This is a genomic window from Novosphingobium soli, assembly GCF_042432915.1.
Taxonomy (GTDB): Bacteria; Pseudomonadota; Alphaproteobacteria; order Sphingomonadales; family Sphingomonadaceae; genus Novosphingobium; species Novosphingobium soli.
This window is the reverse complement of the sequence record NZ_JBHLWK010000006.1, coordinates 1-423568: the sequence shown is the minus strand read 5'-3', so window position 1 is coordinate 423568 and position 423568 is coordinate 1. Positions and strand designations below refer to the sequence as shown.

Sequence of the window (423568 nt, the reverse complement as noted above, 5' to 3'; positions counted from 1 at the left end):
AAACTATCTCAGAAACAGCGGCTATGCTTCAGCCTAAGACGATCACGCTCTAGGCGCGGTTTGTCAGCCGAGCGCGGTCAGCCAGGGTGCGATATCGTCCTTGGCGCGCGCCGTGTACGCCTCCTTGCGCTGCTTCTTCTTCACCTCGTGCAGCGGCGGGAACAGGCCGAAGTTGACGTTCATGGGCTGGTAGGTCTCAGCCTCGGCATCGCCCGTGATGTGCGAGAGCAGGGCGCCCATCGCGGTGGTGCGCGGCGGCGCCTGCCATACGCGCCCCGCCAGCTCAGCGCTCGCCATCATCCCCGCCAGAAGCCCCACGGCCGCGCTCTCGACATAACCCTCGCAGCCGGTGATCTGACCTGCGAAGCGGACGTGCGGTGCGGTCTTCAGCCGCAAGGTGCGGTCCAGCAGCACGGGCGAATTGAGGAAGGTGTTGCGATGCAAGCCGCCGAGGCGCGCGAACTCGGCCTGTTCGAGGCCTGGTATCGTGCGGAACAGGCGGACCTGTTCGGCATGCTTGAGCTTGGTCTGAAAGCCGACCATGTTCCACAGCGTCCCGAGCTTGTTGTCCTGACGCAGCTGGACGACGGCGTAGGGCCAGCGCCCCGTCCGCGGATTGTCGAGGCCCACCGGCTTCATCGGCCCGAAGCGCAGCGTGTCGACCCCGCGCTCGGCCATGACCTCGATGGGCATGCAGCCGTCGAAGTAGGGCGTGTTCTCCTCCCACTCCTTGAACGCCGTCTTCTCGCCCCCGACGAGCCCGGCATGGAAGGCGAGGTACTGCTCCTTGTCCATGGGGCAGTTGATGTAGTCCTTGGTCTCACCCTTGTCCCACCGCGAGGCCATCCAACACACGTCCATGTCGATCGTGTCGCGGTAGACGATCGGTGCGATCGCATCGAAGAAGGCCAGGCTGTCCGCGCCCGTGGCGCGGCCGATCGAGCCGGCGAGGGCTTCCGCGGTGAGCGGGCCGGTGGCGACGATCGTCGGCCCGCTCTCCGGAAGCGCATCCACACGCTCTCGCACGATCTCGACGTTGGGCAGAGCCGCGAGGCGGGCTTCCACTTCTGCGGAGAACACGTCGCGGTCCACCGCCAGCGCAGAGCCCGCGGGGACCTGGGCCGTGGCCGCCGCGGCCATGATCAGCGACTCGCAGCGGCGCATCTCGTGGTGGAGCAGGCCGACGGCATTCTTCTCGTCGTCGTCGGAGCGAAAAGAGTTGGAACAGACCAGCTCGGCCAGCCCATCGCCCTGGTGGGCAGGACTGCGCTCGCCGGTGCCGCGCATTTCGGAAAGGCGCACACGGAAGCCCCGGCGCGCGAGCTGCCAGGCCGCCTCGCTGCCCGCCAGGCCGCCGCCGATGACGTGAATATCGTGGGTTGGGGAAGGGGTATGCATGACGGCGGCCTAGCTTGTCTCGACGCCATGGAAAAGGGCTGGTGCACCTGCCATAGGGGCATGCTGGCCGAGAGGAGACCACCGAATGCCCAGACGCGCGCTGATAGAACGCAGGCCCTGGCTGGTGGCGAGCCTCGCCTGCGCCCTCGCGTGGCTCTGGCTACAGGACAGCGCGGTCCCAGGGCTGTACCTGATCGCGCTGCAGGCGTTGCCGCTGCTGCTGCTCGGCGTCTATGCGGCGCTGCGCCACAAGGGCAATGATACCCGCTCTCTCGCAGCGATGCTGGCGCTTCAGGGCATCGGCGGGGCGCTGATCGAGACGGCGCCGCTCATCGGGCTCAACCTGCTGCTGCTCGCCTATCTGATCGGGTTGGGCCTGTTCATGGCTCACCGCCGCGCCGTGGTGGACAGCAGCCGGCGTGCTTCGGCGCTGGCCCTGGTCCTGGGCACGCCGTTGCTCTGCTTCTTTGCCGCAGATCGCGCCGGCGTGAGCGTCCCGGTGTTCCTGGGCCTTGCTCTGGGCGGCATGACGGCGGGAGCGTGGATCAGCACCTTTCCCCGGGGCCGGGTGGGGCTGGGGGCGGCCGTGATCGTCGCTGGCGTGGTGCTGGAAATTGCAACGCTCGGAGCGGCGCCGTCCGTCGTCGCGTCGATCGCCTGGCCGCTGCTGTACCTCGGCAACTTCGTCCTCGCTACCGGCATTACGGGGGAGCTCCGGATGCGCCAGGACTTCGAGTAACCCGAGGGTTTAAAGGCTGTTGCCGCCGTCGCTCACCAGGACGGTACCGGTCACGTTCCAGGCCGCGTCGGACAGCAGAAAGCCGATCTGCCCGGCCATCTCCTCGGCACTGGCGAAGCGCCCGAGCGGCGTCGACTCCTGGGCCAGCGTGTCGAGTGCCGCTTGCCGGCTGCCAAGTTCATCCACCATCGTCTGAAAATGCGCGTTCTTGGTCCAGATGGGAGTGTCCACCCGCCCCGGGGCGACGGCGTTCACGCGGATTCCCTGCGCCGCATGCTCCGCCGCGGCCACGCGAGCGAGGTGTGCGACTGCGGCCTTGCTGCTTCCGTAGGCCGCCGTCATCGGCACCGGCTTGACACCCGCGGCCGAGCTGGTGAGCACGGCGCTGCGACCGCGTGTTTCGCCCGAGCGGGTCATCAGCCTGAGCGCAGCGCGCAAGGACAGGAACATGCCGTCAAGATTGACCGACAGCATTGCGCGCCAATCCGCATAGTCGAGCGAAACAATCGGGCATCCATCGGCTATGCCGGCATTCAGCACCGCGTGGTCGAGCCCTGGCTCAGACGCCTCGAGCTCCGCCCATAGCTGTTCGTCACGCACGTCGCCTGCCACGCGGCGGCATGGAGTCCGCAACTCCAGCCGCGCGAGGACCGCGGCATCGCTGTCCACCAGCACCAGGCGGGCAATGCCTCGTTCGTCGAGCCAGCGTGCCACCGCCGCGCCGATCCCGGAGGCCGCTCCCGTGATCAGTGCGGTACGCCCATCGAAATCCATCGCCATGTCACTCAACCTCCACCCGCAAGCGCTCGATCCGGGTCGTGAGAATCCGCCACCCGTCGCCGCGATTGACGTACGTCTCGTGGTAGCGCCCCCACCCCGTGAGGCGAGAGAAGGGACCGCCGGGGGGCAGGAACAGGCGATCGGTGAAAGCCCAGATGCCGCGTGCGGTGCCGGCGCTCTCGATGGTGATGTCCGGATCGTGACCCTGGTGGACCGTCACGAGGTGCGGACCTTGCGATGGCGGCGCATCCGCCCATGCCTCGCGACCTTTCATCACCGTGTTCATGGCCGGGAAGTGATCCACACCCGTTGCCGGATCGGTGCAGCAGCCCCGGTAGTCCAGCACGCAGTCTTCGGCGAGGATCGAGCGGACGAGCGCCGCATCGCGGTCGTCCACGCCGCGAAAGTAGCGCGCCTTCAGCTGCCTGATCTCTTCGATGGCAGCAAGCCGGTCGATCACGTCCATGCCTGTCCTCCTCCCGAACAGGTGTCTGGACGGCTCAGGCGGCGTTGTCGATGCCCAACTCGCTGAGCTTTCGATACAAAGTCGAGCGGCCGATCCCGAGGCGGCGCGCGACTTCGGTCATGCGGCCGCGATACAGGCCGATGGCGAGGCGAATGACGTCAGCCTCGATCTCCTCCAGCGGCCGCAGGTTACCGTCCGCCGTGTAGAGCATGACGCCCGAGCTCTCCTGCATGGGATTGCCGGCGACCGGGGACGAGCCTGTGCCGAGGATGCTGAGAAGCTGCGGAAAATCGTCGGAGGTCAGCGCGTCGCCATCGCAGAAGACGGCGGCTCGAAACAACACGGCCTGGAGCTGCCGCACGTTTCCGGGCCAGTCATAGGCGGCGAGAAGCGAAAGCGCACCTTCGGTGATGCCCAGTTCGCGCAGTCCCGGCTGCTCGCCGATGCGGGCGAGGAAGAAGCGCGTCAGCGTCGGGATGTCCGCGGCGCGCTCGCGCAACGGCGGCAAGTGGACCTTGGTGGGCGAGATCGCCGCCAGAAGTTCGGGCAGGAAATGTCCCTGGTCGGCCATGTCCGCGAGCGGAAGGTTGCTGGCCGCGATGACCCGCACGTCGATGCGGAAGGAGTGTCGCGCGCCAATCGGTCGACAGTCGCCCTTGCGGATCGCTTCCAGCAGGCGTTCTTGAACCGATATCGGGAGCCGGTCGATCTCGTCGAGAGCCAGCGTCGCGCCGTCGCAGTGCTGGAGTGCGCCGATCTGCCTGTCGAAGGCGCCGGGAAAGGCGCCTTTCTCATGCCCGAACAGGGCCGACTCGACCGAATTCGCCGGGACGCCGCCGATGTTGATGATGCGCAGCGGCATCCTGGCCCGCGGACTTGCAGCGTGCATCGCGCGGATGAGCATCTCCTTGCCCGTTCCGCTCTCCCCTTCGATCAGCACGGGCGCGTGGCCGCGCGCCGCCTTTGCCGCGACCGCAAGCGCCTTGCGGAAGTTGGGAGCCGCCCCGATCATAGATTCGAAGTCGGGGTTGGACGGCATCTTCTCGGTGAGTGGCGCGAGCTCGTCTCGCGGCGCTTCGCGGGTCGTGGCCGAGCGCAACGCGTGCATCAGGCGGTCGGGTGCGACGGGCTTCACCAGGTAGTCGGTAGCCCCGGCGCGCATCGCTTCGACGGCCAGCAGGGGCGAGGTGCTGGCGGTCAGCATCAGGATCGGCAGCGCGGGACGGCGCGCCTTGAGCTCGGCGATCAGCGCGCAGGCATCGTCGCCCGGAACCCACTGGTCGAGGATGATGGCGGAGAGCTGCATCCCCGAGCGCGTGCCCAGCGTGGCGATCGCGGTCTCCGCATCGCGCACGATCAACGTTCGCCAGCCTTCCCGGGCGGCGAGCGCCGAGATGAGACGGCTCTGTGCCGGCTCGTCATCGATGAGCATGAGGAGGCGTTGGTCAAGTTCCGCCATGGTGTTGCCGTTCGAGATCGCCTCCTAATTTCGCCGCCAGCCTAAGCCGGTCAGGTAAAGACGGTATTAAGCCTGATAATAGGCCAGCACGGACCCGCGCTGCGTTTCTATCGCCCGGTTCCACCTTGAGCGCGCCGCTGCACCGGTCTAGAGCGGCGGCAGCAAAGCAACAGTGTTTGGGGGTTTGAAGATATGGCTTCTGGTAATGACATGAAGGCTGCCACCGCAACCTACAACGGCTTCATCAAGGCCGCCACCTGGGGCACGGGCATCTGCATCGCGATCGTCGCCGTCGTCGTGGGTCTGATCGCCTCCTGACCTTCTCGCGAGTCTCTCCACAGTTTCCGCCGTCGTCCTCGCTCCCTGCAGACTCTGCGTCAGTCGGCGGAGGAGCTTGCGCCGCCTGGCGGAAAACACGTGCGGTCTTGTTCTGTTGCGGAGGGGCTCGCTAAGGGGGTGGCGCTGGCGACATCCGTCGCCACCATCGGAGTCTGCAGCGCTTGACCCTAGCTTGCTATGCGTCCCATCCTTCGCAATCGCGGGGCCGCGAGTTCGCGATCGAAAACGGCCTGGCCCGCGGCGCGCGTAGCCCCTACCAGCGGGACCGCGACCGGATCATCCACTCGATCGCCTTTCGCCGCCTGCGCTACAAGACGCAGGTGTTCGTCGCGCCGGACGGCGACCATTACCGGGTCCGGCTGACCCATAGCCTGGAAGTGGCGCAGATCGCGCGGGTGATCGCGCGCATTCTCGGGCTCGACGAGGATCTGACCGAGGCGCTCGCGCTGGCCCACGACATCGGCCACCCCCCTTTCGGGCATGCGGGCGAGGACGCGCTGGACGCTGCGCTCCACAAGGCGGGCGGCTTCGACCATAACGCCCACACGCTGCGCACCCTGATGCGGCTGGACAGCCCCTATTGCGAGCACGATGGCCTCAACCTGACCTGGGAAACGCTGGAGGGATTGGCCAAGCACAACGGCCCGGTGGCGCAGCCCAACTGGGCACTGACGGAGCTCGACGCAGCCTACGAGCTGGATCTTGGTACCCATGCCTCGCTCGAAGCGCAGGTGGCGGCGCTTTCCGACGATATCGCCTATGACAACCATGACATCGACGACGGCCTGCGCGCCGGTTTCCTCGATCTGGACGAACTGCTGGTACATCCGTTCGTCGCCGAGCGGTGGCGAGAGGTGGAGCGTCGCTATCCGCATGCCGAGCTAGATCGCAAGCTCGCCGAGCTGATCCGCAGCCAGATCGGCGTCATGGTCAACGACCTGGTGGCGCAGACGCAGAAGAACCTGGCCGGCGTCGGCAGCGTGGCGGAAGTGCGCGCGGCGGGGCGGGCGCTGGTCTCGTTCTCGCCCGCCATGGCGGAGGCGGAGCGCGCCTTCAAGCGCTTCATGTACGACAAGCTCTACTACCATCCCGAGCAGCTGGAGACGGCCAAGCGCGCCAGGGCCCTGCTGGCGGAGCTCTATTCTGCCTATTCGCAAGAGCCGGTGCTGATGGAGGAAAGCTGGATCGACACCATGCCGCGCATCGAGCCCGACCGCAGCCGGCACATCGCCGACTACATCGCGGGCATGACCGACCGCTTCGCCATCGCCCGCCACGCCGATATCTACGGGCGCACGCCTGAAGGGCTGAGCAATGTCTAGGCGCGGCTGACGGTGGAGCAGGGGGGTATTCGGATCTGCCTGGTCGGGGCGACCGGGCTGGTCGGCTCGTCCGTCATGGCAGAGGCGGTGGGGCGCACGGATGTGCGCGTGATCGGCGTGGGCCGGCGAGAGGCCGTGCTGCCGCCTGGAGCGCGGATGGAGATGCTGGTGGGGGAGCCGATCGACTGGCCGGCGCTGGTCAGGGCCGCGCGGGCCGACGTGCTGGTCTGCGCGCTGGGCACCACCATCAAGGCGGCAGGAAGCCGCGAGCAGTTCCGCGCGATCGACTACGACCTGGTTCGGTTCGTGGCCGAGGGCGCGCGGGCAGCGGGCGTCGAGCGCATGGCCCTGGTCTCCTCCGTCGGGGCGGAGCGGGGCAGCGGAAACTTCTACCTGCGGGTCAAGGGTGAGGCGGAAGCGGCGGTGGAACGCCTGGGATTCCGCCGCTTCGACGTGCTGAGGCCGAGCCTGCTGCGAGGGCGCAGGACCGAACCGCGGCCGCTGGAACGGGCAGGGCAGGTGATGGCGCCGCTGGTCGATCGGCTGGTGCTCCATGGCCGATTGCGGCGGTTCCGCTCGATCCCGGCGGCGGCGGTGGCGCGGGCGGCTCTGGCGCTGGCGGGACAGGAGGCGCCGGGGCGCTTTGTCCACGAACACGATGCGCTGCGCGCCTGGTCGCAGCGCGCATGCAGGAAATAAGGTGGCATTAGCGCCGCATTAGCGGCCCATCAGCGTCCAGAAAGCTGTGGCCGGTGCCGCCGCTTGCATGCCACGCCCGTTGACTTGCGCGGAACGCTCCACCAAGGCTGAGGGCACTCGCTGACACGCGCGGGAGAGACCTGGCCGATTCGTCGGTCGGGCGCCGAAGGAGCAACCGCCCCGGAATCTCTCAGGCAAAAGGACCGCGCAGCGTCGACAGCGAGCCTCTGGAAAGTGCCCCGCGCAGGACCTGTGCGTGGCCGCCGACGGTGTAACCCGGTCCGTCCCATCGAGGATGACGCCGGGGAAGCTCTCAGGCTTCCGTGACAGAGGGGGCACCTGATGGTGGTCCATGCCTGTCGCGGAGTCGTGCCTTGAGCGAATATCCTGTTACCGAAGATGAAGACGGCGCGGAGGACCTTGCCCCGCTGACCCTGCCGCTCGATGCCTGGCATCGCGAACGGGGCGCCCGCATGGTCGAGTTCGCCGGCTACATGATGCCCGTGCAGTACGAGGGCATCATGGCCGAGCACCTGTGGACGCGCGAGAACGCGGGCCTGTTCGACGTCAGCCACATGGGCCAGCTCGAAGTCAGCGGCGAAGGCGCCGCGGCGGCGCTGGAAGCGCTGCTGCCGGGCGACATCTCCGCGCTGAAGCCGGGACGGCAGCGCTACTCGCTGCTGCTCGACGAGAACGGCGGCATCCTCGACGACCTGATGGTCACCAACCGCGGCGGCGAATACTACCTCGTCGTCAACGGCGCCACCAAGTGGGACGACATCGCCCACTTGCGCGAGCACCTGCCCGACGAGATCACGCTCAACCACCTCGACGAGCACGGGCTGCTCGCCCTGCAGGGCCCCAAGGCCGCCGAGGCGCTGGGCCGCCTGGGCCTGGAGCCGGCATTCCCCGGCATGCCGCGGCTGGACGACCTCAAGTTCATGCAGGCCGCGCCGTTCTTCTGGGATGGGCGCCCGCTGGGCGTCAGCCGCTCCGGCTACACCGGCGAGGACGGCTTCGAGATCTCGGTGCGCGGCGAGGACATCGCCGCACTGGCCGAGGCGCTGGCGGCACAGGACGCGGTGAAGCCGATCGGCCTGGGCGCGCGGGATTCGCTGCGGCTGGAAGCGGGGCTTCCGCTCTACGGCCACGACCTCTCGCCCGAAACCGATCCGGCGAGCGCCGAGCTCGGCTTCGCGATCTCCAAGCGCCGCCGTGCCGAAGGCGGCTTCATGGGCGCCGACACGGTGCTGCCGCTGCTGTCGCAAGGCCCGGCCCGCCGCCGCGTCGGCCTGGTCCTCGACGGTCGCATGGCGGCGCGCGAGGGCGCGCAGGTTGTCGTGAATGGTCAGGAAGTTGGCATCGTCACTTCCGGCGGCTTCTCACCTTCTTTGCAGAAGCCGATCGCGATGGCCTACGTCGATTCCGCGAAGGCCGCCGAGGGCACGCCGCTCACCATCGCGATGCGGGGCAAGCTGCTCGACGCCATGGTCGTGCCGATGCCCTTCGTTTCCCATCGTTACCACCGCTGAGGATCTCCACATGACCCGCTATTTCTCCGAAGACCACGAGTGGATCGAAGTCGAGGGCGACCTCGGAACCGTCGGGATCACCGACTACGCACAGGGCCAGCTCGGCGACATCACCTTCGTCGATCTCCCCTCCGAAGGCGCCAGCGTGGCCAAGGGCGACTCCGTCTCGGTCGTCGATTCGGTCAAGGCCGCCTCGGACGTCTACACGCCCGTCTCGGGAACCATCGCCGAAGTGAACGCCGCGCTCGCGGATGCGCCCGAGCTGGTGAACACCGAAGCGGAAGCGGGCGGATGGCTGTTCCGCGTGACGCTTTCCGACAGTGCCGAGCTCGGGTCGCTGATGGATGAGGCGGCCTACAAGAGCTACGTCGAGAGCCTGTGACGCCCGTGTCTCCCCCGTCCCGGAACGGGGAGAGGGATCCAGACCCCTCCGTCACCGACTGCGTCGGCGCCAACTCCCCATCGCTTTGCGACGGGGAGGAGCAAGTGCGAGCGCTTGCGTATCCTCCCTATTCCGCAGGAATGGGGAGGGGGACCGCCCGCTTAGCGGGTGGTGGAGGGGCAGCAAACCGCTTCGTCAAACCGCATGCCGTCGCTCGTCCCCAAGAGCTGCATCGATAGCCTCTGACGCCCCTCATCCTCCCCGTTCCGCAGGAATGGGGAGGGGGATCGCCCGCACAGCGGGTGGTGGAGGGGAGATCCAAGCCCAAGATACCTAAGGAACCCGCCTCATGCGCTACCTTCCCCTGACCCCGGCGGACCGCGCCTCCATGCTGGAGACGATCGGCGCTGCCAGCGTCGACGACCTCTTCATCGACGTCCCTGCCGAGGCACGCCTGTCCGGGGCCATCGAAGGGTTGCCTCCTCACGCCAGCGAGATGGCCGTCGAGCGCCACATGAGCGCGCTTGCGGCGAAGAACGTGAGCGCCGGCTCGGTGCCGTTCTTCCTGGGCGCGGGCGCCTATCGGCACCACGTGCCCGCTAGCGTCGACCACCTGATCCAGCGCGGCGAGTTCCTGACCGCCTACACGCCCTACCAGCCCGAGATCGCGCAGGGCACGCTGCAGGTCCTGTTCGAGTTCCAGACGCAGGTGGCGCGGCTGTTCGGGACCGACATCGCCAATGCCTCGATGTACGACGGCTCGACGGCGTGCTGGGAAGCGATCCTGATGGCCGCGCGCATCACCCGCAAGGGGCGGGCGCTGCTTTCGGGCGGCCTGCACCCCCACTATGGCGAAGTGGTGCGCACGATGGCGAAGTTCACGCGTGACGACATCGTCTCGCTGTCCCCCGAACTGACCGCGGAGCCCGACGATGCCGCCCTCATCGCCGGGATCGACGAGGCGACCTCCTGCGTGGTGGTCCAGTACCCCGACGTCCTCGGCCGCATCCCCGACCTGGCCGCCATCGCGGACGTGGCGCATGCCCGCGGCGCACTGCTGGTGGCGGTGGTGACCGAGCCGGTCGCGCTCGGCCTGATCGAGGCACCCGGCCTGCTGGGCGCCGACATCGTGGTGGGCGAGGGGCAGTCGCTCGGCGTCGGCCTGCAGTTCGGCGGTCCGTACCTGGGGCTGTTCGGCTGCCGCGAGAAGTTCGTGCGCCAGATGCCCGGCCGCCTCTGTGGCCAGACCGTCGACGCCGCGGGCAAGCGCGGGTTCGTGCTGACGCTCTCGACGCGCGAGCAGCACATCCGCCGCGAGAAAGCGACGAGCAATATCTGCACCAATTCAGGGCTTTGTGCGCTTGCCTTCAGCATTCACCTGACGCTGCTCGGCGGCGAGGGGCTGGCCCGGATGGCGGCGGTCAACCATGCCCGTGCGCAGGCGACCTTCGAGCGCCTCGCCCGGATTCCGGGGGTGTCGCTGCTCAATGCCGCCTACTTCAACGAGGCGACGCTGATCCTCCCGCGCGACGCGCGCGAGGTGGTGCGCGCCCTGGCCGACCGGCAGGTGCTGGGCGGCGTCTCGCTCGGCCGCCTGTTCCCCACCGCGGAGGGCCTGGGCCGAGCGCTGCTGGTCGCCGCAACCGAGACCACCACGGCCGAAGACATCGAGGCTTTCGCCACGGCCCTGGAAGCCGTGCTTGCAGGAGAACCGGCATGAACGCCCCCAATGCAGCCGGCTGGCGCCCCTCCATGGGTGAGGCCGGAGAGATGAAAAACCAAACATCCAGCGGTGATTACGGGCTGATGCTGGAAGAGGCTCTCAGCTTCGAGCTGGGCGCGGCCGACAAGTGCGGCGTCGATCTCGACCCCGCCGACCGGGCACCCTCGGAGGCTCTGGGCCGGTTCCTGCGCCAGTCCGCTCCGGGCCTGCCGGGCCTGACCGAGCCCGAGACCGTGCGCCACTACACGCGCCTGTCGCGCCAGAACTATGCCATCGACCTCGGGCCGTTCCCGCTGGGTTCGTGCACGATGAAGCACAATCCGCGGCTGAATGAGAAGATGGCGCGCCTGCCCGGCTTCGCCGACGTCCACCCGCTGCAGCCGCAGGCGACCGTGCAGGGCGCCCTCGAAGTGATCGAGCAGCTGGCCGACTGGCTCATCACGCTGACCGGCATGGCCTCGGTGGCGATGAGCCCCAAGGCCGGCGCCCATGGCGAGCTGTGCGGCCTGCTGTGCATCCGCGCCGCGCTCGACGCGCGCGGCGAGGCGCGCGACGTGGTGCTGGTGCCCGAGAGCGCCCACGGCACCAACCCGGCGACGGCGGCCTTCGCCGGCTTCAAGGTGGAATCGATCCCGGCCACTGCCGCGGGCCGGGTCGACCTCGAAGCCCTCAAGGCCAAGCTCGGGCCCAAGGTCGCGGGGGTGATGATTACCAATCCCAACACCTGCGGCCTGTTCGAGCCCGACATGCGGGCGATCGCCGACGCAGTCCACGCCGCGGGCGGCTACGTCTACTGCGACGGCGCGAACTTCAACGCCATCGTCGGCAAGGTGCGCCCCGGCGACCTCGGCGTCGATGCCATGCACATCAACCTGCACAAGACCTTCTCCACTCCGCACGGCGGCGGCGGCCCGGGTGCGGGGCCGGTGGTGCTCTCCGAAGCGCTGGCTCCTTTCGCGCCGCTGCCCTTCGTGACGCGCGGTGCAGACGGCTCCATCCACCTGGTCGAGGAGGAGAACGCGGGCGAGGGCCACGACCAGGCGTTCGGGCGCATGGTGGCGTTCCACGGGCAGATGGGCATGTTCACCCGCGCGCTCACCTACATCCTCAGCCACGGCGCCGACGGCCTGCGCCAGGTCGCCGAGGACGCGGTGCTCAACGCCAACTACGTGCTGCGTGCATGCGAGGACCTGCTACCGGCGCCGTTCGCCGCCAGCGGCCCGTGCATGCACGAGGCGCTGTTCAGCGATGCGGGGCTGGCGGAGGGCTTCTCCACGCTCGACATCGCCAAGGGCCTGATCGACGAGGGCTTCCACCCGATGACCGTCTACTTCCCGCTGGTGGTCAAGGGCGCGATGCTGGTGGAGCCGACCGAGACCGAGAGCAAGGCGGGACTCGACCGCTTCATCGCTTCGCTGCGCAGCCTGGCGGAGCGCGCGAAGGCCGGCGACGAGAGCCTGCACTCCGCGCCGCACTTCGCGCCGCGCCGGCGGCTTGACGAAACGCTCGCGGCAAGGAAGCCTGTGCTGGTGTGGCAGGGCGAGCCCGGCGTCGCAGGGACGCCCTCGCTCAGCGAGATCGGAGGAAGCTGAGGACCATGGGAGAGGGGGGGCGCGGCCTGGGGGCCTATCTGCCGTTCGCGGTGTTCGCCGCGATCATGGCCTGGCGCTATTTCCGGATGGAAAAGGCCCGCCCCTTGCGTCTCCCCCTGCTGTGGATCGCGCCGCTGCTGGTGACCGCGGCGGTGTGCCTCGCGCTCTACGGCCTGCCGCCCAGCGGCTTCGGGTGGCTGGCGCTGGCCGCCGGGTTCGCGCTCGGCGCCGGGCTCGGCATCCAGCGCTCGCGGCTGATGCGGCTGCACGTGGAGGGTGCGGGGAACGAGGCCAGGGTGATGATCCGCCAGTCGCCGCTGGCGCTGCTGTTCATCCTGGCGATCTTCGCGGCGCGGCGGCTGTTCCTGCCGGAGATGGCCGTACAGGGCCCGCACCCGGCCGCCAGCGGGCTGCTGGTGATGGATGCCACGCTCGGCCTCATGCTGGGGATGGTGGTGCTCAGCCGGGTCGTACTGTGGCAGCGCGCGCGGGCGATGGTCGCCGCGCACATGTTCGACGCCTGAGACGGCGGCCTCGGCAGGCGAGCCCTGCTGGCGCGGGCCCGCCTGCGCGCGGCATCAGTTGATCGCGTCTTGGCCCGCCTGGCCGACCGACTGCACGTCGCGTCCGGCACCCTTGACGGTGTTGCAGGCGGAGGCGGAGAAAACGATGCCGCCCGCGACGAGGGCGAGAACCAGCTTCTTGACCATGGTAGCGTTCCTTTTTCCGAGCGAGTCCGGCAGCCCGGCCCACGCATCGGTCTGAACACCTTGCGGGAGGTCAGGTTCCCTCGCCGTCGGCTTCCTCGGTCGCGCCTTCGTCGATCGCCGAAGTGGGGGAGATCCGGCGTGCCAGGAAATGCTCGCGCGAAGTGATGATGAGCCCCGCGGCGACGATCAGCGGGGCGCCGAGCCAGGTCGCGGCCGCCGGGAGCTGGCCCCAGAGGAGCCAGCCGTAGAGCGTCGCCCAGACCAGCGCCGAGTAGTCCATCACCACCACCGTCGCCACCTGGCCGAAGCGCAGGGCCGAGGTGATGAGGAACTGCGCCAGGGTGCCGGCCAGCCCGATCGCCACCAGCAGCAGCCACTCGCGCGCGGTGTGGGCCGTCGCATAGGCGGGCAGGGCGGCGGCGGCGAACAGCGAGCCGTAGAAGGCGAACCAGAACACGCAGGCGATCGGCGGCTCGGTGCGCGAGAGGTCGCGGATCTGGAAGCTGACGACGGCCACGATCAGCCCTGCGCCCAGGCCGGCCGCAAGGCCGAGCGGCGGCACCGGCGCGCCGCCCGGCTGCGCGATGACGAGGACGCCCACGAAGCCGAGGATCACCGCGGTCCAGCGCCAGGGTCCGACCCTCTCGCGCAGGGCGAGCGCGGTGATGAGCACCGCGAACAGCGGCGTCGTGAAGCCCAGCGTCGTCGCCACCGGCAGCGGCAGCAGCGCGGCGCCGCCGATATTGCAGCACAGCCCCGCGGTCCCCGTCGTCGCGCGCAAGGCGTGGCTGCCCATGCGCCCGGTCCGCAGCAGCCCGAGCCGCCCGGTGGCGCCCAGCGCGGCGAGGATCAGCGGCACGCTCATCGCCTGGCGCCAGAACACCAGCTCGGGCAGCGACACGCCCGACTCGCTCGCCACCTTCACCAGCATGAACATCGTCGAGAGCATCGCCATCGCCCCGAGGCGCAGGGCGATGGCGAGCATCGGGCGCTCGGGCTGCGGGGGGCGGGGGGAGGTCACGGAGAGCCGCTTTAACTCCGCGCCGCGCGAGGGCAAGGCGGGGCATGGACGATTCTCTTCGCGTGATGACCATCTGCGGAACCGCCGCCGCCCTGCTGGCCGCCCTGGCCTGGTTCGCGGACCGCCGCCGCCACCGCCGCCGCGACCTCGACCGCGTCGGCTTCATGCCCTGGACCGCGATCTTCTTCTGGTCGCTCATGGCGGCGGTCCTGCTGCTGGGCCTTGCGGGCAGGGCCTGGTTGGGCGGGTGAGGCGGACTCGTTCCAAATAGTTGAACAAGCGCATCGAATTTATCCGGCTGGGCACCTGCGCGCCGGGATGGGACGAGGCTGCGGCAATCGCCCCCGCTTCCCCATCCCAGGAGAACTCCCATAAAACGCATCTTCGCCTCGGCCCTGGTGGCCGCCGCTCTCGCCGCGTCCGCGCCGTTCGTTGCGCAGCAGGCGCAGGCTGGGGCCGCGCCGCTCCAGCCCGGCACCTATGCCCTCGACAGCGCGCACACGCTGGTGCGCTTCACCGTCGACCACCTGGGCATCAGCGACTTCTTCGGCACCTTCCCCGGCGCCACCGGCACGCTTGCGATCGATCCGCGCAACCTCGCCGCGGCCAAGGTGGACGTCTCCGTCCCGGTGGCGCGCGTGTCCACCACCAACGCCACGCTCGACGGCGAACTGGTGAGCGCGGACTGGTTCGACGCCGCCCGCTACCCGACGATGCGCTTCGTCTCGACCAAGGTGGTGAAGACCGGCGCCGACACCGCCGACATCGCCGGCGACCTGACCCTGCACGGCGTCACCCGGCCGGTGACGCTCAAGGCCCATTTCAAGGCCGCGGCGGTCAACCCGATGAACAAGGCCTACACGCTGGGCTTCAATGCCGAAGGCGTCATCAGGCGCTCCGAGTTCGGCGTGACCAAGTACGTGCCGATGGTCAGCGACGAGACGGAGCTGTCGATCACCGCCGCCTTCGAGAAGCAGGCGGACTGAGGCGCAGGATCCGGGCGTCGCGTGCGGCGCCCGGGCACCGCCAGCGCGCGCCGGCCGCGGCCGGCGCTCAGAGGCAGGCTTCGAGGTACGCCTGGTCGAAGCCGAACTGCCGGGCCTTCTCCAGCGTGTAGGGACGCAGGCCCGAGGACCGGAACTCGCCGAGGATGCGCCCATCCTCGCTCTCGTCCAGGTACTCGAACTTGAACAGCTCCTGGGTGACGATGACGTCACCCTCCATGCCGATCACTTCGGTGATGTTGGTGGTGCGGCGCGAGCCGTCGCGCAGGCGCTTGACCTGCACGATCAGGTCGACGCTCTCCGCGATCTGGCGGCTGATGGCTTCCTTGGGGATCTTGATGTCGCCCATCAGGATCATGTTCTCCATGCGCCCCAGGCACTCGCGTGGCGAGTTGGCGTGGAGCGTGCACATCGAGCCGTCGTGGCCGGTGTTCATGGCGGCGAGCAGGTCGAAGCATTCGGCGCCGCGGATCTCGCCCAGGATGATGCGGTCGGGGCGCATGCGCAGCGCGTTCTTGACGAGGTCGCCGATGGTGATGGCGCCCTGGCCCTCCAGGTTCGGGGGGCGCGTTTCCAGCGGCAGCCAGTGCGGCTGCTGCAGGCGCAGCTCGGCCGCGTCCTCGATCGTCAGCACGCGCTCGCCCGGGTCGATCATCTTCGAGAGGGCGTTGAGCATCGTCGTCTTGCCCGAGCCGGTGCCGCCCGAGATGACGATGTTCATGCGGCAGGCGCCGGCGATCTTGAGCGCCGTGGCCATCTTGTCGCTCATCGAGCCGAAGTCGCGGAGCATGTCGATGGTGATCGGCTTCTCGGAAAACTTGCGGATCGAGATCGCCGTGCCCCGCAGCGAGAGCGGGGGCACGATGACGTTGACGCGGCTGCCGTCCTTGAGGCGGGCGTCGGCCAGCGGCGTCGTCTGGTCGACACGGCGGCCGACCTGGTTGACGATGCGCTGCGCGATCTGGAACAGGTGCTGCTCGTCGCGGAACTTGGTCGACGCAAGCTGGAGCTTGCCCTTCTTCTCGATGTAGGTCTGGTTGGGGCCGTTGACCATGATGTCGGAGACGTCGGGGTCGTTCAGCAGCTCCTCCAGCGGACCGAAGCCCAGGAGCTCGTCGATCAGCACCTTCTCCAGCGCGAACTGCTCGCGCCGGTTGAAGGTGATCTTGAGCTCGGCCAGCACCTCCATGATGATCGGGCGGAATTCCTCGGAGAGCTCGTCCTTGGTGAGCGTGGCCGCCGCCTCGGGATCGACGCGCTCCAGCAGGCGGGGCAGGACCTGCTCCTTGATCTTGTGGATCGAGGCCTCGAAGCCGTTCTGCTCGGACGGCTCGTGGACGGCGTTGGCGCGGTCGGCCAGGCGCGACAGGGCATCGTCGCGCGACGGGGCGGCGAGCTCGCCCGGCAGCGGCGGGAACTGGTCCCCGCCCGGCAACGGCGCCGTACCGACCTTGTCGCCGCCGCCCTTCAGCGGCTTGGCCACACCGAAAGCCGGCCGGGCACCCTGGCCCAGTCCGCCCACACTGTTACGTCGACCGAATGCCGTCATCAACCCGTCAACCTCAAGCCTCGCCTTGCGAGGACTGCGACCCTATCTGTTTGAAGCCGCTCATTAAGGTTGAAACTTTGATAACTCCCTAATGGCGCGGCAGAAGGAGACCCGCAGTGGCAGGTGACGAACGCGAGTGCTGGCTCTGCGCCCGCCCCCTCGGGCGCAAGGTCGAGTGGCACCATCCCGTGCCCAAGAGCCGCGGTGGGCGCGAGACGGTTCCGCTCCACCCGATCTGCCACCGCACCATCCACGTCACCCTCAGCAACGCGCAGCTGGCCCGTATGAAGCCGGAAGCATCGGCCCTGCTGGCGGTGGAGGAGATCGCCCGCTTCGTGCGCTGGGTCTCGGGCAAACCGCCCGATTTCCACGCCCCGACGCGTCGGCGACGGTAGCGGGGGGCGCTCCGGGCTTTCGGACGGCTCGCAGTAGACGGCGCAGGGCCTTCGACAGGCTCGGGCCGAGCGGAGCGAGGAGGTCTGGCTTGCAGCGGGAGGTGCCCGCCAATCCCACCCCGCTCATGCTGAGCTTGTCGAAGCATGCGGGCCTCGCGCCCCGCCCCAGGGCCTTCGACAAGCTCAGGCTGAGCGGGTTGGGGAGGTCTGCCTTGAGGCGGGAAGTAGCCGCCAATTCGACTCCGCCAGGCAGAGCGGGCTGGGGAGGTGCGGCTGAGGGCAGTGACTGTCCGCCCATCCCACCCCGCCGAGGTAGAGCGGGCCGGGAAGGTGCGGTTGGAAGGCGGGAAGTGCCCGCCTCTCCTCACACCGCTCATGCTGAGCTTGTCGAAGCATGCGGGCCTCGCGCCAGCCCCGCACACCAAAACGGGCGGGTGGTCTTGCGACCACCCGCCCGCCGCAAGGATCGGGTCGAACCTCAGTTCTTGGTCTTGTCCACCAGCGCGTTGGCGCCGATCCAGGGCATCATGGCGCGCAGCTTGGCACCGGTCTCCTCGATCGGGTGGCGCAGGGCGGCCTTGCGGGCGGCCTTGAGCTCGGGCTGGCCGGCGCGGTTGTCCATGACGAAGGCCTTGACGAAGCGGCCGGACTGGATGTCCTCCAGCACGCGCTTCATCTCCTTCTTGGTCTCGTCGGTGATGATGCGCGGGCCGATCGTGATGTCGCCGTACTCGGCGGTGTTCGAGATCGAGTAGCGCATGTTGGCGATGCCGCCCTCGTACATCAGGTCGACGATCAGCTTCAGCTCGTGGAGGCACTCGAAGTAGGCCATCTCGGGGGCGTAGCCGGCTTCCACCAGCGTCTCGAAGCCTGCCTGGACCAGCGCGGTGGCGCCGCCGCACAGGACCGCCTGCTCGCCGAACAGGTCGGTCTCGCATTCCTCGCGGAAGTTGGTCTCGATGATGCCCGAGCGGCCGCCGCCGACGCCCGAGGCGTAGGCGAGGGCGATGTCGTGCGCGTTGCCCGTGGTGTCCTGGTGGATCGCGACGAGGCAGGGGACGCCGCCGCCGCGCTGGTATTCGGAGCGGACGGTATGGCCCGGGCCCTTGGGGGCGATCATGATGACGTCGATGTCGGCGCGCGGCTCGATCAGGCCGAAGTGGACGTTGAGGCCGTGCGCGAAGGCGAGCGCGGCACCGGGCTTGAGGTTGTCGTGCAGGTCGGCGGCGTAGATCGCGGCCTGGTGCTCGTCGGGCGCCAGGATCATGAGCACGTCGGCCCACTGGGCGGCCTCGGCGTTCGAAAGGACCTTGAAGCCGGCGGCTTCGGCCTTCTTCGCGGTGGCCGAACCGGCGCGCAGCGCAATGGCGACGTCCTTGACGCCCGAATCGCGCAGGTTCTGCGCATGGGCATGGCCCTGGCTGCCATAGCCGAGCACGGCGATCTTCTTGTCCGTGATCAGGTTGATGTCGCAATCGGCGTCGTAGTAGACCTTCATTTTTCCGTCCTTTTCTTCGTCATTCCCGCAGGCGCGGGAACCCATCTCCTGACCGTTGATCTGGGACCTCCCGCTGGAGATGGGTCCCCGCTTCGGCGGGGATGACGGGTGGTGCTGGTATGCTCGATGTTCTGGAATTCAGGCTTCGGCCGCCCCGCGCGCCATCGCGACGATGCCGGTGCGGCCGACCTCGACGAGGCCGAGGTCGCGCATCAGCGCCACGAAGCTGTCGATCTTGTCCGGCGCCCCGGTCAGCTCGAAGATGAAGCTGCCCGTCGTGGTGTCCACCGGGCGCGCGCGGAACACCTCGGCGATGCGCAGGGCCTCGACGCGGCGGTCGCCCACGCCGGCGACCTTCACCAGCGCCAGCTCGCGCGCCACGTGCGGGCCGACCTCGGTGAGGTCCACGACCTTGTGGACCGGCACCAGCCGCTCGAGCTGGGCGTGGATCTGGTCGATCTGGCTGCGCGGCCCGTGCGTGACGATGGTGATCCGGCTCACCGCGTGGTTGTCGGTGATGTCGGCCACGGTCAGGCTGTCGATGTTGTAGCCGCGGGCGGTGAACAGGCCGGCGATCTTGGCGAGGATGCCCGCCTCGTTGTCGACCGTTACGGTGAGGACGTGTCGTTCCTCGGCTTCATGCTGGATGTGCATCATGGGTTCTCTCGTCCTCAGACCAGCGCCTTGGCTTCGTCGTCCATGGTGCCCGCCACGCTGTCGCCGTAGAGGATCATGTCGGTGTGCGCCGCGCCCGAGGGGATCATCGGGAAACAGTTGCTCTCCTTGTGGACCAGGCAGTCGACGATCACCGGGCCGGGGTGGTCGATCATCGCCTGGATGCCGGCGTCGAGCTCGCTCTCGTTCTCGATGCGGATGCCCTTCCAGCCATAGGCCTCGGCCAGCTTCACGAAGTCGGGGAGGCTGTCCGAGTAGGAGTTGGAGTAGCGGCTCTCGTAGGTCAGCTCCTGCCACTGGCGGACCATGCCCATCCACTCGTTGTTGAGGATGAAGACCTTGACCGGCAGGCGGTACTGCGTGGCGGTGCCCAGTTCCTGGATGTTCATCTGGATCGAGGCGTCGCCGGCGATGTCGATGACCAGGCTGTCCGGGTTGCCGCACTGCGCGCCGATCGCCGCGGGCAGGCCGTACCCCATGGTGCCCAGGCCCCCCGAGGTCAGCCACTTGTTCGGGCTGAAGAACGGGAAGTACTGCGCCGCCCACATCTGGTGCTGGCCGACCTCGGTGGAGATCACCGGATCGCGGTGCTTCGTCAGCTCGTAGAGCCGCTCGATCGCGAGCTGCGGCATGATCGCCTGCGCGTTCGCGGGGTAGGCGAGGCTCTTGCGCCCGCGCCAGCCTTCGACGCGGGCCTTCCACGCGGCCAGGTCCTGGCCCTTACGATCCCCCCACTCGGCCAGGATCTGGTCGAGCACGGTGGCGCAGTCGCCGATGATCGGCAGGTCGACCTGGACCGTCTTGTTGATCGAGGCGCGGTCGATGTCGATGTGGATCTTCTCGGAATGGGGCGCGAAGGCGTCCAGTCGGCCGGTGACGCGGTCGTCGAAGCGGGCGCCGATGCAGACGATCAGGTCCGCCTGGTTCATCGCCATGTTGGCTTCGTAGGTGCCGTGCATGCCCAGCATGCCGAGCCAGTCGGCATGGTCGGCGGGGAACGCGCCCAGACCCATCAGCGTCGAGGTGACCGGCGCGCCGGTCTTCGCCTGCAGCTCGCGCAGCAGCGCCGTGGCGCGCGGGCCGGAGTTGATGACACCGCCGCCGGTGTAGAACACCGGCGCCTGGGCGGCGGCCAGCATCGCGACCGCACGCGCGATCTCGTCGGCGGCGCCCTCGGTGCGCGGGTTGTAGCGCTGGTGGCGCTGGACCGGGCCGTCGTGCCAGGTCGCCATCGCGATCTGGACGTCCTTGGGGATGTCGATCAGCACCGGGCCGGGGCGGCCGGTGGTGGCGATCTGGAACGCCTCGTCGATGATCGCGGCGAGGTCGGCCGGGTCCTTCACGAGGTAGTTGTGCTTGGTGCAGTGGCGCGAGATGCCGACGGTGTCGGCTTCCTGGAACGCGTCCGACCCGATCAGCGCCGTCGGGACCTGGCCGGTGATGACCACCAGCGGGATCGAATCGAGGAAGGCGTCGGCAATGCCGGTGATCGCGTTCGTCGCGCCGGGGCCCGAGGTGACCAGCACGACCCCCGGCTTGCCGGTCGAGCGCGCGTAGCCTTCCGCCGCGTGCGCGGCGCCGGCCTCGTGACGGACGAGGATGTGGCGGAGTCGCTCGTCGCCGAAGAGGGCATCGTAGATCGGAAGCACGGCGCCGCCGGGATAGCCGAATACGAATTCGACCCCCTGCTGGACCAGACTCTCGACCAGGATGCTCGCGCCGCTGCGCTCTTCACTCACAACACGTTCCTTCTCAAATCCGTTGCAGGAGGCCGGTGATCCGGCTGCTTCCCTGATGAATCCGACCCGGCACGACGGCTGGGCCGCACCGGGTCGTCCTCTCCTCCCTGCCTGACTTCCGGCCAGCAGGTGGACACGGCCTCTAGGCAGGTGGAAATGTCAGGTCAACCCAGAAAACGCAATAAAATATCTCTAAGAAGCCTGCCATTGAAATTTTGCAATTCCATGCGCGGCCAATCGGCGGGGGGCTGGTGCCGCAGCCACGTGAACTGCCGCTTGGCGTAGTTGCGCGTGGCCTGCGCCCCCCGCGAGACGGCGGTTTCGAGCGTCCACTCGCCCGAGACGACCTTCGCCAGCTCGGGTACGCCGATCGCCCGCATCACCGGGAGGTCGGGGTCCAGCCCCCGCGCCAGCAGCGCTTCCACCTCGCCGAGGGCGCCGCGCGCGATCATGCCCTCGAAGCGCAGGTCGCAGCGGGCGTAGAGCGCCTGGCGCTCGGGCAGCAGGATGAGCGGGTGCAGCGCGACGGTGCCGGCGATGCCCCCGCTTGTGCGCGCCTGCCAGTGGGCGAGGCCGTGCCCGGTCGAGCGGACCACCTCCAGCGCCCGGGCGACGCGCGTTACGTCGGTGGCGCCCAGCCGTGCCGCACGCTCGGGATCCTCGCGAAGGAGCGCGGCATAGGCCTCCTCCACCGGCAGCGCGCGCACCGCTTCGCGGACGGACGGCGCGATCGGCGGGATCGGGGCGATTCCCTCGATCAGCGTGCGGATGTAGAGCCCGGTGCCACCCACCAGGATCGGCACCGCGCCATCGCCGTGGATCTCGGCCAGGGTCTCGCGCGCGGCGCGCGCCCAGTCGGCGGCCGAGCAGCCCTGCGCACCGTCCCAGGCGCCGAACAGCCGATGCTCGATGCCGCCCATGTCGTCCGCGTCCGGGCGCGCGCTGAGGATGGAAAGGTCGGCATAGACCTGCGAGCTGTCCGCGTTGACCACCACCGCGCGCCGTCCGCGCCGCTCGAGTTCCTGGGCCAGCGCCACGGCACAATCGCTCTTGCCGCTGGCGGTGGGCCCTGCGATGAGCGCCAGCGGCGGCCGGTCTCCGGCGGCGACATCGTATGGCGCATCAAGGGAATTCGCAGTGCTCATTGCCCGGCTGATAGCAGAACCGGACCACCTTTCGGCAAGACTCGAGGCCGCCAAGGCCGAGATGGAGCGGGCAGGGGTGCGGATCGCCTCCGCGGCGATGCTCGATTTCTGCGGACAGACCATGCAGATGGCCTCCCCCGACGACGACGCGGCGGCGCTGCGCCAGGCGCTCGATGCGCATTTCGCGCCCACCGACGGTCTCGTCACCGCCGACGAGCCGATCGTGCCCCGCGTCTTCATCTCCGACATGGATTCGACCATGATCGGGCAGGAATGCATCGACGAGCTGGGTGACTTCGCCGGGCTCAAGGACCGCATCGCGGCGATCACCGAGCGGGCGATGCAGGGCGAGCTCGACTTCGAGCAGGCGCTGCGCGAGCGCGTCGGCCTGCTGCAGGGCCTGGGCACCGATTCCATAGAGCAGTGCCTGGCCACGCGTATCCAGCCGATGCCCGGCGCCAAGGTGCTGGTGGAGACGCTCAGGGCGCTGGGCTGCCGCACCGTGCTGGTCACCGGCGGCTTCCATCAGTTCGCCGACCCGGTGGCCGAGCAGCTGGGCTTCGAACACGTGGTGGGCAACCGCCTGGAAGTGGCGGGTGGCAAGCTGACCGGCGGGCTGGTCGGCGGCATCGTCGATTCGGCCGTGAAGAAGGCCACGCTGCTGGCGGAGATCGAGGCGGCGAAGGAGCAGTGGGGAGACGGCGTCACCACGCTCGCCACCGGGGACGGCGCCAACGACATCCCCATGCTGGAGGCGGCGACCTACGGCATCGCCTATCGCGCCAAGCCCAAGGCTCGCGCCGCGGCCAACGGCTGGATCGACCGGGGCGACCTCACCAGCGTGCTGCGGCTGCTGGGAATCTCCGAGAAGGACTGGGTGCGCTAGCACGGGACGACGCGGTGGGGAGAGGCCGGTGTCGAAGAGCAGCCATCCGCACTATCGGCTGTTCGGGCTGGTCTTGGTGTTCAACCGCGGGGTCCTGGCGCTGAGGTGAATGGGCTCGCGGGGGCGGGCTGATCCTGCCTGTCGCGCCGGCACGGGGAGGGGACCGCTTGCGCCGGACCTCCCGGATCCGCTCAGCCTGAGCTTGTCGAAGGCTTTGGGGTGAGGCGCGCGGTTCCCATGCTTCGACAAGCTCAGCATGAGCGGTGTGGGTGGAACCTAGCACAGCATGGGCGGTGTGGGTGGCCCCCAGGCGGCGTGCACAAATTCGACGTCTGCTAAATGGCAGCACCGGGTGGGTTGCGAACATAACTGCCTTCGACCTTATCTTCTATAGTCGAACCAAACAAGGAAGGCCGGGAATTAATCTATATAGAAAGCATATCCCTTCGGCCTTTTCAGAAGCGCGAAAAGCGATACTTTGCAAATCTGATCGCATTCGAGAGAAAGTTCGGATTTAGATATCGCCATAGATTTATGCCGCTTTTCAAAGTCCTTTGTTATCTGAAAGAAAGATTTTTCCACCGCAATGTGGCAATTTCGCGCAAATGTATATTTCCAAACGTAGAATCCTTGAGGCATCTCTTCGTTTTGTTCTGGCCGCTCTGCGGTAATTTCCCCATGTACCAGCACCCCAAAGAAACCCACTATTTTTACTCCCTTTCACGAACGGTCGCGGATTTTGCCTATGTCCGCAACGGGGCGTGACCGGACTGTCTGAATTTGTCCACGTGCCCCAGCCCAGCCGAACCTTCCAGGTCTGCTCAGCCTGAGCTTGTCGAAGGCCCCGGGGCGTGGCGCGAGGCCCGCATGCTTCGACAAGCTCAGCATGAGCGGTGTGGGGGGCTAGCACAGCATGAGCGGGATGGGTGAAGCCTAGCGCAGCATGAGCCGTGTGGGTGGACTCTACCGCAGCGTTCCAGCCCAGCCGGACCTCCTCGATCCGCTCAGCCTGAGCTTGTCGAAGGCCCCGCGGCGAGGCGCGGGGCCCGCGGGCTTCGACAGGCTCAGCATGAACGGAAGGGCGGCGGTGCCGCCCGACGTCGAGGTCACGCGTCCATCCAGTCCTTGAAGAAGGCTTCGTTGGTCTCGCGCAGCGTGACGAGGTCGACACTCAGGCCGTTCTCGCGCGTTTCCTGGATCGCGCCGCCGCCCACGGAGCCGATGCACACGGCGCCCGGGACCTCGACGCCCGCAGGGGCGGTGACGAGGTAGCGGCCCTGGTCCTCGCCGAAGGCCTCGGCGACGCCCGCGAGCGGATCGAGCAGCGCGCCGCGATTCCCGGCCAGCGCCATCTCGGCGATGGCGACCAGGAGGCCGCCGTCGCTGATGTCGTGGACGGCGTTGACGGTGCCCTCGGCGATGAGCTGGCGCACCAGCGCACCGTTGGCGACTTCCGCCTTGAGGTCGACCGACGGCGGATCGCCCGCCTCCTGCCCGGCGATCTCGCGCAGCCACAGCGACTGGCCCAGGTGCGTGCCCTTGCCCCCGATCAGCCAGATCCGGTCGGTCTCGGCCTTGAAGCCGATGGTGGCCATCTTCTCGTGGTCCGCCAGCAAGCCCACGCCGCCGATCGCCGGGGTGGGCAGGATCGCCGAACCGCCGCCGGTCGCCTTCGATTCGTTGTAGAGCGACACGTTGCCCGACACGATCGGGTAGTCGAGCGCGCGACAGGCGTCGCCCATGCCGGTGAGGCAGCCGACGATCTGCGCCATGATCTCGGGACGCTGCGGGTTGGCGAAGTTGAGGCAGTTGGTGATCGCCAGCGGCAGCCCGCCGACGGCGCTGATGTTGCGGTAGGTCTCCGCCACCGCCTGCTTGCCGCCCTCGTACGGGTCCGCATAGCAGTAGCGCGGAGTGCAGTCGGTGCTGATCGCCAGCGCCTTCTGCGTGCCGTGGACGCGCACCACCGCGGCGTCGCCGCCGGACTTCTGCATCGTGTCGGCGCCGACCTGGCTGTCGTACTGCTCCCAGATCCACCGCCGCGAGGCGAGGTCGGCGCAACCCATCAGCGTGAGGAGATCGGCGCCCAGGTCGTTGCTCTCGGCGACGTCGCCCAGCGCCGGGACTGCGGCCCAGGCCTTGTACGCCTCGGGCGTGACGTAGGGGCGCTGGTACTCGGGGGCCTCGTCGGCAAGCGGGCCCAGCGGGATGTCGCAGACGACCTCGCCGTCGAACTCCAGCACCATGTGCCCGGTGTCGGTCACTTCGCCGATCACGGCGAAGTCGAGCTCCCACTTGCGGAAGATCGCCTCGGCCATGGCTTCCTTGCCGGGCTTGAGCACCATGAGCATGCGCTCCTGGCTCTCGCTCAGCATCATCTCGTAGGGGGTCATGCCCTCCTCGCGGCACGGCACCTTGTTCATGTCGAGCCGGATGCCGGCGCCGCCCTTGCTGGCCATCTCCACCGAAGAGGAGGTGAGGCCGGCCGCGCCCATGTCCTGGATCGCGACGATGGCGTCCGTGGCCATCAGCTCGAGGCAGGCCTCGATCAGCAGCTTTTCGGTGAAGGGGTCGCCAACCTGCACGGTCGGGCGCTTCTCGTCCGAGTGCTCGTCGAAGTCGGCAGAGGCCATGGTGGCGCCATGGATGCCGTCACGGCCGGTCTTGGAGCCGACGTAGACGATCGGGTTGCCCAGGCCGGTGGCGGCGCAATAGAAGATCTTGTCGGTGTCGGCGACGCCCACGGTCATCGCGTTGACCAGGATGTTGCCGTCGTAGGCCTTGTGGAAGTTGGTCTCGCCGCCGACGGTGGGGACGCCCACGCAGTTGCCATAGCCGCCGATCCCGGAGACCACGCCCTGGACCAGGTGCTTCATCTTGGGATGGTCCGGCCGGCCGAAGCGCAGCGCGTTCATGTTGGCGACCGGGCGCGCGCCCATGGTGAAGACGTCGCGCAGGATGCCGCCCACGCCCGTCGCCGCGCCCTGATAGGGCTCGATGTAGCTGGGGTGGTTGTGGCTCTCCATCTTGAAGATGGCGGCCTGGCCGCGGCCGTCCGGACCCGGGCCGATGTCGATCACGCCGGCGTTCTCGCCGGGGCCGCAGATCACCCAAGGCGCCTCCGTCGGCAGCTTCTTGAGGTGGAAGCGGCTCGACTTGTACGAGCAGTGCTCGGACCACATCACCGAGAAGATGCCCAGCTCGACAAGGTTCGGCTCGCGGCCCAGGGCGCTCAGGACGCGCTCGTATTCCTCGGGGTTGAGGCCATGCGCCTCGACGACGTCAGGGGTGATTCCGGTCATGCGACGCGCCTTAGCTCCGTCGATGCGCCGGCGCTAGCCCGTGCGTCGCCGCTGCGCGATCGCTGTGGGCCGCTCGCCTTCGACCTTGACCGGCCTGTGCGAGGTCGCCATTGCTGCCGCATGGATCCCGAGACCCAGACCATCGAGAAACTGAGCTTCGAAGACGCCCTGCGCGCGCTGGAAACCATCGTGCGCCGGCTGGAGAGCGGCGATGTCCCGCTAGAGGATTCCATATCGCTCTACGAAGAGGGCGAGCGGCTGCGCCAGCACTGCCAGAAGCGCCTCGACGCGGCGCAGGCGCGGATCGAGCGGATCGTGCAAGGGCCGGACGGCACTGCGGCCGGCACACAGCCCTTCGACGCGCCGGACCGCTGACGCGTGGTGGTGGGGGAGACCGACTCGGTTCTGGCGGAGGGCCTCGCGCGCATCGCCGTCGAGATCGACAGCGCCTTCGACGCCCTGCTGCCCGTTCCGGCAGACGCGCGGGCGCGGCTGGTCGAAGCGATGCGCTATGCCGCGATCGGCGGGGGCAAGCGGCTGCGCCCGCTGCTGCTGGCCTCCGTGGCGGAGATGTACGGCGTCCAGCGCGAGGCCGCGATCCGCGCCGGCGTCGCGATCGAGGCGATCCACGTCTATTCGCTGATCCACGATGATCTGCCGTGCATGGACGACGACGCCCTGCGCCATGGCAAGCCCACGCTGCACATCGCTTTCGATGAGGCCACGGCCGTCCTCGCCGGCGATTCGCTCCACGCCTTCGCCTTCGAGGTGCTGGCCGATGCGGCGACGTGCGCCGATCCGTTCACCCGCATCGAACTGGTGCAGACCCTCGGCCACGCGAGCGGCGCGCAAGGGATGGCCGGCGGGCAGATGATGGACCTCGTCGCCGAGAGCAGCGAGTTCGACCTCAACACCGTGACGCGGCTGCAGCAGCTCAAGACCGGCGCGCTGCTCGGCGCGGCGGTGGAGATGGGCGCGATCCTGGGGCGCATCCCGCCCGAGGGCCGCACGCATCTGCGCGGCTATGCCCGTGACATCGGCCTGGCCTTCCAGATTGCCGACGACCTCATCGACTTCGAGGGCGACGCCGCGATCGCCGGCAAGGCCGTCGGGAAGGACGCGGACGCCGGCAAGGAGACCTTCGTCTCGCTGCTCGGCCCCGAGCGGGCGCGCGAACAGGCCCGGATGCTGGTCGAGCAGGCGGTCGGGCATCTCGTCCAGCACGGGCGCGAGGCGGACCTGCTGCGCAGCGTCGCGCGCTACATCATCGAGAGGGATCACTGATGGCATCCGCCGGGCAGGAACGCATCGGGGTCTATCCGGGCACGTTCGACCCGATCACGCTGGGTCACGCGGACATCATCCGGCGCGGCGCCAAGCTGGTCGACCGGCTCATCATCGGCGTCACGACGAATCCCTCCAAGAACCCGCTGTTCACACCCGAGGAGCGCATCGCGATGGTGGAGCGCGAGGCGGCGGCGCTGGGCATCGGCAACGTCTCGGTGGTGGGCTTCAACGCGCTGCTGATGAAGTTCGCGCAGAAGCAGGGCGCCAGCGTGATCGTGCGCGGGCTGCGGGCGGTGGCCGATTTCGAGTACGAATACCAGATGGCGGGCATGAACCAGCAGCTCAACGCCACCATCGAGACCGTGTTCCTGATGGCCGACGTGGGCCTGCAGCCGATCGCGTCCAAGCTGGTGAAGGAAATCGCGATGTTCGGGGGCGACATCGCCAGGTTCGTCAGCCCGGCGGTCCGCGACGATGTCGTCGAGCGGGTCGCGCAGAACGGGCTAATGGGGGACTACTGAATTTTGCCGGCAGGTCCTGCACGCGCAGGAAATCGTTCATTGTGTCGACAGCGGCGCCGCTCTATCGCGTCCGCCTGCGGATCGGCCGTATTGCCCAGTGAGAACCAGATGAAGTTTCGCCTTCCCTTGACCGCGTTGTTCATCGGCGCCGCGCTTGCGGCCAGCCAGGCCGTAGCGAAGGACAAGGAGCCGGTGACCCCCGCGCCCGCCGCGCTGCCGACGGTCGTGGACGCCGATGTGACCCACGATCCCGAAAACGTCCTCCTGCTCGACCTCTCCAACGGTGGCCGCGTCGCCATCCGCCTGATGCCGCAGTGGGCGCCCCACCATGTCGAGCGCATCAAGACGCTGGCGCAGCAGGGCTTCTACAACGGCATCATCTTTCATCGCGTGATCGACGGGTTCATGGCGCAGACCGGGGACCCGACCGGAACCGGGCAGGGCGGCTCCGAGCTTCCCGACCTGGAGGCGGAGTTCAACGCCATGCCGCACTTGCGCGGCACGGTGTCGATGGCGCGCACCAACGAGCCGAACAGCGCCAACAGCCAGTTCTTCATCGTGTTCTATCCCCGCTTCGCGCTCGATCGCAAGTACACGGTCTTCGGCCGCGTGATCGCCGGCATGAACTACGTGGACACGATCCAGCGCGGCGAGCCGCCCGAGAACCCGACCAAGATCGTCCAGGCCTCGCTCGCCTCGCAGAACAAGGTGGCGCCGGTCGCCCCCGTGGTGCCCGCTGCCACGCCGGCGTCGCCTGCGACGCCGACCGCGGCCGAGCTGAGCCGATCGAAGTCCGACTGAGCGGCCGACCGCGAGGCTTGTCCATCGCCACCGGCTGGTCTAGCGCGCGGCGATGCGCGTTGACCTGTTCGACTTCGATCTTCCCACCGAACGCATAGCCCTGCGCCCCGCCTCGCCGCGCGATGCGGCGCGGATGCTGGTGGCGCAAGGGCCCGCGGGCCTCGCCGACCGCCATGTGCGGGACCTTCCATCCGTGCTGCTGCCGGGCGACGTCCTGGTGTTCAACGACACCCGCGTCATCCCCGCGCAGCTCGAAGGCCTGCGGGGCGAGGCGCGGATCGGCGCCACACTGCACAAGCGGATCGACCTGCGCCGCTGGCAGGCCTTCGTGCGCAATGCCAAGCGCCTGAGGGAAGGCGACCGGATCGCCTTCCCGGCTGACGTCACGGCCGTGGCCGAGGCGCGCCACGACGACGGCAGCTGGACGCTCGCCTTCGCCGGCGACGAGCCCGTCGAAGTCCTGCTCGAGCGCGCCGGCCGCATGCCGCTGCCGCCCTACATCGCCGGCAAGCGCCCCGCCGACGAGGCCGACGCCAGCGACTACCAGACCATGTTCGCACGCGAGAAGGGCGCCGTCGCCGCGCCCACTGCCGCGCTGCACTTCACGCCGGACCTGGTGGCAGCGCTCGAGAGCGCCGGGATCGGGCGTGAGACGCTTACGCTCCACGTCGGTGCGGGAACGTTCCTGCCGGTCAAGGCCGAGGATACCGCGGAGCACCGGATGCACGCGGAATGGGGTCGCATCGACACCGCCACCGCCGACCGTCTCAACGCGGTACGGGCGGGCGGCGGCCGGCTCATCGCGGTCGGCACGACCTCGCTCCGCCTCCTGGAAAGCGCGACCGGCGAGGATGGCGTGATCCGCCCCTTCGAAGGCGACACCGCGATCTTCATCACCCCTGGCTACCGCTTCCGCGCCGTCGACGGACTGATGACCAACTTCCACCTCCCCCGTTCGACGCTGTTCATGCTGGTCTCGGCGCTAATGGGGCTGGAGCGGATGCAGGGCGTCTACGGCCATGCGATCGCCGAGAGGTACCGCTTCTACAGCTACGGGGATTCCAGCCTGCTGATCCCATGATCGGAAGGGCGGCATGAGCGGGTGCGGATCGGGAACGGTCCTACGCCGTTCGCCCGCGACATGGCGCGGCCTCGCTCACTGCTGCGATGCGATAAAAAGTACACGCAGAGGGTTGGAACGCAGCCGTTCCAGCGCCATTCATGCGCGATGCAATCCATTCTCGAGATCCGGGGTCTGACCAAGACCTACAAGGGCGGGCTCACTGCGCTGCAGGGCGTGGACCTCAGCATCAACAAGGGCGAGATCTTCGCGCTGCTCGGCCCCAACGGAGCCGGCAAGACGACGCTGATCGGCGCGGTGTGCGGGCTGGTCCGGCCGACCTCGGGCACGATCCACGCCTTCGGAGAGGACATGGGCCGCCACTGGCGGACCTTGCGCGCCCGGGTCGGCCTGGTGCCGCAGGAGCTGGCGACCGACATGTTCGAGCCGGTGCTGCGCTCGGTCACCCACTCGCGCGGGCTCTTCGGGCTACCGCCGAACCCCACGCTGATCGAGGAGATCCTGCGTGCGCTGAGCCTCTGGGAGAAGCGCGACGCGCAGATCCGCACGCTGTCGGGTGGCATGAAGCGGCGCGTGCTGATTGCCAAGGCGCTGGCGCACGAGCCGGAACTGCTGTTCCTGGACGAGCCCACCGCCGGCGTCGACGTCGAGCTGCGGCGCGACATGTGGAAGCAGATCGCCCGCCTGCGCGAGCGCGGGACCACGGTCATCCTGACCACCCACTACATCGAGGAAGCCGAGGAGATGGCCGACCGCGTCGGCATCATCCGCAAGGGCGAGATCCTGATGGTGGACGAGAAGACGGCGATGATGGAGCGCCTGGGCCGCACCGAAGCGCTCATCACCCTGGCCGCGCCGCTGGGGCAAGTTCCCGAGGTTCTGTCGGCCTACCCTGTTTCGCTGGTGCAAGAGGGCAGGGTGCTCTGCTACCGCGGCGGCGGCGGGGAAGGGGCCGCTGCCGGCACGGCGGAAGTGGCCGAGGTGACCAAGGCGCTGACCCGCGCCGGCATCGACTACACCGCCATCGACATCCACGAGTCGAGCCTGGAGGACATCTTCGTCAACCTGCTCGAAGGGCCGGACGCTCCCTCCCAGGAGGCTGCAGCATGAACCTGTTCAACGCCCGCAGCGCCTGGACCATCTACAAGCAGGAACTGATGCGCGCATTCCGCACGGCGCTGCAGTCCATCCTGGCGCCGGTACTGACCACCACGCTGTACTTCGTGGTGTTCGGCGCGGCCATCGGCGGGCAAATGAGCGGAGAGACGGGCGGGGTGAACTACGGCGCGTTCATCGTGCCCGGGCTGCTGCTGCTGACGCTGCTGGGGGAAAGCACCTCGAACGCCAGCTTCGGGATCTACATGCCGCGCTTCACCGGAGCGATCTACGAGCTGCTGTCGGCCCCGGTCGGCGTGGCGGAGACGCTAGTCGGCTTCGTCGGAGCCGCGGCGACGAAGTCGCTGATCCTGGCTGCGATCATCCTGGCGACGGCCAGCCTCTTCGTCGACTACTCGATCGCGCATCCGGTCTATGCCTTCTGCTATGTCCTGCTCGTCTCCGCCAGCTTCTCGCTCTTCGGGTTCATCCTGGGCATCTGGGCGGACAGCTTCGAGAAGCTGACGATCGTGCCGATGCTGATCCTGATGCCGCTGACCTTCCTGGGCGGGACCTTCTATTCGGTCGACGTCCTGCCCGAACCCTGGCGCTCGGTGGCGATGGCCAACCCGGTGGTCTATCTCGTCAACGGCCTGCGCTGGACGTTCTACGGCAGTTCCGACGTGCCGATCGCGCTGTCGTTGGGATTGACGCTCCTGTTCCTCGCCTTGTGCGTCGGCCTCATCACCTGGATATTCAGGACCGGGTGGCGTTTGCGTACGTAACCGGTTACCGTACCGCCATGACGATGCGCCGAACGGTTCTCGCCAGCCTTCCCCTCCTCGTGTTCGCCGCTCCCGCCCAGGCGCAGGAGGCGATGGAGGACGCGCCGTTCGTGGCGGCCGAGCCGCCGCCGCCGCTGGTGCTGGACCTGCCGCCCTATCCCGAAGTGGTGCCTTTCGTCCCTGCCGGACCTCCGCGACTGGCGCGTGAGGTCCGCACCATGCTGGAAGCCGCGATGAAGACCGACGACACCGCCGCGGTGGCGGCGTTGGTCAAGTTCGCCGTGCAGACCCAACCCTACGACAAGGACGAGATCCGGGATCTCCACCGCGCGTATCTCGACCGGCGGGCGCGCGAGCTGGCCGCCAAGACCGAGGCGGAGCTGGCCCGGATCCGCGCTTCGGGCGTGCTCGACCTGTGGAAGGGGCAGGTGGAGCTTGGCGCCTTCCGGTCCACCGGCAACACCGACAACTTCGGCTTCACCGCCGCGTTCAAGTTCGACCGCAAGGGTATCGACTGGGAGCACATCGTCCAGGCCCGCGCGGACTACCAGGAGGATCGCGGCACGGTCACGCGGGAGCAGTATTCCGCCGGCTACCAGCCGCGCTACACGCTGAACGACGGCCTGTTCACCTACGGGCGGCTTCAGTACGAACGCGACAGGATCCAGGGCTTCGAGGAGCGCTACTCGGCGTCGGGCGGTCTGGGCTATCGCGTGATCGAGCGGCGCAACATGACGCTCTCGCTGGAGGCCGGTCCTGCGCTGCGCCGCACCAACTACGTCGAGGAGCCGAACGAGACGACCTGGTCGGTGCTGACCTCGGTGGACTTCGACTGGACGATCAATCCCACAATCAAGCTGACGCAGGACGCCAGCAGCTATCTCGGCTCGGACAACAACACCTTCACCTCGCTGACGGGGCTGGAGGCCGGGATGGCGAAGGGGCTCAAGGCCAAGCTCTCCTATTCGATCGAGCATGAGACCTCGCCGCCGATCGGCGCGCTGAAGACCGACACGATCTCGCGCTTCTCGCTGGTCTACGGGTTCTGATGCGGGTAACGGGCGCGGCATGAATCCGCGTTTCCAGTTCACCATCCACGCCACCGAGGCCAAGGCGCGCACCGGCACGATCCGCATGCGCCGCGGTGAGATCCGCACCCCCGCCTTCATGCCCGTCGGCACCGCTGCCACGGTCAAGGCGATGAAGCCGCAAGACGTGCGTGCGACCGGCGCCGACATCCTGCTGGGCAACACCTATCACCTGATGCTGCGCCCCGGTGCCGAGCGGGTGGCGCGGCTGGGCGGGCTGCACGCGTTCATGAACTGGCACCGCCCGATCCTCACCGACAGCGGCGGCTACCAGGTGATGAGCCTGTCGGAGCTGCGCAAGATCACCGAGGAAGGCGTCACGTTCGCCAGCCACATCGACGGCTCGCGCCACATGCTCAGCCCCGAGCGCTCGATGGAGATCCAGCGGCTGCTCGGCTCCGACATCGTCATGTGCTTCGACGAATGCCCCAAGGTCGACCAGTCGCGCGACGTCATTGCCCGCTCCATGGAGATGTCGATGCGCTGGGCCCGGCGCAGCCGCGTGGCCTTCGACACGGGCGGGGCGCATGCCGAGGCCGCGGCCTTGTTCGGCATCCAGCAGGGCGCGCTCGACGAGGAGCTGCGCCGGACCAGCGCGGAGGCGCTGACCGAGATCGGCTTCGACGGCTATGCGATCGGTGGCCTCGCGGTGGGAGAGGGGCAGGAGGCGATGTTCGCCACGCTTGACTTCGCACCCGGGCAGCTGCCGCAGGACCGCCCGCGCTACCTCATGGGCGTGGGCAAGCCGGACGACCTCGTCGGCGCGGTCGAGCGCGGCGTCGACATGTTCGACTGCGTGCTGCCCACCCGCTCGGGCCGCAACGGACAGGCATTCACCTGGAGCGGGCCGCTCAACATGCGCAACGCCCGCCACGCCGAGGATACCGGACCCGTGGACGCGCGTTGCGGCTGCCCCGTCTGCGCGACCTATACCCGCGCCTACCTGCACCACCTGATCCGCGCCGGGGAGATGCTGGGAGCGATGCTGCTGACCGAGCACAACCTCTGGTTCTACCAGCAGCTCATGCAAGGCATGCGCGACGCGATCACCGCCCAGCGCTTCGCCACCTTCGCGGCCAATTTCAGGCGAGACTACTTCGCCCCTCGCTAGCCAGGGAGCTGCGGCGGTCCAAGCGGTCACGAGAGCCGTGAGGCGGTAAGGCGTTGAAGCGCTGCACGAACGGATTGATTTGTCACTTGCGGGTTCTACCGTAGCGCCGGTTTTGACATCTGAATCGGGGGGATTCATGACATTCTTGAAGTGGCTGTGCGGCACAGCGCTGGCGGCGCTTGCCGTCCAGTCCGTATCGGCGGACGAAATCAGCGAAGCCGCCGCAAAGTTCGGTGCGCGTCCTTCGGTGCTCGACCTCGGCATCTCCCCGAATGGAGAAAAGATCTTCATTATCGGGACCCGCATCGACGGCGGCGAAAATGCCATCGTCGTCGACCTTGCCACCACCCACGCCGTGCCCATCCTGTCCTCGGCGGGCGGTACGGAAAAGCTCACGCACTGCCAGTTCATCATGGACGATCGCGTGGTCTGCGGCATCTACGTCTTCGAGCGTACCGGCGGCAGCGTGGACGCGGCGACCAGGCTGGCGACCATCTCCGCCGATGGCAAGGACATGAAGAAGTTGTCCGCGCCGACGAGGATGTCCGCCTACTATCGATCCGGCTACGGCGGCGGCATCATCGACTACAATGTAGCGGACGACCCACGCTCGGTCCTGATGGTGCGCCACGTCGCCCCCGAAGTCACGTCGAGTTCGCTGGTCGCAAGCAAGGAGCGGGGCCTGACGGTGGAAGCTGTCGACGTCTATTCGCTCAAGCGGCGGGTCGTGGAGCCGCCGCGCGACGTTGCTGCATTCCAGACCGACGGGCTCGGAAACGTTCGAATCATGGAAACGATGCCGGTCAATACGTCCGGTTACGTCGAACCTCGCAGCAACTACTTCGTCCGCCCCGTTCCGGGAGGCGACTGGCAAAGGCTCTCGACGGTGACCTATGACAGCGGCAAGAGCCGTGGGTTCGAGCCGATCGCCGTGGCTCCGGAGCGCAACTCGATCATCGGCTTCGACGACTACCAAGGCAGGAAGGCGCTGTTCGAAAAGCCGCTGACTTCCGGCGGCGAGGCGAAGGTCCTGCTTGCCCATCCCAGGGCCGATGTCGACGGGCTGGTCCGGATGGGCCGCGACCAGCGCATCGTCGGCGTGACCTACGCCACGGAAAAGCGCTACGTTGAATACTTCGACAAGGAACTGGCCGCGCTCGCCGCGTCGCTCCGGAAGGCGCTGGTCGGCAACCCGCAGATCAGCATCATCGATGCGAGCAAGGACGAGAAGCGGCTGATCCTCTTCATCGGCAGCGACGTTGATCCCGGCCAATACTACATGTTCGACAAGGCCACCAAGAAGCTCTCGCCCATCATGGGTGTGCGCGAGAACCTGGGCGGGGTGAAGTTCGGCGAAATGAAGCCCGTTACCTTCCCCGCGGCCGACGGCACCCAGATCCCGGGTTACCTGACGCTGCCACCCAATAGCACCGGCAAGAACCTGCCGGCGATCGTCATGCCGCACGGCGGCCCGGCCGCGCGCGACGAATGGGGTTTCGACTGGCTGGTCCAGTATTTCGTGACGCAGGGGTATGCGGTCCTGCAGCCGAATTACCGGGGTTCGACCGGCTATGGCTCGGGCTGGTTCCAGAAGAACGGCTTCCAATCGTGGAAGACCGCCATTGGGGACGTGAACGACGCCGGCCGGTGGCTCGTCTCACAGGGCATAACCTCCAGCGACAAGCTCGCGATCGTCGGCTGGTCCTACGGCGGCTATGCCGCGCTGCAATCGGCCGTGCTCGACCCCGATCTCTACAAGGCCGTCGTCGCGATCGCGCCCGTGACCGACCTTGAGGTGCTGAAGGGCGAATCGCGCTACTACAGCAATCACCGTATCATGGAGAACTTCATCGGCAGCGGCCCGCACATCGCGGAGGGATCCCCGGCGCGGCATGCCGACAGGTTCAAGGCACCGGTGCTGCTGTTTCACGGCGACCTGGACATGAACGTCGGCGTCGAGGAATCACGCCTCATGAACAGCAGGCTGAAAGCTGCCGGAAAGTCGGTGGACTACGTCGAGTTCAAGAGCCTCGAACATCAGCTGGACGACAATGCCGCCAGAACGCAGCTGCTCGCGAGCACCGATCGCTTCCTGCGCCGCACGCTTGGCGTGAAGTGAAGGGGAGCGGGCGGTAGCAGCCCGCCCGTCACGTGTCAGGCTGCTGCGCGGATCTCTCCGTGGGTGACCGGTACGTCTTCGTCGATTGTCGTTTCCATCATGGTCTCGACGTAGGCGACGAAGCGGCCGGTCATGCGGTCGAAGAACCCGGCGCCGATTTCACAGGCATGGCGCTGGGCGGTCTGCAGGTCGGGATACCATTTTCCGGTGCGATGGGGTGTTACGAAACGGTAGCGTGTCATGGTGACCGGATAATGCGCCGGGACCGGCGGCAGTTCCCAAGTGACCAGAAATCATAACTTTTTCTCTGGCGCACGGGGTATTGACCGGCCTCTCGCGGATACGAAAAAGGGCGATCCCGAAGGACCGCCCCCTTTTGTGTTCGGCTTGCCGATGTGACCGGATCAGCGCGAGTAGAACTCGACCACCAGGTTCGGTTCCATCTTCACCGGGTAGGGCACTTCGTCGAGCGTCGGAACGCGGACGAAGGTCACCTTGTCGGTGCCGTCCTGGGCCACGTAGTCGGGCACTTCGCGCTCGGGCAGGTTCTGCGCCTCGATCACCAGCGCCATTTCCTTGGCCTTGTTGCCCAGGCTGATGACGTCACCCACCTTCACGCGACGCGAGGCAATGTTGCACTTCACGCCGTTGACGCGAATGTGGCCGTGCGAGACGATCTGGCGGGCCGAGAAGATGGTGGGCGCGAACTTGGCGCGGTACACGACCATGTCCAGACGCTGCTCGAGCAGGCCGATCAGGTTCTGGCCGGTATCGCCCTTCATCGAGGACGCTTCCTGGTAGGTGCGCTTGAACTGCTTCTCGGTCACGTCGCCGTAGTAGCCCTTGAGCTTCTGCTTGGCGCGCAGCTGGATGCCGTAGTCGGACAGCTTGCCCTTGCGGCGCTGACCGTGCTGGCCAGGACCGTAGCTGCGGCGGTTCACCGAGCTCTTGGGACGGCCCCAGATGTTCTCGCCCATGCGGCGATCGAGTTTGTACTTGGCGCTCTGGCGCTTCGACATGCGTCAACTTTCCGTTCTGCTGCCGCGCCGCCACTGTGGCCGCGCGATCCGTATGTTTCCCGGGGTGCACCACCTGGCCTATTGCGCCGGGCGCGGCCGCCGCTTCACCGGGATGCGGGGCCGAATGGACGGACCTGCGAAGAGCAGGCGCCACGTGAAGGGCTGCCCCTTACGGACTTGAGCCGGAATGTCAACACATCGCTGCGGGCGCGGACACGGCGGCTTCGCCAGGAGCTGCCGGCGGCATGAAAAACCCCGCCGAAGCGGGGTTCCTCTTACTGGTCCAGGAAGGAGCGCATCTTGCGGCTGCGGCTCGGGTGCTTGAGCTTGCGCAGCGCCTTGGCCTCGATCTGGCGGATGCGTTCGCGGGTCACCGAGAACTGCTGGCCGACCTCCTCGAGGGTGTGATCGGTGTTCATGCCGATGCCGAAGCGCATGCGCAGCACGCGCTCTTCACGCGGGGTGAGCGAGGCGAGGACACGGGTGACCGTTTCCTTGAGGTTCGCCTGGATCGCCGCGTCCACGGGGATGATCGCGTTCTTGTCTTCGATGAAGTCGCCGAGGTGCGAATCCTCCTCGTCGCCGATCGGCGTCTCGAGCGAGATCGGCTCCTTCGCGATCTTCATCACCTTGCGCACCTTCTCCAGCGGCATGGAGAGGCGCTCGGCCATTTCCTCCGGAGTGGGCTCGCGGCCCTGCTCGTGCAGGAACTGGCGGCTGGTGCGCACCAGCTTGTTGATCGTCTCGATCATGTGGACCGGGATGCGGATCGTGCGCGCCTGATCCGCGATCGAGCGCGTGATCGCCTGCCGGATCCACCAGGTGGCATACGTCGAGAACTTGTAGCCGCGACGGTACTCGAACTTGTCGACCGCCTTCATCAGGCCGATGTTGCCTTCCTGGATGAGATCCAGGAACTGCAGGCCGCGGTTGGTGTACTTCTTGGCGATCGAGATCACCAGGCGCAGGTTCGCCTCGACCATCTCCTTCTTGGCGATGCGCGCCTCGCGCTCGCCCTTCTGGACCATGTTGACGATGCGGCGGAACTCGGGAAGCGCCATGCCGGTCGCGGCAGCGATGTCGGAGACCTCGGAGCGGATGCGCTCGACGGCATCCGCCTCGGCCTCGGCGAAGGCCGCCCACTTCTTGTCCTTCTTCCCCATTTCGGGAAGCCAGGTGTCGTCCAGCTCGCGGCCGACGTAGGTCTCCAGGAAGTCGGCCCGCTTCACCTTGTGACGCTCGGCCAGGCGGAGCATCTGGCCACCCAGCGTCGTCAGGCGGCGGTTGAAGGCGTAGAGGTTGTCGACCAGGTACTCGATCTTGGTCGCGTGGAACTGGACCGATTCCACCTGCGCGGTCAGGTCCTCGCGCAGCTGCTGGTACTGCTCTTCCTTGGCACCGGGGAAGTCGATGCCCAGCGCCAGCGATTCGAGCCGCTCGTTCTGCAGGCGCTCGAAGTTCTGGAACAGCTCGGTAATGAGCGCGAACTTCTCCAGTGCCTCCGGCTTGAGCGCGGCTTCCATCTGGGCAAGGCTGAGGGTGTTGTCCTCCTCCTCTTCCTCGGCCTGGCGCTTGGGGATCGGATTGCCGTCCTCGTCGACGTCGTCGGTGGATTCCTCCTCGACGTCTTCCTCCTCCTTGAAGGAGGGGCCAGCGGTCTTCTCGGAGATCTCGCCGTCGTCGTCGCCTTCGCCGTCCTCGTTCAGGTTCTCCGGCTGCGGCTCCTTGGAGAGCATGGCGTCGAGATCGAGAATCTCGCGCAGCTGCATTTCGCCGTTGTTGAGCGCCTCGGACCACTGGATGATGGCATGGAAGGTGATCGGGCTCTCGCACAGGCCCAGGATCATCATGTCGCGCCCGGCCTCGATGCGCTTGGCGATGGCGATCTCGCCCTCGCGGCTCAGCAGCTCGACCGCGCCCATCTCGCGCAGGTACATGCGCACCGGATCATCGGTGCGCTCGACCGTTTCCTTCTTCTTGGCGTCGACCATGACGCGCGGCGAGACTTCGTCGCCATCGCTGTCGTCGGCGTCGTCCGCCTCGCGGTCGTCCTCCTGGGCGCCGTCGGCGTCCTCGTCGCTCTCGACGATGTTGACGCCCATCTCGGAGATCGCAGCCATGATGTCCTCGATCTGCTCGGAGGACATCTGGTCTTGCGGAAGCGCCTCGTTGAGCTCGTCGTACGTGATCACGCCGCGGCGCTTGGCACGAGCGATCAGCTTCTTGATCGACCCTTCGTTGAGGTCGATCAGCGGCGCATCGGTGCCGTCGTTGTCTGCGCCGTTGGTGTCGTTCTTGCTCATTCGTCCGCCGTTATCCCGTGCCGTCGTTAGGTGATTATACAATCACGACGCATGTCTGGTCGCCATTTGCCTGAGGCGAGTATCAAATTCCAGCTTTCTCTCGCGCAGCCGTTGCTGCTCGGCGAAGGTCTCGTCCGTGAACTCGCGTTCGTGGCGCTCCGTGGCGGCCCGTAGGGCCTCGTCGAGCACCGGTCGTTCGATCAAAAGCTGTATGGCCTGGGTCAGTTCCGCCTCCGACCTCCCGAGGTCGGCATCAGCCTCGAGGAAGCCGAAACGAAAACCCGAGTAGTCCGACGGCACCGGAAGCTCCGAGCCATTCTCTTGTAATATGGTCCGCAGTGTCTCGCTTTCAAGCGGTTGGCCGGCGCTGCAGCAGTCGAGCAGGGCCCAGAAGCGGGGATCGAGGCCGGGCGTGCGCGCCAGCGCCTCGGCGAACCGGGGAAGGAGCGCGGGGTGACGGATCAATCCCGCGAGCACGGCGGCCGAGAGACCGTCACGCGTCCCGCTGCCTGTATAGCGGCTGTTGAGGCGGCTGATCGATTCGGGCGAGGACGGGGCGGGGGCAGGGCGGCCGTTCCACTTGCTCCCGGTGCGGGCGCTCTGGCGTCCGGCCGGGAACCCGGGGGCGCCGCCCTGCTGCCAGCGGCTCTCGCGCCGGGGGAAGGCGAACTCGGAATAGCGGTCCAGCAGCTCGCGGCGATAGAGCCCGGCGATGTCGGGGTGCTGGATCGCGTCGACGTGCGCCATGAGCCGCGCCTTGAGGCCGGCCTTGTCCTCGGGCGTGCTGAGCGGCACCGCGTCACGCTCGGCCTCCCAGAGCACTTCCACCAGCGGCCGCGCCTTGCCGAGGAGATCCTCCATGGCGCGCGCTCCCTGGGCCTTGACCAGGTCGTCGGGGTCGAGCCCCTCGGGCAGGCGGACGATGCGCAGCGAGTGCGCGGGCCGCAGCAGCGGAAGCGCACGGGTGATCGCGCGCATCGCCGCGCGCTGGCCGGCCGCATCGCCGTCGAAGCACAGGACCGGCATCTCCACGTGCCGCCAGAGCATCTCGATCTGGTGCTCGGTGAGCGCGGTGCCCAGTGGCGCGACGCATTCGGCGATCCCCGCCGCGGCGAGCGCGATGACGTCCATGTAGCCTTCGACCACCACCATCCGGCCCGACTGGCGCGCGGCGGGCGCCGCGCGGTGCAGGTTGTAGAGCGTGCGCCCCTTGTCGAAGAGCGGTGTATCGGGCGAGTTGAGGTACTTGGGTGCCTCGGTCTTGCCCTTGGCGAGGATGCGGCCGCCGAACGCGATCACGCGCCCGCGCGCATCCTCGATCGGCAGCATCAACCGCCCGCGAAAGCGATCGTAAGGATCGCGCTCCTCCACCGCGATACGCAGGCCGGCTTCGACCAGCATGGTCTCGGGAAAACGCGAGAGCGCTTCCTTGAGCGCCTGCCGGCCTTCCGGCGCATAGCCGAAGCCAAACCGCTGGACGGTATGCGCATCGAAGCCGCGCGTGGCGAGATAGGCGCGCGCTTCGGCCCCTTCCGGCGCGGACAGGCTGGCGCGGAACCATTCCTGCGCCGCCGCCATCACGTCGTGGAGGCTGTCGCGCTTTTCCGCGGCGCGCGCCATCTTCGGATCCGGCGCCGGCACATCCATGCCCGCCTCGGCAGCGAGCTCCTTGACCGCGTCCATGAAGGCGAGGCCCTGGTGGTCGGTCATCCAGCGAATCGCATCGCCATGGGCGCCGCAGCCGAAGCAGTGGTAGAAGCCCTTCTCGTCGTTGACGTAGAAGCTGGGCGAATTCTCGTTGTGGAACGGACAGCACGCCCTGTGCTCCCGCCCCGCCTTCTGCAGGCGCACGGACCGGCCGACCAGCGCCGAGAGCGTGGTGCGCGAACGCAGCTGGTCCAGCCACTGGGGCGTCAGCATCAGGCCTGCTCCCCGCAAGACACGGACACAGGTTTGCGGCGGAAGATCTCGGTGACTTGAGCCTCAAAGGGCGGAAACAGCACGGCCGCGCGCCATTCATCGTTCAGGCTCAGCCGGGACTCGAGCATGGCGAGCCATTTCTCGAAGCCGGCCATGTCCTCGTCCAGTTCGATGATGCTGCCGGCGTGCTGTACGAGCAGGCACAGCCGGTCTACGATCAGATCGTCCCGCTTGAAGGCCGTGACGGCCTCGATCTCCCGCCAGGCCACCTTGTGGGACGTTCGCCTCAGCCGAATCCCGAAGCCTGCCTCATCGGTGTCGATGGCGGCGACGTTGCGCAGCCGCCAGTCGAGGGAGCGCTTGAGGAGGCCCATCGCAGCGGCTCAGGCGAGCGCCGCCTTCACCCATCCGCTCGCCTTGCTCATGTCGAGCACGGTACCGTGGCGGGCCTTGAGCTCGGCCATGACCTTGCCCATGTCCTTCATGCCCGAAGCGCCGGTCTCGGCCTTAATCGCTTCGATCGCGGCCTTGGTCTCTTCCTCGGACAGCTGCGCGGGGAGGAAGGTCTCGATCACCTCCAGTTCGGCCTGCTCCTCAGCCGCCTTCTCCGGCCGGCCGCCCTGCTCGAAGAGCTGGATCGATTCGCGGCGCTGCTTGACCATCTTCTGGAGCACGTCGATCACCAGCTCGTCGTCGTCCGGGAGAGAGGCGGCGGTGCGCAGCTCGATGTCGCGATCCTTGATCTTGGCGAGGATGAGCCGGACGGCGGCGAGGCGGGGCTTGTCGCCGGCCTTCATGGCGGAGACCTGCGCGGCCTTGATCGAATCACGAAGCATTGTTTTCCTGAACGTCTGGAGTGGATGGGAAGGGTTCCTGCGGCAAAACTAGCAACCCGCGCGCCGTTTTGCACCTCTGTGCCTTGACGCCATGCACAACCCTCTCTAGCGGCAGCGTCTTAGCACACAACGTCTGAAACGCCGTAGAACGGAGCGACCCACCATGGCCGACGCCGCAAATTCGCTTGCGCCCAAACCCGAAGGGGCGACGGGCGTGCTCGTCCTCAGCGACGGGCACGTCGTCTGGGGCCGTGGCTTCGGTGCCGTCGGTGAAGCCGTGGGCGAGGTCTGCTTCAACACCAGCATGACCGGCTACCAGGAAGTGATGACCGATCCCTCCTACGCGGGCCAGATCGTGACCTTTACCTTCCCGCACGTCGGCAACGTCGGCGTCAACGAGGAGGATCTCGAGTCGAAGGTGGACGGCGCCGTCGGCTGCGTCGTGCGCGAGGACGTGACGCCTTCGTCCAGCTTCCGCGCCGCCGGCGAGTACGGCCAGTGGCTGGCGGAGAAGGGGAAAGTCGGGCTCGCTGGGGTCGATACCCGCGCCCTCACGCGGCGCATCCGAGTGAACGGCGCGCCCAATGCCGTGATCGCCCACGATCCCGAAGGCAACTTCGACATTCCCGCGCTGGTCCGCCGCGCCCAGGAGTGGCCGGGGCTGGAGGGTATGGACCTCGCCAAGATCGTCAGCCGCGAGATCCAGGAGGGCTGGGAAGGCTCGGTCTGGACGCTGGGGCAGGGCTACGGGAACGGCGAGGGCGAGGCTCGTCCCCACGTGGTCGCCATCGACTACGGCGCCAAGGACAACATCTTCCGCAACCTGGTGAAGGCCGGCGCGCGCGTCACCGTCGTCCCGGCCGAGACATCGCTGGAGGACATCCTGGCGCTGGAGCCGGCGGGCGTGTTCCTGTCGAACGGCCCCGGTGACCCGGCGGCGACCGGTGTCTATGCCGTGCCGGTGATCCAGGCCCTGCTGGAGCGCGACATCCCCGTATTCGGCATCTGCCTGGGTCACCAGCTGCTCGGCCTGGCGGCCGGCGCCCGCACCAGCAAGATGTTCCAGGGGCATCGCGGCGCCAACCACCCGGTCAAGCGCCATGCCGATAACGTGGTCGAGATCACCGCGATGAACCACGGCTTCGCGGTGGACAACACCTGCCTGCCGGACAATGTCGAGGAGACCCACGTCTCCCTGTTCGACGGCACCAACTGCGGCATCTCGATCAAGGGCAAGCGCGCTTTCGGCGTGCAGTACCACCCCGAGGCGAGCCCCGGTCCGCAGGACAGCTTCTACCTGTTCGAGAAGTTCGTGGGGATGCTCGGTTGATGGCAGCCTGGGTCGAGACCCGCTTGGCGGCGACCGTGCCGTCTCCCGCATCGGCGATCAATGCCGGCGCGGCCAAGCGAGCTTTCGACCCGGCACCGCACTGCGCCTATGCAGTCAGGCACCTGACAACAAGCAAGGTGCCCGAAGCATGACCGACATCATCGACCACATGATCGCCTACTATGTCGCCGGTCCGGCCAACGACCTCGAAATCGCGACCCGCTGGTATCCCTATGGCGAGCTCGGCCTCATCATCGAGGACAAGTTCTCCATCGCGACCCGCAAGTTCGGTCCCAAGGTGCGCAAGCACGCCAAGGAAGCCGGAAAGACGTTCCTCGACGCGATGATCGCCAAGGGGGCGTGGGAGACCAAGGAAAACGAGTACGGCGGCCGGATGCACCAGTTCCAGTCCGCCCGCTTCAAGGACGCCGTGCGCGAGCAGCAGGCGGGCGACCCCATCATCCAGAAGGCGAAGGCCGATCCCGAGTACTGGGACAAGGCTTTCGGCGACCTGGTGGCCCAGGCCACCTGATCGACACCAAAGACACACAGGACACCCAGGACAGCCATGCCCAAGCGCACCGACATCTCCTCGATCCTCGTCATCGGCGCCGGCCCGATCGTCATCGGCCAGGCCTGTGAATTCGACTATTCGGGAACGCAGGCGATCAAGGCGCTGAAGGAAGAGGGCTACCGGGTCGTCCTGGTGAACTCCAATCCGGCGACGATCATGACCGATCCGGACATGGCCGATGCCACTTACGTGGAGCCGATCACGCCCGAGATCGTCGCGCGCATCATCGAGAAGGAGCGCCCGGACGCGGTGCTCCCGACGATGGGCGGGCAGACGGCCCTGAACTGCGCGCTGGCGCTGTTCAACGACGGCACCCTGGAGAAGTTCGGCGTCACGATGATCGGCGCCGATGCCGACGCCATCGACAAGGCGGAGGACCGCCAGCGCTTTCGCGAGGCGATGGACAAGATCGGGCTCGAGAGCGCCCGCTCCGGCGTGGCCCACACGCTGGAAGAGGCTTACGCGGTGCTGGAGCGCACCGGCCTGCCTTCGATCATCCGCCCCAGCTTCACGCTGGGCGGCACCGGCGGCGGCGTGGCCTATAACAAGGCCGAGTTCGAGGCGATCGTGCGCTCGGGCCTCGATGCCTCGCCGACCACCGAAGTACTGATCGAGGAATCGCTGCTCGGCTGGAAGGAGTACGAGATGGAAGTCGTGCGCGACAGGCACGACAACTGCATCATCATCTGCTCGATCGAGAACGTCGACCCGATGGGCGTCCACACCGGCGATTCCATCACCGTCGCACCGGCGCTGACGCTGACCGACAAGGAATACCAGATCATGCGCACCGCCTCGATCGAGGTGCTGCGCGAGATCGGCGTCGAGACCGGCGGCTCGAACGTGCAGTTCGCGGTGAATCCCAAGGACGGCCGCCTGATCGTCATCGAGATGAACCCGCGCGTTTCGCGCTCCTCGGCGCTGGCCTCCAAGGCAACCGGCTTTCCGATCGCGCGCGTCGCCGCCAAGCTGGCGGTGGGCTACACGCTCGACGAGATCATGAACGAGATCACCGGCGCCACGCCCGCGGCATTCGAGCCGACGATCGACTACGTCGTCACCAAGATCCCGCGCTTCGCCTTCGAGAAGTTCAAGGGCGCGAAGAATGACCTGACCACCGCGATGAAGTCGGTGGGCGAGGTCATGGCGATCGGCCGCAACATCAAGGAGTCGATGCAGAAGGCCCTGCGCGGCCTCGAGACCGGCCTCGACGGCTTCAACCGCGTGACCGCACTGGAAGGGGCCGGACGCGACGTCATCGTCGCCGCGCTCTCCAAGGCGACGCCCGAGCGCCTGCTGCACGTGGCTCAGGCCTTCCGCGAGGGCTTCAGCGTGGACGAGGTCCATGCCATCACCCATTACGACAAGTGGTTCCTGCGCCACATCGAGGAGATCATCGCCGAGGAGGCGAAGGTCCTGCAGGACGGCCTTCCGGTCGATGCTGAAGGTCTGCGCAGGCTCAAGGCGATGGGCTTCTCCGACAAGCGTCTGGCGACGCTGGCGGTGCGCTCGGTGGGCGTTGCCGGCGGCCTCGGCGAGACCCAGGCCAAGCGCTCCGGCCTGCTGCACGATGCGCTGCGGGCGATGGCCGGCGCCACCAGCGAGAAGGAAGTGCGCCAGCTGCGCAGCAAGCTGGGGGTGCTCCCGGTGTTCAAGCGCATCGACAGCTGCGCGGCCGAGTTCGAGGCGGTCACGCCCTACATGTACTCCACCTACGAAGCCCCGATCTTCGGCGCGCCTGAGGACGAGGCAATGCCGTCGGATCGGCGGAAGATCGTGATCCTGGGCGGCGGTCCCAACCGCATCGGCCAGGGCATCGAGTTCGACTATTGCTGTGTCCACGCGTGCTTCGCGCTGGCCGAGGCGGGCTACGAGACGATCATGGTCAACTGCAACCCGGAGACCGTCTCGACCGACTATGACACCTCCGATCGCCTCTACTTCGAGCCGCTTACCGCGGAGGACGTGCTCGAGATCCTGCGTGTCGAGCAGCAGAAGGGCGAGCTCGTCGGCGTCATCGTCCAGTTCGGCGGCCAGACGCCGCTCAAGCTGGCGCAGGCGCTGGAGGATGAGGGCATCCCCATCCTCGGTACTTCGCCCGATGCGATCGACCTTGCCGAGGACCGCGAGCGTTTCGCCGCACTCGTCACCAAGCTGGGCCTGCGCCAGCCCGCCAACGGCATCGCGCGCAGCCGCGACGAGGCGGTGAACGTCGCCAACCGCATCGGCTATCCGGTCCTCATGCGCCCGAGCTACGTGCTGGGCGGTCGCGCCATGGAGATCGTGGACAGCGAGCAGCAGCTGGACGACTACATCGCCACCGCCGTCCAGGTCTCGGGCGACAGCCCGGTGCTCATCGACCAGTACCTGCGCGATGCGATCGAGTGCGACGTCGACGCCTTGTGCGATGGCGACCAGGTGGTCGTCGCGGGCGTCATGCAGCACATCGAGGAAGCGGGCATCCACTCGGGCGACAGCGCCTGCACGCTGCCGCCCTACAGCCTTCCGCCCGAGATCATCGCCGAGATGGAGCGCCAGGCTGAGGCGCTCGCCTTCGGCCTTGGCGTGCGCGGCCTGATGAACATCCAGTTCGCCGTAAAGGACGGGGAGGTCTACCTCATCGAGGTGAACCCGCGCGCCTCGCGCACCGTGCCGTTCGTCGCCAAGGCTATCGGCCAGCCGGTTGCCAAGATCGCCAGCCGCGTCATGGCCGGCGAGAAGCTGGCGGACTTCCCGCCGTTCAAGCGCGACCTGCCCTACATGGCGGTGAAGGAAGCGGTGTTCCCCTTCGCGCGCTTCCCCGGTGTCGATCCGGTGCTCAGCCCGGAGATGAAGTCCACGGGCGAAGTCATGGGCATCGATGCAGACTTCCCGACCGCTTTCGCCAAGGCGCAGCTGGGCGCAGGCATGAAGCTGCCGACCGAGGGCACGGTGTTCGTCTCGGTCAAGGACAGCGACAAGCCGATCATCCTGCCCGCCATCCGCACGCTGATCGCTCAGGGCTTCCGCGTGATCGCCACATCCGGCACGCAGCGTTACCTTGCGGAGGCAGGCCTGCCGGTGGACGTGGTCAACAAGGTCGCAGAAGGGCGTCCGCACATCGTCGACAAGATCGTCGATGGCGAGATCGCACTGATCGTCAACACCACCGAAGGATGGCAGAGCCTCAAGGACTCGCAGTCGATCCGCGCATCGGCGCTCACCGGCAAAGTCTCGATCTTCACCACCGCGGCGGCGAGCGTTGCTGCGAGCGAGGCGATTGCGACGATTCGCGGGAGCCAGCTTGAAGTACGTTCGTTGCAGGACTACTATAGCTGAAATCGATCTTGCCTCCCAACATCGCTGCGGATCGGCCTGGCTCCAAAACGGTATCAAGCCGCGGGGCCGGGACAGGAAACTAGTCGCCGCCGATGCGTTGAGGGCCGGGAGGCAACAGGAGGAACAGACGAGTAATGGCAAGTATCGAAAAGCTGCCGATGCTCGCGGAAGGCTACGAAAGGCTGACCGCGGATCTCAAGGCGCTTCGTGAGGAGCGTCCGCGCATTGTTGACGCCATCGAAGAAGCGCGCGCTCACGGCGACCTTTCGGAGAATGCCGAGTACCATGCTGCCAAGGAGCGGCAGGGCCAGGTCGAGGCGACCATCGCCGACCTCGAAGACAAGATCACCCGCGCACAGATCATCGACCCGACCTCGCTGTCGGGGGACAAGATCATCTTCGGCGCCACGGTCACGCTTCTCGACGACGATGAAAAGCCGGTGAAGTACCAGATCGTCGGCCCTTACGAGGCCGACGCCAAGGTGGGCCGGATCAGCTACAACTCGCCGCTCGGCAAGGCACTCATCGGGCGCCGCGTCGACGACGAAGTCGAAGTGACGGTGCCTTCTGGCGACAAGTTCTACCTGGTTCAGAAGATCGAGTTCATCTGAAGCTGCGGTGGCAGATCCGGGCGATGCGTTCGCCCGGGTCGTCGCTTTCACCTCAAACGCTGCGCTTCAGTTCTCGCGTTGCAAAGAAAAGGCCGGCATTTCGCCGGCCTTTTTTGCGCTTGGGGGGAAGGCTCAGCCTTCGGAGAGGTCGGGCTCCAGCAGACGGTGCAGATGGACGATCACGTACTTCATCTCCGCGTCGTCGACCGTGCGCTGGGCATTCGCCTTCCAGGCTTCCTGTGCGGACGCGAAATCGGGGAAGACCCCGACCATGTGCATGTCCTGGAGATCGACGAAATCGAGGCTGCGCGGGTCCTTGACCCGGCCGCCCATAACGAGGTGAAGCTTCTGCATGGGAGAGGGCCGCTTTCCTGTTTGGGAGAAGCCGCCCCTATAAGTTTGCCTCCAAGGCCGGGCAAGTGCGCATCACGCATCAGGCCCGGACCTCAGCGGAACCCTCCGGCCAGCCTCAAATTGTCTCGATCCGCTTACGATTTGACACGCGATTTCAGTCCCTCGGCCATGTGCAGGACCTTGGCCGAGCGCACCGCAGCCACGTCACCGAGCCGGTTTGCCTGGTCGGCCGCGGCGTCGCTGAGCCGGCTTGCCCGGCGCGCGGTGGTGCGGCCGAGCGCGCTCGCGGCGCCCACCGCGGCAAGGCCGTACTTTTCGAGGTTGATGAGGGCGCGGTCGCCCACCTTCTCGGCCTTCGTCGCGAACACCGAGGCGCGCTTGCGCGCGTCGATGCCGAGGTCATGGGCGCGGTCACCGGCCTGGTGCGCGAACACGGCGCTGGCCGCACCTGCCGCTTCGGCAAGATCCACAGCCTTGCCGAGGAGCCGGCGAGAGGCCTTGCGCGGCAGCAATGCGCTGACCGCGACGCCGATCGCAATGCCGCCGGCGACGGTCATCACCGGGTGCTTCTTGACGAAGGCGATCACCTTCTCGGAGGGGCGCTGCTCGCCGGTCTTGGCAGGCAGCGCGACGATATTGGTGCCGTTCGAGGCAGGAATGGAGGGATCGGTCTTGCTCACCTTGTCGTCTCCTTGCGCAATCGAGCGCTCATTTCGTGGCGGAGCCGAAGATGTCCTCGGCCCAGCGGATCATCGGGTGTCGCAGAATCCAAAGCACTAGCGCCGCCAGAGTTCCTCCGATCGCGCCCGGATGTTCCTCGACGACGGCGACCGCCTCGTCGAACATCGCCATCGCCTGATCCATGGCCTCGTCCGCGATCCGGCCGCCGATCCCGCGTTCGGCGATATCCGCCTTGAACGCCGCGTAGTGTGCCTCGAAGCGCGCCTTGGCGGCGTCGCGGGCGATCCGGTCCGCCATCACCTGCGCTGCCAGATCGGGCATCAGGTCTTTCCTCCCACGATCTTCATCATGCGGCTCAGCCGGCTGCGGGCCACGAGCGCCAGCGCCACGGCCCCGCCCAGGAGAACCACCGTCACGAGCGCCATCGCGCCCCAGAGGCCGAGCACCGGCCCCAGCGCGATCACCGTGCCGACGACCGCAGCGACCAACGCGAAGAACAACAGCACCAGGGCGACCACCAGCAACAGCGCGATGCCGCGGCTGGCGGTGCTCACATAGGCAGCGCGTGACTTCTGAAAGGTCAGCTCGGCATGAGCGACGGCCTTCGCCTCGTCCGCGAGCTGGCGCAGGTCTCCCGCGAGCGACAGATCCTCCTCATCCTCGATAAGCGGTGAGAGGTCCCGACCAACGGTATCGTGCATGTTCCCTGTCGGCTCTGCCGGTGCCGTTATCACTTGCCCTTGAACAGACGGGCGAGGACGTAACCTGTCGCAACCGCGAGGCCGATCGCGACGCCCGGGCTCTTGCGGACGAACTCGCGAGCCTCGTCACCCAGCTCTTCAATCGACTTCTCGTCCAGGCGCGCGGCGGCATCCTGCATCGAACGCGATGCGGTGCGGGCATAGTCGCCGTACTTGGCGCCGACCTTCTCGTCGATTAGCGCGGCGTTATCGTCGATCATCTTGGAAAGGCCGACGATCGCCTGGCTGGCGCGCGCCTTGCCGTCGACGGCATACTCGGCCGCTTTCGCGCGCGCGTCGGTGGTGAATGCGCTGGCCTTGTCCTTCGCGTCGGTCGAGCGCGACTTGCATTCGTTCGACAGCTCGCCTGCGAGCGCCTGGGCACCAGCCTTGGCTTCGTCGATCGCCTTGGCGAAGTGGTTCTTGGCGGTTTCGGAGCCGTTGTCGGCGGAAATGGTGGGGTCGACCATAGTGGTATCCTTCCTCTGGTGCCGCTCGCGCGGGTTCTGCCCATTAGGCCCTGTGCGAACAGTGTAACACAACTCGAACCTCGGTGCTGCAACGCAACTTGTCACGCGAAGTTCCCCTGCTAAGACCGCGCTCGACGAGGCGCGCGCCGCGCCCGGAGGAGGAGAACCGCACCTATGACCGCGATCATCGACATCCACGGCCGGGAAATTCTCGACAGCCGCGGCAATCCCACCGTCGAGGTGGACGTGCTGCTTGAAGATGGCAGCTTTGGCCGCGCCGCGGTTCCTTCGGGCGCCTCCACCGGAGCGCATGAGGCGGTCGAGCTGCGGGACGGGGACAAGGGGCGTTATCTGGGCAAGGGCGTCCTCAAGGCCGTCGATGCGGTCAACACCGAGATTGCGGAAGCACTCGTCGGACTGGACGCCGAGGACCAGCGCGACCTCGACCTCGCGATGATCGAGCTGGACGGCACCGAGAACAAGGCGCGCTTGGGCGCCAACGCCATCCTGGGCACGAGCCTCGCCGCCGCCAAGGCCGCCGCCAATGCGCGCGGACTGCCGCTCTATTCCTACGTCGGCGGCGTGTCCGCGCATGTCCTGCCAGTGCCGATGATGAACATCATCAACGGCGGCGAGCATGCCGACAATCCGATCGATTTCCAGGAATTCATGATCATGCCGGTCGGCGCGGACTCGCTCGCCGAAGCCGTTCGGTGGGGCGCCGAGGTGTTCCACACGCTGAAGAAGGGTCTGCACGAGAAGGGCCTCGCCACCGCGGTGGGCGATGAGGGCGGCTTTGCGCCGAACCTCGCCAGCACGCGCGACGCGCTCGACTTCATCATGGCCTCGATTGAGAAGGCCGGCTTCAAGCCCGGCACCGACATCAAGCTGGCGCTGGACTGCGCCTCGACCGAATTCTTCAAGGGCGGAAAGTACGAGATCAGCGGCGAGAGCCTGTCCCTCGATCCGATCGCCTTTGCGGACTACCTGGCCGATTTGTGCGATGCCTATCCCATCATCTCGATCGAGGACGGCATGAGCGAGGATGACTTCGAGGGGTGGAAGGCACTCACCGAGAAGGTGGGCGACAAGGTCCAGCTCGTGGGTGACGATCTCTTCGTCACCAACCCCAAGCGCCTCACCATGGGCATCGAGAAGGGCCTCGCCAACTCGCTGCTGGTCAAGGTCAACCAGATCGGCTCGCTGACCGAGACGCTTGAGGCGGTGTCGATTGCTAACCGGGCCGGCTACACCGCTGTCATGTCGCATCGCTCGGGCGAGACCGAGGACGCGACCATCGCCGACCTGGCGGTCGCGACGAACTGCGGGCAGATCAAGACCGGCTCGCTGGCCCGCTCCGATCGGCTTGCCAAGTACAACCAGCTTATCCGCATCGAGGAGGAACTGGGCAAGGCAGCGCGCTACGCCGGGCTGGGCGCCTTCGGTCGTCTCGGCGCCTGAGGCGAGGCAACTGAAGGGCGTGAAGCGGCGGGCGCCTGCAGCTCCGGGACCGTCCGGGGCTAGGCGCACCGCTTACAGCCCCTTCAGCGCACGACCCGGATTGCGGAGGATGGCGCGCCTGAGCAGAGGCGCGCCATCCTCCGGCTCCCGCGGACCGGGTGGCCGCCCTCCCATGGGGAGAGGAGGGACGGCCGCTGCGGCGCCGATCATCGGGCGGCTGCGGCGACGCCAGGAGCGTCTTCGAGCAGCACGACCGAGCGGGATGCGGAAGCAAAGTATTCCAGCATGGCGGCATAGCCCCGGGCGCTGAGCTTGACGTAGACTCGCCGGGCGTCCCCCGGGTCCGCCTCGCGCACCAGCAGGCCTTGTTTCTCGAGGATCGTGATCCACCGCAGCGCGGTGGTGGACGGCACCGCCGAGCCGATGCACGCACTCGTCACAGAGACACACCGCCGCTCCTTGGCAGCTATGAACAAGTCCAGCAGGATGTCCCAGGCCGGTTCGCCGAACAGCTCGTCCGAACGAAAGATCTTCGTTCGGCGTCGGCGGTCGTCGTACGTCTGCCGTGCCAGTTCCACCCAGATGGGATGATCCTGGCTGGCCGTCGGCTTCCCGCCGGCTCGAAGGCCGGCGGCGCCATTCAAGGATTCGAGGAGGGCAAATGGACTTTCGCCGATCTCCAGCTCCCGCGCCATGGCAAGCAGTTCGTTGGCGATACCGATCAGGCGAATGGCCTTGGCTCGGTTTCGCATCAGCTGATCCGTGCTCTCCATAGAATGGATCACCAGCCCCCGACCCCGCTTCCTTCCTGAAAAAGGTACCGGAGTTCATGATTTCGCCCCCGCCAGGGAAATCATGATCCACAAAGCTGCCGTCGCTCTGCCGACCACGCGCCAATTGTCCCCTGCGTAGGGAACCATAGGCAGTCATCCGCAGGCGCGTCTTGTTGAGCTTAGTCCGGAACGGACGCTTCGCGCTGGAGCCCAAGTTCGCGGCATAGTGCCGCGATCGCCGCGTCGAGAAGGGCAGCGGCCACGAAGGCGCCGGCGGCCTCGACTTCGGCCAACCGCAGTTCGAGGTCGGCTGCGAGCAACCCTGCGGTTCCCAAGGAGTCCACGAAACTATTCTCCCATATCGCCGGGGTGCTTGCCCGGATCGACCCCGGTTTCCAGACTTCCACTCGCGACTCGCCATATTATGGTCGAAGGATGTCTGAAGTGTTACCTCCGATTCAGAGTAGAATCGAAAGACGGGTGGCGATTACACCATCTCGGTTGGATGAAAAGGTTGAATTGCGGGACGCCGCAGAGTGAACATTCGAGAAAGATCAGACAAAGCTCGCTTTGCGTTGATGCTTATCACGCATATCTTCTTACGCAAATGTACATATAATTGCGTTATTCAAGGATATCGCAAACATCCACTGGCAGATCCAGGCGCGCGGCACCGGCAAGCTCGCGCACCTGCTCTGGGGTCGTCGCGCTGGCGATGGGGGCTGCGACGCCGGGGCGCGTGCGGAGCCAGGCGAGCGCCAGTTGCGCGGGCGTGGCGCCAAGCTGGGCGGCCACGCGGCGCAGCGCGTCGAGCTTGGCCCAGGCGCCGTCGGTGACGGCGCGATCGAGGCCACCGGACCGACCCGAGCCGGCCCAGTCCTCCGGGCTGTTGTACTTGCCCGTTAGGAAGCCAGCAGCGAGGCCATAGTACGGCATTACGGCGATATCGTCGCGCACGGCCATGTCCTGCAGCGCGCCCTCGAACTGCGAGCGCGCGACGAGGTTGTAGTGCGGCTGGATCACGGTGAAAGGTTGCGCGCCGGCCTTCCGGGCCACTGCCCGGATCCCCGACAGCCGCTCGGCCGAATAGTTGGACGCGCCCAGTTCGCGCGCGCGGCCGGTGCGGAAAGCCTCGTTATAGACGGACACCACCTCGTCCAGCGGCGTCGTCAGGTCGTCGCGGTGCGCATAGTACAGGTCGACGTAGTCGGTGCGCAGCCGTTCCAGCGAGCCTTCCAGCGCCTGCCGGACCTTCTCCGGCCGGAGTACGTTGGGGCCGCCGCCCTGGCCCGTCTTGGTGCCGATGCGCATCGCGGCACGCACGCCGCGGCTTTCCATCCAGGCACCGATGATCGCCTCGGACTCCCCGCCCTGGTTGCCGGGCACCCAGTCCGAGTAGCCTTCGGCCGTATCGATCATCCGGCCGCCCGCTTCGAAGAAGGCGTCCAGCACCGCGAAGCTGCGATCCCGGTCGATCGTCCAGCCAAAGACGTTGCCGCCCAGGACGAGCGGGATCCCGCCCAGCGCGGGATGGAGGGCAAGGCGGTCGACCGGGTTCGTTTCAGCCACCAAATCGTTCCTTCAGTTCGTGGAGCGCGATCGCGGCCCGAGCCGCTTCGCCGCCCTTGTCCTTGCGCGCCGCGTCGGCGCGTTCGAGCGCCTGTTCCTCGTTCTCGACGGTGAGGATGCCGTTGCCGATGGCGATCCCGTCCATGGTGAGCGCCATGATGCCGCGCGCGCTTTCCCCTGCGACGATCTCGAAATGGTAGGTCTCGCCGCGGATCACGACGCCGATGGCGACATAGCCGTCGTAGTCTCCAGTGGCGTCGGCAAGCGAGATGGCGGCAGGTATCTCCAGCGCGCCGGGCACGGTCACCACTTCGGCCTTGTGCCCTGCGGCCTTCAGCACCGCGCGCGCGCCGGCGATCAGCATGTCGTTGAGGTGGTCGTAGAAGCGGGCTTCGACGATCAGGAAACGGGCCATGTTCAGTTCGATCCTTCGATGTTGCCGACGATGGGACGCTCGCCGACGATGTTCAGCCCATAGCCTTCCAGCGCCACAAGGGAATGGTGCGTGTTCGTGAGCAGGATCATGTCGTGGACACCCAGCTCGGCCAGGATCTGGGCGCCGACGCCATAGTCGCGCAGTTCCTCCAGGTCAGGGCTGCCGCCGGCGCGGGCCTGCTGCTTGATCTCCATGACGCGCGACATAAGGCGGTTCATCGGCCGGTTGATGACGACGATGACGCCGGAGCCTTCCTGCGCGATCATCTTCATGGAGCGCTGCAGCAGGTCGGTACGGTCGCCGGTATCCTCGCCGAAGACGTCGGCGAAGTAGGACAGCGTGTGCATGCGCACGAGCGTCGGCTGGGTCGCGTCGATGCGGCCCTTGATGAGCGCCAGCGTCTCGTCGCCGGTGGCGCGGTTGAAGTAGGAGCGCGCCACCCAGTCCCCGCCGTGGCGCGAGTGGAAGGTGAGCTCGTTGCGCTTCTCGATCAGCCGGTCATGGCGGCGGCGGTAGGCGATCAGGTCGCGGATGGTGCCGATCTTGAGGTCGTGCATACGGGCGAAGCCGATGAGGTCGTCCATGCGCGCCATGGTGCCGTCCTCCTTCATGATCTCGCAGATCACGCCCGAGGGGTTGAGCCCGGCGAGGCGCGCGATGTCGACCGCGGCCTCGGTATGGCCGGCGCGCACCAGCACGCCGCCATCGCGGGCGCGCAGCGGGAACACGTGGCCTGGCGTGACGATGTCGTCGCGGCCCTTGGTACCGTCGATGGCGACCGAGATCGTGCGCGCGCGGTCGCCCGCCGAGATGCCCGTGGTGACGCCTTCGCGCGCCTCGATCGAGACGGTGAAGGCGGTTTCGTGGCGGGTGCCGTTGTTGCGGCTCATCAGGTCGAGGCCCAGCTGGTCCGCGCGCTGGCTGCTGAGCGACAGGCAGATCAGCCCGCGCCCGTGCGTCGCCATGAAGTTAATCGCGGCCGGCGTCGCCATCTGGGCGGGGATGATGAGATCGCCTTCGTTCTCGCGATCCTCGTCGTCGACCAGGATGAACATGCGGCCGTTGCGCGCTTCGTCGATGATCTCCTCGATCGGCACCAGCACTTCGCGGTCGTCGTTGGCGAAGAGCACGCGCTCCAGCTTGCCCAGCGTCTCTGCGGTGGGGTTCCAATCGGGTTCGGTGCAATCACGCAAGGTGTTCGCGTGGAGTCCGGCGGCACGGGCGAGGCCCGACTTGCTCATGCCGCCGTCGGCGACGAGCCTGCGGACCTTCTCGATAACGTCGCTTGCCATTGCAGTGTTCAACCTCACATCATGATGTGAGCGAGTTAGTGCAGGATCACATCACGATCAAGTGCCGCTGAAGTCGGGCGCCCGCTTCTCCAGGAAAGCCGCGACGGCTTCCGCATGGTCAGCGGTGGCGTGAGCGGTGGCCTGCATCGCCGCCGCCATCTCCAGCAGGGAGGGCAGGTCGGCGCGCCGGCCCTCCCACAGCAGCCGGCGGGTCATGCGCACGGCGTGAGGCGGGTTGGCGGCGATCCGGCGCGCGAGCGCGCGCGCCGCGTCCAGCAGTTCGGCGTCCGGCACGACGCGGCTGACCAGGCCGCAGGCCAGCGCCTCCGCAGCGTCGATGGGATCGCCCGTCAGCGCCATCTCCGCGGCTTTGGACCAGCCGATGACGCGCGGGAGCAGCCAGGATCCCCCGTCTCCCGCAATCAGGCCCAGCTTCACGAAGCTCTCGGCGAACCTGGCGCTTTCCCCCGCGATGCGCAGGTCGCACATGCAGGTGAGATCGCAGCCGGCGCCCATGGCCGCGCCGTTGACCGCCGCGATCACCGGCACCTCGAGCGCCGCGAAGGCCAGCGGCAGGCGCTGGATGCCGTGCTTGTAGTTGAGGCGGGTGGCGGCAGGCGAACCGGCGTTCAGGTTGCCGCCGGGCTTCATCTGGTTGATGTTTCCGCCCGAGGAGAAACCCTTGCCGGCGCCGGTGAGGATCGCCACGCGCGCGGCAGGATCGGCATCAAGGCGGGCGAGCGCCGCCGTCAGGGCCTCGACCATCTCCGGATCGGAAATCGGGTTGCGCAGATCCGGCCGGTTGAGCGTGAGGAGGACGATGCCGTCCTCCTCGATCTCGTAGGTCACGGCGTCGTCCATCGTCTCGTCTCCTGGCCTGGGCTCGTGGTGAGGGATGGAGCCGCGCGTGCCGGGGCACAAATCATTTTCCTACAGGTGGGCTGTCGCGATAGCCTCGGTCCATGCCCAGAGAGCGCCACCCCTCATGCCGGTTCCCGAGCGGCCTCGTCGTCCTGGCGGGCGGCTTGCGGCGCCTTGCGGTCGGCGCCGCTCGCAAGCTGGCGTGCTGCGCGATGCGGACGAGGTGCGAATTGCGCAGGGCGCGTGCCCTGCGCATCCGGAAGGTCGTGCCTGCGGCAGCGGGCGGGATGCCGTCGCCTGCCGCGCCCCGCGCCCCGGCGTCAGGCGTCCTGCTTCTTCGCCGCGCCCATCATCTTGCTGATGTCCACCTGGCCGGTGGCAAGCCCGCCCATGAAGCCGCCGTCGACCGGGAGGACGACGCCGTTGACCACGCCCGCGAGGTCGGAGTTGATGAGCACCAGCGGCCCGGCCTGCTCTTCCGGCGTGGTGTACCGGCCCAGCGGTTCGGCCGCGGCGTCGACCACCTCCTTGCCCGAGGTGGCGTGGAAGGTCGCCATCATCGGGGTCTGGGTGGGCGAGGGAAGCGAGCAGTTGATGCGAATCCCCTTCTTGATCAGCTGCGCGCCCATGAACTGGGTCCAGACGATGACCGCTTCCTTCGAGAAGGCGTAGCCTTCCGCCACCTGGTCCTGGTTGGCCTCGCACCAGTCCAGCCCGGCCTGGAAGCCCTGGGTGGCGAGCAGCTGCATGTGGACCGGGATGCGCCGGCTCCAGCCCAATCCGCCGGTGGAGGCGATCGAGACGATCGCGCCCTTGTCGCCCATCAGCGGGATGACCTGCTCGGTCAGGTGCCGGGTGCCGAGGAAGTTCACCTTCATCGTGTCCATCGGCGGGAAGCCGCCGCCGCCGGGCAGGCCGGCGCAGTTGAACAGCGCATCGACCTTGCCGCCGACGCCGCCGACGGCGCTTTCCAGGCTGGCAGGATCGCGCAGGTCGATCTGCGTGAACGAGGCCATCGGCACGGCGCTTTCCTTGAAGTCGAAGCCGTGGACTTCCGCCCCGAGAGAGACCAGCAGCTTCGCCGTGGCTTCGCCCATGCCGGAGAAGCAGCCGCTGACGATCACGCGCTTGCCCTTGTAGCCGAGAACATCACTCATACTGGTCGTCCTTCCTCTTGCGGGGCGCGGCCCGCCGATCTCCCATGTCGGGCCGTAGCTAGGCCGTTCCCCACGCCACCATCAACCGCGCCCGGGGCAAATCGCCGGCACGATGCGTCACAGCTTGGGCATCGGCGCGGAATCGTCCCGCGCGCGCTTGCCCAGCGCTTCGCGCGCCTTGGCGCGGATGAAGGCGTGAAGCTGGCGGATCTCCGCTTCGCTGAGACCGTCGAACCGAGGCATGCCGCGTTCGATCAGGGCGCCCGAGCGGAGCAGTTCGGTGAAGCTGGCAAGGTCCAGCGCGATGCCGGATTCGCGCAAGTCCGGGCCGGGGGTGCCGGTCGCCTGCAGGCCCACTCCGTGGCAGGCGGCGCAGCGCACCGAGAGCTCGCGCCCGGCGGCCACGTCCGCCTCGTCGAGCTTGAGCGCGGGATCGTCCAGCGCGGCGATCTCGAAGGAAGGCGGTTCGCCGGGCGGGAGCGTGGCCTTGGCATCCAGCGCGAAGGTGAGCAGGCGACGGGTCTGGCGCCCGTACTTCCAGCCCACGTCCATGAACTTGCCGTAAGCCGCCGTGGTCCCGCCATAGCCGACGAGGATCGAGACGAATTGCCGACCGCCCACCGCGTAGCTGATCGGCGCGCCGACGATGCCGAGTTGCGCGTCGAAGGTCCAGAGCGGCTTGCCGCTGCGGGCGTCCCACGCCTGGAACGCGCCTTGCGCGGTGCCCTGGAAGACCAGCCCACCGGCGGTGGTGAGGGTGCCGCCGTTCCAGAGGTGCGGGTGCCGCACCTCCCAGGCCTTCTTCTGCGCCACCGGGTCCCAGGCGACAAGGAAGCCGTGCCCGTCCCCTTCGCGCTCGGCGATCGGCTCCAGCCGCAGGCCCATGACGTTGAAGGCGCTTTCCGAGCCGCCATGGCGCGAGAAGCGGGCACCGATCTGCTGCACCGGGATATAGGCATAGCCCGTCAGCGGGTTGAAACTCATCGGCTGCCAGTTGTGCCCGCCCACGGTGCCCGGCCAGAGCTTGGTGAGGCCGGTCTCGTAGCGGATGTCCGGGTTCTCGATGGGGCGGCCGGTCTTGGGGTCGATCCCGCGGGCCCAGGTCACCAGCGTGGTCATGCCCGGCGTGTTCAGCAGCTTCCCGGTATCGGGATCGAGGACGTAGAAGAACCCGTTGGTCGGCGCGTGCATCAGCACCCGGCGCGGCCTGCCCTCGATCGGCAGGGTGCCCAGCACCATGTTGGGCGTGGACTTGTAGTCCCACGAATCCCGCGGGTTCTCCTGGTAGTGCCACAAGTAGCGGCCGGTATCGGCGTCGAGGGCGACGATCGAGGTGGTGTAGAGGTTGTCGCCCTTGCCCCCCGGATCGCGCTTGTCCGGATCGTAGGGGCCGGCGTTGCCGACACCGATGTAGATGCGATTGTTCGCGGCATCGAAGGTCATGCCGTTCCAGACCGTGCCGCCGCCGCCCGTGGTCTTCCAGAAGCCGTCGCCCCAGGTCTTCGCCGCTGCGACCTGCGCGGGGTCGCCGGCGTTCTGCTCGGGCGAACCGGGCGTGGTATAGAACCGCCAGAGTTGCCGGCCGGTGGCGGCATCGAACGCCGAGACGAAGCCGCGCGCGCCGAAGTCCGCGCCGCCGTTGCCGATCACCACCTTGCCGTTCATCACGCGCGGTGCGCCGGTCGAGATGTTGAGCGCGCCCTCGGGCACGCTTTCCACCACCCACAGGCTCTTGCCGGTCCGCGCGTCGAGCGCAAAGAGACGGCCGTCCAGCGCCGCCGCGAAGACGCGCGGGACACCATCGGCGCCCATCTCGTAGGCCACGCCCCGATTGGCCCCGAAGGAGAACACCATCTTCTCGGGATGGTGCTTCCAGACTTCGGGATCGTAGGTCCAGCGCACCTTCCCGGTCGCGGCGTCGACGGCGTAGACCTTGGCGTACGAGCCCGTGAAGTAGATCGTGCCGTCCACTTCAAGCGGAGTTGCCTCCAGCGTCACTTCGTCGGGCAAGTCCAGCGACCAGGCAAGGCCCAGCCGCGCCACGTTGGCGGCCTCGATCTGCGCCAGCCGGGAGAATCCGCTTTCGTCCGAAGCACCGCCGACCGCGGTCCAGTCGTCCCCGGCGCCGGCCGCCGCCGCGGCCGCCGGTCCGGCCGGTCCGGCGCCGTTTACCGCGGTGGAGCCCAGCGCCAGCGCCAGGAAGGCGAGCGCGGATGCGAAGCTGCGCATGAGTTGATGTCCTCTCCCGTCGATCTTTTCGGAGGCGAACGTATCGGCTTTTGAGCCAATGTAAATCGTAACGCCGGAGGGTCGCCACGTCCGCCGCGGCTTGCTACGGCGGGGGGGCAGCAACGGTTCTTAGGAGGAAGCCAGGTTGGCCTCGGAGGCGAAGGAAGCACGCAGGGCGGGGGCGCGGCGCCGGGGACAGGCAGACCGGCGCGCGGCGATCCTGGCCGCGGCGGCGCGGCGCTTTGCCGAGTTCGGCTTCGAGGCGACGACCGTGCGCCAGATCGCCGACGATGTGCAGATCCTGTCCGGCAGCCTCTACCATCACTTCGCCACCAAGGAGGAGATGCTGGACGACATCGTCCGCGACGCCGTGCTCGACCAGCATGCGCGCGCGCTGCGCATCGCCTCGGCCGACTGCGAGGCCGAAGTGCGGTTCGTCACCCTGATCGCGGAGGAGTTGTCGGCACTGGCCGAGCGGATCGAGGCCTATGCGATCATCTTCAACGAGCGCAAGTTCTTCCGCCGCAGCGCAGAGTTCGCCTACCTCATCAAGGCGCGCAAGGACGCCTTCGAGGCCTGGCGCTCCGTCCTCGACGACGGGGTGCGCGAGGGCGCGTTCCACGCCGGCATCGATAGCTACCTGACGATCTCGACGATCATGCGCATGCTCAACAGCGGGGCGGACTGGTATCGGCACGAGGACGGCTCGCCGCTCGACGCCATGGCCAATTACTCGCTGGAGGCGCTGACGGCGTTCTACGCGGGGTTCGTGCTCCGTTCGGTGCGGGCGGCCGGACGGACGGACGCGCCGATCCCCGGGGCCCTGCCGCGCCGCTGACCGGCCGCCGGACGGCAGCAAGGGTTCAGGAGCCGGCGCCGTCCTCGCCATCGGCCGCGCGCCGCACGGCGTCGGCGCGGTGGCGCTTGTGCCGGGAGAGCTGGTCGCTGGACGGCACCGCCTCGTCCACTAGGTCGGCCAGCACCGCCCCTCGCTCGCCGATCGGCCGTGGCGGGCCGATCGTCGTGTCGCAGAAGGTCTGCCGCTCGATCTCGGCATTGAGCAGGGCACCCAGAAGGATGCCATAGGCCGAGAGGAACAGCCACATCAGGAAGACGACGATGGCCGAAAGCGAACCGTACGTGGCGTTGTAGTCGCTGATGTAGGCGACGTAGAGCGAGAAGCCGAAAGAGACCGCGATCCACAGCAGCGTCGCCAGCAGCGAGCCGGGCACCAGCCAGCGCCACTTCGCGGGCCGCCGGTCCGGGCCGTAGCGCATGATGAGCGCGAACCCGGTGCTGCCAAGGGCGATCGCCGCGATCCAGGTCAGGACCTTGAACAGGAGCGCCGTCGCGCCGCCCAGGTATATGCCCGCCTTGGTCTGCAGCCACGCGAAGACCCCGCCCGACAACACGCCGGTAAGCGCCAGCAGGATGGCAGCCAGCGTCAACCCCCCGGTCCGCAGCGTGAGCGCGACCATGCCGCGCGTCTCGCGCTCCTCGTTGATGATGTTGAGCGCGCTCACCATGCCGCCCGCCGCCCGCATGCCGCCATAGATGGCGAACACCAGCGCGATCACGAGCGCGAGCCCGGTGACGCCCGAGTTGGTGGAGATGATGCGGATGAGCTGCTCTTCCAGCATGCGCGCGACGTCCGGCGGCACCACGTTGACGATGCTCGCCATCTGCTCGCGGACCATCGCGACATCCGCGACCAGGCCGTAGACCATGACCGTGGCGGCGATCAGCGGCGTGAGCGCCAGAAAGGTGTAGAACGCCAGACCGGCTGCCAGGAGGCCCAACTCGTGAAAGCCGATCATCACCCAGACACGCTTGAGGACCCGCATCCACCCGGCGCGCGGCATGGCCCAGGGGCTTCCCGCGTCGCCCCCCGGCGTGGCGTCCATATGCGCCTGGAGCGAGGCCGGGTCGGCGCCCTCGAAAGGGGCTGCACCGCTATTCATCACCGCCCTGTGCGCACGAGGGAACTTTCATCGTTCCAGTGCGATAGGCATCTTCAGGAGGGGCCGGGCTTGCCGGTCCGGCATAGGGGTGATTCGTCGCGTTGCTCATGTCCAGGCTAATCGACCACCCGGCGGCTTGTTCCCTGCGTGTTGGCGATGGTTGTGCGAGCGGGGCGATCGCCCTCGTGCTGGCCCTTGCCGCCGTCCCCGCCGCGGCGCAGGACGCCCCGGAAAGTGCCGCTTCCAGCACGCAGCAAAGCGATGCGGCGCCGGCGGCCAGCCCGGATGTCGGGGTCACCCTGGAAGCCGGCCGCGTGCCCGTCCCTGCGCCGCCGGCCGAGGCTGCGCTGCCGCAGGTCGATCCGATCATCCCCGACGACGAGTTCAACAGCTCGGTCCCCAACCTCGATGCCGCCAACGATCCCGAAATCGACAAGCCGCTCGAGTCCATCGAGGCCTTCGAGCGGCGGATCGCGGAGCAGCAGTCCGGAGCAAGGCCGGAGCAGGGCGAGGCGGCGCCGCTGAGCGACCCGGCGCTGGCCGATGGCGACGCGGCCGAGGAAGTCGGAGACGCGCCGGTACGCGATGCGGAGCTGACCGCGCCGCTGCCGCCGCTCGACCAGTTCGAAGTGACCCCGGTCCAGATCGCCGAGGATGAGCCGGCCGACACCAAGGAGGTGGAGGTTCGCTACCGCACCGAGCTGCGCGGCCTCGAGCTCGCCGACAAGGAGACCGACGTCGACCTCGAGGACGAATTCAACGCCGTCTCGGCGTTGCAGCGGGGTGACGGCAAGGCGGCCAACACGGCGATGATCTCCGCCCGGCTGACCGAGGACAGCCAGCTCATGGAGACGGTGCTCGCGTCCGAGGGCTGGTACAGCCCCGTCGTGCGCACCCGGATGGAGCCGGCGCAGGAAGGCGCCGAGGATCCCGCGCTCACCGCGGTGATCTCGGTGACGCCGGGCAAGCGCTACGTGTTCTCGGATATCACGGTCGACGCCGAGCCGACGGTGCCGCCCAACCTCATCGCCGACAACCTCGCGCTCAAGGTCGGGGACCCGATCGTGGCCGAGCGGGTGCAGGGGGCCGAAGCGAAGGTCGCGGTGGCGCTGCCCGAGAATGGTTACCCCTTCGTCAAGGTCGGCCAGCGCGACATCCTGCTCGACCCGGACACCGGCGAGGGCGCCTACACGCTTCCCGTCACCTTGGGACCGCGCGGGCGGTTCGGCGGCTTCACCACCGACGGCGACCTCGCCTTTGGCGCCGACCACATCCAGGTCCTCTCCCGCTTCAAGCGCGGTGAGCTCTACGACAGCCGCAAGGTGGACGACCTGCGCAAGGCGCTCGTCGCGACGAGCCTGTTCTCGACCGTCTCGGTGGAGCCGCGCCGGACCAACCAGCCGGCGGAGGACGGCACGGAGTACGTGGACCTCTATGTCAAGCAGGACGCCGGTCCGCCGCGCACGATCGCGGGATCGGTGGGCTTTGCCGCGGGCGAGGGCATCACCGCGGAAGCGAGCTGGACCCACCGCAACATGTTCCCGCCCGAAGGCGCGCTGATCGCCCACGCCATTGCCGGCACCCGCCAGCAAGGCGCGGGCGTGACCTTCCGGCGCTCGAACGCCGGCAAGCGCGACCGCACGTTCGAGATCGTGGCCGAGGCCTTCCACAACGACTACGATGCGTACAGCGCCTATACCGGCCGCCTGGCGGCGCGCATCGCCCGGGATTCGACGCCCATCTGGCAGAAGCGGTACACCTATGCCTTCGGCGTCGAGCTGCTCGGCACCGCCGAGACCGACTACGACATCGCCACCAATGATCGCAAGCGGCGCACCTACTACGTCGCCGGCGTCAACGGCCAGGTGGGCCTGGACACCTCGGACGACCTGCTGAACCCCACCAAGGGCTTCCGTGTTACGGCTCTGGTGCAGCCGGAAGCGACGATCCGCGGCGGCTTCGATCCCTACGTGCGCGCGCGGATCGACGGTTCCGCCTACTATCCGGTAAGCGACAGCCTGGTGATCGCCGGGCGCCTGCGCTTCGGCACCATCCAGGGCGCGGGCCTGTTCGACATCGCGCCCTCGCGGCGCCTCTACGCCGGCGGCGGCGGATCGGTGCGCGGCTATTCGTACCAGGGCCTGGGCGAACAGGCGCCGGACGGCAACCCCGTGGGTGGGCGCAGCCTGAACGAAGGCTCGATCGAAGCCCGCTATCGCTTCGGCAACTACGGCGTGGTGGCGTTCCTCGACGCCGGGCAGGCCTACCGTGAAACCACGCCGCAGTTCTCCAATCTTCGCTACGGCATCGGCATCGGTGGCCGCTTCTATACCAATTTCGGGCCGGTGCGCCTGGACGTCGCGACCCCGCTGGGGCGCAAGCCGGGTGAATCGCGCATCAACATCTACGTATCGATCGGGCAGGCATTCTGATGGCCGGGGAGAGCAACATCGAAGGCCCGGACGCTGCCATGGTGGCTGATCCCGCGGACGAAGCGGCGGCACGCTCCTCGCGCTGGCACCGGGCACGCGTGCGCATCGCCAAGACTGTAGCGGTGGTCCTGCTGAGCCTCGTCGCGCTGGTCGTGGCGGTGGTGCTGGGGATCAACACCGGGCCCGGGCGCCGCTTCGTGGCCGATCAGATCGCCGCGCTCGAGTTCGAGAACGGGATGCGCATTTCGGTCGCGCGGATCGACGGCTCGATCTACGGCCAGATGATCCTGCGGGGGCTCTCCGTCCGCGACCCGCGGGGAGAGTTTCTGTATTCGCCCGAGATCCGGGTGGACTGGCGCCCCTTCGCCTATCTCGAGAACCACGTCGACGTGCGCAGCGCCACGGCCCAGCGGGTCGTGCTGCGCCGCTCGCCGCAGTTCCGCGAGACGCCGCCGAGCGATGCGCCGCTGCTGCCCGATCTCGACATCGACATCGGCATGCTGCGCATCGATCGCTTCGTGGCCGAAGCCCCCGTCTCGGGCGAGCGGCGCATCGTGACCGTGTCGGGACGGGCCCACATCGCCGACGGTCGCGCCCAGATCAGCGCCAAGGGCGGCACGATCGCCGTGGCCGGGCGCGGCGGCGGGGATCGCTTCGTGGCGGTGCTCGACGCGGTGCCCGAGCGCAACCGGCTCGACATGGACGTCGACCTGCAGGCGCCGCGCGGCGGCCTGATCGCCACGCTCGCCGGTTTCACCCAGCCGGTCAGCCTGACGCTCGGCGGTAAGGGCGATTGGGCCGCCTGGAACGGCAACCTCGCCGCCAATCTCGGCGATGGCGAACTGGCGCGCCTGGCGCTGACAGCGCGCAACGGCACCTTCGGGATCAAGGGGCTGACCCGGATCGCCAAGCTCTTCACCGGGCCCACCGCCAACCTCCTGGGACCCGTCACCGACGTGGACGTGGTCGCCGCGTTTCAGGACCGGCGCGCCAAGCTGTCCGGCCGCATCTCGAGCGACGCCTTCAACCTCGTGCCGGACGGCGTGGTGGACCTCGGCGAAAACCGCTTCGACGGGCTGAGACTTGCCTTTGCCCTGCTCAAGCCCGCTGCCATCGCCGAGAACCTGAGCGGCGCCGGGCTCGCCGCGAACCTGGAGCTCGACGGTGCTTTCGCGACGCCGGGGGTGGATTACGAACTGGTCGCGCGCCGCCTGGTGATGAACGACATGGGGCTGGAGAACCTCTCCGCCCGAGGCGCGGCGACGGTCGACGCCGACCACATCATGATACCCGTCGCGGCGCGTGTCAGCCGCATCACCGGGCTCGATACGGTCGCCGGCGGCACGCTCGCCAACGTCACGCTGAATGGCGACCTGGCGATCGAAGGGCCGCGCATCCTGTCCGACAACATGCGTCTGCGCTCGGACCGCATCGATGCCGGGCTGATCCTCGTCGCCGACATGAGCAAGGGGCTCTATACCGGCGCGGTCGACGGCAGGATCGACAACTATCGCCTCGACAGCGTCGGCATCTTCAACATCCGCACCGACATGGACCTCAAGACCGAGGCGCAGGGCTTCGCGTTGCAGGGCACTGTGCGAGCGCGCTCCACCAGGCTGCTGAACGAGAGCCTGCAGACCTATCTCGGCGGGAACTTCGCCGCCTCCACGAACGTGCGCTACGGTTCGGACGGTGTCGTGCGGTTCTCCGGCCTGCGGCTGACCGCGCCCGAACTGCGCGTCACGAACGGGCAGGGGAGCTGGTCGCCCGATGGCCGTCTCGCGCTTGCCGCGAACGGCACCTCGACGCGCTACGGCGCCCTGGGCGTGCGGGTCACCGGCACCATCGAGAATCCCGACGCGCGGGTCACCGCCGAACGCCCGGGCCTGGGGATCGGCCTTGCCAACCTGAATGCGCGCATTACCGGCGCGCGCGGCGGCTATCGCCTGGATGCCAAGGCCGACACCGACTACGGCCCGCTGCGGGCCGACGTCACGCTCGGGCTGGGCGCCGCCACCACGGTGCAGATCAACAGCGCCAATCTCTCCGGCGTCGATTTCGCCGGCCGCATCGTCCAGACCCGTTCCGGTCCGTTCGCCGGGCAGCTGACGGCCAACGGCAATGGCATCGGGGGCATCGTGCGCCTCGGTGCCGAGGGCAAGTACCAGGCGGCCGACTTCAACCTGCGCGCGCAGAACGCCAACTTCGAAGGACCCGCGCGCCTCTCCATCGGGTCGGCCATCATCGACGGCCGCGCGGTGCTCTATGACCGGCCTACGGTCGTTGCCGACGCGCAGATCGCCGGCACCAGCTTCGGTTCGCTCGACCTTGCCGCGGCGCGCGTGCTGGTCGACTACCGGAACGGGCGCGGCAAGGCCAAGGGCTTGATCGAAGGCGTGAGCGGGGTGCCGTTCCGTCTGGGCATCAATGCCGACCTCCAGCCCCAACTATGGCGCGTGGCGCTTCAGGGGCGTGTTCGCGGGCTGGACGTGAAGACCAATACCCCGGCGCGGATCGTCCCCAAGGATGCGGGCTACGAGCTGCTGCCCACCGACATCGCGTTCGGTGGCGGTAGCATCAAGCTCGCGGGCACCTACGGCTCGGGCATGAAGATCCAGAGCCGCCTGGAAGGCATCGACCTGGCGCTCGCCAACGCCTTCTTCCCGGGCTACGGCATCGGCGGCAAGGCCAGCGGCAGCCTGGATTTCGAGCAGGCCAGTGCGACCGCGTTCCCCCGCGCCGATGCCCGCCTGACCCTCGACAACTTCACCCGCACCAGCTCCAGCACCGTCAGCCAGCCGGTGGACATCAACTTCGTCGGCAAGCTGCTGCCCGACGGCGGCGAGGCGCGCGCCGTCTTCCGGCGCGGCAGCACCGTCATCGGGCGCCTGGTCGCCAGCCTGCGCCCGCTCGGGCCCGGCCAGGGGTCGTGGACCACGCGGCTGCTGGAAGCGCCGCTGGGCGGAGGCATCCGCTTCAACGGTCCCGCCGACACCCTGTTCTCGTTCGCGGGCCTGTCGGGCCAGACGCTGTCCGGCCCGATCGGGCTGGCCGCCGACTTCTCGTGTCGCGTGTCCGACCCGTGCATCAACGGCGTCGTGCAGGCGCGCGACCTCGTCTACGAGAACCAGGCCTACGGCACGCGACTGACGCGGATGTCGCTGGCCGGCCGCTTCACCGGCAACTCGCTGGAGCTCACCTCGCTCAGCGCGCGGGCGGGCGAGGGCACCGTCAGCGCCAGCGGCACCGTGAGCCTCGCGGCCGACGCCGGCTACCCGATGGACCTGTCGGTCAAGCTCGACCGGGCACGGCTCGCGCGCAGCGATGCGCTCTCCGCCACCGCCACCGGCTCGCTGCGGCTCACCAAGGCGGCGGGCGAAGCGGCGCTCCTCTCGGGCGACCTGCGCCTGCCCGAGACGCGCTATGAGATCGTGCGCGAAGGCTCGGCCCAGATACCGCGGTTGACCGGCGTCCGCTTCAAGCCGCCCCGCGGCCCCAAGCGCATCACCGGCGACGAGCCGGCGCCCACCGCAGCGAGTGCCTTCGCGCTGATCCGCCTCGACCTTCGCCTACGCGCGCCCGAGAAGCTCTACGTCTCCGGCATGGGTCTCGAGTCCGAATGGAGCGCCGACTTCCGCGTCAGCGGCACCAGCGCGGCGCCGTCGATCTCGGGCGAAGTGGAGCTGGTGCGCGGTACGCTCGGCTTCGCGGGACGCTCCTTCGATCTCAGCGACGGCCTGATCTCGTTCACCGGCGGCCAGACCATCGATCCCACCGTCAAGATCACGGCGACCGAGGAGATCGAAGACGTGGAGGTCAGCGTGAACGTGACCGGCCGTGCCATGAACCCGCAGATCGACTTCTCGTCGAGCCCCAGCCTGCCGGACGACGAAGTGCTCTCGCGCATCCTGTTCGGCAGCTCGATCGCGAACCTGTCGGCGATCCAGGCGGTGCAGCTGGCCTCGTCGCTCAACTCGCTGCGGGGCTCCGGTGGCGGGCTCAACCCGCTCGGTAAGCTGCGCTCCGCCGCGGGCATCGACCGCCTGCGCATCCTCGGCCCGGACGACGAGACCGGCCGCGGCACCGCGCTTGCGGCCGGGCAGTACCTGACTGACGACATCTACGTCGAACTGATCACCGACGCCCGCGGGTTCACGGCGACCCAGCTCGAAGTCAGCCTGACCAAATGGCTTTCGGTGCTGAGCCAGGCCGGCGGTTCGGGCGTGAACAGCCTCAACGTGCGCATCAGGAAGGACTACTGATGCGCTGCGCGGTGGCGCTCGGGGCCCTGCTGGTCCTCCTCTCCGGCTGCAAGCGCGAGCCCACTTTCGAGGAACGCTACGAAGCCGCCAACCACACCGTGGTGGAGCGCGCCAAGCAGATCGACGCCCAGATCGCGGGCACCGGGGCGCCCCCTGCAGACTCCGCGCTGCAGGGCGATGCACAGGCGGCTCCCTAACCTCGGGTTTACCTGTCGGCGCTAGGTATCTTTGCCTGTGGCGAGCGGGGAACGGCAATGTGGGACCAGGGTAACGGCGATCGGCTGAGCCAGCGGCGGACCGTGCTCCTGCAGGCGCGTTGCCGCAAGTCGAGCTGGTACGTGTTCCCCGTCGAGCTGGGCGACATCTCGGAAGGGGGCTGCTCGATCGTCGGGTGTTCCGAGGCGTTCGCCGCCGGCGAGCGCATCCAGCTGCGCATGGCCAACCTGAAGCCGATCGAAGCCGAGGTCCGGTGGGTCCGCCGCGACCGCGTGGGCGTGGAGTTCCGTGCCGCGCTCAAGCGCAGCGTACTAGCCGACCTGGGCGGAGCCTACGGCCTTCCGGTCCGTGCCTGATGCTATATTGAGTGGGGGGTGGTGGACGCACTTGGGCTCGAACCAAGGACCCGCTGATTAAGAGAAATTGGATTCGGCGTCTCACGGCGGAATATGGGGTAACCTAGGGGCACATCGCGTAACCTACGAAGTATATGATTTCTCTTTATTTTTTTACATTTCTCCGCCAGTATCCTGAGCAAGCTCAAATCGGGCATCACTTCCGATTTGCTGCACAGTTTGCTGCACACTTGAGGCTGCTATGGCTACCAAAAAATTCTCTGATCCGTGGCTCCGTGGGCTGAAGGCCGCTGAGCCTGGGATTCGCGACGAGTGGATGGACGAAATCGAGGCGGGGTTGATCGTTCGCATTAACCCGAAGCGCCGGGTGTCGTTTCTTCTCATGGCGCGATTTCCAGGAGGTGATGGCACAACTGGGCACGCCAGCCGGCGTGTTCTCGGAGATTACTGCCCGGCTGACGCGAAGGACCGGGTGTACGTTGTCGCTAAGGGTGTTTCTCGCCTTACACTAGACGCCGCCCGCCAGAAGGCGCGGGAATGGAAAGCAATGATCGCCGAGGGAGTGGATCCCGGCAAGCCTGAACCTGAGGCTGAGCCGGAAGTTGAAGCAGACACCATCGCGTCGGTGTTCGCCGAGTATTTAAAGCGCCACGTAATGAAAGAGGGGCAGAAAGACGGTCGCGGCAAGCCACTCGCGCCGTTGCGGTCCGCCAGCGAAATCCAACGGATATTCGACCACTACATCTTCGCCGATCTCGACGGCAATGAGCGGTGGCGCGACCGTCTGATCGCATCCATTGCCCGGCGTGATGTGACTAAACTGCTCGACACGATCCAGGATGCGAGCGGTGCAACGCAATCAGACGCGGTGCTCGCTCAGCTTAGCGCAATGTTCAATTGGCACGCCGCGCGCGATGACGATTTCGTCTCCCCGATCGTGCGGGGGATGAAACGCACCAAATCTTCCGAGCGGAAGCGCAAACGTATCCTCAGCGATGAGGAAATACGAATTTTCTGGCGGGCTTGCGAGACCCAAGGCACGTTCGGCGCGTTCTGTCAGTCATTGCTCCTGACGCTCCAGCGACGTGAGAAATTGAGACTTATGCATCGGGACTTCCTCACGCCTGATGGTTTGTGGGCGATTCCGACCGAAGATCGGGAGAAGGGCAACGCCGAGTATATCCGGTTGCCTCCCATGGTTATGCAGATCGTTCGCAAGCAGCCCGCCAGTCCGAGCGCTCCCTATGTTTTCCAGGGACGCTTGAAAGGGCCGATTAACGGCTTCACCAAGGACAAGGCGGCGCTTGATGCGAAGATGGAGGAGCTTGCTGGCCATCCGATTCCGCATTGGGTGTTGCACGATTTGCGTCGCACCGGAAAAACACTGATGATCCGATCTGGCGTCTCGCCGCACGTCTCCGAGCGGGTGATGGGACATGTTATTCCCGGCGTGGAAGGGGTCTATGATCAGTATGAGTATCTGGCCGAAAAGACGGCCGCCCTTCGAAAGCTGGCGACGCTGGTGGCGCGGATTCTTAATCCCAAAGACAATGTCGTTTCCATGAAGCCGCCGGTGCGATCCAGATCGCGCACTGAGAAAGCAGGCTCGGATAGAGCAGCCGCGCTTTAGCCCATGCCTATCGTGTGCCGAACCGGATTTTCAGGGCACCATAGGTATCAGAGAGGAAATAAACCGCTGCTTTTTCAACAACCCGAATACCCTCCAATCCCCTAAGTGGGCCTCCTACAGTGACAAGGCACCCACTACGATTGTCCTGCGAGCAGACAGCCTGTCGAGATCACGATCGCTCTTGAGCGGCTTCCTCTGGATCGTCGCATACTGGGCAGCGTGTCCGTCTGCGCGCGCAGCACCGTGCCCAAAAAGTACCGTTTTGTTAACCACTTCTGCGTCTCGGGCTCCCCTCATAACGGCGAATTGCCGAACTCGGCATTTCAGGCATGATGCCCTCGGAACATTCCGTTCCGACCAGTGGGGGGCGAGCAAGATCGGGACATCGGCGCGGCACGCCGATGATACCCAAGTGGGACGGAGAGCGATGCCCATGAAACAGGATGCTCATATTGAACCCATGCTGGACGGGCACGGCCGCCCGGCGGTTTTCGCGCCACTCTGCAAGTCGATGATCAGCGCCAGAGCGGCATCGACGCGAGCCTTCGGCTCACTCTGCTCAGATCCAGGGGGTGAAATGCTTCTCGACCTCTATTGGCGTGAAAGCCAGGGACTGAGGACATCACTGACGAGCTTATGGCTCGCATCAAAAGCGTCGGAGATGACGGGCCGTCGCTGCTTGGCGGTGATGGAGGAGCAAGGTATCGTCGAGCGAATGCCCGATCCGTCCGATGGACGCCGGGTCAATGTCCGATTCACGCCGGAAGGCCGTAAAAAGATGGAGGCCTGTTTCAGCGCCCTTCTGCTCGGCTACGCGGAAACCTGTCAGGATTGCGCCAACCATTGCAGCCGAGCGTCGATTTCGGGCGACGCCGGGGATGCGAATGCAGTCCCATTCTGCATTCAGGCCTATTCTCCCGTTCGTCAAAGGTCGCATGTCGCAGGATCGGCGGAGTGTCCGAGCCGGCTCAGAGGCTGATGCCGCCCGCTAGTTTGTCGACTTTGGCTTAACATTGGCGCGGTTCAATTCGAGAAGAAACCAATCTCGAAACTTACCCATATATTCTCCGGTATCCGCGACAATCTGCGCCACCAGCTCCTCACTCAGATCGTCCTTTTTCAGATCGAGATCGCGAAGGGCGCACGCCGCCATATGGCGCTGAAAGACGTATATCGCGTTACGGAGATATCCGCGCACGATTGTCTCAATCGCTCGTTCATCGCCTTTGGCGGCATGGATGAGCTTTTCTATGGCTACAACCGTAGGATTTGGCTCATCAACCGTCTGCTGCATTTCCGGGCTCAACTTCCTTTCCAGATTGGCCATAAATTACTCCGGATCGCTTGCTCAGGGCATGTCGGAATATTCGCACGGGCATACCAGGCGGACAAGCTCTAGCTGCGGCGAACTCCCGCCGCACTTCCTTCCGCAGTATCAACATCGAAACGCTGATCATCGTTGTGGAAGGGAAGAGGGGTGTGGGCTGGAGGATAGCCTTCAGCTGGAGAATTTCTCATGGCCCTTTCGCGGACCAGCGCCGATCCCCGCTTGCATGCGGCCGCCGCCAGCATCGTCAAATCCTTGGGCGGCGAATGGAAGCCATCGGGCGCAATGTGCCGGTGCCCCGCCCATGACGATCCTCGCCCGAGCCTATCCGTCCGGGTCGGTGAACGCGGCATCCTGTTCAAATGCTTCGCGGGCTGCTCGACGCTCGACGTCATTCGCGCGCTTCGCGGCGACCGGCACCGCATCCCTTCGAGCGAAGGCGGTTGCACCATACCCGTTGGGCGGGAGCGCCAGATCTTGGGGCGTATTCGCGGGCTCTGGAAGGAGGCCGCCGCGCTCACCGATACTCCGGCAGCGACTTACCTAGCGCAGCGGGGGTTCACTGGTCCGCATCCCTCGCTCCGCTATCATGACCGGGTGCCATACGGGCGTGGGGATGCCGTAAGTTATCGTCCCGCGCTGCTTGCCGCCGTCGAATGCGATACAGGCGTTGTAGCCCTAGAACGGCTGTTCCTCGATTCTCGCACTGGTGTGCCGGTCGCCGATCTCGATCCCCCGAAACTGCTGCTGGGCCGCCCTCTCGGCGGCGCGGTTCGCTTCGGGACCGCAACGTCCGTGCTCGCCCTCGCTGAGGGGTGGGAGACGGCATGGTCCGCGCATCTTCGGCTGGGCATTCCGGTTTGGGCCGCGCTGGGGTCCGATCGCTTGCCGCTCGTCACCGTTCCCGAGCGGGTCGAGCATCTCATTCTCCTCCCCGACGATGATCCGCCGGGCGGCCGTTGCGCACGGCGGGCCGCCCAAGCGCACGCACGGCCCGGCCTCATGATCGAGACCAGATACCCCGGCGGCGGCTTCAACGACTGGAACGATCTGCATCGCGCAGAAGGGAGAGGGAGGAGTGTGGTTGGGGCAGGCGGCCTGACGGTCAGCTGCCTTCCGCACATCCAGGCACGCGCGGCGAATTGGACGCCGAGGCGGCCCTGACCAGCCGCCACATTCGAAAAGGAGACGAGCCTTGACCTCGCCACATCCGAGCTACCCCGCCACGCTCCCGCTTTCAAGAATCGTGAAGGGCGACAATCCCCGGCGCTATTTCGACCGGAAAAAGCACGAGGAAATGGTCGCCTCGATCCGGCTGCGCGGCATTATCCAGCCGATTTTGCTTCGCCCGAGAGCCGACGTCTTCGCCATCGTCTGTGGCGAGCGCCGTTACCGGGCGGGGCTGGAGGTCTACGGCGCCGATGGCGAAGTGCCGGTGATCATCCGCGAGATGACGGACCAGGAAGCGCTCGACGCCGCGATCGCCGAGAACGACGATCGTGACGATCCTTCCGAGACCGAGCAGGCGGATGCCGCTGTCCGCTATCTCGCCGCATGCAATGGCGACCGGGCCGAGGCCATGCGCCGGCTCGGATGGTCCCGCGACAAGTTCGATCGCCGCCTCGCGCTCGCCAATCTCTCGGAGGTGGTCAAGACCGCGCTCGACGAACGCCGGATCAAGCTCGGCCACGCCGAACTGCTCGCCGCAGTTCCCGGCGACAAGCAGGACAAGGCCCTCGAAACGATCCTGAAAGCCGGGCTCGACGTGAACAAGACGCGCGAACTGCTGATGCGCGTCACGCAGAACCTCGGCAGCGCGTGCTTCGACAAGAGCGAATGCACCACCTGCCCGTTCAACTCGGCCACGCAGCGCGCGCTTTTCGAAACCCATGTCGATGATGGCTATTGCACCAACGCAGCGTGCTTTGAACTCAAGACCGAAGCCGCCGAGGTGATCCGTTTCGAGCAGGAAGAACGCGCCGCGAAGGCAGCACGGGCCGCGGCCCCGCCTCCCGTCGAGACGATCGAAGGTGACGAAGACGATGATGTGATCGAGGACACCACGCCATCGGCCGACGCTCAACCGCGTTCCGAAGCTACCAGCTTGAACCTGGATGGCGCCGGTACGCGCGCCGCGACGCCCGCCGCCCCGGTCAAACCCGCAACCAGCGCCAGTGCCGCGGACAAGCCAGCCGTCACCGCTAGGTCGATCGCGGCCCGCACCACCGAGCTTCGCGAGGCGATGTGGCGAACCGCGCTTGCCCGAGCGCTCGCCGGCAATGCTGAGCAGGCTCGCACGACCATCCTTGTCGCGGCGATGTCGGGCACGCTCTCGCAGATCAAGTCCGATACGCTGACATCGCGCGCCGGCCTGCTGGTCGGCCCCGCGTTTCCGGACCTCGAATACAGCGCCCAGATCGCCGCGATCCGCACGCTGCCGGACGCCCGCGCGGTGAACGTGCTGTCCGTCATCGGCGCCGCCTACGCCAAGGATGTGGTCAGTTTCGGCCATGTCGCCGATCTCGCCAGGATGTTCGAGGTCGACCTTCGGCCAAGCTGGCAGGTCGATCAGTCGTTTCTCGAGCGATACACGAAGGGCGAGCTCAAATTCATCGCCCAGGAATGCGGCCTTATCGCACATGTAGGCGAGAAGCGGTTCGCGAAGATGCTCGCCTCAAAGAAGCCCGAGCTTGTTACCAGCATGCTCAATCGGATCGGCTTCGATTGGGCCGGGCGCCTGCCGAGCGCCATGACCCTCGACGGCACTTATGGTGCGCCCCCGGACCGCGTTGCCCACCAGGCCGAAGCGCCGATTGCGGAACTCGCTGCCTGACCGGCTTCCCCACACTCCCAGACAAAGGATACCGACATGCTTGTTACAAGCCTGCTCCCGCTGCTCGTCCGCTATTCGCTTGGCCTCGACATGGTCGCCGGACCCGACGAGACCGTCACCCTGACCATCATTCCGCGCAAGGCGGACCCCAAGTCTGCCGCGCTCGACGCCAGCGAGACCCGGCCGATCTCGATCACGGCCAGCGCCGCGGAGATCGATGCCGAATTGGCGCGCGGCGCGAACGGCGCGCTCGGCCAGCTTATCGCGACGCGCAGGACGCTCGCGGACCAGATCGCAGAACAGCGGCAGGCGGACGAGGACGCCAGGGCCGCCGCGGCGGAAGCTGCGAAGGCAAAGGCCGCCAAGGCCGCGGCGACAAAGCCGCCCGCGCCGACCAGCCCGCCGAAGATCGAGACGCCGACCAGCCCCCCGGCTGACGCCAAGGCGGATGAACCCGCCACCCTGTTCTGAGCCGAGCCGCTCGACCCGTTCCATCATCACCAACCCGGAGATCTCATATGCAGGTCAATCAACTCACGCGCGCCTATCGCTACGACGGCATCGACCTTCCGGTGCCGCCGCATCTCGCGGGCGACCCGGATGCCCTGCGCGCCTATCACGCCACCCTCTACCCGGCGATAACAAACGCCGAGATGATCGACGCCGGCGTTTCGGGGACGGCGCACGTGACCGAATATCGCCGCGCGATCGGCACCAAGGGCTGACCCATGCCGCACCCCAAACGCGCGGCTATCCCGGCCGCACCCCGCAAAAGCCTCATCGAATGGATCGAGAACGATGGCAACCCGGCCGATATCTCCCAGCCTGCCTGCAGTAGCCAGGCCACGACGCTCCATACGCGGATCGTCGCCGACCCCTATGACGGAACCCGCGAAACCCCGGAACCGCTTGGATGCCCGTCCGGTTTGCCCCTCCCGCCGCTCGGCTGACCTTGCCGGGCGCGCCGTCGCGATCTCGGCGGATGTCCCCGCGATATTCGATGCGCCGCTGCCGGCACATCACAAGCTGATCGGCCGCTGGGTCGCTGCGCGGGAAACGTCGTCGGAACTGTACACGCGCCCATCGGCCCGTCGGCATATCGAAGAAATTTTCAACGCCGCCGTGCTCGAGATCCTCGATCCCATTGAAATCGCCGATTTCAGGGTCGCCGCCATTCTCAATGAGGAGGACGGTTCACCGGCAATCGCCGTCATCTGCCAAAGCCTGGGCCAGATCGACCTTAGATGGATCGAGACCGGCGATGCTCCCATTCCCTGGCGCGCGGCCGTCTACAGGGCGCTCGAGCAGTGTCTTGGCCGGGTCCTTCCGATCTTCGGTTACGAGGATCTCTTCAACGAAATCTCGATGTATTATTGGGATGGCGAGATTGACGACGAAGGCGCACGCGAAAGCCTGATAGCCTATCACGGTGCGGACGCCGACGAGCTCAACGAACTCACGCTGCCGTCCGAAATGAACGCGCGTCGGCCCGAATGGATGGTCAAGGAAAATGCGGCGCCATCAGCGCAGCTCCCGCCCGGCCTGCGGCGGAAACTGAAGAGATTTCACGCCGCGCACAAAGCCGTCACTACTTTCCGGCTAGAGCGCCGCGCCTGGGACTTAGATCTCCAGGTCGCCTGCGATTACATTCCCGGCATCGAGGAATGCTCCTCCCTCCCACCACTCACGCTCGTTCCCTTCGATCAATTCGCGCGCGAACTCGACGATGTCGCCCGCAACGGCATGGAAATGGGCTTCATGGAAGTGGCCGGGCTCTGCCCGCTTCGGCACGCAAACCACATCGACGACTGGTTCGCGTCGCTGCGGCTCGGCGCGGAATTCCTGCTCGCAGCGCAAGAGCTGATCCAGCTCGATCCAACCCAGCTTTGAGGTGACCAATGTCCGAACATTCAACCCAGTTCGAAGCCGCTGGCGGCGGCCTGGTCCTGAGGGGCGCGATCCTGCTCTATCGGAGCGAAGGTCCGCGCAATTTCAGCTCTTATGGTGCCCACCGCGGGGATGCAGCGGCGTTCGCCAGCATGCACACCGTCGAGCATGACGAGGAGGGCGGGCCGACGATTGCGGCGGGCGTCCCCTTATCGCGCGCACATCTGCGGCAATGGACCGAAGCCCTCGGGCGGACAGTCCGACCCGAACTCTTGCCCGAAAACATACTGGTCGCTCACCCCGACATGCTTGTCTGGTGGGTTCCCGAACAGGTGCGCCCCGCCTATTTCAACCTGTCGACGCGTTTGGCGGGGCTTCAGGTCCTGACGGAACGAACGGTCGTGCCGGTGCCCTATCCCGCACATCTGTTCATCGCCACCCGGTCGCGCCTCGGAGTCTACGCGCTGCCCGTGAACGAGCGTCCGACCGCCGACACGCGCGTGCTGCACTCACCGATCCTCAACGTCTTCGTCAATGGATCGCTTTGCTGGGGCAATATCCCGACACCGCGCGCGCTCGCCATTTCGTCCATCCCCCAGTTCGAGCGGGCGGTGTTCGACAGTTGGTCGACGCACCCCAATCCGGGACAGGAGTTCACCATCAGCGGCAAGGGCGGCCTCGTCCGGCTCTGGGATGATCTTGCCGCCCGCCGCGCGAAGCGCTTTCCGATCAAGCGCCTCAAGCCCTTTGGCGCCGGTGCCAGGCAGGGGCGGCGCTCATCGACCGAGCCAATAACCCTTGGCAGGATCATCGGAGGCGCGAAATGACCGCCTTGCTCGCCGACGATCCCACGGCGGCCGCGCTCCTTGCCGATGTGCCCTGCTATCCGGTCCCGCTGCATGGAGGATCGCCGGCGCTCGACGCACTTCGCGCCGCTCGCGTCGGGCGCGGCCTCGCCGTGGGGACGGATGGCGTCCTCCTGATCCTGCGCCGTCCATGGCTCGCGCTCGACATTCCCGTCACGCGGCCGATCGCCGCGCACCTTCCTTATGGCAGCGTCGGCGGCTCAAAGGCAGACCTGCGCTGCGGGTTCATCCCCGCGGGATTCCTCACATCTGTCCTCGACTCACTGCGCGCCGCCCTGCCCATTGAGGCCGCGGCTTTCGTTCTCTGGAACGAGGCGACGCGGGAGTTCGCCGTCGAGTTCCCCGTCATCGACGAGGCCACGCCCTCGCGCCTTGTCTATCGCATGCCGGTCCTGCCGCCCGATTGGCACATGATCTGCGATATCCACAGTCACGGCACCGGGCCAGCCTTCTTCAGCGCCACCGACGATGCCGACGACGCGCATGCGACGAAGATATCGCTCGTGTTCGGCCGATTGGACCAGCCCGACGGCCCCACAAGAGCGTCGCGCCTCTGCGCCGGCGGCATGTTCCTGCCGCTGCCGCGCAGCCCATTTGCAGGAGACCATCATGCCGCCTGACACCAGCGCCCGCCACTATCTTCCGGCCGCATTCGGCGACCGCACGCTCAAGGTTCTGCTCATAGGCTGCGGCGGCAACGGCGCGCAGATGCTTATGGGACTCGCCTCGCTCGACATGGCGCTGCGCGAGATCTCCTCGCGATCGTTGCATGTCACCGTGGTCGATGACGATATCGTCACCGAGGCCAATCTCGGCCGACAGCCCTTCTTTCGCTGCGACCTCGGCAATTCAAAGGCGCGGACGCTCATCGAGCGGATCAACCTTGCCCATGGCCTCGCCTGGAAGGCGGTTCACGGACGTGCGCCCGGCAAGGTTGGCGTCGACGGCGCCGATATCCTCATCACCTGCGTCGACACCGCCTCGGCCCGCCGTGCGATCGGCGCGGCGCTTGCCGAAGAACGGAACAGCCCCGCCTACTGGATGGACCTCGGCAATCGCGCGCGCGACGGACAATTTCTCATCGGCTGTCCAGGCCGGGCCGGGGCCAAGGATCGCCGACGCCTTCCAACGGTGCTCGAATATTTCCCCGAACTCGCCGACGACAGCGTGCCCGACGACGATGCGCCATCCTGCTCGGTGGCCGAGGCGCTCGAACGACAGTCGCTGTTCGTCAACCGAGTCATGGCGAGCCACGCCCTCGCGCTGCTGTTCGATCTGCTCGGCCGCGGCTCCATCGGACATGCGGGTGGATTCATCAATCTCGCGAGCGGCCAGGCCGTTCCGATCCCGCTGCCGCAGGGCAGCATGAACGAGGCCCAGGAAGGACAAGGCGCATGACCTCGATCACCCAGAATCAGTGGACGCTTCACTATACGATTGGCCGCGTCCTCGCCGCCAAAGTCAAACCGGGTGACGTGGTTCTCATGCCCGGCGGGCGCGGCGACCTGATCGTGCTTGGCGGGCGCGCGCCGCTCCGCGCCAACGATCGCGGCAGCGTCACTGTCCGCGACGCCCTTGCCGAGCGCAGCGACGGGTTTGAGACGCGTCCCGGTGCGGTGGGCATGGTCTGGATAAGCGCCGCCGGTGGCTGGTCGGAGCTGCCGGCATGACCGAGCGATCCCCCAGTTACAACGCCGAGGCGGTGCAACAGCAAATCGAGCGCGATCGACGCCGTCAGAAGATCAGCAAGAAAGAGGAACGGCTGATCCATGCACTGCTGAAGGGCCGGGACAAGTGATGGATCGCTTGCCCATGACATGAGGCCCGCGACCCCTTCGCTTCAGCGGAGAGTGTGATCGACAAGCTCCAGAAACTGCACCCCCTGCAGGGCGAGATGAGCCCCGATCTCATAATCCCGGAAACTCTCCGGGCGCTGAAACACGATCGCGAAACCGCGATTCTCAGCTCTCATATCCGCAGCCACGCGCGCGACGTCGCGCCGATCATGTGCGTGGGTTTCATCAATGGCGAACAACCCGGGTGGAACATCTCCGGGGGGAATCGGCGCGTCGCGGCGTGATCCCGACCGGGAGTTATCGATGATCCGAAGCGGCGCCATCCGTTCCAGAAAACAGGTCTTCCCCGAACGCGTCGGCCCAATGAGGACGAGGATTCCGCCACGCTCCATAAAGTCACGCAACGACCGATGGAGTTCCAGCCAGTCGCGGCTGTCCTGCTTATGGCCGGGCGCTGCGACGCTATGCCATCGCCAATAGCTGAACGGAACCGGCTCGGTCCTGCTTTCCTTCCAGGCATCATATACATGCGCGACGGTCAGGTTGCTCACATAGGATTGGAAGCGATCAATCGCCTCTGGCGTGCCGCCGTACTCGGCCAGCCATGGCGGTGGCGGCTCTAGCATGTGCGATGCCTCATTCAGAATCCTGTCCGCCATACTCGTGCTTCCATTCGTTTGCTTGCTCCAATTCATCACCGAGCCCGCCGTCCCATCGGCCGCGAGTCTGGCGCCAACAACAATAGTTCAAGAACATCTCATGGCGCTCTTCGAATAGCCAATGCGCCCAGCTTACACGCAAGACATCTTCCGACATATCGCCGAACGCGCCGCCGATTGCCAAGTCTCCCCAATGGGACAGCTCTGGATAGAGTCCACGCAATTTTTTGATCTCTGCACGGGTATCATCTCCCCATTCGCCGGGATCGGCTTGGTGGCCGCTTGCCACAAAAGTCGATGCTTCAAAAACAAACTGCGTCACCGCTTCATCCTCACCGTGCAAGTCGCGAGTTCTTTCGATCCCCACCCAGTATAGACCGATCTCTTGGTCGGGCGAAGGGAAGGAGGATGAGGGAAGGCGCTCCGTTTGGTGGAGCAGTCTGGAGCTTCCCCCATGAAAATCGAACTACGGCGCATCTCCTACAATGCCGCGCTTTCGCAGGAAACCGCCGCTTTTGCCGCCGAGGTCTGGATCGACGGCGAGCTTGCTTTCCACGCGCGCAACCAGGGAACGGGCGGGGCGGACTTCTATCGTCAGGTCGGCCGATGGACCGAAGCCGAAGTCAATGCCTGGCTCACGGCCAATAGACTCCCGCGTAGCCTTGGCGACGACCTCGCCTGCGATCATGATCTCGAGATCGAGGTAAGCGACCTTCTTCTTCGGGCCGTAGAGGGGAAACGCCTCAAACGCCTTCTCCGCACCAATCTGATTGCGATCGAACATGATCAAATCCTGCAATATCCGCTGCGCAAGCGGCCACTCGCGATCGTCGCCCGCGCCGTGCGCGCCACCAATCCCGACGCCGTGATCGTCAATGACGCCGGCGACGATGTGTTCGCGCGCGCCCTGGACGTGCTGCTCGCCAGCCGCTGATAAGCGAGATCGGAAATCGTGAATGACCGATGTATTCGATCCCGCCGATGCGGGATGCTGGATGGCGCACGGCCGTCCGGCCCACCATGCGCATGCGCTCGCCGACGCCTGGCGTCGGTTTCCCGACCTGCCGAACGACGCGCCGCTGGAGGCCCGCATGGCGCGGGGCCGTGAACGCGTTGCCGTGCTGCGCCCCCTCATGGAGGCGATTGGATTGGAAACCGAGCGCCACCGAGTTGCCGCGAACTTCGCCTGCATCGAACGCCAGATCGCCGATGGCAGTACCGACAGCCGCCACGTCTTCATCCTCCATGCTCGCGACGTTCGTGGCTATGACTGGGACGCGTCGGTCGCCTATGCCGATGGCAGGTATGCGGCGATCGCGGGTTGGCCAGCGCGTCCACCGTCCCCCTACCGAGCAGGGGAACAGGATGTTCGCCCCCCGGCTTACCACCAAGGGTTCCTGGATGGCGGTGGGCAGCCCGATGACCTCTTCGATGTCGCCCGACGATCATTCGCGGCCACATCGTCCGAGATCGCTCGTCCTGACAACCCGCGCGCCGCACGGCCGCTTCCCAGCCATTGGCCAAACCCGACCGATACCCCGGCGCCCGTGTCATGGCATCGCCGCCTGCTCCTGCTCGGCGCTTCGGAACATGAGACAGGCGCGATCGGCATCCTCGCTATGCTGAGCGGACGGCCCGGACATGAGGCTGCGGCCCAATATGTCATCAGCGCCGAAACCGGGCTGCATCCGCTATCCGGCTTGTCGGCCCCGCCAGCCGGCGATGGCGCCGCGCTCCGCCAGATCCTGCGCCAGGGCGACTATACGGACATCCTGATCGTCGCCAACGATGCAGAGCTCGACCGTCTCGATGCCGACGCCGATATCCTGCCGCTCGCGCGAACGATGGAGCGGACCCGCAATTCGGTGCTCCAGCAGCGCGCGCAGTTCCGGCTCTGGCTCGCCCGTGGTCGCGCACCCGGCGACCAGTTTGCCGCCGGCCATATCCGTTGGTCCAAAATGGCGGCCGGGCTTTCCGGACGACTCGGGGATTTCACTGCCCGCTATGCGGGTCCGGCGCGGCCTCGCGGCCACCGCCTTGTGGTCGAGGATGCGAGCGGCGAGCTCGCCCATGGCTATCGCACGCCGTTCGGCGAGAAACTCCATCCCGAGATCGTGATCGGCAACAAGGCGCATGCCCGAACCGCGATGGCCGACCTGCTCCGGCAATATGCGGCTTCGCTTCGCCTGGGCTGATCCCGCATTTCCGGCCCGGCGGGACATACACGCAGATGCCACCTGTCGAGCAGACGCGTCGTGGATGGGAAGGGGGAGGAGGATTGGCGGTATTTTCGACGAAGGACTTCCGCCAATGAACTCTGCCCTTGCCAACGAGCTTGACGCCCGAGCCGCCGAAGGCCGGCATCCGGTCACTCTCAGCCAAATCAAGCAGTAGTTGCGCGATCTGGGATACGCCCTCGATCGCACCCTCGACTGCCGCTCAATCGCCCGCATCATGACGGGCCCCCGCGCCGGACAAACCTACCCCAGTCTCTCGACGGGGATCAAGGAAGCGGACACCGGACGTAGCGCTTTCCACGTCGATGCCCGCCGCGACACCAAATTCCGGATGCTTCAGGAGCTTCGGTTTGATGTCGGCCTCTATACCGTCCTCAAAGGGGCGATCCTGGACCTCTGATCGAAGCCGCCCGGCCACCCATCGATCACGGCGCCAGGCCTTCAGCCAACCCATCCCCGCCGCGCGCGAAACACGCCCGCTGAGCCGACGCTCGGCGTGAGGCCGCCGACCCCCTGACATCCGAACGGGCCACCGCACCGCGCCCGCAAGACCACGAAAAAGGAAGCATTCCATGCGAAACAGTGCATCCGCGCTGGCTCTCCAACTCTGCCTCGACTTCGACCAGCCGGTCGCACCCGCCAAGCCAGTCGCCCCCGTCGATCCGGAGCCGACGCTCTTTACGGCAACCATCGTCGATGCCGCACAACCGGCGCGCGAGGCAGCCACCGATTTCTCCTTCGCCGCGGGTAGAACCCTGTCACCGTCTTGGAAGGATCGCGCACGCGACAATGTCGAGGCGATCAGGCTGCTGAACCTGCTCGACCGCAAGGGGCGGTCCGCATCACCGGCGGAGCAGGAAGCCATTTCCAGGTTCATCGGTTTCGGCGCGTCGGAACTTGCCAACAACATGTTCGCCAGTCGGCCGGGTGAATATCGCGAGGGCTGGGAGGAACTGGGACGGAGCCTGGTCGAGGAAACGACCCCGGTCGAACTCCAGTCGCTCAAACGCGCGACGCAATATGCGCATTACACCCCCGAATACATCATCCGCGCCATGTGGGACGCCGCCCGGATCCTCGGCTTCACCGGCGGGCAGGTGCTCGAGCCGGGATGCGGCAGCGGCCTCTTCATGGGGCTGCGGCCGGATGCACTGTCGCAGGACACGCTGTTCGTGGGCATCGAGAACGATCCCGTCACCGCCCGGGTCGCAAAAGCGCTGTATCCGGGCCAGGTCATCCGCTGCGTCGATTTCGACAAGGCGCCGCTGCCCGCCGACTTCGACCTTGCCATCGGCAATCCGCCCTTCTCGAACCTCACCATCCAGAACCGGACCGAGCTCGGCAAGCTCGGCCTGTCACTTCACGACTATTTCATCGCCAAATCGCTCGAGCATCTGCGTCCCGGCGGCATCGCCCTGTTCGTGACCTCGCGCTATTCGCTCGACAAGAGCGATCCTAGGGCTCGCCACCATATCGACGGCATTGCCGATTTCCTCGGCGCGGTGCGCCTTCCGGGCAAGGCGATGCGGCAAGAGGCGGGCACCGATGTCGTCGTCGATATCCTGCTCTTCCAGAAGCACACCGCCGATGCCCTTCCGCGCACACAGAACTGGATCGAGTTGGCCGCGATCCCCGACAGCGACGAAGGTTTCGGGCCGCTACGCATCAACCGCTATTTCCTCGACCATCCCGATCATGTGCTCGGGCGCCACGAATGGCGCAGCGGCCAGTTCGGCATGGACTATAATTGCGCGGCCGATCCAGACGCAGACCTCCCGATCGCACTTGCGGCCTCCTTGTCCGCGATCGCATCGAAGCACGCGGGCGTCTGCAAGCCGGTCGAGCGCACCACATCGCTGCGCGATATGCCGGGCGCCACGCTGGATGTGCATGTCGGCACCGCCGCGGACGAAGCCGAGTTCAAGGAAGGCAGCTATCTGGTTTCCGGCGGTGTCCTGCACCAGATCGTAAATGGCATCCCGACCGTCGTCGGCGTCAAATCCGGCCGCGGCGGCGCTGGGCTGTTTCCCAAGCACGCGGCCATCATCAAGGCCCTTGTCCCGATCCGCGATACGGTCCGCGCTATCCTGCGCGCGCAGTTGGGCGACCGGCCCTATGAGGCCCTTCAGCAGACGCTGCTCACCCACTACCGGCAGTTCGCGAAAAAGTACGGGCCGATCAACCGCACCATCACCAGCATCCGCACCGATCCGGACACAGGGGCCGAGAAGGAATATCAGCGCCGCCCCAATCTCCAGCCCTTCCTCGACGATCCCGATGTCTGGCTGGTCGCTTCGATCGAGACCTATGACGAGGTGAGCGACACCGGCACGCCCGGCCCGATCTTCACCGAACGCGTGGTCAAGCCGCCGGTAACCCACGAAATCCACTCGGCGCAGGATGCCCTTGCTCTCTCCCTCCACGATCGCGGCCGCGTCGACTTGCCCCTGATCGCCGGCATGCTCGGCGTCACCGAAGCCGAGGCGCTCGCCGATCTTGCCGGGGACATCTATCTCGACCCGGTCCGCAGCACGCCGCATTTCGATCACTGGGTCACGGCCGACGAAGTTCTTTCAGGGCCGGTTCGCACCAAGCTCGCTCTCGCGCGCGAGAAGGCCGAGACCGATCCACGATTTGCTGCTGTCGCCACTGCGCTCGAAGCGGTCCAGCCGGTCGATCTCAAGCCGAGCGAGATCACCGCGCGTCTGGGCGCGCCGTGGATTCCGGTCGATGTCATCGAGGCGTTCATCCTCGAAATCATGGAGGTCGAGACCCGGATCCTCCATACCGTGGAACTGGCGAGCTGGACGGTCGACAAGGCCCCGTTCGCCGGGCACGTCAGCTCCTCCTCGACCTGGGGCACAGGCCGCCGGAGCGCGGCCGACCTGCTCGAAGACGCGCTCAATTCCCATATTCCCAAGATCTACGACGTGCACCGCGACGCCGACGGTTCTGAACACCGCGAGCTCAATGTCGTCGACACCGAAGCCGCGAAAGAGAAGCTGGCGAAGATCAAGTCGACCTTCGAAACCTGGGTCTGGCAAGAGAGCGACCGCGCCGACCGGTTGGTCCGCATCTACAACGATGCCTACAATAATCTCGTGCCCCGGAGCTTCAACGGCCAGCACCTGAAGCTGCCCGGCGCGTCGACCACGATACGCATGCGCGATCACCAGAAGCGCGTCGTCTGGCGGATCATCGCGTCGGGTTCGACCTATGTCGCCCATTCGGTCGGCGCGGGCAAAACCTTCAGCCTTTGCGCCGCCGTGATGGAGCAGCGTCGTCTCGGCCTCGCCAACAAACCGATGATCACGGTGCCCAATCACTGCCTCGCGCAGATCGCGCGCGAGTTCCTGATGCTTTATCCTACCGCGCGCATCCTGGTCGCCGACGACACGAACTTCGTGAGGGAAAAGCGCCAGAGGTTCCTGGCGCGGGCGACCACCGGCAATTGGGATGCGATCATCATCACGCACGATGCGTTCAAGTTCGTGCCCACGCCGTCATCGTTCGAAAAGCAACTGATCGAACATCAGCTCGACAGCTACGAGGTGCTGATCACCGGCATCGACAGCCAGGATCGCGTCTCGCGCAAGCGCGTCGAACGCCTGAAAGAGGGACTCAAGCAAAGGCTGGAGAACCTCCGGTCCCGCAAGGACGACCTCGTCCATATCGGCGAGATCGGCATCGACCAGATCGTCGTCGACGAGGCCCAGCAGTTCCGCAAGCTCACCTTCGCGACCAATCTCGGCGAGCTGAAAGGGGTCGACCCGATGGGCTCGCAACGGGCCTGGGATCTCTTCGTGAAGAGCCGATATCTCGCCGGCACCAATCCTGGACGCGAACTGATCCTGTCATCGGGCACGCCCATCACCAACACGCTCGGCGAGATGTATACGCTGCAGCGCTTCATGCAGCCCGACGAGCTTCACGCCAAGGGTCTGCACGAATTCGACGCCTGGGCGTCCGCCTTCGGAGACACGCGCACCGAACTCGAACTCCAGCCGAGCGGCAGCTACAAGCCCGTCACCCGCTTCTGCGAGTTCGTCAATGTCGCCGACCTAATGGCGATGTATCGCAGCGTCGCCGACGTCGTCTTGAAGGATGATCTGCGCCAGTACGTCAAGCTCCCCACCATCAGGGGCGGCAAGCGGCAGATCATCGTCGCGAAATCCGGCGCACCGTTCAAAGCCTATCAGCGGGTGCTCGCCAAGCGCATCCAGGCCATCGAGACCCGCGGCGGGCGGCCCCAAAAGGGCGACGACATCCTGCTGTCGGTGATTACCGATGGCCGCCACTCGGCGATCGACCTGCGGTTCGTCAACGCGGATGTCGGCAACGAGGAGGGCAACAAGCTCAATCTCCTGATCGAGAATGCCTATCGCATCTGGGAGGAGACGGCCGACTATCGCTACATCGATCCGGAGACCGGGAAGCCCTATCCGCTCCCAGGCGCGGTGCAGATGATCTTCTCCGATCTCGGCACCGAGGCCGCGCTCGAAACGCGAGGCTTCTCCGCCTATGTGTGGATCCGCGATCGGCTTGTCGCGATGGGCGTGCCGCCCGAGCAGATCGCCTTCATGCAGCATTACAAGAAGAACAGCGCGAAGCAGCGCCTGTTCAACGACCTCAACCAAGGGCGCAAGCGATTCGTTCTTGGTTCAACCGCGACAATGGGAACCGGCGTCAACGCGCAGCAGCGATTGAAGGCCCTGCATCATCTCGACGTTCCCTGGCTGCCGTCCGATATCGAGCAGCGGGAAGGGCGCATCGAGCGCCAAGGCAACCAGAATGACGAGATCGAGCTTTACGGCTACGCCACCAGCGGCTCGATGGACGCGACCAACTGGCAGATGCTCGAGCGCAAGGCCCGCTTCATCAACATGGCCATGTCGGGTGACCGCTCGATCCGGCGGATCGAGGACGTCAGCTCCAACGTCAACCAGTTCGCGCTGGCGAAGGCGCTCGCATCGGGCGATGATCGCCTGATGAAAAAGGCCGGGCTCGACGCCGAGGTCGCGAGGCTCCTGCGCCTGCGCGATGCCCATGTCGACGACCAGTATAATATTCGCAGAACCATCACGCGAACGACGCGCGAGATCGAGGATTGCCACAAGCAGATCGCCAGGCTCGAGGCCGATCTTGCCCATCGTGTTCTCACAAAGGTGGATGAGATCCTCTTCGATTGCGACGGCACAATGATCACCGATCGCAAGGCTGCCGGCGAACGACTTCTCGGATATGCGCACCGGATGCGGCAAGGTCGCACCGAGGCGCGCTGGACTCTCGGCACCTTCAACGGCATCGGTCTGGAACTCTCGGGCTACGAGGCTCTCGACACCGATGGACGGCGCTACCTGTGCACCGTGATCGCGATGCAGCACCACGGCGAACACGCCGACTTCGAGGTGACCGAGAAGACGCGGCCAAGCACCGCGATCGGCCGGATCGAGTCTTCCATCCGCGATCTCGACACCGATCTTGCCGCCGTCCGGGCCAGTCTCGAGGCCAACGAACGGCGTCTTCCCGCCTTCGAGGCCCGCCTGGGCCAAGCATTTCCCGACGCCGCCCTGCTCGATGAAAAACTCAACGAACTCGCCGAGCTCGAAGCCGAGCTGGCGAGCACCAAGGGCGAGTTCGACGCGGGCAATGACCGTGACGCGCCGCTGGGCCCGCCTTTGGATGGCGCAGGCACGCCGGTGCCACAAGAAGCCGCCGTTGCAGCCTGATCTGCGCGCGATCGGCCGCTATATCTCGCAGAATACTGACATATAGGTTTACGCGCCTGATCTAGGGCGCATGGGGAGGGGAGAGGGGGAGTGAGCAGGCGAGGCCTGTTCAAATGGACCGCGGACCATCACGACCGCGGTTGCTCCAGGGCAGGCGCTTCTAGCACCGGAGTCCTTTCCCATGACCATCCCAAGATCCGCGCCATGGACGGCGCAGGAAATCGTTACGTTGCGTGCCTGTTATCCTGCCGAGGGACACAGCGTCGCGCAGCGGCTTCCGGGCCGAAGCGTCCATGCCTTGCAGGTCAAGGCTCACAAGCTCGGCCTGAAGACTGCCCATAGAAATCTCGCGCCGAGGCCGCGCCTTGGCGGTGAGAACCTCGACGAAGCCATCCGGCTGCGTGAGGTCGAGAAATGGTCGTTCAGCGCGATCGGCACGCACTTCGGTATCTGCGAAGCCAGCGCCTGCAACGCGGTGACGATCGCCCTTTGTGTCCGGCGCGGATACCGTCCGGCAGAGCGCGATCAGCATGGTCGCCTGACGGCTGAGGGTATCGAGCGACTGCGCTATGCCTTAAAGAAGGGTTACAAGGGCATCGAGATTCAGTTGCGTCTTGGCGTCTCGGCCGCCTGCGTTTCCGAGCAGCGCCGGCGGTATAATCGTGAGTTGCTCGCTCGCGGCAAGGTCGCGCTGCCCCCGCCGGGCGGCGGCGAGGCTTATAGCGGTGTCAAACTGTCGCCCGCAAAGCGCAGGCAGGTCGAGGAACTGTTCCTTCAGGGGCTCGGCACACAGAAGATCGCCGAGCGCACCGGCGTGTCGAAGACGAGCTGTACCAGGATCAGGGGCCGCCTTATCCGGCGTCTGCGTCGCAAAGGGGAAACGCTTCCTGGATGCGATAGCTGCGGGGTCCGTCATGTGCATGCTGAAAGCGCGCGTTTCGTAACCGATGAACAGAAAGACCTTCTGCGCGTGATGCTCCTCGATCGGGTGCCCGTCCAGCGAGCCGCGCGCGAACTCGCGATCGGCGCCTCGACGGCCTATCGGCTTCGTGACGACTTCGCCGCCGAACTGGCGGGCGAAGGCCGGGCCCTGCCGCCTCCAAGGCGTCCCGGCCGGGTTCGCCGCACGCCCATGCCCTATTCCTGCTGGCCTCCGGCTTCACCCCAGGAGATCTACGCGTTCCGGCGCCTCCTCGGCCGTATGGGGTTCGCCGAGGCGAAAGCACATTGGCAGGACATGCGGCGAGAGGAGGCGAGGATGGCACGAGAAGCCGTCGCGACGCGTAAGCTTACTTTCGAGGAGCAGCTTGCCAAGGTCGCGTCCGGCGAACTGCGAATCACACGCGGCTTCGTTCGCAACCATCTCGAGCCGCGGCTTCCCGTACAAGCCGTCGACGCGTGATCGCGCCCGGTGCCGGCGGGCTGGGGCCGCCGGTATCTCTTGGCATGATCGATCCCGCGATCGCGACCGGAGCACGATTGCCACGCAATTGCTCAATTTGACGCAGGCAATGACGATGATCCGCCGCCCACGGAAGGCGAAAGCGACGATGGCGCCCTGTTCCCGCCTGGGCAACCGCCGGTCGCCCAACTTCTGGCGGCGACGGCCTGACCGGAGAGGAGGGGGAGGGTTTGAGGCGGGCGTGCTGATGCGCCCGGACGGCAGGAACAGGCCTCATGCCCTACGACATACCCTCTCGCTTGCAGCAGCCGCACGTCGCCTTATCCCAGGCGGACCGATCATCGGCGCACTCTTCGAACGCTGCCTCTCGGTTGGCCGCGGGCATTCCCATCGAGATCATCGTCGGCCTTCCTGGCCTGTCGGAGGGACCATTGCTCGCCCGCGCGCGTGCGTTGCAGCTTCCCGTCCTCATCTCCGCGAATAGTCTGTCACGCTGGCGGCAACGTGACGGCGGGCGTGAATGGGCCGGTTGGCGGTTGAGGCAGCTCGCCAACGCCCACGGTCTCGCTTCGATCATGCTGGATTCCGCCGGATTCGTGCTTGCATCCCGATATCGCGGGCTCCCATGGACCGTCGAGGATTATGTCGAAGGGCTGGCGGCCGCCTACCCTTGGCGGCTTTGGGCAAGCCTCGATCATTGCGTCGAACCCGAAATCGCGCGCGACCGCGAGGAGGTGCTCGACCGGATCGCGCGCACCGTCCGCCTCAATATCGAATGCCACGCCCGCGCGATCGATGCCGGCATCGTCTCGAATTTCATGCCGGTTCTGCAAGGACGCCGGCCATCGGATTATTTGCGCTGCCTCGATGGCATCGCCCATATCCTGCGTCCGGGACAGACGATTGCGATCGGGTCGACATGTCGGCGCGCCGTGCACGGAGAGGATGGCCTTCTCGCCGTGTTCGAAACGCTCGACCGCCATCTCGATTCCACGCACCCGCTCCACGGTTTCGGCATCAAAGGCCCGGCCCTCAGTCATTTGCGCGCTTTCGACCATCGCACGATCACGGTCGACAGCAGCGCATTCTCCTATGCGGCGCGCATGTCCGCGCTGTTCGACGGACACGCCAAGACCAACCATTTCGTTGCCGACCACATGGAGCGCTGGACCGAACGACAATATGTCCGGCTCGCGCGTCCGCGAAGAGAGTTCCAGTCGTCTTTGCCGCTTCCGCCGCCCGCAGGACCCCATCTGGCAGGCTGGGAAGCCGCCATCGCCGCCGCGCGTGAGGAGATCCGAACGCTCGTGATGGAAGGCGATATCGCACATGATCAAATTACGGACGCCTGGATCGCCGAGTGGGCGGCCGATTTGATGGGGGCCGCTTGACCGGCCGCGGTCGCCGCGACCTGCCGTAGGAGAGAAGGAGGTGGTTGATGGTGAGTCAATAGGGAGACCATCGCCATGACCGCAGTTCACATGATCGCGCCCGACCACCGTCGGCACGCAGAGCCGATTTTCGTTTCCGGCTCGCTTTCCATCCGGCAACTTCCCCAAGTAGTGAGGGCTCACCTCGGCAAGATTGTCGACGACGGCTTTCCTGTGCTGGTCGGCGATGCCCCCGGCGTCGATACGGCCGTCCAGCTCTATCTTTCGGATTGGAACGTCGACGAGGTGACCGTGTTCTGCAGCGGATCAGCGCCCCGGAACAACATCGGAGGCTGGCCGGTCACGCGCGTAAAGTCCGATGCGCGTCCGGGCACACGCGACTGGCATGGCGCGAAAGACCGCGAAATGTCCCTTCTGGCAGGCGCCGGTCTCGTGATCTGGGATGGCATAAGCAAAGGCAGCTTCGCCAACATTCGGCGGCTGTGCGATCGCGGCTGTCCCGTCACCGTCTACTCCAGCCCACCGGCCGCTTCGTGCAACTGAGTACCCACGCCGAGCGAAATGCCTTCTTCTCCGGCTACCTGTCGGGCTGATGGGACTCCGATCAATAGAAGCCGACCACCTTCACCGCTGTCGCCTCGACACGGTCGACCAGGATTCAAACCCATGATCTTCTACACCGCCGTCGAACCCGGCACACTTCACACCAGGATAGTGGGAACCCAAGCGGATGCCCGCGCCATAAACCGGGAGTTCACCCAGATCGATATCCCGGTCGGGAAGCCGGAGCGGATGGCTTGGGCGAACGACATGCAGCGCCAGATCGATGAGCTGCGAGACGCTCTCGGCCGCGCCGCGGTTGATGAGCCGAATGGTAATAGCGCAGAGATCCTTGAACCCGCGCCGGTCCAGGCCCGGATAACCTCCAACGATGACAGACCGATGGAAACGGCCCCGATACTCGCCGGACCGCAAACGGAGATCATGGAGCTGGATGCGACGCGGCTCGCTCCGATCGCCGAGCAGGCGGTCGAGCGCGTCGGTGAATTGGGCGAAACCGCATTCGAGGCGATCGACGCCTTCCAAGCCGGCAACGGCGTTGGCGGGTCGTTCAGCCGCGGTGTCCATATCTTGTCAGTGCTATGCGCTGGCGAGCACCAATTGACCCGGATGCTGTTCCGGGCTCGCAAGAAGATCAACTGAACTTCGACGTCGGTGCTTCCGCGACCGACCAGCCGCCCTTTTCGAATGGCGACCGCCCGACTGGAGAGGAGGGGGAAGGATTGAGGCGGGCGTGTTGACGCGCCCTGGTCTCAGGAGCCTGTCCCCATGTCCTATGATGTTGCCTTTCGGTTTCAGCAGGCGCTCGATCCTGCTGCGCTGACCACCCTACCGACCGCCTTGCACGCGCTCAATGCCGCGATAGTGGACTGCCGCAATGCCGGGCAGCCCCACGAGAGCGATCCCGCCGTAATTTTGCTCGCACGCCATCTCGGCGCCATCGCCACGCAGATCGAGCCTCCCGATATCGAACTGCGGCGCGCCTGCATGGACGCCATCGCCGACCTTAAGCGCAAGCCCGCGCTCATCACGCTGGCCCACAAGGGAGTCGCCCATGACGAACGCGCGAAGAAGCTGTTTCACAGAGACGGGCGCAAGGCGCTGAAACGCCTCGCGGACGCTCTGAAGCTACCTCAAGGGCAATATGATTTGCGCTCCAACATGGCGGGGCCGGCCGTTTCAGGCGAGGTGACTCTTCACGGTGCCGAGGTCTACGTCCAGCTCAGTCTCGGCGGCATGGGACCCGGCCGCGAGGTGATGTTCCGCAAGGTTGCTGGTCGCAAGGACTATGTCGGCGAGCGTAATCATTTCGCATCGATCCTCGACCTGATGGCGCCCGACACGCTCGCAGCGCGCATCGCCGCGAACTGCATCTTTCCGACCCCGACAACACGCCCACCCGGCTTGTCGCCTGAGGATAATCATCATGGAAATCATCGTCACCCGTTCCCGCATCGCGGGAACGCTACCGCACTATGTCTATCGCGCGCTGGTCCCCGCCGACAAGGTATCGTCCGAGCGCCGGGCACTTGCCGGTACGGTTGCCGGTCCCACGATCGTCGGTCGTATCCCATGCGTCCGCATCGGCCCGCTGCTTGCGCCCGAGCGCTATTTCGAGATGGCCCATCACGAGCGAAGCGGGCTTGCCCCGCGCATAGGCGCGCTTGCTCGCCGGATCGAAACGCTGGTGATCCGAACCAGCTTTCCCGAGATGACCGCCGCTTCAACGCCGATCGTGTTCCAGCTCGATATCGATCCGGGCGATGCCTGCATCTGGACCGATATCGACGATCTGACCGCTGCGTTCGATCGTCTCGAACCCCGATCCGACCTTCTTACCGTCGCCGATCTTGGACTTCGCCAGGACGACGGCCGCCGCGCCGCCTGATCGCCGACCCTCATCCCATAAACTTACGTGGAGACTCCATCATGGACATTTTCGTCGTCACCGGAACACATTTCTCGCATCCCGGCAAAATCACCAGCTATAACGCCGACGAGCGTGTCGCGGACCTCGCCGCCACCGATCTGGTGAACCGGCTACGCGCCGATTTCGATCCCGCGACTCTGCCGCCGGTCAACGCGGACAATTGGCAGGCGGGTCTCGACGAAGTCATACGCCGTCATCTTGCCAGGCTGGGCTGCGACGTCCGCAAGATGAATGATGAGACGATAGCAGCTGCTTCGGATGTCGACGTGTGGGTCGAAAAGGTCGAAGCCCACGGGCTGTCGGCGCTCGCCGTCGACGATCGCGAACTGGCCACTGTCCTCGCCGCCTTGCGCGGACACCAGCGCCGGACCTGCCCGCCCGATCTTCTCGAGATCGCCACCGACGGCGGCCGCTATGTGCCGCTGACCGACGATGAGATCGATGGCCTTTGCGAACGGCTCAATTGCGGCCCGCTAACCCCGCAGGACGTCAATGTCGTGGTCGAACTCGATGGCGGTCTTGTCGAGGGAATCGTCGCCGACCGGCCGATCAAGGTGCGCGTCGTCGACTATGATGTCGAAGGCGCCGATCCGAATGGCCTCGTCATGGTCCCCCAGGACAAGGGCAATTCCATTCCGGCGGCCGCAAGCGGCTGGGGCGTCGACAGCGTTTGCGTCGATGCGGAGTGGATCACCCGGCTCGATGCCGCGATCGCGTCCGAGAACTGAACCGTGCCGCAGTTCCTTGTCGACGCGTCCTACCGCACGCGCGGCGGCAATATGGCGCGCTGGTCGACCTCGGTTTTGGCGGTGGACATGCGGTCTGCGCAACGAGAGGCGTACCAGGCGATCACCTCCCGGCACCGCGGCGCCACGAAAATCGACCTCAGGATCATGGCTGATCTGCTGTCATCAGGCCGGGATCACAGCCCGGCGGTCCCAGGCCGCCTCGCGACGACTTCCGTTCAGAACGGCCGCTGACACCACCGGCCTGTCCCCCTCACGAATGTCCAATCGCCTGCACGAGCCAGCGGCGCGAGCAACAGGAGAATTGTCATGACCGTTATCGGACACAATCACATTCGCAGGGTCGAGAACTTCGACGGCTATGAGGTTCTTGCCCATCCGCTTCCCAGCCGCGACGATCGCGTCTTCCATCGAGGCGAATCCGAGACCTCGCGCGTCTCGATCACCTACGCATCGCACGATGTGAAGATTGGGCGACCGACGGGTGTCGGAAGCAAGGGTCGATTGGCCATCCTCATGAGCCACGGCCGCGGCAACCATGTCCTTGAGTTCAACGAAAGCGCCCTGCCGATTGCCACCGCGCTCCTCACGCTTCCGGAACGCGAGCAATATGCTCTCGCCTATACGATCTTCGAGCAGGCCGATGAGTGCTCCGGTGGCGCACGCGCGGCCGAGGCGAAGCGATGGGCCGATGCGTTCGTCGATGGCCGTATCCGCAAGCGCCGCAGCGGTGGCAGGCGCTACGTTCATATCGAAACGCCGCATGAGAAGGCGCGTCGCCTTTCCTGATCGCGGCTCAGGTTCAGGTTTCCGCCGGGACGAATGATCGACTGCTCGATGCCAGGCGACCTCCCAGACTTTCAACACCAGCCAGGAGGATATGCCATGGATCGCCAAACTTCACGGGCGAGCATCTGCCAATTGCCCGTCATGACCAGCGCCGATGCCGAGAGCATCGGATTTGCCATCTTCAACCATGTCCCGACGCTGCCGATCGACATTCCGGACGGCGGCTTCACGGTGAGCGCGAAAACCAGCGAGGGGCTGCGCGTCACCCTCTATTTCGGCCCCTACCGGACAGGTGGACCGCCGCGCTGCATCGACATCCAGTACCACGATGCGGGGATGACTGTGCCCGATGGCGGCGGCTCGCCAGTGCCGGTGTTCGATATGCTGACGATCGCGGAGAAGGGCCGCCACACCTACGACAGCCGCAAATCTGACATATCCGAAAAGCCGTCGATCGCTGTCCTGCTGCTCGACAAGCCCGAAGCAGCGGCCCGCTGATCACGATGAAATTGGCTCGCATATCTCTCCCCGAAAAAACGGCCTGAGGCCGATCTTCCCGAAATTTCCGGTGCGAATGGTCGGATGCACCGGATCGTATCGCCCGCGCTGCGGGCTGTTCCCGACCGCCATCCCTCCAAAATCAGGAGCATTTGCATGAAAACGGACGATATCGACACCGCAACACCCGAGCAGCTTGCGCCGGTCCTCTACGCCACCCTCCAGCGTCTCGGTCAACTCGGCCGAACGGGGGCCGTCGCGCTCGCCGCGCTGGTCGATGAAGACGATTCCGATTTCGAGGAAGCTGCCTCGTGGGTCGGCGACATAGCCGCTGGAGACCTGCGCGAATAGTTCGCCGCCACCGACATTCCTACCCACTCACGAAGCCCGGCCTGCGCGCCGGGCTTCGTGATTCCGGGGACATGCAAATGCACCGATCTGCCCCGGCACATGATGCTGGCGGGCGCTTGAAAGGACCATCCATGACCAGATTCACCGCGACATACAGCCCGGAGGACAACAAGATCCGCCTCTACGCATCGTCCCGCCTCGATGCCGAGACCTACGCCCGTGTCAAGGAAGCGGGCTTCAAATGGGCTCCGAAACAGGAACTTTTCGTGGCGCCGAAATGGACGCCGCAGCGCGAAGACCTCGCCATCGAACTGGCCGGTGAGATCGAGCCCGAGGAAATGACGCTAGCCGAGCGCGCCGCCATCAAGGCCGAGCGGCTCGAAGGCCTTTCGCACAAGCGACATACCCAGGCCAATGCCTTTTCCCGGCGCGCCGATGAACTCTCGCAGGCCTTCTACATGGGGCAGCCCATTCTTGTCGGCCATCATAGCGAACGTCAGGCGCGTCGGACGCAGGAGCGCATGCATTCGGCATCAAGTGCCGCCGTGAACGCCGGAAAGGCCGCGACCTACTGGCTGGGTCGCGCCAGCGGCGTCGAGCATTTCGCCAACATGAAGAACAACCCGCGCACGCGGGCCAACCGGATCAAGACCCTGCTGGCCGAACTTCGAGATCTTCAGCGCGGCATCAACAGAGCCCATGCGGCACTGGCGATCTGGGAGGAGATCACGACCGACGAACAGATCCGCCACGCGCTCGGCAACATGGATTCTCGCATGATCTGGTCGAACTACGATCTCTACTACAAGGTCGATAGCGGCGAGGTCACGCCAGCCGATGCCCGGCAACTTTGTATCGAGGGCGCAATGCTGGCCGTCGACGGCCCCAACCGCCGCCGCTGGATCGAGCATATCCTGCACCGGCTCGCCTTCGAGCGTTCCATGCTGGGCGACGTGCCGCGTTATGACGGCGAGCTGACCCCGGTCATCATCCAAGCCTTCGCCCGCGAGCATGGCACCGAAAGCCCCAAATCCACCGTGATCGACGCCGAGCGCCTCCTGCTCGAAAGCCCGGTCCCGCTCCCGGCGCATATTGCATCGGATACCTCCCTCGAGCTGAGCGAGGACGACTGGCGCGACCTGATGCAGGCGTGCGGCTACACAGTGCCGGAGAAGAAGGCCCGCCGGGCCTCGGCCAAGCCGGACACCGCGCCGCTGATCAATCCATCGCGCGAACAGGCCGAGCAACTCCAGGCGATCTGGAACCTGCGCATGGTCGCGGCCTGCAAGGGCAAGCGCAGCACCGCCAAGCCCAACGAGGTCTACGCGACGACACAGGCCACTTATTCGGCCAATTCGAAGGGCGACTACGATCCGTTCAAGACCGTCGAGATCGCCGCCGACGGCCGCCGCGTGCGAATGGAATGGAAAGGACATGAGCGCGTGCGCTCCGGCGAACCTGTCGCCCGCATCCGCATCTCGGCGATCGGCGGTGAACTCTACAAGCCCGACGCGGTGGTGATCATCACCGACAAGCCGACCAAACCGCTGCCGATCGACCTCGACACCCTGGAAGCTGGCGCCCGACAAGCCGCGAACGAGGAGGCCGCAGCATGAAAGCCGGCGTCAATCAGCGGCCCGCACAGCCATCGCCTGAAGCGATCCCATCGCACAGCGATTTCGGAAAAGGCGAGATCGCCCCCGCTGCTGAAAACCAGAACGGCGCCATGCGGACGGACACTCTCGAGTCCGCGCTCGAAACCGCCACCTGCCTCTGGGAGGCGGTGCTGACATTGCGCGATCACCCCGCCACCGATCCTGACGCCATCGCCCTGGCGCTTGCCATCCGCGAAACCTGCAATGCCGTCGGCACCGCCGACCTGCGCTTGACCGTCGTGGGCTGGACGGGCGCCGTGGAGACGGCGTGGAGCGCGGTCGCCGACGGCTACGACCTGTGTTTCGACTGGGACTTCGTGCCGGGCTGGATCATCGAGCATATCGACTGGTCCGATCCCGCGCATCCCACGATCAGGCCAGAACCCCTGCGGCAACACACAGATTCGGCTGCGAACGCCGGACCTGTTGCCGCGCTACCGCCCAGTTTACGGCCGCCTGCCGACGAGGGGAACTGACCATGGGACGCTCGGTTTCTTACCCCAGCGAGGCGTATGTTGCGTTCTCTTTATGGGACGCGGGCTGGATCGAAGACGACGACGATCCCGACACCCGCCATTTCGACCAACTCGCGGCCCAGGACGATTGGGACTTCATCGTCGAGGATTTCCGCGAGCAAGTGCTCGCCCTCTATCCTTCGACGTGGACCGCGAACGGCTGGATCGGCCGCGAAGACCGTATTGTCGCCATGAACCGCTACGCCTGCTTCGGCATCTCGGAATATTGCGGCTGCATCGCATATTGGGTGGTCCTGCGCGACGACATCGATCCCGGTCAGGAAGGGTTGGGGCAACGCTGGGTCGATCGGATCGCGGTCGGTTTCAAGAAGCGGTTCGCGACCCTCGTCCGCGTGGGCGTGTTCTCCAACGGCGAGGCAATTTTCGAACGGGTTGCCGCCTAACTGCGCCGCTGACCGATCGCGTCCTTCGTAACATCTGACGACGGCATGATCCTGCCGAGCGGTCACCTCTCGGCGGCGCGGCCCGGCCGTGGAACGAAGGGAGAGTGATGGGGGTGCGGCGATGAGGTCGCGGCAACCCAGGAGGCTCACATGACATTTCCCACCACTATCCACGCCACCGTCGGCCAGTCGATGATCCACAAGGCTACGCGCCTTTTTGCCGGATGTGTGGCCGACGCTCTCCACGAGATTCTCCAGAATGCCCGCAGAGGCGGTGCCAGCCGTGTCGACATCTGCCGGCTCGACCAGGATCAGGGCACGATCCTGCGCATCCGCGACGATGGCAGAGGCATTGCCGATCCGGCCAAGCTTCTCGCGCTCGGCGATTCGGACTGGGAAAGCGACATTGCCCGCAGCGAGGATCCCGCGGGCATGGGTGTCTTCAGCCTTGCCGGTCGCCATGTCGTCATCCGTTCGCGCACCGCCGACGCCGAGGACGGATGGCAAGTGACGATCCCGCCGCAGGCGTGGGAGAGCGGGGAGCCACTCGATCTTGTCCCGGCAATCGTCGCGAAGGGAACCGAAATCGAGATCGATTTGCCCAAGGCGTGGGCGGACGAGCTGGGACAAGCCGTCAAAAATGCCGCGCGGTTCTATCCGCTTCCGGTCTTTTATGGCGATGAGCGGCAGGCCCATGAAGGCTTTCTGAAAGAGGCCGTGCGCGTCGAAAACTGGAACGGGTGCCGCATTGGCATCTTTCTCGACAAGCACGCTCCCCATCGCGAGCAGGCCCGGATCAACTTCCATGGCCTCACCGTGCCGTGCCGCCTGCCCCATGTCCATGACGCCGATGGCGGTCGGGGCTGGTATGCCAAGGTCGACATCGTCGACGCGCCAAAGTTGCAGTTTGTGCTTCCTGCACGCAAGGAAATGGTCCAGAATTCGGCGCTCGACGCCCTGCGCGAAGCCTGCGAAGCCGCGATTTTCCGCACCATCGCCCGTGAAGGCCATCATCGGCTTTCCTACGCCCATTGGCTGCGCGCGCGCGAGCTCGGCGTCTCGCTGCCCGAGGCGGCGCCCGTCCTGCATCTCTGGACACCCCGCATCGCCGAGACGAACGACATCTTTCCGGGTGAGCGGATCGCGGGGGAACCGATGGTCATCATGCCCACGCAATCTGCGAACATCGAGCAGTGCGTCGACCGCGCGCTGAAATCCGGCGATGGTCTCGGCGGCTCGCCGGTTCGCGCGATGCCCGAATTTGCTGGATATGGCTGGTACAATGCGCTTCCTCGTGTCCTGGGGCTGTCCTTTCAGGTCGAGACGGACGACGAGACCTTCCACTATGACGAAGGTGCATCGGTTCCCGAGGACCTCAGCTCCGGTCGCGTCGGCACGATCAAGCTTGAGCTCGCAGTGCGGGTCACCGCCGATTCCGAGGAACCCGCAGATATCCTCGCACTCCCTGCCGATATGCTGATCGTCCCGACAGACTGTTGCAGCGACCTCGACGACGTCGCCATCCTGCTCGGCACCGACTGCGCGATCACGCCCAACGAACTCGCCTCGCTGCTCGAAGCCTCCTGCTTCTGGCCCAATGAGGATTGCGATGCCGACAGCCACTATACCCAACAGGCAGCATTCGAGATGCAGGCCCGCTTCGCCGCGAACATGCTGCTGCTCGGCGAGGATGCAGCGGTCCTCGAGCGGGTCCGCGAAGCGATGCGCCAGCATGTCACCTGGCTGATCCCCAAGGATCGCGCGATCAGCATGCACGCGCTCAACCATCTGGTCGAGGCCGTCTTCGCGGACAATGACGACGCGTCTTCGATGGAGGCCTCCGAGTAGCCAACCTTTCCCCTCGCGCATGTCCGGCGTGCCGTTTCGCGCGGCGCGTCGGGCCACGTCCACAGGAACCGTGCCATGACCCAGAAGCCGCCCTTCACGAAAATCTTCGATGGCGTTGCGACACGCAAGCAGATGTTCGAGCTGTTCAACCGGATCCCCGACTGTCCGTTCGAGGATCGAATCTCCGGCAAAGCCTACGAAAATACGTGGTTCGAGGTGGATCGCGAAGGCTATGAAACCATGCTTGAGGTGCTGCCGCCGCTCTTCATGCGCGCCGGGATGTTCGCCCTGTCCGAGCTCAAGGCCGGCTTCGTCGGCTCGGTTTTCTTCGACATCATGATCGACGGACGCAGCCGCTGGTTCACCGGATATTGCAACCTCGGCGATCGCAGCAGCCCCGACGCGATGCGGGCGGCGATCATCGCGCATGAGAAGGCGGCCGTGGCCAACTTGTCGCGTGACGACGCCCTCGATTTGATCTGGGAGCGCACGCACGCTGATTTTCGCGGTCTCGCCGGAGAGTTCGATCCTGATGCCTGGCCCGCCGAGCATCACGGCAAGCGGGCTATCCTCGTCTATGAACCGGGCGTCGGCACGGTCCAAAAGCTTCTCGAAAATCTGACCGACGCCGAGATCGCCGACCGGCTGCCCCACGGGCCGACGATCTAGCCTGTCCGCGAGGCTTTCCGCTCCGCCAGCGCCAACCCACCGATCCCGATGACCCGATCGGTGACCGAACGAGCTTCACTTGGTCGAGCCAAATCCCGTCATTTCCATCAAGGAGCCGAAACATGGCCAACAATTTCCTGCAAACGGCGTTCGCCATTCCGGTGACGCCGGAAGAAGCCACGCTGCTCGAAGAATGCTTTGCCGTTGCTGCGGAACTGTCCAGCGATTTCGCAGAGCTTCCGATCGACGGCATGCAGACGGTGAAAGCCTACTACGCATCCCGCAGCGGCGCTTTCAAAATCACCTTCCCGAAAAAACCGGAAGAGGAAGACCCTTTCGCCGGCTTCTTCGATCTCTGGTCCGATCCCGGCTTTCTCGGCTTTGACGCTGACCTCAGTATTCGGGGCGATCGGGAGGGCAAGGCACAGTTCGCATTCATCAGCGGTCATGATGTCGACGTTCCGTCAATCGCCTCGCTGATCCAGAAGGTCTGCAGATCCGCGTTGCCTTTCGGTTTTCAGTGGGCGGAAGGCAATGAGGAGGACGACGGCTTCCGCTCCTTTGCGGGCGGATATTATGTCATATCCGACACCGGGATATTCGGCGGCCCGACCCGCTGGCTCATGAATGAAACGCTGCAAACCTTGCGGGCAGGTGCGACGTGAAGCCCCTGCTCAAACGGCCGTGCAACGAGTGCCCCTGGCGCCGCGATCATCCTGCCGGTTGGCTTGGCGGCTATCGGCCGGAAGACTTCACGCAGCAAATTCAGTTCGATGGGCCGCCGCTGCCGTGCCACAAGACCATACCGGGCGACGGCACCGATGCCCGCGCGATGTGCGCAGGCGCGCTCATATTCATGCGAAATAGCTGCAAAGGTGCGCACCATCCCGACTATGGCGATGCGCTCGACACGATCGAGCCCGACACGGAAACGGTGTTCGAGTGGTCGCACGAGTTCCTCGATCACCACAACAACCCGGAGAAATGGCTGGAGCGCGTTCGAGTCAGGATGGCCGAGCGGCGATGACCGGCTCGGTAAGGCAAAAGGCTCGCTCGCCCTGATGACCTGAAGGGACGGTGGCGGGAATTTGTTGCGGTGAGGGGTTCCCGCAGCGTTCGTGAATAATGGCGACACCCTCGCGGACAAGTCCGCTGAAGTCTTTCCCTCCCTCACATGACCGAGCCGGTGCCTCTCGCGCACGGCCCGACCTTGCCATTTAAGGAAGCATCAGATGCACGACGATCAATTTGACGCGCTGGTCGACGACGCGACCCATGCCGTCAACAACCTCATTCCCGACCGGCTGCTGGACGGCCTGGGCAATACCGGAAGGTCGAACCTGCTTTTCCAGATCAACGACGCGCTGACACCGATCCTTCGCGAGGTGGTCGACACCGCCGGAGACGACAGCGACAATTCGACCCGCGCAAACACGATCGCCGGGCTTCTGTCCGAGCTTCTGGAGGCACATGCGGTAAAATGCGACGATGGCGGCGCTCGCGAGGACGGCCATCCGCCGCATGTGATTTCGGAAGTCCACGGCACCAGCGCCAATATCGACAGCATCGCCAGCTGCGACATCGAAACGGGGACGCAAATCTACCTCGTGCTGGACGATGGCGCGGCGTTCCGCATCACCGTGGAAGCGGTGTCCTCATGATTGAAATGCACATGGCGCTGATCGCGCTTCGGCGAATAGCGCTCACTTCCACCCAAAGCGAACTCGATGTCGCCAGGATGGACGTGGCCGATCTTCTCGACCAGGCCGGTTAGCGCAAATCGGCTCGCACCGTCATCGACAGCATCGGTCGCCCGGTCTCCTCCGGCGCTCGGGACATCCCATCACCATAGGACCTGATCCGGCGTCGGCCTTGCCCGCCCGGCGGGCCGCTAAGCTTCCTCACCGCAAACACATGGAGGATATCATGGTGCAACTGTCGCCGCTCAGATCGCGTCTATGCGATTTCGACCATGCATATTCGCTGGCGATCCGCATACGCGAGGCCACCGGACGCCATCAGTTCGTCCTGCGCACGGGCGATCCCATTCAGCCGTTCCGTGTAACGGAGACGCGTCCGGCAAAAGACGAAGGTCTGGTCCTGCACGTTGCCTGATCTCGATTCCCATCGTCACGGAGCCAAACCAATGGACGCTGCTGCTCAATATCCCATCGAGCCGGGTATGTGGATCAGGACCGAAGAGGACGAGAAGCTCTTCTTCCTGCGATACTCATCGACCGGCCATTGGGGCTTCTTTTCAGAGGACCGTCACCACACCGCACGGGAATACAAGCTCCCGCTCGCGGGCCTGAAACCCTGGCACGAGGAGCGTCGGACATGAAAACGCATCCGATGGTGAGTGGCCTTCGCGTCACGTTGACGACGACGGAATTACAAGCCTTGATCAAACTGGCGCAATTTGCCGTCAATCAACTTCCTGCCGCTCGCCACTACTACATTCTGCCCCAGCGGCAGGTCGATCTGGTGGCAGACGTGCTCAAGAGCCTCGAACTCGGCCTGGCATCGGTCCAGTTCAAACAGGCGGAGGCCAAGGCGAGACGCGAGGCACCCAAGCGAGAAGCCGAGCGTCGCGCCGCGCGCGAGCATCACGACCTGATCGACGGCTATACCGTTTGCGGAACGCTGGGTGACTGGGCCGATCTCTCCGACGATCCCGACCAACGCCGCTGGGCCGACATGTTCATGCCTGGGACCGAACCAAGGGAGCAGGGCGAGATTCGCCATAACGTCTGGCGGATATTCATCAGCAAGGGCAAGGCGGCGTCGGACGACTTCACGGTCTTTCCGGGTGACTGCACGGAGACCGCCGACCGCCGGGAAATCGAGGGACTCGCGCGCCGGATCATCGCCAAACATCAAAAATGACAGTCCTGCGCCAGCAACTCCCGGCAAAATATCGGCGCATGGCCTATCTGGCAGGTTCGAGCCGTGCCTCTCCGCGCACGCGCGCCTTCCACAACGCCAAGGATCGTGAGATGGCCGCGTCTCGCGGGCACAGGCATCGTCGTATGAGACGGGCTCGGTCAGGGCAGCCGCGCCAACATCCGGCGCCTCTGCTGGCGCGGACGCCATGTCCTCGTGTATCTTCGCCCCCAGGATCGCTTCGTCACCTTGGCCGCCGATGCGAAACGAATGGCGTTTCTGACGTCTAGCCGCTTTTGCTGACATCGTCGGCCATCTGTCTGTGGACTTTCCAATATGGTCATTCTATATGACCAGTCAGGAAACTTGACCAGAAAGGCGCCTCATGCGTGCTGAAACATACGGTGCAGCCGATTTCAAGACCAACTGCCTGGCGATCCTGGACCGCCTGGCGCGCCGTGATCTCGATCAGGTGACGATCACCAAGCGTGGCCGAACCGTTGCAGTGCTGACGCCGCCGCCCAGTTCGGCCGAGGCGGTCGAAACGCTGCATGGCTTCATGCGCGGCTCCGTTGCGGTTCCCGAAGGGGTGGATCTGCTTGCGCCCATTCTCGACGAGCCGCTGAGCGCCAGCGACGGCAAACTGCACCAGTGACGAAGCGGAAGAAGGCCGGGCCGGCGCCCAGCGCCGTGCTGCTGGATACGTGCGCGGTCATCTGGCTCGCCAACGGCGATCCGATGCCCGCAGATGCTCTGGCAGCGATCTCGCATGCGGCGCTCTCGGACGGCGTATTCGTCTCTCCCGCGTCCGCGTGGGAGGTCGGATTGCTGAGCCGCGTCCGCGGCGACAAGCAGCCTTCCGTCTCTTTCCTTCCCGACCCTCAGAGCTGGTTCGCTCGCTTCATAGCCGGGCCTGGGATCAAGGAAGCACCGCTTCTTCCCGAGATCGCCATCGCATCGTCGCATCTGCCCGAGCCGCTGCACGGCGATCCCGCCGACAGGTTCATCATCGCGACCGCGCGGCATCATCAGATCCCGATCGTTACGCGCGACGGCAAGATCATCGACTATGCCGCCCTGGGACATGTGAACGTCATAGCCTGCTGAACACCACGGCTGATAGATATATACTCAGTTCCCTTCGAGCAGCCGCTCCCGCGCGAGATCGAGCGCGTGCGACAGGCGCATCGCCACCACCTGGTCCTTGGGATCGACGAGGCATTCAAGAGCCGCCTCCATGTGCTTGATGGCGCTTTCCAGCCCAGGCTCTTCGTCCGTCATGATTTGTTTCTCCGCCAAACCGCGCTCAGTCGGCGGGCACCCTCCACAAGGAGGATGCCGGCCCCTGAGCCGGACGGTCGAAACGCGACGATAGACGCGCGCCTGCATCTTTAGCGCGGACGCCTGGACATACATACAGGCGATCCGGCCGCAAAAGCCTTGCAGCCAACTCTATCGTTCGGAGTTTCGACGCTCCGGCCCGCCACCGGCGGACGCACACCCTCTAGACCGATTGAGCCGGAGTTGCCAATCGGTTCCTGCAATGCAGCAGAAGTCGTATGATCAGATGTGCAGGTTCAGCGCGTCGATAGTCGGGCCGCTTCAACCGGGCGATACATGTCCGCCCGGCCGCGCATCAGAGCGGTGAGCCAAACCAGGTCGCTCGCGGCATCGGCCAGCGGCAGGGTCGCTACCTTGTCGAACAGGTGACGCTGATAGGAAGATCCGCGATCGAGGATGTCGGACAGGCGCTCGCGCGCGGGGCTTTCCGGATCGGTGATTTCCGCATTGGCTTCGCGGGCCGCCTCGAGGAAAGCTTCGGCCAGTTCTTGCGCCTCATAGTAGCCGGAATCCAGACCTTCCCCGAGAGCAAGAGCGGCGAGTTCGCTACGCGCCCCGGCAAGATCGGGGTCGTTGACCGCGTCGATGATCGGCATATTGAAATCAAACGTGGCGAGATAGTCCGCGATCATGGGAGTGGTCCTTTCACCCATCTACTAGAACATAGAACGAACACGAGCAAGCCTCAAGCCACTTCATGGGAAAGGACCATCGTCATGCTTTCTTCCTCCGCAAGGGCCGCCAACATCGGCCATCAGCCCGCGCCGTGACTATGGCAGCGGTGCCCCTGCGCCTCCATGGGCGTTTGCGCCGCAACGCGCGCGGGTTCCTCCTCGAAATGGACGACGGCCACGTCTGGCGGCTCAGGGGCGCGCAGGATTTCCCGCCGCTCCTCGACACGGAGGTTATCGTCGAGGCACGCAAGGCCAGCAGTAGCCTCCTCGACGTTCTCTGGATGGGACCGGCGTAGCGATTCCGAGCGGGAGGCTCCGCGCTTTTCCCCAAGCGTCGCGCTGGCGGCACCGTCGCTGCGAACCTCGGCGAGGACGCCTCGGCCCGCAATCACCCTCGGAGCAGGTCTGTCATCACATCCTGCGCCGCCCTCGCAGGATCTCGGCGTGCCAGGGCTGGTCCGGGCAAGCAAGGGCTGCCTCCGCCCAAGCTCCGGTAGAAGAAAATGGGCCTGCCGACGGGATTGCCTGTCCCAAAGGTGTCGACAGGCCCATTTTCTTCAACCTCCACTAGGGCGCAGCGCGACGTCCCTTGCTTGCCCGGACCAGCCCTGACCCTTGAGCCCCGGCGAAGGCGGCTCCGGATGCGATGACAGACAGGCACCCGCTTCTCCTCCGGTGATCAGGAAGGAATGGCTTCGCCATGCTTTTCTTTATTCGGGCCGCTACCGCGGCCGTTTTCTTGGCTCAGGCTCACCAGATACGATGACATTTCTGTCAATAAAACAATGACATATACTCAATGGAGGGGAGGGAATATAAGTATAGGTGCCGATGGGGATTGGCCCCGGAAGCACTTACTAGGAGTAAAGGCAATGAATATCGGTGAGTTTAACTTGAAGAAGGGCCGCGTCGTCGGTTGGATTGCTACCCGCACGATCGACCTGCCCAAGCTGGCCTTGCGTCCGGTCGAAAGCGAAAACGAACTGGCCCCGGCCTTCGAGATCATCGCCCCGAATGTCGGCGGTCGCGTCGTGCAGGTCGGCGCGCTCTGGGAAGCCGTCGCAAAGCGGACCGGCGAAGTTTTCTACCAAGGCAACGTGGACGATCCGTCCATGCCCGAAGCACTCCCCATCGCGCTTTTCGGCTCGATTGAGGAAGGTTTCCGCGTGGCATGGCGCAGGCAGGAACGCGACGATTTCGGCCCTGCCGTCCGCACGACCCGCGACAATCCGCCTTCCGGCAATCGCGGCGATGACTACGGCTTCGGGGACAGCACCGCCAATGAAAACGGCGAACTGTCCAGCCAAGGCGCCGCCGCCGATCTGGACGATGAAGTCCAGTTCTAGGCGCTAGGCCGAGACGGGCCGGGGGAGCGCAGCAACGCTTCCCCGGACCCTGACCGATCATCCTGCCATCAGGAGTCAGACCCATGACCAAGAAGTCAGCTAAGAAGGCCGTTAGCACATTTGCCGACTTGCCGGAACTTATCGCAGAGGAAACCGCAACCCCCGAATTTGAAGCGTCGTTCGGAGACCCGATGCCGCTTTCGATCATCGAGCACGGCGACGAACCGGGCGAACATGACATGCCCGAACCGTTCGCCGCGCAGAAGGTTTGCGGCGAGCTTATGACCTCGCTTTTCCTGCTACTGGAAGACACGCGGCTTTCCCCGCTTGCCCCTGACATTGCATGGGGCATCGTCAATTCCTTCCACTTTGTCGCCGGCACGCTGCAACGGCGCGAGGATGGATTGGCCGACAAGATTCGCGAGATGACGCGGCGCATGGAACCGGGTGAGGTATTCAACAAGGAACTGGAGGATTTGCAGCTTCAATGCCAATCCGTCATTGAGCAGCGCGAAGCCGTCGAGACCATGCGGGACTATGCCGCCGCCATGTATCGCACTTGCTGGCGTCGCGCATGGGGACCGAGCAAGGGCAGCAAGGCGTCATCCGTCACCACCGCAAGCTATATCAGCGCGGTTGATTTCCTGCGGGAACGTGCCCTTGCCAAGCGCGAGAAATACCAGCCCGACGGCCTAGTCGTCGTTTCTTCCGGTCCCGCTATCTGGGACGACTGGCAACCGATCTGGACCACGATGAGCGCGATCAAGCAGCGCACGCCGCGAATGGTTGTCGTCACCACGGGACAGCGCACGGGATGGGATGCCATCGTTGCGGCATGGTGCGCGCGTGAAGGCGTGCCCTTGGTCGCCTATGCTCTCAGCGGACGGGGCAAGGCAGCGTTTGCCCGCAATCGCAAGATTGGCGAACTCGACATTTCCGAAGCCGTGCTAGGCGAAGGATCGGGCATTCAGGCGAACCTCTATCAGATGCTCCGCAAGAAAGGCGTTCCTATCCACGCCTTCCGCAAGCCCGCCGATGCCCCCAAGCCGCGCAAGCCGGAGGCATCCGACGCCTATTCCTTCAGGCGAGCGCGGCGCTACGGCTGACACGACACGGCGCGGCGCTTCCCCCAAGCGTCGCGCCCCACATCGCAGCACCCCGCCAAGGCTGGCGCGCTTTCCAGCGCGCTGGCCCTTTTTCGTGCCCCCGGACGCCGCCGCGCCTGACGGCGCGGCGGCGGGGGAACCCAAAAAGGGGAAGGGCCGACAGTCTCACGCCCCCGCGCCGGGAACGGCAGCCGCGCCGTTGTCCCCCTTCGCGGGCGCTTGGGCCGTTGGCGTTTTCCCCGAACGGGAGGCATCGGGCGCAGCCGACGCCCCCTTGAGCGCGGCCAGCGCGACAGCGCCGCCCAGCCGCAACACATGGCCCAGCACGTCGCGGAACTCGCGTTCCGTCACTTGCTCGACCGGCAGCGCGGTTACGATTCCCGCATAGCGATCACGCAGCTTCTGGCGCGTTGCGGCAATCTCGCCCGCAATGCGTTTCTCGCGCGCTTCCAGATCGGCGAGCTTATCGCGTTCAGACATTTTCGGCATGACCAGTTTCCTTGTTCAGGCTGGCCCGCTCGTCACGCCCGCCTTGTCGCACAGGCGCAGCCGCGCCACAAGCGACCCCGCCGCCATGCGCGGCCAAACTCCCCCACATCGACCGACACCGCATAAGGTGCGCCCGGCAGCGGTAGAGAAGACGCAGCGACGCCGTCGCTGCGAGGCAAGCGACGCACGCGCTTCGCGGTTTGTATTGCACCGTACGCACGGGTGCTGTGGCCGGAAACGGCCCTGAAATCAGGGCTTTGTGCTGGCAGACGCGTCAGCCAGAAATCGCATAAATTGGCTGACGCGTCTGCCACCTCAGAAAATCCCTTACAAAGACCCCAGTATTTCCGCGGGTTTGCGCTGGCAGACACGTCAGCCACACTGATTTTATTGTGATTGGCGCCTGTCCGCGCTATAGTGGCGCCGCGTCGTGACCTCCTTGCCGAAGCTCCTGATGGAGCATCCACCTTGGCAAGGGTCACAATCCGGATCGACGATGCGCTTTACGAGCGGCTGCAAGTCCGCGCCCGTAAGGTCGGCGTCAGCGTCGCCGAACTCCTCCGCCCCGCGATAGACCAGGCCGCCGATCCCCGCGGAGGCTACGTCTATACGACGCAGGACGAAATCCTCTCCTGCGTCCTGCAGACGCTCTCGATCGTCGCGGCATTTGTGCGGCGCCGTTCGCCCGAAACCCTCGAACAGGGCATGGCGGACGCGAAGGCGCTGCTCGACGCGAAGGGCCTGCTCGGACCGGAACAGCAATCATGAACCGGCGCGCGGATTGCCCCGTCGCCGGCGTGCCTGTCGCGTCCCGGTATCCCGCCACGGGGGTCGAACCCAGTGCGGTTATCGATCGCCACCGGTCACCGCCGTTCCAGCGCTTCCTCGATGCGGGGGCATCGCGACCAGGCGCGCATCCCGTGCAGGGGAGCGCGCGGCGATGAGCATCTTCCGCAACGACACGCTGGGGAGCTGGACCCGCGGCGGCCAGGCCATCGTCCACAATGTGAGGATGACCACCCAGGTCTTCTTCCAGACGGTGATCGCCGGGATCGTACTCTGGGCAATGGGCACTGGCTGGTATGCCTTCGAGAAGTCGAACGAGTATCAGCGCTTCGTGCTGGTCAAGATGGCGGAGGCCAGCTTCAAGGCCGATACCGCGCGGGGGACCAGCGACCCGATGCTGTTCCGCACTCGCGACGGGCGGCAATACTGGACCTCCGCCGACGCGCTGCTCGACTCCAACATCGGCAAGCAGTCGCTCCGCAAGCTGGAAAAGGATCTCATTCACGGGGCGGCGATTGCGGGGATTGGGGCGCTCGCCGCGCTGGTCTTCGCCTGGTTCTATTTTACTCGAACGGGGCGGGGCCTCGGGTCCAACGAATATCTGCGCGGCGCCCGCTTCGGGACGACCTCCGAAATCCGCCGCGCGCTGCGGGGGCAGAAGAAGGGCGTCCTCACGATCGGCGGGGTCACCGTGCCCGATGCCTTCGAGCCGGAGCATATCCTGCTGGTCGGCGCGCCCGGAACGGGGAAGACCAATCTCATCACCACCATGCTCGAAGGGGTACGCAAGGCGGGGAAGCGGGCGATCGTCTATGACACCGCCGGGAGCTTCGTCGAGAAGTTCTATCGCCCCGGCACGGACATCCTGCTCAACCCACTGGACCGGCGCACCGACATCTGGAGTCCCTGGGTCGATGTCCCGCAGGAGTATCATTACGACCAGATCGCGGAGTCCACGATTCCCGACAAGCTCGGCGATCCTTTCTGGTCGAAAGCGGCGCGTGGCACGCTGGTCGCCGTCCTGCGCAAGCTCGCGAAGCAGAAGCACACCCTGATCTCGGTGTTGCTCGACCGAGTGCTGCGCTCCACGCTCGCAGATCTTGCCGCCTATGTGAAGGGCACCGACGCGGCTGCGTTCATCTCCGCCGAGGGCGAACGGACCTCGGCCGGCGTTCAGGCCGAGCTTGCCTCGGTGATGCGCAGCTTCGCCTATCTCGACGATACCGAGGACGGCTTCTCGATCCGCAAATGGGTCGAGAACGAGAAGGACGACAGCTGGCTATTCGTCACCGTCAAGGCCGACCAGCTTCCCTCGCTGCGTCCCCTGATCACTGTCTGGCTCGATATCGCGATCAGCGCGATCATGAGCCTCACGCCCGATCGTGACCGGCGGCTTTACGTCGTGATCGACGAGCTGCCGACGCTCCAGAAGTTACCCAGCCTCTCCGACTTCCTCGCCCGTGCGCGCAAATATGGCGGCTGCGGGATATTGGGCTTCCAATCCTATCCCCAGCTCAACGCGACCTACGGCAAGGAGGATGCAGCCGCGATCACCGGCTACTGCTCGACCTGGGTCGCGCTCCGGGCGAACGATACCGATACGGCGGAGCTGGTCTCCAAGAACCTCGGCCGGGTCGAGCAGGTCGAGGCGAACGAGGGGATGTCCTATGGCGTGAACGACATGCGCGACGGCGTGAACCTGTCGCGCATGCAAGTGACCCGTCCGCTGGTGATGGACACCGAGGTCAACCATCTGCCCAACCTGTCAGGCTTCCTTCGGTTCGGCCGCAATCTCCCCGTTGTGCGCTTCACCGATCGCTTTAATCCACTGCCCAGCGTTGCTCCCGCTTTCGTCGAGCGGACCGATCCCCCCAAGCGCCTGCCGCTCGGCAAGGCGATCATCTCCCAGGCATGGGCGCGGCGCCGCGCGATCCAGGCGCAGCAGGCGGCGGCACGGCAAGGGCGGCCTCCCGTTCCCCCGGCCGCACCGGGCGCTGCATCATCCCCCGGCAAGGTGCAGGACGATCTCTTCTCCGGCCCGAATGATCAGCCACCGGCCAACGAACCGACCGGCGTGCCCGGCCCCGAAGAGGCCGCGCGGCCCGAGGAGGCGTTCGGGCCGCCCGAGCCCATCGCCCCCGATATGGTCGATGACGGTGCGCCGATTACCGATCCCGCCGATCCCCCCGATGACGAGAATGTCGTCGCGAGCCCCGTGCCTTTGCTGGGTGCGGCGCGCGGCACCATCCGGGTGAAGCTCTCCAGCCACGGCCGATCAGAAGGTCCGCGCGAAAAGGCTAAACCGGCATGATCCATCCCCGCCGCCTCAAGGGCACGGCCGCCAATATCGCCCGCTACTATACGATCGGCGATTACTACACCAAGGGCGGCAACGAACCGTCCGAATGGGGCGGCAAGCTTGCGCCCAGTCTCGGACTGTCGGGGCCTGTCGATCCCAAGCAGTTCGAGGAACTGCTCGGCGGCAAGGTCGGCGACCAGCAGCTCGGCCGCCGGCGCAAGGAAGGCATCCAGCACCATCCCGGTTGGGACTTCACCATCAGCGCCCCCAAGTCGATTTCGATCCTGGCGCTGGTGACGGGCGACGAACGTATCCTTGCCGCGCATGAACGCGCGGTCGGCGTCGCGCTTGCCTATGCCGAGGAACATGCCGAACTGCGCCGCCGTGTGGAGGGTGAGATCGTCCACGAGACCACAGGCCGGCTGCTGTTCGCGCGCTTCACCGAACATGCGAGCCGCGAGGGCGACCCGCATCTCCATACCCATGTCGTCGTTCTCAACATGACCAATCATCTCAATGGTGACCGCATGGCGAGCCTCGAGACGCGCTCGATGTATGCCGAGCAGCTCGTCATGGGGCAGATCTATCGCAACGAGATTGCCCGTGATGTGCGCGAGATGGGTCACGAGGTCACATTCGATCCGCGCAAGGGGCTGTTCGAGGTCGAGGGCATCCCCGGCCAGCTCATCCGCGACTATTCGCAGCGCGCCGAGCAGATCAACGCCCATGCCGCCGAACATGGCTACGAAGGGCAGGCCATGCGACGCGTCTCTTTCTTTGAGACGCGCAAGGCCAAGGAAAAGGTCGGGCTGGACGAGCTACAGGAACGATGGAGCAAACGCGCCGAGCCTTATCGCGAGGATCTCGACAGGCTCCAGGCCGCCGCCCGTGAGCGCGGGGAACGGACGATCGAGACCGACCCGAGCGTCGTCCGCCGCGCCGCCCTGTTCGGCATCCGCCAGAGCGAGACGCGAGAGGCGGTCAACAATATCGGGCGGCTCTATCGCGTCGCGCTGGCATCGCATGTCGGCGAGGTCCGCTTCGGCGAGGTGCGGCCGCTGTTCGAGACGCAGGAAGCCAACCGCAAGCTGTTCGTCACCGTGCGGCAGACCGGCGATCAGCCGCTCCCGCGCGGCCGCACCTCGCGTCGGACCGCCAAACTCGAACTGGCGATGTCCGAACATATTTCGCTCGCGATGCGCGACGCCGCTCCGGTCGCGACCGCTGACCGGTTGGCCGAAGTCGCCGCGGCGCATGGTCTCACAGGCGACCAGACCGCGGCGCTGATTGCGATCGGCAGCGGCACCAACCGGGCGGTCGGCGTGCATGGCGCCGGCGGCGTCGGCAAGTCGACCCTGGTCCGGGCGCTGGCCGATGCGACCCGTGACGACCATATCACGGTCGCGCTTGCGCCGACCTCTTCGGCGGCGGCCGAACTTGGGCGCAAGGCAGAAATCGAATCGCGTACGCTCGCCTCGCTTCTCGCGAGCGGAGGCCATGGCCTCACCGACCGGCACATTCTCGCGCTCGACGAGGCGGGGCAACTCGGCAACCGGCAGGCGCTGCGCGTGCTGGAGATCAGCCGCGCGACCGGCGCGCGCCTCATATTCCTGGGCGACAACAAGCAGACCGGCGCGATCGAGCAGGGCAAGGCCTATTGGCTGCTCCAGCAGCTGGGCCTGCCGACCGTTCAGCTCAAGGAAGCCCTGCGCCAGAAAACCGGCTCGACGCAGAAGGCGGCGGACCTCGCGCGCAAGGGCGACTACGCCGAATCCCTCGCCGCGCTCGACCGGGTGACGACGGGCGCCAGCGCGGCGGATCTCGCCAAGGGCATGGTCGCCGACTGGACCCGCCTCAAGCCCGAGACACGCGCCGACACCAATATCCTCGTCCTCGACAATGCGACGCGCCTGATCGTCAATAGCCATATCCGCGAGGTCCTTAAGCGCGAGGGCACGGTCGCGGCCGAAGAGCATCGCCTTGAGGTGCTGACGCCCTCCGGCATGACCGATCAGGAAAAGGCGATGGCGCGCTTCTACACCGAAGGCCAGGTCGTGAAGTTCTCGCGCGACAACCCGGGGCTGGGGATCGTGCGCGATGCCGATTACCGCGTCGTAGGCATCGGCCGGAACAACCACGGTCGCCAGGTGGTGCGACTGGCCGACGAGCATGGCCGCATCATCGAATGGCGTCCGGGACTGGGCAAGGCGGCCCATGTCAACGTCTTCCTGACCGAACACCGCGAGATCGCCCAGGGTGACCGCATCCAGTGGCGGCTACTCAACAAGGAGATCGACGTCAAGAACGCCGAGCGCGGCACCGTGCTGGCGCTCGACGGCCATGTCGCGACCATCCGGTGGGACCGGGGCGAGCGCGTCCAGCAGGTCGATCTGTCGGAGCACCGGACCTGGGACCATGGCTATGCCGAGACCGTCTATTCGGCGCAGTCCAAGACCTATGCCCGCGTCTATGTGCTGGCCCCCGTCGAATCCGGCCTCGTCAACGGCCAGAACTACTACACCGCGATCACGCGCGCCGCCTATGGTGTGAAGCTCTGGACCGAGAACCAGAAGCGCCTTGCGGCCAAGCTCGCTTCGCGCTCCGGCGAGAAGACGTCCTCGCTAGAGGGGCTTGGGCGGATCAGGGCCGACAGCCACAAGGTCCGCGGGCTCCGCCACAAGGACCGGCACGACCGCTCGCGCGAAGACAATGCTCGCGAGCGCGACGCCCGCAAGGCCGAACGGGAACAGCGCGAACGCGAGCGCCAGGAGTGGGCCAACCGCTCGGGCGGCTTTGCCGAGATTCTCGCGGGCCGCGCGCAGGGGGCCGCTTCGCTGGTCGATCGCTTTCTGCGCGGCACGATCGAGCGCGATCGCGCCGATCCGGCGCGCGCACCCGGCCGCGCCGATGCCCCCGAGCCTGCTCACCAGCCCGAACCGCAACCGCAGCATGACCATGGCGGTCATGGCGGCGGACACGACCGATAGGAGAGGCCCCCATGAACATGAATCTTGTTTTGCTCCTGATCCTCTGTGCCACGCTCATCGCCCTTGTCATACGCCACTATCGCGTCCCGATCCGTCATCGCTGGCGACGGCGGCAGGCGCGCGAGATGTGCGAACAGCTGCGCGGGCGCGACCGCGACCAGCCTGCCGGTGTCCATTATGCTCGGCTGCGCGCCATGGACCCGCTGGCGTTCGAGGAACTGCTGCTCGAGGCCTTCGAGCGCCGCGGGTACCGCATCATCCGCAACCGGCGCTATACGGGCGATGGCGGTGTCGACGGCGAGGTCATCATCGATGGCGAGCGCTGGCTGATTCAGGCTAAGCGCTATCGCGATGCCATCCGGCCCGAGCATGTGTGGGACTTCGCGCAGCTCTGCGCGGTCCGACGGCGGCGCGGCCTGTTCATTCATACCGGACGCACCGGCGGCATGAGCCGTTCAGTCGTCGATCGCGCCACCGGCATCGAGATCGTGTCGGGACAGCGCCTGCTCGCCCTGTTGACCGGAGCGCCGTTCCATCCGGAACCCCCGCCGCGGCGCTGTCCTGTCGGTCCGGGCCGTTCCGGCTATCGCGATCGGGCGCCACAATGATCGAGCGTGGATCACGGAGCAATCGCTGGCCGACCTTCCGCATGGCACTCGCGGCCGTCGCAATCCTGTCCGCCATGCTGACACCCGCGCCCGCGCTGGCGAAGCAGGCCGCGCCCGGCGAGGCGGCCGAGATCGCCCGCTGCATCCGCGTCGCCGCGCGCGGGCTTGGCTGGCTCGAAAAGACGCTCTGGGGCCTTCGCACGCAGGAAGCAGGCTGGATCGGCGCGGAGATCGCCAATACCAACGGCACGCACGATCTCGGACCGCTCCAGATTAACACATGGTGGGTGCCGCGCCTGGCCCGGCTGATCGACAGGCCCGAGCATCAGGTAAGGCATTGGCTGCGCTACAATGCCTGCTTCAATGCCGAAGCCGCACGCTGGATTTTCCTCTCCGGATTGGAGACGACCGGCGCCTATTGGAAGGCGGTCGGCGTGTATCACAGTCCCACCGGCTGGCGGCAGCGCGCCTATGCCGCGAAGGTCGCGAACCATATGCGAATCCGGTTCGGCCCGGACGTGTTTGCGGCGAGCAGCGCGGGAGAGCGTCGGTAGATGCGCCGAGGAGGCGTTGGGAGAGACCGGTTCCGACGATAGGGATAAGAGGTCGGTCCCCCGAAGGGATCAGCATGGATCGGAGCCGGTTCAGCACGATCGGTGCGAGAAGTGCAGCCATCAACCCGGCTACGAGAAATGCACACATCCAACGTTCGCTGCCGATCAGGAGAATGAGCTCCGCGAGCATGATCAGTTGCAATATTGCGACGCCGCCGACATGGGCCGTGCGGGCCAAGCTGTTGCTTACGGCTACAGCTTGAGTGGTCGCCGGATATTTCAAGGGCGGGTCCGCCGGTTTCACATCGAAGACGGGTCGGTTGAGCGAGGAAGCCCGCTCGGTGGATTGGGCGGTGGCACCCGCACAACCACTATCCGTGTGGAGCCGTCGACCGGAAAGGGAATTCCCTTGGCCTCCCAGACCGTGCCGTCGACGGTGATCTGCTCCTCGTCATCGTCAAGGGACTGGTCCGTCTGGAGCCTTATCTGGAGACAGCCGCCGGGGCGCCTGAGCGTTACTTCGGCTTTGTCCCAGGCCCTCGGCATTGCGGGGCGGATCCGTATTTCGCCGCCGGCCAGGCGAACCCCGAGTATTTCCTCGACGGCCAGTCGCCACGCCCATGCCGCGGCACCCGTGTACCAGGTCCAGCCGCCACGGCCGAGATGCGGCGCGACACCCGCAATGTCGGCCGCGACGGCATAGGGTTCGGTTCTGTAACGGACCGCGTCGTCGTGGGTCTGCGCATGGACGATCGGATTGATGCGATCGAACAGCGATTTTGCCGCATCGCCATCGCGCAAGCGGGCGAACGCGATCGCCAGCCACGTCGCTGCATGGGTATATTGGCCGCCATTCTCGCGGATGCCCGGCGGATAGGCCTTGATATAGCCCGGCTCGCGCGGTGTGCGGTCGAAAGGCGGGTCGAGCAGGCGCACGAGGTGGTCATCCTCGCGGGCCAGATGGTGCCGTGCGGATGCGAGCGCCGTGCGCGCCCGCTCGGGATCTCCGGCGCCGGATAGGACGGACCAGGATTGGGCGATGGAATCGATGCGGCATTCCTGCTCCTCGGATGTGCCCCACGGCCTTCCATCGTCGTCAAAGGCGCGCAGATACCATTCCCCATCCCAGCCGGACTGCTCGACCGCGGCGACGAGGGATTCCGCACGGCCGCTCCAACGGTCGCGAAATTCGTTCTGCCCGTCATCGACGCAGTGACGCGTGAAGTTCCGGATAGTCGCGATGAGGAACCAGGCGAGCCATATGCTTTCGCCGCGTCCGCGGTTGCCGACACGGTCCATGCCGTCGTTCCAGTCGCCGGCGCCGATCAGTGGAAGGCCGTGCGACCCGAAGCGATAGGCGTGGGACAGCGCGCGGTCGCAGTGGACGAAGAGCGGCTGAGTGTAGTCGGTAACGTCGAACCGGGCGTACCGGTCGGGCTCGTCGACCGCGAGCGGCGGCGCGCGCAAAAAGGGGACGGGTTCGTCCAGGATTCCTTTGTCCCCGGTCGCCTCGACATAGTGCGCGACGGCATAGGGCAGCCAGACGAGGTCGTCCGAGCAGCGGGTCCGGACACCACGGTCGAAAGGCGGATGCCACCAGTGCAGCACATCGCCCTCTTCGAACTGGTGCGCGGCAGCAGTGAGGATATGATGACGTGCGGCGGCCGGATCCGCGTGGATCTGCGCAAGGACGTCCTGAAGCTGGTCGCGAAAGCCGAACGCACCGCTGGCCTGATAGAAACCGGCGCGGGCGCGCACGCGGGCGCTGAGCGATTGGTGAGGCAGCCAGCGGTTGACCATCAGGTCGAAAGTCGGATCGGGTGTCTTGACCTGGACCTTTCCCAGTCTGTCGGCCCACACCGTCGCACAGGTCTGTGCCGCGGCCTCGATGGTCGATGGTTCCTGCCAGTGTTTGACGAGGTTGCGGACATGCTCGAGGTCATCGCCCTGACCGAGCACGAAGCATACTTCGGTCGTTCCATCGGGAGGAATGTCCAGATGGACCTGGAGCGCCGCGCAGCAGTCGTCGCCGGCGGAAGCCTGTCTGTTACCCAGATCCCAGTTGAGCAGTCCGGCGGGCAGGGCGGGGTCTGCCCGGAGGCCATGGAAATCGCGGCGCGAGGTGGTCAGACTATGCACCGGGAGCGTCGTGGCGAGGAAGGCGACACGATCGCCGAACTCGTCGGTCCAGGGATTGCGACCGAGAACGGCATGGCAGGCCGGATCATAGCGTGACGTGCGCAATGGCGCCTGTTCTCCCCGCACAGCGCCAAGCAGCCACTCGGTATAGTAAGTCGCTGTGACCCGGCGCGAGCGGGCGGTTCGATTGCGCAGCCGTAGCCGGACGAGTTTGACCGGATCGGTGACAGGTACGAAGACCGAGAGTTCTTGCTCCAGGCCTTCGCTGTCCCGGTGCCATGCGGTCCGGTCGGGGCCTTGGTGGACGCGGCAGGCCGAGTTCCCGCCCGCCGGCAAAGGCGTGGGCGTCCAGACGCGCGCGTTTTCCTCGTCGCGAAGGTAGAGGCGTTCGCCCTGGGGATCCTCGATCGGATCGTTGAACCAGGGCGTGAGCCTGTTCTCGCCGCTGTTGATCGCCCAGGTGAAACCAAGTCCGGCCTCGGTGACGATCGTGCCGAAAGCGTCGTTGGTGAGGACGTTGGACCAGGGTGCCGGCGTGGGAGCGTGGGGTTCGAGATAGATTATGTAGTCGCCGGTATCGGGGGCAAAGCCGCCCCAGCCATTGTCGAACCGCAGATCGGCCGGCCTGGGCACCGCTGCTGTCGGGACTGGGCGCGCGCTCGCTTCGACCGGCGCGAACGGTGGACCCGGGTGAGGGGGCTGGTCGCAGCGGACGAGCTGATCGGCCAATGTGCCACTCCCTTCCTCGAGGATCAGCCTGGCCGTCTGTTCCAGCAGGGCGGAGCGCTCGCCGTCGGAGGGGCCGATCCCGACAAGATGGATGCCGCCATGTGCGCCCAGCCGATCCTGCGCGCCCGCCTCCTTCAGAACGTCGAGAAGGCGTTCGCGCACGGGTTCGATATAGCCCGAAGTCCCTTCATGGGCGATCACAAGGTCGATCAGCACGCCGCGTTGGTTCCCGAGCCTGTGTGCCGCGAGGAGGAAGCGGAGCAGACCGGTTTGCTCCGCCGTCCCGGCGCGCAGCAACAGAATGGGATGATCTCCCGAAATACCGAGCGCCCAAAGGTCTCCGCGCCGGAACAGCCTCGAGCCGGCGGGCGCCGCAGCGGGGCGGGCGGTCAAGATATGGGACAGCAGCGCCTGTGCCCGGGGAACGAGGTGCGGCTGGAGCCCCAGCCCGTGCATCGCCCGCGCCGTTGCCGTCGCGGCGTCGCTGACGGCCCAATCGAGCGAGGGCAGGGTCGCGTAGCGTTCGGCGATATCGAGCGCAGATTGGCGGGACCCTGCCGCGATCGTTACGAAAGCCAGCTCGCGGCGGCCGCGAGGCGGCAAGACGATCTTGACCCTGATCGCGCAGATGGGATCGAGGGTCCATCCCAAGCCGCCAGCGAGCCGTTCTTGGGTCATGGCGGCGGCGTGCGATACGCGGCCGTGGCGCCCGAGGAAGGATCTTCGATCAGCCTCGAGACCGAGCAGCGTGATCCCTTCGTCATCGCCGAGCACGCGGCTCAGCAGGACGGGCGGCCGCTCGGACGAATTGCGCGGCCGCCGCGTAAACAATAGTCCATCTCCTCCGGGCAGGGCCTCCGCGCCCACGAACAGCTTGCTGAAGGCCGGGTGCCGCGCCGCATCCTGCGCGGGAGCCAGCACGACCTGTGCGTAGCCGGTCACTTCGATCGTACGGGGACGATCCTCGTCGTTGACCAGCGTGATGCGTCTGATCTCGAGGTCGTCACTCTGGGCGACGTTGACCCTCGTCGTGACCGACACGCCATGCGCGCGGCAATGGAATTCCACTTGATGGGCGTGGAAGACGATGTCCGGCGGCTCGCCTGGGGCGGGGCAGGGGCCACCTGTCGCGGACCAGAGATTGCCCCGATCGAGATCGCGCAGGTAGAGCCAGAAGCCTGCGTCGCCATCGGCGGGATCGATGGAAGTGAGCGCATGCTGGTTCCAGCCAAGCCCGCCCGCGCCATCGGTGCGGATGCGGCTCGAGAGACGGCCGTTGCCAAGGATCTGCCAAGCATGCTCGCCATTGTGTCGGTCGGGCGACCAGGCATGGAGTCCAGGGATCGCTCCCTCGGCTTGAGCCGGTGGCTCGCGAACTTCCACACGCGCTATTTCGGGCGGCAGCTCCCATGGAATACGTTCGTTGAGCAGAAGATCGACCGTGCGGGCGTAGGGGTCCGCATGGAACCAGCGCACCAGCATGTTGTCGCACAGGGCGTTCCCGAGCGCGGCAAGGCTCATGCCCTGGTGATGCGCCATGTAGGAGCGGACCAGCGCGAAGTGTTCGCCCGACGGCAGCCGCTCTGGCGTAAAATCGGCAGCTTCGAAGAAGCCATACCGGCCGATCAACTGAAGTTCGGCGAGCAGCTTGAGGTTTCTCGTCGCCAGTGCTGGCCGGATCGTGAGAGCGAGCGCGGTCGCATAGGGGCTCACTACAAGGTCGCGGCCAAGGCCCCGCTGCAGCCCGAGGGCAGGGACGCCGAACGCATGATAACGATAGACGCGATCCGGACCCATGGAGGCGAAGGACGATTCGGAAACGCCCCAGGGGATGCCGTGCGCCTTGCCGAAAGCGGCCTGAATGCTGATGGCAGTCCGATCGCTCATTCCGAGCAGAGTGCCGGGGTCGCTGTGCAGGAAGATGTTCGGCATGAGATACTCGAACATCGAGCCGTTCCAGGAAACCAGCGCGAGACCGACCTCCTGCTTCGTGATGGGGCGGCCGAGGTGAAACCAGTGAGACGGATCAATATCGCCCTTCGCGATAGCGAAAAAGCTGGCGAGACGCGCCTCGCTGGCGAGCAGGTCGTAGTGATGCGGGTCGATGCGGTCGGCGCTGACGTTGTAACCAATGTGGAAGAGCCGGCTGCCCCCATCGAGCAGGAAGGCAAAGTCCATCGCGTGGGCGGCGGCAGCCGCGCGGCGCGATAGGCCGCCGAGACGATCGTAAAGCTCGTACGAGGCCGCCTGGCCCTGTTCGATCGCCGCCAGAACCGCGTCTACCCATTGCCGGCTCGGGTCCGACACAGACGTCTGCCTGAACGCTTCGAGGACGCTGGTGGCCTGCCTCGCGGGGACTCCCAGTGTCGGACTGGAGCCACTTGCCAGGAGGGCGGCGACCCTTGCCGCGGTCTCAGCGCAATCAGCCGGGCGATTTTTGAGAATCTCCCACCATGGCGAGAACATCCGCAAGTCGCCCCGCATTCTGGTCAGATGATGGTCGAGGCGTTCGAGCCAGGCCTGGATGTCGCGCAAGGTGCCGATATCGGATTGGGCAGTGCCGGCCGCCATCAGGCCGATCTGCTCGCGCAGTTTCGGCAGGCAGGTCGAAATGAGATCGTCGATCCCTTGGTACCACGCCGGTTCGTCAGCGCCGATGCGCTCCGCCGTCTGGCGCATGGCCGCAAGGATCGTGCCGGCGGCTGAGGAGGCCTCGACCGACCCGATTGCCTGGACGAGCAGCTCGATGTTGTCCTCGAGTCCAAGCCAGAGATCGGCCGCCACCGGCGGCACGCTTCCCGCTTCGCGAAGCGCCTGGGCGACGGTGATCAGGCAGACCGCGAGATTGCCGCTGTCGACCGTGGATACGTAGCGTGGCTCGAGGGCCGCGAGCGTCCTGGTGTCGTACCAGTTGAGGATGTGGCCGCGGTAGCGTTCCAGACGGTCGAGGCTGTCGAGCGTGTCGCCAAGGCGGGTCGCGGCCTCGTTGAGGCCGACATGCCCGAGCCGCCACGCGGTCAGAATCGACACCAGCAGCATGCCGATGTTGGTTGGCGATGTGCGGTGGGCGATCTCTTCGTCAGGGGGCTCCTGATAGTTGTCGGGAGGCAGCCAGTTGTCCTCGGGCCGCACGAACGTCTCGAAGAACAACCAGGTACGCCGGGCCATGAGCCTGAGGAATTTCCTGTCCGCCGGGGGCAATGGTTCCTGCGACGGCTGGAGAGGACGGCTGATCCGGATCGCGATCTCCGGCGCCAGGAACCAGAGCAGCAGAAGCGGCGCCGCGACCGGCAGCGAAGCCGGGGCAACGGCAAACAAAGCGCCGGCGATCACCGTTGCGAGCAGTGGAGAGGCGGCCATCTCGCGCCAGGCCGCGATGCGCGGATGGCGCGCTGCGTTTCGCGCGGCCGTATGAGCGGCGGATGTCCACTCCAGGCGGCGGCGCCCCGACCGAAGCCTCCAGATCGTAACCGCGATCGCGTGCAGCGCGATGACGGAGTCGCTCACGAGAAAGGCGATGGCGAGGGTCCAGCGCCCCAACTGGTCGGTCAGGCGGCGCAGGACGCGGTGCATCACGCCGCGCCGCCGGCCCTGCGCGAAACCCGTCACAAGGTCGGTGAAAAGGTAGGCGCCGGGCGCGACGACCGCGAGCAGGGTCCAGACCCATGGCTCGCCGTGGAGAAGGAACCATCCGCCCAGGAGCAGGGCGACGATACTGGCGGGCACCAGACTGCGCCGCAGATTGTCGAAAATCTTGAGACGGTCGAACCAGCCGAGCCGGTTGCGCAGCCAACGCCCGTCGCGGCCTGGCACGAAGGGCAACAGCCAGGGCAGGATTTGCCAGTCTCCGCGCACCCATCTGTGCCAGCGCCCGGCGAAGTCGAGATAGCCGGTCGGAAACTCTTCATAGACGATCACGTCGCTCACCAGCGCGGCGCGTCCGTGCAGTCCCTCGAAGAGGTCGTGGCTCAGCAGGGCATTTTCGGGGATGCGCCCTTCGAGGCTTCGTTCGAACGCAGCGACGTCGTAAAGGCCCTTGCCGACGAAGACGCCGGTGCCGAGGAGATCCTGGTACACGTCGGAGACAGCGCGCGAGTATATGTCGATCGTCGTGTCCCCGCCGTACAAGCGGGCAAACAGGGATTGGCCGGTGGCTTCGGGAGCGAGTTCGACGCGGGGCTGAAGGATCGTATAGCCCCGTTCGATGCAGCCGGTTTCGGGGTCGAAATGAGCGCGGTTGAGAGGATGGGCCAGCGTGCCCACCAGACGCCGGACAACCCCGGGCGCGAGACGCGTATCCGCGTCTACTGTCATCACGAAACGGCATTGCCTAAGCGCTTCCGTCCGTCCCGCCGTAAGGCTGAACGGCATCGCATCGCCACGCAGCACGAAGGCATTGAACTGCTCCAGCTTTCCGCGCTTACGCTCCCAGCCCATCCAGCAGCCCTGCGCCGCATTGAAGAGCCGTGGGCGATGGAGCAAATGAAAGGGACCGTGGCCTTTGGGATCCGCATAGCGCGCGTTCAGGTCCTCGATGCCTGCGATCAGCGCGGCTTCGATCTCGGTGTCGGTGGGAAGCGTCGCGGTATCTGCGTCGGCCAAGTCGCTGAGAAGCACGAATGCGAGGCTCGCGTCGGGACTGGAGAGGCGGTGCGCTTCGAGGCGCTGGAGCAGCGGGGGGACGTCGGACACCTGGGCGAGGAGAACGGGCATCACGACCGCGGTCGCGCAGTCCTTGGGGATGCCCTTTTTGAAAGCCAGTTTGGGAAGGACTCGAGGCGGTGTGATTTGGGTCACGAGCCAGTTCACGAAGGTTATGCTGATGATCGAGGCAGGTAGCAGCGTGAGCGCGATGCAAAGCAGCAAGGATCGGGGAGGCGCGCCAGACCAGACGAGATACCAGGTCGGAAGGGCAAAGGCTGCAAGCCCAGCGAGGAGCAGGCCGGCTGCATACAGACCGCCAGGATGACGCAGCGCGCGCCGCATCGTCGATCCGAACGTCCAGGGGCGAGGATCGAGGGCATCCGCGAAAAGCCGCCGTCCCGCATCGACCAGCCAGTAGCCGACGTGACCCGAAGGGGTTTCGCTCGTGGTATGGCATTGCCGCAGGGCGCGTTGCGCCACGTCCCATTCAGGCAGGCCGGACTGCTTGGCAAGCTGCTCGACAGCGTGCCGATATCGGTCTCGGGTTTCGAAATCCATGCGTGCGTAGATGCCGGCCGGATCTCGCTTGAGGATCGTCTCGACCCGGCTGGTTCGATCGAAGAAGTCGTTCCACTGGATGGTCGCGGTCACCGCGAGATTGGCGATCCCTCGCGCGACGCATTCGGTGTCGTCGATCGCCGCAATCGACGTGCCGGGTGTATCATCCACCTGGAATGGGGGGGCGATCTGGGGAAAGAGGCGAGAAAAGCCTGTGACCAGAAGTTCTAGGCTGACGATGCGCAGCATCGTGGGGAATGCCCAGGTCTCCGCGATGCTGAGGGGCAGTTTTTTCTGATAGCGGTCGATGAACTGGACGGCGATATTCAGCGACACCTGCAGGTGGGACGCCTGCAGGAAAGCATGGGCGAGCTGATGGATGCGCGGCCGCCTGAGGCCAGCTTCGGCGAGGCCGGGAAGCTTTGCGTAGAATTCGGCGGGAAGATCCTCGCGAATCTGGAGGATTGCGCGCTGGATCTGATAGTCGTTGTCGAGCAGCCATTCGGCGGCGGCGCTGCCGTGCCGATCGGCTTGGGCAGCTTCCTGGCGGGCTCGGGTCAGCCAGTCCTTCATCGCGTCGAGATGCGACCAGATCGGGAGGGGCGCGGAGTTGCCGATCAGTCCGGTGAGCTGATGGCGGGAGGCAGCCTCGTCTGCCGCCCCAACGATGGGGTCGTTCTCCTCGATATCGGCCATGATCAGGCCTGGGTCGCGAGCGGTAACCGGAGGCGATCGTTCCCATTCTGGATGGACGTTTGAGCATTGCGGCTCGTCGCGGGCGTCACCAGCATCGGCACGTTGCAGTGCGCCATCAGGTAGGAGGCAACCGTCCCATAGGGGAGATCGGAGACATGCTGATGGTTATGCCCGCGCGCTGACAATATGGCGAGATCTGCACCCTCTCGCCGGATGAGGTCGTTGAGCGCTTCGCGCACATCCTCGCCGCGGATCGAGATGGTGCGCACGCGCAAGCCGGACGATGACAAGTTGGATCGGGTTCGGTCCAGATAGCTTCGAGCGGCTTGCTCGTTGCGCTCGATCAGACCTTGCCGGAGTCTCTTGTCCTCGACCTCCAGGGGGCGCGCTTCAATCATTTCGGGGGTAGGCACGACATGAACGAGGAGAAGTTCCGCATCAGCGGTCCTTGCGAGTCGTGCGGCGAGGGGCAGGACGCTTTCCGCCCAGCGAGAGCCATCCAGCGGCACGACGATCCGTCTATAGGCGCCAGCCGGGGCCGGCGCCTCCACGGGGACGAGCAACACGGAGCCTGGCGCCTGCGACAGCACCTTGTGAACGGTGCCTCCCATGCCGCTGCGGCCGCTTTCCTGCGTTCCGCGTCGCCCCAGCACGACCATTCTGTCTTCGCAGTCGCGCACGAAACGGCAGATTTCTTCGGCAGCGGGGCCTTCCGCGAGTTCGATAGTGGTTTGGGTCGAGGGCGCATCAACGGCGGAGGTGCATCGATCCAGCGCGCGCAGGGCCTCGCGGCGGCGCAGGCTGCATTCGATCGGGTCCGGGCATGCATCGGGCGAATTGCCGCTGTCCAGCACTTGCAGAAGGGTTATCGGGACATCGAGCGTCGTCGCGAGCGCGAGGGCGTGCGGGTAGATCCAGGCGTTGCGATCGGAGCGGTCGATGCAGGCGACGATACCGGGCGTTTTTGGCGATGCAGGAGCCGGGGAGAGCGACGGGAACGCGGAAATGACAGACATGGGACGACCTCCAGTTGCCGTCCGTCCCCCCGGTCGCCGACGGCTTCGATTCGGGGCAGCTACATAAGGTCTGGCCTTCTGCCCGATTCCGGCCAACCTTAATGACGGTATCGGCGCGACGGTGCAGGGGACATTGGGATATTTACTAATGCCGGCGGCACAGCCTCTGTCCGGTAACGCCCCATGCGGTGGAAAGTGGCTGCGGCGTGAAATGGGCTCAGATCCGTCCTCGCAGAACTTCTCAGCCAGGCTTGCATTGCTCCGCATCCGCGACCGCGCCTATCGTCCGAACGAAGCTGTCGGGATTAAGGGAAATCGAATCGATCCCTTCGGAAACGAGGAAGGCCGCGAACTCCGGATGGTTGCTCGGCGCCTGTCCGCAGATGCCGATCTTGATCCCGGCGGCATGCGCCTTGCGGATGGCCTCCGCGATCATCCGGGTGACGGCCTCATCCCGCTCGTCGAACAGACTAGCGAGAATACCGGAATCGCGATCGACGCCGAGCACCAACTGGGTAAGGTCGTTGGATCCGATGGAGAACCCGTCGAAGCGCGTGGCGAACTGTTCCGCGAGGATCACGTTCGACGGGATTTCGCACATCATGTAGATTTGTAGTCCGTGTTCACCCCGGACGAGACCGTTGGCGGCCATCGCCTCGAGCACGCGGTCCGCTTCGGCCGGCGTGCGACAGAACGGGACCATGACGATGACGTTGGCAAAGCCCAAGGTCTCGCGGACCCGTTTGAGGGCGCGGCATTCGAGGGCGAAGCCCTCGCGGTAGCGCTCGTCATAGTAGCGCGAGGCACCGCGGAAGCCGAGCATCGGATTTTCCTCTTCCGGCTCGAAAGCGTCCCCGCCGACGAGATGCGCGTATTCGTTGGTCTTGAAGTCGCTGAGTCGCACGATCGCCGGGTGCGGATAATAGGGGCTTGCGAGTTTCGCGATGCCGCGCGCCAGAACATCCACGAAATAGTCGGCAGGCTGCGGGTAGCCGTGCGTGAGGTCGCGGATCCGGCGCTGTGTCTCCGGCGCCGTGCGTTCCGGATGGACAAGTGCCATGGGATGCACCTTGATGTGCGCATTGATGATGAACTCCATCCGCGCGAGCCCGACGCCGCGCGCCGGCAACCGCCACCACTGGAAGGCGGCGGCGGGATTCGCGATGTTGACCATTATGTCGGTTCCAGTCGCCGGCAGGGAGCCGATGTCGATATCGGTCACGGCGAAATCGAGCGCACCCTCGTAGATCGTGCCGATGTCGCCGTCGGCGCAGCTGATCGTGATTTCCTGGTTGTCCAGAAGGAGTTCGGTGGCGTTGCCGGTGCCGACGATCGCGGGCACGCCGAGCTCGCGGCTGACGATCGCGGCGTGGCTCGTCGTGCCGCCATGGTCGGTCACGATGCCGGCCGCGCGCTTCATGATCGGAACCCAGTCCGGATCGGTCGTCTCGGTGACGAGAATTGACCCGTCGCGGAACTGTTCGATGTCCGCAGCGGTGCGGATCACGCAGGCCTTGCCTGCGGCGATGGCCATGCCGATGGCGGCACCGGTCGCGAGCGGCTTGCCTTTCGGCGTGAGGCTGTAGTGCCGAAAGGAGGTGCTGCTCGACTGTGCCTGGACGGTCTCTGGCCGCGCCTGAACGATGTAGAGTTCGCCGCTTTCGCCGTCCTTCGCCCATTCCATGTCCATGGGGCGCAGGTAGTGCTCCTCGATAGCAACTGCCCAGCGCGCGAGCTGGATGATGTCCGCATTTTCGAGCACGAGCGTAGCGCGTTCCTGCGCTGTCGTTTCGACGATCCTCGTGCGGTGGCTTCCGCCCTCGCCATAGACCATGCGGAAAGCCTTGCCGCCCAGTTCCTTGTCCACGATGGGCTCGGTTCCCGGCTGCGCGAGCAGCGGCTTGAAAACGACATATTTGTCGGGGTTGACCGTGCCTTGGACCACGGTCTCGCCAAGTCCCCAAGCCGCGCTGATTACGATGGCGTCGGGAAAACCTGTCTCGGTATCGACCGAGAACATCACTCCCGAGCCTGAAAGATCCGAGCGTACCATCTGCTGGATGCCGATCGACAGCGCGACGTCGAGATGATCGAACCCCTTGGTTTCGCGATAACTGATGGCGCGATCGGTGAAGAGCGAAGCATAGCAGCGTCTGCAGGCGTCGAGAAGTTCACGCTCGCCCCGGACGTTGAGGAAGGTTTCCTGCTGGCCGGCAAAGCTCGCGTCCGGAAGATCTTCTGCCGTGGCACTGCTGCGGACGGCAACGGCCGGGCGATCAACGCCCAAGCGTCGGCTCAAGTCTCCGTAGGCCGAGAGGATTTCGTCGGCGATCTGCGCCGGAAAGCTGCTCTCGAGGAAGAGTGCGCGGATGGCAGTACCGGTTTCCTGGAGGGTGGCTTTGCCGGAATGGAACTCGCCGAGACGGGTGGCGATCCCCTGTTCGAGGCGGTTCTCGGCGACATAGGTCCGATAGGCGCTCGCGTCGGTGGCGAAGCCCGACGGGACCTTGACGCCCTTGCTGGAAAGCGCGGCGGTCATTTCACCCAGCGACGCGTTCTTGCCGCCGACCGCCGGCAGGTCGGTTATCCTGATATCCTCGAACCAGAGAACGTGCGGTTTTGACATGACCTTCCGGCTTCCCATCGGGGGGCGGCTCCATTTGAGAGCCGCCGTTCGCCTAGACCATCGCCACCCTTTGCTGCTTGGTCACTACGTAAGGATACTATGGACGATAGCCCGAGATCGCTGTGGCTGAAGGTCCCCCGCCGGAGCGCGCCGGATCGGGAATGACGGCTCAGCTGTCGGCATCGTCATTCGTGTCGATAGCGTTAGCACCTAGCGAGCGAAGGTGAAGCCACAGAGAACCGCGAACTTTACGTATGTCGATTCCGCGGCGTCCCTGCGAAGCTTCGCTGATGCACGCCTCGTCCATCCCTGAGTTCATCCCGGAGTTCGTCATCGACGATCCCTTCCGCCATCGGCAGTGCGCCATCCGCCGCGCGATCGCTCAGACTGGGAAGTGGGCCCGGAGGCCGCCATGGGTGCGATGCTAACCGCGGCCAGGATGGGGCGGCTTATTGCGCTGCGCGGTCCGGTGCTCGATGTCGAGTTTACCCAGGTTCCGCTCCCCGCCGTCAATGAAGCGCTCCGCGTCGAAGCGGGATCGATCCCGCTGATCGCGGAGGTGCAGAGCCACATCGACGAACAGACCGTGCGCGCGGTCGCGCTTCAGCCAACCTCCGGTCTTAACCGTAATGTCGCGGTGACGGCTCTCGGCGGCCCTATCCTGGTGCCGGTCGGCGACACGGTCCTTGGACGCCTCCTCACCCCGACTGGCCAGATCGGCGACGGCGGTGAGCCGCTCGCCGCAGATGTGCCGCTGAGGCCAATTCATCGCGCACCCCCGCCGCTCGACGAGCAGAGCGCGACGACGGCAATGTTCGAGACCGGCATCAAGGTCATCGATCTGCTCGCGCCGCTTGCCGAGGGCGGCAAGGCGGCGATGTTCGGGGGCGCGGGGGTCGGCAAGACCGTGCTGGTGATGGAACTCATCAACGCGATGGTCGCGCGTTATGAAGGCGTTTCCGTCTTTGCCGGCATCGGCGAGCGGTCGCGCGAGGGCCATGAGCTGCTCACCGACATGCGCGGCTCGGGTGTGATCGACAAGACCGTGCTCGTTTTTGGGCAGATGAACGAGCCGCCGGGCGCGCGCTGGCGCGTCGGGCTGACCGCGCTCACCATCGCCGAATATTTTCGCGACGAGCAGAAGCGCAATGTCCTGCTGCTCATGGATAACGTGTTCCGCTTCGTCCAGGCCGGTAGCGAGGTGTCGGGCCTGCTTGGACGCATGCCCTCGCGCGTCGGCTACCAGCCGACGCTGGCCAGCGAGGTGGCCGCGCTGCAGGAGCGCATCGCCTCGGTGCATGGGGCGGCGGTGACCGCGATCGAGGCGGTCTATGTGCCCGCCGACGATTTCACCGACCCGGCGGTCACCACGATCTCCGCCCATCTCGACAGTTCCATTCTGCTCTCTCGCGCCATGGCCGCAGAAGGCATCTATCCCGCGGTCGATCCCCTGGGGTCCTCGTCGATCCTGCTCGATCCGCAGGTCGTGGGCGATCATCATTACGCGCTCGCCCAGCAGGTCCGAGAGACGATCGCGCATTATCGCGAACTCCAGGACATCATCTCGCTGCTCGGCATCGAGGAGCTGGGCCGCGAGGACCGGCTGATCGTCGGCAGGGCGCGGCGGCTCCAGCGCTTCCTGACCCAGCCCTTCATGGTGACGCAGGCTTTCACCGGGCAAGCCGGCCGCTCGGTGGCGCTGGCTGATACGCTTAAGGGCGTCGCGGCCATCCTGTCGGGCGAGACCGACGACTGGCCCGAGAGCGCCTTCTACATGGTGGGCGACCTTGGGGAAGCGCGGTCCCGTGTGGGGGAGGGCGCATGAAGCTGCGCATCACCGATCCGACTGCGATCCTCGTCGATGCGGACGTCGCGTCGGTTCGCGCCGAGGATGCCAGCGGCAGTTTCGGCATCCTCTCGGGCCACGCCGATTTCCTGACCGCGCTTGGCGTCTCGATCGTCTCCTGGCGGGGCGCCGATGGCGCTCCCGGCTATTGCGCGGTGCGCAACGGCATTCTGACCGTGAGCCACGGCACGGAGGTCGCGGTCGCGACGCGCGAAGGCCATGTCGGCGATGACCTTGGAACGCTCGAGCATGACGTGCTCGCGCGCTACCGCGAGCGCGACGAGGGCGAACGATCCGAACGGACCGCGTCGGCGAAGCTCAGGATGCAGGCGATCCGCCATATGGTCGAGGCCCTGCAGGGTGGTGGCCGGGAGCTTGGTCTGTGACCGCGGACAAGCCCGAGCAGCCGATCGTCGAAGCCATCCGGACCCGCGCGGAACGGCGGCGGCTTGCGCAGCGGCTTCCTTCCGTCGCCCGCAATCTCGGCCAGATCGGCGTGCTCGGCTGGCAGATCGTCCTGCCCGCGCTGGTCGGTCTCGCGATCGGCCGCTGGCTCGACCACCGGCTGGATAGCGGCATCTTCTGGACCGCGCCGCTCCTGCTCGTCGGGCTCGCCCTCGGCTGCTGGTCGGGCTGGCGCTGGATGCACCGGCAATGAGCCAGCTCTCCCCCATCCTGTTCCTGGCCCTCGGATTTGCGGTCGGCCTCGCCCATTTCGCGGCCATCGCCAGAGAAGCCGACCTCGTCACACATCGCGGCCCGGCATCGCGCCCGATCCTGCTCAGGCTCGGGCGTCTCGCCGTCACTATTCTGGTTCTCGTCATCGCCAGCCGGCAAGGGTGGCCGGCGCTTCTTGCCGCAACAACCGGCTTCATGGGCGGGCGCCAGATCATGCTCCACCGGCTCGGAGGCGCCCGATGAAATTCGCGTCACCACTTGAAAGCCATGTGCTGTTCGCGATCGGTCCGGTGCCGATCAGCCAGCCTGTGGCCACGACCTGGGGCATCATGGCTGTCCTTACAATCGGAAGCTGGCTGTTGACCCGCCGCCTTGCGTTACGCCCATCACGAGCCCAAGCGGCGCTCGAGCTGGTCGTCGAGACCGTCGCCGGCCAGATCCGCGAGACGATGGACGCGGAGCCGCGGCGTTATCTGCCGCTGATCGGCACGCTGTTCCTGTTCCTGCTGGTCGCCAACTGGTCGTCGCTGATCCCCGGCGTCGAGCCGCCGACCGCGACCCTCGAAACCGACGCGGCGCTGGCGCTGATCGTCTTCGGCGCAACGCTCTGGTTCGGCGTCCGCGCGCTCGGGCCCAGGGCCTATCTCGCGACCTTCGCGCGCCCCTCGATCCTGCTCGCCCCGCTCAATATCGTCGAGCTCTTCACCCGCAGCTTCTCGCTGATGGTGCGCCTGTTCGGCAACGTCATGAGCGGCGTCTTCATGATCGGCGTCGTGCTGAGCCTCGCCGGGCTGCTCGTCCCGATCCCGCTCATGGCGCTCGAAATGCTGACCGGCGCGGTCCAGGCCTACATTTTCGGCGCGCTCGCCATGGTCTTTATCCGGAGCGCTATCAGCGAGAACGGCGCCCGCCCGCCATCCAAACAGGAGTCCCCCGCATGAACTGGATCCATCTCGCCAGCATCCTCGGCGCCGCTTTCGCGATCTCGATCGGCGCAATCGCCCCGGCGCTCGGGCAGGGCAGGGCCGTCGCCGCCGCGATGGACGCGATCGCGCGCCAGCCCGAAGCCGCCAACACCGTCTCGCGCACGCTGTTCGTGGGCCTCGCGATGATCGAGACGATGGCGATCTACTGCCTCGTGATCGCGCTGCTGCTGCTCTTCGCCAACCCGTTCGCCTGACATGCGGATCGACTGGTGGACGCTGGCGCTGCAGGCGGTCAATGTCCTCATCCTCGTGTGGCTGCTCGGACGCTTCCTGTTCCGTCCGGTGATGGATGCCATCGCTGCCCGCCAGGCATCGGCCCAGGCGCTGCTCGACGAAGCGCGGGAGGCAAAGGACCGGGCACAGGCCGAAGCGCAGGCGCTCAAGACGCAGAATGACGGCTTCGTCGCGGATGCGGCGGCTCGTCGCGCCGAGATCCGGACCGAGGCCGAAGCGGAGCGCCAGCGCCTCCTCGCGCAGGCCAGGCTCGAGGCGGACGCCGTCGTCGAGCAAGGCCATGCGGCGATCGATGCCGAACGCGGGCGGGTGGCGGCGCAGTGGCGGGAAAAGGCAGCGAGCCTCGCCGCCTCGATGGCGGGCACATTGCTCGCTCGTCTCCCGCCCGAGCAGACGGTGCAGGCCATGGTCGACGCGCTCAAGGCGCGGCTCGGGGACCTTTCCGAGGCGGATCGCCGCAGCCTGGCGGCCGCCGGGCCCGTCACCGTCGCGACGCCCGCGCCGCTGACGGCAGATCTGCAGACGCAGGTAGCGCGCGCGCTTGGCGAAATCCTGCCGGATACCGCGACCCCGATCTTCGCGGTCGATCCAGATCTCATCGCCGGCGCGGAGCTTCGCACGCCCCACGCCGTCGTGCGCAACAGCTGGCGCGCCGATCTCGACGCCATGGTGGAGAGCCTCCATGAGGACGATCATGCCCGGATCGCCTGAAGACTGGCTGACGCAGGCCCAGAGCTGCATCGCGCGCGCCAATCTCGGGCCGCGTGTCGATGCAATTGGCCGGGTGGAATCGATCGGCGACGGCGTTGCCATGGTCTCGGGCCTTCCGGACGCGCGCCTCGACGAATTGCTCTATTTCGCCCGCGGCCAGACCGGGTTCGTCCACACGCTCGACCGTGACCGGATCGGCTGCGTGCTGCTCGACGATGCCACGGAGGTGGAGGCAGGAGATACCGTAACCGGCTCGGGCGAGGTGGTCCGCGTACCTGTCGGCGAGGCATTGCTCGGCCGCGTCGTCGATCCGCTCGGCCGTCCGCTCGATGGCGGCACGCCGATAAGGGCCAGGCGTTTCGATCCTGTCGAACGGCCGGCGCCGGCGATCATCGAACGCGACCTTGTCGTCCAGCCGGTCCAGACCGGCACGCTCGCGATCGATGCGATGTTCGCCATCGGCCGGGGGCAGCGCGAACTCATTCTCGGCGACCGCGCCACCGGCAAGACGGCGCTCGCGGTCGACACGATCATCAACCAGCGCACCAGCGACATGATCTGTGTCTATGTCGCGATCGGCCAGAAAAGCTCGGCGGTCGCGCGCGCGATCGATCAGGTGCGGCGGCATGGCGCGCCGGACCGCACCATCTTCGTTGTGGCGAGCCCCGCCGCGGCGCCGGGGCTTCAATGGATCGCGCCGTTCGCGGGTTTCACGATGGCCGAATATTTTCGGGATGGTGGCGGCCATGCGCTGGTGGTTCTCGACGATCTCACCAAGCATGCCGCGACCCATCGCGAGATCGCCCTGCTGACCGGACAGCCGCCTGGGCGCGAGGCCTATCCCGGCGACGTCTTCTTCCTCCATTCGCGCCTGCTCGAACGCGCGGCGTGTCTCTCGGCCCAACAAGGGGGTGGTTCGCTTACGGCCCTGCCGATCGCGGAGACCGATGCCAGCAATGTCAGCGCCTATATCCCGACCAATCTGATCTCGATCACCGACGGTCAGATCATTCTCGACGCGAAGCTGTTCGCGCAAGGGCACAAGCCCGCCATTGATGTGGGCACGAGCGTGAGCCGGGTCGGCGGCAAGACGCAGCTTCGCGTCCTGCGCGACGCGAGCGGGACCATGCGCCTCGACTATGCGCAGTTCCTCGAGCTCGAGATGTTCACCCGCTTCGGCGAGCAGCCCGAGCCGCGCGTGCGGGCGCAGATCGAACGCGGCAAGCGCTTGCGCGCCCTGCTCGTGCAGCCCTTGCTCAGCCCGCTGCGGGTCGTTGACCAGGTGGCGCTGGCGCTCGCGCTTGGTGAAGGGTTGCTCGACGACATGGCAGTCTCGGAGATACCGTCGCTTCGCACGCGGCTGGCAAGTTGGATCGACGATCACGTCCCCGATCTATGCGCGCAGATCGAGCGGACTGGACAGATCGACACCGCGCAGCGGTCCGCTCTGATGATGACGGTCAAAGCGCTGATCGAGAGCCGGCCGGCCGGCTCTGCATCATGAGCGATCGCCTCGCCGAGATTGGCCACCGGATCGAGACCGTCCGTCAGCTCGGCGCGGTGGTCAATGCCATGCAGGGCATTGCCGCGCAGCGGGCGCAGCAGGCGCGCGCGCTGCTGCCCGCGGTGCGCCGTTACGCGGAAACCGCCCGCACGGCTATCGGCCAGGCACGCCGCCTTGCCGAACCGCTGGAGCATTCTCGCAAACGGACGGATCACGCTGCAAAAGGTGGCCTTATTTTGTTCGGTGCGGAGCAAGGCTTTGCCGGCGCCTTTCCGGAGCAGTTGCTCGACGGCGCCGCGGCCGACTTGCAGGACAGGCATATTCTTCTGATTGGCGCGCGCACGGCCGCACTTGCGGCCGAGCGCGGTCTGCGCATCGCATGGAGCGCGAGCATGCCGAGCAAGGCCGATGCGCTACCCGCTCTGGCGACAAGCATCATCGACGCGCTTTACGACTTTCTGGAGGAGGCCGGCGCGGTGCCTATCACCATGGCTTATCCGGTTTGGAGCAGCGGCAAGGGCGTCTCGATCGTGCGTGCGAGCCTCCTGCCGCTCGACCTCGACACTTTCCCCACGTCCACGGCGGATCTGCCGCCGCTCATCAACATCAAGGCGGCGGACCTCATCGGCGACCTGACCGTGGAATATGTCTTCGCCCAGATCTGCGCGGCGGCAGTCGAGACATTCGTCGCCGAGAACGAGGCACGGCTGCGCACCATGGCGACCGCCCGCAGCCACATCGATCGCAAGGGCGAGGCCCTGCGCCTCGAGGAGCGGATCACACGTCAGGACCAGATCACGGCGGAGGTCGTCGAACTCGGCGCCGCGTCACGTGCCGCCCGGGGTCCCGGCTTATAGAGAGCCTCGACGCACCGAGGCCCGGACAAGCTACGTTCTTTCGCTGCCGCGCTGCTCCCAACCTTGGGATGCATGGTTGCCCTTATTTTTTCGGCCCCTTGCCCATGCCGGCCGTGAACGCGATCCGCAGGGCGTCCGCCTGCGTCTGCACGCCCAGCTTGAGCATCAGGCTGGCGCGATGAACCTCGACGGTTCGCGACGAAATGCCCAGGTCATAGGCAATCGTCTTGTTCGGATAACCTTGCGCCATGCCTTCCAACACCTCCTGCTCGCGCGGGGTCAGCGCTGCGATCTGCTCGCGGGCCTGCGCCTGTTCGGCAGTGCGCCTGTCAACGTGCTCGATCCGCGCAAAGCCGCGCTCGATCGCATCGAGCAGCGACGCCTTCTCGATCGGCTTGGCGAGGAAATCGACCGCGCCGCCCTTCATCGCCTGGACGGCCAGGGCGACATCGCCGTTGGCGGTAAGCACCACCACCGGCATGGCAATCCCTCGCTCCGCCATGGCGGCCTGAACCTGCAGACCGTCGATGACGGGCATGTGCATGTCCAGCAGTACGCAGCCGGTTTCGGCTTCGTCCGCGTTCTGCAGAAATTCTACCCCAGATGTATAGAGTTGAACGACAAAGCCGGCTTTGCGCAACGTGAACCCGACCGATTTGCGTATGGCTTCATCATCGTCGACGAGATGAACAACACGTCTCTTTCCCATGATCCTCCTGAGACCGGCAAAATGAGCAACATGCGTCGGCGATGGACGCGCCACCGCTTCACGCTCGCCGCTTGTGCGGGTTGGACCATAGTCCAGGGTCAAGAGGGTATTTTCCGTGTGGCGTCTTTCCATCCACGACCGTCGATGCGGCAGTCTCTCGCATCAAGCAGACTGACGCAAAGGTGGGGATCGTCCGGTTCGACAGCGGGCGTCCGTTGAGCGTAGTCAGGCCGGGCATCGATCGCCCTGTCGCCCCGCGGAACCGCCAAGCCCGATCACTGCGTCCTTTTATCCCATCGCGCCCATCCGTTTCCCGGACTCCCCGCTATCTCTCGATCAGATGGAACTCCTCCAGCAGCGCGCCGATCTCCGTCCCTTCGAGCTTCTTCATCAGCAGTCCGCGCAGGAAGGCCGGCCCTGGGATGTCGATCCCCTTGCCATCCCGCAGCGGTGCAATCGCGGCCAGCAACGTACGGATGTCATAGGTCGAGTTGAAAACTTCGGGCACGCCGCGCTCGACATCGAGCAGGGTGTAGACCGCCTCCATCGGGGTGCGTACCGAATACTCCGTGGTGAAGATGCAGTCGCGCTGCTTCGATTCCGCGAACTGCCCGATGAAGGCGAAGTTCACGGCGCCTTCCGGCACAACGTCGGGGCGATCGCCGGCCCGACGAGGCATGAAGAAGGCGGTGATGTAGGGCATCATCACCGGCACCGCTTTCGCCCCGGTTGCGGCGAGTTCCGGGATGTCCTCGACCGGCACGCCTATATGATACAGCCATTCCTGGGTGATCTCCTCGCCGGTGCAATCCTGCATCGGCTTCTTCACGAAGTCGCCGGGCCGGTCCACGAACAACGCATACAACCAGGTCACGAGCTGGTCATTCGGCTGCTTCTTGAAGTGCGGCTGACGGCTCACGGTCCAGCTCAGGAGCCAGTTCGAATCCTTCACGGTGACGATGCCGGCCGTCACCACCTTTCCGCTGAATGGATCGCGCTTGGCGATGCGGCGGATATATTCGGGAATGCGCGCATCCAGAGTGGTGATCGTCGCCGATGCCCATTTGGTCTCGGGAATATGCGATCCGAACACGTCAGGGCGCCCGAACACGGGATCCTTGGCCGCGACGCGGCGCCATAAGTCCCAGGCAGGTGCTGGCCCCTCCTTCAGTTTCGCGGGCGTTTGGTGATCACCGCTGTCCGAGTTCTCGGTGAGCGAGCCGATCGTGATGAAGATCAGATCGTCAGGGCCGAGATCGACGCCGCCTTCGACGCCCTTTTCGACCCAGCGTATCCGCGTCGCCTGTTTGCGATCGGGCTGTATGTCGAAATCGACGTCGGTCACCTTCACGCCATAACGGAAGCGGACGCCTTGGCCCTGCAACCATTTCACCAGCGGCAGAACCATGGATTCATACTGGTTGTAGCGGTTGAACTTGAGGGAAGAGAAGTCGGCGAGGCTGCCGATATGATGGATGAAACGGTGGAGATAGAGCTTCATCTCCAGCGCTGAATGCCATTCCTCGAAGGCGAACATTGTGCGCCAATAGAGCCAAAAATTGCTGTTGAGGAAGTCCTCGCCGAACACTTCGTTGATCCGTTTGTTCTCCATCTCCTCGCGCGTCGCGAGAAAGACCGAGAGCAGATTCTTCTGCGCCGCGTCGTTCAACGTCAGCAGAGCCTTGTCGGGAACATCTTGCCCCCGGTTCTGGGTCACGCGCTGCAGCGAGATATTCGGGTCATCCTTGTTGAGCCGATAGAATTCATCGAGGACGCTTGCATCTTCAATCTCCAGCGACGGGATCGACCGGTACAGATCCCACAGGCATTCGAAATGCGACTCCATTTCGCGCCCGCCCCGGATAACGAACCCCTTTTCCGGCACGTCCAGGCCGTCCAGCGCGCCGCCCGGTATCTCCAGTTCCTCCAGGATGGTGACGCGACCCCCGGCTACGCCCCCGTCGCGGATCAGGAAGGCTGCCCCGGCCAGCCCAGCCAGGCCCGATCCAACGAACCATGCCGATTTCCGATCCGCCCTCTCGGGCTTGCGGGGACGGACGAAGGCTTCATAGTTTCCACTGCTGTAGCGCATGTCGTGCTCCGATGTCGGGCTGTTGGTGAGTCGATCACGGAACCAACACCGATCCTGATGGTCCGTTGATCCGTAGATTCCCCGATATCCTGAAACGTCTTCAGCCGTCCTACAGCAGCTATGCTGGTGTTCGACAGCGCGCCTTGCAGGACTCCACGCTCGCCCGTCGATGCTCTCCCTTGTCCTGAAGCCACTGTCCCAGAGCTCCGGGGCCGTGTTCACCCCCGGAGCTCCGTAAGAACGTCACGCACAGCTTTGGCGACAGGAGCGGCCACCTCGATCGCGTTCGTCGCATGCGGGATTGTATTGGTGCTGACGATGCGGCGGACGACACCGCTCAGCACCTGCGCCGCATCGCCTGCGAAGAGCGGATGGACCACAACGCAATCGGGCGGGGGGAAGCCGAGTGCGACGAGCTGCCTTGCCGCAACCGCCAGGGTCCGGCCCGAGGACGCTATATCGTCCACAAGCACGGGCTGGCGATCGAGCAGGGATCCGGCGTTGGGGATTGCGATCCGCACGTCTCGGTCGCCAGAGCGTTCCTTCTCGCAGACGAGGAAGGGGGCATTCGCACCGGCCGCAACCTCCGCGACCCACTGTTCGCTTTCTTTGTCAGGGCCGATAATGACCGGCCGCGCGACGTCTTCTCGTATCCACCCTGCTATCAACGGTGCGGCATGAACGACCCGGTTCGGTATGCGATAGATCTCGCCCAAAGCATGGTAGCGGTGCAGATGCGGGTCGACCGTCACCAGCCAGTCGAGATGGCGCGAGAGGATCGTGGCAAAGCTGCGCGAGGTCACCGCCTCGCCCGCGTGGAAGCGGATGTCCTGGCGCATATAGGCGAGATAGGGTGCGACAAGGCCGATCCTCCGCGCACCGAGTTCGCGTAGCGTATCCGCCGCGAACAGGAGCGGCAGCAGCTTGACGTCGGGATGGTCGAGGCCGCAGACCAGCACGATGTTACGGCCGGTGACATCGGTCATGATCCGCAGATAGGTTTCCCCGTCGGGAAACTGCCGATGCTCGAGCAGGCCGGCCTCGCCGCCAAGGCGCTGGCGCAAGGAATGGGCGAACGGCTCGCTGCCCGGCAGGGCGAAGACGACGGGCCCGCTCATGCTTCGGCGATCCCGAAGATCGCGCCGTCGCTCACAGCGAAAGCCGCCGCATAGTCGAGCTCTCCCGGGCTCTCGGCGTGGATGGTGCACAAGGGCGCACCCGCCTCAACCGTCTGCTCAAGGCGACAATGCAGCGCGACGCCCGCGGCTTTGGCGATCGGTGCGCCGGCGAGCTTGGCGACGGTCGCGAGCTTGCGGTTGTCGATACTGACGAGCCGACCGCTCTGCGGTGCGATCATATCCTGCTGAAACCGGGCGATCGGCGGTGCGCGCATCCCGCCTTGCGCATCGCAGATACGCTGGAACTTCGCCCACGCGCGGCCGCTTTCCAGGCTCTCCAGCGCCCGCGCAAACCCTTGCCCCACGGGCGTGACGTCCGCCAGCTCGAACAGGCCTCCCGCGAGCTCGCAGGCACGCTGTGCGAGATCGTCGGCACCGGGTTCGCCCTGAAGTATGGCCAATATATCCTGCGCTTCGAGCGCCGGGCCAATGCCCCGTCCGATCGGCTCCAGACCCGGGCCGCACATTACGCGGGTGCGAAGGCCGAAGGCTTCGGCGGTAGCGGTCAGCGCCGTCTCTAGTGTCGCTGCTGCCTCGGCGCTACGCACCTTCGCCGTAGGCCCGACAGGGATATCGATCACCAGATGGGTCGCCCCGGCGGCAATCTTCTTGGAGAGCACCGAGGCCACCATCTGGCCGACCGCATCGATGTCGAGCACGCGCTCGACGCCGATGATCACATCATCGGCCGGACTGAGCTTCACCGCGCCGCCCCAGGCGATGCAGCCGCCTTCGCGCTCGACCACACGGCGGATAGCCGGAACGTCTAGGTCGACGGGCGCCAGCACTTCCATCGTGTCCGCGGTGCCGGCCGGCGAGGTGATCGCACGCGAGGATGTCTTGGGCATGATCAGGCCTTCTGCTGCCATGATCGACACGATGATCGGCGTCGTGCGATTACCCGGCAATCCGCCAACGCTGTGCTTGTCGACGATGACCGCGCCGGGCCAGCTCAGCCGTTCGCCGACATTGACCATCGCCCTTGTGAGGCTGATCGTCTCGCCGGTATCGAGCGGGACAGCCGAGCAAGCTGTGACGAACGCCGAGAGATGGACATCACTGTACCGGCGTTCCGCGATGTCGGCGATGATCGCCGAGAAGGCCTCTTCGCCGAGCCGGTTCCCATAAATGCGGCGGCGAACGTCGCTCAGCGAGGCGAGCGGCTGGGCGTGGGCTATCTCGACCAGATCGCCGTCACTGACACCGAGCCGGTGCCAGGCCGTCTCGGACAAGCCGATCTCCCCCGGGCCCGGAACATCGCCCGAGCTGTGGAGCAGGGAAACCACCACTTCACGCTCGCCGGCGCGCAGGCTCACCTGCGCGCGCGACGCGAGTCCTTCGGACCGGCAGACCGGACAGTCGTGACGCATGACGGCAATGAGATCATTGCCGGCCGCGCTGAGGCCAAGTCGACGCGCGCGCAGCATCGTCGCGATGGCGTCGGCCTCGCTCTCGACCATCGGATCGGCCTTCATGCGAGCAGACCCCAGCTTCCCAGCGTCGGCACGCTGCAGGACCAGCCCAACTCTTCCGAGACGCGTTTCGCCAGCACATGGGCGCCGGACGGCTCGCCATGGGTGACGAACACCTGCTTGGGCGCTTCCTTCAGCGAGCCGAGCCATCGCATGAGCTCGTCGCTATCGGCGTGCGCCGAGAGCATGGTGAGGTTCGCGACTTCGGCCTCGACCGGGACATATTCGCCGTGGATCTTGATGGTCCGGGCACCGCCGATCATCGCCGCGCCGCGCGTTCCCGCCGCCTGAAATCCGGAAAAGAGGATGAGGTTCTTCCCGTCCGGCGCGAAGCGCTTGAGATGATGGAGGACGCGGCCACCGGTTGCCATGCCGCTGGCCGAGATGATGACCTTGGGGGCGGGGTTGGCGGTCAGTTCCTTGGACTCCTCGACTTCCCGGACATAGTGCGCGACGCCGCATGCCGCCTCGCACTCGGCGCGGGTCAGCCGATGCTCCTCCATGAAGTCGCACATCAGCCCGCTCGCGTTGATCGCCATTGGACTGTCGAGAAAGATCGGAATGTCGCGCAGGCGGCCACCGGCGCGCAGGCGCGAGAAATGATAGAGAAGCGACTGGACGCGCCCCACCGCGAAGGCGGGGATCACGACGGTCCCGCCGCGCTTGATGCACCGCTCGACATAGTCCCCCAACGCCCGTGTCGGGTCGACCTGTTCATGGCGGCGATCGCCATAGGTGGACTCGATCAGCACATAGTCCGCCCGCGCAGGGGGCTCGGGATCCTTCATGACGGCATCGCCATAACGCCCGACATCGCCTGAGAAGAGGATCGTGCGCCCCCTCCAGTCGATCTCGATCGAGGCGGCGCCGAGGATATGGCCGGCGCGATGATAGCGCGCCTTGATGCCGTCGGCGATCGGATGCCACACCCCGAACTCGATCGTCCGGAACCGTTGCAGCGCCAGGCGCGCATCGGCCTGGGTGTAAAGGGGCAACGCGGGCTGGTGCTTCGAAAAGCCGTGACGGTTGGCGAACTCGGCATCCTTCTCCTGAAGATGACCGCTATCCAGGAGCAGAAGTTCGCACAGGGCCTCGGTGGCGCGGGTGCTCAAAACGGTTCCGTCCCAGCCGAGGCGCGCCATGCGGGGCAGTGCACCGGAATGATCAAGATGTGCATGGGTCAACAGCACCAGATCGACATCGGCAACCTCGGGCGGCATCGGAGCCCAATTGAAGCGCCGCAGATCCTTGGGACCCTGGAACAAACCAGAATCGACCACCAGCTGCGTCTCGCCATCGTCCACCAGATAACGCGAACCCGTCACGGTTCCCGATGCCCCGAGAAAGGCGACGCCGAGGCCTTCGGCAGGGCGCTGCGCAAGCTCGATCCTTGCCTCGTGCTCGAGCATGGTGGCGCTCAGGTGGCGGTGAAGACGATGCTTCTTTTTCCGCTTATGCATGTTTCTGGCCTGCCTCTCACGCTCTTTTCGTGGCCCCAGCATTCGGTGCGCGGCTGGCCTGCGACTATACGCAAAAGCCGCAGGACGACCCTTGGGCTTTCACTTGGCATGCTGACGAGAAGACGGCGGCGATCGGCCGACCGGATAGACCCGCGTCAGACTGCGGCCTCTACTTATACTTTGCTACCCGGACTTGGGCCTAACCTCGCATGGCATCGGCTAGAAGAGAGCGGCAAATGGACGATCGTGACCATCGAATGCGCAAACGTGGGACGATTGTTCTGATCGGCTTTCTTTTGATTGCAGGCTTCTTCCTGATCACCGAGCATACGGCGCACTTCCTCGGCGTGCTGCCCTATCTGATCCTGCTCGCCTGTCCGCTCATGCATCTGTTCATGCACCACGGCCATGGCAGTCATCAGCATGGCCAGGATCACGGAAACACCCAATCGCCGACCGCCCTGCCGGCCAGTTCCATCCAGCGCACCGAAGGGGAGCCGCGATGACGCATCCCGATTATGGCTATGGCCTATGGGGGCTCGCGCTGGTCAACGCGGCGGTGTTCATTCTCTTCGCGTTCAGCTTCTTCAAGCCGGCCACCAAGCGAGACTGGCGCAGTTTCGGTGCGTTCAGCGCGTTCATCGTCGCGCTTTTCGCCGAAATGTATGGATTTCCGCTTACGATCTTCCTCCTCTCGGGATGGCTTCAATCCCATTTCCCCGGGGTCGACTGGTGGAGTCACGACGCCGGCCATCTCCTCGAGATGATGTTCGGTTGGAAGGTCAACCCGCATTTCGGGCCCTTCCATGTCGCGAGCTTCGTCCTGATCGGCGCGGGCTTCTGGTTGATCTCGGCGGGTTGGACCACGCTTCATGAGAGCCAGCGCCACCACAAGCTTGCGACTACCGGGATCTATGCCAGGGTGCGCCACCCTCAATATGTCGGTTTCATCCTCGTCATGCTCGGCTTCCTGCTGCAATGGCCGACCGTCCTTACGCTCGCCATGTTTCCGGTGCTGGTCGTGATGTACATTCGTCTGGCGCAGCACGAAGAGCGCGAGGCGCTGGCGACCTTCGGCGAAGACTATCGCGGCTATATGCAGCGCGTGCCCGGCTTCATCCCGCGCCTCAAGGCATCCGCCTCCCCGGCCGGGCCGATCGACGGCCCGAGCGCATAGCGCCACGCGCTATGCGGCCGCCGAGCTCGGGTCCAAGGGCATCCGGGTCCATGCCATCTCGCCCGGTCCTATCGCCACGCGCGCGGCGCGGTGCGGTGCATCACCGGGATGGTCATACCCGTCGACGGCGGCCAGCATCCTGGATGAACTGGAGCGGAGTGTTTACGCCCTTGCCTGTGAGGGGTCGGGCAGCCGGGCAGGCGAGCCAAGCTCCCGGTCGCCATAGCGGGCGGTGCTATCCGGGAAGCGTGGTTCGCTGTGTCAGCGACTTTCAGGTGCGTCTGGCGGCAAGCTCATTGATGATTGGGCAATCCGGTCGATGATCGCCCTGGCAACGCTCGGCCAGATCGACCAGCGTGTCATGAAGGACGGTAAGAGCTTCTGCCTTACGCTGGAGTTCCTCGGCGCGCGCAAGTGCGAGCTGCTTAACCTCCGCGCTAGCGCGGCCAGTGTCAGTCCACAGGCCGAGCAAGGTACGGATCTCCTCAATCGGAAAGCCGAGATCGCGGGCATTGGCAATGAACCGCAGGCGATGGAGGTCGCGCTCGCCATAATCGCGATAGCCGGCACCCCGGCGCGGCGGCGCCGGGATGAGACCGATCTTCTCATAATGGCGGATCATACGCTCCGAGACGCCGCTTTGCCTCGATGTCTCGCCGATGTTCACAGCGCTTTCCGGTTGAGCCGCAGCGCATTGGTGACCACGCTGACCGAGGAGAGCGCCATGGCCGCCGCCGCGATGATCGGTGACAGGAGGATGCCGAACAGCGGATAGAGCGCGCCTGCCGCGACGGGCACGCCGGCGACATTGTAGATGAAGGCGAACACCAGGTTCTGCCGAATGTTGGACATGGTCGCCTGAGACAGCCGCCGTGCCCGCACGATGCCCATGAGGTCTCCCTTGAGCAAGGTCACCCCCGCGCTCTCGATCGCGACGTCGGTGCCAGATCCCATGGCGATGCCGACATCTGCGGCTGCCAGTGCCGGCGCGTCGTTGACGCCGTCGCCGGCCATGGCGACCACGCGTCCCTCGCGCTTGAACTTGGCGACCACAGCGCTCTTCTGGTCGGGCAGCACCTCGGCCTCGACTTCGTCGATCCCCAGGCGTCTCGCGACAGCTTCCGCGGTCGTGCGATTGTCACCAGTCAGCATGACCACGCGGATACCCTCGGCCTTGAGCGCGGTGAGCGCGTCGGGCGTGGTCTCCTTGACCGGGTCCGCAATCGCGAAGGCCCCGCCGACCTTGCCGTCGACCCCGATGAAAATGGCGGTGGCGCCGTCGCGGCGCAACGCGTCGGCCTGCTCGGCCAGCGCTTCGGTCGCAACACCCTCTTCGCTGAGGAAGCGGGCATTGCCGAGTACGATTCGGCGGCCATCGACCGTTCCGAGTGCGCCGCGTCCGGTCGGAGAATCGAAATCGCCGACGTCACTTGTGGCGACACCCCGTTCCTTGGCCGCCTCGACGATCGCCAGCGCCAGCGGATGCTCGGAGGCGCGCTCGACCGACGCGGCAAGCCGCAGCAGTTCCGTCTCATCGAAACCCTGCGCCGGCACGATCTTCGTCACGGCGGGGCGGCCTTCGGTTAGCGTCCCGGTCTTGTCGACGACCAGCGTGTCGACCTTCTCCATATGCTCGAGTGCCTCGGCATTCTTGATGAGGACGCCGAGTCCGGCACCCCGCCCGACCCCGACCATGATCGACATGGGTGTGGCGAGCCCCAGCGCGCAGGGACAGGCGATGATCAGAACGGCGACCGCGGCGACCAGCCCATAGGCGAAGCGCGGCTCAGGCCCCCAGATGCCCCAGGCGATGAACGCGATCACTGCGATGGCGATGACGACGGGGACGAACCAGCCCGAGACCTGGTCGGCCATGCGCTGGATCGGTGCGCGCGAGCGCTGCGCCTCGGCGACCATCTGGACGATCCGCGCGAGCATGGTATCGCGCCCGACCTTGTCGGCGACGATCACCAGCGCACCGGTCTGGTTAAGCGTGCCGCCGATCACCTTGTCCGCCTTCGCCTTGGTGACCGGCATGGACTCGCCGGTCACCATCGACTCGTCGAGCGAAGAGCGGCCGTCCTCGACGACTCCGTCGACCGGCACCTTCTCGCCGGGCCGCACCCGCAGGCGATCGCCCACCACGACCAGATCGAGGCTGATTTCTTCCTCGCTGCCATCGGCACCGATGCGGCGCGCGGTCTTGGGGGCGAGGTTGAGGAGCGCCTTGATCGCGCCCGAGGTTCGCTCCCGCGCACGCAGTTCGAGCACCTGGCCGAGCAGAACGAGAACGGTGATGACCGCCGCTGCCTCGAAATAGACCGCGACCATGCCATCCTCGCTGCGGAAGGCGGGCGGGAACACTTGCGGCGCGAGGGTCGCGACGACGCTGTAGATCCAGGCCACCCCGGTCCCCATCGCGATCAGGGTAAACATGTTGAGGTTGCGCGTCTTCACCGATGCCCAGCCGCGCTCGAAGAAGGGCCAGCCGGCCCAGAGTACGACCGGCGTCGCCAGGACGAGCTGGATCCACACCGAGATCGACATCGGCACCAGGCGATGGATCACCGGAAAGAGATGTGCGCCCATCTCCAGGATCAGAACGGGGAGGGCGAGCACCAGGCCGACCCAGAAGCGCCGCGTGAAATCGACCAGCTCGTGGCTGGGGCCACTGTCGGCGGTCACGGTGGCGGGCTCCAGCGCCATGCCGCAGATCGGGCAGGACCCGGGATGGTCCTGCCGGACCTCGGGATGCATCGGGCAAGTCCAGATCGTGCCTTCGGGCGCAGCGACCGGCGGTAGGGGCGGGCCGAGATAGCGCTCGGGGTCGGCGATGAACCTGGTGCGGCAGCCCGCGCTGCAGAAATGCCAGGTCTCGCCGCCATGCTCGGCATGGTGTGCGGTCGTGGCTGGATCCACGGTCATGCCGCAGACCGGGTCCTTGACGCCGGCCGCGATCTTCGCGGCGCCGTGGCCGCCGCAGCAACCGCCGCCTTGCGCCGCTCCATGTGTCTCGTTCATCGCCTGCTCCTTTCGACGCCTGACGATGTAGGGTCTGACACCGTGTCAGGGTCAATACGTAATCTCCGAGGTGATCCTGCGAAAGCGTCGGCGCCGGTCGCCCGAAGATCAGTCGGGATCGTTCGCAACGGATCGCTGGATATCCGAGATCGGCCGGCGCGCGGTGAACAGCTGGATCGCTCCCGTGATCGTCGAGATCATGAAGGGTTCCGCGACGTCCTCAAATCCCGCTGCTGCGATCAGCTTTGGAATGACACCGTCGGCATTAGGCCGAGTATCACTCACGCCATCAAGGCGTTGCACGGTCAGGCGAAACAGCAGCCGCATCACCCCCCGCTGGCGTCCATAATCAGCGATGACGAGGCGGCCACCGGGCCGCAGCACCCTGTGCATCGCGCGAAGCGTCGCTGCTTTCTCACCCACCGGCATCTGATGCAGCACGAGGCTCGACACGGCAGCGTGTGCCATCCCGGCCTGAAGGTCCATGGCAAACCCTTGGCGCCATTCGATGTCGGCCTGCGTGGTACGGGTCTTGCCGCGCGCGATCTCGAGCGCTTCCGCATCCGGATCGATGCCGATGACAGTGAGCCGTGGTTCCGCAAGCTTCAGCATCAACGCGAAGCTGCCCGTTCCGCAACCGACATCGACGATCGTCTCGTCTGGCCGAGCGGCAACAGCGGCAAGCATCGCGCTCCGCCAGCGGGTTTCGCGAGTCCAGAGCCGGATCACACGATCATAGTCTCGCGTGGACCCGGTGCCGAGCGGCGGCGTGTAGGACTTCCTGGCGGTCATCCCTGCTATGCCGACATCGGCGGGGAAAGAGTACCCAGCCAGGCCACGAGCCCCAGGATGACGATGGCAAGGCCGCCCTCGGCGAGCAGGCTCTTGCGCAGGATCGCCATGGCGCGCCGCGCATCGCCTTGCGCGATGGCAAGGCCGAGCGCGGGCGTAACGCGGTAGCGGTTGAGCGCCGCCAGGCCGAGCATCGCGGCGAACAGCGTCAGCTTGACGATCAGGAGCAGGCCATAGGTGGTCTTTCCGAGCGAAAGCACGTTGCCCGGACCGACAAGGATGGCGCCGTTCACCGCTCCAGTGAGGATCAGCAGTCCGACGACCAGGGTTCCGACCATCGCGAAGCCGCGCAGGGCGGCTTCCGTCAGCGACACATGGTCCATGTCGTCGGCATCAACCCATCGCACGGCAAGCAGCAGAAAAGCGGCGATGGCGCCGATCCAGGCCCCCGCGGCGAGAAGATGGACCAGATCGGCCGCCAGCTGCAGCCAGCCGATGCCGCCTTCACCGGCCGCGGCGTGGCCGGACCAGGCAAGCGTTGCCAGGGCGCATGCGCCGACAAGGGTCGATGCCGCGGCTGCTGCGCGCGGTGCGCGGCCGTAGAACAGCGCGCATAGCAAGAGGATCAGGAGCGCGGCGACCCGTGTCTTGAGCGCGAGGCCCAGCGCCGTCTCGTTGAGCAGGTCGCCGAGGATCGAGACATCCGGCCGGGTGATCGGCAGGCCGGTCATGGCCGAGGCTTGGACCGCGAACCCGAGCGCGGAAAGTATGACGCCGGCCAGCGCAACAGCGGCGATCAGTGCGGGCATGAGCAGATGCCGAGCAGCCATCCGGACGCCACCCGGCGCATAAAGCGCGAACAGCGGCAGGCCGAACAGCAGGCCGAGATCGACGTAGAGCGCCCAGCGGACCGCGATGAGGCCGGCGTCACTCATGATGTCATTTCACGGTGAAGGCGAGATTGCCCTGGATCCGGTGGGTGTCGGTCGACACGACGTGCCAGGCGACCTGATAGGTGCCGGCCGAGAGCGGACGCGCCAGCGTCAGGACCAGCGTCTTGCCGTCGGCATCGACCGCGGTCTGGAAACCGGTCACGGCCATACGGTGATTGGGCATGCCCGGCATCCCGGCCATGACGATTTCGGCGCCCGACAGCTTGGGCATCAGGCCTTCGCTGAAGGTGAGCGTGATCCGTGATGGCGCCGCCACGCTTGCACTGGCGGCGGGGGTCGAAGACAAGAGCTTGGGATGGGCAAGCGCCGGTGCGGAAACGAAGAGACTGGCAGCGGCCGTTAGGGCGGCAAACACGGGAAGGGGACGCATCGGAGTTCTCCAGGTTGGTGGCATAGGGAAATACGCATCCCGTCGGCGGACCCCTCGGATTATCTTTTTGTGGCTGACGAGGGGTAGGCGGCTGTGATGCGTAATGGAGAATGAGGAAGGAGAACGACGATGGATGATCTCGATCAGATGCTGGCGCGCTTGCGCAATGCGCCGCTTCCCGCCGCGCTCGCGACGATCGACAGCGCTGTCATGGAGGAGCTGGCCCGCATCCGGGCCGCACCCGCGCTCCGGGCCGGAACCTTCGGCGCCGTCGCCGTGATCGCCCTGGTGTTCGGCATTGCCGGATCGGTAGTTCAAACCGATCGGGGTGCCGCCACGACCCTGTCGCCCTTCGACGCACGGCTGGCGCTCGCGCCGTCGACTCTGCTGAGCGGCGAGTGATGCGGGACTGGCGCAGGATAGCCCTGCTGGTCCTGCTGACCTTCGCCGCAGCCCTGGCCGGCGTCGTGATCGGACGGCTTTATGTCGTGCCGCAGAAGCCGGTCGAGAACGAACTGCACGAGCTTCTCCACAGTCAGCTCAGGATCGATGCAGAGCAGCACGAGCGGCTTGACGTCATCGAGAAGAAGTTCGCCATCCGCCGCCGGGCGCTGGAGGCGGAGCTGCGCGCCGATAACGTGCGGCTCGCCGAGGCGATTGAGATCGAACATGGTTACGGGCCGAAGGTCGCCGCCGCCGTGGACCGTTCGCACCAGGCGATGGGGGAGCTGCAGAAGGAAACGCTGGAGCACATCTTCTCGATGCGGGCCGTGCTGCGTCCCGACCAAGCCGTCAAGTTCGACGAGGCCGTGGTGAAAGCGCTGACGGCCAAGGAACGGTGACGCTCGAACTCGCCGGCTGTTCGGATGCCGAGCTCGCCACGCTGGCGCTGGCGGGACGGCAGCCGGCCTTCGGCGAACTGGTCCGGCGCCACCGTGAATGGGTCTACCGGCTGGTGCGCAACCATGTCGGGGATACCGACGAAGCCCTCGACGTGACCCAGGCCAGTTTCGTCGCGGCTTTCGGCGCCTTGCGCCGCTACGATCCGGAACGGCCCTTTCCGGTCTGGATGTCGCGGATCGCGATCAACAAATGTCACGACTGGCGCCGCCGCCGGACAGTCCGGAATTTCCTATCCTTTGCGTTCCCGATCAGCGACGCCGAGGACGTCGCGGACGAAGCGCCGCTGGCCGATCACAGAATGGCGGCCGAGCAGGAGTTCGAGCGTACGATGAGCGCGATCTCGGCCTTGCCCGAAACACTCAAGGAGCCGCTCATCTTGCGGACGATAGAGGGGCATAGCGAAGCGGAGACCGCGCAGATTCTCGGCATAAGTCAAAAGGCCGTCGAGACGAGGCTCTATCGCGCGCGGATGCGCCTGGCGGAAATTCTGCAAAAAGTTTGAGGGTTGGGCGGACGGGCTGCGTATCTCCAGTAGGCCCATATGAACAAGAGCTGAGACGCCGCCCATGACATCCGTTCTCGACCGTCGGCAATTCATGCGGGGCGCGGCCCGCGCGGGCGGCGGCCTTGCCCTCTCCGCCTGGCTCCCGGCCTGGGCCCAGACAATCTCGGCGGGGGTGCGCCCGACTCTGCCGACGGTGTCGGGAGAGGACATCACGCTCACCATCGCGCGCCAGTCGATGACCATCGACGGCCGCCGCTTCCGGGCGATCGGGATCAACGGCACCGTGCCCGCGCCGCTTATCCGGTTGCGTGAGGGCCAGCATGTGCGGCTCAACGTCGTCAACCAACTCGAGGAGGACAGCTCGATTCACTGGCACGGGCTGATCCTGCCGGCCAATATGGACGGTGTGCCGGGCGTGTCGTTCCCGGGCATCAAGCCGGGATCGAACTACCTCTATCAGTTCCCCGTCGTGCAGAGCGGCACCTACTGGTATCACAGCCATTCGGGCCTGCAGGAGCAGGAAGGCCATTACGGGCCGATCATCATCGATCCGGCGGGCGCCGATCCGGTCGCCTATGACCGTGAGCACGTGATCGTGCTCGCCGATCACAGCCCGCTGTCGCCGCAAGCGATCTTCCGTCGACTCAAGGTCAATCCAGGGCACTTCAACTTCCAGCGGCAGACGCTGTCAGGTCTGCTGTCGGCCCGCGACCAGAAGCTCAAGGACCGGCTCGACTGGGGCCAGATGCGGATGGACCCGGCCGACATTTCGGACGTGACGGGCTCCACCTATACCTATCTCGTCAACGGCCACGGTCCGTCCGACAATTGGACCGCATTGTTCACGCCGGGCGAGCGAGTGCGGCTGCGGGTGATCAACGCCTCGGCCATGACCACTTTCAACGTGCGTATCCCGGGCCTGCCGCTGACCGTCGTCCAGGCCGACGGGCAGAACGTGATGCCTGTCACCGTTGACGAGTTCCAGATCGGCGTCGCCGAGACTTACGACGTCATCGTCACGCCCAGCGAGGACAAAGCTTTCACGCTCGTCGGCGAGGCAATCGATCGCTCGGGGATGGCCCGTGCGACGCTGGCGCCGCGTGCCGGCATGGCGGGCGAGGTGCCGCTGCTGCGCCCCCGGCCGCTCGCCGATATGAAGGACATGGGCATGGACATGTCCTCCATGGGCGGAATGGAAGGTATGGACATGTCGGGCGGCGCGACGCGCGGAGTCGATCCGAGCGCCGAGCAGAACGCGTCGGCGCGCCTCGCGACCGGAGCCGCGAGCGCGGCGGCCGTGTCCTCCACCATGGCCCGCGGCGCGACGCCGGGTATGGATCATTCAGGCATGGGCCACTCGGGGATGGCCGGGATGGACCATTCGGCCATGGCGGCCGGCGGCGGCGGCGCCGAAATGGCGGGCATGGACCATGGCGGCGGCGCCATGAACATGGGCTCGATGAAGATGCGCGATTTCGGCAATGCGCCGCAGATCAAGCGCGATCCCGGTGTCCAGACCATCTCACCGATGCCGGTCGATCGCACCGGCGAGCCGGGTCAAGGCCTCGCCGACGTCGGCCACAAGGTGCTCGTCTACAGGGACCTGATGGCGCTCGAGCGCAACCCCGACGTTCGGGCGCCGAGCCGCAGCATCGATATTCACCTGACCGGCAATATGGAGCGGTTCATGTGGTCGTTCGACGGCGAGAAGATGTCGGACCACCATGAGCCGATCCCCTTTATCGAGGGCGAGCGCGTGCGTATCAACCTCATCAACGACACGATGATGGGACATCCGATCCACATCCACGGCCACTTCTTCGAGTTGGTGACCGGGCATGGCGATCACGCGCCGCGTAAGCATACCGTGATCGTCCAGCCCGGCGGCAAAGTGACCTGGGACTTCACCGCCGACGCGGTCGGCGACTGGGCATTCCACTGCCATCTCCTCTACCACATGCATGCTGGGATGATGCGCGTCGTGAGTGTGCGCCCGAAGGGAGACGCGTAATGATCCGCTCGCTTCCGATGCTCGGTAGTACCATCGCGCTCTTACTCGCCGCGCCTGCGTTCGCGCAGGATCATTCGATGCACGACATGCCCGGCATGGGGCATGCTGCACAGACCAAGCCGGCCAAGGCACCCACCAAGCCCCGCGCCTCGCAGCCCGTGCGATCCCGCCCTAAGGCAAAGCCTGCAGACGCGCACACGCCGGCTGCCGACAACATGCAGGACATGGATCATTCCCAGCATGGCTCGCCAGCAAGCGATCAGAAGCGACCGTCCGCCGAACCCATGCCGGCCATGCCCGGCATGGATCATAGCCAGCACCAATCCGGCGCCACGCCTCCATCGGCGATGGACCCTTCGCAGCACCAGGGCGGGGCGATGCCCGAGATGCCGGGAATGGATCATTCGCAGCATGGTGAGGCGCCGATGCCGGCGATGGAGATGACCGGCACGGCGCTTCCCGCCGGCGATGCGCCGCCACCGCCGGTCCCGCATGATCACTACGCCGATCGCGATTTTCCGGGCGGCGAGATGGCCGGCTCGCGCGAGGCGATGATGAAGGAAAGCGGCGGCGGTCAATTCGGTCAGCTCATGCTCAACGTATTCGAGTATCAGGCGCACAGCGGGCGCGACGGCTATCGCTGGGACGGCGAGGGCTTCTACGGCGGCGACATCAACCGCCTGTGGCTCAAGAGCGAGGGCGAAGGCGAGTTCGGCCGGGGGATCGATTCCGGGGAAGTCCAGGCGCTCTACAGCCATGCCATAGATCCCTATTTCAACTTGCAAGCCGGTGTCCGCCAGGATTTTGGACGCGGGCCCGACCGCACCTATGCGACCATCGGCTTCGAGGGACTGGCGCCCGGAATGTTCGAGGTGGAGGGCGCGCTATTCCTCTCGAACAAGGGCGACCTGCTGGGCCGGGTGGAAGGCTATTACGACCAGCGCATCACCCAGCGCTTGGTCCTGCAACCACGCCTCGAACTCAATCTTTCGGCGCAGGATGTGCCAGAAAATGACATTGGCTCAGGACTCGTCAATATCGAGCTGGGGGCTCGGCTGCGCTACGAGATCAGCCGCCAGTTCGCCCCCTATGTCGGCGTGTCTTATCTGCGCAAGACCGGAGATACGGCGCGGCTTTCCCGCCTCGCGGGCGAAGACGTCCATGCCACGAGCTTCGTCGTTGGCGTCCGCTTCTGGTTCTAGGGTCGGGAGCGGTCGATGGTGGGGCGGGGTGTCTGGGCACGAAGCAATCTCGATGAAATCGGCGGGGGCCGAATCAAGGAGACGATCCATGGACCATGCACAAGGCCACCGCGGCGCACAAAAGGGAGCCTATCGGAGCCTTGTGCTCCAGACCCTCGTCAGCGGTGTCATCATGTACCTCGTGATGTTCGTCATGATCGACGGGCTGGACAGTTTCTACAACAATCTCAACATGCTTTACATGACGCTGATGATGGTCGCGCCGATGGTGGTTCTAATGATCCTCGCGATGCGGCACATGTTTCCCTCGAGAGCGGCCAACATCGCGCTGATCGCTGCCTCGCTCGTCGCTTTCTTCGGCAGCTATGCGCTGATCCGGACCCAGACCACGATCGGCGACACGGCCTTCCTGCGCTCGATGATTCCCCATCATTCCGGCGCGATTCTGATGTGCCGCGAGGCGAAGCTGCGCGATCCGGAAGTGATCGGGCTCTGCCGGTCAATCGAAAAGTCGCAGCGACAGGAGATCGATCAGATGAAAGCCATCCTCACCAGACGCTGAGAATGCCGTGATCGACAATGATCGCAATTCCCAGGATGGTGCGGTTCATACCGAACGGCTCGCATCGCTCTTCCTGCGCCAGGCCGGCGGTTACATCCTCTCGCTGCTCGACGTCTCGGGACGGGTGCTCAGCTATAACGAGGAAGGTGAGCGGATCGAGTGCTGGCCGATCGAACATGTCATGGGAAATCCCCACGACATGTTCTACCCGCCCGACGAGGTCACGGCGGGCCGGCCGCAAGCCGATCTGGCGGCAGCGCTGGACGAAGGAACCTTCGAGCGCGAAGCCTGGAGGGTTTGTGAGAACGGTTCGGAATATCTGGCGCGCCTGACGATCACCGCGTTGTTCGACGGCGAGGTTCATCTAGGGTTCGGCTGCATCACGCGCGACGTCACCGACGAGGCGGCGGTCCGTGCATCGATCGAGACGCGCGAGCAGCATCTGCAGTCCATCCTGGCGACCGTGCCGGATGCGATGATCATCATCGACGAGGTCGGGACGATCACCTCGTTCAGCGCTGCCGCCGAGCGCCTGTTCGGCTATGCGGAAGCTGAGCTCATCGGGCGCAATGTGTCCTGCTTGATGCCGCAGCCCGATCGCGGCCGTCATGACGAATATATCGCACACTATCTCAAGACCGGCGAGCGCCGGATCATCGGCGTGGGCCGAGTGGTGGTCGGCCAGCGCCGCGACGGCTCGACCTTCCCGATGGAGTTGTCGGTCGGCGAGGCCGGAGAAGACGGCCAGCGCGTGTTCACCGGCTTTATCCGCGACCTAACCGCGAAGGAACAGGACGAACTGAAGCTCAAGGAGCTGCAAGCCGAGCTGGTCCATGTCTCGCGGCTGAGCGCGATGGGGACGATGGCTTCGACCCTCGCGCACGAGCTCAACCAGCCGCTCGCTGCCGTCGCGCTGTATCTGGAAACGATCCGTGACATGCTGGACGAGCAGGACGGCGAGCCGTTCGCTTCCCTGCGCTCGGTGATGGACGATGCCGCGCAAGAGACACTTCGGGCCGGGCACATCGTGCGGCGGCTACGCGACTTCGTCGCGCGCGGCGAGGTTGACAAAAACCTTCATGATCTTCCCCAAGTCATCGCTGAGGCCTGCCAACTGGCGCTGCTCGGCGCGCGCGAGCGCGGCGTGCGCAGCTTCTTCGCCGTCGATCCCGCCGCGACACCGGTTCTCGTCGATCGGGTCCAGGTCCAGCAGGTACTCGTTAATCTGATGCGCAACGCCATCGAGGCCATGGCGGACTCACCGATCCGCGACCTCAAGGTGGCATCGACTCTGCGGCATGATGGCCTGATCGAGGTGACGATCGAAGATAGCGGCCCCGGCATCGCTGAGGAGATCCACGAGCAACTGTTTAAGGCCTTCACATCGACCAAGGCTGGCGGGATGGGCCTCGGGCTCTCGATCTGCCGGACCATCATCGAAGCGCACGGCGGCCGCATCTGGGTAGAGCATCCCGATGGCGGCGGCACGCGCTTTCATTTCACACTAATCCACGCGCGGGCGGAGGGAGACGATGGAGGATAGAAGAACCATACATCTGGTCGACGATGAAGAGGCCATCCGCAAGGCTGCCGGCTTCGCGCTGAAGACCTCTGGCTATGAGGTCGTCACCTACGCATCGGGCGTTGAGTTTCTGAAGTCGGCAAGGTCGGCCGAGACCGGCTGCGTCATCCTCGATGTCCGGATGCCGGACATGGATGGTCTCGAGGTGCAGGCGGCGATGGCCGAACGCGGCGTCAACATGCCGGTCATCGTCCTGACGGGACATGGTGATATCTCGGTTGCGGTGCAGGCGATGAAAGCCGGCGCGATCGATTTTCTGGAAAAGCCTTTCGAGAAGGCGGCTTTGCTCCAGGCCGTCACGCGAGCGTTCGCGCGAATCGACGATGCCGACGTCCGCTCCATCGAAGCCTCCGAAGCGCAGGTCCGCATCTCCGGCCTGACCCCCAGGGAACAGGAAGTCCTCGAGGGACTGGCGCACGGCCATCCCAACAAGACGATCGCCTACGATCTGGGATGCTCGTCGCGAACGGTCGAGGTCCATCGGGCCAGCCTCATGGCCAAGCTCGATGTTCGCAACCTGTCCGAGGCCCTGAGGATCGCATTCGCCGCCGGCATGGGCCGCAAATCGAAGTGACTGCGATGTTTACGTAGCGACGAACCCGACCAAAAATGGGCATTTGGGAAGCAAATTTCTCCCTTGCGGTATTGCGCCTCGCCTCATGTCGTCTCGTCGTTCCCCTTCTAACCGCAAGTACAGGGTCCTCCTGTCCGACGACGATCCGGCCGTGCGACGCGCGCTTCACCTGTTGCTGCGGTCGCACGGGTATCAGGTGTGCGGCTATACGACGGGACGAGCCCTCTTGGCGGACCCTGAGGCGCTCGATGCGCATTGTGTGATCCTGGACTATCGCATGCCCGACATAGACGGTTTTGCGATGCTGGAACAGTTGCGCGCGCAAGGCTGGAACGGCACCGCGATTATGATTTCGGGCTTTCACGACAATTGCCTTGTACGGCGAGCGCACGAAGCCGGATTCGATCACGTCATTCCCAAGCCGCTGATCGGCCGGGCGGTGCTCGATGCGGTTGGCCGTCACGCGCGATCGGGTCTCCAATGAGGAGCGCAACGGCTACTTGCGGATCATTTGCCGCACCGCCTCAATGTCGGGTGAATATCTTCAGGCCGCCGCTGCCGAACGCGATCACCTCGTAAGGCTGCCGCTGCGATCCCGCCACTTCCATGCCGTCGGAACCCAGCGGCATGCCCGCGACCGCTAGGCCTTTGACGCCCGCTGGCCGCGTCAGCAGCACGCGCCGCATGTCGGCAATGGGGACATGGCCTTCGAATACCATGCCGTCGATGACGGCCGTGTGGCAGGACGACAGTCGGGCGGGCACGCCGTTGCGCCGCTGGAAGGCAGACCGGGAAGGATCTTCCCGCATGACCACCTTCCGGCCGAGCATCTCCCGGACCATCTGCGCCCATTTCTCGCAGCAGCCGCAGCCCGGATCCCGGTGGACGAGCGCATCGCCGGCCGCGAGCGCCGCGCCGGGCACGGCAAGGAACAGGAGGGCTACGGACAGGCTGATTTTCATGCGTGAGCTCCTTCATTCGCCGCGGAACCACCGGCGCCACATTCCTTAAAATCCTTTGGAAAATCAGTCTTGCTCAATACTAATCCCTTTCTGGTCACTTTTGATCGTGGAAGCACGGGGCCCCCCCGATCATTGCGGAATTTCAACATGGCCGCCGAATCCGAAACGCATCGCTGACAGCAGTTTGTCGCCGAACGTGCCCTCGACGCGGCTGCGAAAGCGCGTAAACAGTGCCGCCGACAAGACGTGAACAGCTACGCATTCCTCCATCGCAGCCTCGATCGTCCAGTGGCCCTCGCCCGAATCGGCGACGCGGCCGCTGTACGTGTCAAGCGTATGATTCTCCGCCAAGGCCGCTGCTGACAGGTCGAGCAACCACGACGAGATGACGCTGCCGCGCCGCCAGACTTCGGCAATGTCGGTGAGGTTGAGGTCGAAGCGCTCGTCTTCCGCGAGCTTGTCGGAGGATCTGCCTTTGAGCACGTCGAAGCCTTCGGCATAAGCCTGCATCAGTCCATATTCGATGCCGTTGTGCACCATCTTGACGAAGTGGCCAGACCCGGGCGGACCGGCATGGACATAGCCCTTCTCGGCACGCGAATCCTCGCTTCCGTTGTCGATTCGGCCGGGCGTGCGCGAGATCGTGCCGAGCCCGGGCGCGAGTGTTTCGAAGATGGGATCGAGATGGTCGACCGATGCCCTTTTGCCGCCGATTGTCATGCAGAAGCCTCGCTCCAGGCCCCAGATGCCACCCGAAGTGCCGACATCGACGTACAGTATTCCCTTCGCGGAGCAAATCTTCGCGCGCCGGATATCGTCCTTGTAGAAGCTGTTGCCGCCGTCGATCAGGATATCGCCTGGACTGGCGAGATCGAGCAGCGCGTCGATCGTGCTTTCGGTTGGTGCGCCTGCCGGGAGCATTATCCAGAAAATGCGCGGCCGAGAAAGCTTGGTGGCTGCGTCTTGCAGCGAGATCGCAGTGGTCGCGCCTTCCTCGGCGAGACTATCGATCGCCCTCTGGTTATGGTCGAATGCGATGATTTGATGACCACCGCGCATCAATCGGCGCGCAATATTGGCACCCATCCGTCCCAGACCGATTATGGCAAGTTGCATAGCCTATTCTCCGTTTCCGCGATTTCGCTGGTGCCGTGACGGGCCGACAGCGACAGCCAATGGGCGCGCCTTTCCGGAAAATTAGGTGGATCATGTGTCCGATGGGCGGGGGCTGTTGACATTATCCTGCCTTTGCCCCTCTCCAGGCGAGGGGCAGGACGAGGAGGAGAAGGAGCGCGAAGCTGCCGATGCTCCAGAGGATGACCGGCTGACCGCGCGGCGATGTGAAGGCAAGCGCCAATGGCGCGAGCGCCTGACCGACGCTGGCGGCGGCATGCTGCAACCCGAGCCCGGCTCCGGATGGGACGGTGTTCCCGCCGATCCAGAAGCTGGTGACCAGACGAAGGCTCGCCGAGCTCCAGCCGGCGACGAAGATGATCCCTGCCAGCGGAAGCGCGGCGTGACCCAGCGGAAAGAGGAAGAGGCTCGCCGCGAGCAGGGCGAGGGTGAGGCCGGCAAGACGTCTCGGCATGGTCACGAGCCAGGCGACCCTTGCGAGGAACAGCTGCGCGGCGAGCATGGCGAAACCGCAAAGGCTCAGCATCCAGGCGATCGTCTCGCGGCTCGGCGCATCGCCGGCGCGGGTTACGAGCAGGGCGACGTGGATGGCCGCGAGCCCGCCGCCGCCGACCAACGCGATGAGGAGAAGCGGCGAAGTCGCGGGGCGGGACGACGCGCGTGGGTGGCGGATTTCGGGACAGGCAACGCAGCGCGGCGGCAGATGGGCGAGGCCCAGCAGGATGGCCACGACAGCGATGCCGAGCCCCACCATCAGTAGCGGTGTGCGAGGCGTCAGGGCGGCAGAGCCCTCGGCGAGCAGCGGCCCGGCCATGTCTCCCAGGAAGACGAACGCTGTCAGCCAGGTGAAGCGCTTGGCCTGCTCGCCGCGCTCGGGCACCGCGGAGCTCGCGGATAGCAGCGCCAGCGGTATGATGGCGGCGGAAGCCATTCCGGCCAGTGCGCGCAGTAGATAGAGCGCCGGGAGCGACACCGCTCCGATCGGGGCGGTCGCGAGCGCCAAGACGATGAGAGCGGTGCGCAGGATGATCCGGTAGTCCATCCGATCCGCGAGCCGGCCCCAGAACGGCGCCAGCAACAGGGCAGCGAACGGATGGACGGTGGTCAGGCTGGCGACATGGAAGTCATGCGTGCGCGGCGCAAGGCCGGCTGCTCCGCTGTCGACCAGCGTCGGCAGGAAGGCGAGGATGGCGGTCTGGCCGGCCGCAGCGGCCGCGGCCGCGAGCAGGAGCATGATGGACGAGAGCGATCGGAGTCCGTGCCTGGGGTCGCGACAGTGCGGGTTGGCCTCCGATATCCCGGATGCACCGTCCGGGATCACAACAGCAGTCGGACGCCGACGACTACACGACGCTCGACCAGACTTTCGCCTTCCGTGCGCCGGAAATCGCCGGTGCCGCCGAGCGCGCGTTCCCAGACGAAGCCCACATAGGGCGCGACCTTGCGCGAGAATTCGTAGCGCAGCCGGCCGCTCAGCTCGATGTTGCTGAAGCCGCCGCCGAGCTCCCGGTTGGTGGAGCGCTTGGAATAGATGTTGGTCTCGACCTGCGGGGTCAGGATCAGGCGGTTGGTGAACAGAACCTCGTAAGAGGCCTTGGCGCGCGCCGCGAGCCGGCCGTCGTCGCCCACATAGCCGGTGAGCTGGACCTCGAACCAGTAAGGCGCGAGTCCCTCGACGCCGGCCGCGAGCCATGTCGTCGCGCCCTTGCCGAGATCCTGGCGCACGCCCAGCAGCGTTCCCCAGAACGGGCCGCTGCTGTGCCACCACAGCGCCTCGACGCTGCTTTCGCGGTCGAGACGGTCGCGCGAGTTCTTCAGGCCCTGGCTGCGCAGCCAGAGCTTGTCGTTGTCGGGTCCGCTCGCGATCTGCACGGTCCAGCCGAAGCCTTGGCCTTCATTGCCGGTGGCGAATTCGAGTTCGTCGACGAGCACCCTCGGGATAGAAAGCTTGTCGGACATTTCCCAACCCGGTAGCATCGAATTGCGGTAGCCTTCGGCATAGTCGTCGGAATTGCGAGCATCGGGCGGGGCCTTGCCGCCCTGCATGCGGCCCATGTCCATTTCCATTGCGGCGCCGGGCTTTTCGGCGCCGGGCATCTCCATGCCCGCATGATCATCGGCCTGTGGCGCGGGTTCGGTCTGCTGACCGGTCTGCGGCTCCGTCGGGGCATGCTGGTGAGGCGCGTCCTGGGCGGAAGCGGGCATCGCGGCTGCCGCAGAGAGCATCATGGCGAGGGCGGCCATTCCGGCGTGGCGAGAAGCGAGAGCGATCATGCGACCACCACCTCCCGGAACATGCCGGCCGCCATATGGTAGAGAAGATGGCAATGGAACGCCCAGCGACCCATCGCGTCGGCGGTGACGCGGAAGCTGACGCGCTGGGCGGGCTGGACGACCACGGTATGCTTGCGGACCTGGAAGCTTCCATCAGGGGCCTCGACGTCGCTCCACATGCCGTGGAGGTGCATCGGGTGCGCCATCATCGTGTCGTTGACCAGCGTGACGCGCAGTCGCTCGCCCGGCCGGAAACGCAGCGGCCGCGCATCGTTGAGCTTGATGCCGTCCAGCGCCCAGATGAAGCGCTCCATATTGCCGTTGAGGTGGAGCTCGATCTCGCGCTCGGGCTCGCGCGGATCGGGATCGCCGCCCGGCGTACGCAGGTCCGCCAGCGTCAGCACGCGCCAGGACCGGCCGCGCAGGCCGACGCCGGGATCGTCGAGATTGGCGCGCGGATAGTCGACCCGCATGTCGGTGTTGGCGCCATATTCGGTGCGCGCGTGGCGGGCCTTGGGTGGCATCTCGGTCATGCCGTGCCCGGCGTGCTCGCCACCGCCCATCCCGTCCATCGTGGCCATGGCGCCCATCATGTCGACGGGATCGAGCCAGGGGCGCTCGTCGAGCGGCGGCACCGCCGCGGTCATGCCGGGCGCGGGCGCGATCGTGCCGCGGGCGTAGCCGGTCCGGTCGATCGACTGGGCGAAGATCGTATGGGCCTTGGCGTCGGGCATGGTGAACTCGACGTCGTAGGTCTCGCCCGGTCCGATGCGGAACTCCTCGACCGTGACCGGCTCGACGGGTTGCCCGTCGGTCGCGACGACGGTCAGCGCGACGCCGGGGATCCGCACGTCGAAGAAGGTCGCCGTACCCGCGCAGACGAAGCGCAGGCGAACACGCTCGCCCGGCGCGGCGATGCCGGTCCAGTTGCCGGACGGCGCCGTCCCGTTCATGAGGTAGGTATAGGTCGCCGCCGAGATGTCGCTGGTGTCGGTCGGGTTCATCCGCGAGCCGTTCCACATCGCCCGCCGATCGAGCGCCTTGCCGAGCCCCAGCCGGCGCACGTCCTTGAGGAAGTCGCCCGCGGTCGGCTGCGCGAAGTTGTAGTAGCTGCTCAGCTTCTTGAGGTTGGTGAAGATCTGCAACGGCGGCTCGTCCGACCAGTCGCTGAGGATCACGGAATAGTCGCGATCCGGCGCGGCGGCGACAGGTTCGCGCGGCTCCACCACGATCGCGCCATAGAGGCCGGTCTGCTCGGCGAGCGTATGGGCATGATACCAGTACGTGCCGGTCTGGCGCAGCTCGAAGCGATAGGTGAATGTCTCGCCGGGCGCGATGCCGGCGAAGCTGATGCCCGGCACACCGTCCATCTCGGGGGGCAGGATGATTCCGTGCCAGTGGATGCTGGACATCTCCTTGAGTGCGTTGCGCACCCGCAGCGTCACCGTGTCTCCTTCGCGGAAGCGTAGGACCGGTGCGGGCACGCTGCCGTTCACGGCCGTCGCGACCCGGCGCTTGCCGGTGAAGTTGACCGGCAGTTCGGCAAGCTCGAGGTCGAACTCGGTCCCGCGAAGCTCGGGCGTGGACGCGGTGGCGGATCGCGCCAGCAGCGCCGGCGCGAAGCCCGCGACGGCGCCGCCGACCGCCAGCCCCTGGACGAAACGGCGCCGGGCGATCGGCAAGGCAAGAGGTGGATGCATGGTCCCTGTTCTTTCGTCGGGAGGGTCAGGCGAGGTCGAGGACGATCCGGCCCTCGATGTCGCCGTGATGCATGCGCGCGAAGACGTCGTTGATGTTCTCGAGCTTCTCCGCATGCACGGTCGCGTGGACCTTTCCCTCGCCGGCGAAGGCCAGCGCTTCGAGAAGGTCGAGCCGGGTGCCGACGATCGAGCCGCGAACGGTGATGCCATTCAAGACGGTATCGAAGATCGACAGCGGGAAGTCGCCCGGCGGCAGGCCGTTCAGCGCCACCGTACCACCCCGCCGAACCATGCCGAGCGCCTGCTGGAACGCCTTCGGCGAAACGGCGGTCACCAGGGCGCCGTGCGCGCCGCCGATCGCGGTCTTGAGCGTTGCCGCGGGATCGTGGTGGAGCGCGTTAACCGTCAACGTCGCGCCGAGCCGCGTGGCGAGATCGAGCTTGCGGTCGTCGATATCGACCGCCGCCACGTTGAGGCCCATCGCGCGGGCATATTGCACGGCCAGATGGCCGAGCCCTCCGATTCCGGAAATGACCACCCATTCGCCGGGCCTGGCCTCGGTGGCCTTTAGCCCCTTGTAGACCGTGACACCCGCGCAGAGGATCGGCGCGATGTCGAGGAATTCCACATTGTCGGGGAGGTGACCGACATAGTTCGGATCGGCGAGGACATATTCGGCGAAACTGCCGTTGACCGAATAGCCAGTGTTCTGCTGGGTCTCGCACAGCGTCTCCCAGCCGCCCAGGCAATGCACACAGTGGCCGCAGGCGGTATAGAGCCAGGGAACGCCGACGCGGTCGCCTTCCTTGACGTGGGTGACGCCCGATCCGACCGCGGCGACATGGCCGACGCCTTCATGGCCGGGAATAAAGGGCGGGTTGGGCTTGACCGGCCAGTCGCCCTCGGCCGCGTGCAGATCGGTGTGGCACACGCCGGTCGCGGCGATCTTCACGAGGATCTGGCCCGGTCCGACCGTTGGGATCGGTGCCTCCTCAATGACCAGCGGCTTGCCGAATGCGCGGACGACGGCCGCCTTCATGGTTGCCATGTCTGTTTCTCCCTTTGAGCGAGGACGTCAGAACAGGCCGAGCGCGTGCTCGTCGTATGAGACGAGCAGGTTCTTGGTCTGCTGGTAGTGGTCGAGCATCGCCTTGTGGTTTTCGCGGCCAAAGCCCGACGCCTTGTAGCCGCCGAAGGCGGCGTGGGCGGGATACTGGTGGTAGCAGTTGGTCCAGACCCGGCCGGCCTGGACGGCGCGGCCGAGGCGGTAGGCGGTGTTGCCGTTGCGCGTCCAGACGCCCGCACCAAGGCCATAGGCGGTGTCGTTGGCGATCCCGATCGCCTCTTCGACCGTCTTGAAGGTCGTCACCGAGAGGACCGGTCCGAAGATCTCCTCCTGGAAGATGCGCATGTGATTCTGGCCCACGAACACGGTCGGCTGGACGAAGAAACCCTTGTCGAGCTCGCCTCCCGGCAGCGCTCGCGCACCGCCGGTCAGGCATTGCGCTCCCTCGCTCTTTCCGATCTCGATATAGTTCAGGATCTTGCGGAGCTGCTCTTCGGACGCCTGGGCGCCGACCTGGGTCGAGGGGTCAAGCGGGTCGCCCTGGCGGATCGTCGCGACGCGCGCCACGGCGCGCGCGATGAAGCGGTCGAAGATCGATTCATGGACCAGCGCGCGTGAGGGGCAGGTGCAGACCTCGCCCTTGTTGAAGGCGAAGAGCGTGAACCCCTCGAGCGCCTTGTCGAGGAATGCGTCTTCCGCGTCCATGACATCAGCCATGAAGATGTTTGGTGACTTGCCGCCCAGCTCCATCGTCTGCGGGATAAGGTGATCGGCGGCGGCGTGCATGATATGCTTGCCGGTGGTGGTTTCGCCGGTGAAGGAGACCTTGGCGATGCGCGGATTGGCGGCGATCGCCTGTCCGACGGTGCGCCCGGGTCCGGTCACGACATTGAGCACGCCGGGCGGCAGGATGTCGGCGGTCAGCTCGGCGAACATCAGAAGCGTCAGCGGCGTCTGCGAGGCGGGCTTGATGACGGTGCAGTTGCCGGCGGCCAGTGCTGGGGCGATCTTCCAGGCGGCCATCAGCAGTGGGAAGTTCCACGGAATGATCTGGCCGACGACGCCGAGCGGCTCGCGGAAATGATAAGCGATGGTGTCGGCGTCGATCGTCGAGATCGCGCCTTCCTCTGCGCGGATGCAACCGGCGAAATAGCGGAAATGGTCGATGGCGAGCGGCACGTCGGCTGCGCGCGTCTCGCGGATCGGCTTGCCGTTGTCGATCGTCTCGGCCAGCGCCAGCAGTTCCAGATTGTCTTCCAGACGGTCGGCGATCCGGTTGAGCAGCTTTGCTCGCTCGGCCGGTGAAAGCCTCGCCCACTGGTCCCTGGCGGCGTGGGCCACATCGAGCGCGTGTTCGACATCTTCGTGGGTCGATTGGGCGAACTCGGCGATCGGAGCGCCGTTGATCGGACTGGTGTCGGCGAAGTATTCGCCGGTGGAAGGTGGGCTCCAGCGGCCGCCGATGAAGTTGTCGTAGCGATGCCGGAAGATCGGCGCGGCGTTGATGGTCCCGATAGCCTGTTCGAACATGATCCCGCTCCTTCTGTTGTCCCCGGCTCATGGGCGTCCGAGTTTGGCCGGCCGCGATCGATGCCGTGGGATGCCGATGCCCGGTTCGCCGAAGAACTGGCCCGCCGGCGGGGGGCGGCGGGCCCCCAGCCCCTGGGGTGGTCTGTTATGGGGCTGGAAATCTCACATATGGCCCATGGGCTTGTCGGCCGGCTTGTCCTTGGGCATCGGCATGCCGCCCATGCAGCAATCGTCCTTGGGCTTGTCGGACATGGCTGGCGCCTTGGGTGCGGCCGGCTTGGGCGTGCCCGATGCATGACCCGGCTTCGCGGGCTTGTTCGTGCCGGCCTGGTGGTCACTCATCATCCGGTCGTGCATCTGCTGTCCGCCATGATCCATGCCGTCCTGATGGGCGGGCGCCGTCGAGGGCGCCGGCGCCGGATGTGCCGTTGCTGGATGGGCGGGGGCCGACTGGGCCATGACCGGGCCGGCGGCGAGGGTTCCGGTCGCGAGAAGGCCGAGGGCGGCCGCGAGAAGTGTCGTCTTGTCCATGGCTTGTCTCCTGACTGCCCGCCGCCGCATTCTTCGCGTCCGGCATCGTCGACACGTCAATGCCGTCGGGGCCTCGTCGTCGATATACGTAAGTTACGAATCCACCGGCGGGCCGATGAGCATTGCAGCAATCATGCAGGTTGGACCGTAGTCCAGGGTCAAGACTATTCGCGATCCTGTCCGGCCATGTTGTCTACTCGACGGTTTATGTGACGCGCGAAAGCCTGCTTTGGTGTCCTCCAAAAAAGTGGCCCACCGTGGCGTGCACGGTGGGCCAACATCTTTGCCGTTATTTGGTGGTGGCCATCGCTGAACCGGGCCTAGTCGCCTGTCAGCAGCCGCCCCGCGACATGCCCGACATCGAAGCGTCGTCCGATCCCGAGGCGCCGTGCATGGCCATCTTGTGCTCGGGCATCATCTGCGCGTGCATCTGCTCGCCGCCGTGCCGCATGCCCTGCATATGATGGGCCGCTTCGGCACTGGGGGCGGCGGTCTTGGCCTTCGGCGCCGCCGCGATGTCCGGCATGCCGGGAGGCATCTCGTCCGCCAGCACCGGTCCGGCGGCGACGGCGAGAACACCGAGCGCGGCGGCCGCGGTTACAATGATCGTCTTCTTTCGCACTATGCTATCCTTCAGTCTGTTCGTGAGTTCCGCCCGGGTGTTGCACGGTCGGTCTGTCGCTCGTTCGACCGAGCTTGCCCCGGAGATGGTGCGGCGCGGAGCGCATCAGTATACGTAATGTGCGAAGCGTCGGACTTAGCCATCCATTGCCGCCATCTCGCGGCAGCTTGCGGCGCAGTCCCTGCAGGTGGCGGAACAACGGGCCATCTGCGAGTCACCGGCATGACGCAGGCACTCCTGCGCGCATCGTTCGCACGCCTCGGCGCAGGCGCCGCACAGAATTTTGTGCAGCGGGGATTCGCGCAGCATCGAATTGGCGGTCGCCTGACACAATTCCGCGCAATCACCCAGCATGGCAAGGAGCGGCGCGGTGGCCAGCGCGCCGCCTTTCCGGCTCGCATAGGCCGCCGTCTGGAGGCACATGCGGTGCGAGGCGATGCAATCATCGATGCATTCGGTCATCGACATCGGCATCGCCATGCCCTCCATCGCATGACGCTGCGCCGCGGCCGGACGAGCCGCCGCGCCCACCGCCAGGCCGGCGCCCGCAATCAACAATTCCCGTCTCTCGATCATCATGGCTCTCCTGACTGCCTTGCCGTCACGTTATCTTCGGACCCGTGTCATCTGGCGCCATGCGTGCCTTCTCCCTGGCCATGCGTGCCTTCTCCCTGGCCATGCGGGTCTCCTCCCAGGGCCAGTGACCGTTGATCTCGACCCCGAGCGAGATGCTGAGGAAGGTGCGGACCAGAACCAGCCCCGCCAGCACGATCAGGTCCTCAAGCGTCGGGTTGATCACCAGCGACTTGACTATGTCGCCGGCGACCAGGAATTCGAGGCCCAGCAGGATGCTCCGGCCGAGCGCGGAACGAAAGGCGCTGTACGCCTGCGTGCCGTCGCCGGCGCGCGCGCGTTTCGCAAAGAGCCAGGTCGCCAGCGCGGCGCCGACAAGGATCGTTAGCGTGCCCGCAAGTTCGAGACCGATTACGGCAAGCCGGAAGAAGGCGTTCAACCAGTCCGCATCAATGGTGATCATACCAGCCTCGCCGGCGGATGTTGTTGAAGCTGTCCGTGGTGTGGCAGGCGAAGCATTGATCGACCCGCGCCTTGGAGCCGGCTGCGCGCTGCGACACCATGCTGAAATGCTCCATGAAATGGCTGGGCGGCGCCTTGTGGCATTCGGAACATTGCGTCGAGTTGACCGAGGGATGCCGGTAGTTGGAGATCTGCCAGCTTGTGGTCGTGTGGCAACTGGCACAGTCCTTCCCGAACAGGCCGAGATGCGGGTCGCGGATCGAATGACAGCTCGCGCAGTTGAGCGCCGTCTCGGGAATCATCGGAAGTGGATTTGTCGGCGCCGACATGGGGCCTGCCTGCCAGACCTTCGGATCGAGCAGCGCCTCGTGATTCATACGAACGATGCCGCGATCGCCCTCATGCTCGACATGGCACGAGGTGCATTGCTTCGCCTGGGCGTGGAACTGCGTCGACTGCTTGGTGCCGAAATCCGTGCCGGCGTGGCAGGAGATACAGCTCTTGTCCTCGACACCCTTGAGCGGCGTGTGGCAGCTCGTGCACTGCGCGCCAAAGGATTGGTGTGCGGCCGACAGCGGCCCCGGCATGACGAGCCGCGCGATCGGCCCTGCGCCCGCCGGTGCGCTCGAGCGCGTCGCGACCGCGAGCACGAGCAGCGCGAGCGACGCGGAGAGGAAGAGCCAGTAGAGCAGCTTGCCGCGTGTCATAGCCAGCGTAGCCCAAAGTAGATCGCGGCGCCGATGTGGAGCAGCAGCAGGCCATAGACGAGGCTTCCCACGAGGATGTGCAGCCACCGCCAGCGCTTGAAGAGCCGGTTCGTCGCCTCTTCGGCGCGGATCGCGAACTCGGTGTCGGCGAGCGCCGCCGCGATGTCCTCGGCCTCCTCGGGCATCGCCGGAACGGGCGGCTCCGCGGACACGAAGAACAGGCGCTTCCAGCGCGAGAGTGGTGCGCCCGGCATGCGCTGCGCGGCGGCGGGCGCGGGCAGGTGCAGGAAGGCCGACTGGAGCGAGGCAAGTTCCGAGCGGCGCCCGCGCAGCGCCTTGGCGGCCTGCGCCAGCAAATAGCGGCCGACGAAGCCGGTGAGGACGGTCAGCAGCAGCAGCCCCGTCAGCAGGATGCCGACCGGGCTGGCGAACTTGTGTGCGGCGTGGATGAGCCCGAGTATGGGCGCGAGGACGCCGGCATAGACATGCACGGCCAACAGTGTTGGCTTGCTGACGAACCGGGTCAGCTGGCGATCGGCCCATGACCAGTGCTTGGCGGCGACATAGGGGAGCGTCAGGAGCATGAACAGCACGGCGGCGATGCCGATGATGCCGCCCGCGGCGCTGCCGGGGAAGCGCGGCGCGACATGCAGCACATAACCGAGCGGGAAGAGCAGGAGGAAACCGACCAGCAGGCCGACGAGCAGATCGCCGCGCTCGCGCATCAGGCTTCCACCACGAGCGGCTGCCCGGTGCTCTTCGCCTGGCAGGCGAGGACATAGCCCTTGGCCTTGTCCTCGGGCGCCAGGCCGGTCTCGACCTCCATGGTGACCTCGCCCGAGATCAGCCGGGTCACGCAGACCCCGCACTCACCCGAGCGGCAGGCATAGGGAATCTCGACGCCGGCCCCTTCGGCGGCTTCGAGAACGGTCTGGTCCGCCGGCAGTGCGGCCGAGACTCCGGCGACCGAAAAGGTGATCGTGGTGGCCGCGACGGATGGCGCCGCTGTCGGAGTTCGTTCTGCGGCTGCCGCCGGAGACTTGACTTCAAGCGTTTCCGGCTCGGTCGACAGCGAGGCAGGACCGAAGGCTTCGGTATGAAGCTGGGCTTCGGGCACGCCCAGTTCGGCCAGTTCCTGGCGCATCGCCGCCATCATGCCCGGCGGGCCGCACATATGGATGCGGCGGTGCGCGATGTCGGGAACCGCATCGACCAGCATCTGCCGTGTGATCGGACCCTCGGGGCCGAGCCACACCGTCCCTGGCGCGCGCTGCATCGCGGCGAGGACATGCAGGTTGGCGAAGCGGCGTTCGAGCCGCTCGAGTTCGTCGCGGAAGACGAACTCCTCGGTCGAGCGCGCACCGTAAAGAAAGAAGATCTCACCCTGCCAGGCAGTGTCGGTGAGGTAGCGCAGCACCGACATCATCGGCGTGATCCCGACGCCGCCAGCGATGAGCACGATGCTCTCGGCATCGGTTCCGGTGAAGGTGAAGGCGCCGAAAGGGCCGGTGATCTTGAGCAGGTCGCCGACCGACACTTGGTCGTGCAGATGGCGCGAGACGACACCCTGTTCCTCGCGCTTCACGGTGAGCTCGACATGGGCGCGTTGCGTCGGCGACGAAGCGATCGTGTAGGACCTGCGCGCCGCCTTGCCGCCGTCCGGCTCGACCTCGACCTGCAAGAACTGGCCGGGAAGGAAATCGAACGGCAGGCGGTCGGCCGCCGGATCGGCGAGGCGGAAAGTCTGAACTGTCGGAGTCTCGCGCACGATCTGGACGACACGGAGTTGGCCGGACCAGCTTTTCGGCTTGCGCAGAGACGCGCCCGCCGCCGGCGCGGAATTGCTGGGGGCGAGGGCGTCGGGGCCAGTCGCGGAAGCCGGCGCAACCTTGGGCGAGACCGGGGCCGGAATGGCCGGCGCGGCTCCGAGCGCCGGCGTCGCTGGCGCGCCTGCGCCGACGATCTTCCGGATCCGGCGCAGCCGCGCGAGCTGAAGCGCGATGAGTGTGGCGCTGACCAGCGCCAGCACGAACATCAGCATGAAATGCGACGGTGAGACGCCCAACCACCGCGCCGGCATCTCGTGCGGTAGCGGGCCGAGGCCCATCTGCTCGCGGAACCACGAGACGGCGGTGTGCTCGGGAGGCCGTTCGCCATCGAGCGCGGCGAGCGCGGTGGAGCCGCTACGGAATAAGTCGGCACCCTCGCGCATCCGCCAGGCCGCCTCGGTCCGCGTTCCGGCATCAGCCGAGCGGGCGGCGGTCGACGCCTCGCCGATCAGGGCGAGCCCCTGCTCGACACGTTCGCGCGCCTGCCGGGCGATCCGGTTGCGATCGTCCGCGCCGAGCGTGGGCACAAGCAACTGGGACATGAAGGGGCCCGTCTTCCGGCCATGCTCGCCGGCTTCGCCCATCATCTCGCCCATCATCGCGTCCATGCCGGACCCGTTCGCAGGCGTCGACGGCGCCATGGGGTCGCCGCCGGCCATGGACGACGCCGCGCCGCCATGATGCGCGGCATGGTCTTCGCCTTCCTGAGCGCTCGCGATGGTGGACAGTCCCAGCGCGAGCGCCGCGCAAAGGCTCAGGCCGCGCAGGCCGATCGCATTCAGCATCCCGGATCCCCGTACGATTTTTACATGTCTTTCATCGGGGTCGCCTGGTTCATCGGCGCCGGGTCGGTCGCCGGAGCGCCCTGGTTCATGCCGCCCTGGCGCATTGCGTCATGGTCCATTTCCTGGCGATGATGGCGTTCCATCTGCTCCTTGTCCTTCATGGCATCGTGCATGGCATTGTCGCTCGTGTCCGCCTCGCCCGCCGCGCTGCCCGAGCCATCGGTCGCGAGGTTGGAGGGCGCCGCGGAATCGGTCGCGGCGGGCACGGTCTCGTCCTTCTTGCTGCCGCAGCCGGCGAGCATGAGCGCGGCGGCCAGCGCGGCGGTGAAGGGCAGGACGGATTTTGATGCGCTGTTCATGATCCTCTATCCTCTTTCATTGAAAAAACCGGGTGGCGCGGAGCCACCCGGGACGTCGTCATTTGCTGTCGCCGAGAATCCGGCGGCAACGGTCGTGCGACAGGTTCATCGGGTTGAGCCCCTGCTGCTTCATCTCGCCATGATCGTGCGGACTCTGGAGGCCCATCTTTCCCTCCATCGTCCGGCAGCTGTCGATCTCGGCCGTTGTCGGCGGCGTGGTTGCGCAGGCGGCAAGGAACAGGGCCGGTACCGCTGCAATGATGATACGTGTCTTCATGATCACTCCCTCTTGCTTGGTGGTTGTCGCTCTCCCGCGGTTGTCATGTGTGTGCTTCGGTTCGGCGCGGCTCATGCCGCGTCGAAAGGAAGGTCAGAATGGGACAATCGGTCACCGGAACATCGACCGGGCAATCATCGGCGAGCGCGCGGAGAACATCGCGGATGTCGGTGAGCCGCTCGATGCGGGCTTCCGCCTCGCGGATTTTCTCGAGCGTGATATCGAGCACCGCGGATGCCTTCGCGGTATCGGAGGCGTTGAGCGCGAGAAGCTCGCTCGTCTCGGCGAGCGTGAAGCCCAGCCATTGCGCGGAGCGGATGAAGTTGAGACGCAGGAGATCCACATCTCCATAGAGCCGGTAGCCGGCGCTGGTGCGGTCCGGCGTGGGCAGGAGACCGGTCCGCTCATAGTAGCGGATCGTATCGCGCCCGACGCCGGCGGCCGCGGCAAGCTCGCCGATCTTGAAGGCCGTCATGACACCGCGGCGCCTCCGCGCGCCGGATCAGGGTGCAGGGCCGGGACGCAACGCGGTTCGATCCTCGTCCGGTCGGCAAGCCGCGTGCTGCCTCGCGGCTGCCGCCATCTCCGCCCTGCGGCCGTGCAGGTTGACGCAGGGCGGAACGGCATGAAAGAACGCGAAACCACGTTCAATTCCTGCGCAGCTCGACGATGTCGTGCTTGGTAGGCTTGCCGTCGGTCACGCTGACGTGGGCGAAATGATCGTCATAGATGTGATCGATCCTGACATGCCCGACCGCCTGCCTGCGAAAGGCGGGACCAGTGCCCTTGTACGAGCTGCCGGCTACGGGCACGTTGCGGTAGACTTCGAGAACCTGCCCGACCTCGGCGCCATCGGCCTTGCCGATGCAGACGACGGGACCAGTGTCGTCGCTGCCGACGATTGATCCACGCATGAGCCAGGTATGGCCGATGCCCTGGGCGGTGGCGGGTACGGTCGAGAACAGGGCCAACCCTGCCGCCGCCGCAAACATGAGTGCTTTCATAGAGAGCTCCTTCATCTTTCTAGTGGGCGCCAATCGCCTCTTATCGACGGTCGCCCGCCGAAGCGGCCGTCTCGCGCTGCGATGCTGTGTCAGTTGCCGCGACGCAGCTCGACGATGTCGTGCTTGGCCGGCTTGCCTTCCGTGACGCTGACATGGGCGAAGTGATCGTCGTAGATGTGATCGATCGTCACCTGGCCGATGCGCTGGCGATGGAAGGGCGCGACATTGCCCTTGGACGAAGCCGGGCCGGGGTGCTGCACGACGCGGTAGACTTCGAGGGTCTGCCCGACCTCGGCGCCGTCGGCCTTGCCGATGCAGACGACAGTGCCGCTGGCGCTTGTGTCGACGATCGAACCCCGCATGAAGAAGGTATGGCCGATGCCTTGCGCAAACACGGGGGTGGCGCCGAGCATTGCTATGCCAGCGAGCGCCGCCATGACGGATTTCTTGATCATTTCCCAACTCCTGGGTTCGTGTGACCGCCGCTCGTTTCTTCGACGGGAAGACGTTGTTCTTCGTGGTCAGGACTATGGCCCTACGTCCCGGGTCGGAATACGTAGAGTCCGAAGCGCCGGAAGGGGGGCGCATCCAGGCAGTAGGGGATACCGCGGAAAGCCGGAAAGCCTGACTACGCCCCAAAGCCGTTAGCCGTCGCGGCCGCACCAGTGTACCAGGTCCAGCCGCCGCGCCCCAGATGCTGCGGCACACCCGCAATGTCCGCGGCGACGACGTAAGGTTCGGTCCGATAATATTCCGCAGATTCGCGCATCGATGCGTGCCGGATCGGGTTGATCCAGTCGAACAGGGACTTGGCGCAGTCGCCATCACGGTTGCGCGCAACCGCAATGGCAAGCCAGGCTGCTGCATGAGGTGTATTGGCCGTCACTCTCACGGATGCCGGGGGAATAGGCCTTGATATAGCCCGGGTCGCGCGGAATTCGGTCGAATGGGGGAGCGAGGAGCCGGACAAGGTTGTCGTCGTTCCGGGAGGACGGCCTGCGCAATCCCGAGACCTGCGCGATCTCGAGCTTGCGCACAGCGGCTTTCTGAGATCCCGTGCGGAGCCCTGGCTGGGGAGCTTAACCTATGTGTCCTCAGGCGAGCAGTTCGGTGCCGATCTGGTACTCGGCCTGTCCGGTCGTCTCGAAAGTCGAGATATTCCGGATCGTCGTTTCGGCGATCGCGCTGAGGGCCTCGCGGGTAAAGAACGCCTGGTGCCCGGTGATGAGGACGTTGGGGAAGGTCAGGAGCCGGGCGAAGACATCGTCCTGCAGCATCTCGTCGGAGAGATCGCGAAAGAAAAGATCCCCTTCCTCTTCGTAGACGTCGAGACCCAATGATCCGATCTTCCCCGATTTGAGGCCTTCAATAACCGCTCTTGTATCGACTACGGCTCCGCGGCTCGTGTTGATGAGCATCGCGCCAGGCCGGATCAACTGCAACGCTTGCCCATTGATCAGATGATGGGTTTGCGGCGTGAGCGGGCAATGGATGGAAATGACGTCGGCCTGCTGCAGAAGCTCCGGGAACGTGACATACTCGACGCCTGAAGCGACAAGGTCGGCATCGGGCGAGGGGTCGAAAGCGAGAATCCGGCACCCGAAGCCCCCGAGGATACGCGTCACGGTCGCGCCGATCTTGCCGGTACCGACGATCCCAACCGTCCGCTTGCCCAGATCGAAGCCGAGCAGACCGTCCAGAGCGAAATTCCCCTCGCGCACCCGAACATAGGCCCGGTGTAGCTTTCGATTGAGCGACAAGATCAGCGCGATCGTATGTTCCGCGATCGCTTCGGGTGAATAGGACGGCACGCGCGCGACCGCTATTCCAAGGGTCTCGGCTGCTTCGAGGTCCACATGGTTGAAGCCTGCGCTTCGCAACGCGACCAGCCTTGTGCCCTGCTCGCGGAGCGATGCTAGTACCGTTCGATCGAGACGGTCGTTCACGAAGACACAGATCGCTGTCGCTCCCTTCGCCAGCGCGACGGTCTGCTTGGACAGGCCCGCTTCAATAAAGTGCAGTACATGCGGCGCCCCGGCGGCCGAATTGGCTATGTCGAGGAATTCGCGGTCGTAGCCGCGCGTGCTGAAAACCGTCACATCCACAGCGCACTTCTCCCTGTCCTGGCGAGCACCGTCACTAAGTAACATCCCGGAAAGACGGGTGGACGGGTTCGCGGCAGAAAGCGGCACCAACCGCCAGGTAAGCCAAGGACGCCGCCATGAAGGGCTTTATCGGAGATATCGAGTCCCTCACCGAGGAGAACCGTAATTTCCGTCGGGTGCTCTATACTGGGCGCAACCTCCAACTCGTTCTCATGGCGCTGAAGCCGGGTGAGGAGATTGGGCTCGAGGTCCATGATGATCGTGACCAATTCTTCCGCGTCGAAAACGGCAAGGGCGAGGTCCTCATCGACGGTGTCAGCACACCGATCAAAGGCGATGACGGGATCATCGTGCCGGCTGGCGCCCAGCACAATATCATCAACACCGGCGACGAGTTGCTCCAACTCTACACGATCTATGGGCCGCCCGAACATATCGATGGGACTGTCCACCCAACCAAGGTGGATGCTGAAGCAGCGCATGAGCATTTCGACGGCCGGACCACCGAATAGGAGCGCAACGCATTAGGGCTTTCCGGCTGGCTCCGAGGCCGTGACCCGAGTGCCTTGGACGACATGCCTACGCCTTTCCCTGGCCCGGCTTTCGGCGGGGCTCTCCTTGGTTCGGATTCGCGTAGGGGACGACCCCGCTTATGCCACGGCCAAGGCTGATCGAACCCGGTCGGCGATGACCCCACGGTCGCCTTCGGCGCTTACCCGCCGCCAATCCATTGCGCCCAGATCGTAGTGGGCCTGCAAGCCGGCAACAGCCACATCCGCGTCCGACGCATCGTTCACCCGTGCAGCAATCCGTGCTTTTAACACCTCGGACGGGGCATCGAGCCAGATGCCGGCGAATGGAACGTTTTTCTGAGCAGCGACCTGAGCGATCGCCCGTCGTTCGTCAGGTCTCGCATAGACAGCATCGACGATCAGCGATCGTCCCTCGTTCAGCGCCAGCTGCGCTAACCTCTCCAATTCGGCGTAGACCGCCGCGCTCGCAGACGTTGAATAGGCCTCCTTGGAAAGCGGGGTCTCTGGCGGAAGGCCTGCCAACCGTTTGCGCAAGACATCGGACCGTAGGATCCGCGCCCCAGGCGCGCTCCCGACACCATAGGCAACGAGCCTCGCGATCGTCGATTTTCCTGTCCCGGATAGCCCCCCTATTGCAACCAGACGGGTCGGACCGGGTGCGAGCAACTCGTGGGCCAGACTCAGATATTGCTCGGCCTTTTTGCGAAGTGCGCTCGATGGGTCGCCGTTTGCCTGTGCTGCCGCCACATGAGCCCGAACGGCGGCGCGGATGGAAAGGAACAGGGGGATGAGGACCACTGCGTCTTCATCCTCTGGTGAGACGTCTAGGTAGCGGTTGAAGAGCATATTGGCCTCGACCCGGCAGCCTTTCGCCCACAGGTCCATCAAGAGGAACGCCAAGTCGTACAGCACGTCGATCGTCGCGAGGACGGCGCTGAATTCGAGGCAATCGAACAGGACAGGTTCGTCATCGATCATGGCAATGTTGGCTAGATGCAGATCGCCGTGGGCATGCCTGACGCGACCGGCCGCGGCGCGTATATCGAGCAACCGGGCGTGCCGTTCGGCCAAGACCTGTTGCCGCTGGATCAAACGGCCTGCGCTATCCGGAGGCAGTATCTCGGGATAGGTGGCCATGCTCTCCCGATTTCCCGCGATAACGGCTTCAATGCGCTCGCGGCCCGAGCGTGACCGGACCTGTTCGGCGCTATCGTGAAACGACTTTATCCTGTCCGTCAATCGCAGGACCAGAGGTTCCGTGAGCGCGCCGCGCGCGGCGACTTGCTCAAGCAGCGCATCGTCGGGAAAGCGGCGCATTTCCAGGAGCCAATCGATCGGTTCTCCGTCATCGCCGAAGTTTAATAGGCCATCGTCATTTCGCCGAATCGGCCGAACTGCAAGATATAGGTCTGGCGCGGTCCGGCGATTGAGCAAAAGCTCCTTCTCCAGTGTCAGGCGGCGCTTTTCGGGGCTGGAAAAGTCGAGATAGCCGAACCTGACGGACCGCTTGAGCTTCCAGGCGCGATCGCCTGCAAGGAAAATGCGAGCGGCATGCGTATCGATCCGGCGCGGTTCGTCGTCGAGGCAAAGCGTCCCCGGCGCCTCGAGATATGCGATCACTTCGGCTTGTGGATCATTCGACGCGACTGGCGCGGGCGGGGTCATCTAGGTCATTCCAATTCACGATGCCGGACCGGCCTGACGCATTGGGCCCGAAGGTATCGCAGGCTTGGTACCTTGATGCCAGCATTCGGCCTGGACAGCGATGGCACGTATCCTGCGGAAAGGGACTCGAGGGCCAGACCGCTGGCGGGGGGTGGGAGCGATCGACGTCTTGAACGACGTTCAAACATTCGGCCCTCGAGTGCATCAAGGGTTAGGCGCTCGTCCGGGTCGCCTCTATCCGGGAATTTACTAAGGTCGCGACATGGCGTCGACACGGCCTGCCCCGCTTCTGTGACCCGCTACGTAACTTACCCAATTCACGAGAGCCTGCCTGCCGCGACAGAATTGTGCTGATGGAGGACTGCATGCTCGAAGCCGGGCGCAGATTACGGAGCGGGAGAATATCCACGACCTCCGCAATCTATTAGGGAACGTCAGTTCGATGAGCCACTTGCTTGAAGACGATCCTTCACCCGAGAAGCGTGCCATGCTCCTCGACGCGATCTCGCAAGCAGCGCGCCGTGGAGGAACTTTGACGACCGCTCTGCTTGCCAAGGAAGTCATCCCGATGGTTCGCACGTTCGACCTCAACCAGCATCTCGGGACGCTGCAATCGCTCCTCGACGCCCACGCTGGCGATCGGGCAGAGGTTGCGATAACGGTCTCGGCGGAGAAGTCTCCGGTCAAGCTTGATGCTTCGGCCCTTGATGCCGCGCTCGTCGAGCTTGTCGCTAATGGACGTACTGCTCTCACAACTGCGGGGCGCGTCATTGTGCGGACCAAGTGTATCGGTCGCAGACTATGGCTTACCGTTGCCGACACGGGAAAAGGGATGAGCCGGGAGGAACTCGCAGCCGTTCTGGAGGGTGCGAGTCCAGCCGGTGCACACGGTACGGGTCTCGGCCGCGTTCGCCATTTCGCGCAGTCCTGTCACTCCAGGTTCCGGCTTCGCAGTGCTGCCGGTCGAGGCACCGTTGCCGTAGTCATGATACCGCTCGTCCTCAACGTCGGCTTCACCCGTCAGGTGGAATTGCCGCCGCCGGCAGGAACGTCGGCACCGGCTAGCCTCCGGCGTGGACGTTGCGGCAGAGCGCAGCGTGGACAGCCGAGCGGGAACAGCGCCCGCATGGATACCCAGCCGGTTGTACCCAAGCCCGATATAATCGAACCTTCGGCCCCGCCTGAGGCACCCATGCCGAGTGAACCCAGAGAAACACCTATGCCGAGTGTCCCGGAAATCATCCCGGACGAGCCTGATTCCGTACCGGATGCACCGCCAGAGGAATATCCCGCCAGTGTCTAGTGCTATCTGAGCGAGAGAAGTACCGCGATCCCTGCGCCAGAGGCGAGCACAGACGCGAACAAAGGTCCGGACGCCTTCCAGCCCTGTTGACGAGGTCCGGCGATCCCGAGCGCCAGAGCGCCCTTGAATGCCGTGTTCGCAAGAACCGGAACAGCTAGCGCAAGTCCCGCCGTGCTCCCGTCGAGAATATCCCTGGGCATCCCCGCAAGGGTGAGGACCGCTGCGTCGACATCCCACATGCCCGTCAGGCCCAACACTACGATGATGCCCTGGTCGCCGAACTGCTCGAGCGCCCAGCGTGCCGGTATGGCCATTACCGCCACCAATCCCGCGAGCAGTAGCGCCGGCCCGAAATCGAGTGGGTTGCCGAGTTCTACCTCACCAGCGCTCGCCTCGGCGCTGCGTGCGCGAAACGCCAGTAACGTCGTCAACCCGCCGACGACTAACGCGGGGATCATGGCCAGGGCCAGTGACCGGGCGGTATAGGGGATAAGCGTGATCGCCAGAAGCTGAACGCGGACGAACATCACGAGCGACGCCAGAGCGATACCCGCGATCAGAGGGGCTTCGGGACCGTCCTTCTGGCGCAATCGCCGCGCATAAGCCGCGGTCACGGCCGTCGAGGAGACGAGCGATCCGCACAGCGCGGTTATCATGATCCCCTTTTCCGGCCCCAACCGGCGGGTCGCGACATAGCCAGCGAAGGAGAGCCCGAGGACCACGACCACTACCATCCAGATCTGGCGGGGGTTCCAGGCATCGTAGGGTCCGAGATTTCGATCCGGGAGCAGCGGCAAGATCACGAGCGCCACAAGCGCAAAGCGAGCGATCGACTCGATTTCCTTTTCCGTCATTCCCTTGAGCATGGCGTGGGCCTGCTCTCGCAGCGTGAGGATCAGCGTGGTCACCGCAGCGACCGCCAGCGCTTCGCTGACCTGGCCCTTGGCGGCGATATAACCGAGCGCGAAGGTAACGATCCCGACCAGGGTGTTGGTGACCGAGAGGCTCCCCTCGCGGGCGAGAGCGCCGCGATAGCCGAGGACAAGGCTCGACAGCGCGGCGAGGGCGATGACGGCAGCCAGAATATCGGCGACATGCGCGGCGATCCCGCCAGTGAGACCAAGCAGACCGAATGTTCTGAGCCCGCTCACGCGGCTTCCGTCGCTCGCATCGCGCTGTCGCCATCCGCGCTCGATGCCGATCAGGATGCCGACCGCGAGAGATGCCGCCAGGGCGCGCAGCAATTCCGTGTCGGGAATGTTCATAGACCTGCCTTGTCAGGGTTCCGACTGCTCGAATGACGAATTGTGGTGACGCACGGGACTGCCTGCGCCCGCGCATTCAACACACTCCAAACGGACCACTGCGGTGCCACCTGATCCACCCACTAATCCCTCGATCGTTTCCGTTCACAGACGAACAGCGCAGAATGTGCCAATCTTCCACCCCCCACTAGCCGAATCCGTCTTTGTTCCAATTGGCTGCGGAGGGATTTGAAGCGGACGCTGCGATCCGCCTTGCTCCCACTTCCTCGGGCCTGGCCCCGCAACTTTCGATGGCTCAATCTGTGTTCAATTGATAGAAAACGAACCGGAAAGGGGGAGATTTCAGCGCGGCGCTGTACCGTTTACCAAGGCGATGGGGGCGAAGAATTACTGACACCAAACCACCATCGGAGCGAAAGGGCGCTTTTTCGCCGGCATTAGCCGCTGCATCATTGCTCGCCAACCGTTCGATCCGCTCCCAGCTCATAACGGCCGTTCTGGCTGGTCTCGCGATCGCCATCATTGCCTTCGTGACCCGCGAGCAGCTTGCCGAGCACGTCGATGAGCGTGTCCACTACTTCGTGACCCTCGGTGTGGCGGGTATGGTGCTCGTTGCGCTCAGACCTGATCTATTCGTGATCTCGAGCGTCACGCTGATCACCCTGGCGACGCTTGTTGTCGTCGACGGCTGGCCCACTGCAGGCAGCCAGCAGATCGCTGTCGCGATTTTCCTGGTCGCGATGCTCCTCTTGTGGCGCAACTATCATCGCACCGTCACCGTCGCTCGCAACCTGGCTGATAGCACCGTCGTGCTTGCGGAGGAGTTGAGTCTCCTGATCGATGGCGCTCAAGACTACGCCATCTACATGCTCGACCCCAATGGGAACGTCACCATATGGAACGAGGGTGCTGAGCGGCTCAAGGGCTGGACCGCTGCCGAAATGATCGGAAAGCCGGCCGACCTCTTCTATCCGGCCGACGCGGTGGCAGCGGGCAAGCCGCGATCGTTCCTCACCGAGGCGGCCGCACGCGGCAAAATAGAGATCGACGACTGGCGCGTCCGCAAGGACGGCAGCGAATTTCTCGCTCACATGGCGATTACGGCCTTGAAGAACCCGGATGGGACAGTGCGCGGCTTTGCCACCGTCGTTCACGACATCAGCGACCAGAGGGCCACCGAAAGCTCCCTCCGCCACAGCGAGGCGCATCTTCGCTCAATCCTCTCGACAGTCCCCGATGCGATGGTCGTCATCGACGAATGGGGAAAGATGATCTCCTTCAGCGATGCGGCGGAACGTCTTTTCGGCTACTCGCAGGCCGAGGTTCTGGGGGCCAATGTCAGCATGCTGATGCCTTCGCCCTATCGCGAGCGTCATGACGGCTATCTCGAACGCTATCTCACGACCGGCGAGCGCCGCATCATTCGTATCGGCCGAGTGGTCTTCGCGCAGCGCAAGGACGGGACGACATTCCCCATGGAACTGTCAGTGGGAGAGGCGACGGGCGAGAGTCAGCGCGTCTTCACCGGCTTCATCCGCGACCTGACGGACCGCCACCGGACACAGGAGCAGCTCGAGGAACTCCAATCCGAGCTCATCCACGTCGCCCGGGTCAGCGCGATGGGGACTATGGCGTCCACGCTCGCACACGAACTCAACCAGCCGATCACCGCGGTTGCGAACTATGTCGAAGCCGTTCGCGATTTGCTGGCCCAGCCGGATCCCGACGACCTGCCCGAAATCATCGAGGCTCTGGAGGATGCGGCGGGCGAGGCCATGCGTGCAGGCCAGATCGTCAGGCGCTTGCGCGATTTTGTGGCACGCGGTGAGGTCGAAAGGACTGCCGAGAACCTGCCGGACCTCATCAACGAAGCGGCGGCCTTCGGCCTGATGGGCGCCATCGAGAAGGCCGTCGAGACGCGGATGGATATCGATCACGAGGCAGCCAGCGTCCTCGTCGACAAGATCCAGATCCAGCAAGTTCTGGTGAATCTGATCCGTAACGCCGTCGAAGCCATGGGGCCGGCCGCTCGGCGCATCCTCACTATCCGCACGACGCCCGATCAGCCGGGACTTGTCCGCGTGACGGTGGCCGACACCGGGCCCGGCGTGGCGCCCGAGGTGGCGGCCCAGCTCTTCAAGGCTTTCGTCAGCACGAAAATGGAAGGCATGGGACTTGGTCTTTCAATTTGCAGAACCATCGTCGAGGCTAATGGTGGCCGCATATGGATGGAGTCAGCAGAAGGGGGCGGTACACAGTTTCACTTCACTTTGGTAAGGGCGGAGGCGGAGAAGCTCGATGGATGAAAAGCGTGTTGTTCACATAGTCGATGACGAGGACTCGATCCGGCGCTCGGCTGGATTCATGCTGAAGAAGTCGGGCTTCTCGGTGACACCGTGGGTTTCCGGCGTGCAATTTCTCAAGAATCTCAAACATGCCGAGCAGGGATGTATTCTGCTCGATGTTCGCATGCCCGAGATGGATGGCCTGGAAGTTCAGAAGGAACTGAACGAGCGTGGCGTTTCCATGCCTGTTGTTGTCCTGACTGGTCATGGCGATGTCACGGTCGCCGTTCGCGCGATGAAGGCCGGGGCGGTCGACTTCATTGAGAAGCCGTTCGAAAAGGCGGTTCTGATCACGGCCATCGAAAGCGCCTTTGAGCGCCTTGCCGATGTTGAGGGCAGGGCAAGCCGGGCGGCTGACTCGGCTATCCTCATCGCGGGTCTCTCCGCGCGGGAGCAGGATGTCCTCAAGGGCCTTGCCCAAGGGTTACCGAACAAGTCCATTGCATATGATCTCGGCATTTCGCCGCGCACGGTTGAAGTCCATCGCGCCAACCTAATGATAAAGCTCGGTGTCCGCAGTCTGTCGGAAGCCCTTCGCATCGCATTTTCCGCAGGCGTGACCGGCTGAGGGATCGGGACACTTACGTAGCGACCCGTCACCGATTTCCTGACATTCGCAATCGACCGGCAATGTCGCCGGAATCGATGGTGCGTGATGGCAGCCGAGAGAATTGCATCCCCGGTGCGGGACCGTCCGCGGCTACTCCTGGTGGAGGATGATGCCGGGGTTCGCCGATCGTTGCAGCTTCTGTTTCGGGCCCGAGGCTTCGAAGTCCGCGCCTATGCAGCCGGGGCTGCGCTCATTGCCGATCCGACCACTCGCAATGCCTGCTGCCTGGTCGCGGACTACAGATTGGAAGAGACCGACGGGATTGAGGTGCTCTCCCGATTAAGGGAGGACGGCTGGTCGGGACCGGCGGTTCTCATCACCGCATTCCCATCGGCTGATCTCACTGAACGTGCCCTGGCGCATGGTTTCAGTCAGGTGCTCGAGAAGCCCTTTCGCGAACATGCGCTTGGCGATGTCGTTGCTCGATTGACGGGTGCGGGTGAACCATCCGCACTTTCCTGATCGCGCTTATTTGAGCGTCAATAGATGGTTGGAGATGATGGTCTGATGCTGCGAAATCCCTCTTATTTGGTGCGCTTTATTCCTCACCTGCCTGTACGCAAGGCACTCGATGAATGACGGCTGCGCCCGCGCCGAAGACGCCGGGTCTAAAGCGTTTCCGACGCATCTTGTAGGAGTTGGTCCGGATGAGGAATTTGCCACCGCCAAACAGCTCACCAGCGGTCCGGTCACCTGGCTCGGCAATGTAGAAAATCTTGAAGCATTTCTGGACCGCCCCCCACTTGCCCACCCCTGCGTTATCCTTCTTGATGGTGATCTTCCCTCGGAGCGGTTAATCGCCTCACTCGATCAGAATGCAGCTTTGCTTAAGGCTACTCCGATGCTTCTGCAGATCACCAAGCCTCCGGTCCGGCTGGCTGTAGTGATCATGCAGCGCGGTGTCCGCGACGTACTTCAAAAGCCTTATACACTTGCTCGATTGAGGGCCGCCCTGGAGGAACTCCGCAGTTTGTATGGTCGGCATCCGTGATCCAGCGGCTGCTGACCAGTGCAGTAATGCCATGTGCTGCGCGATCATGGGATCGCTGGTTGCTTCCGTGATTGGCGGCAAATTGGTCGATGCGCTTGGTGTAACAGCTCAGGTTGTTCCAAAACCCTGAGCGAGTAACGTGAGCGCCTGCATCCCCCTTGAAAGGGCGGCGGTTGACGTTTCCCGAGGCAGCCTAGATGGGACTTTGCCGTGCGACTGAAAGTGTTCCCGATAGCTCTCATCGCCATTGCAGCCGCCAGCGGGGCAATTGCCACGGGGCACGTCGAGCCTGCAAGGGGAACCAGCCGGGCCGAAGTGACGGCCCAGCGGCGCGGGTTGGCATTTGCCCAGAAGCATTGCTCTGCCTGCCATGCCGTCGATCAGGGAATCTCACCCAAGCCGGAGGCGCCATCCTTCGAAACGATCATCAATACGCCCGGACTGACTACCCATACATTGAACCCATGGCTTCGCGAGTCGCACAATTTCCCCGAGATCATGAATTTCGAGATCGAGCCTGGGCAAATCGATGCGCTTGCAGCTTACATGTTGACTCTCAAGAACCACGATTATCGGCCCCCTATTCAATAGCCGCTGCGGTCAGGGCACCCGACCGGCCCGACCGCGGGCACAACGGTTCTGGGCGAGTTGGAAGGTGCCGAAACCTGGCTTCAGAGCGCGGGTGGATCGTGGTAGAAATCGACCTGCATGCGCATGGGGCCCATTGCCGTGACGAAGTGCGTTTGCTGCGGCGCGACCAGACCCGGATTGCCGGGCGTCAGCAGTTTTTCGGAGTGCGGTTGCACATAGGTCAGCTTCAGTTCGCCTTCCAGTATCCTGATTAAACCCCAGACCCCTTCCTTCGTCTGGTGGCTGCTTCGCAGGGCATCCGGCAATGTGTTCTCGTCGAAAACCGGCGTCGAGCGATAGGGTTCGGTCATGTCCATGCCTCGCTTCCGTGATCCTTTGCGGCTTCCGCCTGAATTTGTCATGCAGCAGCCGGTGCGGTTCGTCGGCCGGGCTCAGGACCACGGTACGGGCTTCGTTCTCTCCGTTCAGCAGCCGCAGGTCGACCAGCACGTCTCCATCCTGGCATCGCCGATGAGAATCTCAATGCCAGGGGCGGCGGATGCCGGCGTTGCGATGCTGAGGAGCGCGCCGGCGCACGGCCATGCGAGGTTTGCCTTGCTCATCGCTCCGACCGCAGCACTGCAAGGGTGTGACCGGCGATCATCCGCTCTTCGTCGGTCGGAATGATGAGGACCTTGACACGGCTGTCCCTGGCCGAGATGGTCAGGGCGTGTCCGGCATTGGCGCACACGTCGATGGACAGACCCAGCCAGGCGAGCCGCTGGCATATCCGTTCGCGAACTTCGGCGTGGTTCTCGCCGATCCCGGCCGTGAAGACGATACCATCGACGCCGCCGAGCGAGGCGGCAAGCGCCCCGAATTCGCGCGCGGCGCGCCAGACGAAAAGCTCCACCGCCTCACGGGCTTCCGCGCGCGGGTCGGCCGTCAGGGTCCGCATGTCGCTTGAAATCCCGGAAACCCCCAGCAGGCCGGATTTGCGGTATAGCATGTCGTCGACGTCGGCGGCGCTCATGCCGAGCTGGGTCTGGAGGTGGAGGACGACGCCGGGATCGAGCGTGCCGCAGCGCGTCCCCATCATCAGGCCGTCCAGGGCTGTGAATCCCATGGTGGTGTCGATACTCTTGCCGGCCCGCATGGCGCACAGGCTTGCGCCGTTGCCCAGATGCGCCGCGATCACCCGCCCGGCTGCAAGTTCCCCGTCGACGGTTTGCATCTGTCCGGCGATATACTCGTAGGACAGCCCATGAAATCCATAGCGGCGAATCCCCTGTTCATGCAGCGCGCGGGGGAGTGGAAGCCGCGCGGCGACCTCGGGCTTGTCGTGGTGAAAGGCGGTATCGAAACAAGCGACCTGGGGAAGGCTCGGTGCCAAGGCTGCGATCGCGCGGATCGCTGCCAGATTGTGCGGCTGATGCAGCGGTGCGAGGGGGCAGAGCGCGTCGAGCTCGGCGAGAAGACCCGCGTCGACGCGTTGCGGTGCAGCGAAGCGCATCCCGCCGTGCACGACGCGGTGCCCGATCGCCACGACTTCCCGGCCTTCAAGGTGATCGATGGCCCAGTCGAACAGATCCTTGAGCAGTTCCGCATGTGTGAGGCCAGCGCCGCCCGCCCAGGTTCGCTCGACAAGGACGGTCCCGTCCGCCCGCCGCGCGACCAGCGAGGGGGCGATCCCGATCTTCTCGATCTTGCCGCCTGCCGAATGTTCCGGATTGCCCGCATCATCGAGGGTAAAGAGCGCGAACTTGATGCTCGAGGAGCCGGAATTGAGGCTGACGACGGCTTTCATGCGGGAAGCCCGGGCGCTGCCTTCGGGGCAGCGCGTGCGAGCAATGCCGCGATCGCGCAGGACGCAAGACGCGTCCGCTCGCTGTCCGCGCGGCTGGTGAGGATGATGGGCACCCGCGCGCCGAGGACGACGCCCGCAGCATCCGCGCCGCCGAGGAAGGTCAGCTGCTTGGCGAGCATGTTGCCGGCCTCGATATTGGGGACGACTAGGATTTCCGCCTTGCCCGCCACCGGCGAGACTATCCCCTTCTCGCGGGCGGCGGCTTCGCTGATCGCGTTGTCGAAGGCGAGCGGGCCGTCGAGGACGCCTCCGTCGATCTGGCCCCGGTCGGCCATCTTGCACAATGCAGCCGCATCGAGCGTCGAGGGCAGGTCGGGATTGACCGTCTCGACGGCAGAGAGGATGGCGACCTTGGGCACGGCGATGCCGATGACATGGGCCAGATCGATCGCGTTGCGAATGATGTCGGCCTTGTCCTTCAGGGTCGGCGCGATGTTGATCGCGGCATCGGTGATGATGAGGGGCGTCGGATGCCCCGGCACGTCCATCACATAGGCATGGCTGATCCGCCGCTCCGTCCTGAGGCCGGTAGCGGCCGGCACGACCGCCGCCATGAGCTCGTCGGTATGCAGCGAGCCCTTCATCAGCAGTTTCGCATCGCCGCTCCGCACGAGCGCCACGGCCTTCGCGGCCGCGTCGTGGCTGTGATCGGCAGGTACGAGCCGGAAGGCGGAAATATCCTTCGCCGCTTCCTCGGCCGCGGCCCGGATCCGCTTTTCCGGACCGACGAGTATCGGGGTGATCAGCCGCGCTTCCGCTGCATCCACCGCCGCCGCGAGCGCCGCCGCGCTGCAGGGGTGGGCGACCGCGGTGGCGATGGGTTCTCCGCCTTGCGTCTGCTCGATCAATCGCCTGTATTCGCCATGCGTCGCCACCCGCACGTCGGGGAGCGCCATGCGCGGGCGACGGACCTTCTCGGAAGGCGCGCGAACCTCGGCCTGGCCTGTGATGACGGTCTCGCCGTTCTGATTCACGCAGCGGCAGTCGAGAACGAGGATGCAGCCCTCGGGCTTCTTTTCCGTCACCGTGACGGATGCGGTGATGACGTCGCCGATGCCGACGGGAAGGGTGAAGCGCAGCGACTGGCCGAGATAGATCGTGCCGGGCCCGGGCAGCTCTGTTCCGAGCACAGCCGAGATGAGGCCGCCGCCCCACATGCCATGGGCGATGATCCGCTGGAAGAAGTCCGTTTGCGCAAAGTCGGCATCGAGATGCGCCGGGTTCACGTCGCCCGAGACGAGTGCGAACAGCTGGATGTCCTTCTCCGAAAGCGTGCGGGAGACACTCGCCGTCTCCCCCACCTGAATCTCGTCGAAGGTCCGGTTCTCGATGAATGCGCTGTCGGTCACCGCTCATTTCTCCAGGACATATGTGCCGGGCGCGTCGGTGACGGGCGCATAGCGCTTGTCGGGCGCGCCCATGGACGGCGGCGGCTCCGGCGCTCCCGAGTGACGATCGAGCCATACGCCCCATTCGATCCACCATGACCCCGACTTGCGCTCGGCCCGTTCCAGCCATTCTTCGGGATCATAGGAGGGGCCGCCCGCCTCGCGGGTCAGCAGACGATAGGAACGTCCCGCATGACCCGGCTCGGAAACGATCCCGGCATTGTGTCCGCCGCTGGTGAGCGCGAAGGTGATCTCCGCCCCGGTGAGCAGGTGGATCTTGTGCACCGAGCGCCATGGGGCGACGTGGTCGCGCTCGGTGCCGACCGCGAACATCGGCGCCCGGATCGCGGACAGCGTGATCGTGCGGCCATCGACCTTGTATTTCCCTTCGGCCAGCTCGTCGTTCAGGAACAGACGGGCCAGGTATTCGCTGTGCATGCGATAGGGCATGCGCGTTCCGTCGGCATTCCAGGCCATGAGGTCGCTAATCGGCTCGCGCTCACCCATGAGGTAGATGCCGAGCACGCGCGACCAGATGAGATCGTTGGATCGCAGGATCTGAAACGCGCCTCCCATCTGGGCGCTGTCGAGATAGCCGCGGCTCCACATCATGTTGTCGAGCACGTTGAGTTGGGCTTCGTCGATGAACAGGCCAAGCTCGCCCGGCTCGCTGAATTCGGTCTGGGCCGCCAGCAGGGTGACGCTGGCGAGCCGTTCGTCACCGTCCCGGGCCATCGCCGCCGCTGCGATCGCCAGCAGCGTGCCGCCAAGGCAGTAGCCGGCGGCGTGCACCTTCCGTCCGCCCGTGATCGCTTCGATCGCGTCCAGCGCGGCCATCGGCCCAAGCCGGCGGTATGCTTCGAGATCGAGGTTGCGATCCTCCTTTCCGGGATTGTGCCACGAGATCATGAAGACGGTGAAGCCCTGGCCTGTCAGCCAGCGTACAAGCGAGTTCCCGGGCGAGAGGTCGAGGATGTAGTATTTCATGATCCAGGCCGGCACGATCAGGATCGGTTCGGGCCGCACCTGCTCCGTCGCGGGCTCATACTGGATGAGTTCGACGAGCTCGTTGCGATAGACGACCTTCCCCCTGGCGGTCGCCACCTTCTCGCCCACGGGGAAGCTCTCCGCGCCTACGGGCGGCTCGCCGCGCACCAGGCGCTGCATGTCCTCCATGAGATTGCGGAAGCCGTCCACGATGCACCGCCCGCCGGTTTCGACGATCTTGCGCTGCAGGAGCGGATTGGTGGCAAGGAAGTTGGTTGGCGCGAAGACATCGAGGATTTGCCGAGCCGTGAACTCGACGATGTCTTCATGGTGTCTGCTCACCCCGCCGATCCCGGTGGTGGCGGCGTGCCACCACTGCTGGTTCAGCAAGAAAGCCTGAACGATCAGATTGAAAGGCGGCTCCTTCCATGCCGGATCGGTGAACCGACGGTCCTGGGGCAAAGGTTCGATCGCGGGGGCTGCAGCAGGATCGCTGAGGCTTCGTCCGATATAATCGGACAAGCGCCAATATTTTCTCGCGGCCTTGGCGCCCAGTTGCAATTGCTTGCCGGGGGCGCTGGCGAGGTGCAACATCCAGTCGGTTGCCGCGAGGATCATCGTCACCGGCGATAGCCCGTGCGTCAGGTGCGCGATGCCAACCGCAGCCGCGCGATCGAGGGTCTGGCTGATGCCGTCGAGCGGGTCGGCGGCAACATGCTGTATGTCATTCATCATCAACCTGCCGCGCGTGGATCATACTCTAGCGTGTTGTGCACCTATCCGATCGGCAGCGGCCGACCGATACGTATACATCCCAATTCTTCGCATGGAACCAATCAGGGTAAAGAGACTGCGTTTCCGTGGGAGAGGGCCTGCATTTGATCGCAACCGATGGTTGCGGCCCGGTGACAGGCGCGTCTCGCGGATATCATGATGAGGAGGATCCAACGATGACATTTCCACTCGATCAGGTCGTGGCCATCGCCGGCGCCAACCGCCAACTCGCGCTGAAGTTTTTCGACATCGCACGCACGACCGGCGCGCGGCAGGCCGCAATCGGGGCCCATGCGCTGGGCGCGTTCTTCGAGCCCGGCAAATTCTCCGAAGTGGCCCAGGAGGCGGAGCAGAACCGCCTGGTCCTGATCGCCGACACGAAAGCGGCACTCGAAGAATGGCAGGAAAGCGCTGGAGATTTGTTCTCGCCGGAAAGCGAGACGACGCAGTTGGCCGTCGCCCTCGAGCCGCTGCGCGCCTTTTTCCTGTCGCCGCTGCAGGCCTTCGCTGCTGCTGCGCCGGCGGCAAGCGATGCCGGGGCCAGCACCTGAGCCGCAAGCCGTCGTTGCGGCCGCGCCATGCAAGCCCTGCAAATCGCTTTGTTGAGAGACGCGCCTTGTCGCCACTGAGACTTGCTGACCGCAAACGGGATAAGCGCCCGCTGCTTCGGCGCTCCGCTATCGCGCTTATCCCGTTTGCCGCGGCGGCCTGCTCGTTTGCGCCGGACCATGTCAGGCCCGCGCAACCCGTACCGGCGCGATATTCCGACCGGTTGCCCGATGGACCGAGCATTGCGCGAATCGGCTGGCGCGATTTCTTCCGCGCGCCTGAACTCCAGCGGCTGATCGATGCCGCAATGGCGAACAACCGGGACATCCGTATCGCGACGGCTCGTGTTGATCAGGCTCGGGGCGCTTGGCGCATCGAAGGCGCCCCGCTTTATCCGCAACTCGATGCAGTGGGCACAGGGAGCAGGGGGCGCACTCTCTATACGCTGCCGGGGATGGGCGCGACAGCGGTCGACCTTCGTCAGGTCAGCGCTCAGCTCAGCGCGAGCTGGGAAATCGACTTCTGGGGGCGGCTGCGTAATCTCAGGGATGCGGCGCGTTGGGAGTATCTTGCCACGGAAGAAGCACGCCGCGCAGTTGCTACCGATCTGGTGGCCCAGGTCGCGAACGGCTATCTCCTCGAACGTGAATATGGGGAGCGCGTCGCGCTCGCCCAATCGTCGATCGCCACGCGAGAGGACTCACTGCGGATTATCCGCCGACGTTATGAGGTCGGTTCCGGCTCCAAGCTCGACATGACCCAGGCCCAAACGCTGCTTGCCCAGGCGCAGATTACGTTGCAGGTGCTTGAGCAGGATCGCGCCGTCAATCGTAATGCGCTCGCTCTGCTGGTTGGCGAACCCGTTGAAATCGCACCGGGACCGCTTGGTTTGACAGCGGTCCAGGATCATCTGGCGCTCCCAGCCGGCCTCCCATCCGACCTGTTGACCAATCGCCCGGATGTTGTCGCAGCCGAACATCGGTTGCGCGCTGCGAACGCCAACATCGGCGCGGCCCGAGCCGCCTTCTTCCCGAATATCAGCCTGACCGGCGGCTTTGGGACGATGAGCACTGCGCTCGACGGGCTATTCAAGGACGGCACGGAAGCTTGGAGCTTTACACCAACGATTGTGCAGCCGCTCTTCAACGCGGGCCGACTCAAGGGCAATCTCGACGTCGCCAAAGCGCAGCGCGATGAAGCGGTCGCGAGCTATGAGCGCACGGTCCAAGCGGCGTTCCGCGACGTGTCCGACGCTCTCGTGCGCAAGCAGCAGCTTGGCCTCCAGATTGCGACGACGCGCGAGATGGTCGGCGCGCAGCGTGAACGGGCCCGGCTCGCCCAGCTTCGCTTCGACAACGGGCGCTCGGCCTATCTCGAGGTCCTCGACGCGCAGCGCGATCTCTTCGACGCGGAGCAAGCTCTCGTCCGGCTACACCGGGCCGAGATCGCCAGTGTGGTGGCGCTCTATGCTGCGCTCGGCGGGGGCTTCGTTGGCCAACCTACACCACCGAACAGCGGGGAACGGACACCATGACGCAAGCGACCGGCAAGACCTGGCTCGTCAGGGGCGGGATCGCGGCGGCCGTGATCGCCGTCGTCCTGATCGTCTGGTCGTTCGTCAAGCCCTCGGGCCTTCCCGAGGGGATCGCGAGCGGCAATGGCCGTCTCGAGGCCGTGGAGATCGACATCGCCGCGAAGTCGCCGGGGCGCATTCGCGATATCGTCGCGGACGAGGGCCAGTTCGTCAAGGCGGGCGCGGTAGTGGCGCATATGGACACCGACGTCTTGCGCGCCCAGCTCTCAGAAGCCGAGGCGATGCTGGCGCAGGCGCTGAACGCGGTCGAGATCGCCGCGTCGCAGGTCGTGCAACGCCAGAGCGAGCGCGCCTCCGCACAGGCCACCGTGCGCCAGCGCGAGGCGGAGCTGAATGCTGCCCGCAAGCGCTTCGCGCGTTCCGAAACGCTGGCGCGCGAAGGCGCTACCCCCGTGCAGGAACGCGACGACAATCAGGCGTCGGTCGAGGGCGCGGACGCCACCCTCGAAGCGGCGCGGGCGCAGCTCGCCGCGGTCGATGCGGCGATCGCCGCCGCCCGCAGCCAGGTCATTGGCGCCCGCTCGAACGTCGATGCCGCGCGGGCGACGATCGAGCGCATCAAGGCGGACATCAGGGACAGCGATCTGCGCGCGCCGCGCGACGGGCGCATCCAGTATCGCGTCGCCCAGCCCGGTGAAGTCGTCGCCGGGGGCGGGCGGGTGCTCAACCTTGTCGACCTGTCCGACGTGAGCATGACCTTCTTCCTGCCCGAGACCGTCGCCGGACGGGTCCGGCTCGGTAGCGAGGTCCGCGTCGTTCTCGACGCCTTGCCGGACTACGCGATCCCGGCGAAGGTCAGCTTCGTCGCCGATGTAGCCCAGTTCACGCCCAAGACGGTGGAGACGGCCAGCGAGCGGCAGAAGCTGATGTTCCGCGTCAAGGCCCGCATCGCTCCGGCGCTGCTGCGGCGCCACATGACGCTGGTGAAGACGGGCCTTCCGGGCATGGCCTACCTGCGGGTGGACCCCAAGGCGGAATGGCCCGAGGCGCTTTCGCGGGTCGTGAAAGAATAAGCGGCCATGTCGTCCGCGCCTCGCCCCGACGCCGCCGACGCCGCGCCGGTCGTCCGGCTAGCCGGCGTAAGGCTCCGCTACGGGAAGACGCTGGCGCTGCGGGGGATCGACCTGGCGATTCCCGCGGGCAGGATGGTCGGCCTCATCGGCCCGGACGGCATGGGGAAATCGAGCCTGCTGTCGCTGATCGCCGGCGCGCGGGCGATCCAGGAAGGAGAGGTCGAGGTGCTGGGCGGCTCCATGGCGGACCGGCGTCACCGCGGCGCCGTGTGCCCGCGCATCGCCTATATGCCCCAAGGCCTCGGCAAGAACCTCTATCCCACGCTGTCGGTCGAGGAGAACCTCCAGTTCTTCGCGCGGCTGTTCGGCCACGGCGAGGCCGAGCGCCGCCGCCGCATCGACGACCTCACCCGCAGCACCGGGCTTTACTCTTTCCTGTCGCGCCCGGCGGGCAAGCTGTCGGGCGGCATGAAGCAGAAGCTCGGCCTGTGCTGTGCGCTGATCCACGATCCGGACCTGCTCGTCCTCGACGAGCCGACTACCGGCGTCGATCCGCTCGCCCGCGCGCAGTTCTGGGATCTGATCGCGCGCATCCGCCGCCAGCACCCCGCCATGAGCGTCATCGTCGCGACGGCCTATATGGACGAAGCCCAGCGTTTCGACTGGCTCGTCGCCATGGACGACGGCGGCTTGCTCGCGACCGGGACCCCGGCGGAACTGCTGGAGCGGACGAAGAGCGCCTCGCTGGAGGATGCCTTTATCGCCTTGCTGCCCGCGGAGAAGAAGCGGGGCCACGCGCCGGTGGTCATCCCGCCGCTGGCCGCGGACGATACGGATATCGCGATCGAGGCGCGCGATCTCACCATGCGCTTCGGCGCCTTCGTCGCGGTCGATCACGTCAGCTTCCGTATCCGCCGCGGAGAGATCTTCGGTTTCCTCGGCTCCAACGGTTGCGGCAAGACCACGACGATGAAGATGCTCACCGGCCTCCTCCCGGCGAGCGATGGCCAAGCCTGGTTGTTCGGTCGGGAGATCGATTCCCGCGACATCGCTGTCCGCCGCCGGGTCGGCTACATGAGTCAGGGCTTCTCGCTCTACAGCGAGCTGACGATCCGCCAGAACCTCGAACTCCATGCGCGCCTGTTCGATGTGCCGGCGCAGGAGATCCCCGACCGCGTCGCCGAAATGATCGATCGCTTCGGCCTCGGGGCGGTCCTCGACGACCTCCCGCCCAAGCTCCCTCTCGGTATCCGCCAGCGTCTTTCGCTGGCGGTCGCGATGGTTCACAAGCCGGAGCTTCTGATCCTCGACGAGCCCACTTCGGGCGTCGATCCCGTGGCGCGCGACGCCTTCTGGCGGCTCTTGATCGAGCTTTCCCGGCGAGACCGTGTCACGATCTTCATCTCCACGCATTTCATGAACGAGGCGGAGCGGTGCGATCGCATGTCGATGATGCACGCCGGCCGCGTGCTGGACAGCGACACGCCCGCCCGCCTGGTCGAGAGACGCGGCGCCGCCACACTCGAGGAAGCCTTCATCGACTATCTGGTCGAGGCCGGAGGGGAGAGTCCCGCGGACGACCGGCTCGCCATTGAGGAAAGCGCCACTCCGGCCCGGCCGCAGGCGGCCAGACGACGTACTTTCAGCCCGCAGCGCATGCTGAGTTACATGTGGCGCGAAACTCTCGAGCTGCGGCGCGATCCCGTGCGTAGCACGCTAGCCCTGGCGGGTTCGGTGATCCTGCTGCTGGTCATGGGCTTCGGCATCAGCCTCGACGTCAACGATATCCGCTACGCGGTCCTGGATCGGGACCAGAGCAGCATCAGCGAACGCTACCAGCTCGATATCGCCGGATCGCGCTATTTCATCGAGCAGCCGCCGCTCACCGGCTATGACGATCTCGACCGGCGCATGCGCGCGGGCGACATCAGTCTCGCCATCGAAATCCCGCCCGGCTTCGGCCGCGACCTGCTGCGTGGTCACCCCAAGCCGATCGCGGCATGGTTCGATGGCGCGATGCCGATGCGTGCCGAAACCGTCCAGGGCTATATCCAGGGCCTGCACCAGAGCTGGCTCACCGATCAGATGCGCGCCGCCGGTGTCACTGGCGCGGCCCGTGCCGGCGCAGGATCCACCGTCTCCATCGAGAACCGGTATCGCTACAATCCCGATGTCCGAAGCCTTCCGGCGATGGTGCCCAGCATCATTCCGCTGCTGCTGCTCATGCTGCCGGCGATGCTCGCCGCGCTGGCGGTGGTCCGCGAGAAGGAGGTCGGCTCGATCATCAACCTGTATGTGACTCCCGTCACCCGCACCGAATTTCTGCTCGGCAAGCAGATCCCCTATGTCGGGCTCGCCATGATCAACTTCGCCATCATGGTGATGATGGCCGTCACGCTGTTCGGCGTGCCCGTCAAGGGCAACTTCCTTGCGCTGGCGTTCGCGGCGCTCCTCTTCTGCATCATCGCGACGGGCATGGGCCTGCTCGCCTCGGCCGTCACGCGCAGTCAGATCGCCGTCCTGCTGCTCGCCTTGATCGGCACGCTGATACCGGCCGTCACCTATGGCGGCATGATCGACCCGGTCTCTTCGCTCGAGGGCTCGGCCCGCCTTTTCGGCGAAGTCTATCCGGCGTCCCACATGTTCACGATCAGTCGCGGCGTCTTCAACAAGGCTCTCGGATTTCGTGATCTCGCCGGATCGTTCTGGCCGCTGCTGATCGCGGTTCCCGTCATCACCGGCGCCTCCATCCTGCTGCTCAGGAAGCAGGAGCGCTGACATGCGGCGGACGCTCGCGAACATCTACCGCCTCGGTGTGAAGGAGCTCTGGAGCCTTTGGCGCGACCCGATGATGCTCGTGCTGATCCTGTTCACTTTCACGATCGCCATCTACAGTGCGGCGACGGCGATGCCCGAAACGCTGCACAATGCCTCAATGGCGATCGTGGACGAGGACAATTCACCGCTTTCACAGCGGATCGTTGCGGCCTTCTACCCCCCGCAGTTCAAGCGTCCGGCGATGATCACCACGCGCGCCATCGATCCCGGAATGGATGCGGGCGACTATACCTTCGTCATGCACATTCCCACCGGCTTCCAGCGTGACGTCCTGGCTGGCCGGCCAGCCGAGATCCAGCTCAATACCGATGCCACCCGGATGACCCAAGCCTTCACCGGTAGCTCCTACATCCAGCAGATCGCGCTGGGTGAAGTGACCGCCTTCGTGCAGGGCTATCGCGGGCAGGCGGCCATGCCCGTCGATCTCGAGCTGCGCGCGCGGTTCAATCCGACTCTCGACAAGTCCTGGTTCGGCGCGCTCGCGGAGATCATCAATCAGATCACCATGCTGTCGATCATCCTGACCGGCGCGGCGCTGATCCGGGAACGCGAGCACGGCACTGTCGAGCACCTGCTCGTGATGCCGGTGACGCCTTTCGAGATCATGTCGAGCAAGGTCTGGTCCATGGGGCTGGTCGTGCTGCTGGCGTCGTTTCTCTCCATTAACCTCGTGGTTCGGGCCTTGCTCGACATTCCCGTCGCGGGATCGCTGTCGCTGTTCTTCGCCGGGGCCGCTCTCTCCATGTTCGCGACCACGTCCATCGGCATCTTCATGGCCACCATCGCGCGTAACATGCCTCAGTTCGGGATGCTCACGGTCCTCGTCCTGCTGCCGCTCGAGATGCTTTCCGGTAGCACGACGCCGCGCGAAAGCATGCCGGAAGTCGTCCAGAACGTCATGCTGGCCGCGCCGACCACCCATTTCGTGGAGTTGGGCCAGGCTATCCTGTTTCGCGGCGCGGGTATCGATGTCGTGTGGCCTCAGCTCCTCGCCATAGTTGCGATCGGGGGCGTTTTCTTCACCATTGCGCTCGCGCAGTTCCGGAGGGCCATCTCGGAGATGGCCTGATGAGGGCGGCTTCGGTTACGTAGACTTCCCAAGCCCATCGAGCCCGTCGGTCGGTTATCCTGATGATCCTTTCTGCATGGGCCGAGATCGAAGAAAGGTGATCGCATGTCCGGTATTGCTTCCTCCACCGAGGTGGTGACCCGATCGGGGCTCAGGCTGTCCGTGAGGCCGGTCGCGCGCGACGATGGCCCTGTGCTGAAGGACTTTTTCGGCAGGGTCACTCCCGAGGATCTCCGCTTCCGTTTCCTCACGGCGATGCTCGAGGTGTCCGACGACCGGATCGCGGCCATGGTCGATGTCGACCACAAGCAGACCGAGGATCTCCTGGCCTTCGTCGATGACGGAACGCTGGTCGGATCGGCGATGATCGCGATCGACCCGTCGGGCGATCGCGCCGAAGTGGCGATCGCCGTCCGGGCGGACTACAAGCACCGGGGCGTGGGCTGGACGCTTCTCAACCGCGCCGCGGACTATGCGAAGGCGCGGGGCAGCCGCACGCTGGAAGCGGTCGAGAGCCGGCTCAACCAGAAGGCCATCGAAGTGGAGCGGGACTCGGGCTTCACGGTGAAGGCTTATCCGGGCGACGCGACGCTGGTCATCGTGTCGAAGCAGCTTCAATGACGGGCATGTGGGCGATGGAACTCGGCGCGGTGGGCGGCCCGCTCCGACTCGTCGCCCGCGCCGTTCCGGACCCGGGGCAGGGGGAACTGCTGATCGAAGTAACCGCCTGTGGTGTCTGCCGGACAGACCTCCACATCATCGACGGTGAAGTGGCGGCCCGGCTTCCGATCATTCCGGGCCATGAGATCGTAGGGATCGTAGCCGCGCTCGGGGAGGGTGTGACCGGGTTCCGGCCAGGCGACCGGGTCGGCGTTCCGTGGCTCGGCCATAGCTGCGGCTACTGCTACTATTGCCGTTCCGGGCAGGAAAATCTGTGCGACACGCCGGGCTTTACCGGATGCACGCGGGACGGGGGTTATGCGACCCACGTCGTCGCCGACGCTCATTTCTGCTTCCAGATTCCCGATCTCTATTCGGACGAAGAGGCGGCGCCGCTGCTTTGCGCGGGGCTCATCGGCTGGCGATCACTGCGGGCCGCCGGCGATGGGCGACGCATCGGGCTCTACGGCTTCGGCGCCGCGGCGCATATCATCGCGCAGATCGCCGTCTGGCAGGGCAGGGAAGTCTTCGCTTTCACGAAGGCGGGCGATCGCGAGGGCCAGGACTTCGCCCGGTCGCTCGGCTGCGCCTGGGCCGGATCGTCGGACGAGCGGCCTCCGGTGGAACTCGATGCCGCGATCCTCTTCGCATCCGTGGGCGCGCTGGTTCCTCTCGCGCTCCGCGTGGTTCACAAAGGCGGGCGCGTCATCTGCGCCGGTATTCATATGAGCGACATCCCTGCGTTCCCTTATGCCGATCTCTGGGGCGAACGCGTGATCGCCTCGGTCGCGAACCTCACCCGGGACGATGGGACGAGTTTTTTCAGGATCGTGCAGAAGGCTCGCGTCAAGACGGTCGCGACCGCGTTCTCCCTTGCCAATGCCAACATCGCCCTGGAACGGGTGCGCGCAGGCGCTCTGGTTGGCGCGGCCGTTCTCCTTCCGGGAGAACCGGGAGACTATCGACGCTAGAAGCGATTTCAGCCTGTTATCCGGCGCGCGCTCAACGCAAGTCGCCCTTGGTAAAGTTACGGAGTGCCACGCCGGTCGTTCGGAACCATGGTGCGACCATGAACAAGAACACATCCATTAAGGACGTCCTCGCCGTTGTCGACGGCACGCCCTCTTCGCTGGCCGCGGTTGATCAAGCGCTAGCCTATGCAGACATCCATGAGGCGACGCTCACGATCGTCGTCGTAACCGAGAACCTTGCTCTGGCGGCAGCGATCGATCCGATGGCCTACGCCGAAGCCATAGCGGCGTCGGACACCCTGCGCAAAGAGCATGTCGCGGCGGTTCGCGAGCGCGCCAGAGGTGCTTCGGTTCAGGTCGAGGTCCATGCGCTGTTCGAAGCGCCCGGCCTTCTCCCCGGCCTCGCCAAGGCTGAGGGACAGTACGCGGATATCGCCCTCATCCCCGGAGCCGGTAGCTGGCAGAGCGACGGCTTGCGCCGCCATGTCATCGAAGTGCTCATGTTCGCGGGCGTACCTACAATGGTTGTGCCGGCGACCTGGCGGCCGGCGCGCATCACGCATGCCGCGCTTGGGTGGAACGCTTCGCTTGAAGCTTTCCGCGCGGCCCGGACGGTCCTTGATCTGGTCGAGTCTGGCGCGGCGATCGATGTCATCGTCGTGGACTCGCTCGACGGCCATCGATCCGACCGGCCCGTGCCGGGGGCTCAGGTCGCTCGCCATCTCGCCCGTCATGGTCACAATGCCGTCGTTCACGCCATCGGTTCGGCGGAACACGGGACGTCGGGCGCGCTGCAGATCTTCGCGTCCGAGCAGCATGCCGATGTGCTCGTCATCGGGGGCTACGGACGCTCGCGAGCCCTGGAATTTGTCCTGGGCGGCGTGACGCGCGAACTCATCGCGCACCAGCGATTGCCAATCGTCTTCGTGCACTGACGATTGCTCAAAAATGACTGCAAACGGAGCGTGCCATGAAAGCCCTAGTATATCACGGCCCTGGTCAGAAAAGCCTGGACGAGCGCCCCAGGCCGGTTCTTCAGGCCCCCACCGACGCGATTGTCCGCATCACCAAGACGACGATCTGCGGCACCGACCTGCACATTCTCAAGGGTGATGTCCCTACCTGCGAACCGGGCCGGGTGCTCGGCCATGAAGGTGTCGGGATTGTCGATGAAGTCGGCTCCGCGGTAGGCAGCTTTAAGGCCGGCGATCACGTGTTGATCTCCTGCATCACGTCCTGCGCGCGCTGCGAATATTGCCGCCGGGGAATGTATTCGCACTGCGCCGACGGCGGGTGGATATTGGGCAACAGGATCGACGGAACGCAGGCGGAATTCGTCCGCATCCCCCATGCCGACAACAGCCTCCATCCGATTCCGGCTGGAGCGGACGAGGAAGCGCTCGTCATGCTCAGCGACATCCTTCCCACCGGCTATGAATGCGGTGTCCTCAATGGCAAGGTTGCGCCGGGGAGCAGCGTGGCGATCGTGGGTGCGGGTCCGATCGGACTTGCCACCCTGCTCACCGCGCAGTTCTACGCGCCGGCACTCATTGTCATGATCGATCTTGACGACAACCGCCTGGCCGTCGCGCGCAGGTTCGGCGCCACGCACACGTTCAACAGCGGGCGCGATGCGGTCGTTCGCATGGTTCGCGATCTCACGGGAGGGAAGGGCGCCGACGCGGCGATCGAGGCGGTCGGCGTGCCCGCCACGTTCGAGCTGTGCGAGGAACTGGTGGCGCCGGGCGGCGTGATCGCCAATGTCGGGGTGCATGGCGCGAAAGTCGACCTCCATCTGGAAGAACTCTGGTCGCGCAACATCACGATCACGACCCGCCTCGTCGATACCGTCAGCACGCCGATGCTGCTCAAGACGGTCGAATCCAAGCGGCTCCGGCCGGAGCAACTGGTTACCCATCGCTTCGCGCTCGATGACATCCTCGGCGCATATGAGACCTTCTCGAATGCGGCCGATACCCAGGCTCTGAAGGTGGTTATCGCCGCGTGATCCAGAATCCTGCCGGCGGTCTCGCCGATCCGTTGCAAGGGCAATACGATCTCGGTGTTTCGGGCCGGGTCGAACCGTCTATCGCGCGCGCGCGCCGATTGCGGCTTCATACCCATGACGAACTGGTCGCCGTCATGCGGACCGACAGTCCGGTGTGCCATGCCGAAGGTCTCGCCCCGCACACCCAGATCTTTGTCCGCAACGGCGGCCGGCCGATCGTCGCGACGCTCTTCCAGGTCGATGACGCGTTCCTCGCGGAGGATGAGATTGGTCTCTCCGAAGCTGCCTGGGAAGCACTTGGAGTAGACGAAGGGACCACTGTGGACGTCGGCCACGCGCCGCCGCTTGAATCGATCGCCTGCGTCCGCCAACGCATCTATGGGCACAGGCTGAATGCCGCCGCATTGAGCAGCATCGTCGAGGACGTTGTCGCCGGCCGCTATGCGGACGTGCATCTTGCCGCTTTCCTCACCGCCACGGCGGCGCTGCCGTTCGACGAGGACGAGACCTACCATCTCACCAAGGCAATGGTCGATGCCGGCGACCGCCTGAGCTGGCCCGGTGGAATCATAGTCGACAAGCATTGCGTGGGCGGCTTGCCTGGCAATCGCACGACTCCGATCATCGTCGCCATAGCAACCGCCTGCGGCCTCACCATGCCAAAGACGTCCTCACGGGCGATTACCTCGCCAGCCGGCACGGCCGATACCATGGCGACGCTGACCAGCATCGATCTCGATCTTGACGCCATGCAACGGGTGGTCACGGCCGAAGGCGGATGCCTCGCCTGGGGCGGAGCGGTCTGCCTGAGTCCTGCCGACGATATCTTCATCGGCGTCGAGCGCGCGCTCGACATCGACACCGAAGGACAACTCATCGCTTCGGTCCTGTCGAAAAAGATCGCCGCCGGCGCCACCCACGTCGTGCTCGACATCCCCGTGGGGCCGACCGCCAAGGTCCGCAGCGCGGAAGCCGCCGACCGTCTTGCCGCGACGAGGACATCCGTGGCCGGCCGGTTCGGCCTTGTTACCCGCTGCATCCAGACCGATGGAGCGCAGCCGGTCGGCAGGGCGATCGGCCCCGCGCTCGAGGCCCGTGACGTGATCGCCGTTCTCAAGGGTGACCCCGACGCACCTCCGGATCTTCGCGATCGCGCCTGCGTCCTTGCGGGCGTCATCCTCGAAATCGGCGAGGCGGCCGCGGCGGGGGCGGGGCGGGCACTTGCCGAACGCACGCTGACCGATGGCTACGCGTGGAAGAAATTCCAGCGAATATGCGACGCCCAAGGCGGAATGCGCACGCCGCCCACGGCAAGGCTCACGCACCCGATCGTTGCGACCCACAGCGGCCGTGTCACGCACATCGACAATCGCCGGATCGCCCGTCTGGCAAAACTTGCCGGTGCGCCGGATACACCGGCGGCAGGAATGCGCCTGCATGTGCGCCTCGGCGATGACATAATCGCCGGTCAGCCCCTGCTGACCCTTCATGCGGAATCCCAGGGTGAAATGGCCTACGGCCTAGCCTACGCCGCCTCTAATCCAGACATGCTCATGATCGCTCCATGACGATGACGCTGTTCCCGATGCCCAGAAATGAGCGGCTTGCCGGCACCATCGCCGACCGGGCCGGGTTCTCGGTCGGCAAGCTCGAATTGCGCCGTTTCCCGGACGGCGAAAGCTATGTTCGGCTCCACTCACTGGTGGCGGGGTGCGCCGTCGCGGTGGTGTGCACGCTCGCGCGCGCCGATGAGCAGTTCCTGCAGTTGCTTTTCACGGCGCGGCTGTTGCGCGAAAACGGAGCGCGCTCGATCCAACTTGTCGCCCCGTATCTCGCCTATATGCGGCAGGATCGCCGCTTTCAGGATGGCGAGGCCCTGACCTCCCGCCAGTTCGCGCAGCTCATCTCATGTGAATTCGACGGGCTCATCACGGTCGATCCCCATCTGCACCGTTACCGCGCTCTGCAGGAGATCTATTCGATCGAGACCGAGTCGCTGGCAGCCTCGCCACTTCTTGCCGAGTGGGTTCGCGACAACGTCGAAAGGCCGCTCATCATCGGTCCCGACAGCGAAAGCGAGCAATGGGCCGGAGCTATCGCCACACATATCGGCGCGCCGCACGCCGTATTCACCAAGTTGCGCCGGGGCGACCGGGATGTCCTTATCGCAGCCTCGGATCTGACGGTGTGGAGGGAGCGTACTCCGATATTGGTCGATGACGTGATCTCTTCGGGACAGACGCTCGCCCACGCCGCGCGCGAGATCACCGCTCAGGGGTTTCCAGCCCCGATCTGTCTTGCAGTCCATGGCCTTTTCGCTCCGGGAGCGGAGGAACTCCTCAAGGCGATCGGGTGCCGCATAGTTACCACTGACAGCATAGCTCATCCGAGTAATGCTGTCGCCCTTGGGCCGCTGCTCGGCCAGGCACTGGTCAGACAGCTCACGGTGGTCGACGCGAAACGACTACGTAGAACACCCAAATGAATCCCTCTCCGGCACGCGGTAGCAAAATGCCGACAAGCGGAGGTAAGAATGGCTATCAAGGATATTCTCGCCGTGGTCGATACCGGCGACACGGACGAGCAGTTCCTGCATGACGCGCTCGCCTTTGCCGAATTCCATGATGCCCATCTATCCATCGTCATCCTCTCGGCGCTTCCGTCGGCGGACTATGCGCTGACGATCGTACCACCCTATTCCTTTCTTCAGGACTATACGGAGGCGGTCGAAGCCAAGCAGCAGCGCATTGCCAAGCTTGCCGGCGCCTCCAATGTCGAGGTCCGCACGATTTCCGACCAGCCGGCGATCATTTACGGGAAGGCTGCAGTCTACGCGCGTTACGCCGATATCGTCCTGTTCGGCCCGGCCGACAACTACGACTATCCGCCAATCCGGCGCGAAACGATCGAACGCATATTGTTCGCGTCGGGCCGGCCGGTTCTCGTCGCTCCGAACGGACACAAACCGCGTGCGATCGAGCATCTCGCGATCGGCTGGAATGCGACGCGCGAGGCGACACATGCCCTGCGTAATGCAACGACCTTCGCCGCGCCGGGGGCCAAGGTCGACGTGCTGGTTCTCGACGCGCAGCCCTCGGCAAAGGGCCACGGTTCCGAGCCGGGTGCGGACATTGCTCACCACTTGGCCCGGCACGGGTTCATGTCGTCGGTGGTCCCTATCCACGCGACCGCGCTGTCTGACGCTGAGGCGCTGGTCAAAGCTGCTTGTGAGCGCGGTGTCGCAGTGCTGTCGCTCGGAGCCTACGGACATTCCCGCCTCCGCGAGATGGTCCTCGGTGGCGTTACCCGAGACCTGCTTGGCGGGGCATCGATTCCGCTGCTGTTTTCCCACTGACGCCTGCGCTATTCGATACATCGATCATTGTCAGCAAGGCTGGCGATGATCGGACAATCGGGCCGGTCGTCGCCATCGCAGCGCTCGGCGAGCTCCACCAGTGTGCGGCGCATAGCCTCGAGCGCGGCCGCCTTGCGCTGAAGCTCGTCGGCTCTTGCCATCGCGAGGGCCTTCACTTCGGCGCTCGAACGCTCTCCATCGTTCCACAGGTCAAGCAGCTGGCGGATATCCTCGATCGGGAAACCAAGGTCACGCGCATTGGCGATGAACCCGAGACGATGAAGGTCGGTTGCCGAGTAGTCGCGATAGCCGCTGCCGCGGCGCGGCGCGGCGGCGCCGGGATTCTCATAGTGGCGGATCATCCGCTGCGAGACGCCGCTCGCTTCCGAAGCCTGGCCGATGTTCATATGCCGCTTATGCCGCGGACGGCGCGCCGGTTGGACTCGAAAAGGCCGTTGCGGCGTCGGCGACCATGCGGCCAACGCACCAGCGCGCATAGAAGCCGCCGAGCAGCCGGCCCAGCAGCGCGCCGAGCCAACCGCGCGGCAGCCAATAGTCGATCCAGACCGTCAGTTCGCAGCCGCCGGGCGCGTTGGCGATCCGAATGCCCATCTCATAGCCGCCGACGATGACAAGCTGCGGCGTTCCAACCGTGCGCCAGACCTTGCGATACGGCGGCGTCCGCTCGGTCACGACCTCGTCGACCGCCATGGTCAGGCCGAAGGCGGACCCGCCCATATGAATGAGTGAGCCCACGGCCATGCCACGGTTCGCGTCGAACGCGTAGGTCATCCGTCCGCCGCCCATCATCGCGGACGGCTTCTCCATATGCGCGGCAAGACGGGTTTGGTCGTCGAGCCGGGCGAAAACCGCGACCGCTGCGGCGGGCAGCAGGCGTCTCGATTCAAAATGCCGTGGCCGCTGCGTCGGGCGACCTGGATCGCCGAGCGCCGTCGGCGCCATTGTCAGGGCGTCCGCGAGGGCGGCGAAGCATCACCGCCGCTATGGTACTGGTGACCGCCGTGGCCATGATGCATGAACAGGTGCATGAGTGGACAGGCCAGGAACAGCAAATAGGGCAGCGCCCCCAGCGCATGGCCCCAATGGTCGCGCAGCAGCCAGAACAGCGCCGCCGCTACGATCGCGGTGGCGAGCATGATCGCGAAGTTCCTGCTGAAACCGGTCATCGTTTCCCCCTTCGTGGGATCGGCCGCGTTACCGCGGTTTGCTAGTGGGCGGATGGTCGTGGTTGTGCTGCTCCTCGGGTGCCGGAGCGGGCGTCGCGGCGGCCCCGTGGTGCATGCATTTCGTTTCGGCCGTGCCGCCTGTCACGTTACCCGTGGTAGGATGCTGGGCACCGCCCTGTGGCATCGCCTTGCCGTCCATCTTCATTTCATCATGCCTCTGCATCATCGGGCATGGCACTTCCCGCGGCTTGGGGGCCTGGCCCTGCGGCGTCTGGGACTGGCCGGCTGCACCATGATCGCGCGCCTGCGCGAGGGCGGGGGAGGCAAATAGCGGTGCGAAGAGCAGCGCAGCGGCGCATGCGGCGGTTTTGATGGACGTCATCTCGGTTCCTTTCATCGGCACGCACGCGGTTCATTCAGCTTTCTGGAGAATTGTGAGCGCCCTGCGCCAGCATCGCATGATCGTCGGCGTAGATCGCCGACAAGCCGAGCGAGATGGCGAACAGGCCGCCCGATTGCAGGGTCAGGTCGAGCCGAGACGTATCGGCGCCGCGCACGATGACCGCGAGCTGCTGGAGTGCGGCGTCCTCTGTCAGCCCGTATCTGTCGAGGAAGGCATCGAAGCTGCATTTCTCCCCGACATGGCTCAGCTCCGCGCCGGGGATGTCATAGGCGATTGCGCCTTCGGCCTGCGCGACCGCGAACACCTGGTCGGCGGGCACATAGAGAAACTCCGGCGCCTCGTCGATGAACCTCGCCACCAGCCAGGGACAGGCGATCCGGTCGATCTTGGGGCGCTCGCGCGTGACCCATTTCATGGCAACCTCCTGTGTCAGGTGCGGGCGGCGGCGATCGCTTGCGCGTAGCGGCGATCGACCGCCTCCCAATCGAGGTTCTTGAACCAGGCGTCGATATATTTGGCGGCCTGGGTGCCGTAATCCATGTGGAAGCTGTGCTCGTACATATCGAGCACGAGTAGCGGCACGCCGGCCGCAGCGCCGTGCATATGATCCCATGCCCAATGATTATTGAGCGAGCGGGTGTGGAGATTGTAGGCGAGGATCGTCCAGCCCGAGCCGCCCGCGAGGCTCATGCCGGTGCGGCGGAATTCGGCTTCCCAGGTCGCGAACGAGCCGAACGCTGCGGTGATCGCCTCACGCACCGAGCCCGCGGCCTGGCCGTTGCCGCCCAGACCGTCGAAATAGATCTCGTGCAGCACCACCGAGCCGGTGCGGTGCAGTTCCTCGCGCTTGAGGCCGCCATAGAGCGCGGGCGGCGTTTCGCTGTCGGCGAGCGCGGCGGCCAGCCGGGTGCGAACCGCGTTCAGCGTCTTCACCGATCCCTGATAGTTGTTCTCCCAGTGCGAGCGGACCAGCCGCTCCGACAGGCCGTCGAGCTTCGCCGGATCGAACTTCAGGGGCTTGGGCTGATACCCGCCGGCAAAGGCCGGCGCGGGGGCCGGCGCCGGTTGCTGCGCTTCCACGCTATCCATTGCTGCCATTGCAACTGCTCCTGTTCCAAGGGCCTTGACGGCCGTGCGTCGTGAGACTTCCGTCACCCAACCTCTCCTTCTCAAACGATGAGCACATAGGCCGCGCCGAGGCCGGCACAGGCGAACAGTACCGGGATCATGCCGGCCTTGAAGCGGAACACCGCGACCGCCGCGCCGAGGACGAGAACGAGCGCCGGCAGGTTGAGCGACGTGAGCACCGGCACGTCGAACCCGCCGCCGACGATGCCGACGGTCCGCACCTCGCGGAACAGCGTGTGGATCGCGAACCAGAGCGCGAGGTTGAGGATCACGCCGACCACCGCCGCGGTGATCGCGCCGAGCGCGACCGACAGCGCGCGGTTGCCGCGCAGCCGCTCGACGAAGGGCGCGCCCGCGAAGATCCACAGAAAGCAGGGCACGAACGTCACCCAGGTCGTGAGGACCGCGCCCAATGTCGCCGCGACCAGCGGGTGCAATGCTCCGGAATCCCGGAACGCCGCCAGAAAGCCGACGAACTGCGTCACCATGATGAGCGGCCCCGGCGTCGTTTCGGCGAGCCCGAGGCCATCCAGCATCTCGCCGGGCTGGAGCCAGCCATAGGTGCCGACCGCCTCCTGCGCGACATAGGCGAGCACCGCATAGGCGCCGCCGAAGGTCACGACCGCCATCTGGCTGAAGAAGGTCGCGATCCGGCTGAATACGTCGTCGGGGCCGAACAGCGCGAGCATCGCCGCGACCGGCGCCAGCCAAAGGAACAGCAGCGCCCCCGAAATCTTGAGCGACCAGGCGAGATCGGGCCGGGCATGATCGGGCAGTCCTTCGCCGAGCGCGGTATCGCGATCGTGGACGACGTTGCCGCCGCCCGGGCCGTGCCCGCCGCCGCCCTTGAACGCGGAAAAGCCGAGGCGCCCGCCGACATAGCCGCCGAGCGCCGCCGCCAGCACGATCAGCGGGAACGGCGCGCGCAGGAAGAAGATGGCGACGAAAGCCGCCGCCGCGATCCCGCGCATGACGTTGTTCTTGAGCGCGCGCGAGCCGACCCGCACCACCGCCTGGATCACCACCGCGAGCACCGCAGCCTTCAAACCGAAGAACAGCCCCTCGATCAGCGGCGAAGCCCCGAGCAGCACATAGACGAAGCTCAAGGCGAGAATGGCGAGGAAGCCGGGCAGCACGAACAGCGCGCCCGCGACCAGCCCGCCCTTGGTCTTGTGCAAGAGCCAGCCGATATAGGCGGCGAGCTGCTGCGCCTCGGGGCCGGGCAGCAACATGCAATAGTTGAGCGCATGCAGGAACCGCTCCTCGCCGATCCAGCGCTTCTCATCGACGAGGATGCGATGCATCACCGCAATCTGCCCCGCAGGCCCGCCGAAGCTCAGCGACGCGATCCGCGCCCAGACGCGCACTGCCTCGCCGAAAGCTATGCCGTGATCCTTCGCGGGTGCGGCTGCATTTGCGGGTAGCTCGGTCGTGGCGATGCTCATCGCTCGGTCTTTCTCGTGCTGAAATAGGCGTGGAACTGGTCGAGCGCGTCGCCGGCACTGGCGATGCGCTGGAGATCGTCGTCGGTCGAGGCGCAGACGCCCGACAGCATCGCGCCCAGCCCCGGCGTCTCGGGCCGGCCGAACTTGCCGTCGCCGATGTCAAGGTCGTGAATGATCTCGCCGATCACGGCCAATGCCGGATCGCGTTCAAGCTCGGCACGCAGCAGCAAGGTCTCGAAGCTGCACCGATCGCCTTCGTGGGTGAACTCCGCGTCCACCATGTCGAAGCGCAGCTCGCCCGCCTCGGGCGCATGGTTCTTCGCATCGACGAACTTGAAGCTGGCCTTCGGGTCGATGAACCGGCGGATCAGCCAGGCGCAGGCGATGCGGTCGACATGGACGCCGCGCCGCGTCACCCAAACACGGTTCTTGAGATCGGCAGGCGAAAGCGGCGCCGGCTCGCCCGTGCGGCCGATATCCGGATGGGCGTAGCGCTGCTCATCCAGGTCGCGCAGCGCCGCCTCCGCGCCTTGCCGGCCGTGCGCGCCGAAGAAGTCCAGCCGGACGATCTCGGCCAGCCGCCGCTGGAGCTTGGCGATCTCGGGACCCGACGGCGGGCCCGTATCGAGCAAGCGGCGCGCGGCCTGCGCCAACTCCTCATAGTCCGTGTCGCGTGCGGCATCGAACAGGGCGCGCAGCTCGGCGTCGCTCTGCCCGTCGATCATCTGCGCGTCGATCAGCACCGCCTCGCCGCCGCTCGTCGTGATCTCCGTCAGCAGAGCGCGGAAGGCGGCTTCGTTGTCCTCGCGCCACGGCAGGACATGAACCGCGTTCTTGAGCGGCACCGCGCCGATCGCCTGCAGGCGGCGCCAGATCTTGACGCGTAGATAGGGCGGCTTCGCCGGAAGCTGGTGCAGCAAGGCCAGCCAATGCTCGCAGCCGGTTGTGTCGGTCATAGTGCATATGTATCATCGTCAGCGATTCGATGAAACATATATATCTCCTATCGCCCGCCGCGCTGATCGCGGCCGTCGCGCAACCTGCCTCGGCGCAGCAGGCACCGGCGCGTGTCGAGGCGCCGCCGCCGCAGGACGGCCTGACGCTCTCGGGCTCGGTCCGCTTGCGCTACGAGGCGATCGACGGACAGGCGCGAGCCGGGTTCAACACGAGCGACGAGCTTGTGAACCTGCGCACCAACATCCTCGCCGAATACCGCAAGGGTGATGTCCGGTTCGGAGTCGAGCTGTTCGACAGCCGCGTCTGGGGCGACGATGCCGGAACGCCGGTGACGACCAACGAGGTCAATACGCTGGAGCCGGTCCAGGCTTATGTGGCAGCCGACTTCAACGGCGCCTTCGGCCGGGGCACGAAGCTCACGCTCACCGCAGGCCGCATGACGCTCAACCTGGGATCGCGGCGGCTCGTGGCCGCGGACGATTATCGCAACACCACCAACGGCTATACCGGGCTTCGCGCTGACATCTCGGCACCGCAGGGCTGGAAGGCCACGTTCATCTACACGCTGCCACAGGTCCGGTTGCCCGACGACAACGAAGGCATCCGCGATTCCAAGGTGCGCCTCGACAGGGAGAGCTTCGATCTCGTTCTTTGGGGCGGCCAGCTCAGCAAGGCCAAGGCGCTCGGTCCGGCGACGGCGGAGCTGACCTATTTCCACGTCGGCGAGCGCGACGCGCCGGGCCGTCCGACCCGCGACCGCTCGCTCGATACCTTCGGCGGGAGGCTCATCGCCGAGCCGCGCACGGGCGCGTTCGACTACGAGATCGAGGCGCTATACCAGGTCGGCCATGTGAGCGCTTCATTGGTGCCGACCGCGGCCCGGCAGTCGGTCAGCGCCAGTTTCATCCATGCCGATGTCGGCTACAGCTTCGCCGGACCCTGGAAACCACGTCTTTCGGTCGAGTTCGACCGCGCGAGCGGCGACAAGCCGGGCGGGCGTTTCGGCCGGTTCGACACGCTGTTCGGGATGCGGCGCGCCGATCTGGCGCCCGCCGGCCTCTACAATGCGGTTGCTCGCGCCAACATCATGACGCCGGGCGTCCGGATCGAGGCGACGCCCAGCAAGCGGCTCGACTGGTTCGCGGTCTACCGGCCGATGTGGCTCGCCGCCGACGAAGACAGCTTCTCCACGACCGGCGTGCGCGATAGCTCAGCACAATCGGGCGGTTTCGCGGGACACCAGATCGAAGCGCGCGTTCGCTACTGGATTATGCCGACACGGCTGCGCTTCGAGTTTGATGGCCTGTTGCTCGCCAAGGGTCGGTTCCTTCGCGACGCGCCCAACGCGCCGCCGGGGCGGTGGACGCGCTATGGTTCATTCAATCTCACGGGGAGCTTCTGATCACCAAGGGCGTGTCCGCGCAGCAATCGGAACGCTGCAGTGTGAAACATAGGAGGGGCCCCTTGGAAGGGCGGTTGCGCTGCCGGTCTCTTGCCATGCGCCACGAGCGAATACGACCTGGCCGCGAATTAACCGACCCCGCGGCGCGTCCGATCAGGCGGGGCACTTTTCCTGGCGAGCGTCACGTGATTGCGCGCTGGATGTGATATGACCGGCTTACTCTGAAGGCAGGCGGAGCCAGGTGGATGCGTGTTCTGATTCTCGATGGGCATCCCGACGATGGCCGCCTCATCACGCATCTGCTCGACCATTATCACGCCAAGGTCGCGTCGGATGCGGAAGTCGAGCGCATCGCCCTGCGCGATCTCGATTTCGATCCGATCCTGCGGCACGGTTACAAAGTCGTGCAGCCCTGGGAGCCCGACCTTGAGCGCGTCGGCGCCGCCATCGCCGCCTGCGACCATCTCGTTGTCGCTTTCCCGATGTGGTGGGGCAGCGAGCCGGCCCAGCTTAAGGGGCTGATCGACCGCGTGCTGCTGCCCGGCTTCGCCTTCCGCTATCACCGCGATAATCCCCTCTGGGACCGGCTGCTAGCCGGGCGCTCGGCTGATGTGCTCATCACCACCGATACGCCGTCCTGGTATCTGCGCTGGGCCTACGGCAATCCGGTGGTGCGGCGCTGGCGCGGCCAGATACTCGGCTTCTGTGGCTTCAAGCCGCTGCGGATCACGAAGTTCGGTCCGGTGCGCCAAGGCGGCGTCGAGAAGAACATCGCCGCGTGGTGCGGCAAGATCGAGCGGCTGGCGGCTTCCGCATTTGCTCTGCGGCGCGGCACCAGGCTCCAGGCCGTTCTCCCGAACGATTGGTCCGACGACTTCCGCTGAAGTTGTGCAGAGCATTTTGCAAGACGATGCTGCAAAGTCTCCTGTGAAGGAAATCCTTCTCGTTCGCGCCGGGATCCTGCATCGGCACTATCAGGGCTATCGGGTCGACCACCATAATCGCGGCACCCAGCGCCAAGCGTTCTACACGCTTTCTCCCATCGCTCGAAAGCTGCTCCAGACAGGCCATGCCCAGTCAGCACCGCCACAGCACCCACGACAAGGCTCGTTGGCCCTCGGTTGAGCGATCTGATCGCGCCGCCCCGGCTTATGCTAAGAGGCACCGCCGATCGGGGTTACGGGTTGAGCTTGTCCTTCAAGGCCTTGGCGGCCGAAAAGCCCAACTTGCGCGATGCCTTGATGGTCATTGCCTCGCCGGTTGTCGGATTGCGGCCTTCCCGCGCAGGGCTGTCCTTGACCTTGAAGTCGGGTAGGGAGGAGGCTGGTCGAAGACACGGACCTCTCTCCCTCCCACGGAACCGGACTTGATAGTTTCCCATCATCCGGCTCCTATGCTCGCCTGCCGTTCGATCTCGTGGAGCCGCTGGTGCAGCCGACCTGCATGGAGAGCATCATGGCAGGGAGCGCACGCAATTGTCCGTTTCCGGTATCGCGCCGCCCTTGTCCGGGCCAGCCACGTTTGGTCAGCGACGTCGGCCAGTCGACGCACATGATGCACATCGACCGGCATGTCCTCGGCCCCGCAGTAGTCGCATGTGCGCGTGCGGAGCCGGTCGATGATGTCCGTGCGCCCCCAGAACCAGAAGGTTTTCTGGTCATAGTCGACGCGCGGATCAGTGCCGACACGCTTTGAAGCGACATGCTTGAGTTGGAAGACCGCCACAAAGCGACGCCCCTCCTTGGTCTCAAGCCACAGACCATGATCCCCGCCGCGTCGCTGCAACAACCTCTGGAACACCTTGGCGATGCTGCATTTGTGCTTTCTCGCCAAGGTTTTCATCAAGCTGAACCACCACACCCGTTGGAGTGGGGCCATTTCACGTTTCCAGTTGTTGCCCAACTGATAATATCCAACCAACCCGCGCAGCCATGCGTTGTACGCAATGATGATCGACACGTCGGAACTGAGAGTCATTTCCGGGCGCATCTTCCCTCGGATCGCGTGATAGCTGCCGAGCCGATTCCGCGTCGCGAAGGCCGCCAACTTGTCCCGAGGGACGTGTAAACGGATGCCGCGATCGGCGGTCCTGCGGACAAACGGCCTCCCATTGGGAGAGATAACCTTCCGCGCGCCAAAGGTGCGTCGGGGTGAGCGAACCGTATATCCGAGGAACGAGACGCCGCCATCGTCCGCCTTGGTGATGCCGCTCTTTTCCGGAGCGACATCGAGCCGAAGCCCGTCCTTCAGGAAGGTCGTAACCTCAGCAAGCACGTCGCGTGCTTCCTGCTTCGTGCCGATTACCGCGATCAGGAAGTCATCGGCATATCGAACATAGCGCAGGCGCCGGTAGTGCGTGTCCCGGTAATCCTTGGAAGGGAGTTTCCGGGCAGCGGCGATGAGCGGTTGCAGTTGTGCGCGAAGCTGCTCGGCTGCGGCCATGCGGCCTTCGCGTCTCAGCTTCGCGATCCGCCGACGATAGTAATTTCCGGTGGAGATCAGCTTCCGATATTCTGGATTGACCGGTCGCGCGTTGCCGCGGTCGAACCGGGCGATGACCGCGTCCATATAGCCATCCAGTTCATGCAGGTAGATGTTGGCGAGCAACGGTGAGATCACGCCACCCTGAGGGGTGCCGCTGTAGGTCTCATGCCACCGCCAGTCCTCCAGATAGCCGGCCTTCAACATTCCCCGGATCAGCTTCAAGAAGCGCTCGTCATCGATACGCCGCCGCAACAGATCGAGGAGGATGTCGTGGTCGATATTGTCGAAGAACCCCGCAATATCGGCCTCGACCAGCCATACCGTCCCGGCCCACGTCTTCTGGATTGATGCCAGTGCCGTGTGGCAGGACCGTCCGGGCCTGAACCCATGCGAGCGGTGCGAGAAGATGGGTTCGTAGATTTGCTCCAGAACCAGCTTCACCGCGCCTTGCACGAGCTTATCATCGGCGTCGGGAATGCCCAGCGGGCGCAGTTTCCCGTTCGCTTTGGGGATGTAATGCCTGCGCGTTGGGCGAAAGCGGTAGCTCCCCTCTTTCACCTTGGCGATGATTCCTTCGAGCCGTTCAATCGAGAACCGATCAAAGGTCTTTCGGGTCACGCCCGGCGTCAAAGCACCCGCGTTGCGGGCGACCGCCTCATAGGCCTGTTCCCATATCTTGGGGCAGCCGAGAAGACGATGAAGGCCGTTAATCCGCTTTCCTTGCCGCGACAGGGTAGGTAGCGAGGCCAAGCGCTTTTCCACGACATCGACATGCATCAGCAGGTCTCGAGCGTCGTCGTCATGCGATTTTCCTCATGCGAGCACGCCGCCCTTCACCCAGCTGGCGAGGATCCCCGTCCGGTCGCCCGGCGCGTTTCACCCGCAGTCGTCCGCTCGCGGCGGCTGTCCCGGACATTACTCCGGGCGTTCGGCTACTATGGCGGCTCCGTCGCCATGCGGGTCTGGTGAAGCCAGCCCGTTTAGGCGATCCCACGTTTCTCACGATGTGAAGTTCCGGCGCACACAGGTGTCTCGTTCGACCGTTCGGTCCCCGGCAGGGGATGGAGAGCACGGCTGGGGCAGAATGGACGGGCAAATTTCGTCATTCTCCGGGATGTGCCGCTGCGCGGTTCATCCAACTATGCTCGATGACGCATCGGCTATCATTGCGCGTCACCACTGGGCTTCTTGTTCCTCGGTCTGAGATTCAGGCAATCCAGCTTTCACCATACGCGCCTTGCCCTGATCGATCAGGCCGCGATAGCTGCGACGGTCTCGACCTTTTGCCGACATGCTATGGTCCCCTGCCGGGTTTCCCCGGTTGCAGCCGTTACCGGCCAAGGTAAGTCGGTGGGCACGGGTAATTCCCAGCTAACCCGGTAGCATCTGCTACGCTTCTACATCGCGCCTACGTGGCGCACCTTGCCGAAGCCGTTGAATGAGATTTCCCCACCTTTCGCCGCGGCCTCGCCAATCCCGGCGAACATCGCATCGACAAGCTTGCGCGCATCGGCCTTGGTGATGCCGTGTTCACGGGCGATCTTTTTGGCAAGATCATTGTTGTTCATGAAAAATACCTCTCCTGAGCTGAATTTCGGTCGCAGGGCTTCATAACGGGCGAGGCATGGCGCGCCTCCTTCCAATCCTGACCGCGCTGGCTTCATAACGAAATGCCTCACAGGCGAGGCACTATCTCATCCTGCAAGCCGCGTCTCGAAGAGATCCAGTTCTCGGATGAGCTTGCGCGCGGCCTCGCTGCCCAGTTGTCGGTTGCGAACCCGCCGGGATATTTCCTCCCGCTCGGCCTTGAGCGCGGCGAGCCGCAATTCGCGTTCGATCTTCTCGTCGCGCCGGTGAACATCCTTCTGCTCGGGCTCGGCGATCTGATGATCGATCCGATCACGGTATAAATCCATGAGCCGCGACGCGACATTAACGTAAGTGTCCGGATCCCTCTTGCCGTTGGCGAGGCGATGTTGCGTTCGTTCGATCTCGCCGATCGCCGCTTCCGCGGCAGCAACGCGCGCGGCATCCACCTCGGCCTCTCCCGTCGGCTCGGGTGGCATCTCGAGGCTCCGCATCATCAAGGGCAGACCGATGGATGCGGCAATCAGCGACAGAATGATCACGCCCATCGCCAGGAATATCGCGAGATCGCGGGCGGGGAAGGGCGAGCCGTCCACCATCGCAAGCGGGAGGGTGAGCACACCGGCCAGCGTGATCGCGCCTCGCACACCGGCGAAGGACATCGCCCCGATGATCCGCCAATTCGGGCGCTCTCGGTCCTCCGGCCGACGGAACAAGGTCAGGCGGAACGACAACCACACCCAGGCGAAACGAAGCGCTGCGAGTCCAGAATTGATCGCGATGACATAAACACCCAGCCACCACGGTTCGTGATGACCGGTGAGACGCACGGTATCGGCGGCATCGGCGAGGATCGTTGGCAGTTGCTCGCCCAACAGCACGAAGATGACCCCGTTGGCGGTGAACTGGATCATGTCCCACACCGCTGTTCTTCGGATGCGTGTGACAGCCAGGGCATTCCCGCGCGCCTCAACGAAACCCATGGTAAGCCCGGCTGCGACGGTTGCGAGGATTCCTGAACAATGGAGATGCTCGGCGATCAGATAGGCGCCGAACGGGATGAGCAGGCTAATCAGGATCTGCGAGCCGCTTTCCTCGCCCACGTATCGCGTGACGATGCTCTTCGCCCAACCGACAAGCCAGGTCAGCGCTATCCCGACGGCGATTCCGCCGATCGCGACCCACAGGAAATTAATCGCTGCCTCCCCCAGGGAAAAGGCGCCAGTCAACGCGGCGGCGACCGCAAAACGCAAGCATACGAGACCCGAGGCATCGTTGAGCAGGGATTCTCCCTCGAGGATATGCATCATCCGCTTGGGAACGGGGGTGCGCTGGGCGATTGCGGAGACCGCTATCGGATCGGTCGGCGATACTACTGCGGCGAGGGCGAACGCCACCGCAAGCGGCATCGCCGGGATCATCCAGTTGATGAAGAATCCCATGCCCAGCACAGTGAACACGACCAGTCCAAGCGCAAGCTCGAGGATGGTCGACCGATCCTTGAACAGATCCTCCCGCGGGATGCGCCAGCCATCGAGAAACAAGAGCGGCGGCAGAAAGAGTAGGAAGAAAATCTCCGGATCGAGCGTTACGCGCCAGTCTGCGACCAGTCCGACTGCGGCGCCCAGGGCGATCTGCACCAGCGGCCGCGGTATCGGGAGCGGAAGCAACCGAGCCAGTATGCCGCTTACGACGACGGCGAAAAGTAAAGTCAGGACAAGCGTTACGGTTTCCAAAAGCGGCCTCGAACAAGCGGGGAGGGTCGGTGTCTCCTTGGACTCTTAGCGGGATGGGCCGTTCATGCCAGCCTTGTTCGAGGTCCGCAGAGGCGATCTACCCTGCGGTTCGCGAACACCCCGATCGCACCCAGCGCGGGTCCTGCGAACGCACTCGTCCATTTCTAAACCCCAGCCTATCGGGCGGTGGGAGCAGCGTCTCTACGGATATAACCGGATTGCGATCTACCCGGTCTCTCCAGCTAGTTGATCCCAGTTATCGATCGAATTGGAGGACTTCGGAGCCCAGTTCAGGAACCAAAGGAAGCGAGGTCTGGCCCACGCTTCCGTGTGCTCAATTCCCATGATCCGAACCTATCCCAAGGAGGCTTGATGTCGGCGCCCATCGATTTGGAAGAAGTGTGCTGGCATGCGTTACCGAGCAGCGAGATCGCCAAGATCCTCGACGTGGATCTTACCGGCCTCTCGCCTTCGGAAGTAGGCCGACAAGCTACCCGTTTTGGTCCCAATGCGCTGCCCAAGTCGCCTCGGCGGAGCCCGTTGCTGCGCTTTCTGGCCCAGTTCAACAATACCCTGATCTACGTTCTGATCGCCGGGGCGCTGGCAGCCGCGCTGCTCGACCATATGATCGATGCGGCTGTCATCGTGGCCGTCGTAATTGTGAATGCGGTTATCGGCCATATCCAGGAAGGGAAGGCGGAACAGGCTCTCGAAGCGATCCAGCAGATGATCGCGCCAAAGGCGAGCGTTGTCCGCAGCGGCATCAGGCAGACGATCCCGGTCTCCGAGATCGTCCCTGGCGATCTTGTCCTCATCGAAGCTGGCGATCGTGTCCCGGCCGACCTCAGGCTGCTCCATGCCCGCCGCCTCCTGATCGACGAAGCCCTTCTGACCGGGGAGTCGGTCGCGGCCGAGAAGCAGGAGGCGGTGCTGCCCGAAGAGACCGTTCTCGCAGACCGGCGAAACATGGCCTTCTCCGGCACGCTGGTCGCCGCCGGACAAGCGAACGGAATTGCCGTTGCCACCGGGCCCCACACGCAGATCGGACGGATCAGCGAGCTAATCCAGTCCGTCGAAGCGATGGTGACGCCGCTGCTGAAGCAGATCGACCAGTTCGCCCGTCGCTTTACTTGGTTCGTGCTCGCAGGAGGCCTGGCGCTGTTTGCGTTCGCCGTTCTGGTGCGGGGCTACGACTGGATCGATGCTCTGATCGCCGTTGTCGCGCTTGCCGTCGGCATTGTGCCGGAAGGTCTGCCGGCAGTCATTACCATCACGCTTGCCATAGGCGTGCGCCGGATGGCTTCCCGGAATGCCGTTATCCGCAAGCTCCCTGCGGTTGAAACGCTCGGCGCCACTTCGGTGATCTGCTCGGACAAGACCGGCACGCTTACGCGCAACGAGATGACGGCCCGCCGGATCATCTCCGCCCGGCACACCATGATCGCCAGCGGCTCAGGCTACATTCCGGAGGGACATCTCCAGATCGCGGGAACAGGCGATCAGGCCGACGCCATGGCGGCCTCTATGCCGCTGATCCGCTGTGGTATCCTGTGCAACGATGCGTCACTGCGCAAGGTTGGCGAAGACTGGCGCGTCGAGGGCGATCCCATGGAAGGCGCCCTGTTCGCCCTGGCAATGAAGGCTGCCGTCGACCCGGAACTGGAACGTACGGAATGGGAGCGGCTCGACGAGATCCCGTTCGATGCGGCGCACCGCTTCATGGCGACGCTTTGTCGTGGGTCTGACGGAGCGACGGCTCTCCTCGTCAAAGGCGCACCCGAGGCCCTCTTCGCGATGACCTCGCCCGACGACATCGGCGATTGGGAACGCGCCATCGCTGAAGCCGGAAACGAGGGCGAGCGTGTCCTCGCCTTTGGAGCGAAGCCCATGCCGTCGGATGCAGAGCGCATCTCGTTCGACGACGTCATGGCCGGCGTCCGGCTGCTCGGACTGGTCGGCTTCATCGATCCACCGCGCCTCGAGGCGAAGGAGGCGATCGCCGAATGCCGCTCGGCCGGGATCGCCGTCAAGATGATCACGGGAGACCATGCCGCGACGGCGCTGGCAATCGCGCGCCAGCTCGAGCTTGCCGACGATCCGCAAGCGATGACCGGGCTCGATATCGAGAAGCTCTCGGACGAGGAACTCGAACGGATCGTCGCTCGCATCTCCGTGTTCGCCCGGACCAGTCCCGAGCACAAGCTTCGCATCGTCCGCGCCCTGCAGGCACAGGGCCAGATCGTCGCCATGACCGGCGATGGCGTGAACGATGCCCCGTCGCTCAAGCAGGCCGATGTCGGCGTGGCGATGGGCATCAAGGGGACCGAAGCCTCGAAGGAAGCCGCCTCCATGGTGCTCCTCGACGACAATTTTGCATCGATCGTCAGCGCCGTACGCGAGGGCAGGACCGTTTACGACAATATCCGGAAAGTCATTTCCTGGGAAATCCCCACCAATGGCGGCGAGACACTGGCGGTCGTTCTGGCGATCCTCTTGGGATTTGCTCTGCCAATGTCAGCAACCCAGATCCTGTGGGTCAATCTCATCCTCGCCGCGACGCTCGGTCTGGTGCTCGCTTTCGAACCCACCGAGCCAGGCGTAATGCAGCGTCGCCCACGCAAACGCGGCGCGCCTCTGCTTTCGCCATTTCTCCTGTGGCGCGTCGTGCTGGTGTCCGTGCTGTTTGCCGCGGTCACCCTCGGCCTCTTCTTCCACACGCTCGATCAGGGCCGCGGCCTCGAAGTGGCGCGCACGATGGTCGTCAACATGTTCATCGTCGCGGAGATTTTCTACCTCTTCAACGTCCGCTATCTGCACATGACGTCCCTGACGTGGCGCGGCGCGCTGGGAACCCCCGCCGTGTTGATCGCGATTGCGATCCTGCTCCTTGGCCAGGCGCTCTTCACCTACGCCCCGTTCATGAACGCGATCTTCGGCTCGCGACCGCTCACCGTTGACGACCTTGCGCTGCTCGTGCTCGCCGGCGCGGCTCTCATGCTCCTGCTCGAGGGCGAAAAGCACCTCATGCGGCGTCTGGGCTGGTTCAAGGAACTCAACGACTAGGAGGACGAAATGACCCAGGACACTTTCCCCAAACGTATCGCGCTTGCAACCGACCTCAGCCATCGTTGCGACCGCGCGCTCGACCGGGCCCTGATGGTCGCCAAGGCGTGGCAGGCCGAACTCACAGTCATCCACGCGCTTGCCCCACCCGACGATATTACCCTGTTCGGGAGCCTGCGCGACCAGCCATCCTGGCGTCGCCCGCCTGACCCGGTTCGAAAGGTCCGCGATCGAATGTTCCGGGATCTGGTGCGCGAGGACCCGAACATCGACATCGCAGTCCATGTCGAGGCGGGAGCGCCTGCAGATGTCGTCCTGAAGGTCATCCGGAAATCCCATGCGGAGCTGATCGTCACCGGCGTCGCCCGCGACGAACTACTGGCGCGCATGTTCCTTGGCGACACTGTCGACCGGCTGATCCGCAAGTCTCCCGTTCCCGTTCTCATCGTCCGCGACCGCGCCTTCGAGCGCTATCACAACATGCTCGTCACGACGGATTTTTCGAAGTCTTCCCGTGTCGCGCTCGAGACGGCCGTCCGGTTCTTCCCAGATGCGGGCATCTCGCTCTTCCACGCCTATGACGTGCCCTTTGCCGGCTATCTCGGCCGCGCGGAAGTCGAGAAGCAATTCGAGGACTATGGCAAGGACGCGACCGACAAGTTCCTGGCCGAAGCCGGGATCGCGCCCGATACGGCTCGCATGGTCAGCCGCATGATCGAAAACGGAGTGCCCGAGCGGCTGTTGCAGGACTATGCCGAGACTTCGCGGCGCCATCTCACCGTGGTGGGGACTCATGGCGGCGGCATGGTCTATGAAGCCCTGATCGGAAGCACGGCGCGCAAGATCATCGATGCCGTGCCCGGCGACGTCCTCCTCGTGCCCGATCCCGCGAAGCGCAAGGCAGACTGACCTCCCGATGACTCTTGCGATCGTCTGGATCTGCGTCGGGCTTGCCGCATTGATCGCTGGCGCCGAACTGCTCGTGAGAAGCGGGTCGGCTCTGGCGGCACGCCTCGGCGTTTCACCCCTGCTGATCGGACTCACCGTCGTCGCGCTCGGAACGAGCACTCCGGAGCTGGCTGTCGGCATCGATGCCGCCGTTCAGGGCAACGGCTCGCTTGCGGTGGGGAATATCGCCGGCACCAATACCGTCAACATCCTCCTTATCCTCGGGCTGAGCGCCGCGCTGCGGCCGCTGGCGATCCAGATGCAGACACTGCGCCTGGAACTCCCCGTGATCGTCATCGCCTCGGCCACGCTGCTCGCCTTCGCATGGGACGGCACGCTCTCGCGGTTGGAGGGGCTCCTACTCGTCACCATGGGCGCGGCGTTCACGCTGGCGGTCATCCGCGTCGCCCGGCAAGAGAGCATTAAGGTCAAGTTGGAATTTGCCCGTGAGTACGGGCCCCGGCGCCTCGCCAATCGCCAGGCGGCCACCGAGATGCTGATGCTTGCCGCCGGCCTTGTCATCATCGTCGCCGGCGCCGACTGGCTCGTCGAGGGTGCCGTCGGTTTGGCACGTCTCTGGCGCGTCTCGGACGCATTCATAGGTCTGACCATCGTCGCCATCGGCACCTCAGCGCCCGAACTCGTGACCACGATCATTTCCACCTTCCGAGGTGAGCGTGACATCGCCATCGGCAACCTGATCGGCAGCAGCGTCTACAACATTCTTGTGATCCTTGGCGTGACCTGCCTCATTCCGGCCGATGGCATCGACGTCAACACTCACCTTATCGGCATCGATATCCCGGTGATGCTAGGCGTAGCGTTGTTCTGCATTCCGGTTTTCGTTAGCGGCCGCAAGATCACGCGGGGCGAGGGTGGCCTCTTCGTGAGTGCCTACGTGGCGTACCTTAGCTACCTCATCATACAGCGTGCATGAGATGAGCCGTTTCCCGCCGGCGCGTATCCGAAGGCCGACAGCGCCGCGCAAGACCCCTTGACCCATTGGGCTAATTCGAGAGTGCTGCGGCGATCCGGTCCTTTATCGCCAAGCGGCGCCTGCGAAGCTCGGTTTCATGATCGTGCGACGTCGGCTGGACATTGGTCTCGGCCACGTGAATTTCGTCGTTCACTTCATCATAGTCGATGAGCAACTGTGCAAAGCTCGGGTTTGAGACCTTCAGCGCATGGATCTTGTCCAACTGGCCCGGAAACTCTTCGCTCAAATTATGCGGTGTGTTCGACATGTCTTACTCCGTAGATGCCTATGCAAGCGTGATAGAGGACGCACCCGGGTGCGCCCATAAGTAGGTTCCCCATCAGCTTCGGGCGATAGGCCTGGTCGAGCAGAGCAAGGAGCTTCGGGCAGCTAATCCTGCCGGCTCTTCCGCTTCTCGCGGTGGGACTGGTAGGAACGCAGGATCTCGCCCATCCGGGCAAGCGCCTCGCGCCGTGCCGACGCACTCTCGATATCCTGCAGTTCCTTCTTCAACCGGACCGAGAAATCGGCATAGTCGTTCTGCCAATCCCGCCCAACCGCGCTCTGCAATTCGACATCGCCCGTCTTCAGGCGCTTGGCCGGCGCTCCTGTGGGCAACGAATAGGTCTCGCCGATCTGCGGCGTGACGATTGACAACACTCCTTCGCCTTGCATCAAGCGGCGTAGCGTCTCGATGGAGACTGGCTCGCCATGGTCCAGGAAAAGACTGCCATTGATCGGCATCCGCCCCGTGATCCATTCCTTGAGATCCGTCTGGTCGCCATGCGCGGAATAGCTGTCGATCCGACGAATTTGGGCACGGACCGCGACGTCCTGTCCCCAGATCCGGACGCGACTGGCACCGTCGAGGATCGTCCGGCCGAGCGAGCCAGCCGCCTGGAAGCCGACGAACAGGATCGTCGATTCCCGACGCGCGAGATTGTACCGCAAATGGTGGCGAATACGCCCCGCTTCGCACATGCCGGACGCGGCCATAATGATTGCGCCCGACATCGTGTTCAGCCGCATCGATTCCATGGTGGTGGCGGTGTAGTGGAACGACGGGTGATGGAAGATCTCCCCCGAACCCATGTCTTCAAGGTCGTTGGCGTGCTTGGCGAACACCTCGGTCGCCCGTGTCGCCAACGGAGAATCGATGAACACCTGCGGAAATGCCAGACGCCCGGTGTTGATCAGTGTCGCGATGTCGAGCAGCAATTCCTGAGTACGTTCAAGTGCAAACACTGGGATCACCAGATTGCCGCCGCGGGTCAGGGCGGCCTTGATCTCCGCCTCGAGTTGCGTCCGGCGTTCCTCTATCGAGACATCCTCCCGAACCCGGTCGCCATAGGTGCTTTCGCACACGACATGGTCCAAACCAACCGGCGCTTCCGGATCCGCATGGAATGCCTTGTGATGCGGTCCAAGGTCTCCCGAGAACAATAGGTGCGAGCCTCCGACGTGCATCTCGGCCGACGCTGACCCCAGAATATGCCCTGCATTCCAAAACCGGGTCCTGAAGCCCGGTACCGGCTCGAACCACTCATTCAGTTCGACCGTGTCGCACAGGCTGTAAGCGGCCATCGAATCCGCTTCGGTGTAGATCGGCTCGAACGGCACTTCATCCCTGCGATCACGCCGACGATTGCGTCGCTCCGCTTCGCTCTCCTGGATCCGTCCGGCATCCGGCAGCATGTAGTAGAGAAGATCCTTGGTCTGGGGAGTGCAGTAGATCGGGCCACGGTAGCCCTCGGCCGACAACTTGGGCAGAAGCCCGCTGTGATCGATATGCGCATGGGTCAGCACGACCGCGTCGATCCTGCGCACATCGAATGAAAATGGGTCCCGATTGAGCGTTTCGAGAGTCCGCGATCCCTGGAAAAGGCCGCAGTCGATAAGCACAGTACTCCCTCCATAGTGCAGTTCCATGCACGAGCCGGTGACTGTCCCTGCAGCGCCGTGGAAGGTGATCTTGGGCTCGTTACTCATCGGCTCACTCTGCTCCTGCTGGTCTGCAACAGTCCGACCCTTAGACACCCCTATAACTCGAGCTATGCGAGATATCCCGTAGTGGGCCGCGTCAACTGGCATTGCCGTACTGGCCGAGCACATCGCGCTGACCGCGACGTCGTCGATCCTCGATCACATCCGCGAATATGGGCCGGTTGAATTGGGGATATTGCGGATAGACCGGAATGCGGCCGGCCCGCTCAATGGCAGAATGACGAACATTGCCACCCTGACGCTGAACCCCACGATCGACGTCGCCTACGAAGTCGATCGCATGTTCCACACGCGCAAGATGCGGACAAAATCCGAGTTTTACAGCCCAGGCGGTGGCGGCATCAACGTCGCCCGGGTCTTCGTCCGCCTCGGCGGCAATGCTCGAAACTATTATATGGCGGGTGGCGCAACGGGCGATGCGCTCGACGGCCTGCTCGACCTTCATCAGCTTGTTCGCAATCGCATCACCATCGCGGGCCACACCCGCGTTGCATCTGCCGTGCTGGAGATCGAAAGCGGCAAGGAATTCCGCTTCGTCCCGCCCGGCCCGACAATCCAGCCTGTCGAATGGCAGGCGTGTCTTGCCCAGCTTGAAAACGCGCAGTGCAAATTCATGGTCCTAAGCGGTTCGCTACCCCGGGGTATGCCCGGTGACTTCTACGGTCAGGTCGCGGCGCTGATGCACCGACGCAATATCCCGGTTGTGCTCGACAGTTCAGGGCCCGGTCTCAAGGGTGGCCTTCAGGAAGGCCGCATCTTTCTCGTAAAACCCAGCATCGGCGAGTTGCGGCAATTCACCGGCCAGAAACTCGCGACACCCGACGAGATCGCCAATGCCGCAATGGAAATCGTTCGATCGGGACAAGCCGCGCATGTCGCCGTGACCATGGGCCATGACGGCGCAATCCTTGCCACTGCCACCGGACAGCTTTTTCTGCCGGCCGCCTCCATAGAGGCGAAAAGTGCGGTTGGCGCCGGTGACAGTTTCCTCTCCGCCATGCTCTTTGCGATCTCGATCGGCTGGGATACGGCCGAAGCGTTCCGCTTCGGAATTGCTGCTGGCGCTGCCGCCGTGATGAGCCCGGGTCACGATCTCGCCAGACCAGACAATATCCAGCACCTATACCAGCAGGTTACGCCAATACCCTGAGTGTTGCGGCAAATCGGCCATCTGAGATTCATCGCGCCCGAATCATGCGCAAGCTCGACGCTAGTTCGATCGCGAGCCTGGTTGCGACGGCGATAGCGCTAGGCGGCGCGCAACAGACCCTGGTGCGTAGAATCCCGCATTGCTGGAAAAAGGCCGGTCGGTCAGTCAACCTCTTACGCCAAAGAGACTGAATGATGACCGACAATACTCCCAACGGGGCGAACATGAACGTCCGCGCGCCCTTCCCGATTGCTCATCCAGAGGCGGCGAGGATACTGCTTTTTCTGCCGCACATGCAGGCCGCCATAATCACGGCCGCTCTGGAGCAGCAGCAGGCCCCTCAAATCTAGCAAAGGATCCATCCTTTATGAATATTAGCACGACCGGCCTCGATTCGGCTAAAAATTGCTTTTCAAGCTCACGCGATCAGAAAAGTTGTCGTCCGCAAGACGCTAAGACAACCGCAGATGCGTCCCTTCTTCGAGAAGTTTCCGCCTAGTCTGGTCGGAGCGGAAGCCTGCGACTGGACGAAGATCTGCGCCGGCGAGGAGGAGAAACCCGTGTATGTCGGACCCCGCCTGCTTGAAGCGCTATCCCGTCTCAACATGGCATCGTCGACCGACGCACTGCGCGACGGACTGGCTGATGCCGCCAGGCAAATGGGCTTTCCCTATATCGCGCTGGTCCAACACGGCGGTCTGCCGCGGCTGGTCGAGTGCTCGATGGTAGTCACCAACTATCCGGCGAAGTTCGTCCAATCCTACATCGCAAACCACTATTATGTTATCGACCCGGTCTATGAAGTGAGCCAGCTTCTCGATCGGCCGTTCGGCTGGGAGGAGATCAGCAACGTCGTCGAGCTTGCCGATCACCAGCATGCCCTTTTCAAGGAAGCGGGGCGCTACGGGATCGTTCACGGCGTCACCGTGCCGCTACACATCCCGAGCGAGTCCTACGCGTCATGCACCTTCGCCCGCCCGGAACCGATCGAGATCACGCCATCGCTGATGACCACGCTCCAGATCATCGCCGGCTTCGCGTTCAGGGCGGGCCTCTATCTCCATCACGCCATGCACGACCGCAATGTTCCCCGGCTTACGCGCCGCGAGGCAGAATGCACGGCGCTGATCGCGCTCGGCAAGACCGATTGGGAGATCGGCCAGATCCTCGGGATCGCCCAAACCACGGTTCGGTATTTCATAACGAGAGCGAAGCAACGCTACGGCGTCTTCAGGCGCTCGGAGCTGGTCGCGCGCGCGATCATCGATGCTCAGGTCATCCGTGATGGCCAGGACAGGGATAGCAAGGTGCCCGAGAGCGCCGACGACAAGCCGGAGCGTGGATAGCTCACATCGCGTTGCGGGAGCGGACGATGCGCCAGATACGGCTTGGACCATTTTGCGGCGAGCAGCGCGGAAGGGTGGAGGTTGGTTGAGGCGGTGGAGTAGAATCGGAAAGGTGGTGAGTGGGGAAGCGCGTTAACGCCCCCAAGCGCCCCGGTGCTCTTTCAAAGCGTACACTGCTTGACGAACGGCAGCGGAAGGGTGTACCAATTGAAGCTGTACGAGTGGAGGCACACAATGCCGCGAGCAGTAGTGGAAGACAACAGACGCATGAGCCTGCGGATTCGGCCGGAGCAAAAGGCTTTGCTTGCCCGGGCGGCTGCGCTCAAGCATACCGATCTCACGACCTTTGTCACACGTTCGGCGCTGCGCGAGGCCGAGAACGTGATCGAAGAGTCGGAGCGGACGAAACTGAGCGAGAGAGACAGCCTGCTCGTTCTTGATCTGCTCGAGAACCCGCCGCCGGTGAATGCGAAACTGCGCGCTGCCATCGCCGCGATGCCGAAGTTGGCATGACGCTTCCTTCATGGCACGAGGAAGCGATTTCGAAAGCGCATGACCGGACTTCATTCGACTGCGGCGACAATGATCTGAACGTCTACTTGCAGCGTTATGCGCGGCAAAGCCACGAGGCAGGCGGGGCGAAGACGTTCCTCGCCATCGACGACACCGACAGCAAGACGGTTCTCGGCTTTTACAGCATCGCTCCGGGCAGCATGGATCATGCGGATACGCCAGAACTGGCGAGGCGAGGACTCGCCAGGCATGAGGTGCCGGGCTTCCGGCTCGCGCGGCTAGCAACGGATCTGCGTGTGCAGGGGCAAGGGCTCGGGGGTCAGCTCCTGGGCGCGATCGGGCGCAGATGCATTCGCGTCGCGACCGAGGTCGGCGGGGTTATGCTGATCATCGACGCCAAAAACGAGCGCGCCGCGGACTGGTATGCCGGCTACGGCGCTATTCCGCTGCACGACAAACCGCTGACGCTCATATTGCCCTTTGCGACACTCGAACGTGAATTGAGAGCTGCAGGCCAGTTCTAGGCGTTCAGGGCGCGATGCGCCGTGCAATGTCGTTTGTCTTCGACGTGAGCTCCACACCGGGGTCACTCGCGCGACCATATCCACATCGGAACCCGAAGGCTGAGGCGCGCTCCAGATCGGCTTGCAGAGAACAGAATCAGCGGGGTCAAACCAGTGTTCCAGTGCGATTTGCCGCACGAAACCGGCTATGAATGATGGAACAATGACAAGATCTCTGCTATAGTCGGCTGCGAGGAACTATCGATGAATACCGCAGCCGACATGCCCCCAACCGATCCTGCAGCGCCGCGGCTGAGGCTAGCCGATTGGCTGTGGCGTCCGTGGTATGCAAAGGCGTGGTGGGCCACGATCCCGGTCTGGTGGATCGGCATGGCGGCGTCCACGAAGATCGCGCCGCTGGAGGCCTTCTACGACAGCGCGCCTGCCGGTTTTCTCAATGTGCTTTTCTTCCCGATGACTGCGCTCCTGGCGCTGGGTGTCGGTTACGCGCAGGATTGGCTGACGGCATTTGCGCCGCAGGGCGAGGGCGATCCTATATCCGATGAGGCGCGGGCTAGAATTGCCCGTCTGTGGGAAGAGCATGATCGCGCTATGGAAGATATCCGAGCCGGCAGCGATATCCACGATCCGCGCTCCGGGGCGCTATACATCGGCAATCCGATAAGCCCTAACAATGGCGCTCGTATCAGCGTTTTTTGAAGCTGCTGTCGCCATCGCCCGGGCTGCCCTCGATGTCCGTGGAGAATCTCCCGCCCTTCAGAACCGCGTTCTGTTCAACCGATGTGAGAGGGCCAGTAACGTCGAATGTCGCGCGCCCGGAATCCGCGTCCTGAAGGTAGCGGTTACGCATGCCATCCGGGCCAAGGATGCGATCTGACAGTTCGCGGGAGAAGGTTGCAGCCGGATCGCTGGACCGGGCCGCGGCACGTTCGGCGGCAGCAATTGCCTCTCGAACGTCGTAGTTCACGATATCCAGGCTCGACTGAGCATTCTCCGTTGAAATGCCAACATCACGGCTCTCGAACCCCAGACTTCCGCCGACACGTCCCGAGGTGGAACGGCCCTTCTGGGTGGTCGGCGTTTGGCTCGATTGCTGTCCCTTGCCGGCCGGTTGTCCGCGGCCGCCAATAGCTTCGGATTCCTGAGAGTCGATACTCCCTCCGACATGAGCACCGACAGACGTACCAATCGTGACCTGATCCTGCGCCGAGCGCGACAGCCCCCGCTGCCATCCGGTCTGCGCGATGATCGCCTGGACGTCCCTGGTGAGCGTATCTGCTACCTGCGGATTGAGCCGCCAGTTGCCGTGCCGGTCCATCTCGAACCCGCCGCGCAGCCAGTTCTGCATCATGGCCTGGCCCTGTTCGCCGCTGCTCAGGAAATGCTCGATCGTGTCGGGCCCGGCCTGTTTGCCCGCCTCGAAACGCGTACTGGTGTCGTTGCGCGCCGACTGTTGGAACCCGACCGAGCTCGATACCAGCACATCGTTGTCGGCGAACGAAAATCGCGCACGCCCGCCATTGGCGATCGCACCGAGCTGGCTCTCGTTGATCAGACCACCGCGCCACATCTGCGCTGCGGTCTCCGGCGTCAGATTGAGGCTCAGGTCACCATTTTGCGCCATGGCGATCTGGCGCTTGGACATCTGCACGCCATGCTCGCCCAGCAGTTGCTGCATGCGGGTCAGGCGCTCATTGTCGACAATGCGGGTCAGGCGCTCGTTGCGCGCGCGATCGGCGATCCCGGCCGCGCCGCCTTCGGCCATATCGACCTGATTACCAGCGCCCTGGCTCAAGGTGCGGATGAAGCTGTCGAGCCGCGCCGCCTGCCGGACCGACATGCCCGCGGCCGCCGCGCCCTCTGCGAACCCGGCATTGTCGGCTTGCCGTCGCTGTTCGCCGATCCGAGCGGCCGACCGCGTGCCATCGTGGCCGACCTCGCGCTGCGCATCGAGTTTGCCCGACCGCTCGGCGAAATCGTAGCCAGCCGCCTCGCGCGTGCGCCCATAGACGCTGGTCCCCTCGCGCGCCGCCTCGGCGGTAGCGCCGTCGGCGGTGCCGACCTGCACGGCGGCATTATAGGTTTCGAGCGCGCGCATGACCTGCGCCTCGTTGCGCCCCGTTGAGCGCGAGAGTTGGGTGATGGCGGAGGAGCGGGCTTCGCCCGAGAGCGCATTGATGAAGGCGATGCGGCGCGAGGTTTCCTGCACGCCGAGGCCGAGCATCGATGCGGCATTGCGCTGGCCCTCATTGCTGCCGGTGCGATGGGCCTGTTCGGTCGCGACATTGCCGCGCTCGATCCGCGCCACATTGTCGCCCGCGAAATCGCGCCGGCCTTCCATCGCCCCGACCTGGACCTGGGCGGCGGTTAGGTCGTTCCTCAGCATCTGCTCCTGATCGAAGGTGTTGGCGATGAGCTTGGCGAAGGTCGGATCGGCCGACGCCTGCGCGATCACCGTCGAGGCCTTCAGCGCCGCGTCCTTCTGGTCATAGCCGTTCCGCTCGAAGTGCCGCTGCGCGCCGGACATCATCATGTCGTAGGCGCGCGTATCGCCGAACGCCTTCCACTGGACCATCCGTTGCGTAAAGGCGGCGAACGCGCTTTCGCCCGCCTGGCCTTGCCCGAAATAGCCCGTGCCGAGCGTGCGCAGCGCATCCTTCTCTGCGAAGTTGTGGATTGCTGTCGTCGCTGCATTGTCGCGCACGGCACGAACGGTCTCGGGATCGGTCAGGCTGCGTCCAGTGAGGGCAGGCGAGAGCCCGCCGAGCTCGCGTGCGGCGTCGAGCTTGCCCATGCCGAAGGCGGCCGTGCCGTTCGCTCCGCCGCCATGCTCAGCGAGCACGCGGCTTGCGGCGCCGAACGCGCGATTGGCCCCGAAGGTCGAGCGCTCCCCGAAGTCCCCGAAGTTCGACGCGGCACCGCGCCGCGCCATGGTGCCGGCCGCCGTGGCTTGCGCCTCGAGCGCACCGGCATAGCCCTCACTGGTCGCGAGCGGCGCGGCGGCCGCGGTGCCCTGGCCCTGGACACCGAGGGCTCCGCTGGTGAACGAGGTGAACACATTGCCCGAGAAGCGGAACACCGTGAACACGAAGGCGCCGGCAAGCCCCGCCGCAGCCGTGCGGAAGCTGCCGAAGATGGCGAGCGCCTTCATCGCGGACGATGGCGCGAGCATCCAGGCGTTGGCCGCGACATTGTTCGCGCGCATCTCGGCCAGCACATCGGTCGCCCGGCCGAGCGTGAGCTGATAGATCCCGGCATCGATCACGCCCCATAGCGCGACGAACACGAACAGGCCGAGCGCGAAGGAGGCCACGCGCAGGTTGATCGGGGTCAGGATGAACAGCAGCGCGATCGGCATCATGAACAGCATGATTCCGAAGACCGTGGCCCGGATCGTGGGCATCCATTCATTGGCCGTCGACATGGTGGCGAGGCCGGATGAAACCACCGCGCGATTGGCCATGACGCGCGCGGCGGTTGCCGGACTGTCCTCGAACAGCACGTCGCCGACGGTGCTGCCGAGCATCACGTTCGTCAGGAACTGCTGGAGCGACTGGGGAGCATCCATCATCATCTGGCCGAGTTCGCCGATATTGGCGCGGCAGCGCTGAAGCTGGGTGGCATTGGCGATGTCGTATCCGGTGCGCGTGCAGACCTGCGCGACATAATTGTCGAACAGCGCGGGCTCGGAAAGCCGGGTCGAGATATGCTCCCAGGCTTCGGTGCAGCTCACCGTCGTGCCGCCCTTGTCGGTGGAGGTGAACACCGTGCTGAAGGTTGCCGGTCCCGCCATGCCTGCGAAGGCCGCGGGCAGATCGGTCGCGGTTCGGAACAGCATGTCGTCGTCAACGCCGTAGGCGGGCGAGACACGTGCCACCGGATAGCATTGACGCACATAATCCTTGATCGTCGCATCGAGGAAGGTGTCGGTCATCGGGCCGCGCGGGGATGCCGCATTGAGGAAGAGATCGAACGTGTGGCCGCCCGCGCCGAACTCGAGCTTGGCGTGGGGATCGGTCGTATTGTCGTCGATCACCTCGGCGAGCGCGCGCTCCATCATGTTGGTGACGCCCGCCACGAGCACGATGAGATTGGGTACATCGCCCACCGGCTGATAGGCGTTGCGGACGCGGTCATAGACATGGACGGTGCCCGTGGTCGCGACCATGCCGACGAACAGGCCGACGCCGATCAGCATCTGGAAACCGAACCCGACCAACCCCATGCCCGAGCCACGGATGCTGGCGAGCAGCACGCCGAGACCGATGCCGACCACCGCAACGATCAGCACCAGCGTCTCGTAGCGCGGATCGCCGAAGATCATCGACACCAGGCGGAAGGCGTCCACGGTCTCCGCAAAGCCGTCATAGGTATGGAAGCTGGTGTCGATCGCGAGCGCGGGCGTCGCCGCGAAGAGAGCGATCAGGACCGACAGGGCGCGAAGGATACGGATCATGGCGCGGCCCTCGCTCAGCGGTTGCGGTTAGCGGCGGCGCCGGCGGCGTCGCGCGCATCACGGTCGCGCTGGCGAACGACGCCGGCATAGTTCGCCGAGAGGTTCGCCTGGTTGAGCGCGGCCATATAGGACTGACGCATCTGCGCGCGCTGGCGCAGCACTTCGTCTCGAAGGCCCCCGAGCTGCTCGATCCCCTTGGAGAGGATACGAGTCTGGCAGACCTTGGCATTGCCCGCGTCGCTTGCGCCCGCCGCGCTCGCGCCGCGCTCGGCGTTGGACACGGCGAAATCGATGCTGCGCGTCAGATCGTTGAGCATCTGATAGGCGAGCGTCAGTGCGACCAGCTCATCGGTATCGCCGATCACGCTGTCGACCATGCCCTGCCGCACGCCCCATTCCAGCAGGCGGTAGATCGGCAGGGTGCGGACATTGGCGACGAACTGGCGCTCCTCGGGCGTCAACGCCGCGCGCGTCCGGATCTTCACCGCGATCGACTCCATCCGGCCGCGCGCGAGGATCAGCGCGCCCTTGCCGCTGCCATCGACCGAGCAGTCTGCCGATGTGGGCGGCACGGCGATGGCCCGGGTCTGGACCCGGCCTGTCAGGAAATCGTCGACGCTTTCGGTATCCTGGCGCGGACACGATGGAATCGCGCTGAACAACGGCACGCGGTCCATAGCGTCCCAGCGCATATAGACGTCGCCAACGCGGGCACGCATGACTCCCGCCCATTCAGACGCGCCGACCCGCGCCGCGGCATGGGCCAGCAGCGAGCCGGTCTTGAAGATCTCGGTCACTTCGGCAGGGCAGTTCTCGAGCGCGTCCTTCAAGTCCTCGGTCGGGTTGCCCTGGTTGGCCTGAATCTTCTCGCGGCTCTGCTGATAGCTTTTCGAGAAGCCTTCACGGACTGACTTGTAGCCGGTCATCTCCTCGATGATGCCGCTCATATTGTCGTCGCCCTTGGCGATCTGGACCATGCGGTTGGCGAGGCGGCAGTCGTTGACCTGGATCGAGTTCAGGAAGTTGGTGGCGGCTTCCATCTTCGAGATGATGTTGCCCATCTTCTCATCGAGCGTTTCGAGCAGATACTGGAAGGCGACCGCCGGCGCGGCCTGCAGGATGCTTTCAAGCTTTTGCACGAGATAGTCGGGATCGAGGAACGACATGCCGCCAAGGAACATGTCGATACCGCCGCAGCCCGCCCTGATCTTCGGCAGCGTCACGCTCATCAGATAGTCGTTGTGAACGTCGACCCGGCCCGACATGCCGCCCGCGGTGATGTAGCCGCGGGTCTGATCCTCGAAGCTGCCCGGCGACGTGTAGGTCACATTGTCGAACCATGACTCCGCCCAGCTTTGCGCGGAAGCGGGAGAGGTTGTGGCGAGGGTGGTGAGGAGAGGCAGCGCGAGCAGGGTCAGGCGGCGGCGCAGGGTAGCCATGACAAGCAACCTTCGTGGGAGGGGGCGAGGATCCGGCTCCCCATGTCAGTTCCTCGCCCGGTTGGATGAGGGAGGTGAGGCTACGCCCACGATCCCGGTGAATTTGGACATGCCGCGCACGCCGACCGACGGTTTCACACCGGTCAGCATCTTGGCGGCGAGATAGAGATTGCGTGCGAGGTTCGGTTCGTGATCGGTGCCGATGGCGACCGGAATGATGCGGTTGGCGTCCGACACCGGGCGCACCCACGCGACGGGATGGCCGACCCAGGGCAAGCCGAGCCGTCCGGATCGCAGCATCGCTTCCTGCGATCCGATCGTGCGGACCTTCCAGCCATAGCGTTGTCCGAGCGCACCGAGCCTGGTCCACAGGTCCGCGCAGGGAATGCAGCCCGGTGCCGTGCTCATCTCGACGATGAAGGCCGGTCCCTGGCCTTTCATGGTTCCCGCGAAATCGGGTGGCCAGTCGCGCGTCACCGGCACGCGGGCGAGCCATCCGCGCATCTCGGCTTCGGTCGCGACGGGATGGATCGCCGCGCGCATCGCCTGTTCGCGGGTCGGAGCCTGCGCCGACGCCGGGACAGCGCCCACGAGCAGGCCGGCCAGCGCCGAGGCCACGAGCCGCTTCACCGCTGCGGCTCCAGGCTCGCGCCGACCAGATCGCCGCCGAGCGCGCGGGGATCGGTGGCGGACACCGGCCCGGCCGAGAGGGCATCGAAAAAGCCGTCCTCTTCGCCGGCCCCGGTCAGGAACTGTTCGGGCCGGATATCGCCCGCGAGCAGCCGCACCGCCTGATAGGCCGTCTGAATGAGAGTGGGATAAGCCTCGACCCCGCTCGCGATCACCATGCGTTGCTGGCTGTTTCGGCGAATGACCATCGTCGTCGGCGTGATCTCGACCCCGAAACGCTGGGCCAGCTCGGGCCTGCGGTCGATGTCCATCAGGGTGACCTGCCAGCCCATCTCCTCCTGGAAGCGCTGGACGATCGGCCACTGGACGCGGCAATAGCCGCAGGTCGAGCGTGAAAACATGACCAGCGCGAACTCATTGGCGCGGCCGCGCAGATACTGGCGGCGGACCTGATCCTTTTGCGCGGAAAGCTGGTCGCGGGCCTCGCCGACCATCGGATTGGCGGACTTCGCGCTGAGTTCGGGATTCTGGAGCATGGCGATCTGGGTGACTCCCGCGAAGGCGCGCGCCTTGCGCCTCGCGAAATCCTGCAAGCGCCAGAAATCCGCGACCGCATCGACCGTCAGCACCGTCGCGGCGTAGTCGCGTTGCTGCTCGATCAGCTTCCTGATCTTCGGCGGCGTCCAGGTGGCGAGCTCCGCCATCGGCGGGATGGCCGGCTTCACCAGCGCGTCAGGATCGGGCTCCCCCTCTGCCGGCTTCGGCGGCGGCTGATACCACCAATAGCCGGTGCGGCCATCGCCCGACCCCTGGGCCAGCGCGGACGACGGGGCCAGCAGCAGCGCCGCGGCGAGGGCAAGGCGGACCCGGCTCACAGCAGCTTTTCCATGCGCCGGAGCCGCGCGATCGCGACCGGGCCGTAATAGCGGCTGTCGAACCCGCTCGCATGGCTCGAGCCGACATAGACCATGCCCGCCGGAATGGTCCTGATCATCGGCCGCCAGTGCTCGAGACGCTGACCGTTATGGCCGAAAGGCTTGCTCACTGCGAGCAGGGTCTCGTTGCAATAATACCAGCCATCCCATTCGCCCGGATGCATCGGCGAGGGCTTCTCGATCCAGTCGATGCGATCACCGGGCAGGCACAGCGCCATCTTGGTCACCTGGACGGGCTTGGGGCCGGCGAGCGGGTGCGACAGCGTGAACGACACGAAATCGCCGCGCCCGATCGGCCCCGGCGCATTGCGGACTGCCCATGCATCGATCGACGGGCTCATCACGATCGTCGCCTGCGGGATCGCCCACCAGGTCAGCAGCCCGATCGGCAGCACGATCCCGAACGCTTTCCAGAGCTGCCTGGGGCGCGGTGGCTGGCCGAGCCCGGAACTGCCGAGCGCCACCGCCGCTTTCAGCGGCAGAGCCTTGAGTCCCACCCAGGCCGATTTAGCAGCAGCGAAGGCGAGCTTCAGCATCGCGCACCTCCTGCTTGCCGCCGAGACGGCCATATTCTTCGAGAAGTCCGGAGAGCGCCGCGTCGCCGTAGACGACATGGACGGCGCGCGGGCTCTCGTCCTCGCGTTCGCAGTAAGGCAGCGCCGGATCGCCCGGGACCATGGCCAGCGCGGGAACACGGGCGACGCCATGCTGGCGGAAGATCAGCGGATCGACGATCAGCTGCACGTCACGCATCGCACAGGCCGGACCTTCGCAGCCGGGATCATGCCGCAATATCTCGGCCGAGAGCTTCGCCATCGGGGCGACCCTGGTGAGGCCGCCCGGCATGCCGCGAAAGGCGAGGATGCCGCGCGCCTTCTCGAGTTGTGCGGCATAGGTCCGCAGCGTCGTTACCGGCATGGACGACGAGACGAACAGGACCGGCACCCAGCCTTTGGCGCTCGGCGGCGCGGCGACGCCGAAGACCGCTTCCATGTCGGGCGCCTCGAGCCCGAGCGCGTGACCCAAACGCCGCGCCATCGCTTCGCGCTCGGCGGCCATGGCATCCTTGCCCTTGTCGAGCGCCGCCCGAGCGCGTGCATCCATGGCGGGCGATGGTGCGCGCTTGCGCAAGCCATCGAAGGCGCGGCGGCGGGTTTCTTCCGATGGCGTGGGTAGCGCGGTCGGACCGCGCGTTTGCGCTTCCTGCTTACGCGCCGCCGTGGCGCGTTCGAGCCGGTCAAGCGCGGCATCGCCTTCGGCTGCGGCGCGATCGCGCGCATTGTCCGGGCGCGGCGTGTCCTGCGCGAGCGCGGAGGCGGAAATCAGCATCGCCATCACGATGGCCAGAGGGCGCGCGCTATTGGCCGATAACCTGCATATAGGCATCGATCTTGTCCTTCATGTCGATCTGGATGTCGGCCTGGGCGCGGGCCTCGATCTCGGAATAATATTCGGAAAGGTCCATTTTGGAGAAATCCAGAGCCTGGAATTCCTCCGGCGTGAAGCCGCGGCAGTAGGGATTCTTGGGCGTGCCCCATCCGACGCGGTTGAAGCTCTTGAGTTGGGGCCGGCCCTGTTCCTGGATGATGCGACCAAGTTTGGTGTTGAAGCAGCAATGGCCCTTCGACTTCTGCACGCAGATGCCGAGAATCCTAGAGCTGCAATAAGTCCCCACTTCATGACACATGCCCGAACCCCGGAGCATGCCGACTTCCATGTCCTGCTGGTCACAGCCCGAGAGCAGGAAATCCATCATGAAGTTGATCGCCAGGCTGATCGCGATCGACGTCGGATCGATGCCCGCGATGATGGCGTTCGCGCCCGACGTCGCGGCCTGGCCCGCGGTCGCGCCGGCCTTGAACGCGCCATAGGCGGCCTTCATGCCGGTGAACACGCCCTTGGCGACCGCGATCTTGGTGCCGATCGACGAGATCGATCCGCCCATGCCGTCCTTGACGATCTTGCCTCTGTCCTTGCAGCAGTTCGAAAAGGTGGTTCTGAGACCAGCGGGTCGGCAGCGGGTCGCCCGGCCTGCAAAGATCTCGATGTTGCCGAGGCAATGGCCTTCGGCATCGACCGCACCGTCAGCGGGCGCGCCCGGATCATCGACAACGGGATCGTCCTCGATTCCCGTCCCGTCGCTGCCGGTGCAGGCATTGGGCGAGCACATCGGCGTGCCGCCGCCCACGGGGGTCAGGCATTGATGTTGCGATCCGAGCGGGCAGCTATAGGCGCCCTGCGCATCGGCGACGCACATCGTCTGCTGGGTCGGGCAAAGCCAGGCGTCGTCGGCCATGGCCGAGCAGCTCACGACCTCGCCGGGATCGCCGGCATCGCCATTGCCGTCGAGGTCGACCGCGCAGACAGGTTGCTGCGCCTGCGCCGGAGCGAACTGACCGGCGAGTAGAAACCCGCAGATGGCGAGCGCGATCAGGGCAACCTGCGTCGGCCAGAGGAGAGGACGCCAGATCATCGCACTTCTCCGGTGCAGACGAGATCGGCGCCGCCGAGACGGACAGTCTGCATCATCACGACTGCTTCGGGAAAATCGTCGAGACAGCCGCAGGCCGAGACGATCTCTTCGCCCGGACCGGCGGGGCAGATGTCACCGCCCGCGCTGCCGGTCTTGCAAGCGTAGTAGAATGTGTCCCAACCCGTGGGCGCGTTCTGTTTGGAGCTGACGACGCCATCCAATGCCACGCCGTCATTAGCCTTGGGCGCGCGTGTCTTGCAGACCGGCTCGCAGGCCGGGACCGTACCGCGATCGGGTAGCGCGAAGGGACGCGACGACGTCGTATAGCCGTCATCGGCGGTCTTCACCCGGTCGGCGAGCAGCGCCTCGGTCGAATGGTCGATGATATAGGCGCCGCGGCTGAGATCGGGCGGCGTCGGCGAGCCGAGATCGACGGCGCATTTGTAGCGGCGCTCGCGCTTGAAGAAATCGCGGGTCAGCCGGATCGTGCAGATCCCATTGCCGAACAGGCGCGTTTGCGGTAGCGGCGTGAGGCCGGTGCCGACGCCGTTCCTGACGGTCTGCACGCCGTCGACGGTCTCGCCATCGAGGCGGCAGGCGGAATCGGCGGCATAGCCCGAGCAGAGATCGACGAGGCGTTCGGAGACACCGCAGCTCGCATCGACCCGGACCTCGATATCGACCCAGCCCCAACGGCCGTCACCGCCGCCGCGCACGCGCACGCCGAGCGCCGCCGTTCCAGCGCGGAACCGTTCGGTGAGATCGATCGGCGTCAGGTTGACCGTTTCGGCATCGACGTTGCAGTCGCCCGAAGGCAGGGCGTCGCCCAGCCACGGCCGCTTGCCGGCATAGCCGACGACCTCGCCGTTGACGCGTGATTGCAGCCAGTCATTGGCGTCTTGCCGGACGATGCGGGCAGAGACGAGGCCGTCTGGCCTCAGAACCTGGAACGTCGCCGTGAATATGGGCGGTGCGGCCGAGCAATTGCCGTTGCCGCCAATCCGGTAGCGCCGGCAGTCGGTTCCGCAGCTCGTGACCGACTGGACTTGTCCGGAAACGCTGATGATGTCGTCATAGATCGCCGGCGCCAGCGTCACTTCCCGCTCGATCGTGCAGAGCCTCACCTGATCCGCCTTGCCGACGCCAGCGGGCGAGGCCTTGAGCGCCTGGAAGATGCTGCTCGAAGTCGACGCCGCAGAGGCGTCACCCTGGATCGCGGTCGGATTGGCGCGATAGGCGGTCTGGGGCAGCGACGGATTGGGCGTGCAGGCGGTGCTTTGCGCGCCGGTATAGCGGATCACCGGGCCGTCGATCGCGGCCTGCGCGACGCCGACGCGCGGATCGGCGGTGGTGAGCGCGCCGATCACCCCGCCACCCAGGTCCTTCAGCACCGAGGCCATATTGCCCCAGACCAGGTTCGCGCCGCAGCTGTTGTTGATGCAGTAGCAGCCGGCGAGATCGGTCAACCCGACCTCGGTGAGCTTGAGGTCGCCGCTCGAGGCGACATCCCATTTGAACGTCTTGCACTGGTTCCAGGTGCCGGGCTGGCAGGAAACAATGCCGTTGGCGCAGATGCCGGACACCGGCACGGGCAAGGTCAATGTCTGGTCGACGCTGCCGTCGAGATCCTTGTCGCGCGAAATGCGGAGCGTCCCGATGTCCCCCGTTCCGGCAGGCTGCGCGAGCAGTTCGAGCAGCGTCGCCGTCTTCTGGCACGCGATATTCGGGTTGAACGTCTTGCTGTTGTCGACGGTCGTGATCGGCTGCCCGGCAAGGCCCGGCGTCAGATAGTTCTCCTGGATCGCATCGCTGTCGGACGTCTTCGCGCGCGAGGCCTCGGCGGCGGCGCGGGCGCGATCCTCGACTGTCTGCGCCGAGGCCGACATTGGTAGAGTGGCGGTCGCCGCCAGCAGGAGGAGACAGCGCACTTTCATGGCTGCCTCGCCCGCGTGCCGCGTGAACCGCGCCGGAACCGGAACACGTCTCCCGCGCGGAATGCGCTGGATCCGGGCGAGAGTATCCGGAAGACGGCCTGGCCCTCGAAGGTGGTCAGCGCGGCCGCCACCGGCGCGGCATGAGGGGGGCCTGCCGCCCACGATGGGGGGCATTCGGCCGCGCTGACCATAGGTGGAGCGACGGCGGCAGGGGGCACCGCCGCCGCTCCGTCCGCGCGCCCGCTCACGGTGGGGAGCCTTCCGTGACGAGCGGGACAACCGCCCGTGCCGGATGCGCGGGATGGGGGAAGCGACCGGCTCATGGCGTGGAAATCCCCGCGCAGCAGATCGCTTTTTCGAAGAGCATGAACTGGGCGTTGTCCTTGCCCGGCGCATGCTTGCCGCTGGTCCAGAGCGCGCCGGGCCGGCCGATGTTGACGCACTTGCCGCCCTTGACGGGCTCCATGATCTGGAGCTTGTAGCGGCTCTTGGTCCAAATCGGCTGAGCCTTGAACGAGCAGCCGTCCTCGGAATGGATGGTGAGTGCGCCCAGGCGCCCCATCATGAATGTCGTGCGCGCCGCCAGCCCGGCCCAGGCCTCGACCCGGTCGCCCATATGGATGTCGCCGGCAACCGGATAGGTCGCGCCCCACGACCCCATGCACCAGAACAGGGGATCGATGGTCTTGCCCGCGGCGGCGGCGGCGCTGTCGGCCATGCAGGCAAGGCCTGCTGCCGGATTGCCGAACAGGATGCCCTCGGGCTGGATGATCGCGCCGAGCGTGCCCGACTGCCAGGTCGGCAGAACCTCGGTGATCATCGCGACATCGAAGCCGTCATCCTCGATGCACGGCAGGTCGGTGAACATGTCGAGCATCTTCCAGACCGGCGCGATGTAGTAATGCGCCTGCGCAAACAGCTTGGTGGTGTTGGTCCCGTCGGAGATCGACGACTGGCTGCCCTGGAGCTTGCCGCCGGTCGGCAGGAGGTCGACGCCGAGCGCCATCATGCAGCCGGGCTCGGTGACGACGTCAACCATGCGGTTGGGTGTCCAGAAGCTGACCTTGACCCCGAACCAGAAGGTCGCGCCCTTGCGGCAGGCGCAGAGCGGCTTGGACGCCGACTGCGCGTCGAGCGCCTTGTCGAGCTTGTCGTAGCTGCCGACGCGCACGCCGCCGATGGTGATCGGGAAGATGCAATTCCACCTGACCTTGGTGATCGGATTGAACACCGTGTCCGAAGGGCATTTGGAAGCATGCGCGGGCGTGGTGGGCGCGAGCAGCGACAGCAGGATCGCGGCGGCTCCGACGCGCAGAGCGGATGCAAGGCGGGTCATTGGCCTCGCCCTCCCTTGGCTGACAGGTTGACTTCGGTGAGTTCGAGCTTTTGTCCGACCTGCCGCACAATGACGGGCGCGACCGTGAGGCCGAGCCGGTCCTTCACTCGTTCCTCGAGCATGAACAGCGCGCGGCTGTGGCGTTCGCCGAGCGACAGGGCATCGTCTTTTGGATCGCCGCCGCCGGTCAGGACGATCCAGTCGGTAAGCGTCGCCGTCTTCAGCGCCCAGGCGAGATCGCGGGGGTGAACGATGACGAGGCGCTGCGGCAGCGAGACATAGGTCAGCGGGTTGAAGGTGAAGCCCTTGGGATAGAGCAGCTTGCCGTCGGGCAGACGGATTTCCTGGTCGAGCGTGTAGAAAGGCACGACATGGCGCACACGATTCTCGCGCGCGGTGGCGAGAGTCGCACCCTTGAGCGCGCTCCATGCCGAACGCGGGCCGAACTTCGCCCTGATATCGGGCGGCTGCTGCGCGGCGCGGGCCTCGATCTCGGCCATCGCGTCGGGCTCGGCGATCGGCCAGGTGCGGCCGATGGTCGAGGTGTCGGCACGGGCGGACGACGCGATCAGCACCGCGCGGGCCAGGAGCCCGGCGATCGTCGCGGACTGGAAGGCGACGATGGGCCAGCGCTGGCGGGTGCGATCATCGGCCACGGCGGCGCTCCCTCCACGGCACGGGCGGCGTGCGGCTTTCGCCGCAGACCGCACAGATGAACGCCGAGAGGCCGAGCACGAGGGTCAGCCAGATGAGCGCCTGGTTGCCGCCGAGGTCCGGGGCCGACCACAGCACCAGCCCCGACTGCACGATCAGCAGCAGATGCGTGCCGACCAGCAGGCGGATCGAGGACGGACAGGGCGAGGCGGAGAAGATGCCGTTCATCGCCATCTCCGTGACCTTCGCGCGGCCATCCAATCGGGAAGCCGATCGAGAATGTGCGCGACGGCGAGCGCCAGCGCCGCGCCGGCGAGCCCGGCACAGGCGATCAGGGCGGCCATGAGCGGCGCGGGAACGCTGTCCGTGGCTGCACAGCAAGCAAGGCCCGCATAGGCCAGACTGGCGATCACCGGCCCGGTGAACGCCAGCAGGAGCTTGCACCGCCGCCAGCGGATGCGCTCCATGCCCAGGATCTGGATATAGGCATCGCGGACCGCCGCGAGCAGCTGGATCCGGCCGCTCAGTTCCTCCTGGCAGCGGAGCAGGTAGGCGTGCAGCGTTTCGTCGGGCCGGCGCTGAACGGCCGCCAGGGGATTGGTGTCTTGGGGCGGGAGCGGGTCGAGGATCATCGAGGCCTCCGCAATTTCGCGAGCAACCGGCTCACGGCACCGGTCAGCGCGATCATCAGCAATCCGGTCAGGAAGCAGCCAGCGCCGACCAGCGCAGCGCTGCGCAGGACGAGTCCGGTCGGCTGCTCGAGAACCAGCCCGGCGACGAGCACCAGCGATGCGATCATCACCGTTTCGATGACGACGAGGCGGAACCGCCAGCGCAGCGCATCGGCCTCGGCGCGCTTCGCCACGCGCGCCTCGACGATCCGTTCGAGGTCATTGTCGCCGTTCTCGACGAGCCGGAGCGGCAGCTGGTCGGGGGAGGCAAAACGCCGGCTCATGACCGCGCACCCCGCTTGAATGCGACGGCGCTGTCCGTCTGGCCCGCGTTTCCGAGGACCTCGGCGGGATCGACGCCGGCAAGATCGCAGACCGCCTCGAGCGGCGATCGGCCTCGGCGCACCAGCGCCTCGAAGGCCGCGACATCTTCGGGCGCCGAGGTGTTGATCCAGTAGGAGAAGGGATCGACGACGAGGCGTGCAATGCCGAGCCCGAGCGGCGAGTCGACGAACACCTCGCTGTAGTTGGGCTTGTTATTGCGGACCGATTTCAGGAGATCGAGAACGAAACCCGAATAGTCGAGGATCTTGTTCTCGACCGCCTTGTCGTAGGTCGAGCCCTGCAGCAGGAAGCGGGTGGCGGCGTTCTCGAGGATGACCTGGCCGGTGCCGCCGAACAGCATGAGGTCGTTCATGCTCTGGAGGACAATGCCGAAACTGCCGCGATATTTGCGGGCGCGGCGATACCCCTGGGAAAATGCCTCGGCGAGCCGTGACAGATCCTGCCCGTCGCTGCGCGTCATGAACTGCGCGGCTTCATCGCAGAGCACGAAGCGGGGCCGGTCACGCGCCGACAGGTAGAGTTCCTGGGTGACGGCGTTGACCACGACCATGATCACGACGTTGAACAGGTCGGGCATGGCCTTCAGGCGCTCGAGTTCGAGCACGACGAATTCGTCGCTCGAAATGTCGAAGGTCGAAGGCCCGTTGAAATAGTGGCCGTAAGCCCCGTCCGAACCGAAATCGCGCAGGTTGAAGGCGAGCTCGCGCGCGGTCGGCACCAGATGGTCCACGCGGTCGAGATCGGAGGCGGTGTTGGCGGGATAGGCTCCCAGCCATTCGCGCACCGCGTCGATCCCGGCTTCGGCCCGCCCGCTGTCGATCGCCCATTGCACCGCGGACTTGAGCAGGTTCCATTCCGAGGTGGTGACGCCCTTGCGGGTCGCGGCATTGGCCATTTCCGCGACGATCGACACGGCCATGCTGATCGCGGATTCGCGATCGTCGCCGTCGAGGGCCAAGCCCAGATCGAAGGGATTGAGGACGAGATGCTCTTCGCCGAGGTCGATGTAGCGGCCCGAGCAGAGCGAGCAGAGCTTGCGGTAGGAGCCCCCGATGTCGATGATGCGGATGAGCGCGTTCTGCGCGAAATATTGCTGGCAGAGGTTGTTGAGCAGGAAGCTCTTGCCCGCGCCGGACTCGGCCGAGACGATGAAGTTGTAATTGTTGATCCGAGGATCGAAGAGGTCGAGCGTGATAAGCTGACCCTTGCGGCCCGTGTAGAGCAGCGCCGGCCGGCCGCCGCCCCGGAAATCGGTCTGGATCGGCGACATCAGCACGCCCGCGCGCACCGGCACGCGGAAATCGCGCTGAAGCATGCGGACCGTGCGGCGCTCGGGATAGAGACCGAACGGCAGGCTCGCGGCGAGCAGGATCGGATTGAGGTAGCTTTCCTCCTGCACCATCCAGGGCAGCGGCTCGCTCTCCCAGAGGCGTTTGGCGCGCGCCGCCATCTCGCGGGCCTGGTGACGATCGCGGCCGAACACCCAGAGCGTCGGGATCACCGAGACGAAGCGGCTGTTGCCCACTTCGTCCAGGATCCACGAAATCTCCTCGATCTGCTTGCCGACCTCGACCGCGAAGCTGCCCGCGGCCTTCTGCGCCGAGAGGATCTGCGCGCGCTTGTGGATCTCGAATTGCGAATGGTCGAACAACACGTTCAGGGTGAAGAGGAACGGCCCGCCGATCTGGTCGCTGTCCTCGGCCGAGCCGCGCATGCCGCCGGTCAGGCGATTGGCGCGCTCGGCGGTAATCCGCTTGGGCGGCGACTTGGGGGTCAGGCAGCGCGCCACCTGGTTGCCGAGAAACACTTCCGGTCCGTCGAAACGCAGCGCCGGTCCCGCGTCGATAATCTGGCGGCGCAAGGGGACATCGGCGGTCTGGGTGAACACGCCGGGCGCGGCGGCATGGACGCCGTTGAAGATGCGGCGATAGAAACTAACGATCTCGCCCGCCCCCATCGGCCGGATACCGAGCTTGGATAATTGCTCCTCGATCTGCCGGCGCAGATCGCTGTCCATCGGCGCCCTGGCCTTGACCGAGAGGAAAGTGCGGAAATTGCGGACCGGGATGCCGTGGAGCGCTTTCAGCCCCATGGTTCCCGCCTGGAGATAGTCGAAGGTCCGCCGCGCCGATGCCTGGATCAGCGGATCGGGGCGCGTCTTGAGATCGAGAAAGGCATCGAGAGCGCCTTCGACCAGCGGATCGGCGAAGCTCTGAAGCTGGAGGATCGTCCCTTCGGGAAAGTTGACATTGAGGAGCCCCAGCAACGCCTCATGCACATGCGCGAACAAATAGGCGGTGGGAACCAGCTCCCAGGCGTAGCCCCAGCCATCGTCGATGGTGAGGAAGGCCTGCTCTTCCTCGACCCAGGCGGCGAGCGGCAGATAGTCGGAATAGCTGTCGCGCTCGACGCTGCGGCGCAGCCGCGCGAGCGTCATGCCCGATTGGTAGCTGGTCATGGCCGCGGTCCCGTGTCGTTCTGGCCGTCGTCGGCACGATCCCTGACCTGTTCGAGCACGTTCGCGCGCGATGCCGGAGATACGGGCGTGACCAGATAGTCGCCCACAACCCATTGCGGGCGCTCGACCAAAGAATAGACATAGCGCGGCATGTAGAGCCGGTCGGGCCGCTGCCGATCGGCATAGGGCAGGATCAGGGTGCGTACCGTGCGCGGGGGCTTCAGCATCGGCGTGACTGGCTGCTCGATCAGGCCCTGCAGTTCGCGATATACGGAGTCACGATAGCCCGCGAACGCGCCCGACCCTGTCTTTGCGGTGCCTGCCTTGCCGGAACCGCGCGCGGGCTTGCCGTCCTTCAGCAGCTTCCTGTCGTTGGTGACGGCCGGATCGGACTTCGACGCCACGCCAGCCACGGCGTCGGCATAGGCCTTGTCGGGATGGATGCACTGGCCATGATCGTCGTTCTTGCAGCTGAACTTCTCGCTGTAGGGCGACATCACCGATCCCAGCGTCGCGCAGCCGCCGAGCAAGGGAAGCGTGAGGATCAATGCAGCGGCCCGGATCGCGCGGCCTCGCGGACGATGAAACATGGGACGTACTCCCCTGGTGTTTGCTGGCGGGCGCATCAGAATTTGCTCCCCGCGGTGGGCTTGATTTCGAGGCTGACGCCTTCCTGGATGACGACGACGACATCCTTGGCCGCGCCGACCTCGACGATGGGGCCGGCCTGGCGCGCGAGATCGAGATAGAAGTCTGTCAGCTTGTCCGACGAGCGCGACAGGCCGCCGGCGATGCCCGCCTGCGCCGCGTCGCCCGCATCCAGCGTGCGGACCGAGCCCAGCGCCGAGGTCGAGACATTGCCGACCGTGTTCTCGACCGTCTGCGCGACTCCGGTGATGGTGCCCGCGATAAAGGAGCGGGCCAGCGCCGCGCCGGCACGGGTGACGACCTTGCCGGAGAGGCCCTTCTTGCCGTCGGCATCGACGAAGAAGCCCTTGATCGGCTGATCGACCACCGAGCGTTCGTCGAAGTCGACGCAGGACAGCGAGACCAGCTGGACTTCGACCCGCTCCTTGGCGAGGCTGCCGGTGGCGTTGCCGATGACGAAGCAGCCGGAGAGGTTGGCCTTGACGTCATTGGGCAGCACGGCAGGCGCCTGGACACGCGCGATCAGCGGCTCGGGATTGTTGGTCGCGTCCCGGCTCGCCAGCGCGTCGATCCCGGTCAGCAGCCGCGCCTTCATGAAACCAGGCGGCAAATAGATCGTCCGGGCCTTTTTTTTAGCGCCCGCTGCCGCATCTCCGCCGCCGACCGGCGCGGTCGCCGCGCCGATCGCGCCCACTGTCTTTTCGACCGGCGGAGCAGGGGGTGCGGGCGGGGCCGCGGGAGGCGCCGGAGGAGCGGACGCCGATGGATCGATGTCGCCGGTCGCGGGCGGTTCGGGAAAGTCGGGAACCGCGCCGGGGATCGCCGGCGGCAGGTCGCCGTCGATCGCGCCCGCCGTGCCGGTCCCAGGCACGATCTTGCCTTCCTCGATCGCGGTCACGCGCTCGCCGAGCAGCGTCTGACCGTCGAGGATCTTCTTCAGGTCGCCGCGCAGCTTGATCTCGAGGCTGTCGCCGCGAAGTCCCGCACCCATGTCGAGATGCGAACTCGGCGGCGCGGCGGCTTCCTCGGCCTTGTCGCCGCTCGCCGAATAGAGGCCGAGCCCCAGCGCGCCGATCACGCCGGCGACGCCGAGCTGCTTCAAGCGCAGCTGCTGGCGCGCGCTCAGCGTCTGCCAGCGCGCCTTGAGATCGAGCAATGCCGGACCGCGCGAGGCGAGGTCGGGACGAACGCGTTCCTCCTGAAAACCGTCGAGGTCGAGTTCGCCGTCCCGGTCCTGAAGCGTGCGATCACCGCGACCGCCGCGATTGCCGGGGCTGCGATCATTGGGACCGGCGGGGCTCATTGTATGGTTCCCCGGCGCACGACGATCAGCCGGGCCGTCTCGCCCGCCGACAGAGTGCCGCGGTCGAGCGTGACCGCGAAGATATTGGCGCCGAGCGCGCTGTCGAGGAAGCTGCGTTCGTCGAGCAGCGTGTCGCTCGCCACCGACACCAGATACTCCGAGGCCGAGAGGCCCGAGCCGTCGACCTCAATGCGGCGCCGTTCCTCGATGCTGGCATCGGGGAGCAGCCCCAGGCGGAGCGGGCCCGAGCGCGGTGCGACGCTGGTGAAGCTCGCCGGTATCCGGTCCTGGAGCATCGAGAGCGTGATCGAGACCGCGCGTTCTTCCTCGACCAGCGGTCCGAGCAGTTCCTCGTTCGCCTGCGCGCGCTGGGCGCCCCCCGGCTGCAACGTCACCGTCTGCGCCGGAATGTCGGATGGTTCGGCGTAAAGCGCAAAGACCGCGCCGTTGCAGGTGATGAAGAATTCGGACGGGACCGTCACGAAAGTCCGCGTCACCGCACCGGCGTCGTCGATCTCGCGGACGAGAAACTTGATCCACGCGTCGCGTCCGGCTTTTTCGACGGCGATCGCCTTCTCGGCGGAGAACTTGACGTCCTCGATCTCGCCGCCCGCGCAGATCACATGATTGATGTCGCGGTTGGACAGGCGGATCGTGCTGGTCTGGTCGGGCAGCGCGACGATGGTCTGCGCCATGACGGGCAGCGGCATCAGGGCGAGGCCGAGCGCCAGCAGCCGCTTAGCGGGGCTGTGCATCAAACTTCTCCTCATTGAGGGCGGTCAGCCAGAAGCGGCCGTTGTCGATCACGTATCGGATCCGCAGATTGCCCCGGAACTTGCGGATCACGCCGCCGATCACGCGCACCTTTTCGACGGGAACGAGGATCTCGGTCCTGGTCCAGGTCACCGGCTGATCGGGGCGGATATAAGTCGCGATCGAGAGTGTCGGATTGTCGGCCAGCTCGTCGAGCAGGCGGTTGAGACTGTCGCGCACGCTATTGTAGGTCGAGGGGTGGACGATCGAGAGCAGCTCCTGGAACTGCCGGTCCGCCGAGTAAGCCGAATAGGTGCCCGACAGCGACACCACGTTGCGCGTAATCGTGCGCAGGTATGCCTCGGACGGCTCGCTGCCGGTCACATAGAGGTCGCCGCCGCTGCCGAACGGCACGACCACGGTGCGGGTGTTCTGGTTCGAGGTGTAGATGAGCGTGCCGAGCACGGCGGTAATGCCGAACAGGCCGATCACGGCGAGCTTCAGCAGCCGGTTCTCCTCGAACAGGTTGCTCGCGCCCTGCAGGTAGCGGTGCATGCCGAAGCTTGCGGGCTTGCCGAGCAGGGGGTCGCGTGGAGGCGCGTCGGGGGATTTGCGTCCGAACATCGCTTGGACTCACTCGAAGAAGCGGGTCTGCGTCGGACCCGGATAGTTGCGAAAGCTGACGAGGCCCCAGCGCCAGGCCATGTGCGGGATGAACCCGCGCGGCTTGGTGCGAAGCCAGGGGACGAAAAGGAGAAGACCCGCAACGAGCGCCCAACCGAGCATCCCGCCGAGGACTACGGCGACGAAGATGACGGTGATCACCAGCACGAATTCGTCCGATCCGAACCACAGGATCTGGACCGGCTTGTGCAGATATTGGGGTAGCCGCTCGTTCATGAGCCTTCTCCTCCTTGCGTCGTGACCTCCCTTCCGAAGCCGGTTGAACTTCGTGGGCTGTCTCGCCATCGCGCCTGTGCGCGCTGGCCCGTTGAGGCCCGCGGTCCGCGTGGGCGGACCACGGACCGAACCGTCAGATGACCATCCCGAAGGTCTGGAGGATCGAGTCCGCCTTGATCAGGCAGACCGCCGCGACGATCGTCGGGATGCCGATCATGATGTTCGAGAACAGCCTGCTCACGCCGAACAGGAAGGCGGCGACGCCGCCGACGAAGCCGAGCGGGCCTTTGACGCCCTGGTTCACGACGATATCGTAGATGTCGTAGCCGAGGTCACCCGCGGCCGGCGCGGAGAAGGCGTGAGCCCCACCGGCGCCGAGCAGCGCGAGCGCGGTCAAAGGGATGCCGACATTGGCGAGCGAGACGGTCTGCCGACCGATGGTCCTCAACATGCATTTGCTCCTGTGAAGATGGGCCGCTCCGGGATCTGCTTGCCGGCATCGATGGGGATCGCTGTCGGCCGGCGGCGAGGCTGGACGGCCCGTCTCGGGTCTCGCCGCCGGCATGGGGCTGGCGCGGTGATCGCCGCACCAGGGATCGGGACGTGGTCAGCGCCCGGCATTGGCGAGCGCCTTCGTCCCGGCGAGGAACTCCTCGATCTCGGCCTGCCGGAAGCCGGAGATGATCTTGCCTTCCGCGATCAGCGTCGGCGTGCCGGTGATCCCGACGCTGCGCACGACGCCGGCGTCGGCTTCGACCCGCGCCTTGCCTTCCGCGCATTTGCGCAACTGCGCGGGAGCGGCACCGGCGTAGATCGCCTTGAACGCGGCTTCCTTGTCGGGCGAGCAATGGACATGCTCGGCCTTGGCGGCAGCCTCGGGATGGATGCCGGAGACGAAGAAGATGAGGCGGCGCACCGGCTTGCCCTCGGCGGCCTTTGCTGCCCAGAAGCGGTCGAGCGCGCGGCAGTAGGGGCAATCGGGATCAGTGAACTCGAGGACGACGGGTGCGCCTTCGGGGCCGATAGCTAGGGCCTTGCTGGTGTCGATCGCGGCGAGCTTCCTCGCCGCAGTGGAATTCTGCGCCAGCGCGGTCAGATTCTGCCCGTTGCGGTCGTAGACCTCCGCGAACAGCAGGTGCTCGCTCTCGGGCGCGTAGTAGATGATGCGACCACCCGCGCTCGCCTGGTAGATCGGACCCTTGACCGGCGCCGGTCCGAAATCCTCGAACTGGAGATTGGTGAAGGTCTGCCGCAGTTCGCTCTCGGCTTCGCGCGCCGCCGCGGCGAGCGGATCGGCTTGCTGCGCCGAGGCGGCGCTTTGGGCAGCGAGGATCAGAGGCAGGGCGAGGGCTGCTGCCCCGATCTTTGGCCCGAGCTTACGGATGCGCATGCGAAATCTCCTGAATGGCGCTAACCGGAGGTGAGAGCAGGCGCGCATCGAGATGCGTGCCCGATCCTACCGGGATGTGTTCACGGGCCGTGGCCGACAGGCCGCCGTTCTCCGCCGGGGCCGATGCCGCCGCGCGGATCACAAAGCCGTCCGCCGTCGCGGCGATGGTCCGATGCCGCCCCACGTCCGGCATGGAGCTGAGGCGCTGGGAGCGATTGTCCGGCGTCGCGCAGGCTGTCGTCGTAAGGACGAGGACGCCCAGGGCAGCCGTCATCGCTTTGGCAATCGGCTTCATGCACGACTCCATGTCGGCGCAACGCGCCAAGGTTAAAGTTACTTAACGATCCGAAGTATCAGGCCCGATTCGACTTGAGTTGTTCGGAACGAGGTTTGACTGATGGGATTCGAAGTCGATTGCAACAGGCCCCGGCAGCTGAGTGCCGCCAGCTTCGAAATTAGCCGGAATTGCTCGAAAATAGCTTTATTTCGGTATGATGGGTTCGTTCGCGCCGCTCTGTCGCACTTTCGGAAAATAAACTCCGAAACACCCCATTTTGGATGAATTCGGCAACGAAATGCCGACTATACCGTATTCGACTGGTGCGGGCACGTATTCATGCCTATTCGGTAGATATATTCCTCTAAAATCATCGGCATCTATTATTGCGGACGACCGTCTGGGCTAATTAGATATTTCGGGCGATCCATCGCGCCAGGACGCGTTGCTGCGGAGGACGAGATCATGGAGCCCGACGATAAATTTGCCGCCGTCGACACGTCGATCTTCAGGGAGATCAAGCTGCTGTCCGGCGAGCGGATCAGGCACGAGCGGAACCTGCGCGGCATCACGCAAATAGAGCTTGCCGCCAACATGGGCGGCAGCCCGCGCTGGATGCGCGAGATCGAGGCCGGGGCGCCGGGCACGAAGCTGGAGGATCATCTGAAAGCCACGCTCAGCCTCGGTATGCCGACGGGACATATCGCCTTCTCGATCCTCTTTGCGGGCCAGCGCATGCGGTTCCCGCGTCAGCTCATCTACGGCGATCTGCCCGCCATCGAGCGCAAGTGCATCGAGATGATATCGGATTCGGTGCTCACCGCGCTCAAGCAGGATCTCTCACCCCAATGGCGGCGCGGCGATGATTGCGGCCAGATATGAAACCCGCGACCGCTCCGAACTGCGGCGCATCTTCATCGAGCGGATATTGTTCGATCCGATTGACCCGCAGACAAATAGGGCCACAGCTGCTTTGCGATGATCGGCCAACGCAGCTGGATCCAGACCAACGGTCAGCGACTACACAGCCCGCATATGTGCCCGGTCTCTTCTCTGGCGGGGTGCGGCTCGATCGTGACGTGGACGAACTCGTCATGCACCCGGACCCGTCTGGCATAATCCCCGGGAGGCAAGGGTCGTTCCGCGACCAGAGCGACGATCGCGGCGAACTTGCCCGGACCCACCTGCCAGACGTGAAGATCGGTGATGCGGGCATCGCCGTCCTCGATCGCCTCGCGGATCTCGTCTTCAAGCTCGGTATTGGCGGCCGCGTCGACCAGCACGGCCGAGCTGTCGCGCAGCAGGCCGAATGACCAGCGGGCGATCACGACCGCACCGACGACTCCCATGGCGGCATCCATCCAGCGCCAGCCGAGAAACAAACCGGCAAGCAGCGCGGCGATCGCCAGCAGCGAGGTCAGCGCGTCGGCGAGGACATGGAAGTAGGCCGCGCGCAGATTGTTGTCGTGCTCGTGATGATGGCGATAATGCCCGTGATGGTCGTGCGCATGATGATCGTGATGGCCCTCGTGACCGTGGCCATGATGATGGCTGCCGAGCAGCCAGGCGCTGACGAGGTTCACGATCAGGCCGAGGATCGCGATCCAGATCGCCTCGACATAGGCGATGTCGGCGGGCGCGAAGAGTCGCCGGACCGACTCGATGCCGATACCGAGCGCGATGATCGCCAGCACGAGGGCGCTGGCAAAGCCGGCCAACTCGCCGACCTTGCCGGTGCCGAAAGTGAAGCGCGGATCGCGCGCATGGCGCCGGGCATAGCCATAGGCGAAGGCCGCGACGCCGAGCGCGCCCGCATGGGTCGCCATGTGGAAGCCGTCCGCGAGCAGCGCCATCGATCCGGTCAGATAGCCGGCGGCGATCTCGCCGATCATCATCGCGAAGGTCAGCACGACGACGATGCGGGTGCGCCGCGCATTCTCGTCATGGCTCGCGCCCAGGAAGTTGTGATCGTGCGCGAGGGTCTCGGCGCTTCGCAAGACGTCCGTATCGCGAGTCATTTGGAATAGCGCCGGATCACGGTTGTCAGCTCCGCGGCGCCGGCCGCGCGCTCGGTATCGTCAAGGCCGGGCCGTGCGACATGCTCATTGAGATGCTCGACGATGATCTCGTCCATCAACCCGTTCACAGCGCCGCGCACCGCCGCGACGAGTTGGAGAATATCGGCGCAGGGCGCCTTGTCAGTGAGGCCGCGTTCGACCGCTGCGACCTGTCCTGCGATGCGTTTGACCCGCGCCATGAGATCGGAGTCGTTTCGAGATGTGTGTGCCATACTATACCCCCCTATATTATTTAGGGACAGGCTGACAACTGTTCCGGGCGGGCGGTGGCATACACCGGAGCTAAGCGACGAGATCCCGCCGCGGGAATGATAAGCGAGAACGCAATATGCGGCATTTGCTTGCCTGAAAGCGCGATCTTCGTCCTTTGGAAGCCGCTCCGGAAATGCTAGATTGGCTGCGCGTCATGGCCTGCCTGCGTTGCCCACAGGGTAGCAATCCATGCGCTATTCCCATGCGGACTCATACGATCAGCTTCGGCGAACGCGTTCGCGTAATGGCCGGATGGCGGTCCAACCGTTCCAAATCGGCCGGAAGGGAAGGGAGAGGGAAGGAAGCGGAAGCAGCGGACAGACAACTGTCGAAGACCCCAATCCCTCAACCACAACACTGAAGTCGGCAGGCGACCCGATCGGACGTTGCAATGCGTAATCTGCTGGCATTCTCCGATCTAAAGGCGAAGGATATTCCTTTCACCCGCCAGCATGTGGCACGCTTGATCAAGCAGGGGCGCTTTCCCGCACCGATCAAACTGGGCGTAGGCACGAACCGCTGGATAGCTTCCGAGATCGATGACTGGTTGGATCAGCGAAAGGCCGCCCGGGATGAGGCTCTGGCATCGCGGCCAGGAAACCCATAGCCAATTTTCACGATAGCAGACCGAACGTCCGCTAGTTCCGAACGGTGCGCAGGCAAAGCCTTCCCCGAACGTCGCTTGCGAATCGGCTTTCCGTGAGCAGCATAAGGCTCGTTCACAAGCCAGGGCTAGATGCCTCAAGTCAGGTCTTGCACGGCAGATTTTGAGGTCGGCGCACGCGAACAAGGCGTCACTGGCAGGAACATTCCCGAACCTCTGGGAGCCTCGCATCACGTGAAATCTGCTGCACAGTTTGCTGCACACCAGCGGAATCTTGATCGAAAATCGACCTTAGGTTACTGTGACAAGTCACTGAAATTATTAAGAAAGTAGTGGTGGACGCACTTGGGCTCGAACCAAGGACCCGCTGATTAAGAGTCAGCTGCTCTACCAACTGAGCTATGCGTCCCCACGTCTTGGGGGAGGAAGGACTGGTGGACGCACTTGGGCTCGAACCAAGGACCCGCTGATTAAGAGTCAGCTGCTCTACCAACTGAGCTATGCGTCCACGCTGCCTGTCCTCGAAGGGCCTTGCGGCCCCGCCGATTCGGCGGCGGAGACGTCCCTATAAAGGCTGTTTTCAGGATGGGAAGGGGGCATCCTCAAAAAGTTTCAGCGCAAGGGACCTCTGCTCTGGTTCCAGCGGTTTACGGCCATGATCGTGCCGAGGCAGATCATGTTGGTCAGCATCGACGTGCCGCCATGGCTCATGAAGGGGAGCGGGATGCCGACCACCGGCGCCAGGCCCATGACCATCATCAGGTTGATCATGACGTAGAAGAACATGGTCGCGGTCATGCCCGCGGCGAGCAGGCTGGAGAACCGGTCAGGTGCGCGCCGTGCTACCCCCATGCCCCAGCTCAAGACGACGGTGAACACGAAGAGCACGAAGAAGCCGCCCATCAGGCCCCACTCCTCCGACATCGTGGCAAAGACGAAGTCGGTGTGCGGCTCGGGCAGGTACTGGAGATGGCTCTGGGTGCCGTTGCCGAAGCCCTTGCCGAAGATCCCGCCGGACCCGATCGCGATCTTGGACTGGGTGATGTGGTAGCCGGTACCCAGCGGGTCGCTCTCCGGGTCCAGGAAGGTCAGCACGCGGTTGCGCTGGTAGTCATGGAGCAGCGTGAAGAACGCGATGGGGGCAATCACCATGAGCGCCGCGCCGGCACTGAGGAACCACCAGAGCGGAAGCCCTGCCAGGAACATCGTCACCGCCCCGCCGAAGCAGATCGCCAGCGCGGTGCCGAGGTCCGGCTGGATCATCACGAACAGCGCCGGCAATCCGATCAGGACGCCCGCCGGAACCAGCCCCCGCCAGCTCGCGGTCATCGCGTGGGGCAAGGTCTCGTAGAAGCGCGCCAGCACCAGCACGATCGCCGGCTTCATCAGCTCGGACGGCTGCAACGACATGAACCCGAGGTTGAGCCAGCGCTGGCTGCCGCCGCCGACGGCACCGATGAGCTCAACCAGAACCAGCAGCAGGAGGATCGTGCCGTAGACCGGGTAGGCCGCCAGGCGGAACAGGTTGCGGCTGACGCGCGAGATCACCGCCGCCATGACCAGGAAAATGCAGAAGCGCAACACGTGGCTCAGCGCGTAAGGATGCAGGCTGCCCCCGGCTGCCGAATAGAGCACGGCTCCGCCCAGCGAGACGAGCGCGAACAAGGGAACCAGCATCTGCCACGGCTGGCGCGAAATGGCTTCGGGCACGATCGAGCGGCTCACTGCGCGGTTTCTCCGATGGCAGGCGGGTTCGGCGGCGCGGCGGAAGCGGGTGCGGGTGCGGGCTGGGGACGCTCCGATGCGTCCGGTTCGGGAGCTGGTGACTGCGCGGCGCTGATCGGCTGGCGCGGCTCGGGCGCCGCCTCGCTTCCCTGCAGCTTGCGGCTCTCCTCCTCGGGCGACACTGCCGGAGCGCCGACGCCGTACTGAGCCGCATAGCTGCGATAGCGGGCGTCCAGGCGCTCCTTGGGTGTGCCACCCCACCCCGCTTCCAGCTTGGCGAGGACCTCCAGGCCTTTCTGCTTGTCGAACACGTAGGTCAGGACGTCCCGCGCGATCGGATAGGCTGCACCCGAGCCGCCCCCGTGCTCGACGACCACGGAGCAGGCGTAGCGCGGGTTGTCGGCAGGGGCGAAGCAGATGAAGTGCCCATGGTCACGGTGCTTCCAGAGGCCGCCCTTGCCGTTGCCGATGTTGAGGCCGACGACTTGCGCCGTACCGGTCTTGCCGGCGACCTTGATGTCGGGGAAGGGGAGGCGCGCGTGGGGTGCGGAGCCGGGGCCGTTGGCCACGTCCGACATCGCCTGGCGGATGTAGGCGAGGTGCTCCTGCGGGATGCCCAGCGAGGCCTGGGGTTCATGCGCGCGGCCATGGATCAGGCGGGGCATGATGACGCGGCCGCTCGCGATGCGGGAGGCCTGCACCGCCTGCTGTAAGGGATTCACCAGAAAGTAGCCCTGGCCGATGGTGGCGTTGACCGTGTCGTAGGTCTGCCATTCCTTGTCGTACTTCTTCAGCTTCCACGCAGGGCTGGGCACCGTGCCATACGACTGGCCGGCGACGGGGAGCGGAAATTCGCGCCCGAGGCCTAGGCGGCCGGCCATTGCCGCGATCGGGTCCATGCCGATGCGCTGGGCGAAGTGGTAGAAGTAGACGTCGCAGCTCTGGTAGATGCCCTTGGCCATGTTGACCTGGCCGTGCCCGCGCCGCTGCCAGCAGTGGAACACGCGGTTGCCCACGCGCAGGCCGCCGCCACAGAACACCGACTCCTCCGGGTCCAGCCCCGCTTCCATGAACGACAGCGCGACCATCGGCTTGACCGTCGAGCCCGGCGGGTAGAGCCCGCGCAGCACCTTGTTGCGCAGCGGCACGTGATCGTCGTCCGAGAGCATCTTCCATTCGAGGCGGCCGATGCCGTCGGAGAAGCTGTTGGGGTCGAAGCTGGGCATCGAACACATCGCGAGGATGTCGCCGGTCTGGCAATCCATCACCACGACGGCGGCCGACTCCGGACCGATGCGGCGGGCGGCGTAGTCCTGGATGCCGGCGTCGATGGTGAGCTTGACGGTCTTGCCGGGCACGTCCTCGCGCGTGTCGAGATCGCGGACGATGCGTCCTGCCGCGGTCACCTCCACGCGCCGCGCGCCAGGGGTGCCGCGCAGGTCCTTCTCGAACATCTTCTCCAGCGCGTCCTTGCCGACCTTGTAGCCGGGCGTGATCAGCACCGGGTCATGGTCCTTCTCGTACTCCTCGGCCGAGGCGGCGCCGACGTAGCCGATCAGGTGGCCGACCGAGGGACCGCCAGGGTAGAAGCGCGAGTAGCCGCGCTGGGTCACGACGCCCGGAAGGTCGGGCAGGCGCACGCTGACGGCGGCGAAGCGCTCCCAGTCCAGACCGGAGGCGACCTCGACCGGTGCGAAGCCGTGCGCCTTGTCCAGCTTGTCCTGCAGGTCCTGCATGGCGATGGGCGTGAGCGAGAGCAGGCGCCCGAGCTCCGCGATGGTGCGGCCCGCGTCCTGCATGCGCTCGGGAACGACGTCGACGCGAAAGTCGGCGCGGTTGGAAGCGAGGGGCTGTCCCCTGCGGTCGAGGATCCAACCCCGGCGCGGGGGGATGAGCGAGAGGTTGACCCGGTTGCTCTCTGCCTCGAGCTTGTACTTCTCATTCTGGAAGACCGAGAGGTAGGTCATCCGCGCAGCGAGCAGGCAGCCTATGCCGCCCTGGATGCCGCCGATCACCACCGTGCGGCGGTCGAAGCTGTTGCGCAGGGTACCCGTGGTGATGTGCGGGGGGCGCAGCAGGCGCCGGAAGCTGAACTTCATCGCATGACCACGAACGGCGTGAGCCGCAGGCGGTCCACAAGAGCCACGAAACGTCCGACGAGCGGGTAGAAAAGCACCGAGATCACGACCTGTGGAACGATGATGCGCAAGGGGGCAGCCGCGCCGGCGAGGTTGGAGACGCCGAGGCAGAGCACGATATAGCCGATGATCAGTCCGACCGCCACCAGCCACTCGGTGGCGAAGTTGCGCCAGGGCAGCCGCGTCTCGACGTAGTCCAGCACGATCGCCGCCAGCGACCAGAGCAGCACGGCCGCTCCGAACGGCCCGCCCGAGAACAGGTCGTCGAACAGCCCCAGCGGCAGGCCCGCCCAGATCGGGAGGAGCCCGGGGCGCAGCTGGCGCCAGGCGACGAAGGTGAGGAATCCGACAGGGGGCAACACGGGCGCGGAAGCGATCAGCACCCAGCTGGGGACCATCGAGCCGAGCATGATCGTGAGCCAGGGGAGCGTCTGCGCGATCACGGTCGAGGGGCGACGGTTGATCCGGGGGCGCGCGACCTGGTTCGTACTGGAAAGCCGCGCCATGGCTACTCGTCCCCGGGCTGCGGATCGGCCACGGGAGGCGGGGGCGGGGGCGCCCAGGTCCTTTCGACGATGACGTAGTCGGTGTCGGAAGGGTTGTTCAGCACACGCGCCACGGCACCGTCGCGCAGCAGCTTGGTAACCACCGCCAGCGGCGTCCCGGGGCGATAGAGCCCGCCCGATCCGGAGGTGACCATCACGTCGCCCGGCCGCAGCGGGTTCAATCCCAGGTTGACGAGGCGGATGCGGATGGTGCCGTCTCCACTGCCCTGGGCGAAGGCCGGGATGCCGTCGCGCGCGCGCCTCACCGGCACCACGCTCTCGGTGTCGGTGATGAGCAGCACGCGCGAACTGGACGAACCCACCTCCAGCACCCGGCCCACGAGGCCCATGTTCGAGCGGACGGGCATGCCTTTGGCGATGCTCTTGTCCCTCCCCGCTCCCAGCGTGGCAAAGCGGCGGGAGCTGGCGCCCGTCGACGCGACCAGACGCGCGAACGCCACCGGGCGGGCGTCGTCGTCAAGGTTCATCAGCTGCTTGAGGCGTGCGTTCTCGACCTTGATGGCCTGTGCCTCGACCAGCCGGACCTTGGCTTCGGCCAGTTCCCGGCGCAGGCGCGCATGCTCGCTGCCGCTGCGGAAGAAGCCCGCGGCTTCATCGATGAAGTCGCGGCCTACCTTGCGCCCGCCGGCCGCGGCCTGTGCCGGCGTCTCCGTCAGGTCGGCCGCCGCGCCGCGCAGCAGCGAGAAGGCATCGGGCTGGACGATCGACACGACGAGCAGCGCCAGCCCGACGAGCGCACCGATGACGCCCGCGGTATAGCTGAGGAACGTAGAGTACTGCGCCCTGCGTGAAAAGCCGGAGCGCCGATTGGCTGGCGGTGCCATGCGCCATGCACTCCTGTCATCCTGAGCGACGGGTCCGTGCCGGAACGATCCGCCGCGTGCCTTTTAGAACCTCGGCCGGCGTGACTGCCGGCCGTGACTTCCGATCGATCAGGCGGACATCAGGACACCGCGATAGACGGGGTCCTCCATGGCGCGGCCGGTGCCCAGCGCGACGCAGGAGAGCGGGTCCTCGGCGACGCTGACCGGGAGCCCGGTCTCTTCGCGCAGGTAGTCGTCCAGGCCCTGGATCAGGGCGCCGCCGCCGGTGAGAACGATGCCCTGGTCGACGATGTCGGCCGCGAGCTCGGGAGCGGTGTTCTCGAGCGCGATGCGCACGCCCTCGATGATGGCGCCGATCGGCTCGGCCAGCGCCTCGGCCACGTTGGCCTGGTTGATCGTGATCTCCTTGGGCACGCCGTTGACGAGGTCGCGGCCCTTGATGTGGATGATCTCGCCGATGCCGTCCGCCGGCATCACGGCAATGCCGTAGTCCTTCTTGATCCGCTCGGCAGTGGCGTCGCCGATCAGGAGATTGTGGTGGCGGCGCACGTAGGAGACGATGGATTCGTCCATCTTGTCGCCGCCGACGCGGACCGACGTGGTATAGGCCAGGCCGCGCAGCGAGAGCACCGCGACTTCCGTGGTGCCGCCGCCGATGTCGACCACCATCGACCCGACCGGCTCGGTGACCGGCATGTCGGCGCCGATGGCCGCAGCCATGGGTTCGAGGATGAGGTAGACCTGGCTGGCGCCTGCGTTGCTGGCGGCGTCGCGGATGGCGCGCCGCTCGACCGAGGTGGAGCCCGAGGGCACGCAGATCACGATCTCGGGATAGCGGAACAGGTTCTTCTTGCCGTGCACCTTGCGGATGAAGTGCTTGATCATCTCCTCCGCGATCTCGATGTCGGCGATGACGCCGTCGCGCAGGGGGCGGATGGCCTCGATGTTGTCAGGCGTCTTGCCCATCATCATCTTGGCGTCGTCACCGACGGCCTTGACCTTCTTCACGCCGTTCATGGTCTCGATGGCGACGACGGACGGTTCGTTGAGGACGATGCCGCGATCCTGCACGTAGACGAGCGTGTTGGCCGTGCCGAGGTCGATTGCCATGTTCTGGGAGCCGAGTTTGAAGAATCGCGAGAAGGGGCCGGCCATCTAAAATCCGTTTCTTTCCAATCGCTTGCCGAGGGAGGTTCGACATCGACGACAGGGGGTTTCGGGTGGGAGGGCTCCCCTTAGCCCATCGATTCGCGAAACGCCAAAATTTTGTGCCGCATTCCAGGGGGCAGAACGCCGCGCCCGTCTCGAATTCCCGGCGCTTCGTCGCTAGGGTGAGGCGTCCGGCGCAGGGCGACTAGCCCAGGCCCATTTCCGGGACAACGCCGATGGACAAGCAGGATTTTCGATGCCCACGATCCGCCGTCTCCCCGAGCACCTCGTCAACCGCATCGCCGCCGGCGAAGTGGTCGAGCGCCCCGCGTCCGCGCTCAAGGAACTGGTGGAGAACGCGATCGACGCCGGAGCGACGGAGATCACGGTCCGCCTGGCGTCGGGCGGGCTGGATCTGATCGAGGTCACCGACGATGGCTGCGGCATGCGCCCTGACGAGATCGCGCTTGCGCTGGAGCGCCATGCCACTTCCAAGCTGCCGGACGAGCAGATCGAACGAGTCGCCACTCTCGGCTTTCGAGGGGAGGCGCTCCCCTCGATCGGCTCGGTGGCGCGCCTGACGATCGAGAGCCGGCCACCGGGCGCGGCGGAGGGCTGGAAGCGAACGGTCGACCACGGCGCACTCGCTTGCGACGGCCCCGCCGCCCTGCCGGTCGGGACGCGCATCCGGGTCGAGGAGCTGTTCGGGAAGGTGCCGGCCCGCCGCAAGTTCCTGCGTTCGCCGCGTTCGGAGTACGCGGCCTCGCTCGACGTGGTGCGACGGCTTGCGATGGCAAGGCCGGATGTGGGCTTCACCATGGAACACGATGGCCGGCGCGTGCTGGCGGTCCAGCCGCGCGAGGAACTCGCCGCCCGTGTCGCCAGGCTGGTCGCCCGCGAACTGGCGGACGAGGGTGTCATCGTCGAAGCGGAGCGCGGCGCTGCGCGGCTGACCGGGGTGGCCGGCCTGCCCACCTACAACCGCGGCGTCGCCGACCATCAATACCTCTTCGTCAACGGCCGGCCGGTGAAGGACAAGCTCCTCGTCGGGGCGGTGCGTGGGGCCTATTCCGACATGCTGGCGCGAGATCGCCATGCCGTGCTCGCGCTTTTTCTCGAGGTTCCGGCCGAGGACGTGGACGTGAACGTCCATCCCGCCAAGACCGAAGTGCGCTTCCGCGATCCGGCCTTCGTCCGGGGGTTCCTGGTGGGTGCGCTGCGACACGCCCTCGAAGGAGCCGGGCAACGCAGCGCACAGCCGGCAGCGACCGCGGCCATGGCGATGTGGCAGGTGGAGCCAGCCAATTCCCCAGCGGTTCAGCCGGTGCCGTCGCTCGGCACCCTGTTTGCCCGCGACTACGGGCCGGTGCGAAGCGGCCATTCGCCCTCCCGCGTCTCGGAGGCGGGGGCCGCGTGGCGTGCGCAGGAGGCCGAGATCATGGCCTCGCCCGCGGCGCGCGCCGAGCCGGTGGCCGAAGCGGACGATGCAGCGGCCGCACGCTACCCGCTCGGCGTCGCGCGCGGCCAGGTCGCCGGCACCTACATCGTCGCCGAGGCCGAGGACGGCCTCGTCATCGTCGACCAGCATGCGGCGCATGAGCGCCTGGTGCTGGAGAAGCTCAAGGCGGCGGGCGCCGGCGAGGCGATGAACCGATCGCAGGCGCTGCTCCTGCCCGAAGTGGTCGAACTCGAGGAGCCGGCGTGCGATGCGCTGGAAGACAAGATCGCGGACCTGGCGCGGCACGGGCTCGTTCTCGAGCGGTTCGGTCCCGCGGCCATGCTGGTCCGCGCGGTGCCTTCGGTCCTGGCGCGCAGCGACGCCGGCGCGCTCGTGCGCGATGTGGCGGACGATCTTGCCCGCAACGGCGACGCCCTTCTGCTCGGCGAAAAGCTCGAGCTCGTTCTCGCGACGATGGCCTGCCACGGCTCGGTGAGGGCAGGGCGCTCGCTCTCGGTCGCGGAAATGAACGCGCTGCTGCGCGAAATGGAACGCACGCCCCGCTCGGGCCAATGCAACCATGGCCGGCCCACGTGGGTTAAGCTTGCCCATCAGGACATCGAGAAACTGTTCGGGCGTAAGTGATGCAAAAAGCGGTGATTGGTCTGGCAGTGCTGCTGTCGCTGGCGGGTTGCGGAGAGAAGGATCCCTCGACCCAGGCGGTCGAGGACGCGCGCGACGTCGCGATGGTGGAGCGGATGAGCCGTGAGCCGCTGAAGCCGCTGGAGCCCCTGCCGATCACGCGGCAGGACATCACCCGGTACGGCCTCGACAAGCCCGGGTGCTCCTTCCGCAAGCAAGGGCAGGGCGATCCCCTGTTCATCGCCGGCAAGGACGACGGCTACCTGCACGTGGGCGGCGATCTCAAGCGGTTCGCGGCCAAGTCGGAGAGCGCCGACCTCGCGGGCGGCGCTCGGTCGACTTACGTCGGCCTCTCCAGCTGGATCGACCTCGTGCGCCAACCCGACGCGGGCACCGGCAGCGACGACATGAACTGGCCGGCCCGCATCGTCATCCACGATGCGCAGGAGCGCGTCGCCTTCATGGCCGACGGGCGGATGACCTGCCGGACCTGAGCGCGCCGGGCGTTTCCGTCAGCGGCCGAGGGAAAGCCGCGCGAACAGCGTGTAGCCCCATGGATCCGTCCCGTAGGCCGCGTCCAGCGCCACGGGCTTGGCATAGGCCGAAAGCGATCCGCCGAGCGCGAGCTCGAAGGGCGAAACGCGGATCCGGCGGGCATATCCCGCCTGCAGCTTGGACACGCGAAAGGCGCGATCGTGCAGGGGATCGTCGTGGTCGGGAAAGAGCTCGTCGTTCGCCAGGTTCTCGGCGCGCGCGAACAGGGTGTTCTTTCCGTCAAGGTCCCAGTTCGCCTCGGCCAGCCAGGCCGTGAGCACGGGTCCTGGCTCCCGGTCCTTGCTGCTGAAGGCGACCATGGCGGAGAGCCCGCGACCATCGGCATAGTGCGCCGACGCCGTGAAGCGGTGCTCGTCCTCGCCGGGATGGAGCGCCTCGGGCTCATGGATCCGGCCGTAGCTGGCCTGGATCGCCCAGGCGGGACCGGGGGTCCAGGTGGTGCGGACCGACCACGAGTCCAGGCGCGGGCTCTCGATGTCCCACCTGTCCTCGTCGGGTTCGGCGCCGCGGAACACGGAGCCTTCCAGTTGCCAGGTCCGGGCGGACAGCCCTGCCGTCACCACGCCATACGTGATGTGCGTCGAATCGAACCAATGGTGTCCGATCGGCGGCTCGGGATTGTAGCGCGCCGAGCGGCGCATCATGAACGCGGCGGGTCCCAGAGCGGGCTCGCCCACCGGTCCGCCGTAAAGGAACGCGTCCGCTCCAGCCAGATGGACGTCGATCCGCGCGGCCAGTTCCATGAAGAGATCGTGCGGATGCTGCCGGTCCACCAGGGGATTGCCATCGGCGGTCTCTCCCGTGGCGAAGAGGTTGGGGTAGCCGCGATTGCTCATCAAGGGGTCGAGGCTGAACATCGAGCGAAGCTGGACCTTGCCCCAGGCCGTGTCCCGTCCTGCCATCAGCATGGCCATGGAGACGGCATAGGCCTTGTCATCGCCGCGTGGGCCGGAGTGGTCGGTATACTGGGCGGAAACATAGCCGTGGGCCATGAACATCCAAGCGCCGCTCATCGCGTGGACGCCGCCCATGGCCGCATCGCTCGCTGGCAGGCGGGAGGTTCCGGACCCGCTGGCGTAGCCTGCGGGAACGTGGTGCATCGCAGGCGGCTCGCTATCGGGTCCGGGGGCCGGCATGACGGGGCCGGTCTCGGCCGGGTCGGTCGCTTGGTGCTGGTGCGCCGCGTGGTCCTGTGCCCACGAAGGAGCGGGGATGACGGCCGCGCAGGCGAGCGCGGCCAGGGTGTACTTGGCCATGGTGTCTCCAGGTTCTGAGGAGGGGTTCTTCGCGGCAGCCAGCGGCTGCCGTGCGAACGCCGTCAGAATCGGGGAGGAGGGGTGGCGGGGGGCAGCGCCGCCGCCATGCCGAAGTCGTCGTTGGTCAGGTCATGCGGAAGGGAAGGGGAGGCAAGCGCCCCGACGTGCGGCCGCTGGATCAGCGGCAGGGTTCCGCAACCGATGCACTCGCGCGCGGAACTCGCCGACTTCAGGGGCTTCGAAGGGCCCTGGTGATCGCCGTGGGCATGTGCGCCATGGTGCGTCGGCGCAGGCGCGCAGTGTCCCGGCATCGCCAGGGTCGGCAACGCGAGGCCCACCACGAGCAGGAACAGGAGCAGCCGCCGCAACATGGCGATATCTTAGCTGATTGGTCAGCCGCGGACCAGCATCCACAGCGCCATGGCCACCATCGCGGCATTCTCGAGCAGCGAGATGAAGCCGAGCGGTACGTTGGCGGTTCCCCCGACGCAGGCGCATCGCAGCTTCCGCTTCCTGATGTAGACGGCATCGATCACCGAGACCGCGCCCACCGACCCGATGAACAGCGCGATCGGGATGGACAGCCAGTCCAGCACGTCGGCGAACATGAACGCACCGGCGAACCACTCGAGGAACGGATATGCATAGGCATAAGGGACGAAGCGCCGCGCCAGCAGATCGTAGCCCAGGAAGGTGGTGGTGAACGCCTCGATGTCCTGCAGCTTGAGAAGGGCGAGGAGGAGCATGGACGAGGCCACGAACCACTCCGCGGCCTGCACCGTCAGCGAGGTGCCGAGCACTTCCCAGCTTGCACCCAGAGCGATGACCGCAGCCGTGACGAAGATGCAGGCGAGCGGGGCATAGTTGATCCGACCGCGTTCGTCGGCGATGTCGAAAAAGCGGCGCAGATCGTCATGGCCGCCGATCCGCTGACCAGCGATGAAGGTCTGCGGGGTGGTCTCGACCCCATGCTCGACCTTGAACGCATCGACTTGCGCGCGCGTGGTCAGGAGGCGTTCCTCGACGCGGTAGCCGCGGCTCTGCAGCAGGTGCAGCGACTTGAGGCCGAAGGGGCAAACATGCTGCGCGGTGGCCATGCGATAGAGCACGGCCTTGCGGTTGGGATCGACAAGCGGCGCATGCTCCGCGCGGTCCGGCCGCAAGCCGAAGCCCGCTTGCGGCTCCCGGCTGCCGTGAAGCAGCGCTGTTATGTCAGGCGTCGCACCATCTGCCATCGGCCAACCTCTCTGGCCTCCCGATCATGCAACGCAGCACGGCGCGCGATCGTGCACGGCGCTCCAGCAAGTTACCGCTGCCACAGACCGCCGCGCCGATCTCGCGCAGGGTCAGACGTTGAACTTGAAGTGCAGGACGTCGCCGTCCTGCACGACATATTCCTTGCCTTCCTGACGCAACTTGCCGGCTTCCTTCGCCCCGGCCTCGCCGTTCAGGGCCACGAAATCGTCGTAGGCGATGGTCTCGGCGCGGATGAAGCCGCGCTGCATGTCCGAATGGATCGTGCCGGCCGCCTCGGGAGCCTTGGCCCCACGGTGGACGGTCCAGGCACGGGCCTCCTTGGGGCCCACGGTGAAGAACGTGAGCAGTTCGAGCAGCGCGTAGCCGGCCCGAATGATCCGGGCGAGACCGGGTTCGGACAAGCCCATCTCCTCCAGGAAGACCATGCGGTCCTCGGAATCCATCCCGGTCAGCTCCGCCTCGATGGCGGCCGAGACGATCACCGCGCTGGCGCCTTCCGCCGCGGCCTTGTCGAAGACGCGCTGCGAGAAGGCGTTGCCCTGCGCCGCGGCTTCCTCCTCGACGTTGCAGACGTAGAGCACGGGCTTGGCGGTGAGCAGCTGCGCCTGCGCAAAGACGCGGGCCTCGTCCTCGTCGCGGGGCTGGGTGAGCCGGGCCGGCTTGCCCTCGCGCAGCAGGTCCAGCGCCTGGCCCAGCACGGACGCGACGATCTTCGCCTCCTTGTCGCCCTGGGTGGCCTTCTTCTGCGCGGCGGGCACCCGCTTCTCGAGGCTTTCGAGATCGCTCAGCAGCAGCTCGGTCTCGACCGTCTCGGCGTCGGCGATCGGGTCCACCTTGTTGTCGACGTGCTGGATGTCGTCGTTCTCGAAGCAACGCAGGACGTGGATGATCGCATCCACCTCGCGGATGTTGCCGAGGAACTGGTTGCCCAGGCCTTCACCCTTGGATGCCCCGCGTACAAGCCCGGCGATGTCGACGAACGAGAGCTGGGTCGGGATGATCTTGGCCGACCCGGCGATCTCGGCCAGCTTGTCCAGCCGCGGATCGGGCACGCCGACCTGACCCACGTTGGGTTCGATCGTGCAGAACGGATAATTGGCTGCCTGCGCCGCCTGCGTCTCGGTCAGCGCATTGAACAAGGTCGACTTGCCGACATTGGGCAGACCCACGATTCCACAACGGAAACCCATCGAAAACTCCGAATAGAACTGTTGGCGCGGCCCATAGCCGCACTGCAGGAGCTTGACCAGTTCGGCAGCGAAGATGCGCCGGGTTGAATCAAGCCTGCTGGCGGCGTGCCACGTCGCTCATGAAGCGGGTGTCGTCTCCCGCGGCGAGCCGGTCGGCCTCCGCCGCCACCGCGCCCAGCATGTCGACCAGCGGGTCCATCTCCGCCTTCGCATAGTTGCCCAGAACGTAGCCCGTGACCCGGTTCTTGTGGCCGGGATGGCCGATGCCGAGCCGCACGCGGCGGAACTCGGCGCCCAGGTGCTGGTCGATCGAGCGCAGGCCGTTGTGCCCGGCATGGCCGCCGCCCTGCTTCACCTTGACCTTGAACGGCGGCAGGTCGAGCTCGTCATGGAAGACCGTGAGCGCGTCCAGGTCCAGCTTGTAGAAGCGCATGGCCTCGCCCACGGCCCAGCCGCTCTCGTTCATGAAGGTCGCGGGCTTGAGCAGCAGGATCTTGTCGCTGCCGATGCGGCCTTCCTGCAACCAGCCCTGAAACTTCTTCTGCACCGGTCCGAAGCCATGGACCTCGCCGATGGCATCGGCCGCCATGAAGCCGACGTTGTGGCGGTTGAGGGCATACTGCGTCCCGGGATTGCCCAGGCCGACCCAGAGCTGCGTGGCCATTCGTCTTCCTTCGTGCGCCTTCGCGCCCGCGCGGGGTGAAAAGAAACGGCCCCTCCCGCGCGAGCAGGAAGGGCCGTTTTCTCGAACCTCTGGAGGGAAAGGCTTACGCGCCTTCGCCTTCCTTGGCGGTGTCGCCTTCCTCGCTGCGCAGGGCAGAGGGCGAAGCGATCGTCGCGATCGTGAAGTCGCGGTCGGTGATCGCGCTCTCGGTGCCCTTCGGCAGCTTCACGTGGCTGATGTGGATCGATTCGCCCACGTCGAAGCCGGTCACGTCGATGACGATCTCGTGCGGGATGTTCTCGGCGTCGCAGACGAGCTCGAGGTCATGGCGCACGATGTTGAGCACGCCGCCGCGCTTCAGGCCGGGCGAGGCCTCTTCGTTCTCGAACGCCACCGGCACGTTGACGTGCACGGTCGCGCCCTTGACGACGCGCAGGAAGTCGGCGTGGAGCGGGCGGTCGGTGACCGGATGGAAGGCAACGTCCTTCGGCTGCGTGCGGAGCGTCTTGCCGCCGACTTCGACCTCGACGATCGAGTTGAAGAAGTGGCCGGTCATGAGCTGGCGGACCAGCTCCTTTTCCTCGACGTGGATCGCCAGGGGCTCTTCGTTGCCGCCATAGACAACGGCGGGCACGCGGCCGTCGCGACGCAGGGCACGGGAGGCTCCCTTGCCAGCCCGTTCGCGCGTCTCGGCCGGCAGGTTAAGCGTATCGCTCATGGGACTTGCCTTTCAAAACTGGATAAAGGTACGGCATCGAGCCGCTCGTCGGCCCGCACCGTCCCGCCACGCCTCCAGGGATGACCATGACGGGAAGCGGCGGCCCTTATCGGCAGATGCCGCGAAAATCAAGCCGTGGCTTGCTACTTGATGCGGGTGACGGTGAAGCCCTGCTGCGCCAGCATCGCCGGTAGGCCGTCCGGTCCCGCCATGTGCGCGGCGCCGACGGCGACGAAGGGCGCGCGGCCGCCATGGATGGCCTGTGCGACCCTTGCCGCCCAGCGGCGGTTGCGCCCGGTGAACAGCACTTCGCGCAGCTCGGGGTCGGCCAGCAGGCCCGCCCGGGTCTCCGCCTCGATCGCCGTCATGTCTCCGCGGCGCCAGGCGGCGGCAAGATCGCGCGACGGCTGCGTGGCCTCGGTCGCGACCGCGGCGAGGAGGTCGCCCTGTTCGCGTTCCGGCAAGGCGTCGAACAGCGAGAGCTGGGCGGCGGCGCCCTCGAGCTCCAGGACCGGCCGTCCCTGTGCGGCGGCGATCACCGCACGGTCGACGCCGTTGCGCGGGTTCTGCTCGGCACCGTGCGCTTTGGCCAGGGTGAGGGCCGCGGCCCAGGTGTCCATGGCCGCGAAGTCGTCGTCGCCGTAGCCGGCCTTGCGAAGCAGCGCCGCGAGCGCGGGGCGGGCGGCGGGGGGCACTCTGCGGGTGAGCGCAGGGCGGTCGGCGCTGCGGGCCAGCTGCGCGAAGGTGGCGGCGAGCGCCGCGTCGTCGGCCACGTTGCCGACCTCCACCATGATGCTGCCGGCATCCTCCAGGGCGCGCGCCACCGGAGGGGTGCGCCAGGCCAGGGGCCGGTCGGAGGAATGGATGGTGCCGAAGAGCCAGCCGCGATGCCCCTCCCGGTCCTGCACCCGCCAGAGCGCCGGATCGGCGTCGATAGCGCCCGAACAGGACGCGGTTAGCGTGCAGACAAGCAGCAGGAGAGCGAAACGCATCATCCTACTGCACGCGGGTCGAGGCGATGCCGCGCGCGGCGAGCTGCTGCTGCACGCTCTGCGGTCCGGCGAGGTGGCCCGCCCCCACGGCGACGAACACCACCCCCGGCCGATCCAGCCGCGCCTTCAGCCAGTTCGCCCAGGCCGCGTTGCGATCGGTGAGGAGGACCTTGTAGATCTCGGGCGCGCTCTCGTCCTCGTTGAGCAGGTGGGCCAGGTGCTCGGCATCGCCCTGCTTCCAGGCCTCCACCATCGCGGCGATGTCCGCGCGCACGGTGGGCAGCGCCTTGACCACTTCGCGCAGGTAGGCCTGCTGCGCGGCCTCGGGCAGGGTGTCGAAGAGGTCGATCTGGTAGGCCGCGGTCTCCAGCGCATGGTGGGTCATGCCGCGCGTCCGGGCCAGCGCCTGGACCTGCGTGTCGATCCCGCTCTCGATGGTGTAGCCCGCCGTCGTGAGCGGGACCAGCGTGAGCACGAGGGCGGCGTACCAGGCGTCGTTGGCGTCGAACAGCGCGGGCGGCATGCCCAGCGTGCGCAGCGCCGCCTCGTAGGCGTCCCTGTCCTTCGCGGGCAGCGCCGAGCGGAGCGTCCGGCCGTCCGCCCGCAGGCTCTTGCCGGCGATCGGGTCCGTGGCGGGAGCGGCATCGTCCATCGGGATCTCGGTCACCAGCTCCTGCGCGGCGTCGAAGGCGGTGGCGACCGGGCCCTGGCGCCACTCGACCGGCTGCGGCAGCACGTGGATGGTGCCGAAGAGCCAGATCGTCGTGTCCGCGTCGGCGACCTTCCACAGCGCGGGTCGGACCGGAGCCACCGGAGCAGTCACCGGAGCAGCCGCCTGAGCAGCGAGCGGGGCGGGCGCCGCCGCCACCGCCGGGGACGCCTCCTGGGCGCCTGCGAGCGCCGGGGGGAGAGCGGAGAGTGCCAGGACGGCGGCGCCGAGCAGGGAGCGGATGCGGACCATGGGAAGACCTCGAGGGAACAGAAAGGAGCAGGCAGGGACCGTCCGGTACGACGGTTTCGCGTCAGCGCAAGCGGCGCCAGGCCCAGCCGATGCACCAGATGACGCACACCATGGCGTAGATGGCGATCTCGTCCGGCTCGGCCACCAGTCCGCCGCGCCAGGCCAGCCACCAGATCGGCGCGACCAGGACGTAGGCGTACAGCGCCAGCGTGGCGCCGAACTCGTACTCGGCGCGTTCGATCTCGTCGAGCGTCAGGTGCCAGTAGACCGAGACCGCGACTGCGACGATCCAGCCCGCCGCCGTGCAGAGCGCCACCAGGGCGCTGACGGGAGCGGAGGTGAAGAGCATGCCGAAGGCGCTCGCGCCGCCTTCGAGGTGGGCCACGATGCCGGCGAGCACGCCCACCACCAGCGATATCCCCAACGAGGCGTAGAGCGCCACGCGGGAGCGGCGCACGCGCGGGCTGCGCGGCAGCGGAAAGCGATGGCGCACCGACAGGGCCAGCCAGGCGCCGGCGACGATGGCGAGCAGGGCCAGCCCGCTGCCGATCGCGCCGCCCAGGCCGAAGCGGCCCTGTTCGCGCACTGCGGCAGCGACCCCGGCGGCGATGCCGAGGCCGAATACCGCCACGATGAAGCCGCCGCCCAGCCGCAGGGCCGCATGGAGGGCGCTCATCGGCGCGGGACGATCAGGCGTGTCCGTCATCGAAAATCTCCTCGATCGAAAGGTTGAACAGCCGCGCGATGCGGAAGGCGAGGGGAAGCGAGGGGTCGTGCTTGCCGGTCTCGATGGCGTTCACCGCCTGGCGGGAGACGTCCAGCCGTTCGGCAAGCTCGGCCTGGCTCCAGTTGCGCTCGGCGCGCAGCACCTTGAGGCGATTGTTCATCGGCCCCTCAGGCGCGTCACCTGAAACGCCACGAAGAAGATGAGGAGCCCCGCCAACTGCGCCGCATCGGCTGCGGAGATCCCGCCAAAGCCCTCGGGCCGCGGTGGCGCCCCGCTCGCGCCGTCGATGATACCGCGGAGGAACTCCAGGAACACGCCGACCAGGATCATCCCCAGGAAGGCTGCGGAGGCGGAGCGGAACCACAGGTCCTGCATGTACTCGTCGCGCAGGCGGCGGACGAAGAGAAAGGCCAGCGCCCCGATCAGGGCGAGCGTGAAGGCGATCTGCACCCCGTGCGGCCATTCGAGCACCCGGCCGAGGCAGAGCCCCACGATCGCGGCAGTGCCGACTTCCGAAACCCGAAGGTAGAGCGCGACGCGCGACTGGGTGGACATGGTGCGGCTCCGGTCAGGCGAGGGGGGCGAGCAGCACGATGCGCGCGCCGTGCTGCCCGGCGGCGGCTTCCAGGGCAGTGCCGCGCGGCCCGGCCGGCTGGCCCAGCGCCGGGCCGGCGAAAGCGAGGATCGTCAGCAGGGCCGCAACGGCGGCCAGCGCGATCACGATCAGCTTGTGCTCGGCCGTCGGGGCATTGTGCCCCCAGCGCAGGTAGTTGCGCCGTTCCTGCGGCGTCGGATCGGGCTTGCCGAACAGGAGGGTGTTCACAAGGCTGCGGCCAGTGACAGCCCTGCCAGCTACGGCGCCAGTTGCGGGCTTGGATGTATCGGTCATCGGGAACTCCGTCATGAGTTCCTGACATCGTGTCAGGTATGCATGACTATATGTCGCGATTCGCTGACTATGTCAACAAGACCTGACATCGCCCGGCGCGCCGCTATGCGCAGTTGATTTGGCAGGCCTGATCCGCCAAAGGCGCGGGGGAAAAATTGCCCGCCACCCAACGACGGATACCGCATGACCGCGCCCCTGGCTGAACAGCAGCCCCTCAGCTTCCAGGACATGATCCTGACGCTCCACCAGTTCTGGAGCGCGCAGGGCTGCCTCATCCTGCAGCCCTACGACATGCGGATGGGCGCGGGCACGTTCCACCCGGCGACCACGCTGCGCGCGCTCGGGCCCGAGCCCTGGAAGGCGGCCTACGTCCAGCCTTCGCGGCGCCCCACCGATGGCCGCTACGGCGAGAACCCCAACCGGCTGCAGCACTACTACCAGTACCAGGTGATCCTGAAGCCGAACCCGGAGAACCTGCAGGAGCTGTACCTCCAGAGCCTGGCGGCGATCGGCGTCGATCCGCTCGCGCACGACATCCGCTTCGTCGAGGACGACTGGGAAAGCCCGACGCTGGGCGCCTGGGGCCTCGGCTGGGAGGTCTGGTGCGACGGCATGGAGGTGACGCAGTTCACCTATTTCCAGCAGGTCGGCGGGTTCGACTGCAAGCCGGTGGCCGGCGAGCTGACCTACGGGCTCGAGCGCCTGGCGATGTACATCCAGGGCGTGGACTGGGTCTACGACCTCAAGTTCAACAACGAAGGCGTCAGCTACGGCGACGTCTTCCTCGCCAACGAGCAGCAGCAGTCGAAGTACAACTTCGAGATCGCAGACACCGATGCGCTGTTCGCCGGCTTCCGCGCGGCCGAGGCCGAGTGCATGCGCTGCATCGCGGCGGAGATCCCGCTTGCCGCCTACGACCAGGCGATCGAGGCCAGCCACCTGTTCAACCTGCTGCAGGCCCGCGGCGTGATCTCGGTCCAGGAGCGCGCCAGCTACATGGCGCGCGTGCGCGATCTCGCCAAGGGATCGTGCCAGGCCTGGATCGACGTGAACAAGGACAAGTGGGAAGCCAAGTTCCCGGGGTGGACCGTATGACCGACTTCCTTCTCGAACTGCGCTGCGAGGAAATCCCGGCGCGCATGCAGGCCGGCGCGCGTGCCGATCTGGAAAAGCTGTTCCGCAAGGAGATGGAGGCCGCCGGCGTTGCGCTGGGTCTCGTCACCGTGTGGTCGACCCCGCGCCGCCTGGCGCTGATCGCCAATGGCCTGCCCGAGACGACGCAGGCGGTGCGCGAGGAGACCAAGGGCCCGGCCACCAGCGCGCCCGAGCAGGCGCTCGAGGGCTTCCTGCGCAAGACCGGGCTCACCCGCGAGCAGCTCGAGGTGCGCGACCTCAAGGGCAAGGACACCTACTTCGCGGTCGTGGAGAAGCCCGGCCGCGCGGTGGGCGACGTCCTGGCCGAGGCCATCCCCGCCATCGTGCGGGCCTTCCCCTGGCCCAAGTCGCAGCGGTGGGGCGCCGCCTCGATCACCACCGAATCGCTGCGGTGGGTGCGCCCGCTCTCGGGCATCGTCGCCATCCTCGGTGAAGACCTGGTGGAGTGCGAGGTCGGCGGCATCCGCTCGGCCTACGCCACGCGCGGCCATCGCTTCCATGCGCCCGGCGAGATCACCATCGGCGGCGCCCACGACTATGCGCGCAAGCTCTCCGCCTGCCACGTCATCGTCGACCATGTCGAGCGCCAGGACCTGATCCGCGACGAGGCGCGCAACGTCGCCGCTGCCGCCGGGCTGACGCTGGTCGAGGACGAGGGGCTGGTGATAGAGAACGCCGGCCTCACCGAATGGCCGGTGCCGCTGCTCGGCCGCTTCGACGAGGCGTTCCTGGACGTGCCGCCCGAAGTGATCCAGCTGACGGCGCGCGTGAACCAGAAGTACTTCGTGTGCGAGGACGCCGAAGGGCGCCTCGCCGACGCCTTCGTCTGCACCGCCAACATCGACGCGACCGACGGCGGCGCCGGGATCGTCGCAGGCAACCGCAAGGTCCTCGCCGCGCGGCTGTCCGACGCGCGTTTCTTCTGGGAGCAGGACAAGAAGACCCCGCTGTCCGAGCACGCGAGGAAGCTGGCGCGCATCACGTTCCACGAGAAGCTGGGCACGGTGGCCGACAAGGTCGCGCGCGTGGCGGCTCTGGCCGAGTGGCTGGCGACCGAGGGGATCGTCCCCGGCTGCGACCCGGCTCTGGCGCGGCAGGCGGCGGAGCTGTGCAAGGCCGACCTCGTCACCGAGATGGTCGGCGAGTTCCCCGAACTCCAGGGCCTCATGGGCGGCTACTACGCCCGCGCCGAGGGCCTGCCCGAGGCCGTCGCCGACGCCATCCGCGACCACTACAAGCCGGTCGGGCCGAGCGACGTTGTGCCCACCGCGCCGGTGACGATTGCGGTGTCGCTGGCGGACAAGCTGGATACGCTGCGCAGCTTCTTCGCAATCGACGAGAAGCCGACCGGCTCCAAGGACCCATTCGCTCTGCGCCGTGCGGCGCTGGGCATCCTGCGGCTGGTCACCGACAACAACCTGCGCTTCGGCGTCGCGGAGGGCGATCTGCTCGACTTCTTCGCCGACCGCCTGAAGGTGCAGCAGAAGGAGGCCGGCGTCCGGCACGATCTGATCGACGCGGTCTTCGCGCTCGGCGGGGAGGACGATCTCGTCCGGCTGCTCGCGCGCGTCCACGCGCTGCAGGCCTTCGTGGGCAGCGAGGACGGCGCCAACCTGCTCGCCGGCTACAAGCGCGCCGCCAACATCCTCCGGAAGGAGGACTGGCAGGGCGTCGAATCCGAGATCGCCCGCACCGGCGAGGAGGACCCGCTGGTCCTGGTCGAGGATCCGGACCTGGCGGCGGTGGTGGCGGCCAAGATGGCCGACCGTCACGCGGCCGAAAAAGGCCTTTCCTACACGCCCGAAGAGGCGGAGAAGAGTCTCCTCGAAGCGCTCGACCGGGCGGAACCTCGGGCCTCTGCTGCAGTTGCTCAGGAAGACTTCGCAGGCGCGATGCGTGCGCTTGCATCACTGCGGGCCCCGATCGACGGGTTCTTTGAACAGGTTACGGTGAACGATCCGGATGTCATCAAGCGAAATTCGCGGCTGGCACTGCTTGATCGTTTCCGTGCTGCAGTGCACAATGTCGCGGATTTCTCGCGGATCGAGGGGTAGGAGGATTCCCCTCGCTTCCGCATCGTTGCGCCAATCCTGGAAAGTTAGGGGATAGATGGACAGGCAGGTCTACACGTTCGGCGGCGGGGTCAAGCACGACGATCCGCGCGCGAAGGACAAGGTGATCACCGGCGGCAAGGGTGCCAACCTGGCCGAGATGGCGGGCATCGGCCTGCCGGTCCCTCCGGGCTTCACCATCACCACCGAGGAATGCGTCAAGTACCTGGCCGAAGGCGGCGACTTCTCGGACCAGCTGCGCGCCGACGTGGCCGAGGCGCTGACCCACATCGAGACCACCGTTGGCAAGACCTTCGGCAATCCCGCCGATCCGCTGCTCGTCTCGGTGCGCTCGGGTGCGCGCGTGTCGATGCCGGGCATGATGGACACCGTCCTCAACCTCGGCCTCAACGACGAGACGGTGGAGGGCCTCGCCGCCACCTCGGGCGACGACCGCTTCGCCTGGGATTCCTACCGCCGCTTCGTGCAGATGTACTCGGACGTCGTCCTGGGCGTCGAGCACCACCTCTTCGAGGAAGCGCTGGAGATCGCCAAGGAAGACAACGGCTACCTCAACGACGTCGAGATGTCGGCCGACGACTGGCGCAGGATCGTCAAGGAATACAAGGGTATCGTCAGCGCCGAGCTGGGCCGTGAGTTCCCGCAGGACGTCCACGAGCAGCTCTGGGGCGCCATCCAGGCGGTGTTCGACAGCTGGGATTCGGACCGCGCCAAGGTCTATCGCCGCCTGAACGACATCCCGGGCGACTGGGGCACCGCGGTCAACGTGCAGGCCATGGTCTTCGGCAACATGGGCGACACCTCGGCCACCGGCGTCGCCTTCACCCGCGACCCCGCGACGGGCGAGAAGGCCTACTACGGCGAGTGGCTGGTCAACGCGCAGGGCGAGGACGTCGTCGCCGGCATCCGCACCCCGCAGTACCTCACCCGCGCCGCGCGCGAGCGCGCCGGGGCCAAGCCGCTGTCGATGGAAGAGGCGATGCCGGAGGCCTACGCCGAGCTCGCCGCGGTGTTCGAGCTGCTCGAGAAGCACTACCGCGACATGCAGGACATCGAGTTCACGGTGCAGCAGAACAAGCTGTGGATGCTGCAGACCCGCTCCGGCAAGCGCACCGCCAAGGCCGCGCTCAAGATGGCGGTCGACATGGTCGAGGAAGGCCTGATCGACGAAGCCACCGCGATCAAGCGCGTCGATCCGATGGCGCTCGACCAGCTGCTCCACCCCACGCTCGATCCCAAGGCCCCGCGCGACGTGCTCGGCAAGGGCCTGCCCGCGTCGCCGGGCGCCGCCTCGGGCGTGATCGTTCTCGATGCCGACACCGCCGAGAAGCGCGCGGAGATGGGCGAGGCGGTCGTGCTGGTGCGCGTGGAGACCTCGCCGGAAGACATCCACGGCATGCACGCGGCCAAGGGCATCCTCACCGCGCGCGGCGGCATGACCAGCCACGCCGCGGTGGTGGCGCGCGGCATGGGTCGTCCCTGCGTCTCGGGTGCCTCGGGGCTGTCGATCGACATGAAGAGCCGCACCCTGCGCATGGGCACGCGCGAGCTCAAGGAAGGCGATCTCATCACCCTCGACGGCGCCACCGGAGAGATCATGGCCGGCGAGGTGCCGACCATCGAGCCGGAGCTGGCGGGCGACTTCGCGACGCTCATGGAATGGGCCGACAGGCATCGCCGCATGAAGGTGCGCACCAACGCCGAGACCCCGGCGGACTGCCGGATGGCGCGCCAGTTCGGCGCCGAGGGCATCGGCCTGTGCCGCACCGAGCACATGTTCTTCGACGCCGGCCGCATCTCCGCCGTGCGCCAGATGATCCTGGCCGAGGACGAGGCCGGCCGCCGCGCCGCACTCGCCAAGCTGCTCCCCGAGCAGCGCGCGGACTTCCAGGCGATCTTCGAGGTCATGGCGGGCCTGCCCGTCACGATCCGCCTGCTCGACCCGCCGCTGCACGAGTTCCTGCCGCACGGCGATGCCGAGTTCGCGGAACTCTCCGAGACGATCGGCATCGGCGTCGACACGCTCAAGCGCCGCGCGGACGAGCTGCACGAGTTCAACCCGATGCTCGGCCACCGCGGCTGCCGCCTCGGCATCACCTTCCCCGAGATCTACGAGATGCAGGCGCGGGCGATCTTCGAAGCCGCGTGCGACGTCGCGGCGGCTTCGGGCGAGGCGATCGTGCCCGAGGTGATGATCCCGCTGGTGGCGACCCGCCGCGAGCTGCAGATCCTCAAGAAGGTGGTGGACGATGCCGCCGCCAAGGTCTTCGCCGAGCAGGGCCGGACGCTCGACTATCTCGTCGGCACCATGATCGAGCTGCCGCGCGCCGCGCTGATGGCGGGCGAGATCGCCGAGGAGGCCAAGTTCTTCTCGTTCGGCACCAACGACCTGACGCAGACCACGCTGGGCGTGAGCCGCGACGACGCCGCGCGCTTCCTCAGCCCTTACGTGGAGAAGGGCATCTACCCGCGCGACCCGTTCGTCAGCCTCGACATCGAGGGCGTCGGGCAACTGGTGCAGCTGGGCGCCGAGCGCGGCCGCGCGACTTATGCCGGCATCAAGCTCGGCATCTGCGGCGAGCACGGCGGCGACCCGGCCTCGATCGCGTTCTGCGAGACGGTGGGCCTGGACTACGTCAGCGCCTCTCCGTACCGCGTGCCCATCGCCCGGCTTGCCGCGGCGCAGGCGGCCCTGGCCTGAGGCCGGGCGGGGCAGGGGCTCCGGCCCGCAAGGGAGGGGGGTTACCGTCCCCCTCCGCCTGCCCCCCGCACCCGCTCATGCCGAGCATGCCGAAGGACGGGGCCGCGCTTCGTCCCGGGGCCTTCGACAAGCTCAGGCTGAGCGGGGTGGAGAGGTTGGCTTAGGGATAGGTCTGGCCTGTAGGGCAGCAGGGGGCACTCGCCTCGAAGCCGGCACACACCGGGCCCTCCATCGCCGCTCGTGCTGAGGTTGCCGAAGCATGCAGACTGAGCGCCCCGCCTTGGGGCCTTCGACAAGCTCAGGCTGAGCGGAGTGGAGAGGTTTGGCGTGCGGGACGGGGTTGGCCTGTAGAGGCAACGCCGGTTACTGGCCTCGACACCGGGACACCGCCGAAGCCTCCAACCCCGCTCATGCTGAGCTCGTCGAAGCATCGTAACCGCGCGCCTCTCCAGCCGCCTCCAGGCCTTCGCCGTCAGCGCTTCCAGCCCGAAAGCGTGAGGATCTTGAAGCGCTCCACGGTGCGGCCGTTCTCCCCGGCTGCCGCGAAGGCGGCGCGGGCGCGCGACAGGGCCGCCTTGCCGAGCGGGGGGCCGGGATCGGCGAGGACATTGCCCAAGCCTTGTGCGCGCAGGTCTGCGACGAGCCTGTCGAGGCTGCGGAAGCCGACATCGACCGGTCGCTGGTCCACCACCGGATCGGCGAAGAGCGTGCGCTGCAGCAGCTGCGCGCCCGCGCGCACGTCCACCATGGGGTGGAGGCGCGGCGCCGGGCGCGCGCCGTCCGCGGCCAGCATGACCTCGCGCATCACCGGCAGGCTGCCGGAGGATAGCAGGCTGGCGATCAGCATCCCGCCCGGCGCCAGCGCCCTGCGGGCGTGGACGAGAGCGCCGGGCAGGTCGTTGAGCGTGTCGAGGGTGCCGAGGCTGGCGACGAGGTCGAAGCCGTCGAACGGGTAGGGCCGCTCCTCGTCGAAGCCGGTCGCCGGCTCGGCCTCGGTCACCTCGGCACCGCGCGCGGCGAGGGCCGGAGCGAGGGCGCCGGTGTAATCGCCGATCACCAGCGCGGTGCGAGGCTCGAAGCGCAGGAACGAGAGCCGTTCGAGCACGTCCTCCACCATGTCGTCCACGAGATAGCGGGGCGCGTCGGCCGCGTTCTGCAGCGCGAGCATGCGCCGCCGGGCGGCGGTCCGGCGGGCCGGGGAGAAGATGCGGGGGGGAGCCTGGGGTGCCATGCCTTCCCCCTGCCGCGCCGATGAAATCCTTGCAACGGCTTGTTGCCTGCAGGAGGGGCGATAGGCTGGCGCCATGCCGCTCGGACAGGCCCTGGCGCCGCTGCTAGATCTCGTGTTCCCGCCGCGCTGCCCGCTTTGCGGTGCGGCGCTGGGATCGCCGGCCGGGCTGTGCGCGGCGTGCTGGAGCACGCTCGCGATCCCGGGGGAGCCTGCCTGCGGCTCGTGCAGCCGCCCTTTCGGCGATACGATGCCGCAGGGCGGCACGTGCGCGCCCTGCCTCGCCGATCCGCCCCGCCACGCCGGCATCGCGGCGGCGACGCTCTACAACGAGGCCTCGCGGAAGCTGGTGCTCGCCTTCAAGCACGGCAACCGTATCGCACTGGCGCCGATGATGGCCGACCTGATGATGCCCAAGCTGTCCGCAGTCGACGGCGGTTGGCTGGTCGTGCCGGTGCCGCTGCATCGCTGGCGGCTGTGGAAGCGCGGGTACAACCAGGCGGCCGTGCTGGCAGCGCAGGTGTCCCGCCGGACGGGCGCGCGGCTCGCCGTCGATCTGCTCGAGCGGCGGCGGCCGACGCCGACGCTGGGCGGGCTCGGCAAGCTGGCGCGCCAGCGGGCGCTGTCCGGTGCCATCACGCTCAACCGCCGGGGTGCCAGGGGACTGAAGGGTGCGCGCGTGGTGCTGGTGGACGATGTGCTGACGAGCGGGGCCACCAGCGCGGCCTGCGTCTCCGTCCTGCGGCGCGCGGGCGCGGAGCGGGTGATGATCGCCTGCTTCGCACGGGTGCTGGACGAAGCCCTGCCGGCGGCGCCGTGACCCGTAGCCTGGACCGCCGTGCCCCTCGCTCCGCCCGGACGCGAAAACGCCCGGGACTTGTGGTCCCGGGCGTCCTCGTGACGAAACTGTTGGACCCTGCTTTCGCAGCTCGGCGGTGCCCCTGAACGCCGCCTGGCCCGATCCCTCATCAGTAGCAATCCCTGAACCGTGGCGCTTTCCTGGTCAGACCGTATTCCCGTGGCGGAACACTTGCCTGTGAGCGACCTGTGGGTCAGAAGCAGCCCCCCAGCTGCAGGTACAGAATTCATCGAATCGTCTTTTTTGAAAAGAGGGTTCGGCAATCAAGATGGATTTTGGTCACCGGCTGTTGTCATCCTGCAACAATCCGTCCAGCGGGCGGCATCGAGGAAAACGGGTACTCATGACAGACGCCACGACCGCCGAGCGGGAGCTGGGATCGGCATTCCTGCCACGCTTCGATGCGCAAGGGCTGCTGATCGCCATCGCCGTCGATTCGCAGACGCGCGCGATTCTCATGGTCGCCTACATGGACGCCGAGGCGCTGGCGAAGACGCGCGAGACGGGCCTTGCGCACTTTCACTCGCGCTCACGCGGGAGGCTGTGGCTGAAGGGCGAGACTTCGGGCCACTTCCTGCGCGTCGAGGAGATCCTGGTGGATTGCGACCAGGACGCCCTGCAGCTGGTGGTCAGGCCGGAGGGGCCGGCCTGCCACACCGGGGCGCCGAGCTGCTTCTACCGCCGTCTCGAAGGCGACCGGCTCACGCGCATGCCCGGCTGACGGGCTGCCTTCAGCCGAGGATCTCGTCGAAGAACGAGAGCATCGAGGACCAGGACTGGCGATCGGCGCTGGCATCGTAGTCCAGCGCCGCCATCCCCTTGGCAGGGCTGTCGGGGTCGGTGAACCCGTGCTTCACGCCGCCATAGGCGTGGAAGTGCCAGTGCGCGCCGGCGGCATCCATCTCCTCCCAGAAGGCGAGCACATGCTCGCGCGGCGCGAGCGGGTCGGCATCGCCGTGGCAGACCAGGACGCGGGCCGCGATCGTGCCGGGCTGCGCCGGTGCGGTGGTCGGCAGCGTGCCGTGGAAGCTGACCACGCCCGCAAGGTCCATGCCCGCGCGTGCGGCCTCCAGCACGGCTTGCCCGCCCATGCAGTGGCCGATGGCGAAGACCGTCAGCCCTGCCGCCTCGGGAAGCGTCCGCAGCGCCTCGATCCCTGCCGCGATGCGGGCGCGGTAGTGGGCATTGTCCGCTCGCAGCTTCTCGGCCAGCGGGAAGGAGGCTTGGAAGCTTTCGACTGGCTCGCCGTAGAAATCGACGATCATCACCAGGTAGCCGGCCTCCGCCAGCCGCCGCGCGCGCTTCTCCATCAGCGGGTTGACGTTGGCGATGGTGGGGAACAGGGCGACCGCCGCGCGCGGCGTGTCCTGCGGACGGGCCAGCCATCCGGTCAGCGCCACGCCTGCGTGCGAATAGGGGACGGCCTCCAGGCCAGGTGTGAACATCGAAGGGGCCTCGGCGCTTGTCGGGGTGGGGAAAGGGTCACTCGGGCAGGAAGTCGGGGACCGAGAGATAGCGCTCGCCGGTGTCGTAGTTGAAGCCCAGCACGCGGCTGCCGGCCGGAAGCTCAGACACCTTCTGGGCGATGGCGGCCAGCGTCGCGCCCGAGCTGATGCCCACCAGCATGCCCTCGACGGTGGCGCTGCGCCGCGCCCACTCCTTGGCGTCCGCGGGGTCGACCTGGATCGCGCCGTCGATCGACTGGGTATGCAGGTTGCCGGGGATGAAGCCGGCGCCGATGCCCTGGATCGGATGCGGGCCGGGCTGCCCGCCCGAGATCACCGGCGACAGCGTTGGCTCGACGGCATAGGCCTTCATCTCGGGCCAGCGGGCCTTCAGCGTCTCGGCGCAACCGGTGAGATGGCCCCCAGTGCCGACGCCGGTGACGAGCACGTCGATCGGGGTGTCGGCGAAGTCCGCCAGGATTTCCTGCGCCGTCGTCCGGACGTGGACGTCGATGTTGGCGGGATTGTCGAACTGCTGGGGCATCCACGAGCCGGGCGTCGCCTCGATCAGCTCCTTCGCCCGCTCGATGGCGCCCTTCATGCCCTTCTCGCGCGGGGTGAGGTCGAACTTGGCGCCATAGGCCAGCATCAGCCGGCGCCGCTCGACGGACATCGATTCGGGCATGACCAGGATCAGCGCGTAGCCCTTGACCGCCGCGGCCATGGCGAGGCCGATGCCGGTGTTGCCCGAGGTCGGCTCGATGATGGTGCCGCCCGGCTGGAGGCTGCCTTCCGCCTCGGCGGCCTCGATCATGGCGAGACCGATGCGGTCCTTGATCGAGCCGCCCGGGTTGGCGCGCTCCGCCTTGACCCAGACCTCATGGTCGGGGAACAGGCGCGCCAGGCGGATGTGCGGCGTGTTGCCGATGGTGGCGAGGATGCTGTCGGCCTTCATGCTTGTCGCTCCCAACGTGGTTCGAAGGTGCGGGCCCGGCGGATCTCGGGGAAGAGCCAGGCCCATGCCAGGGTGATGACTATGGCAGCGCTGCCGCCGAACACAACCGCACCGGTCGCGCCCAGCAGCGCCGCGGCGAACCCGGACTGCAGTTCACCGAGTTCGTTCGAGGCCGAGATGGCCAGCCCCGAGATGGCCGAGACGCGGCCGCGCACGTCGTCGGGCGTGCGCAGCTGGACCAGCGAGCTGCGGATGAACACCGAGATCATGTCCGCCGCTCCGAGAAGGGCCAGGCACCCGAGCGAGAGCAGGAAGTGGCGCGAGAGGCCGAACGCGACGGTCATCGCGCCATATCCCACGACGGCGGCCAGCATCTTCACGCCGACGTCGGCCTTGAGCGGGCGGAACGAGAGCCACAGCGCCACGACCGCGGCGCCGGCGGCGGTGGCCGCGCGCATCTGGCCGAGCCCTTCGGGGCCGACGTGCAGGATGTCGCGGGCGAAGACCGGCATCAGCGCGGTCGCGCCGCCGAACAGCACGGCGAACAGGTCCAGCGTGATGCAGCCCAGCAGGAAGCGCTCGCTCCACACGAAGCGGAAGCCCTCCACGATCTGGCGTATGGGATGGGCCCTGCGCGCATTCTGCGCCGGCGGCGGCAGGTTGCGGATCGACTGGATCGACACCGAAGCGGCAAGCGTGAAGGCGGCGGAGCACCAGTAGGGCAGGGCATGGTCCGCGCCGAACAGGAAGCCGTAGGCGGCCGGGCCGATGATCGTGCCCGCCTGCATGGCGATCGAGTTGAAGCCGATCGCGCGCGGGATCATGGCCGGCGGCACGATGTTCGGCGCGATCGCGCCCATTGAGGGACCGATGAACACGCGGACCGTGCCGTGCAGCACCGCAAAGCCGTACAGCACCGGCAGGCTGCGCAGGTCCATCTCGGTGGTGACCCCCAGCCCGATCGCCACGAGGGTGTCGAGCAGCGAGGCGAGGCCCGCCACCCGGCGCCGGTCGAACCGGTCCGCGATGACCCCGGCCAGCGGCGTCAGCAGGAAGACCGGCAGGAACTGCGCGAAGCCGAGCAGCCCGAGCTGGAATGCCGCCTGCGGGATGGACATCCCGTAGTCGGTCCGCGCCACGTCGTAGAGCTGGTAGCCGATGATGACGACCGTGCCCGTGGTGGCGAGGACGGCGAAGAAGCGAGCGAGCCAGAACTTGCGATAATCGACGATCTGGAGGGGGGAGGTGGGGGCGGGGAGACTCACGCGACGCTGCATGGCAGCGTGGCCTCCCCTTGCCAAGATACCCTTGGTTTATCTGCTCAATAGGTGAACTTGGCCGTGAGCCGCACGTCGCGGCCGGCCATCGGCACGAAGTCGCGGGTGAACGAAGCCGAGCGCCGGCCGACCACGTCGAACAGGTTGTCCGCCGACAGCATGAGGGTGACGGGGCCGTTCTCGCCCATCGGGTGCCAGTCGGCGCTCAGGTTGACGAGCGTGAACGCACCGGTGGGGTTCTCGTAGTCGCCCACCCGGTCCTGCTTGGCATTCCATTCGACCTCGCCGCGCAGCCGCAGGTCGCCGAAGGCCACCGTGCTGCCGCCGCGCACGCGGAGCGGCGGTATCCGGGGCACCGGGCCATAGCCCTTGATCTGCGCATGGGTGTAGTCGGCGGCGGCATCGAGCCGCAGTTCGCCCCCGGTCCACGCGGCAGCCTGCACGCTGCCCGCGGCCTCGAAGCCCTTGAAGCGCGCGTCCACGCCCGTGTACTGGTACACCGGCTGGCCGTCCTCCTCCTCGCCGGTGGCGAGCGGGGCGATGTAGTTGTCGAAGTCGGTCAGGTAACCCGTCAGCGAGAAGTCCACCGTGGGCGTGTTGTAGCGCAAGTACGCCTCGAAGCCGTTGCTCTTCTCGACACCCAGCGTGCGGTCGCCCACTTCGTACGACTGGGTCGCGATGTGGATGCCGTCACTCAGCAGCTCCTCGGGAGAAGGCGCGCGTTCGCCATGGACGAAGTTGGCGCCGAGGTTGAACCCGGTGCCCGACTTCCAGCTTGCCCCCACGGCACCCGACCACAGGTCGAACGTGCGGTCGAAGTCCGCCCCGCGCGAGCGGACGTGCGAGCTGTCGTAGCGGCCCGAGGCATCCAGCGTCACGCCGGAGCCGATCTCGAGCGACTGCAGCGTGAAGACGCCGATGCGATCCACCTCGTAGTCGGGAACGACCGCCTCGGGCCCGGTGACGGTGAGGCTGCGCCACAGGTACTGGACGCCGCTGCGGCCCCGCCAGCCGCCACGCGCCGCCTGCACCAGGTCGGCGCGGGTCTCGATGCCTTCGCCCTCGAAGACGGTGCCGACCTCGTCGCCCTCGAACTCGGTGTGCTCGTAATCGGCATAAGCACCGCGGACCTGGACGCTCTCGAGAAAGCCGCCGAGCTTGAGCTCGCCGCGCAGATCGAAGCGATCCTGCTTGAGCCCGATGGTGACCGGACCCTCGCCATGCTCGTGGCCTTCGCCTTCTTCCTCCTCGTGGCCGTGGCCGGTCTCGGGCCTCTCGGGCACGCCATAGTCGGTGTCGTAATGCTGGTACGAGATGCCGAGGCTCCCGCCCGCGTCGATGAACGCGAGGCCGGCACCGATCGTCTTGGTCTCGGCGGCCGAGTTCGGCAGGCGGTCGGTGCGGCCGGCTTCGGCCTCCAGTTCCTCGGCCTCCGCCGTCTCGCCATCTTCGCGCAAGTGCTCGGCGGCATGGAGCATGTCGCCGCGCAGCGCCTTGGAATAGACGTGCCCGCCCACGCGCAGATCGTCGCTCTTGCGCCAGGAGGCGTCGACATGCGCGACGAAGCGGTCGCCCAGCGGCGCCTCGAGCGATCCGCTGAGCGCGCGTTCGTCCGCAGCCGTCGCGTAGCTGCCGATCGCGGTCGCGGTGATGCGCTCCGGGACCTGGCGCGGGATGCGCTTGTCGATGGCGTTCACGGCGCCGCCGATGGCGTTGCCGCCGAACAGCAGGACCGAAGGCCCGTGGAAGACGTCGATATGGTCGACGGTGAGCGGATCGAACACCACGGCATGGTCGACCGAGACGTTCGACGCGTCGAGCGAGCCGATGCCGTCGGTGAGCACGCTGACGCGGTCGCCGCTGAAGCCGCGAAGGACCGGACGCGAGGCGCCCGGCGAGAAGCTGGTCGAGGACACGCCCGGAAGCGCGTTCAGGATCTCGCCGATCTGGCCGCGCGTCTCTGCCACCAGCGCATCGCCCGAGATGCTGGCAGTGGCGGCAAGGAGGCCGTAGTCCGTCGGGGGATGGCCGACGACGACGATCTCGCTTTCGCCGGTTTCCTCCGCATGCGCCGGGGCATGGGCGTCGGTGCGCGGCTGCGGCACCGCGCCAGCCGACGCGTCCTGCGCACGGGCAGTGACGGGAGCGACGATGGAGAGGATGCTGGCGCAGGCCAGCAGTGCGAGTCGAGAGGGCTGCTTGTTCATCAGGCTCCGCTAACTGTGATGTTATACTGTATCAACATCAAAGCTGGCTATGGAGACGAAGCGTTCCTCGGCAGCGGTGAATGGAAAATAGCCGCTTAGCGGCGGGGGCGCAGCCGCGGGTTGGGCTGCAGGGTGTCGACCATCTTCAGGAAGTCGTCGATCCGGATGATGCGCTCGAACTGGAAGCCGGCGCGGCCCTCGTGAGTCCAGATCATGTGCGCTTCGATGCGCCCGATTACCGGCAGGCGCATGACGAGGCGCTCTCCGCGCTCCATCGGCGGCTCACCATCGACCATGAAGCCTTGCGCGGAGAGGTTGACGATGTGGAGGTGCAGGTCACCGAGCTGCCGATGCTCCGCGATCACCGTGTAATCGACGGGGTGGCGTGCCGCGCGCCGCTTGTCGGTTACCGTGAGCTGAGCTCCCGCGCTCATCGTCCCTGCCTCTGCCGTTGAACCTGCCGAAGGCAGTAACGGCAAATGGCAAACAAAGGGTAAATCCGGCCCGCCCGCGCCGCCGCGCGGGAGAGCCGGCCAAGGTCAGATACCCTTAACGATGCCGTGCTTCTTGCGCCCGACGCTGAGCTTGAGGGTGGCGCCCGCAGGAACCGAGAGCAGCATCGCCGGGTCCTCCATCACCACGTCGTCGAGGCGCACCGCCCCTTCGGCGATCTTGCGCTTCGCTTCCCCATTCGACGCCACGAAGCCGAGTGCGGTGCAGGCGGCGCCGAGCCGGATGCCCTCGGGCCCGACCTCGACCGTCGGCAGGTCCTCACCCAGGCCGCCGCCGGCGAAGGTCGCCTGCGCGGTGGCCTCTGCCGCCCGGGACGCTTCCTCGCCGCGGCAAAGGCGGGTGGCCTCGTTGGCGAGGACGATCTTGGCGGCGTTGATCTCGCTGCCCTGGAGCGCTTCCAGGCGCTCGATCTCGTCCAGCGGCAGGTCGGTGAACAGGCGCAGGCGCTTGCCGACGTCGCGGTCGTCGGTGTTGCGCCAGAACTGCCAGTAGTCGAAGTGCGCCAGCTGGTCCTCGTTCAGCCAGACCGCGCCGCCCACCGTCTTGCCCATCTTGGTGCCGTCGGCGTTGGTGAGCAGCGGCGTGGTCAGGCCGAAGACCTGCGTGCCGTCCACGCGACGTGCGAGTTCGACGCCGTTGACGATGTTGCCCCACTGGTCCGATCCGCCCATCTGCAGGCGGCAACCTGCGCGGCGCGACAACTCCAGGAAATCGTAGGCCTGGAGGATCATGTAGTTGAATTCCAGGAAGCTCAGCGACTGTTCGCGATCGAGGCGCAGCTTGACCGAGTCGAAGCTGAGCATGCGGTTGATCGAGAAATGCTGACCGATGTCACGCAGGAACGGGATGTATTCGAGGCGGTCCAGCCACTCGGCGTTGTCCACCATGATCGCGTCGCTCGGTCCGTCGCCGAAGGTCAGGAAGCGCTCGAAGACGCGGCGGATGGAAGCGACGTTCTGCTTGATGAGATCCTCGGTCAGCAGCTTGCGCGCCTCGTCCTTGAAGCTGGGATCGCCGATCTTGCCGGTGCCACCGCCCATCACCACGATCGGCTTGTGGCCGGCGCGCTGGAGCTGGCGCAGCATCATGATCGAGACGAGATGCCCGACGTGCAGCGAGGGCGCGGTCGGGTCGAAGCCGATATACCCCGGCACCACCTGCTTTTCGGCCAGGGCGTCGAGGCCCTCGGCATCGGTCAGCTGGTGGATGTAGCCGCGCTCGTCGAGCAGGCGGAGCAGGGAGGAGGTGTAGGTCATCGGTCCGCTTCGGTATTGTCGGGAGCGGCGCGCCTAGCACGCGGCCGGCGACAAATAAATCGGTACGATGTTGCGGCTGGGGTCGGGCGCGGCATAGTCGCAGCCATGGCAGAGCTCTCGTTTCATCCCGCCCATCCGCCGCTTGGCGTTCGCAGCATCGAGGCCCGGATCCTCGGGTTCGACACGAAGTGGCTGCAGCTGCGCTGGATCCTGCGCGGGGCCGAGCGGGTGGTGGTGCCGCCCTTCGCCGGCAAGGGCCGCGCCGATGGCCTGTGGCAGACCACATGCTTCGAGATGTTCGTCCAGCCGGCCGGGGAGGCCGAGGGGGCGGGCTACGCCGAGTTCAACTTCTCCCCGTCCGAGCGCTGGAACGCCTATGCGTTCTCGGCGCCGCGCGAGGACATGCGCGAGCGCGCGTTGGCCCGCGATGCGGTCTGCACCTGGCGGGGCGGATCGGACATGGCGATCTTCGATGCCGCGGTGCCGGCGAGCGGCTTGCCCCTCCCGCCCTGGCGCTGCGGGTTCACGGCGGTGATCGAGGAGGAGGGCGGCATCAGGAGCTACTGGGCGCTGGCGCATGGCTCCCCGGCACCCGACTTCCACGATCCGTCTTGCTTCGTCCAGGAGGTTGCGGCACCGAGCGGGGCATGAAATTCGGTATCGACCGCCTGATCGCGGACCCCGCCCTGCGTGCGCCTCTCGAAGGCCGCCGCGTTGCGCTCGTCGCCCACCCCGCTTCCGTCACGGACGGGCTCGTCCATTCGCTCGACGCGCTGATGGCGGCGGGCGTCACCGTCACGAGTGCGTTCGGCCCGCAGCACGGGCTGCGCGGCGACAAGCAGGACAACATGGTCGAGACGGCGGACGAGACCGACCCGGTCTATGGCATCCCCGTGTTCAGCCTCTACGGCCAGGTGCGGCGCCCCACCGCGGCGATGATGGACAGTGCGGATGTCTTCCTGTTCGACCTGCAGGACCTCGGCTGCCGCATCTACACCTTCGTCACCACGCTGCTCTACCTGCTCGAGGAGGCGGCGGCGCGCGGCAAAAGTGTCTGGGTGCTCGACCGACCCAACCCCGCCGGCCGGCCGGTCGAGGGGACGAGACTGACCGCCGGGGAGGAGAGCTTCGTCGGCGCGGGGCCGATGCCGATGCGCCACGGCCTGACGCTGGGCGAGATGGGGTCCTGGTTCATCCGCCGCTTCGCGCTGGACGTCGACTACCGCGTGATCGCGATGGAAGGCTGGGCTCCTGCGGAGGCGCCCGGCTTCGGTTGGCCGCAGAGCCGGATCTGGATCAACCCGAGCCCCAATGCGGCAAGCCTCAACATGGCGCGCGCCTATGCGGGGACGGTGATGCTGGAGGGCACCACGCTGTCGGAAGGGCGGGGAACCACGCGCCCGCTGGAAGTGCTGTTCGGCGCGCCGGACGTGGACGCCCGCGCGGTGCGCGCCGCCATGGAGGCGATGGCGCCGGAATGGCTGGGGGGCTGTGCCCTGCGCGAATGCTGGTTCGAGCCGACCTTCCACAAGCACGCGGGCGCGCTGTGCAACGGCCTGATGGTCCACGCCGAGGGCGCGTTCTACGACCATGCGACATTCAGGCCCTGGCGGCTGCAGGCGCTCGCCTTCAAGGCGATCCGCGGCCTTGACCCCAACTATCCGCTCTGGCGGGACTTCCCCTACGAGTACGAATTCGACCGCCTGGCGATCGACGTCATCAACGGCGGGCCGGCGCTGCGCGCCTGGGTCGACGATCCGCAGGCGCTGCCCGGCGACCTTGAGGCACTGGCATCGCGCGACGAAGCCGCCTGGCAGGACGAGGTCGCCGACTTGCTCCTCTACCGTTGAGGCGCGCGCTCCGCAGGGTTAACGCCTCGTCCACCAATCCGGTTTAAGCCCTAGGGAGTGCTACGGGACTGGAGGGTGGGATGGTCGGCTGCAACATGTGCGGCACCGAGAGTGCAAGACCGCTGTTCTCCGCCAAGGGCTACGACCTTGTCCGCTGCAGCGGGTGCGATCTGGCGTATGTCGCCAACCCTCCGGACGCGGAGGGCCTGCGCCGGCTCTATTCCGCGGGCGAGACCGAATACCACGCCGAACTCCATGATCCCGACAGCGCCGCCTCGCGCCGCATGGCCGAGATCGCGGCGCGCCACCTGCGCTTCACGCGCCGCTTCGTTGGCGCGGGGCGGCTGGTCGACGTCGGCTGCTCCTCCGGCGAATTCCTGGTGCTGGCGCAGGCCGCCGGCTTCGCGTGCTCGGGCATCGAGTTCTCGGCAGAATCCGCGCAGCAGGCGCGCCTTCGCACCGGGCTGGAGATCGAGCGCGGCACCTTGCGCGACACCGGGCTGGAGGCGGGGTCCTGCGACGTCGTGACCCTCTTCGACGTGATCGAGCACGTTCCCGACCCGCTGGGCGACCTGGCGGCCGCCTGGGCTCTCTTGTCCCCGGGCGGATGGCTGGTCCTGTCCACGCCCAACATCGACGGACTGTTCCCGCGCGCCTCGTTCCCGCTCGCCGCGAAGCTGGGGTACTGGCCCCACCCCGAGCCGCCGCACCACCTGTTCCAGTTCTCGCAGGCGACGCTGTCGGCGATGGTGGAGCGCGCCGGGTTCGAGGTGGCGGGCGTGCACCACTGCAACATCGACCTGGCCTATACCTTCGGCACCCCCGCCACGCTGGCACGCATGCCCAAGCGCCTCGCCTACGCCGCCGTCTTCGCGCCGGTCGCGAAGCTGGGGCCGTTGGTCGGGCAGGGGGACTGGATCTACCTGGCCGCCCGCAAGCCGCTGGCCAGCTGAGCGGGCCGCCGCGCGGCGGGCCCGCTCGACGGGGCCGGGGGCGCAATCTCGCGGCCCGAGGCCAACACGAGCACGGCGCATCCGTTGACCCGCCGATCGACGGCGCTCAGCAGCAGCGCTTCCCCATCCGGCGTGATCGTGCTGGGAGCGGCGGCCTCGCTGGCGGGCTGCACCACGTACCGGCACTTGCGACGATCGGTCTCCTTCTTGGCGACCGGCTCGACGGGTGACGCGGCGCTCAACGTCCAGGCGCCCGCGGCCAGCATCAGCAGAACAGTATTCATCGCGGTCTCCTCCCTCGGGAAGATATATACCACGCGAACAGGCCGCGCGCATGCGTGAATCGCGAGGTAACGGCACACGTCATGCTTGCCTGCGACTCAGGTCGCGCCTTCATCCCTTCTTGCGCGTGAGCTCGCGCATCGCGGCGTCGAGCCCGTCGAGAGTGAGGGCGTACATGGCGTCCCCCACGATCTCCCGGATCATGCGCGTGGAGGCGGAGTATGACCACTGCCGCTCCGGCGTCGGGTTGAGCCACACCGTGGCCGGATAGGTCTGGACCACGCGCCGCAGCCAGACGGCGCCGGCTTCCTCGTTCATGTGCTCGACCGAGCCGCCCGGATGGCTGATCTCGTAGGGGCTCATCGCCGCGTCGCCCACGAAGATGACCTTGTAGTCGTGCCCGAACTTGTGGAGCAGGTCCCAGGTTGGCGTGCGCTGCGACCAGCGGCGCCGATTGTCCTTCCACACGCCTTCGTAGAGGCAATTGTGGAAGTAGAAGAACTCCATGTTCTTGAACTCGGCGGTGGCGGCGCTGAACAGTTCCTCCACGAGCCGGACGAACGGGTCCATCGAGCCGCCGACGTCGAGGAACAGCAGCACCTTGACCGCATTGTGCCGCTCCGGCCGCATCACCACGTCGAGCCAGCCCTGCTTGGCGGTGCCCGAGATTGTGGCGTCGAGGTCCAGCTCCTCGGCGGCGCCTTCGCGCGCGAAGCGGCGCAGGCGGCGCAGCGCCACCTTGATGTTGCGGGTGCCCAGTTCCCTGGTGTTGTCGAGGTTGGCGAACTCGCGCTTTTCCCAGACCTTGATCGCCCGACCCTGCTTGCCCTCTCCCCCGATGCGCACGCCTTCCGGGTTGTAGCCGGAATGGCCGAAGGGCGAAGTCCCGTTGGTGCCGACCCACTTGTTGCCGCCCTGGTGGCGCTTCTGTTGCTCCTCGAGCCGCTGCTTGAGCGTCTCCATGATCTCGTCCCAGGAGCCCAGCGCCTTCACCGCCTCCATCTCCTCGGGCGAGAAGTAGCGTTCGGCGAGCTTCTTGAGCCACTCCTCGGGGATCTCGACGGGCTGCTGCCCGTAGTCGGTCAGGATGCCCTTGAACACTTTCTGGAACACCTGGTCGAACCGGTCCAGCAGGCCTTCATCCTTCACGAAGGTGGCGCGGCTGAGATAGTAGAATGCCTCGGGAGTCTGCTCGATCACGTCCTTGTCCAGCGCTTCCAGCAGGACGAGGTGCTCCTTGAGCGACGCGGAAATCCCCGCCGCCCGCAGTTCGTCGATGAAGTTCAGGAGCATCGGATCCCCTCCGCTCGCCGCCGCTTCGCGTTCATGCGGATCGCGCCCTTCAGGCCTTGGCCGTGGGGGCCGGCGGCTGGCCGGGCCAGCGCTCGAGCTGCGGATCTATCGCGGCCCAGGCCGGCGCCTCGTCGGTCCAGATCGCCATCGCCGGGCTGAGGCCATGCCCTTCGTCGAGCAGGCCGAGCCGGATCGTGCGGAGCTGCGGCCGCGCGCTCGTCCGGCCGAGCACGGGCGTGCCGCAGGCGGCGCAATACTCGTGCGTCAGCACGTTGCCGCTGGCCGCGACATAGGCGTGATCGCCCCGCGCACCGCTGATCGTCACCGCCTCGGTCGGAAACATCGCGTTGTTTGTCGGCCCGCCCGCGGCGACCTTCTGGCACTGGCGGCACCAGCATTGCCGGGTGGCGACCGCATCCGCGGTGATGGTGACCGTGACCGCGCCGCAGTTGCAGCGGCCGGTGTAGCGCGGCTCGCTCATGGCGCCGTCCTCAGCCGCCGCGCCGCGCCATGAAGGCGAGGCGTTCGAACATCATGACGTCCTGCTCGTTCTTGAGCAGGGCGCCGTGGAGCGGCGGGATCGCCTTGCCGGGATCCTGGCTCTGCAGCACGTCCAGCGGCATGTCCTCGTTCAGCAGCAGCTTGAGCCAGTCGAGCAGCTCGCTGGTGGAGGGCTTCTTCTTGAGACCCGGCACTTCGCGCAGCTCGTAGAAGATCTCCATCGCCTTGCGCACCAGCGTCTTCTGGATGCCCGGAAAGTGCACGTCGACGATGGCCTCCATCGTCTCCCGGTCGGGGAACTTGATGTAGTGGAAGAAGCAGCGGCGCAGGAACGCGTCCGGCAAGTCCTTCTCGTTGTTGGAGGTGATGACCACGATCGGCCGCTCCACCGCGGCGACGTGCTCCCCGGTCTCGTAAACGTCGAAGGCCATGCGGTCGAGCTCGGCCAGGAGGTCGTTCGGGAATTCGATGTCGGCCTTGTCGATCTCGTCGATCAGCAGGACCGGCAGCTCGGGCGAGGTGAACGCCTCCCACAGCTTGCCCTTGCGGATGTAGTTGGCGATGTCGTGGACCCGCGCATCGCCAAGCTGCCCGTCGCGCAGGCGGGCGACCGCGTCGTATTCGTAGAGCCCCTGATGCGCCTTGGTGGTGGACTTGACGTTCCAGGTGATCAGCGGCGCCCCCAGCGACGCGGCGATCTGCTCCGCCAGCACCGTCTTGCCGGTGCCGGGCTCCCCTTTGACGAGGAGCGGCCGGCGCAGGAGCACCGCGGCGTTGACGGCGACCTTCAGGTCATCGGTGGCGACGTAATTGCTGGTGCCTTCGAAACGCTGCATCGGTCGTCCTGCTCGCTTTAACTACGCGATTAAGCCCTATGTGCCGCGCCGCAGCAAGGCAATATCGATCCGCTGCGGCAAGCCGGCGCATGGACAACCCCGCCCCGGCGTTGCAGAGCAGGGCCATGCGGGGCGATCTTCTGCGCAGGATGGACTGGCTGGGCCCTGCCCGGGCGCGCGGTTACCTGCGCCTGCTGGCCGTGCTGAACCTGGCCGCGCTGGTGGCGCTGGTCGCCACTGCGCGCGGCGGCGTGGACCGCAACGGCTTCCTGCTGGGGAGTGACTTCCTGAGCTTCTGGACCGTCGGCCGGATGCTCCACGCCGGTGCCGAGGTCTACGACACCGCCGCGCACATCGCGGCCCAGCGCACCCACTTCGCGGCGGAGACGGGCTACACCGCCTTCTTCTACCCGCCATCGTTCCTGCCTTTCTGCTGGCCTCTGGGCCTTGCGCACTACATCCCCGCGCTGGCGGGATGGCTGGTCGCGACCGCGGCAGTCTACATCGTCGCGGCGCGGGCGTGGCGGGCGAATGCCGGCGTCGGTGCCCCGCTCTGGCTGCTGTTCGTGGCCTTCCCCGCAGTGCCGATCGTGGTCACGCACGGGCAGACCTCGTTCCTGGTCGCGGGGTTGCTGGGCCTGGGCGCCTGGCTGGTGCCCTCGCGCCGCTGGATCGCGGGCGTGCTCCTCGGCCTGGCGACGATCAAGCCGCAGTTCGGCGTGCTCGTGCCGCTCGTGCTGCTGCTGACGCGCGAATGGCGGACCGCCGCCGCGGCCTTCGCGACGGCCGTGGCGCTGGCGTCCTTCGCAGCGCTGGCGTTCGGGGCGCACGTCTGGACCGATTGGCTCGCCACGAGCGGGCAAGCCGAAGCGGCCATGGCCGCAGGCGCGATGGGCTTCGGCAAGATGATCAGCCCCTTCGCGGCCCTCAAGCTGATGGGGGCCCCGACCGGGGTGGCCTATGCCGGGCAGGGCGTGGTCTCCGCGGTGGTGGCGGGAACGCTGGCGGGGGCGGCATGGGGGCGCCGCTGGTCTCCCGCGCTTGCCGCCCCGATGCTGTGCGGTGCGCTGCTGGCCACGCCGTTCGCGCTTGACTATGACGCCGTGCTCCTGGGCATGCCGATGCTTTGGCTCGCGGGACGAGGGCTGGAGACGGGATTTCGCGATTGGGAGAAGCTGGCGCTGCTGCTGGCCTTCGCCGCGCCCGCCTTCGCCCGGCCGCTGGCGCTCCATGCAGGGCTGCCGGTGATGCCGCTGATCGTCGGGCTTCTGTTCGCGGTCCTCTGGCGGCGCGCCCGGAGCGAGCCCATGAGTGCCGCGGATCAGGACCCTGCCGTCGGTGGCTCGCCCTTGTCGTCGCGCTTGCGCCATGTCCGGCGCAGCGCCCAGACGGCGGCGAGGAGCGCGGTCAGGCCGGTGACCACCGCGGTGAGCGCCTTGAGCAGCGTGGGCGTGCCCGCCACGGCGTCACCGATCCGCTGGCGCAGGGTCAGCCGAACCTCCACCGGTTCGTTGTGGACGGTGGGAAGCAGTTCATAGGTCCTGCCGTCGGCAGCGATGCCCAGCACGGACGTTCGCAAGGTCAGCTTGTGCGGACCGCGCCTCTTGGGCGTGACCGCCCACTGCCAGGTGGTGACCCCGTAGTCGGAGAGGCTCTGTTCGGCATCGTTGAGTGCTTCGATGTGGAAGCCGTGGCCCGTCAGCACCGCCTTCATGTTGCGGCCGACGATGGGCTGGTAGGTCTCGACCGTCCCGGACTGCCCCTCCAGCGCTTCCTGCGGCGTCTGTCCGCGCAGTCGTCGCCGCGGCGGTGTCGGCGCGGGTGCGTCCGTCGCGGCGGGGCTGTCCGAGGCGTCGGCCATCGCAGCGTCCGCAGCGTGTTCCACCATGGCGTCATCCACCATCGCGTCGTCCACCATGGCGTCCGCGGCATCCTCGGCCTGCACCGCCACCGGCTCGGGCGCGAAGCCGATGGAGAGCTGGATGGTGACCGTCTCGTCGCGCACCATGCTGTCGGGCACGTTGAACGCGGCCAACCCGGTTTCGGCGTTGTCGACCGCGGCGCGCAGGTCGTCGCAGTCCTCCCCGGTTAGGCGGCGATTGACGATGTCGCAGCGTTCGAGCGCAGTCGAGTCGGTGGCGACCGGGTATTCCAGCGATCGCGCGTCCATGGTGGCCATCGCGTTGGTGCCATCATTCTCGCTCGCCTGGCAGGCGGCAAGCATGAACAACGGCAGAAGTATCGTGCACCGCCGTGAGAACATCGGCCGTCCCCCTCCCGGATACCAGGAAACGGCAGAATAACACGGCTATGGCGGCAATACACTCAGGAGTTTCCGCCAGTTCGGCGGTCGAAGGGACGAATACTTGTCTATTCGCCCTCTATCGAACGATCATCTGCAGCGGCCTTGCTGCGGAGCTAGGGTTCAGGCGTCGATCAGCTCCGGGTCGATCTCGCCGGCGCGGTTCTGGATGAACTGGAAGCGGTGCTCCGGATTGCGACCCATGAGGCGGTCGACCAGGTCCTTGACCTGGAACCGTCCCTCGTTCTCCGTGGGCAGGGTGATGCGGATCAGCGAGCGCGTCTGCGGGTTCATCGTCGTCTCGCGCAGCTGCTGCGGGTTCATCTCGCCAAGGCCCTTGAAGCGGCCGACCTCCACCTTCTTGCCCTTGAACTGGGTCGCCTCCAGTTCCGCGCGGTGCGCGTCGTCACGCGCGTAGGCGGACATCGAGCCGGCGGTCAGGCGGTAGAGCGGGGGCTGGGCCAGGTAGAGGTGCCCGCGGCGCACGATGTCCGGCATCTCCTGGAAGAAGAACGTCATCAGCAGCGTCGCGATATGGGCACCGTCGACGTCGGCGTCGGTCATGATGATGACGCGGTCGTAGCGCAGGTTGTCCGCGTTGCAGTCCTTGCGCGTGCCGCAGCCGAGCGCGAGGCCCAGGTCGGCGATCTCGGAGTTGGCGCGGATCTTGTCGGCCGTGGCGCTCGCGACGTTGAGGATCTTGCCGCGGATCGGCAGGATCGCCTGGGTCTTGCGGTCGCGCGCCTGCTTGGCCGAGCCGCCGGCCGAATCGCCCTCGACGATGAACAGCTCGGTCTCGCCGCTGCCTTCGCCCGAACAGTCGGTGAGCTTGCCGGGCAGGCGCAGCTTGCGCGCGTTGGTCGCGGTCTTGCGCTTGACCTCGCGCTCCGCCTTGCGGCGCAGGCGATCGTCCATGCGCTCCATCACCGCGCCCAGCAGCGCCTTGCCGCGATCGAGGTTGTCGGTGAGGAAGTGGTCGAAATGGTCGCGCACCGCCGCTTCCACGAGGCGCGCGGCCTCGGGGCTGGTGAGGCGGTCCTTGGTCTGGCTCTGGAACTGGGGATCGCGTATGAAGACCGAGAGCATGACCTCGCTCCCGGTGATCACGTCGTCGGGCGTGATGTCCTTGGCCTTCTTGGCCTGGCCGACGAGATCCGCGAAGGCGCGAATGCCCTTGGTGAGCGCCGCGCGTAGGCCCTGCTCGTGCGTGCCGCCGTCAGGCGTGGGAATGGTGTTGCAGTACCAGGAATAGGCGCCGTCGGAATAGAGCGGCCAGGCGATCGCCCACTCGACGCGGCCCTGCTCGGACCCGTCATCGCCCTTGGGAAAGTCCTGCGAGCCCGAGAAGAACTGCGTGGTCACGCACTCGCGCGTGCCGATCTGCTCGGCCAGGTGGTCGGCCAGGCCGCCGGGGAACTGGAACGTTGCCTCGGCGGGAATGCCCTCGCCCGCGAGCGAAGGCGCGCACTTCCAGCGGATCTCCACGCCCGCGAAGAGGTACGCCTTGGAGCGGACCAGCTTGAACAGCCGCGCCGGCTTGAACTTCTGGTCGCCGAAGATCTCGGTGTCCGGCGTGAAGGTCACCGCGGTGCCGCGGCGATTGGGGGCCGCGCCCACCCGCTGGATCGGGCCGAGCGTGACGCCGCGGGAGAACTCCTGCGCGTAGAGTTCCTTGTTGCGCGCCACTTCGACCCGCGTCTTCACCGAGAGTGCGTTGACCACCGAGATGCCCACGCCGTGCAGGCCGCCCGACGTGGCGTAGGCCTTGCCCGAGAACTTGCCGCCCGAGTGCAGGGTGGAAAGGATCACCTCCAGCGCCGACTTGCCGGGGAACTTCGGGTGCTCGTCGACCGGGATGCCGCGCCCGTTGTCGGTGATGGTGAGGCGGCCGGCGGTTCCGGGCTCATCCTCGAGCGAGACTTCGATGCGGTTGGCGTGGCCGGCCACCGCTTCGTCCATGGCGTTGTCGAGCACCTCGGCCGCGAGATGGTGCAGCGCGCGCTCGTCCGTGCCGCCGATGTACATGCCGGGGCGCCGCCGGACCGGCTCCAAGCCCTCGAGCACCTCGATCGCCGAGCCGTCGTAGGTTTCGCCGGTGGCGGTCGGGAGCTTGTCGAAGAGGTCGTCGGACATGGCGCGACTATAGGACCCGCGGAATCAAGGGATCAAGGACGGGCTTGCGCTTATCCTCAGCCCGCCGTCCCCGCCCGACGGGGTCGGCGGGCGAGGGCTCCGGCGGGTAGGGCGGGTCAGTCGCCGAACTTGGCGGGAGCCGGGCTGACCACCCGGACCGTTCCCGGTGCGACCTCGCGCACCTCGAGAGCCCGCTCCACCAGGCCGCCGCGGGTGAAGCGGAAGGCGCCGTCCACGCCCAGGAACCCGCCAGGGAAGGACTTGGGATCGCGCAGGGTCTCAGCCGGGAAGCGGCTCCCCGGCTTCCAGTCGCGCGCCACGCGAAGCGTCAGCAGCACGGCATCGTACCCCAGCGTCGCGATCCGGAACGGCTGTGCGCCGAAGCGGGCGCGGTAGCTCTTCGAGAACTGGCCGAACCGCTGGTCCGAAACGGTGGAGTACCACGCGCCCGCCAGTGCCGGAGAGGCGGTGACCTCGCGCTCGCCGCTCCACAACTCCGTGCCCAGGAAGCGGACGGTGGTGGCGGCCTTGCCCGGCCCCTTGAACGCGCTCGCCGCGCGCGCCGAGAGGCTGCCGCTGTCGGCGATCAGCAGCGCCTCGAAGCCCCCCTTCGCCTTCACGCGCTGCGCGGCCGAGGCGATCGAGCCGGCGCTGCGGTCATAGGCTTCGAGCGCGACCACCGATCCCCCGCCCTCGCGCACGGCCGAGAGCAGGGCGCTGCTCGTGCGATCGCCGTAGTCGCCGCGGGGTACCAGCGCGGCGAAGCTGGAAACGCCCTGCGCACGCGCGTACTCGACGGTGCGAACGACCGACTGACCCGGCAGGTTGCCCATGATGAAGACGTCCTTGGTGGCCGCCTTCTCGTCGTTGGAGAACGAGATGATGGGCACTTTCGCCCCCTTGGCGACGGCGGAGACGGCGGGGATGTCGTCGGCGAGCAGCGGGCCCAGGATCAGCTGGTTGCCATCGGCGATGGCGCGCTGGGCGGCGCCGGCGGCACCCGTCGATGTGTCGTAGGTGGTCACCCGCAGGTTCTTGGCCGCGGTGTCGACCAGCGCCATGTTGGCGGCATTGGCGATCGCCTGGCCGACCCCGGCGTTGGCGCCGGTCACGGGCACCAGCAGTGCGACGCGGTGGCGCTCGGTATCGGTCGGAATGTCGCTCCGGCTGGGGGTGGGCGTGGGCGCTGCGGGCGGCGGGGCGGTCGTCGGCGCCTTGGGCACGACGGCGCAGCCGGCGAGCGCGGCCATCGCGGCGGCGGCGAGAAGGTTCCGCCGATTCATCCGCGCGATCAGGCTCTTGTCGAACATTGCTTGCCGCTCCCTTGGTCCATGGGCATGAGTCCGGTGATGGAAGACACTCTTTCGCCGGGCCTTTACATAGTCGCAACCCCCATTGGCAACCTGGGCGACATCACGCTGCGCGCGGTCGAGACGCTGAGAGGCGTGGGCGCCGTGGCCTGCGAGGACACGCGGGTGACGGGCAAGCTGCTCCATCACCTGGGGATCAAGAAGCGCCTGATCCGCTATGACGACCATGCCGGCGAGGCCGACCGCGAGCGCCTGCTGGCGCTGATGGAGGCCGAGCCGGTGGCGCTGGTGAGCGATGCGGGCACGCCGCTGATCTCGGACCCGGGCTATCGCCTCGTCCGCACGGCGCGGGAGCGGGGGATCGCGGTGACCAGCCTTCCCGGGGCCAACGCGGCGGTGCTGGCGATGACCCTTTCCGGGTTGCCGAACGACCGCTTCCTGTTCGCCGGATTTCTCCCGAACAAGGCCAAGGCCCGGGAGGATGCGCTGGCGGAACTGGCGGCGGTGCCCGCGACTCTGGTGTTCTACGAAACGGCGCCGCGCCTCGATGCGGCGCTTGCCGCCGTGGCCGCGGTGCTGCCCGGGCGCGAGGTGGCGGTCGCGCGCGAGCTGACCAAGCGCTTCGAGGAATGCCGCAGCGGCACCCCGCAGGAGCTGGCCGCGCACTATGCCGCGCACCCGCCCAAGGGCGAGATCGTGCTGCTGATCGCGCCGCCCGGCGAGACGCCCGCCGGCGAGATCGACGTCGACGCGCTGCTGCTCGCGGCATTGACCGAGGCGAAACCGTCGCAGGCGGCGGCACAGGTCGCGAAGACGACCGGTCTCGACCGCAAGGCGCTCTATGCCAGGGCCCTGGCGCTCAAATGAGCAGGCAACGGCAGCGTGCTGAACGCCGGGGCCGGCGCGGTGAAGCGCTGGCGGCCCTCTATCTCTGGCTCACCGGCTGGCGGATCGTGGGGCGACGCGTGAAGACCCGGAAAGGGGAGCTGGACCTGGTGGCACGCCGCGGCCGCACGCTCTGCTTCGCCGAGGTCAAATGGCGCGCCAGCCCGGGCGACCTCGATCTTGCCGTCGACGGGCGGCGCCTCAGGCGCGTGGCCGACGCCGCCGCGCTCGTTGCCTCGCGCTATGCCCGGCCCGGCGACGACATCCGCATCGACGTGATCCTGATGACGCCGCGCCGCTGGCCGCGCAGGATCGTCAATGCCTGGCAACCGGGGGCGTGAACGCCTGCGCCGGGGTAAGTGCTCGAGCGGGCGGAGATTTTCGGGTCGCGCCTGGGCGGCGTTGTCGCTAAGCCCACGACCTGCAACCCTCTCGCAAAGGCTGAAGATCGCCCATGTCGCTACGTGTCGCCGTCCAGATGGATCCGCTCGAGACGATCAAGATCGCCGGGGATTCGAGCTTCGCGCTGATGCTGGCGGCGCAGGCGCGTGGCCACACGCTGTATCACTACGACGTGCGGACGCTGGCCTACGACACGGCGCACGGGGCGGCGGGGCGGCTGACCTGCTGGGGGGCGCCGGTCACCGTCCGGCGCGTGGAAGGGGCACACTTCACGCGCGGCGAGTACCGCCTGATCGACCTGTCTGAGGACATCGACGTGGTGCTGATGCGCCAGGATCCGCCCTTCGATCTCGGCTACATCACCGCCACGCACCTGCTGGAGCGGCTCGCCGGCCGCACACTGGTGGTCAACGATCCCGCTTCGGTGCGCAACGCGCCGGAGAAGGTCTTCGTGCTCGACTTCGCGCGGTTCATGCCACCCACCTTCATCGCGCGGCGCATCGAGGATGTGAAGCTGTTCGGCCAGCGCCATCCGGGCGATCTCGTCGTGAAGCCGCTCCACGGCAACGGCGGCAAGGCCGTGTTCCGCGTCCCGGCGGACGGGTCCAACCTCGGCGCGCTGGTGGAGATGTTCCAGAACGCCTGGGTCGAGCCGTTCATGGTCCAGCCGTTCCTTCCCGACGTCGCCGAGGGCGACAAGCGCATCGTCCTCGTCGACGGGGAATTCGCCGGCGCCATCAACCGCAAGCCGGGGGAGGGCGAGTTCCGCTCCAACCTGGCCGTCGGCGGCTCGGCCGAGGCGAGCGGCCTCACTTCGGCGGAAGAGGAGATCTGCGCGGCGCTGGGTCCGGAACTCAAGGCACGCGGGCTGGTTTTCGTCGGCATAGACGTGATTGGCGGGAAATGGCTGACAGAGATCAACGTGACCTCGCCCACCGGCATCGTGGCGATCGACCGGTTCAACGGAACCGACACCAGCGCCCGGATATGGGATGCCATCGAGGTGCGCCACCGCGCTCTGTAAACTGCGCAGGGCGCATGCATGGCTGAGTGGGTCTACGAGGTCGTCCGGCAGGGCGGCTATCTCGGCATCATGTTCCTCATGGCGTTGGAGAACATCATCCCGCCGATCCCCTCGGAACTCATCATGGGGCTGGGCGGGATCGCCGTCGCGCGCGGGGACATGCAGTTCTGGCCGCTGCTGCTCTGGGGTACGCTCGGGGCGGCGCTCGGCAACTACGTGCTGTTCCTGGCGGCGGATCGCCTCGGCTACGAGCGGCTGCGGCCGTTCATCAACCGCTGGGGCCGCTGGCTGACGCTTGAGTGGCACGACGTGGAGGTCGCCGGCCGGTTCCTGCGGCGGCATGGCCACTGGGTGGTCTTCGTGCTCCGCTTCATGCCGATGTTCCGCACGGTGATCTCGATCCCTGCCGGGCTGGCGCACATGGGCCACGCCAAGTTCCTGGTCTTCACCGCGCTGGGCGCGGCGATCTGGAACGCCGTGCTCATCATGGGTGGGCGCTGGCTGGGCCGCACGCTGGCGGAGGCGGAGCAATGGCTCGGCTGGGCGACGGTCGTGGTCGCGGCGATCACCATCGCGTTCTACGTGTGGCGTGTCATCAGCTGGAAGCCGCGCGAGGAGTAGCGCTCGGAGCCGCCCGTTTGGCGATTCAGCCCTGTTCCCTCGGGTGCGCGTTGCGATAGACGTCCAGCAGCGTCGCGGCGTCCACGCGGGTGTAGATCTGGGTGGAGCCGAGGGAAGCATGGCCCAGCAGCTCCTGCAGCGAGCGCAAGTCCGCACCGGCGCCGAGCAGATGCGTCGCGAAACTGTGGCGCAGGGCGTGCGGGGTCGCGCTGGCTGGCAGGCCGAGGACGACCCGCGCGCGAGCGACGGCCTTCTGCACCATCCCCTGCGAAAGCGCCCCGCCTTTCGCCCCGCGGAAGAGCGCGGCCTCGCGGACCGTGGGCCAGGGGCACTTGGCGAGATAGTCGTCCACCGCCTCGCGCACGATCGGCAGCAGCGGCACCACCCGCTGCTTGCCGCCTTTCCCCGTCACAGTCAGCGTCTCGCCCAGCGGCAGGGCCGCACCGGTGATCGAGAGCGCCTCGGCGATGCGCAAGCCCGCGCCGTAGAGCAGCAGCAGCACGGCCCGGTCGCGTGCGCCGATCCAGGGCTCGGAGGCGTCCTCCTCCACCGTGGCAGCGAGGTTGACCGCGTCGTCGGGCGTGACCGGGCGCGGGATGCCCTTCTTCACCCGCGGCCCTCTCAGCCGCGGTGGCACGGCATGCGAAGCGCCCGCCTTGTCCCGGGCGAAGACCAGGAACGCCTTGAGCGCCGAGAGCTCGCGCGCGGCCGAGACGTTGCCGATGCCGTCCTCGCGCCGGCTGGCGAGATGCGCGCGCAGGGCACCGGCGTCGAGCGCGGCCAGCGCGGCCCAGTCCGGATCGCCAAGGCTGTCGATCAGTCGTGCGGCTGTCGCCACGTAGGCGCGCACCGTGTGCGCGCTGCGGCGGCGTCCTTGTGCCAGGTGATCGCCCCAGGCCTCGAGGAGGTCGGCCTTGCGGCCCATCAGCCCTCGACCAGCTGCAGCGGAACGAGCTCGCCCAGCAGGGCATCGAGCAGGACCATGCCCTCTTGCGTCACGCCGATGCGCGCGTCCTGCCGCCACACGAGGCCCTGCTTCTGGTAGAAGCCCGCCTTGGCATCATCGCACAGCTCGGCAGCGGGAAGACCGAAGCGGGCCGCCATGCCAACCAGGTCGACGCCTTCCCGCAGCCGCAGGCCCATCAGCATGGCCTCGCTCGCCTGCTCGCGAATGCCCAGCACGCGCTGCTCGGCGATGCCGTGGCCGTCGCGGGCCACAGCCGCCAGCCAGTTCTCCGGCTTGCGGTGTCTCGCCGTCGCCACGCCGCCGCGACGGCCATGCGCGCCCGGGCCGATGCCGGCATAGTCGCCGTATCGCCAGTAGGTGAGATTGTGGCGGCTTTCCTGTCCCAGGCGAGCATGGTTGCTCACCTCGTAAGCCGGCAGCCCGGCTGCCGCCGTGACTTCGCGGGTCAGCGCGAACATGTCGGCGCAGGCATCCTCGTCCAGGGGCGCGAAATCGCCCTTGCGCACCATGGTCTCGAAGCGCGTCCCCGGCTCGATGGTGAGCTGATAGAGCGAGAGGTGCCCCGTGCCGAAGGCCAGCGCGCGCTCCAGCTCTGCGCCCCACGCTTCGGGAGACTGGCCGGGCCGGGCATAGATGAGGTCGAAGCTGACCCGTTCGAACCGCCGCTGCGCCACCTCCAGCGCGGCCAGCCCCTCGCGCGCATCGTGCAGACGGCCGAGGAACCGCAAGGTCTCGTCGTCCAGGGCCTGCAGGCCCAGCGAGACGCGGTTCACGCCGGCCGTGGCCAGCGCGGCGTAGTTCGCCGCTTCCACCGACGAGGGGTTGCCCTCCAGCGTGATCTCGATCCCGGGCGCGAAGCCCCAGAGCCGTTCCGCCTCCTCCAGGAGCCGCGCCACGAGGGCAGGGGGCATCAGCGAAGGCGTGCCGCCGCCCAGGAAAATCGACTTCAGCCGCTCGCCGCCGGCAAGCGCGTGCTCGTGGCGCATGTCGGCCAGCAGCGCGTCCTGCCAGGCGGCGTGGTCGACCCGCTCGCGGACATGGCTGTTGAAGTCGCAGTAAGGGCACTTGGCCAGGCAGAACGGCCAGTGGATGTAGAGCGCGCGCGCCATGGCCTCTTGTATCAGGCTCCGAACTGCGCGGCGACCAGCTTGGCGAAGGCGTCGGCGCGGTGGCTGATCCGGTGCTTCTCCTCGGGATCGAGCTGCGCGAACGTCACCGTGCGGCCTTGCGGAACGAACACGGGATCGTAGCCGAAGCCCATCGTGCCGCGCGGGGGCCACGAGAACGTGCCTTCCACCCGTCCTTCGTAGACCGCCTCGGCGCCGTTGGGCCAGGCGATCGCGAGGGTGCAGGAGAACCAGCAGGACCGGTCGACGTCGGAGCCGAGCTGGCACAGCAGCCCCTCGACCTTGCCCATCGCCAGGTACCAGTCGCGGCCCTTGTAGTCCTGGCCCGGCGCGCCCTCGAACCACTGCCGCTCGGCCCAGTCCGCGGTGTAGACGCCCGGCCGGCCGCCCAGCGCCGCGACCGAGAGGCCGCTGTCGTCGGCCAGCGCCGGGAGGCCGGAGGCCTTCGCAGCGGCGTGGGCCTTGAGCAGGGCGTTCTCGACGAAGGTGGTGCCGGTCTCCTCCGGCTCGGGCAGGCCCAGCTCGCCCGCCGACGCGCACGCCATGCCATAAGGGGCCATTAGCGCCGCGATTTCGCGCAGTTTGCCCGCATTGTGGGTGGCGATGACGAGGCGGTCGGCGGGATCGAGCTTGCGGGTCATGCCGGCCTCAGCGTCCCACCGCCTTCGCCTGCGCGGCGAAGATCCGGTCGCAGCCGATGCGCGCCAGGCGCAGGAGCCGCAGCAGGCTTTCCTCGTCGTAGGGCGCGCCCTCGGCGGTGGCCTGGGCCTCGGCGATCAGGCCGCCCTCGATCAGCACGAAGTTGGCGTCGGCGTGCGCGCTGCTGTCCTCGATGTAGTCGAGGTCGAGCACCGGCGTCCCCTCGCTGATCCCGCAGGAGACGGCGGCGACCTGGGCGGTGATCGGGTCTTCCTTGATCTTGCCCTCGGCGATCAACTTGTCGACGGCGATGCGCAGCGCGACCCAGGCGCCCGAGATCGCCGCGGTGCGGGTGCCGCCGTCGGCCTGGAGAACGTCGCAGTCGAGCACGATCTGGCGCTCGCCCAGCTTCTTCATGTCGACCACGGCGCGCAAGGACCGGCCGATCAGGCGCTGGATCTCCTGCGTGCGGCCGGACTGCTTGCCCTTGGCCGCCTCGCGGCTCCCGCGGGTATGCGTGGCGCGGGGCAGCATCGAGTACTCCGCCGTCACCCAGCCTTCGCCCTTGCCGCGCAGGAACGGCGGCACCTTCTCCTCGACCGAAGCGGTGACGAGAACGCGGGTATCGCCGAAGGCGATGAGGACCGAGCCTTCGGCGTGCTTGGTGAAGCCGGTCTGGATGTCGATGGCGCGCATTTCGTCAGGCGCGCGGCCGGAAGGTCGCATTGCGGGAAGTCCCTCGTCGTGGATTACCCCGGCGCCCTAGGCGCTTTGGGGTTGAGGCTGCAAGGGCATTGCCTAAATTGGGAACCAAGATGCCGACGCCGCCGATCACCGAACTGACCACCCGCGCGCGCGAGATCTTCCGGCTCGTGGTGGAGGGATACCTCGCCACCGGCGCGCCGGTCGGGTCGAAGGCGCTGTCGGGCAGCGGCTGCGTGAACCTGTCCTCGGCCTCGATCCGCTCGGTGCTTGCCGACCTGGAGGGCCTCGGCCTGCTCGCCGCGCCGCATACGAGCGCCGGACGCCTGCCGACCGAGGCCGGGCTGCGGCTGTTCGTGGACGGGATCATGCAGGTCGCGGAGCCCACGCCCGAGGAGCGGCTGGCGATTGAGAGCCGGATATCGGCACCGGGCCCGATCGAGGCGGCGCTGGAGGCGACCAGCGCGCTGCTTTCCAGCCTGTCCTCGGGCGCGGGGCTGGTCATGGTGCCACGCCGCGAGCCCCGGCTCATGCACCTGCAACTGGTTCCGCTCGCTCCGCGCCGCGCGCTGGCCATCCTGGTGGGCGAGGACGGCGCCATCGAGAACCGCGTGCTGGACCTGCCGGCCAGCCTGCCTCCGGGCGCGCTGGAGGAGGCGTCGAACTTCATCTCCGCACATCTGCGGGGGCGCACCCTTGCCGAAGCCGCGGCGGCGATGCGGGCCCAGATCGCCTCGGGCAAGTCCGCGCTCGACGCCGCCAGCAGCGACCTGGTCGAACGCGGGCTCGCGGTCTGGACCGAGGATGCGATGGCCCGTCCCGTGCTGATCGTGCGCGGCCAGGCCAACCTGCTGGACGAAGCGGCCCTGACCGACCTCGAACGGGTCCGCTCGCTGCTGGACGACCTCGAGAACAAGCAGTCGGTGGCGGACCTGCTGGACAGCGCTCGCGAATCGCAGGCGACGCGGATCTTCATCGGCTCGGAAAACCGGCTGTTCGCGCTTTCGGGGTCCTCGGTGATCGCCTCGCCCTATCGCGACCGCGAGGGCAGGGTGGTCGGCGTGGTGGGGGTAATCGGCCCGACTCGGTTGAATTATGCCCGGGTCGTCCCCATGGTGGACTTCACCGCCCAGAGCCTGGGCAAGCTCATCGGATAGCTGGAACAGACCAAGAAAATGACCGACGACAAGACGCAGTCTCCCGCCATTGACCCGGCCGTGGCCGAAGAACTTCAGGGCGTGCCCGAGGACTTCCTCGACAAGGGCGGCGAGAACGAGGAACTTACCCGACTGCGCGAGGAACTGGCGACGGCCAAGCAGGACGTCCTCTATGCCCGCGCCGAGACGCAGAACGTGCGCCGCCGGCTGGAAAAGGACATCGCCGACACCCGCGCCTACGCCGCCACCGGCTTTGCGCGTGACATCCTCTCGGTTTCCGACAACCTGTCGCGCGCGCTCTCGGCGATCCCGGCCGACCTGCGCGAGGACGAGAAGCTCAAGGGCCTGGTCTCCGGCATCGAGGCGACCGGGCGCGAGATCGACAAGGTCTTCGCCAGCCACGGCATCAGCCGCATCGCCGCCATGGGCCTGCCGCTCGATCCCAACCAGCACCAGGCGATGATCGAGGTTCCCTCCGCCGACGTCGAGCCCGGCACGGTCGTGCAGGAGCTGCAGGCCGGATACATGATCAAGGACCGTCTGCTGCGCCCCGCGATGGTGGCCGTGGCGAAGAAGCCGGACTGATCGCCGCGAGCCCGCCGCTGGGCATCAGGCCCCGCGGACGGCGGTTTTTCCGCGCTGTGGCAGGACGAGCGGGCGTACGGCAGGGTTATGTCGTTTCGTTGCCGAGGAACCTCTTAGGTCCACCTCCGTTGACTTGGCAGGACCCCTGGTTTTTCGGAGAACATCCATGCGCAAGATCATCCTCCCCCTGCTTGCGGTCGGCGCTTTCAGTATGGCCGGTTGTGCGGGCAACTACGCGGGCGAAGGCGCCTTGGCGGGCGGCGCGCTCGGCGCGGGCGTCGGTGCCATCGCGGGCGGCGATGTCGGCACGGGTGCCGCTGTCGGCGCTGCAGCCGGCGCGCTCGCCGGTTCGCAGGTCGACAAGGACAAGGGCTGCTATCGCTACGATCGCAACGGCGACCGGTACTGGGACCGCGATTGCTGATCCGCACGCCTCTCGTCAAAGGGTCGCAGCGGGGCGTGGTCGCCTGACCACGCCCCGCTCCTTTGTCCCTATACGGTTCAGGCCCGGGCGGGCTTGAACGGCAGGATTCCGCGGTAGCTGTCCAGCGGCGGCGCCCCGGGAACCTGCGCGCCCATCCGCAGCAGGAACACGTGCCGTACGATCTCGGCCTGCTGCTCGAGCCCGTACCGCTCCAGCGTCCAGCCGGGGCGCAGGGCGTAGTCGTAGCGGGAAAGCGGGTGCCGCATCAGCGGCAGGTACCAGCGCCCGCGCACCTGCGTCTGCCAGACGTGGGTCATCTCGTGCAGGAACAGCCCCTGGAGGGCGTGCGAGGCCGCCGCGAAGTCATCGCGGTAGAGTTCGCTTCCCGGGTGGAAGTGCAAGTGCCCGCAGGGTGCCATCACCGTGTTGCGGGGTTGGAGCGGAAACCAGCGTCGGCGGCGGATGCGCACCGGCTGCCAGTCTATCGCCGTTCCGAACACCGACCGGGCGAGGTCGATCTCCCCGGGCGTGAGCGGCCGCTCGGCGCCCCGCGGACCGGCCGCCGAGCCGGCTGGCTCCCCGCTCAGTGGTGCATCCCTTCCATGCCCGCATCCGTGCCCATGCTCTCCAGGTGGAGTGGCATCGACAGCTTGTCGCCGTCCGAGAACGTCAGCGTGAGTTCCGCCGTGCCGCCCGGCTTGAGCGTTTCGGCCAGGTCGAAGGCCATGATGTGGAGCCCGCCCGGGGCGAAGACCACCGAGGCGCCCGGCGCGATCGGCAGCGAGGCCACTGCCGCCATGGAGCCGCCGCTGGTCTGGTGCATCTCCGCCTTGCCGGCGCCGGAGACATGGACGCCCGCCAGGGTCACCGGCTCGGCGCCGTCGTTGCGCACCGTGAAGTAGACCGCGGCCGGACGGCCGGCCACCACCGGCAGGACCATCCGCCCGTCGCTGGCGGCGATGCCGGGCTTGGCGACGGGTCCGGTCACCGTCGCCTCGTTGGCCTCGGACGGGCTGTCCGGCTCCTGGCTGCAGGCGCCGACGCCGGCCGCCAGCGCGATCGCAGCGATCAGGACGAGCGGGCGGTTCGGTTTCATCACAAGCATTTCCTCGGTCCTCCGGGCCCCCGAAAAATCGCCTGCCTCATGCCACTCGTGCACACTTGTTCCAAGCAAAACGTCACCTATATCGCCGCTCGACGACTTGGAACGTCACCGAGCCGCGCAAGCCGCCTTGCCTTGATGGAGGGAGGCGATCCGTGCGGTGTCAACCATTGACGTGAGGAATGGGGATAATGGCAAAAGTAATTGGTATCGACCTCGGAACCACCAACAGCTGCGTCGCCGTGATGGATGGCGGCAAGCCGAAGGTCATCGAGAACTCCGAAGGCGCGCGCACGACGCCCTCGATCGTCGCTTTCACCAAGGATGGTGAGCGCCTGATCGGGCAGCCGGCGAAGCGCCAGGCCGTGACCAACGGCAACAACACGATTTTCGCGGTGAAGCGCCTGATCGGTCGCCGGTTCGACGATCCGGTGACCAAGAAGGACACCGAGCTGGTCCCCTACACCATCGTCAAGGGCAAGAACGGCGACGCCTGGGTCCAGGCCGGTGGCGAGGACTACAGCCCCTCGCAGATCAGCGCTTTCACCCTGCAGAAGATGAAGGAAACCGCCGAATCGTACCTCGGCGAGACGGTCACGCAGGCGGTCATCACCGTTCCCGCGTACTTCAACGACGCGCAGCGCCAGGCCACCAAGGACGCCGGCCAGATCGCCGGCCTCGAAGTGCTGCGCATCATCAACGAGCCCACCGCCGCGGCGCTGGCCTACGGGCTCGACAAGCAGGACGGCAAGACCATCGCGGTCTACGACCTTGGCGGCGGCACCTTCGACGTCTCGATCCTCGAGATCGGCGACGGCGTGTTCGAGGTGAAGTCGACCAACGGCGACACCTTCCTGGGTGGCGAGGACTTCGACTCCAAGCTGGTCGAATGGCTGGCCGACAAGTTCAAGGCCAAGGAGAACATGGACCTGCGCAGCGACAAGCTCGCTCTGCAGCGCCTGAAGGAAGCGGCCGAGAAGGCGAAGATCGAGCTTTCGTCCACCGCGACGACCGAGGTCAACCTGCCCTTCATCACCGCGCGCATGGAAGGCGGCGCCACCACCCCGCTGCACCTGGTCGAGACGATCACGCGCTCGGACCTGGAGCGCATGGTGGCCGACCTGATCCAGCGCACGCTCGAGCCCTGCCGCAAGGCGCTGGCCGATGCGGGCATCTCGGCCAAGGAGATCGACGACGTCGTGCTCGTGGGCGGCATGACCCGCATGCCCAAGGTGCGCGAAGTCGTGAAGGAGTTCTTCGGCAAGGAACCGCACACCGGCGTGAACCCGGACGAGGTCGTCGCCATGGGCGCGGCGATCCAGGCCGGCGTGCTGCAGGGTGACGTCAAGGACGTGCTGCTGCTCGACGTGACCCCGCTGTCGCTGGGCATCGAGACGCTGGGCGGCATCATGACCAAGATGATCGACCGCAACACGACGATCCCGACCAAGAAGAGCCAGGTCTACTCGACCGCCGAGGACAACCAGCAGGCGGTGACGATCCGCGTGTTCCAGGGCGAGCGCGAAATGGCGCAGGACAACAAGCTGCTGGGCCAGTTCGACCTCGTCGGCATCCCGCCGGCCCGTCGCGGCGTCCCGCAGATCGAGGTGACCTTCGACATCGACGCCAACGGCATCGTCAACGTCTCGGCCAAGGACAAGGGCACCGGCAAGGAGCAGCAGATCCGCATCCAGGCCTCCGGCGGTCTCTCGGACTCGGACATCGACCAGATGGTCCGCGATGCCGAGAAGTTCGCCGAGGAGGACAAGAAGCGCCGCGAATCCGCCGAGGCCCGCAACCAGGCGGACAGCCTGGTCCACGCGACCGAGCAGCAGATCGCCGAGAACGGCGACAAGATCGACGCTGCGCTCAAGAGCGAGGTGGAGGCCGCGATCGCCGCGAGCAAGACCGCTCTCGAGGGCGGTGACGCCGCCGAGATCAACGCCAAGGCTCAGGAACTGACCCAGGTGGCGATGAAGATGGGCCAGGCCATCTACGAGAAGGAGCAGGCCTCGGCGGCATCGCCGAACGCGGCTCCGGCCGGTGACGACGACGTGGTCGACGCCGAGTTCTCGGAAGTCGACGAAAACAAGGGCTGACGAGTCCTGATGAAAACCGTGGCCGCCACCGGTGCATTCCGCGCCGGTGGCGGTTAGGTTATTCCCCAGGGGAAGAATCACACCGTGTCAGCAACTGAAATCGACTACTACGAACTGCTCGAGTGCGAGCGCACCGCGGACGACAAGGTGCTCAAGTCGGCCTACCGCCGGCTGGCCATGCGCTATCACCCGGACAAGAACCCGGGCGACAAGGAAGCCGAGGCGCGCTTCAAGCAGATCAGCGAGGCTTACGACTGCCTCAAGGACCCGCAGAAGCGTGCGGCGTACGATCGCTATGGCCATGCCGCATTCCAGCAGGGCATGAACGGCGGCGGCCAGGGCGCCGAGTTCGGCGACATCGGGGACATCTTCGAGTCCATCTTCGGCAGCGCCTTCGGCGGCGGCGGTCGCCAGCAGGCGCGGCGCGGCGCCGACTTGCGCTACGACATGGAGGTCAGCCTCGACGACGCGTTCCGCGGCAAGCAGACCGAGATCACCATCGACGTCTCGCAGCCCTGCGAGCCCTGTCACGGCAGCGGCGCGGAGCCGGGCACCGGCAAGCGCGGGTGCGCCATGTGCGGCGGCCACGGCAAGGTGCGCGCGCAGCAGGGCTTCTTCGTGGTCGAGCGCACCTGCCCGACCTGCCACGGCCGCGGCGAGGTGATCGAGAAGCCCTGCCGCGCCTGCGGCGGCGAAGGCCGGGTGGACCAGCCCCAGACGCTGCAGGTGGACATCCCGCCGGGCGTCGATTCGGGAACCCGCATCCGGCTTTCGGGCAAGGGCGAGGCGGGGCCGTTCGGCGCGCCTCCGGGCGACCTCTATATCTTCCTGCACGTCAAGCGCCACCGCGTGTTCGAGCGCGACGGCACCACGCTGCTCACGCGCGTGCCGATCACTTTCACGACCGCGGCACTCGGCGGCGCGATCGAGATCCCCGGCATCGACGGCGAGGCGATCGCGCTCGAAATCCCGGCCGGCATCCAGTCGGGCAAGCAACTGCGCAAGCGCGGCGCCGGCATGCCGGTCCTGCAGGGCCGCGGCCGCGGCGACCTGGTCGTGGAGATCTCGGTCGAGACCCCGACCAAGCTCTCCGCGCGCCAGAAGGAACTGCTGCGCGAACTGCAGGCGACCGAAACCGGCGACGAATGCCCCCAGTCGAAGGGCTTCTTCGACCGGCTCAAGGACGCGTGGAGCGACCTGACCGAATGACCGCGTCGTCCCGGGTCCGACCCGGGACGGCCGCCGGTTAGCCCACTGCCCGAGCCGGGTGCCTCAGCCGCGCCAGCGCTCGCGCACCAGGTCCGGCATCGGGTCGGCGCCGATCACCTGACGCCGGATATGCGCGACCAGCCCCGGATCGGCGCGCAGGCGCGGCTGTTCCTCGTCGAGGATCGCCAGGAACGCGCGCCGCTTGAATTCCAGCAACTCTGCCTCGGGCATGGCCTTGCCGCGCGGGAGCGTGGAGGCCATCAGGTCCATCATCCGCTCGGCGCCGTGGAGCCGTCCCCACAGGTAGTCGTTCTCGCGGTAGGCGCGGCTGAAGAACGCCCCGAAGTTGAAGAACTCGCTGCCCCGCAGGCTCGCGTCGGCCTGCGCGCCGGAAATCGCGGAACAGTCCTCGGGCGAGATGCGGTCCACCAGCACGGGGTCGAATTCGGTCAGCCCCTCGCCGCGCAGCAGGGGCAGGGTCACCGCGTCGTAGAAGGGGAACCCGAGGTAGGCGAGGAGCACCCTTCGCCGCAGCGCCTGGGGCATCCCCGCCAGAGCTTCGGCCAGCAGCGCGTCGACGGCGGTGTCGGCGGCGAGCAGGTTGCGCGCCCGGGCGAAGTGATCCACCACCGCCTGCGGATCCTCGAAGAAGGCGCGAGCCACTGCCGGGAAGTCTTCCCCGAGCGCGGCGAGCGGCTCACGCTCGATGTACAACGCCAGCGCGGCATAGATGGCGCCGCGGGCCTCGTCGCGGTGCTGGTCGGTGACGCCCGGCTCCTCTTCCCACTCCTGCGTCACGCGCCGCGCCAGGAGGCGCAGCCGGCGGACGCGGAAGGCCAGGTCGTGGCTGCGGAAGAAGCCGATCATGGCGGGGGAGCTGGCATCGCGCAGCGCCTCGGTGCGGTCCAGGCCCCCAGCCGCCAGCTGGGCGATCAGGCGCTCGCGCACGGGCTCGGCAGAGTGCAGGTCCAGTTCCGGCGCGGCCTCCACCACCATGCGCGCCATCATCGCGACGAGGCCGCTGAACTTGACCTGGGCATAGCCGTGATAGGCATAGCCCGCCTGCTCGAAGGCGGCGGCCTGCGCCTTGGCACGCCAGCTCGCCAGCCGCTTGGGGGTGGGGCGGTCCAGGGAGAAGGTGTTGCCGAACAGCCGGTCGACCGCCTGCTCGATCTCGGGCCGCAGGGCCAGGACGATCTCGCGCAGCCCCATCATCTCGCGCGACTGGCGCTCGAGCGCTTCCAGGTTGTCGCGGATCGGCTGCGCGCGGGGAATCGCCGACAGCGAGCCGAAGATCACCGAGAAGAAGCCCGGCAGGCGGGTGTCGCGCCGCATTTCGGCGCCGAGCCGGTCGGGCGTGGGATCGATGTAGACGAAGCGCCGGTCCACTTCGCGCGCGGCGGGGCGGTCCCGCAGCACCGCCATGGCATCGGCGAAGGGCGCGTTGACGAGCACCGAGCCGTCGATCAGCGACACGCTGTCCAGTTCGCCGCGCCGCGCATGCTCGGGCATGATGCGGCGCAGGAAGGCATCGCGGCCGGGCCAGGCGATGTCCTGCTCCGCGACGAGCCGGTCGATCTCGGCGATCTGCAAGGGCGGGAAGGCGCCCGGAAAGCTGGCCGAGGCGCGCGCGGCGAACACCAGCTCGGGGATGGCGGCCAGCGGTTCGCCCGCGATGCCGCGGGACCGCGCGTGGAAGCCGAAGGTCAGCCGGTGCTCGCTCTCCAGCACCAGCTCGGGCGAGTGCAGGCGCAGCGTTTCCAGGTGGCCCTTGAAGTCGGTCGCCGTGAGGAACAGGTCGAGCGGGTGTTCGGCCGGCAGCAGCGGCCGCCCCGCCGGCGCGCGAGCCATGGCGTCGAGCGCATCGTGGAGGAGGCGCGAGAGGCCGATGCCGCTGAACGGCGGCTCGAACCAGCGCGAGCGGATCAGGCGCGAAAGCTTCTCGCGCACTTCGGCCCGCGTCTCGGGCGCGACGCTGGCGCTGACCGCGTTGCCGGGCCGATGGAGGAGGTAGCTGACGAGCGGCGTCGCCCAGAACTTGGCCGCGCCCGACCACGGCCGGGCCTCGGGATCAAGCAGCGTGTCCACGTCCGCGGTCTGGAGCCACAGGTCGGTCAGCGGCTCCAGCGATTGCCCGGAATGGATAGCCTGCGCCAGGAACACGCTGTTGATGCCGCCCGCGCTCGCCCCCGCGACGATGTCGGTGAGCACCCGCAGCCGGACGTTGCCGGCGCTCTCCAGCCTTTGCAGCAGGTCCAGGTAGACCCCGGCGCTGCCCGCGGGCCGACCATCGCGCGAGCCGTGGGCGCGGCTTGCCTGCAAGGCCTTCCACAACTCCTTGGTGACGCCGTGCATGTAGACGGCAAGGCTCACACCCCCGTAGCAGACCAGTGCGATCCGCAGTTCCTTGTGCTGCATCCGGCCAGCTTGGCGCAGCCTTACGAGAATGGCAATTGCGTTCTCATTCCGTTCCGGTTACGCGAACGCCATGGCGAAACCCAAGCGTCGATATGTCTGCCAGGCCTGCGGAGGCGTCTCCACCCGCTGGCAGGGGCAGTGCCCGGATTGCGGCGAGTGGAATACGCTGGCCGAAGAGGCACCGCAGACGGTGTTCTCGGCCAAGCACGACCTGTCCTCCGGGGGGCGGCCGATCCAGTTCACCCCGCTCGACCAGCCCGGAGAGATGCCCAGGCGGCGCGCCAGCGGCCTGGCCGAGTTCGACCGGGCGCTGGGCGGGGGGCTGGTCCCGGGCTCGGCGATCCTCATGGGCGGCGATCCCGGCATCGGCAAGTCGACGCTGCTGCTCCAGGTCTCGGCGCATATCGCCCGGCAGACGCAGGGCGGGGGCGGCGGGCTCTCCGTATACGTGAGCGGGGAGGAGGCGGCCGGCCAGGTGCGCCTGCGGGCGGAGCGCCTCGGCCTCTCGAACGCCCCGATCCAGCTTGCCGCCGCCACATCGGTGCGCGACATCCTGACGACGCTGGGCATGATGGATCCGCCCGCGCTGCTGGTGATCGATTCGATCCAGACGATGCATTCCGACCAGATCGAGGGCGCTCCCGGCACCGTCAGCCAGGTCCGCGGCTGCGCCTTCGAGCTGATCCGCTACGCCAAGGAGAACGGCGTCACGCTGGTGCTGGTGGGGCACGTCACCAAGGACGGCAACATCGCGGGGCCGCGGGTGCTGGAGCACATGGTGGACGTGGTGATGAGCTTCGAGGGGGAGCGCAGCCACCAGTATCGCATCCTGCGCAGCCTGAAGAACCGCTTCGGGCCGGTCGACGAGATCGGCGTCTTCGCGATGGAGGGCAACGGCCTTGCCGAAGTGGGCAACCCCTCGATGCTCTTCCTGTCCGGGCGCGAGGAGCCGATGGCAGGCAGCGCGGTGTTCCCGGCGGTCGAGGGGACCCGGCCGGTGCTGGTCGAGATCCAGGCCCTGATCGTCCGCCTGCAGAGCGGCGCCACCCCGCGGCGCGCGGTGGTCGGGTGGGATTCGGGCCGTCTGGCCATGCTGCTGGCGGTGCTGGAGGCGCGCTGCGGGCTCAGCTTCTCCAGCGCGGAAGTCTACCTCAACGTGGCGGGCGGGTACCGGCTGAGCGATCCCGCCGCCGACCTCGCCGTCGCCGCCGCGCTGGTCTCCGCCCTGGGGGACAAGCCGCTGGCCACCGATGCGGTGTGGTTCGGCGAAGTCTCGCTCGCCGGAGAGATCCGGCCCGTCGCTCACGCCTCGATCCGCCAGCGGGAATCGGCCAAGCTCGGCTTCGCGCGGGCGTTCGGTCCGGCGGGCGGGGCTCCGCCGGAAAAGGGCTTGCGCTTCGACGGGCTGACGATGCTGCCCAACCTCGTTGACCGCATCCTGTCCGATGCCTAACTCTCACCCGATATGACTGGGTTCGACATCGCCGTCCTGCTGATCGTGGGCATCGGCGCCATAACCGGCTTCCTCCGCGGCTTCGTGCAGGAGATCCTGGCGCTGGCGGCCTGGGTCTTCGCGATCTTCGCCATCCGCCTGTTCCACACGCCCGCGACGGCGTGGCTGGAGCCGCATCTCGGATCGGGATCGGCCGCGGGAGTGCTGGCCTTCGCGCTGCTTCTGGGCGTGCCCTTCGCTGTGGTGAAGCTCGTCGCCAAGTGGGCCGGCGCCAAGAGCCGCGGCTCGGTGCTGGGGCCCGTCGACCGCGTGCTCGGTCTGGGCTTCGGGGCGGTGAAGGGCGTCATTATCATCGTCCTCGGCTTCTCGGTGCTGGTGCTCGGCTACGACACGATCTGGGGCGTCAGCGGCCGGCCGGACTGGATCGTGCAGTCGCGGACCTATCCCTTCGTCAACGCCAGCAGCGAGGCGCTGGTCCAGCTCATCGCCGAGCGGCGGCAGCAGGCCAGGGCCGCCGAAGCGGCGAAGGAGCCGGCCTGACCCGTGGCGACGACGGTCCTCTATACTCCCGAAGTGCTCGGCCTCGCGATCGAGCTTGCGCACTATCCGCTGAGCGAGGCGCTGCCGCTGCGGGGAGACGCGCGCTCGCGCACCTGCGGGAGCAGCATCGTCCTCGGGCTGGAGGCGGACGCGGCCGGTGTGGTGCAGCGGATCGGCCTGCGCTGCCAGGCCTGCGCCATCGGCCAGGCGGCGGCGGCCCTCTTCGCCCGCGGCGCGGCGGGCCGGGACGCAGCGCAGATAGCGGCCGCGCGCGACGCGATCGGCGCATGGCTGGCCGGCGAAGCGCCGCTGCCCGACTGGCCGGGACTGGAGACCATCGCTGCGGCCCGCGACTATCCGGCGCGGCATGGGGCGGTCATGCTGCCCTGGGACGCGGCCGTGGCGGCGCTCTGCGCGCGGTAGGCCAAAGGCCGCCATCCTCGGTTGCGATGCCGCGGCCGCTACGGCTATGGGGCCACCACCATGGTGATGATGCTGCCCGAACTTCCCACGCCCGCGCTGCGGCTCGGCCTCGACGTCGATGCGCTGACCTCCAACTGGCGTGCGCTGGACCGGATGTCGGGACGCGCGCGCGCCGGAGCCGCAGTCAAGGCCAACGCCTACGGCCTGGGCGCGCGGCGCGTGGTGCCCGCCTTGCAGGCGGCGGGGTGCCGCGACTTCTTCGTCGCCCACTGGAGCGAGGTTCCCGAGCTGCTCACCGAGGCGGGTGCGATTTCGTTGTCCGTGCTGCACGGTCCCTTGACCGGCGCCGACGCCGCCTTCGCCCGCGCCGTGGGGGTGAAGCCGGTCATCAACTCGCTCGACCAGGCCCGCCGCTGGGTGGAGAGCGGCGGCGGCCCGTGCGACCTCATGGTCGACACCGGCATGAACCGGCTGGGGGTGGCGATGGCCGAGCTCGGCGACCCGGTGCTCGGCCGGCTGGAGGTGGACGTCCTGCTCTCGCACCTCGTATCCTCGGAGGAGGACGTCGCGCTGAACGGGGTGCAGCAGGAGCGCTGGACCCAGGCGCGAGCGGTGCTGCGCCACGCGCGCGCCAGCCTTGCCAACAGCGGTGGCATCGCCCTGGGCAGCGCCTATCACGGCGACCTCACGCGCCCGGGCATCGCGCTCTACGGCGGGGTGCCGCGCCCCGAGATGGGGGAAATGCTGCAGCAGGTCGCCCGGCCCGAAGCCGCGATCCTGCAGGTGCGGCAGGTCGCCGCCGGAGAGACGATCGGCTACAACGCCACCTTCACCGCGCCTGCTGCCATGCGGGTGGGCACGATCGCGCTCGGCTACGCCGACGGCTACTTGCGGTGCTGGTCGGGCAGGGGGCGCTTCACGGCCGGCGGAACGGTCCTGCCGGTGCTGGGCCGCATCAGCATGGACCTGACCGTCGTCGACCTGACGCAGGCCCCCGAGATCGGCGAGGGCGACTGGGTCCGCGCCGACTACGCAATACCCGCCGCGGCCGCTGCGACGGGGCTTTCGCAGTACGAACTGCTGACCCTGCTGGGCGCCCGCTTCGGCCGCTGAATCCGGCTTCGCCGGCGTTTTGCTGCGCAGCAAATTCTGTTGCATCGCGACATTGCCGGGTGGTATCCTGTTGCCAGATAGAGTGGGGACTGGACATGGCTGAAACGGCGTCGAGCGACGACAACACCGTCATCATCAAGAAGTACGCCAACCGGCGGCTCTACAACACGCGCTCGTCGAGCTACATCACGCTCGATCACCTGGCGAAGATGACGCGCGAGGGCGTGGACTACAAGGTGCTCGATGCCAAGACCGGTACCGACATCACGCACACGATCCTCACGCAGATCATCATGGAGGAGGAATCCAACGGCGAGCAGATGCTGCCGGTGAACTTCCTGCGCGAACTCATCAGCATGTACGGCAACCAGATGCAGTCGCTGATCCCCCACTACCTGGAAGCCTCGATGGAGAACTTCCGCGCCAACCAGGCCAAGCTCGCCAAGGCGTTCGAGGACAGCCTGGGCAACAATCCGCTGGCCAAGCTGGCCGAGCAGAACATGGCGATGTTCCGTGCCGCTTCCGCCGCCTTCATGCCGGGCGCGGAAAAGCCCGAGGCCAAGGCCCCTCCGGCCGAAAGCGCCGGCGGCGACCTTGCCGCCCTGCGCGAGCAGATGGCCGAGATCCAGAAGCGTCTCGACGCGATCGGCAAGTAACGGCAGGCGCGTGGCGCGGGTCCAGCGGCCTGCCGCGCGCATCCTCCTGCTCGACGAGGCGGGGCGGGTGCTGCTGTTCCGCTTCGACCCGCCGGACCGGCCGCCGTTCTGGTGTACGCCCGGCGGCGCGGTCGATCCCGGTGAAAGCTACGCGGATGCCGCCCGCCGCGAACTGGCCGAGGAGACCGGCATCGCCGCCGATCCCGGTGCCGAGGTGGCGCGCCGCCGGGTCGAGTTCGTCACCATAGAGGGCGTGCCGGTGATGGCCGACGAACGCTACTTCGTGGTGCGCCTGCCCCCGGGCGCCGCGCGGATCGACACCGGCGGGCACACCGCGCTCGAACGGCAGCTCATGCGCAGCTGGCGCTGGTTCGATGCCGCCGCGCTGGAGGCGGCGGAGGAGCCGTTCTTCCCCGTCGATCTGCCCGACATGCTGCGCGCCTTCGCTTCCGGCGTTTGAACCTTTGCGCGAGTGCGGCTAACAGCGGGCCATGAATCAGACGCCCGCCATTCGCCATGCCCTCTCGACCAAGCGCGAGGACGATTTCGCCCAGTGGTACCAGGAGGTGATTTCCGAGGCTGAGATGGCCGAGGAGTCCGGGGTCCGCGGCTGCATGGTCATCAAGCCCTGGGGCTATGGCATCTGGGAACGCATCCAGCGCCTGATGGACGATCGGATCAAGGCGGCCGGGGTGCAGAACTGCTACTTCCCGCTGTTCATCCCGCTGTCCTACTTCGCCAAGGAAGCCGAGCACGTCGAGGGCTTCGCCAAGGAGATGGCCGTCGTCACCCATCACCGGCTGATCGGCGACGGCAAGGGCGGCCTCGTCCCCGATCCCGAAGCGAAGCTGGAAGAGCCGCTGATCGTGCGTCCAACGTCGGAGACGGTGATCGGCCAGGCTATGGCGCGCTGGGTCCAGTCTTGGCGCGACCTGCCGCTGATGGTCAACCAGTGGGCGAATGTCGTCCGGTGGGAGATGCGCACGCGCATGTTCCTGCGCACGAGCGAGTTCCTCTGGCAGGAGGGCCACACCGCCCACGCCGACCGCGACGACGCCATGGTCGAGACGCTGCGCGCGCTCGAGATGTACCGGGACTTCGCCGAGAGCCAGCTGGCGATGCCGGTGATCGCCGGCGAGAAGCCGGAGAACGAGCGCTTCCCGGGTGCCGTCGCGACGTACTCGATCGAGGCGATGATGCAGGACGGCAAGGCGCTCCAGGCCGGCACCTCGCATTACCTCGGCACCGGCTTCGCGCAGGCGGCGGACATCACCTATCAGGACCGCGAGGGGACGCAGCAGTTCGCGCACACGACCAGCTGGGGCACCTCCACCCGCATGATCGGCGGCCTGGTGATGACCCACGGCGACGACGACGGGCTGCGCGTGCCGCCGGCGGTGGCGCCGCATCAGGTGGTCATCCTGCCGATGCTGCGCGACAATGCCGAGGACGAGGCCCTGCTCGCCTACTGCGAGGATCTGCGCAAGGCGCTGGCCGGCGTGTCCGCGCTGGGCGAGCCGGTGCGCGTGCTGCTGGACAAGCGACCGGGCAAGGCGACGCAGAAGCGGTGGGCCTGGGTCAAGAAGGGCGTTCCGCTGGTCCTGGAGATCGGGGGACGCGATGCTGCAGGCGGGCAGGTCTCGATGCTGCGCCGCGACCGGCTGTGGAACGCGGCGGCCAAGGCGAACTTCGTGGGCATGGGCCGGGACGATTTCGTCGCCCGCGCGGCGGCCGAGATCGAGGACATCCAGGCCTCGCTCTTCGCCGAGGCGAAGGCGAAGCGCGACGCCAACATCGCCAAGGCCGCGAGCTTCGACGAAGTGGCGGCGTTCTTCGCCGAAGACAAGCGCTATCCGGGCTGGGTCGAGGTCGAATGGGCCCGCCCCACGGGCGATGAACTGGAAGGCATCGTCCAAAAGCTCAAGGCGCTCAAGCTGACGATGCGCAACACTCCGCTCGGCGGCGAGCCGGCAACGGGAGGCTGCATCTTTACAGGACGGCCCGCGGTAGAGAGGATATACGTCGCCCGGTCCTATTGACCGGCCAGGAGGAACCTCATGTTCGCAGCGATCAGGTACAATCTCGCCAACCTTGCCAACTTCAAGGGGCGGCAGGGTCGCTCGTCGTTCTGGTTCTACATCCTGTTTCTCGTCGTCATCCAGATCGCGATCTCGTTCGTGATCTCGATCGCCATGACCGGGCCGATGATGGCCGACATCTTCTCCGCCGCGCAGCAGGGCGCCAGCGAGGGCGCAATGCAGGAGCAGATGTTCGAGCGGCTGGCGGGCATGATGCGCGCGTCGGCCTGGACTTCGGCGGTTCTCTCGCTGGTGATGTGCGCCCTGATCGTCGCGGCGTTCACCCGCCGGCTGCACGATTCCAACAAGCCGGGCTGGATCGCCGCGCTGGCGGTGCTGATCCAGCTTGCCGCGATCGCGTTGCAGGTCAGCTCGATCGACAAGGCGGTCAAGGTCATCACCGCGGCGCGCACCGGCGACCTGGCGGGAGTGCAGGAGGCGCAGGCCTCGCTGATGATCAACGGGTCGCTCGGGTGGGTCCCGGTGCTGATGGTGATCGTCTTCGGCGCCTGGCCTTCGAGCGACGGAGCCAACCGCTACGGTCCCGAACCCGACCACATCTGAGTTCCCCACAGCCCCGCACCATTGCAATAAGGGCCGGTTAGCGCCATCTCAGCGCGATGCCCGCAAAGAACCGGCCCGCCCCCGGCTTGCCCACCCGCAAGCAGATCCTCGACTTCATCCAGAACTCGCCCGTGCCGGCGGGCAAGCGCGAGATATCGCGTGCCTTCGCGCTGAAGGGCAATGAGAAGATCCAGCTCAAGGCGCTGCTGAAGGACATGGCCGAGGAGGGTCTGATCGACGGCAAGCGCACCGCCTTCCACAAGATGGGCGGCCTGCCCAAGGTCACCGTGCTGCGGGTGGTCGACATCGACGAGGGCGAGGCGGTGGCCGTTCCGGACACCTGGCAGCCCGAGGACGCGACCCCGCCGCCGCGGATCCGCCTGGTGGAGAAGGGCAGGGGCAGCGCGCTCAAGAAGGGCGACCGCGTCCTCTCCCGCACCGAGGAGACCGCGAGCGGGTGGCGCGCCTATCCGATGAAGAAGCTGGAGCTGCGCTCCGAGCAGGTGCTCGGCGTGGTCGAGATCGACGGCGGCGGCAAGCCCTGGCTGGCGCCGGTGGACAAGCGCATCCGCAACTCCTGGCCCGTGTCGGACCTGGGCGGCGCCAAGGCCGGCGAACTCGTGCTCGGCACTCCGATCGGGCGCTCGGCGCGGCCTTCGATCAAGGTCACCGAGGTGCTCGGCGAGCCGCTCGCGCCCAAGGCGTTCAGCCTGATCGCCATCCACAAGCACGGCATCCCCAACCACTTCGCCGAGGAGGCGCTGGAGGAGGCGCAGGTGGCGGCGCGCCTGCCGCTCAGCCCCGACCATCGCGAGGACCTGCGGCACCTGCCGATCGTCGCGATCGACCCGTCCGACGCGCGCGACCACGACGACGCGATCTGGGCGCAGCCGGACGGGGAAGGCGGGTTCGAGGCGCTGGTCGCCATTGCCGACGTCTCGTTCTACGTGCGTCCGGGCGGGCAGATCGACTTCGAGGCGCGGCGGCGGGGCAACTCGGTGTACTTCCCCGACCGCGTCGTGCCGATGCTGCCCGAGGTTCTGAGCGCGGACGTGTGCTCGCTGCGCTCGGGAGAGGACCGCGCGGCGATGGCCTGCCACTTGCGCATCGACGCCCAGGGCAAGGTCACCGACTGGCGCTTCACGCGCGCGCTCGTCCGCATCCACGAGGTCATCGCCTACGAGGAGGCGCAGGCCCGCATCGACGAGGGCCGGGCCGAGGCGCATCTGCAGAACCTGTGGGACTGCTGGCGGGCGCTGGCCCGCGCGCGCGCCGATCGCGACCCGCTGGAGCTGGAGCTGCCCGAAAGGCGGGTCAAGCTGGACGAGCAGGGTCGCATCACCGAGATCGCCATCCGCGAGCGGCTCGACGCCCACCGCGTGGTCGAGGACTTCATGATCGCCGCCAACGTGGCCGCCGCCAAGGCGCTGGAGGCCAAGGTGGCGCCGGTGGTCTATCGCATCCACGAGACGCCGAGCCGCGAGAAGCTGATCGCGCTCAAGGACTACCTGGCCACCTTCGACAAGAAGCTGGCCCTGGGGCAGGTCATCACCCCCGGCCTGTTCAACCGCATGCTCAAGGACATCACCGACGAGACCGAGAAGGCCCTGGTGATGGAGGCGGTGCTGCGCAGCCAGACGCAGGCCTACTACGGCCCGGGCAATGCCGGGCACTTCGGCCTCGCGCTTGCGTCCTACGCACACTTCACCTCGCCGATCCGCCGCTATGCCGACCTGCTGGTGCATCGCGCGCTGGTCGACGCCTACGGTCTCGAGCAGCCGAAGCCCAAGGCAGACCTGCCGGCGACTTCGGGCCTGTCCGAACGCGACCGCGAGGACCTGGGCCGCATCAGCGACGCCATCAGCCAGGCCGAGCGCCGGGCGATGGAGGCCGAGCGCGAGACCATCGACCGCTACGTCGCCGCCTGGCTGGCGAGCCGCGTCGGCGAGGTGTTCGACACCCGCATCACCGGGGTGCAGAAGTTCGGGTTCTTCGCCACCATCGTCGGCCTCGGCGGCGACGGGCTCGTCCCCGTCTCCACGCTGGGCGACGAGCGGTTCCGCTACGAGGAGAAGGCGCAGGTGCTGGTCGGCGAGGAGAGCGGCACGACGTATGCCGTCGGCCAGATCCTCCGGCTGCGCCTGGCCGAGGCGAACCCGCTGACCGGCGCGCTCAAGTACGAGCTGGAGGAAGGCGGCGGCCGCATCGAACCGCGCGGCAAGCCCCAGCCGCCGAAGAAGCGCGGGGGCCACGTGGTCGGCAAGCGGGGCCGGCCCGCGAACATCCGCCACCAGGGCCGCGGCAAGCGATAGGCGGCCGCGGCGGCGGCGTCAGCTCAGGCGTTCGATCGCCTCTGCGTCGAGGCCGCCGGGGATGACGAAGACCGGGCAGGGCATGTGCGCCATGCCGGCTCCGGTGAAGTGCGCCACCAGCGGCCCGGGCCCGCCCTCCTTGGCGGCGCCGAGCACCAGCGCCGAGACCTCCGGATGCTCCTCCAGGTACTTGCGCACGACCTTGATGTCCTCGCCCACGCGCACCGAGATGACCGGCATCTTCGCGCCTTGCGACAGGAGGTTGCCGGCAGCCGCGGTGACCATCGTCTCGGCCCTGGCGCGGGCTTCCTCCTCGATGGTCGCCTGCACGCCGGCGAAGGCGTTGAAGGGCTGCGGCGGGACGAGGGCCAGCAGGTGCAGCGCGCCGTCCGTCTTGGCCGCGCGCCGGGCGGCGAACTGCAGCGCCGCGAGGGCTTCCTCGGTTTCGTCGACGATCACCAGATAGACGCGCATGGGGTTCCTCTCGGCCCGGTTATCGAGCCAATCCCTCCGCGGCGCAAGCCATCCGCATTGCGAAAAATCGAACACCAAGGCGCTTGTGCGCGCGCGTCAACTTGTCCAAGGAAGGGGCCATCCGAAAGACCTCCCCCGGACAACAAGGAACGTGACGCTTCCATGCCCATCGAGATCAAGATGCCCGCCCTGTCTCCCACCATGGAAGAAGGCAAACTGGCCAAGTGGCTGGTGAAGGAAGGTGACACGGTCTCCTCCGGCGACATCATGGCCGAAATCGAGACCGACAAGGCGACCATGGAATTCGAGGCCGTGGACGAGGGCGTGGTGGGCAAGATCACCGTCGCGGAGGGTACCGAGGGCGTGAAGGTCGGCACCGTCATCGCCATCCTCGCCGGGGAGGACGAGGACGCGTCCGCGATCGAGGCGCCGAAGGCGGCAGCGGCTCCCACGGCCGCGGAAAGGCCCAAGGCCGAAGCGCCCAAGACCGAAGCTCCAAAGGCCGAGGCCCCGAAGACCGACGCGAAGCCTGCGCCGGCGGCCTCCAGCCCTGCGCCTGCCGCGGCGGCTGCTCCCGCGGGGGACCGCGTGGTCGCCTCGCCGCTCGCCAAGCGCCTCGCCGCGACGAAGGGCGTCGACCTCGCCGCCGTGACCGGCACCGGCCCTAACGGCCGCATCGTCAAGGCGGACGTCGAGGGTGCGAAGCCCGGCGCTGCTCCCGCCAAGCCGGCCGCCGCCGCTCCGCAGGCCGCGCCCGCTCCGGCCGCAGAGGCCGCTCCGTCGGTCGACATGGCCGCGGAGACCCGCGCGCTGCTGGACGCGCGCGTCCCGCACACGGTCGACAAGCTTTCGGGCATGCGCAAGACCATCGCGCGGCGGCTCACCCAGTCGATGCAGGAAGCGCCGCACATCTATCTCACGGTGGACGTGCAGCTCGACAAGCTCCTCGCCCTGCGCGCCGAGATCAACACCGCGCTGGAGAAGCAGGGCGTCAAGGTCTCGGTCAACGACATGCTGATCAAGGCGCTCGGCCTCGCGCTCGTCGAGGTGCCGGAGTGCAACGTGACCTTCGCGGGGAACGAGCTGATCCGCTATCAGCGCGCCGACGTGTCGGTGGCGGTGTCGATCCCGAACGGGCTCATCACTCCGATCGTGCAGGACGCCAACGGCAAGTCGCTCTCGGCCATCGCCCGCGCCACCAAGGACCTCGGCGCGAGGGCCAAGGACGGCAAGCTCAAGCCCGAGGAATACCAGGGCGGCACGGCCTCGATCTCCAACATGGGCATGATGGGCATCAAGCAGTTCACCGCCGTCATCAACCCGCCGCAGTCGACCATCCTCGCCATAGGTGCAGGCGACAAGCGTCCCTGGGTCATGCCAGACGGGTCGCTGGGAGTGGCGAGCGTGATGAGTGCGACGGGCAGCTTCGATCACCGGGCCGTGGACGGCGCCGACGGCGCGCGCCTGATGGCCGCGTTCCGCCAGTACGTCGAGAACCCGCTGGGGATGATCGCCTGACATGGCGCATGAGGCCGGAGAGCTGGTCATCCGCGTGACCGCCATGCCCACCGACCTCAACCCCTATGGCGGCGTGTTCGGGGGCTGGCTGATGAGCCAGCTCGCGCTGGGCGCCGCCTCGCTGGTCACCCGCCGCACCGGCCACAAGGCCGTGGTGGTGGGCGCGACCGACTTCACCTTTCCGGGCGCGATGGTGGTGGGCGACGAGCTCAACGTCTATGCCCGGGTCGCGCGCACCGGCCGCACATCGATGACGGTGGTCACCCGCGGCTTCGGGCGCGCCCGCGCCAGCGAGGAGGAAGGCGAGGTCGCCCGCGGCACCTTCACCTTCGTGACGCTGGACGAGAACGACCGGCCGCGCCCCATCGCGTCGGCTGCCGAGGTTTGAACACATGACCGAGTACCGCGAACCCGTCATCCGCGTCACCGCGATGCCGGCCGACACCAACGCCTATGGCGACATCTTCGGGGGCTGGTTGCTGAGCCTGATGGACTCGGGCGCCGGCCTCGTCGCCGCCCGCCATTCGCGCGGACGCGCCGTCACCATCGCCCTGGACGGCATGAAGTTCCACAAGCCCGTCAAGGTCGGCGACGAGGTCTCCGTCTACGGCGAGCTGAAGAAGGTGGGCCGCACCTCGATGACCATCGCGATCGAGGCGTACCGCCGTCATCGTGCAGAAGAAGAGCGGGTCAAGGTCACCGAAGCGATTTTCACGTTCGTCGCGATCGACGACGCCGGCCTGCCCCGCGCTATCGAACAGGAGAGTTAAGTCAGTGGCTGATTCATACGACGTCATCGTTCTCGGTTCCGGCCCCGGCGGCTATGTCGCGGCGATCCGCAGCGCCCAGCTCGGCCTGAAGACCGCGATCGTGGAGCGCGAGCTGCTCGGCGGCATCTGCCTCAACTGGGGCTGCATCCCGACCAAGGCGCTGCTGCGCTCGGCCGAGGTCATGCACCACATGAAGCACGCCAAGGACTACGGCCTGGCGGCGGAGAACATCACCGCCGATCTCGACGCCATCGTGAAGCGCTCGCGCGGGGTGGCCAAGCAGCTCAACCAGGGCGTCACGCACCTGATGAAGAAGAACAAGATCGCCGTCCACATGGGCACCGGCAAGCTGGTGGCGCCGGGCAAGCTGGAGGTGACCGGCGAGAAGGGCACCGAGACGCTCGAGGCCAAGCACATCATCATCGCCACCGGCGCGCGCGCGCGCGAGCTGCCCAAGGCGAAGTCGGACGGCAACCGCATCTGGACCTACCGCCATGCGATGACCCCCAAGGAGATGCCGAGCAAGCTGCTGGTCCTCGGCAGCGGCGCGATCGGGATCGAGTTCGCCAGCTTCTACAACGACATGGGCGTGGACGTCACGGTCGTCGAGATGATGGATCGGATCGTGCCGGTGGAGGACAAGGACGTCTCCGCGTTCCTCGAGAAGGCGCTGACCAAGCAGGGCATCAAGATCCTGACCGGCGCCAAGGCCGGGGATGTGGTGGCCTCGGACAAGGGCGTCAGCGTCAAGATCACGCCCAAGGGCGGTTCGGAGGAGACGCAGGAATTCAGCCACGTGATCGTCGCCATCGGCATCGTGCCGAACGTCGAGAACATCGGCCTGGAAGACCTCAACATCGAGCCGGACGAGAAGTTCTTCATCAAGGTGGACGACTACGGCCGCACCAACGTCCCGGGCGTGTGGGCCATCGGCGACTGCGTGAAGGGCCCCTGGCTGGCGCACAAGGCGAGCCACGAGGGCGTCACCACCGCGGAATCGATCGCCAAGGAACTGGGCAACAAGGAGGTGCATCCGCACCCGCTCGACCGCAACAACATCCCGGGCTGCACGTATTGCCACCCGCAGATCGCATCGGTCGGCATGACCGAGGCGAAGGCGAAGGAAGCCGGCTACGAGGTCAAGGCGGGCACCTTCCCGTTCATCGGCAATGGCAAGGCGATCGCGCTCGGCGAGCCCGAGGGCTTCGTCAAGACGGTGTTCGACGCCAAGACCGGCGAACTGCTGGGCGCGCACATGATCGGCGCCGAGGTAACCGAGATGATCCAGGGCTACGTCGTCGGCAAGACGCTGGAGACCACCGAGGCGGAACTGATGAACACCGTCTTCCCGCACCCGACGATCTCGGAGACGATGCACGAGGCGACGCTTGCCGCCTACGGACGCGCGATCCACATCTGATCGACCGGCACGCCGCAAACGAAAGAGGGGCGGGCCACGCGGCTCGCCCGTTTTCGTGGTCCGCGCTTAGCGGAACGTCTTGGTCAGCACCACCAGCGTCGCATCGCCTTCGAGCGGCTCGGGCGTGAAGCCGCGCTCGCGCTCCAGCGTGATCGCGGCCAGGTTGTCGCGGCTCTCGATGGCGATGGCGCGGCGGCACCCGCGCGCGGCGGCCTGGTCGGCGATGAAGTCGAGCATGGCCCAGCCGATGCCCTTGCCGCGATGCGTCCCGCACACCGAGATGGCGATCTCGGCCGTATCGAGCGGACCGTCGCAGGCCAGCAGCCCCGAGGCCACGATCTGCCCGCTCGCACGGTTGCTGGCGACCCAGGACTCGGTGCGGAAATGGTCGGCGTGGACCAGCGGGTCGAGCTGGCTGGCGCTGACCGGACCCGGGGCGGCCAGGAAGCGGAAGCGCCGGTCCTCCTCGGTGACCCGCTCGAAGAAGTCGGCCAGAGCGGTGGCGTCCGCCTCGGTGGCGGGCCGCAGGTCGATCTCGATTCCCGAGCGGGTGGGCAGGGTGACGGTCTGGAAAGGCATGGCACGGGCTTCCTGGAGGGGTGAGGCAGGACCTCTTTAGGTCCCTGCCGGCCACCGCGCCTTGATCGAGATCAGCTTGACGCGCCGTCGTCCCGGGTGGCACCCCCGGCGCAGGCGCTTCGCCGTTCCCGGGCCCGCCGCCGCGCGTGCCGCCGCGCTCGTAACCGAGAACCGACGCGTGAGTTCGAGAGGAGAGATCTGCATGGCCGACGCCGTCTATCCCGTACCCGCCGAATGGGACCGCGATGCCCTGATCGACGAGGCCCGCTACCGGGAGATGTACGCGGAATCGGTCTTCGATCCGGAGCGGTTCTGGCGCCGCGAGGCCCAGCGCGTCGACTGGATTCGGCCGTTCACCACCGTCAGCCAGTCCAGCTTCCACGAGGAGGACTTCGGCATCGCCTGGTTCGCGGACGGCACGCTCAACCTCTCCGCCAACTGCCTCGACCGCCATCTCGAGGCCCGCGGCGACGCGGTCGCCATCCTGTGGGAGCCCGACGACCCGCGCACGCCCGACCGCCGCATCACCTATCGCGCGCTGCACGAGGCGGTGTGCCGCTTCGCCAACCTGCTGAAGGCGCGCGGCGTCCGCAAGGGAGAGCGTGTCACGCTCTACCTGCCGATGGTGCCCGAGGCGGCGGTCGCGATGCTCGCCTGCGCGCGGATCGGCGCCATCCACTCGATCGTGTTCGCCGGCTTCTCGCCCGACGCGCTCGCCGGGCGCATCCAGGACTGCGACAGCCGCATCGTCGTGACCGCGGACGAGGGGCTTCGCGGGGGCAAGACGATCCCGCTCAAGGCCAACGTGGACGAGGCGCTCAAGGCCTGCCCCGGCGTCGAGACTGTCATCGTGCTGGCGCGCACCGGCGCGGGAACGCCGATGGTCGAGGGTCGGGACATCGACTGGGCGACGAGCGTGGCGGAGCAGGGCGCCGACTGCGCGCCCGAGGAGATGAACGCCGAGGACCCGCTGTTCATCCTCTACACCTCCGGCTCGACCGGCAAGCCCAAGGGCGTGCTGCACACGACCGGCGGCTACGCGGTCTGGGCCTCGATGACGCACGAGTACGTGTTCGACTATAAGCCGGGGCAGGTGTTCTGGTGCGCGGCGGACGTGGGCTGGGTCACCGGCCACTCCTACGTCGTCTACGGGCCGCTCATGAACGGCGCCACCACCGTCATGTTCGAGGGCGTCCCCAATTACCCGGACCCGAGCCGCTTCTGGCAGGTGGTCGACAAGTTCGGCGTCGAGACCTTCTACGGCGCCCCCACCGCGCTGCGCGCGCTCATGCGCGAGGGCGACGCCTGGGTGAAGACCACCAGCCGCAAGTCGCTGCGCCTGCTCGGATCGGTCGGCGAGCCGATCAACCCCGAGGCCTGGGGCTGGTACCACGCGGTGGTGGGCGAGGGGCGCTGCCCCATCGTCGACACCTGGTGGCAGACCGAGACGGGCGGGATCATGATCGCCCCGCTGCCGGGCGCGACTGACCTCAAGCCCGGCTCCGCCACGCGGCCGATGTTCGGCGTCGTGCCCCGGCTGCTCGACAACGACGGCGCCGTGATCGAAGGCGCCGGGGACGGCTGCCTGGTGCTCGCGGGAAGCTGGCCCGGGCAGATGCGCACCGTCTGGGGCGACCACGCGCGGTTCTTCCAGACCTACTTCTCGACCTTCAAGGGCTACTACTTCACCGGCGACGGCTGCCGCCGGGACGAGGACGGCTACTACTGGATCACCGGCCGCATCGACGACGTCATCAACGTCTCGGGCCATCGCATGGGCACCGCCGAAGTCGAGAGCGCGCTGGTGGCGCATCCCATGGTCGCCGAGGCGGCGGTCGTCGGCATGCCGCACGAGATCAAGGGGCAGGGCATCTACGCCTTCGTCACCACCAATGCCGAAGTCGAGCCCGACGAGGCCCTGCGCAAGGAGCTCGTCCAGTGGGTCCGCCACGAGATCGGCCCGATCGCCACCCCCGACGTCATCCAGTTCGCCCCCGGCCTGCCCAAGACCCGCTCGGGCAAGATCATGCGCCGCATCCTACGCAAGATCGGCGAGAACGACCTCTCCAACCTGGGAGACACCTCCACGCTCGCGGACCCCTCGGTGGTGGACAGCCTCATCGCCAACCGACCGCAGCCGGCGCCGGCGTGACGCTTGGCCGGTAGAACGCGGCAGGCCGGGCGCGAGCGCGGCGGATCGAAGATGTACCCCATCCCCGTCTCGCCTGTCGCCAGGTGACTCGAGGGGCCGCCCTCTCGCGTGTAAGGCGTGGCTTTACGCGAGTGTAAAGCCACGCAATACAGAACACCCGCAACCGGCGACTGACATTCACAAAGGTCGACGCGAGTACGATCGCCGACCTCGACATCGAGGATTACCACTGATGGCCGTCAAGGTTCATTCCTTTTTCTCGGTGCATCCCGGCCCGTGGCTGCGGACGGAGTTCATCGAGCCGTACGGCCTCACCGTGTCGTCGGCGTCGGAAGCGCTGGGCGTCACGCGCGTGACGCTGAGCAATCTCTTCAACGGCAAAGCGGCCCTGTCGGCCGACATGGCGCTCCGCTTCGAAAAGGCGTTCGGAGTCTCGGCCGACACGCTGATGCGGATGCAGGCCGCCCATGACATCGCCCAGGCGCGAGCCCATGCCGATGACCTGGTCGTCACCAGGATTGCGAAAGCGGCTTGAAATGGGCTCGTCAGGATGAACCCACCTTGTGGCCTGCCGGGGCACTCCAGCGTAGCGTGGCGAAGCTGGAGACTGCTCGGAAGCCGCCGCCGCGGTCCATCGTCATTCTCTACGACAGCTTCGATGCGTTCGCCGATGCCGCATATGCGGAGGTGATAGCTGGCACGCTGGCAGGGACTTCTTGCTGATCCTCGCCGCACATGAGACGAGGCGGGTATGGGCGCTGGAATAAGCTAGTTGCCGTATCCGAGCCTTAAGCCACCCTGAACCGTTTCGTCGCGTCGAGCATTGCTGACCGTCGCTCGTCCGACGATATTCAAGAATGCTTCCTTCGATGCTGTCGCTTCATCCAACAGCGAGCGCCGATGGAGCGCGATATAGAGAGCCACAGCATATGCTTGGCAGTTGATCGAGCGTTCCGGATTGAACTCAATGTCTGTGAAGGCGGAATAGCTCAGTATCTCTTCTGCTAGGGATGGCTGCTTCTTGAGGGCATTGATATAGAGCCAGTCGTAAAAGGCGGTCTGTGGCTCAAGCGGCCAATCCACACCGAAAAATCGGAATGCCACCAGGCGACCCGATGATTTCAGTCTTTCGTCCTTTTTTGCCTCGCGGGAGGTCATCGCCATTATGTCACCGAAAGGACCGCCCCGCTCGAATACCTTGCTGCTCTGGTAGGCGCATTCCACACTCATGGTGTGCTGGTATTTGAGGGTCGTGAACGTCAAATTGAACGCGCTTAGCGCTACGCCCAGCTCATCTCTAGATTTGCTCGAAATCTCTAGAACACGGGCGATTCCCGGAAGCTCGCAGGCCGCCTCATGTAGCGAATCGACGGACTTCTGCTTCTGGGATACGGCCATGCCGGGAAACCAGTGAAAGCGAACGTGCTTAGTGCGAACGAGCGCCTTCCCTTCGGTCGCGGGTATAAAGATCGGTCTTTCTGCCATAGCCTATCGTCTGACGCTGCCTCAATTTCCCCAGGTTCGAGCATATTTTCGGTTAGCGAACATGCCTTTGTTGTTCGCGTGGATGTAGGTCTTCCGACCTCCTAGGTGCGCGACATATTTTTCGCGCGCGGCCTCCTTTTCGAAGATCACTCCTGTGACATACTGTGGCTCGATCACGTCAAAGACTAGCACCTCGGCTTGCACGTCCGTCGGATCATAGGGTTTCAGTTTCTGATCGACCCGCGAGGTGATGCCATCAATTTCTTCATACATGCCGACAAAAGCGGCAGGAGCCATGAGGTTGGCAAGCGGTTGTCCGCTGATCCGTCCGTCAGCAGCGTTGTGCCGACAGAAAGCGCACTTTTTTCCCCACAAGATCGACGGGGGCAATATGAGGATCGCCCACTCAACGTCCTCGTCCGCCTTGCGGTATTTGTAGAGCATCTGACAGTTCGGGAAGCCGATAGAAACCGACGTGCTGTTCCGATGTCCATCGAAACGATATTGGTCATTGATGGCGGGACTGGCGCCAACCTCGGTAGCTCGGCCGATTGGATAGATGCCATGAGCCATGATCGAAGGTAGATTCACCGCGCGGGTGAAGTGCAGTAGGTAAGGAACTCGAACGGTTGTTGCTTGAGCCTGAATCGCTTGCGCTGGCATAGAACCCCCATGCTGCCGTTTCGCTGACTCATCTATTTAAGTATTCGGCATTGATGGCGGAAGAGGTGGGATTCGAACCCACGGACGGGTTGCCCCGTCGCTGGTTTTCAAGACCAGTTCCTTAAACCACTCGGACACTCTTCCATACCGATTCAGAGACAGTGGCTACACACTGACCACAAGGCTGCCTTTCGCAGCCGCCCGACCCTTTGCCGACCTACCGCTCAGCGATTCTAAATCCGTTCCTTTTCTTCCATCACGCCCGGTGCAGCCGCGCAACCCCCAGCAGCTTTCAAGACCGCTGCCTTAAACCACTCGGCCACCTGTCCTTGCGCCTGCTGCGCATAGAACAATGGCCGGAGCGCGCAAGAGGGTGTGCGCGGTGGGGATCGGGTGAAGGGAAGCGCGCGTGCGGTGGCCGGCCGGGCGAAGCGGCGGCGGCCATTTGCAAGCGGCGCGTCTTGTGCGAAGTTCGCGCGCGATGACTGTTGCTTCCTTCGTGCGATCGCTGCGTTTTCCCGTCCTGGCCGCCTGTCTCCTGCTCTCGCCGCTGTCGACGATGCAGGCCTGCGCGCAGTCCGAGACCTTCCCCGACTACCTCCAGCAGGTCGGCGCCCGGGCGCGGGCGCAGGGGGTGAGCGAAGGGGCGGTCGCCAGCGTGCTCTCCGGCCTCACGCCGAACCCGCGGGTGATCGCGCTCGACAGCGCCCAGCCGGGCCGGCAGGCCTCGCCCCCGCCGCTCGCGCCCTACATCGCGCAGCACGTCGGCGGGTCGATCGTCAGCCGCGGGCGCGCCCGCTATGCCGCGCTCGCCGGGACCCTGCCGCAGATCGAGCGGCGCTATGGGGTGCCGGCGCCGATCCTGTTCGCGATCTGGGGCCACGAGACCAACTACGGCAGCTACACCGGCGACTTCGACCTGGCGCGCTCGCTGGCGACGCTCGCCTGGGAGGGGCGGCGCCGGGCGCTGTTCGAGGGCGAGCTGATCGCGCTGATGAAGATGGTCGACCGCGGCGTCCCGCGCGATCGGCTGAAGGGCAGCTGGGCGGGCGCATTCGGCTACCCGCAGTTCCTGCCCAGCGTGTACCTGCGCCTGGCGGTGGACGGCGACGGGGACGGGCGCTCGGACATCTTCTCCAGCCCGGCGGACACCGTGGCCTCGATCGCCAACTACTTCCGCGATGCCGGCTGGCGCGCGGGCGAGCCCTGGGGCGTGCGCGCCGGCGTGCCCGCCGGCTTCGACGTCGACGCCTATGGCACGCAACTGGCGGCGCCGAGCTGCGACCGGGTCCACGCGCGCCACTCGCAATGGAAGACGGTGCGCGAATGGCGCGCGCTCGGGGTCTCGGCCTCCGGGCCGATCGGCGACGGCGTGCTCGCCACCCTGTTCCGCCCGGACGGGCCCGGCACGCCGGCCTATCTGTTAACCGGGAATTATCGGGTGATCCTCCAGTACAACTGCTCGAACTACTACGCCATGTCCGTGGGACTGCTTGCAGATGAGATCGCCCGTTAACCACGCCCTGCCGGCCGCACTGCCCTTCGCACTGCCGCTCGCGGCGGCGTTCCTGCTGCTGGGCGGGGCTGCGCAGGCCGGCGAGCGCGGCGCCGTGCCGCCGCCGGCGAACGGGCCCGCCGCCGACTACCCGGTGGTGGTGGGCGAGCCCTTCACCATCGAGGGCACCGTGTGGACGCCGGTGGACCAGCTCAACTACGATGCGGTGGGCTATGCCGCGGTGGAGGAGGGGGCCGGTGAGGGAGCTGCGGTCACCGCCGCGCACAAGACGCTGCCGCTGCCCAGCTACGTCGAAGTGACGCAGCTCGACACCGGCCGCACCATCCTCGTCCGGGTCGAGCGGCGCGGGCCCATGGTCAACGACCGGCTCGTCGCATTGTCCGCGGGCGCGGCGGCACAGCTCGGCCTGGCGCCCGGCGCGCGGTCGCCGGTGCGGGTGCGCCGGGTCAATCCCCCGGAGGCGGAGCGCGCCCTGCTGCGCGCCGGCGCGCCTGCGCCCGAGCGGATGAAGACACCCGAGGGGCTGCTCAAGGTGCTGCGGCGCAAGCTGGGCGACGGCTCCGCGCCGACCCTCGCGCCCCCGATGGCGACCGTCTCGTCGGCAGAGGCGTCGGCTGCGGCAGCTCCGGCGCAAGCAGCGCCCGCGCCTGCGCCTGCGCCCCCGCCGCCCGCCTCCGGGAACACGGCCGAAGCCGTGCCTGCGCGAGGGGCGTTCGTCGTGCAAGTGGCGGCCTTCTCGTCGCAGGCTTCCGCGCGCAAGGTCGCGGGCGAACTGGGGGGCGGCGTGACTCCCGCGGGGCGGTACTGGCGCGTGCGCCTGGGGCCCTTCGCCAACCGTGCAAAAGCGGCGCCGGCGCTGGAGAAGGCGCGGGCCGCAGGGTATAGCGACGCCCGAATCCAGCGCGCGGACTGATCGCATCGACCGCCGCGCGAACGGCTCCGACAGGTCGCGCGGGAGAACACGGGTCTTGAGATCGTTTCCGAATGCCTTGAAGATGGCCCTGGCGCTGGCCCTGGGCGCCACTGCGGCGGCGGCTGCGCCGGCCCCGGGAGCCCGGCCCGCCTCGGGCTCCGTCCCCGTCCCGCCCGCGCAGCTCGCCTCGATTCCCGTCAGCATCCTGGTGGACCTCGGTTCGGGGCAGGTGCTGGAGCAGCGGCACCCCGACACGCCGTTCCTGCCCGCCTCGGTGACCAAGGTGATGACCGCCTACGTCGCCTTCGAGGAGATCGGCGCCGGCCGGCTCAGCCTCGACCGCACGTTCAGCGAGCGGCCCGAGACCGAGCGCGAGTGGTTCGCCAAGGGTACCAACATGTACCTCACGACCAAGGACCGGCCCACCGCGCGCGACCTGCTGCACGGCATCATGACCGCGTCCGCCAACGATGCGGCGGTGGTGCTTGCCGAAGGCTATGCCGGAAGCGTCGAGGGCTGGACGGCGAAGATGAACGACGCCGCCCGGCGCCTGGGCATGAGCCGCAGCCACTACAACACGCCCAACGGCTGGATGGACGAGGGGCATACCTACGTCACCGCCAGCGACCTGGTGAAGCTGGCCGACGCGATGACCACGCGCTATCCGGACCTCTACCGCGAGTTCTCCGGCCACAAGCGCTGGATGTGGCGCGACGTCGCGATGCGCAGCCACGACCCGACGGTGGGCGTCGTGCCCGGGGCCGACGGCATCAAGACCGGCTACACGCGCGAGGCGGGCTACAACTTCCTCGGCACCGCGGAGCGCGGCGGCCGGCGGCTGGTGATGGTGCTGGCGGGGTCTCCGCTGCCCAAGGTGCGCGACGAGGCCGCGCGCGCGCTGCTGGAGTGGGGGTTCTCCGCCTGGGACACCCAGCACCTCTTCGACCAGGGGCAGACCGTGGCGCAGGCCCGCGTCCAGGGGGGCGATGCCCGCCATCTGCCGCTGGTGGCGAACCGCGAGGTCCACGCGACGATCCCGCGCGGCACCGACCCTAAGGTCACGCTAACGGTGCGCTATCGCGGCCCTATTGCAGCGCCGATCCGCAAGGGGGAGCAGGTCGGCGAGCTCGAGATCCGGGTGGACGGGCTGGCACCCGGCCGCGTGCCGCTCTACGCCGGGCGCGACGTGGGCCCGGCCGGCCCGCTCGATCGCCTGGTCAACGGCTTCCTCGGCTTCTTCGCATGAGCCCGGGCCGGTTCATCGCACTGGAAGGCGGCGAGGGCGCCGGCAAGTCGACCCAGGCCCGGATGCTGGCGCAGGCGCTGCAGGACCGCGGGCTGGACGTCGTCGTCACGCGCGAACCGGGGGGCACGCCGGGCGCCGAGGCGATCCGGGCGCTGCTTCTGCACGGTGTCGCCGGGGACGAGGGCGAGGGATGGAACCCGCGCGCAGAGGCGCTCCTGTTCGCGGCCGCGCGCTCCGATCACGCACACCGGCTGATCCGCCCGGCGCTGGCACGAGGCGCCTGGGTGGTGTGCGACCGCTATCTCGATTCGAGCCGCGCCTACCAGGGCGGCGGCGGCGGGATGTCGGATGCGGACATCCTCCTGCTCCACCGGATCGGCAGCGAAGGCCTGCTGCCGGACCTGACGCTGCTGGTCGAAGTCGCGCCGGGCGAGGCCATCGCCAGGCTCGCGCGCCGCGACAGCGGCGCCAGCGACCGCATCGGCGGGCGCGATGCCGCCTACCACGCGCGGGTCGCCGGAGCCTTCTCCGCCTTCGCCGATGCCGAGGGCGGACGCTTCGCGCGCATCGACGGCAACGGCGATCCGGCGGCGACGCACGCCCTTGTGCTCGCGGCCGTGGCGCACCTGTTGCCATGAGCGCGTCCGCGCCCTGGTTCGGGCAGGAGGCTGCCTGGCAGGAATGGACCGCCGCGATCGCCTCGGGGCGGATGCACCACGCCTGGCTGCTGAGCGGCCCCAAGGGGCTCGGCAAGCGGTCCTTCGCGCGGGCCGCGGCGGCGGAGCTCGTCCGCCTTCCCGGCGCGCCCGTGCCCGATCCTCTGGCGCACCCGGATATCCATCTCCTGGAGCACCTTCCGGCCAATGACGACGAGGCGCGCAAGAAGGCCGAGGGCAAGCCGTACCAGACCCGGCGCAACATCACGGTCGACCAGGTACGTGCAATGATCCGCCGCCTGGCGACCAAGCCGACCCTGGGCGAGCGCCGGGCCGTCGTCGTCGATCCCGCCGACGATTTGGAGAAGAGCGCGGTCAACGCGCTGCTCAAGGCGCTGGAGGAGCCGCCCGCAGGCACGTACTTCCTCCTGGTGACGCACCAGCCCGGGCGCCTGCTGCCGACGATCCGCTCGCGCTGCCGGGTCTTGCGGTTCGCCGCGCTGTCGGAAGACGGGCTCGACGCCGTACTGCTCCGCGAGGCGCCCCATGCCTCCGCCGCGGCCCGCGCCGCCGCAATTGCCGCCGCGCAAGGGTCCCCCGGCATGGCCCTGGACTTCGTGGAGCACGATCTGGGCGCGATCCACCAGCTGATGACCCGCATCCTCCAGAGCGGCGACGGCGACTTCGCGCTGCGCGGCGCTCTCGCCGAGGAGATCGGGGCCCGGCCGGCACGCGACCGGCAGCTGGCCGCCCTGGAGCTGGCGCGCTCAGTCCTCGTTCGCGAACTCGGCGGGGCGTCGCGCGCCCGCCAGCAGCGCATCATCGCGGCGCATGCCGCGCTCGCGCGGCTGTCGACCCAGGCGCCGACCTACAATTTCGACCCCGGGCTGCTCATTATGGAAATTGGCGGGTTGCTGGCCTCCGCCGCCATGCCTAGAGAAGCCGCAGGCTAGCGGCTTTTGAAAGCGCTGGCAGGTCGAACTCGAGACAGAACGGAAAGAGCGACGCCGCATGGGCGAGCCCTATTACATCACCACCGCCATCAGCTATCCCAACGGCCGGCCGCACATCGGCCATGCCTACGAGGCGATCGTCGCTGACGTCATAGCGCGGACCAGGAAGGCGGAAGGCTACGACGTTCGGTTCCAGACCGGGACGGACGAGCACGGCCTGAAGATGGCGCAGAAAGCGCGGGACCTGGGCGTGACGCCGCTTGCCTTGGCCGATGAGATGTCCGGTTATTTCAGGCAGATGTGCGATGTTCTGAACGTGGGTTATGACACGTTCATCCGCACCACCGAGCCGCGCCACCACGAGGCTTCGCAAGCCTTGTGGCGCCGCATGGAAGCGGCCGGCGACCTCTATCTCGACCGCTACGAGGGTTGGTACTCGGTCCGCGACGAAGCCTACTACGACGAGAGCGAACTGGTCGCGGGAGAGGGGGGCGACAAGCTTTCCCCGCAAGGCACGCCGGTCGAGTGGACGGTGGAGGAATCCTGGTTCTTCCGCCTGTCGCGCTACCAGGACAAGCTGCTGGAGCTTTATGCTTCCAGCGACTTCATCCGCCCGGAGAGCCGCCGCAACGAGATCCAGCGTTTCGTCGAGGGCGGACTGCGGGACCTCTCCGTGTCGCGCACCAGCTTCGACTGGGGCATCAAGGTGCCCGGAAGCGAAGACCACGTGATGTACGTGTGGGTCGACGCGCTGACCAACTACATCACCGGGCTCGGGTTCCCCGATGAGGAGAGCGACTTCGCGCGGTTCTGGCCGGCGGACGTGCACGTGATCGGCAAGGACATCGTGCGCTTCCATGCCGTGTACTGGCCCGCCTTCCTGATGAGCGCCGGCCTGGCGCTGCCCAAGCAGGTCTTCGGCCATGGCTTCCTCCTGAACCGCGGCCAGAAGGAATCGAAGTCGCAGGGCAACGTGACCGATCCGATCCCGCTGGCAGAGACGTTCGGCGTCGATACGCTGCGCTACTTCTTCCTGCGCGAAGTGGCGTTCGGGCAGGACGGGTCGTGGTCGCCGGAAGCCATCGTCACGCGCGCGAATGCCGAGCTGGCGAACAGCTTCGGCAACCTGGCGCAGCGCAGCTTATCCATGATCTTCAAGAACATGGACGGAGAACTGAAGGCTGGACTTGAACACACTGCGGCGGATGATGCCCTGTTCGCCGCAGTCTCCGAGGGGATCGCGGCGCTGCGCGCCGCCTTTTCCCAGTTCGACTTCAGCAACGGCCTCGAGGCCTGGATGCGCGCCGTGTTCGCCTGCAACCAGTACGTGGACGAGCAGGCCCCCTGGGCGCTGCGCAAGAGCGATCCGGCGCGGATGGAAGCGGTGCTGATGGTGCTGTTCCGCTGCGTTCGCGACCTGGCGATCGCCGTTCGACCCGTCGTGCCGACCGCCATCGACGCCCTGCTCGACCAGATGGGCCAGGACGCTGGCGCCCGCGACTATGCCGCCTTCGGCGAGAGCGCCTGGTTCGATGGACTGGCCGTCTCGGGATTCCGCGTCGACAAGCCGCAGGGCGTCTTCCCGCGGCTTGAACTTCCGCAGGATGCGGAGCCGGCGAGCGCCTGATGCTGATCGATTCCCACTGCCACCTCGAATACGAGGGCCTCGTCGAGGACCAGCGGGGCGTGCTGGCCCGCGCGCGCTCGGCGGGGATCGCCGGGTTCCTCAACATCTCCACGCGACGCCGGGAGTGGGACCGCGTCGTCGCTACTGCCGCGCGCGAGCGGGACGTCTGGGCCTCGGTCGGTATCCATCCCCATGAAGCCGACGAGCATGCCGACCTGGGAGACAGCGCGCTCCGGGAGGCCACCGCGCATCCCCGCGTGATCGGCATCGGCGAGACGGGCCTCGACTACTACTACGACAAGTCGGACCGCGCCGTGCAGCAGGCCTTGTTTCGCACCCACATCGCAGTGGCGCGCGAGACCGGGCTGCCGCTCATCATCCACACTCGCGACGCAGAAGCGGATACGCTGCGCATTCTGGAGGAGGAGATGGGGAAGGGCGCCTATCCTGCGCTAATCCACTGCTTCACCGCCAGTGCCGGGTTCGGCCGCGCGGTCCTGGACCTGGGCCTATCCATCAGCCTTTCCGGCATCGTTACCTTCAAGAATGCCAAGGACTTGCAGGAGATTGCCAAGACGATCCCTGAAGATCGGCTACTGGTGGAAACCGACTCTCCGTTCCTGGCCCCGGTGCCTCACCGCGGTCGCCCGTGCGAGCCCGCATTCACCCGCGACACGGCGGCGTTCCTAGCGGACTTGCGCGGCATCACGCTCGAACATCTGGCACAGGCCACCACACGCAACTTCTTCGGCCTGTTCGCCAAGGCCCGCTACGCGGATGAAGCCCGGTGAAGCTCACCGTCCTCGGCAGCGGCACCTCGACGGGCGTGCCCCGGATCGGTGGTGAGAACGGCGGCGCCGATTGGGGCCTGTGCGATCCGGACGAGCCGCGCAACCGCCGCACGCGGGTGGCGGTCCTGCTGGAGAGCGAGGCAGGCGCGCGGATCCTCATCGACACGCCCACGGACCTCAGGGCACAACTGCTCGCGACCGAGACGCACCGCATCGACGCCGTGTTCTGGACCCACGACCATGCCGACCATTGCCACGGCATCGACGACCTGCGCCCGCTGCGCTACGGCCGCGCGGGGCCGATTCCTGGCTATGCCGACGCCGAGACGGTGCGCCGGCTGCGGCAGCGCTTCGGCTACGTCTTTGCGGGCCAGTATGGCTATCCAACGCTGATTTCGTTGGATAACCTCGACACGGTCCGGCTGTGCGAAGGGTTCCGTGTGGACCATGTGCAGATGCCGCACGGACCGGTGGAATCGACCGGCTACCGGTTCGAGGCCGATGGCCGTTCGGCCGTCTACGCGACCGACTTCAGCGAGATCACCCGCGGGATGATCGAACTGTTCTACGGCTGTGACCTGCTTGTCGTGGATTGCCTGCGCCGCGAGCCGCATCCCACGCATGCGCACCTGGGCATGGCGCTGGAACTCGCCGAGATCTGCCGCGCCGGGGCGGTCGTGCTCACGCACCTTGACAAGAGCATGGACTACGCCACGCTCAGCGCCCAAGTGCCGCCGCATGTGCAGGTGGGCTACGACGGACTGGTGGTCACGGCATGAACCAGACTGCGATGATCGTTTCCATGGTCGCGGTCGTCGCGTGCCTGGTTCTGGCGCTGCGAAATTCGGAAGTCCGCGAGCTCGGCCGCGGCAAGGCGCTGCGGCTGGCAGCGATCTGGGCGGCGATCATCGTCGGCCTTGTGGTGGTGATCCAGCTCTCGGGCTTCCGGATCGAACCATGACCGGCCGCGGCCGCGCTGCCCTTTGCTTTACATAATCATCATTATCGGTCTGACATGACGCGCTCCGCTTATCCCCATACTGACCGCCTGCTCCGCATCATGGCGCGCCTGCGCGATCCCGAGACCGGTTGCGAATGGGATCGGGTGCAGACGTTCGCGACGATCGCACCTTATACGATCGAGGAAGCCTACGAAGTCGCCGAGGCCATCGCGCAGGACGACCTTTCCGCCTTGCGCGAGGAACTGGGCGACCTGCTGCTCCAGGTCGTCTTCCACGCCCGCATGGCGCAAGAGCGCGGCGCCTTCGCATTCGAGGATGTCGCCGCCGCCATCGCCGACAAGCTGGAGGCGCGCCACCCGCACATTTTCGGCGATGCGTCCGCTGCCGAGGCGCAGACCGACCGCTGGGAAAAGCTGAAGGCGCAGGAGCGCGCGGCCAAGGGCGCGACCAGCGCGGTCGATGGTGTCGCCGTGTCGCTGCCGGCGCTGATGCGCGCCGAGAAGCTGCAGAAGCGCGCTGCAAGGGTCGGCTTCGACTGGGCCGAACCCGCCGGTGCGGCCGACAAGCTGCGCGAGGAGATGGACGAACTGGCGCAAGCCGAGCCGGCTGACAAGCTGGAGGAAGCGGGCGACCTGCTGTTCGCGGCCGTCAACCTGGTGCGGCTCAATGGGATCGCGCCCGAAGATGCGCTGCGTGCAGCCAATGCCAAGTTCGAACGGCGCTTCCGCGCGATGGAGACGCTCTCCGCCGGCGACGGCAGGGACTTCGCGGCGCTTTCGCTGGAGGAACAGGAAGCCTACTGGCAGGCCGTGAAGCGCGCCGAGCCGCGCTGATCCCGAGCGATCCGCAAGGATCGCCGGATCACAGCGCGCCGAAGCGGCCCCGCTCGCGTTCGGAGAGACGGACCTGCAGGCGCAGCTGCGGCCCGTCCGGCCCCTCGCCCGCGTCCTCTTCGGCCACCACTTCGCCCCGGGCGTGCAGGAAGGCGAGCCGCTGTCCATCCGCGGCGGGCACCACGAAGCTGTAGAGGCGCGCGTCCTGCGTGAGCATGCGGCCCGCCACCTCCAGCAGCTCGTCGCAGCCCTGCCCGGTCAGCGCCGAGAGCGGGACGATCGTCTCGCCATCGCGGTGCGTCACGGCTTCGGTCAGCAAGGCCGCCTGTTCAGGGCCGAGAAGGTCCCACTTGTTCCACACTTCGACGATCGGGATCGACGGCGCCTCGCCCTCTCCCTGGTCCCCATCGCCACCGTTTCCGGCGACCACGCCAAGATCCGCCAGCACGTCCAGCACCTGCCGCTTCTGCGCCTCGGTATCGGGATTGGCGATGTCGCGGACGTGGAGGATGACGTCGGCGGCGGTGACTTCCTCCAGCGTGGCGCGGAAGGCCGCGACCAGCTGTGTCGGCAGGTCCGAGATGAAGCCCACGGTGTCCGACAGGATCGCCTTCTCGACAGCGGGAAGCCGGATCGCCCGCATCGTCGGATCGAGCGTAGCGAACAGCAGGTTCTCCGCCATGACGCTGGCGCCGGTGAGGCGATTGAACAGCGTCGACTTGCCGGCGTTGGTGTAGCCGACCAGCGCGATCACCGGCCAGGGTGCCTTCTCGCGGCGGTCGCGGTGGAGGCCGCGGGTGCGGCGCACCTGCTCCAGTTCGCGCCGGATGCGGGCCATGCGGTCGCGGATCATGCGCCGGTCGGCCTCGATCTGCGTCTCGCCGGGGCCGCCGAGGAAGCCGAAGCCGCCGCGCTGGCGTTCGAGGTGGGTCCAGCTGCGCACGAGGCGGCCGGCCTGATAGTCGAGGTGCGCCAGCTCGACCTGGAGGCGACCCTCCGCCGTCGCCGCCCGCTCGCCAAAGATCTCGAGGATCAGCCCGGTGCGGTCGATGACCTTGCGCTTCAGCTTCTCCTCGAGATTGCGCTGCTGGATCGCTGTCAGCGAGCCGTCGACGATGACCAGCTCGGCCTCCTCGAGCTCGCAGGCGGTGGCGATGTTCTGGATCTGGCCCTCGCCGAACAGCGTGCCGGCGCGCGGCTCGCGAATGACGATGGCCATCGCATCCGCCACGACAAGGCCGATAGCGAGGGCGAGCCCCCTCGCCTCCTCCAACCGAGCCGCGGGATCGAGGTCCCCGCGCCCGCGCATCTGCGGATATACGACGAGGGCACGCGCACCGCGCGTGACCTCACCTTTCAGTTCGTCGTTCAAGTCGGTTCAGCTTCGCTCTTTCAGTCCTCGCCTTCCTCATGCGCCTGGAGGTCCACCGGAGTCACGGGCTGAATCGTCGAAACAGCGTGCTTGTAAGCCAGCTGAACGTATCCTTCGCGCTCCAGCAGCATGCAGAACAGGTCGTAGGCGGCGACGCGGCCCTGGAGCATGACGCCGTTGATGAGGAACATCGTGACCTGCACGCCGGCATTGCGGATGCTGGAGAGGAATACGTCCTGCAGCACGCGGGTCTTCTTGGGGTTCTCCGGGCCGTTCGCGAACTGACGCGCGTCGATCGGGGTCGAGGGCATGATCGTCGAGATCGCGTGCTTGTACACCAGCTGCGACTGGCCGTCGCGGCGCAGCAGGATCGAGAAGTTGTCGAACCAGGTGACGATGCCCTGCAGCTTCACGCCCTTCACCAGGAACATGGTGACCGGGGTCTTGTTCTTGCGCAACAGGTTGAGGAACTGGTCCTGCAGGTTCTGCCCGCCCTTCGCCGCGCTTGCGGGCGATGCGGGGGCTGCTGCAGCCGGCACCGCATCGGGTGCCTCGGCCTCGGGGGCCGCGGGTTTGGGTCGCGCGGAAAGGGTACGACCAGCCATGTCCATTCTCCTTCTTTTTGGCGGCCGCCCATGCGGTCCGCGATCTGGCGCCCGGAATCCGGGTGCCGTAATCGAATCGAAATCTACCGACTTGCTGCAATGCAGTAAACGAGGATTTTGTAGCAGAAATGTTACAGCCCCGCCGCGGCGGCGGAGTCGGTCTCAGAGCGGCTCGTCGAACTCGGGCTCCCCTTCGCGCCGCTCCGACATGCCGAGCAGCTTCAGCTTGCGGTGGAGCGCCGAGCGCTCCATGCCGATGAAGGCGGCGGTCTTGGAGATGTTGCCGGAGAAGCGGCGGATCTGGACGCGCAGGTACTCGCGCTCGAAGCTCTCGCGGGCTTCGCGCAAGGGCGCGCTCATCATCACCGACACGCCCGCCTCGCCGTTGCCGCGGCTGTTGAAGATCTCCGGCGGCAGCATGTCGGCCTCGATCCGCGCCAGCTTCTCGCGCGGGGCCATGATGACGGTGCGCTCGACCACGTTGCGCAGCTGGCGCACGTTGCCCGGCCACTCGTAGGCCTGCAGCGCGGTCATCGCCTCGCCGCTGATCTGCGGCGGCGAGACGCCCTGCTCGTTGGCGTAGCGGGCGAAGAAGTGCTCGACCAGGGCGGGAACGTCGTCGCGCCGCTCGCGCAATGCGGGGATCGTCACGGGGACCACATTCAGGCGGTAGAACAGGTCCTCGCGGAAGCGCCGCTCGGCGATCTCCTTTTCCAGGTCGCGGGAGGTGGAGGAGACGACGCGCACGTCCACCCGGATCTGCCGGGTGCCGCCCACGCGCACGAAGGCCTGGTCGGTCAGCACGCGCAGGATGCGGGCCTGGGTGGAGAGGGGCATGTCGGCCACCTCGTCGAAATAGAGCGTGCCGCCATCCGCCATCTCCAGCAGCCCGGGGCGGATCAGCGCACCGTCGGCCTCCTCGCCGAACAGCTCCTGCTCGAAGCGTTCCGGGGTGATGCGCGCGGAATTGACGCTGACGAAGGCGCTGTCGGCCCGCGGGCTCCAGGCGTGGAGCAGCCGCGCGGCGACTTCCTTCCCGGAGCCGGCGGGGCCGGTGATGAGCAGGCGGCTGCCGGTGTTGGCGATGCGCTTGAGCGTCGCGCGAACCTGGTTGATGGCGCCGCTCGAGCCGGTGAACTCCTCCGCCCCGCTGAAGCCGTGCCGCAGCTGCGCATTCTCGCGGCGCAGCCGCTCGGTCTCGGTGGCCCGGCCGACGAGGTGCAGCAGCTTCTCGGCCTCGAACGGCTTCTCGATGAAGTCCACCGCGCCGCGGCTGATGGCGGCCACGGCGGTGTCGATGTTGCCGTGGCCGGAGAAGATGATGACCGGCAGGCCGGGCTCGCGGGCCTTGATCGCGTCCAGCACTTCCAGGCCGTCCATCGGGCTGCCGTGGAGCCACACGTCGAGCAGCACGAGCGAGGGCCGGCGGGCGTCGATGGCGGCCAGCGCCGCCTCGCTGTCGCCCGCGGTGCGGGAATCGTAGCCTTCGTCGCTCAGCACGCCGGCGACCAGTTCGCGGATGTCGCGCTCGTCGTCGACGATCAGGATATCGAGTGCCATGCGCTTGTCTTCTTCGTCAGGGGGAAACGGGTGGGGAAGGAAGGACCGGTCATTGCGCCGCCTCCGCCTTGCGGACCGATGCTTCGTGGGCGAGCGGGTCGTGGGCGAAGCGCATCGTCACTGTGGTGCCTCCACCTTGCGCGGCGGTGAACGTCATCTCGCCGCCGTGTTCCTCGATGATCTTGTTCACGATGGCGAGACCCAGGCCGGTGCCCTTCTCCCGCGTGGTGACATAAGGCTCGATCAGGCGCTCCTTGTCCTGCGAGAGGCCGATGCCGTTGTCGGTGACCCGAACGGTGATCGCGTGATCGTCGTCGGTGACGGAGACCGAGATCGCCCCGCGGTATCCCTCCGGAACCTCTTTCGCCCGCGCTTCAATGGCTTCGACGGCGTTCTTGAGAACGTTCGTCATCGCCTGCCCGAACTGGTGCCGGTCGCAGTCGATGAGCGCGATGTCGCGTGCCGCCTCGAAGCGGAAGTCGATGTCGGGACGGGCGACCTCCTGGAGGAACAGCGCCTGGCGGGTCAGCGCCACCGGGTCCTCGGCGCGGAACACCGGCTTGGGCAGGCGAGCGAACGAGGAGAACTCGTCCACCATCTTGCGCAGGTCTCCGACCTGACGGATGATCGTGCGCGTAAGATCCTCGAACAGCTCGGGATTGTCGGTGATCTGCTTGCGATAGCGACGGCTCAGGCGCTCGGTGGCGAGCTGGATCGGGGTCAGCGGGTTCTTGATCTCGTGCGCGATGCGGCGCGCCACGTCGGACCAGGCGGCGGTGCGCTGGTCGAGCAGCTGGCGGGTGATGTCCTCGAAGGTGATGACGTGGCCAGTGGCGTCGCGGCTGGTCTTCACCGCCAGCGTGAGCAGGTCGCCGCCGCGGTTGTACTGCACCAGCCCGCCCGCCGCGCCCTGCTCCACCATGGCGGCGATGGAGGGGGCGAGCTCGGCGATCGGCATGCCTTCGGGCACGTCCTCGCTGCGGTCGGTCAGCAGCTTCTGCGCGGTGCTGTTCATCAGCAGGATGCGCCCCTCGCCGTCGAGCGAGATGATCCCGGAGGTCACCGATTCCAACACCGCCTCGATGAACAGGCGGCGCTCGTGCAACTGGCGGTTGGCGCCGAGGAGCGCCTGCGTCTGCTTCTCGATCTGCCCGGTCATGCGGTTGAACGCGCGATTGAGCAGGCCGATCTCGTCGGCCCCGGTGCGCCCCTCCAGCCGCAATGCGTAGTTACCCGCACCCACCCGCCGCGCCGCGTCGACGAGTTCGTAGAGCGGTGCCACCTGGCGGTCGGCGAAGCGTAGCGCGAACCACACCGCGAGTCCGACGATGGCGAGCGAGGCGACGAAGAGCGCCACGTTGAAGCGCAGCTGCAGCACGCGCGCGCGCGAGGTGAGACCTTCGTAGGCCTGGACGATGTTCTCCGCGCGCTGGCCCTGGCTCAGCGACACCAGGTCCGAACTGCGCGATACCAGCAGGTAGACGCCCGAGGCGCGCTCGATCGGCGCCACGGCGACGATGCGGTTGTCCTTGGCGCTCACCGAGTAGGGCTCGCCGCGGTCGAGCTTGTCGAGCACCTCGCGGCTGATGCGGTTGTTTTCGGAGCGTTCGTCGGGGTCGACGATGATCGGCGTGCGCTGGTTGCCGTCCGCATCGGTCTGGATGATCGCCGCCCCGCTCAGGTTGCGGCGCAGGACGTGATAGGAAAGAAAGGCCTGGAAGCGGCGGCTCGCCACCGGGTTCGAGGCCAGCTCGTCGCGCGCGTCGGTGGCCATGGCCACCGATTCGTAGCCGACGTCGCGCAAAGTCTGCTCGTAGTAGCCGCGGGCCAGCTTGTTGGCGTTCTCCAGCAACCCACGGGAACTGTCGGAGAACCAGAACTCAACGCCGGACTGGAACAGCCACGATGCGAAGACCACCACCAGCAGCGTCGGGATCGCGGCGATGAGCGAGAAAATGAACACCAGGCGGACGTGCATCCGCCCCGTGCCGCCAATGCTTTCGGACGCGCGGCGCAGCGCCATCCGCCGCCCGAGCAGCACCAGGATCGCCATCGCGGGCACCAGCGTGCCGATCAGCAGGCTGGCCGTGAGGTTGGACGGCAGCAGCTCCCGGCGATTGCCGCCGCTGTTGAGCGCGAACCACGTCGTCGCCGTCATGATGAGAAACGCGAGCGCGGAGATCACTTCCATGACGGCAAAGAAGTTCGCCCGGCGCGCGGCGACTTGCATCCGCCGCCACCAGCGGGGCCATGCGCGCTTCTGAACTGGGGCATCCGTCATAGTTGCGCCCTTACAACAGCCCTGTTGCCGAACTGCAAGATGGAATCCACCAAGTTCCGATCAGGATCGACGAGCGAATTCCTCGGGGTCGAGCGCCAGTTCCCCGAGCCGCTTGCGCAAGGTGTTGCGGTTGATCCCCAGTGCCTGTGCGGCGCGAAGCTGGTTGCCGGCGGTCTCGCGCAGCACTTCGGCGAAGAGCGGTCGCTCGAACGCGGCCATGGCGCTGTCGTAGATCGTGCCGCTCGCCGGCCGGGTGGTGGCGAGCCACTGCGCCACGGCGTCGGCGATGTCGGTCCCGGCCTGCATGCCGCCCTCGCCCTCCGGCACTCCGCCGCCCTCGCCGGCCAGCAGCGGCGCGAGGGACTCGGCGTCGATCACGTCCTCGCGTGCCAGCAGGGCGAGGCGATAGACGAAGTTCTTGAGCTCGCGCACGTTGCCGCGCCAGGGCTGGCGGCTGAGCAGGCCCGCCGCCTCGGGGGTGAGCTGGCGGCGCGGCAGGCCCTCGTTGGCGGCGTGCTGGAGGAAGTGCCGGGCCAGCACGTCGATGTCGTCGCGTCGGTCGCGCAGCGGCGGCATGTGGATCGGGACGACGTTGAGCCGGTAGTAGAGGTCCTCGCGAAAGCGCCCGGCGGCGATCTCGGGCTCGAGATCCTTGTTGGTGGCGGCAACGATGCGCGTGTCCAGCCGGATTTCCTCGCGTCCGCCGACGCGGCGCACCGTGCCGGACTGGAGCGCGCGCAGCAGCCGCGTCTGCGCCTGCATCGGCATGTCGCCGATCTCGTCGAGGAACAGCGTGCCGCCGGCGGCCTGCTCGAACTTGCCGACGTGCCGCGCGACGGCGCCGGTGAACGCGCCCTTCTCGTGCCCGAACAGCTCGCTTTCGATCAGCTCGGCGGGGATCGCCGCGGTGTTCACGGCGATGAACGGGCCGGTCCGCCGGTTGCCGAGCTGGTGGATGGCCTCGGCCACCAGCTCCTTGCCCGTGCCGGATTCGCCCAGGATCAGCACCGTCAGGTCGTTGCGCAGGACGCGAGTGATCATGCGGAACACCGACTGCATCGCCGCGCTGCGCCCGACCAGCGGCAGTCCCTGCGCGACCGGCTCGTCGATCGGCGAGCGCTGACCCTGCGCCGCGCCGGCCGCCTGGCGCACGGTGCGGGCCAGCTCGTCGATGTCGAAGGGCTTGGGGAAATACTCGAAGGCGCCCGTGTCGGAGGCGCGGACCGCGGTGTCGAGCGTGTTCTGCGCCGAAAGGATGACGATCGGCATCGCCGGGTGGCGGGCGCGGACCGTCTCGATCGTCTCGATCCCGTCACCGTCGGGCAGCATCACATCGGTGACCAGCGCGGCGAAGCTGCGGTCGGCGAGCAGCCGGTCGCGTTCCGCCAGCGACTGGCAATGCACGACGGCGAAGCCCTCGGCCTCGAGCGCCGCGGTGATGACGATGGCGATGGACATGTCGTCCTCGACCAGCAGGACGTGGGTCATGCCTGCTTCCTCCTTGGCCGGCTGCGCGGCTCGCGGGCTAGCGGCAGGTGAATGCGGAAGTGGGTCATCCCCGTCTCCTCGTTCCGCTCGTGCGTGATGCGCCCGTTCATGTCGCGGACCAGCTTGCGCACCAGCGGCAGGCCAAGGCCCTGCCCGGCCTTCTTGGTCGTGACGAACGGTTCGAAGATGTGGTCGCGCATGGCGGGATCGATGCCGGGGCCGTTGTCGCTCACCCGCACCTCGACCGGCAGGCGCAGCGGCGCGCCGTCGCCGCCGGCCTGGAGCTGCAGCCCGCTGGCGAAGCGGGTGCGGATGACCACGCGCGGCTCCTGCGCATCGCGGCAGGCCTCCGCAGCGTTGGACAGCAGGTTCAGCAAGACCTGCACCAGCCCGTCCGGGCTCCCCAGCACCGGCGGCAGCGACGGGTCGAACTCCTCGACGAGCCGAAACGGCCGGGGCGCTTCGCAGTTGGCCGCGTCGAGCACGTCGATGGCGCGCCGTGCCGCCTCGTGGAGATTGCAGGCCTCGACCGGGGGCGTGGTCCGCCCGCTCAGCTTCTGCATCCGCTCGATCAGGGCGGCAATGCGGTCCACCTCCCCGGTGATGAGGTCGGTCAGCGCACGGTCGCGCTCGTCCACCTTGCGCGCCAGCAGCTGCGCCGCACCGCGGATTCCGGCGAGCGGGTTCTTGATCTCGTGCGCCATGATTTCCGGGCCGCGCAGCACGGCGTTGTCCGGCCCGCCCGAATCGTCGCCCAGCGCCTCGGCGGCGCTGTTGTCGTGGACGGTGAGCACCTGCCAGCCGGGCGTATCGGCGACCGGCGCCATGGCGATGTCCACGCGACGGGCGCCCTTGCCCTTGAGCTGGACCACCACCTCGCGTGCGGAGACCGGCGTCTCGTAGTCGGCCAGGCGGTCCACCACCCGTCGATCGGAAATCGAGATGACGTCCTGCAGCGCCGCGCCCACCAGCCGGCGGGAGGACTGCCCGAAGAACTGCTCGGCCGCCGGGTTCAGCGCGGCGATGGTCAGCCCGGGCTCGAGCAGGACGACGGCATGCGGCAGGCTGGCGAGCAGCCGGTGGGCTTCGGGCAGGATCGTACCGGCGGCGGCGCTCATGCCGCCTGGAGCTGCGCGTCGCCGTCGCGATAGGGCGCGTAGAACTCGGCCAGCTCGCGCAGGACCTCGTCCGGATCGGCGATGAAGTTGACCTTGTTGCGGAACTCGGCCGAGCCGCGGACGCCCTTGATGTACCAGCCCAGGTGCTTGCGGGCCATCTTGACGCCGGTGTCGCGGCCATAGTGCGAGAGCATCGCCTCGTAGTGCGCGCGCATCAGCTCGTACTGCTCGCCGTAGGTGGGGTCGCCGGACACCTCCTGGCCGCGCCACCACTGCATGACCTGCGCCAGGAACCAGGGACGGCCGTACGAGCCCCGGCCGATCATCACCCCGTCGGCACCCGACTGCTCGAGCGCTGCGGCCGCATCGGCGACGGTGTTGATGTCGCCGTTCACGATGACCGGGATCGAGACCGCTTCCTTGACCTTGCGCACGAAGGCCCAGTCCGCCTCGCCCTTGTACATCTGGTTGCGGGTGCGGCCGTGGACGGTGATCATCCGCGCCCCGAGATCCTCGGCGATGCGGGCGAGTTCGGGCGCGTTGAGGCTGTCGTGGCACCAGCCCATGCGCATCTTGACGGTGACCGGCACCTTGACCGCCTTGACCGTGGCCTCGATCAGCTTGGTCGCCAGCGGGACCTGGCGCATCAGCGCCGAGCCGGCATCGCCGTTGACGACCTTTCGCACCGGGCATCCCATGTTGATGTCGATGATCGCCGCGCCGCGATCCTCGACCAGCTTGGCGGCCTCGGCCATCTGCTCCGGCTCGCAGCCGACCAGCTGCATCGACACCGGGTCCTCGGCGGGGTCCCACATGGCCTTCTGGATCGACACGCGCGTCTCGCGAATGGCGGCGGGGCTGGCGATCATCTCGGTCACGTTGAGGCCGGAGCCGAAACCGCGCACCATCTTGCGGAACGGCAGGTCCGAGACACCCGTCATCGGCGCGAGCACGACCGGGCAGTCGATCGTCACGGGACCGACCTGGATGGGCTTCAATGCCGGAGGATTGGGCAATGGGGTCATGATCTGCGCAGTGCTGCCTAAAAAACAGGCAGCGCATAGTGGATTGCCCTGGGCTCGGCAAGCGATTACCGGCCACCGCAATGTCGCAAATCGTCTCAGACCCCCTGGAATCCGGGGAGCATCGCCCGGACGGCGCGCGGGTGGCCGCGCTGGTGGTCGCCGCGGGCCAGGGCCTGCGCGCCGGCCAGCGCTTGCCCAAGCAATTCGCGCCGTGGCGCGGCAAGCCGGTGCTCCGCCACTCGGTCGAGGCGCTGGCCGCCGCGGGCTGCGCGCCCATCCTCGTGGCCATCCCCGAAGGCGCCGAAGCCGTGGCGCGGCAGGCCCTGGCGGGGATCCGCGCGGTACGCTTCACCACCGGCGGGGCGACGCGGCAGCAGTCGGTCGGCCTCGGCCTCGAAGTGCTCGCCGGCTGGGCGCCGGAGCTCGTGCTCATCCACGACGCGGCGCGGCCGGTGCTGCCCGCGGCGGTCACGGAGCGGCTGCTCGCCGCGCTCGCCGAGCACGAAGCCGCGATCCCCGTGCTTCCGGTCGCGGACAGCCTGGCCCATGCCGAAGGCGACATGATGGGCGCACCGGCGCGGCGCGAGGACTTGCGCCGGGTCCAGACGCCGCAGGCATTCCGCTACGATGCGATCCTCGCCGCCCATCGCGCCTGGGACGGGCCTTTCACCGCGGGCGACGACGCGCAGGTAGCGCAAGCCGCCGGCATCGCCGTCGCCCTCGTCGAAGGAGACGAAGCCTTGCACAAGCTGACTTACGCCGCCGATTTCGCGCAGGCCGCGGCGACCCGGCCGGCGTTCCGCGTCGGCACCGGGTACGACGTCCACCGCCTGGAGGAAGGCGAGGCGCTGTGGCTCTGCGGCGTCCGGATCGAGCACACGCATGGCCTTGCCGGCCACAGCGACGCCGACGTCGCCATCCACGCGCTCGTCGATGCGATGCTGGGCGCGATCGGCGCCGGCGACATCGGACAGCACTTCCCGCCCAGCGACGCGCAATGGAAAGGCGCCGCGTCCGACCGCTTCCTCGCGCATGCGGCCGCGCTCGTGGCGCAGGCGGGCTACACGCTCGGCAACGCGGACGTCACGATCGTCTGCGAGGCGCCCAAGATCGGGCCCCACCGCGAACGCATGCGCGCCCGCCTCGCCGAGGTCCTTGGCGTTGACATCGCCGTCGTGAGCGTCAAGGCAACGACGACCGAAAAGCTCGGCTTCACCGGCAGGCGCGAGGGGATCGCCGCCCAGGCCGCGGTCGGCCTGATCCGGTCGTGACCAAGGAAACGCGCCCATGAACGCATTCTCGAAAGCCGCCGCGCTGGTGCTGGCGATCACTCCCGGGCTCGCTTCCGCGGCCGAGCCGGCGTGCCTCACCAAGGACGAGGCCACGGCGCTGATCGCCTATGCGCTGCCGCAGGCGATCAACGGCACCGCCCGGCGCTGCGCGCCCTCGCTCCCGGCCGACGCGTTCCTGCGGAAGCAGGGCGGGCAGCTCGCCGCGCGCTATGCCGGGCAGAAGGAGCGCTACTGGGCCAAGGCCAAGCCCGCGTTCCTCAAGACGCTCGGCCCGCAGAGCGGCGGATCGGGCAACCTCGTGGCCAACCTCCCCGACGACACCCTGCGCCAGCTTGCGGACGTCTTCGTCGAGGGCTTCGTCGAGCAGCGCATCGCGCCCAAGTCCTGCACGAAGCTGGACCTCGCGATCGACCTGCTCTCGCCCCTTCCCCCCGAGAACACCGCGGGGCTGATCGCGCTGACCATGGAGGTCGCGAGCGCCGCCGACCCGCGGATCGGCAAGATCGCGCTCTGCCGGCCATGAGCGGAAAGCCCGGCATGGCGAGGAACCCCTTCTTTCCCGACGATCTTGTCGCGCTGGCCCAGCGGGTGATCGACGAGAACCGGGCTTGCGGCCGCACCGTGGCGCTGGCGGAAAGCTGCACCGGCGGGCTGGTCTGCGCCGCGCTGACCGAGATCCCCGGCTCGTCGGCCGTTCTCGACCGCGGGTTCGTGACCTACTCGAACGCGGCCAAGCAGGAGATGCTGGGCGTCCACGAGGACATCATCGACTCGTTCGGCGCGGTCTCCCCGGCCACCGCCTGGGCCATGGCGCAGGGGGCGATCCGGCACAGCCGCGCCGACGTGGCGGTCGCGATCAGCGGCATCGCTGGGCCCGAGGGCGGCAGCGACATGAAGCCGGTGGGCACGGTGGTCTTCGCCTGCGCATTCCGCGGCGACGAGGAAGTCCATGCCGAGCAGAAGCTGCTCGACGGCCGGACGCGGGCCGAAATTCGCCACCAGGCGGCGATCGTCGCGCTCGAGCTGCTGCTGCCCCGGGCGTGAGGCGCTCCGGGGTGTCGAACCCCGGACGCGGTGCCGCAGGACTCAGGCGGCCGGAGCCCCGTAGAGCTCTTCCGCGCGGGTCTCGAAGGCGGCGACCATCTTGCGGAACGCCTTGTCGAAGTACTGGCCGGCCAGCTTCTCGAACAGCGCGTTGCGGAAGGTAAACTTCACGTCGAACTCGATGTCGCAGCTATGCGCGTCCACCGGGTGGAAAGTCCACCGGTTGTCCAGGTCGCGCATGGGCCCGTCGACATAGTGGACGCGGATTTCGCGCGGACGTTCCTTCTCGACGCGCGACGTGAACTTTTCGCGCAGTGCCTTGAAGCCCACCAGCATGTCGGCGATCATCTCGGAGCCGTCGTCCGACTTCACCCGCGTCGCGACCACCCAGGGCAGGAACTCCTGGTAGCGGCCGACGTCGGCGACGAGGTCGAACATCTGCTCGGCGCTGTAGGGCAGGCGCCGCGTTTCATGGATACCCGGCATCGGCTCAGACCTTCGCCTGCGCCTTGGCGAGCTTGGCGTCGCGCGCGGCCTTCATTTCGGCGAAGTCGGCTCCGGCGTGGTAGCTGGAACGCGTCAGCGGCGAGGATGCCACCTGCAGGAAACCCTTGGCCCGGGCGATCGCGCCATAGGCCTTGAACGCCTGCGGCGTGACGAATTCCTTGACCTCGGCATGCTTGGGGGTCGGGCGCAGGTACTGACCCATGGTCAGGAAATCGATGTCGGCGCAGCGCATGTCGTCCATCACCTGGTGGACCTCCAGACGCTCCTCCCCCAGGCCCAGCATCACGCCGGACTTGGTGAAGATCGAGGGATCGTGACGCTTCACCTCTTCCAGCAGCCGCAGCGAGGCGTAGTACCGCGCGCCGGGGCGGATGGTCGGGTAGAGCCGGGGCACCGTCTCCAGGTTGTGGTTGTAGACGTCGGGCCGCGCTTCGACGATCGCCTCGACGGCGCGCTGCATCTTGTTGCGAAAGTCGGGCGTGAGGATCTCGATCGTGGTGTTCGGCGTCGCCTGGCGCAGCGCCTGGATCACCTTCACGAACTGCGAGGCGCCGCCGTCCGGCAGGTCGTCGCGGTCGACCGAGGTGATGACGATGTGCTCCAGCCCGGTCTTGAGCGCCAGCTCGGCCACGTTGGCGGGCTCGAACGGATCGACGCGGCCCGGCATGCCGGTCTTGACGTTGCAGAACGCGCAGGCGCGCGTGCATGTGTCCCCCAGGATCATGACCGTCGCGTGCTTCTTGGTCCAGCACTCGCCGATGTTCGGGCAGGCCGCTTCCTCGCACACCGTGTTGAGCTTGAGGTCGCGCATGAGCTGGCGAGTCTCGCCATAGCCCTTGCTGGTGGGGGCCTTGACGCGGATCCAGTAGGGCTTGCGCTGGCGCGCGGGTGCGTCTTCGGGGGTCGGCACGGAGGACAGGTCGTTCATGTGGCCCAGATAGTCCCATGCGGCCATGCTTGCCAGCAGGAATATCCCGGCTAAGGAAAAGCCATTCTTGGCAACGCCAATCTCATATGGAGGCCTCCACCATGCCGGACCGCGTGCTGAATCACCTGATCGAAGGCTACCGTCGTTTCCGAACCACCGGCTGGACGCCCAAGCGCGAGCGCTGGGCGGAGCTGCGCGAGGGGCAGCAGCCCGAAGTGATGGTGATCGCCTGCTCCGACAGCCGGGTCGATCCCAGCCAGATCTTCGACGTCGACCCGGGCGAGATCTTCGTGGTTCGCAACGTCGCCGCGCTGGTCCCGCCCTTCGAGACCTCGCCGGGCCACCACGGCGTCTCGGCCGCGCTGGAGTTCGCGGTGCAGGTGCTCAAGGTCAAGGAAGTCGTGGTCATGGGACACGGCCTGTGCGGCGGCTGCAAGGCGGCGCTGACGCAGGACCTCAAGGGCACCGAGCCCGGTCAGGGCGGCTTCATCGCCGACTGGATCGCCATGCTGGACGAAGCGCGCGAGCCGGTGGCGCAGGCCCATGGCACCACCGGACGCGATGCCGAGCGCGCGATGGAGCAGGCTGCGGTCAAGGTCAGCCTCGACAACCTGATGACCTTCCCCTGCGTGCGCAGCAAGGTCGCCAAGGGCGAACTGCGGCTGCGCGGCGCGTTCTTCGCGATCTCCGATGGCGTGCTGCACCTCCTGGACGAGAAGACGGGCGCGTTCGCCCCGGCGGCGTGACCGGGGCGCGTCGGCCTGAGGGGCTTCGACAGGCTCAGCCTGAGCGGGTTCGGGATGTGCCGTCGGGTGGGGGCAGATGGCCCTCATCTTCGCTGGCCGTTCACCGCGCGTCTTGAGCGGGTCTGATTGCAAGGCTTTAGCGGGGGTCGAGGTTGCCCGCACCCTGCCCCGCATTCACCGCTCATGCTGAGCTTGTCGAAGCATGGGGGCCGACACCATCGGCGACGGAGGGGGCCTGCCTCAGCCGCCATTCGACGAAAAAAGGGGCGCCGGTCTCCCGGCGCCCCTCTCGTTTCAGCGCTCCGCGGCGATCAGTTCGCTGCGGGTGCCGTGGCCGCGGTGGCGGGAGCGGCCTTGCTCTTGGCGTAGGCCGACCACAGCTTGGCGATCGGCTGGCGCGTACCGGTGACCTTGGCGAAGTTCGCGTCGGCCTCGGCGTACTTGCCCTGCAGCGTCTGCGACATGCCGAGCCGCAGCGCGACCTTGTTGGCGTCCACGCCCGACATCGCCTGCGCCTTGGCATAGAAGGTCTCGGCCTTTGCCGGCTGGTCGTAGCTGAGGAAGACGTCGCCCGCGCCCACCACCGTCGCGCCCGTGGCGCCCGGCTTGTTGGCGTCGCGCTCGGTGGCGGGGAGCGTCGCCTTGTCGGCGGCGACGCGGCCTTCGGTGTTGGCCTTGTCGGGAACGTCGGCGGCGGTCAGCTTGCCCTTTGACAGGCCCGCGTTCATGACCTTGGCCGCTTCGCCCGGGAAGGCGCGGGGATCGACGTTCTCGAGATATTCGAGGTAGTCGCGGCGGTCGTTCATCGAATTGGTGAGGAACATCAGGCGCATCAGGTCGAGGTTCTGGTCGCGCGGCAGCGAGGCCAGCTGGCGGACCACCGAGATGGAGGTGTTCCAGCTGCTGGGATAGTACTGCGCGAGCATCGCCGCGTAGTCGGTCGAGGGGCCGAGCTGCTTGGCGGTGTAGGTCTGCTGCAGCACGCTGCGCAGCGAGGCCTCCGAAGGCGCCGCGCCGCGCGCCTGGGCGGCGGCGACATCGTCCTTGGCCATCTGCAGCGCGGCCTCGGGATTGTTGGTGCGCTTGTACGAGTCCGCGAGCACGGCATCGAGCTGGCCCGAGGAATCGACGAAGCCGCCATCCTTGGCCGCCTTCAGGTACTTGGCCGAGTTGGCGTAGTCCTTGAGCTGGTAGGCGGTGATGCCGGCGTCGTAGTTGGTCCTGCCCAGATCGGCAGCGGCGAGCTTGCCGCTGTCGAGCAGCATCAGGTTGCCCTGCTGCTTGAGCGCCAGGTCCTGCGAGATGATGCCGTAGTTGCGCATCATGCCGCCCAGCGCGTTCTTGTCGTCGGGCGTGGTCGCGGTCGCGGCGGCGGCCTGGAATGCGGCCTTGCCGTCACCGCCGATGGCGCCGTCGAACGCGGCCTTGGCCTTGGCGAGCGCCTCCGGCGTCTGCTGCCCACCCAGCGCGGCGACCGCAGCCTGGAGTGCCTTCTCCAGCGGCTGGGCGGCCTTGACGAACTCGGGCGAGAAGTTGGAGGCGGGCGCCTTCTCCTTCTTGGCGGCGACCGCGGGGGTCGCGGCGACGACCGCCAGCCCGCTCGACAGCGCGACGGCAAGGGCGACACGGGAAACAAGGAACTTGCGAGCCATCAAGGCCAACTCCTCTCAAGACAAACGAAATCCCGCCCACGGCAGGAGGAAAACGGGCGGCGCCGGTTTGGCCCGTTATCGGGTCCTTGGCAACCACGTCGCTCGGATAGCCATTCGCCACTGAACGCGCATTGAATGCAATTCGTCGCACCGGTTCAGGTTCCCTTCGGCGCCCTGCCCCTTATATGTGGAAAACGGAGGCGTCGCCTGCGCCGTGCCGCCGGTTCCGGTGGCAATCCCCCGGCGCATGTCCTAGGGCGATCCATCATCCCTTTTCCGGCAGCAAGAGCGACACGACCCGCGTGAGCGACGACATCAACGACAACCAGCCCGGCAGCCAGCCCCTCGGACCCGAGGGCGAATTCGCCCGCGTCGACATCGTCGACGAGATGAAGACGAGCTACCTCGACTACGCGATGAGCGTGATCGTCAGTCGCGCGCTGCCGGACGTGCGCGACGGTCTCAAGCCGGTTCACCGCCGCATCCTCTTCGCCAGCCAGGAAGGCGGCTTCGTCGCCGGCCGGCCCTACCGCAAGTCGGCCAAGATCGTCGGCGACGTGATGGGCAACTACCACCCGCACGGCGACGCCGCGATCTACGACGCACTTGCCCGCATGACGCAGCCGTGGTCGATGCGCCTGCCGCTGATCGACGGCCAGGGCAACTTCGGCTCGATGGACCCGGATCCGCCGGCGTCGATGCGCTACACCGAGGCGCGCCTTGCCCGCGTGGCCAACTCGCTGCTCGACGATCTCGACAAGGACACCGTCGATTTCGTCGACAACTACGACGGCTCGCGCCAGGAGCCCTCGGTGCTGCCGGCGCGTTTCCCGAACCTGCTGGTCAACGGCGCCGGCGGCATCGCGGTCGGCATGGCCACCAACATCCCGCCGCACAACCTGGGCGAGGTGATCGACGGCTGCTTCGCGATGATGGACAACCCGGGGATCACCTCGGAGGAGCTGTTCCAGATCATCCCCGGCCCGGACTTCCCCACCGCGCCGCTGATCCTCGGCCAGGGCGGCGCGCGCAATGCGGCGCTGACGGGCCGCGGCTCGATCATCCAGCGCTGCCGCGCGCATGTCGAGGAAGGCCGCGGCGCCCGCAAGGACGCGCGCTCGATCGTCCTGACCTCGATCCCCTACCAGGTCGGCAAGTCCAACCTGGTGGAGAAAATCGCCGAGGCCGCCAAGGACAAGCGGATCGAAGGCGTGGCCGACATCCGCGACGAATCCAACCGCGAAGGCGTGCGGGTGGTGATCGACCTCAAGCGCGACGCCTCGGCCGAGGTCGTGCTCAACCAGCTCTGGCGCAACACGCCGGCGCAGTCGAACTTCGCCGCCAACATGCTGGCGATCCGCGGCGGACGGCCCGAGATCCTGGCGCTGCGCGACATCATCCAGTCGTTCATCCAGTTCCGCGAGCAGGTCATCACCCGCCGCACCAAGTTCGAGCTGAACAAGGCCCGCGACCGGGCCCACATCCTGCTCGGCCTCGTCGTCGCGGTGTCGAACCTCGACGAGGTGGTGAAGATCATCCGCTCCTCGCCCAACCCGGCCGAGGCGCGTGCCAAGCTGCTCGCCAAGGAATGGCCGATCGGCGACATCGCGCAGTACATCCGTCTGGTCGAGGCGATCGAGCCCGAAGCCGAGGCGGAGGGCGGCATCTACCGCCTGTCCGAAGTGCAGGTGAAGGCGATCCTCGACCTGCGCCTTCACCGCCTGACCGCCCTGGGCCGCGACGAGATCGGCGACGAGCTCAAGCAGCTCGCCATCGCAATCGAGGAGTACCTCTCGATCCTGGCGGACCGAGTGAAGCTTTTCAACGTGATGCGCGAGGAACTTCAGGCGGTACGTGACGCTTACGCGACGCCGCGCGTGTCCGAGATCACCGCCGCCTTCGACGGGATCGACGACGAGGACCTGATCGAGCGTGAGGACATGGTGGTGACCGTCACCATGGACGGCTACATCAAGCGCACCGCCCTCTCCACCTTCCGCGCGCAGAACCGCGGCGGCAAGGGCCGCGCTGGCATGGCGACCAAGGAAGAGGACGCGGTGACGACGATGTTCGTCACCTCCACCCACAACCCGGTGCTGTTCTTCTCCACCGCCGGCAAGGTCTACCGCCTCAAGGTCTACAAGCTGCCGGAGGGCGGACCGACCACGCGCGGGCGCCCGATCGTCAACCTGCTGCCCGCCCTGGACAAGGACGAGACGATCCAGACCGTGCTCGCCCTGCCCGAGGACGAGGCGGAATGGAGCAAGCTCTCGGTGGTGTTCGCCACCGCCAAGGGCAACGTGCGCCGCAATTCCATGGATTCCTTCGCCAACATCCCCAGCAACGGCAAGTTCGCGATGCGCTTCGACGAAGGCAGCGCGGATCGCCTGATCGGGGTGGCGCTGCTCGAGCCGAGCGACGACGTCCTGCTCGCCACCCGCCAGGGCAAGGCGATCCGCTTCGCCGGCGACGACGTGCGTGAATTCACCAGCCGCACTTCGACCGGCGTGCGCGGCATGATGCTGAAGGGTGACGACGAGGTCATCTCGCTCTCGATCCTCCACCGTGTCGGCACCGACGCCGAGGAGCGCGAGCAGTACTTGCGCTTCGCACCCTGGAAGGGCGAGAAGGACGGCGAGCCGACGCTCTCCGCCGAGCGCATGGCCGAGTTGCAGGACCGCGAGCAGTTCATCCTCACCGTCTGCGCCAACGGCTATGGCAAGCTGTCCTCGGCCTACGAGTACCGGCGCACCGGGCGCGGCGGCCAGGGCATCACCAATATCGACAACATCGGACGCAACGGGCCGGTGGTGGCGAGCTTCCCCGCCAGCCAGGCGCAGCAGCTCATGCTGGTCACGGACCAGGCCAAGCTCATCCGCCTGCCGCTCTCGTCGCTGCGCGTGATCGGCCGCGGCTCGGCCGGCGTGCGGCTGTTCCACGTCTCCGCCGACGAGCACGTGGTCAGCGCCGTGCGCCTGGACGAGGAGCCGGAGAACGACTCGCCCGACGCACCGATCGCCGCCGAGGTGGAGATTCCCGCAGTCGATCCGACCGAAGTGCCGGAGGCGCCCGAAGCTCCGGAGGACGGCGAATGAGCGAGCAGCCGCAGGTCGCCTACAAGATCCTCACCGGCGCGCAGCTTGCCACGCTCGAGCGCGAGGGAACCTTCGCCGGCGCACCGGTCGACCTGGCGGACGGCTACATCCACATGTCGACATCGGACCAGGTGCAGGAAACGCTGGACAAGCACTTCGCCGGGCAGGACGACCTGCATATTGCCGCGATCGACCTGGCCGCGCTGGGCAACGCGGTGAGGTGGGAGCCCTCGCGCGGCGGCGCACTGTTCCCGCACCTCTACGGGGCGCTGACGCTCTCGACGGTGATCGCCTACGGGGCGGTCGAGATCGACGACGACGGCGTGCTGGTGTTGCCCGTCGCGGGGTGAGTGGGCGGGGGTGCAGCCCCCTCCGTCAGCGCTGCGCGCTGCCACCTCCCCATCGCTTCGCGACAGGGAGGATCGCCGTGGGCCAGATCCTCACCCTTTTCGGAAGAATTAGAGGGGGACCGCCGCAGCCCCCAAGTCCTATCCCCCTCCCCAGCGACGACCGGAAACACTCCGCTGCCATCCGGAACCCCGGACTCGCCATGGCGGCAAGTCGCGACTAAGGGGTGCGCGAACGAATCCCCCGCGAGAAGGACATATCCTCTCCCATGCGCATCGCGATTGCCTCCGACCACGCCGCCGTCGAGCTCAAGGCCGACCTGCGCGAGCACCTCATCGAGCTGGGCCACGAAGTCGCCGACCTCGGCCCCGAGACCGCGGACCGCGTCGACTATCCCGACTTCGGCTACAAGCTCGCCTCGGTGGTGGCCGACGGCACCGCGCAGTTCGGCGTGGCGCTGTGCGGATCGGGGATCGGCATCTCGATCGCCGTCAACCGCGAGCCCGGCTGCCGCTGCGCCCTGGTGTCGGAGCCGCTCTCGGCCGCGTTGGCGCGCGAGCACAACGATGCCAACGTCATCGCCATGGGCGCGCGCCTGACCGGCGTGGACATGGCCAAGGCTTGCCTCGACGCCTTCCTCTCCACCGACTTCGGCGGGGGCCGCCACGCCGGCCGCGTCGAGAAGCTCTCCCATCCGGCACTCTGAAGGGGCCCTGCGAACCATGACCGTCGAAACCGCCATCCGCTCCCCCGGCTTCTTCACCGACACCATCGCCCAGAGCGACCCCGAAATCGCGAAGGCGATCGGCAAGGAGCTCAACCGTGAGCGCCGGCAGATCGAACTGATCGCGTCCGAGAACATCGTCTCCAAGGCCGTCCTCGAGGCGCAGGGCTCGGTGCTCACCAACAAGTACGCCGAAGGCTATCCGGGCAAGCGCTACTACCAGGGCTGCGAACCCTCCGACGAGGTCGAGACGCTGGCGATCGAGCGTGCCAAGCAGCTGTTCGGCTGCGGCTTCGCCAATGTCCAGCCCCACTCCGGCGCGCAGGCCAATGGCGCGGTCCTGCTCGCCACCGTCAAGCCTGGCGACACCGTCATGGGCATGAGCCTCGATGCCGGCGGCCACCTCACCCACGGCGCCAAGGCGGCGCTCTCGGGGAAGTGGTTCAACGCGGTGCAGTACGGCGTCACCAAGGACACCCACCTGATCGACTACGACCAGGTCGAGGCGCTGGCGCGCGAGCACAACCCCAAGCTCATCATCGCCGGCGGCTCCGCCTATCCGCGCGTGATCGATTTCCAGCGCATGCGCGAGATCGCCGATGCGGTCGGCGCGATCTTCCAGGTCGACATGGCGCATTTCGCCGGCCTCGTCGCCGCGGGCCTGCACCCCTCGCCCTTCCCCCACGCGCACATCGCCACCACCACCACGCACAAGACGTTGCGCGGGCCGCGCGGCGGCATGATCCTCACCAACGACGAGGCGCTCGCCAAGAAGATCAACTCGGCGGTGTTCCCCGGCCTGCAGGGTGGGCCGCTGATGCATGTCGTCGCCGCAAAGGCGGTGGCCTTCGGCGAAGCGCTGCGCCCGGAGTTCAAGGACTACTGCGCGCGGGTGATCGAGAACGCCAAGGTCCTGGCCGATACCCTCAAGGCGCGCGGCGCGGCGATCGTCTCGGGCGGCACCGACACCCACCTGGCGCTGATCGACCTCTCGCCGCTGGGCGTGACCGGCAAAGACGCCGACGAGGCGCTGGAGCGCGCCGGCATCACCTGCAACAAGAACGGCATTCCGTTCGACCCGCTGCCGCCGATGAAGACCAGCGGCATCCGCGTCGGCTCGCCGGCCGGGACCACGCGCGGGTTCGGACCCGAAGAGTTCCGCCAGATCGGCGAGATGGTGGCCGACGTGCTCGACGGCCTCGCCAAGAATGGCGAAGCGGGCGACGCCCAGGTGGAGCAGAACGTTCGCGAGCGCGTTGAAGCGCTGTGTGACCGTTTTCCCATCTACGAGGACTGAACTCATGACCGACCCCCAGCGCCCCAACCAGACCGGCGATTTCGTGACCGACGCCCGCCAGGAACTGGCCGGCATGCTCCAGGACGGGCTCGACCATCCCTCCACCAAGCCGATCCTGATCTGGGGCGCGGCGGGCGCCGTCGCTGCCGCGTTCCTGCCGTTCGTCTCGATCGGCATGGGCCTGGCGGCCGGTGCGGGGTACAAGTTCTACAAGCGCGTGCGCCCCGATTGAAAGCTGCCGACTGAATGCGCTGTCCTTTCTGCGCCCACGACGATTCCCAGGTCAAGGACAGCCGCCCGACCGAGGACGCCACCGCGATCCGCCGCCGCCGACAGTGTTCGAGCTGCGGCGGACGCTTTACGACGTTCGAGCGGGTGCAACTGCGCGAGATCACGGTGGTCAAGAGCAACGGCGCGGCCGGTCACGACCGCCGCGAGCCGTTCGACCGGGCCAAGATCGAGCAGTCGGTGACGCTCGCCTGCCGCAAGCGCGGGATCGAGCGCGACAAGATCGACCGGCTCGTCTCCGGCGTCCAGCGCCAGGTGGAGACCTCGGGCGAGAGCGAGGTTCCGTCGCGCGTGATCGGGGAGCTGGTGATGGACGGGCTGCGCCAGCTCGATTCGGTCGCCTACATCCGCTTCGCCAGCGTCTACCGGGCCTTCAACGAGGCACGGGATTTCGAGGAATTTGCAGGAACGGTGCGCGATGTCGGCGTCAACTGAAGTGAAGGCGCCGGTCATCGTGCTGGTCCGCCCGCAATTGGGCGAGAACATCGGCAAGGCCGCGCGGGCCATGCTGAACTTCGGCCTGACGGAGCTGCGGCTGGTGTCACCCCGCGACGGCTGGCCCAATCCCTCCGCAGGGCCTGCCGCCGCCGGTGCCGACGAGGTTCTGGAGCAGGCGGAGGTGTTCGAGACGCTCGCCGAGGCGGTTTCGGACTGCGCCAACGTCTACGCCACCACGGTGCGCAAGCGCGGCGTGACAAAGCCGGTGGTGACGCCCGAGGAGGCGGCGCGCGAGGTTCATGCCGCTCCGGGCCGCTCGGCCTATGTCTTCGGGCCCGAGCGCTCGGGCCTGGAGACCGAGGACGTCGCGCTCGCCCGCGCGATCCTGACGGTGCCGATCAACCCGGCCTTCGCCTCGCTCAACCTCGCGCAGGCGGTGATCCTGTGCGCCTACGAGTGGTCCAAGGGGGCGGCGCTGGTCCAGCCCACCGTCGAGGACCTGCTTCCGCCGGCCCCGCAGGAGGAGCTCGAAGGCCTGATCGGCCATTTCGAGGCCTTGCTGGCGCCGACCAAGTACTTCTTCCCGGAAAGCCGGGCGGCCGCGACGCGGCTGACCTTGCGCAACATGCTGACCAAGCCGGGCTGGAATTCGCTGGAAGTGCGCACGATGCGTGGCGTGCTGAGCGCGCTGGGACGCCCTGCCCGGCCCGAATAGGCGCCACCCGAAGCGCTAATTGTCATAACTGCGTCCTCGACGGGCTTGCGCGCGTGAGATATATTGTTGCCCTGTTGTGAACAGGAGCTTTCTTTCGATGATCCGTCGCGTTGCGTTCGCCGCCGCTGTTTCGCTGGTTCTCTGCTCTCCCGCCGTCCAGGCGCAGGATGCTGCAAAGACTGCTCCGGCTGCGCCTCCCAAGGAGAAGAAGATCTGCCGGTCCGAGCAGAAGACCGGCTCGATGATGACCAAGCGCACCTGCCACACCGCGGCGGAGTGGTCGGCGATCGACCAGAACAACGCGACGAGCGCGCGCCGCTTCATGGACCGGATGAGCTCCACCGCCGTCAACGGGGAGTCCTGACCGGCCGCTGACCGGGCAGCGCCGGACCGTCTGGTCGGCTGGCTGCCCGGTGCCGCTGCGGATGCTGTGCGGCTCAGTCCTCGATGTAGACGCGGGGCGCGCGATAGCCCTTCTTCGCCATCGCCTTGACGTAGCTCTGGCGCTCCTGGCGCAGTTCGACCGCGTATTCGTCCCAGGCGTCGCGACGGTCTTCGGTGTCGGTGGCGTGGCGCAGGTCGCTGGCGAGTTCCTTCTGCGTCTCGTTGACGTTGCCGCGGTAGTCGAACCAGTGGCTGTTCTCGATGCCGGCGATCGGCTGGCGCAGGATGAGGTTCTCCTCCTGGCGGGCGACCTGCTCCTCGTAGAGCATCGGGACGGCGACCGCGACGGTCGGGATGGCGGCGAGCGCCAGCGCGGCGGCGCGGATGATCTTGGTCTGCTTCATGGGGGTTCTCCCTCGTTCGCTTTCCAGATGCAGGCGGGATTGCCTGCGCTCGATCGGGAAACGGCGCGGAAACGCGATCGGCCTCCTGCGGGGGGACGAAGCGGGGCGCGGACGGGGTATCCTGACGGTCCGCAAGGCGCTCTGTCGCCTGGTTAACACGGCCGCGGCGGACCGTTCATCCGCGAGACAGGCGCGGTTCAGCGGGGGTCCACCTTTGTAACCGCCTGACTCATTCCGGGACCTGGGAAAAGTCCGTGAGCGCCGCATCGCGCAGGCCGCGCCAGACCCGCGCCGCCTGCACCGTCTCGGGTACGTCGTGGACGCGCAGGATGTGCGCGCCGGCATCCATCGCCTTGGTCGCGAGTGCGATCGAGCCGCCGAGCCGCTGGTGCGCCGGCGCCTCGTTCGACAGTGCGCCGATCATCCGCTTGCGACTGACGCCGACCAGGAGCGGCTGCCCCAGCGCGTGGAACAGAGGCAGCGCGTTGAACAGCGCGAGGTTCTCCGCCAGGCTCAGGCCGAAGCCGAAGCCGGGGTCGAGGATGATCCGCTCGGGCGCGATCCCGGCGGCGACACAGGCGTCGCGGCGCGCGGCCAGCCAGTCGAACACGTCGAGCGCGACATCGTCGAACCCGGCGCCCGCGTGCAGGTCCTGCCCCGCGCCGGGCGCGTGCATCAGGACCACCGGCGCGCCGGACGCGGCCACCAGCTCCAGGCTGCGCGGATCGTAGCGCAGCGCCGAGACGTCGTTGACGATCTGCGCGCCGGCCGCCAGGCCGGCCTCCATCACCGCGGGGCGCCGCGTATCGATGCTGATCGCCGCGCCCATCGCGAAAAGGCGCTCCACCATCGGCACCACGCGCCGGAGTTCGTCGCCTTCCCAGACGGCACCGGCACCGGGGCGGGTCGATTCGCCGCCCACGTCGATGATCGCCGCCCCACCCTCCAGCATGGCCGCGGCATGCGCGCTCGCCACTTCGGCGTCGTCGAGGAAGCGACCGCCGTCGGAGAAGCTGTCGGGCGTCATGTTGAGGATGCCCATTACCTGCGGCTGGTCGAGCCGGATCGTGCGCGTGCCGCCCGCCCGGCCGGCCAGCCCCAGCGGCGCATGGACCTTGCGCAGGTTCGCCCACTGCGCCTCCGCCGCCGCGCCAAGGTCTGCCGGCAGCGCGCCGAGCGCGGCAGGCACCTCCTCCACCGAGACCCGCCGGCGGGAGACGAGCCGCCCGCCCTCACGCACCAGGATGGCGAAGCGGCTGGCCCAGACCATCGCGCCGCCGAGCCGTATCGCCTCGCCATCCTCGGCCTGCGGGCTCTGGGCAAGGGCGATCGGGCAGATGTAGATCGTGCGGGTCATCGCCCGACCTCAAGGCTCCGTGGCGAGGAGGTAGAGCTGGCGGATCGCGTCGAGCGGCTTGACCTCGCCCTCGTGCTCCAGGTGCCAGAAGGTCCACCCGTTGCACGAAGGCGCGCCCTGCACTTGCGAACCGACGCCGTGGATCGACCCGGTGGCGTCGCCTGCCACGAGCGAACCGTCGGCGCGCACGGTGGCGACGAAGCGGCGCTTCTTGTCCATCACCTGCGTGCCCGGCGCGATCCAGCCGGTCTCCACCAGCGTCCCGAACGCCACCTTGGGCGCGGTGCGCTTCGACTGCATGGTCTTGAGCGCGCTTTCATCGAGCGGCAGCGCCATCTCGATGCGCTCCATGGCCGCCTCGCGATAGTCGCCCTCGCGCTCGCAGCCGATCCATTCGCGGCCGAGGCGCTTGGCGACGGCGCCGGTCGTGCCGGTGCCGAAGAACGGGTCGAGCACGACGTCGCCCTTGTTGGTTGTCGCCAGCATGACGCGGTAGAGCAGCGCTTCGGGCTTCTGCGTCGGGTGGACCTTGCGCCCCCCCTTCTTCAGGCGCTCGGCCCCGTTGCAGATCGGCAGCACCCAGTCGGAGCGCATCTGCAGCTCGTCGTTCAGCGTCTTCATCGCGCGGTAGTTGAAGGTGTACTTCGACTTCTCGCCCATGCTCGCCCAGATCAGCGTCTCGTGCGCGTTGGTGAAGCGGGTACCCTTGAAGTTCGGCATCGGATTGGCCTTGCGCCAGACGATGTCGTTGAGGATCCAGAATCCCATGTCCTGCATGATCGCGCCGAGCCGGAAGATGTTGTGGTACGAACCGATCACCCACAGCGAACCCTCCGGCTTGAGCACGCGGCGCGCCTCGGCCAGCCATTCGCGGGTGAACCGGTCGTAGGACGCGAAGCTGGAAAACTTGTCCCAGTCGTTGGTGACCGCATCGACGTGGCTGCCGTCCGGGCGCGAGAGGTCGCCGCCGAGCTGGAGATTGTAGGGCGGATCGGCGAAGACCATGTCGATGCTGGCGTCGGGAATGGTGCGCATGGCCTCGATGCAGTCGCCGGCCAGGATGCGGCCGAGCGGCAGCAGCTCCTTCGGCGTAGGCGCCGGCGCTCGCGCTCGAATCCGTTCCTTGACCAAAATCTGACCCATGTGCGCCCCGCTGAAACTGTGGATGAAGCCTTAGGGTGAGTCATCCGGGACTCCGCGTCAAGCCGCGACTCGCAGGATTTCCTTGCGATTCAGGTGTTCAGCAGATCGGAACAAAAGGAATCCGGCACAAGATGTCGAGTCATCGGGCGGGTGGCGGACTCAAGATGTGGTGGGTGTGGCGCCGAGGACTCGCCGCGATCTTTTGTGCCGCGCCCGGTTAGCCTGTGCATCTCTCCATTGCGCTAAATGCAACATAGGTCCGCATGCTTGCATTTGCAGCAACCGGCCAAACCGCCCATCTGGCTCCTCGATGCTGCAGCGCAGCAAGTCTCCTGACACAGAGGTATCTTTATGTTTTCGCTGATCTCGCTTTACTTCGCCTCTCGCCGCGACGTGGTTCTCGCCGAGCGCCACATCGCCGCCATCGCCGCGAAGCCCGCCGCCGCGGCCGTACCCGCCCCGATCGAAGCCGAGCCGATCCGCCTCGCGGCCTGAGCCACGGCTATGAGGGAACGTGGCTGCGCCAGGCGGTGCAACCCATCCCTCAGGTGTTCTGACTATGGCAGCACCGAGGCCAGCGTTGTACGGCACGCATGCTCCGTCACTCGCTCACGAGGAGCAGCTAAGGCCGGCGCATGGCCGTCAGAGCGCCATTTCCAGTTGCGCCACCGGTGCGAAGCTGCGGCGGTGATGCTCGGTTGGCCCGTGCAGGCGCAGAGCCGCCAGGTGCTCCGGCGTGCCGTAGCCTGCGTTGCGTTCCCAGCCGTAATGTGGGTGGGCTAGCGCCAGATCGCGCATCAGGCGGTCACGGTGCTCCTTGGCGATGATCGAGGCGGCCGAGATGCACGGCTCGATCGCGTCGCCGCCGACGATGGCCCGGGCGTCCCAGCGCCACTCCTGCCTGCGGCCGCGGGGCGTGAGATTGCCGTCGACCAGCACCTCGCACGGCGCATCGCCCAGCTTCTCGCACAAGGCCTGAACCGCGCGGGTCATGGCCAGCATCGTCGCGCCGAAGATGTTGAGCGCATCGATCTCGTCCACCCCGACTACGCCGACCGCCCAGAGGCAGCGGCGCTTGATGGTGGCTTCGAGTTCGCCCCGACGGACGGCCGAGAGCTTCTTGGAATCGTCGAGCCCCGCCGGGCGCGGCTTGCACAGCACCACGGCGCCAGCGACCACGGGTCCTGCCAGCGGCCCACGGCCCGCTTCATCGACGCCGATCACATGTCGTTTTGTTGCGGCGGAACCAGCCACGGGTGCAAGCATTGGGCTCGGCATGATCGCAAGACAACTCCTGCTCGCCCTATCGCCGCTCGGCATCGCCCTCGCAAGCTGCGGTAGCGCCGCGACCGGGGAAAAAGCACCCTCTCCCGCCGCTGACAGCGGCACGCCCTTCGCGGTGGAGCCGGTGGCGCAGTTCGACGAGCCCTGGGCCATGGCGTTCGACGCGGGCACCGGCACGCTGTTCGTCACCGAGCGCAAGGGCACGATCCGCTTCCGCGCGCCGGACGGCACGTCCGGAGAGGTGACCGGCGTGCCCAAGGTCGCCTATGGCGGCCAGGGCGGCCTCGGGGACTTCCTCTTCGCCCCGGGCCAGACCGGCGCGACGCTCGACCGCCGGGTGGTCTATCTCAGCTGGGCCGAAGCGGGCCAGGGCGACACCCGGGGCGCCGCCGTCGGGCGCGCCGACCTGGTCTGCACGGAGCCGACGCGGTGCAGCCTCCAGAACCTCAAGGTCATCTGGCGGCAGGTGCCCAAGGTCAGCGGCAGCGGCCACTACTCGCACCGGCTGGCGTTCTCGCCCGACGGCCAGTACCTCTTCATCGCGTCGGGCGAGCGGCAGAAGATGACTCCGGCGCAGGACCTGGGCACCAACCTCGGCAAGATCGTGCGGCTCCTGCCGGACGGCACGCCGGCGCAGGGCAATCCCTTCGCGGACAAGCCCGCGCCCACCAACCAGATATGGTCCTACGGGCACCGCAACGTGCTGGGGCTGGCCTTCGATGCGCAGGGCCGGCTATGGGACCTGGAGCATGGGCCCGCCGGCGGAGACGAGCTGAACCTGGTGCGGCCCGGCGCCAACTACGGCTGGCCGCTGGTCTCCGACGGCGACCACTACGATGGCCGGGCCATCCCGCGCAACGCCACCCGTCCGGACCTCGCGCAATCGGCCATCACCTGGAACCCGGTGATCGCCCCGGGAGACTTCATCTTCTACAGCGGCGACCGCTTCCCGGCATGGAAGGGCCAGGCCTTGATCACCGGCCTCGTCGCCACCGGGCTGGTGCGGGTGCGGATCGAGGGCGACAAGGCGATCGAGGAGGCACGCTACCCGATGGACAACCGCATCCGCGAGATCCGGCAGGGGCCGGACGGCGCCATCTGGCTGCTGGAGGACGGCGAAGGCGGCCGCCTGCTCAAGCTCACGCCTACCGGCGCGGGCTGACGTACGGCGAATTCGGTCGACAAAGGCCCTTGCCGCACCTATCCGCGCGCGCCATGACCCAGACTGCTTCCGACACCGCCACCATCATCCCGCTCGACAATGTCGATCCCGCGCTCGTGGAGGCGCTGCTGGACACCGCGTTCGAGCCGGAGCGACGCCAGCGGACCGCCTACAAGGTGCGCGAAGGCACCGATTGGCTGCCCGGCCTCAGCTTCGCCGCGCTCGACGCGCAGGAGATGCTCGCCGGCACCATCCAGTGCTGGCCGGTGGCGCTGACCGATCCGGCGGGCCGCGCCCATCCGATGATTATGGTCGGCCCGGTCGCCGTCATGCCCGCGCATCAGGGGATGGGTTACGGCAAGGCGCTGATGTCCGCCAGCATGGCCGGGATCGACGACCGCGCGCCGCTGCCGCAGGTCATGATCGGCGATCCGGAGTACTACGGGCGCTTCTGGGGCTTCTCGAACGAGCGAACGCTCGGCTGGGACCTGCCCGGCCCGTTCGATCGCCACCGCCTGCTGGTGCGCAGCGCCAACCCTGCGGTGCTTCCCGAGACAGGCCTGCTCGGGCCCTGGCTGGGATAAACCGGCTCCGCAGCACCTTGGCGCGCGGGCCCCGATCTGGCATCGCGGCTCGATGCCTTACGATCCGCCTCCCGAACTCGCCGGACTGTCGCTGACCCAGGTCGCCGAGCTGGTCGCCGCGCGCCGGCTGCCCCCGGTCGACCAGTGGGCTCCTCCCGTCACCGGCGACAGCGAGATGCGCATCGCCGCCGATGGCCGCTGGTTCCACCAGGGCGGGGAGATCAGGCGGCCGGCGATGGTCCGCGCCTTCGCCTCGCTGCTGGTGCGCGACGCCGAGGGGCACTGGCTGGTCACGCCGACGCAGAAGCTGTCGATCGCGGTGGACGATGCGGCGTTCGTGGCCATCGACGTCAAGCAGGACGGCGATGCGCTGGCCTTCCGCCTCAACACCGACGACTTCGTGATCGCGGGCACCGACCACCCGATCGTGGCGGAGGGCGATCCCGAGACCCCGGCTCTGTACCTCGGCGTGCGCCACGGAACGCGCGCCCGGCTCAATCGCAGCACTTACGCGCAGCTGGTGGAGATCGCGCTCGAGCAGGGTGGCGGGGATGCGCCGGCAGACGCACTGGCGGACGAACTGGCGGTGGCCAGCAACGGCGTGCGCTTCGCGTTGAGGCCGGCGTGAGCACGCTGTTCGACGATGTCGCCCGCCGCTTCGCGGCGGGGCACGCCGCTGCGCCGCCGCGGCTCTGGACCGATCCCCGCATCCACGAGATCGAGCGCTTCACGCCCGCCGCCGTGCTCATCGCGCTGACCGAGCGCGAGCGGCCCGGCATGCTGCTGCTGCATCGCCCCTCCACCATGCGCGCCCACCCCGGGCAGATCGCCTTCCCCGGCGGTCGCCTCGACCCCGGCGAGGACGCCGTCGAGGCCGCGCTGCGCGAGGCGTGGGAAGAGCTCGGCATCCGCCCGGCCGACGTGCGCGTGATCGGCACCAGCGACCTCTATCGCACCGGCAGCGGCTACGAGATCACGCCGGTGATCGGCGTGGTCCCGCCCGATATCGAGATCCATCCCAACCCTGCCGAGGTCGCGCAGTGGTTCGAGGTGCCGGTGGACTTCGTGCTCGACCCGGCGAACCAGGTCACCCGCAGCGTCGAGTTCGAAGGACGGCGGCACAGCTTCGTCGAGATCGCCTGGAACGACGGGCGGCAGGACCATGTCATCTGGGGCGTCACCGGCGCCATTCTCCACAACCTGTCGGGGCGGTTGGCCTGGCATGAGGCCTGATTTCTCCCTCCTGGTGCAGGGCCTCGCCGACGGGTTCCTGCGGGTCGCGGACGCAGCGACGGCGGCGCGATGGCACGCTGATGGGGCCTTATGCCGACGCTAACGGCACCTTGGATTCAGCGCGGCGACCTGGCCCGGCTCGTCGCCGCGCTCGGCCCGGGCAACGCCCGCTACGTCGGCGGCGCGGTGCGCGACACGCTGCTGGGGCTCCCCGTCAAGGACATCGACATGGCCACGCTGCTCCGCCCCGAAGCGGTGGTGGAGCGCCTGAAAGCCGCGGAAATCCGCAGCGTTCCGACGGGAATAGAGCACGGCACGGTCACCGCCGTGCTGCCCGGCGGCCCGGTCGAGATCACCACGTTGCGCCACGATGTCGCCACCGACGGGCGCCGCGCCACCGTCGCCTTCGCCACCGACTGGCGCGAAGACGCCGCAAGGCGCGACTTCACCATCAACGCCCTCTACGCCGACCCCACCGACGGCACCCTCCACGACTGGTTCGGCGGTCTTGCCGACCTGGACGCCCGCCGCGTCCGTTTCATCGGCGACGCCCGTCAGCGCATCCGGGAGGATCATCTTAGAATCCTTCGCTATTTCCGCTTCCAGGCGCGCTTCGGCTCTACCCCCGCCGATGCCGAGGCGGAAGCGGCCTGCGCCGAACTGGCGGCCACGCTCAAGGGCCTCTCGCGCGAGCGGGTGGGCATGGAGATGATGAATCTCCTCGGTCTGCCGGATCCCGCCCCCACCGTCGCCCGCATGGTCGAGCTCGGCGTCCTGCCCGTGATCCTGCCGGAAGCCGCCCCGGACGCCCTCGCCGCGCTCGTCGCTGCGGAACGAGCGCAGGGGGTCGCACCCGACCCGATCCGCCGTCTCGCGGCGTTGCTCCCGCCCCAACCGCCGCTGGCCGAGCAGGTGGCCTCGCGCTTTCGTCTCTCCGCTGCCCAGAAGAAGCGTCTGGCCATGGCGGCGGCGCGCGGCAGCGAACAGGGCGAGCCCCGCGCCCTGGCCTATCGCCTTGGCCGGGAGGGTGCGCTCGATCGCTTGCTGATCGCGGGTCACGACGTCTCGTCCCTGTCGGACTGGCAGATCCCGCCGCTTCCGCTCAAGGGCGGCGACGTGGTGGCGCGGGGCGTCGGCGCCGGCCCGGAGGTCGCGCGTATCCTGCGCCGGGTCGAGGACGTCTGGATCGCCGAGGGCTTCCCCGAAGCCGAAAGAGTGGTCGAACTGCTCGGGCAGGTCCTGGCGGAGCGCTCCGAATGAGCCTGGGCGAACTCGGAGTCCTGCTGTCCGAGCAGCCGCTGCTGGCGCTCACCATTGTCGCGATCCTGCTGGGTGCCGCGTCCCCGATGCTGGCGATGTCCCGGCCACGCCTCGGCGCCGGGATGCGCAACGCCGCCTATCTCGGGCTGACCGCGGCGCTGCTGCTGACGGTGGCGCAGCTGGCCGGGCACAACGGCCGCTCCGAAGCGGCGCTGTGGCTCGACCGGACCCGCCCGGCCGAGATCGTCGGCAGCGAGACCGTCATCACCATGCGCGCGGACGGCCACTTCTGGGTCGAAGCCCAGCTCAACGGCGAAGCCGTCGAGTTCCTGGTCGACACCGGCGCGACCTACACCGGCATCTCCCAGCACACCGCGCAGCGCGCCGGCATTGCGCCCGATCCTGGTGACGCAGGCGTCATCCTCGACACCGCGAATGGCCCGATCGTGGCGCGGATGGCGACCGCCGGAACTCTGCGCCTGGGTGGGATAGAGGCCCACGAACTGCCGATCGCCATCGGTCCGGACAACGAGGTGGAGACCAACGTGATCGGCATGAACCTGCTGTCGCGACTGGGCGCCTGGCGGGTGGAAGGCAACCGGATGATCCTCACTCCGAAGGCGGCCTGACGGTCAGCCTTGCGAAAGCTGCGATGCGGTAGGATACGGCATCATGGAACTCTCCCAGATCCTCAGCTTCCTCGCCGGGCAACCGCTTCTCGCGCTCGCGCTCGCCGGCATCGGCGCGAGCTTCGCCGGCGGCATGCTGCGGCGGCCGCTGCCGCTGTTCGGCGGCTTCCTGCGTGGCGTCGGGAATCTGGGACTGCTGGCCGCCATGCTGCTGACGATCGCCCAGGTCACGCGGCTGACGACGGGCGCGGACTTCGCGCTGCCGCAGCTCGGCATGGAACGCCAGAGCGTGGAAGGCGGAGAGACCCGGGTGCCGATGCAATCCGACGGTCACTTCTGGATCAGCGCAACGATCAACGGCGTCAAGCGCGACTTCCTCGTGGACACCGGAGCGACCCTCACGGCGATCTCCCCCGACACGGCGCGCGAGGCGGGGCTGAAAGCCAACCCGCTCAATCGCACGGTCCTGATGCGGACGGCCAACGGCACGGTCGAGGCGCAACTCGCCACGATCGACGAACTGCGCATGGGCAACGTGGTGGCGCGCCAGATCGACGCGGTGGTGGCACCCGGGCTGGGGGACGCCAACGTCATCGGCATGAACCTACTGTCGCGACTGGCCAGCTGGCGCGTGGAGGGACGCACGCTGATCCTGGTGCCGCATCACCCGCAGCCGGTCGCGGAGACGTAAGGCCGCCTAGCTCTGGAACTTGTTGTCCCGCGGGAATCCCACCGGCGGCAGCCGCCCCGCGGCGCCGCGCGCGACCTTCCAGAGCGCCATGTCCTTCTCGGTGCGGGTGCGGCCGCTTTCGCCGCCCATCGTCCATGACAGCCCGTCCTCGAGCCGCAGCGTGACGACGTCCGACATGCCGCCGTCGCGGTAGCGCTGCAGCGTGACGCCCTGCCCCTTCGACATCACCGGCAGTTCCTCGAGATTGAAGATGACGAGCTTGCGGTTCTCTCCCACCACCGCGACGTGGTCGTGCTCGGCCGGAATCTCGCGGACCACGGTCAAAGCTACGCCCGGCCTGGTGGACATCACCGCCCGGCCCTTGCGCGTCTCGGCCAGCAGCTCGTCGGCTTCGGCCGCGAAGCCGCGCCCGATGTTGGACGCCAGCAGCAGCTGGGCCTTGGGCTTGTAGGGCATGGCCGCGACGATGTGCGCGTCGGCGTCGATGTCGAGCATGGTGCGGATCGGCTCGCCGAAGCCGCGCGCGCCGGGCAGCTTGTCCGCTCCCAGCGTGTAGAAGCGCCCGTTGTCGAGAGCGATCAGGACCTTGTCGGTGGTCTGCGCGTGGAAGGCGAAGGCGGGGCCGTCGCCTTCCTTGAACTTGAAGTCGCCGTCGAGCGCCACGTGCCCGCGCGCCGCGCGGATCCAGCCGCGCTGCGACAGGATCACCGTCACCGGCTCCTTCTCGATCATCGCGTCCATCGAGAACTCGACCGTCCTGGTCGCTTGCGCGATGGTGGTGCGGCGGCGCCCCAGCGGCGTGTCCTCGGCGTAGTCCTTGCGCAGCGCGGTGAGATCGCGCTTGAGGCGGGTGCGCTGGCGGGCCGGGCTCTCCAGCAGCTTGTTGAGGTCCTCCTGCTCCTTGAGCAGGTCGTCGCGCTCCTGCCGGAGCTCCATCTCCTCGAGCTTGCGCAGGCTGCGCAGGCGCATGTTGAGGATCGCCTCGGCCTGCCGGTCGGTGAGGTTGAACTCGGCCATCATCACCGGCTTGGGCTCGTCCTCGGTACGGATGATCTCGATGATCCGGTCGAGGTTGAGATAAGCGATGATGTAGCCTTCGACGAGCTCGAGCCGCGAGGCGATCTTCTCCAGCCGGTGTCGGGTGCGGCGCAGGAGGATGTCGATCTGGCTGAAGACCCACTCCGACAGCAGCAGCTTGAGCCCGAGCACGCCGGGAGTGCGGTGCGAGTCCAGGACGTTGAGATTGAGACTGAACCGGCTTTCGAGATCGGTCAGCCGGTAGAGGCTCTCCTTCAGCAGCTCGGGATCGACGTTGCGGCTCTTGGGCGCCAGCACGAGGCGGATCTCCTCGTCGCTTTCGTCGCGCACGTCCTCCAGGATCGGCAGCTTGCGGTCGGCGATCAGCGCCGCGATCTGCTCGATTAGCTTGCCCTTGGGCAGCATGTAGGGGATCTCGGTCACCACCAGCTGCCACTGGCCCGAACCCAGCTTCTCGACGCCGGTCTCCTCCCAGGCGCCGTCCGGGAGCCGGCCGGTGGAGAAGCGACCGCGCACACGGAACGCGCCCTTGCCCGTCTCGTAGGCATGGCTGATCGCCTCCGGGCTGTCGACGACGAGGCCGCCGGTGGCGAAGTCGGGGCCGTGGAAGACCTCCATCAGCTGCGCGTGCTCGGCGTGCGGATTGTCGATCAGCATCATCGTCGCGTCGATGATCTCGGCCACGTTGTGGCTGGGGATCGAGGTCGCCATGCCCACGGCGATCCCGGTGGCGCCGTTCGCCAGCAGGTTGGGGAACAGGCCGGGGAAGATCTCCGGCTCGCTCTCCTCGCCATTGTAGGTGGGAACGAACTCGACCGTCCCTTCGTCGAGGCCGGCCATGAGCTGGATCGCCGTCCGGGTCAGCCGCGCCTCGGTGTAGCGGTAGGCCGCGGCATTGTCGCCGTCGATGTTGCCGAAGTTGCCCTGCCCCTGCACCAGCGGATAGCGCAACGAGAAGTCCTGGGCGAGGCGTACCATCGCATCGTAGACGGAGGCGTCGCCGTGCGGATGGTACTTGCCGATCACGTCGCCGACGACGCGGGCGGACTTCTTGTAGGCGCTCGCAGGATCGAGCTTGAGCTGCCGCATGGCCCAGAGAAGGCGGCGATGGACCGGCTTCAAGCCATCCCGCAGGTCCGGCAGCGAGCGCGCGGTGATGGTGGACAGCGCATAGACCAGATAGCGCTCGGACAGCGCCGCATCGAAGGGTGCGTCGACGATGGCGTCGAACGGATCGGATTCGTCGTCGGTCGTGGTCACCATGGCGGAACGCACTAGCAACACGACGGCCGGAGAGGAACCGGCGGAACCGATCTTTTCCGCCATTCATTCCCTTGGCAAACCCCAACAGCAGGAGAATTTCGCAATGGGTCGCGTACTCATCATGGCGACGGACGGCTTCGAGCAGGTGGAACTCACCGGGCCCCGCGACGCGCTGAACGCCGCAGGGCTCGAGACCGTGATCGCCAGCCCGAACAGCGGCGAGATCAAGGGCTGGGACAAGACGGACTGGGGCGATAAAGTCCAAGTTGATCTGACGCTCGACCAGGTCGACGCCGAGGACTTCGACGCCATCGTGCTGCCCGGCGGCCAGATCAACCCGGACAAGCTGCGCATGGAGGGGGCGGCGGTGGCGCTCGTCAAGAGCTTCGCAGGCGCGGGCAAGCCCGTCGCGGCGATCTGCCACGGGCCCTGGCTGCTCGTCGAAGCGGACCTTGTGAAAGGCCGCAGGATCACCAGCTGGCCGTCGATCCGCACCGACCTGCGCAACGCCGGCGGCGATGTGGTGGACGAGGAAGTGGTCGTCGACGGCAACATCATCACCAGCCGCAAGCCGGACGACGTGCCCGCCTTCTCCCAGGCGGTGATCGCGGCGGTGAAGGAGGCGACCGCGGCCGCTGCCGCGGAGTGACTCGCCAGCCGGACCGGGCTCGTCCGGCCGCGGGCCTAACCGATTTGCATGTCGCGAACGACGCCGGGGATGCGCACCGCCAGCCCGTCGAGCGCCTCGGTCAGCTGGATCTGGCACGACAGGCGGCTGGTGCGCGTGACCCCGGCGGCGAGATCGAGCATGTCCTCCTCCTCCTCGGAGGCGGGGGGCAGCTTTCCGAACCAGTCCGGCGAGACGATCACGTGGCAGGTCGAGCACGCCATCTGCCCCTCGCAGGTACCTTCGAGAGGCATCCCCGCGTTCTGGGCCACTTCGAGCAGCCGCGAACCTGGCTCCGCACGTGCGGAAACCCGGGATCCGTCCACGGCAACGAACATCACGTCAACCAAGTCACACTCCCTGCGCCGCCGCAGCGGCTTCTATCGTGGCGCAGGCATCCTCAAGTTCCCTCGGATCAGTATATCGACCGAATCCCAGACGGATAGAGCTTTTGGCGTCCTTGTCGGAAAGGCCAAGTGCTCGCAGGACGTGACTGGGGCGTCCGGAGCCACTCGCGCAGGCCGATCCGGCGGAAAAGGCGACGCCGCGCACGTCCGACATCAGCCGGGCGACGTCGAGCCCCTCCAGCCGCAGGTTGAGGTTGCCGTGCCACCGGTCCGTCGCCGATCCGTTCAGTGTCCACCGCTCGAGCACGGCGCGGGCCCTGTCCCAAAGCCGTGCGACGTGCTCCGCATCCTTCTCGATCCGCTGCCTCGCCAGCGCAGCCGCGGCACCGAAGCCGGCGCACAGCATCGGGCTCAGCGTGCCAGAGCGCAGGCCCCGCTCCTGCCCGCCGCCGCGGATCAGCGGTTCGATGGCGATGCCCTCGCGCAGCCACAGCGCGCCGACCCCCTTGGGCCCGTAGAGCTTGTGCGCACTGATCGCGATGAAGTCGGCGGCGGCGGGCGGGGCGATCTTGCCGGCGCCCTGCACGGCATCGCACAGGAACAGCGCCCCACCAGCGCGGGCGCGATCGGCGAGGCGGTCCACTGGCTGAACGGTGCCGATCTCGTTGTTGACCTGCATGACCGCGACGAGCCCGATCCCTTCCGGGAACGCCACGTCGGCATCGACCAGGCCCTCGCGATCGACCGGCAGGATCGTCATGTTCGCGTCCACCGCCCCGGCGGTATCGAGCACCGCCGAATGTTCGATGGCGGAGACTGCGAGGCGCCGCGTGCCGCTGCCGAGGATCGCAAGGTTGATCGCTTCGGTGGCGCCGGACGTGAAGACCACCTGGCCGCCCGGCGGGAGCAGCGCCGCCACCTGCTCGCGCGCGAGTTCGACCGCGGCCGCGGCGGCGCGGCCGGGCCGGTGTGGGCTATGCGGGTTAGCGAAGCCGCCGGTCCCGGGCCCGCCGAGCCAGGGCAGCATGGCCTCGCGCGCCTCGGGCGCCAGCGGGGTGGTGGCCTGGTAGTCGAGGTAGATCATCGGTTCACCCTCTCCCAGGCCTCGGCAAAGGCGTCCAGTTCCTCCGGCCGCGTGTTCCACCCCATCGAGACCCGGACCGTTCGCTTGGCGATGTCGGGCGCTATGCCGAAGCCCTGCAACACCCGGCTGGGCTTGAGCGTACCCGAAGAACACGCGCTTCCGGTGGAAATCGCGAAACCCATCGCGTCCATGCGGATCAGCATCGCCGTCGCCGAGATCGTCGGTGCCGCCACGGCGAGAATGTGCGTGCTCTGGTCTCCCGGACGCAGCACCTGTCCGCGGGTCGCCAGCCGCTCGGCGAAGGCGCGACGCTGCGGCCCGGTTGTCTTCCAGTTCTCGATCCCCCCCGCCTCCAGCGCGGCCGCGAAGCCGAGGGCGCCGGGCAGGTTCTCCGTCCCCGCGCGATAACCCCGCTCCTGCCCGCCGCTCGGCTTCAGCAGGGCGAAGTCGCGCACCAGCAAGGCGCCGATGCCGATGGGACCGCCGAGCTTGTGGGCGGAGACGACGACCATGTCCGCTTCCGGGAGGGGCGACTTGCCGGCCGACTGCGAGCAGTCCGCCAGGAGAAGCCCATCGCTTTCCCGCACCACCCTGACGAGCGGATCTCCGGCACCCTTCAAAAGCTCCGTGCCCGTCTCCGAGTTGATCGACTGCACCGCCACGATCACGCGACCGGGGGGGCGGAGCGCCTGCGCAAGGCCGTCCGCATCCACGCGCCCTTGCGCCACGCCCAGCACGTCCGCATCCGGCGCGGCCCGGAACACCGCATCGTGCTCCACGGCGGAGACCAGCCGCCGCTCCACCTGCGCCCGCTGGAGGGCGATCGCGAGCGCCTCGCTCGCCCCGGAGGTGAAGATCACCTCGCCACGCCAGTCCAGCGCCGCACGCACGCGTTCGCGCGCGTCCTCCAGCGCGGCACGAGCGGCGCGGCCCGGTGCGTGGGGGCTGGACGGGTTCGCCCAGATCGCGGCGCCGCGCAGCCACGCCTCGCGCGCCTCGGGAAGCATCGGCGTGGTCGCCGCGTGGTCGAGATAGATGTCGGTTGCGCCCATTGCTTGTGAAGTTGTCTTTGGAACGAACATTTCTATATAGCGAACCTTCCCTTTTCCACTCCCGCGATGGCCGCCTGCACGCCGCCGCGTGGGAGTTTCAACAGGTCAGGCCGCAAACACACATGCCCGCAGTCATCTTCCCCGGTCCCGAGGGTCGCCTCGAAGGTCGTTTCCAACCCGCATCGCGCCCGCGCGCGCCCGTGGCGATGATCCTCCACCCGCATCCGCAGGCGGGCGGCACGATGAACGATCGCATCACGCAGCACCTCTACAAGACCTTCGTCAACCGGGGCTTCGCGACGCTGCGTTTCAACTTCCGCGGCGTGGGCCGCAGCCAGGGCAGCTTCGACAACGGCATCGGCGAACTGTCGGATGCCGCGGCCGCGCTCGACTGGGTGCAGTCGATCCATCCCGAGGCCTCGACCACCTGGATCGCGGGCTATTCGTTCGGCGCGCTGATCGGCATGCAGCTGCTGATGCGACGCCCGGAGATCCGCGGCTTCATCTCGATCGCCCCGCCGGCCAACATGTACGACTTCTCGTTCCTGGCGCCCTGCCCGGCTTCGGGCATCATCATCCAGGGCACCGGCGACACGGTGGTGACGCCCAATGCCGTGCAGAAGCTCGTCGACAAGCTGCGCACGCAAAAGCACATCACCATCCACCACGACGAGATCCCGCGCGCCAACCACTTCTTCGAGCACGAGACCGACGAGCTGATGCGCTCGGTCGACAACTACCTCGACATGCGCCTCTCGCCCGATTGCCCGATCAAGTGATCCGCGGCGCGACCCCGGGGCCCAGCCTCGGGGTCGCGCTGACCGGCCGGTCGCTCACCGCGGTGCGGCCTGCTTGCGAGCCTCGCGCGTGAGCGAGGTGCCCTCGGGCGTCGGTAGCGTCCAGATCACGATGTTGGCGATCATCACCGCCGCAAGCACCAGCATGAGCACCGCCTGACGGCGGTAGCCGCCGCGGCGCAGCAGCGCGATCGCACCCAGAACCAGCGCGACGACGGTGAGCACGAGAAGCGAAAGCGCAAGGTCCATTGCGCGTTCCTAGCCGAGGATGTCCTGCTTTTGAAGCACGCGTGGCCACCGCGCCGGCTGGTTTGACACTGGGGTCGCGCGCCGTCATCGTCCCGGCATGACCCAGGACACCGACCGCCCCGCCCTGCCGTGTACCCGTCGCGCCGCCCTTCACCTGCTGGCTGCGGGCACGGCCACCGTCGCTCTCCCGCTGCGCGCGGCAAGCGGCCGGCCGGACGCGGCCGCGCTTCTCGACGGTATCGCCTGGAGCCTGCTCGAGCATGTGCCCGAGACCGCGACCACGCTGGGCGTCGACACCGGTGCGCATGCAGCCCTGCGCGCAAGGCTGGAAGACCGCTCGCAGGCCGGCCGCGACGCCTATGCTGCCACGCTGCGCCGCGGGCTGGCGGTGGTGGAGGCGTTCGACGCGGCCGGTCTCGACCATTCGACCCGCACCAGCCTGGCGGTGGTGCGCAGCGCCTTCGCCACCGCGCTGGAGGGCTTTGCCCTGCCTTACGGCGATGTCGCCGTGGGCGGCTGGCGCAACACCCCCTATGTCGTGATCCAGAACGTGGGCGCCTACCTCGACGCTCCGCGCTTCCTGGATGCCGATCACCCGGTGAAGACGCCCTCGGATGCCGATGCCTGGGTCGCCCGGGCCTCGCAGCTCGGCGCACAGCTCGACGGCGAGCTGGGCCGCATCCGGGCCGCCGCCGGCAACGGGCTGGTCCCGCCGGATTTCCTGCTGGATCGCGCGATCGGACAGCTCAAGAGCACGATCGCCGACGCGAGGGCCGAGGGCGGCAGCCTCGCCGCGTCCATCGCGGGTCGCACCCGGCAGATGCGCGGCAACTGGGCGAACGACACCCGCAGCATCGTGACGACCCAGGTCGTCCCCGCGCTCGAGCGGCAGTTGGCCGAGCTGGAACGCCAGCGCGGCCTCGCCGGCAGCGCGCCGGGCATGCGCGAGCGGCCGCATGGCGCCGAGTACTACGCCTGGGCGCTGCGCGCGAGCACCACCACGCAGGTCCCGGCGGAGGAGGTCCACCAGCGCGGCCTGCAGGAACTGGCCGAGCTGCACGCGCGGATGGACCCGATCCTGCGCAGCCTCGGCTACAGCAATGGCACCGTCGGTGCGCGCATGACGGCGCTGAGTGAGGACAAGCGGTTCATGTTCCCGGAAGGCGATCCGGGTCGTGCCGAGATCCTGGCCTTCATCGGCCAGCGGGTCGACTGGATCCGCCGGCAGATGCCGCGTGCCTTCCGCGAGCTGGTGCCGGGCAGCCTGGAAGTCCGCCGCCTGCCCCTCTCGGAGGAGCCCGGCGCGCCGACCGCGTACGGCGGTGCCGGGTCGAAGGACGGGTCGATCCCGGGCAAGATGTGGATCAACTTGCGCAGCATCGACCTGCACCGCAAGTATGACCTGCCCACGCTGGTCCACCACGAGGCGATCCCCGGGCACGTCTGGCAGGGCGAATATGCCAACCGCCTGCCGCTGATCCGTTCGATCCTGGCGTTCAACGCCTATTCCGAAGGCTGGGCGCTCTACGGCGAGCAGTTGGCCGACGAACTCGGCGCCTATGACGACGATCCGGTGGGCCGGCTCGGGTACCTGCAGTCGCTGGCGTTCCGTGCCTGCCGGATGGTGGTGGACACCGGGCTGCACGCCAAGGGCTGGAGCCGCGAGGAGGCCGTCCGCTTCTTCATGGAGAAGAACGGCAACAAGCGCGAGGAAGTGGTCAACGAGGTGGACCGCTACTGCTCCTGGCCCGGCCAGGCCTGCGGCTACAAGATGGGCCACTCGCAGATCGTGGCGCAGCGCGCACGCGCGCAGCAGGCGCTGGGCACCGCCTACGACCTGCGCGACTACGATCAGGCGGTGGTGGACGGCGGCAACGTCCCGCTGGACGTCCTGGCGCAGAACGTGGGCGATTACATCGCCCGCCGCAAGGCCTGAACCCACCACCGGCCGGACCGTGCGCTTTGGCGGGGGCGGGTCGCCGCAGCGCGCCGCCCCCGCCGCACGGGGCTCAGGACTTCCCGAAGAGGTTCTTGCCCATGCCCTTGAGGTCGTCGAGGACGCTGCCGTCGCCGTCCTTGTCGAACAGGCGCGCCACCTTGTCCGGCTCTCCGGCAATGGCGCTGGCGTACTGCCCCAGCGAGCCCTCGCCGCCGATCTGCTCCATGACCTGTCGGACCGTGCCGACATCGATCCCGCTGCGCTCGGCCGCCAGCTGTGCGGTGTCGCCTTCCTGCTGGTGTGCAATGCCGAGGGCGGCGATCACCTTCTCCGCCACCTCGGGCTCGAGCCCGAGCTTGGCCGCGAGGTTCTCCACGTCGGGATGATCGCTGACTTTGCCGAGAATGCCGTCGAAAAGTCTCATTGCCGTTCTCCTAGATAGGCCGGGACGAACATGCACCGAAAGCCTTGCGGGCGAAAGGCGGGGAAGTCGGTAGCCGCTGGCGGGTTTTGCCTGAGGCGCCTCGTGCCGCCGGGACGCAAAAGGCCCCGGAACCGAGGTCCCGGGGCCCTTTGGTCACCGCCTTGGCGACATGCTCTTACGCCGCGACCGGCGCTGCCTTGCGCACGCTCTCGTCGACGTGGGCTTCGAACTGCTCGAAGTTGTCGATGAACTGCTTGACCAGGGTCTGCGCGGTCTTGTCGTAAGCCGCCGGGTCAGCCCAGGCGCCGCGCGGGTCCAGCAGCTTGCTGTCGACACCGGCCACCGCGACCGGAACCTCGAAGCCGAAGTTCGGGTCTTCCTTGAACTCGGCATCGTTGAGGCTGCCATCAAGCGCAGCATTGAGCAGCGCGCGGGTGGCCTTGATCGGCATGCGCTTGATGCCGTCCATCGTCGCCATGCCGCCCGACCAGCCGGTGTTCACCAGCCAGCACTTGACGCCGCCCTTGGCGATCCGCTCCTTGAGCAGGTTGCCGTAGACCGACGGATGGCGCGGCATGAACGGCGCACCGAAGCAGGTCGAGAACGTGGCTTCCGGCTCAGTCACGCCGATCTCGGTGCCGGCAACGCGCGCGGTATAGCCCGAGAGGAAGTGATACATCGCCTGATCGGGCGTGAGGCGCGCGATCGGGGGCAGCACGCCATAGGCGTCCGCAGTCAGGAAGATGATGTTCTGCGGCACCGGACCCAGGTTCTTCTCCGAGCAGTTCGGGATGAAGTCGATCGGGTAGGAACCGCGGCTGTTCTCGGCGAGCGAGTTGTCGTCGAGGTCGATCTGGCGGGTCTCGGGGTCGATCACGACGTTCTCGAGCACCGTGCCGAAGCGCTTGGTGGTGGCGTAGATCTCCGGCTCGGCCTCGGCCGACAGGCGGATCATCTTGGCGTAGCAGCCGCCTTCGAAGTTGAACACGGCGGTGTCGGACCAGCCATGCTCGTCGTCGCCGATCAGCGTGCGGCTGGCATCGGCCGACAGCGTGGTCTTGCCGGTGCCCGAAAGCCCGAAGAAGACCGCGGTGTCACCGTCCGGACCAATGTTGGCCGAGCAGTGCATCGGCATCACGCCCTTGGTGGGAAGCAGGTAGTTGAGGATGCCGAAGACCGACTTCTTCATCTCGCCCGCATAGGCGGTGCCGCCGATCAGGATCAGCTTCTCGGTGAAGTTGACCGCGATCACCGTCTCGCTCCGCGAACCGTGGCGCGCCGGATCGGCGCGGAAGCTCGGCAGGTCGATGATGGTGTACTCGGGCTCGAACCCGTCGAGCTCGGCCGCGGTCGGGCGTACCAGCAGCGTGCGGATGAACAGGTTGTGCCACGCATACTCGTTCACGACGCGCACGTTCACCCGGTGTTCGGGCTGCGAGCCGCCGAACAGGTCGGCGACGTAGAGCTTGTCCTTGCCCGAAAGCGCGGCGAGGAAGTCCTCCTTGAGCGCGGCGAAGTGCTCCGGGGTCATGGGCACGTTCGTCTTGCCCCACCACACCGTGTTCTCCGTCTCGGCATCCTTGACGATGAACTTGTCCTTCGCCGAACGCCCCGTGTGCTTGCCGGTGGCGACAACGAAGGGACCGTCCGCAGAAAGCACACCCTCCCCGTTCTTCACCGCCTCCTCGACCAGGGGGGCCGTGCCGAGGTTCGCGAAGATCTGGGCCTTCGTCTCTATGCCCTGTTTGTCGAGCGGATAGCTAAGGGAAGCGGTCAATGTCATCTCCTCCAAAAGATGGCGCCCTGCGGGTATCCCCGCGAACGCATTCGCGATTCCTGCGCAAGAATCGGACCGCGCATAAGCGGCGATCCCTTTTCGGTCAAATTGGCGACAAATGAAACCGTCAAGGCTCCGGAATGGCGGCGTTCGACCACGCTGCGGCAACGATTGCCACGTACCGCCGCAGCCGCTACTCAGGGCCGCTCCTTGCAGCATTGAGGCAGCTCAGGACGCGCATGGTCGATCCCACCAACGCCCCCGCACCCGCCGCCGACCTTCCGGCGCCGCCCGCTCCACGACAGCAGACGATCGCGCTCGTCGACGACGATCGCAACATCCTCACCACGCTCTCCATCGGCCTGCATGCGGAAGGCTTCGCCACGCGCGTCTACGCGGACGGGGAGACGGCGCTGAAGGCCCTGCTGGAGAACCCGCCCGACCTCGCCATCTTCGACATCAAGATGCCGCGGATGGACGGCCTCCACCTTCTCCAGGAGCTGCGCGCGCAGTCGCGGCTGCCGGTCATCTTCCTCACCTCCAAGGACGAGGAACCCGACGAGGCGCTCGGCCTGGCGATGGGGGCCGACGACTACATCGCCAAGCCGTTCAGCCAGCGCCTGCTGGTCGCCCGCATACGCGCGATCCTGCGGCGCAGCGAACTGGCGAGGTCACCCGCGGAGGCGGCTCCGGCGGCGGACCTGCCGGAGCCGGTCCAGCGAGGACGGTTGAAGCTCGATCCAGCGCGGCACCAGGTCACCTGGGGCGGTCGCTCGGTCTCGCTCACGGTGACCGAGTTCCTGATCCTGGAGGCACTGGCTCTGCGGCCCGGCGTGGTGAAGAGCCGCAACCAGCTCATGGACGCAGCCTACTCGGACGACGTCTACGTGGATGACCGGACGATCGACAGCCACATCAAGCGCCTGCGCCGCAAGTTCCGCGCGGTCGATCCGGAGTTCGCCGCGATCGACACGCTCTACGGTGCCGGATACTCGTTCTCCGATGGCTGACTCCGGAACGCAGGCAAGATCACGGCCGGAACGGCGCGCCACCACCACACGCCTGGCGCTCTCCTGGCGCGTCTCGCTGACCGCGCGCATTCTCGCGGTCAACGTCATCGCACTCGCGCTGATGGCCGGCAGCCTGTTCTACATCGACAGCTATCGCCGCGAACTGCTCGCCGAGCGCTATCGCCTGGCCAAGTCGGAAGCGGAGATCACCGCCGATGCGCTGGCGGACGAGGATCTGCCCGGCCGCCGCGGTCTGATCGCACGGATCGGCACCGAGCAGGACCTGCGCCTGCGCCTGTTCGCGCCCTCCGGCGCGCTGGTGGCGGACAGCTTCGCCCTCGCGCCGCCCTCCTATCAACTCGTCGATCCCCGCAGCGAACCGTGGCTGCAGGATGCCGCCAGGCTGCTCGACCGGGGGATGGACTTCCTCCTGGGCGCGCCGCCCATCCCCGACTACCGCGATCCCGCGCGGACCGACGCCGGCGCGTGGCAGGAGGTGAAAGCCGCGCTGGCGGAACGGCGGACCTGGATCAGCCACAAGGCCGCGCCCGACCGAACGCCCGTCATCATCGCCGCGACGCCGGTGGGGACCGACGGCTCCGCCCTGCTCGTCACCCGCAACGCGCGTGACATCACCGAGAACGTGCGCATGGCGCGACAGACCCTCGCCATCATCGTGGGCGGCGCGCTGGTGGTGTCGATCCTGCTCTCGCTGTTCCTCGCGCGCACCATCGTCGAGCCGCTGCGCAAGCTCGTGCGCGCCGCCGTCCGCGTTCGCCTGGGGCGCGATCGTAGCGTCGTCGTGCCTCGCCTGCCGGACCGGCGCGATGAGATCGGCCTGCTCGCCCGCGCCATCTCCGACATGAGCGGCGCCCTGCGCCAGCGCATCGACGCGGTCGAGAGCTTCGCCGCGGACGTGGCGCACGAGCTGAAGAACCCCCTCACCTCGCTGCGCAGCGCGCTGGAGACGCTCGACCGGGTGGAGCAGCCCGAGCTGCGCCAGCAACTCATGGGTATCGCCCAGAGTGACGTGCGGCGGATCGACTTCCTGGTCACGGAGATCGCCGACGCCAGCCGCATCGACGCGCAGCTCAGCCGCACCACTTTCGAACCGGTCGACATGCGGCGACTGGTCGAGGCGCTGGTCGGCGAGCGCGACCAGCGCGGCGTCAACGAAGGTCGCGCGGTCCACGTCCGTGGCGAGGGAGGGGAGGCTCCGGTCGCCGCGGGAGACGCGCCGCGGTTGGAGCGCGTGCTCCACAACCTGCTCGACAACGCCGTGTCCTTCTCGCCTCCCGGCGGCGAGATCGAGATCACCGTGTTGCAGGCCGGCAGACGCGTCATCATTGCCGTGGAGGACCACGGCCCGGGCATCCCCGAGGCCGCGCGCGAGCGGGTGTTCGAGCGCTTCCATTCGCTCCGTCCCTCGCGCGAGGAGTTCGGGACGCACAGCGGCCTGGGCCTGGCGATCGCACGCACCATCGTTGAAGCGCACTTCGGGCGCCTCGTCGCCACCGATCGTGAGGACGGCGCGGCGGGCGCGCGCCTCGTCATCTCGCTGCCCCGCTGGGAACCCGAGGCATGAGCGTCGGCGCGCCGATGGCCCGGCAGTCCACCTGTGTCGCGGTGGGAGGGCGCGGCGTGCTGATCGAAGGCGCGCCGGGCACCGGCAAGTCGACGCTGGCACTGGCGCTGATCGACCGCGGGGCGGTGCTCGTGGGCGACGATTCGCTTCTGCTCTCCAGCAAGGAGGGCACCCTCTTCGCAAGTCCGCACCCGCGGACGCTGGGCATCCTGGAGGTGCGCAACCTCGGGCTGCTGCCCTTCCCCTGCCTGGAGCGCGCGCCGGTAGCCCTGGTCCTGATGCTCGATCCTGCGGCGCCGCGCTTCGTGGAGGCGGCGGAGCGTGTGGAGATCGCGGGGGTCGCACTGCCCTTCCTTCGGCTCTGCCCGCACGGCGAGGCGCTGGCGCTGAAGGCCGAGCTCGCGCTGCGCCACTACGCGATCCCGGACTGACGCACTCGCGCTGCGGAGATCGGCGCATCGCCCCTTCCCTTTCGCAGCCGCCGCGCGCAGAGAGGGGCGATGGGGAACGATGTGGGATCGCATGGCACGCCGCCGAAGCGGCAAAGCCTGCTGCTCGTCACGGGCATGCTGGGCGCGGGCAAGACCACCGCCTTGCGGGTGCTCGAGGATCTCGGCTGGGAGATCGTCGACAACTTTCCGATCCGCATGCTCGAGGCGATGATCGATCCCGCGTCCGATCGCGATCCGACGCCGCTCGCCATCGGCTTCGACTCGCGGACCCGCGGCTTCGATCCCGAGCGCGTCATCGCACAGGTCAAGGATCTGGGCGGCCGCCCCGACCTGGAACTCACCACGTTGTTCCTCGACTGCTCCAGTGCGGAGCTCGAGCGGCGGTACAACGAGACGCGCCGGCGCCACGCGCTGGCGGTGGATGCGCCGGTGTCCACCGGGATCCGCGCCGAACGCGATCTTCTCGCCCCGCTGCGCCGCTGGGCCGACATCCTGATCGACACCACCGAATACACCTCGAACGACCTTCAGAAGGTGATTCGCGACCGATTCGCCTCCAGTGAGCCGGGCGAACTGACGCTGACGGTATCGAGCTTCGGGTTCTCGCGCGGGATGCCCCCTATCGCCGATCTCGTGTTCGACATGCGCTTCCTCGACAATCCGCACTGGGATCCTGCGCTGAGGCCGCAGACCGGCCACGACGCGGCGGTTGGCGAGCACATTCGCAAGGATCCTGCATGGGATGAAGCGTTTACGCGCATCCGCGACCTGATCCTGCTGCTCCTCCCGCGCTACCGCGCCCAGGGGAAGGCCTATGTCCACGTGGCCTTTGGTTGCACCGGAGGTCGCCACCGTTCGGTATTCACCGCGGAGCAGATCGGTGCAGCCTTGCGTCAAGCGGGATTTTCGCCCACATTGCTGCACCGCAACTTGGGCTCGCGGGCAGCGGACCTCCTGGAGGGAGAACCGCGGCGTGAGAAATAGAGACAAGGCCCGGGTGCGTTTGCAGGACTTTCGGAGCGCTCTCCCGGCATGATCGGCATGATTCTGGTTACTCACGGCGACCTCGCCGACGAGTTTGTCCACGCCATGGAGCACGTCGTCGGCGACCAGCCGGACGTGGCGACGGTGTGCATCGGCCCCAATGACGACATGGAGCGCCGCCGCTCCGAGATCGCGGAGGCCATCGCCAAGGTGGATAGCGGCGAAGGCGTGATTGTGCTGACCGACCTGTTCGGCGGCACCCCTTCGAATCTCGCGATCTCGCTGATGCAGGCCGGCAAGGTCGAAGTGATCGCGGGCATCAACCTGCCGATGCTGATCCGCCTCGCCAAGGCGCGCGGCTGCATGCCGGTGCGCGACGCGGTTTCTGCTGCGCGCGACGCCGGACGCAACTATATCACGATCGCAAGCGAATACCTGGGACAGGATGCATGATCGACTGCCGTGAGTCGGTGCTCATCGTCAACAAGCGAGGACTCCACGCGCGCGCCAGCGCGAAGTTCGTCGGCCATGTCGCCGAGCTGCCGCCCGGCGTCACGGTGACCGTTTCGAAGGACGGGATTTCTGCGGCAGGCGGGTCGATTCTGGGCCTCATGATGCTCGGCGCGGCCAAGGGCGATTCCATCGAGATCACCTGCTCGGGCGAGCGGGCCGAAGCAGCCTTGGCGATCCTGTCCGAACTGGTGCGCGGCGGCTTCGGCGAAGAGTGACCGATCTTCCATCGCCGGGTGCCCCCGGGCGCCGCACCATCACCGGCTTTTCCAACCCGCTGGTCAAGTTCCTGCGCTCGTTGCGGGACAAGAAGCACCGCAAGCGCGAGAAGCGCTTCCTGGCGGAAGGCCTGCGCTTGCTCACCGATGCGCGCGAGAGCGGGATGCTGCCCGAGATGCTGGTCATGGCGATCGGACGCGATCCGCACCCGCTCCTCGACGAGCTGGAGGCCGCCGTGCTGTCCTCCGGCGGCGAGGTCGTCGAGATGGACGTCGAGATCCTCGCCAAGGTCACCGGCAAGGACAATCCGCAGGCGGTCGCCGGAGTCTTCGCCGAGTTCGACACCCGCCTCGCCCAACTCGACCGCAGTGCCGCGCCCATCTGGCTGGTGGCGCAGGCGCTGCGCGATCCCGGGAACCTGGGTACCATGCTGCGGACCGGCGATGCCGTCGGCGCCGGTGGCCTGATCCTCATCGACGACTGTGCCGACCCGTTCTCGGTCGAGGCGGTGCGCGCCAGCATGGGCGCCATCTTCACCCAGAAGCTGGCGATCGCGCGCTGGGACGAGTTCCAATCGTGGCTGCGCACGGGTCCGGGGCAACTCGTGGCGGCGTCCTTGCGCGATCCCACCGACTATCGCCAGGCGGCCTATGCCGCTCCCTGCTTCCTGATGGTGGGTAACGAATCGCAGGGGCTGCCGGCCGCCTACGAGGAGGCTTGCGACCTGCGGGTCACGATCCCGATGCTGGGCCGGGCAGACAGCTTGAACGCCGCTGTCGCCGGTGCCGTGCTGGCCTACGAGGCGCTGGCACACTTGCGCCCGAACTGAACCGCGGCCCGGGGCGGCGAGGAAGACCGCCGCCGCCATGCAGGCGGTGCCTACTCGGCGGCCTCTGCCGGAACGTCGGCTTGACTGTCGAGGCGGACGGTCGCCTCGGCGAAACGCGGCGCCGCCTCCACCAGGGGCACTTCGTCCGAGATCTCGCGCTTGCCGATCTTGATGTGCTTCTCGCTGAGACGTCGGGCTCGGCTCATCACGTTGCCTTCGTACGTACGCGCGAAGTCGTTGAAGCTGTTCACGGCGCGGCCCAGATGCACGCCGACCTTGCCGAGGTCGTCCTGCGTCTTGGCGAGGCTGTCGTAAAGGTCCGCGCCGAGCTTGCCGATCTCGCGTGCCTCGCGGGCCAGCCCCTCCTGCTGCCAGACCTGCGCGATGGTGCGCGCGATGGCGACCAGGTTGGTCGGGCTCGCGAGCAGGACCTTGCGGTCGAACGCGAAGTCCCACAGCCCGGAATCGTGGTCGAGCGCGGCAGCGATGAAGTGCTCGCCCGGCACGAACATGATGACGTAGTCCGGCGCATTCTCGAACTGGCTTTGGTAGCTCTTGGCGCCGAGCGCCTGGATGTGGTTGCGCATCGAAGCGGCATGCTGCCCCAGGAAGGCGAGCCGCACGGCTTCATCCTCCGCCTCGAACGCGTCCTGGTAGGCGTTCAGCGAAACCTTGGCGTCGATCACGAGCTGCTTGTTGCCGGGGATCCGCACGATAGCGTCGGGGCGCAGGCGGCCATCCTCGGTGGTGATCGAATGCTCGGTGACGAAGTCGGTGTGCTCGGTGAGGCCGCACTGTTCGAGAACGTTCTGGAGCTGCTGCTCGCCCCACCGGCCGCGCGCCTTGGGTGCGTTGCGCAGGCTGTTGCCGAGACGCATCGCCTCGGTGCGGACCTGCTCCTGCCCCACCCGCAGCGCCTCGATCTGACCGGTGAGCTGGCCGAAGGCGTCCACCCGCTTGGCCTCCAGCGCGGCGACCTGCTCCTCGTAGCTTTTCAGTCGCGCGCCGACCGGCGCCAGGATGGAGCTGATCCGCTCTGCACTGGCCTTCTCGCTCTGCTCGAAACGTTCACCGGCACGCTTGAGGAATGCGTCTTGCGCCCCGGCCAGAACTTTCGCCCCGGCATTCTCGAACTCCTTGCGCAGCGCGTCCTGCGCTTCGATCAGCAGGCGCTTCTGCTCGTCGAAATTGGCGGACTTCTCGCGTAGCGTGGACAGCTCTTCGGAAAGCGCGCGCTGTTCGCGCAGCAGCGCATCCACGCGCGAGGCATGCTCGGAGCGGTTCGCGTCGAGCGCCTGTGTCAGCTCGAGCCGGATGCGCTCCACCGCTGCGGTCCCATCGACGCGGAGCCGCTCCGCCGCCGCTTCGTGGTCGGAGCGGGCACGCTCCAGCGCCTGCTCCAGCGCGTCGGCCCGGGCCCCCCGCTCCCGCGCCGCTTCCAGCTCGGCAAAGGCGCGCAGATATCGCGCGTCGCCTTCGCGGAGCTCGCGCTCCCGCTTCTCGGCCTCACCGCGCCAGTGCGAGACCGGGCGCGCGCCGAAAAACCAGCCCGCTGCGAGGCCGGCGACGAGTGCGAGAATCATGGCGACGACGAGTTCCATGTCCGGATACTAACCGGAACATTTCAGGAACTCCAGCCCTGTTGGACAGTTTTCCACGCCACCGGGACCAGGCTGCTCTGCGCAGCTTCTCCCGCTGCGCGATCAGGCGGCTTTGCGCAGCTTCTCGAGCTTCTTGAGCGCCATCTGGCGCTTCAGCCGCGACAGATGGTCGATGAAGAGGATCCCTTCCAGGTGATCCATCTCGTGCTGCAGGCAGATCGCCATCAGCCCTTCCATGTCCTCTTCGTGGACCGTCCCGTCAAGGTCCTGCCAGCGCGCACGGATGCGCGAGGGCCGTTCCACATCCGCGAAGATTTCGGGCACCGAGAGGCAGCCTTCCTGGTAGACGATGTGCTCGTCGGACGGATCGAGGATCTCCGGATTGATGAAGACCCGGGGTTCCTTCTTCGTGGGCTGGTGCGTGTGGTGGTGATCGCCGTGCGAGTGGCACACTTCCGGCTCCGCATCCTCGTCCTCGGGCTGGAGGTCGATCACCAGCACGCGGAGCGGAACGCCGACCTGGATTGCCGCGAGGCCGATCCCGGGGGCATCGTACATCGTCTCGAACATGTCCTCGACAAGCGTCTTGAGCGTGTCGTCGAACGTTTCGACGGGGACCGAGACCTGCTTCAGGCGCGGGTCTGGAACTTCGATGATGTCACGGATAGCCATGGGCGGCAGATAATGGCGGCGAGCGATTCTCGCAAGGATGCGCGCTCGATCACCGTGATCGGGTCAGCCCACCGGGCGGCGGGCGCGGATCGCCTGCGCCAGGGTGCCCTCGTCGAGATAGTCCAGCTCGCCCCCCACCGGCAACCCGTGCGCCAGCTGCGTCACCCGCAGCGGGAAGCTCTCGAGCCGCTCGGCAAGGTAGTGCGCGGTGGTCTGGCCCTCCAGCGTCGCGTTCATCGCGAGCAGGACTTCGTCCACGCCCCCCTCCCCGATCCGGCGCAGGAGTCTGTCGATCGCCAGGTCCTCAGGCCGCACGCCGTCCAGCGCGGACAGCCGGCCGCCAAGGACATGGTAGCGCCCGGTGAACAGCCGCGCGCGATCGAGCGCCCAGAGATCGGCCACTTCCTCCACCACGCAGATCGAGCGGGCGTCGCGGCGCGGGTCGGCGCAGATGCCGCAAGGGTCGGTGGTGTCGACGTTGCCGCATGTCCGGCACTCGACCAGGGCCTGGCGGACGGCGTCGAGCGCTTCGACCAGCTGCACCAGCGCGGTCTCGCGCCGCTTGATGAGCCACAGCACGGCGCGGCGGGCGGAGCGGGGGCCCAGCCCCGGCAGGCGCGACAGGGCTGCGGCCAGCGTCTCGATCTCTTGCGATGCCATGGAACGGGAGATAGGGCCTGCGCCTCGGCTTAGAAAGCCCGCTGCCCCCTGACCGCGAGGAGTTCCCCACATCATGCGCATCGTCTTCATGGGAACGCCGGATTTCGCCGTGCCGGCGCTGGTGGCGCTCGTCGAGGCCGGGCACGAGATCCTGGCCGCCTACACGCAGCCGCCGCGGCCCGGCGGGCGGCGGGGCAAGGAACTGACGCCGTCCCCCGTCCACAAGGAAGCCGAGCTGCGAGGCATCGCGGTGCGCCATCCGCCCTCGCTCAAGGGCCCGGAGGAGCAGGCCGCCTTCGCCGCGCTGGAGGCCGACGTCGCCGTGGTCGCCGCCTACGGGTTGATCCTGCCCCGGGCCGTGCTGGACGCGCCGCGGCTCGGCTGCCTGAACATCCATGCCTCGATCCTGCCGCGCTGGCGCGGGGCCGCGCCCATCCAGCGCGCCATCCTGGCGGGAGACCCGACGACCGGCATCACCATCATGCAGATGGAAGCGGGGCTCGACACCGGTCCGATGCTGGCGACGCTGCGCACGACGATCGATCGCAAGACGGCCGGCGAGCTCACCGCCGAGCTGGCGGACCGGGGGGCGCAACTGCTGGTCGGCACCTTGCGGGACCTGGCCGTCCACCGCCCCGTACGCCAGCCCGAGGAGGGCGTGACCTACGCCAGCAAGATCGACAAGGCCGAAGCCCGGCTCGACTTCACGCGCAGCGCCGAGGAGGTGGAGCGACAGGTGCGCGCCTTCGCCCCCACGCCCGGCGCCTTCTTCGAACTGGAGGGAGAGCGCTACAAGGTGCTGGCGGCCGACCCGGCGGACCTCGAGGGCGCGCCGGGGACCACGCTCGACGACCGCCTGACGATAGCCTGCGGATCGGGCGCCTTGCGCGTCACCCGCATCCAGCGCGCGGGCAAGCCGGCGATGGCGGCCGGGGAGCTGCTGCGCGGCCGCCCGATCGCGGCGGGAACGACGCTCGGCTGAGCGCCGGGCGAGGCCGTCACGCCTTCTCCGGCATCCGGCGGACCGGAGGCGCTTCGTCGATCCAGCGCGCGTGGCCTTCGCGCAGGGTGTCGGCAAGCTTCTCCCAGGCCGCGACCGGCTTGTCCTTCACGCGGATGTTGAAGCGATCCGTCCTGCGGAACTCCAGGACCTCGGCGCCTTGGGGACCCGCGGTGTACGCATAAGGCACTTCCGCGCCGACGAAGAAGCCGTCGCCGGCGACCAGCTCCTGCGTTCCCATCCGGATCGAGCCGGCGACCACGTAGTAGAGGCAGTCGCAGTCATGCGTGTGGAGCGGCAAGGGAAAGCCGCTCTTCACCCACAGCCGTGCCAGGCTCATGTCCTCGCGCCGATAAGGCACGTCGGCATATTCGCCGCGGACCTGCATGGCATCCTGCAGCCGCGGCTGGGCGGCGAGCAGGTTCGGGGTCTCGCCTTCGTACGTCATGCAGTCGCAGGCATCGAGCGCCGGCGCATCGGCGCCGCGGAAGATCTCGAAGCGGGGGCGCTGGTCTTCGGCCATGGTCGGCTCCTTTCCCGGTGCCCGCCATCGTGCCACCGGCGCCGGTGCCCGCCAAGCCCATTGCGCCCCGGCGCCAGTCCTGTATCGGCGGGGCGAAATGACCCGCTTCGCGCTTACCCTGGAATTCGACGGCGCCCCTTTCATGGGCCTGCAGCGCCAGGCGCACGGGCCCTCGGTGCAGCAGGCGGTGGAGGACGCGGCGCTGGCGGTCACCGGGGAAGCGGCGACGATGCACGCTGCCGGCAGGACCGATGCCGGCGTCCATGCCCTGGGCATGCGGGCGCACCTGGACATCGCCAAGCCGTTCACGCCGTTTCGGCTGATGGAGGCTCTGAACGCGCGGCTCCGGCCAGCGCCGGTCGCGGTGCTGTCGTGCGAGGCGGTGGACGACGATTGGCATGCGCGGTTCTCCTGCACCGGGCGCGCCTATGTCTATCGCATCGCCAACCGGCGCGCTCCGCTGACGCTGGAGCGCGGCAAGGCCTGGCAGGTCACCAAGCCGCTCGATGCCGCCGCGATGCACCGCGCCGCGCAGGCGCTGGTCGGCCGGCATGACTTCACGACGTTCCGCTCGGTCCACTGCCAGGCGGCCTCCCCGCTCAAGACGCTCGATCGCCTGGCGGTGCGGCGCGAGGGCGACATGGTGCTGATCGAGGCGGAAGCCCGCAGCTTCCTGCACCACCAGGTGCGCTCGATGGTCGGATGCCTCGCGCTCGTCGGCATGGGACGCTGGGCGGAGGGACAGGTCGCCGCCGCGCTGGCCGCGCGGGATCGCCAGATGCTCGGCCTCAACGCGCCGCCCGACGGACTGTACTTCGTGCGCGCGGTATACCCCGGCGAGTAGGCTGCTGCAGGGGCGCAGCGTCCCGGCAAGAAAATGTCGCAGAACCATACGCCTGCCGCCGCGTTGAGCGCAGCATTGGGCTGCGCGCTGCGGAGCCGGCGGATCGTGCTGGAGGTGCGAAGCGATGGAAGCCAGGGACGTCTTCACCAAGCTGGACCTGGAGCTGTGGCCCGATCCCGCCCGGACCGTGATCCGGCCCTTCCACTTCGCCTACCCCGAACCCTGGGCCGCCCAGCGGCCGCCGCGCACGCGCGTGCTTGCGGACCGGCTGCTCGCGCTGGACGAGAGCGTACGGGAGCGGATGCTGGATTTCGTGGCGGGGCCCATGCGCGAGCGGCATCGCAACGCCGACGCCATGTTCCTGCGCCAGGTCGCCTGCATGGCGGACGAGCTCGGCGACCTTTCCGCGATCAGCGAGCGCGACCGCCTGCTGCTCGGCGCCTACTTCAGCCAGGAGTACGCCTTCGAGTCGGCGGCGCTGTTCAATCCCAGCATCGTGCCGATCGAGGGCTTCGACGGGCAGCCGGAGGGAAGCGTCCGCTTCCTGCTTTCGCTGAGGGGCATCGGCGAGGGCCACGTCTCTTCTGTCACCTTCCGGACCGGCGCCTGGGACGGTAACCAGCGGGTCACGATCGACCCGACTAGCCCCCACTGCGTGCCGCCGCGCATCGAGAGCGACAACGAAGGTTGGGTCCGCCTCCAGTGCGACGACAGCGCCGATGTCTCGGAGACGGTGATCTTCCCGGTGCTGCCCAACCAGCGCCAGGGCGTGGAGGATCTGCGCATGGTCGTCTTCACCGAGGATGACGGCACGCGCCTGGTGATCGGCACCTACACCGCCTACGACGGGCGCAGCGCGCGGCAGGAGATCCTGCGCGGCATCGACCTGCGCACCTTCGAAATGCGCAGCCTCTCGGGCGCGATGACCGCAACCAAGGGCATGGCGCTGTTCCCACGCAAGATCGACGGCAAATACGTCATGCTGGGCCGCCAGGACAACGAGAGCATCTGGTTGCTGCGCTCCGACGACCTCAACGTCTGGGAAGACGGCATACCGATCATGGCCCCCCGCTATCCCTGGGAGTTCGTCCAGCTCGGCAATTGTGGATCGCCCATAGAGATCGATGAGGGCTGGCTGGTCTTCACCCACGCGGTGGGCATGGTCAGGGGATACTGCATAGGTGCCTGCCTGCTCGACCGGGACGAGCCTTCGCGCGTGCTGGCCCGCAGCCGCGCGCCGCTGGTGTTCCCCAGCGCCGAGCAGCGCGGCGGGTACGTCCCCAACGTCACCTACAGCTGCGGCGCGCTGGTACGCGGTCGGCGCGTCCTGCTTCCCTACGGCATCGGCGACGAGTTCACCGCCTTCGCCGTGGCCGATCTCGACGAGCTGCTTGGGACGCTGGTTCCCGAGTAAGCCGCGCCGCTCAGGCCTTGGCGACCACGCTTTCGGGCAGATCCTGGCCGAACACGCGCTGGTAGTATTCCGCCACCAGCATGCGCTCGGTCTCGTCGCACTTGTTGAGGAACGATAGCCGGAAGGCGAAGCCCACGTCCTTGAAGATGGCGGCGTTCTGGGCCCAGGTGATGACCGTGCGCGGGCTCATCACCGTGGAGATATCGCCGTTCATGAAACCCTGGCGCGAGAAATCGGCGACCTTGACCATGTTGGCGATCACGCCCTTCTCGATCTGCGGAACCTTGGCCGCGACGATCCCGGTCTCGGTCTCCGCGGGAAGATAGTTGAGCGCCACCACAAGGTTCCAGCGGTCCATCTGGCCCTGGTTGATCTGCTGGGTGCCGTGGTACAGGCCCGAGGTGTCGCCCAGGCCCACCGTGTTGGCGGTGGCGAAGAGGCGGAAGTTCCGGTCGGGCCGAATGACGCGGTTCTGGTCCAGCAGGGTCAGCTTGCCTTCGGTCTCCAGGATGCGCTGGATCACGAACATCACGTCGGGGCGACCCGCGTCGTATTCGTCGAACACCAGTGCGACCGGGTGCTGGAGCGCCCAGGGCAGCAGCCCTTCGCGGAACTCGGTCACCTGCATGCCGCCGCGAAGGACGATGGCGTCACGCCCGATCAGGTCGATGCGGCTGATGTGGGCGTCGAGATTGATGCGGATGCACGGCCACTTGAGGCGCGCGGCCACCTGCTCGATGTGCGTCGACTTGCCGGTGCCGTGGTAGCCCTGCACCATCACGCGCCGGTTGAACGCGAAGCCCGCCAGGATCGCCAGCGTGGTATCCGGGTCGAACACGTAGGTCTCGTCGAGGTCTGGCACGCGCTCGTCCGCCACCGAGAAGGCGGGGACCTTCATGTCGATGTCGATCCCGAAGGTCTCGCGCACGTCGACTTCGATGTCGGGAGCGGCCAGTACGGTGGCGTCGCGGTTCTCGGTCTGAATGTTGGAGTCTGTCATCGCAGGCAATCGCCTAAAGGACGGGGCGCTGCATCGCAATAACGTTTGCTTGCCCCTGGCTGTTTGGAGGTGGTGGCCGGCGGCGGGGGCGAGTGGGCGTTCCGGTCAGGGCGCGCATTTGGGCGGCAGGCTGAACAGCGCCATGAAGCGCTGCGCCAGCTCGGCGTCGCCCTCGATCGCCAGACCCACGTCCGCCGCCGGGAACTTGCCGTAGAAGGCCGCCAGATAGGGAAATCCCGCCTCGGCGGAAAAGTGCAGGTCGGGCGCGGGATCGTTTTCGCGCGCAGGGCGGATCGTGAGCTCGCCCTCGGCAAGCCGCGCGAAGAAGCGGGCGCGCCCGACATCGAAGCCTGCCGTCAGCGCCAGCTCGCCGATCCGGTCGGGCACAATCATCGTGCGCATCGAGAGCATCAGCGAAACCGGCGTGATCGGCAGCGAGGGATCGTGCAGGGTCGAGCGCACCGCCCAGCGGCCGAGTTCCTGCATCACCGGCTCGAGTGCCAGGCCCCAATCGGTGAGCGCGTAGACATGCACCGAGGCGGGCGGCGGCAGCGAGTCCCGGCGCACGATGCCGGTGCTTTCGAGGCTCTCCAACCGCTCCGTCAGCGTCTTGGCGCTCAGGCCCGGCAGTTCGGCCCGAATCTCGCCGAACCGCCGCGGTCCCAGCATCATCTCGCGTATGATCGGCAGCGACCAGCGCTCGCCGATGAGCTCCATGGCGAAGGCGGCCCCGCAGGCATCGCCGTACCATCGGCCATGAGGCCGCGGCTGGCGTTCTGTCGTGGCATCGGAACGACCCGTTTCTTTTTGTAACTTCATGGTTGCTTTTAGTTACCATTGCCTCCACCGTCCGGCAAGAGGCGATTCGAAAGCGACGCCATGCCAGGAGAGAGTGCCATGAGCCGGATGATATTCGTGAACCTGCCCGTCGCCGACCTCGACCGTGCCAAGGCGTTCTACACCGGCCTCGGCTTCGTCAACGAGCCGAAGTTCACCGACGAGACGGCCGCCTGCATGGTATGGTCCGATGCCATCTACGTGATGGTGCTCAGCCACGCGAAGTGGAAGACCTTCACCGACCGCCCGATCCCCGACAGCGGGTCGAGCGAAGTCATGCTCTGCCTCTCGTGCGACAGCCGCGAGGATGTCGAGGCGCTGAACGCGCTCGCCGGGAAGCACGGCGGCACCGCGGACGTGGCGCCGCCCAGCGACTACGGGTTCATGATGAGCCGCAGCTTCACCGACCCGGACGGCCACTTCTGGGAGGCGATGTGGATGGATCCTGCGGCGGCTTCCGGGGACATGCCCGCGGAACCCGCCTGAGCCGCCACGCCACGCCACACCGGAGAGACAGAGACGATGCCGATCGATCCCGCCGCCGCTATCGAGATCACCGCATTCGCGTGGGTTCCCTCCTTTGCGCAGGGCCACGTGCGGGACTTGCGCCCGCGCTGGGCCTGCGAGGAATACGGGCTGCCTTACCGCGTGCGGCTCATCAGCGCGGTCGAACGGCCCGAGTGGTACTACGACGAGCAGCCGTGGGGCCAGGTCCCCTTCGTGCGCGACGGCGAGGTCGGCATCTTCGAGAGCGGGGCCACGCTCATCCACATCGCCGAGAAGGCGGGCGCCCTGCCCCCGGCCGGCTCGCAGGAACGCGCCAGCGTGCTGAGCTGGCTGCTGGCAGCCTTCAACTCGATCGAGCCTCTGGTGATGGAGACCGTCAATTGCATGGTCTTCTCGCGCCGCGAGGAATGGGCCCGCCTCCGCAAGCCCTCGCTGGCCGAAGCGGTCGGTGCGCGGCTCGACCGGCTGGAGGCGGCGCTGGGCGACCGCGCCTGGCTGGCGGGCGAATTCTCCATCGCGGACATCGCCATGGCCACGATCCTGCGGGCCCTGCCCGACGACGGCCCCGGCACGTCGCTGGTCCAGGCGCGCCCCGCGCTGGCCGCCTATCTCGAACGTGCGCTCGCGCGGCCCGCGTTCCAGCGGGCGCTCGACGCCCAGCTCGCCCCGTTCGCGCACAACGCGCCTGCCAAGCAGAAGGAAGGAGCCTGAACCATGCCCTACGTCGATGGATTCGTGATCGCCGTTCCGAAGGCCAACAAGGACAAGTTCATCGCGCACGCGCGGCTGGGTGACCCGGTCTTTATGGACAACGGCGCCACGCGCATCTTCGAGTGCTGGCAGGACGACGTGCCCGAAGGCAAGCAGACCGACTTCTTCCGTGCCGTGGCATGCCAGGAGGACGAGGCGGTGGTCTTCAGCTGGATCGAATGGCCCGACAAGGCGACGCGCGATGCCGGGATGGCGAAAGTGATGGACGTCATGACCAACGATCCCCGCATGGATCCCGAGAAGAACCCGATGCCCTTCGACGGGGCACGCATGATCTTCGGCGGGTTCGAGCCCGTCGTCGTCTTCGGCGCGTAAGAGGAGAACGACCATGGGCAATTCCTTAGGTAGTTTCATCTGGTACGAGCTGATGACCAGCGATTCCGACGCTGCGGCCGCGTTCTACGCGAGCGTCGTCGGATGGCGGATCGGCGCCAACGTCATGCCGCAGGCGGGCATGGACTACCGGATGATCGAGCGCATCGACGGCGGTGGCGCGCCCTGCGGCTACAGCGGCGGCGTCTTCGCTCTGGACGACGAGATGATCGGCCAGGGCGCGTCCCCGGGCTGGACGGGCTACATCTACGTCCCCGACGTGGACGCCAAGGTGGCGCAGATCGAGGCCGATGGCGGCGCCACGCACGTTCCGGCCACCACCATGGAGGGCGTGGGCCGCTTCGCCATGGTCAGCGATCCGCAAGGAGCGGTGTTCTACGTCATGACGCCGGAGCCGCCGGCGGACGATCCCGACGCGAGCAGCGACGTGTTCACCGTGGACAAGCCGCAGACGGTGCGCTGGAACGAGCTGGTCACCCCTGACGACGACGCGGCCGTCGCGTTCTACACCCGTCATTTCGGATGGACCCAGCAGGGCGCGATGCCGATGGGCGCCCTCGGCGACTATCGCTTCATCCAGCTCGGCGAAGTTCCCATCGGCGCGGTGATGCGCAAGGCGGACTTCATGCCGGTGGCCGGGTGGACCTACTACATCGGCGTGGACGACATCGACCGTGCCTTCGCCGCGGTGAAGGACGCTGGCGGCAACCCCGCGGGCGAACCCCAGCAGATCCCGACCGGCGAGTACACGGTCCACGCCTTCGACCCGCAAGGCGCCTATTTCGGGCTGGTGGGGCCGCGCTCGTAGGCCACCGCACTTCCGGGATGCGACAAAGCCGCCGGACCGATTGACGCCGCCGCTGCGTTCCATCAATGTTCCGCCCTCACATGCGGGAGAATGCCGATGGCCGACTACACCTTCTTCACCAATCCGATGTCGCGCGGCCAGATCGCGCGCTGGGCCCTGCATGAGGCCGGCGCCGACTACGAGCAGGTCCTGGTCGATTGGAAAAGCAAGCCCGAGGCGTTCCTCGCGGCGAACCCGATGGGCAAGGTGCCGACCATCGTCCATCACGCCCCAGGCGGCGACCGCGTGGTGACCGAGGCGGCGGCGATCTGCCTCTACCTGGCGGAAATGCATCCGGAGGCCGGGCTGCTGCCGAACGATGAGGAGATGGCGGACTACTACCGCTGGACCGTCTTCGCGGCCGGTCCGATCGAACAGGCGATTACCTCGCGCGCGCTCAAGTTCGAGCCGAAGCCCGAACAGGAGATGATGGCGGGCTGGGGCAGCTTCGAGCGCACGATCCACACCATCGAGGCCAAGCTGGAGGGTGCGACCTGGGTCTGCGGGGAGCGGTTCAGCATGGCGGACGTCTATGTCGGCAGCTCAATCGACTGGGGCCTCACCTTCGGCATCCTGCCTCCCCTCCCCGCGCTCGTGGCCTATGCCGAGCGCTGCCAGCAGCGGCCGGCGTACAAGGCGGCCAAGGCGATCGACGGCAAGCTGATCGAGGAGATGAAGCGATGACGGTCCCGGCCGCGGCAACGGCGAAGAACCGCATCTGCCTGTGGTACAACGGCGATGCGCAGGGCGCGGCGGCGTTCTACGCATCGGTGTTCCCCGAGACCACCGTCGATGCGATCCAGCACGCGCCGGCCGATTATCCGGACGGCGAGCAGGGCAACGTCCTGGTGGTCGAGTTCACGGTGATGGGCATCGGCTGCATCGGCCTCAACGGCGGCGATCAGTTCACGCATTCGGAAGCCTTCTCGTTCCAGGTCGCCACCGACACCCAGGAGGAGACGGACCGCTACTGGAACGCCATTGTCGGCAATGGAGGTCAGGAGAGCATGTGCGGCTGGTGCAAGGACAAGTGGGGGCTGTCCTGGCAGATTACCCCGCGCGCTCTCACCGATGCCATGGCACTGCCCGATCGCGCCGCGGCCAAGCGGGCGATGGAGGCCATGATGACGATGCACAAGATCGACATCGCGGCGATCGAGGCGGCGGTCGCCGACACCCTGGGAGCGCCGGCATGACGCTCGCGCTCTACGGCCATCCGTTCTCCTCCTATACCTGGAAGGCCCGGATCGCCCTGCTCGGCGCCGAGATCGAGCACGCGTTCCGGATCGTCGATGCCGACCATCCGGAGCACGCGCAAGTGGTCGCGCTGGCCGGGCCGCAAGGCAAGTTCCCGGTGCTCCAGGACGGCGAGAACCTGATCTTCGAAGCCACCTCGATCATCGAGTATCTTTCGCAGCACCACGTCCACACCGATGCGCTGGTTCCCTCGGACCCGGATGCCGCCATCGGTGTCCGCATGCTGGACCGGGTCTTCGACAACTACGTGATGAACATCATGCAGGAGGTCGTGAACGAGTACCTGCGCGACCGCGAGAACCCCGACATGGAGCGCGTCGCCGATGCACGGTCCCGGCTGGAGCGGACCTACGCCTGGCTGGAGGGCTGGCTGCAGTTCTATCCGCCGCTGGACCATGTGACGCTGATCGAATGCGCCGCCGCGCCGGCGCTGTTCTATGCCGACTGGGTACATCCCATTCCCGAGCAGTTCCCGCGGCTTCGGCGCTGGCGTGCCCACCTGCTGAGCCTGCCGCCGGTGGCCGCCTGCGTCGAGGACGCAAGGCCCTACCGCGCCGGCTTCCCGCTCGGCGCCCCCGATCGCGATTGAGGAGAGAAGCCATGCCCAACGAGCTGTCGATCAACCGCTACATCGCGGCACCGCCCGGCAAGGTATGGGAAGTCCTTGCCGACCGGCAGGCCGAGTGGTGGTGCCCCACCCCGTGGCGCGCCGAGGTGGACGAGCAGGACCGGCGGCCCGGCGGGGTCTGCCGCATGACGATGTACGGACCGGACGGCGAGGTCATGCCGCAGAACGGCATCTACCTCGCCTACGACGAAGGCCGGCGCTTCGTGTCCACCGACGCGATCGTCGACGACTTCCAGCCCTCGGGCCCCTTCATGATCGGCATCTGGGAGATCGCCCCGGAAGGCGAAGGGACCCGCTACACCGCCACGGCGCGGCACTGGACGGAACAGGCGTGCAAGGAGCACGAGGAGATGGGCTTCGTCGAAGGCTGGCAGGCCTGCGCCGACCAGCTCGCCGCCATCTGCGAGCGAGAGGCCTGACACCTGGCTCCCGGAAGCGTCAGGCGAAGGCCGGCGCTTTCCTGAGCAGCTGGTAGGCCTCCACCACGCCCTGCAGCCGGGCGGCATGTCCGTGGTCGCCGCCGTTGTGATCGGGATGATACTGGCGCAGCAGCCGCGTGTAGCGCAGCCTCAGCGTCTTGCGGTCGACCTCGGCATCGAGGCCCAGCACCTCGAGCGCGCGGCGCTCGTTGGGAGAGAAGCGCGCGTTCTCCGGCCTGAGATCGGCCTGCCGCCGCTTGGCATGGGCGCGTGCCCGCGCGGTGATCGCCTCCAGGGGGTCCGAGAAGTCCGCCCAGCGCGGACTGCTGTCCAACCCGGCGTCGGGGCGGAAGGCGCGCGTCTGCGTCTCCCAGCCATGCAGCGGGGACTGGGCGCGCAGGATCTCCTCCGAGTCCATCCCGTCGAAATAGTCATAGCCCGAATTGAACTGGCGCACGTGATCGAGGCAGAACCAGCGGTAGTCGCCCGGGCCGTCGAACCCAGAAGGGCGACCGCCCGGGGCGCGAAACTCACCCGCCTCCCTGCATCCCGGCCAGGTGCACTCGCGCCCGGACGATTCGATCCTGCCATGAAATCTATGCTGTCTCACCGGCTTCAAGATGGGGGACGGATCGCCTAAAGTGAAGGCATGACTGGACCACTTGCACTCGAAATGCGCCAATTGCTGACCGACGCCTTCGCGCCTCTAGCGCTGGAGGTCATCAACGATTCCGCCACGCACCGCGGCCATACGGGGGACGACGGCAGCGGCGAATCGCACTTCACCATCGTGATCGAGAGCGCCCGGTTCGCCGGTGTCTCGCGCCTGCAGCGCCAGCGCATGGTCAACGCCGCGCTCGGCGACATACCCGGCAACCGGGTCCATGCCGTGGCGATCAAGGCCCGCGCCCCGGGCGAGTGACGCCCCTGCCGATCGTGCTGATCGGCAGATCCCCATCACGGTTGCCCTTTGCCGGCCGCGGGCCTAAATGCGCGCACCATGCCGACACCGCTGACCTTCGCTGTCCCCAAGGGCCGTATCCTCGACGAGGCGCTTCCGCTGATGGCGCGCGCCGGCGTCGTTCCCGAGGCGGAGTTCCACGACAAGAAGTCGCGCGCGCTCTCGTTCGCCTGCGAGGGCAGCGACATGCGCCTGATCCGCGTGCGCGCCTTCGACGTCGCCACCTTCGTCGCACACGGGGCCGCGCAGGTGGGCATCGTCGGTTCGGATGTGGTGGAGGAGTTCGCCTACCCCGACCTCTACGCGCCGGTCGACCTCGCCATCGGGCATTGCCGCCTCTCGGTCGCCGAACCGGCGGGCGAGGCGAGCGGCGCCCTGCCCTCGCACCTCAGGATCGCGAGCAAGTACCCGAACCTGACGCGTCGCCACTTCGAGACGCTGGGCGTGCAGGCGGAAGTCGTGAAGCTCAACGGCGCGATGGAGCTTGCGCCCTCGCTCGGCCTGTCGAGCCGGATCGTCGACCTCGTCTCGACCGGGCGCACGCTCAAGGAGAACGGCCTGGTGGAGACCAGCCGGATCCTCGACGTCTCCGCCCGCCTGATCGTCAACCGTGCGGCGCTCAAGACCGACGAGCGCGTCGCCGCGCTGGTCTCTGCGTTCCGCGCGCTGGTGGCCGAGAAGGCACCCGAAGCGGTCGGCGCCTGATGCTGCGTCTCTCCAGCAGCGATCCCGGCTTCGCCGAGGCCTTCGCGGCCGTGGTCGCCGACCGGCGCGAGAGCGCGGTCGATGTCGCCGCCGATGTCGCGGCGATCCTGCGTGACGTGCGCGAACGCGGAGACGCGGCGCTGGCCGAGCTCACGACCAGGTTCGACGGCCATGACCTGGACCGGACCGGCTGGAGCATCGACGCCCCGGCTTGCGCGAAGGCCTTCGACGCTCTCGATCCCGCGTTGCGGGAGGCGCTGGAACTCGCCGCGGCGCGCATCCGCGCCTACCACGCCGCGCAGCTTCCCGAGGACCGCGACTACACCGACGCCGCCGGGGTGCGGCTGGGCGCCACCTGGCGCGCGGTGGATGCGGCCGGTCTCTACGTGCCCGGCGGTCGCGCCGCCTACCCCTCTTCGCTGCTGATGAACGCCATTCCGGCCAAGGTCGCCGGGGTGGAGCGGCTGGTGGTGGTCACGCCCACGCCGAACGGCGAGGTCAATCCGCTGGTGCTTGCCGCCGCGCACCTCGCCGGTGTGGACGAGGTCTGGCGGGTCGGCGGCGCCCATGCCGTCGCTGCGCTCGCCTATGGAACCGGCAGGATCGCGCCCGTCGACGTGGTCACCGGCCCCGGCAACGCCTGGGTCGCGGAAGCCAAGCGCCAGCTCTACGGCGTCGTCGGCATCGACATGGTGGCCGGGCCCAGCGAGATCCTGGTGATCGCCGATGCCCGGAACGACGCGCGCCGGATCGCGGCCGACCTGCTGAGCCAGGCCGAGCATGACCCGACCTCGCAGTCGATCCTCATCACGGATGACGCCGCGTTCGCGGACGCCGTTGCCGCGGCGGTGGAACTCGAACTCGCCGCGCTCGCCACGCAAGCGACCGCCCGCGCGAGCTGGAGCGCCAACGGCGTCGTCATAGACGTCGGGAGCCTGGACGAAGCGCCCGCCCTCGCCAACGCGCTCGCCGCCGAGCATGTCGAGATCGCCACCGAGGACGCGGAGGCGCTGATGCGGCGCATCCGCCATGCGGGCTCGGTGTTCCTCGGCCGGATGACGCCCGAGGCGGTGGGCGACTACGTCGCGGGTCCCAACCATGTCCTGCCCACCGGGCGCCGCGCCCGGTTCTCCTCGGGGCTCTCCGTCCTCGATTTCATGAAGCGCACCAGCTTCATCCAGCTCGACCAGGCGGCGCTGGCGGCCATCGGCCCCGCCGCCGTCGCCCTTGCCGATGCGGAAGGGCTCCCCGCGCATGCGCGCTCCATTTCGATAAGGCTCGGCCAATGACCAGTTCCAAGCAGAAGCGGGCCGCGGCCCGTCTTGCCGCCGTCCAGGCGCTCTACCAGTACGACATGGAAGGCACCCAGCTGCCGACGCTGCTCGACGAGTTCCATCGCCACCGGCTCGGCATGGAGATCGACGAGGCGCAGTTCGCGCAGGCGGAAGTCGCGTTCTTCGACGACGTCGTGAAGGGCGTCGTGGCGCGGCGCGACGAGATCGACGCGCTGCTCGCCTCGAAGCTGTCGGAAGGCTGGTCGCTGGCCCGCCTCGACAAGACCATGCTGCAGATCCTGCGCGCGGGCGCCTACGAGCTGATGGCGCGGTCCGACGTGCCGACCGGGGCGGCGATCAGCGAATACCTCGACGTCGCCCACGCCTTCTTCGACGCGCGCGAGGCGAAGTTCGCCAACGGCGTGCTGGATTCGGTGGCCAAGGCCGTCCGCTGACGGCATGATCGGGCGATGACCGGCGAGCACGCCTTCATCCGGGCGCTGCGCGCCATCGCCTGCGATCCCGCCGCGCGCGGGCTGGCGGACGATGCCGCGGTCCTGGTCCTGGGCGGCGAGACGCTGGTGCTCACCCTCGACACGGTGGTCGAGGGGGTCCACTATCTGCCCGGCGATCCGCCGGCGGACGTGGCCTGGAAGCTCGTCGCGGTGAACGTCTCGGACCTCTGCGCCAAGGCCGCGACGCCGGTGGGGTGCCTCTATTCGCACGCGCTCGGCGAGGCGGAGTGGGACGCCGCCTTCCTCGCCGGCCTCGACGCGGCCTGCCGGCACTTCGCCATCCCGCTGCTCGGCGGCGACACCGTGCGCATGCCGGCCGCGGCGCCGCGCAGCTTCTCGCTAACCGCGCTCGGCACCGGGCCGCGGGACGCCCCGGTGCCGTGCCGGACCGCGGCCAGGGGGGGCGATCGCCTGTGGGTCAGCGGCACCATCGGCGATGCCGGCCTGGGGCTGGCCGCAGCACGCGATCGCCGCGCCGGGGAGCCGGCGGCGCTGGCCCGGCTGGTGGCGCGCTATCGCCGGCCCTGCCCGGACCCGCGGCTCGGTGCGGCGCTCGCCCCGCTGGTCCACGCCATGATGGACGTCTCGGACGGGTTGCTGGTCGACGCCGCGCGCATGGCCGAGGCGAGCGGCGCGGCGCTGCGCATCGCCCTCGACGCCGTTCCCCTGTCCGCCGCGCTGGTGGCCGTGGCCGGCGACACGCGCCAGGCCCGCCTGGCCGCGACGACCGCGGGGGACGACTACGAGTTGCTGTTCACCGCCCCGGCCGAGCACACCGCCCGCATCCGCGAGACGGCAAGCGCCCTCGACCGCCCGCTCACCCCGATCGGCGTGGTCGAGACAGGGCACGGACTGTCGCTCACGCACGACGGAGAGGACATCCCCCTCCCCCGTCGCCTGGGCTACGAGCACTGAACCCCGCGCGCGGGCAGCCTCGATCCCCCGGCAGACAATACCCGCTTGCCACTCGTGCGCCTTCGCGATAGCCCTGACGACCTCGAGCGGGGAAAACCCGCCGTGACAAGAACAGAACATAAAATGGGAAGGGGACATCTTCGTGAACTTAATCACGATCGCAATCGTCCTGGGACTTCTGGCCATCGTCTATGGCTTCGTCACTAGTCGCCAGGTACTGAGTTCTCCCGCAGGCTCCGAACAGATGCAGGAGATTGCCGCCGCCATCCAGGAAGGCGCGCAAGCCTACCTCAAGCGCCAGTATTCCACCATCGCCGTCGTCGGCGTCATCGTCGCCGTGATCCTCGGCTTCACCCTGGGGACGATCTCCGCCATCGGCTTCGTCATCGGGGCGATCCTCTCGGGCGTGGCCGGGTTCATCGGCATGAACATCTCGGTCCGCTCCAACGTGCGCACCGCGGCTGCGGCGCAGAAGGGGCTGCAGGACGGCCTGACCCTGGCCTTCCGCGCCGGTGCCATCACCGGCATGCTGGTCGCCGGCCTGGCGCTGCTCGCGATCGCGGTGTTCTACTGGTATCTCACTGGTCCCGCCGGCCATACCGTGGGCGGCGATGACCGCACCGTGGTGGAGGCGCTCACCGCCCTCGCCTTCGGCGCCTCGCTGATCTCGATCTTCGCGCGCCTCGGCGGCGGCATCTTCACCAAGGCCGCGGACGTGGGCGCCGACCTCGTCGGCAAGGTGGAGGCCGGCATCCCCGAGGACGACCCCCGCAACCCCGCCGTGATCGCCGACAACGTGGGCGACAACGTGGGCGACTGCGCCGGCATGGCCGCCGACCTATTCGAGACCTACGTGGTCACCGTCGGCGCCACGATGGTGCTCACCGCGCTGCTGCTCAAGGGTGCGGACAACCTGGCCGCGATGATGGCGCTGCCGCTGCTGATCGGCGGCGTGTGCATCGTCACCTCGATCGTGGGCACCTACTTCGTGCGCCTGGGCGGCGGGACCAACATCATGGGGGCCATGTACAAGGGCTTCCTGGTCACCGCGGTCCTCTCGATCCCGGCGATCTGGTGGGCGGTGTCCTATGCGCTGGGCGACATGGAAACCGCGATCGGCGGCGGCACGTTCAACGGGCGGACGCTGTTCTACTGCGCGCTGGTGGGCCTGGCGATCACGGGCCTCATCATCTGGATCACGGAATACTACACCGGCACCGGGTACCGCCCGGTCCGCTCGATCGCCAAGGCCTCTATCACCGGCCACGGCACCAACGTGATCCAGGGCCTGGCGATCAGCCTGGAGGCCACCGCGCTGCCGACGATCGTGATCGTCGCCGGGATCATCGTCGCCTACCAGCTCGCCGGACTGCTCGGCATCGCCTATGCGGCGACGGCCATGCTGGCGCTGGCGGGGATGGTCGTGGCGCTCGACGCCTACGGCCCCGTCACCGACAATGCCGGCGGCATCGCCGAGATGGCGGGCCTCGACGACGCGGTGCGCGAGAAGACCGACGCGCTGGACGCCGTGGGCAACACCACCAAGGCGGTCACCAAGGGCTATGCCATCGGCTCGGCGGGCCTCGCCGCGCTGGTGCTGTTCGCCGCCTACACCACCGACTTGCGCGAGTTCTTTCCCGAGCTGGACGTCAACTTCAGCCTGGAAAACCCGTACGTCATCGTCGGCCTGCTGCTGGGGGCCCTGCTCCCGTACCTGTTCGGGGCAATGGGGATGACCGCGGTCGGCCGCGCCGCCGGCGACGTCGTGGTCGATGTCCGGGAGCAGTTCCGCGAGAAGCCCGGCATCATGACCTACGAGCAGAAGCCGGACTACGCGCGCACGGTGGACCTCGTCACCCGCGCCGCGATCAAGGAGATGATCTTGCCCTCGCTGCTGCCGGTGCTGGCGCCGATCGTGGTCTACACCGTCATCGCCGCCGTCGCCGGCCGCGAGAACGGCTTCGCCGCGCTGGGCGCGCTGCTGCTGGGCGTGATCGTGGGCGGGCTGTTCGTGGCGCTGTCGATGACGTCCGGCGGCGGCGCGTGGGACAATGCCAAGAAGTACATCGAGGACGGCAACCACGGCGGCAAGGGCTCGGAAGCGCACAAGGCCGCCGTCACCGGAGACACCGTGGGCGATCCCTACAAGGACACCGCGGGGCCTGCGGTGAACCCGATGATCAAGATCACCAACATCGTCGCGCTGCTCCTGCTGGCCGCGATGGCGGCGGCGTAAACCGCAGTCGGCCGATGCGACGGGCCCTGCCGGCATGGACCGGCAGGGCCTGCTCGCCCACACACCAATCCGCATTCGCACCAGCCTCCGTACCCGGCCCGTTAGCGATTCCTTGAGGGATGCGCTCTAGAGCCGCCTTCGGCCAACCCGGCCGCACGCGGGGGACACGCTCTGGTGGCAAGCAAGGCGCATGACCGGCCCGGCCTCCCTTCGCGCGCCGGCTCGGCCGCGGCCGAGCCCGCCGGCATGGATCGCATCGCCTGCGTCCCCTGGCGCAGCATGGCCGCGCAGCGCGACGCCTGGGACGATCTCGCGCGCCGGGCGGCCGAACCCAATCCGTTTTTCGAGAGCTGGTATCTCCTCCCCTCGCTGGAGCATCTCGCGGGCACCGGCCGGGTCGCGGTGCTGCGCTTCGAACACGAGGGACGGCTGGCCGGGCTGCTGCCGCTGGTGCGCGCCGGGCGATACTATCGCTGGCCGCTCCCGCACCTGTCGAGCTGGCTGCACAGCAATTGCTTCTGCGGCGTGCCGCTCGTGGCGCAAGGCGCGCAAGAGCCCTTCTGGCAAGCGGTCCTGCAGTGGGCCGACGCGGCGGCGGGCACGGCGCTGTTCCTGCACATGCGCGGCATGGTGCTCAACGGCCCGGTCTGCGCCGCGCTGCGACAGGTCGCAGCCGGGCAGGCGCGGCAGGTGGAGGTCGTCCAATGCGAGCAGCGGGCCATGCTCGCATCCCCGCTCTCGCCGGCGGCATACCTGGAGGCCTCGCTGTCGGGCAGGAAGCGCAAGGAGCTGCGCCGGCAGGCCGCCCGTCTGGCCGAAGAAGGTGCGCTGTCCTTCGAACGGCGGCACGATGCCGCAGACGTGGCGGCCTGGTGCGAGGCGTTCCTCGCCCTCGAGGCCAAGGGCTGGAAGGGCCGGGCCGGCTCCGCGCTCGCCAGCGATGCCGGCACCGCGCGCCTGTTTCGCGCAAGCCTCGAAGAGGCCGCGGCCCGGGGCCGCCTCGAACGCCTGGCGCTCACGCTGGATGGACGACCCATCGCGATGCTGGCGACGTTCCTGGCCGCCCCGGGCGCCTATTCCTACAAGACCGCGTTCGACGAGGCCTATGCGCGCTTCTCCCCGGGAGTCCTGCTGCAGCGGGAGAACCTGTCCATCCTGGAGAGCGACGACATCGCCTGGAGCGACAGTTGCGCGAGCGCCGACCACCCCATGATCGACCACCTTTGGCGCGAGCGGCGCAGCCTTGGCCGCCTGTCCATCGCCATCGGGGGCCGATTGCGCCGCGGCGCCTTCCGGCGCCTGGTGGGCGCGGAGACGGCGCGCCGGCCGGCGACGCAGCGATGAAGGCGCCGGGCGATCCCCGCCCTGTGGTCTTCCCGGCCCACGCGCGCGAGACTTTCGCGGCCGCCTACCCGGAAGTGCCGCATGTGCTGGAGCACGCGCTGGGCGCGCATCCGCTGATGGAGCTCGGCGCCCTCGCCCGGCTTGCCGAGGCGCTGCCGCCCGGCTCGATCGAGTACAACGCCAGCGACCAGCCGATCGGCGTTTCGGGCAAGCCCGCGCCGACCGGCCTGCCGATCGGCGAGACGCTCCGCCGCATCGAGACCTCCCGCTCGTGGGCCGTGCTCAAGAACATCGAGCAGCATCCCGCCTACGCGGCGTTGCTGGAAGCGCTGCTGGACGAGCTCCGCCTCGCCATCGAAGCGCGGACGGGTCGCATGCTGAAGACGCAGGGCTTCGTCTTCGTGACCAGCGCCGGCGGAGTCACGCCGTACCACTTCGATCCCGAGCACAACATCCTGCTGCAAGTCCGCGGCTCGAAGGTGATGACCCAGTTCCCTGCCGGCGATCCCGCCTTCGCGCCCGATGCGATTCACGAAGCCTATCACACCGGCGGCGGGCGCGAGCTGACGTGGCGGCCCGAGTTGGTCTCCGGGGGACAAGAGTTCGCGCTCCGACAGGGCGAGGCCGTGTTCGTGCCGGTCATGGCCCCGCACTTCGTGCGCAACGGACCGGAACCTTCGGTATCGCTGTCGATCACGTGGCGTTCGGAGTGGAGCTTCGCCGAAGCCGACGCCCGCGCCTTCAATGCTCTCCTGCGCCGGATCGGCATCGCGCCCGCCGCGCCGGGGCGCTGGCCCGCCCGCAATCGCGGCAAGGCGCTGGCCTGGCGCATCGCGCGCCGGCTGGGCGCCGGCTAGCGCTTGACCAGGGTCACTTGCGCGACGTCGATGCCGCCGCCGAGGAAGCCGCCCTCGCAGTACATGAGGTAGAAGCGCCAGAGCCGCACGAAGCGCTCGTCGAAACCGGGCGGCAGGCGGCCTTCCTCCACCGCGGCATCGAAGTTGCGGCGCCATTCGCGCAACGTGCGCGCATAGTCCTCGCGGAAGCCGCGGCGGTCCTCCCATGCGAGGCCACGCTCCGCGGCGAGGCTGCGGAATTCGCTCTCCTTGATGAGCATGCCGCCCGGGAAGATGAAGGTCTGGATGAAGTCGGCGCCGCGTGCATAGCCCTCGAAGATGCTGTCGGGCATCGAGATGAGCTGGAGCGCCGCCCGGCCGCCGGGCTTCAGGTTGCGCGCGATGCAGTCCAGGAAATCCGGCCAGAAGGCCCGCCCCACGGCTTCGACCATCTCCACCGAGACGATCGCGTCGTAGCGCCCGGCGACGTCGCGATAGTCCTGCTTGCGGAAGCCGACGCTGCCGCGGTCCGGCTGCCAGCGGGCCCTTGCGTAGGCGAGCTGCTCGTCCGACAGGCTGATGGCGTCGACGTGAACGTCGCCATGGCTGGCCAGGAATGCGGCCAGCGTGCCCCAGCCGCACCCGATCTCCAGCACGCTATCGCCGGGCTTCACCTGGAGCCGCGCGATCATCGCGGCCACCTTCGCCGACTGGGCCTGGTCCAGCTCGGTGACGAACTGGCTGAAGGCGTTCGGCCGCACGTCCGCATCGGCGTAGAGCGCGCTGGAATAGAGCATCGTCTCGCCCAGCCACTGCGCGTAGAAGTCGTTGCCGAGATCGTAGTGCGCGTGGATGTTCCTGAGCGAACCCTTGCGCGTGTTGCGATGGAGCGCATGGACCATGCGCGTCAGCAGCCGCCACGGGCCGTGCGCGCGCCCGGTGTCGCCCAGCGCCACCGCATTGTCCATGAACAGGGCGAACAGCGGGACCGGATCCGGGCTTTCCCACTCGCCCGCCTCCCAGGCCTGGTACCAGCCGACCGAGCCGGCCGTCGCCAGCCGCAGCAGCGATCGCCAGCTCCGCAGCACGACCACGGCATCGAACCCGGGGTGTCGCCCGCCCAGCATCCGCGTCTCGCCGCCCGGGAGCGTCGCCAGGATCGACCCCCGCTCCAGCCCTTGGTCTATGCGGTCCAGGATCCGGTGGACGCCGCCCGACCAGAGCCGCGCCAGCCATTGCGGCCCGATGCCGATGGCTCGGCCGCCGTCGACCAGTTCCCCCCCTCTGCCCGGCACTTGCGCGTTCATGTCTCAGGTATGGACCGGAACGCGGCGCCGGGCAATCGGGCAGCGGTGCGCTAGGTGGATTTCGCCTGCTGCCAGGCGGCAAGCGCCCGCTCCCGCGCCTGGCGATGCTCGATGCGCTTTTCGGGGTAGTTGGCCGGCCGCACGAGCGGCGAGGGATCGTGGATCTCTCCATCGGGCAGGTCGGCCAGCTCGGGCACCCATTCGCGGATGTAGGCCGCGGCGTCGAACTTGGAAGATTGCGTGAGCGGCGCCATGACCCGGACGAACATGTTAGAGTCCACCCCCGAGCCGGCGATCCACTGCCAGTTCACCGCGTTGTTCCCGTAGTCCGCGTCGACCAGCGTGTCCCAGAACCAGCGCTCTCCCTCCCGCCAGTCGATGAGCAGGTGCTTGACCAGGAAGCTGGCCGCAATCATGCGGACGCGGTTGTGCATCCATCCGCTATGCCAGAGCTGACGCATCCCGGCATCGACGATGGGATAGCCCGTAAGGCCACGCTGCCACGCTCTTAAGTCGGCCTTATTGCGCCGCCACGGAAACCGCCCGAAGGGATCGCGCGCCGGCTTTGTCGCATAGTCGGGCGATTGCAGGATGACGCCCTGCGCATAGTCGCGCCAGCCGATCTCCCCCAGGAAGGTCCCCACCGAACCGCCGGCATCCGCCACCGCATGCCAGACCTGGGCCGGAGACACCTCGCCGAAGTGCAGGTGCGGCGACAGCATCGAGGTGCCCTCCACGCCCGGGCAATTGCGCGCTCTCTCATAGGCGGCGGCATGCTCGGCAAAGGCCTCCAGGCGCGCGGCGCCGCCGTTTTCCCCGGGTTTCCAGGTCTCGCGCAGCCCGCCCGACCAGTCCGGGGCCGAAGGCAGCAGCGCCCAGTCTTCAAGCTTTTCCGAGCCCGGCCACTCGGACGGCGCCGGCAGCCGCTCGGGGATCGGCTCGGGCGGAGGTGGCGGCATCCGTTCGCGCAAGGCGCGCCAGAACGGCGTGTAGATCTTGTATGGCGCCCCCGCACCGGTGGTCACGGAGCCGGGCGGGGCCAGGTAGTTGCCGTGGTGCAGGCACAAGGTCACGCGGCGGGCCAGCGCATCCTCCGCCTGGCGCCACCACGGCTCGTAGTGGTGCAGCGCATGGACCTCGCGCGCTCCGGTTTCGCTGCAGAGCCGCTCGATCACCTCTTCGCTCCGGCCCCGCCGCAGGATCAGGCGCGATCCCCTGGCGCGAAGATCGGCATCCAGGCTCGCCAGGGAATGGTGCAGCCACCAGCGCGAGGCGCCGCCGGGACGGTGAGCCCCCGGTGCCGCGTCGTCGTGGACATAGAGCGGGATGACAGGCCCCTTGCGCGCCGCTTCGGCCAGGGCAGGCTGGTCCGCGAGACGCAGGTCGCGGCGGAGCCAGACGATGACGGGAGAATTCATCCGGTCGCAACACCTGGCCTGGGCCCGCGTTCCCTTGCCGCATGACGCTCCTTGGGCAGCACCACCGGATCGACCCGCGCAAGGCGCTTGCAGCCGGCATGCTATGCTGGCTCGGCGCTGCCGCAATCGCCTGGGCGGTGCACGCGGACCATGCGCAGGCAGTGGATCGAACGGGGCTGCTGTTCTGGCGCGACGATACCTTGCAGCCCTCGGGTTCGCCGAAGCTGCTCGAAGGGGTGCGAGACGTGACGGCGCTGGGCGGCGTCCTCCTGCGCAACCTCTTCGCACTGGGCGCCGTCGCGGCGCTGTTGTTCCTGCGCCTGCGCCGAGAGGCCGCGCTGTTCGCGCTGACCGTCGTGACGGCCTGGCTGGTGAACAGCAGCCTCAAGGCGCTGGCCGGCCGAGAACGGCCACAGATCGTACCACACCTTGCAGAGGCTGGAGGGTACAGCTTCCCAAGTGGCCATAGCTTCAACGCCGCCGTCGTCTACCTGGCGATGGCGCTCGCATTCGCGGCGATGAGCCGCCGCCACGCGGTGCGATGGACCATCGTGGGTGCCGCGCTGGCCGCCAGCCTCGCGATCGCCTGGAGCCGCGTCTGGCTGGGCGTCCACTGGCCCACGGACGTGATCGCCGGATGGCTGGGCGGCGCCGGCTGGGCGTTCCTGGCCAGTGCCCTGCTCTACCGCCCGGCCCGCGCGACCGAGGAGTTGGCGCAGGCGATCACGGGTGAGGACAGCCTGCCGCCCGCACCGGAACCGTAGCCGACACGAGGAAGCTGCCGGCCATGCGCGGACCCGAGAAGCGGCCGTCGCCGAAGGTGACTATGGCCGTGCAGCGGGTGCGTCGGATCCGGGCGAACGGAAGCTGCGACCACGCCAGGAATTCCCGGACCTCGGGCGTTGCAGACGCGGCGCGCCGTGCCAGCGGGTGTTCCATGGCATCCGCGCGCGGCGGTGCCGTCAGCGCGAAGCCGCGGAAGGGATCGAAGCGGCCCTGCCCGATCTGCCCCTGGCTGCGCCAGACCACCTCGCGTCGCCAGAACAACAGGGGCTCGGGCGAGGCGAAGACCCGGTCCGCCGCTGCCGCGTCCGGCATCGACCTCCAGGCGAGCGCCGATATCCCGATGTTCAATCCGATGAACCCGATCACGCTGGCCAGCGCGGCCACGGCAGGGCGCCCACTCCGCCGCCTGCGGGCCGGCCAGAGCCCCGCTCCGAGCATCGCCAGGAGCCACGGCGACACGATGAAGAGCCCGTCCGTGTGGAACCACCGCTCGCTGGCGGGCGACATCAGCTGCACCGCATAGGTGTTCTGCAGATCGAGGAGCGGATGGGTCAGTGCCCCCAGGTAGCAGAGCGCCACGAGCCAGCCGAAGTGCATGCTCAGCCCGCTTCGGAAGGTGGCTCCACGCGACACCTGCCAGCGGTCGAGCAGCCACAGCAAGCCCGCCAGCAGCGGCGGCATGAGCAGCACGCCTCCCACCAGCCCGTGGGTGAAGCCGCGATGCATCGCCAGCGGAGCCCATGGTGCCCAGCCGAAGAAGACGTCGATGTCCGGCATGTTCGCCGCCAGCACGCAAGCCGCCAGGCCCTTGCGCGTGCGCCGCTTCAGGCCGGTTTCGGCAAGCACCCAGCCAACCAGGCTATGGGTGAGATTATCCATCGATGGCGAGGAGTTGCATGCCGTGCCTTATCAGCGGCAGCAACCCGCATGGCAAGGCCGGTCACCTGCCGCAGGGCTCCTCGCCGTTCCGCTTCAGTATCAGCCCGCAGCAACTGTCCAGGTCTGCCCGCGGGCGAGAAGCTGGCCGAGGTCCGCGCTCTTGCCCGCGACCATCGTCGCGCGCTCGGCACGCACGCCACTTTCGAAGGTGGGTGCAGGATCGTCGTAGATCACCCCCAACGCCATCGGGAAAGGTCCGAAGGGCATCTCCACCAGCATGTGCGCCAGTGCGCGATTGCGCACGTCGTGGACCGCGACGCCCGCCGCCTTCCAATCGGCACCGACGACATCCACCACCTGGAACGAAAGTGTCCGAACATCGAGCGACAAACCCTTGCAGCCGTTGGCAAACAGGAGCGGCTTTCCATCCATGCAGTGGAGCTGCATCTCCGCGGCGACAGCTTTGGCGGTGAAGTCGTCGAAGCGGTCCTTGTTGTAGACGATGCAGTTCTGGAAAATCTCCAGGAAGGCGGCACCCTTGTGGGCGTGAGCCGCCTTGAGCACCTCGGGCAAGTCCTTGGAGACGTCATAGCTCCGAGCGACGAAGCGGGCACCGGCTCCCAGAGCAAAGGCGCAGGGACTTGCCGGCCGGTCCACCGAACCTGCGGGCGAGGTCGGCGACGCGGTGCCCACGCGACTGGTCGGCGAGTACTGGCCTTTGGTCAGCCCATAGATCTCGTTGTTGAACAGCAGGATCTGGCAGTCGAGGTTCCGGCGCAGGACGTGCATGGTGTGATTGCCCCCGATCGACATGCCGTCGCCGTCGCCGGTGACGATCCACACGTCCAGTTCCGGGTTGGCCAGCTTGATTCCGGTGGCGAAAGCCGGCGCGCGTCCGTGTATGGTGTGGAAGCCGTAGCTCTCGACGTAATAAGGGAAGCGGCTGGAGCAGCCGATGCCGGAGACGAAGACCGTGTTTTTCGGATCGGCCCCCAGCATGGGCAGCGTACGCTGGACCGCCTTGAGGATGGCGTAGTCGCCGCAACCGGGGCACCAGCGGACCTCCTGGTCGGTCTCCCAATCCCTGGGTGTGGTCTGAACAGAGGACATGTCGTTCATGGTGAAGATTCCGTTCCAAGTGCTCAGGGCTGCTCGATTTCGGGAGTAGGGAGCTGGGTGTGGTTCACCGACACCTCGCCACCCTCGTTGCCTGGAACGGCGTCGAAGAACCTGGCGATGGCGGCCTCCAGTTCGGAGATGGCGAAAGGCTGACCGCTCGTCTTGCTGAGCGGGACCGCATCGATCAGGAACTGGTCGCGCAGGACCGTCTTGAACTGCCCCGTGTTCATCTCCGGCACCAGCACGTGCTGGTAGCCGGCAAGGAGCTCGCCCAAATTCTCCGGCAGGGGCCAGACGTGCCGGACATGGACATGACTGACGGCCAGTCCCTTGCGCCGCGAACGGCGCACGGCCTGGTGGATGGGCCCGAAGGTGGAGCCCCAGCCCACCACCGCAAGCGTGTCGCAGGGCGCTCCCAGCGCGACCTCCTGCGGGGGGATCGTTCGCGCGATCCCGTCGATCTTGGCCTTGCGGGCATCGGTCTGCGCCTGGTGGACATCAGGGGCATAATCGATGTTGCCGGTGTCGATCGCCTTCTCGATGCCGCCGATCCGGTGCATGAGCCCCGGCGTTCCGGGCCTGATCCAGGGACGCACCCCCCGGTCATCACGCTTGAACGGCAGCGGCTTGCCGCCGGATTCGCCGGCGTCCTCCAGGAACGTGACCGGAAAGGACGTGAGCGTGGCCGGGTCGGGCACCTTCCAGGGCTCCGAGGCATTGGCGATGTAGCCGTCGCTCAGCAGGATCACGGGGGTCATGAACTGCACCGCGATGCGGCAGGCCTCGATCGCGCACGCGAAGGCGTCGCCCGGGGAGCGGGCGGCGATCACCGGCAAGGGCGCATCGCCGTTCCGCCCGTAGACGGCCTGATAGAGGTCGGACTGCTCGGCCTTGGTGGGAAGACCGGTGGAGGGGCCGCCGCGCTGGGAGTTGACGATCACCAGCGGCAGCTCGGTCATGATCGCGAGGCCCATCGCCTCCCCCTTCAGCGCCAGTCCCGGCCCAGAAGAGGACGTCACACCCAGCTGCCCGGCGTAGGAGGCGCCGATCGCCGCACAGATGGCGGCGATCTCATCCTCGGCCTGGAAGGTGGTGACACCGAACTCCTTCATTCTGGCGAGATTGTGGAGCACCGCCGACGCCGGAGTGATCGGATACCCGCCGAAGAACATCGGCAGCCCTGCCAGCTGCGCCCCTGCCACCAGCCCCAGGGAGATCGCCTCCGCGCCGGTGATCGTGCGGTAGAGGCCGGGCTCCGAGACAACCGGATCGACGTGCAGCTTGCGCAGCGGGCCGGACAACTCGGCCGTCTCGCCATAGGCGTGCCCGGCATTCAGCGCCGCGATGTTCGCCTCCGCGAGCACCGGGCTCTTGGCGAACTTGGCGGCCAGCCAATCCACCAGCGGCTGGCGATCGCGGTCGAACATCCATAGCGCCAGGCCTAGCGTCCACATGTTCTTGCAGCGCAGCGCCTCCTTGTTGCCCAGCCCGAACGGCTTGACCGCCTGCAGCGTCAATGCCGATATGTCGAAGGCCAGGACGTCCCACCGCGCCAGACTGCCATCGGTCAGAGGATCGTTCTCGTACTTTGCCTTGTCGAGGTTCCGCCGCGTGAACTCGCCGGTATCGGCGATCACGAGACCGCCGGGCCTGAGTGCTCCGAGGTTCACCTTCAGCGCGGCCGGATTCATCGCGACGAGCACGTCGGGCGCATCGCCGGCCGTCGTGATCTCGCTGGAGCCGAAGTTGATCTGGAACGCCGATACCCCGAACAGCGTCCCCTGCGGCGCGCGGATCTCCGCCGGGAAGTCCGGGAAGGTGGCAAGGTCGTTGCCTGCGAGCGCCGTGGACAGCGTGAACTGACCGCCGGTGAGTTGCATGCCGTCGCCCGAGTCCCCCGCGAACCGCACCACCACGGCTTCGGGCGCGATCTCTCCCGAAAAGGCCCCTCTGCCCTGTTCCGAACGACCCGTCGCCATGGCTCTCCCTTCTGCCGCTGCCTTCCCGGTATCCGGGCTGCTGCTTCAGCCCCAAGGGTGCGAGTTCACGTTCTCGATTCCAAATTAGTTTTCCGTTTAGCGAACAAACTTCTCTTTCATCGCTTCACCGTGGCCGGAGCATATTCCCCGCTGGCCAAGCGCGCTGCCTTTCGCCATCCTGGGCTATGGCTCGATCTGCGGTGTGCTCTGCCGAATCGCGAAGAGCTTCCTCCCTTCCAAGTGGATATCCATCGAACGATGAAAGACTTCTCGTCCCTGCCCTATCGCCCCTGCGTCGGCGTCATGCTGGTCAACGCCGACGGCAAGGTCTTCGTCGGCAAGCGGATCGACAATCGCGAGGGCGACTGGTGGCAGATGCCGCAAGGCGGCGTCGACGAGGGAGAGGATCTCAAGGAAGCGGCGTTCCGCGAGCTCTGGGAAGAGACCGGGGCACGGCGGGAGCACGTGAAGCTGCTCAGCCAGACGCGTGAGGAACTGCTCTACGACTTGCCCGAGGAGCTCATGGGCAAGCTGTGGGGCGGCAAGTACCGGGGCCAGCGCCAGTACTGGTTCCTCGCGCGGTTCGAGGGAACGGACGATGATATCCGGCTCGACGCGCACAAGCCGGCCGAGTTCTGCGAATGGAAATGGATCGAGCCCGAGCTGCTGCCGGAGCTGATCGTGCCCTTCAAGAAGCGCGTCTATCGCGCCGTCCTCGAAGAGTTCAAGGCGTTGATCTGACGAGCCCCGTCAGGGGACGTCGCTCAGGACTTCGCTTCGGCCGCCTCAGTTCTCGGTGACGGCGGTCTTGGGCACCGCGGCGTCTGCGGTCACCATGCGCGGCGCCGGACCCTTGGCGATTGCCGAGGCGAGCTTCTGCGCCTCTGCGCAATCCTTGCCGCACAGCGACTGCAGCCGGGCCAGGTTGCGGTTGGCCTTCTCCGTCGCGCCCTTCTCGGCCAGCGCCATGCCTTCGCCGGCGAGGGCGGAGATGTTGCGCGGGTCGCTCGCCAAGGCCACGCGGTAGTAGTGCAGCGCCTTGCCCTGCATGTCCTGGCGCCGGGTGGCGTCGGCGAGCGAGAGCAGCACGGTGACGCTTCCGGGCGCCACGGTCAGCGCGGACTCGAAGGCATCGATCGCACCGTCGAGGTTGCCGGCCGCCGCCGCCGACCGTCCTTCGCTCAGCAGCGCCGCGGCCCGCGGATCGAGCTGCTCGGGCGGTTGCGAAAGGAGAACGCTGGAGGAGGTGGCGGCAAGAAGGGAGAGAGCAACAGCAACGGGCGTGTAACGCATCAGCAGGTCCTTGGCCGAGGTCTTCGTCCTCATCATGCGTGCCGATTTATCACAGCCGAACGAAGCGCGCGACGAAAAAGCCGTCGGTCCCGTCGTGCTGCGGAGACAGCCTGATGCCGGGCCCCCGGGCCCTTCCCAAGGGCAGTTCGGGGATCGCAGGCGTCCAGCCGGGATGACGTTCGAGGAACCTTTGCGCCTGCTCGGCGCCCTCCGCGTCGAGCAGCGAGCAGGTCACGAAGACCAGGCGCCCGCCCTTCCGGACCAAGCTTGCACCGACGTCGAGAAGGCGGGACTGGATCGCGACGTAGCGGGCCAGCTGCTTCTCGGTGAGGCGCCAGCGCGCCTCGGGATTTCGCCGCCAGGTGCCGGTGCCCGAGCACGGAGCATCCACGAGCACCGCATCGGCACCATCCCGGAATCGTTCCAGGGCTTCCAACTCCTTGCCGGGATCGAGCAGCACGGTCGTGATGTTCGTGGCACCCGCCCTCTCGGCGCGGGGAGACAGCCGGGAGAGCCGCGTCCGGTCGGCATCGCATGCCAGGAGTGTGCCGGCGTTCTCCATCGCCGCTGCAAGGGCCAGCGTCTTGCCGCCGGCTCCGGCGCACAGGTCGATCACCGTCTCGCCGGGACGCGCTGCCACGACCTCGCAGGTGAGCTGCGATCCGGTATCCTGCACCTCGATCGCCCCCTGCGCATAGGCGGTCGTCTGCTCGATCCGGGTTTCGGGAGGGAAACGCCAGCCGTTCGCCGCCGCCGTCCGCTCACCTCCGGGAGGCAGGCTCGGCACGCCGGGCCGAAGCGTGTTGACGCGCACGTCGAGCGGCGCGCGACCGAGCAGGGCCTCGGCCTCCGCCTGGTCCAGACCGCTCGCCTCCAACCGCTGCACCAGCCAGGCCGGCGCGACGCCGCCGCTCGCCATCGGCTCGCCCGGCAAGATCGGTTCGGGCGCATGGCGCGCGCCATCGAAGAGCGCGGCGATGGCAGGATCTCCAGCCGCAAGCTGCAACATCGCCGCGCGGCCGGTCTCGGGGATCTCACCACAGGCGCGGATGGCGCGGTAGGCGAGTTCCCGGATGGCGCGACGATCCCCGCCCCCGGCGTAGCGCCGGGCACGGAACCAGTCACCGATGAGCCGGTCGGCGGGCGCCCCGTTGGCGCGCGCGGCGCCGATCACGAGGTCGAGAATCTCGATGGCGGCCTGAACCCGGGCTGCGGGAGTCATGCGAAGTCTCCCGCGAAGCGCTCACGGCGCATGGCCGCTCCCGCCCTCGCCCGCGGCTTCATCGAGCGCTTAGCGGGTCGGATAGTTCGGTGCCTCACGCGTGATCGTCACGTCATGGACGTGGCTTTCGCGCAGGCCGGCATTGGTGATGCGCATGAACTGCGAATTCTTGCGCAGGTCTTCGATCGTGGGCGAACCGGTGTAGCCCATGGCCGCCTTGATGCCGCCGACGAGCTGGTGGATCACGTCCTTCGCGGGCCCCTTGTAGGCCACCTGGCCCTCAATCCCTTCGGGCACCAGCTTCATCTGGTCCTTGATGTCGCCCTGGAAGTAGCGGTCGGCCGACCCGCGGCCCATCGCGCCTACAGAGCCCATTCCGCGGTACGACTTGTAGGCCCGACCCTGGTACAGGAAGGTTTCGCCCGGAGCTTCCTCGGTACCCGCGAGCATCGAGCCGACCATGATCGTCGAGGCTCCGGCGGCGAGCGCCTTGGCGGCATCGCCCGAGGTGCGCAAGCCACCATCGGCGATCACCGGAACCCCCGACTTGTCCGCCTCCTCGGCCGCCTCCATCACGGCGGTAAGCTGCGGCACGCCCACACCGGCGACGATCCGGGTGGTGCAGATTGAGCCGGGTCCGATGCCGACCTTCACGCAGTCCGCCCCGGCGTCGATCAGGGCACGCGCGGCCTCGGCCGTGGCGATGTTGCCGGCGATGACCTGCGCCGAGTTCGAGAGCTTCTTAACCCGCTCCACCGCCAGCGCTACGTCCTTGTTGTGGCCATGGGCGGTGTCGATCACGACGACGTCGCACTCGGCCGCCAGCAGGGCCTCGGTGCGCTCGAAGCCCTTGTCCCCCACCGTCGTGGCGGCGGCCACCCGGAGGCGGCCTGCCTCGTCCTTGGTCGCTTCGGGGAAGAGCACCGCCTTCTCGATGTCCTTGACCGTGATCAGGCCGACGCACCGGAAGGCGTCGTCCACGACCAGCAGCTTCTCGATCCGGCGCTGGTGGAGCAGCCGGCGCGCCTCTTCCTGGTTCACGCCCAGCTTCACGGTCGCGAGGTTCTCGTGCGTCATCAGCTCGCGCACGGGCTGCGCCGCGTTGTCGGCGAAACGAACGTCACGGTTGGTGAGTATGCCCACGAGCTTGCCCGAGGCTTCGACGACGGGAATCCCGCTGATCCGGTTCGCCAGCATCAGCGCCTGCGCCTCGCCCAGCGTCGCGTCGGGGGCGATGGTGATCGGGTTCACCACCATGCCGCTCTCGAACCGCTTGACCTGCCGGACGGCGGCGACCTGCTCCTCGATCGTGAGATTACGATGCAGCACGCCGATGCCGCCCATCTGGGCCATGGCGATGGCCATGTCGGCCTCGGTGACGGTGTCCATGGCCGACGAGATGACGGGGATGTTCAACCCGATCGACCGGGTCAGCCGGCTTCGCGTGTCGGCCTGCGTGGGAACGATGTCGGACTTTGCCGGACGCAGGAGCACGTCGTCAAAAGTGAGTCCGAGCTGGATATCCATATGCGCCACCAGTGCCTTTACCAGGAGAATCGTGGCGGCCCATGTAATCAAAGGGGGCAACGAGGGCTAGAGGGTCATTTCGCGGTCGCGGAAGCCTTCGGTGCGGTTCCCCTGGGCGGCACCCGCCGGGTGTCGGCGAACCAGCGCCCGAGCGCCGCCAGCATCCGCACGTCGTCCGCAGCACCCTGCAATTGCAGTGGGCGCGAGAGATCGTCCTGCGGACGGTGGTAGTCGCCATCGAAGAAGGCCTGCATGCGCGCGATGTCGCCATAGGCGGTGGTGACCATCACCGCCGGGATGTCGTGCTGCAGGAGAGCCCACCCGTCCTGCCGCCGCACATAGGCGTTCGCCTCGTCATCCTCGCGCAGCTTGAAGCCTTCCTGCCGCGCTACCCGCGCGATATCGCGGTCTAAACCGGTCATGCCGCGGCCGACGATGGCAAAGGGAGTCTTGGCCGGCGCGATGGCGATCGAGTCGATGTTGAAGGCGGCCACGATCTTGTCGAGCGGAAGCGGTGGGTTCTCGGCGAAGGCGTGCGCGCCCAGCAGGCCGAGTTCCTCGGCGGTGGTGGCAAGGAAATAGACGTCGCGATCCAGCTGCGGCCCGCGCGCGAGCCGCCGCGCGACTTCCGTCAGCGCGGCCACGCCGCTGGCATTGTCGATTGCTCCATTACAGATGAGATCCTCGGCAGGCGGCTGCGCGCACTCGCCGAAATGATCCCAGTGCGCGACGAACAGCACGGCTCCTGCCTGCGGGTTGCGCCCATGCAGCTTGCCGATGAGATTGTGGGTGCGGATCGTCGTTTCGGTGGTGGTCGCCTCCAGGGTTGCGGTGACGTCCAGCACGAGCGGCGTGAAGTCGGCCCGGGCGGCAGCATCTTCCAGCGACGAGAGGGTATGGGAAGTGCCCTTGAGCAAGGTCTCCATGGTTGCGCGGCTGATGAAAGCCTCCAGGTCTCCGCCCAGGGTCTCTTCGGACAGCGCATACCCGGACCGGCGACGCCGCGCCGCGACCTGGTCGATGGTCCGCGTGCCGTCCAGCACGGTCAGCACCGCGGACGCGCCAAGGGCGAGGAGTTCGTTCTGCCTCGTGCTGTCCCGCCTGTCTCCGTCGAGCACGACGGCGATGCGGCCGGCGAGCTCATTCCGGGTGAAGTCTTCTCCCCGCGCCTTGCCCACGAACAGCATCGGTGCGTTGCGGACCATGCTGCGCTTGCCGGAGGTCAGGACCAGGACATCTTGGGGCGCAATGGGGGTGCGGTAGCCGCGGCGAAGGAACTGCGCGGTCCCCGTCGCCGGCTCGTGCGCCACGACCGAAACGGGCGCGAACCACTCGTTGCCCGGATCGTTGGTGCCGGACACCAGGCCGATCTCGAACCACTGCTTGCCGAGATAGCGAAGCGTCTGCGCCTCGCCCTCGGTTCCGGGCTCGCGGCCGTTGAACGCATCGCTCGCGAGAACCCCGATGTGCGCGCGCAGCCGCGCCTCGATCTCCCGCTCAGCCCGGGTGCCCGCGCAAGCAGGTTCCACGGACAGGACCAACAAGGCCCACAGCGCGGAGAACGCCACCGTCCACCACGCCAATGTCCCTGTTGCCCTGCTGCCCGCCATCATTGCCGCCCATCTATACGACACATTCTCGACGAGAGTGCGAAAATCTCCTCCGCAACAAAGGATCCAGTCGTTTTCCAGGCATCGCGCCGGACCTGACGCCTTGTTGCAACACCGCAGCTGCGTCGGAACACGGTGGGCCGTGGCGAATTGATCGGGAGGCCGGCGACCCGACCGGCACACCACAGAAGGGCGAGCCACAATGCGTCTCGATGAGTTCGATCCCAACAACATCCGTGTGACGGAAGGCGGCCGAGGCGGCGGCTTCCTCGGCGGTGGCGGCGGCAAGCTTGGATGCGGCACTCTCGTCATCGCGCTGATCGGCGTGCTCGTCTTCGGCGTGGACCCGACGCAGATGCTCGGATCGCTCGAGGGGGTGCAAGAGCAGCAGGCGCAAGCCCCCAGCCAGGCTGAAAGCCCCAGGAGCGCGGCGGAGCTGTGCCGCCAGAACGCCTATGCTCTGGAAGCCTGCAACGCGCTCGACTCGCTGAACCGGACGTGGCAGCCGCTCTTCCAGCAGGCGAACATCGCCTACGAGCAGCCCACGCTGCACTTCTACCAGGGCGGCACCTCCAGCGGCTGCGGCGCGGCCAGCAGCGACATGGGTCCGTTCTATTGTCCCGCCGACCAGGGCATCTACATCGACACCAGCTTCTACGACCAGCTCAGTCGACAGCTCGGCGCCAAGGGCGACTTCGCACGGTACTACGTGATCGCTCATGAGTACGGGCATCATGTCCAGCACCTGCTGGGGGCAGACGGGCAGATCCGCGAGGCTCAGCAGCGCAACGCCTCTGCCGCCAACGCGCTGCAGGTGCGGATGGAGCTGCAGGCGGACTGCTACGCCGGCGTCTGGGCGATCTTATGGCGAGCTGCGCATAAGATGGCTTATCGCGAGGAAGCGGTAATGCGGAGGAGCGC

Annotated in this window: 426 protein-coding genes, 3 tRNA genes, 2 pseudogenes and 2 riboswitches; of the genes and pseudogenes, 233 read left to right on the top strand and 198 right to left on the bottom strand. The window is 66.9% G+C overall.

Annotated features, from left to right (window positions below):
• Positions 1-63: 63 nt before the first annotated feature.
• A complete protein-coding gene (trmFO, locus tag ACFFJC_RS03965; RefSeq protein ID WP_379486181.1) occupies positions 64-1398 on the bottom strand; it encodes a methylenetetrahydrofolate--tRNA-(uracil(54)-C(5))-methyltransferase (FADH(2)-oxidizing) TrmFO in 1335 nt (444 codons plus the stop codon).
• A gap of 85 nt (positions 1399-1483) precedes the next feature.
• On the opposite strand from trmFO, the gene ACFFJC_RS03960 reads away from it, so the two are divergent.
• Positions 1484-2137, top strand: a complete 654-nt coding sequence (locus ACFFJC_RS03960; protein WP_379486180.1) for a hypothetical protein — start codon at positions 1484-1486, stop codon at positions 2135-2137.
• Between the two features lie 9 nt (positions 2138-2146).
• Here the strand turns inward: ACFFJC_RS03960 and ACFFJC_RS03955 are convergent, their stop codons facing one another.
• From ACFFJC_RS03955 to ACFFJC_RS03945, 3 genes are read right to left on the bottom strand one after another with little or no spacing between them, the layout of a single operon-like run.
• The gene (locus tag ACFFJC_RS03955; RefSeq protein WP_379486179.1) at positions 2147-2917 is read right to left on the bottom strand and encodes an SDR family NAD(P)-dependent oxidoreductase; all 771 of its coding nucleotides are present in this window, start codon (positions 2915-2917) and stop codon (positions 2147-2149) included.
• A gap of 1 nt (position 2918) precedes the next feature.
• On the bottom strand, positions 2919-3383 hold the full coding sequence (locus ACFFJC_RS03950; protein WP_379486178.1) for a nuclear transport factor 2 family protein: 465 nt from the start codon (positions 3381-3383) through the stop codon (positions 2919-2921).
• Positions 3384-3417: 34 nt separating this feature from the next.
• Entirely contained in the window at positions 3418-4842 is a 1425-nt protein-coding gene (locus tag ACFFJC_RS03945; RefSeq protein WP_379486177.1) for a sigma-54-dependent transcriptional regulator, read from the bottom strand.
• Between the two features lie 192 nt (positions 4843-5034).
• On the opposite strand from ACFFJC_RS03945, the gene ACFFJC_RS03940 reads away from it, so the two are divergent.
• The 8 genes from ACFFJC_RS03940 (at position 5035) to ACFFJC_RS03905 (ending at position 12955) form a co-directional block, all read left to right on the top strand.
• Positions 5035-5160, top strand: a complete 126-nt coding sequence (locus ACFFJC_RS03940) for an aa3-type cytochrome c oxidase subunit IV (protein WP_379486176.1) — start codon at positions 5035-5037, stop codon at positions 5158-5160.
• A 182-nt stretch (positions 5161-5342) separates the two neighbouring features.
• Complete coding sequence (locus tag ACFFJC_RS03935; RefSeq protein ID WP_379486175.1) at positions 5343-6503, top strand: deoxyguanosinetriphosphate triphosphohydrolase; 1161 nt, start codon at positions 5343-5345, stop codon at positions 6501-6503.
• Positions 6504-6515: 12 nt separating this feature from the next.
• Positions 6516-7202 carry an NAD(P)H-binding protein gene (locus ACFFJC_RS03930; protein WP_379486174.1) on the top strand — a complete coding sequence of 229 codons (687 nt, stop codon included), beginning with the start codon at positions 6516-6518 and terminating at the stop codon, positions 7200-7202.
• A gap of 120 nt (positions 7203-7322) precedes the next feature.
• Positions 7323-7418: riboswitch (glycine riboswitch) on the top strand.
• 1 nt (position 7419) lies between these two features.
• Positions 7420-7542: riboswitch (glycine riboswitch) on the top strand.
• A gap of 34 nt (positions 7543-7576) precedes the next feature.
• Positions 7577-8734, top strand: a complete 1158-nt coding sequence (gcvT, locus tag ACFFJC_RS03925) for a glycine cleavage system aminomethyltransferase GcvT (RefSeq protein ID WP_379486173.1) — start codon at positions 7577-7579, stop codon at positions 8732-8734.
• A 10-nt stretch (positions 8735-8744) separates the two neighbouring features.
• Positions 8745-9116, top strand: a complete 372-nt coding sequence (gcvH, locus tag ACFFJC_RS03920) for a glycine cleavage system protein GcvH (RefSeq protein ID WP_379486172.1) — start codon at positions 8745-8747, stop codon at positions 9114-9116.
• Between the two features lie 349 nt (positions 9117-9465).
• Positions 9466-10836 carry an aminomethyl-transferring glycine dehydrogenase subunit GcvPA gene (gene gcvPA, locus ACFFJC_RS03915; protein WP_379486171.1) on the top strand — a complete coding sequence of 457 codons (1371 nt, stop codon included), beginning with the start codon at positions 9466-9468 and terminating at the stop codon, positions 10834-10836.
• Positions 10833-12431 (top strand): aminomethyl-transferring glycine dehydrogenase subunit GcvPB, encoded by a 1599-nt coding sequence (gene gcvPB, locus ACFFJC_RS03910; RefSeq protein ID WP_379486170.1) that lies wholly within the window; start codon positions 10833-10835, stop codon positions 12429-12431. Before gcvPA ends, gcvPB begins: the two co-directional genes overlap by 4 nt.
• A gap of 5 nt (positions 12432-12436) precedes the next feature.
• On the top strand, positions 12437-12955 hold the full coding sequence (locus ACFFJC_RS03905; RefSeq protein WP_379486169.1) for a CcdC protein domain-containing protein: 519 nt from the start codon (positions 12437-12439) through the stop codon (positions 12953-12955).
• A 54-nt stretch (positions 12956-13009) separates the two neighbouring features.
• Here the strand turns inward: ACFFJC_RS03905 and ACFFJC_RS03900 are convergent, their stop codons facing one another.
• Together ACFFJC_RS03900 and ACFFJC_RS03895 are read right to left on the bottom strand one after the other, a co-directional pair.
• The gene (locus tag ACFFJC_RS03900; protein WP_379486168.1) at positions 13010-13141 is read right to left on the bottom strand and encodes an entericidin A/B family lipoprotein; all 132 of its coding nucleotides are present in this window, start codon (positions 13139-13141) and stop codon (positions 13010-13012) included.
• A gap of 70 nt (positions 13142-13211) precedes the next feature.
• Positions 13212-14162: a DMT family transporter gene (locus ACFFJC_RS03895; protein WP_379486167.1), complete on the bottom strand. Its 951-nt coding sequence runs from the start codon at positions 14160-14162 to the stop codon at positions 13212-13214.
• A gap of 44 nt (positions 14163-14206) precedes the next feature.
• Between ACFFJC_RS03895 and ACFFJC_RS03890 the strand changes: the two genes are divergently transcribed.
• Positions 14207-14413, top strand: a complete 207-nt coding sequence (locus ACFFJC_RS03890; RefSeq protein WP_379486166.1) for a hypothetical protein — start codon at positions 14207-14209, stop codon at positions 14411-14413.
• Positions 14414-14533: 120 nt separating this feature from the next.
• Positions 14534-15148, top strand: coding sequence for a YceI family protein (locus ACFFJC_RS03885; RefSeq protein WP_379486197.1), 615 nt, complete (start codon positions 14534-14536; stop codon positions 15146-15148).
• A 67-nt stretch (positions 15149-15215) separates the two neighbouring features.
• On the opposite strand, the gene ACFFJC_RS03880 is transcribed toward ACFFJC_RS03885, so the two are convergent.
• Positions 15216-16715: a TadA family conjugal transfer-associated ATPase gene (locus tag ACFFJC_RS03880; protein WP_379486165.1), complete on the bottom strand. Its 1500-nt coding sequence runs from the start codon at positions 16713-16715 to the stop codon at positions 15216-15218.
• Positions 16716-16831: 116 nt separating this feature from the next.
• Here ACFFJC_RS03880 and ACFFJC_RS03875 point away from each other — a divergent pair, with 116 nt between their 5' ends.
• Positions 16832-17110: an HNH endonuclease gene (locus ACFFJC_RS03875; protein ID WP_379486164.1), complete on the top strand. Its 279-nt coding sequence runs from the start codon at positions 16832-16834 to the stop codon at positions 17108-17110.
• Positions 17111-17588: 478 nt separating this feature from the next.
• Here ACFFJC_RS03875 and ilvC read toward each other — a convergent pair whose 3' ends face one another.
• From ilvC to miaA, 4 genes are all read right to left on the bottom strand, one after another.
• Positions 17589-18608: a ketol-acid reductoisomerase gene (gene ilvC, locus ACFFJC_RS03870; RefSeq protein ID WP_379486163.1), complete on the bottom strand. Its 1020-nt coding sequence runs from the start codon at positions 18606-18608 to the stop codon at positions 17589-17591.
• Positions 18609-18746: 138 nt separating this feature from the next.
• Entirely contained in the window at positions 18747-19265 is a 519-nt protein-coding gene (gene ilvN, locus ACFFJC_RS03865) for an acetolactate synthase small subunit (protein ID WP_379486162.1), read from the bottom strand.
• Positions 19266-19279: 14 nt separating this feature from the next.
• Positions 19280-21022 carry a biosynthetic-type acetolactate synthase large subunit gene (ilvB, locus tag ACFFJC_RS03860; RefSeq protein ID WP_379486161.1) on the bottom strand — a complete coding sequence of 581 codons (1743 nt, stop codon included), beginning with the start codon at positions 21020-21022 and terminating at the stop codon, positions 19280-19282.
• Positions 21023-21186: 164 nt separating this feature from the next.
• Positions 21187-22167 carry a tRNA (adenosine(37)-N6)-dimethylallyltransferase MiaA gene (miaA, locus tag ACFFJC_RS03855; RefSeq protein WP_379486160.1) on the bottom strand — a complete coding sequence of 327 codons (981 nt, stop codon included), beginning with the start codon at positions 22165-22167 and terminating at the stop codon, positions 21187-21189.
• Here miaA and serB point away from each other — a divergent pair.
• A complete protein-coding gene (serB, locus tag ACFFJC_RS03850) occupies positions 22160-23053 on the top strand; it encodes a phosphoserine phosphatase SerB (protein WP_379486159.1) in 894 nt (297 codons plus the stop codon). The two genes, miaA and serB, sit on opposite strands and share 8 nt — an antisense overlap.
• A 1106-nt stretch (positions 23054-24159) precedes the next feature.
• On the opposite strand, the gene purL is transcribed toward serB, so the two are convergent.
• Positions 24160-26355, bottom strand: a complete 2196-nt coding sequence (gene purL, locus ACFFJC_RS03845) for a phosphoribosylformylglycinamidine synthase subunit PurL (RefSeq protein WP_379486158.1) — start codon at positions 26353-26355, stop codon at positions 24160-24162.
• Between the two features lie 120 nt (positions 26356-26475).
• On the opposite strand from purL, the gene ACFFJC_RS03840 reads away from it, so the two are divergent.
• The 10 genes from ACFFJC_RS03840 to ACFFJC_RS03795 all read left to right on the top strand — a co-directional run bounded on the left by ACFFJC_RS03840 (position 26476) and on the right by ACFFJC_RS03795 (position 36243).
• Entirely contained in the window at positions 26476-26730 is a 255-nt protein-coding gene (locus ACFFJC_RS03840; RefSeq protein WP_379486157.1) for an exodeoxyribonuclease VII small subunit, read from the top strand.
• 3 nt (positions 26731-26733) lie between these two features.
• Positions 26734-27639, top strand: coding sequence for a polyprenyl synthetase family protein (locus ACFFJC_RS03835; protein WP_379486156.1), 906 nt, complete (start codon positions 26734-26736; stop codon positions 27637-27639).
• Positions 27639-28163: a pantetheine-phosphate adenylyltransferase gene (gene coaD / locus ACFFJC_RS03830; protein ID WP_379486155.1), complete on the top strand. Its 525-nt coding sequence runs from the start codon at positions 27639-27641 to the stop codon at positions 28161-28163. Before ACFFJC_RS03835 ends, coaD begins: the two co-directional genes overlap by 1 nt.
• A gap of 108 nt (positions 28164-28271) precedes the next feature.
• Positions 28272-28964, top strand: coding sequence for a peptidylprolyl isomerase (locus tag ACFFJC_RS03825; protein ID WP_379486154.1), 693 nt, complete (start codon positions 28272-28274; stop codon positions 28962-28964).
• A 52-nt stretch (positions 28965-29016) separates the two neighbouring features.
• Positions 29017-30045 (top strand): tRNA preQ1(34) S-adenosylmethionine ribosyltransferase-isomerase QueA, encoded by a 1029-nt coding sequence (gene queA / locus ACFFJC_RS03820; protein ID WP_379486153.1) that lies wholly within the window; start codon positions 29017-29019, stop codon positions 30043-30045.
• Positions 30046-30192: 147 nt separating this feature from the next.
• Positions 30193-31155: an ABC transporter ATP-binding protein gene (locus tag ACFFJC_RS03815; protein ID WP_379486152.1), complete on the top strand. Its 963-nt coding sequence runs from the start codon at positions 30193-30195 to the stop codon at positions 31153-31155.
• Positions 31152-31925: an ABC transporter permease gene (locus ACFFJC_RS03810; protein ID WP_379486151.1), complete on the top strand. Its 774-nt coding sequence runs from the start codon at positions 31152-31154 to the stop codon at positions 31923-31925. Before ACFFJC_RS03815 ends, ACFFJC_RS03810 begins: the two co-directional genes overlap by 4 nt.
• A 17-nt stretch (positions 31926-31942) precedes the next feature.
• A complete protein-coding gene (locus ACFFJC_RS03805) occupies positions 31943-32974 on the top strand; it encodes a DUF481 domain-containing protein (protein ID WP_379486150.1) in 1032 nt (343 codons plus the stop codon).
• A gap of 19 nt (positions 32975-32993) precedes the next feature.
• A complete protein-coding gene (gene tgt, locus ACFFJC_RS03800) occupies positions 32994-34124 on the top strand; it encodes a tRNA guanosine(34) transglycosylase Tgt (RefSeq protein WP_379486149.1) in 1131 nt (376 codons plus the stop codon).
• Between the two features lie 79 nt (positions 34125-34203).
• On the top strand, positions 34204-36243 hold the full coding sequence (locus ACFFJC_RS03795) for a S9 family peptidase (RefSeq protein ID WP_379486148.1): 2040 nt from the start codon (positions 34204-34206) through the stop codon (positions 36241-36243).
• 35 nt (positions 36244-36278) lie between these two features.
• Here the strand turns inward: ACFFJC_RS03795 and ACFFJC_RS03790 are convergent, their stop codons facing one another.
• The 6 genes from ACFFJC_RS03790 to ACFFJC_RS03765 form a co-directional block, all read right to left on the bottom strand.
• Positions 36279-36485: a hypothetical protein gene (locus ACFFJC_RS03790; RefSeq protein ID WP_379486147.1), complete on the bottom strand. Its 207-nt coding sequence runs from the start codon at positions 36483-36485 to the stop codon at positions 36279-36281.
• 162 nt (positions 36486-36647) lie between these two features.
• Positions 36648-37262 carry a 30S ribosomal protein S4 gene (gene rpsD / locus ACFFJC_RS03785; protein WP_379486146.1) on the bottom strand — a complete coding sequence of 205 codons (615 nt, stop codon included), beginning with the start codon at positions 37260-37262 and terminating at the stop codon, positions 36648-36650.
• Between the two features lie 275 nt (positions 37263-37537).
• Entirely contained in the window at positions 37538-39565 is a 2028-nt protein-coding gene (gene rpoD / locus ACFFJC_RS03780; protein WP_379486145.1) for an RNA polymerase sigma factor RpoD, read from the bottom strand.
• A 42-nt stretch (positions 39566-39607) separates the two neighbouring features.
• On the bottom strand, positions 39608-41485 hold the full coding sequence (gene dnaG / locus ACFFJC_RS03775; protein WP_379486144.1) for a DNA primase: 1878 nt from the start codon (positions 41483-41485) through the stop codon (positions 39608-39610).
• Positions 41485-41859, bottom strand: coding sequence for a hypothetical protein (locus ACFFJC_RS03770; RefSeq protein ID WP_379486143.1), 375 nt, complete (start codon positions 41857-41859; stop codon positions 41485-41487). Before ACFFJC_RS03770 ends, dnaG begins: the two co-directional genes overlap by 1 nt.
• A 9-nt stretch (positions 41860-41868) precedes the next feature.
• Positions 41869-42321: a GatB/YqeY domain-containing protein gene (locus tag ACFFJC_RS03765; protein ID WP_379486142.1), complete on the bottom strand. Its 453-nt coding sequence runs from the start codon at positions 42319-42321 to the stop codon at positions 41869-41871.
• Positions 42322-42484: 163 nt separating this feature from the next.
• On the opposite strand from ACFFJC_RS03765, the gene carA reads away from it, so the two are divergent.
• From carA to greA, 4 genes are all read left to right on the top strand, one after another.
• A complete protein-coding gene (carA, locus tag ACFFJC_RS03760; protein WP_379486141.1) occupies positions 42485-43651 on the top strand; it encodes a glutamine-hydrolyzing carbamoyl-phosphate synthase small subunit in 1167 nt (388 codons plus the stop codon).
• Positions 43652-43799: 148 nt separating this feature from the next.
• Positions 43800-44183: a hypothetical protein gene (locus ACFFJC_RS03755; protein WP_379486140.1), complete on the top strand. Its 384-nt coding sequence runs from the start codon at positions 43800-43802 to the stop codon at positions 44181-44183.
• Positions 44184-44219: 36 nt separating this feature from the next.
• Positions 44220-47543, top strand: a complete 3324-nt coding sequence (carB, locus tag ACFFJC_RS03750; RefSeq protein ID WP_379486139.1) for a carbamoyl-phosphate synthase large subunit — start codon at positions 44220-44222, stop codon at positions 47541-47543.
• Between the two features lie 134 nt (positions 47544-47677).
• Positions 47678-48154, top strand: a complete 477-nt coding sequence (gene greA, locus ACFFJC_RS03745) for a transcription elongation factor GreA (RefSeq protein WP_379486138.1) — start codon at positions 47678-47680, stop codon at positions 48152-48154.
• A 132-nt stretch (positions 48155-48286) separates the two neighbouring features.
• Here the strand turns inward: greA and ACFFJC_RS03740 are convergent, their stop codons facing one another.
• From ACFFJC_RS03740 to ACFFJC_RS03720, 5 genes are all read right to left on the bottom strand, one after another.
• Positions 48287-48508: a DUF4170 domain-containing protein gene (locus ACFFJC_RS03740; protein WP_379486137.1), complete on the bottom strand. Its 222-nt coding sequence runs from the start codon at positions 48506-48508 to the stop codon at positions 48287-48289.
• Between the two features lie 134 nt (positions 48509-48642).
• Complete coding sequence (locus ACFFJC_RS03735) at positions 48643-49188, bottom strand: hypothetical protein (protein WP_379486136.1); 546 nt, start codon at positions 49186-49188, stop codon at positions 48643-48645.
• Between the two features lie 28 nt (positions 49189-49216).
• Positions 49217-49510, bottom strand: a complete 294-nt coding sequence (locus ACFFJC_RS03730) for a hypothetical protein (RefSeq protein ID WP_379486135.1) — start codon at positions 49508-49510, stop codon at positions 49217-49219.
• Positions 49510-49890: a phage holin family protein gene (locus ACFFJC_RS03725; RefSeq protein ID WP_379486134.1), complete on the bottom strand. Its 381-nt coding sequence runs from the start codon at positions 49888-49890 to the stop codon at positions 49510-49512. The genes ACFFJC_RS03730 and ACFFJC_RS03725 overlap by 1 nt, the downstream gene beginning before the upstream one ends.
• 29 nt (positions 49891-49919) lie before the next feature.
• Positions 49920-50399: a hypothetical protein gene (locus tag ACFFJC_RS03720; protein ID WP_379486133.1), complete on the bottom strand. Its 480-nt coding sequence runs from the start codon at positions 50397-50399 to the stop codon at positions 49920-49922.
• A gap of 174 nt (positions 50400-50573) precedes the next feature.
• Here ACFFJC_RS03720 and eno point away from each other — a divergent pair, with 174 nt between their 5' ends.
• Entirely contained in the window at positions 50574-51860 is a 1287-nt protein-coding gene (gene eno / locus ACFFJC_RS03715) for a phosphopyruvate hydratase (RefSeq protein WP_379486132.1), read from the top strand.
• A gap of 206 nt (positions 51861-52066) precedes the next feature.
• On the opposite strand, the gene ACFFJC_RS03710 is transcribed toward eno, so the two are convergent.
• The 8 genes from ACFFJC_RS03710 to ACFFJC_RS03675 all read right to left on the bottom strand — a co-directional run bounded on the left by ACFFJC_RS03710 (position 52067) and on the right by ACFFJC_RS03675 (position 60177).
• Entirely contained in the window at positions 52067-52633 is a 567-nt protein-coding gene (locus ACFFJC_RS03710) for a MarR family transcriptional regulator (protein WP_379486131.1), read from the bottom strand.
• Between the two features lie 179 nt (positions 52634-52812).
• A complete protein-coding gene (locus ACFFJC_RS03705; RefSeq protein WP_379486130.1) occupies positions 52813-52977 on the bottom strand; it encodes a hypothetical protein in 165 nt (54 codons plus the stop codon).
• Positions 52978-53257: 280 nt separating this feature from the next.
• Positions 53258-54202, bottom strand: a complete 945-nt coding sequence (locus ACFFJC_RS03700) for an aldo/keto reductase (protein WP_379486129.1) — start codon at positions 54200-54202, stop codon at positions 53258-53260.
• The gene (gene ribH / locus ACFFJC_RS03695) at positions 54195-54617 is read right to left on the bottom strand and encodes a 6,7-dimethyl-8-ribityllumazine synthase (RefSeq protein WP_379486128.1); all 423 of its coding nucleotides are present in this window, start codon (positions 54615-54617) and stop codon (positions 54195-54197) included. The genes ACFFJC_RS03700 and ribH overlap by 8 nt, the downstream gene beginning before the upstream one ends.
• 2 nt (positions 54618-54619) lie before the next feature.
• Positions 54620-55930 (bottom strand): 3,4-dihydroxy-2-butanone-4-phosphate synthase, encoded by a 1311-nt coding sequence (ribB, locus tag ACFFJC_RS03690; RefSeq protein WP_379486127.1) that lies wholly within the window; start codon positions 55928-55930, stop codon positions 54620-54622.
• 57 nt (positions 55931-55987) lie between these two features.
• Positions 55988-56791 (bottom strand): crotonase/enoyl-CoA hydratase family protein, encoded by an 804-nt coding sequence (locus tag ACFFJC_RS03685; protein ID WP_379486126.1) that lies wholly within the window; start codon positions 56789-56791, stop codon positions 55988-55990.
• Between the two features lie 320 nt (positions 56792-57111).
• The gene (locus ACFFJC_RS03680) at positions 57112-57948 is read right to left on the bottom strand and encodes a coniferyl-alcohol dehydrogenase (RefSeq protein ID WP_379486125.1); all 837 of its coding nucleotides are present in this window, start codon (positions 57946-57948) and stop codon (positions 57112-57114) included.
• Between the two features lie 117 nt (positions 57949-58065).
• Positions 58066-60177, bottom strand: coding sequence for a PQQ-dependent dehydrogenase, methanol/ethanol family (locus ACFFJC_RS03675; protein WP_379486124.1), 2112 nt, complete (start codon positions 60175-60177; stop codon positions 58066-58068).
• A gap of 145 nt (positions 60178-60322) precedes the next feature.
• On the opposite strand from ACFFJC_RS03675, the gene ACFFJC_RS03670 reads away from it, so the two are divergent.
• Positions 60323-61015, top strand: coding sequence for a TetR/AcrR family transcriptional regulator (locus ACFFJC_RS03670; RefSeq protein WP_379486123.1), 693 nt, complete (start codon positions 60323-60325; stop codon positions 61013-61015).
• A 25-nt stretch (positions 61016-61040) separates the two neighbouring features.
• Here ACFFJC_RS03670 and ACFFJC_RS03665 read toward each other — a convergent pair whose 3' ends face one another.
• Complete coding sequence (locus tag ACFFJC_RS03665) at positions 61041-62138, bottom strand: YihY/virulence factor BrkB family protein (protein WP_379486122.1); 1098 nt, start codon at positions 62136-62138, stop codon at positions 61041-61043.
• A gap of 107 nt (positions 62139-62245) precedes the next feature.
• Here ACFFJC_RS03665 and ACFFJC_RS03660 point away from each other — a divergent pair, with 107 nt between their 5' ends.
• The 6 genes from ACFFJC_RS03660 to ACFFJC_RS03635 all read left to right on the top strand — a co-directional run bounded on the left by ACFFJC_RS03660 (position 62246) and on the right by ACFFJC_RS03635 (position 72013).
• Complete coding sequence (locus tag ACFFJC_RS03660; protein WP_379486121.1) at positions 62246-64570, top strand: autotransporter assembly complex protein TamA; 2325 nt, start codon at positions 62246-62248, stop codon at positions 64568-64570.
• A 38-nt stretch (positions 64571-64608) separates the two neighbouring features.
• Entirely contained in the window at positions 64609-68832 is a 4224-nt protein-coding gene (locus ACFFJC_RS03655) for a translocation/assembly module TamB domain-containing protein (protein ID WP_379486196.1), read from the top strand.
• Complete coding sequence (locus ACFFJC_RS03650; protein WP_379486120.1) at positions 68832-69029, top strand: hypothetical protein; 198 nt, start codon at positions 68832-68834, stop codon at positions 69027-69029. Before ACFFJC_RS03655 ends, ACFFJC_RS03650 begins: the two co-directional genes overlap by 1 nt.
• Before the next feature lie 57 nt (positions 69030-69086).
• Entirely contained in the window at positions 69087-69404 is a 318-nt protein-coding gene (locus ACFFJC_RS03645; RefSeq protein WP_379486119.1) for a PilZ domain-containing protein, read from the top strand.
• A gap of 316 nt (positions 69405-69720) precedes the next feature.
• Positions 69721-71034 (top strand): integrase arm-type DNA-binding domain-containing protein, encoded by a 1314-nt coding sequence (locus ACFFJC_RS03640; RefSeq protein ID WP_379486118.1) that lies wholly within the window; start codon positions 69721-69723, stop codon positions 71032-71034.
• 433 nt (positions 71035-71467) lie between these two features.
• The gene (locus ACFFJC_RS03635) at positions 71468-72013 is read left to right on the top strand and encodes a winged helix DNA-binding protein (protein WP_379486117.1); all 546 of its coding nucleotides are present in this window, start codon (positions 71468-71470) and stop codon (positions 72011-72013) included.
• A gap of 9 nt (positions 72014-72022) precedes the next feature.
• On the opposite strand, the gene ACFFJC_RS03630 is transcribed toward ACFFJC_RS03635, so the two are convergent.
• Positions 72023-72361 (bottom strand): hypothetical protein, encoded by a 339-nt coding sequence (locus ACFFJC_RS03630; RefSeq protein ID WP_379486116.1) that lies wholly within the window; start codon positions 72359-72361, stop codon positions 72023-72025.
• A 189-nt stretch (positions 72362-72550) separates the two neighbouring features.
• On the opposite strand from ACFFJC_RS03630, the gene ACFFJC_RS03625 reads away from it, so the two are divergent.
• From ACFFJC_RS03625 to ACFFJC_RS03575, 11 genes are read left to right on the top strand one after another with little or no spacing between them, the layout of a single operon-like run.
• Entirely contained in the window at positions 72551-73525 is a 975-nt protein-coding gene (locus ACFFJC_RS03625; protein ID WP_379486115.1) for a DUF7146 domain-containing protein, read from the top strand.
• 31 nt (positions 73526-73556) lie between these two features.
• Entirely contained in the window at positions 73557-75194 is a 1638-nt protein-coding gene (locus tag ACFFJC_RS03620) for a PRTRC system ParB family protein (protein WP_379486114.1), read from the top strand.
• A gap of 36 nt (positions 75195-75230) precedes the next feature.
• On the top strand, positions 75231-75665 hold the full coding sequence (locus ACFFJC_RS03615; RefSeq protein WP_379486113.1) for a PRTRC system protein E: 435 nt from the start codon (positions 75231-75233) through the stop codon (positions 75663-75665).
• A gap of 47 nt (positions 75666-75712) precedes the next feature.
• Positions 75713-75919, top strand: coding sequence for a PRTRC system protein C (locus tag ACFFJC_RS03610; RefSeq protein WP_379486112.1), 207 nt, complete (start codon positions 75713-75715; stop codon positions 75917-75919).
• A 3-nt stretch (positions 75920-75922) separates the two neighbouring features.
• Positions 75923-76144, top strand: a complete 222-nt coding sequence (locus tag ACFFJC_RS03605) for a hypothetical protein (protein WP_379486111.1) — start codon at positions 75923-75925, stop codon at positions 76142-76144.
• A complete protein-coding gene (locus ACFFJC_RS03600) occupies positions 76104-77084 on the top strand; it encodes a hypothetical protein (protein WP_379486110.1) in 981 nt (326 codons plus the stop codon). Before ACFFJC_RS03605 ends, ACFFJC_RS03600 begins: the two co-directional genes overlap by 41 nt.
• An 8-nt stretch (positions 77085-77092) precedes the next feature.
• Entirely contained in the window at positions 77093-77908 is an 816-nt protein-coding gene (locus ACFFJC_RS03595) for a PRTRC system protein B (RefSeq protein ID WP_379486109.1), read from the top strand.
• A complete protein-coding gene (locus ACFFJC_RS03590; protein WP_379486108.1) occupies positions 77905-78567 on the top strand; it encodes a PRTRC system protein A in 663 nt (220 codons plus the stop codon). Before ACFFJC_RS03595 ends, ACFFJC_RS03590 begins: the two co-directional genes overlap by 4 nt.
• A complete protein-coding gene (locus ACFFJC_RS03585) occupies positions 78557-79345 on the top strand; it encodes a PRTRC system ThiF family protein (RefSeq protein ID WP_379486107.1) in 789 nt (262 codons plus the stop codon). The genes ACFFJC_RS03590 and ACFFJC_RS03585 overlap by 11 nt, the downstream gene beginning before the upstream one ends.
• Complete coding sequence (locus tag ACFFJC_RS03580; RefSeq protein WP_286866004.1) at positions 79342-79617, top strand: hypothetical protein; 276 nt, start codon at positions 79342-79344, stop codon at positions 79615-79617. Before ACFFJC_RS03585 ends, ACFFJC_RS03580 begins: the two co-directional genes overlap by 4 nt.
• Complete coding sequence (locus ACFFJC_RS03575) at positions 79614-79745, top strand: hypothetical protein (RefSeq protein WP_379486106.1); 132 nt, start codon at positions 79614-79616, stop codon at positions 79743-79745. Before ACFFJC_RS03580 ends, ACFFJC_RS03575 begins: the two co-directional genes overlap by 4 nt.
• Positions 79746-79787: 42 nt before the next feature.
• On the opposite strand, the gene ACFFJC_RS03570 is transcribed toward ACFFJC_RS03575, so the two are convergent.
• Together ACFFJC_RS03570 and ACFFJC_RS03565 are read right to left on the bottom strand one after the other, a co-directional pair.
• On the bottom strand, positions 79788-80402 hold the full coding sequence (locus tag ACFFJC_RS03570; RefSeq protein ID WP_379486105.1) for a hypothetical protein: 615 nt from the start codon (positions 80400-80402) through the stop codon (positions 79788-79790).
• The gene (locus tag ACFFJC_RS03565) at positions 80380-80724 is read right to left on the bottom strand and encodes a hypothetical protein (protein ID WP_379486104.1); all 345 of its coding nucleotides are present in this window, start codon (positions 80722-80724) and stop codon (positions 80380-80382) included. The genes ACFFJC_RS03570 and ACFFJC_RS03565 overlap by 23 nt, the downstream gene beginning before the upstream one ends.
• Positions 80725-80856: 132 nt before the next feature.
• Here ACFFJC_RS03565 and ACFFJC_RS03560 point away from each other — a divergent pair, with 132 nt between their 5' ends.
• The 8 genes from ACFFJC_RS03560 (at position 80857) to ACFFJC_RS03525 (ending at position 92364) form a co-directional block, all read left to right on the top strand.
• Positions 80857-81336 (top strand): hypothetical protein, encoded by a 480-nt coding sequence (locus ACFFJC_RS03560; RefSeq protein WP_379486103.1) that lies wholly within the window; start codon positions 80857-80859, stop codon positions 81334-81336.
• Positions 81337-81358: 22 nt separating this feature from the next.
• Positions 81359-82597 carry a hypothetical protein gene (locus tag ACFFJC_RS03555; protein WP_379486102.1) on the top strand — a complete coding sequence of 413 codons (1239 nt, stop codon included), beginning with the start codon at positions 81359-81361 and terminating at the stop codon, positions 82595-82597.
• 199 nt (positions 82598-82796) lie between these two features.
• Positions 82797-83039 carry a hypothetical protein gene (locus ACFFJC_RS03550; protein ID WP_379486101.1) on the top strand — a complete coding sequence of 81 codons (243 nt, stop codon included), beginning with the start codon at positions 82797-82799 and terminating at the stop codon, positions 83037-83039.
• Positions 83040-83211: 172 nt separating this feature from the next.
• Positions 83212-88368 carry a helicase-like domain-containing protein gene (locus ACFFJC_RS03545; RefSeq protein ID WP_379486100.1) on the top strand — a complete coding sequence of 1719 codons (5157 nt, stop codon included), beginning with the start codon at positions 83212-83214 and terminating at the stop codon, positions 88366-88368.
• A 181-nt stretch (positions 88369-88549) separates the two neighbouring features.
• Positions 88550-89770 carry a hypothetical protein gene (locus ACFFJC_RS03540; protein ID WP_379486099.1) on the top strand — a complete coding sequence of 407 codons (1221 nt, stop codon included), beginning with the start codon at positions 88550-88552 and terminating at the stop codon, positions 89768-89770.
• A 275-nt stretch (positions 89771-90045) separates the two neighbouring features.
• Positions 90046-91161, top strand: a complete 1116-nt coding sequence (locus tag ACFFJC_RS03535; RefSeq protein ID WP_379486098.1) for a deazapurine DNA modification protein DpdA family protein — start codon at positions 90046-90048, stop codon at positions 91159-91161.
• Positions 91162-91236: 75 nt separating this feature from the next.
• On the top strand, positions 91237-91704 hold the full coding sequence (locus ACFFJC_RS03530; protein ID WP_379486097.1) for a hypothetical protein: 468 nt from the start codon (positions 91237-91239) through the stop codon (positions 91702-91704).
• Positions 91705-91827: 123 nt separating this feature from the next.
• A complete protein-coding gene (locus tag ACFFJC_RS03525) occupies positions 91828-92364 on the top strand; it encodes a hypothetical protein (protein WP_379486096.1) in 537 nt (178 codons plus the stop codon).
• Positions 92365-92550: 186 nt separating this feature from the next.
• On the opposite strand, the gene ACFFJC_RS03520 is transcribed toward ACFFJC_RS03525, so the two are convergent.
• Positions 92551-92805 (bottom strand): hypothetical protein, encoded by a 255-nt coding sequence (locus tag ACFFJC_RS03520; protein WP_379486095.1) that lies wholly within the window; start codon positions 92803-92805, stop codon positions 92551-92553.
• A gap of 343 nt (positions 92806-93148) precedes the next feature.
• Between ACFFJC_RS03520 and ACFFJC_RS03515 the strand changes: the two genes are divergently transcribed.
• From ACFFJC_RS03515 to ACFFJC_RS03425, 19 genes are all read left to right on the top strand, one after another.
• Positions 93149-93610 carry a hypothetical protein gene (locus tag ACFFJC_RS03515; protein WP_379486094.1) on the top strand — a complete coding sequence of 154 codons (462 nt, stop codon included), beginning with the start codon at positions 93149-93151 and terminating at the stop codon, positions 93608-93610.
• Between the two features lie 41 nt (positions 93611-93651).
• Positions 93652-94380, top strand: coding sequence for a hypothetical protein (locus ACFFJC_RS03510; protein WP_379486093.1), 729 nt, complete (start codon positions 93652-93654; stop codon positions 94378-94380).
• A 3-nt stretch (positions 94381-94383) separates the two neighbouring features.
• A complete protein-coding gene (locus ACFFJC_RS03505; RefSeq protein ID WP_379486092.1) occupies positions 94384-94632 on the top strand; it encodes a hypothetical protein in 249 nt (82 codons plus the stop codon).
• A 75-nt stretch (positions 94633-94707) separates the two neighbouring features.
• Positions 94708-95187 (top strand): hypothetical protein, encoded by a 480-nt coding sequence (locus ACFFJC_RS03500; RefSeq protein WP_379486091.1) that lies wholly within the window; start codon positions 94708-94710, stop codon positions 95185-95187.
• Between the two features lie 141 nt (positions 95188-95328).
• Positions 95329-95685, top strand: a complete 357-nt coding sequence (locus ACFFJC_RS03495) for a hypothetical protein (RefSeq protein ID WP_379486090.1) — start codon at positions 95329-95331, stop codon at positions 95683-95685.
• A 156-nt stretch (positions 95686-95841) separates the two neighbouring features.
• Positions 95842-96036, top strand: a complete 195-nt coding sequence (locus ACFFJC_RS03490; protein ID WP_379486089.1) for a hypothetical protein — start codon at positions 95842-95844, stop codon at positions 96034-96036.
• Between the two features lie 131 nt (positions 96037-96167).
• Complete coding sequence (locus ACFFJC_RS03485) at positions 96168-97652, top strand: DUF3560 domain-containing protein (protein WP_379486088.1); 1485 nt, start codon at positions 96168-96170, stop codon at positions 97650-97652.
• Positions 97649-98167, top strand: a complete 519-nt coding sequence (locus ACFFJC_RS03480; protein ID WP_379486087.1) for a hypothetical protein — start codon at positions 97649-97651, stop codon at positions 98165-98167. The genes ACFFJC_RS03485 and ACFFJC_RS03480 overlap by 4 nt, the downstream gene beginning before the upstream one ends.
• Positions 98168-98169: 2 nt before the next feature.
• Positions 98170-98610 (top strand): hypothetical protein, encoded by a 441-nt coding sequence (locus ACFFJC_RS03475; protein WP_379486086.1) that lies wholly within the window; start codon positions 98170-98172, stop codon positions 98608-98610.
• 150 nt (positions 98611-98760) lie between these two features.
• Positions 98761-100458 carry an ATP-binding protein gene (locus ACFFJC_RS03470; RefSeq protein WP_379486085.1) on the top strand — a complete coding sequence of 566 codons (1698 nt, stop codon included), beginning with the start codon at positions 98761-98763 and terminating at the stop codon, positions 100456-100458.
• 75 nt (positions 100459-100533) lie between these two features.
• Complete coding sequence (locus ACFFJC_RS03465) at positions 100534-101127, top strand: DUF1419 domain-containing protein (RefSeq protein WP_379486084.1); 594 nt, start codon at positions 100534-100536, stop codon at positions 101125-101127.
• A gap of 122 nt (positions 101128-101249) precedes the next feature.
• Entirely contained in the window at positions 101250-101792 is a 543-nt protein-coding gene (locus ACFFJC_RS03460) for a hypothetical protein (protein WP_379486083.1), read from the top strand.
• Complete coding sequence (locus ACFFJC_RS03455) at positions 101789-102154, top strand: DUF6283 family protein (protein ID WP_379486082.1); 366 nt, start codon at positions 101789-101791, stop codon at positions 102152-102154. The genes ACFFJC_RS03460 and ACFFJC_RS03455 overlap by 4 nt, the downstream gene beginning before the upstream one ends.
• 205 nt (positions 102155-102359) lie before the next feature.
• Positions 102360-102788 (top strand): hypothetical protein, encoded by a 429-nt coding sequence (locus tag ACFFJC_RS03450; RefSeq protein ID WP_379486081.1) that lies wholly within the window; start codon positions 102360-102362, stop codon positions 102786-102788.
• Positions 102789-103041: 253 nt separating this feature from the next.
• Entirely contained in the window at positions 103042-103242 is a 201-nt protein-coding gene (locus ACFFJC_RS03445; RefSeq protein WP_379486080.1) for a hypothetical protein, read from the top strand.
• Between the two features lie 31 nt (positions 103243-103273).
• The gene (locus ACFFJC_RS03440; protein ID WP_379486079.1) at positions 103274-103468 is read left to right on the top strand and encodes a hypothetical protein; all 195 of its coding nucleotides are present in this window, start codon (positions 103274-103276) and stop codon (positions 103466-103468) included.
• Positions 103465-104013 carry a hypothetical protein gene (locus ACFFJC_RS03435; protein WP_379486078.1) on the top strand — a complete coding sequence of 183 codons (549 nt, stop codon included), beginning with the start codon at positions 103465-103467 and terminating at the stop codon, positions 104011-104013. The genes ACFFJC_RS03440 and ACFFJC_RS03435 overlap by 4 nt, the downstream gene beginning before the upstream one ends.
• Before the next feature lie 382 nt (positions 104014-104395).
• Positions 104396-104665 (top strand): type II toxin-antitoxin system Phd/YefM family antitoxin, encoded by a 270-nt coding sequence (locus tag ACFFJC_RS03430; RefSeq protein WP_379486077.1) that lies wholly within the window; start codon positions 104396-104398, stop codon positions 104663-104665.
• The gene (locus ACFFJC_RS03425; RefSeq protein WP_379486076.1) at positions 104662-105117 is read left to right on the top strand and encodes a type II toxin-antitoxin system VapC family toxin; all 456 of its coding nucleotides are present in this window, start codon (positions 104662-104664) and stop codon (positions 105115-105117) included. Before ACFFJC_RS03430 ends, ACFFJC_RS03425 begins: the two co-directional genes overlap by 4 nt.
• Before the next feature lie 24 nt (positions 105118-105141).
• On the opposite strand, the gene ACFFJC_RS03420 is transcribed toward ACFFJC_RS03425, so the two are convergent.
• Positions 105142-105291, bottom strand: coding sequence for a hypothetical protein (locus ACFFJC_RS03420; RefSeq protein ID WP_379486075.1), 150 nt, complete (start codon positions 105289-105291; stop codon positions 105142-105144).
• A 296-nt stretch (positions 105292-105587) separates the two neighbouring features.
• Positions 105588-105983, bottom strand: a complete 396-nt coding sequence (locus ACFFJC_RS03415; protein WP_379486074.1) for a hypothetical protein — start codon at positions 105981-105983, stop codon at positions 105588-105590.
• A 65-nt stretch (positions 105984-106048) separates the two neighbouring features.
• On the opposite strand from ACFFJC_RS03415, the gene ACFFJC_RS03410 reads away from it, so the two are divergent.
• The 3 genes from ACFFJC_RS03410 to ACFFJC_RS03400 all read left to right on the top strand — a co-directional run bounded on the left by ACFFJC_RS03410 (position 106049) and on the right by ACFFJC_RS03400 (position 108477).
• On the top strand, positions 106049-106321 hold the full coding sequence (locus tag ACFFJC_RS03410; protein WP_379486073.1) for a DUF5818 domain-containing protein: 273 nt from the start codon (positions 106049-106051) through the stop codon (positions 106319-106321).
• Positions 106322-106897: 576 nt separating this feature from the next.
• Complete coding sequence (locus tag ACFFJC_RS03405) at positions 106898-107371, top strand: DUF736 domain-containing protein (RefSeq protein WP_379486072.1); 474 nt, start codon at positions 106898-106900, stop codon at positions 107369-107371.
• An 83-nt stretch (positions 107372-107454) separates the two neighbouring features.
• A complete protein-coding gene (locus ACFFJC_RS03400) occupies positions 107455-108477 on the top strand; it encodes an SLOG family protein (protein WP_379486071.1) in 1023 nt (340 codons plus the stop codon).
• A 165-nt stretch (positions 108478-108642) separates the two neighbouring features.
• Here ACFFJC_RS03400 and ACFFJC_RS03395 read toward each other — a convergent pair whose 3' ends face one another.
• Complete coding sequence (locus tag ACFFJC_RS03395) at positions 108643-108966, bottom strand: hypothetical protein (RefSeq protein WP_286866065.1); 324 nt, start codon at positions 108964-108966, stop codon at positions 108643-108645.
• A 417-nt stretch (positions 108967-109383) separates the two neighbouring features.
• Here ACFFJC_RS03395 and ACFFJC_RS03390 point away from each other — a divergent pair, with 417 nt between their 5' ends.
• The 5 genes from ACFFJC_RS03390 to ACFFJC_RS03370 all read left to right on the top strand — a co-directional run bounded on the left by ACFFJC_RS03390 (position 109384) and on the right by ACFFJC_RS03370 (position 116200).
• Positions 109384-109734, top strand: a complete 351-nt coding sequence (locus ACFFJC_RS03390; RefSeq protein WP_379486070.1) for a ribbon-helix-helix domain-containing protein — start codon at positions 109384-109386, stop codon at positions 109732-109734.
• A gap of 172 nt (positions 109735-109906) precedes the next feature.
• Positions 109907-112063, top strand: coding sequence for a type IV secretion system DNA-binding domain-containing protein (locus ACFFJC_RS03385; protein ID WP_379486069.1), 2157 nt, complete (start codon positions 109907-109909; stop codon positions 112061-112063).
• Complete coding sequence (gene mobF, locus ACFFJC_RS03380) at positions 112060-115038, top strand: MobF family relaxase (RefSeq protein ID WP_379486068.1); 2979 nt, start codon at positions 112060-112062, stop codon at positions 115036-115038. Before ACFFJC_RS03385 ends, mobF begins: the two co-directional genes overlap by 4 nt.
• Before the next feature lie 11 nt (positions 115039-115049).
• A complete protein-coding gene (locus tag ACFFJC_RS03375; RefSeq protein ID WP_286866070.1) occupies positions 115050-115646 on the top strand; it encodes a restriction endonuclease in 597 nt (198 codons plus the stop codon).
• Positions 115643-116200 (top strand): lytic transglycosylase domain-containing protein, encoded by a 558-nt coding sequence (locus tag ACFFJC_RS03370; RefSeq protein WP_379486067.1) that lies wholly within the window; start codon positions 115643-115645, stop codon positions 116198-116200. The genes ACFFJC_RS03375 and ACFFJC_RS03370 overlap by 4 nt, the downstream gene beginning before the upstream one ends.
• Positions 116201-116500: 300 nt before the next feature.
• Here the strand turns inward: ACFFJC_RS03370 and ACFFJC_RS03365 are convergent, their stop codons facing one another.
• From ACFFJC_RS03365 to ppsA, 3 genes are all read right to left on the bottom strand, one after another.
• Positions 116501-124966, bottom strand: a complete 8466-nt coding sequence (locus ACFFJC_RS03365) for a GH36-type glycosyl hydrolase domain-containing protein (protein ID WP_379486066.1) — start codon at positions 124964-124966, stop codon at positions 116501-116503.
• A 2-nt stretch (positions 124967-124968) separates the two neighbouring features.
• Positions 124969-125982, bottom strand: coding sequence for a universal stress protein (locus ACFFJC_RS03360; protein WP_086485534.1), 1014 nt, complete (start codon positions 125980-125982; stop codon positions 124969-124971).
• A gap of 241 nt (positions 125983-126223) precedes the next feature.
• Positions 126224-128608 (bottom strand): phosphoenolpyruvate synthase, encoded by a 2385-nt coding sequence (gene ppsA / locus ACFFJC_RS03355; RefSeq protein ID WP_086485935.1) that lies wholly within the window; start codon positions 128606-128608, stop codon positions 126224-126226.
• A 439-nt stretch (positions 128609-129047) separates the two neighbouring features.
• On the opposite strand from ppsA, the gene atpD reads away from it, so the two are divergent.
• From atpD to ACFFJC_RS03310, 9 genes are read left to right on the top strand one after another with little or no spacing between them, the layout of a single operon-like run.
• Positions 129048-130433 carry a F0F1 ATP synthase subunit beta gene (gene atpD / locus ACFFJC_RS03350; RefSeq protein ID WP_446686265.1) on the top strand — a complete coding sequence of 462 codons (1386 nt, stop codon included), beginning with the start codon at positions 129048-129050 and terminating at the stop codon, positions 130431-130433.
• Entirely contained in the window at positions 130430-130840 is a 411-nt protein-coding gene (locus ACFFJC_RS03345) for a F0F1 ATP synthase subunit epsilon (protein ID WP_379486065.1), read from the top strand. The genes atpD and ACFFJC_RS03345 overlap by 4 nt, the downstream gene beginning before the upstream one ends.
• Positions 130837-131112, top strand: coding sequence for an AtpZ/AtpI family protein (locus ACFFJC_RS03340; protein WP_021245229.1), 276 nt, complete (start codon positions 130837-130839; stop codon positions 131110-131112). Before ACFFJC_RS03345 ends, ACFFJC_RS03340 begins: the two co-directional genes overlap by 4 nt.
• Positions 131109-131375 carry an N-ATPase subunit AtpR gene (locus ACFFJC_RS03335; protein ID WP_379486064.1) on the top strand — a complete coding sequence of 89 codons (267 nt, stop codon included), beginning with the start codon at positions 131109-131111 and terminating at the stop codon, positions 131373-131375. The genes ACFFJC_RS03340 and ACFFJC_RS03335 overlap by 4 nt, the downstream gene beginning before the upstream one ends.
• The gene (locus ACFFJC_RS03330) at positions 131372-132073 is read left to right on the top strand and encodes a F0F1 ATP synthase subunit A (protein ID WP_379486063.1); all 702 of its coding nucleotides are present in this window, start codon (positions 131372-131374) and stop codon (positions 132071-132073) included. Before ACFFJC_RS03335 ends, ACFFJC_RS03330 begins: the two co-directional genes overlap by 4 nt.
• Entirely contained in the window at positions 132070-132312 is a 243-nt protein-coding gene (locus ACFFJC_RS03325) for a F0F1 ATP synthase subunit C (protein WP_017501321.1), read from the top strand. Before ACFFJC_RS03330 ends, ACFFJC_RS03325 begins: the two co-directional genes overlap by 4 nt.
• 1 nt (position 132313) lies before the next feature.
• Positions 132314-133063 carry a F0F1 ATP synthase subunit B family protein gene (locus tag ACFFJC_RS03320; protein WP_086485538.1) on the top strand — a complete coding sequence of 250 codons (750 nt, stop codon included), beginning with the start codon at positions 132314-132316 and terminating at the stop codon, positions 133061-133063.
• Positions 133047-134567 (top strand): F0F1 ATP synthase subunit alpha, encoded by a 1521-nt coding sequence (locus ACFFJC_RS03315; protein ID WP_379486194.1) that lies wholly within the window; start codon positions 133047-133049, stop codon positions 134565-134567. Before ACFFJC_RS03320 ends, ACFFJC_RS03315 begins: the two co-directional genes overlap by 17 nt.
• Positions 134564-135424, top strand: coding sequence for a F0F1 ATP synthase subunit gamma (locus ACFFJC_RS03310; protein WP_086485540.1), 861 nt, complete (start codon positions 134564-134566; stop codon positions 135422-135424). The genes ACFFJC_RS03315 and ACFFJC_RS03310 overlap by 4 nt, the downstream gene beginning before the upstream one ends.
• A gap of 82 nt (positions 135425-135506) precedes the next feature.
• Here ACFFJC_RS03310 and ACFFJC_RS03305 read toward each other — a convergent pair whose 3' ends face one another.
• From ACFFJC_RS03305 to ACFFJC_RS03285, 5 genes are all read right to left on the bottom strand, one after another.
• Positions 135507-136133, bottom strand: a complete 627-nt coding sequence (locus ACFFJC_RS03305; protein WP_379486193.1) for a response regulator transcription factor — start codon at positions 136131-136133, stop codon at positions 135507-135509.
• A 325-nt stretch (positions 136134-136458) separates the two neighbouring features.
• The gene (locus ACFFJC_RS03300; RefSeq protein ID WP_086485542.1) at positions 136459-138225 is read right to left on the bottom strand and encodes an oleate hydratase; all 1767 of its coding nucleotides are present in this window, start codon (positions 138223-138225) and stop codon (positions 136459-136461) included.
• Positions 138226-138443: 218 nt separating this feature from the next.
• Positions 138444-139343, bottom strand: a complete 900-nt coding sequence (locus ACFFJC_RS03295) for a ribose-phosphate pyrophosphokinase (RefSeq protein ID WP_086485543.1) — start codon at positions 139341-139343, stop codon at positions 138444-138446.
• Positions 139340-140878 (bottom strand): thymidine phosphorylase family protein, encoded by a 1539-nt coding sequence (locus tag ACFFJC_RS03290; RefSeq protein WP_379486062.1) that lies wholly within the window; start codon positions 140876-140878, stop codon positions 139340-139342. The genes ACFFJC_RS03295 and ACFFJC_RS03290 overlap by 4 nt, the downstream gene beginning before the upstream one ends.
• A complete protein-coding gene (locus tag ACFFJC_RS03285) occupies positions 140875-142335 on the bottom strand; it encodes an MBL fold metallo-hydrolase RNA specificity domain-containing protein (RefSeq protein ID WP_379486192.1) in 1461 nt (486 codons plus the stop codon). The genes ACFFJC_RS03290 and ACFFJC_RS03285 overlap by 4 nt, the downstream gene beginning before the upstream one ends.
• Before the next feature lie 236 nt (positions 142336-142571).
• Here ACFFJC_RS03285 and ACFFJC_RS03280 point away from each other — a divergent pair, with 236 nt between their 5' ends.
• The 3 genes from ACFFJC_RS03280 to ACFFJC_RS03270 are packed head-to-tail and all read left to right on the top strand — an operon-like array spanning position 142572 to position 143738.
• Positions 142572-142841, top strand: a complete 270-nt coding sequence (locus tag ACFFJC_RS03280) for a DUF2933 domain-containing protein (protein WP_086485546.1) — start codon at positions 142572-142574, stop codon at positions 142839-142841.
• On the top strand, positions 142838-143512 hold the full coding sequence (locus ACFFJC_RS03275) for a methyltransferase family protein (RefSeq protein ID WP_086485547.1): 675 nt from the start codon (positions 142838-142840) through the stop codon (positions 143510-143512). The genes ACFFJC_RS03280 and ACFFJC_RS03275 overlap by 4 nt, the downstream gene beginning before the upstream one ends.
• Positions 143421-143738 carry an SDR family oxidoreductase gene (locus ACFFJC_RS03270; RefSeq protein ID WP_379486191.1) on the top strand — a complete coding sequence of 106 codons (318 nt, stop codon included), beginning with the start codon at positions 143421-143423 and terminating at the stop codon, positions 143736-143738. Before ACFFJC_RS03275 ends, ACFFJC_RS03270 begins: the two co-directional genes overlap by 92 nt.
• Before the next feature lie 45 nt (positions 143739-143783).
• Here ACFFJC_RS03270 and cueR read toward each other — a convergent pair whose 3' ends face one another.
• From cueR to copC, 5 genes are all read right to left on the bottom strand, one after another.
• Positions 143784-144179, bottom strand: a complete 396-nt coding sequence (gene cueR, locus ACFFJC_RS03265) for a Cu(I)-responsive transcriptional regulator (RefSeq protein WP_086485548.1) — start codon at positions 144177-144179, stop codon at positions 143784-143786.
• Positions 144176-146533, bottom strand: coding sequence for a heavy metal translocating P-type ATPase (locus tag ACFFJC_RS03260; protein WP_379486061.1), 2358 nt, complete (start codon positions 146531-146533; stop codon positions 144176-144178). The genes cueR and ACFFJC_RS03260 overlap by 4 nt, the downstream gene beginning before the upstream one ends.
• Before the next feature lie 108 nt (positions 146534-146641).
• Positions 146642-147325 carry a class I SAM-dependent methyltransferase gene (locus ACFFJC_RS03255; RefSeq protein WP_379486060.1) on the bottom strand — a complete coding sequence of 228 codons (684 nt, stop codon included), beginning with the start codon at positions 147323-147325 and terminating at the stop codon, positions 146642-146644.
• 5 nt (positions 147326-147330) lie between these two features.
• Positions 147331-148260: a copper homeostasis membrane protein CopD gene (gene copD, locus ACFFJC_RS03250; RefSeq protein ID WP_086485551.1), complete on the bottom strand. Its 930-nt coding sequence runs from the start codon at positions 148258-148260 to the stop codon at positions 147331-147333.
• Between the two features lie 4 nt (positions 148261-148264).
• Positions 148265-148648: a copper homeostasis periplasmic binding protein CopC gene (copC, locus tag ACFFJC_RS03245; protein WP_379486059.1), complete on the bottom strand. Its 384-nt coding sequence runs from the start codon at positions 148646-148648 to the stop codon at positions 148265-148267.
• A 129-nt stretch (positions 148649-148777) separates the two neighbouring features.
• On the opposite strand from copC, the gene ACFFJC_RS03240 reads away from it, so the two are divergent.
• From ACFFJC_RS03240 to ACFFJC_RS03200, 9 genes are all read left to right on the top strand, one after another.
• The gene (locus ACFFJC_RS03240) at positions 148778-149050 is read left to right on the top strand and encodes a hypothetical protein (protein WP_086485553.1); all 273 of its coding nucleotides are present in this window, start codon (positions 148778-148780) and stop codon (positions 149048-149050) included.
• Positions 149050-149490 carry a periplasmic heavy metal sensor gene (locus ACFFJC_RS03235; protein WP_086485554.1) on the top strand — a complete coding sequence of 147 codons (441 nt, stop codon included), beginning with the start codon at positions 149050-149052 and terminating at the stop codon, positions 149488-149490. The genes ACFFJC_RS03240 and ACFFJC_RS03235 overlap by 1 nt, the downstream gene beginning before the upstream one ends.
• Entirely contained in the window at positions 149487-150053 is a 567-nt protein-coding gene (locus ACFFJC_RS03230; RefSeq protein ID WP_086485555.1) for an RNA polymerase sigma factor, read from the top strand. The genes ACFFJC_RS03235 and ACFFJC_RS03230 overlap by 4 nt, the downstream gene beginning before the upstream one ends.
• Before the next feature lie 64 nt (positions 150054-150117).
• Positions 150118-152067, top strand: coding sequence for a copper resistance system multicopper oxidase (locus ACFFJC_RS03225; RefSeq protein ID WP_379486058.1), 1950 nt, complete (start codon positions 150118-150120; stop codon positions 152065-152067).
• Entirely contained in the window at positions 152067-153269 is a 1203-nt protein-coding gene (locus ACFFJC_RS03220; RefSeq protein ID WP_379486057.1) for a copper resistance protein B, read from the top strand. The genes ACFFJC_RS03225 and ACFFJC_RS03220 overlap by 1 nt, the downstream gene beginning before the upstream one ends.
• An 88-nt stretch (positions 153270-153357) precedes the next feature.
• Complete coding sequence (locus tag ACFFJC_RS03215; RefSeq protein ID WP_264447526.1) at positions 153358-153831, top strand: DUF305 domain-containing protein; 474 nt, start codon at positions 153358-153360, stop codon at positions 153829-153831.
• Positions 153832-153838: 7 nt separating this feature from the next.
• Positions 153839-155374 carry a PAS domain-containing sensor histidine kinase gene (locus ACFFJC_RS03210; protein WP_379486056.1) on the top strand — a complete coding sequence of 512 codons (1536 nt, stop codon included), beginning with the start codon at positions 153839-153841 and terminating at the stop codon, positions 155372-155374.
• Positions 155364-155987: a response regulator transcription factor gene (locus ACFFJC_RS03205; protein WP_264447524.1), complete on the top strand. Its 624-nt coding sequence runs from the start codon at positions 155364-155366 to the stop codon at positions 155985-155987. Before ACFFJC_RS03210 ends, ACFFJC_RS03205 begins: the two co-directional genes overlap by 11 nt.
• 85 nt (positions 155988-156072) lie before the next feature.
• Entirely contained in the window at positions 156073-156471 is a 399-nt protein-coding gene (locus ACFFJC_RS03200; RefSeq protein ID WP_264447522.1) for a response regulator, read from the top strand.
• A gap of 40 nt (positions 156472-156511) precedes the next feature.
• Here ACFFJC_RS03200 and ACFFJC_RS03195 read toward each other — a convergent pair whose 3' ends face one another.
• From ACFFJC_RS03195 to ACFFJC_RS03095, 21 genes are all read right to left on the bottom strand, one after another.
• Positions 156512-156949 (bottom strand): DUF411 domain-containing protein, encoded by a 438-nt coding sequence (locus ACFFJC_RS03195; RefSeq protein WP_379486055.1) that lies wholly within the window; start codon positions 156947-156949, stop codon positions 156512-156514.
• 129 nt (positions 156950-157078) lie between these two features.
• Positions 157079-158065: a phosphogluconate dehydrogenase (NAD(+)-dependent, decarboxylating) gene (gene gnd / locus ACFFJC_RS03190; RefSeq protein WP_379486054.1), complete on the bottom strand. Its 987-nt coding sequence runs from the start codon at positions 158063-158065 to the stop codon at positions 157079-157081.
• Positions 158066-158186: 121 nt separating this feature from the next.
• Positions 158187-159317 (bottom strand): MFS transporter, encoded by a 1131-nt coding sequence (locus ACFFJC_RS03185; protein WP_379486053.1) that lies wholly within the window; start codon positions 159315-159317, stop codon positions 158187-158189.
• An 83-nt stretch (positions 159318-159400) separates the two neighbouring features.
• Entirely contained in the window at positions 159401-160357 is a 957-nt protein-coding gene (locus tag ACFFJC_RS03180) for a copper resistance protein B (RefSeq protein ID WP_379486052.1), read from the bottom strand.
• Entirely contained in the window at positions 160354-162057 is a 1704-nt protein-coding gene (locus ACFFJC_RS03175) for a copper resistance system multicopper oxidase (RefSeq protein WP_379486051.1), read from the bottom strand. Before ACFFJC_RS03175 ends, ACFFJC_RS03180 begins: the two co-directional genes overlap by 4 nt.
• Positions 162058-162082: 25 nt before the next feature.
• Complete coding sequence (gene adhP, locus ACFFJC_RS03170) at positions 162083-163105, bottom strand: alcohol dehydrogenase AdhP (protein WP_379486050.1); 1023 nt, start codon at positions 163103-163105, stop codon at positions 162083-162085.
• Positions 163106-163132: 27 nt separating this feature from the next.
• Positions 163133-164653 (bottom strand): aldehyde dehydrogenase family protein, encoded by a 1521-nt coding sequence (locus tag ACFFJC_RS03165; RefSeq protein ID WP_379486049.1) that lies wholly within the window; start codon positions 164651-164653, stop codon positions 163133-163135.
• 162 nt (positions 164654-164815) lie between these two features.
• On the bottom strand, positions 164816-165184 hold the full coding sequence (locus tag ACFFJC_RS03160; protein ID WP_379486048.1) for a hypothetical protein: 369 nt from the start codon (positions 165182-165184) through the stop codon (positions 164816-164818).
• 331 nt (positions 165185-165515) lie between these two features.
• Complete coding sequence (locus ACFFJC_RS03155; RefSeq protein ID WP_086485567.1) at positions 165516-165806, bottom strand: hypothetical protein; 291 nt, start codon at positions 165804-165806, stop codon at positions 165516-165518.
• A 135-nt stretch (positions 165807-165941) separates the two neighbouring features.
• A complete protein-coding gene (locus tag ACFFJC_RS03150) occupies positions 165942-166385 on the bottom strand; it encodes a four-helix bundle copper-binding protein (protein ID WP_086485568.1) in 444 nt (147 codons plus the stop codon).
• 22 nt (positions 166386-166407) lie between these two features.
• Complete coding sequence (locus ACFFJC_RS03145) at positions 166408-166842, bottom strand: DUF1622 domain-containing protein (RefSeq protein WP_086485569.1); 435 nt, start codon at positions 166840-166842, stop codon at positions 166408-166410.
• Positions 166829-167548 (bottom strand): cytochrome c3 family protein, encoded by a 720-nt coding sequence (locus ACFFJC_RS03140; RefSeq protein WP_286866107.1) that lies wholly within the window; start codon positions 167546-167548, stop codon positions 166829-166831. Before ACFFJC_RS03140 ends, ACFFJC_RS03145 begins: the two co-directional genes overlap by 14 nt.
• Positions 167545-168273, bottom strand: a complete 729-nt coding sequence (locus ACFFJC_RS03135) for a hypothetical protein (protein WP_086485571.1) — start codon at positions 168271-168273, stop codon at positions 167545-167547. The genes ACFFJC_RS03140 and ACFFJC_RS03135 overlap by 4 nt, the downstream gene beginning before the upstream one ends.
• Positions 168273-170162, bottom strand: a complete 1890-nt coding sequence (locus ACFFJC_RS03130; RefSeq protein ID WP_379486047.1) for a 2Fe-2S iron-sulfur cluster-binding protein — start codon at positions 170160-170162, stop codon at positions 168273-168275. The genes ACFFJC_RS03135 and ACFFJC_RS03130 overlap by 1 nt, the downstream gene beginning before the upstream one ends.
• 20 nt (positions 170163-170182) lie before the next feature.
• On the bottom strand, positions 170183-170521 hold the full coding sequence (locus tag ACFFJC_RS03125) for a hypothetical protein (protein WP_379486046.1): 339 nt from the start codon (positions 170519-170521) through the stop codon (positions 170183-170185).
• Between the two features lie 58 nt (positions 170522-170579).
• Positions 170580-170798, bottom strand: coding sequence for a hypothetical protein (locus ACFFJC_RS03120; protein WP_086485939.1), 219 nt, complete (start codon positions 170796-170798; stop codon positions 170580-170582).
• 43 nt (positions 170799-170841) lie between these two features.
• A complete protein-coding gene (locus ACFFJC_RS03115; RefSeq protein WP_379486045.1) occupies positions 170842-171273 on the bottom strand; it encodes a heavy metal-responsive transcriptional regulator in 432 nt (143 codons plus the stop codon).
• Positions 171274-171445: 172 nt separating this feature from the next.
• On the bottom strand, positions 171446-171802 hold the full coding sequence (locus tag ACFFJC_RS03110; protein WP_176342104.1) for a hypothetical protein: 357 nt from the start codon (positions 171800-171802) through the stop codon (positions 171446-171448).
• A gap of 89 nt (positions 171803-171891) precedes the next feature.
• Positions 171892-172257, bottom strand: a complete 366-nt coding sequence (locus tag ACFFJC_RS03105; RefSeq protein WP_176342105.1) for a hypothetical protein — start codon at positions 172255-172257, stop codon at positions 171892-171894.
• Positions 172258-172430: 173 nt separating this feature from the next.
• A complete protein-coding gene (locus ACFFJC_RS03100; protein ID WP_217884239.1) occupies positions 172431-172688 on the bottom strand; it encodes a GH36-type glycosyl hydrolase domain-containing protein in 258 nt (85 codons plus the stop codon).
• 208 nt (positions 172689-172896) lie between these two features.
• Positions 172897-173907, bottom strand: a complete 1011-nt coding sequence (locus ACFFJC_RS03095) for a 2-hydroxyacid dehydrogenase (protein WP_379486044.1) — start codon at positions 173905-173907, stop codon at positions 172897-172899.
• A 116-nt stretch (positions 173908-174023) separates the two neighbouring features.
• Between ACFFJC_RS03095 and ACFFJC_RS03090 the strand changes: the two genes are divergently transcribed.
• A complete protein-coding gene (locus tag ACFFJC_RS03090; RefSeq protein WP_086485576.1) occupies positions 174024-174419 on the top strand; it encodes a cupin domain-containing protein in 396 nt (131 codons plus the stop codon).
• A 138-nt stretch (positions 174420-174557) separates the two neighbouring features.
• On the opposite strand, the gene ACFFJC_RS03085 is transcribed toward ACFFJC_RS03090, so the two are convergent.
• Positions 174558-176105 carry a bifunctional aminoglycoside phosphotransferase/ATP-binding protein gene (locus ACFFJC_RS03085; protein WP_086485577.1) on the bottom strand — a complete coding sequence of 516 codons (1548 nt, stop codon included), beginning with the start codon at positions 176103-176105 and terminating at the stop codon, positions 174558-174560.
• A gap of 442 nt (positions 176106-176547) precedes the next feature.
• Here ACFFJC_RS03085 and ACFFJC_RS03080 point away from each other — a divergent pair, with 442 nt between their 5' ends.
• Positions 176548-177408 carry a sensor histidine kinase gene (locus tag ACFFJC_RS03080; protein ID WP_379486043.1) on the top strand — a complete coding sequence of 287 codons (861 nt, stop codon included), beginning with the start codon at positions 176548-176550 and terminating at the stop codon, positions 177406-177408.
• A 2-nt stretch (positions 177409-177410) separates the two neighbouring features.
• Here the strand turns inward: ACFFJC_RS03080 and ACFFJC_RS03075 are convergent, their stop codons facing one another.
• Positions 177411-178673, bottom strand: coding sequence for an MgtC/SapB family protein (locus tag ACFFJC_RS03075; protein WP_176342107.1), 1263 nt, complete (start codon positions 178671-178673; stop codon positions 177411-177413).
• 602 nt (positions 178674-179275) lie between these two features.
• Here ACFFJC_RS03075 and ACFFJC_RS03070 point away from each other — a divergent pair.
• From ACFFJC_RS03070 to ACFFJC_RS03045, 6 genes are all read left to right on the top strand, one after another.
• The gene (locus tag ACFFJC_RS03070; protein WP_379486190.1) at positions 179276-180979 is read left to right on the top strand and encodes a PAS domain-containing sensor histidine kinase; all 1704 of its coding nucleotides are present in this window, start codon (positions 179276-179278) and stop codon (positions 180977-180979) included.
• The gene (locus tag ACFFJC_RS03065) at positions 180972-181586 is read left to right on the top strand and encodes a response regulator transcription factor (protein ID WP_379486042.1); all 615 of its coding nucleotides are present in this window, start codon (positions 180972-180974) and stop codon (positions 181584-181586) included. Before ACFFJC_RS03070 ends, ACFFJC_RS03065 begins: the two co-directional genes overlap by 8 nt.
• A gap of 141 nt (positions 181587-181727) precedes the next feature.
• Positions 181728-182090 carry a response regulator gene (locus tag ACFFJC_RS03060; protein ID WP_379486041.1) on the top strand — a complete coding sequence of 121 codons (363 nt, stop codon included), beginning with the start codon at positions 181728-181730 and terminating at the stop codon, positions 182088-182090.
• A 109-nt stretch (positions 182091-182199) separates the two neighbouring features.
• The gene (locus ACFFJC_RS03055) at positions 182200-182619 is read left to right on the top strand and encodes a DNA-binding transcriptional response regulator (protein WP_140159564.1); all 420 of its coding nucleotides are present in this window, start codon (positions 182200-182202) and stop codon (positions 182617-182619) included.
• The gene (locus ACFFJC_RS03050) at positions 182603-182749 is read left to right on the top strand and encodes a hypothetical protein (protein WP_217884240.1); all 147 of its coding nucleotides are present in this window, start codon (positions 182603-182605) and stop codon (positions 182747-182749) included. Before ACFFJC_RS03055 ends, ACFFJC_RS03050 begins: the two co-directional genes overlap by 17 nt.
• A gap of 80 nt (positions 182750-182829) precedes the next feature.
• The gene (locus tag ACFFJC_RS03045) at positions 182830-183210 is read left to right on the top strand and encodes a c-type cytochrome (protein ID WP_140159565.1); all 381 of its coding nucleotides are present in this window, start codon (positions 182830-182832) and stop codon (positions 183208-183210) included.
• 80 nt (positions 183211-183290) lie between these two features.
• Here the strand turns inward: ACFFJC_RS03045 and ACFFJC_RS03040 are convergent, their stop codons facing one another.
• The 4 genes from ACFFJC_RS03040 to ACFFJC_RS03025 form a co-directional block, all read right to left on the bottom strand.
• A complete protein-coding gene (locus ACFFJC_RS03040; RefSeq protein WP_441347663.1) occupies positions 183291-183566 on the bottom strand; it encodes a TehB family protein in 276 nt (91 codons plus the stop codon).
• A 242-nt stretch (positions 183567-183808) separates the two neighbouring features.
• Complete coding sequence (locus ACFFJC_RS03035) at positions 183809-184996, bottom strand: acetate/propionate family kinase (protein ID WP_086485583.1); 1188 nt, start codon at positions 184994-184996, stop codon at positions 183809-183811.
• Positions 184993-186405 carry a bifunctional enoyl-CoA hydratase/phosphate acetyltransferase gene (locus ACFFJC_RS03030; protein WP_086485584.1) on the bottom strand — a complete coding sequence of 471 codons (1413 nt, stop codon included), beginning with the start codon at positions 186403-186405 and terminating at the stop codon, positions 184993-184995. Before ACFFJC_RS03030 ends, ACFFJC_RS03035 begins: the two co-directional genes overlap by 4 nt.
• A 3-nt stretch (positions 186406-186408) precedes the next feature.
• On the bottom strand, positions 186409-188166 hold the full coding sequence (locus ACFFJC_RS03025; protein WP_286866126.1) for a PHA/PHB synthase family protein: 1758 nt from the start codon (positions 188164-188166) through the stop codon (positions 186409-186411).
• Positions 188167-188405: 239 nt separating this feature from the next.
• Between ACFFJC_RS03025 and ACFFJC_RS03020 the strand changes: the two genes are divergently transcribed.
• The 12 genes from ACFFJC_RS03020 (at position 188406) to ACFFJC_RS02965 (ending at position 202262) form a co-directional block, all read left to right on the top strand.
• Positions 188406-188756, top strand: a complete 351-nt coding sequence (locus ACFFJC_RS03020; RefSeq protein ID WP_379486040.1) for a hypothetical protein — start codon at positions 188406-188408, stop codon at positions 188754-188756.
• Positions 188757-188821: 65 nt separating this feature from the next.
• Positions 188822-190288: an efflux transporter outer membrane subunit gene (locus tag ACFFJC_RS03015; RefSeq protein WP_379486039.1), complete on the top strand. Its 1467-nt coding sequence runs from the start codon at positions 188822-188824 to the stop codon at positions 190286-190288.
• Positions 190285-191361 (top strand): HlyD family secretion protein, encoded by a 1077-nt coding sequence (locus tag ACFFJC_RS03010; protein ID WP_286866130.1) that lies wholly within the window; start codon positions 190285-190287, stop codon positions 191359-191361. Before ACFFJC_RS03015 ends, ACFFJC_RS03010 begins: the two co-directional genes overlap by 4 nt.
• A 6-nt stretch (positions 191362-191367) precedes the next feature.
• The gene (rbbA, locus tag ACFFJC_RS03005; protein WP_286866131.1) at positions 191368-194139 is read left to right on the top strand and encodes a ribosome-associated ATPase/putative transporter RbbA; all 2772 of its coding nucleotides are present in this window, start codon (positions 191368-191370) and stop codon (positions 194137-194139) included.
• 1 nt (position 194140) lies between these two features.
• Entirely contained in the window at positions 194141-195268 is a 1128-nt protein-coding gene (locus ACFFJC_RS03000; RefSeq protein WP_086485589.1) for an ABC transporter permease, read from the top strand.
• A gap of 105 nt (positions 195269-195373) precedes the next feature.
• Positions 195374-195889 carry a GNAT family N-acetyltransferase gene (locus ACFFJC_RS02995; protein ID WP_086485590.1) on the top strand — a complete coding sequence of 172 codons (516 nt, stop codon included), beginning with the start codon at positions 195374-195376 and terminating at the stop codon, positions 195887-195889.
• A gap of 14 nt (positions 195890-195903) precedes the next feature.
• Entirely contained in the window at positions 195904-196899 is a 996-nt protein-coding gene (locus ACFFJC_RS02990) for a zinc-dependent alcohol dehydrogenase family protein (RefSeq protein ID WP_379486038.1), read from the top strand.
• A 98-nt stretch (positions 196900-196997) separates the two neighbouring features.
• The gene (locus ACFFJC_RS02985) at positions 196998-197834 is read left to right on the top strand and encodes a universal stress protein (RefSeq protein WP_086485592.1); all 837 of its coding nucleotides are present in this window, start codon (positions 196998-197000) and stop codon (positions 197832-197834) included.
• A gap of 35 nt (positions 197835-197869) precedes the next feature.
• On the top strand, positions 197870-198907 hold the full coding sequence (locus ACFFJC_RS02980; RefSeq protein ID WP_086485593.1) for a zinc-dependent alcohol dehydrogenase family protein: 1038 nt from the start codon (positions 197870-197872) through the stop codon (positions 198905-198907).
• Between the two features lie 80 nt (positions 198908-198987).
• Positions 198988-200475 (top strand): thymidine phosphorylase family protein, encoded by a 1488-nt coding sequence (locus ACFFJC_RS02975; RefSeq protein ID WP_286866240.1) that lies wholly within the window; start codon positions 198988-198990, stop codon positions 200473-200475.
• Positions 200472-201392, top strand: coding sequence for a ribose-phosphate pyrophosphokinase (locus tag ACFFJC_RS02970; RefSeq protein WP_286866136.1), 921 nt, complete (start codon positions 200472-200474; stop codon positions 201390-201392). Before ACFFJC_RS02975 ends, ACFFJC_RS02970 begins: the two co-directional genes overlap by 4 nt.
• Before the next feature lie 48 nt (positions 201393-201440).
• Positions 201441-202262: a putative universal stress family protein gene (locus tag ACFFJC_RS02965; protein ID WP_286866138.1), complete on the top strand. Its 822-nt coding sequence runs from the start codon at positions 201441-201443 to the stop codon at positions 202260-202262.
• Between the two features lie 8 nt (positions 202263-202270).
• Here the strand turns inward: ACFFJC_RS02965 and ACFFJC_RS02960 are convergent, their stop codons facing one another.
• From ACFFJC_RS02960 to ACFFJC_RS02925, 8 genes are all read right to left on the bottom strand, one after another.
• Positions 202271-202669: a MerR family DNA-binding protein gene (locus ACFFJC_RS02960; protein WP_086485596.1), complete on the bottom strand. Its 399-nt coding sequence runs from the start codon at positions 202667-202669 to the stop codon at positions 202271-202273.
• 7 nt (positions 202670-202676) lie between these two features.
• Positions 202677-203225: a hypothetical protein gene (locus ACFFJC_RS02955; RefSeq protein ID WP_217884242.1), complete on the bottom strand. Its 549-nt coding sequence runs from the start codon at positions 203223-203225 to the stop codon at positions 202677-202679.
• A 2-nt stretch (positions 203226-203227) separates the two neighbouring features.
• A complete protein-coding gene (locus tag ACFFJC_RS02950) occupies positions 203228-203449 on the bottom strand; it encodes a DUF2933 domain-containing protein (RefSeq protein ID WP_086485597.1) in 222 nt (73 codons plus the stop codon).
• A gap of 28 nt (positions 203450-203477) precedes the next feature.
• Positions 203478-203831: a hypothetical protein gene (locus ACFFJC_RS02945; RefSeq protein ID WP_140159566.1), complete on the bottom strand. Its 354-nt coding sequence runs from the start codon at positions 203829-203831 to the stop codon at positions 203478-203480.
• 34 nt (positions 203832-203865) lie between these two features.
• A complete protein-coding gene (locus tag ACFFJC_RS02940; protein WP_086485599.1) occupies positions 203866-204267 on the bottom strand; it encodes a chromate resistance protein ChrB domain-containing protein in 402 nt (133 codons plus the stop codon).
• A gap of 14 nt (positions 204268-204281) precedes the next feature.
• Positions 204282-204950 (bottom strand): superoxide dismutase, encoded by a 669-nt coding sequence (locus tag ACFFJC_RS02935; protein WP_254908043.1) that lies wholly within the window; start codon positions 204948-204950, stop codon positions 204282-204284.
• 71 nt (positions 204951-205021) lie between these two features.
• Entirely contained in the window at positions 205022-206425 is a 1404-nt protein-coding gene (gene chrA / locus ACFFJC_RS02930; protein WP_086485601.1) for a chromate efflux transporter, read from the bottom strand.
• Positions 206422-207381, bottom strand: a complete 960-nt coding sequence (locus ACFFJC_RS02925; RefSeq protein ID WP_286866143.1) for a chromate resistance protein ChrB domain-containing protein — start codon at positions 207379-207381, stop codon at positions 206422-206424. The genes chrA and ACFFJC_RS02925 overlap by 4 nt, the downstream gene beginning before the upstream one ends.
• A 29-nt stretch (positions 207382-207410) precedes the next feature.
• Here ACFFJC_RS02925 and ACFFJC_RS02920 point away from each other — a divergent pair, with 29 nt between their 5' ends.
• The 3 genes and pseudogenes from ACFFJC_RS02920 to ACFFJC_RS02910 all read left to right on the top strand — a co-directional run.
• On the top strand, positions 207411-208784 hold the full coding sequence (locus tag ACFFJC_RS02920; RefSeq protein WP_286866144.1) for an alginate export family protein: 1374 nt from the start codon (positions 207411-207413) through the stop codon (positions 208782-208784).
• 245 nt (positions 208785-209029) lie between these two features.
• The gene (locus ACFFJC_RS02915) at positions 209030-209668 is read left to right on the top strand and encodes an NAD(P)H-dependent oxidoreductase (protein WP_086485604.1); all 639 of its coding nucleotides are present in this window, start codon (positions 209030-209032) and stop codon (positions 209666-209668) included.
• A gap of 58 nt (positions 209669-209726) precedes the next feature.
• A pseudogene (locus ACFFJC_RS02910) lies at positions 209727-209909 on the top strand (hypothetical protein); the annotation flags it as partial.
• 52 nt (positions 209910-209961) lie between these two features.
• On the opposite strand, the pseudogene ACFFJC_RS02905 reads toward ACFFJC_RS02910, so the two are convergent.
• The 4 genes and pseudogenes from ACFFJC_RS02905 to ACFFJC_RS02890 all read right to left on the bottom strand — a co-directional run.
• Positions 209962-210090, bottom strand: a pseudogene (locus ACFFJC_RS02905) (HU family DNA-binding protein); the annotation flags it as partial.
• 74 nt (positions 210091-210164) lie between these two features.
• Positions 210165-212045: a reverse transcriptase domain-containing protein gene (locus tag ACFFJC_RS02900; RefSeq protein ID WP_379486037.1), complete on the bottom strand. Its 1881-nt coding sequence runs from the start codon at positions 212043-212045 to the stop codon at positions 210165-210167.
• Positions 212046-212665: 620 nt separating this feature from the next.
• Complete coding sequence (locus ACFFJC_RS02895) at positions 212666-212836, bottom strand: HU family DNA-binding protein (protein ID WP_379486036.1); 171 nt, start codon at positions 212834-212836, stop codon at positions 212666-212668.
• A gap of 126 nt (positions 212837-212962) precedes the next feature.
• The gene (locus ACFFJC_RS02890; RefSeq protein WP_086485606.1) at positions 212963-214591 is read right to left on the bottom strand and encodes a Na+/H+ antiporter; all 1629 of its coding nucleotides are present in this window, start codon (positions 214589-214591) and stop codon (positions 212963-212965) included.
• A 372-nt stretch (positions 214592-214963) separates the two neighbouring features.
• Between ACFFJC_RS02890 and ACFFJC_RS02885 the strand changes: the two genes are divergently transcribed.
• Genes ACFFJC_RS02885 through ACFFJC_RS02875 form a run of 3 tightly spaced genes read left to right on the top strand, consistent with a single transcriptional unit; the run spans position 214964 to position 219539 of the window.
• Positions 214964-217654 carry an HAD-IC family P-type ATPase gene (locus tag ACFFJC_RS02885; RefSeq protein ID WP_086485607.1) on the top strand — a complete coding sequence of 897 codons (2691 nt, stop codon included), beginning with the start codon at positions 214964-214966 and terminating at the stop codon, positions 217652-217654.
• A 9-nt stretch (positions 217655-217663) separates the two neighbouring features.
• Positions 217664-218563 (top strand): universal stress protein, encoded by a 900-nt coding sequence (locus ACFFJC_RS02880; protein WP_086485608.1) that lies wholly within the window; start codon positions 217664-217666, stop codon positions 218561-218563.
• Between the two features lie 7 nt (positions 218564-218570).
• Positions 218571-219539 (top strand): calcium/sodium antiporter, encoded by a 969-nt coding sequence (locus ACFFJC_RS02875; protein WP_086485609.1) that lies wholly within the window; start codon positions 218571-218573, stop codon positions 219537-219539.
• A gap of 70 nt (positions 219540-219609) precedes the next feature.
• On the opposite strand, the gene ACFFJC_RS02870 is transcribed toward ACFFJC_RS02875, so the two are convergent.
• On the bottom strand, positions 219610-219846 hold the full coding sequence (locus ACFFJC_RS02870; protein ID WP_086485610.1) for an HP1242/YdcH family protein: 237 nt from the start codon (positions 219844-219846) through the stop codon (positions 219610-219612).
• A 122-nt stretch (positions 219847-219968) separates the two neighbouring features.
• Complete coding sequence (locus ACFFJC_RS02865) at positions 219969-221567, bottom strand: MBL fold metallo-hydrolase (RefSeq protein WP_086485946.1); 1599 nt, start codon at positions 221565-221567, stop codon at positions 219969-219971.
• Between the two features lie 232 nt (positions 221568-221799).
• On the opposite strand from ACFFJC_RS02865, the gene ACFFJC_RS02860 reads away from it, so the two are divergent.
• The 6 genes from ACFFJC_RS02860 (at position 221800) to ACFFJC_RS02835 (ending at position 225814) form a co-directional block, all read left to right on the top strand.
• Positions 221800-222732: a 1-phosphofructokinase family hexose kinase gene (locus ACFFJC_RS02860; RefSeq protein WP_048578303.1), complete on the top strand. Its 933-nt coding sequence runs from the start codon at positions 221800-221802 to the stop codon at positions 222730-222732.
• Positions 222733-222926: 194 nt separating this feature from the next.
• Positions 222927-223082: a hypothetical protein gene (locus tag ACFFJC_RS02855; RefSeq protein ID WP_160985498.1), complete on the top strand. Its 156-nt coding sequence runs from the start codon at positions 222927-222929 to the stop codon at positions 223080-223082.
• Between the two features lie 117 nt (positions 223083-223199).
• Positions 223200-224078, top strand: coding sequence for a LuxR family transcriptional regulator (locus ACFFJC_RS02850; protein WP_286866151.1), 879 nt, complete (start codon positions 223200-223202; stop codon positions 224076-224078).
• Positions 224079-224345: 267 nt separating this feature from the next.
• Complete coding sequence (locus ACFFJC_RS02845) at positions 224346-224591, top strand: type II toxin-antitoxin system TacA family antitoxin (RefSeq protein ID WP_237449632.1); 246 nt, start codon at positions 224346-224348, stop codon at positions 224589-224591.
• The gene (locus ACFFJC_RS02840; protein WP_048577672.1) at positions 224588-225115 is read left to right on the top strand and encodes a hypothetical protein; all 528 of its coding nucleotides are present in this window, start codon (positions 224588-224590) and stop codon (positions 225113-225115) included. Before ACFFJC_RS02845 ends, ACFFJC_RS02840 begins: the two co-directional genes overlap by 4 nt.
• Before the next feature lie 243 nt (positions 225116-225358).
• On the top strand, positions 225359-225814 hold the full coding sequence (locus ACFFJC_RS02835) for a hypothetical protein (protein ID WP_048577673.1): 456 nt from the start codon (positions 225359-225361) through the stop codon (positions 225812-225814).
• On the opposite strand, the gene ACFFJC_RS02830 is transcribed toward ACFFJC_RS02835, so the two are convergent.
• The 22 genes from ACFFJC_RS02830 to ACFFJC_RS02725 form a co-directional block, all read right to left on the bottom strand.
• Complete coding sequence (locus ACFFJC_RS02830; RefSeq protein WP_086485611.1) at positions 225801-229571, bottom strand: conjugal transfer protein TraG N-terminal domain-containing protein; 3771 nt, start codon at positions 229569-229571, stop codon at positions 225801-225803. The two genes, ACFFJC_RS02835 and ACFFJC_RS02830, sit on opposite strands and share 14 nt — an antisense overlap.
• Before the next feature lie 14 nt (positions 229572-229585).
• Positions 229586-231010 (bottom strand): conjugal transfer protein TraH, encoded by a 1425-nt coding sequence (locus ACFFJC_RS02825; protein WP_086485612.1) that lies wholly within the window; start codon positions 231008-231010, stop codon positions 229586-229588.
• A 45-nt stretch (positions 231011-231055) separates the two neighbouring features.
• Complete coding sequence (locus tag ACFFJC_RS02820; RefSeq protein WP_086485613.1) at positions 231056-231640, bottom strand: thioredoxin domain-containing protein; 585 nt, start codon at positions 231638-231640, stop codon at positions 231056-231058.
• Complete coding sequence (locus tag ACFFJC_RS02815) at positions 231637-232515, bottom strand: conjugal transfer protein TraF (RefSeq protein ID WP_140159567.1); 879 nt, start codon at positions 232513-232515, stop codon at positions 231637-231639. The genes ACFFJC_RS02820 and ACFFJC_RS02815 overlap by 4 nt, the downstream gene beginning before the upstream one ends.
• Positions 232512-233111 (bottom strand): S26 family signal peptidase, encoded by a 600-nt coding sequence (locus ACFFJC_RS02810; protein ID WP_086485614.1) that lies wholly within the window; start codon positions 233109-233111, stop codon positions 232512-232514. The genes ACFFJC_RS02815 and ACFFJC_RS02810 overlap by 4 nt, the downstream gene beginning before the upstream one ends.
• Positions 233083-233961 carry a type-F conjugative transfer system pilin assembly protein TrbC gene (locus ACFFJC_RS02805; RefSeq protein WP_086485615.1) on the bottom strand — a complete coding sequence of 293 codons (879 nt, stop codon included), beginning with the start codon at positions 233959-233961 and terminating at the stop codon, positions 233083-233085. Before ACFFJC_RS02805 ends, ACFFJC_RS02810 begins: the two co-directional genes overlap by 29 nt.
• Entirely contained in the window at positions 233933-235048 is a 1116-nt protein-coding gene (gene traN / locus ACFFJC_RS02800) for a conjugal transfer protein TraN (protein ID WP_086485616.1), read from the bottom strand. The genes ACFFJC_RS02805 and traN overlap by 29 nt, the downstream gene beginning before the upstream one ends.
• Positions 235045-236982: a hypothetical protein gene (locus ACFFJC_RS02795; protein ID WP_086485617.1), complete on the bottom strand. Its 1938-nt coding sequence runs from the start codon at positions 236980-236982 to the stop codon at positions 235045-235047. Before ACFFJC_RS02795 ends, traN begins: the two co-directional genes overlap by 4 nt.
• Before the next feature lie 319 nt (positions 236983-237301).
• The gene (locus ACFFJC_RS02790; RefSeq protein WP_328278608.1) at positions 237302-238318 is read right to left on the bottom strand and encodes a TraU family protein; all 1017 of its coding nucleotides are present in this window, start codon (positions 238316-238318) and stop codon (positions 237302-237304) included.
• The gene (locus ACFFJC_RS02785) at positions 238315-238974 is read right to left on the bottom strand and encodes a conjugal transfer protein TraW (RefSeq protein WP_254908046.1); all 660 of its coding nucleotides are present in this window, start codon (positions 238972-238974) and stop codon (positions 238315-238317) included. The genes ACFFJC_RS02790 and ACFFJC_RS02785 overlap by 4 nt, the downstream gene beginning before the upstream one ends.
• Positions 238964-239200, bottom strand: coding sequence for a hypothetical protein (locus ACFFJC_RS02780; RefSeq protein ID WP_086485949.1), 237 nt, complete (start codon positions 239198-239200; stop codon positions 238964-238966). The genes ACFFJC_RS02785 and ACFFJC_RS02780 overlap by 11 nt, the downstream gene beginning before the upstream one ends.
• Positions 239197-239604 carry a hypothetical protein gene (locus ACFFJC_RS02775; RefSeq protein ID WP_086485619.1) on the bottom strand — a complete coding sequence of 136 codons (408 nt, stop codon included), beginning with the start codon at positions 239602-239604 and terminating at the stop codon, positions 239197-239199. Before ACFFJC_RS02775 ends, ACFFJC_RS02780 begins: the two co-directional genes overlap by 4 nt.
• The gene (locus ACFFJC_RS02770) at positions 239601-239927 is read right to left on the bottom strand and encodes a hypothetical protein (RefSeq protein WP_086485620.1); all 327 of its coding nucleotides are present in this window, start codon (positions 239925-239927) and stop codon (positions 239601-239603) included. The genes ACFFJC_RS02775 and ACFFJC_RS02770 overlap by 4 nt, the downstream gene beginning before the upstream one ends.
• Complete coding sequence (locus tag ACFFJC_RS02765; protein ID WP_286866163.1) at positions 239924-242446, bottom strand: TraC family protein; 2523 nt, start codon at positions 242444-242446, stop codon at positions 239924-239926. Before ACFFJC_RS02765 ends, ACFFJC_RS02770 begins: the two co-directional genes overlap by 4 nt.
• Entirely contained in the window at positions 242443-243036 is a 594-nt protein-coding gene (locus tag ACFFJC_RS02760) for a TraV family lipoprotein (protein WP_086485622.1), read from the bottom strand. Before ACFFJC_RS02760 ends, ACFFJC_RS02765 begins: the two co-directional genes overlap by 4 nt.
• Before the next feature lie 35 nt (positions 243037-243071).
• Complete coding sequence (locus ACFFJC_RS02755; RefSeq protein WP_086485623.1) at positions 243072-244397, bottom strand: TraB/VirB10 family protein; 1326 nt, start codon at positions 244395-244397, stop codon at positions 243072-243074.
• Positions 244394-245152: a type-F conjugative transfer system secretin TraK gene (locus ACFFJC_RS02750; RefSeq protein WP_086485624.1), complete on the bottom strand. Its 759-nt coding sequence runs from the start codon at positions 245150-245152 to the stop codon at positions 244394-244396. The genes ACFFJC_RS02755 and ACFFJC_RS02750 overlap by 4 nt, the downstream gene beginning before the upstream one ends.
• A complete protein-coding gene (locus ACFFJC_RS02745; protein WP_086485625.1) occupies positions 245136-245774 on the bottom strand; it encodes a TraE/TraK family type IV conjugative transfer system protein in 639 nt (212 codons plus the stop codon). The genes ACFFJC_RS02750 and ACFFJC_RS02745 overlap by 17 nt, the downstream gene beginning before the upstream one ends.
• Before the next feature lie 9 nt (positions 245775-245783).
• Positions 245784-246050 carry a type IV conjugative transfer system protein TraL gene (locus ACFFJC_RS02740; protein WP_086485626.1) on the bottom strand — a complete coding sequence of 89 codons (267 nt, stop codon included), beginning with the start codon at positions 246048-246050 and terminating at the stop codon, positions 245784-245786.
• A 133-nt stretch (positions 246051-246183) separates the two neighbouring features.
• Positions 246184-246501: a hypothetical protein gene (locus ACFFJC_RS02735; RefSeq protein ID WP_086485627.1), complete on the bottom strand. Its 318-nt coding sequence runs from the start codon at positions 246499-246501 to the stop codon at positions 246184-246186.
• Between the two features lie 156 nt (positions 246502-246657).
• Positions 246658-247440, bottom strand: a complete 783-nt coding sequence (locus tag ACFFJC_RS02730) for a DsbC family protein (protein WP_160985502.1) — start codon at positions 247438-247440, stop codon at positions 246658-246660.
• Positions 247427-247735, bottom strand: a complete 309-nt coding sequence (locus ACFFJC_RS02725; RefSeq protein WP_086485629.1) for a hypothetical protein — start codon at positions 247733-247735, stop codon at positions 247427-247429. Before ACFFJC_RS02725 ends, ACFFJC_RS02730 begins: the two co-directional genes overlap by 14 nt.
• A 447-nt stretch (positions 247736-248182) precedes the next feature.
• Between ACFFJC_RS02725 and ACFFJC_RS02720 the strand changes: the two genes are divergently transcribed.
• A complete protein-coding gene (locus tag ACFFJC_RS02720) occupies positions 248183-248599 on the top strand; it encodes a helix-turn-helix domain-containing protein (protein WP_086485630.1) in 417 nt (138 codons plus the stop codon).
• Between the two features lie 131 nt (positions 248600-248730).
• On the opposite strand, the gene dmeF is transcribed toward ACFFJC_RS02720, so the two are convergent.
• Positions 248731-249735, bottom strand: a complete 1005-nt coding sequence (gene dmeF, locus ACFFJC_RS02715; protein ID WP_086485631.1) for a CDF family Co(II)/Ni(II) efflux transporter DmeF — start codon at positions 249733-249735, stop codon at positions 248731-248733.
• Positions 249732-250007: a metal/formaldehyde-sensitive transcriptional repressor gene (locus tag ACFFJC_RS02710; protein WP_086485632.1), complete on the bottom strand. Its 276-nt coding sequence runs from the start codon at positions 250005-250007 to the stop codon at positions 249732-249734. Before ACFFJC_RS02710 ends, dmeF begins: the two co-directional genes overlap by 4 nt.
• 431 nt (positions 250008-250438) lie before the next feature.
• Here ACFFJC_RS02710 and ACFFJC_RS02705 point away from each other — a divergent pair, with 431 nt between their 5' ends.
• Entirely contained in the window at positions 250439-250654 is a 216-nt protein-coding gene (locus tag ACFFJC_RS02705) for a helix-turn-helix transcriptional regulator (RefSeq protein WP_086485633.1), read from the top strand.
• A 330-nt stretch (positions 250655-250984) separates the two neighbouring features.
• Here ACFFJC_RS02705 and ACFFJC_RS02700 read toward each other — a convergent pair.
• The 7 genes from ACFFJC_RS02700 to ACFFJC_RS02670 form a co-directional block, all read right to left on the bottom strand.
• Positions 250985-251060, bottom strand: a tRNA-Lys gene (locus tag ACFFJC_RS02700).
• A 23-nt stretch (positions 251061-251083) separates the two neighbouring features.
• A tRNA-Lys gene (locus ACFFJC_RS02695) sits at positions 251084-251159 on the bottom strand.
• Between the two features lie 104 nt (positions 251160-251263).
• Positions 251264-252376 carry a rod shape-determining protein RodA gene (rodA, locus tag ACFFJC_RS02690; protein WP_379486035.1) on the bottom strand — a complete coding sequence of 371 codons (1113 nt, stop codon included), beginning with the start codon at positions 252374-252376 and terminating at the stop codon, positions 251264-251266.
• Entirely contained in the window at positions 252373-254475 is a 2103-nt protein-coding gene (gene mrdA / locus ACFFJC_RS02685) for a penicillin-binding protein 2 (protein WP_379486034.1), read from the bottom strand. The genes rodA and mrdA overlap by 4 nt, the downstream gene beginning before the upstream one ends.
• Positions 254472-255020 (bottom strand): rod shape-determining protein MreD, encoded by a 549-nt coding sequence (locus tag ACFFJC_RS02680; protein WP_379486033.1) that lies wholly within the window; start codon positions 255018-255020, stop codon positions 254472-254474. Before ACFFJC_RS02680 ends, mrdA begins: the two co-directional genes overlap by 4 nt.
• 2 nt (positions 255021-255022) lie before the next feature.
• The gene (locus ACFFJC_RS02675; protein ID WP_379486032.1) at positions 255023-255904 is read right to left on the bottom strand and encodes a rod shape-determining protein MreC; all 882 of its coding nucleotides are present in this window, start codon (positions 255902-255904) and stop codon (positions 255023-255025) included.
• A gap of 108 nt (positions 255905-256012) precedes the next feature.
• A complete protein-coding gene (locus ACFFJC_RS02670; RefSeq protein WP_379486031.1) occupies positions 256013-257059 on the bottom strand; it encodes a rod shape-determining protein in 1047 nt (348 codons plus the stop codon).
• 250 nt (positions 257060-257309) lie between these two features.
• Here ACFFJC_RS02670 and mutL point away from each other — a divergent pair, with 250 nt between their 5' ends.
• Both mutL and ACFFJC_RS02660 read left to right on the top strand, forming a co-directional pair.
• Positions 257310-259136 carry a DNA mismatch repair endonuclease MutL gene (gene mutL, locus ACFFJC_RS02665; RefSeq protein WP_379486030.1) on the top strand — a complete coding sequence of 609 codons (1827 nt, stop codon included), beginning with the start codon at positions 257310-257312 and terminating at the stop codon, positions 259134-259136.
• Positions 259136-259627, top strand: coding sequence for a hypothetical protein (locus tag ACFFJC_RS02660; protein WP_379486189.1), 492 nt, complete (start codon positions 259136-259138; stop codon positions 259625-259627). Before mutL ends, ACFFJC_RS02660 begins: the two co-directional genes overlap by 1 nt.
• An 18-nt stretch (positions 259628-259645) precedes the next feature.
• Here ACFFJC_RS02660 and ACFFJC_RS02655 read toward each other — a convergent pair whose 3' ends face one another.
• From ACFFJC_RS02655 to ACFFJC_RS02600, 12 genes are all read right to left on the bottom strand, one after another.
• Positions 259646-260944 carry a hypothetical protein gene (locus ACFFJC_RS02655; protein WP_379486029.1) on the bottom strand — a complete coding sequence of 433 codons (1299 nt, stop codon included), beginning with the start codon at positions 260942-260944 and terminating at the stop codon, positions 259646-259648.
• Positions 260945-261006: 62 nt separating this feature from the next.
• Entirely contained in the window at positions 261007-261315 is a 309-nt protein-coding gene (locus ACFFJC_RS02650; RefSeq protein WP_379486028.1) for a hypothetical protein, read from the bottom strand.
• 21 nt (positions 261316-261336) lie between these two features.
• A complete protein-coding gene (locus ACFFJC_RS02645) occupies positions 261337-262041 on the bottom strand; it encodes a MauE/DoxX family redox-associated membrane protein (RefSeq protein WP_379486188.1) in 705 nt (234 codons plus the stop codon).
• A 249-nt stretch (positions 262042-262290) separates the two neighbouring features.
• Positions 262291-263391 (bottom strand): redox-regulated ATPase YchF, encoded by a 1101-nt coding sequence (gene ychF / locus ACFFJC_RS02640; RefSeq protein WP_379486027.1) that lies wholly within the window; start codon positions 263389-263391, stop codon positions 262291-262293.
• Between the two features lie 88 nt (positions 263392-263479).
• Positions 263480-264055 carry an aminoacyl-tRNA hydrolase gene (gene pth, locus ACFFJC_RS02635; protein WP_379486026.1) on the bottom strand — a complete coding sequence of 192 codons (576 nt, stop codon included), beginning with the start codon at positions 264053-264055 and terminating at the stop codon, positions 263480-263482.
• A gap of 103 nt (positions 264056-264158) precedes the next feature.
• Positions 264159-264773 (bottom strand): 50S ribosomal protein L25/general stress protein Ctc, encoded by a 615-nt coding sequence (locus ACFFJC_RS02630; RefSeq protein ID WP_379486025.1) that lies wholly within the window; start codon positions 264771-264773, stop codon positions 264159-264161.
• A 143-nt stretch (positions 264774-264916) separates the two neighbouring features.
• Positions 264917-265768 carry a TraB/GumN family protein gene (locus tag ACFFJC_RS02625; protein ID WP_379486024.1) on the bottom strand — a complete coding sequence of 284 codons (852 nt, stop codon included), beginning with the start codon at positions 265766-265768 and terminating at the stop codon, positions 264917-264919.
• Between the two features lies 1 nt (position 265769).
• The gene (locus ACFFJC_RS02620; RefSeq protein WP_379486023.1) at positions 265770-266726 is read right to left on the bottom strand and encodes a TraB/GumN family protein; all 957 of its coding nucleotides are present in this window, start codon (positions 266724-266726) and stop codon (positions 265770-265772) included.
• Positions 266727-266787: 61 nt separating this feature from the next.
• Positions 266788-267432 (bottom strand): hypothetical protein, encoded by a 645-nt coding sequence (locus ACFFJC_RS02615; protein WP_379486022.1) that lies wholly within the window; start codon positions 267430-267432, stop codon positions 266788-266790.
• A complete protein-coding gene (locus tag ACFFJC_RS02610; protein WP_379486021.1) occupies positions 267416-267613 on the bottom strand; it encodes a helix-turn-helix transcriptional regulator in 198 nt (65 codons plus the stop codon). Before ACFFJC_RS02610 ends, ACFFJC_RS02615 begins: the two co-directional genes overlap by 17 nt.
• A complete protein-coding gene (locus ACFFJC_RS02605) occupies positions 267610-268008 on the bottom strand; it encodes a hypothetical protein (RefSeq protein ID WP_379486020.1) in 399 nt (132 codons plus the stop codon). Before ACFFJC_RS02605 ends, ACFFJC_RS02610 begins: the two co-directional genes overlap by 4 nt.
• Before the next feature lie 13 nt (positions 268009-268021).
• Complete coding sequence (locus ACFFJC_RS02600) at positions 268022-268342, bottom strand: hypothetical protein (RefSeq protein WP_379486019.1); 321 nt, start codon at positions 268340-268342, stop codon at positions 268022-268024.
• A 183-nt stretch (positions 268343-268525) separates the two neighbouring features.
• Here ACFFJC_RS02600 and ACFFJC_RS02595 point away from each other — a divergent pair, with 183 nt between their 5' ends.
• The 3 genes from ACFFJC_RS02595 to ppdK are packed head-to-tail and all read left to right on the top strand — an operon-like array spanning position 268526 to position 274270.
• Positions 268526-269437, top strand: coding sequence for a glycine--tRNA ligase subunit alpha (locus ACFFJC_RS02595; RefSeq protein WP_379486018.1), 912 nt, complete (start codon positions 268526-268528; stop codon positions 269435-269437).
• Positions 269434-271551, top strand: a complete 2118-nt coding sequence (gene glyS / locus ACFFJC_RS02590) for a glycine--tRNA ligase subunit beta (protein ID WP_379486017.1) — start codon at positions 269434-269436, stop codon at positions 271549-271551. Before ACFFJC_RS02595 ends, glyS begins: the two co-directional genes overlap by 4 nt.
• A gap of 55 nt (positions 271552-271606) precedes the next feature.
• Positions 271607-274270, top strand: coding sequence for a pyruvate, phosphate dikinase (gene ppdK / locus ACFFJC_RS02585; protein ID WP_379486016.1), 2664 nt, complete (start codon positions 271607-271609; stop codon positions 274268-274270).
• Positions 274271-274742: 472 nt separating this feature from the next.
• Here ppdK and ACFFJC_RS02580 read toward each other — a convergent pair whose 3' ends face one another.
• Positions 274743-275501 carry a methyltransferase domain-containing protein gene (locus ACFFJC_RS02580; RefSeq protein WP_379486015.1) on the bottom strand — a complete coding sequence of 253 codons (759 nt, stop codon included), beginning with the start codon at positions 275499-275501 and terminating at the stop codon, positions 274743-274745.
• Positions 275502-275574: 73 nt separating this feature from the next.
• Between ACFFJC_RS02580 and ACFFJC_RS02575 the strand changes: the two genes are divergently transcribed.
• Both ACFFJC_RS02575 and hisI read left to right on the top strand, forming a co-directional pair.
• Positions 275575-276318, top strand: coding sequence for a double zinc ribbon domain-containing protein (locus tag ACFFJC_RS02575; protein ID WP_379486014.1), 744 nt, complete (start codon positions 275575-275577; stop codon positions 276316-276318).
• Between the two features lie 382 nt (positions 276319-276700).
• On the top strand, positions 276701-277078 hold the full coding sequence (gene hisI, locus ACFFJC_RS02570) for a phosphoribosyl-AMP cyclohydrolase (protein ID WP_379486013.1): 378 nt from the start codon (positions 276701-276703) through the stop codon (positions 277076-277078).
• Between the two features lie 10 nt (positions 277079-277088).
• On the opposite strand, the gene ACFFJC_RS02565 is transcribed toward hisI, so the two are convergent.
• From ACFFJC_RS02565 to tyrS, 6 genes are all read right to left on the bottom strand, one after another.
• The gene (locus ACFFJC_RS02565; protein ID WP_379486012.1) at positions 277089-277802 is read right to left on the bottom strand and encodes a dienelactone hydrolase family protein; all 714 of its coding nucleotides are present in this window, start codon (positions 277800-277802) and stop codon (positions 277089-277091) included.
• 37 nt (positions 277803-277839) lie between these two features.
• The gene (gene cysK, locus ACFFJC_RS02560; protein ID WP_379486011.1) at positions 277840-278757 is read right to left on the bottom strand and encodes a cysteine synthase A; all 918 of its coding nucleotides are present in this window, start codon (positions 278755-278757) and stop codon (positions 277840-277842) included.
• Positions 278754-280034, bottom strand: a complete 1281-nt coding sequence (locus ACFFJC_RS02555) for an MFS transporter (protein WP_379486010.1) — start codon at positions 280032-280034, stop codon at positions 278754-278756. The genes cysK and ACFFJC_RS02555 overlap by 4 nt, the downstream gene beginning before the upstream one ends.
• Positions 280035-280078: 44 nt before the next feature.
• A complete protein-coding gene (locus ACFFJC_RS02550; RefSeq protein ID WP_379486009.1) occupies positions 280079-282241 on the bottom strand; it encodes a TonB-dependent receptor in 2163 nt (720 codons plus the stop codon).
• Positions 282242-282336: 95 nt separating this feature from the next.
• The gene (locus ACFFJC_RS02545) at positions 282337-282675 is read right to left on the bottom strand and encodes a PilZ domain-containing protein (RefSeq protein WP_379486008.1); all 339 of its coding nucleotides are present in this window, start codon (positions 282673-282675) and stop codon (positions 282337-282339) included.
• A gap of 105 nt (positions 282676-282780) precedes the next feature.
• Entirely contained in the window at positions 282781-284010 is a 1230-nt protein-coding gene (gene tyrS, locus ACFFJC_RS02540) for a tyrosine--tRNA ligase (RefSeq protein ID WP_379486007.1), read from the bottom strand.
• 105 nt (positions 284011-284115) lie between these two features.
• Here tyrS and ACFFJC_RS02535 point away from each other — a divergent pair, with 105 nt between their 5' ends.
• The 3 genes from ACFFJC_RS02535 to ACFFJC_RS02525 all read left to right on the top strand — a co-directional run bounded on the left by ACFFJC_RS02535 (position 284116) and on the right by ACFFJC_RS02525 (position 286813).
• A complete protein-coding gene (locus tag ACFFJC_RS02535) occupies positions 284116-284661 on the top strand; it encodes a DOMON-like domain-containing protein (protein WP_379486006.1) in 546 nt (181 codons plus the stop codon).
• Positions 284658-285860, top strand: a complete 1203-nt coding sequence (locus ACFFJC_RS02530; protein WP_379486005.1) for an exo-beta-N-acetylmuramidase NamZ family protein — start codon at positions 284658-284660, stop codon at positions 285858-285860. The genes ACFFJC_RS02535 and ACFFJC_RS02530 overlap by 4 nt, the downstream gene beginning before the upstream one ends.
• An 80-nt stretch (positions 285861-285940) precedes the next feature.
• Positions 285941-286813, top strand: a complete 873-nt coding sequence (locus ACFFJC_RS02525) for a class I SAM-dependent methyltransferase (RefSeq protein WP_379486004.1) — start codon at positions 285941-285943, stop codon at positions 286811-286813.
• Here ACFFJC_RS02525 and ACFFJC_RS02520 read toward each other — a convergent pair.
• The 4 genes from ACFFJC_RS02520 to ACFFJC_RS02505 all read right to left on the bottom strand — a co-directional run bounded on the left by ACFFJC_RS02520 (position 286780) and on the right by ACFFJC_RS02505 (position 289725).
• Entirely contained in the window at positions 286780-287097 is a 318-nt protein-coding gene (locus ACFFJC_RS02520) for a hypothetical protein (protein WP_379486003.1), read from the bottom strand. The genes ACFFJC_RS02525 and ACFFJC_RS02520 overlap by 34 nt on opposite strands.
• Before the next feature lie 109 nt (positions 287098-287206).
• A complete protein-coding gene (locus tag ACFFJC_RS02515; RefSeq protein ID WP_379486002.1) occupies positions 287207-288388 on the bottom strand; it encodes a vWA domain-containing protein in 1182 nt (393 codons plus the stop codon).
• A gap of 49 nt (positions 288389-288437) precedes the next feature.
• Complete coding sequence (locus tag ACFFJC_RS02510) at positions 288438-288869, bottom strand: GFA family protein (RefSeq protein WP_379486001.1); 432 nt, start codon at positions 288867-288869, stop codon at positions 288438-288440.
• A gap of 10 nt (positions 288870-288879) precedes the next feature.
• Positions 288880-289725: an AAA family ATPase gene (locus tag ACFFJC_RS02505; RefSeq protein WP_379486000.1), complete on the bottom strand. Its 846-nt coding sequence runs from the start codon at positions 289723-289725 to the stop codon at positions 288880-288882.
• 125 nt (positions 289726-289850) lie between these two features.
• Between ACFFJC_RS02505 and ACFFJC_RS02500 the strand changes: the two genes are divergently transcribed.
• Entirely contained in the window at positions 289851-291263 is a 1413-nt protein-coding gene (locus ACFFJC_RS02500; protein ID WP_379485999.1) for a glycosyltransferase family 87 protein, read from the top strand.
• 887 nt (positions 291264-292150) lie between these two features.
• On the opposite strand, the gene parE is transcribed toward ACFFJC_RS02500, so the two are convergent.
• Both parE and ACFFJC_RS02490 read right to left on the bottom strand, forming a co-directional pair.
• Positions 292151-294160: a DNA topoisomerase IV subunit B gene (parE, locus tag ACFFJC_RS02495; protein ID WP_379485998.1), complete on the bottom strand. Its 2010-nt coding sequence runs from the start codon at positions 294158-294160 to the stop codon at positions 292151-292153.
• 116 nt (positions 294161-294276) lie between these two features.
• Positions 294277-295470 carry a penicillin-binding protein activator gene (locus tag ACFFJC_RS02490; RefSeq protein ID WP_379485997.1) on the bottom strand — a complete coding sequence of 398 codons (1194 nt, stop codon included), beginning with the start codon at positions 295468-295470 and terminating at the stop codon, positions 294277-294279.
• Between the two features lie 39 nt (positions 295471-295509).
• On the opposite strand from ACFFJC_RS02490, the gene rsmI reads away from it, so the two are divergent.
• From rsmI to ACFFJC_RS02470, 4 genes are all read left to right on the top strand, one after another.
• Positions 295510-296337 carry a 16S rRNA (cytidine(1402)-2'-O)-methyltransferase gene (rsmI, locus tag ACFFJC_RS02485; protein ID WP_379485996.1) on the top strand — a complete coding sequence of 276 codons (828 nt, stop codon included), beginning with the start codon at positions 295510-295512 and terminating at the stop codon, positions 296335-296337.
• Positions 296334-296696 (top strand): YraN family protein, encoded by a 363-nt coding sequence (locus ACFFJC_RS02480; RefSeq protein WP_379485995.1) that lies wholly within the window; start codon positions 296334-296336, stop codon positions 296694-296696. Before rsmI ends, ACFFJC_RS02480 begins: the two co-directional genes overlap by 4 nt.
• A gap of 113 nt (positions 296697-296809) precedes the next feature.
• Entirely contained in the window at positions 296810-297781 is a 972-nt protein-coding gene (gene gshB / locus ACFFJC_RS02475; protein WP_379485994.1) for a glutathione synthase, read from the top strand.
• An 18-nt stretch (positions 297782-297799) separates the two neighbouring features.
• The gene (locus ACFFJC_RS02470; RefSeq protein WP_379485993.1) at positions 297800-298402 is read left to right on the top strand and encodes a DedA family protein; all 603 of its coding nucleotides are present in this window, start codon (positions 297800-297802) and stop codon (positions 298400-298402) included.
• A 25-nt stretch (positions 298403-298427) separates the two neighbouring features.
• On the opposite strand, the gene ACFFJC_RS02465 is transcribed toward ACFFJC_RS02470, so the two are convergent.
• The 4 genes from ACFFJC_RS02465 to rph are packed head-to-tail and all read right to left on the bottom strand — an operon-like array spanning position 298428 to position 301861.
• On the bottom strand, positions 298428-299327 hold the full coding sequence (locus ACFFJC_RS02465) for a tyrosine recombinase XerC (protein WP_379485992.1): 900 nt from the start codon (positions 299325-299327) through the stop codon (positions 298428-298430).
• Positions 299327-300478 carry a radical SAM family heme chaperone HemW gene (gene hemW / locus ACFFJC_RS02460; protein ID WP_379485991.1) on the bottom strand — a complete coding sequence of 384 codons (1152 nt, stop codon included), beginning with the start codon at positions 300476-300478 and terminating at the stop codon, positions 299327-299329. The genes ACFFJC_RS02465 and hemW overlap by 1 nt, the downstream gene beginning before the upstream one ends.
• 11 nt (positions 300479-300489) lie before the next feature.
• Positions 300490-301137, bottom strand: a complete 648-nt coding sequence (rdgB, locus tag ACFFJC_RS02455) for an RdgB/HAM1 family non-canonical purine NTP pyrophosphatase (RefSeq protein WP_379485990.1) — start codon at positions 301135-301137, stop codon at positions 300490-300492.
• Between the two features lie 7 nt (positions 301138-301144).
• The gene (gene rph / locus ACFFJC_RS02450; RefSeq protein ID WP_379485989.1) at positions 301145-301861 is read right to left on the bottom strand and encodes a ribonuclease PH; all 717 of its coding nucleotides are present in this window, start codon (positions 301859-301861) and stop codon (positions 301145-301147) included.
• Between the two features lie 89 nt (positions 301862-301950).
• On the opposite strand from rph, the gene hrcA reads away from it, so the two are divergent.
• The 3 genes from hrcA to ACFFJC_RS02435 all read left to right on the top strand — a co-directional run bounded on the left by hrcA (position 301951) and on the right by ACFFJC_RS02435 (position 304003).
• Positions 301951-302994, top strand: a complete 1044-nt coding sequence (gene hrcA / locus ACFFJC_RS02445) for a heat-inducible transcriptional repressor HrcA (RefSeq protein ID WP_379485988.1) — start codon at positions 301951-301953, stop codon at positions 302992-302994.
• Between the two features lie 18 nt (positions 302995-303012).
• Positions 303013-303579 carry a nucleotide exchange factor GrpE gene (locus ACFFJC_RS02440; RefSeq protein ID WP_379485987.1) on the top strand — a complete coding sequence of 189 codons (567 nt, stop codon included), beginning with the start codon at positions 303013-303015 and terminating at the stop codon, positions 303577-303579.
• A 166-nt stretch (positions 303580-303745) separates the two neighbouring features.
• Positions 303746-304003, top strand: coding sequence for a YMGG-like glycine zipper-containing protein (locus ACFFJC_RS02435; RefSeq protein WP_379485986.1), 258 nt, complete (start codon positions 303746-303748; stop codon positions 304001-304003).
• 77 nt (positions 304004-304080) lie between these two features.
• Here the strand turns inward: ACFFJC_RS02435 and ACFFJC_RS02430 are convergent, their stop codons facing one another.
• Both ACFFJC_RS02430 and ACFFJC_RS02425 read right to left on the bottom strand, forming a co-directional pair.
• Positions 304081-304503, bottom strand: a complete 423-nt coding sequence (locus ACFFJC_RS02430; protein WP_379485985.1) for a vgr related protein — start codon at positions 304501-304503, stop codon at positions 304081-304083.
• An 83-nt stretch (positions 304504-304586) separates the two neighbouring features.
• On the bottom strand, positions 304587-305099 hold the full coding sequence (locus ACFFJC_RS02425) for a copper chaperone PCu(A)C (RefSeq protein ID WP_379485984.1): 513 nt from the start codon (positions 305097-305099) through the stop codon (positions 304587-304589).
• 197 nt (positions 305100-305296) lie between these two features.
• Here ACFFJC_RS02425 and dnaK point away from each other — a divergent pair, with 197 nt between their 5' ends.
• Both dnaK and dnaJ read left to right on the top strand, forming a co-directional pair.
• Positions 305297-307204 (top strand): molecular chaperone DnaK, encoded by a 1908-nt coding sequence (dnaK, locus tag ACFFJC_RS02420; protein WP_379485983.1) that lies wholly within the window; start codon positions 305297-305299, stop codon positions 307202-307204.
• 84 nt (positions 307205-307288) lie between these two features.
• Entirely contained in the window at positions 307289-308413 is a 1125-nt protein-coding gene (gene dnaJ / locus ACFFJC_RS02415; RefSeq protein WP_379485982.1) for a molecular chaperone DnaJ, read from the top strand.
• 63 nt (positions 308414-308476) lie between these two features.
• On the opposite strand, the gene ACFFJC_RS02410 is transcribed toward dnaJ, so the two are convergent.
• Positions 308477-310831, bottom strand: a complete 2355-nt coding sequence (locus ACFFJC_RS02410; RefSeq protein ID WP_379485981.1) for a patatin-like protein — start codon at positions 310829-310831, stop codon at positions 308477-308479.
• 70 nt (positions 310832-310901) lie between these two features.
• Here ACFFJC_RS02410 and radA point away from each other — a divergent pair, with 70 nt between their 5' ends.
• From radA to ACFFJC_RS02365, 9 genes are all read left to right on the top strand, one after another.
• A complete protein-coding gene (radA, locus tag ACFFJC_RS02405) occupies positions 310902-312284 on the top strand; it encodes a DNA repair protein RadA (protein ID WP_379485980.1) in 1383 nt (460 codons plus the stop codon).
• Between the two features lie 12 nt (positions 312285-312296).
• Positions 312297-312824: a CvpA family protein gene (locus ACFFJC_RS02400; protein ID WP_379485979.1), complete on the top strand. Its 528-nt coding sequence runs from the start codon at positions 312297-312299 to the stop codon at positions 312822-312824.
• Positions 312825-312827: 3 nt separating this feature from the next.
• Positions 312828-313247, top strand: coding sequence for an iron-sulfur cluster assembly scaffold protein (locus tag ACFFJC_RS02395; protein WP_379485978.1), 420 nt, complete (start codon positions 312828-312830; stop codon positions 313245-313247).
• A 69-nt stretch (positions 313248-313316) separates the two neighbouring features.
• Complete coding sequence (locus tag ACFFJC_RS02390; protein ID WP_379486187.1) at positions 313317-314360, top strand: alanine racemase; 1044 nt, start codon at positions 313317-313319, stop codon at positions 314358-314360.
• Between the two features lie 95 nt (positions 314361-314455).
• Positions 314456-315016 (top strand): polyhydroxyalkanoate synthesis repressor PhaR, encoded by a 561-nt coding sequence (phaR, locus tag ACFFJC_RS02385; protein WP_379485977.1) that lies wholly within the window; start codon positions 314456-314458, stop codon positions 315014-315016.
• A 10-nt stretch (positions 315017-315026) separates the two neighbouring features.
• Positions 315027-315476 (top strand): NUDIX hydrolase, encoded by a 450-nt coding sequence (locus ACFFJC_RS02380; RefSeq protein WP_379485976.1) that lies wholly within the window; start codon positions 315027-315029, stop codon positions 315474-315476.
• Between the two features lie 31 nt (positions 315477-315507).
• Positions 315508-317055, top strand: coding sequence for a proline--tRNA ligase (gene proS / locus ACFFJC_RS02375; RefSeq protein WP_379485975.1), 1548 nt, complete (start codon positions 315508-315510; stop codon positions 317053-317055).
• Between the two features lie 18 nt (positions 317056-317073).
• A complete protein-coding gene (locus ACFFJC_RS02370; protein ID WP_379485974.1) occupies positions 317074-317658 on the top strand; it encodes a DUF805 domain-containing protein in 585 nt (194 codons plus the stop codon).
• A 56-nt stretch (positions 317659-317714) separates the two neighbouring features.
• Positions 317715-319970, top strand: a complete 2256-nt coding sequence (locus ACFFJC_RS02365; RefSeq protein ID WP_379485973.1) for a ribonuclease R family protein — start codon at positions 317715-317717, stop codon at positions 319968-319970.
• A gap of 18 nt (positions 319971-319988) precedes the next feature.
• On the opposite strand, the gene ACFFJC_RS02360 is transcribed toward ACFFJC_RS02365, so the two are convergent.
• A complete protein-coding gene (locus ACFFJC_RS02360) occupies positions 319989-320444 on the bottom strand; it encodes a universal stress protein (RefSeq protein ID WP_379485972.1) in 456 nt (151 codons plus the stop codon).
• Between the two features lie 162 nt (positions 320445-320606).
• On the opposite strand from ACFFJC_RS02360, the gene ACFFJC_RS02355 reads away from it, so the two are divergent.
• The 4 genes from ACFFJC_RS02355 to lpdA are packed head-to-tail and all read left to right on the top strand — an operon-like array spanning position 320607 to position 324152.
• On the top strand, positions 320607-321962 hold the full coding sequence (locus tag ACFFJC_RS02355; protein ID WP_379485971.1) for a pyruvate dehydrogenase complex dihydrolipoamide acetyltransferase: 1356 nt from the start codon (positions 320607-320609) through the stop codon (positions 321960-321962).
• Position 321963: 1 nt separating this feature from the next.
• Entirely contained in the window at positions 321964-322350 is a 387-nt protein-coding gene (locus ACFFJC_RS02350; protein ID WP_379485970.1) for an acyl-CoA thioesterase, read from the top strand.
• A gap of 4 nt (positions 322351-322354) precedes the next feature.
• Entirely contained in the window at positions 322355-322732 is a 378-nt protein-coding gene (locus tag ACFFJC_RS02345; RefSeq protein WP_379485969.1) for an acyl-CoA thioesterase, read from the top strand.
• Positions 322733-322736: 4 nt separating this feature from the next.
• Positions 322737-324152, top strand: a complete 1416-nt coding sequence (gene lpdA, locus ACFFJC_RS02340) for a dihydrolipoyl dehydrogenase (RefSeq protein ID WP_379485968.1) — start codon at positions 322737-322739, stop codon at positions 324150-324152.
• A 66-nt stretch (positions 324153-324218) separates the two neighbouring features.
• Here lpdA and ACFFJC_RS02335 read toward each other — a convergent pair whose 3' ends face one another.
• Positions 324219-324731, bottom strand: coding sequence for a GNAT family N-acetyltransferase (locus ACFFJC_RS02335; protein WP_379485967.1), 513 nt, complete (start codon positions 324729-324731; stop codon positions 324219-324221).
• A 202-nt stretch (positions 324732-324933) separates the two neighbouring features.
• Between ACFFJC_RS02335 and acs the strand changes: the two genes are divergently transcribed.
• Together acs and ACFFJC_RS02325 are read left to right on the top strand one after the other, a co-directional pair.
• On the top strand, positions 324934-326883 hold the full coding sequence (gene acs / locus ACFFJC_RS02330; RefSeq protein ID WP_379485966.1) for an acetate--CoA ligase: 1950 nt from the start codon (positions 324934-324936) through the stop codon (positions 326881-326883).
• 232 nt (positions 326884-327115) lie between these two features.
• Positions 327116-327418, top strand: coding sequence for a HigA family addiction module antitoxin (locus ACFFJC_RS02325; protein ID WP_379485965.1), 303 nt, complete (start codon positions 327116-327118; stop codon positions 327416-327418).
• Positions 327419-327651: 233 nt separating this feature from the next.
• On the opposite strand, the gene ACFFJC_RS02320 is transcribed toward ACFFJC_RS02325, so the two are convergent.
• From ACFFJC_RS02320 to ACFFJC_RS02310, 3 genes are all read right to left on the bottom strand, one after another.
• Complete coding sequence (locus ACFFJC_RS02320) at positions 327652-328368, bottom strand: DarT1-associated NADAR antitoxin family protein (RefSeq protein WP_379485964.1); 717 nt, start codon at positions 328366-328368, stop codon at positions 327652-327654.
• A gap of 21 nt (positions 328369-328389) precedes the next feature.
• Positions 328390-329031, bottom strand: a complete 642-nt coding sequence (locus ACFFJC_RS02315) for a DarT ssDNA thymidine ADP-ribosyltransferase family protein (protein WP_379485963.1) — start codon at positions 329029-329031, stop codon at positions 328390-328392.
• A gap of 54 nt (positions 329032-329085) precedes the next feature.
• Positions 329086-329175: transfer RNA gene (locus ACFFJC_RS02310), tRNA-Ser, on the bottom strand.
• 415 nt (positions 329176-329590) lie between these two features.
• On the opposite strand from ACFFJC_RS02310, the gene ACFFJC_RS02305 reads away from it, so the two are divergent.
• The 10 genes from ACFFJC_RS02305 to mazG all read left to right on the top strand — a co-directional run bounded on the left by ACFFJC_RS02305 (position 329591) and on the right by mazG (position 338528).
• Positions 329591-330547 (top strand): lytic murein transglycosylase, encoded by a 957-nt coding sequence (locus tag ACFFJC_RS02305; RefSeq protein ID WP_379486186.1) that lies wholly within the window; start codon positions 329591-329593, stop codon positions 330545-330547.
• Entirely contained in the window at positions 330531-331460 is a 930-nt protein-coding gene (locus ACFFJC_RS02300; RefSeq protein ID WP_379485962.1) for an SPOR domain-containing protein, read from the top strand. Before ACFFJC_RS02305 ends, ACFFJC_RS02300 begins: the two co-directional genes overlap by 17 nt.
• 82 nt (positions 331461-331542) lie before the next feature.
• Positions 331543-332706 (top strand): D-alanyl-D-alanine carboxypeptidase family protein, encoded by a 1164-nt coding sequence (locus tag ACFFJC_RS02295; RefSeq protein WP_379486185.1) that lies wholly within the window; start codon positions 331543-331545, stop codon positions 332704-332706.
• The gene (gene tmk, locus ACFFJC_RS02290; RefSeq protein ID WP_379485961.1) at positions 332703-333344 is read left to right on the top strand and encodes a dTMP kinase; all 642 of its coding nucleotides are present in this window, start codon (positions 332703-332705) and stop codon (positions 333342-333344) included. Before ACFFJC_RS02295 ends, tmk begins: the two co-directional genes overlap by 4 nt.
• Complete coding sequence (locus ACFFJC_RS02285; RefSeq protein WP_379485960.1) at positions 333341-334315, top strand: DNA polymerase III delta subunit-related protein; 975 nt, start codon at positions 333341-333343, stop codon at positions 334313-334315. The genes tmk and ACFFJC_RS02285 overlap by 4 nt, the downstream gene beginning before the upstream one ends.
• Before the next feature lie 58 nt (positions 334316-334373).
• Complete coding sequence (gene metG, locus ACFFJC_RS02280; protein WP_379485959.1) at positions 334374-335942, top strand: methionine--tRNA ligase; 1569 nt, start codon at positions 334374-334376, stop codon at positions 335940-335942.
• Positions 335942-336733, top strand: coding sequence for a TatD family hydrolase (locus tag ACFFJC_RS02275; protein WP_379485958.1), 792 nt, complete (start codon positions 335942-335944; stop codon positions 336731-336733). Before metG ends, ACFFJC_RS02275 begins: the two co-directional genes overlap by 1 nt.
• Positions 336730-337512 (top strand): MBL fold metallo-hydrolase, encoded by a 783-nt coding sequence (locus tag ACFFJC_RS02270; protein WP_379485957.1) that lies wholly within the window; start codon positions 336730-336732, stop codon positions 337510-337512. Before ACFFJC_RS02275 ends, ACFFJC_RS02270 begins: the two co-directional genes overlap by 4 nt.
• The gene (locus ACFFJC_RS02265; protein WP_379485956.1) at positions 337509-337694 is read left to right on the top strand and encodes a hypothetical protein; all 186 of its coding nucleotides are present in this window, start codon (positions 337509-337511) and stop codon (positions 337692-337694) included. The genes ACFFJC_RS02270 and ACFFJC_RS02265 overlap by 4 nt, the downstream gene beginning before the upstream one ends.
• A 54-nt stretch (positions 337695-337748) precedes the next feature.
• Positions 337749-338528 (top strand): nucleoside triphosphate pyrophosphohydrolase, encoded by a 780-nt coding sequence (gene mazG, locus ACFFJC_RS02260; RefSeq protein ID WP_379485955.1) that lies wholly within the window; start codon positions 337749-337751, stop codon positions 338526-338528.
• Between the two features lie 28 nt (positions 338529-338556).
• On the opposite strand, the gene hflX is transcribed toward mazG, so the two are convergent.
• From hflX to dusB, 7 genes are all read right to left on the bottom strand, one after another.
• A complete protein-coding gene (hflX, locus tag ACFFJC_RS02255) occupies positions 338557-339900 on the bottom strand; it encodes a GTPase HflX (protein WP_379485954.1) in 1344 nt (447 codons plus the stop codon).
• A gap of 20 nt (positions 339901-339920) precedes the next feature.
• The gene (gene hfq / locus ACFFJC_RS02250; protein ID WP_379485953.1) at positions 339921-340505 is read right to left on the bottom strand and encodes an RNA chaperone Hfq; all 585 of its coding nucleotides are present in this window, start codon (positions 340503-340505) and stop codon (positions 339921-339923) included.
• 162 nt (positions 340506-340667) lie between these two features.
• Positions 340668-342065, bottom strand: coding sequence for a nitrogen assimilation response regulator NtrX (gene ntrX / locus ACFFJC_RS02245; protein ID WP_379485952.1), 1398 nt, complete (start codon positions 342063-342065; stop codon positions 340668-340670).
• Between the two features lie 49 nt (positions 342066-342114).
• Positions 342115-344295, bottom strand: a complete 2181-nt coding sequence (locus tag ACFFJC_RS02240; RefSeq protein WP_379486184.1) for a sensor histidine kinase — start codon at positions 344293-344295, stop codon at positions 342115-342117.
• A gap of 111 nt (positions 344296-344406) precedes the next feature.
• A complete protein-coding gene (locus tag ACFFJC_RS02235) occupies positions 344407-345834 on the bottom strand; it encodes a sigma-54-dependent transcriptional regulator (RefSeq protein WP_379485951.1) in 1428 nt (475 codons plus the stop codon).
• Entirely contained in the window at positions 345831-346952 is a 1122-nt protein-coding gene (locus ACFFJC_RS02230; RefSeq protein WP_379485950.1) for a two-component system sensor histidine kinase NtrB, read from the bottom strand. The genes ACFFJC_RS02235 and ACFFJC_RS02230 overlap by 4 nt, the downstream gene beginning before the upstream one ends.
• Positions 346949-347977: a tRNA dihydrouridine synthase DusB gene (gene dusB, locus ACFFJC_RS02225; RefSeq protein ID WP_379485949.1), complete on the bottom strand. Its 1029-nt coding sequence runs from the start codon at positions 347975-347977 to the stop codon at positions 346949-346951. The genes ACFFJC_RS02230 and dusB overlap by 4 nt, the downstream gene beginning before the upstream one ends.
• An 80-nt stretch (positions 347978-348057) precedes the next feature.
• On the opposite strand from dusB, the gene ACFFJC_RS02220 reads away from it, so the two are divergent.
• The 3 genes from ACFFJC_RS02220 to ACFFJC_RS02210 are packed head-to-tail and all read left to right on the top strand — an operon-like array spanning position 348058 to position 350313.
• Positions 348058-349248 carry a bifunctional 2-C-methyl-D-erythritol 4-phosphate cytidylyltransferase/2-C-methyl-D-erythritol 2,4-cyclodiphosphate synthase gene (locus tag ACFFJC_RS02220; protein WP_379485948.1) on the top strand — a complete coding sequence of 397 codons (1191 nt, stop codon included), beginning with the start codon at positions 348058-348060 and terminating at the stop codon, positions 349246-349248.
• A 16-nt stretch (positions 349249-349264) separates the two neighbouring features.
• Complete coding sequence (locus tag ACFFJC_RS02215) at positions 349265-349792, top strand: hypothetical protein (protein ID WP_379485947.1); 528 nt, start codon at positions 349265-349267, stop codon at positions 349790-349792.
• A gap of 14 nt (positions 349793-349806) precedes the next feature.
• Positions 349807-350313: a CinA family protein gene (locus tag ACFFJC_RS02210; RefSeq protein ID WP_379485946.1), complete on the top strand. Its 507-nt coding sequence runs from the start codon at positions 349807-349809 to the stop codon at positions 350311-350313.
• A gap of 42 nt (positions 350314-350355) precedes the next feature.
• Here the strand turns inward: ACFFJC_RS02210 and ACFFJC_RS02205 are convergent, their stop codons facing one another.
• Complete coding sequence (locus ACFFJC_RS02205; RefSeq protein ID WP_379485945.1) at positions 350356-350799, bottom strand: type II toxin-antitoxin system RatA family toxin; 444 nt, start codon at positions 350797-350799, stop codon at positions 350356-350358.
• A gap of 4 nt (positions 350800-350803) precedes the next feature.
• Positions 350804-351748: a lipoyl synthase gene (gene lipA, locus ACFFJC_RS02200; RefSeq protein ID WP_379486183.1), complete on the bottom strand. Its 945-nt coding sequence runs from the start codon at positions 351746-351748 to the stop codon at positions 350804-350806.
• 86 nt (positions 351749-351834) lie between these two features.
• Here lipA and ACFFJC_RS02195 point away from each other — a divergent pair, with 86 nt between their 5' ends.
• Positions 351835-352494 carry a carbonic anhydrase gene (locus ACFFJC_RS02195; protein ID WP_379485944.1) on the top strand — a complete coding sequence of 220 codons (660 nt, stop codon included), beginning with the start codon at positions 351835-351837 and terminating at the stop codon, positions 352492-352494.
• 311 nt (positions 352495-352805) lie between these two features.
• Here the strand turns inward: ACFFJC_RS02195 and ACFFJC_RS02190 are convergent, their stop codons facing one another.
• Complete coding sequence (locus ACFFJC_RS02190; protein ID WP_379485943.1) at positions 352806-354146, bottom strand: hypothetical protein; 1341 nt, start codon at positions 354144-354146, stop codon at positions 352806-352808.
• 389 nt (positions 354147-354535) lie between these two features.
• Here ACFFJC_RS02190 and gyrA point away from each other — a divergent pair, with 389 nt between their 5' ends.
• From gyrA to ACFFJC_RS02150, 8 genes are all read left to right on the top strand, one after another.
• Positions 354536-357241, top strand: a complete 2706-nt coding sequence (gene gyrA, locus ACFFJC_RS02185) for a DNA gyrase subunit A (RefSeq protein WP_379486182.1) — start codon at positions 354536-354538, stop codon at positions 357239-357241.
• Positions 357238-357591 (top strand): DUF952 domain-containing protein, encoded by a 354-nt coding sequence (locus tag ACFFJC_RS02180; RefSeq protein ID WP_379485942.1) that lies wholly within the window; start codon positions 357238-357240, stop codon positions 357589-357591. The genes gyrA and ACFFJC_RS02180 overlap by 4 nt, the downstream gene beginning before the upstream one ends.
• A gap of 266 nt (positions 357592-357857) precedes the next feature.
• Positions 357858-358295 (top strand): ribose 5-phosphate isomerase B, encoded by a 438-nt coding sequence (rpiB, locus tag ACFFJC_RS02175; protein ID WP_379485941.1) that lies wholly within the window; start codon positions 357858-357860, stop codon positions 358293-358295.
• A 16-nt stretch (positions 358296-358311) separates the two neighbouring features.
• The gene (glyA, locus tag ACFFJC_RS02170; protein ID WP_379485940.1) at positions 358312-359610 is read left to right on the top strand and encodes a serine hydroxymethyltransferase; all 1299 of its coding nucleotides are present in this window, start codon (positions 358312-358314) and stop codon (positions 359608-359610) included.
• Positions 359611-359614: 4 nt separating this feature from the next.
• Complete coding sequence (locus ACFFJC_RS02165; protein WP_379485939.1) at positions 359615-359842, top strand: hypothetical protein; 228 nt, start codon at positions 359615-359617, stop codon at positions 359840-359842.
• Between the two features lie 14 nt (positions 359843-359856).
• The gene (gene nrdR, locus ACFFJC_RS02160) at positions 359857-360333 is read left to right on the top strand and encodes a transcriptional regulator NrdR (RefSeq protein ID WP_379485938.1); all 477 of its coding nucleotides are present in this window, start codon (positions 359857-359859) and stop codon (positions 360331-360333) included.
• The gene (locus tag ACFFJC_RS02155) at positions 360317-361051 is read left to right on the top strand and encodes an RNA methyltransferase (protein ID WP_379485937.1); all 735 of its coding nucleotides are present in this window, start codon (positions 360317-360319) and stop codon (positions 361049-361051) included. Before nrdR ends, ACFFJC_RS02155 begins: the two co-directional genes overlap by 17 nt.
• A gap of 97 nt (positions 361052-361148) precedes the next feature.
• On the top strand, positions 361149-361415 hold the full coding sequence (locus tag ACFFJC_RS02150) for a hypothetical protein (protein ID WP_379485936.1): 267 nt from the start codon (positions 361149-361151) through the stop codon (positions 361413-361415).
• A 73-nt stretch (positions 361416-361488) separates the two neighbouring features.
• On the opposite strand, the gene ACFFJC_RS02145 is transcribed toward ACFFJC_RS02150, so the two are convergent.
• The 3 genes from ACFFJC_RS02145 to ACFFJC_RS02135 all read right to left on the bottom strand — a co-directional run bounded on the left by ACFFJC_RS02145 (position 361489) and on the right by ACFFJC_RS02135 (position 364339).
• A complete protein-coding gene (locus ACFFJC_RS02145) occupies positions 361489-361839 on the bottom strand; it encodes a hypothetical protein (RefSeq protein WP_379485935.1) in 351 nt (116 codons plus the stop codon).
• A gap of 229 nt (positions 361840-362068) precedes the next feature.
• Positions 362069-363196: a dihydropteroate synthase gene (gene folP, locus ACFFJC_RS02140; protein WP_379485934.1), complete on the bottom strand. Its 1128-nt coding sequence runs from the start codon at positions 363194-363196 to the stop codon at positions 362069-362071.
• Positions 363197-363205: 9 nt separating this feature from the next.
• On the bottom strand, positions 363206-364339 hold the full coding sequence (locus tag ACFFJC_RS02135) for a site-specific DNA-methyltransferase (protein WP_379485933.1): 1134 nt from the start codon (positions 364337-364339) through the stop codon (positions 363206-363208).
• Positions 364340-364690: 351 nt separating this feature from the next.
• Between ACFFJC_RS02135 and ACFFJC_RS02130 the strand changes: the two genes are divergently transcribed.
• On the top strand, positions 364691-364834 hold the full coding sequence (locus ACFFJC_RS02130; protein WP_379485932.1) for a hypothetical protein: 144 nt from the start codon (positions 364691-364693) through the stop codon (positions 364832-364834).
• Between the two features lie 147 nt (positions 364835-364981).
• Here the strand turns inward: ACFFJC_RS02130 and rnhB are convergent, their stop codons facing one another.
• On the bottom strand, positions 364982-365605 hold the full coding sequence (rnhB, locus tag ACFFJC_RS02125; protein WP_379485931.1) for a ribonuclease HII: 624 nt from the start codon (positions 365603-365605) through the stop codon (positions 364982-364984).
• A gap of 10 nt (positions 365606-365615) precedes the next feature.
• On the opposite strand from rnhB, the gene ACFFJC_RS02120 reads away from it, so the two are divergent.
• The 7 genes from ACFFJC_RS02120 (at position 365616) to ACFFJC_RS02090 (ending at position 371182) form a co-directional block, all read left to right on the top strand.
• On the top strand, positions 365616-366785 hold the full coding sequence (locus tag ACFFJC_RS02120) for a PQQ-dependent sugar dehydrogenase (RefSeq protein ID WP_379485930.1): 1170 nt from the start codon (positions 365616-365618) through the stop codon (positions 366783-366785).
• 53 nt (positions 366786-366838) lie between these two features.
• Positions 366839-367369 (top strand): GNAT family N-acetyltransferase, encoded by a 531-nt coding sequence (locus ACFFJC_RS02115; RefSeq protein WP_379485929.1) that lies wholly within the window; start codon positions 366839-366841, stop codon positions 367367-367369.
• 52 nt (positions 367370-367421) lie between these two features.
• A complete protein-coding gene (locus ACFFJC_RS02110) occupies positions 367422-367997 on the top strand; it encodes a DUF1285 domain-containing protein (protein ID WP_379485928.1) in 576 nt (191 codons plus the stop codon).
• Entirely contained in the window at positions 367994-368602 is a 609-nt protein-coding gene (locus ACFFJC_RS02105) for a CoA pyrophosphatase (RefSeq protein WP_379485927.1), read from the top strand. Before ACFFJC_RS02110 ends, ACFFJC_RS02105 begins: the two co-directional genes overlap by 4 nt.
• A 90-nt stretch (positions 368603-368692) precedes the next feature.
• The gene (locus tag ACFFJC_RS02100; RefSeq protein ID WP_379485926.1) at positions 368693-369862 is read left to right on the top strand and encodes a CCA tRNA nucleotidyltransferase; all 1170 of its coding nucleotides are present in this window, start codon (positions 368693-368695) and stop codon (positions 369860-369862) included.
• Positions 369859-370491: a retropepsin-like aspartic protease family protein gene (locus tag ACFFJC_RS02095; protein WP_379485925.1), complete on the top strand. Its 633-nt coding sequence runs from the start codon at positions 369859-369861 to the stop codon at positions 370489-370491. The genes ACFFJC_RS02100 and ACFFJC_RS02095 overlap by 4 nt, the downstream gene beginning before the upstream one ends.
• Before the next feature lie 43 nt (positions 370492-370534).
• Positions 370535-371182 carry a retropepsin-like aspartic protease family protein gene (locus tag ACFFJC_RS02090; RefSeq protein WP_379485924.1) on the top strand — a complete coding sequence of 216 codons (648 nt, stop codon included), beginning with the start codon at positions 370535-370537 and terminating at the stop codon, positions 371180-371182.
• A 6-nt stretch (positions 371183-371188) separates the two neighbouring features.
• On the opposite strand, the gene parC is transcribed toward ACFFJC_RS02090, so the two are convergent.
• Positions 371189-373483 carry a DNA topoisomerase IV subunit A gene (gene parC / locus ACFFJC_RS02085; RefSeq protein ID WP_379485923.1) on the bottom strand — a complete coding sequence of 765 codons (2295 nt, stop codon included), beginning with the start codon at positions 373481-373483 and terminating at the stop codon, positions 371189-371191.
• A 103-nt stretch (positions 373484-373586) separates the two neighbouring features.
• Here parC and ACFFJC_RS02080 point away from each other — a divergent pair, with 103 nt between their 5' ends.
• Positions 373587-374132, top strand: coding sequence for a type 1 glutamine amidotransferase domain-containing protein (locus tag ACFFJC_RS02080; protein ID WP_379485922.1), 546 nt, complete (start codon positions 373587-373589; stop codon positions 374130-374132).
• 35 nt (positions 374133-374167) lie between these two features.
• Here ACFFJC_RS02080 and ACFFJC_RS02075 read toward each other — a convergent pair whose 3' ends face one another.
• The 3 genes from ACFFJC_RS02075 to ACFFJC_RS02065 are packed head-to-tail and all read right to left on the bottom strand — an operon-like array spanning position 374168 to position 376633.
• A complete protein-coding gene (locus tag ACFFJC_RS02075; protein ID WP_379485921.1) occupies positions 374168-374500 on the bottom strand; it encodes a 2Fe-2S iron-sulfur cluster-binding protein in 333 nt (110 codons plus the stop codon).
• A 1-nt stretch (position 374501) separates the two neighbouring features.
• On the bottom strand, positions 374502-375581 hold the full coding sequence (locus tag ACFFJC_RS02070) for a cysteine desulfurase family protein (protein ID WP_379485920.1): 1080 nt from the start codon (positions 375579-375581) through the stop codon (positions 374502-374504).
• Positions 375578-376633, bottom strand: coding sequence for a cysteine desulfurase family protein (locus tag ACFFJC_RS02065; protein WP_379485919.1), 1056 nt, complete (start codon positions 376631-376633; stop codon positions 375578-375580). The genes ACFFJC_RS02070 and ACFFJC_RS02065 overlap by 4 nt, the downstream gene beginning before the upstream one ends.
• A gap of 122 nt (positions 376634-376755) precedes the next feature.
• On the opposite strand from ACFFJC_RS02065, the gene ACFFJC_RS02060 reads away from it, so the two are divergent.
• Positions 376756-377412 (top strand): alpha/beta hydrolase, encoded by a 657-nt coding sequence (locus tag ACFFJC_RS02060; protein ID WP_379485918.1) that lies wholly within the window; start codon positions 376756-376758, stop codon positions 377410-377412.
• 54 nt (positions 377413-377466) lie between these two features.
• Here ACFFJC_RS02060 and ACFFJC_RS02055 read toward each other — a convergent pair whose 3' ends face one another.
• Positions 377467-377679 carry a hypothetical protein gene (locus tag ACFFJC_RS02055; protein ID WP_379485917.1) on the bottom strand — a complete coding sequence of 71 codons (213 nt, stop codon included), beginning with the start codon at positions 377677-377679 and terminating at the stop codon, positions 377467-377469.
• Between the two features lie 97 nt (positions 377680-377776).
• On the opposite strand from ACFFJC_RS02055, the gene ACFFJC_RS02050 reads away from it, so the two are divergent.
• Positions 377777-379615: a DUF885 domain-containing protein gene (locus ACFFJC_RS02050; protein WP_379485916.1), complete on the top strand. Its 1839-nt coding sequence runs from the start codon at positions 377777-377779 to the stop codon at positions 379613-379615.
• A 73-nt stretch (positions 379616-379688) separates the two neighbouring features.
• Here the strand turns inward: ACFFJC_RS02050 and ACFFJC_RS02045 are convergent, their stop codons facing one another.
• Both ACFFJC_RS02045 and ACFFJC_RS02040 read right to left on the bottom strand, forming a co-directional pair.
• A complete protein-coding gene (locus tag ACFFJC_RS02045; protein WP_379485915.1) occupies positions 379689-380042 on the bottom strand; it encodes a hypothetical protein in 354 nt (117 codons plus the stop codon).
• A 175-nt stretch (positions 380043-380217) separates the two neighbouring features.
• Positions 380218-381825 (bottom strand): phosphoenolpyruvate carboxykinase, encoded by a 1608-nt coding sequence (locus tag ACFFJC_RS02040; protein WP_379485914.1) that lies wholly within the window; start codon positions 381823-381825, stop codon positions 380218-380220.
• A gap of 233 nt (positions 381826-382058) precedes the next feature.
• Here ACFFJC_RS02040 and ACFFJC_RS02035 point away from each other — a divergent pair, with 233 nt between their 5' ends.
• The 7 genes from ACFFJC_RS02035 to ACFFJC_RS02005 all read left to right on the top strand — a co-directional run bounded on the left by ACFFJC_RS02035 (position 382059) and on the right by ACFFJC_RS02005 (position 387408).
• Positions 382059-382829: a response regulator transcription factor gene (locus tag ACFFJC_RS02035; RefSeq protein ID WP_379485913.1), complete on the top strand. Its 771-nt coding sequence runs from the start codon at positions 382059-382061 to the stop codon at positions 382827-382829.
• A complete protein-coding gene (locus ACFFJC_RS02030; RefSeq protein ID WP_379485912.1) occupies positions 382822-384414 on the top strand; it encodes a sensor histidine kinase in 1593 nt (530 codons plus the stop codon). The genes ACFFJC_RS02035 and ACFFJC_RS02030 overlap by 8 nt, the downstream gene beginning before the upstream one ends.
• The gene (locus tag ACFFJC_RS02025) at positions 384411-384845 is read left to right on the top strand and encodes an HPr kinase/phosphorylase (protein WP_379485911.1); all 435 of its coding nucleotides are present in this window, start codon (positions 384411-384413) and stop codon (positions 384843-384845) included. Before ACFFJC_RS02030 ends, ACFFJC_RS02025 begins: the two co-directional genes overlap by 4 nt.
• Before the next feature lie 69 nt (positions 384846-384914).
• Positions 384915-385850 carry an RNase adapter RapZ gene (rapZ, locus tag ACFFJC_RS02020; RefSeq protein WP_379485910.1) on the top strand — a complete coding sequence of 312 codons (936 nt, stop codon included), beginning with the start codon at positions 384915-384917 and terminating at the stop codon, positions 385848-385850.
• Between the two features lie 48 nt (positions 385851-385898).
• Positions 385899-386303 (top strand): PTS sugar transporter subunit IIA, encoded by a 405-nt coding sequence (locus ACFFJC_RS02015; protein ID WP_379485909.1) that lies wholly within the window; start codon positions 385899-385901, stop codon positions 386301-386303.
• A complete protein-coding gene (locus ACFFJC_RS02010; protein ID WP_379485908.1) occupies positions 386300-386578 on the top strand; it encodes an HPr family phosphocarrier protein in 279 nt (92 codons plus the stop codon). Before ACFFJC_RS02015 ends, ACFFJC_RS02010 begins: the two co-directional genes overlap by 4 nt.
• Positions 386575-387408 (top strand): TrmH family RNA methyltransferase, encoded by an 834-nt coding sequence (locus tag ACFFJC_RS02005; protein WP_379485907.1) that lies wholly within the window; start codon positions 386575-386577, stop codon positions 387406-387408. Before ACFFJC_RS02010 ends, ACFFJC_RS02005 begins: the two co-directional genes overlap by 4 nt.
• Before the next feature lie 50 nt (positions 387409-387458).
• On the opposite strand, the gene ACFFJC_RS02000 is transcribed toward ACFFJC_RS02005, so the two are convergent.
• The 3 genes from ACFFJC_RS02000 to recR form a co-directional block, all read right to left on the bottom strand.
• A complete protein-coding gene (locus tag ACFFJC_RS02000) occupies positions 387459-389009 on the bottom strand; it encodes a DNA recombination protein RmuC (protein ID WP_379485906.1) in 1551 nt (516 codons plus the stop codon).
• Between the two features lie 102 nt (positions 389010-389111).
• A complete protein-coding gene (gene def / locus ACFFJC_RS01995; protein WP_379485905.1) occupies positions 389112-389681 on the bottom strand; it encodes a peptide deformylase in 570 nt (189 codons plus the stop codon).
• A gap of 63 nt (positions 389682-389744) precedes the next feature.
• Positions 389745-390341, bottom strand: a complete 597-nt coding sequence (gene recR, locus ACFFJC_RS01990) for a recombination mediator RecR (protein WP_379485904.1) — start codon at positions 390339-390341, stop codon at positions 389745-389747.
• A gap of 73 nt (positions 390342-390414) precedes the next feature.
• On the opposite strand from recR, the gene fmt reads away from it, so the two are divergent.
• Positions 390415-391323, top strand: a complete 909-nt coding sequence (fmt, locus tag ACFFJC_RS01985; RefSeq protein WP_379485903.1) for a methionyl-tRNA formyltransferase — start codon at positions 390415-390417, stop codon at positions 391321-391323.
• Between the two features lie 16 nt (positions 391324-391339).
• Here fmt and ACFFJC_RS01980 read toward each other — a convergent pair whose 3' ends face one another.
• A complete protein-coding gene (locus tag ACFFJC_RS01980; RefSeq protein ID WP_379485902.1) occupies positions 391340-391864 on the bottom strand; it encodes a cupin domain-containing protein in 525 nt (174 codons plus the stop codon).
• A 97-nt stretch (positions 391865-391961) separates the two neighbouring features.
• On the opposite strand from ACFFJC_RS01980, the gene truA reads away from it, so the two are divergent.
• Together truA and ACFFJC_RS01970 are read left to right on the top strand one after the other, a co-directional pair.
• Positions 391962-392708, top strand: coding sequence for a tRNA pseudouridine(38-40) synthase TruA (truA, locus tag ACFFJC_RS01975; protein WP_379485901.1), 747 nt, complete (start codon positions 391962-391964; stop codon positions 392706-392708).
• A gap of 124 nt (positions 392709-392832) precedes the next feature.
• Positions 392833-394122: a glycoside hydrolase family 130 protein gene (locus tag ACFFJC_RS01970; protein ID WP_379485900.1), complete on the top strand. Its 1290-nt coding sequence runs from the start codon at positions 392833-392835 to the stop codon at positions 394120-394122.
• A gap of 10 nt (positions 394123-394132) precedes the next feature.
• Here ACFFJC_RS01970 and cobS read toward each other — a convergent pair whose 3' ends face one another.
• Both cobS and ACFFJC_RS01960 read right to left on the bottom strand, forming a co-directional pair.
• The gene (gene cobS / locus ACFFJC_RS01965; protein WP_379485899.1) at positions 394133-395122 is read right to left on the bottom strand and encodes a cobaltochelatase subunit CobS; all 990 of its coding nucleotides are present in this window, start codon (positions 395120-395122) and stop codon (positions 394133-394135) included.
• Between the two features lie 105 nt (positions 395123-395227).
• Entirely contained in the window at positions 395228-395941 is a 714-nt protein-coding gene (locus ACFFJC_RS01960; RefSeq protein WP_379485898.1) for a winged helix-turn-helix transcriptional regulator, read from the bottom strand.
• A 78-nt stretch (positions 395942-396019) separates the two neighbouring features.
• Here ACFFJC_RS01960 and ACFFJC_RS01955 point away from each other — a divergent pair, with 78 nt between their 5' ends.
• From ACFFJC_RS01955 to ACFFJC_RS01920, 8 genes are all read left to right on the top strand, one after another.
• On the top strand, positions 396020-396445 hold the full coding sequence (locus ACFFJC_RS01955; protein ID WP_379485897.1) for a VOC family protein: 426 nt from the start codon (positions 396020-396022) through the stop codon (positions 396443-396445).
• Positions 396446-396481: 36 nt separating this feature from the next.
• Positions 396482-397177 carry a glutathione S-transferase family protein gene (locus tag ACFFJC_RS01950; protein WP_379485896.1) on the top strand — a complete coding sequence of 232 codons (696 nt, stop codon included), beginning with the start codon at positions 396482-396484 and terminating at the stop codon, positions 397175-397177.
• Between the two features lie 3 nt (positions 397178-397180).
• Positions 397181-397552, top strand: a complete 372-nt coding sequence (locus tag ACFFJC_RS01945; protein ID WP_379485895.1) for a DUF1428 domain-containing protein — start codon at positions 397181-397183, stop codon at positions 397550-397552.
• Between the two features lie 13 nt (positions 397553-397565).
• On the top strand, positions 397566-398378 hold the full coding sequence (locus tag ACFFJC_RS01940) for a VOC family protein (protein ID WP_379485894.1): 813 nt from the start codon (positions 397566-397568) through the stop codon (positions 398376-398378).
• Between the two features lie 96 nt (positions 398379-398474).
• Complete coding sequence (locus tag ACFFJC_RS01935; RefSeq protein WP_379485893.1) at positions 398475-399101, top strand: glutathione S-transferase family protein; 627 nt, start codon at positions 398475-398477, stop codon at positions 399099-399101.
• Positions 399098-399613 (top strand): VOC family protein, encoded by a 516-nt coding sequence (locus ACFFJC_RS01930; protein ID WP_379485892.1) that lies wholly within the window; start codon positions 399098-399100, stop codon positions 399611-399613. The genes ACFFJC_RS01935 and ACFFJC_RS01930 overlap by 4 nt, the downstream gene beginning before the upstream one ends.
• The gene (locus tag ACFFJC_RS01925) at positions 399610-400263 is read left to right on the top strand and encodes a glutathione S-transferase family protein (protein ID WP_379485891.1); all 654 of its coding nucleotides are present in this window, start codon (positions 399610-399612) and stop codon (positions 400261-400263) included. The genes ACFFJC_RS01930 and ACFFJC_RS01925 overlap by 4 nt, the downstream gene beginning before the upstream one ends.
• 11 nt (positions 400264-400274) lie before the next feature.
• On the top strand, positions 400275-400721 hold the full coding sequence (locus ACFFJC_RS01920; RefSeq protein WP_379485890.1) for an SRPBCC family protein: 447 nt from the start codon (positions 400275-400277) through the stop codon (positions 400719-400721).
• A gap of 19 nt (positions 400722-400740) precedes the next feature.
• On the opposite strand, the gene ACFFJC_RS01915 is transcribed toward ACFFJC_RS01920, so the two are convergent.
• Positions 400741-401331: a DnaJ domain-containing protein gene (locus tag ACFFJC_RS01915; protein WP_379485889.1), complete on the bottom strand. Its 591-nt coding sequence runs from the start codon at positions 401329-401331 to the stop codon at positions 400741-400743.
• 39 nt (positions 401332-401370) lie between these two features.
• Here ACFFJC_RS01915 and ACFFJC_RS01910 point away from each other — a divergent pair, with 39 nt between their 5' ends.
• The 8 genes from ACFFJC_RS01910 to ACFFJC_RS01875 all read left to right on the top strand — a co-directional run bounded on the left by ACFFJC_RS01910 (position 401371) and on the right by ACFFJC_RS01875 (position 409528).
• A complete protein-coding gene (locus ACFFJC_RS01910; RefSeq protein WP_379485888.1) occupies positions 401371-401643 on the top strand; it encodes a BolA family protein in 273 nt (90 codons plus the stop codon).
• Positions 401644-401721: 78 nt separating this feature from the next.
• The gene (hisG, locus tag ACFFJC_RS01905; RefSeq protein ID WP_379485887.1) at positions 401722-402387 is read left to right on the top strand and encodes an ATP phosphoribosyltransferase; all 666 of its coding nucleotides are present in this window, start codon (positions 401722-401724) and stop codon (positions 402385-402387) included.
• Positions 402387-403676, top strand: coding sequence for a histidinol dehydrogenase (gene hisD, locus ACFFJC_RS01900; RefSeq protein ID WP_379485886.1), 1290 nt, complete (start codon positions 402387-402389; stop codon positions 403674-403676). The genes hisG and hisD overlap by 1 nt, the downstream gene beginning before the upstream one ends.
• Positions 403673-404116, top strand: a complete 444-nt coding sequence (gene nusB, locus ACFFJC_RS01895) for a transcription antitermination factor NusB (RefSeq protein WP_379485885.1) — start codon at positions 403673-403675, stop codon at positions 404114-404116. The genes hisD and nusB overlap by 4 nt, the downstream gene beginning before the upstream one ends.
• 15 nt (positions 404117-404131) lie before the next feature.
• Entirely contained in the window at positions 404132-405091 is a 960-nt protein-coding gene (thiL, locus tag ACFFJC_RS01890) for a thiamine-phosphate kinase (RefSeq protein ID WP_379485884.1), read from the top strand.
• 142 nt (positions 405092-405233) lie between these two features.
• Positions 405234-407327: a sodium-translocating pyrophosphatase gene (locus tag ACFFJC_RS01885; RefSeq protein WP_379485883.1), complete on the top strand. Its 2094-nt coding sequence runs from the start codon at positions 405234-405236 to the stop codon at positions 407325-407327.
• Positions 407328-407501: 174 nt separating this feature from the next.
• On the top strand, positions 407502-408671 hold the full coding sequence (locus tag ACFFJC_RS01880; protein ID WP_379485882.1) for a GNAT family N-acetyltransferase: 1170 nt from the start codon (positions 407502-407504) through the stop codon (positions 408669-408671).
• Positions 408668-409528: a transcriptional regulator gene (locus tag ACFFJC_RS01875; protein WP_379485881.1), complete on the top strand. Its 861-nt coding sequence runs from the start codon at positions 408668-408670 to the stop codon at positions 409526-409528. The genes ACFFJC_RS01880 and ACFFJC_RS01875 overlap by 4 nt, the downstream gene beginning before the upstream one ends.
• On the opposite strand, the gene ACFFJC_RS01870 is transcribed toward ACFFJC_RS01875, so the two are convergent.
• Both ACFFJC_RS01870 and ACFFJC_RS01865 read right to left on the bottom strand, forming a co-directional pair.
• On the bottom strand, positions 409525-410814 hold the full coding sequence (locus ACFFJC_RS01870; RefSeq protein ID WP_379485880.1) for a class I SAM-dependent methyltransferase: 1290 nt from the start codon (positions 410812-410814) through the stop codon (positions 409525-409527). The two genes, ACFFJC_RS01875 and ACFFJC_RS01870, sit on opposite strands and share 4 nt — an antisense overlap.
• A 50-nt stretch (positions 410815-410864) precedes the next feature.
• Positions 410865-412232, bottom strand: coding sequence for a cryptochrome/photolyase family protein (locus ACFFJC_RS01865; protein WP_379485879.1), 1368 nt, complete (start codon positions 412230-412232; stop codon positions 410865-410867).
• A 41-nt stretch (positions 412233-412273) separates the two neighbouring features.
• Here ACFFJC_RS01865 and ACFFJC_RS01860 point away from each other — a divergent pair, with 41 nt between their 5' ends.
• Positions 412274-412996, top strand: coding sequence for a phosphatase PAP2 family protein (locus ACFFJC_RS01860; RefSeq protein WP_379485878.1), 723 nt, complete (start codon positions 412274-412276; stop codon positions 412994-412996).
• Here the strand turns inward: ACFFJC_RS01860 and ACFFJC_RS01855 are convergent.
• The 3 genes from ACFFJC_RS01855 to ACFFJC_RS01845 form a co-directional block, all read right to left on the bottom strand.
• The gene (locus ACFFJC_RS01855; RefSeq protein WP_379485877.1) at positions 412956-413897 is read right to left on the bottom strand and encodes a metal-dependent hydrolase; all 942 of its coding nucleotides are present in this window, start codon (positions 413895-413897) and stop codon (positions 412956-412958) included. The two genes, ACFFJC_RS01860 and ACFFJC_RS01855, sit on opposite strands and share 41 nt — an antisense overlap.
• Before the next feature lie 99 nt (positions 413898-413996).
• On the bottom strand, positions 413997-415016 hold the full coding sequence (locus tag ACFFJC_RS01850; RefSeq protein ID WP_379485876.1) for a 2-oxoacid:ferredoxin oxidoreductase subunit beta: 1020 nt from the start codon (positions 415014-415016) through the stop codon (positions 413997-413999).
• A gap of 23 nt (positions 415017-415039) precedes the next feature.
• Positions 415040-416995 (bottom strand): 2-oxoacid:acceptor oxidoreductase subunit alpha, encoded by a 1956-nt coding sequence (locus ACFFJC_RS01845; RefSeq protein ID WP_379485875.1) that lies wholly within the window; start codon positions 416993-416995, stop codon positions 415040-415042.
• 258 nt (positions 416996-417253) lie between these two features.
• Here ACFFJC_RS01845 and ACFFJC_RS01840 point away from each other — a divergent pair, with 258 nt between their 5' ends.
• Complete coding sequence (locus tag ACFFJC_RS01840) at positions 417254-417736, top strand: RNA pyrophosphohydrolase (RefSeq protein ID WP_379485874.1); 483 nt, start codon at positions 417254-417256, stop codon at positions 417734-417736.
• Between the two features lie 45 nt (positions 417737-417781).
• Here ACFFJC_RS01840 and ACFFJC_RS01835 read toward each other — a convergent pair whose 3' ends face one another.
• The 4 genes from ACFFJC_RS01835 to ACFFJC_RS01820 form a co-directional block, all read right to left on the bottom strand.
• Complete coding sequence (locus tag ACFFJC_RS01835; RefSeq protein ID WP_379485873.1) at positions 417782-418324, bottom strand: tetratricopeptide repeat protein; 543 nt, start codon at positions 418322-418324, stop codon at positions 417782-417784.
• Positions 418325-418337: 13 nt separating this feature from the next.
• On the bottom strand, positions 418338-419510 hold the full coding sequence (locus ACFFJC_RS01830) for an RsmB/NOP family class I SAM-dependent RNA methyltransferase (protein WP_379485872.1): 1173 nt from the start codon (positions 419508-419510) through the stop codon (positions 418338-418340).
• A gap of 69 nt (positions 419511-419579) precedes the next feature.
• Positions 419580-421037 (bottom strand): IMP dehydrogenase, encoded by a 1458-nt coding sequence (gene guaB / locus ACFFJC_RS01825; RefSeq protein WP_379485871.1) that lies wholly within the window; start codon positions 421035-421037, stop codon positions 419580-419582.
• A gap of 74 nt (positions 421038-421111) precedes the next feature.
• Complete coding sequence (locus ACFFJC_RS01820; RefSeq protein ID WP_379485870.1) at positions 421112-422650, bottom strand: M28 family peptidase; 1539 nt, start codon at positions 422648-422650, stop codon at positions 421112-421114.
• A gap of 199 nt (positions 422651-422849) precedes the next feature.
• On the opposite strand from ACFFJC_RS01820, the gene ACFFJC_RS01815 reads away from it, so the two are divergent.
• Positions 422850-423568 (top strand): neutral zinc metallopeptidase (locus ACFFJC_RS01815; protein WP_379485869.1); only part of this gene is annotated, 719 nt, incomplete at its 3' end.

Bases quoted from the DNA above. Each gene is read 5' to 3' on its own strand.
- ACFFJC_RS03400 (WP_379486071.1), top strand. From the start codon at position 107,455: ATGACCAAGAAGTCAGCTAAGAAGGCCGTTAGCACATTTGCCGACTTG.
- ACFFJC_RS02440 (WP_379485987.1), top strand. From the start codon at position 303,013: ATGACCGACGACAAGACGCAGTCTCCCGCCATTGACCCGGCCGTGGCC.
- ACFFJC_RS01835 (WP_379485873.1), bottom strand. From the start codon at position 418,324: ATGATGAGGACGAAGACCTCGGCCAAGGACCTGCTGATGCGTTACACG.
- ACFFJC_RS03955 (WP_379486179.1), bottom strand. From the start codon at position 2,917: ATGGCGATGGATTTCGATGGGCGTACCGCACTGATCACGGGAGCGGCC.
- ACFFJC_RS01940 (WP_379485894.1), top strand. From the start codon at position 397,566: ATGGGCAATTCCTTAGGTAGTTTCATCTGGTACGAGCTGATGACCAGC.
- pth (WP_379486026.1), bottom strand. From the start codon at position 264,055: ATGGCCACGCAGCTCTGGGTCGGCCTGGGCAATCCCGGGACGCAGTAT.
- ACFFJC_RS03150 (WP_086485568.1), bottom strand. From the start codon at position 166,385: ATGATGATCGAGAGACGGGAATTGTTGATTGCGGGCGCCGGCCTGGCG.
- ACFFJC_RS02285 (WP_379485960.1), top strand. From the start codon at position 333,341: ATGAGCGCGTCCGCGCCCTGGTTCGGGCAGGAGGCTGCCTGGCAGGAA.
- gcvPB (WP_379486170.1), top strand. From the start codon at position 10,833: ATGAACGCCCCCAATGCAGCCGGCTGGCGCCCCTCCATGGGTGAGGCC.
- ACFFJC_RS03630 (WP_379486116.1), bottom strand. From the start codon at position 72,361: ATGGCCAATCTGGAAAGGAAGTTGAGCCCGGAAATGCAGCAGACGGTT.
- def (WP_379485905.1), bottom strand. From the start codon at position 389,681: ATGGCTATCCGTGACATCATCGAAGTTCCAGACCCGCGCCTGAAGCAG.
- rapZ (WP_379485910.1), top strand. From the start codon at position 384,915: ATGGGGAACGATGTGGGATCGCATGGCACGCCGCCGAAGCGGCAAAGC.
- ACFFJC_RS02095 (WP_379485925.1), top strand. From the start codon at position 369,859: ATGAGCCTGGGCGAACTCGGAGTCCTGCTGTCCGAGCAGCCGCTGCTG.
- ACFFJC_RS02900 (WP_379486037.1), bottom strand. From the start codon at position 212,045: ATGCATGTCGATGTCGTGGAAAAGCGCTTGGCCTCGCTACCTACCCTG.
- ACFFJC_RS02680 (WP_379486033.1), bottom strand. From the start codon at position 255,020: ATGGCGCGGCTTTCCAGTACGAACCAGGTCGCGCGCCCCCGGATCAAC.
- fmt (WP_379485903.1), top strand. From the start codon at position 390,415: ATGCGCATCGTCTTCATGGGAACGCCGGATTTCGCCGTGCCGGCGCTG.
- ACFFJC_RS02035 (WP_379485913.1), top strand. From the start codon at position 382,059: ATGGTCGATCCCACCAACGCCCCCGCACCCGCCGCCGACCTTCCGGCG.
- ACFFJC_RS03625 (WP_379486115.1), top strand. From the start codon at position 72,551: ATGGCCCTTTCGCGGACCAGCGCCGATCCCCGCTTGCATGCGGCCGCC.
- ACFFJC_RS03460 (WP_379486083.1), top strand. From the start codon at position 101,250: ATGGCCAACAATTTCCTGCAAACGGCGTTCGCCATTCCGGTGACGCCG.
- ACFFJC_RS02335 (WP_379485967.1), bottom strand. From the start codon at position 324,731: ATGCCTTTCCAGACCGTCACCCTGCCCACCCGCTCGGGAATCGAGATC.
- ACFFJC_RS03195 (WP_379486055.1), bottom strand. From the start codon at position 156,949: ATGAAAATCAGCCTGTCCGTAGCCCTCCTGTTCCTTGCCGTGCCCGGC.
- ACFFJC_RS03615 (WP_379486113.1), top strand. From the start codon at position 75,231: ATGCTTGTTACAAGCCTGCTCCCGCTGCTCGTCCGCTATTCGCTTGGC.
- ACFFJC_RS03345 (WP_379486065.1), top strand. From the start codon at position 130,430: ATGAAGCTGCGCATCACCGATCCGACTGCGATCCTCGTCGATGCGGAC.
- ACFFJC_RS02720 (WP_086485630.1), top strand. From the start codon at position 248,183: ATGGAGCCCGACGATAAATTTGCCGCCGTCGACACGTCGATCTTCAGG.
- ACFFJC_RS02645 (WP_379486188.1), bottom strand. From the start codon at position 262,041: ATGGCCACCGCGCAGCATGTTTGCCCCTTCGGCCTCAAGTCGCTGCAC.
- ACFFJC_RS02145 (WP_379485935.1), bottom strand. From the start codon at position 361,839: ATGAAGCAGACCAAGATCATCCGCGCCGCCGCGCTGGCGCTCGCCGCC.
- ACFFJC_RS02615 (WP_379486022.1), bottom strand. From the start codon at position 267,432: ATGACGGACACGCCTGATCGTCCCGCGCCGATGAGCGCCCTCCATGCG.
- ACFFJC_RS02745 (WP_086485625.1), bottom strand. From the start codon at position 245,774: ATGTTCGGACGCAAATCCCCCGACGCGCCTCCACGCGACCCCCTGCTC.
- lipA (WP_379486183.1), bottom strand. From the start codon at position 351,748: ATGAACGACCTGTCCTCCGTGCCGACCCCCGAAGACGCACCCGCGCGC.
- ACFFJC_RS02545 (WP_379486008.1), bottom strand. From the start codon at position 282,675: ATGAGCGCGGGAGCTCAGCTCACGGTAACCGACAAGCGGCGCGCGGCA.
- ACFFJC_RS03725 (WP_379486134.1), bottom strand. From the start codon at position 49,890: ATGCACGATACCGTTGGTCGGGACCTCTCACCGCTTATCGAGGATGAG.
- ACFFJC_RS02885 (WP_086485607.1), top strand. From the start codon at position 214,964: ATGTCGGCGCCCATCGATTTGGAAGAAGTGTGCTGGCATGCGTTACCG.
- ACFFJC_RS02360 (WP_379485972.1), bottom strand. From the start codon at position 320,444: ATGCGCGTCTATCTGGTGATCGTCGACGAAACCGAGGAAGCCCTCGCG.
- parC (WP_379485923.1), bottom strand. From the start codon at position 373,483: ATGGTGACCACGACCGACGACGAATCCGATCCGTTCGACGCCATCGTC.
- ACFFJC_RS01875 (WP_379485881.1), top strand. From the start codon at position 408,668: ATGAAGGCGCCGGGCGATCCCCGCCCTGTGGTCTTCCCGGCCCACGCG.
- ACFFJC_RS03220 (WP_379486057.1), top strand. From the start codon at position 152,067: ATGATCCGCTCGCTTCCGATGCTCGGTAGTACCATCGCGCTCTTACTC.
- ACFFJC_RS03545 (WP_379486100.1), top strand. From the start codon at position 83,212: ATGCGAAACAGTGCATCCGCGCTGGCTCTCCAACTCTGCCTCGACTTC.
- ACFFJC_RS02550 (WP_379486009.1), bottom strand. From the start codon at position 282,241: ATGAACAAGCAGCCCTCTCGACTCGCACTGCTGGCCTGCGCCAGCATC.
- adhP (WP_379486050.1), bottom strand. From the start codon at position 163,105: ATGGCAACCATGAAGGCGGCCGTCGTCCGCGCATTCGGCAAGCCGCTG.
- ACFFJC_RS03585 (WP_379486107.1), top strand. From the start codon at position 78,557: ATGCCGCCTGACACCAGCGCCCGCCACTATCTTCCGGCCGCATTCGGC.
- ACFFJC_RS03480 (WP_379486087.1), top strand. From the start codon at position 97,649: ATGAAAGCCGGCGTCAATCAGCGGCCCGCACAGCCATCGCCTGAAGCG.
- purL (WP_379486158.1), bottom strand. From the start codon at position 26,355: ATGACCGGAATCACCCCTGACGTCGTCGAGGCGCATGGCCTCAACCCC.
- ACFFJC_RS02015 (WP_379485909.1), top strand. From the start codon at position 385,899: ATGATCGGCATGATTCTGGTTACTCACGGCGACCTCGCCGACGAGTTT.
- ACFFJC_RS01935 (WP_379485893.1), top strand. From the start codon at position 398,475: ATGGCCGACTACACCTTCTTCACCAATCCGATGTCGCGCGGCCAGATC.
- ACFFJC_RS01845 (WP_379485875.1), bottom strand. From the start codon at position 416,995: ATGGCGACGGGTCGTTCGGAACAGGGCAGAGGGGCCTTTTCGGGAGAG.
- ACFFJC_RS03300 (WP_086485542.1), bottom strand. From the start codon at position 138,225: ATGCGCTACAGCAGTGGAAACTATGAAGCCTTCGTCCGTCCCCGCAAG.
- ACFFJC_RS02860 (WP_048578303.1), top strand. From the start codon at position 221,800: ATGACGAACATTGCCACCCTGACGCTGAACCCCACGATCGACGTCGCC.
- ACFFJC_RS02925 (WP_286866143.1), bottom strand. From the start codon at position 207,381: ATGACCGACACAACCGGCTGCGAGCATTGGCTGGCCTTGCTGCACCAG.
- gnd (WP_379486054.1), bottom strand. From the start codon at position 158,065: ATGCAACTTGCCATAATCGGTCTGGGACGGATGGGTGCCAATATTGCG.
- ACFFJC_RS02980 (WP_086485593.1), top strand. From the start codon at position 197,870: ATGAAAGCCCTAGTATATCACGGCCCTGGTCAGAAAAGCCTGGACGAG.
- ACFFJC_RS03515 (WP_379486094.1), top strand. From the start codon at position 93,149: ATGGAAATCATCGTCACCCGTTCCCGCATCGCGGGAACGCTACCGCAC.
- ACFFJC_RS02120 (WP_379485930.1), top strand. From the start codon at position 365,616: ATGATCGCAAGACAACTCCTGCTCGCCCTATCGCCGCTCGGCATCGCC.
- ACFFJC_RS03415 (WP_379486074.1), bottom strand. From the start codon at position 105,983: ATGATCGCGGACTATCTCGCCACGTTTGATTTCAATATGCCGATCATC.
- ACFFJC_RS02835 (WP_048577673.1), top strand. From the start codon at position 225,359: ATGAATACCGCAGCCGACATGCCCCCAACCGATCCTGCAGCGCCGCGG.
- ACFFJC_RS02510 (WP_379486001.1), bottom strand. From the start codon at position 288,869: ATGAGCGAGCCGCGCTACACCGGCCGCTGCAACTGCGGCGCGGTCACG.
- ACFFJC_RS03440 (WP_379486079.1), top strand. From the start codon at position 103,274: ATGGACGCTGCTGCTCAATATCCCATCGAGCCGGGTATGTGGATCAGG.
- ACFFJC_RS02810 (WP_086485614.1), bottom strand. From the start codon at position 233,111: ATGCTGAAGCTCGCCTTCGCTGCTGCTAAATCGGCCTGGGTGGGACTC.
- ACFFJC_RS03410 (WP_379486073.1), top strand. From the start codon at position 106,049: ATGGGAAAGGACCATCGTCATGCTTTCTTCCTCCGCAAGGGCCGCCAA.
- ACFFJC_RS02995 (WP_086485590.1), top strand. From the start codon at position 195,374: ATGTCCGGTATTGCTTCCTCCACCGAGGTGGTGACCCGATCGGGGCTC.
- ACFFJC_RS03675 (WP_379486124.1), bottom strand. From the start codon at position 60,177: ATGCGCAGCTTCGCATCCGCGCTCGCCTTCCTGGCGCTGGCGCTGGGC.
- mobF (WP_379486068.1), top strand. From the start codon at position 112,060: ATGATCCATCCCCGCCGCCTCAAGGGCACGGCCGCCAATATCGCCCGC.
- ACFFJC_RS03360 (WP_086485534.1), bottom strand. From the start codon at position 125,982: ATGTCTGTCATTTCCGCGTTCCCGTCGCTCTCCCCGGCTCCTGCATCG.
- ACFFJC_RS03790 (WP_379486147.1), bottom strand. From the start codon at position 36,485: ATGACACGCTACCGTTTCGTAACACCCCATCGCACCGGAAAATGGTAT.
- glyA (WP_379485940.1), top strand. From the start codon at position 358,312: ATGACCGTCGAAACCGCCATCCGCTCCCCCGGCTTCTTCACCGACACC.
- ACFFJC_RS03330 (WP_379486063.1), top strand. From the start codon at position 131,372: ATGAAATTCGCGTCACCACTTGAAAGCCATGTGCTGTTCGCGATCGGT.
- ACFFJC_RS03660 (WP_379486121.1), top strand. From the start codon at position 62,246: ATGTCCAGGCTAATCGACCACCCGGCGGCTTGTTCCCTGCGTGTTGGC.
- rbbA (WP_286866131.1), top strand. From the start codon at position 191,368: ATGTCGTCCGCGCCTCGCCCCGACGCCGCCGACGCCGCGCCGGTCGTC.
- ACFFJC_RS02115 (WP_379485929.1), top strand. From the start codon at position 366,839: ATGACCCAGACTGCTTCCGACACCGCCACCATCATCCCGCTCGACAAT.
- ACFFJC_RS02535 (WP_379486006.1), top strand. From the start codon at position 284,116: ATGGCAGAGCTCTCGTTTCATCCCGCCCATCCGCCGCTTGGCGTTCGC.
- gcvPA (WP_379486171.1), top strand. From the start codon at position 9,466: ATGCGCTACCTTCCCCTGACCCCGGCGGACCGCGCCTCCATGCTGGAG.
- ACFFJC_RS02205 (WP_379485945.1), bottom strand. From the start codon at position 350,799: ATGCCGGGTATCCATGAAACGCGGCGCCTGCCCTACAGCGCCGAGCAG.
- ACFFJC_RS02610 (WP_379486021.1), bottom strand. From the start codon at position 267,613: ATGAACAATCGCCTCAAGGTGCTGCGCGCCGAGCGCAACTGGAGCCAG.
- ACFFJC_RS03710 (WP_379486131.1), bottom strand. From the start codon at position 52,633: ATGGAGAGCACGGATCAGCTGATGCGAAACCGAGCCAAGGCCATTCGC.
- tyrS (WP_379486007.1), bottom strand. From the start codon at position 284,010: ATGACCTACACCTCCTCCCTGCTCCGCCTGCTCGACGAGCGCGGCTAC.
- ACFFJC_RS02595 (WP_379486018.1), top strand. From the start codon at position 268,526: ATGACCGCGCCCCTGGCTGAACAGCAGCCCCTCAGCTTCCAGGACATG.
- ACFFJC_RS02920 (WP_286866144.1), top strand. From the start codon at position 207,411: ATGAAACATATATATCTCCTATCGCCCGCCGCGCTGATCGCGGCCGTC.
- ACFFJC_RS02220 (WP_379485948.1), top strand. From the start codon at position 348,058: ATGTCGCAAATCGTCTCAGACCCCCTGGAATCCGGGGAGCATCGCCCG.
- ACFFJC_RS03510 (WP_379486093.1), top strand. From the start codon at position 93,652: ATGGACATTTTCGTCGTCACCGGAACACATTTCTCGCATCCCGGCAAA.
- ACFFJC_RS03570 (WP_379486105.1), bottom strand. From the start codon at position 80,402: ATGGCGGACAGGATTCTGAATGAGGCATCGCACATGCTAGAGCCGCCA.
- radA (WP_379485980.1), top strand. From the start codon at position 310,902: ATGGCGAAACCCAAGCGTCGATATGTCTGCCAGGCCTGCGGAGGCGTC.
- ACFFJC_RS01850 (WP_379485876.1), bottom strand. From the start codon at position 415,016: ATGAACGACATGTCCTCTGTTCAGACCACACCCAGGGATTGGGAGACC.
- ACFFJC_RS03050 (WP_217884240.1), top strand. From the start codon at position 182,603: ATGGTCGGCATCCGTGATCCAGCGGCTGCTGACCAGTGCAGTAATGCC.
- ACFFJC_RS03960 (WP_379486180.1), top strand. From the start codon at position 1,484: ATGCCCAGACGCGCGCTGATAGAACGCAGGCCCTGGCTGGTGGCGAGC.
- ACFFJC_RS02620 (WP_379486023.1), bottom strand. From the start codon at position 266,726: ATGGTCCGCATCCGCTCCCTGCTCGGCGCCGCCGTCCTGGCACTCTCC.
- ACFFJC_RS02855 (WP_160985498.1), top strand. From the start codon at position 222,927: ATGACCGACAATACTCCCAACGGGGCGAACATGAACGTCCGCGCGCCC.
- ACFFJC_RS03825 (WP_379486154.1), top strand. From the start codon at position 28,272: ATGAAGTTTCGCCTTCCCTTGACCGCGTTGTTCATCGGCGCCGCGCTT.
- ACFFJC_RS02190 (WP_379485943.1), bottom strand. From the start codon at position 354,146: ATGGCTCGCAAGTTCCTTGTTTCCCGTGTCGCCCTTGCCGTCGCGCTG.
- ACFFJC_RS02895 (WP_379486036.1), bottom strand. From the start codon at position 212,836: ATGAACAACAATGATCTTGCCAAAAAGATCGCCCGTGAACACGGCATC.
- ACFFJC_RS02735 (WP_086485627.1), bottom strand. From the start codon at position 246,501: ATGTTGAGGACCATCGGTCGGCAGACCGTCTCGCTCGCCAATGTCGGC.
- phaR (WP_379485977.1), top strand. From the start codon at position 314,456: ATGGCTGAAACGGCGTCGAGCGACGACAACACCGTCATCATCAAGAAG.
- ACFFJC_RS03840 (WP_379486157.1), top strand. From the start codon at position 26,476: ATGGATCCCGAGACCCAGACCATCGAGAAACTGAGCTTCGAAGACGCC.
- ACFFJC_RS02275 (WP_379485958.1), top strand. From the start codon at position 335,942: ATGCTGATCGATTCCCACTGCCACCTCGAATACGAGGGCCTCGTCGAG.
- ACFFJC_RS03810 (WP_379486151.1), top strand. From the start codon at position 31,152: ATGAACCTGTTCAACGCCCGCAGCGCCTGGACCATCTACAAGCAGGAA.
- gcvH (WP_379486172.1), top strand. From the start codon at position 8,745: ATGACCCGCTATTTCTCCGAAGACCACGAGTGGATCGAAGTCGAGGGC.
- ACFFJC_RS03465 (WP_379486084.1), top strand. From the start codon at position 100,534: ATGACCCAGAAGCCGCCCTTCACGAAAATCTTCGATGGCGTTGCGACA.
- ACFFJC_RS03655 (WP_379486196.1), top strand. From the start codon at position 64,609: ATGGTGGCTGATCCCGCGGACGAAGCGGCGGCACGCTCCTCGCGCTGG.
- ACFFJC_RS02390 (WP_379486187.1), top strand. From the start codon at position 313,317: ATGCTGCCCGAACTTCCCACGCCCGCGCTGCGGCTCGGCCTCGACGTC.
- ACFFJC_RS02365 (WP_379485973.1), top strand. From the start codon at position 317,715: ATGCCCGCAAAGAACCGGCCCGCCCCCGGCTTGCCCACCCGCAAGCAG.
- hisG (WP_379485887.1), top strand. From the start codon at position 401,722: ATGCCGACACCGCTGACCTTCGCTGTCCCCAAGGGCCGTATCCTCGAC.
- rpoD (WP_379486145.1), bottom strand. From the start codon at position 39,565: ATGAGCAAGAACGACACCAACGGCGCAGACAACGACGGCACCGATGCG.
- ACFFJC_RS03295 (WP_086485543.1), bottom strand. From the start codon at position 139,343: ATGAGCGGGCCCGTCGTCTTCGCCCTGCCGGGCAGCGAGCCGTTCGCC.
- ACFFJC_RS03215 (WP_264447526.1), top strand. From the start codon at position 153,358: ATGGACCATGCACAAGGCCACCGCGGCGCACAAAAGGGAGCCTATCGG.
- copD (WP_086485551.1), bottom strand. From the start codon at position 148,260: ATGAGTGACGCCGGCCTCATCGCGGTCCGCTGGGCGCTCTACGTCGAT.
- ACFFJC_RS02650 (WP_379486028.1), bottom strand. From the start codon at position 261,315: ATGTTGCGGCGGCTGCTCCTGTTCCTGCTCGTGGTGGGCCTCGCGTTG.
- ACFFJC_RS02805 (WP_086485615.1), bottom strand. From the start codon at position 233,961: ATGCCTATATGCAGGTTATCGGCCAATAGCGCGCGCCCTCTGGCCATC.
- ACFFJC_RS03105 (WP_176342105.1), bottom strand. From the start codon at position 172,257: ATGATCAAGAAATCCGTCATGGCGGCGCTCGCTGGCATAGCAATGCTC.
- ACFFJC_RS03605 (WP_379486111.1), top strand. From the start codon at position 75,923: ATGCCGCACCCCAAACGCGCGGCTATCCCGGCCGCACCCCGCAAAAGC.
- ACFFJC_RS03175 (WP_379486051.1), bottom strand. From the start codon at position 162,057: ATGCATCCACCTCTTGCCTTGCCGATCGCCCGGCGCCGTTTCGTCCAG.
- ACFFJC_RS03640 (WP_379486118.1), top strand. From the start codon at position 69,721: ATGGACGAAATCGAGGCGGGGTTGATCGTTCGCATTAACCCGAAGCGC.
- ACFFJC_RS03255 (WP_379486060.1), bottom strand. From the start codon at position 147,325: ATGACCGCCAGGAAGTCCTACACGCCGCCGCTCGGCACCGGGTCCACG.
- ACFFJC_RS02670 (WP_379486031.1), bottom strand. From the start codon at position 257,059: ATGGCCGGCCCCTTCTCGCGATTCTTCAAACTCGGCTCCCAGAACATG.
- ACFFJC_RS02955 (WP_217884242.1), bottom strand. From the start codon at position 203,225: ATGGCGCCGACGGCGCTCGGCGATCCAGGTCGCCCGACGCAGCGGCCA.
- ACFFJC_RS02090 (WP_379485924.1), top strand. From the start codon at position 370,535: ATGGAACTCTCCCAGATCCTCAGCTTCCTCGCCGGGCAACCGCTTCTC.
- ACFFJC_RS01960 (WP_379485898.1), bottom strand. From the start codon at position 395,941: ATGAAGTTACAAAAAGAAACGGGTCGTTCCGATGCCACGACAGAACGC.
- dusB (WP_379485949.1), bottom strand. From the start codon at position 347,977: ATGACCCCATTGCCCAATCCTCCGGCATTGAAGCCCATCCAGGTCGGT.
- tmk (WP_379485961.1), top strand. From the start codon at position 332,703: ATGAGCCCGGGCCGGTTCATCGCACTGGAAGGCGGCGAGGGCGCCGGC.
- ACFFJC_RS03310 (WP_086485540.1), top strand. From the start codon at position 134,564: ATGAGCGATCGCCTCGCCGAGATTGGCCACCGGATCGAGACCGTCCGT.
- ACFFJC_RS03240 (WP_086485553.1), top strand. From the start codon at position 148,778: ATGGATGATCTCGATCAGATGCTGGCGCGCTTGCGCAATGCGCCGCTT.
- ACFFJC_RS01970 (WP_379485900.1), top strand. From the start codon at position 392,833: ATGGAAGCCAGGGACGTCTTCACCAAGCTGGACCTGGAGCTGTGGCCC.
- ACFFJC_RS02010 (WP_379485908.1), top strand. From the start codon at position 386,300: ATGATCGACTGCCGTGAGTCGGTGCTCATCGTCAACAAGCGAGGACTC.
- ACFFJC_RS02325 (WP_379485965.1), top strand. From the start codon at position 327,116: ATGGCCGTCAAGGTTCATTCCTTTTTCTCGGTGCATCCCGGCCCGTGG.
- ACFFJC_RS02025 (WP_379485911.1), top strand. From the start codon at position 384,411: ATGAGCGTCGGCGCGCCGATGGCCCGGCAGTCCACCTGTGTCGCGGTG.
- ACFFJC_RS03490 (WP_379486089.1), top strand. From the start codon at position 95,842: ATGAAAACGGACGATATCGACACCGCAACACCCGAGCAGCTTGCGCCG.
- ACFFJC_RS03305 (WP_379486193.1), bottom strand. From the start codon at position 136,133: ATGGGAAAGAGACGTGTTGTTCATCTCGTCGACGATGATGAAGCCATA.
- ACFFJC_RS03540 (WP_379486099.1), top strand. From the start codon at position 88,550: ATGACCATCCCAAGATCCGCGCCATGGACGGCGCAGGAAATCGTTACG.
- ACFFJC_RS03040 (WP_441347663.1), bottom strand. From the start codon at position 183,566: ATGGACATGACCGAACCCTATCGCTCGACGCCGGTTTTCGACGAGAAC.
- ACFFJC_RS02490 (WP_379485997.1), bottom strand. From the start codon at position 295,470: ATGTTCGACAAGAGCCTGATCGCGCGGATGAATCGGCGGAACCTTCTC.
- rsmI (WP_379485996.1), top strand. From the start codon at position 295,510: ATGGAAGACACTCTTTCGCCGGGCCTTTACATAGTCGCAACCCCCATT.
- ACFFJC_RS03335 (WP_379486064.1), top strand. From the start codon at position 131,109: ATGAGCCAGCTCTCCCCCATCCTGTTCCTGGCCCTCGGATTTGCGGTC.
- ACFFJC_RS02970 (WP_286866136.1), top strand. From the start codon at position 200,472: ATGACGATGACGCTGTTCCCGATGCCCAGAAATGAGCGGCTTGCCGGC.
- ACFFJC_RS03720 (WP_379486133.1), bottom strand. From the start codon at position 50,399: ATGGTCGACCCCACCATTTCCGCCGACAACGGCTCCGAAACCGCCAAG.
- ACFFJC_RS03325 (WP_017501321.1), top strand. From the start codon at position 132,070: ATGAACTGGATCCATCTCGCCAGCATCCTCGGCGCCGCTTTCGCGATC.
- ACFFJC_RS03160 (WP_379486048.1), bottom strand. From the start codon at position 165,184: ATGGACAAGACGACACTTCTCGCGGCCGCCCTCGGCCTTCTCGCGACC.
- ACFFJC_RS02215 (WP_379485947.1), top strand. From the start codon at position 349,265: ATGAACGCATTCTCGAAAGCCGCCGCGCTGGTGCTGGCGATCACTCCC.
- thiL (WP_379485884.1), top strand. From the start codon at position 404,132: ATGACCGGCGAGCACGCCTTCATCCGGGCGCTGCGCGCCATCGCCTGC.
- rpsD (WP_379486146.1), bottom strand. From the start codon at position 37,262: ATGTCGAAGCGCCAGAGCGCCAAGTACAAACTCGATCGCCGCATGGGC.
- ACFFJC_RS02530 (WP_379486005.1), top strand. From the start codon at position 284,658: ATGAAATTCGGTATCGACCGCCTGATCGCGGACCCCGCCCTGCGTGCG.
- acs (WP_379485966.1), top strand. From the start codon at position 324,934: ATGGCCGACGCCGTCTATCCCGTACCCGCCGAATGGGACCGCGATGCC.
- ppsA (WP_086485935.1), bottom strand. From the start codon at position 128,608: ATGTCAAAACCGCACGTTCTCTGGTTCGAGGATATCAGGATAACCGAC.
- ACFFJC_RS02600 (WP_379486019.1), bottom strand. From the start codon at position 268,342: ATGACCGATACATCCAAGCCCGCAACTGGCGCCGTAGCTGGCAGGGCT.
- hemW (WP_379485991.1), bottom strand. From the start codon at position 300,478: ATGGCGCGCGCGCTCTACATCCACTGGCCGTTCTGCCTGGCCAAGTGC.
- ACFFJC_RS02080 (WP_379485922.1), top strand. From the start codon at position 373,587: ATGGGTCGCGTACTCATCATGGCGACGGACGGCTTCGAGCAGGTGGAA.
- ACFFJC_RS02865 (WP_086485946.1), bottom strand. From the start codon at position 221,567: ATGAGTAACGAGCCCAAGATCACCTTCCACGGCGCTGCAGGGACAGTC.
- ACFFJC_RS02235 (WP_379485951.1), bottom strand. From the start codon at position 345,834: ATGACCCACGTCCTGCTGGTCGAGGACGACATGTCCATCGCCATCGTC.
- ACFFJC_RS02660 (WP_379486189.1), top strand. From the start codon at position 259,136: ATGCAAAAAGCGGTGATTGGTCTGGCAGTGCTGCTGTCGCTGGCGGGT.
- ACFFJC_RS02000 (WP_379485906.1), bottom strand. From the start codon at position 389,009: ATGGAACTCGTCGTCGCCATGATTCTCGCACTCGTCGCCGGCCTCGCA.
- ACFFJC_RS02265 (WP_379485956.1), top strand. From the start codon at position 337,509: ATGAACCAGACTGCGATGATCGTTTCCATGGTCGCGGTCGTCGCGTGC.
- ACFFJC_RS02755 (WP_086485623.1), bottom strand. From the start codon at position 244,397: ATGAGCCCCGCCGGTCCCAATGATCGCAGCCCCGGCAATCGCGGCGGT.
- eno (WP_379486132.1), top strand. From the start codon at position 50,574: ATGACCGCGATCATCGACATCCACGGCCGGGAAATTCTCGACAGCCGC.
- ACFFJC_RS03285 (WP_379486192.1), bottom strand. From the start codon at position 142,335: ATGCATAAGCGGAAAAAGAAGCATCGTCTTCACCGCCACCTGAGCGCC.
- ACFFJC_RS02985 (WP_086485592.1), top strand. From the start codon at position 196,998: ATGAACAAGAACACATCCATTAAGGACGTCCTCGCCGTTGTCGACGGC.
- ACFFJC_RS03055 (WP_140159564.1), top strand. From the start codon at position 182,200: ATGAATGACGGCTGCGCCCGCGCCGAAGACGCCGGGTCTAAAGCGTTT.
- ACFFJC_RS03470 (WP_379486085.1), top strand. From the start codon at position 98,761: ATGACATTTCCCACCACTATCCACGCCACCGTCGGCCAGTCGATGATC.
- ACFFJC_RS02070 (WP_379485920.1), bottom strand. From the start codon at position 375,581: ATGATCTACCTCGACTACCAGGCCACCACCCCGCTGGCGCCCGAGGCG.
- ACFFJC_RS03205 (WP_264447524.1), top strand. From the start codon at position 155,364: ATGGAGGATAGAAGAACCATACATCTGGTCGACGATGAAGAGGCCATC.
- ACFFJC_RS03420 (WP_379486075.1), bottom strand. From the start codon at position 105,291: ATGACGGACGAAGAGCCTGGGCTGGAAAGCGCCATCAAGCACATGGAG.
- ACFFJC_RS03260 (WP_379486061.1), bottom strand. From the start codon at position 146,533: ATGAACGAGACACATGGAGCGGCGCAAGGCGGCGGTTGCTGCGGCGGC.
- ACFFJC_RS03065 (WP_379486042.1), top strand. From the start codon at position 180,972: ATGGATGAAAAGCGTGTTGTTCACATAGTCGATGACGAGGACTCGATC.
- ACFFJC_RS02770 (WP_086485620.1), bottom strand. From the start codon at position 239,927: ATGAGCCGGCGTTTTGCCTCCCCCGACCAGCTGCCGCTCCGGCTCGTC.
- ACFFJC_RS03135 (WP_086485571.1), bottom strand. From the start codon at position 168,273: ATGCGCGAGCGCGGCGATCTGCTCGTCGGCCTGCTGGTCGGTTTCCTC.
- ACFFJC_RS02580 (WP_379486015.1), bottom strand. From the start codon at position 275,501: ATGGCACCCCAGGCTCCCCCCCGCATCTTCTCCCCGGCCCGCCGGACC.
- ACFFJC_RS03665 (WP_379486122.1), bottom strand. From the start codon at position 62,138: ATGAATAGCGGTGCAGCCCCTTTCGAGGGCGCCGACCCGGCCTCGCTC.
- mutL (WP_379486030.1), top strand. From the start codon at position 257,310: ATGCCCACGATCCGCCGTCTCCCCGAGCACCTCGTCAACCGCATCGCC.
- ACFFJC_RS03075 (WP_176342107.1), bottom strand. From the start codon at position 178,673: ATGAACATTCCCGACACGGAATTGCTGCGCGCCCTGGCGGCATCTCTC.
- ACFFJC_RS03530 (WP_379486097.1), top strand. From the start codon at position 91,237: ATGACCGCAGTTCACATGATCGCGCCCGACCACCGTCGGCACGCAGAG.
- ACFFJC_RS03680 (WP_379486125.1), bottom strand. From the start codon at position 57,948: ATGAGTGATGTTCTCGGCTACAAGGGCAAGCGCGTGATCGTCAGCGGC.
- ACFFJC_RS03430 (WP_379486077.1), top strand. From the start codon at position 104,396: ATGCGTGCTGAAACATACGGTGCAGCCGATTTCAAGACCAACTGCCTG.
- nrdR (WP_379485938.1), top strand. From the start codon at position 359,857: ATGCGCTGTCCTTTCTGCGCCCACGACGATTCCCAGGTCAAGGACAGC.
- ACFFJC_RS02575 (WP_379486014.1), top strand. From the start codon at position 275,575: ATGCCGCTCGGACAGGCCCTGGCGCCGCTGCTAGATCTCGTGTTCCCG.
- ACFFJC_RS02515 (WP_379486002.1), bottom strand. From the start codon at position 288,388: ATGCTCCTGAACTTCATCGACGAACTGCGGGCGGCGGGGATTTCCGCG.
- ilvN (WP_379486162.1), bottom strand. From the start codon at position 19,265: ATGATGCACATCCAGCATGAAGCCGAGGAACGACACGTCCTCACCGTA.
- ACFFJC_RS03090 (WP_086485576.1), top strand. From the start codon at position 174,024: ATGAAGGGCTTTATCGGAGATATCGAGTCCCTCACCGAGGAGAACCGT.
- ACFFJC_RS02505 (WP_379486000.1), bottom strand. From the start codon at position 289,725: ATGCAGCGTTTCGAAGGCACCAGCAATTACGTCGCCACCGATGACCTG.
- ACFFJC_RS02780 (WP_086485949.1), bottom strand. From the start codon at position 239,200: ATGAACGGCATCTTCTCCGCCTCGCCCTGTCCGTCCTCGATCCGCCTG.
- ACFFJC_RS02940 (WP_086485599.1), bottom strand. From the start codon at position 204,267: ATGAAATGGGTCACGCGCGAGCGCCCCAAGATCGACCGGATCGCCTGT.
- ACFFJC_RS02135 (WP_379485933.1), bottom strand. From the start codon at position 364,339: ATGGGTCAGATTTTGGTCAAGGAACGGATTCGAGCGCGAGCGCCGGCG.
- parE (WP_379485998.1), bottom strand. From the start codon at position 294,160: ATGTCCGACGACCTCTTCGACAAGCTCCCGACCGCCACCGGCGAAACC.
- ACFFJC_RS03650 (WP_379486120.1), top strand. From the start codon at position 68,832: ATGCGCTGCGCGGTGGCGCTCGGGGCCCTGCTGGTCCTCCTCTCCGGC.
- ACFFJC_RS03755 (WP_379486140.1), top strand. From the start codon at position 43,800: ATGACCGACATCATCGACCACATGATCGCCTACTATGTCGCCGGTCCG.
- ACFFJC_RS01945 (WP_379485895.1), top strand. From the start codon at position 397,181: ATGCCCTACGTCGATGGATTCGTGATCGCCGTTCCGAAGGCCAACAAG.
- ACFFJC_RS02750 (WP_086485624.1), bottom strand. From the start codon at position 245,152: ATGCACAGCCCCGCTAAGCGGCTGCTGGCGCTCGGCCTCGCCCTGATG.
- ACFFJC_RS03320 (WP_086485538.1), top strand. From the start codon at position 132,314: ATGCGGATCGACTGGTGGACGCTGGCGCTGCAGGCGGTCAATGTCCTC.
- ACFFJC_RS03900 (WP_379486168.1), bottom strand. From the start codon at position 13,141: ATGGTCAAGAAGCTGGTTCTCGCCCTCGTCGCGGGCGGCATCGTTTTC.
- ACFFJC_RS03035 (WP_086485583.1), bottom strand. From the start codon at position 184,996: ATGAAAGCCGTCGTCAGCCTCAATTCCGGCTCCTCGAGCATCAAGTTC.
- ACFFJC_RS02740 (WP_086485626.1), bottom strand. From the start codon at position 246,050: ATGAACGAGCGGCTACCCCAATATCTGCACAAGCCGGTCCAGATCCTG.
- ACFFJC_RS03000 (WP_086485589.1), top strand. From the start codon at position 194,141: ATGCGGCGGACGCTCGCGAACATCTACCGCCTCGGTGTGAAGGAGCTC.
- nusB (WP_379485885.1), top strand. From the start codon at position 403,673: ATGACCAGTTCCAAGCAGAAGCGGGCCGCGGCCCGTCTTGCCGCCGTC.
- hfq (WP_379485953.1), bottom strand. From the start codon at position 340,505: ATGGCTGGTCGTACCCTTTCCGCGCGACCCAAACCCGCGGCCCCCGAG.
- ACFFJC_RS03940 (WP_379486176.1), top strand. From the start codon at position 5,035: ATGGCTTCTGGTAATGACATGAAGGCTGCCACCGCAACCTACAACGGC.
- ACFFJC_RS02320 (WP_379485964.1), bottom strand. From the start codon at position 328,368: ATGGCAGAAAGACCGATCTTTATACCCGCGACCGAAGGGAAGGCGCTC.
- ACFFJC_RS02315 (WP_379485963.1), bottom strand. From the start codon at position 329,031: ATGCCAGCGCAAGCGATTCAGGCTCAAGCAACAACCGTTCGAGTTCCT.
- ACFFJC_RS03645 (WP_379486119.1), top strand. From the start codon at position 69,087: ATGTGGGACCAGGGTAACGGCGATCGGCTGAGCCAGCGGCGGACCGTG.
- ACFFJC_RS02845 (WP_237449632.1), top strand. From the start codon at position 224,346: ATGAGCCTGCGGATTCGGCCGGAGCAAAAGGCTTTGCTTGCCCGGGCG.
- ACFFJC_RS02055 (WP_379485917.1), bottom strand. From the start codon at position 377,679: ATGGACCTTGCGCTTTCGCTTCTCGTGCTCACCGTCGTCGCGCTGGTT.
- ribH (WP_379486128.1), bottom strand. From the start codon at position 54,617: ATGGCCCGTTTCCTGATCGTCGAAGCCCGCTTCTACGACCACCTCAAC.
- ACFFJC_RS02030 (WP_379485912.1), top strand. From the start codon at position 382,822: ATGGCTGACTCCGGAACGCAGGCAAGATCACGGCCGGAACGGCGCGCC.
- truA (WP_379485901.1), top strand. From the start codon at position 391,962: ATGACCCGCTTCGCGCTTACCCTGGAATTCGACGGCGCCCCTTTCATG.
- ACFFJC_RS03950 (WP_379486178.1), bottom strand. From the start codon at position 3,383: ATGGACGTGATCGACCGGCTTGCTGCCATCGAAGAGATCAGGCAGCTG.
- ACFFJC_RS03120 (WP_086485939.1), bottom strand. From the start codon at position 170,798: ATGAAGACACGTATCATCATTGCAGCGGTACCGGCCCTGTTCCTTGCC.
- rph (WP_379485989.1), bottom strand. From the start codon at position 301,861: ATGCGACCTTCCGGCCGCGCGCCTGACGAAATGCGCGCCATCGACATC.
- ACFFJC_RS03450 (WP_379486081.1), top strand. From the start codon at position 102,360: ATGCACGACGATCAATTTGACGCGCTGGTCGACGACGCGACCCATGCC.
- proS (WP_379485975.1), top strand. From the start codon at position 315,508: ATGAATCAGACGCCCGCCATTCGCCATGCCCTCTCGACCAAGCGCGAG.
- ACFFJC_RS01855 (WP_379485877.1), bottom strand. From the start codon at position 413,897: ATGGATAATCTCACCCATAGCCTGGTTGGCTGGGTGCTTGCCGAAACC.
- ACFFJC_RS02060 (WP_379485918.1), top strand. From the start codon at position 376,756: ATGCCCGCAGTCATCTTCCCCGGTCCCGAGGGTCGCCTCGAAGGTCGT.
- rpiB (WP_379485941.1), top strand. From the start codon at position 357,858: ATGCGCATCGCGATTGCCTCCGACCACGCCGCCGTCGAGCTCAAGGCC.
- ACFFJC_RS02705 (WP_086485633.1), top strand. From the start codon at position 250,439: ATGCGTAATCTGCTGGCATTCTCCGATCTAAAGGCGAAGGATATTCCT.
- ACFFJC_RS02555 (WP_379486010.1), bottom strand. From the start codon at position 280,034: ATGCAGCGTCGCGTGAGTCTCCCCGCCCCCACCTCCCCCCTCCAGATC.
- recR (WP_379485904.1), bottom strand. From the start codon at position 390,341: ATGGCATCGCAAGAGATCGAGACGCTGGCCGCAGCCCTGTCGCGCCTG.
- ACFFJC_RS02760 (WP_086485622.1), bottom strand. From the start codon at position 243,036: ATGTTTCATCGTCCGCGAGGCCGCGCGATCCGGGCCGCTGCATTGATC.
- ACFFJC_RS02945 (WP_140159566.1), bottom strand. From the start codon at position 203,831: ATGACGTCCATCAAAACCGCCGCATGCGCCGCTGCGCTGCTCTTCGCA.
- ACFFJC_RS03070 (WP_379486190.1), top strand. From the start codon at position 179,276: ATGGTGCTCGTTGCGCTCAGACCTGATCTATTCGTGATCTCGAGCGTC.
- ACFFJC_RS02960 (WP_086485596.1), bottom strand. From the start codon at position 202,669: ATGAACATCGGCCAGGCTTCGGAAGCGAGCGGCGTCTCGCAGCGGATG.
- ACFFJC_RS02605 (WP_379486020.1), bottom strand. From the start codon at position 268,008: ATGTCCACCCAGTCGCGCGTCGCGCTCTACCTTCGGGTTTCGGAAGTC.
- ACFFJC_RS03395 (WP_286866065.1), bottom strand. From the start codon at position 108,966: ATGCCGAAAATGTCTGAACGCGATAAGCTCGCCGATCTGGAAGCGCGC.
- ACFFJC_RS02210 (WP_379485946.1), top strand. From the start codon at position 349,807: ATGGCGAGGAACCCCTTCTTTCCCGACGATCTTGTCGCGCTGGCCCAG.
- carA (WP_379486141.1), top strand. From the start codon at position 42,485: ATGGCCGACGCCGCAAATTCGCTTGCGCCCAAACCCGAAGGGGCGACG.
- ACFFJC_RS03130 (WP_379486047.1), bottom strand. From the start codon at position 170,162: ATGCTGAATGCGATCGGCCTGCGCGGCCTGAGCCTTTGCGCGGCGCTC.
- ACFFJC_RS03495 (WP_379486090.1), top strand. From the start codon at position 95,329: ATGACCAGCGCCGATGCCGAGAGCATCGGATTTGCCATCTTCAACCAT.
- ACFFJC_RS02675 (WP_379486032.1), bottom strand. From the start codon at position 255,904: ATGGCACCGCCAGCCAATCGGCGCTCCGGCTTTTCACGCAGGGCGCAG.
- ACFFJC_RS02470 (WP_379485993.1), top strand. From the start codon at position 297,800: ATGGCTGAGTGGGTCTACGAGGTCGTCCGGCAGGGCGGCTATCTCGGC.
- ACFFJC_RS01910 (WP_379485888.1), top strand. From the start codon at position 401,371: ATGACTGGACCACTTGCACTCGAAATGCGCCAATTGCTGACCGACGCC.
- ACFFJC_RS02525 (WP_379486004.1), top strand. From the start codon at position 285,941: ATGGTCGGCTGCAACATGTGCGGCACCGAGAGTGCAAGACCGCTGTTC.
- ACFFJC_RS03370 (WP_379486067.1), top strand. From the start codon at position 115,643: ATGATCGAGCGTGGATCACGGAGCAATCGCTGGCCGACCTTCCGCATG.
- ACFFJC_RS02655 (WP_379486029.1), bottom strand. From the start codon at position 260,944: ATGGCCAAGTACACCCTGGCCGCGCTCGCCTGCGCGGCCGTCATCCCC.
- trmFO (WP_379486181.1), bottom strand. From the start codon at position 1,398: ATGCATACCCCTTCCCCAACCCACGATATTCACGTCATCGGCGGCGGC.
- ACFFJC_RS03525 (WP_379486096.1), top strand. From the start codon at position 91,828: ATGATCTTCTACACCGCCGTCGAACCCGGCACACTTCACACCAGGATA.
- ACFFJC_RS02725 (WP_086485629.1), bottom strand. From the start codon at position 247,735: ATGAAGCCGATTGCCAAAGCGATGACGGCTGCCCTGGGCGTCCTCGTC.
- ACFFJC_RS03365 (WP_379486066.1), bottom strand. From the start codon at position 124,966: ATGGCCGATATCGAGGAGAACGACCCCATCGTTGGGGCGGCAGACGAG.
- ACFFJC_RS02305 (WP_379486186.1), top strand. From the start codon at position 329,591: ATGCAGGCCTGCGCGCAGTCCGAGACCTTCCCCGACTACCTCCAGCAG.
- ACFFJC_RS03185 (WP_379486053.1), bottom strand. From the start codon at position 159,317: ATGCTCCTGCTCGCGGCCGCGGCCGCTGCGGCCGGCCAGACCGCCATC.
- ACFFJC_RS03375 (WP_286866070.1), top strand. From the start codon at position 115,050: ATGAACATGAATCTTGTTTTGCTCCTGATCCTCTGTGCCACGCTCATC.
- ACFFJC_RS03315 (WP_379486194.1), top strand. From the start codon at position 133,047: ATGCCCGGATCGCCTGAAGACTGGCTGACGCAGGCCCAGAGCTGCATC.
- ACFFJC_RS02825 (WP_086485612.1), bottom strand. From the start codon at position 231,010: ATGGCTACCCTGCGCCGCCGCCTGACCCTGCTCGCGCTGCCTCTCCTC.
- ACFFJC_RS02840 (WP_048577672.1), top strand. From the start codon at position 224,588: ATGACGCTTCCTTCATGGCACGAGGAAGCGATTTCGAAAGCGCATGAC.
- ACFFJC_RS01920 (WP_379485890.1), top strand. From the start codon at position 400,275: ATGCCCAACGAGCTGTCGATCAACCGCTACATCGCGGCACCGCCCGGC.
- ACFFJC_RS01950 (WP_379485896.1), top strand. From the start codon at position 396,482: ATGCCGATCGATCCCGCCGCCGCTATCGAGATCACCGCATTCGCGTGG.
- atpD (WP_446686265.1), top strand. From the start codon at position 129,048: ATGGGGCGGCTTATTGCGCTGCGCGGTCCGGTGCTCGATGTCGAGTTT.
- coaD (WP_379486155.1), top strand. From the start codon at position 27,639: ATGGCATCCGCCGGGCAGGAACGCATCGGGGTCTATCCGGGCACGTTC.
- ACFFJC_RS03485 (WP_379486088.1), top strand. From the start codon at position 96,168: ATGACCAGATTCACCGCGACATACAGCCCGGAGGACAACAAGATCCGC.
- queA (WP_379486153.1), top strand. From the start codon at position 29,017: ATGCGCGTTGACCTGTTCGACTTCGATCTTCCCACCGAACGCATAGCC.
- ACFFJC_RS03945 (WP_379486177.1), bottom strand. From the start codon at position 4,842: ATGGCGGAACTTGACCAACGCCTCCTCATGCTCATCGATGACGAGCCG.
- ACFFJC_RS02165 (WP_379485939.1), top strand. From the start codon at position 359,615: ATGACCGACCCCCAGCGCCCCAACCAGACCGGCGATTTCGTGACCGAC.
- ACFFJC_RS02775 (WP_086485619.1), bottom strand. From the start codon at position 239,604: ATGATCCTCGACCCGCTCCCGCCCCAAGACACCAATCCCCTGGCGGCC.
- ACFFJC_RS03475 (WP_379486086.1), top strand. From the start codon at position 98,170: ATGGGACGCTCGGTTTCTTACCCCAGCGAGGCGTATGTTGCGTTCTCT.
- guaB (WP_379485871.1), bottom strand. From the start codon at position 421,037: ATGGATATCCAGCTCGGACTCACTTTTGACGACGTGCTCCTGCGTCCG.
- ACFFJC_RS03815 (WP_379486152.1), top strand. From the start codon at position 30,193: ATGCAATCCATTCTCGAGATCCGGGGTCTGACCAAGACCTACAAGGGC.
- ACFFJC_RS02050 (WP_379485916.1), top strand. From the start codon at position 377,777: ATGACCCAGGACACCGACCGCCCCGCCCTGCCGTGTACCCGTCGCGCC.
- ACFFJC_RS03610 (WP_379486112.1), top strand. From the start codon at position 75,713: ATGCAGGTCAATCAACTCACGCGCGCCTATCGCTACGACGGCATCGAC.
- rnhB (WP_379485931.1), bottom strand. From the start codon at position 365,605: ATGCTTGCACCCGTGGCTGGTTCCGCCGCAACAAAACGACATGTGATC.
- ACFFJC_RS03165 (WP_379486049.1), bottom strand. From the start codon at position 164,653: ATGTTCGAACAGGCTATCGGGACCATCAACGCCGCGCCGATCTTCCGG.
- ACFFJC_RS03445 (WP_379486080.1), top strand. From the start codon at position 103,042: ATGGAGGATATCATGGTGCAACTGTCGCCGCTCAGATCGCGTCTATGC.
- ACFFJC_RS02965 (WP_286866138.1), top strand. From the start codon at position 201,441: ATGGCTATCAAGGATATTCTCGCCGTGGTCGATACCGGCGACACGGAC.
- ACFFJC_RS02935 (WP_254908043.1), bottom strand. From the start codon at position 204,950: ATGGCAGCAATGGATAGCGTGGAAGCGCAGCAACCGGCGCCGGCCCCC.
- ACFFJC_RS03590 (WP_379486108.1), top strand. From the start codon at position 77,905: ATGACCGCCTTGCTCGCCGACGATCCCACGGCGGCCGCGCTCCTTGCC.
- tgt (WP_379486149.1), top strand. From the start codon at position 32,994: ATGAATCCGCGTTTCCAGTTCACCATCCACGCCACCGAGGCCAAGGCG.
- ACFFJC_RS03385 (WP_379486069.1), top strand. From the start codon at position 109,907: ATGAGCATCTTCCGCAACGACACGCTGGGGAGCTGGACCCGCGGCGGC.
- ACFFJC_RS03180 (WP_379486052.1), bottom strand. From the start codon at position 160,357: ATGATCGCTCTCGCTTCTCGCCACGCCGGAATGGCCGCCCTCGCCATG.
- ACFFJC_RS01860 (WP_379485878.1), top strand. From the start codon at position 412,274: ATGACGCTCCTTGGGCAGCACCACCGGATCGACCCGCGCAAGGCGCTT.
- ACFFJC_RS03145 (WP_086485569.1), bottom strand. From the start codon at position 166,842: ATGATCACCATTGATGCGGACTGGTTGAACGCCTTCTTCCGGCTTGCC.
- ACFFJC_RS03535 (WP_379486098.1), top strand. From the start codon at position 90,046: ATGCCCTACGACATACCCTCTCGCTTGCAGCAGCCGCACGTCGCCTTA.
- copC (WP_379486059.1), bottom strand. From the start codon at position 148,648: ATGCGTCCCCTTCCCGTGTTTGCCGCCCTAACGGCCGCTGCCAGTCTC.
- hrcA (WP_379485988.1), top strand. From the start codon at position 301,951: ATGCCGACGCCGCCGATCACCGAACTGACCACCCGCGCGCGCGAGATC.
- ACFFJC_RS03010 (WP_286866130.1), top strand. From the start codon at position 190,285: ATGACGCAAGCGACCGGCAAGACCTGGCTCGTCAGGGGCGGGATCGCG.
- ACFFJC_RS03595 (WP_379486109.1), top strand. From the start codon at position 77,093: ATGTCCGAACATTCAACCCAGTTCGAAGCCGCTGGCGGCGGCCTGGTC.
- ACFFJC_RS02765 (WP_286866163.1), bottom strand. From the start codon at position 242,446: ATGACCAGCTACCAATCGGGCATGACGCTCGCGCGGCTGCGCCGCAGC.
- ACFFJC_RS02990 (WP_379486038.1), top strand. From the start codon at position 195,904: ATGGAACTCGGCGCGGTGGGCGGCCCGCTCCGACTCGTCGCCCGCGCC.
- ACFFJC_RS03115 (WP_379486045.1), bottom strand. From the start codon at position 171,273: ATGACGGCCTTCAAGATCGGCGAGCTTGCCGCGGCCGCCGGCGTCGGG.
- rdgB (WP_379485990.1), bottom strand. From the start codon at position 301,137: ATGACCCGCAAGCTCGATCCCGCCGACCGCCTCGTCATCGCCACCCAC.
- ACFFJC_RS02230 (WP_379485950.1), bottom strand. From the start codon at position 346,952: ATGAGCGCCGCCGCCGGTACGATCCTGCCCGAAGCCCACCGGCTGCTC.
- ACFFJC_RS01980 (WP_379485902.1), bottom strand. From the start codon at position 391,864: ATGGCCGAAGACCAGCGCCCCCGCTTCGAGATCTTCCGCGGCGCCGAT.
- ACFFJC_RS03405 (WP_379486072.1), top strand. From the start codon at position 106,898: ATGAATATCGGTGAGTTTAACTTGAAGAAGGGCCGCGTCGTCGGTTGG.
- ACFFJC_RS02130 (WP_379485932.1), top strand. From the start codon at position 364,691: ATGTTTTCGCTGATCTCGCTTTACTTCGCCTCTCGCCGCGACGTGGTT.
- hisD (WP_379485886.1), top strand. From the start codon at position 402,387: ATGCTGCGTCTCTCCAGCAGCGATCCCGGCTTCGCCGAGGCCTTCGCG.
- ACFFJC_RS03730 (WP_379486135.1), bottom strand. From the start codon at position 49,510: ATGCCCGATCTGGCAGCGCAGGTGATGGCGGACCGGATCGCCCGCGAC.
- ACFFJC_RS02155 (WP_379485937.1), top strand. From the start codon at position 360,317: ATGTCGGCGTCAACTGAAGTGAAGGCGCCGGTCATCGTGCTGGTCCGC.
- ACFFJC_RS02880 (WP_086485608.1), top strand. From the start codon at position 217,664: ATGACCCAGGACACTTTCCCCAAACGTATCGCGCTTGCAACCGACCTC.
- dmeF (WP_086485631.1), bottom strand. From the start codon at position 249,735: ATGACTCGCGATACGGACGTCTTGCGAAGCGCCGAGACCCTCGCGCAC.
- ACFFJC_RS03765 (WP_379486142.1), bottom strand. From the start codon at position 42,321: ATGCTTCGTGATTCGATCAAGGCCGCGCAGGTCTCCGCCATGAAGGCC.
- ACFFJC_RS02790 (WP_328278608.1), bottom strand. From the start codon at position 238,318: ATGACCCGCCTTGCATCCGCTCTGCGCGTCGGAGCCGCCGCGATCCTG.
- ACFFJC_RS03125 (WP_379486046.1), bottom strand. From the start codon at position 170,521: ATGAACAGCGCATCAAAATCCGTCCTGCCCTTCACCGCCGCGCTGGCC.
- folP (WP_379485934.1), bottom strand. From the start codon at position 363,196: ATGACCCGCACGATCTACATCTGCCCGATCGCCCTTGCCCAGAGCCCG.
- dnaK (WP_379485983.1), top strand. From the start codon at position 305,297: ATGGCAAAAGTAATTGGTATCGACCTCGGAACCACCAACAGCTGCGTC.
- ACFFJC_RS02345 (WP_379485969.1), top strand. From the start codon at position 322,355: ATGACCGAGTACCGCGAACCCGTCATCCGCGTCACCGCGATGCCGGCC.
- ACFFJC_RS03080 (WP_379486043.1), top strand. From the start codon at position 176,548: ATGAGCCACTTGCTTGAAGACGATCCTTCACCCGAGAAGCGTGCCATG.
- ACFFJC_RS03140 (WP_286866107.1), bottom strand. From the start codon at position 167,548: ATGACACGCGGCAAGCTGCTCTACTGGCTCTTCCTCTCCGCGTCGCTC.
- ACFFJC_RS01840 (WP_379485874.1), top strand. From the start codon at position 417,254: ATGAAAGACTTCTCGTCCCTGCCCTATCGCCCCTGCGTCGGCGTCATG.
- ACFFJC_RS02400 (WP_379485979.1), top strand. From the start codon at position 312,297: ATGACTGGGTTCGACATCGCCGTCCTGCTGATCGTGGGCATCGGCGCC.
- gyrA (WP_379486182.1), top strand. From the start codon at position 354,536: ATGAAGACGAGCTACCTCGACTACGCGATGAGCGTGATCGTCAGTCGC.
- ribB (WP_379486127.1), bottom strand. From the start codon at position 55,930: ATGGCAAGCGACGTTATCGAGAAGGTCCGCAGGCTCGTCGCCGACGGC.
- ACFFJC_RS02950 (WP_086485597.1), bottom strand. From the start codon at position 203,449: ATGACCGGTTTCAGCAGGAACTTCGCGATCATGCTCGCCACCGCGATC.
- ACFFJC_RS02300 (WP_379485962.1), top strand. From the start codon at position 330,531: ATGAGATCGCCCGTTAACCACGCCCTGCCGGCCGCACTGCCCTTCGCA.
- cysK (WP_379486011.1), bottom strand. From the start codon at position 278,757: ATGAAGGCCGACAGCATCCTCGCCACCATCGGCAACACGCCGCACATC.
- ACFFJC_RS03555 (WP_379486102.1), top strand. From the start codon at position 81,359: ATGACCGATGTATTCGATCCCGCCGATGCGGGATGCTGGATGGCGCAC.
- ACFFJC_RS02625 (WP_379486024.1), bottom strand. From the start codon at position 265,768: ATGATGCGTTTCGCTCTCCTGCTGCTTGTCTGCACGCTAACCGCGTCC.
- ACFFJC_RS02565 (WP_379486012.1), bottom strand. From the start codon at position 277,802: ATGTTCACACCTGGCCTGGAGGCCGTCCCCTATTCGCACGCAGGCGTG.
- ACFFJC_RS03685 (WP_379486126.1), bottom strand. From the start codon at position 56,791: ATGGACGACGCCGTGACCTACGAGATCGAGGAGGACGGCATCGTCCTC.
- carB (WP_379486139.1), top strand. From the start codon at position 44,220: ATGCCCAAGCGCACCGACATCTCCTCGATCCTCGTCATCGGCGCCGGC.
- ACFFJC_RS02730 (WP_160985502.1), bottom strand. From the start codon at position 247,440: ATGCGCATCCGTAAGCTCGGGCCAAAGATCGGGGCAGCAGCCCTCGCC.
- ACFFJC_RS02410 (WP_379485981.1), bottom strand. From the start codon at position 310,831: ATGCAGCACAAGGAACTGCGGATCGCACTGGTCTGCTACGGGGGTGTG.
- metG (WP_379485959.1), top strand. From the start codon at position 334,374: ATGGGCGAGCCCTATTACATCACCACCGCCATCAGCTATCCCAACGGC.
- ACFFJC_RS02370 (WP_379485974.1), top strand. From the start codon at position 317,074: ATGTTCGCAGCGATCAGGTACAATCTCGCCAACCTTGCCAACTTCAAG.
- ACFFJC_RS02180 (WP_379485942.1), top strand. From the start codon at position 357,238: ATGAGCGAGCAGCCGCAGGTCGCCTACAAGATCCTCACCGGCGCGCAG.
- ACFFJC_RS02480 (WP_379485995.1), top strand. From the start codon at position 296,334: ATGAGCAGGCAACGGCAGCGTGCTGAACGCCGGGGCCGGCGCGGTGAA.
- ACFFJC_RS01930 (WP_379485892.1), top strand. From the start codon at position 399,098: ATGACGGTCCCGGCCGCGGCAACGGCGAAGAACCGCATCTGCCTGTGG.
- ACFFJC_RS03275 (WP_086485547.1), top strand. From the start codon at position 142,838: ATGACGCATCCCGATTATGGCTATGGCCTATGGGGGCTCGCGCTGGTC.
- ACFFJC_RS02100 (WP_379485926.1), top strand. From the start codon at position 368,693: ATGCCGACGCTAACGGCACCTTGGATTCAGCGCGGCGACCTGGCCCGG.
- ACFFJC_RS02500 (WP_379485999.1), top strand. From the start codon at position 289,851: ATGCGGGGCGATCTTCTGCGCAGGATGGACTGGCTGGGCCCTGCCCGG.
- ACFFJC_RS03500 (WP_379486091.1), top strand. From the start codon at position 94,708: ATGACCGTTATCGGACACAATCACATTCGCAGGGTCGAGAACTTCGAC.
- glyS (WP_379486017.1), top strand. From the start codon at position 269,434: ATGACCGACTTCCTTCTCGAACTGCGCTGCGAGGAAATCCCGGCGCGC.
- ACFFJC_RS03435 (WP_379486078.1), top strand. From the start codon at position 103,465: ATGAAAACGCATCCGATGGTGAGTGGCCTTCGCGTCACGTTGACGACG.
- ACFFJC_RS03235 (WP_086485554.1), top strand. From the start codon at position 149,050: ATGCGGGACTGGCGCAGGATAGCCCTGCTGGTCCTGCTGACCTTCGCC.
- ACFFJC_RS02295 (WP_379486185.1), top strand. From the start codon at position 331,543: ATGGCCCTGGCGCTGGCCCTGGGCGCCACTGCGGCGGCGGCTGCGCCG.
- ACFFJC_RS03025 (WP_286866126.1), bottom strand. From the start codon at position 188,166: ATGATGAATGACATACAGCATGTTGCCGCCGACCCGCTCGACGGCATC.
- ACFFJC_RS01820 (WP_379485870.1), bottom strand. From the start codon at position 422,650: ATGATGGCGGGCAGCAGGGCAACAGGGACATTGGCGTGGTGGACGGTG.
- ACFFJC_RS03890 (WP_379486166.1), top strand. From the start codon at position 14,207: ATGGACGATTCTCTTCGCGTGATGACCATCTGCGGAACCGCCGCCGCC.
- ACFFJC_RS02710 (WP_086485632.1), bottom strand. From the start codon at position 250,007: ATGGCACACACATCTCGAAACGACTCCGATCTCATGGCGCGGGTCAAA.
- miaA (WP_379486160.1), bottom strand. From the start codon at position 22,167: ATGAGCACTGCGAATTCCCTTGATGCGCCATACGATGTCGCCGCCGGA.
- ACFFJC_RS03635 (WP_379486117.1), top strand. From the start codon at position 71,468: ATGAAACAGGATGCTCATATTGAACCCATGCTGGACGGGCACGGCCGC.
- ACFFJC_RS03560 (WP_379486103.1), top strand. From the start codon at position 80,857: ATGAAAATCGAACTACGGCGCATCTCCTACAATGCCGCGCTTTCGCAG.
- ACFFJC_RS03085 (WP_086485577.1), bottom strand. From the start codon at position 176,105: ATGACCCCGCCCGCGCCAGTCGCGTCGAATGATCCACAAGCCGAAGTG.
- ACFFJC_RS03580 (WP_286866004.1), top strand. From the start codon at position 79,342: ATGACCTCGATCACCCAGAATCAGTGGACGCTTCACTATACGATTGGC.
- ACFFJC_RS03110 (WP_176342104.1), bottom strand. From the start codon at position 171,802: ATGAAAGCACTCATGTTTGCGGCGGCGGCAGGGTTGGCCCTGTTCTCG.
- ACFFJC_RS02435 (WP_379485986.1), top strand. From the start codon at position 303,746: ATGCGCAAGATCATCCTCCCCCTGCTTGCGGTCGGCGCTTTCAGTATG.
- greA (WP_379486138.1), top strand. From the start codon at position 47,678: ATGGCAAGTATCGAAAAGCTGCCGATGCTCGCGGAAGGCTACGAAAGG.
- ACFFJC_RS03280 (WP_086485546.1), top strand. From the start codon at position 142,572: ATGGACGATCGTGACCATCGAATGCGCAAACGTGGGACGATTGTTCTG.
- ACFFJC_RS03740 (WP_379486137.1), bottom strand. From the start codon at position 48,508: ATGCAGAAGCTTCACCTCGTTATGGGCGGCCGGGTCAAGGACCCGCGC.
- ACFFJC_RS02240 (WP_379486184.1), bottom strand. From the start codon at position 344,295: ATGCAAGTCGCCGCGCGCCGGGCGAACTTCTTTGCCGTCATGGAAGTG.
- chrA (WP_086485601.1), bottom strand. From the start codon at position 206,425: ATGAGCATCGCCACGACCGAGCTACCCGCAAATGCAGCCGCACCCGCG.
- ACFFJC_RS03225 (WP_379486058.1), top strand. From the start codon at position 150,118: ATGACATCCGTTCTCGACCGTCGGCAATTCATGCGGGGCGCGGCCCGC.
- ACFFJC_RS02355 (WP_379485971.1), top strand. From the start codon at position 320,607: ATGCCCATCGAGATCAAGATGCCCGCCCTGTCTCCCACCATGGAAGAA.
- traN (WP_086485616.1), bottom strand. From the start codon at position 235,048: ATGATCTGGCGTCCTCTCCTCTGGCCGACGCAGGTTGCCCTGATCGCG.
- ppdK (WP_379486016.1), top strand. From the start codon at position 271,607: ATGGACAGGCAGGTCTACACGTTCGGCGGCGGGGTCAAGCACGACGAT.
- ACFFJC_RS03905 (WP_379486169.1), top strand. From the start codon at position 12,437: ATGGGAGAGGGGGGGCGCGGCCTGGGGGCCTATCTGCCGTTCGCGGTG.
- ACFFJC_RS03290 (WP_379486062.1), bottom strand. From the start codon at position 140,878: ATGAAGGCCGATCCGATGGTCGAGAGCGAGGCCGACGCCATCGCGACG.
- dnaG (WP_379486144.1), bottom strand. From the start codon at position 41,485: ATGCTGACGCCCCAGTGGCTGGACCAGCTGCGTTCGCGCACCACGCTC.
- ACFFJC_RS02795 (WP_086485617.1), bottom strand. From the start codon at position 236,982: ATGAAAGTGCGCTGTCTCCTCCTGCTGGCGGCGACCGCCACTCTACCA.
- ACFFJC_RS03805 (WP_379486150.1), top strand. From the start codon at position 31,943: ATGACGATGCGCCGAACGGTTCTCGCCAGCCTTCCCCTCCTCGTGTTC.
- ACFFJC_RS02875 (WP_086485609.1), top strand. From the start codon at position 218,571: ATGACTCTTGCGATCGTCTGGATCTGCGTCGGGCTTGCCGCATTGATC.
- ACFFJC_RS02915 (WP_086485604.1), top strand. From the start codon at position 209,030: ATGCGTGTTCTGATTCTCGATGGGCATCCCGACGATGGCCGCCTCATC.
- ACFFJC_RS01865 (WP_379485879.1), bottom strand. From the start codon at position 412,232: ATGAATTCTCCCGTCATCGTCTGGCTCCGCCGCGACCTGCGTCTCGCG.
- ACFFJC_RS02870 (WP_086485610.1), bottom strand. From the start codon at position 219,846: ATGTCGAACACACCGCATAATTTGAGCGAAGAGTTTCCGGGCCAGTTG.
- ACFFJC_RS02425 (WP_379485984.1), bottom strand. From the start codon at position 305,099: ATGAAACCGAACCGCCCGCTCGTCCTGATCGCTGCGATCGCGCTGGCG.
- ACFFJC_RS02110 (WP_379485928.1), top strand. From the start codon at position 367,422: ATGCCTTACGATCCGCCTCCCGAACTCGCCGGACTGTCGCTGACCCAG.
- ACFFJC_RS03575 (WP_379486106.1), top strand. From the start codon at position 79,614: ATGACCGAGCGATCCCCCAGTTACAACGCCGAGGCGGTGCAACAGCAA.
- ACFFJC_RS01830 (WP_379485872.1), bottom strand. From the start codon at position 419,510: ATGACTCCCGCAGCCCGGGTTCAGGCCGCCATCGAGATTCTCGACCTC.
- ACFFJC_RS02065 (WP_379485919.1), bottom strand. From the start codon at position 376,633: ATGGGCGCAACCGACATCTATCTCGACCACGCGGCGACCACGCCGATG.
- ACFFJC_RS02350 (WP_379485970.1), top strand. From the start codon at position 321,964: ATGGCGCATGAGGCCGGAGAGCTGGTCATCCGCGTGACCGCCATGCCC.
- ACFFJC_RS02150 (WP_379485936.1), top strand. From the start codon at position 361,149: ATGATCCGTCGCGTTGCGTTCGCCGCCGCTGTTTCGCTGGTTCTCTGC.
- mrdA (WP_379486034.1), bottom strand. From the start codon at position 254,475: ATGAAGTTCAGCTTCCGGCGCCTGCTGCGCCCCCCGCACATCACCACG.
- gshB (WP_379485994.1), top strand. From the start codon at position 296,810: ATGTCGCTACGTGTCGCCGTCCAGATGGATCCGCTCGAGACGATCAAG.
- ychF (WP_379486027.1), bottom strand. From the start codon at position 263,391: ATGGGTTTCCGTTGTGGAATCGTGGGTCTGCCCAATGTCGGCAAGTCG.
- cobS (WP_379485899.1), bottom strand. From the start codon at position 395,122: ATGACAGACTCCAACATTCAGACCGAGAACCGCGACGCCACCGTACTG.
- hisI (WP_379486013.1), top strand. From the start codon at position 276,701: ATGACAGACGCCACGACCGCCGAGCGGGAGCTGGGATCGGCATTCCTG.
- ACFFJC_RS02045 (WP_379485915.1), bottom strand. From the start codon at position 380,042: ATGAGACTTTTCGACGGCATTCTCGGCAAAGTCAGCGATCATCCCGAC.
- ACFFJC_RS01955 (WP_379485897.1), top strand. From the start codon at position 396,020: ATGAGCCGGATGATATTCGTGAACCTGCCCGTCGCCGACCTCGACCGT.
- ACFFJC_RS03200 (WP_264447522.1), top strand. From the start codon at position 156,073: ATGTCGTCTCGTCGTTCCCCTTCTAACCGCAAGTACAGGGTCCTCCTG.
- ACFFJC_RS02195 (WP_379485944.1), top strand. From the start codon at position 351,835: ATGGAGGCCTCCACCATGCCGGACCGCGTGCTGAATCACCTGATCGAA.
- ntrX (WP_379485952.1), bottom strand. From the start codon at position 342,065: ATGGCACTCGATATCCTGATCGTCGACGACGAGCGCGACATCCGCGAA.
- ACFFJC_RS02850 (WP_286866151.1), top strand. From the start codon at position 223,200: ATGCGTCCCTTCTTCGAGAAGTTTCCGCCTAGTCTGGTCGGAGCGGAA.
- ACFFJC_RS02520 (WP_379486003.1), bottom strand. From the start codon at position 287,097: ATGAATACTGTTCTGCTGATGCTGGCCGCGGGCGCCTGGACGTTGAGC.
- ACFFJC_RS02040 (WP_379485914.1), bottom strand. From the start codon at position 381,825: ATGACATTGACCGCTTCCCTTAGCTATCCGCTCGACAAACAGGGCATA.
- mazG (WP_379485955.1), top strand. From the start codon at position 337,749: ATGACGCGCTCCGCTTATCCCCATACTGACCGCCTGCTCCGCATCATG.
- ACFFJC_RS02830 (WP_086485611.1), bottom strand. From the start codon at position 229,571: ATGATCCGTATCCTTCGCGCCCTGTCGGTCCTGATCGCTCTCTTCGCG.
- ACFFJC_RS01925 (WP_379485891.1), top strand. From the start codon at position 399,610: ATGACGCTCGCGCTCTACGGCCATCCGTTCTCCTCCTATACCTGGAAG.
- ACFFJC_RS03880 (WP_379486165.1), bottom strand. From the start codon at position 16,715: ATGACGGCATTCGGTCGACGTAACAGTGTGGGCGGACTGGGCCAGGGT.
- ilvC (WP_379486163.1), bottom strand. From the start codon at position 18,608: ATGAAGGTCTACTACGACGCCGATTGCGACATCAACCTGATCACGGAC.
- ACFFJC_RS02630 (WP_379486025.1), bottom strand. From the start codon at position 264,773: ATGAGCGATACGCTTAACCTGCCGGCCGAGACGCGCGAACGGGCTGGC.
- ACFFJC_RS01870 (WP_379485880.1), bottom strand. From the start codon at position 410,814: ATGAACGCGCAAGTGCCGGGCAGAGGGGGGGAACTGGTCGACGGCGGC.
- ACFFJC_RS02465 (WP_379485992.1), bottom strand. From the start codon at position 299,327: ATGGGCCGCAAGGCCGACCTCCTCGAGGCCTGGGGCGATCACCTGGCA.
- ACFFJC_RS03770 (WP_379486143.1), bottom strand. From the start codon at position 41,859: ATGGGCCTCCTCAAGCGCTCCCTCGACTGGCGGCTGCGCAACGTCGCC.